Annotated in this window: 425 protein-coding genes, 5 tRNA genes, 4 pseudogenes and 2 riboswitches (1 of these 436 cut by a window edge); of the genes and pseudogenes, 253 read left to right on the top strand and 181 right to left on the bottom strand. The window is 65.9% G+C overall.

Annotation, left to right across the window (positions count from 1 at the left end; genetic code table 11):
* The 3 genes in view from WKB88_RS08755 to WKB88_RS08745 are tightly spaced (at most 26 nt apart) and all read left to right on the top strand, a layout consistent with a single transcriptional unit that may run on beyond the window.
* A protein-coding gene (locus WKB88_RS08755) for a metal ABC transporter substrate-binding protein (RefSeq protein ID WP_341394142.1) crosses the window boundary here: on the top strand, positions 1-637 show its 3' portion. The gene continues 296 nt to the left of window position 1, outside the view; the window shows 637 of its 933 coding nt (coding positions 297-933); its start codon lies beyond the left edge, outside the window; the stop codon is at positions 635-637.
* A 26-nt stretch (positions 638-663) separates the two neighbouring features.
* Positions 664-1,413, top strand: coding sequence for a metal ABC transporter ATP-binding protein (locus tag WKB88_RS08750; RefSeq protein ID WP_445818892.1), 750 nt, complete (start codon positions 664-666; stop codon positions 1,411-1,413).
* Positions 1,406-2,299 (top strand): metal ABC transporter permease, encoded by an 894-nt coding sequence (locus WKB88_RS08745; RefSeq protein ID WP_341394140.1) that lies wholly within the window; start codon positions 1,406-1,408, stop codon positions 2,297-2,299. Before WKB88_RS08750 ends, WKB88_RS08745 begins: the two co-directional genes overlap by 8 nt.
* Before the next feature lie 18 nt (positions 2,300-2,317).
* On the opposite strand, the gene WKB88_RS08740 is transcribed toward WKB88_RS08745, so the two are convergent.
* On the bottom strand, positions 2,318-2,869 hold the full coding sequence (locus WKB88_RS08740; RefSeq protein ID WP_341394139.1) for a hypothetical protein: 552 nt from the start codon (positions 2,867-2,869) through the stop codon (positions 2,318-2,320).
* 253 nt (positions 2,870-3,122) lie between these two features.
* On the opposite strand from WKB88_RS08740, the gene WKB88_RS08735 reads away from it, so the two are divergent.
* Positions 3,123-4,019 carry a phosphodiesterase gene (locus WKB88_RS08735; protein ID WP_341394138.1) on the top strand — a complete coding sequence of 299 codons (897 nt, stop codon included), beginning with the start codon at positions 3,123-3,125 and terminating at the stop codon, positions 4,017-4,019.
* Positions 4,020-4,026: 7 nt separating this feature from the next.
* On the opposite strand, the gene WKB88_RS08730 is transcribed toward WKB88_RS08735, so the two are convergent.
* Entirely contained in the window at positions 4,027-4,449 is a 423-nt protein-coding gene (locus WKB88_RS08730) for a pyridoxamine 5'-phosphate oxidase family protein (protein WP_341394137.1), read from the bottom strand.
* Positions 4,450-4,594: 145 nt separating this feature from the next.
* Between WKB88_RS08730 and WKB88_RS08725 the strand changes: the two genes are divergently transcribed.
* Positions 4,595-6,262: a catalase gene (locus tag WKB88_RS08725; protein WP_341394136.1), complete on the top strand. Its 1,668-nt coding sequence runs from the start codon at positions 4,595-4,597 to the stop codon at positions 6,260-6,262.
* Positions 6,263-6,328: 66 nt separating this feature from the next.
* Here the strand turns inward: WKB88_RS08725 and WKB88_RS08720 are convergent, their stop codons facing one another.
* Positions 6,329-7,897 carry a stealth family protein gene (locus tag WKB88_RS08720; protein WP_445818891.1) on the bottom strand — a complete coding sequence of 523 codons (1,569 nt, stop codon included), beginning with the start codon at positions 7,895-7,897 and terminating at the stop codon, positions 6,329-6,331.
* Positions 7,898-8,126: 229 nt separating this feature from the next.
* Between WKB88_RS08720 and WKB88_RS08715 the strand changes: the two genes are divergently transcribed.
* The 3 genes from WKB88_RS08715 to WKB88_RS08705 all read left to right on the top strand — a co-directional run bounded on the left by WKB88_RS08715 (position 8,127) and on the right by WKB88_RS08705 (position 10,522).
* Positions 8,127-8,774, top strand: a complete 648-nt coding sequence (locus tag WKB88_RS08715; RefSeq protein ID WP_341394135.1) for a hypothetical protein — start codon at positions 8,127-8,129, stop codon at positions 8,772-8,774.
* A 128-nt stretch (positions 8,775-8,902) separates the two neighbouring features.
* Entirely contained in the window at positions 8,903-9,616 is a 714-nt protein-coding gene (locus WKB88_RS08710; RefSeq protein WP_341394134.1) for a DUF6318 family protein, read from the top strand.
* 9 nt (positions 9,617-9,625) lie between these two features.
* On the top strand, positions 9,626-10,522 hold the full coding sequence (locus WKB88_RS08705; RefSeq protein ID WP_341394133.1) for a PKD domain-containing protein: 897 nt from the start codon (positions 9,626-9,628) through the stop codon (positions 10,520-10,522).
* On the opposite strand, the gene WKB88_RS08700 is transcribed toward WKB88_RS08705, so the two are convergent.
* From WKB88_RS08700 to WKB88_RS08690, 3 genes are read right to left on the bottom strand one after another with little or no spacing between them, the layout of a single operon-like run.
* Positions 10,519-11,316, bottom strand: coding sequence for an MSMEG_6728 family protein (locus WKB88_RS08700; RefSeq protein ID WP_341394132.1), 798 nt, complete (start codon positions 11,314-11,316; stop codon positions 10,519-10,521). The genes WKB88_RS08705 and WKB88_RS08700 overlap by 4 nt on opposite strands.
* 12 nt (positions 11,317-11,328) lie before the next feature.
* Complete coding sequence (locus WKB88_RS08695) at positions 11,329-11,886, bottom strand: GNAT family N-acetyltransferase (protein WP_341394131.1); 558 nt, start codon at positions 11,884-11,886, stop codon at positions 11,329-11,331.
* Between the two features lie 42 nt (positions 11,887-11,928).
* Positions 11,929-12,564, bottom strand: coding sequence for a DUF1684 domain-containing protein (locus tag WKB88_RS08690; RefSeq protein WP_341394130.1), 636 nt, complete (start codon positions 12,562-12,564; stop codon positions 11,929-11,931).
* A 22-nt stretch (positions 12,565-12,586) separates the two neighbouring features.
* On the opposite strand from WKB88_RS08690, the gene WKB88_RS08685 reads away from it, so the two are divergent.
* Entirely contained in the window at positions 12,587-13,339 is a 753-nt protein-coding gene (locus WKB88_RS08685) for a sulfite exporter TauE/SafE family protein (RefSeq protein WP_341394129.1), read from the top strand.
* Between the two features lie 150 nt (positions 13,340-13,489).
* On the top strand, positions 13,490-14,773 hold the full coding sequence (locus WKB88_RS08680; RefSeq protein ID WP_341394128.1) for a cell division protein PerM: 1,284 nt from the start codon (positions 13,490-13,492) through the stop codon (positions 14,771-14,773).
* A 24-nt stretch (positions 14,774-14,797) separates the two neighbouring features.
* Here the strand turns inward: WKB88_RS08680 and WKB88_RS08675 are convergent, their stop codons facing one another.
* Positions 14,798-15,235: a hypothetical protein gene (locus tag WKB88_RS08675; RefSeq protein ID WP_341394127.1), complete on the bottom strand. Its 438-nt coding sequence runs from the start codon at positions 15,233-15,235 to the stop codon at positions 14,798-14,800.
* A 39-nt stretch (positions 15,236-15,274) separates the two neighbouring features.
* Here WKB88_RS08675 and purN point away from each other — a divergent pair, with 39 nt between their 5' ends.
* On the top strand, positions 15,275-15,853 hold the full coding sequence (purN, locus tag WKB88_RS08670) for a phosphoribosylglycinamide formyltransferase (protein WP_341394126.1): 579 nt from the start codon (positions 15,275-15,277) through the stop codon (positions 15,851-15,853).
* A gap of 1 nt (position 15,854) precedes the next feature.
* Here the strand turns inward: purN and WKB88_RS08665 are convergent, their stop codons facing one another.
* Positions 15,855-17,207 carry an MFS transporter gene (locus WKB88_RS08665; protein ID WP_341394125.1) on the bottom strand — a complete coding sequence of 451 codons (1,353 nt, stop codon included), beginning with the start codon at positions 17,205-17,207 and terminating at the stop codon, positions 15,855-15,857.
* Between the two features lie 530 nt (positions 17,208-17,737).
* Between WKB88_RS08665 and WKB88_RS08660 the strand changes: the two genes are divergently transcribed.
* The 3 genes from WKB88_RS08660 to WKB88_RS08650 all read left to right on the top strand — a co-directional run bounded on the left by WKB88_RS08660 (position 17,738) and on the right by WKB88_RS08650 (position 22,437).
* Positions 17,738-19,309, top strand: a complete 1,572-nt coding sequence (locus tag WKB88_RS08660) for an HNH endonuclease (protein ID WP_341394124.1) — start codon at positions 17,738-17,740, stop codon at positions 19,307-19,309.
* Between the two features lie 119 nt (positions 19,310-19,428).
* Positions 19,429-21,042, top strand: a complete 1,614-nt coding sequence (gene purH / locus WKB88_RS08655) for a bifunctional phosphoribosylaminoimidazolecarboxamide formyltransferase/IMP cyclohydrolase (RefSeq protein WP_341394123.1) — start codon at positions 19,429-19,431, stop codon at positions 21,040-21,042.
* A gap of 174 nt (positions 21,043-21,216) precedes the next feature.
* The gene (locus WKB88_RS08650) at positions 21,217-22,437 is read left to right on the top strand and encodes an NADP-dependent isocitrate dehydrogenase (protein WP_341394122.1); all 1,221 of its coding nucleotides are present in this window, start codon (positions 21,217-21,219) and stop codon (positions 22,435-22,437) included.
* Positions 22,438-22,558: 121 nt separating this feature from the next.
* On the opposite strand, the gene WKB88_RS08645 is transcribed toward WKB88_RS08650, so the two are convergent.
* The 3 genes from WKB88_RS08645 to WKB88_RS08635 all read right to left on the bottom strand — a co-directional run bounded on the left by WKB88_RS08645 (position 22,559) and on the right by WKB88_RS08635 (position 25,461).
* Complete coding sequence (locus WKB88_RS08645; protein WP_445818890.1) at positions 22,559-23,122, bottom strand: Hsp20/alpha crystallin family protein; 564 nt, start codon at positions 23,120-23,122, stop codon at positions 22,559-22,561.
* Between the two features lie 184 nt (positions 23,123-23,306).
* A complete protein-coding gene (locus WKB88_RS08640) occupies positions 23,307-24,776 on the bottom strand; it encodes a glutamate--cysteine ligase (protein WP_341394121.1) in 1,470 nt (489 codons plus the stop codon).
* Positions 24,777-24,921: 145 nt separating this feature from the next.
* Positions 24,922-25,461, bottom strand: a complete 540-nt coding sequence (locus tag WKB88_RS08635) for a hypothetical protein (protein WP_341394120.1) — start codon at positions 25,459-25,461, stop codon at positions 24,922-24,924.
* A 305-nt stretch (positions 25,462-25,766) separates the two neighbouring features.
* Here WKB88_RS08635 and WKB88_RS08630 point away from each other — a divergent pair, with 305 nt between their 5' ends.
* The 3 genes from WKB88_RS08630 to WKB88_RS08620 are packed head-to-tail and all read left to right on the top strand — an operon-like array spanning position 25,767 to position 27,588.
* A complete protein-coding gene (locus WKB88_RS08630; RefSeq protein ID WP_341394119.1) occupies positions 25,767-26,576 on the top strand; it encodes a hypothetical protein in 810 nt (269 codons plus the stop codon).
* Positions 26,576-26,995: a phage holin family protein gene (locus WKB88_RS08625; RefSeq protein ID WP_341394118.1), complete on the top strand. Its 420-nt coding sequence runs from the start codon at positions 26,576-26,578 to the stop codon at positions 26,993-26,995. Before WKB88_RS08630 ends, WKB88_RS08625 begins: the two co-directional genes overlap by 1 nt.
* The gene (locus WKB88_RS08620; RefSeq protein ID WP_341394117.1) at positions 26,992-27,588 is read left to right on the top strand and encodes a DUF3618 domain-containing protein; all 597 of its coding nucleotides are present in this window, start codon (positions 26,992-26,994) and stop codon (positions 27,586-27,588) included. Before WKB88_RS08625 ends, WKB88_RS08620 begins: the two co-directional genes overlap by 4 nt.
* Positions 27,589-27,752: 164 nt before the next feature.
* On the opposite strand, the gene WKB88_RS08615 is transcribed toward WKB88_RS08620, so the two are convergent.
* The 4 genes from WKB88_RS08615 to purU all read right to left on the bottom strand — a co-directional run bounded on the left by WKB88_RS08615 (position 27,753) and on the right by purU (position 30,744).
* Positions 27,753-28,763 carry a Gfo/Idh/MocA family protein gene (locus WKB88_RS08615; RefSeq protein WP_341394116.1) on the bottom strand — a complete coding sequence of 337 codons (1,011 nt, stop codon included), beginning with the start codon at positions 28,761-28,763 and terminating at the stop codon, positions 27,753-27,755.
* On the bottom strand, positions 28,747-29,175 hold the full coding sequence (locus WKB88_RS08610) for a hypothetical protein (RefSeq protein ID WP_341394115.1): 429 nt from the start codon (positions 29,173-29,175) through the stop codon (positions 28,747-28,749). Before WKB88_RS08610 ends, WKB88_RS08615 begins: the two co-directional genes overlap by 17 nt.
* Positions 29,176-29,280: 105 nt before the next feature.
* Positions 29,281-29,823, bottom strand: coding sequence for a gamma carbonic anhydrase family protein (locus tag WKB88_RS08605; RefSeq protein ID WP_341394114.1), 543 nt, complete (start codon positions 29,821-29,823; stop codon positions 29,281-29,283).
* A 30-nt stretch (positions 29,824-29,853) separates the two neighbouring features.
* Complete coding sequence (gene purU / locus WKB88_RS08600; protein WP_341394113.1) at positions 29,854-30,744, bottom strand: formyltetrahydrofolate deformylase; 891 nt, start codon at positions 30,742-30,744, stop codon at positions 29,854-29,856.
* A gap of 45 nt (positions 30,745-30,789) precedes the next feature.
* Between purU and WKB88_RS08595 the strand changes: the two genes are divergently transcribed.
* Entirely contained in the window at positions 30,790-31,326 is a 537-nt protein-coding gene (locus WKB88_RS08595; RefSeq protein ID WP_341394112.1) for a GNAT family N-acetyltransferase, read from the top strand.
* Here the strand turns inward: WKB88_RS08595 and WKB88_RS08590 are convergent.
* The gene (locus tag WKB88_RS08590) at positions 31,253-32,461 is read right to left on the bottom strand and encodes an NAD(P)-binding domain-containing protein (protein ID WP_341394111.1); all 1,209 of its coding nucleotides are present in this window, start codon (positions 32,459-32,461) and stop codon (positions 31,253-31,255) included. The genes WKB88_RS08595 and WKB88_RS08590 overlap by 74 nt on opposite strands.
* 140 nt (positions 32,462-32,601) lie before the next feature.
* A riboswitch (ZMP/ZTP riboswitch) is annotated at positions 32,602-32,689 on the top strand.
* Positions 32,690-32,793: 104 nt separating this feature from the next.
* Here WKB88_RS08590 and glyA point away from each other — a divergent pair.
* The 5 genes from glyA to WKB88_RS08565 all read left to right on the top strand — a co-directional run bounded on the left by glyA (position 32,794) and on the right by WKB88_RS08565 (position 37,862).
* The gene (gene glyA / locus WKB88_RS08585) at positions 32,794-34,077 is read left to right on the top strand and encodes a serine hydroxymethyltransferase (RefSeq protein ID WP_445818889.1); all 1,284 of its coding nucleotides are present in this window, start codon (positions 32,794-32,796) and stop codon (positions 34,075-34,077) included.
* Positions 34,078-34,220: 143 nt separating this feature from the next.
* Positions 34,221-35,114, top strand: coding sequence for a bifunctional methylenetetrahydrofolate dehydrogenase/methenyltetrahydrofolate cyclohydrolase (locus WKB88_RS08580; protein WP_341394256.1), 894 nt, complete (start codon positions 34,221-34,223; stop codon positions 35,112-35,114).
* Positions 35,115-35,153: 39 nt separating this feature from the next.
* On the top strand, positions 35,154-36,119 hold the full coding sequence (locus WKB88_RS08575) for an ABC transporter ATP-binding protein (RefSeq protein ID WP_341394110.1): 966 nt from the start codon (positions 35,154-35,156) through the stop codon (positions 36,117-36,119).
* Entirely contained in the window at positions 36,112-37,017 is a 906-nt protein-coding gene (locus WKB88_RS08570) for an ABC transporter permease (protein ID WP_341394109.1), read from the top strand. Before WKB88_RS08575 ends, WKB88_RS08570 begins: the two co-directional genes overlap by 8 nt.
* Entirely contained in the window at positions 37,014-37,862 is an 849-nt protein-coding gene (locus tag WKB88_RS08565) for an ABC transporter permease (RefSeq protein ID WP_341394108.1), read from the top strand. The genes WKB88_RS08570 and WKB88_RS08565 overlap by 4 nt, the downstream gene beginning before the upstream one ends.
* Here WKB88_RS08565 and WKB88_RS08560 read toward each other — a convergent pair.
* Positions 37,825-38,379 carry an O-acetyl-ADP-ribose deacetylase gene (locus tag WKB88_RS08560; protein WP_341394107.1) on the bottom strand — a complete coding sequence of 185 codons (555 nt, stop codon included), beginning with the start codon at positions 38,377-38,379 and terminating at the stop codon, positions 37,825-37,827. The two genes, WKB88_RS08565 and WKB88_RS08560, sit on opposite strands and share 38 nt — an antisense overlap.
* Positions 38,380-38,569: 190 nt before the next feature.
* Here WKB88_RS08560 and WKB88_RS08555 point away from each other — a divergent pair, with 190 nt between their 5' ends.
* From WKB88_RS08555 to WKB88_RS08530, 6 genes are all read left to right on the top strand, one after another.
* Positions 38,570-39,322: an SDR family NAD(P)-dependent oxidoreductase gene (locus WKB88_RS08555; RefSeq protein WP_341394106.1), complete on the top strand. Its 753-nt coding sequence runs from the start codon at positions 38,570-38,572 to the stop codon at positions 39,320-39,322.
* A gap of 71 nt (positions 39,323-39,393) precedes the next feature.
* Positions 39,394-39,756: a VOC family protein gene (locus WKB88_RS08550; protein ID WP_341394105.1), complete on the top strand. Its 363-nt coding sequence runs from the start codon at positions 39,394-39,396 to the stop codon at positions 39,754-39,756.
* 71 nt (positions 39,757-39,827) lie between these two features.
* The gene (locus WKB88_RS08545; protein ID WP_341394104.1) at positions 39,828-40,343 is read left to right on the top strand and encodes a hypothetical protein; all 516 of its coding nucleotides are present in this window, start codon (positions 39,828-39,830) and stop codon (positions 40,341-40,343) included.
* Positions 40,344-40,442: 99 nt separating this feature from the next.
* Positions 40,443-41,291 carry an exodeoxyribonuclease III gene (locus tag WKB88_RS08540; RefSeq protein WP_341394103.1) on the top strand — a complete coding sequence of 283 codons (849 nt, stop codon included), beginning with the start codon at positions 40,443-40,445 and terminating at the stop codon, positions 41,289-41,291.
* A gap of 11 nt (positions 41,292-41,302) precedes the next feature.
* Positions 41,303-42,337 carry a tryptophan--tRNA ligase gene (gene trpS, locus WKB88_RS08535; RefSeq protein WP_341394102.1) on the top strand — a complete coding sequence of 345 codons (1,035 nt, stop codon included), beginning with the start codon at positions 41,303-41,305 and terminating at the stop codon, positions 42,335-42,337.
* A gap of 3 nt (positions 42,338-42,340) precedes the next feature.
* Positions 42,341-42,922, top strand: a complete 582-nt coding sequence (locus tag WKB88_RS08530; RefSeq protein WP_341394101.1) for a 2'-5' RNA ligase family protein — start codon at positions 42,341-42,343, stop codon at positions 42,920-42,922.
* On the opposite strand, the gene WKB88_RS08525 is transcribed toward WKB88_RS08530, so the two are convergent.
* From WKB88_RS08525 to sdhC, 5 genes are all read right to left on the bottom strand, one after another.
* Positions 42,919-43,707: an alpha/beta hydrolase family protein gene (locus tag WKB88_RS08525; RefSeq protein WP_341394100.1), complete on the bottom strand. Its 789-nt coding sequence runs from the start codon at positions 43,705-43,707 to the stop codon at positions 42,919-42,921. The genes WKB88_RS08530 and WKB88_RS08525 overlap by 4 nt on opposite strands.
* Before the next feature lie 98 nt (positions 43,708-43,805).
* Positions 43,806-44,582, bottom strand: coding sequence for a succinate dehydrogenase iron-sulfur subunit (locus WKB88_RS08520; protein ID WP_341394099.1), 777 nt, complete (start codon positions 44,580-44,582; stop codon positions 43,806-43,808).
* Entirely contained in the window at positions 44,582-46,348 is a 1,767-nt protein-coding gene (sdhA, locus tag WKB88_RS08515) for a succinate dehydrogenase flavoprotein subunit (protein WP_341394098.1), read from the bottom strand. The genes WKB88_RS08520 and sdhA overlap by 1 nt, the downstream gene beginning before the upstream one ends.
* Before the next feature lie 75 nt (positions 46,349-46,423).
* Positions 46,424-46,903, bottom strand: coding sequence for a succinate dehydrogenase hydrophobic membrane anchor subunit (locus WKB88_RS08510; protein ID WP_341394097.1), 480 nt, complete (start codon positions 46,901-46,903; stop codon positions 46,424-46,426).
* 3 nt (positions 46,904-46,906) lie between these two features.
* Positions 46,907-47,287: a succinate dehydrogenase, cytochrome b556 subunit gene (gene sdhC / locus WKB88_RS08505; protein WP_268909661.1), complete on the bottom strand. Its 381-nt coding sequence runs from the start codon at positions 47,285-47,287 to the stop codon at positions 46,907-46,909.
* Positions 47,288-47,501: 214 nt separating this feature from the next.
* Here sdhC and WKB88_RS08500 point away from each other — a divergent pair, with 214 nt between their 5' ends.
* From WKB88_RS08500 to WKB88_RS08460, 9 genes are all read left to right on the top strand, one after another.
* Positions 47,502-48,641, top strand: coding sequence for a mannose-1-phosphate guanylyltransferase (locus tag WKB88_RS08500; protein WP_341394096.1), 1,140 nt, complete (start codon positions 47,502-47,504; stop codon positions 48,639-48,641).
* A gap of 154 nt (positions 48,642-48,795) precedes the next feature.
* Positions 48,796-49,962, top strand: coding sequence for an amidohydrolase (locus WKB88_RS08495; protein WP_341394255.1), 1,167 nt, complete (start codon positions 48,796-48,798; stop codon positions 49,960-49,962).
* A gap of 339 nt (positions 49,963-50,301) precedes the next feature.
* Entirely contained in the window at positions 50,302-51,417 is a 1,116-nt protein-coding gene (locus WKB88_RS08490; protein ID WP_445818888.1) for a BMP family lipoprotein, read from the top strand.
* Between the two features lie 132 nt (positions 51,418-51,549).
* Complete coding sequence (locus tag WKB88_RS08485; RefSeq protein WP_341394095.1) at positions 51,550-53,094, top strand: ABC transporter ATP-binding protein; 1,545 nt, start codon at positions 51,550-51,552, stop codon at positions 53,092-53,094.
* On the top strand, positions 53,091-54,458 hold the full coding sequence (locus WKB88_RS08480) for an ABC transporter permease (protein WP_445818887.1): 1,368 nt from the start codon (positions 53,091-53,093) through the stop codon (positions 54,456-54,458). Before WKB88_RS08485 ends, WKB88_RS08480 begins: the two co-directional genes overlap by 4 nt.
* Positions 54,455-55,744 (top strand): ABC transporter permease, encoded by a 1,290-nt coding sequence (locus tag WKB88_RS08475; protein WP_341394094.1) that lies wholly within the window; start codon positions 54,455-54,457, stop codon positions 55,742-55,744. The genes WKB88_RS08480 and WKB88_RS08475 overlap by 4 nt, the downstream gene beginning before the upstream one ends.
* A 52-nt stretch (positions 55,745-55,796) precedes the next feature.
* Positions 55,797-56,234, top strand: a complete 438-nt coding sequence (locus tag WKB88_RS08470; protein WP_341394093.1) for a cytidine deaminase — start codon at positions 55,797-55,799, stop codon at positions 56,232-56,234.
* Complete coding sequence (locus WKB88_RS08465; protein WP_341394092.1) at positions 56,231-57,520, top strand: thymidine phosphorylase; 1,290 nt, start codon at positions 56,231-56,233, stop codon at positions 57,518-57,520. Before WKB88_RS08470 ends, WKB88_RS08465 begins: the two co-directional genes overlap by 4 nt.
* 141 nt (positions 57,521-57,661) lie before the next feature.
* Positions 57,662-58,354, top strand: a complete 693-nt coding sequence (locus tag WKB88_RS08460) for a DedA family protein (RefSeq protein ID WP_341394252.1) — start codon at positions 57,662-57,664, stop codon at positions 58,352-58,354.
* A 569-nt stretch (positions 58,355-58,923) separates the two neighbouring features.
* Here WKB88_RS08460 and WKB88_RS08455 read toward each other — a convergent pair.
* Positions 58,924-59,166, bottom strand: a pseudogene (locus WKB88_RS08455) (NAD(P)-binding domain-containing protein); the annotation flags it as partial.
* A 315-nt stretch (positions 59,167-59,481) separates the two neighbouring features.
* Between WKB88_RS08455 and WKB88_RS08450 the strand changes: the two are divergent.
* The gene (locus tag WKB88_RS08450; RefSeq protein ID WP_341394091.1) at positions 59,482-60,888 is read left to right on the top strand and encodes a DHA2 family efflux MFS transporter permease subunit; all 1,407 of its coding nucleotides are present in this window, start codon (positions 59,482-59,484) and stop codon (positions 60,886-60,888) included.
* Positions 60,889-60,976: 88 nt separating this feature from the next.
* On the opposite strand, the gene WKB88_RS08445 is transcribed toward WKB88_RS08450, so the two are convergent.
* On the bottom strand, positions 60,977-61,369 hold the full coding sequence (locus tag WKB88_RS08445) for a MerR family transcriptional regulator (protein ID WP_341394090.1): 393 nt from the start codon (positions 61,367-61,369) through the stop codon (positions 60,977-60,979).
* Between the two features lie 114 nt (positions 61,370-61,483).
* On the opposite strand from WKB88_RS08445, the gene WKB88_RS08440 reads away from it, so the two are divergent.
* The 9 genes from WKB88_RS08440 (at position 61,484) to WKB88_RS08400 (ending at position 71,997) form a co-directional block, all read left to right on the top strand.
* On the top strand, positions 61,484-62,815 hold the full coding sequence (locus tag WKB88_RS08440; RefSeq protein WP_341394089.1) for an NtaA/DmoA family FMN-dependent monooxygenase: 1,332 nt from the start codon (positions 61,484-61,486) through the stop codon (positions 62,813-62,815).
* Positions 62,816-62,942: 127 nt separating this feature from the next.
* Positions 62,943-64,100, top strand: coding sequence for an adenosine deaminase (locus tag WKB88_RS08435; RefSeq protein WP_341394088.1), 1,158 nt, complete (start codon positions 62,943-62,945; stop codon positions 64,098-64,100).
* Positions 64,093-64,785 (top strand): MazG nucleotide pyrophosphohydrolase domain-containing protein, encoded by a 693-nt coding sequence (locus tag WKB88_RS08430; RefSeq protein WP_341394087.1) that lies wholly within the window; start codon positions 64,093-64,095, stop codon positions 64,783-64,785. Before WKB88_RS08435 ends, WKB88_RS08430 begins: the two co-directional genes overlap by 8 nt.
* 159 nt (positions 64,786-64,944) lie before the next feature.
* Positions 64,945-66,228 carry a phosphopyruvate hydratase gene (gene eno, locus WKB88_RS08425; RefSeq protein ID WP_341394086.1) on the top strand — a complete coding sequence of 428 codons (1,284 nt, stop codon included), beginning with the start codon at positions 64,945-64,947 and terminating at the stop codon, positions 66,226-66,228.
* Positions 66,229-66,317: 89 nt separating this feature from the next.
* Positions 66,318-67,175, top strand: coding sequence for an FtsB family cell division protein (locus tag WKB88_RS08420; RefSeq protein WP_341394085.1), 858 nt, complete (start codon positions 66,318-66,320; stop codon positions 67,173-67,175).
* A gap of 123 nt (positions 67,176-67,298) precedes the next feature.
* Positions 67,299-68,990: a DUF501 domain-containing protein gene (locus WKB88_RS08415; RefSeq protein ID WP_341394084.1), complete on the top strand. Its 1,692-nt coding sequence runs from the start codon at positions 67,299-67,301 to the stop codon at positions 68,988-68,990.
* Entirely contained in the window at positions 68,987-70,387 is a 1,401-nt protein-coding gene (locus WKB88_RS08410) for a S8 family serine peptidase (protein WP_445818886.1), read from the top strand. The genes WKB88_RS08415 and WKB88_RS08410 overlap by 4 nt, the downstream gene beginning before the upstream one ends.
* 31 nt (positions 70,388-70,418) lie before the next feature.
* The gene (locus WKB88_RS08405) at positions 70,419-71,804 is read left to right on the top strand and encodes an NAD(P)/FAD-dependent oxidoreductase (RefSeq protein WP_341394083.1); all 1,386 of its coding nucleotides are present in this window, start codon (positions 70,419-70,421) and stop codon (positions 71,802-71,804) included.
* A 120-nt stretch (positions 71,805-71,924) separates the two neighbouring features.
* A tRNA-Leu gene (locus WKB88_RS08400) sits at positions 71,925-71,997 on the top strand.
* A 107-nt stretch (positions 71,998-72,104) separates the two neighbouring features.
* Here WKB88_RS08400 and WKB88_RS08395 read toward each other — a convergent pair.
* The gene (locus tag WKB88_RS08395) at positions 72,105-72,380 is read right to left on the bottom strand and encodes a hypothetical protein (protein WP_341394082.1); all 276 of its coding nucleotides are present in this window, start codon (positions 72,378-72,380) and stop codon (positions 72,105-72,107) included.
* Between the two features lie 205 nt (positions 72,381-72,585).
* Here WKB88_RS08395 and WKB88_RS08390 point away from each other — a divergent pair, with 205 nt between their 5' ends.
* From WKB88_RS08390 to WKB88_RS08380, 3 genes are all read left to right on the top strand, one after another.
* Entirely contained in the window at positions 72,586-73,347 is a 762-nt protein-coding gene (locus WKB88_RS08390) for a serine protease (RefSeq protein WP_341394081.1), read from the top strand.
* A gap of 189 nt (positions 73,348-73,536) precedes the next feature.
* Positions 73,537-74,613: an acyltransferase family protein gene (locus WKB88_RS08385; protein ID WP_341394250.1), complete on the top strand. Its 1,077-nt coding sequence runs from the start codon at positions 73,537-73,539 to the stop codon at positions 74,611-74,613.
* Between the two features lie 35 nt (positions 74,614-74,648).
* Positions 74,649-75,179 carry a DapH/DapD/GlmU-related protein gene (locus tag WKB88_RS08380; RefSeq protein ID WP_341394080.1) on the top strand — a complete coding sequence of 177 codons (531 nt, stop codon included), beginning with the start codon at positions 74,649-74,651 and terminating at the stop codon, positions 75,177-75,179.
* Positions 75,180-75,479: 300 nt separating this feature from the next.
* Here the strand turns inward: WKB88_RS08380 and WKB88_RS08375 are convergent, their stop codons facing one another.
* The 29 genes from WKB88_RS08375 to WKB88_RS08235 all read right to left on the bottom strand — a co-directional run bounded on the left by WKB88_RS08375 (position 75,480) and on the right by WKB88_RS08235 (position 101,571).
* Complete coding sequence (locus WKB88_RS08375; protein WP_341394079.1) at positions 75,480-76,388, bottom strand: hypothetical protein; 909 nt, start codon at positions 76,386-76,388, stop codon at positions 75,480-75,482.
* A 2-nt stretch (positions 76,389-76,390) separates the two neighbouring features.
* Positions 76,391-78,091, bottom strand: coding sequence for a hypothetical protein (locus tag WKB88_RS08370; RefSeq protein ID WP_341394078.1), 1,701 nt, complete (start codon positions 78,089-78,091; stop codon positions 76,391-76,393).
* Between the two features lie 75 nt (positions 78,092-78,166).
* The gene (locus WKB88_RS08365; RefSeq protein ID WP_341394077.1) at positions 78,167-78,526 is read right to left on the bottom strand and encodes a hypothetical protein; all 360 of its coding nucleotides are present in this window, start codon (positions 78,524-78,526) and stop codon (positions 78,167-78,169) included.
* Positions 78,523-78,933, bottom strand: a complete 411-nt coding sequence (locus WKB88_RS08360; protein ID WP_341394076.1) for a hypothetical protein — start codon at positions 78,931-78,933, stop codon at positions 78,523-78,525. Before WKB88_RS08360 ends, WKB88_RS08365 begins: the two co-directional genes overlap by 4 nt.
* A gap of 10 nt (positions 78,934-78,943) precedes the next feature.
* On the bottom strand, positions 78,944-79,591 hold the full coding sequence (locus WKB88_RS08355) for a hypothetical protein (protein WP_341394075.1): 648 nt from the start codon (positions 79,589-79,591) through the stop codon (positions 78,944-78,946).
* An 8-nt stretch (positions 79,592-79,599) separates the two neighbouring features.
* Positions 79,600-80,352 carry a hypothetical protein gene (locus tag WKB88_RS08350; RefSeq protein WP_341394074.1) on the bottom strand — a complete coding sequence of 251 codons (753 nt, stop codon included), beginning with the start codon at positions 80,350-80,352 and terminating at the stop codon, positions 79,600-79,602.
* Positions 80,353-80,504: 152 nt separating this feature from the next.
* Complete coding sequence (locus tag WKB88_RS08345; RefSeq protein ID WP_341394073.1) at positions 80,505-80,633, bottom strand: hypothetical protein; 129 nt, start codon at positions 80,631-80,633, stop codon at positions 80,505-80,507.
* 83 nt (positions 80,634-80,716) lie between these two features.
* Complete coding sequence (locus tag WKB88_RS08340; protein WP_341394072.1) at positions 80,717-82,657, bottom strand: hypothetical protein; 1,941 nt, start codon at positions 82,655-82,657, stop codon at positions 80,717-80,719.
* A 256-nt stretch (positions 82,658-82,913) separates the two neighbouring features.
* Positions 82,914-83,681, bottom strand: a complete 768-nt coding sequence (locus WKB88_RS08335; RefSeq protein WP_341394071.1) for a hypothetical protein — start codon at positions 83,679-83,681, stop codon at positions 82,914-82,916.
* 48 nt (positions 83,682-83,729) lie between these two features.
* Positions 83,730-87,482, bottom strand: coding sequence for a phage tail tape measure protein (locus tag WKB88_RS08330; RefSeq protein WP_341394070.1), 3,753 nt, complete (start codon positions 87,480-87,482; stop codon positions 83,730-83,732).
* Between the two features lie 36 nt (positions 87,483-87,518).
* A complete protein-coding gene (locus WKB88_RS08325; protein ID WP_341394069.1) occupies positions 87,519-87,761 on the bottom strand; it encodes a hypothetical protein in 243 nt (80 codons plus the stop codon).
* Positions 87,762-87,850: 89 nt separating this feature from the next.
* Positions 87,851-88,408 carry a hypothetical protein gene (locus tag WKB88_RS08320; RefSeq protein WP_341394068.1) on the bottom strand — a complete coding sequence of 186 codons (558 nt, stop codon included), beginning with the start codon at positions 88,406-88,408 and terminating at the stop codon, positions 87,851-87,853.
* Between the two features lie 100 nt (positions 88,409-88,508).
* A complete protein-coding gene (locus WKB88_RS08315) occupies positions 88,509-89,027 on the bottom strand; it encodes a phage tail tube protein (RefSeq protein WP_341394067.1) in 519 nt (172 codons plus the stop codon).
* Positions 89,028-89,297, bottom strand: a complete 270-nt coding sequence (locus tag WKB88_RS08310; RefSeq protein ID WP_341394066.1) for a hypothetical protein — start codon at positions 89,295-89,297, stop codon at positions 89,028-89,030. It lies immediately after the preceding gene.
* 8 nt (positions 89,298-89,305) lie between these two features.
* On the bottom strand, positions 89,306-89,725 hold the full coding sequence (locus tag WKB88_RS08305; protein WP_341394065.1) for a hypothetical protein: 420 nt from the start codon (positions 89,723-89,725) through the stop codon (positions 89,306-89,308).
* Positions 89,718-90,086, bottom strand: coding sequence for an HK97-gp10 family putative phage morphogenesis protein (locus tag WKB88_RS08300; RefSeq protein ID WP_341394064.1), 369 nt, complete (start codon positions 90,084-90,086; stop codon positions 89,718-89,720). The genes WKB88_RS08305 and WKB88_RS08300 overlap by 8 nt, the downstream gene beginning before the upstream one ends.
* 9 nt (positions 90,087-90,095) lie before the next feature.
* Entirely contained in the window at positions 90,096-90,506 is a 411-nt protein-coding gene (locus WKB88_RS08295) for a DUF6093 family protein (protein WP_341394063.1), read from the bottom strand.
* Complete coding sequence (locus tag WKB88_RS08290) at positions 90,503-90,868, bottom strand: hypothetical protein (RefSeq protein WP_341394062.1); 366 nt, start codon at positions 90,866-90,868, stop codon at positions 90,503-90,505. Before WKB88_RS08290 ends, WKB88_RS08295 begins: the two co-directional genes overlap by 4 nt.
* Before the next feature lie 87 nt (positions 90,869-90,955).
* Positions 90,956-92,020 carry a phage major capsid protein gene (locus WKB88_RS08285; RefSeq protein ID WP_341394061.1) on the bottom strand — a complete coding sequence of 355 codons (1,065 nt, stop codon included), beginning with the start codon at positions 92,018-92,020 and terminating at the stop codon, positions 90,956-90,958.
* A gap of 12 nt (positions 92,021-92,032) precedes the next feature.
* Positions 92,033-92,383: a DUF2190 family protein gene (locus WKB88_RS08280; protein WP_341394060.1), complete on the bottom strand. Its 351-nt coding sequence runs from the start codon at positions 92,381-92,383 to the stop codon at positions 92,033-92,035.
* Between the two features lie 2 nt (positions 92,384-92,385).
* The gene (locus WKB88_RS08275; RefSeq protein ID WP_341394059.1) at positions 92,386-93,606 is read right to left on the bottom strand and encodes a hypothetical protein; all 1,221 of its coding nucleotides are present in this window, start codon (positions 93,604-93,606) and stop codon (positions 92,386-92,388) included.
* 179 nt (positions 93,607-93,785) lie between these two features.
* Complete coding sequence (locus tag WKB88_RS08270; RefSeq protein WP_341394058.1) at positions 93,786-94,841, bottom strand: phage minor head protein; 1,056 nt, start codon at positions 94,839-94,841, stop codon at positions 93,786-93,788.
* An 84-nt stretch (positions 94,842-94,925) separates the two neighbouring features.
* Entirely contained in the window at positions 94,926-95,153 is a 228-nt protein-coding gene (locus tag WKB88_RS08265; protein ID WP_341394057.1) for a hypothetical protein, read from the bottom strand.
* Entirely contained in the window at positions 95,150-96,670 is a 1,521-nt protein-coding gene (locus WKB88_RS08260) for a hypothetical protein (RefSeq protein ID WP_341394056.1), read from the bottom strand. The genes WKB88_RS08265 and WKB88_RS08260 overlap by 4 nt, the downstream gene beginning before the upstream one ends.
* A 15-nt stretch (positions 96,671-96,685) precedes the next feature.
* Complete coding sequence (terL, locus tag WKB88_RS08255) at positions 96,686-98,191, bottom strand: phage terminase large subunit (protein WP_341394055.1); 1,506 nt, start codon at positions 98,189-98,191, stop codon at positions 96,686-96,688.
* An 839-nt stretch (positions 98,192-99,030) separates the two neighbouring features.
* Positions 99,031-99,807, bottom strand: coding sequence for a hypothetical protein (locus WKB88_RS08250; protein WP_341394054.1), 777 nt, complete (start codon positions 99,805-99,807; stop codon positions 99,031-99,033).
* A gap of 169 nt (positions 99,808-99,976) precedes the next feature.
* The gene (locus tag WKB88_RS08245) at positions 99,977-100,588 is read right to left on the bottom strand and encodes an HGGxSTG domain-containing protein (RefSeq protein ID WP_341394053.1); all 612 of its coding nucleotides are present in this window, start codon (positions 100,586-100,588) and stop codon (positions 99,977-99,979) included.
* Positions 100,581-101,261, bottom strand: a complete 681-nt coding sequence (locus tag WKB88_RS08240; RefSeq protein ID WP_341394052.1) for a hypothetical protein — start codon at positions 101,259-101,261, stop codon at positions 100,581-100,583. The genes WKB88_RS08245 and WKB88_RS08240 overlap by 8 nt, the downstream gene beginning before the upstream one ends.
* 82 nt (positions 101,262-101,343) lie before the next feature.
* Positions 101,344-101,571: a hypothetical protein gene (locus WKB88_RS08235; protein ID WP_341394051.1), complete on the bottom strand. Its 228-nt coding sequence runs from the start codon at positions 101,569-101,571 to the stop codon at positions 101,344-101,346.
* Positions 101,572-101,600: 29 nt separating this feature from the next.
* Between WKB88_RS08235 and WKB88_RS08230 the strand changes: the two genes are divergently transcribed.
* Together WKB88_RS08230 and WKB88_RS08225 are read left to right on the top strand one after the other, a co-directional pair.
* On the top strand, positions 101,601-101,816 hold the full coding sequence (locus WKB88_RS08230) for a hypothetical protein (protein WP_341394050.1): 216 nt from the start codon (positions 101,601-101,603) through the stop codon (positions 101,814-101,816).
* A gap of 138 nt (positions 101,817-101,954) precedes the next feature.
* The gene (locus WKB88_RS08225) at positions 101,955-102,596 is read left to right on the top strand and encodes a hypothetical protein (RefSeq protein ID WP_341394049.1); all 642 of its coding nucleotides are present in this window, start codon (positions 101,955-101,957) and stop codon (positions 102,594-102,596) included.
* Positions 102,597-102,600: 4 nt separating this feature from the next.
* On the opposite strand, the gene WKB88_RS08220 is transcribed toward WKB88_RS08225, so the two are convergent.
* The 8 genes from WKB88_RS08220 to WKB88_RS08185 form a co-directional block, all read right to left on the bottom strand.
* Positions 102,601-102,819 (bottom strand): hypothetical protein, encoded by a 219-nt coding sequence (locus tag WKB88_RS08220; RefSeq protein ID WP_341394048.1) that lies wholly within the window; start codon positions 102,817-102,819, stop codon positions 102,601-102,603.
* Positions 102,816-103,136, bottom strand: a complete 321-nt coding sequence (locus tag WKB88_RS08215) for a hypothetical protein (RefSeq protein ID WP_341394047.1) — start codon at positions 103,134-103,136, stop codon at positions 102,816-102,818. Before WKB88_RS08215 ends, WKB88_RS08220 begins: the two co-directional genes overlap by 4 nt.
* Entirely contained in the window at positions 103,133-103,567 is a 435-nt protein-coding gene (locus WKB88_RS08210) for a hypothetical protein (protein ID WP_341394046.1), read from the bottom strand. Before WKB88_RS08210 ends, WKB88_RS08215 begins: the two co-directional genes overlap by 4 nt.
* Before the next feature lie 97 nt (positions 103,568-103,664).
* The gene (locus tag WKB88_RS08205; RefSeq protein WP_341394045.1) at positions 103,665-104,063 is read right to left on the bottom strand and encodes a hypothetical protein; all 399 of its coding nucleotides are present in this window, start codon (positions 104,061-104,063) and stop codon (positions 103,665-103,667) included.
* A 95-nt stretch (positions 104,064-104,158) separates the two neighbouring features.
* Positions 104,159-104,365: a hypothetical protein gene (locus tag WKB88_RS08200; RefSeq protein ID WP_341394044.1), complete on the bottom strand. Its 207-nt coding sequence runs from the start codon at positions 104,363-104,365 to the stop codon at positions 104,159-104,161.
* A gap of 350 nt (positions 104,366-104,715) precedes the next feature.
* Positions 104,716-105,390, bottom strand: a complete 675-nt coding sequence (locus WKB88_RS08195) for a DUF4326 domain-containing protein (RefSeq protein WP_341394043.1) — start codon at positions 105,388-105,390, stop codon at positions 104,716-104,718.
* Entirely contained in the window at positions 105,387-105,779 is a 393-nt protein-coding gene (locus WKB88_RS08190; RefSeq protein WP_341394042.1) for a hypothetical protein, read from the bottom strand. Before WKB88_RS08190 ends, WKB88_RS08195 begins: the two co-directional genes overlap by 4 nt.
* A gap of 177 nt (positions 105,780-105,956) precedes the next feature.
* Positions 105,957-106,301, bottom strand: coding sequence for a hypothetical protein (locus WKB88_RS08185; protein ID WP_152221753.1), 345 nt, complete (start codon positions 106,299-106,301; stop codon positions 105,957-105,959).
* Positions 106,302-106,422: 121 nt separating this feature from the next.
* On the opposite strand from WKB88_RS08185, the gene WKB88_RS08180 reads away from it, so the two are divergent.
* The gene (locus WKB88_RS08180) at positions 106,423-107,016 is read left to right on the top strand and encodes a DUF4145 domain-containing protein (RefSeq protein ID WP_341394041.1); all 594 of its coding nucleotides are present in this window, start codon (positions 106,423-106,425) and stop codon (positions 107,014-107,016) included.
* Between the two features lie 5 nt (positions 107,017-107,021).
* Here the strand turns inward: WKB88_RS08180 and WKB88_RS08175 are convergent, their stop codons facing one another.
* The 16 genes from WKB88_RS08175 to WKB88_RS08100 form a co-directional block, all read right to left on the bottom strand.
* Positions 107,022-108,260 (bottom strand): DNA cytosine methyltransferase, encoded by a 1,239-nt coding sequence (locus WKB88_RS08175; RefSeq protein ID WP_341394040.1) that lies wholly within the window; start codon positions 108,258-108,260, stop codon positions 107,022-107,024.
* Positions 108,261-108,274: 14 nt separating this feature from the next.
* Positions 108,275-108,430 (bottom strand): hypothetical protein, encoded by a 156-nt coding sequence (locus tag WKB88_RS08170; protein ID WP_341394039.1) that lies wholly within the window; start codon positions 108,428-108,430, stop codon positions 108,275-108,277.
* Entirely contained in the window at positions 108,427-108,762 is a 336-nt protein-coding gene (locus WKB88_RS08165; RefSeq protein ID WP_341394038.1) for a hypothetical protein, read from the bottom strand. Before WKB88_RS08165 ends, WKB88_RS08170 begins: the two co-directional genes overlap by 4 nt.
* 204 nt (positions 108,763-108,966) lie before the next feature.
* Positions 108,967-109,542, bottom strand: a complete 576-nt coding sequence (locus WKB88_RS08160; RefSeq protein WP_341394037.1) for a single-stranded DNA-binding protein — start codon at positions 109,540-109,542, stop codon at positions 108,967-108,969.
* A 2-nt stretch (positions 109,543-109,544) separates the two neighbouring features.
* Positions 109,545-109,889, bottom strand: a complete 345-nt coding sequence (locus WKB88_RS08155; protein WP_341394036.1) for a hypothetical protein — start codon at positions 109,887-109,889, stop codon at positions 109,545-109,547.
* Positions 109,886-110,248, bottom strand: a complete 363-nt coding sequence (locus tag WKB88_RS08150; protein WP_341394035.1) for a hypothetical protein — start codon at positions 110,246-110,248, stop codon at positions 109,886-109,888. Before WKB88_RS08150 ends, WKB88_RS08155 begins: the two co-directional genes overlap by 4 nt.
* Before the next feature lie 301 nt (positions 110,249-110,549).
* Positions 110,550-111,119, bottom strand: coding sequence for a hypothetical protein (locus tag WKB88_RS08145; RefSeq protein ID WP_341394034.1), 570 nt, complete (start codon positions 111,117-111,119; stop codon positions 110,550-110,552).
* Positions 111,116-111,766 (bottom strand): hypothetical protein, encoded by a 651-nt coding sequence (locus WKB88_RS08140; protein ID WP_341394033.1) that lies wholly within the window; start codon positions 111,764-111,766, stop codon positions 111,116-111,118. Before WKB88_RS08140 ends, WKB88_RS08145 begins: the two co-directional genes overlap by 4 nt.
* A gap of 9 nt (positions 111,767-111,775) precedes the next feature.
* Complete coding sequence (locus WKB88_RS08135) at positions 111,776-111,913, bottom strand: hypothetical protein (protein WP_341394032.1); 138 nt, start codon at positions 111,911-111,913, stop codon at positions 111,776-111,778.
* The gene (locus tag WKB88_RS08130; RefSeq protein WP_341394031.1) at positions 111,910-113,121 is read right to left on the bottom strand and encodes an AAA family ATPase; all 1,212 of its coding nucleotides are present in this window, start codon (positions 113,119-113,121) and stop codon (positions 111,910-111,912) included. The genes WKB88_RS08135 and WKB88_RS08130 overlap by 4 nt, the downstream gene beginning before the upstream one ends.
* Before the next feature lie 112 nt (positions 113,122-113,233).
* Entirely contained in the window at positions 113,234-113,416 is a 183-nt protein-coding gene (locus WKB88_RS08125) for a hypothetical protein (RefSeq protein WP_341394030.1), read from the bottom strand.
* Positions 113,413-113,802 carry a hypothetical protein gene (locus WKB88_RS08120; protein WP_341394029.1) on the bottom strand — a complete coding sequence of 130 codons (390 nt, stop codon included), beginning with the start codon at positions 113,800-113,802 and terminating at the stop codon, positions 113,413-113,415. The genes WKB88_RS08125 and WKB88_RS08120 overlap by 4 nt, the downstream gene beginning before the upstream one ends.
* Positions 113,803-113,871: 69 nt before the next feature.
* Entirely contained in the window at positions 113,872-114,048 is a 177-nt protein-coding gene (locus tag WKB88_RS08115) for a helix-turn-helix domain-containing protein (protein ID WP_341394028.1), read from the bottom strand.
* Positions 114,045-114,338, bottom strand: a complete 294-nt coding sequence (locus WKB88_RS08110) for a hypothetical protein (RefSeq protein ID WP_341394027.1) — start codon at positions 114,336-114,338, stop codon at positions 114,045-114,047. Before WKB88_RS08110 ends, WKB88_RS08115 begins: the two co-directional genes overlap by 4 nt.
* The gene (locus WKB88_RS08105) at positions 114,335-114,544 is read right to left on the bottom strand and encodes a hypothetical protein (protein ID WP_341394026.1); all 210 of its coding nucleotides are present in this window, start codon (positions 114,542-114,544) and stop codon (positions 114,335-114,337) included. Before WKB88_RS08105 ends, WKB88_RS08110 begins: the two co-directional genes overlap by 4 nt.
* Positions 114,541-114,810, bottom strand: coding sequence for a helix-turn-helix transcriptional regulator (locus tag WKB88_RS08100; protein WP_341394025.1), 270 nt, complete (start codon positions 114,808-114,810; stop codon positions 114,541-114,543). The genes WKB88_RS08105 and WKB88_RS08100 overlap by 4 nt, the downstream gene beginning before the upstream one ends.
* Before the next feature lie 350 nt (positions 114,811-115,160).
* Between WKB88_RS08100 and WKB88_RS08095 the strand changes: the two genes are divergently transcribed.
* From WKB88_RS08095 to WKB88_RS08080, 4 genes are all read left to right on the top strand, one after another.
* Positions 115,161-115,523, top strand: coding sequence for a hypothetical protein (locus WKB88_RS08095; protein WP_341394024.1), 363 nt, complete (start codon positions 115,161-115,163; stop codon positions 115,521-115,523).
* 8 nt (positions 115,524-115,531) lie between these two features.
* Complete coding sequence (locus WKB88_RS08090; RefSeq protein ID WP_341394023.1) at positions 115,532-115,960, top strand: hypothetical protein; 429 nt, start codon at positions 115,532-115,534, stop codon at positions 115,958-115,960.
* Positions 115,961-116,023: 63 nt separating this feature from the next.
* Positions 116,024-116,428 (top strand): ImmA/IrrE family metallo-endopeptidase, encoded by a 405-nt coding sequence (locus tag WKB88_RS08085; RefSeq protein ID WP_341394022.1) that lies wholly within the window; start codon positions 116,024-116,026, stop codon positions 116,426-116,428.
* A gap of 9 nt (positions 116,429-116,437) precedes the next feature.
* Positions 116,438-117,739 (top strand): site-specific integrase, encoded by a 1,302-nt coding sequence (locus tag WKB88_RS08080; protein WP_341394021.1) that lies wholly within the window; start codon positions 116,438-116,440, stop codon positions 117,737-117,739.
* A 127-nt stretch (positions 117,740-117,866) separates the two neighbouring features.
* On the opposite strand, the gene WKB88_RS08075 is transcribed toward WKB88_RS08080, so the two are convergent.
* Positions 117,867-118,148, bottom strand: a complete 282-nt coding sequence (locus tag WKB88_RS08075) for a hypothetical protein (RefSeq protein WP_341394020.1) — start codon at positions 118,146-118,148, stop codon at positions 117,867-117,869.
* Positions 118,149-118,364: 216 nt separating this feature from the next.
* Between WKB88_RS08075 and WKB88_RS08070 the strand changes: the two genes are divergently transcribed.
* The 7 genes from WKB88_RS08070 (at position 118,365) to WKB88_RS08040 (ending at position 125,318) form a co-directional block, all read left to right on the top strand.
* Positions 118,365-118,622: a hypothetical protein gene (locus WKB88_RS08070; RefSeq protein WP_341394019.1), complete on the top strand. Its 258-nt coding sequence runs from the start codon at positions 118,365-118,367 to the stop codon at positions 118,620-118,622.
* 224 nt (positions 118,623-118,846) lie between these two features.
* The gene (locus WKB88_RS08065; RefSeq protein WP_341394018.1) at positions 118,847-119,860 is read left to right on the top strand and encodes a LacI family DNA-binding transcriptional regulator; all 1,014 of its coding nucleotides are present in this window, start codon (positions 118,847-118,849) and stop codon (positions 119,858-119,860) included.
* Positions 119,857-121,389, top strand: coding sequence for a sugar ABC transporter ATP-binding protein (locus WKB88_RS08060; protein WP_341394017.1), 1,533 nt, complete (start codon positions 119,857-119,859; stop codon positions 121,387-121,389). The genes WKB88_RS08065 and WKB88_RS08060 overlap by 4 nt, the downstream gene beginning before the upstream one ends.
* Positions 121,386-122,387 carry an ABC transporter permease gene (locus WKB88_RS08055; protein WP_341394016.1) on the top strand — a complete coding sequence of 334 codons (1,002 nt, stop codon included), beginning with the start codon at positions 121,386-121,388 and terminating at the stop codon, positions 122,385-122,387. Before WKB88_RS08060 ends, WKB88_RS08055 begins: the two co-directional genes overlap by 4 nt.
* 40 nt (positions 122,388-122,427) lie before the next feature.
* A complete protein-coding gene (locus WKB88_RS08050; protein ID WP_341394015.1) occupies positions 122,428-123,369 on the top strand; it encodes a substrate-binding domain-containing protein in 942 nt (313 codons plus the stop codon).
* Positions 123,366-123,749 (top strand): D-ribose pyranase, encoded by a 384-nt coding sequence (rbsD, locus tag WKB88_RS08045; RefSeq protein WP_341394014.1) that lies wholly within the window; start codon positions 123,366-123,368, stop codon positions 123,747-123,749. The genes WKB88_RS08050 and rbsD overlap by 4 nt, the downstream gene beginning before the upstream one ends.
* A gap of 171 nt (positions 123,750-123,920) precedes the next feature.
* Entirely contained in the window at positions 123,921-125,318 is a 1,398-nt protein-coding gene (locus WKB88_RS08040; RefSeq protein ID WP_341394013.1) for an ABC transporter substrate-binding protein, read from the top strand.
* Positions 125,319-125,468: 150 nt separating this feature from the next.
* On the opposite strand, the gene WKB88_RS08035 is transcribed toward WKB88_RS08040, so the two are convergent.
* From WKB88_RS08035 to WKB88_RS08020, 4 genes are all read right to left on the bottom strand, one after another.
* Positions 125,469-126,215: an ABC transporter ATP-binding protein gene (locus WKB88_RS08035; RefSeq protein WP_341394012.1), complete on the bottom strand. Its 747-nt coding sequence runs from the start codon at positions 126,213-126,215 to the stop codon at positions 125,469-125,471.
* Complete coding sequence (locus WKB88_RS08030) at positions 126,212-127,159, bottom strand: ABC transporter ATP-binding protein (RefSeq protein ID WP_341394249.1); 948 nt, start codon at positions 127,157-127,159, stop codon at positions 126,212-126,214. Before WKB88_RS08030 ends, WKB88_RS08035 begins: the two co-directional genes overlap by 4 nt.
* Before the next feature lie 122 nt (positions 127,160-127,281).
* Positions 127,282-128,262, bottom strand: coding sequence for a branched-chain amino acid ABC transporter permease (locus WKB88_RS08025; RefSeq protein WP_341394011.1), 981 nt, complete (start codon positions 128,260-128,262; stop codon positions 127,282-127,284).
* A 13-nt stretch (positions 128,263-128,275) separates the two neighbouring features.
* A complete protein-coding gene (locus tag WKB88_RS08020) occupies positions 128,276-129,580 on the bottom strand; it encodes a branched-chain amino acid ABC transporter permease (protein ID WP_341394248.1) in 1,305 nt (434 codons plus the stop codon).
* Positions 129,581-129,918: 338 nt separating this feature from the next.
* On the opposite strand from WKB88_RS08020, the gene WKB88_RS08015 reads away from it, so the two are divergent.
* The 6 genes from WKB88_RS08015 (at position 129,919) to WKB88_RS07990 (ending at position 135,815) form a co-directional block, all read left to right on the top strand.
* Entirely contained in the window at positions 129,919-130,767 is an 849-nt protein-coding gene (locus tag WKB88_RS08015; protein ID WP_341394010.1) for a Bax inhibitor-1/YccA family protein, read from the top strand.
* 197 nt (positions 130,768-130,964) lie between these two features.
* The gene (locus WKB88_RS08010; protein ID WP_341394009.1) at positions 130,965-131,687 is read left to right on the top strand and encodes an ANTAR domain-containing protein; all 723 of its coding nucleotides are present in this window, start codon (positions 130,965-130,967) and stop codon (positions 131,685-131,687) included.
* A gap of 19 nt (positions 131,688-131,706) precedes the next feature.
* Positions 131,707-132,675, top strand: coding sequence for an aldose 1-epimerase family protein (locus WKB88_RS08005; RefSeq protein WP_341394008.1), 969 nt, complete (start codon positions 131,707-131,709; stop codon positions 132,673-132,675).
* A gap of 66 nt (positions 132,676-132,741) precedes the next feature.
* On the top strand, positions 132,742-133,971 hold the full coding sequence (locus WKB88_RS08000; RefSeq protein WP_341394007.1) for an AI-2E family transporter: 1,230 nt from the start codon (positions 132,742-132,744) through the stop codon (positions 133,969-133,971).
* Positions 133,968-135,209 (top strand): threonine ammonia-lyase, encoded by a 1,242-nt coding sequence (gene ilvA / locus WKB88_RS07995; protein ID WP_341394006.1) that lies wholly within the window; start codon positions 133,968-133,970, stop codon positions 135,207-135,209. The genes WKB88_RS08000 and ilvA overlap by 4 nt, the downstream gene beginning before the upstream one ends.
* A gap of 3 nt (positions 135,210-135,212) precedes the next feature.
* Positions 135,213-135,815, top strand: coding sequence for a rhomboid family intramembrane serine protease (locus WKB88_RS07990; RefSeq protein WP_341394005.1), 603 nt, complete (start codon positions 135,213-135,215; stop codon positions 135,813-135,815).
* A 26-nt stretch (positions 135,816-135,841) separates the two neighbouring features.
* Here WKB88_RS07990 and greA read toward each other — a convergent pair whose 3' ends face one another.
* Complete coding sequence (greA, locus tag WKB88_RS07985; RefSeq protein WP_341394004.1) at positions 135,842-136,333, bottom strand: transcription elongation factor GreA; 492 nt, start codon at positions 136,331-136,333, stop codon at positions 135,842-135,844.
* A gap of 268 nt (positions 136,334-136,601) precedes the next feature.
* Complete coding sequence (locus WKB88_RS07980) at positions 136,602-137,063, bottom strand: DUF4307 domain-containing protein (RefSeq protein ID WP_341394003.1); 462 nt, start codon at positions 137,061-137,063, stop codon at positions 136,602-136,604.
* A 59-nt stretch (positions 137,064-137,122) separates the two neighbouring features.
* Between WKB88_RS07980 and mca the strand changes: the two genes are divergently transcribed.
* Genes mca through WKB88_RS07965 form a run of 3 tightly spaced genes read left to right on the top strand, consistent with a single transcriptional unit; the run spans position 137,123 to position 140,645 of the window.
* Positions 137,123-138,040 carry a mycothiol conjugate amidase Mca gene (gene mca, locus WKB88_RS07975; RefSeq protein ID WP_341394002.1) on the top strand — a complete coding sequence of 306 codons (918 nt, stop codon included), beginning with the start codon at positions 137,123-137,125 and terminating at the stop codon, positions 138,038-138,040.
* A 49-nt stretch (positions 138,041-138,089) separates the two neighbouring features.
* Positions 138,090-138,440: a hypothetical protein gene (locus tag WKB88_RS07970; protein WP_341394001.1), complete on the top strand. Its 351-nt coding sequence runs from the start codon at positions 138,090-138,092 to the stop codon at positions 138,438-138,440.
* Between the two features lie 9 nt (positions 138,441-138,449).
* A complete protein-coding gene (locus WKB88_RS07965; protein WP_341394000.1) occupies positions 138,450-140,645 on the top strand; it encodes a thioredoxin domain-containing protein in 2,196 nt (731 codons plus the stop codon).
* Positions 140,646-140,669: 24 nt separating this feature from the next.
* Here WKB88_RS07965 and trhA read toward each other — a convergent pair whose 3' ends face one another.
* From trhA to WKB88_RS07955, 3 genes are read right to left on the bottom strand one after another with little or no spacing between them, the layout of a single operon-like run.
* Positions 140,670-141,416, bottom strand: coding sequence for a PAQR family membrane homeostasis protein TrhA (trhA, locus tag WKB88_RS07960; protein ID WP_341393999.1), 747 nt, complete (start codon positions 141,414-141,416; stop codon positions 140,670-140,672).
* Positions 141,417-141,446: 30 nt separating this feature from the next.
* Positions 141,447-141,593: a helix-turn-helix transcriptional regulator gene (locus WKB88_RS18230; protein ID WP_445818885.1), complete on the bottom strand. Its 147-nt coding sequence runs from the start codon at positions 141,591-141,593 to the stop codon at positions 141,447-141,449.
* Positions 141,590-141,985, bottom strand: a complete 396-nt coding sequence (locus tag WKB88_RS07955; RefSeq protein ID WP_341393998.1) for a hypothetical protein — start codon at positions 141,983-141,985, stop codon at positions 141,590-141,592. The genes WKB88_RS18230 and WKB88_RS07955 overlap by 4 nt, the downstream gene beginning before the upstream one ends.
* Positions 141,986-142,251: 266 nt before the next feature.
* Here WKB88_RS07955 and WKB88_RS07950 point away from each other — a divergent pair, with 266 nt between their 5' ends.
* The 4 genes from WKB88_RS07950 to WKB88_RS07935 all read left to right on the top strand — a co-directional run bounded on the left by WKB88_RS07950 (position 142,252) and on the right by WKB88_RS07935 (position 145,737).
* Positions 142,252-143,013: an isoprenyl transferase gene (locus tag WKB88_RS07950; RefSeq protein ID WP_341393997.1), complete on the top strand. Its 762-nt coding sequence runs from the start codon at positions 142,252-142,254 to the stop codon at positions 143,011-143,013.
* Between the two features lie 227 nt (positions 143,014-143,240).
* Entirely contained in the window at positions 143,241-144,605 is a 1,365-nt protein-coding gene (locus WKB88_RS07945; RefSeq protein ID WP_341393996.1) for a PhoH family protein, read from the top strand.
* 144 nt (positions 144,606-144,749) lie between these two features.
* A complete protein-coding gene (locus WKB88_RS07940) occupies positions 144,750-145,262 on the top strand; it encodes an A24 family peptidase (protein WP_341393995.1) in 513 nt (170 codons plus the stop codon).
* A 4-nt stretch (positions 145,263-145,266) separates the two neighbouring features.
* A complete protein-coding gene (locus WKB88_RS07935; protein WP_341393994.1) occupies positions 145,267-145,737 on the top strand; it encodes an NUDIX hydrolase in 471 nt (156 codons plus the stop codon).
* A 69-nt stretch (positions 145,738-145,806) separates the two neighbouring features.
* Here WKB88_RS07935 and WKB88_RS07930 read toward each other — a convergent pair whose 3' ends face one another.
* From WKB88_RS07930 to WKB88_RS07910, 5 genes are all read right to left on the bottom strand, one after another.
* Positions 145,807-147,510, bottom strand: a complete 1,704-nt coding sequence (locus tag WKB88_RS07930; RefSeq protein ID WP_341393993.1) for an MDR family MFS transporter — start codon at positions 147,508-147,510, stop codon at positions 145,807-145,809.
* Positions 147,507-148,175, bottom strand: coding sequence for a TetR/AcrR family transcriptional regulator (locus WKB88_RS07925; RefSeq protein ID WP_341393992.1), 669 nt, complete (start codon positions 148,173-148,175; stop codon positions 147,507-147,509). The genes WKB88_RS07930 and WKB88_RS07925 overlap by 4 nt, the downstream gene beginning before the upstream one ends.
* A gap of 143 nt (positions 148,176-148,318) precedes the next feature.
* Entirely contained in the window at positions 148,319-149,740 is a 1,422-nt protein-coding gene (locus WKB88_RS07920) for a class II fumarate hydratase (RefSeq protein WP_341393991.1), read from the bottom strand.
* Between the two features lie 101 nt (positions 149,741-149,841).
* Positions 149,842-150,498 (bottom strand): carbonic anhydrase, encoded by a 657-nt coding sequence (locus tag WKB88_RS07915; RefSeq protein ID WP_341393990.1) that lies wholly within the window; start codon positions 150,496-150,498, stop codon positions 149,842-149,844.
* Positions 150,499-150,551: 53 nt separating this feature from the next.
* Positions 150,552-151,145: a DUF4245 domain-containing protein gene (locus WKB88_RS07910; protein ID WP_341393989.1), complete on the bottom strand. Its 594-nt coding sequence runs from the start codon at positions 151,143-151,145 to the stop codon at positions 150,552-150,554.
* A 166-nt stretch (positions 151,146-151,311) separates the two neighbouring features.
* Here WKB88_RS07910 and glpX point away from each other — a divergent pair, with 166 nt between their 5' ends.
* A complete protein-coding gene (gene glpX / locus WKB88_RS07905; RefSeq protein ID WP_341393988.1) occupies positions 151,312-152,352 on the top strand; it encodes a class II fructose-bisphosphatase in 1,041 nt (346 codons plus the stop codon).
* Positions 152,353-152,416: 64 nt separating this feature from the next.
* Here the strand turns inward: glpX and WKB88_RS07900 are convergent, their stop codons facing one another.
* Positions 152,417-153,574 (bottom strand): DNA alkylation repair protein, encoded by a 1,158-nt coding sequence (locus tag WKB88_RS07900; RefSeq protein WP_341393987.1) that lies wholly within the window; start codon positions 153,572-153,574, stop codon positions 152,417-152,419.
* A gap of 1 nt (position 153,575) precedes the next feature.
* Positions 153,576-154,409 carry a tryptophan-rich sensory protein gene (locus tag WKB88_RS07895; RefSeq protein ID WP_341393986.1) on the bottom strand — a complete coding sequence of 278 codons (834 nt, stop codon included), beginning with the start codon at positions 154,407-154,409 and terminating at the stop codon, positions 153,576-153,578.
* A gap of 76 nt (positions 154,410-154,485) precedes the next feature.
* Between WKB88_RS07895 and WKB88_RS07890 the strand changes: the two genes are divergently transcribed.
* Positions 154,486-155,514, top strand: a complete 1,029-nt coding sequence (locus WKB88_RS07890; protein ID WP_341393985.1) for a lipid II:glycine glycyltransferase FemX — start codon at positions 154,486-154,488, stop codon at positions 155,512-155,514.
* 27 nt (positions 155,515-155,541) lie between these two features.
* On the opposite strand, the gene WKB88_RS07885 is transcribed toward WKB88_RS07890, so the two are convergent.
* From WKB88_RS07885 to WKB88_RS07865, 5 genes are read right to left on the bottom strand one after another with little or no spacing between them, the layout of a single operon-like run.
* Complete coding sequence (locus WKB88_RS07885) at positions 155,542-156,084, bottom strand: GNAT family N-acetyltransferase (protein WP_341393984.1); 543 nt, start codon at positions 156,082-156,084, stop codon at positions 155,542-155,544.
* Between the two features lie 2 nt (positions 156,085-156,086).
* The gene (gene manA, locus WKB88_RS07880) at positions 156,087-157,439 is read right to left on the bottom strand and encodes a mannose-6-phosphate isomerase, class I (protein ID WP_341393983.1); all 1,353 of its coding nucleotides are present in this window, start codon (positions 157,437-157,439) and stop codon (positions 156,087-156,089) included.
* Between the two features lie 52 nt (positions 157,440-157,491).
* Positions 157,492-159,075 carry an LCP family protein gene (locus WKB88_RS07875; protein WP_341394247.1) on the bottom strand — a complete coding sequence of 528 codons (1,584 nt, stop codon included), beginning with the start codon at positions 159,073-159,075 and terminating at the stop codon, positions 157,492-157,494.
* 45 nt (positions 159,076-159,120) lie between these two features.
* On the bottom strand, positions 159,121-159,648 hold the full coding sequence (purE, locus tag WKB88_RS07870; RefSeq protein ID WP_341393982.1) for a 5-(carboxyamino)imidazole ribonucleotide mutase: 528 nt from the start codon (positions 159,646-159,648) through the stop codon (positions 159,121-159,123).
* Positions 159,645-160,769, bottom strand: coding sequence for a 5-(carboxyamino)imidazole ribonucleotide synthase (locus tag WKB88_RS07865; RefSeq protein ID WP_341394246.1), 1,125 nt, complete (start codon positions 160,767-160,769; stop codon positions 159,645-159,647). The genes purE and WKB88_RS07865 overlap by 4 nt, the downstream gene beginning before the upstream one ends.
* 234 nt (positions 160,770-161,003) lie before the next feature.
* Between WKB88_RS07865 and WKB88_RS07860 the strand changes: the two genes are divergently transcribed.
* Positions 161,004-161,618 carry a GtrA family protein gene (locus tag WKB88_RS07860; RefSeq protein WP_341393981.1) on the top strand — a complete coding sequence of 205 codons (615 nt, stop codon included), beginning with the start codon at positions 161,004-161,006 and terminating at the stop codon, positions 161,616-161,618.
* On the opposite strand, the gene WKB88_RS07855 is transcribed toward WKB88_RS07860, so the two are convergent.
* Complete coding sequence (locus WKB88_RS07855; RefSeq protein WP_341393980.1) at positions 161,596-162,333, bottom strand: TIGR03089 family protein; 738 nt, start codon at positions 162,331-162,333, stop codon at positions 161,596-161,598. The genes WKB88_RS07860 and WKB88_RS07855 overlap by 23 nt on opposite strands.
* Before the next feature lie 320 nt (positions 162,334-162,653).
* On the opposite strand from WKB88_RS07855, the gene WKB88_RS07850 reads away from it, so the two are divergent.
* Genes WKB88_RS07850 through WKB88_RS07840 form a run of 3 tightly spaced genes read left to right on the top strand, consistent with a single transcriptional unit; the run spans position 162,654 to position 168,408 of the window.
* On the top strand, positions 162,654-163,190 hold the full coding sequence (locus WKB88_RS07850) for a WhiB family transcriptional regulator (protein ID WP_341393979.1): 537 nt from the start codon (positions 162,654-162,656) through the stop codon (positions 163,188-163,190).
* Positions 163,136-166,762: a glycosyltransferase family 2 protein gene (locus WKB88_RS07845; protein WP_341394245.1), complete on the top strand. Its 3,627-nt coding sequence runs from the start codon at positions 163,136-163,138 to the stop codon at positions 166,760-166,762. The genes WKB88_RS07850 and WKB88_RS07845 overlap by 55 nt, the downstream gene beginning before the upstream one ends.
* The gene (locus WKB88_RS07840) at positions 166,762-168,408 is read left to right on the top strand and encodes a DUF5719 family protein (RefSeq protein WP_341393978.1); all 1,647 of its coding nucleotides are present in this window, start codon (positions 166,762-166,764) and stop codon (positions 168,406-168,408) included. Before WKB88_RS07845 ends, WKB88_RS07840 begins: the two co-directional genes overlap by 1 nt.
* 21 nt (positions 168,409-168,429) lie before the next feature.
* Here the strand turns inward: WKB88_RS07840 and WKB88_RS07835 are convergent, their stop codons facing one another.
* Complete coding sequence (locus tag WKB88_RS07835; RefSeq protein ID WP_341393977.1) at positions 168,430-168,942, bottom strand: metallopeptidase family protein; 513 nt, start codon at positions 168,940-168,942, stop codon at positions 168,430-168,432.
* A gap of 107 nt (positions 168,943-169,049) precedes the next feature.
* Here WKB88_RS07835 and WKB88_RS07830 point away from each other — a divergent pair, with 107 nt between their 5' ends.
* The 4 genes from WKB88_RS07830 (at position 169,050) to WKB88_RS07815 (ending at position 172,618) form a co-directional block, all read left to right on the top strand.
* A complete protein-coding gene (locus tag WKB88_RS07830) occupies positions 169,050-169,430 on the top strand; it encodes a DUF3499 domain-containing protein (protein WP_341393976.1) in 381 nt (126 codons plus the stop codon).
* Positions 169,431-169,525: 95 nt separating this feature from the next.
* Complete coding sequence (locus tag WKB88_RS07825) at positions 169,526-169,732, top strand: hypothetical protein (protein ID WP_341393975.1); 207 nt, start codon at positions 169,526-169,528, stop codon at positions 169,730-169,732.
* 8 nt (positions 169,733-169,740) lie between these two features.
* Positions 169,741-171,219, top strand: a complete 1,479-nt coding sequence (ahcY, locus tag WKB88_RS07820) for an adenosylhomocysteinase (protein WP_341393974.1) — start codon at positions 169,741-169,743, stop codon at positions 171,217-171,219.
* Between the two features lie 142 nt (positions 171,220-171,361).
* Positions 171,362-172,618 (top strand): L,D-transpeptidase, encoded by a 1,257-nt coding sequence (locus WKB88_RS07815; RefSeq protein WP_341393973.1) that lies wholly within the window; start codon positions 171,362-171,364, stop codon positions 172,616-172,618.
* A gap of 29 nt (positions 172,619-172,647) precedes the next feature.
* On the opposite strand, the gene WKB88_RS07810 is transcribed toward WKB88_RS07815, so the two are convergent.
* Positions 172,648-173,451 carry an RDD family protein gene (locus tag WKB88_RS07810; protein WP_341393972.1) on the bottom strand — a complete coding sequence of 268 codons (804 nt, stop codon included), beginning with the start codon at positions 173,449-173,451 and terminating at the stop codon, positions 172,648-172,650.
* 64 nt (positions 173,452-173,515) lie between these two features.
* Between WKB88_RS07810 and WKB88_RS07805 the strand changes: the two genes are divergently transcribed.
* Together WKB88_RS07805 and WKB88_RS07800 are read left to right on the top strand one after the other, a co-directional pair.
* Positions 173,516-174,511, top strand: coding sequence for a stage II sporulation protein M (locus WKB88_RS07805; protein ID WP_341393971.1), 996 nt, complete (start codon positions 173,516-173,518; stop codon positions 174,509-174,511).
* A gap of 205 nt (positions 174,512-174,716) precedes the next feature.
* On the top strand, positions 174,717-176,381 hold the full coding sequence (locus WKB88_RS07800) for a TIGR01906 family membrane protein (protein ID WP_341393970.1): 1,665 nt from the start codon (positions 174,717-174,719) through the stop codon (positions 176,379-176,381).
* A gap of 97 nt (positions 176,382-176,478) precedes the next feature.
* On the opposite strand, the gene WKB88_RS07795 is transcribed toward WKB88_RS07800, so the two are convergent.
* Together WKB88_RS07795 and WKB88_RS07790 are read right to left on the bottom strand one after the other, a co-directional pair.
* A complete protein-coding gene (locus tag WKB88_RS07795; RefSeq protein WP_341393969.1) occupies positions 176,479-178,293 on the bottom strand; it encodes an AMP-dependent synthetase/ligase in 1,815 nt (604 codons plus the stop codon).
* A gap of 42 nt (positions 178,294-178,335) precedes the next feature.
* Positions 178,336-179,973: a dolichyl-phosphate-mannose--protein mannosyltransferase gene (locus WKB88_RS07790; protein WP_341393968.1), complete on the bottom strand. Its 1,638-nt coding sequence runs from the start codon at positions 179,971-179,973 to the stop codon at positions 178,336-178,338.
* Positions 179,974-180,169: 196 nt separating this feature from the next.
* Here WKB88_RS07790 and rsmI point away from each other — a divergent pair, with 196 nt between their 5' ends.
* Together rsmI and WKB88_RS07780 are read left to right on the top strand one after the other, a co-directional pair.
* The gene (rsmI, locus tag WKB88_RS07785) at positions 180,170-180,994 is read left to right on the top strand and encodes a 16S rRNA (cytidine(1402)-2'-O)-methyltransferase (RefSeq protein WP_341394244.1); all 825 of its coding nucleotides are present in this window, start codon (positions 180,170-180,172) and stop codon (positions 180,992-180,994) included.
* Positions 180,995-181,226: 232 nt separating this feature from the next.
* Positions 181,227-182,708: an NAD-dependent succinate-semialdehyde dehydrogenase gene (locus WKB88_RS07780; RefSeq protein ID WP_341393967.1), complete on the top strand. Its 1,482-nt coding sequence runs from the start codon at positions 181,227-181,229 to the stop codon at positions 182,706-182,708.
* Positions 182,709-182,819: 111 nt separating this feature from the next.
* Here the strand turns inward: WKB88_RS07780 and WKB88_RS07775 are convergent, their stop codons facing one another.
* Genes WKB88_RS07775 through WKB88_RS07765 form a run of 3 tightly spaced genes read right to left on the bottom strand, consistent with a single transcriptional unit; the run spans position 182,820 to position 187,844 of the window.
* Positions 182,820-185,273: a transglutaminase family protein gene (locus WKB88_RS07775; RefSeq protein ID WP_341393966.1), complete on the bottom strand. Its 2,454-nt coding sequence runs from the start codon at positions 185,271-185,273 to the stop codon at positions 182,820-182,822.
* Entirely contained in the window at positions 185,270-186,712 is a 1,443-nt protein-coding gene (locus WKB88_RS07770) for a DUF58 domain-containing protein (RefSeq protein WP_341393965.1), read from the bottom strand. Before WKB88_RS07770 ends, WKB88_RS07775 begins: the two co-directional genes overlap by 4 nt.
* 55 nt (positions 186,713-186,767) lie before the next feature.
* Complete coding sequence (locus WKB88_RS07765) at positions 186,768-187,844, bottom strand: AAA family ATPase (RefSeq protein ID WP_341393964.1); 1,077 nt, start codon at positions 187,842-187,844, stop codon at positions 186,768-186,770.
* Between the two features lie 132 nt (positions 187,845-187,976).
* On the opposite strand from WKB88_RS07765, the gene WKB88_RS07760 reads away from it, so the two are divergent.
* Positions 187,977-188,894, top strand: coding sequence for a TatD family hydrolase (locus tag WKB88_RS07760; RefSeq protein ID WP_341393963.1), 918 nt, complete (start codon positions 187,977-187,979; stop codon positions 188,892-188,894).
* Positions 188,895-189,286: 392 nt separating this feature from the next.
* Entirely contained in the window at positions 189,287-190,390 is a 1,104-nt protein-coding gene (locus tag WKB88_RS07755) for a transglycosylase family protein (protein WP_341393962.1), read from the top strand.
* A gap of 59 nt (positions 190,391-190,449) precedes the next feature.
* On the opposite strand, the gene WKB88_RS07750 is transcribed toward WKB88_RS07755, so the two are convergent.
* Positions 190,450-191,706, bottom strand: a complete 1,257-nt coding sequence (locus WKB88_RS07750) for a helix-turn-helix domain-containing protein (RefSeq protein ID WP_341393961.1) — start codon at positions 191,704-191,706, stop codon at positions 190,450-190,452.
* 257 nt (positions 191,707-191,963) lie between these two features.
* On the opposite strand from WKB88_RS07750, the gene rsmA reads away from it, so the two are divergent.
* The 3 genes from rsmA to WKB88_RS07735 are packed head-to-tail and all read left to right on the top strand — an operon-like array spanning position 191,964 to position 195,841.
* On the top strand, positions 191,964-192,881 hold the full coding sequence (gene rsmA / locus WKB88_RS07745) for a 16S rRNA (adenine(1518)-N(6)/adenine(1519)-N(6))-dimethyltransferase RsmA (protein WP_341393960.1): 918 nt from the start codon (positions 191,964-191,966) through the stop codon (positions 192,879-192,881).
* A gap of 53 nt (positions 192,882-192,934) precedes the next feature.
* Complete coding sequence (locus WKB88_RS07740) at positions 192,935-193,915, top strand: 4-(cytidine 5'-diphospho)-2-C-methyl-D-erythritol kinase (protein ID WP_341393959.1); 981 nt, start codon at positions 192,935-192,937, stop codon at positions 193,913-193,915.
* A 57-nt stretch (positions 193,916-193,972) separates the two neighbouring features.
* Entirely contained in the window at positions 193,973-195,841 is a 1,869-nt protein-coding gene (locus tag WKB88_RS07735; protein WP_341393958.1) for an ABC-F family ATP-binding cassette domain-containing protein, read from the top strand.
* Between the two features lie 279 nt (positions 195,842-196,120).
* Here the strand turns inward: WKB88_RS07735 and WKB88_RS18225 are convergent.
* A pseudogene (locus WKB88_RS18225) lies at positions 196,121-196,510 on the bottom strand (NUDIX hydrolase); the annotation flags it as partial.
* A gap of 243 nt (positions 196,511-196,753) precedes the next feature.
* A pseudogene (locus tag WKB88_RS18220) lies at positions 196,754-197,341 on the bottom strand (TetR/AcrR family transcriptional regulator); the annotation flags it as partial.
* 232 nt (positions 197,342-197,573) lie between these two features.
* Here WKB88_RS18220 and WKB88_RS07725 point away from each other — a divergent pair.
* The 14 genes from WKB88_RS07725 (at position 197,574) to WKB88_RS07660 (ending at position 221,544) form a co-directional block, all read left to right on the top strand.
* Positions 197,574-197,645: transfer RNA gene (locus tag WKB88_RS07725), tRNA-Gln, on the top strand.
* A gap of 70 nt (positions 197,646-197,715) precedes the next feature.
* Positions 197,716-199,242, top strand: a complete 1,527-nt coding sequence (glmU, locus tag WKB88_RS07720; protein WP_341393956.1) for a bifunctional UDP-N-acetylglucosamine diphosphorylase/glucosamine-1-phosphate N-acetyltransferase GlmU — start codon at positions 197,716-197,718, stop codon at positions 199,240-199,242.
* Positions 199,242-200,225 carry a ribose-phosphate diphosphokinase gene (locus tag WKB88_RS07715; protein ID WP_341393955.1) on the top strand — a complete coding sequence of 328 codons (984 nt, stop codon included), beginning with the start codon at positions 199,242-199,244 and terminating at the stop codon, positions 200,223-200,225. Before glmU ends, WKB88_RS07715 begins: the two co-directional genes overlap by 1 nt.
* Before the next feature lie 261 nt (positions 200,226-200,486).
* A complete protein-coding gene (locus WKB88_RS07710) occupies positions 200,487-201,095 on the top strand; it encodes a 50S ribosomal protein L25/general stress protein Ctc (protein WP_341393954.1) in 609 nt (202 codons plus the stop codon).
* 66 nt (positions 201,096-201,161) lie between these two features.
* Positions 201,162-201,749 (top strand): aminoacyl-tRNA hydrolase, encoded by a 588-nt coding sequence (gene pth, locus WKB88_RS07705; RefSeq protein ID WP_341393953.1) that lies wholly within the window; start codon positions 201,162-201,164, stop codon positions 201,747-201,749.
* A gap of 562 nt (positions 201,750-202,311) precedes the next feature.
* On the top strand, positions 202,312-204,927 hold the full coding sequence (locus WKB88_RS07700) for a helix-turn-helix transcriptional regulator (protein WP_341393952.1): 2,616 nt from the start codon (positions 202,312-202,314) through the stop codon (positions 204,925-204,927).
* A 33-nt stretch (positions 204,928-204,960) separates the two neighbouring features.
* The gene (locus tag WKB88_RS07695) at positions 204,961-207,645 is read left to right on the top strand and encodes a LuxR C-terminal-related transcriptional regulator (protein WP_341394243.1); all 2,685 of its coding nucleotides are present in this window, start codon (positions 204,961-204,963) and stop codon (positions 207,643-207,645) included.
* A 270-nt stretch (positions 207,646-207,915) separates the two neighbouring features.
* On the top strand, positions 207,916-210,627 hold the full coding sequence (locus WKB88_RS07690; protein ID WP_341393951.1) for an AAA family ATPase: 2,712 nt from the start codon (positions 207,916-207,918) through the stop codon (positions 210,625-210,627).
* 266 nt (positions 210,628-210,893) lie between these two features.
* Positions 210,894-213,764, top strand: coding sequence for a LuxR C-terminal-related transcriptional regulator (locus WKB88_RS07685; RefSeq protein WP_341393950.1), 2,871 nt, complete (start codon positions 210,894-210,896; stop codon positions 213,762-213,764).
* Positions 213,761-216,529 carry a helix-turn-helix transcriptional regulator gene (locus WKB88_RS07680; protein ID WP_341393949.1) on the top strand — a complete coding sequence of 923 codons (2,769 nt, stop codon included), beginning with the start codon at positions 213,761-213,763 and terminating at the stop codon, positions 216,527-216,529. The genes WKB88_RS07685 and WKB88_RS07680 overlap by 4 nt, the downstream gene beginning before the upstream one ends.
* Positions 216,530-216,981: 452 nt before the next feature.
* A complete protein-coding gene (locus WKB88_RS07675) occupies positions 216,982-218,520 on the top strand; it encodes a sugar transferase (RefSeq protein WP_341393948.1) in 1,539 nt (512 codons plus the stop codon).
* Positions 218,521-218,570: 50 nt separating this feature from the next.
* Positions 218,571-219,542 carry an NAD-dependent epimerase/dehydratase family protein gene (locus WKB88_RS07670; protein ID WP_341393947.1) on the top strand — a complete coding sequence of 324 codons (972 nt, stop codon included), beginning with the start codon at positions 218,571-218,573 and terminating at the stop codon, positions 219,540-219,542.
* A 2-nt stretch (positions 219,543-219,544) separates the two neighbouring features.
* Positions 219,545-220,852 (top strand): glycosyltransferase family 4 protein, encoded by a 1,308-nt coding sequence (locus tag WKB88_RS07665; RefSeq protein WP_341393946.1) that lies wholly within the window; start codon positions 219,545-219,547, stop codon positions 220,850-220,852.
* Positions 220,852-221,544: an acetyltransferase gene (locus tag WKB88_RS07660; protein WP_341394242.1), complete on the top strand. Its 693-nt coding sequence runs from the start codon at positions 220,852-220,854 to the stop codon at positions 221,542-221,544. The genes WKB88_RS07665 and WKB88_RS07660 overlap by 1 nt, the downstream gene beginning before the upstream one ends.
* 17 nt (positions 221,545-221,561) lie before the next feature.
* Here WKB88_RS07660 and WKB88_RS07655 read toward each other — a convergent pair whose 3' ends face one another.
* Positions 221,562-222,368 carry an SGNH/GDSL hydrolase family protein gene (locus WKB88_RS07655; protein ID WP_341393945.1) on the bottom strand — a complete coding sequence of 269 codons (807 nt, stop codon included), beginning with the start codon at positions 222,366-222,368 and terminating at the stop codon, positions 221,562-221,564.
* A 103-nt stretch (positions 222,369-222,471) separates the two neighbouring features.
* On the opposite strand from WKB88_RS07655, the gene WKB88_RS07650 reads away from it, so the two are divergent.
* From WKB88_RS07650 to WKB88_RS07630, 5 genes are read left to right on the top strand one after another with little or no spacing between them, the layout of a single operon-like run.
* Positions 222,472-223,356, top strand: coding sequence for a glycosyltransferase family 2 protein (locus WKB88_RS07650; RefSeq protein ID WP_341393944.1), 885 nt, complete (start codon positions 222,472-222,474; stop codon positions 223,354-223,356).
* On the top strand, positions 223,349-224,590 hold the full coding sequence (locus tag WKB88_RS07645; RefSeq protein WP_341393943.1) for a glycosyltransferase family 4 protein: 1,242 nt from the start codon (positions 223,349-223,351) through the stop codon (positions 224,588-224,590). The genes WKB88_RS07650 and WKB88_RS07645 overlap by 8 nt, the downstream gene beginning before the upstream one ends.
* Positions 224,587-226,038, top strand: a complete 1,452-nt coding sequence (locus WKB88_RS07640) for an O-antigen polymerase (RefSeq protein WP_341393942.1) — start codon at positions 224,587-224,589, stop codon at positions 226,036-226,038. The genes WKB88_RS07645 and WKB88_RS07640 overlap by 4 nt, the downstream gene beginning before the upstream one ends.
* Positions 226,035-226,880 (top strand): CDP-alcohol phosphatidyltransferase family protein, encoded by an 846-nt coding sequence (locus WKB88_RS07635; RefSeq protein ID WP_341393941.1) that lies wholly within the window; start codon positions 226,035-226,037, stop codon positions 226,878-226,880. The genes WKB88_RS07640 and WKB88_RS07635 overlap by 4 nt, the downstream gene beginning before the upstream one ends.
* Positions 226,881-228,113 (top strand): hypothetical protein, encoded by a 1,233-nt coding sequence (locus tag WKB88_RS07630; RefSeq protein WP_341393940.1) that lies wholly within the window; start codon positions 226,881-226,883, stop codon positions 228,111-228,113.
* A 298-nt stretch (positions 228,114-228,411) separates the two neighbouring features.
* Here WKB88_RS07630 and WKB88_RS07625 read toward each other — a convergent pair whose 3' ends face one another.
* The 3 genes from WKB88_RS07625 to WKB88_RS07615 all read right to left on the bottom strand — a co-directional run bounded on the left by WKB88_RS07625 (position 228,412) and on the right by WKB88_RS07615 (position 233,772).
* On the bottom strand, positions 228,412-229,848 hold the full coding sequence (locus tag WKB88_RS07625) for a polysaccharide biosynthesis tyrosine autokinase (RefSeq protein WP_341393939.1): 1,437 nt from the start codon (positions 229,846-229,848) through the stop codon (positions 228,412-228,414).
* Positions 229,849-229,916: 68 nt separating this feature from the next.
* Positions 229,917-230,663 (bottom strand): hypothetical protein, encoded by a 747-nt coding sequence (locus WKB88_RS07620; protein ID WP_341393938.1) that lies wholly within the window; start codon positions 230,661-230,663, stop codon positions 229,917-229,919.
* A 64-nt stretch (positions 230,664-230,727) separates the two neighbouring features.
* On the bottom strand, positions 230,728-233,772 hold the full coding sequence (locus WKB88_RS07615) for a CBM96 family carbohydrate-binding protein (RefSeq protein ID WP_341393937.1): 3,045 nt from the start codon (positions 233,770-233,772) through the stop codon (positions 230,728-230,730).
* Between the two features lie 285 nt (positions 233,773-234,057).
* Here WKB88_RS07615 and WKB88_RS07610 point away from each other — a divergent pair, with 285 nt between their 5' ends.
* Together WKB88_RS07610 and WKB88_RS07605 are read left to right on the top strand one after the other, a co-directional pair.
* Positions 234,058-234,510 carry an adenylyltransferase/cytidyltransferase family protein gene (locus tag WKB88_RS07610; protein WP_341393936.1) on the top strand — a complete coding sequence of 151 codons (453 nt, stop codon included), beginning with the start codon at positions 234,058-234,060 and terminating at the stop codon, positions 234,508-234,510.
* Entirely contained in the window at positions 234,507-235,991 is a 1,485-nt protein-coding gene (locus tag WKB88_RS07605; RefSeq protein WP_341393935.1) for a glycerophosphodiester phosphodiesterase, read from the top strand. Before WKB88_RS07610 ends, WKB88_RS07605 begins: the two co-directional genes overlap by 4 nt.
* Here WKB88_RS07605 and WKB88_RS07600 read toward each other — a convergent pair.
* Together WKB88_RS07600 and WKB88_RS07595 are read right to left on the bottom strand one after the other, a co-directional pair.
* Positions 235,988-236,524 carry a VanZ family protein gene (locus WKB88_RS07600; RefSeq protein ID WP_341393934.1) on the bottom strand — a complete coding sequence of 179 codons (537 nt, stop codon included), beginning with the start codon at positions 236,522-236,524 and terminating at the stop codon, positions 235,988-235,990. The two genes, WKB88_RS07605 and WKB88_RS07600, sit on opposite strands and share 4 nt — an antisense overlap.
* A gap of 3 nt (positions 236,525-236,527) precedes the next feature.
* Positions 236,528-238,774: a LamG-like jellyroll fold domain-containing protein gene (locus tag WKB88_RS07595; protein ID WP_341393933.1), complete on the bottom strand. Its 2,247-nt coding sequence runs from the start codon at positions 238,772-238,774 to the stop codon at positions 236,528-236,530.
* 352 nt (positions 238,775-239,126) lie between these two features.
* Here WKB88_RS07595 and WKB88_RS07590 point away from each other — a divergent pair, with 352 nt between their 5' ends.
* From WKB88_RS07590 to WKB88_RS07580, 3 genes are all read left to right on the top strand, one after another.
* Complete coding sequence (locus WKB88_RS07590) at positions 239,127-240,443, top strand: cysteine desulfurase (RefSeq protein WP_341393932.1); 1,317 nt, start codon at positions 239,127-239,129, stop codon at positions 240,441-240,443.
* On the top strand, positions 240,444-240,926 hold the full coding sequence (sufU, locus tag WKB88_RS07585) for a Fe-S cluster assembly sulfur transfer protein SufU (RefSeq protein WP_341393931.1): 483 nt from the start codon (positions 240,444-240,446) through the stop codon (positions 240,924-240,926).
* A gap of 334 nt (positions 240,927-241,260) precedes the next feature.
* On the top strand, positions 241,261-242,166 hold the full coding sequence (locus WKB88_RS07580; RefSeq protein WP_341393930.1) for a hypothetical protein: 906 nt from the start codon (positions 241,261-241,263) through the stop codon (positions 242,164-242,166).
* Between the two features lie 42 nt (positions 242,167-242,208).
* Here WKB88_RS07580 and WKB88_RS07575 read toward each other — a convergent pair whose 3' ends face one another.
* The 6 genes from WKB88_RS07575 to WKB88_RS07550 all read right to left on the bottom strand — a co-directional run bounded on the left by WKB88_RS07575 (position 242,209) and on the right by WKB88_RS07550 (position 249,862).
* The gene (locus tag WKB88_RS07575) at positions 242,209-242,397 is read right to left on the bottom strand and encodes a hypothetical protein (protein ID WP_341393929.1); all 189 of its coding nucleotides are present in this window, start codon (positions 242,395-242,397) and stop codon (positions 242,209-242,211) included.
* 245 nt (positions 242,398-242,642) lie between these two features.
* On the bottom strand, positions 242,643-243,956 hold the full coding sequence (locus WKB88_RS07570; RefSeq protein WP_341393928.1) for a UDP-glucose dehydrogenase family protein: 1,314 nt from the start codon (positions 243,954-243,956) through the stop codon (positions 242,643-242,645).
* A gap of 185 nt (positions 243,957-244,141) precedes the next feature.
* Positions 244,142-244,720 (bottom strand): peptidase, encoded by a 579-nt coding sequence (locus tag WKB88_RS07565; RefSeq protein ID WP_341393927.1) that lies wholly within the window; start codon positions 244,718-244,720, stop codon positions 244,142-244,144.
* Between the two features lie 239 nt (positions 244,721-244,959).
* The gene (locus WKB88_RS07560) at positions 244,960-246,837 is read right to left on the bottom strand and encodes a DUF4012 domain-containing protein (protein ID WP_341393926.1); all 1,878 of its coding nucleotides are present in this window, start codon (positions 246,835-246,837) and stop codon (positions 244,960-244,962) included.
* 40 nt (positions 246,838-246,877) lie between these two features.
* Positions 246,878-248,323, bottom strand: coding sequence for a sugar transferase (locus WKB88_RS07555; RefSeq protein ID WP_445818884.1), 1,446 nt, complete (start codon positions 248,321-248,323; stop codon positions 246,878-246,880).
* 78 nt (positions 248,324-248,401) lie between these two features.
* Positions 248,402-249,862 (bottom strand): polysaccharide biosynthesis tyrosine autokinase, encoded by a 1,461-nt coding sequence (locus WKB88_RS07550; RefSeq protein ID WP_341393924.1) that lies wholly within the window; start codon positions 249,860-249,862, stop codon positions 248,402-248,404.
* 728 nt (positions 249,863-250,590) lie between these two features.
* Here WKB88_RS07550 and WKB88_RS18215 point away from each other — a divergent pair.
* Genes WKB88_RS18215 through WKB88_RS07535 form a run of 4 tightly spaced genes read left to right on the top strand, consistent with a single transcriptional unit; the run spans position 250,591 to position 254,634 of the window.
* The gene (locus WKB88_RS18215; protein WP_445818883.1) at positions 250,591-251,772 is read left to right on the top strand and encodes a glycosyltransferase family 4 protein; all 1,182 of its coding nucleotides are present in this window, start codon (positions 250,591-250,593) and stop codon (positions 251,770-251,772) included.
* Positions 251,769-252,554 (top strand): WecB/TagA/CpsF family glycosyltransferase, encoded by a 786-nt coding sequence (locus WKB88_RS07545; protein WP_341394241.1) that lies wholly within the window; start codon positions 251,769-251,771, stop codon positions 252,552-252,554. Before WKB88_RS18215 ends, WKB88_RS07545 begins: the two co-directional genes overlap by 4 nt.
* The gene (locus tag WKB88_RS07540) at positions 252,551-253,549 is read left to right on the top strand and encodes an NAD-dependent epimerase/dehydratase family protein (protein ID WP_341393923.1); all 999 of its coding nucleotides are present in this window, start codon (positions 252,551-252,553) and stop codon (positions 253,547-253,549) included. The genes WKB88_RS07545 and WKB88_RS07540 overlap by 4 nt, the downstream gene beginning before the upstream one ends.
* A 2-nt stretch (positions 253,550-253,551) precedes the next feature.
* A complete protein-coding gene (locus tag WKB88_RS07535) occupies positions 253,552-254,634 on the top strand; it encodes a glycosyltransferase (RefSeq protein ID WP_341393922.1) in 1,083 nt (360 codons plus the stop codon).
* Positions 254,635-256,077: 1,443 nt separating this feature from the next.
* On the opposite strand, the gene WKB88_RS07530 is transcribed toward WKB88_RS07535, so the two are convergent.
* Positions 256,078-256,656, bottom strand: a complete 579-nt coding sequence (locus tag WKB88_RS07530) for an SGNH/GDSL hydrolase family protein (RefSeq protein ID WP_341394240.1) — start codon at positions 256,654-256,656, stop codon at positions 256,078-256,080.
* Between the two features lie 759 nt (positions 256,657-257,415).
* Between WKB88_RS07530 and WKB88_RS07525 the strand changes: the two genes are divergently transcribed.
* Both WKB88_RS07525 and WKB88_RS07520 read left to right on the top strand, forming a co-directional pair.
* Positions 257,416-258,531, top strand: a complete 1,116-nt coding sequence (locus WKB88_RS07525) for an acyltransferase family protein (protein ID WP_341393921.1) — start codon at positions 257,416-257,418, stop codon at positions 258,529-258,531.
* A complete protein-coding gene (locus WKB88_RS07520; RefSeq protein WP_341393920.1) occupies positions 258,528-259,937 on the top strand; it encodes a hypothetical protein in 1,410 nt (469 codons plus the stop codon). Before WKB88_RS07525 ends, WKB88_RS07520 begins: the two co-directional genes overlap by 4 nt.
* A gap of 257 nt (positions 259,938-260,194) precedes the next feature.
* Here the strand turns inward: WKB88_RS07520 and WKB88_RS07515 are convergent, their stop codons facing one another.
* Positions 260,195-261,877, bottom strand: a complete 1,683-nt coding sequence (locus tag WKB88_RS07515; protein WP_341393919.1) for a sensor histidine kinase — start codon at positions 261,875-261,877, stop codon at positions 260,195-260,197.
* A 117-nt stretch (positions 261,878-261,994) separates the two neighbouring features.
* On the opposite strand from WKB88_RS07515, the gene WKB88_RS07510 reads away from it, so the two are divergent.
* On the top strand, positions 261,995-262,813 hold the full coding sequence (locus tag WKB88_RS07510) for a response regulator transcription factor (protein WP_341393918.1): 819 nt from the start codon (positions 261,995-261,997) through the stop codon (positions 262,811-262,813).
* A gap of 119 nt (positions 262,814-262,932) precedes the next feature.
* Here WKB88_RS07510 and WKB88_RS07505 read toward each other — a convergent pair whose 3' ends face one another.
* The 6 genes from WKB88_RS07505 to WKB88_RS07480 all read right to left on the bottom strand — a co-directional run bounded on the left by WKB88_RS07505 (position 262,933) and on the right by WKB88_RS07480 (position 268,012).
* Positions 262,933-263,745: a hypothetical protein gene (locus WKB88_RS07505; RefSeq protein WP_341393917.1), complete on the bottom strand. Its 813-nt coding sequence runs from the start codon at positions 263,743-263,745 to the stop codon at positions 262,933-262,935.
* 68 nt (positions 263,746-263,813) lie between these two features.
* Positions 263,814-264,323 (bottom strand): flavodoxin family protein, encoded by a 510-nt coding sequence (locus WKB88_RS07500; RefSeq protein ID WP_341393916.1) that lies wholly within the window; start codon positions 264,321-264,323, stop codon positions 263,814-263,816.
* Positions 264,324-264,445: 122 nt separating this feature from the next.
* Complete coding sequence (locus WKB88_RS07495; protein WP_341393915.1) at positions 264,446-266,194, bottom strand: sensor histidine kinase; 1,749 nt, start codon at positions 266,192-266,194, stop codon at positions 264,446-264,448.
* An 82-nt stretch (positions 266,195-266,276) separates the two neighbouring features.
* The gene (locus tag WKB88_RS07490; RefSeq protein ID WP_341393914.1) at positions 266,277-266,639 is read right to left on the bottom strand and encodes a hypothetical protein; all 363 of its coding nucleotides are present in this window, start codon (positions 266,637-266,639) and stop codon (positions 266,277-266,279) included.
* Positions 266,640-266,948: 309 nt separating this feature from the next.
* Entirely contained in the window at positions 266,949-267,422 is a 474-nt protein-coding gene (locus WKB88_RS07485) for a VanZ family protein (protein WP_341393913.1), read from the bottom strand.
* A 14-nt stretch (positions 267,423-267,436) separates the two neighbouring features.
* Positions 267,437-268,012 carry an arsenate reductase/protein-tyrosine-phosphatase family protein gene (locus WKB88_RS07480; protein ID WP_341393912.1) on the bottom strand — a complete coding sequence of 192 codons (576 nt, stop codon included), beginning with the start codon at positions 268,010-268,012 and terminating at the stop codon, positions 267,437-267,439.
* Between the two features lie 284 nt (positions 268,013-268,296).
* On the opposite strand from WKB88_RS07480, the gene WKB88_RS07475 reads away from it, so the two are divergent.
* The 4 genes from WKB88_RS07475 (at position 268,297) to WKB88_RS07460 (ending at position 271,215) form a co-directional block, all read left to right on the top strand.
* Positions 268,297-268,875: an alternate-type signal peptide domain-containing protein gene (locus WKB88_RS07475; RefSeq protein WP_341393911.1), complete on the top strand. Its 579-nt coding sequence runs from the start codon at positions 268,297-268,299 to the stop codon at positions 268,873-268,875.
* 86 nt (positions 268,876-268,961) lie between these two features.
* Complete coding sequence (locus WKB88_RS07470; RefSeq protein ID WP_341393910.1) at positions 268,962-269,498, top strand: hypothetical protein; 537 nt, start codon at positions 268,962-268,964, stop codon at positions 269,496-269,498.
* Between the two features lie 35 nt (positions 269,499-269,533).
* Complete coding sequence (locus WKB88_RS07465; protein WP_341393909.1) at positions 269,534-270,307, top strand: signal peptidase I; 774 nt, start codon at positions 269,534-269,536, stop codon at positions 270,305-270,307.
* Positions 270,304-271,215, top strand: coding sequence for a hypothetical protein (locus tag WKB88_RS07460; RefSeq protein WP_341393908.1), 912 nt, complete (start codon positions 270,304-270,306; stop codon positions 271,213-271,215). Before WKB88_RS07465 ends, WKB88_RS07460 begins: the two co-directional genes overlap by 4 nt.
* A 618-nt stretch (positions 271,216-271,833) precedes the next feature.
* Here WKB88_RS07460 and nhaA read toward each other — a convergent pair.
* The 4 genes from nhaA to WKB88_RS07440 form a co-directional block, all read right to left on the bottom strand.
* On the bottom strand, positions 271,834-273,231 hold the full coding sequence (gene nhaA / locus WKB88_RS07455) for a Na+/H+ antiporter NhaA (RefSeq protein ID WP_341393907.1): 1,398 nt from the start codon (positions 273,229-273,231) through the stop codon (positions 271,834-271,836).
* Between the two features lie 55 nt (positions 273,232-273,286).
* Positions 273,287-273,520 carry an SCO4848 family membrane protein gene (locus WKB88_RS07450; RefSeq protein ID WP_341393906.1) on the bottom strand — a complete coding sequence of 78 codons (234 nt, stop codon included), beginning with the start codon at positions 273,518-273,520 and terminating at the stop codon, positions 273,287-273,289.
* 3 nt (positions 273,521-273,523) lie between these two features.
* Positions 273,524-274,027, bottom strand: coding sequence for a DUF2505 domain-containing protein (locus WKB88_RS07445; protein WP_341393905.1), 504 nt, complete (start codon positions 274,025-274,027; stop codon positions 273,524-273,526).
* 196 nt (positions 274,028-274,223) lie between these two features.
* On the bottom strand, positions 274,224-274,958 hold the full coding sequence (locus WKB88_RS07440) for a hypothetical protein (RefSeq protein ID WP_341393904.1): 735 nt from the start codon (positions 274,956-274,958) through the stop codon (positions 274,224-274,226).
* Positions 274,959-275,305: 347 nt separating this feature from the next.
* Here WKB88_RS07440 and WKB88_RS07435 point away from each other — a divergent pair, with 347 nt between their 5' ends.
* Together WKB88_RS07435 and mfd are read left to right on the top strand one after the other, a co-directional pair.
* The gene (locus WKB88_RS07435; RefSeq protein ID WP_341393903.1) at positions 275,306-276,970 is read left to right on the top strand and encodes a M28 family peptidase; all 1,665 of its coding nucleotides are present in this window, start codon (positions 275,306-275,308) and stop codon (positions 276,968-276,970) included.
* A gap of 463 nt (positions 276,971-277,433) precedes the next feature.
* Entirely contained in the window at positions 277,434-281,051 is a 3,618-nt protein-coding gene (mfd, locus tag WKB88_RS07430) for a transcription-repair coupling factor (RefSeq protein ID WP_341393902.1), read from the top strand.
* Between the two features lie 28 nt (positions 281,052-281,079).
* On the opposite strand, the gene WKB88_RS07425 is transcribed toward mfd, so the two are convergent.
* The 4 genes from WKB88_RS07425 to WKB88_RS07410 form a co-directional block, all read right to left on the bottom strand.
* A complete protein-coding gene (locus WKB88_RS07425; RefSeq protein ID WP_341393901.1) occupies positions 281,080-281,226 on the bottom strand; it encodes a hypothetical protein in 147 nt (48 codons plus the stop codon).
* A 136-nt stretch (positions 281,227-281,362) separates the two neighbouring features.
* On the bottom strand, positions 281,363-281,614 hold the full coding sequence (locus WKB88_RS07420) for a hypothetical protein (RefSeq protein WP_341393900.1): 252 nt from the start codon (positions 281,612-281,614) through the stop codon (positions 281,363-281,365).
* Positions 281,615-281,653: 39 nt separating this feature from the next.
* A complete protein-coding gene (gene deoC, locus WKB88_RS07415) occupies positions 281,654-282,328 on the bottom strand; it encodes a deoxyribose-phosphate aldolase (RefSeq protein ID WP_341393899.1) in 675 nt (224 codons plus the stop codon).
* Positions 282,329-282,470: 142 nt separating this feature from the next.
* Positions 282,471-282,605 (bottom strand): hypothetical protein, encoded by a 135-nt coding sequence (locus WKB88_RS07410; protein WP_341393898.1) that lies wholly within the window; start codon positions 282,603-282,605, stop codon positions 282,471-282,473.
* 235 nt (positions 282,606-282,840) lie between these two features.
* Between WKB88_RS07410 and WKB88_RS07405 the strand changes: the two genes are divergently transcribed.
* From WKB88_RS07405 to WKB88_RS07395, 3 genes are all read left to right on the top strand, one after another.
* Positions 282,841-283,851 (top strand): hypothetical protein, encoded by a 1,011-nt coding sequence (locus WKB88_RS07405; RefSeq protein WP_341393897.1) that lies wholly within the window; start codon positions 282,841-282,843, stop codon positions 283,849-283,851.
* Between the two features lie 131 nt (positions 283,852-283,982).
* Positions 283,983-284,447: a SpoIIAA family protein gene (locus WKB88_RS07400; RefSeq protein WP_341393896.1), complete on the top strand. Its 465-nt coding sequence runs from the start codon at positions 283,983-283,985 to the stop codon at positions 284,445-284,447.
* Positions 284,448-284,490: 43 nt separating this feature from the next.
* Positions 284,491-286,053 (top strand): putative bifunctional diguanylate cyclase/phosphodiesterase, encoded by a 1,563-nt coding sequence (locus tag WKB88_RS07395; protein ID WP_341393895.1) that lies wholly within the window; start codon positions 284,491-284,493, stop codon positions 286,051-286,053.
* Positions 286,054-286,056: 3 nt separating this feature from the next.
* Here the strand turns inward: WKB88_RS07395 and WKB88_RS07390 are convergent, their stop codons facing one another.
* On the bottom strand, positions 286,057-287,817 hold the full coding sequence (locus tag WKB88_RS07390) for a phospho-sugar mutase (protein ID WP_341393894.1): 1,761 nt from the start codon (positions 287,815-287,817) through the stop codon (positions 286,057-286,059).
* 42 nt (positions 287,818-287,859) lie between these two features.
* Positions 287,860-288,660: a purine-nucleoside phosphorylase gene (locus WKB88_RS07385; protein ID WP_341393893.1), complete on the bottom strand. Its 801-nt coding sequence runs from the start codon at positions 288,658-288,660 to the stop codon at positions 287,860-287,862.
* A 127-nt stretch (positions 288,661-288,787) separates the two neighbouring features.
* On the opposite strand from WKB88_RS07385, the gene WKB88_RS07380 reads away from it, so the two are divergent.
* Positions 288,788-290,191 carry an NAD(P)H-quinone dehydrogenase gene (locus WKB88_RS07380; RefSeq protein WP_341393892.1) on the top strand — a complete coding sequence of 468 codons (1,404 nt, stop codon included), beginning with the start codon at positions 288,788-288,790 and terminating at the stop codon, positions 290,189-290,191.
* A 583-nt stretch (positions 290,192-290,774) separates the two neighbouring features.
* Positions 290,775-292,181 carry an MFS transporter gene (locus WKB88_RS07375; RefSeq protein ID WP_341393891.1) on the top strand — a complete coding sequence of 469 codons (1,407 nt, stop codon included), beginning with the start codon at positions 290,775-290,777 and terminating at the stop codon, positions 292,179-292,181.
* A gap of 111 nt (positions 292,182-292,292) precedes the next feature.
* On the opposite strand, the gene WKB88_RS07370 is transcribed toward WKB88_RS07375, so the two are convergent.
* On the bottom strand, positions 292,293-294,134 hold the full coding sequence (locus WKB88_RS07370; RefSeq protein WP_341393890.1) for an acetyl/propionyl/methylcrotonyl-CoA carboxylase subunit alpha: 1,842 nt from the start codon (positions 294,132-294,134) through the stop codon (positions 292,293-292,295).
* 453 nt (positions 294,135-294,587) lie between these two features.
* Between WKB88_RS07370 and WKB88_RS07365 the strand changes: the two genes are divergently transcribed.
* Positions 294,588-295,337: an endonuclease domain-containing protein gene (locus WKB88_RS07365; RefSeq protein ID WP_341393889.1), complete on the top strand. Its 750-nt coding sequence runs from the start codon at positions 294,588-294,590 to the stop codon at positions 295,335-295,337.
* Between the two features lie 217 nt (positions 295,338-295,554).
* On the opposite strand, the gene WKB88_RS07360 is transcribed toward WKB88_RS07365, so the two are convergent.
* From WKB88_RS07360 to WKB88_RS07340, 5 genes are all read right to left on the bottom strand, one after another.
* Entirely contained in the window at positions 295,555-296,187 is a 633-nt protein-coding gene (locus WKB88_RS07360) for a Maf family protein (RefSeq protein ID WP_341393888.1), read from the bottom strand.
* A 261-nt stretch (positions 296,188-296,448) separates the two neighbouring features.
* The gene (locus WKB88_RS07355) at positions 296,449-297,990 is read right to left on the bottom strand and encodes a dicarboxylate/amino acid:cation symporter (protein ID WP_341393887.1); all 1,542 of its coding nucleotides are present in this window, start codon (positions 297,988-297,990) and stop codon (positions 296,449-296,451) included.
* A gap of 181 nt (positions 297,991-298,171) precedes the next feature.
* On the bottom strand, positions 298,172-299,866 hold the full coding sequence (locus WKB88_RS07350; RefSeq protein ID WP_341394239.1) for a DUF885 domain-containing protein: 1,695 nt from the start codon (positions 299,864-299,866) through the stop codon (positions 298,172-298,174).
* 127 nt (positions 299,867-299,993) lie between these two features.
* A complete protein-coding gene (locus WKB88_RS07345; RefSeq protein ID WP_341393886.1) occupies positions 299,994-300,254 on the bottom strand; it encodes an acyl-CoA carboxylase subunit epsilon in 261 nt (86 codons plus the stop codon).
* A complete protein-coding gene (locus WKB88_RS07340; protein WP_341394238.1) occupies positions 300,251-301,846 on the bottom strand; it encodes an acyl-CoA carboxylase subunit beta in 1,596 nt (531 codons plus the stop codon). Before WKB88_RS07340 ends, WKB88_RS07345 begins: the two co-directional genes overlap by 4 nt.
* A 370-nt stretch (positions 301,847-302,216) precedes the next feature.
* Here WKB88_RS07340 and WKB88_RS07335 point away from each other — a divergent pair, with 370 nt between their 5' ends.
* From WKB88_RS07335 to WKB88_RS07305, 7 genes are all read left to right on the top strand, one after another.
* The gene (locus WKB88_RS07335; protein ID WP_341393885.1) at positions 302,217-303,212 is read left to right on the top strand and encodes a hypothetical protein; all 996 of its coding nucleotides are present in this window, start codon (positions 302,217-302,219) and stop codon (positions 303,210-303,212) included.
* A 64-nt stretch (positions 303,213-303,276) separates the two neighbouring features.
* Positions 303,277-304,125: an SDR family oxidoreductase gene (locus tag WKB88_RS07330; protein ID WP_341393884.1), complete on the top strand. Its 849-nt coding sequence runs from the start codon at positions 303,277-303,279 to the stop codon at positions 304,123-304,125.
* Between the two features lie 183 nt (positions 304,126-304,308).
* Positions 304,309-305,193, top strand: coding sequence for a biotin--[acetyl-CoA-carboxylase] ligase (locus tag WKB88_RS07325; protein ID WP_341393883.1), 885 nt, complete (start codon positions 304,309-304,311; stop codon positions 305,191-305,193).
* Positions 305,190-305,765 carry a PH domain-containing protein gene (locus WKB88_RS07320; RefSeq protein ID WP_341393882.1) on the top strand — a complete coding sequence of 192 codons (576 nt, stop codon included), beginning with the start codon at positions 305,190-305,192 and terminating at the stop codon, positions 305,763-305,765. The genes WKB88_RS07325 and WKB88_RS07320 overlap by 4 nt, the downstream gene beginning before the upstream one ends.
* Entirely contained in the window at positions 305,758-306,990 is a 1,233-nt protein-coding gene (locus tag WKB88_RS07315) for an adenylate/guanylate cyclase domain-containing protein (RefSeq protein WP_341393881.1), read from the top strand. The genes WKB88_RS07320 and WKB88_RS07315 overlap by 8 nt, the downstream gene beginning before the upstream one ends.
* Before the next feature lie 160 nt (positions 306,991-307,150).
* Positions 307,151-307,987, top strand: coding sequence for a PP2C family protein-serine/threonine phosphatase (locus WKB88_RS07310; protein WP_341393880.1), 837 nt, complete (start codon positions 307,151-307,153; stop codon positions 307,985-307,987).
* 58 nt (positions 307,988-308,045) lie between these two features.
* Complete coding sequence (locus WKB88_RS07305) at positions 308,046-308,633, top strand: RDD family protein (protein ID WP_341393879.1); 588 nt, start codon at positions 308,046-308,048, stop codon at positions 308,631-308,633.
* A gap of 60 nt (positions 308,634-308,693) precedes the next feature.
* Here the strand turns inward: WKB88_RS07305 and eccCa are convergent, their stop codons facing one another.
* The 4 genes from eccCa to WKB88_RS07285 are packed head-to-tail and all read right to left on the bottom strand — an operon-like array spanning position 308,694 to position 315,479.
* Positions 308,694-312,728 (bottom strand): type VII secretion protein EccCa, encoded by a 4,035-nt coding sequence (gene eccCa / locus WKB88_RS07300; RefSeq protein WP_341393878.1) that lies wholly within the window; start codon positions 312,726-312,728, stop codon positions 308,694-308,696.
* The gene (locus WKB88_RS07295; RefSeq protein ID WP_341393877.1) at positions 312,725-313,876 is read right to left on the bottom strand and encodes a nucleotide-binding protein; all 1,152 of its coding nucleotides are present in this window, start codon (positions 313,874-313,876) and stop codon (positions 312,725-312,727) included. The genes eccCa and WKB88_RS07295 overlap by 4 nt, the downstream gene beginning before the upstream one ends.
* Entirely contained in the window at positions 313,876-315,213 is a 1,338-nt protein-coding gene (eccD, locus tag WKB88_RS07290) for a type VII secretion integral membrane protein EccD (protein WP_341393876.1), read from the bottom strand. Before eccD ends, WKB88_RS07295 begins: the two co-directional genes overlap by 1 nt.
* 5 nt (positions 315,214-315,218) lie before the next feature.
* Positions 315,219-315,479 carry a hypothetical protein gene (locus tag WKB88_RS07285; protein WP_341393875.1) on the bottom strand — a complete coding sequence of 87 codons (261 nt, stop codon included), beginning with the start codon at positions 315,477-315,479 and terminating at the stop codon, positions 315,219-315,221.
* 187 nt (positions 315,480-315,666) lie between these two features.
* On the opposite strand from WKB88_RS07285, the gene WKB88_RS07280 reads away from it, so the two are divergent.
* Positions 315,667-315,984 (top strand): DUF6457 domain-containing protein, encoded by a 318-nt coding sequence (locus tag WKB88_RS07280; RefSeq protein ID WP_341393874.1) that lies wholly within the window; start codon positions 315,667-315,669, stop codon positions 315,982-315,984.
* A 150-nt stretch (positions 315,985-316,134) separates the two neighbouring features.
* Here WKB88_RS07280 and WKB88_RS07275 read toward each other — a convergent pair whose 3' ends face one another.
* Complete coding sequence (locus tag WKB88_RS07275; RefSeq protein WP_341394237.1) at positions 316,135-318,477, bottom strand: FdhF/YdeP family oxidoreductase; 2,343 nt, start codon at positions 318,475-318,477, stop codon at positions 316,135-316,137.
* A gap of 353 nt (positions 318,478-318,830) precedes the next feature.
* On the opposite strand from WKB88_RS07275, the gene WKB88_RS07270 reads away from it, so the two are divergent.
* From WKB88_RS07270 to WKB88_RS07255, 4 genes and pseudogenes are all read left to right on the top strand, one after another.
* Positions 318,831-319,166, top strand: a complete 336-nt coding sequence (locus WKB88_RS07270; protein ID WP_341394236.1) for a hypothetical protein — start codon at positions 318,831-318,833, stop codon at positions 319,164-319,166.
* Between the two features lie 74 nt (positions 319,167-319,240).
* Positions 319,241-319,546: a pore-forming ESAT-6 family protein gene (locus WKB88_RS07265; RefSeq protein ID WP_341393873.1), complete on the top strand. Its 306-nt coding sequence runs from the start codon at positions 319,241-319,243 to the stop codon at positions 319,544-319,546.
* 199 nt (positions 319,547-319,745) lie between these two features.
* Positions 319,746-321,962 (top strand): NAD-dependent DNA ligase LigA, encoded by a 2,217-nt coding sequence (gene ligA / locus WKB88_RS07260; protein ID WP_341393872.1) that lies wholly within the window; start codon positions 319,746-319,748, stop codon positions 321,960-321,962.
* Positions 321,959-322,767, top strand: a pseudogene (locus WKB88_RS07255) (inositol monophosphatase family protein). Before ligA ends, WKB88_RS07255 begins: the two are co-directional and overlap by 4 nt.
* Here the strand turns inward: WKB88_RS07255 and WKB88_RS07250 are convergent.
* Both WKB88_RS07250 and WKB88_RS07245 read right to left on the bottom strand, forming a co-directional pair.
* Positions 322,764-323,378 carry a GNAT family N-acetyltransferase gene (locus WKB88_RS07250; protein ID WP_341393871.1) on the bottom strand — a complete coding sequence of 205 codons (615 nt, stop codon included), beginning with the start codon at positions 323,376-323,378 and terminating at the stop codon, positions 322,764-322,766. The pseudogene WKB88_RS07255 and the gene WKB88_RS07250 sit on opposite strands and share 4 nt — an antisense overlap.
* Before the next feature lie 56 nt (positions 323,379-323,434).
* On the bottom strand, positions 323,435-324,184 hold the full coding sequence (locus WKB88_RS07245) for a methyltransferase domain-containing protein (protein WP_341393870.1): 750 nt from the start codon (positions 324,182-324,184) through the stop codon (positions 323,435-323,437).
* 208 nt (positions 324,185-324,392) lie between these two features.
* Here WKB88_RS07245 and WKB88_RS07240 point away from each other — a divergent pair, with 208 nt between their 5' ends.
* From WKB88_RS07240 to WKB88_RS07205, 8 genes are all read left to right on the top strand, one after another.
* Positions 324,393-324,839, top strand: a complete 447-nt coding sequence (locus tag WKB88_RS07240; RefSeq protein ID WP_341393869.1) for a TraR/DksA family transcriptional regulator — start codon at positions 324,393-324,395, stop codon at positions 324,837-324,839.
* A 261-nt stretch (positions 324,840-325,100) separates the two neighbouring features.
* Entirely contained in the window at positions 325,101-325,595 is a 495-nt protein-coding gene (locus WKB88_RS07235) for a GNAT family N-acetyltransferase (RefSeq protein ID WP_341393868.1), read from the top strand.
* Positions 325,596-326,006: 411 nt separating this feature from the next.
* Complete coding sequence (gene gatC, locus WKB88_RS07230; RefSeq protein ID WP_152221910.1) at positions 326,007-326,303, top strand: Asp-tRNA(Asn)/Glu-tRNA(Gln) amidotransferase subunit GatC; 297 nt, start codon at positions 326,007-326,009, stop codon at positions 326,301-326,303.
* Positions 326,304-326,311: 8 nt separating this feature from the next.
* Complete coding sequence (gatA, locus tag WKB88_RS07225) at positions 326,312-327,814, top strand: Asp-tRNA(Asn)/Glu-tRNA(Gln) amidotransferase subunit GatA (protein ID WP_341393867.1); 1,503 nt, start codon at positions 326,312-326,314, stop codon at positions 327,812-327,814.
* Positions 327,814-329,331 carry an Asp-tRNA(Asn)/Glu-tRNA(Gln) amidotransferase subunit GatB gene (gene gatB, locus WKB88_RS07220; RefSeq protein ID WP_341393866.1) on the top strand — a complete coding sequence of 506 codons (1,518 nt, stop codon included), beginning with the start codon at positions 327,814-327,816 and terminating at the stop codon, positions 329,329-329,331. The genes gatA and gatB overlap by 1 nt, the downstream gene beginning before the upstream one ends.
* A 138-nt stretch (positions 329,332-329,469) precedes the next feature.
* Positions 329,470-330,372, top strand: a complete 903-nt coding sequence (locus WKB88_RS07215; RefSeq protein ID WP_341393865.1) for an aminoglycoside phosphotransferase family protein — start codon at positions 329,470-329,472, stop codon at positions 330,370-330,372.
* An 8-nt stretch (positions 330,373-330,380) separates the two neighbouring features.
* Positions 330,381-331,517 (top strand): NAD(P)/FAD-dependent oxidoreductase, encoded by a 1,137-nt coding sequence (locus WKB88_RS07210; protein WP_341393864.1) that lies wholly within the window; start codon positions 330,381-330,383, stop codon positions 331,515-331,517.
* Between the two features lie 183 nt (positions 331,518-331,700).
* Positions 331,701-332,678 (top strand): hypothetical protein, encoded by a 978-nt coding sequence (locus WKB88_RS07205; RefSeq protein WP_341393863.1) that lies wholly within the window; start codon positions 331,701-331,703, stop codon positions 332,676-332,678.
* Between the two features lie 250 nt (positions 332,679-332,928).
* On the opposite strand, the gene WKB88_RS07200 is transcribed toward WKB88_RS07205, so the two are convergent.
* The 5 genes from WKB88_RS07200 to hutH form a co-directional block, all read right to left on the bottom strand.
* A complete protein-coding gene (locus WKB88_RS07200; protein ID WP_341393862.1) occupies positions 332,929-333,903 on the bottom strand; it encodes a GNAT family N-acetyltransferase in 975 nt (324 codons plus the stop codon).
* Between the two features lie 87 nt (positions 333,904-333,990).
* A complete protein-coding gene (locus WKB88_RS07195; RefSeq protein WP_341393861.1) occupies positions 333,991-334,926 on the bottom strand; it encodes a ketopantoate reductase family protein in 936 nt (311 codons plus the stop codon).
* Positions 334,923-335,339: a hypothetical protein gene (locus WKB88_RS07190; protein WP_341393860.1), complete on the bottom strand. Its 417-nt coding sequence runs from the start codon at positions 335,337-335,339 to the stop codon at positions 334,923-334,925. Before WKB88_RS07190 ends, WKB88_RS07195 begins: the two co-directional genes overlap by 4 nt.
* Before the next feature lie 53 nt (positions 335,340-335,392).
* Entirely contained in the window at positions 335,393-335,692 is a 300-nt protein-coding gene (locus WKB88_RS07185; protein WP_341393859.1) for an acylphosphatase, read from the bottom strand.
* A 133-nt stretch (positions 335,693-335,825) separates the two neighbouring features.
* Entirely contained in the window at positions 335,826-337,400 is a 1,575-nt protein-coding gene (gene hutH, locus WKB88_RS07180; RefSeq protein ID WP_341393858.1) for a histidine ammonia-lyase, read from the bottom strand.
* Between the two features lie 158 nt (positions 337,401-337,558).
* Here hutH and WKB88_RS07175 point away from each other — a divergent pair, with 158 nt between their 5' ends.
* The 8 genes from WKB88_RS07175 (at position 337,559) to WKB88_RS07140 (ending at position 348,558) form a co-directional block, all read left to right on the top strand.
* Positions 337,559-338,371, top strand: coding sequence for an IclR family transcriptional regulator (locus tag WKB88_RS07175; protein ID WP_341393857.1), 813 nt, complete (start codon positions 337,559-337,561; stop codon positions 338,369-338,371).
* Positions 338,372-338,531: 160 nt separating this feature from the next.
* Positions 338,532-340,217 carry a urocanate hydratase gene (gene hutU / locus WKB88_RS07170; RefSeq protein ID WP_341393856.1) on the top strand — a complete coding sequence of 562 codons (1,686 nt, stop codon included), beginning with the start codon at positions 338,532-338,534 and terminating at the stop codon, positions 340,215-340,217.
* A gap of 8 nt (positions 340,218-340,225) precedes the next feature.
* On the top strand, positions 340,226-341,599 hold the full coding sequence (locus WKB88_RS07165; protein ID WP_341393855.1) for a YjiH family protein: 1,374 nt from the start codon (positions 340,226-340,228) through the stop codon (positions 341,597-341,599).
* Positions 341,600-341,601: 2 nt separating this feature from the next.
* Positions 341,602-342,894: an allantoate amidohydrolase gene (locus tag WKB88_RS07160; protein WP_341393854.1), complete on the top strand. Its 1,293-nt coding sequence runs from the start codon at positions 341,602-341,604 to the stop codon at positions 342,892-342,894.
* Positions 342,891-344,276, top strand: a complete 1,386-nt coding sequence (locus WKB88_RS07155) for a formimidoylglutamate deiminase (protein ID WP_341393853.1) — start codon at positions 342,891-342,893, stop codon at positions 344,274-344,276. Before WKB88_RS07160 ends, WKB88_RS07155 begins: the two co-directional genes overlap by 4 nt.
* Complete coding sequence (gene hutI / locus WKB88_RS07150; protein WP_341393852.1) at positions 344,273-345,511, top strand: imidazolonepropionase; 1,239 nt, start codon at positions 344,273-344,275, stop codon at positions 345,509-345,511. The genes WKB88_RS07155 and hutI overlap by 4 nt, the downstream gene beginning before the upstream one ends.
* 169 nt (positions 345,512-345,680) lie before the next feature.
* Positions 345,681-346,469, top strand: coding sequence for a CPBP family intramembrane glutamic endopeptidase (locus tag WKB88_RS07145; protein ID WP_341393851.1), 789 nt, complete (start codon positions 345,681-345,683; stop codon positions 346,467-346,469).
* Between the two features lie 142 nt (positions 346,470-346,611).
* Positions 346,612-348,558: a glycoside hydrolase family 2 protein gene (locus WKB88_RS07140; RefSeq protein WP_341393850.1), complete on the top strand. Its 1,947-nt coding sequence runs from the start codon at positions 346,612-346,614 to the stop codon at positions 348,556-348,558.
* Between the two features lie 90 nt (positions 348,559-348,648).
* On the opposite strand, the gene WKB88_RS07135 is transcribed toward WKB88_RS07140, so the two are convergent.
* Both WKB88_RS07135 and WKB88_RS07130 read right to left on the bottom strand, forming a co-directional pair.
* A complete protein-coding gene (locus WKB88_RS07135) occupies positions 348,649-349,590 on the bottom strand; it encodes a hypothetical protein (protein WP_341393849.1) in 942 nt (313 codons plus the stop codon).
* Between the two features lie 222 nt (positions 349,591-349,812).
* A complete protein-coding gene (locus tag WKB88_RS07130) occupies positions 349,813-350,463 on the bottom strand; it encodes a VOC family protein (RefSeq protein WP_341393848.1) in 651 nt (216 codons plus the stop codon).
* A gap of 315 nt (positions 350,464-350,778) precedes the next feature.
* Positions 350,779-350,895, top strand: a riboswitch (SAM riboswitch).
* Positions 350,896-350,964: 69 nt separating this feature from the next.
* On the opposite strand from WKB88_RS07130, the gene WKB88_RS07125 reads away from it, so the two are divergent.
* The 3 genes from WKB88_RS07125 to WKB88_RS07115 are packed head-to-tail and all read left to right on the top strand — an operon-like array spanning position 350,965 to position 353,927.
* Positions 350,965-352,281 carry a bifunctional o-acetylhomoserine/o-acetylserine sulfhydrylase gene (locus WKB88_RS07125; RefSeq protein WP_341393847.1) on the top strand — a complete coding sequence of 439 codons (1,317 nt, stop codon included), beginning with the start codon at positions 350,965-350,967 and terminating at the stop codon, positions 352,279-352,281.
* An 8-nt stretch (positions 352,282-352,289) separates the two neighbouring features.
* Positions 352,290-353,420 (top strand): homoserine O-acetyltransferase MetX, encoded by a 1,131-nt coding sequence (gene metX, locus WKB88_RS07120; protein WP_341393846.1) that lies wholly within the window; start codon positions 352,290-352,292, stop codon positions 353,418-353,420.
* A gap of 60 nt (positions 353,421-353,480) precedes the next feature.
* The gene (locus tag WKB88_RS07115) at positions 353,481-353,927 is read left to right on the top strand and encodes an SRPBCC family protein (RefSeq protein WP_341393845.1); all 447 of its coding nucleotides are present in this window, start codon (positions 353,481-353,483) and stop codon (positions 353,925-353,927) included.
* Between the two features lie 138 nt (positions 353,928-354,065).
* Here WKB88_RS07115 and WKB88_RS07110 read toward each other — a convergent pair whose 3' ends face one another.
* Positions 354,066-354,974, bottom strand: coding sequence for an SGNH/GDSL hydrolase family protein (locus tag WKB88_RS07110; protein ID WP_341393844.1), 909 nt, complete (start codon positions 354,972-354,974; stop codon positions 354,066-354,068).
* Between the two features lie 74 nt (positions 354,975-355,048).
* Between WKB88_RS07110 and WKB88_RS07105 the strand changes: the two genes are divergently transcribed.
* Positions 355,049-355,699, top strand: a complete 651-nt coding sequence (locus WKB88_RS07105; RefSeq protein WP_341393843.1) for an alpha/beta hydrolase — start codon at positions 355,049-355,051, stop codon at positions 355,697-355,699.
* A 57-nt stretch (positions 355,700-355,756) separates the two neighbouring features.
* Here the strand turns inward: WKB88_RS07105 and WKB88_RS07100 are convergent, their stop codons facing one another.
* Complete coding sequence (locus WKB88_RS07100) at positions 355,757-355,987, bottom strand: RNA-binding S4 domain-containing protein (protein ID WP_341393842.1); 231 nt, start codon at positions 355,985-355,987, stop codon at positions 355,757-355,759.
* A gap of 136 nt (positions 355,988-356,123) precedes the next feature.
* Here WKB88_RS07100 and WKB88_RS07095 point away from each other — a divergent pair, with 136 nt between their 5' ends.
* The 4 genes from WKB88_RS07095 to WKB88_RS07080 all read left to right on the top strand — a co-directional run bounded on the left by WKB88_RS07095 (position 356,124) and on the right by WKB88_RS07080 (position 361,302).
* Positions 356,124-357,029 (top strand): DMT family transporter, encoded by a 906-nt coding sequence (locus tag WKB88_RS07095; protein ID WP_445818894.1) that lies wholly within the window; start codon positions 356,124-356,126, stop codon positions 357,027-357,029.
* Positions 357,030-357,276: 247 nt separating this feature from the next.
* Positions 357,277-358,665 carry a glycine--tRNA ligase gene (locus WKB88_RS07090; protein WP_341393840.1) on the top strand — a complete coding sequence of 463 codons (1,389 nt, stop codon included), beginning with the start codon at positions 357,277-357,279 and terminating at the stop codon, positions 358,663-358,665.
* Complete coding sequence (locus tag WKB88_RS07085; protein ID WP_341393839.1) at positions 358,665-359,573, top strand: GNAT family N-acetyltransferase; 909 nt, start codon at positions 358,665-358,667, stop codon at positions 359,571-359,573. Before WKB88_RS07090 ends, WKB88_RS07085 begins: the two co-directional genes overlap by 1 nt.
* A 313-nt stretch (positions 359,574-359,886) precedes the next feature.
* Positions 359,887-361,302 (top strand): YibE/F family protein, encoded by a 1,416-nt coding sequence (locus WKB88_RS07080; protein WP_341393838.1) that lies wholly within the window; start codon positions 359,887-359,889, stop codon positions 361,300-361,302.
* A 68-nt stretch (positions 361,303-361,370) separates the two neighbouring features.
* On the opposite strand, the gene WKB88_RS07075 is transcribed toward WKB88_RS07080, so the two are convergent.
* Positions 361,371-362,825 (bottom strand): short-chain fatty acid transporter, encoded by a 1,455-nt coding sequence (locus WKB88_RS07075; protein ID WP_341393837.1) that lies wholly within the window; start codon positions 362,823-362,825, stop codon positions 361,371-361,373.
* Between the two features lie 349 nt (positions 362,826-363,174).
* Here WKB88_RS07075 and dusB point away from each other — a divergent pair, with 349 nt between their 5' ends.
* The 4 genes from dusB (at position 363,175) to WKB88_RS07055 (ending at position 367,881) form a co-directional block, all read left to right on the top strand.
* Positions 363,175-364,347 carry a tRNA dihydrouridine synthase DusB gene (gene dusB, locus WKB88_RS07070; RefSeq protein ID WP_341393836.1) on the top strand — a complete coding sequence of 391 codons (1,173 nt, stop codon included), beginning with the start codon at positions 363,175-363,177 and terminating at the stop codon, positions 364,345-364,347.
* 6 nt (positions 364,348-364,353) lie between these two features.
* Entirely contained in the window at positions 364,354-365,637 is a 1,284-nt protein-coding gene (locus WKB88_RS07065) for a deoxyguanosinetriphosphate triphosphohydrolase (RefSeq protein WP_341393835.1), read from the top strand.
* 92 nt (positions 365,638-365,729) lie between these two features.
* Positions 365,730-367,724, top strand: a complete 1,995-nt coding sequence (gene dnaG / locus WKB88_RS07060; RefSeq protein WP_341393834.1) for a DNA primase — start codon at positions 365,730-365,732, stop codon at positions 367,722-367,724.
* 84 nt (positions 367,725-367,808) lie between these two features.
* Positions 367,809-367,881, top strand: a tRNA-Asn gene (locus WKB88_RS07055).
* A 54-nt stretch (positions 367,882-367,935) separates the two neighbouring features.
* On the opposite strand, the gene WKB88_RS07050 is transcribed toward WKB88_RS07055, so the two are convergent.
* Positions 367,936-369,060 (bottom strand): endo-1,4-beta-xylanase, encoded by a 1,125-nt coding sequence (locus WKB88_RS07050; protein WP_341393833.1) that lies wholly within the window; start codon positions 369,058-369,060, stop codon positions 367,936-367,938.
* A gap of 255 nt (positions 369,061-369,315) precedes the next feature.
* Here WKB88_RS07050 and WKB88_RS07045 point away from each other — a divergent pair.
* The 9 genes from WKB88_RS07045 to WKB88_RS07005 all read left to right on the top strand — a co-directional run bounded on the left by WKB88_RS07045 (position 369,316) and on the right by WKB88_RS07005 (position 377,717).
* A tRNA-Asn gene (locus WKB88_RS07045) sits at positions 369,316-369,388 on the top strand.
* Between the two features lie 213 nt (positions 369,389-369,601).
* On the top strand, positions 369,602-370,771 hold the full coding sequence (locus tag WKB88_RS07040) for an NAD(P)-dependent malic enzyme (protein WP_341393832.1): 1,170 nt from the start codon (positions 369,602-369,604) through the stop codon (positions 370,769-370,771).
* A gap of 233 nt (positions 370,772-371,004) precedes the next feature.
* On the top strand, positions 371,005-372,441 hold the full coding sequence (locus WKB88_RS07035; protein WP_341393831.1) for a sugar porter family MFS transporter: 1,437 nt from the start codon (positions 371,005-371,007) through the stop codon (positions 372,439-372,441).
* Positions 372,442-372,539: 98 nt separating this feature from the next.
* The gene (locus tag WKB88_RS07030) at positions 372,540-373,331 is read left to right on the top strand and encodes a phage holin family protein (protein ID WP_341393830.1); all 792 of its coding nucleotides are present in this window, start codon (positions 372,540-372,542) and stop codon (positions 373,329-373,331) included.
* Between the two features lie 31 nt (positions 373,332-373,362).
* Positions 373,363-373,983 carry a CDP-alcohol phosphatidyltransferase family protein gene (locus WKB88_RS07025; RefSeq protein WP_341393829.1) on the top strand — a complete coding sequence of 207 codons (621 nt, stop codon included), beginning with the start codon at positions 373,363-373,365 and terminating at the stop codon, positions 373,981-373,983.
* Positions 373,983-374,924 carry a DMT family transporter gene (locus tag WKB88_RS07020; protein WP_341393828.1) on the top strand — a complete coding sequence of 314 codons (942 nt, stop codon included), beginning with the start codon at positions 373,983-373,985 and terminating at the stop codon, positions 374,922-374,924. The genes WKB88_RS07025 and WKB88_RS07020 overlap by 1 nt, the downstream gene beginning before the upstream one ends.
* Positions 374,921-376,117, top strand: coding sequence for a glycosyltransferase (locus WKB88_RS07015; protein ID WP_341393827.1), 1,197 nt, complete (start codon positions 374,921-374,923; stop codon positions 376,115-376,117). Before WKB88_RS07020 ends, WKB88_RS07015 begins: the two co-directional genes overlap by 4 nt.
* A 99-nt stretch (positions 376,118-376,216) precedes the next feature.
* A tRNA-Ile gene (locus tag WKB88_RS07010) sits at positions 376,217-376,290 on the top strand.
* Positions 376,291-376,532: 242 nt separating this feature from the next.
* Complete coding sequence (locus tag WKB88_RS07005) at positions 376,533-377,717, top strand: acyl-CoA dehydrogenase family protein (RefSeq protein ID WP_341393826.1); 1,185 nt, start codon at positions 376,533-376,535, stop codon at positions 377,715-377,717.
* A 235-nt stretch (positions 377,718-377,952) separates the two neighbouring features.
* On the opposite strand, the gene WKB88_RS07000 is transcribed toward WKB88_RS07005, so the two are convergent.
* Positions 377,953-378,444, bottom strand: coding sequence for a M23 family metallopeptidase (locus tag WKB88_RS07000; RefSeq protein WP_341393825.1), 492 nt, complete (start codon positions 378,442-378,444; stop codon positions 377,953-377,955).
* A 755-nt stretch (positions 378,445-379,199) separates the two neighbouring features.
* Here WKB88_RS07000 and rpsB point away from each other — a divergent pair.
* From rpsB to pyrH, 3 genes are all read left to right on the top strand, one after another.
* On the top strand, positions 379,200-380,087 hold the full coding sequence (rpsB, locus tag WKB88_RS06995; protein ID WP_341393824.1) for a 30S ribosomal protein S2: 888 nt from the start codon (positions 379,200-379,202) through the stop codon (positions 380,085-380,087).
* A gap of 136 nt (positions 380,088-380,223) precedes the next feature.
* Positions 380,224-381,063, top strand: a complete 840-nt coding sequence (tsf, locus tag WKB88_RS06990) for a translation elongation factor Ts (protein WP_341393823.1) — start codon at positions 380,224-380,226, stop codon at positions 381,061-381,063.
* Between the two features lie 135 nt (positions 381,064-381,198).
* Positions 381,199-381,930, top strand: coding sequence for a UMP kinase (gene pyrH / locus WKB88_RS06985; protein WP_341393822.1), 732 nt, complete (start codon positions 381,199-381,201; stop codon positions 381,928-381,930).
* Between the two features lie 10 nt (positions 381,931-381,940).
* On the opposite strand, the gene WKB88_RS06980 is transcribed toward pyrH, so the two are convergent.
* A complete protein-coding gene (locus WKB88_RS06980) occupies positions 381,941-382,219 on the bottom strand; it encodes a hypothetical protein (protein ID WP_341393821.1) in 279 nt (92 codons plus the stop codon).
* Positions 382,220-382,422: 203 nt separating this feature from the next.
* On the opposite strand from WKB88_RS06980, the gene frr reads away from it, so the two are divergent.
* The 3 genes from frr (at position 382,423) to WKB88_RS06965 (ending at position 384,808) form a co-directional block, all read left to right on the top strand.
* Entirely contained in the window at positions 382,423-382,980 is a 558-nt protein-coding gene (gene frr, locus WKB88_RS06975; protein WP_341393820.1) for a ribosome recycling factor, read from the top strand.
* A gap of 74 nt (positions 382,981-383,054) precedes the next feature.
* The gene (locus WKB88_RS06970) at positions 383,055-384,092 is read left to right on the top strand and encodes a phosphatidate cytidylyltransferase (protein ID WP_341393819.1); all 1,038 of its coding nucleotides are present in this window, start codon (positions 383,055-383,057) and stop codon (positions 384,090-384,092) included.
* A 137-nt stretch (positions 384,093-384,229) separates the two neighbouring features.
* Positions 384,230-384,808, top strand: coding sequence for a DivIVA domain-containing protein (locus tag WKB88_RS06965; protein ID WP_341393818.1), 579 nt, complete (start codon positions 384,230-384,232; stop codon positions 384,806-384,808).
* Here the strand turns inward: WKB88_RS06965 and WKB88_RS06960 are convergent.
* The 4 genes from WKB88_RS06960 to WKB88_RS06945 are packed head-to-tail and all read right to left on the bottom strand — an operon-like array spanning position 384,805 to position 388,731.
* The gene (locus WKB88_RS06960) at positions 384,805-386,301 is read right to left on the bottom strand and encodes a sodium/solute symporter (protein ID WP_341393817.1); all 1,497 of its coding nucleotides are present in this window, start codon (positions 386,299-386,301) and stop codon (positions 384,805-384,807) included. The genes WKB88_RS06965 and WKB88_RS06960 overlap by 4 nt on opposite strands.
* An 18-nt stretch (positions 386,302-386,319) precedes the next feature.
* Positions 386,320-386,751 (bottom strand): hypothetical protein, encoded by a 432-nt coding sequence (locus WKB88_RS06955; RefSeq protein ID WP_341393816.1) that lies wholly within the window; start codon positions 386,749-386,751, stop codon positions 386,320-386,322.
* Positions 386,748-387,506, bottom strand: a complete 759-nt coding sequence (locus WKB88_RS06950; RefSeq protein ID WP_341393815.1) for a LytR/AlgR family response regulator transcription factor — start codon at positions 387,504-387,506, stop codon at positions 386,748-386,750. The genes WKB88_RS06955 and WKB88_RS06950 overlap by 4 nt, the downstream gene beginning before the upstream one ends.
* 19 nt (positions 387,507-387,525) lie before the next feature.
* Positions 387,526-388,731, bottom strand: coding sequence for a sensor histidine kinase (locus WKB88_RS06945; RefSeq protein WP_341393814.1), 1,206 nt, complete (start codon positions 388,729-388,731; stop codon positions 387,526-387,528).
* Positions 388,732-388,985: 254 nt separating this feature from the next.
* On the opposite strand from WKB88_RS06945, the gene WKB88_RS06940 reads away from it, so the two are divergent.
* Together WKB88_RS06940 and WKB88_RS06935 are read left to right on the top strand one after the other, a co-directional pair.
* Positions 388,986-389,357: a DUF485 domain-containing protein gene (locus WKB88_RS06940; RefSeq protein ID WP_341393813.1), complete on the top strand. Its 372-nt coding sequence runs from the start codon at positions 388,986-388,988 to the stop codon at positions 389,355-389,357.
* Complete coding sequence (locus WKB88_RS06935) at positions 389,354-390,976, top strand: solute symporter family protein (protein ID WP_341393812.1); 1,623 nt, start codon at positions 389,354-389,356, stop codon at positions 390,974-390,976. Before WKB88_RS06940 ends, WKB88_RS06935 begins: the two co-directional genes overlap by 4 nt.
* A 141-nt stretch (positions 390,977-391,117) precedes the next feature.
* On the opposite strand, the gene WKB88_RS06930 is transcribed toward WKB88_RS06935, so the two are convergent.
* Positions 391,118-391,609 carry an Lrp/AsnC family transcriptional regulator gene (locus WKB88_RS06930; protein WP_341393811.1) on the bottom strand — a complete coding sequence of 164 codons (492 nt, stop codon included), beginning with the start codon at positions 391,607-391,609 and terminating at the stop codon, positions 391,118-391,120.
* A 166-nt stretch (positions 391,610-391,775) separates the two neighbouring features.
* On the opposite strand from WKB88_RS06930, the gene pdhA reads away from it, so the two are divergent.
* From pdhA to WKB88_RS06915, 3 genes are read left to right on the top strand one after another with little or no spacing between them, the layout of a single operon-like run.
* Positions 391,776-392,978, top strand: a complete 1,203-nt coding sequence (pdhA, locus tag WKB88_RS06925) for a pyruvate dehydrogenase (acetyl-transferring) E1 component subunit alpha (RefSeq protein WP_445818882.1) — start codon at positions 391,776-391,778, stop codon at positions 392,976-392,978.
* Positions 392,975-394,021, top strand: coding sequence for an alpha-ketoacid dehydrogenase subunit beta (locus WKB88_RS06920; RefSeq protein ID WP_341393810.1), 1,047 nt, complete (start codon positions 392,975-392,977; stop codon positions 394,019-394,021). The genes pdhA and WKB88_RS06920 overlap by 4 nt, the downstream gene beginning before the upstream one ends.
* The gene (locus WKB88_RS06915; RefSeq protein WP_341393809.1) at positions 394,018-395,577 is read left to right on the top strand and encodes a dihydrolipoamide acetyltransferase family protein; all 1,560 of its coding nucleotides are present in this window, start codon (positions 394,018-394,020) and stop codon (positions 395,575-395,577) included. Before WKB88_RS06920 ends, WKB88_RS06915 begins: the two co-directional genes overlap by 4 nt.
* 132 nt (positions 395,578-395,709) lie before the next feature.
* Here WKB88_RS06915 and WKB88_RS06910 read toward each other — a convergent pair whose 3' ends face one another.
* Together WKB88_RS06910 and WKB88_RS06905 are read right to left on the bottom strand one after the other, a co-directional pair.
* The gene (locus WKB88_RS06910; RefSeq protein WP_341393808.1) at positions 395,710-396,177 is read right to left on the bottom strand and encodes a GNAT family N-acetyltransferase; all 468 of its coding nucleotides are present in this window, start codon (positions 396,175-396,177) and stop codon (positions 395,710-395,712) included.
* 37 nt (positions 396,178-396,214) lie between these two features.
* Positions 396,215-396,868: a TetR/AcrR family transcriptional regulator gene (locus WKB88_RS06905; RefSeq protein ID WP_341393807.1), complete on the bottom strand. Its 654-nt coding sequence runs from the start codon at positions 396,866-396,868 to the stop codon at positions 396,215-396,217.
* A 156-nt stretch (positions 396,869-397,024) separates the two neighbouring features.
* Between WKB88_RS06905 and WKB88_RS06900 the strand changes: the two genes are divergently transcribed.
* From WKB88_RS06900 to WKB88_RS06810, 19 genes are all read left to right on the top strand, one after another.
* Complete coding sequence (locus WKB88_RS06900; RefSeq protein WP_341393806.1) at positions 397,025-398,629, top strand: carboxyl transferase domain-containing protein; 1,605 nt, start codon at positions 397,025-397,027, stop codon at positions 398,627-398,629.
* Positions 398,630-398,635: 6 nt separating this feature from the next.
* Positions 398,636-400,828, top strand: coding sequence for an acetyl/propionyl/methylcrotonyl-CoA carboxylase subunit alpha (locus WKB88_RS06895; protein WP_341393805.1), 2,193 nt, complete (start codon positions 398,636-398,638; stop codon positions 400,826-400,828).
* A gap of 27 nt (positions 400,829-400,855) precedes the next feature.
* The gene (locus WKB88_RS06890) at positions 400,856-402,031 is read left to right on the top strand and encodes an acyl-CoA dehydrogenase family protein (RefSeq protein WP_341393804.1); all 1,176 of its coding nucleotides are present in this window, start codon (positions 400,856-400,858) and stop codon (positions 402,029-402,031) included.
* A 93-nt stretch (positions 402,032-402,124) separates the two neighbouring features.
* On the top strand, positions 402,125-402,889 hold the full coding sequence (locus WKB88_RS06885) for a CoA transferase subunit A (RefSeq protein WP_341393803.1): 765 nt from the start codon (positions 402,125-402,127) through the stop codon (positions 402,887-402,889).
* 1 nt (position 402,890) lies between these two features.
* Positions 402,891-403,532, top strand: a complete 642-nt coding sequence (locus tag WKB88_RS06880) for a CoA transferase subunit B (protein ID WP_341393802.1) — start codon at positions 402,891-402,893, stop codon at positions 403,530-403,532.
* A gap of 31 nt (positions 403,533-403,563) precedes the next feature.
* On the top strand, positions 403,564-404,058 hold the full coding sequence (locus WKB88_RS06875; RefSeq protein WP_341394234.1) for a MaoC family dehydratase: 495 nt from the start codon (positions 403,564-403,566) through the stop codon (positions 404,056-404,058).
* Positions 404,059-404,182: 124 nt separating this feature from the next.
* The gene (locus WKB88_RS06870; protein ID WP_341394233.1) at positions 404,183-404,980 is read left to right on the top strand and encodes an HpcH/HpaI aldolase/citrate lyase family protein; all 798 of its coding nucleotides are present in this window, start codon (positions 404,183-404,185) and stop codon (positions 404,978-404,980) included.
* Positions 404,981-405,043: 63 nt separating this feature from the next.
* Positions 405,044-405,718 (top strand): NAD(P)-binding oxidoreductase, encoded by a 675-nt coding sequence (locus WKB88_RS06865; RefSeq protein WP_341393801.1) that lies wholly within the window; start codon positions 405,044-405,046, stop codon positions 405,716-405,718.
* 350 nt (positions 405,719-406,068) lie between these two features.
* Positions 406,069-407,316, top strand: coding sequence for a 1-deoxy-D-xylulose-5-phosphate reductoisomerase (gene dxr, locus WKB88_RS06860; RefSeq protein WP_341393800.1), 1,248 nt, complete (start codon positions 406,069-406,071; stop codon positions 407,314-407,316).
* Positions 407,317-407,365: 49 nt separating this feature from the next.
* A complete protein-coding gene (locus WKB88_RS06855) occupies positions 407,366-408,712 on the top strand; it encodes a M50 family metallopeptidase (protein WP_341393799.1) in 1,347 nt (448 codons plus the stop codon).
* A gap of 97 nt (positions 408,713-408,809) precedes the next feature.
* Complete coding sequence (locus WKB88_RS06850; protein WP_341393798.1) at positions 408,810-409,442, top strand: MarR family transcriptional regulator; 633 nt, start codon at positions 408,810-408,812, stop codon at positions 409,440-409,442.
* Positions 409,442-409,972 (top strand): hypothetical protein, encoded by a 531-nt coding sequence (locus WKB88_RS06845; RefSeq protein WP_341393797.1) that lies wholly within the window; start codon positions 409,442-409,444, stop codon positions 409,970-409,972. The genes WKB88_RS06850 and WKB88_RS06845 overlap by 1 nt, the downstream gene beginning before the upstream one ends.
* 26 nt (positions 409,973-409,998) lie before the next feature.
* Positions 409,999-410,289 carry a YciI family protein gene (locus tag WKB88_RS06840; RefSeq protein WP_341393796.1) on the top strand — a complete coding sequence of 97 codons (291 nt, stop codon included), beginning with the start codon at positions 409,999-410,001 and terminating at the stop codon, positions 410,287-410,289.
* Between the two features lie 110 nt (positions 410,290-410,399).
* A complete protein-coding gene (gene ispG / locus WKB88_RS06835; RefSeq protein WP_341394232.1) occupies positions 410,400-411,566 on the top strand; it encodes a flavodoxin-dependent (E)-4-hydroxy-3-methylbut-2-enyl-diphosphate synthase in 1,167 nt (388 codons plus the stop codon).
* Positions 411,541-412,446 (top strand): GNAT family N-acetyltransferase, encoded by a 906-nt coding sequence (locus tag WKB88_RS06830; RefSeq protein WP_341393795.1) that lies wholly within the window; start codon positions 411,541-411,543, stop codon positions 412,444-412,446. Before ispG ends, WKB88_RS06830 begins: the two co-directional genes overlap by 26 nt.
* A 170-nt stretch (positions 412,447-412,616) precedes the next feature.
* The gene (locus WKB88_RS06825) at positions 412,617-413,351 is read left to right on the top strand and encodes a hypothetical protein (RefSeq protein WP_341393794.1); all 735 of its coding nucleotides are present in this window, start codon (positions 412,617-412,619) and stop codon (positions 413,349-413,351) included.
* 4 nt (positions 413,352-413,355) lie between these two features.
* Positions 413,356-414,084 carry a hypothetical protein gene (locus tag WKB88_RS06820; protein ID WP_341393793.1) on the top strand — a complete coding sequence of 243 codons (729 nt, stop codon included), beginning with the start codon at positions 413,356-413,358 and terminating at the stop codon, positions 414,082-414,084.
* Between the two features lie 209 nt (positions 414,085-414,293).
* Positions 414,294-416,093 (top strand): proline--tRNA ligase, encoded by a 1,800-nt coding sequence (locus tag WKB88_RS06815; protein ID WP_341393792.1) that lies wholly within the window; start codon positions 414,294-414,296, stop codon positions 416,091-416,093.
* A 6-nt stretch (positions 416,094-416,099) separates the two neighbouring features.
* Complete coding sequence (locus tag WKB88_RS06810; RefSeq protein ID WP_341393791.1) at positions 416,100-416,897, top strand: sulfite exporter TauE/SafE family protein; 798 nt, start codon at positions 416,100-416,102, stop codon at positions 416,895-416,897.
* A 54-nt stretch (positions 416,898-416,951) separates the two neighbouring features.
* Here WKB88_RS06810 and WKB88_RS06805 read toward each other — a convergent pair whose 3' ends face one another.
* Both WKB88_RS06805 and WKB88_RS06800 read right to left on the bottom strand, forming a co-directional pair.
* Positions 416,952-417,899: an aminoglycoside phosphotransferase family protein gene (locus WKB88_RS06805; RefSeq protein ID WP_341393790.1), complete on the bottom strand. Its 948-nt coding sequence runs from the start codon at positions 417,897-417,899 to the stop codon at positions 416,952-416,954.
* 137 nt (positions 417,900-418,036) lie between these two features.
* Complete coding sequence (locus tag WKB88_RS06800; RefSeq protein ID WP_341393789.1) at positions 418,037-419,209, bottom strand: DUF4439 domain-containing protein; 1,173 nt, start codon at positions 419,207-419,209, stop codon at positions 418,037-418,039.
* A gap of 87 nt (positions 419,210-419,296) precedes the next feature.
* Between WKB88_RS06800 and rimP the strand changes: the two genes are divergently transcribed.
* The 5 genes from rimP (at position 419,297) to rbfA (ending at position 425,163) form a co-directional block, all read left to right on the top strand.
* Positions 419,297-419,926, top strand: coding sequence for a ribosome maturation factor RimP (gene rimP, locus WKB88_RS06795; protein WP_341393788.1), 630 nt, complete (start codon positions 419,297-419,299; stop codon positions 419,924-419,926).
* The gene (gene nusA / locus WKB88_RS06790) at positions 419,927-420,898 is read left to right on the top strand and encodes a transcription termination factor NusA (protein WP_341393787.1); all 972 of its coding nucleotides are present in this window, start codon (positions 419,927-419,929) and stop codon (positions 420,896-420,898) included.
* 48 nt (positions 420,899-420,946) lie between these two features.
* Positions 420,947-421,324 carry a YlxR family protein gene (locus WKB88_RS06785; RefSeq protein ID WP_341393786.1) on the top strand — a complete coding sequence of 126 codons (378 nt, stop codon included), beginning with the start codon at positions 420,947-420,949 and terminating at the stop codon, positions 421,322-421,324.
* A gap of 132 nt (positions 421,325-421,456) precedes the next feature.
* Positions 421,457-424,402 (top strand): translation initiation factor IF-2, encoded by a 2,946-nt coding sequence (gene infB / locus WKB88_RS06780; RefSeq protein WP_341393785.1) that lies wholly within the window; start codon positions 421,457-421,459, stop codon positions 424,400-424,402.
* Between the two features lie 293 nt (positions 424,403-424,695).
* Positions 424,696-425,163: a 30S ribosome-binding factor RbfA gene (gene rbfA / locus WKB88_RS06775; RefSeq protein ID WP_341393784.1), complete on the top strand. Its 468-nt coding sequence runs from the start codon at positions 424,696-424,698 to the stop codon at positions 425,161-425,163.
* 84 nt (positions 425,164-425,247) lie between these two features.
* Here rbfA and WKB88_RS06770 read toward each other — a convergent pair whose 3' ends face one another.
* Positions 425,248-426,402, bottom strand: a complete 1,155-nt coding sequence (locus WKB88_RS06770; protein WP_341393783.1) for a pyridoxal phosphate-dependent aminotransferase — start codon at positions 426,400-426,402, stop codon at positions 425,248-425,250.
* 191 nt (positions 426,403-426,593) lie between these two features.
* On the opposite strand from WKB88_RS06770, the gene truB reads away from it, so the two are divergent.
* The 8 genes from truB (at position 426,594) to WKB88_RS06730 (ending at position 434,711) form a co-directional block, all read left to right on the top strand.
* Entirely contained in the window at positions 426,594-427,538 is a 945-nt protein-coding gene (gene truB / locus WKB88_RS06765; protein WP_341393782.1) for a tRNA pseudouridine(55) synthase TruB, read from the top strand.
* Positions 427,539-427,913: a hypothetical protein gene (locus WKB88_RS06760; protein ID WP_341393781.1), complete on the top strand. Its 375-nt coding sequence runs from the start codon at positions 427,539-427,541 to the stop codon at positions 427,911-427,913.
* Positions 427,914-427,915: 2 nt separating this feature from the next.
* On the top strand, positions 427,916-428,365 hold the full coding sequence (locus tag WKB88_RS06755) for a hypothetical protein (RefSeq protein ID WP_341394231.1): 450 nt from the start codon (positions 427,916-427,918) through the stop codon (positions 428,363-428,365).
* Between the two features lie 105 nt (positions 428,366-428,470).
* Positions 428,471-429,211 (top strand): DUF4345 family protein, encoded by a 741-nt coding sequence (locus WKB88_RS06750; RefSeq protein ID WP_341393780.1) that lies wholly within the window; start codon positions 428,471-428,473, stop codon positions 429,209-429,211.
* Positions 429,212-429,325: 114 nt separating this feature from the next.
* Complete coding sequence (locus WKB88_RS06745; protein ID WP_341393779.1) at positions 429,326-430,315, top strand: bifunctional riboflavin kinase/FAD synthetase; 990 nt, start codon at positions 429,326-429,328, stop codon at positions 430,313-430,315.
* 136 nt (positions 430,316-430,451) lie between these two features.
* Entirely contained in the window at positions 430,452-430,721 is a 270-nt protein-coding gene (gene rpsO / locus WKB88_RS06740) for a 30S ribosomal protein S15 (protein ID WP_152221621.1), read from the top strand.
* A 369-nt stretch (positions 430,722-431,090) separates the two neighbouring features.
* Positions 431,091-433,313, top strand: coding sequence for a polyribonucleotide nucleotidyltransferase (locus tag WKB88_RS06735; protein WP_341393778.1), 2,223 nt, complete (start codon positions 431,091-431,093; stop codon positions 433,311-433,313).
* Positions 433,314-434,711, top strand: coding sequence for a M16 family metallopeptidase (locus WKB88_RS06730; protein WP_445818881.1), 1,398 nt, complete (start codon positions 433,314-433,316; stop codon positions 434,709-434,711).
* A 121-nt stretch (positions 434,712-434,832) separates the two neighbouring features.
* Here WKB88_RS06730 and WKB88_RS06725 read toward each other — a convergent pair whose 3' ends face one another.
* Together WKB88_RS06725 and moaA are read right to left on the bottom strand one after the other, a co-directional pair.
* The gene (locus tag WKB88_RS06725; RefSeq protein WP_341393777.1) at positions 434,833-435,114 is read right to left on the bottom strand and encodes a MoaD/ThiS family protein; all 282 of its coding nucleotides are present in this window, start codon (positions 435,112-435,114) and stop codon (positions 434,833-434,835) included.
* Positions 435,115-436,308 (bottom strand): GTP 3',8-cyclase MoaA, encoded by a 1,194-nt coding sequence (gene moaA / locus WKB88_RS06720; RefSeq protein WP_341393776.1) that lies wholly within the window; start codon positions 436,306-436,308, stop codon positions 435,115-435,117.
* A 38-nt stretch (positions 436,309-436,346) separates the two neighbouring features.
* Between moaA and modA the strand changes: the two genes are divergently transcribed.
* The 10 genes from modA (at position 436,347) to WKB88_RS06670 (ending at position 444,498) form a co-directional block, all read left to right on the top strand.
* A complete protein-coding gene (modA, locus tag WKB88_RS06715; protein WP_341393775.1) occupies positions 436,347-437,132 on the top strand; it encodes a molybdate ABC transporter substrate-binding protein in 786 nt (261 codons plus the stop codon).
* A gap of 4 nt (positions 437,133-437,136) precedes the next feature.
* On the top strand, positions 437,137-438,003 hold the full coding sequence (locus WKB88_RS06710; protein ID WP_341393774.1) for a molybdate ABC transporter permease subunit: 867 nt from the start codon (positions 437,137-437,139) through the stop codon (positions 438,001-438,003).
* 50 nt (positions 438,004-438,053) lie between these two features.
* The gene (locus WKB88_RS06705; RefSeq protein WP_341393773.1) at positions 438,054-439,592 is read left to right on the top strand and encodes a molybdopterin-dependent oxidoreductase; all 1,539 of its coding nucleotides are present in this window, start codon (positions 438,054-438,056) and stop codon (positions 439,590-439,592) included.
* 82 nt (positions 439,593-439,674) lie between these two features.
* The gene (locus WKB88_RS06700) at positions 439,675-440,484 is read left to right on the top strand and encodes a tyrosine-protein phosphatase (protein WP_341393772.1); all 810 of its coding nucleotides are present in this window, start codon (positions 439,675-439,677) and stop codon (positions 440,482-440,484) included.
* The gene (locus WKB88_RS06695) at positions 440,481-441,734 is read left to right on the top strand and encodes a molybdopterin molybdotransferase MoeA (RefSeq protein WP_341393771.1); all 1,254 of its coding nucleotides are present in this window, start codon (positions 440,481-440,483) and stop codon (positions 441,732-441,734) included. The genes WKB88_RS06700 and WKB88_RS06695 overlap by 4 nt, the downstream gene beginning before the upstream one ends.
* Positions 441,735-441,777: 43 nt before the next feature.
* Entirely contained in the window at positions 441,778-442,266 is a 489-nt protein-coding gene (gene moaC, locus WKB88_RS06690; RefSeq protein WP_341393770.1) for a cyclic pyranopterin monophosphate synthase MoaC, read from the top strand.
* A complete protein-coding gene (locus WKB88_RS06685) occupies positions 442,263-442,772 on the top strand; it encodes a MogA/MoaB family molybdenum cofactor biosynthesis protein (protein WP_445818880.1) in 510 nt (169 codons plus the stop codon). Before moaC ends, WKB88_RS06685 begins: the two co-directional genes overlap by 4 nt.
* Positions 442,762-443,250, top strand: a complete 489-nt coding sequence (locus WKB88_RS06680) for a molybdenum cofactor biosynthesis protein MoaE (protein ID WP_341393769.1) — start codon at positions 442,762-442,764, stop codon at positions 443,248-443,250. The genes WKB88_RS06685 and WKB88_RS06680 overlap by 11 nt, the downstream gene beginning before the upstream one ends.
* 16 nt (positions 443,251-443,266) lie before the next feature.
* The gene (dapB, locus tag WKB88_RS06675) at positions 443,267-444,025 is read left to right on the top strand and encodes a 4-hydroxy-tetrahydrodipicolinate reductase (RefSeq protein WP_341393768.1); all 759 of its coding nucleotides are present in this window, start codon (positions 443,267-443,269) and stop codon (positions 444,023-444,025) included.
* A gap of 8 nt (positions 444,026-444,033) precedes the next feature.
* Entirely contained in the window at positions 444,034-444,498 is a 465-nt protein-coding gene (locus WKB88_RS06670) for a hypothetical protein (protein WP_341393767.1), read from the top strand.
* Positions 444,499-444,572: 74 nt separating this feature from the next.
* Here WKB88_RS06670 and WKB88_RS06665 read toward each other — a convergent pair whose 3' ends face one another.
* On the bottom strand, positions 444,573-445,739 hold the full coding sequence (locus WKB88_RS06665) for a heparan-alpha-glucosaminide N-acetyltransferase domain-containing protein (protein ID WP_341393766.1): 1,167 nt from the start codon (positions 445,737-445,739) through the stop codon (positions 444,573-444,575).
* 107 nt (positions 445,740-445,846) lie between these two features.
* Between WKB88_RS06665 and dapA the strand changes: the two genes are divergently transcribed.
* The 6 genes from dapA to WKB88_RS06635 all read left to right on the top strand — a co-directional run bounded on the left by dapA (position 445,847) and on the right by WKB88_RS06635 (position 453,203).
* Positions 445,847-446,779 carry a 4-hydroxy-tetrahydrodipicolinate synthase gene (dapA, locus tag WKB88_RS06660; protein WP_341393765.1) on the top strand — a complete coding sequence of 311 codons (933 nt, stop codon included), beginning with the start codon at positions 445,847-445,849 and terminating at the stop codon, positions 446,777-446,779.
* 6 nt (positions 446,780-446,785) lie between these two features.
* Positions 446,786-448,477 (top strand): ribonuclease J, encoded by a 1,692-nt coding sequence (locus WKB88_RS06655; RefSeq protein WP_341393764.1) that lies wholly within the window; start codon positions 446,786-446,788, stop codon positions 448,475-448,477.
* A gap of 110 nt (positions 448,478-448,587) precedes the next feature.
* Positions 448,588-451,518, top strand: a complete 2,931-nt coding sequence (locus WKB88_RS06650) for an FtsK/SpoIIIE family DNA translocase (RefSeq protein WP_341393763.1) — start codon at positions 448,588-448,590, stop codon at positions 451,516-451,518.
* 20 nt (positions 451,519-451,538) lie between these two features.
* Complete coding sequence (pgsA, locus tag WKB88_RS06645; RefSeq protein ID WP_341393762.1) at positions 451,539-452,141, top strand: CDP-diacylglycerol--glycerol-3-phosphate 3-phosphatidyltransferase; 603 nt, start codon at positions 451,539-451,541, stop codon at positions 452,139-452,141.
* Positions 452,138-452,626, top strand: coding sequence for a CinA family protein (locus tag WKB88_RS06640; protein WP_341393761.1), 489 nt, complete (start codon positions 452,138-452,140; stop codon positions 452,624-452,626). Before pgsA ends, WKB88_RS06640 begins: the two co-directional genes overlap by 4 nt.
* 151 nt (positions 452,627-452,777) lie before the next feature.
* Positions 452,778-453,203, top strand: a complete 426-nt coding sequence (locus WKB88_RS06635; protein ID WP_329609235.1) for a helix-turn-helix domain-containing protein — start codon at positions 452,778-452,780, stop codon at positions 453,201-453,203.
* Positions 453,204-453,360: 157 nt separating this feature from the next.
* On the opposite strand, the gene WKB88_RS06630 is transcribed toward WKB88_RS06635, so the two are convergent.
* Entirely contained in the window at positions 453,361-453,834 is a 474-nt protein-coding gene (locus WKB88_RS06630; protein ID WP_341393760.1) for a MarR family winged helix-turn-helix transcriptional regulator, read from the bottom strand.
* A gap of 157 nt (positions 453,835-453,991) precedes the next feature.
* Here WKB88_RS06630 and WKB88_RS06625 point away from each other — a divergent pair, with 157 nt between their 5' ends.
* The 5 genes from WKB88_RS06625 (at position 453,992) to WKB88_RS06605 (ending at position 458,409) form a co-directional block, all read left to right on the top strand.
* Complete coding sequence (locus WKB88_RS06625; RefSeq protein WP_341393759.1) at positions 453,992-454,213, top strand: DUF3046 domain-containing protein; 222 nt, start codon at positions 453,992-453,994, stop codon at positions 454,211-454,213.
* A gap of 222 nt (positions 454,214-454,435) precedes the next feature.
* Positions 454,436-455,491 (top strand): recombinase RecA, encoded by a 1,056-nt coding sequence (recA, locus tag WKB88_RS06620; protein ID WP_341393758.1) that lies wholly within the window; start codon positions 454,436-454,438, stop codon positions 455,489-455,491.
* A 6-nt stretch (positions 455,492-455,497) separates the two neighbouring features.
* Positions 455,498-456,082: a regulatory protein RecX gene (locus WKB88_RS06615; RefSeq protein ID WP_341393757.1), complete on the top strand. Its 585-nt coding sequence runs from the start codon at positions 455,498-455,500 to the stop codon at positions 456,080-456,082.
* 99 nt (positions 456,083-456,181) lie between these two features.
* Complete coding sequence (locus WKB88_RS06610; RefSeq protein ID WP_341393756.1) at positions 456,182-457,447, top strand: lytic transglycosylase domain-containing protein; 1,266 nt, start codon at positions 456,182-456,184, stop codon at positions 457,445-457,447.
* A gap of 98 nt (positions 457,448-457,545) precedes the next feature.
* Entirely contained in the window at positions 457,546-458,409 is an 864-nt protein-coding gene (locus WKB88_RS06605) for a hypothetical protein (RefSeq protein WP_341393755.1), read from the top strand.
* Positions 458,410-458,425 lie beyond the last annotated feature (16 nt).

Here is a 458,425-nt window from a genome sequence, read left to right as displayed (position 1 = left end):
AGCCTGGTTCGCCCGGTTCGTGGCCGACGTCGACGTACCGCACGTCGTGGTCAGCGAAGGGGTGCAGACCATCGACATCGCTGAGGACGCGTATGCCGGTACGCCCAATCCGCACGCCTGGATGTCCCCGGTGAACGGCCAGATCTACGTGGACAACATGGTTGCCGCCTTTACTGATTTGGATCCGGACAACGCAGCGGACTATGAAGCCAACGGGGCAGCCTACAAGGCTGAACTGCAGCAGGTCCATGACCAGCTGACCGGCGAACTCGCGTCCCTTCCCCCGAACCAGCGGGCCCTGGTGACCTGCGAAGGCGCTTTCTCCTATTTGGCGCGTGATGCCGGGCTCACCGAGCAGTATCTCTGGGCGGTCAACTCGGAGCAGCAGGCCACCCCGCAGCAGATCACGGACACCATCAGGTATGTGCGTGAGAACGGGGTCCCGGCCGTCTTCTGCGAGTCCACCGTCTCGGACGCACCCATGCAGCAGGTGGTCGAGGCAAGCGATGCCGAGTTCGGCGGCGTTCTGTACGTGGATTCCCTTTCAGGGGCTGACGGCCCCGTCCCCACCTACCTGGACCTGCTGCGATATGACAGCGGCGTTATCCTCAAGGGCCTCACCGGAGGTGTGCAGTGAGGGTACCGGCGCTCGAGGTCAGCGGCGTGACCGTTCGCTACGGAGACGTCACGGCGCTCGAACACGCCAGCCTCACCCTGGACCCCGGCTGCATCTGCGGATTGGTGGGGATGAATGGTTCCGGCAAATCCACCCTCTTCAAAACGATCATGGGGCTGGTGAAACCCGACGCCGGAAGCGTAAGGATCCACGGAACCCCGCCCGCCCGGGCCCGCCGCAACGGGGAGGTGGCCTACGTACCGCAGAGCGAGGAGGTGGACTGGTCCTTTCCGGTCTCGGTGCGCGACGTCGTCATGATGGGACGCTACGGGCGGATGGGATTCACCCGCCGGCCGCGGAAGGCGGACCATAACGCCGTGGACTGTGCCCTGGAACGGGTGGAACTCACCGGGTTTGCCGACCGGCAGATTGGCCGCCTTTCCGGCGGACAGAAGAAGCGGGCCTTCGTGGCGCGCGGCATTGCGCAGGAAGCCTCGGTCCTGCTGCTGGATGAGCCCTTTGCCGGGGTGGACAAACGGTCCGAGGCCACGATCACCTCCCAGCTGCGCGTACTGGCCGACGACGGCTGCAGCGTCCTCGTTTCCACCCATGACCTGCAGGCCCTGCCCGCCCTCGCCGACCAGGCGGTGCTGCTGATGCGCCGCGTCCTGGTGCACGGGCATCCTTCCGAGGTGCTCCGCCCCGAACACCTGGCCCGTGCCTTCGGCCTGGATGTGATGGCTGCGGCCGCCCCGGCCCCTGCGGGTGGACCCCGGAACGGAGCCGGCAATGCTTGAGATCCTGCTCGATCCCCTCAGCTACGACTTCATGCTCCGGGCAGTGGCCGTGGCCGTCATTGCGGCAGCGGTCTGCGGGGTGCTCTCCTGCTGGCTGGTCCTCATCGGCTGGTCGCTGATGGGAGACGCCGTTTCCCACGCGGTGCTGCCCGGTGTGGTGCTGGCCTACATCGCCGGACTCCCGTTCGCCGTCGGCGCGGTGCTTTTCGGGTTCCTTGCCGTGGGCCTGATCGGGTTGGTGAACGGAACCAGCCGGGTCAAGGAAGACGCGGCAATGGGGATCGTCTTCACCACGCTCTTTGCACTGGGGCTGGTGCTGATTTCCGTCACCCCCAGCCAAACCGACCTGAACCACATCATTTTTGGCAACATCCTCGGTGTCAGCGCCGGCGACCTCACCCAGGTTGCCGTTCTGGGCGGGCTGACGCTGCTGGCACTGCTGCTCAAGCGGCGGGATTTCACCCTGTACGCCTTCGACCGAACCCACGCCCACGCAGTCGGGCTTAGCCCGCGCCTGCTCGGTGCCGCCCTGCTGGGGCTGCTGGCGCTGACCTCCGTCGTTGCCCTCCAAGCGGTGGGGGTGATCCTGGTCGTGGCCATGCTGATCATTCCGGGAGCAACCGCCCACCTGATCACTGACCGGTTCAACCGGATGCTGGTGGTGGCGCCGGTGCTCTCCGTCGCGTGCTCGGTGGCCGGGCTGTACCTAAGCTGGTACCTGGACACCTCGCCCGGGGGCATGATCGTCCTCTGTCAGGGCACGGTCTTCACGCTGGTATATCTGTTTGCGCCGCGCCACGGGGTTCTCGGGCGCCGGCTGTTTGCCGGCCGACCGGCTGCAGATGCGGGCTCACCCGCAAACGCCCCGATGCCCAGCCGCAGGTAGCACCGGCGCCCTTCCAGCCTATTTGGATGCCTTGGACTTCTTGCTGTTCTTCCTGTCCTTTTTCCCCGCCACATCCTTGGCCGTCTTGACTGCCGCAGCAGCAACGCCCGCCTTGACCGGGGCCGGCACCTTGACTTCCTTGACCTTGGTGACTTCCTTGATCTTGGTCCTGTTTTTGCGGTCCAGGATCAGGGAAGCGGCAATCCCTGCCATCCAGACGTCCTTGGCCAGCGGGGTTCCCTGGGCAGTGGGCCGGATGCCGTCAGCTTCTGTCAGGCCCGGAGTCTTGGCATACATGGTGAGCATCCCGCCCGAGAACGCTCCGAGGACCAGTCCGGCGAGCCGGCTCGGGACGAACGGCATCAACAGGGTCAGTCCCACGGTGATCTCGGCCGCGCTCAGCAGCTTGCCGAACCGTTCCGAGTCAAGGTCCATGACCTGGGGAAAGGCGTTGGAGGCCATCTGCTGCAGGCCGGCGGCGCTTTCCGCGTCGAGGTTGCGCTTGCCCAGGCCGGAGTTCAGGATGTACGCGCCGGTGGCCAGACGCAGCGGAATGTGGCTGATTCTCATGGGGGGTCCTTCCGTGAAGTCGCTGACATCCCTGAGCCTACGGCCGGGAGGGGCGGCGCGCCAGAGCAGGCAATCCAACCTGCGGAGCCGGAGCCGGAGCCGGCCCGATTGCCTGTGCGGAGTCCCGTCCGGGGACCACCTGAACTACCCGGGGGGCGAACACGCCGCCTTTGGTTAACCTTCAACCCAAAACTCTGCTTTTATGGAGGGGAAGGAACGCAGTAGCAGCTGTCGTCGACACTAGAAGGTCCTCATGGATTTCCTCCCGGCCGAACACCCCCGGCCGCGTCATTTCATTCTTCACCTCAGCGACACACACCTGGTCGGCGGCACCGGTCCGCTCTATGGAGCAGTGGACAGCCGGGCCAAACTGGAAGAGCTCTTCAGCCGGCTGGAAGATTCCGGGCAGAAACCCGAGGCGATTGTTTTCACCGGCGATCTGGCCGACAAAGGCGAACCCCAGGCCTACGCCAAGCTCCGCGACATTGTTCTGCCTGCCGCCGAGCGCATGGGAGCCCGGGTGATCTGGGCCATGGGCAACCACGACAACCGCGAGAACTTCAAGTCGGCACTGCTGGATGAAGCTCCGGACATGGCGCCGGTGGACCGCGTTTACCTGGTCAACGGACTGCGAATCATTACCCTGGACACCACTGTCCCGGGGTACCACCACGGGGAGCTCAGCGGCGCCCAGCTGACCTGGCTCCGCGACGTCCTCCGGACGCCCGCCCCGGAAGGCACCGTGCTGGCCATGCACCACCCGCCGGTCCCCAGCGTCCAGGACCTGACCGTCCTGGTGGAGCTGCGCCATCAGCGGGACCTCGCCGCAGCGCTGGAGGGGACTGACGTCCGGTCCATCATCGCCGGGCACCTGCACTACTCCACCTTTGCCACCTTTGCCGGGATCCCCGTGTCCGTGGCGTCAGCTACCTGTTACACGCAGGACCTGACCACGCCCGGAACCCGCGGACAGGACGCGGGGCAGGCGTACAACATGGTGCACGTCTACGAGGACTCGGTGGTTCATTCGGTCGTCCCGCTGGATGAGGACAGGACGGTCGGCGAACGGGTGGACGAGGCCGAGACCCGCCGTCGCCTCGAAGCAGCAGGTGTCCGGATTCTCGACGCGCAGCAGCTGACCTCGGCCTAGAAATCCCTTACCGCTCCGGTTCGGGTCCCAGATTGAAGAACCGCCCGGTGATGCTTTCCGGCTGGATTTCCACGTACCGGTATTTCAGCGTCCGGATCCACGGCTGCAGCGGGAGTTCGTCCGCGGCGTCAATTTCGCTTTGGTTTTCCAGCCGGCGCGTGGTGCCCTTAACCACCACTGACCAGGCTTGGTCGCTGTGAACCCCGTCCGCCTCGAAGGCCACGTGCTCGTTTACCGTCAACTCGGCCAGCTTGGTGCCCGGGCTCGTGCGGAAGAGGATAACGCCGTCGTGCGCGTAATAATTCAGCGGGTAAATACTGGGCTGATTGTTCACGCTCACCGCCAAGCGTCCGTGGTACGTCTGCTCCAGGTATTTCCAGCTCTGCTCAGCGGTGAGTTCCACAACGGGAGGAAGATCGTCAGTAGTCATGGCCCCAGTCTGCCAAGCAGGAACGCTTGCCGCCACTGCATCGGTGACCTGGCGCCGGTTGACGAGTGATGTCCGTCCAATACAGAGTTGAAGGGAAGGAGATCTTCATCCTGATCAGCAAGGACATCGACCCGGAGAGAATGTGATGACGGAACCACACAATCAGCACCCCGACGACGGCCGGCAGCAGGCCGAGGCGTACCTGACTACGCGGCAGGGCCACCCGGTCTATGACAACCAGAACAGCCGTACGGTGGGGGCCCGCGGCCCGGCTACCCTTGAGAACTACCAGCTCCTCGAAAAGATCAGCCACTTCGACCGCGAGCGGATCCCGGAACGCGTAGTTCACGCCCGCGGTTTTGTGGCCTACGGCGAGTTTGAGGCCTCCGGCAAGTGGGGCGACGAGCCCATTGCCAAGTACACCCGCGCCAAGCTCTTCTCCGAGCCGGGCAAGAAGACCGACCTGGCCATCCGCCTTTCCTCTGTCATCGGCGGCCGGGACTCTTCAGAGACCGCCCGCGACCCGCGCGGCTTCGCCGTGAAGTTCTACACCGAAGACGGCAACTGGGACCTGGTGGGCAACAATCTGGGCGTCTTCTTCATCCGCGACGCCATCAAGTTCCCCGACGTGATCCACTCCCTGAAGCCGGACCCCGTCACCTTCCGTCAGGAACCGGCCCGCATCTTCGACTTTATGTCGCAGACCCCCGAAGCCATGCACATGCTGGTGAATCTCTTCAGCCCGCGCGGCATCCCGGCCGACTACCGCCACATGCAGGGCTTCGGAGTGAATACCTACAAATGGGTCAACGAACAGGGCGACACCAAGCTGGTCAAGTACCACTGGCTCCCGCAGCAGGGCGTGAAGTCCCTGACCGAGGAAGACGCAGCGAACATCCAGGCCAACGACCTGGGTCACGCCTCGAAGGACCTTTACGAGGCCATCGAACGCGGCGACTACCCCAAGTGGGACCTGTACGTGCAGCTGATGGATGACAACGATCATCCGGAACTGGACTTCGATCCGCTGGACGACACCAAGACGTGGCCGGAGCAGGAGTTCGAGCCCAAGTACGTGGGCACCATGACCCTGAACCGCAACGTCACGGACCACCACAACGAAAACGAGCAGATCGCCTTCGGTACCGGTGTCCTGGTGGACGGCCTGGACTTCTCCGACGACAAGATGCTCGTTGGCCGTACGTTCAGCTACTCCGATACCCAGCGCTACCGTGTAGGCCCGAACTACCTGCAGCTTCCGGTGAACTCCGCGAAAAACGCACGCGTGGCCACCAACCAGCGCGGCGGCCAGATGTCCTTCGGCACCGACCTCGCGCCGGGCCAGAACCCGCATGTGAACTACGAGCCGAACATCACCGGCGGGCTGCAGGAAGCACCCGGGACGGCACCGGCTGCGGTCGGACCTGAGCTCGAAGGCCGCCTGACCCGCGCCCGCCTGCCCCGCACGAACGACTACATGCAGGCCGGCCAGCGCTACCAGCTGATGGAGCAGTGGGAGAAGGACGACCTGGTCGCCAACTTCATTGCCAACGTCGGCGAGGCGGTCCGTCCGGTGCAGGAGCGCATGCTCTGGCACTTCTACATGACCGATGACGAGCTGGGTGCACGCGTCGGCGAGGGCCTGGGCATCAGCCTGGACGAGATCAAGGATCTCGGCCCGCTGGCCACCCAGACGCTCAATGAGGAAGAAACCGAGCGGATGAAGAACCTGGGCCACAACGGACCGCGGAACGTCGAGGGCCTGACCATGACGCACTGCGTGCCCAACGAGCACGTGGTGGTTACCCGGTAGTTTCTGTACCGGGAACGACGACGGCGGGGCGCACCTGAGGGGGCCCCGCCGTCGTCGTCCTGCCGCCTACATTTCCCAGGGCGCCTTGATCGGGAAGAACTTCTCGAGGAAATCCGTAACGCGTTCGGCGCGTTCTTCTGCCGGGACTTCCGGGAAGCTTCCGTCATTGAGGCAGAACAGGTCCATGTTGCGCTTGGCCAGCAGCTTGTCCATCGACTTCAGGCCGGCGTAGGACGTGGTGTCCACATACTTCACCTTGGCGGTTTCCTGCGTTACGGCCCGCCCGGTGAGCAGCGCGTAGTAGTGGTACAGCGAATTGGTGACCGAGATATTGTCCTTGGCACGGAACCGGCTCGCCGCCGTAGCGGCAAATTCGTTCGGGAACTCATTCTCCATCTCCAAAAGCACGCTCCGGCGCAGCGGCGCCGCCGTGTGTTCCAGATGCCGCGTGGTAATCCGGCCGAACCGTTCCCAGAGCAGCCTGCGGTTCACGCGGGCGGCGTTTTCGAAGCCGCTGCGCTCGGGATCGTTGGCGCCGAGGCCAATCCGGGTGCTGGCCTCGATGAACTTGGTGATGCCGCCGGGGGAGAAGAACAGGTCCGGGCCCACCGGCCTGCCGAAGAACATGTCGTCATTGGAATACAGGAAGTGTTCCGCCAGGCCGGGGATGTGCTGGAGCTGGGCTTCGACTGCCTGCGAATTGTGCGTGGGCAGCACCGAGGGGTCCCTGAAGTGCTGCTCTGCGCGGACGAAGGTCACCGAGGGGTGATCGGCCAGCCAGTCCGGGCGGTCCGAGTCCGTGGCGATGAAGATCCGGCGGATCCACGGGGCGAACATGTAGACGGAACGCAGGGCGTACTTGAGCTCGTTGATGTGGCGGAAGCGTGCCTCGTGGTCATCGCCTTCGCCCACTACGGCGTCCTTCATCCGGGCGGCCCGGGCGGCTTGGTATTCGGCCGAGCTGCCGTCTACCCAGGAGAAGACGAGGTCGACGTCGAAGTCGATGTCCGTGGCGTGGTCGGCAAACATGTTCTCGATGGTCGGCCAGGTCAGACCGTGCTTCTCCACCGTGCCGCGGACCACTTCATTGGCCGGCAGCGTGCGGCGGGTCAGGGAGTTTTCCACGGGCAGCGTGATTTCGGGGCCGCTGAGGTCCCACAGTTCCAGCTGCACACCGGCGGAGGGGCCGAACGTCAGGTTGGTGCCGCTGACGGCGCGCGGGCGGAAGACCCGGATGATCCGGGACGATTCAGCCGGTGAGAGCTCACCGTCCGCGATCAGCAGGGTTCGGGTCTTTTTGGTGTCCACGCTGCGGGCATAAAACGGCTCTTCGCGGCAGGCCTCGACCATGGCCCGGCGAAGGTCTGTGCGGTGCACGAGGTCTATGGCGATGACCGGGCGCTGGTCATTTCCGCGGACGAGGAGGTAGGCAATGCCGGCGTCGTCCAGGACCTTGCGGACAAACAGCAGGTCCTCGACCATGGCCTGGTTCGGGGTCAGGCCGGTGTCCATCAGGGTCAGGCGGCCCTTGACCTTGACGACGTCCGGCCGGTGCTCCACCCGCTCGATGACGGCCAGGGATGCGGTCTGGAGGTCTTCACTCTCATGAACGGGCTCGGGAGTACCGAAATACACATCGTGTTCTGCGGCTATATCTGTAATCGGAACCTCCAATAAGTTCGCGTGCGGGGCCGGCGGCCGCGGCGGAAGAGCGCGGCTCGTGCGGCTCTGCACATAGTGGTGCTGGTTTTCGCAGGTGCGGACCGGATGTGCCGGGCGCGTCCCGGATAAACCGGATGCTCTGGGCTCGGGTGCCGCTGCTGAGTAGCATTGGGTGCTAGCGCGGACATCTCCGGGAGCTGATGTGAGATACCGTAACACCACGCTGGCGGCGGCGACGCTGCTTGTGCTCAGTATGTCATCCTGTGCCGGTCCCTCGGACACCGGCGAAACCTCGAGTGCTCCGGCAGCCTGGGTTTCCTACACGACGCCGGATGGTTCCCTCGTGTTTGAACACCGGGCCGACTGGACCATTCAGGAGAAGCCCGCCCTCGCCAACGATCCGGCGGGCGGAGTTTCCGTCCAGGTGAACGACGCCGGGGGAGACATGGTTGCGCGTTTGGATACCGGTCTCATTATCGACCTCATCTGCGAGGAACCGGATGAAGCAGTCGGATACACGGAATATGACACTGAACCCATGCCGGAACTGGACTCGGAGCAGGGCACCGAGCAGCGGTTCGTTTACCGCTCTATCGCGCCGTCCTCACCGAACCGCGGGGAGCCGGTCGCCACGTATGCGGTTATTACTGATACAGGAGACCGCGGCCAGTGCGGTCTCTTTGATTTCTTCACCTTCACGGAGTCCAGCGGCGGGCGTTTCGCCGGGGAGTACCCCTCGGAGGAAGTTGCGTCCGGGCAGTCCTATCTCGATGGTGCTGCGGCCTATGCGGACTCTGCGGAATTCCGCGACGTGAAGCGGATGCTGGTGTCTTTGCGGGATACACGCTGAGCTCCTTCCAGCAGGATGTTTCCGCGTTTCTCTGGTGAGCTGTGGATAACTCCGTATGCTGTGCCCCAGCCTGCGTACTATTGGCGTCACTCACAGTCCCGCACCATTTTGCCCTGGGGGTTCTTCACATGTTCCGTACTGGTTTTCTCTCTGCAGACTTTTCCGCTGCCCGGAGGGGCGGCCGCCTTGGTGCCTTGGGTCTGGCTGCTGTTCTAGTGTTGGGCGGGTGCTCCGGTTCTGATGGTGATCCTGGTGCTGAGGCAGCAGAGGGGGGTACCAGCAGCGCTGCACCCAGTGGCAGTGCCGGTGCTGGCGCATCAGCGTCTGCTTCTCCGACATCAACATCAACACCGACGCCGACTGCTGCATACAAGCCGGCTTCTGCTGAGGGTCCTGCCGAAAACGTTCCCCTGCCGGTAATGCCGGAACTGGCCAAGCAAGAATCCAAAGAGGGGCTCATAGCTTTCGCAGAGTACTGGTATGCGCTGGCCAATTACGGGTATGAAACCGGGGACCCAGAACCCATCCGTGCCGTAAGTGCTGAAACCTGTTTCAGTTGCATAAGTTATTACCGTGTCCTAGGTAATGGATATGCAGATGATGACTGGATGCTTGGAGCTCAATTGCACGTACAGGATGTCAGTTCGAACTTTGTTATTACCGATGAAGGAGCTTATCAAGCGACAACGCTTATCTTGCAGGATGAAGTGCATTACTACGGCCCGGAGGGGTATTTAGGGAGCAATACTGGAAATAGTACGCCAGGCGTTCAGCTGATGGAAGCTGTCTTTACGCCGACCGCCGGTTGGTACGTCGTAACCCTTGAAACCATAGAATTGTGAGCGCGTAAGGTGCGTAAATTTGATTTACGAGCTGTTTCTATAGCCATGTTGTTAATTGCAATCAATGGAACTTTAGTTATTCCCGCTTACGCCGCAGTGGATGGAGAAGGAAATTATATGCCTGGGGGCGTAAAGGGGGTCATTCGTCAGAAAGACCCAGCTACAGGCAACATCGTCCCTGTTAACGTGGGGACACCCGAAAGCCTGTTTGGCTTTTACTACCGCCCGGTCTGCTTCGATGAGGAGAACGGCGACATCGATTGCTTGGCCGGTCAGCCCGTGGAGTGTGATGCTGCACCGGACGGACAGTACGTGTGGTGGTACAGCGGCTTGAAGGCAACTCCTCGCGAGACCTGGGCCAGATACGGAGACACTCCCACCTGTATCTACACTTCAGATCCTGACGAAGTCGCCGCCGAGCTCGTCGGACTGGTCCTCACTGAATTTCAGACGGCGCCGATCGATCCCGGCCAGTTCACCCTGCAGCCAAGCCCTTTCTCCCTAGTCAATATGCCCACGAACCTGTATGCCGAGGCACATGAGCAGACATTCGACATGACGTTGTTGGGGCAGACCATCCGTATTGAGGTGCGGCCTACTGAGTATGAATGGAATTACGGAGACGGAACGATATACGGGCCTTCGTCCCAGCCGGGTGGACCGCTTCCGGAGGACCATGTCGGGGAAGCCACGGAAACAAGCCATGTTTACGAGGAACCCGGCGATTATTTCGTATCCGTTGCCGTCTACTTTTCCGGCCGTTACTCGATCAACGGCGGCCCGATGATACCCATTGACGGGCGGGCCCTGGCCTTTCCGCCGACGCAGACTGTTAGCGTTTGGGAAGCCGAATCGCGGAGTGTGGCTGACGATTGCCTCGTGAACCCAGCCGGCTTCGGCTGCTAGAAGTTCGGTGTTCCGGGCCGTGGGACCCGGAATAGCGTCCGCGGATCCTGCAGCCGTGCCGGATAGTCGAAATCGGACCTGGCCATCTCCCCGGTCACCGCCACGGAGCGCGTCGCGGTGTCGTTCGTTAGTCGCACCGGTCCCACCGTCCCGATGCGCAGTGCATGGCGGTCCGGGCCCAGCAGAAGGACATCATCGCCGTCGTCCATGTCCTCCAGAAACCGTGCCAATTGCCGGCCCTTCTTGCCGGAAATAGGGGTTCCCTTCGCCGACAGCATCGGCAACACAATTTCAGCTTCATTGGAGGCACCTGTTGCAGGCCGGGCAACCCAGAGGGCATCACCCTCGGGTTCGGAAGGAAGTTCGGGATTCTCCGGCTCGGGCCATATATAGGGCAGTCCGCCGCGGGTTTCCGGAAAGAGCGGCCCGTACACCTCGGGTGACTTTGTAATCAGGTTCGACCGGTGGCTCTCGTGAAAGTCCGCGTCGCCGAACCACGGCGGCAGAGCGACGTCGTCGTGCGCAGCCGCAGGAGCGAACTCGAGAATCTGTTCCAGAACCGTGTCTGCATGGCCGCGGGCAACCCATTCCCGGGTCATGGCGAGCCCGTAGGCCGTCAGCGCAGGCACATACCCCATCCACATTTTCATCGCCGGATGGCTCTGCCAGCCGTAGTCCGGGATGACCAGGGCGCGGAGCACCTGTAGCGTCTCCACCCGCTGCTTGCCGAGCCGGGCCTGATCCAGGACGGTCGCGCTGCGGCTGAAGCTGTCGTACGGCAGAAACGTTTGCACAGGATCAGTGTGTCATTCGCGGCCCGTGGTTCTGGCCAGGGGCGCGGCGAGAATGAAGTCGCGGAAGGTATGCGGGCCAACGTCGAAGCTGCGCCGGCCAACCTTCGTAAAGCCGGACTTGCGGTAGAAGGTCTGGGCGCGGACGTTCAGATCATTCACTCCCAGCCAGAGCGAGCGGAATCCCTCCGCTGCGGCCGTTTCCCTTGCCGCTTCCATTAGGGCCGCGGCCAAACCGGAGCCGTGGGCGGCGGGGTGGACGTAACACTTGGACAGTTCGGCTGCCGGTCCCGGAACCGTCTGTAAGGCGGCAACCACTTCCGGATCCGCCGGGGGCAGGAAAACCAGCAGCGCATATCCCCGGATATGTCCGCCCTCCCGGATCACCAGCACCCTTATCGACGGATCAGCCAGGTAGGCCTCGAAGGCCTCTTTCGAGAGATTCGCGGCAACAAAAGCGTCACTGTCCTCAGGGGTGACCGCCGGAGGGCAGGCCAGTGGAAACGTCAGGGCCGCCAGCGCAGCCAGCTCTGCGGCATCCTCGGGGCGAGCAGGAGAGACGGAAACGGTCACGGATCCAGCCTAGGCACGGCGGCGGACAGAAAAACCAGCCCGCTAATACTCGGCATACATCTCCCCAACCCGCAGGTGCACGTCCGTCCGGTTGTCCGGCCCGGGAAGCGGACACGCCCAGGCTTCGTCATAAGCGCACGACGGGTTGTACAAAAAGTTGAAATCCAGGACCAGGCTCCCGGGGGCGGCACCGGGACCGAGGTCTGCACCCTTGATCGTGTCCAGCAGGTACCGGCCGCCGCCGTAGCTTCCGCCGTCGGCGCCGGACATCCCGTCGCGCACCGGCAGGAAAATTCCGCCCCCGTAGGTGGCCAGGCGCCACACGGCGAGCCGGCCCACGCCGTCGGCGTCCACCGTCCCCAGCCGGACAAACGGCACCACCCCGTCGGTTCCGGTGGCTACGTTCATCTCCTGGCCCGCGCCGTCGTCGTCAATCAATGCGTCGCAGCGCAGATCCGGATCGTAGGCGCCGATCCGCAGGCCGTGGAAACGTTCGCGGGCGTGCGCCTTCAAAGGGGACGCCGGATGTTCGGCGAAGAGCTTGTCCCGTTCAGCGCGCCACAGCTCGTGGGCGTACGACGGCGACACCTCCTGCGAGGTGAGCCTCACCTGCGCATACAGGCCGAAGACGCGACGGCGCCAATCCGCTGTCTGGAGGACCGTGACGGGAGAGACCATGGGTTCAGCGTAGTGTGTTCGGGTGACTACCGGACTCCTCATCGTCGTACTCGTGGCAATCTTCATTGGTGCCATTGCACAGCGGATAGCGGGCCTCGGCTTCGCCCTGCTCATTTCCCCGTTCCTGGTGATCCTTCTTGGATCACACGGCGGAGTGCTGATGGTGAACGTGTGCGGGCTGGTGTCCTCGTCGCTGATCATGCTGCGCGTCTGGAAGGACATCGACTGGAAGATGTACCGATGGCTGGCCATCCCGGCGGTGTTCGGCAGCATTCCCGCTTCAGCTGCGGCGGTGTATCTGCCGTCCGCCCCGATGGCAGTGGTTGTGGGCGGCATTGTCCTGGTGGCGCTGACCGTTTCGCTGCTGATGCAGCGCACCTCGGTGACGGTGACCGGCAACGGACCCAAGGCTGTGGCCGGCTTCATTTCCGGTGTCACCAACGCAGTTGCGGGTGTGGGCGGGCCGTCGGTAAGTGCCTATGCACTCATGGCCCGGTGGCCGCAGCGCCCGTTCGCGGCCACCCTCCAGCCGTTCTTCGTCACGATCGCCATTGTTACCCTGACCGCCAAATTGTCGCTGGACCCCGGACAGATGCCGCCGTTCGACGTCTGGGCGTGGGCACTGATCGCCCTCATGATCGTTGGCGGCATCTACGCGGGGGAGAAGCTTCAGCGCTTTATCCGCGATGATCAGGCCCGTGCCGCCGTCGTCATCTTTGCCTTCTTCGGAGCGGCAGCGGCGCTGGCCAAGGGCATTTTCGACCTCGCGGCCTGAGCCGGGCATTCGCGGCCTGAGCCGGGCAGTCGCTGGCTGAGCCGGCGCCGCCCTCACTCACGCTGTCGACATCGCCCGCAGTCTGCGCGGCTGAACCGACACGGCCCCTCCTGAACCGTCCGCGCCGCGGCGAATGGGACGATAGAGAAGATGAAACTCTTTACCCGCCCGAAATCCCCGGGTGTCCTACCCATGCCCCTGTGGCTGCAGGGAGTGGTCGAACTCGGCCAAGCTGCAGTCCTCTCCGCCCTGCTGATATTCCTGCCGCTGATCGGCGTCTGGTTTGCCGACGGCTTCACCGACCGTGACTTCGCATCGCTGGCCCGGCTGGGCGGGCAGGGCTGGCTCCTGATTCACGGTGTGCCGCTGACCCTGACCTTCCCCGCCGGAGCCGTGGGGCCCGCCGAGAGCACGGGGCTGCTCAGCCTGTTTCCGCTGGGCCTGACGCTCATCCCGTTCTTCCTGTCCTGGCGGGCAGGACGGCGGCTGGCGAAGGCTTCCTATACGGACCAGCTCTGGCAGGCACTGCTGGGGGCGCTGGGTACCTATGCCGTTCTCGGCGGGGCGGCCGCCTATTTCTCCGCCAACGACGACGTCAGCATCTCAGTGACGGCGGGAGCTCTGATACCGCTCATTGCGGCAGGGCTGGGCCTGGTGATCGGCGCCCGGCGCGAGGCCGGATCCTGGGTACGTCTGATCGGCGTGGATCTGACGGATTGGATCTCCCGTACCAGCCAGCACTCACGCTGGGCCGGTTCCTACGTCTGGGCGGTAATCCGCGCCGGGGCCGTCGGTATCACCGCCGCCCTGGGGTTTTCCGCCCTGCTTCTCACTGCCGCGCTGGTTATGAGCTGGGCCGAAATCGTTACTGTCTACCAGCACCTGGACGCCGGGCTCATCGGCGGAGCGGTGCTGACCGTCGTGGAGCTCGGGCTGATGCCGAACTTCCTCGGCTGGGCCCTGGGCTGGACATCGGGCGCCGGCTTCGCACTCGGAACCGGAAGCCTCATCAGCCCCATGGAAACGACCGTCGGCCCGCTGCCGGCCGTCCCGGTACTGGCTGCCCTGCCGGCGGGCGGCATGGAATACGCCATCGCCGCGCTGATGCTGCCGGTGGTGGCAGGCATGCTTGCCGGCTGGTGGTTCCTGCGCGAAGGAGAGAACCACTTCGACGAATGGCTGTCCCTGAAGATCAGGGCCCGCTGGTTCACCGCACCGGTTTCCACCCTGCTGCTGGGCGTTTTTGTGGGCCTGGTTTCCGGCATCCTGGCCGCGGCCGTGGTTCTCATTACCGGGGGTTCCGCAGGGATCGGCCGCTTTGTCGAGCTGGGCGCAGACCCGCTGTGGACGGGGCTCTGGATTGCCGCTGAGGTGGCCGTCGGCGTCGTCATCGGCTACGCCGTCGCGCCCTGGCTGGAACGCGAGGAGCGCTGACGGCGCGGGCCTGACGGTCCGCGGTTAGCGCGGCAGGAGTCCGCTGGTGAACTCCGACTGGCACTCGTCCTGCGCCTGCATGGTCAGCGCCCTGCCCATGCAGTTTTCCAGCTTTTCCGTGTTGTCCCAGGTGGCAACGGCGAGGCCGAGGCCAAGGGTCATCACCACGGACGCCGCCAGCCCCAGGGTGGTGATGAACATTTGGGCCGGGCCGATGCCGTGGCGCACCACCTTGACGAGGGTCAGAATTCCGACGACGACGGCGGCAAGCGCCAGCGCGAGCGGCACGAGCTTCCACGGCAACGCCAGTCCGGAAGTGAGCAGCACGGCAATAACGAGAGCCACAAAAATCCGAAGGTAGCCGCGCGCACTCTGCTTCTGCTCGTCTGTAGCCGGCGTCTTTTGCGGTGCCGGCTGCAACGGCGAAGGAATCTGATCAGGGGTACGGCCGTCGTTGTTCATGGTTTAACCCTAGGGGACGCCTGAGCCTAAGGTTGACGCATGCGCATTGTTGTTCTCGTGTCCGGCACCGGTTCCAACCTTCAGGCTGTCCTGGACGCAGTGGCGGAGGGGACGCTCGACGTCGAAATCGCTGCGGTAGGGGCCGACCGTCCCGGCACTTACGGCGTGCAGCGCGCCGCGGATGCAGGTTATGAGACCTTCGTTGTGGACTTCCGGGCGTACAACCTGCGCTCCGACTGGAATCGTGCACTCACCGAAAAGGTGGCCTCGTATCACCCTGACGTTGTGCTGTCTTCCGGCTTCATGCGCATCGTCGACGAGCACTTCATCAACACGTTCGAGGGCCGCTACCTCAACACCCATCCGGCGCTGCTTCCCTCGTTCCCCGGCGCGCACGGTGTCCGTGACGCGCTGGCCTACGGGGTGAAGGTCACTGGCTGCACCGTGCACATTGCCGACGCCGGTGTGGACACCGGCCCCATCCTGGCCCAGGTCGCCGTGGAGGTGCTGGACACTGACACGGAGGAGACGCTGCACGAGCGGATCAAGATCCAGGAGCGGCGGCTGCTGCTGGAGACCCTGGACCGGATCAGCGCCGAGGGTCTTCCGGTTTCCTAGCTCAGTCCAGCGCCGCGCCCTTTGTCTCCGGCGCAAACCGCAGCATCCAGATCACGGCCAGGACCACCAGGGCACCGGCCAGCGCGAACGAGAGCGGCAACCCCAAATAGGGCCACATGACTGACACAAAGATCAGCGGCCCGAGCCCGGCGCCAACCCGCGAGACCGTCGACGCCCAGCCGAATCCGCTGCCGCGAAGTTCCGTGGGATACAGCTCGGACACGTACGCGTAGAGCACCGGGATGGCTACCTGCACCACAAATCCGTAGGCCAGGAGCCACGCAGTGGCAGCTGCGGGAACATCAAGGACCAGGGCGACGATGATCAGTATGACTGCCGAAAGCGGTCCGGTCACCGCCAGAATCCATTTGCGCCCCACGCGTTCCACCAGCAGCGCTGCCGCAACAACTCCCAGTAGCCCGACGGCGGCCATGCCCGAGGTGGTCAGGAAGGCCGCGTACTCCTTGAAGCCTGCGTCCACGAGGATCTTCGGCATCCAGGTCAGGGCCAAGTAATAGACCAGCAGGATGGTGAAAAAGAGCGACCAAGCAGCCACTGTGATTTTCCAGCTGTACCGCCATAGATCTGTCAGCTGGGCAGCGACGGCTCCCATGGAGAATCTGGCCGCCGCCTCCGGAGCCGGTAACCGCCACTGGGTGACATCGGAACCGGTGCGTTTAATCAGGTCGTTGATGACTGTTTCCGCCTCCGCCGTGCGTCCCTTGCGGACCAGGAACAGCGGTGATTCTGGGACTGACCGGCGGACCCAGAACACCAGCAGCGCCGGCAGCACCATGATCAGCATGGTGTACCGCCAGTCGGCGAACGTCGCCATGATCAGTGCCGACGTCGCTCCGCACAACGCAGCGCCGACCGGCCACCAGCCGTCCATGGCGGTGAGTACCCTGCCCCGCTGTTTCCGTGGCGTGAATTCACCCACCAGTGCGTAGTCGACCGGCACACATCCGCCCAAGCCGAAGCCGGCCATGAAGCGGAAGATGCAGAACCAGACGATGTCGGGGGAGAAGGCCCCCAGAACCGTAAAAATGGAAAAGATCAGCAGTGTGGCGCTGAAGGCCTTTTTGCGGCCGATGGCATCGGCGATCGAGCCCCAGACGAACGCTCCAATGGCCATGCCCAGCAGGTTTGCTGTACCAATCCATGCGGCCTGTGCGGGCTCCAGCGCCCAGTGCTTGGATAGGAGCGGAATCAGGACGCCGTTCAGGGTGACATCCCAGGCATCGAACATGAATCCCAGACCGCCAATGATGAAGATGCGTCCCTGAACCTTCCACTTCCAGGGCAGGTCCTGGACCACCTGGTCGCCGGTAGGCAGGGTGTCAGTGGTTGTCATCGGGAGAGTGGCCTTCCGCGGGGTGGTGGATGCGGGTACGGCCCTCGGCGGCCGGTCCGAGGAAACTGTATAACGGCGAACGGACGATCCGGGAAAGCACGGCGTTGTGCCGGCAACTGTCGGTGTCGTGGAGCAGCTGACGTTCGGTCAAAGAGACGAGGACGTTGCCCGACGGCGGACGACGGCCGTGGTGGACGCCGGCCCTCACGCGCAGATGAGGGACAGGGAGGCGCAAGCCGGTGGTCCCGGCGGATCCGGGAGGCACAAGCCGGCGGTCCACGTTTCGAGATCCTGTGCCTGACTCTTCGTGTCAGCGGCTCTGTACCTGGGCCAGTGCCCAGGATCTTCGAGTAAATGACCAGTAGGTCGATTGCCCGAAAACAGTGGTCTGAATCACTAAAATAGAAGCTATGTACTACTCGACAAGTTCCGCGGACGGCAGCAGGCTGCCTCGTCCTACTGCTGTGCACGGGTCTCTGCCTGGGTCCAAGAGTAGGGGCGGATCGGGTTCGAAGGATAGTGGCAGGACCTTGGATGGGGGCAGGGACCGGGAGGCAGCGCCCGGGCTGCTGGAAGCTTCAGACCCGGCAGGGAACCATGCGGCGCTGGAGGCGGCGGAGCGGGTGCGGCTGATCGATGAGATCCGTGCTCTGGAGGACCTCAAGAATGTCATCACGGCTGCGCAGGCCCGTGCCGCGGCTGCCTTTGATGCTTCCATCCGCACCGCCCAGGCCGCTGCCGGGCTGAAGGCTGATCAGCTGGGGAAGGGTGTTGCCGCGCAGATCGCCCTGGCCCGGAGGGAATCCCCGCACAACGGGGCGAAGCTGCTGGGCCTGGCCCGGATCCTGACCACGGAAATGCCCCATACCCTGCACGCCCTGACCCTCGGGGTGATCAGTGAGTGGCGGGCCACGATCCTGGTCCGGGAAACCGCCTGCCTGTCCCTGGCCGACCGGCAAAAGGTAGATGAGCTGGTGGCCGGGGATCCGGGTGAGTTTGAGCAGCTCGGGGACCGGCAGCTGATCGCGAGGATCAAGTCCCTGTCCTACGGTCTGGATCCGCATGCGGTGGTGAAACGTGCCGCGCATGCGGTGACGGAGCGGTTTGTGTCCTGCCGGCCTGCACCGGACACCATGACCTGGGTGACGGCCCTGCTGCCGGTATCCCAGGGAGTGGGCGCGTATGCGGCTTTGACGCGGGAAGCGGACAGGCTCCGCGCAACCGGGGACCCCCGGTCGAAGGGTCAGATCATGGCCGATACGTTCGTGGAACGCACCACCGGGCAGGCTCGGGCGGAGGATGTCCGGGTTGAAGTGCAGCTGATCATGACGGATCAGGCTCTGCTGCACGGAATCCTGCCGCCGGAAGACGGAATCCTGCCGCAGAAGGACAAGGCCCAGCGGAAACAGGAACGGCACCAGGAAAAGGCGCAGCAACAGGAACGCGAGCAGGAACAGGAACGCGAGCAGGAACAGGGGCAACGCCGGGACCGAGAGTCAGTGGAAGCCGCAGGCTCCTTTGTTCCGGACGGGGCGGAGCCGGCGATTCTGGCCGGTTACGGGATCGTTCCGGCGCAGTGGGCCAGGGACTTGATCCGCGGACCCGACCCAGCGGAAGCAGAGCCGGATCATCCGGATAGATCACCTGACAGTACCGGCAGCACCGGCAGTACCGGCGCCTGTTGGGGTATGCCTCCGGCCCGCCCGGATCCGCGCACCGAAGTCTGGCTCCGCCGCCTCTACGTCACACCGGACACCGGACAGCTCACCGCGATGGATTCCCGGGCCCGGCTGGTACCCCGCGGCCTGGCCCGGCTGATCGCCGCACGGGACCAGGTTTGCCGGACCCCGTGGTGCGGAGCACCCATCCGACACTACGACCACGTTCAGCCCGTCCGCGAAGGCGGGCCCACCAGCGCGGAGAACATCCAGGGCCTGTGCCAGGCCTGCAACCAGGCCAAGGAAGCACCAGGCTGGGAAGCACGCGTTGAAGTTGCCGCTGCCTGGACACCGCCGCCGGAACGGCACACGGTTCTCACCAGGACACCCACCGGACACACCTACCGCTCCACTGCACCGAAGCTGCCGGTCCAGAGCCAGTAACTTCCAGCCGGGAAAACGGTATTACGGCAGCTGGTCCCGGTCAGCGCTTCACACTCTGCCCGCTACGGGTGTGTGACCTAAACTGTAGCCACCGACACCCCCTGATTTTGGAGATTTGCGTGAGCTCACAGCCGCTGAACCGTGTTCCTATCCGCCGGGCCCTGATCTCGGTCTACGACAAGACGGGACTGACGGAACTTGCGCAGGGCCTGGCCGCAGCCGGAGTGAGCATCGTATCCACCGGCTCCACCGCCAAGCAGATCGCTGCGGCCGGCGTTGAGGTCACCGAGGTTGCCGACGTCACCGGATTCGCGGAATGCCTCGACGGCCGGGTCAAGACGCTGCACCCCCGCATTCACGCTGGAATCCTTGCCGACCGGCGCCGCGAAGACCACGTGACGCAGCTGGAAGAGATGGAAATTGAGCCCTTCGACCTGGTGGTCGTGAACCTCTACCCGTTTGTGCAGACGGTAAAGTCCGGAGCCAGCCAGGACGAGGTTGTCGAGCAGATCGACATCGGGGGACCGTCAATGGTCCGGGCCGCAGCTAAGAACCACCCCTCGGTCGCCGTCGTAGTGGACCCGGAGAAGTATTCCGACGTCGTGACGGCAGCGGCAGAGGGCGGATTTGACCTCAGCCAGCGACGCCGCCTGGCCGCTGAAGCGTTCGCCTCCACGGCAGCCTATGACAACGCCGTAGCTGCCTGGACCGCGGAGCAGTTCGGTGACGGAACCGCGGAAGGCACCAGCTGGCCCGCCTACACCGGCCTGGCGCTGGAGCGGTCGGAGGTCCTGCGCTACGGCGAAAACCCGCACCAGGACGCTGCCCTCTACGTGGACAAGAGCGCCCTGCCCGGAGTTGCCCAGGCAGACCAGCTGCACGGCAAGGCCATGTCCTACAACAACTACGTGGACGCGGACGCCGCGCTGCGCGCCGCCTTCGACTTCGATGAGCCGGCCGTCGCCGTCGTGAAGCATGCAAATCCCTGCGGTGTTGCGGTCGCTTCCCCGGATGCAGCCGACCCCATCGCAGATGCCCATGCGAAAGCCCACGCCTGTGATCCGGTCTCCGCTTTCGGCGGCGTCATCGCAGCCAACCGAACCGTCACCGCCGGAATGGCCGCAACGGTCCGGGACATCTTCACCGAGGTTGTCATTGCCCCCGATTTCGATCCTGAAGCTGTGGAGATGCTCTCCGCGAAGAAGAACATCCGCCTGCTGACCCTGCCCGAGGGCTACGGCCGCAATGCAGCCGAGTTCCGGCAGGTCTCCGGAGGCATGCTGATCCAAAAGTCAGACAAGATGCAGGCAGAGGGAGACAGCCCCGAGAACTGGACGCTCGTGTCCGGCCCCGCAGCTGATGACGCAACGCTGTCCGATCTGGCCTTCGCCTGGACCGCAGTCCGCGCTGCCAAGTCCAACGCCATCCTTCTGGCTAAGAACGGCGCCTCGGTGGGAGTGGGCATGGGCCAGGTCAACCGGGTGGATTCCTGCCGCCTCGCCGTAGAACGGGCCAACACCCTCGGCGGCCCGGACGACGAACGAGCCCGCGGTTCCGTTGCTGCCTCCGACGCATTTTTCCCCTTCGCAGACGGACTGCAGATCCTGATTGACGCGGGAGTCCGCGCCGTCGTCCAGCCCGGCGGATCCATCCGCGACAACGAAGTTATCGAAGCCGCAAACGCTGCGGGCGTGACCATGTACTTCACCGGCGCCCGGCACTTCTTCCACTAGAACACGGCCCCGTCCGCGGCCTGGCTGCGGGACCGCCGGAGTAATCTGCGGTCCCGGAGTTTAGGGCGCCTCTAGTGGGCTGTGGCATAGTTGGACACAAATACAGACCAAAAAGACGGGCTCCGTCATGCCACAAGTCATGCTCCGGTGCCCACCAACACACAAGGAGATCGTGTGGCTGACAAAATCAAGGTTGTGGGTTCTGTTGTAGAACTCGACGGCGACGAGATGACCCGCATCATCTGGCAGTTCATCAAGGACCGCCTGATCAACCCGTACCTGGACGTAGACCTGAAGTACTACGACCTCTCCATCCAGAACCGCGATGCCACTGATGACCAGGTCACCATCGACGCTGCCAACGCCATCAAGGAACACGGCGTGGGCGTCAAGTGCGCCACCATCACTCCGGATGAGGCACGTGTTGAAGAATTCGGCCTGAAGAAGATGTGGGTTTCCCCGAACGGGACCATCCGCAACATCCTCGGCGGCGTCGTCTTCCGCGAACCGATCATCATTTCCAACATCCCGCGCCTGGTCCCGGGCTGGAACAAGCCGATCATCATCGGCCGCCACGCACACGGCGACCAGTACAAGGCCACCAACTTCAAGGTCCCCGGTGCGGGCACCCTGACGCTGACCTACACCCCCAAGGACGGCGGGGAAGAAATCAAGACCCAGGTTGTCACGTACGGTGACGACGGCGGCGTGGCCATGGGTATGTACAACTTCAACGACTCCATCCGCGACTTCGCCCGGGCGTCCTTCGCCTACGGCCTGCAGCGGAACTACCCGGTGTACCTCTCCACCAAGAACACGATCCTGAAGGCCTATGACGGCCAGTTCAAGGACCTGTTCCAGGAAGTCTTCGACGCCGAGTTCAAGGACCAGTTCGAAGCAGCCGGCCTCACCTACGAGCACCGCCTGATTGATGACATGGTTGCCTCCGCGATGAAGTGGGAAGGCGGCTACGTCTGGGCCTGCAAGAACTACGACGGCGACGTCCAGTCCGACACCGTGGCACAGGGCTTCGGCTCGCTGGGCCTGATGACCTCCGTGCTGATGACCCCCGACGGCAAGACCGTTGAGGCCGAAGCAGCGCACGGTACGGTCACGCGCCACTACCGCCAGCACCAGCAGGGCAAGCCCACCTCCACGAACCCGATCGCCTCGATCTTCGCGTGGACCCGTGGCCTGATGCACCGCGGCAAGCTGGACAACACCCCCGAGGTCATCAACTTCGCGGAGACCCTCGAAGATGTTGTCATCAAGACGGTCGAGTCCGGCAAGATGACCAAGGACCTCGCGGCCCTGGTCGGCCCGGACCAGGCATACCTGACCACCGAGGAATTCCTCGCTGAGCTCGATGCCAACTTGAAGACCCGCCTGGGCTAAGTCCGGACGCTTCAACGCACGACGACGGCGGCGCCTCACCTTCACGGGTGGGGCGCCGCCGTCGTCGTTGGTGCCGGCGGTCGCTAGCTCCGTTCGCTAGCTCCGGGAGTCGCCGGGGTCCCTAGATGCCGGAGCCCTGGTCGCCCGAAGAGCCCGAGCCGGAAGAGCCGGAGCCCGACCCTGAAGAACCGGAACCGGAACCGGACTCCATGGAGCCGGAGCTGCTCGAAGCCGACGAGCTTACCGATTCCGAGCTGGACTGGCCGCTGATGGTGTTCGAATCCTTGTAGGAGGAAGACACCTCGATCTTGCGGGGCTTCGCCCTTTCGCTGACCGGAATCAGAACGCTGAGGACGCCGTTCTCGTACTTGGCGGAAATACCCTCAATATCAATCCCCTGGCCGAGGTTCAGCTGGCGCAGGAACGAACCGGATTCGCGTTCCCGGGTTAGCCAGGTAACGCCGTCGGAGGCCTGGATGGTGCGTTCTGCCCGGATGGTCAGCAGCTGGCCGTCCACATCCACATCGACGGAACCCGGGTCAATGCCGGGCAGATCGGCATTCAGGATGTAGTGGTCGCCCTCTCGGTAGAGGTCAATGGGCATCAACCGCAGCCGCTGCCGCGGATCCAGCAGGGCTCCTGCCATACGGTCGAGTTCGCGGAATGGATCAAACTTCATGGCCATCTGTCATCAACTCCTTACGCCCACCTGCACGGCAGGCGAATCGATATTCGGAACTTCAGAAGGGTCGATAACTTGAGTCTCATCGGCTCAAGAATGAAATTAGATTAGCACTCTCCATGGGGGAGTGCCAGAACCGGAACGGTTTTCGTGCCGCGGGCAGCAAAACTTTCCCGGCAGGTCCGGCTCAGTCCACCGGCCACTCATGGACGGGGGCGTTGGTGTGCATGTTTTCCCAGTACCGGCGGGTCATTTCCGCCAGTGCGGGCCTGCGGTCCAGGCCTTGGCGCTCAAGCCTGCGCAGGTAGGCAATTTGCCAGGATGCTCCGTTTTGTTCGGTGCGTGCCCGTTCCCTGATGACATCGAGATACCGGCCGATCAGGTTGTCGTCGACGCCCAGCTCCCGGAGCCCGGAAGCCGCCTTCGGAATCAGGTGCCGGATGATCAGTTCGGCGACAGGGGTTTCGCCAATGCCCGGCCAATAGACGGTTGCCTCCAGCCCCGACCGTGCGCAGGCCAGGAAGTTGTCAGCCGCACTCTTGAAGGCCAGCCGGCTCCACAGCGGCCGGTCCGCGGTGCGGAGGTGCTGGACCAGGCCGTAAAAGAAGGCGGCATTGGAAACGACATCAAGAACGGTGGGGCCGGCCGGAAGGATCCGGTTTTCCAGGCGCAGATTGGGGGTGTGCTCGCCGGGGTCATATATGGGGCGGTTCCACCGGTAGACCGTTCCGTTGTGCAGCCTCAGTTCCGGGAGCAGGGGGGCCCCGGCGGCCGTTGAGCCTCCGCTGCTGCGTGACAGTTCCGGCAGGAGCGCCGGGAAGTAGCGGACGTTTTCCTCAAACAGGTCAAAAATCGAGGTGATCCACCGTTCGCCAAACCACACGCGGGGCCGCACCCCCTGGTTCCTCATCTCGGGAGGGCGGGTATCGATGGCCTGCTTAAAAAGCTCGATGCGGGTTTCGTGCCACAGAATATGTTCCAGGAAGACGGGGGAGTTAGCGGCAAGGGCCACCTGGGGAGCGGCAATGATCTGGGCGGCGTTCCAGGCCGGGGCGAAATCTTCCGGGCTGACCTCCAAATGAAGCTGCACGGAGGTGCAGGCAGCCTCAGGGGCAATGTTCTTTGCGTAAAAGGACAACGGCTCCGTACCCCGCAGGTCCACGTGCACATCTTCACCGCGGGCCTGGAGAACCGACGTGTTCAAGGCCGCATAGCGCTTGCCCGCGCTCAGCCATTCCTTGTCCTCGAGCACCGCAGGCTGGAGGGTCGGCAGGATCCCGACCATCAGAATCTCCGTCTTCACCTCAGCGGCCCGCGTATCTGCCCGGTTCAGTTGAAACCGGAGGGAATCTTCAAGGCCCCTCAGGCCGGACCCCTTGATGGACAGCGCCGGGTGGTTCATCTCGATGTTGAAGGCACCAATTTCGGTCTGGAAGGCCGGGTCCGCGATCTCCTCCAGAACTGCAGTATTCCGGAGCGCAGGAGCAAAATCCTGATTGGTGAGGTTCAGCTCCAACTCAAGCCCGATGCTGGAGGTGTCGGCGAACTGCGCGGTGGACAGATATCCGGCAAAGCGGTCGAGGTTCTCGAGCAGTCGCTGGCGGTAACGCGTGCGCTGCTCGCGGCTGTAGGTTTTGCTGTTCACTTCGGCGCCCATTGTTCGAACATAACCATGGGGGCCGAAGGATGTATAGCGTGCAGAGCGGGGAAACCCGAAAAAGTCGGGCCCGGAAAGGAAAATGACGTCCGGCCTGTCGGGCTGTCCCGGCCGGGCGGAATCTCCCGGCCGGGATCCGCCGGTTCTAGGACCGCAAGAGGCCCTGGAGGACGTTGCTGGCCCGCTGCATTTCACCGTGCTGGGCGCCCATGACGATCACTGCGCCGGAGAAAAGCGGGATGGACCACTGCAGCAGCTTCAGCTGGCGCTGGGCGGACTGCAGTTCCTTGGAGGCGGCGGGGTGCGGTTCGGTTGCGCCCACCGCACCCTCTTCGGAGTACTTTTCCACTTTCCGCCCGACGATGCCGGCGTAGAGGGTCACCAGTGCACCAACCACGGTAACGCCGGTCTTATAGATGGTTGCCGACCCGACTCCCTCCTGCTTTGCGACGCGGCCCTTATTGTCCCCGACGAGCGCCAGCCCGGCCACGAAATGCGAGATGATCGCGGCTGACTGAACAGGGGCCCATTTCTTCCACCCCAGACTGGAGAGCCGGGTGCGCTCTGCCGGGTCCTTGGCCTCGGCGGCCGCGCCGTTGAGCCCAATGGCTCCCATGAGCGAACCTCCGAACCACGCGGCCGCGGTGAGGTCATGCACGGACCGGGCAAACAAATTTCCTGCCACTGGAATCTCCTCTTGCTTCGGATCGGATTGAGCATTGGATGGGACTGAGTAAACCGACGCCCGGAGCGCCGGTCAGGCCGCCAGCAAACCACGTGCTCCCGGAGCTCCACAAGGGTGCCGGGCCCGTCCGGCAGGGCTACCACACAGGGTGTGGCCAAGGGTTAACAAAAAACCCTAAGTGTGCTTACTTCGGCTTTACTAATGGGTACTAAGTGTGCTTATTATCGAGTGTGTTCGGTGTAGCTGATCTTCATCGGCAAGGATTCTGATTCTTCATCCGCAACGATTCATGAAAGAGAGTGACGATGACGGAAAACGAGTGGCCCAGAGACGGAAGTCATGCCGCAACCACGGCCCAGGACAATTCATCCGATGCCACGTCCGCCAAAGCGGGCGCAGCTAAGGAACAGGCTGCTGGTCTCGCACAGGACGCCGCAGGAAGCGCGCAGCACGTAGCGGAAACAGCCAAGTCCGAGGCCGCCGGAGTTGCCTCTGAAGTGACCGCCAACGCCCGGGACCTGTTTGACCAGGCCCGGAGTGATCTGACCAACCAGGCCGGTGTCCAGCAGCAGAAGGTCGCTGAAGGTCTCCGCTCCGTGGCAGGCGAGCTGCAGTCCATGGCGGATAATTCCGATCAGCCCGGCGTTGCTTCGGACTTGGTCCGGCAGGCAGCCGAACGTTCATCCTCCGTTGCCTCCTGGCTCGACAACCGCAACCCCGGCTCCCTGGTCGACGAAGTGAAGTCCTTCGCCCGGCAGCGGCCGGTCGCGTTCCTTGCCATCGCTGCCGGTGCCGGGTTCCTGGCCGGCAGGCTGAACAAGGGGCTGAGCGCAGGGGTTCCCGAGAGCCCCTCCACTGCCGGCCGCGGAGCGGGAATGGGAACGGGAACGGGAACGGGAACGGGAACGGTAACAACGCCCGAGACGATTTATCCTCCCGAGCCTCCTACCCAGCCCACCTACGCCGGAACGGGAACTGTCAACGCGGGGGGAGTGGCAGCCGACCCGTTCGCCACGGAACCCACGCATCCCGCAGGACAGCCGCCGGTATCGGATGACCAGCTGCCGGCATCGGGGACCCGTGCCAGTGATCCGTTTAGCGGTGGTCGGCACTGATGAGCACAGAAATCCCTGAACCGCCCCCCACAAAGGCCGAGAGTACGTCTCTGGGAGATCTGCTCGGTCAAGTGACGCAGGATATGTCCACTCTGATGCGTCAGGAAGTGGAACTGGCGAAGGTCGAGCTGAAGCAGTCCGCCACCCGCGCGAGTAAAGGCGCAGGCATGTTCGCCGGTGCCGCAGTGGCCGGCTACTTTGTCCTCCTGTTTCTCTCCATTGCGCTCTGGCAGGCTCTCGGGCACCTGATCGGTCTCGGCTGGTCAGGACTCGTGGTGGCCTTGATCTGGGGAATTATCGCCGCGGTCCTCGCGATGCGCGGACGTACTGAGATGCGGAAGATCAAGGGCATGCCCCAGACGTCGGAGACCCTTCAGGAAATTCCCGGAACCCTTAAACCGAATGAGGACCCACGATGAGCGAAAACCCCGACGCAATACGAGCAGACATTGAAGAGACCCGCCGCCGGCTTGGAACCAACGTGGACGCCGTAGCTGACAAGGTCACCCCGTCCCACATTGTTCAGCGGCAGACCGACAAGATGAAGGACGCTGTTTCCGGCGTCAAGGACAAAGTGATGGGAGCTGCAGATTCTATGACGGACAAGGTTCAGTCCGGCACCGGTTCAGCAACCGACGGCGTCTCGCGCGCCGGATCGGCAGTGGGCGAGGCGCCTCAGAAGCTCACCGCGAGGGCCCAGGGAAACCCCATTGCTGCCGGCCTGATCGCCTTTGGCGCCGGGCTTCTGGCGGCTTCTCTGATTCCCGCCAGTGAGAAGGAGCGCGTTGCCGCAGACAACATCAAGACAGCAGCGGAGCCCCTGACGACGCAGGTCACTGATACAGCCAAGGAAATGGCGCAGGGCCTCAAGGAACCCGCGCAGGAAGCCATGGAGAACGTCAAGGCGACCGCCACTGAGGCTGCCCAGAACGTCAAGCAGGAGGGCCAGGGCGCTGCCGGCGATGTGAAGAGCAAAGCCACCGATGCCCAGGACAACGTCCGCAACGCCTGATCAGTCCTGCCGCTGGCCGAAATCGCACACCGCACCAACGAAGAAAGCGGTCCCGCTGTCCGCGGGGCCGCTTTCTTCGTTGGTGCTCGAATCCGGGAGCAGCTGGGCCTAGCTGCGCAGTTAGACCCGCAGTTAGACCCGCTGCAGTTAGACCCGCTGAGCAGCTAGGCGCTGCGCGGGCCCGGAAGCGATGCGGCGCCGTCGTTCGTGTAGTGCACCCCCATCTGTGCGCGTGCCCGGTCAAAGAGGCGCATGGTTTGCAGCGAATGGTCCCAGCTCATGGTGGGGGACTCAGGCAGGCCGGATTGGATGCAGCGGGTGGCTTCGCGCAGCTCATAGGTGTAACCGTTGCCGATCTGGGGAAACCGCTCGACCCGCTGCTCCCCCCGATGGGGAGTGACAGTCAGCTCCACCGGATTATGCAGCGGCGCACCGGTCCGCAGCCACCCCTTGGTCCCGCAAATTGTGGCGGTGCGGGTGCCCAAGGAAACCAGCGACGATATCAGCTGGGCGGCGGCACCGGATGGATACGTCAGGAGCAGGGCATTCTGCCGGTCGACACCGTCATTGGTCAGGGTGCCCACGGCTGAGACGCCGTCCGGAAACCCCAGCGCTCCCACGGCCAGCGTCAGGGGATATACGGCAAGATCCAGCAGGGCTCCGCCTCCTGCCTGGGGATCCAGCTGCCGGCTGCCGCTGCCGGCCGGAGCCTGGAATCCCAGATCCGCCTGTACCCATTGGACTTCGCCCAGCTCCCCGCGGGCGATGATCTCCCAGACCCGGTTGACGCAGGGCAGGAACCGCGTCCACACCGCCTCCATCAGGAAAAGCCCGCGGGCGGACGCAATACCGATCAGATCCTCAGCCTCCCGGGCATTGATGGTCAGGGATTTCTCACAGAGCACGTGTTTTCCGGCCATTAGCGCAGCCCTGGAAATCTCATAGTGCTGCGCATGCGGAGCAGCAACATAGACAACGTCAACCGCCGGGTCATCAATCAGCTGGCGGTATCCCTTCCCCCTTTCGTTGTCGAAGCAGGCACGGGTAATCCCGAAACGGTCCGCAAAATCCACAGCAGATGCTTCGTGCCGCGAGCTCACGGCCTGCAGGACGGCATCTTCGAGGCGGGCGATATCTTCCGTGACCTTGGCGGCAATGTCACCCGTCGCCACCACGCCCCACCTCAGGGTTCGCCCGGTTTTCCGGATCGGACTGGGAGCCCCCGCAGCTGCGCAGGGAGGAGCGGGAATGTGCGGGACGTTCATGGTCCTCTTCTCTGAGAAACAGACGCGCGGTTCGGTCGTGCATGCAGCCGGCCCAGCTGGCCGGTGACGATCGGCACCGGCTGTCCGGCCGAACCATCCAAGGCTCGTCGGCCCCGTCGCGGGCGACGTCGATCGTCCCGATAGACCGTCCGTCGCGGATCTTCGTGATCGAGTCGGCGATCCGCTCGATCTCCTTCAGGGCTGCAGCGGAGTCATCGCTCTTCGCCTCGCGGACGGTGGGGGACACATCGGAAAGGGCCTTGGCCCCGGGGAACTCCTTGGTGACGGAGCGCCTTGCCAGGATGGTCGGGTGATCCGGCATGAGTGCCTCCCGGGGACTTCATTGTCGCTGCCTCTGGCTACACAGCTAAACCCCGGCCCGGGGCCGTCGTCAACAGCGCGACGGCCCGCGGGGCACGCACCCGCGCTAATGGCTGCGGGCGCCCTGCCCTGCCTGCAGCGCATCACGGTGTGCCGCTGCCGTGACAAGGTAATTGGCGGCGTTGGCCTGCACCCCGGCGAACTCCTCGTCGGTGAGGGAACGCCGCACTTTGGCGGGGACACCGGCCACCAGGGAGCGCGGCGGAATGATGGTGCCTTCCAGGACCACGGCGCCGGCAGCCACGAGGGAACCCGTACCCACAACGGCCCCGTTCATGACGGTTGCGCTCATGCCGATCAGGCAGTCGTCCTCGACGGTGCAGCCGTGGACCACGGCGTTGTGCCCGATGCTGACGCGTTCGCCCACAGTGGTGGGAAAGCCGGGGTCCGCGTGGAGCACCACGTTGTCCTGCAGATTGCTGCCGGCACCGACGCGGATGGCGTTGGAGTCCCCGCGGACGCAGACGCCGTAGAAGGCGCTGGACCCGGGCGCCATAACGACGTCGCCGATGAGTGAAGCTGTGGGAGCGAGGAAAACGGACGGGTCAATGTCCGGGGTGCTGCCCCGGAGCGAAATAACGTTAGCCATGCGGTTAGCCTAGCCGGAGCGGCACCGGCATCAGTTGAAGACGATGGTCCGCTTTCCGTCCAGCAGCACGCGGTGCTCGGCGTGCCACTGCACAGCCTTGGACAGGGTCCGGCCTTCGACGTCGCTCCCCAGTGCGACCAGCTGCGGCGCTGACCGGGCGTGGTCCACCCGGATGACTTCCTGTTCGATGATCGGCCCCTCGTCCAGATCGGACGTGACATAGTGCGCGGTGGCGCCGATGAGTTTTACGCCCCGGGCATGAGCCTGGTGGTAGGGCCGGGCACCCTTGAACGAGGGCAGGAAGGAATGATGAATGTTGATGGCTCGGCCGGAGAGGTCGCGGCACAACTCGTTGCTGAGGATCTGCATATAGCGGGCAAGAACCACGAGTTCGATGTCCAGGTCCTGCATCAGCGCCCGCAGCTGGTCTTCCGCGGCTTCCTTGCGGCCCGGCTCCACCGGGATGTGGTGAAAGGGAACGCCGTAGAAGGCAGCCAGCCCGGCCAGGTCCTGATGGTTGGACACGATGGCCGGGATCTCGATGGGCAGCGTTCCGGCACGCTGGCGGAAGAGCAGGTCATTCAGGCAGTGCCCGGACTTGGAGACCATGATGAGGGTCCGTACCGGCGCTCCGGCGGCGTGCAGCTGCCACTCCATCCCGAATTCCCGGGCCACCGGCGCCAGGGTGTCCCGCACTTCGGCGTGCGTTCCGGGCGCGGTGAAGTCGACGCGCATGAAGAAGGTACCGGTTTCCTGGCTGCCGTACTGCTGGGACTCGGTGATGTTTCCGCGGGCGGCGACAAGGCCGCCGGAAACGGCATGGACGATTCCGGGCTGGTCCGGGCAGGACAGGGTCAGCGTGTAGGCGGAAGAGCTCGGGGCGGGGGCCGAGACAGCGGAGGAAGCGGGAAAGTCGGTCACCCTTCAAGGTTACCCGCCGGCGGGGCCCTCCTTTAGGCTAAGGAAATGGACGTAACCTTCATGCTGCTCTCCGATAAGGACGTCGAGGAGCTGGTCAAGTTCCTGACCACCAACAGTTTTCCGTACCACCGGATCACCGCGCCGTCGGAGGAGCTGGTGCGTCAGCTGGTGATGGACGGGCGTTTTGACGCCGACGGCGTACGCACCTATTGGGTGTACGGAGACAACCAGCGGCTGGGGCTGGTGATCGTGGAGCGCCTGGGCAGCCAGTGTCCGACCTTTGACTTGCGGCTGGTGGAGGAAGCCCGGGGCCAGGGCACCGGGGTGCCGGTTCTGCAGGCACTGACTTCCATGGTCTTTACCGGCCAGCCGGAGGCCCACCGGTTTGCGGGGCGGACCCGGGAGGACAACATCGCCATGCGGAAGACCTTCCTGCGTGCCGGGTTCCTCAAGGAAGCCCACTACCGTGAGGATTGGCAGCTGGACGAGGGCGGACGGATTGCTTCGGTCACGTACGCGATACTGCGCCGCGACTGGGAGCGGGGGAGCCGGACTGAGTTCTCCTGGGAGGACGTGGAATAGCGGCCTGGCCCGGGCGGCCGGAGACCCCGGCGCCCAGCAGGTCCAGGGCAGCCGTCGCGGCAGCCCGCCCCGCGCGCGTGGCGCCAAGCGTAGAAGCAGACTCGCCGTAACCCACCAGGAACAACTGCGGAAGCCTGTGCACCTGCGGTCCGTTCATGCGGATACCGCCTCCGGGTTCGCGCAGCCGCAGGGACGCCAGATGATCCAGAGCCGCCCGGAAGCCCGTGGCCCAGAGAATAACGTCCGCCTCGGCGGTACTGCCGTCGGCAAAGACCACTCCGTCCGCCGTGATCCGGGTGAGCGGACCGCGGGAGACGAGGACGCCGTCGTCGATCCCTGCCTGGTATTGGGGCGTCAGCGGCAGCCCGGTGGCGGCCACGACACTCAGTGGAGGAAGCCCGGCGCGGGTGCGCTCGCTGACCCGCTGTTCGACCTCCCGGCCCCATTCCGTGTCAAAGGGCGTCCGGGTGAACTCGGGCGGGCGGCGGGTGGACCAGACCGTCTGCGCACCGGCGTCGTTCAGCTGCAGCAGGAACTGGAGCGCGGAGGTTCCGCCGCCCACCACCAGCACGCGGCGGCCGGCGAAATCCGCGGCGCTGCGGAAATCATGGGTGTGCAGCTGGAGTCCGCCGAAGTTCTCCTGCCCGGGATAGCGGGGCCAGTAGGGCTTGTCCCACGTTCCGGTGGCATTGATGACGGCCCGTGCCTTCCATGCTCCGCTGTCGGTGTCGATCCGCAGCAGCCCGCCGCCGTGTCCGTCCCCGTGGTCGTCCCTGTGTCCGTCCCTGTGTCCGTCCCCCGTGGCAGAGACCTTGAGCACCCGCACCGGGCGCTGCACGTTCAGCCCGAATTCGGCCTCGTAGTCTCCGTAGTACCGGCTGACGACGGAAGACGCCGGCTCCCGGGGATCCGGAGTGCCCAGCGCCGAGCGCGGCAGGTCATGGATGCCGTGGACGGAACCAAGCGTCAGCGAATCCCACCGGTGCCGCCATGCCCCGCCCGGCCCCTCGTTCGCGTCTAGCACCACAAACCCGGACCCGGCTGCCAGCCCGCGGCGCTGCAGGTAATAGGCGGCGCTCAGCCCGGCCTGGCCGGCTCCAATCACCGCCACGTCAACAGTTTGCTCCTGCACCATCCGCCTGCCCTTCATTCGGTCCTTCCCTGGTTGCTTCAACCGGCGAGCACCCGGTGCCTATTCCGCAGTGCCAATTCCGCAGGCGCTTCCGAGTCCGGATACGACACACAGGGGTGTCCGCCGCACCTGATCCGGTACGATGAAAAAGTCGCAACTGGCGTTAGGTGGACCACCACCAGGGAGCGGCCAAGCATCACAGACCACGGATCGCACGCCTGGGCCGGAGGTCAAGCCACCCTCTGTTTGCATGCCCGGACGCTCCCGTTCTTCAACGAGTGCGGGGGTGCCAGCAGGTAGCCTGACCCATAGAACCCCTTTCCCAGGAGATCCTTGTGAGACTGTCCACCCAGTCCGTGACCGACGCGAAGTTATCCGACGTCGATCCGGAAATTGCCGCCGTCCTGAATGATGAACTGGCCCGCCAGCGCAACACCCTGGAAATGATTGCGTCGGAGAACTTCGCGCCGCGGTCGGTTCTGGAAGCCCAGGGATCGGTCCTGACCAACAAATATGCCGAAGGATATCCGGGCCGGCGCTATTACGGCGGCTGCGAGCACGTTGACGTTGCCGAGAATCTGGCCATCGAACGGGTCAAGGCCCTGTTCGGCGCCGAGTTCGCCAACGTCCAGCCGCATTCCGGTGCATCCGCCAACGCGGCGGCGCTGGCCGCCATGATCAAGCCGGGTGACAAGCTGATGGGCCTGAACCTGGCCCACGGCGGGCACCTGACCCACGGCATGAAGCTGAACTTCTCCGGCAAGCTCTATGAGGTTGCAGCGTACGGCGTGGACGAGCAGACCTGCCGCGTGGACATGGACAAGGTCCGGGAGCAGGCGCTGGCCGAACGCCCGCAGGTCATCGTAGCCGGATGGTCCGCCTATCCCCGGCAGCTGGATTTCGAGGCTTTCCGCTCCATCGCCGATGAGGCGGGCGCCTTGCTGTGGACCGACATGGCGCACTTCGCCGGCCTCGTGGCCGCCGGCCTGCACCCGAACCCGGTGCCGGCTTCCGACGTCGTCACCTCCACCGTGCACAAGACCCTGGCCGGCCCCCGCTCGGGAGTGATCCTGGCCAAGGAGCAGTACGGCAAAAAGCTGAACTCCAGCGTCTTCCCCGGCCAGCAGGGCGGGCCGCTGATGCACGTCATCGCTGCCAAGGCCGTGGCCTTCAAGATTGCCGGCTCCGAGGAGTTCCGGGAACGGCAGGAACGCGTTCTCGAGGGCGCACGGATCATCGCCGAGAGGCTCACCGCGCCGGACGTCGCCGAACACGGGGTGTCCGTCCTCACCGGCGGCACCGACGTCCACCTGATCCTGGTTGACCTGCGCCGCTCCGCCCTGGACGGCAAGCAGGCCGAGGATCTGCTGCACTCCGTGGGAATCACCGTGAACCGCAACTCGGTTCCGTTTGATCCCCGCCCGCCGATGGTCACCTCCGGACTGCGCATCGGCACTCCCGCCCTGGCAACCCGCGGCTTCGGTGCCCGGGAGTTCACCGAGGTGGCCGAGATCATTGCGGCCGCCCTGAAACCGTCCCCCGATGTCGAGGCACTGCGGGCGCGGGTCACCGCGCTTGCCGAGAATTTCCCGCTGTATCCGGGACAGGAAGAGTGGTAATCAGCATGGAGAAGGGAACCAACATGGAAGGCTCCATCACGGCGGAGAACACCGGCACCCCGGAGAGCTCCCCTGAAGAGACCGAGGAAAACGGTGTGAACCTGGGCTGGGAGAAGAAGGAAAAGACCGATTTCGGCACTCCCGTGGCCGCTCAGATCCTGGACGGCCGCAAGGCTGCGAAGGACATCAAGGATGAACTGGCGCAGCGCGTGGCGGTCCTGAAGGACGAACACGGCGTCACCCCGGGGCTGGGAACCGTGCTGGTGGGCGATGACCCCGCCTCGCACTCCTACGTGGGCGGCAAACACAAGGACTGCGCGCAGGTGGGCATCAACTCCATCCGCCGCGACCTGCCGGCAGACATCAGCCAGGAAGACCTGGAAAAGGTCATCGACGAGCTGAACGGGGATCCGGCCACCACCGGCTACATAGTCCAGCTGCCGCTGCCGGCGCACATTGACACCAACGCCATCCTGGAACGCATCGCTCCGGAAAAGGATGCCGACGGCCTGCACCCGGTGAACCTGGGACGCCTCGTGCTGAATGTCAGCGAACCCATGACGTCGCCGCTGCCCTGCACTCCGCACGGGATTGTCCAGCTGCTGGTGCGCAACGGCATTTCGCTCAACGGGAAAAAGGTGCTGGTGGTGGGCCGCGGCGTGACCGTCGGCCGGCCGCTGGGCCTGCTGCTCACCCGCCGCCCGATCAACGCGACGGTCACCCTGGCGCACACCGGAACGGTGGACCTCTATGCGCACCTGCAGGAAGCCGACGTGGTGGTGGCTGCCGCTGGGTTCCCGGAAATGATTCGGGCCGAGGATCTCAAGCCCGGAGCGATTGTCCTGGATGTGGGGGTCACCCGGGTCACCGACCCCGAGACGGGCAAGACCACCCTCACCGGCGACGTGGAGAAAGCCGCGGCCGACGTCGCGTCCTGGATTTCCCCGAACCCGGGGGGAGTGGGGCCCATGACCCGGGCCATGCTGCTCTCCAACGTGGTGGAGGCGGCTGAGCGCGCAGCGGGCATCCTCGCCTAACTGTTCCTCAGGTCGGGGCTGGTGCACTACGCTGTTCGAGTGCCGCAGATCACATCAGCCCCGACTGTCCCCAAGACCGCCTCCTCCACCGTCATCTCAGCCCGGAACCTCCGCAAGACCTACGGCGATTTCCATGCCGTGGACGGCATCAGCTTCGACGTCCCGGCGGGGGAGTCCTTTGGGCTCCTCGGCCCCAACGGCGCCGGCAAGTCCACCACCATGAAAATGATCGGCGGCGTGTCATCGCGCACGTCCGGCGACCTCACCGTCATGGGACTGGACCCGGACCGGTACGGACCCGAGGTGCGCGCCCACCTGGGGGTGGTGCCGCAGCAGGACAATCTGGATGAAGACCTGCGTGTGCGCGAAAACCTCCTGGCCTACGGCCGGTACTTCGGCCTGCCCAAGAGTTACCTGGGGCCCAAGGCCGACGAGCTGCTGGAATTCGCCCAGCTGACGGACAAGGCCAAGGACCGGATTGAGTCCCTCTCCGGCGGAATGAAGCGGCGGCTGACCATCGCACGGTCGCTGATCAATGATCCCAAGATCCTGCTGCTGGACGAACCGACCACCGGCCTGGACCCCCAGGCGCGGCACATCCTCTGGGACCGGCTGTTCCGGCTCAAGGAAGCCGGGGTCACGCTGATCCTGACCACCCACTACATGGATGAAGCGGAGCAGCTCTGTGACCGCCTGGTGGTGGTGGACAAGGGCAAGATCATGGCGGAAGGATCTCCTGCTGCCCTGATCCGTGAGCACTCCACGAGGGAAGTGCTGGAACTGCGCTTTGGTTCTGAGCGCAACACCACGGTGGCAGGTGAACTGGAAGGAATCGGGAGCCGGATCGAAACGCTCCCGGACCGCGTCCTTATCTACGCAGAGGACGGCGAGGCGGCCCTGGAAGGGGTCAGCTCCCGCGGGCTGCATCCCATCACCTCGCTGGTGCGCCGCTCTTCCCTGGAAGACGTGTTCCTCCGGCTTACCGGTAGGAGCCTCATTGACTGAGCGCCAGCTTTCAGGCGCGCCGGCGGGGGAAGAGGGGGCAAACCGGCATCCCGTGCTGGGACTGCGCTCTCCGCTGACACCGGAGCAGACCGCATCCCGGACCCGGCGCTTTGGTGCCATTTACTACGCAGAGCACTGGATCCGGCGCATGCGCGGCTACGGGTGGACCGTGCTCATGACGGCGGTGGGCACCCCTCTGGTGTACCTCTTTGGTATGGGCGTGGGGCTGGCGTCGCTGGTGGACACCGGTGACGCGACGTTCGACGCCGGCGACGGGACCACGGTCTCCTACCTCGTCTTCGTGGCTCCGGCCCTGCTGGCCACCGCCGCCATCATGGTGGCGGCCGAAGAAAACACCTACATGGTGATGGGCGGCTTCAGATGGCAGCGCACTTACTACGGTCCCAACGCGTCGCCGCTTTCCAGTAATCAGCTGGTGGACGGGCACCTGATCGGCTTCTCGGTCCGGATGCTGATCACCACCGCCCCGTACTTTGTGTTCCTGCTGCTCTTCGGTGCAGTGGAGCAGCCGGGCACCGCCTGGCTGATGATTTTCACCGCGATCCTTGGCGGCGTGGCCTTCGGCATGCCGCTGATGGCCTACAGCGCGTCCCTGGAGCAGGACAAGGGGCAGTTTGCCATGGTGCAGCGCTTCATTGTGATGCCGCTGTTCCTGTTCTCCGGCACCTTCTTTCCACTGGAATCCCTGCCCGGGGCCATCCGCTGGATCGGGTGGATTTCTCCGCTGTGGCACTCCACCGAGCTCGGCCGGATCCTCAGCTACGGCTATATTGAGGCTCCGGCACTCACGGCGGTCCACGTGGCGTATCTGCTGCTTCTCGGCTTTGTCGGCTGGGTCCTGGCACGCCGGAACTTCACCCGGAGGCTGGGAAAATGACGGCAGAAAACACGACGGCGCCGCCGCGCCTGGCACCCGAACAGCTGGATCCGAAGGGCCGCTTCCTGGGGTCCCTCTATGCCCGAAACATCCGGGCGGTGTTCGCCCGCGGGCTGAAGGCCACGTGGGGCAGCAACTGGGCCGTCATGATCAGCGGGTTCGTGGAACCGGTGCTGTACCTGATGGCCATGGGCATTGGACTGGGTTCCCTGATTGGCACCGTTGCCGGCCCGGGCGGCGAAGAGATCGGGTACGCCAACTACATTGCCCCGGCACTGCTGGCCGTTTCAGCAATGAACGGAGCCGTTTACGACTCCACCATGAACGTGTTCTTCAAACTTAATTACGCCAAGCTCTACGAAGGCATGCTTGCCACCTCGCTGGGGCCCCTCGACGTCGCACTCGGGGAAATCCTGCTGGCACTGCTCCGCGGTGCCATGTACGCAACGGGCTTCACAGCTGTCATGGCGGCCATGGGGCTGGTGACTTCTCCCTGGGCGCTGCTCATGATTCCCGCTGCCGTGGTGGTGGCCTTCGGGTTTGCCTCCTTCGGCATGGCGATCACCAGTTGCATGAAGACCTTCCAGCAGCTGGAGTGGGTGAATTTTGTCATGCTGCCCATGTTCCTGTTCTCCGCCACGTTCTATCCGCTGAGCGTGTACCCCCAGGGCCTCCAATGGGTAATTCAGGCGATGCCGCTCTGGCATGGAGTGGAAATGATGCGCCAGCTCAGCGTGGGCATGCTGACCTGGGCAACCGCCGGCCACCTGCTCTACTTCGTGGTCATGATCGGTTTGGGTTTGGTGGTCACGACGAGTCGTCTTCGGTCCCTGTTTTTGAAGTAGCAGCCAGTTCCTGCCACGCCCTGCGGAAAACCTGCTCGGTGGGTTCGCCGAAAAGCACGAACTCCACGGACCGGACTGTACGGGCCGGATAATCCCGAACCGTCCGCAGGGCCACCTCGGCCACGGTTGCCGGGTTCCAGCCGTAGACGCCGGCGCTGACGGCGGGGAAGGCCACCGTTTCGGCGCCGAGTTCTTCGGCAACGTCCAGGGACCTGCGGAAGCAGGACTCCAGCAGCGCCGGGTCGGTTTCCCCGGCCCGGGCATTGGGGCCGACGGTGTGGATGACCCAGCGTGCCGGCAGCTCGAAGGCGGGGGTGGCCGCGGCTTCGCCGGTGGGAAGGCCGCCGGGCCAGGAGCTGCGCCGCAGCTCGCGGCAGGCTGCCAGCAAGCCCGGCCCCGCCGCACGGTGGATCGCTCCGTCCACGCCCCCGCCGCCGAGCAGCGAGGAATTAGCGGCGTTCACTATGGCGTCCGCAGTGCTGGCGGTGATGTCTCCGTTGCTGATGCGTATCTGCATCCGGCCAGTCTTCCACCCGGCCGGGCGGGCGGACCAGTCGGGCAGCAAAGCGTTCCGTCCCGGTGCCGAACCTTCCGAAACAGGGAACGGGGCCGGATCATGGGACGGGAGGGTGCCGCTGCTTTGACCGCACCCGAAGCTCATCGCCCTGACGACTGCAGCGCCCGGGGCGGAAACCGGAGGAATGACCATGGCTGACCAGTTTGACGGAAAGACGGCTCTTGTGACGGGGGCCGGGTCGGGAATCGGCAAAGCGACCGCGGTCGCGCTGGCTGCGGAAGGTGCCGCCGTCGTGGTGAACGACCTCGATCTGGAGGCCGCGCAGGCAGTGGTCAACCAGATTTCGGAAGCAGGGGGAACCGCCGTGGCGTCAGTCGGGGATGTGGGCAGCGCCGACGATGTCAAAGGCGCGGTGGATACCGCCGTGAGCGAGTTCGGCGGCCTGCACCTGGCGTTCAACAACGCCGGCATCAGCGGACCGCTGGGCCTGGTCACGGAGATTGACCTGGAAGGCTACCGGCGGGTTATCGACGTGAACCTGAACTCCGTGTTCTACGGGATGTTCTACCAAATCCCCGAAATGCAGAAGGCCGGCGGGGGTTCGATCGTGAACATGTCCTCCATCCTTGGCCTGGTCGGATCCGCCACCGCCGTCCCCTACGTCGCCGCCAAGCACGGCGTGACCGGTATGACACGCGCTGCGGCGCTGGGTTACGCCAACCAGGGCATCCGCATCAATTCGGTGCATCCCGGCTACATCGACACCCCGCTGCTTGAAGCACTGCCGGAGGAAGCCTATGCCTCGCTGGTGGGGATGCACCCGGCCGGGAGGCTGGGCACCGCAGACGAGGTGGCGCAGGTTGTCCTGTTCCTGCTCTCGGACCGGGCGGCGTTTGTCACCGGTGCCCAGTACGCCGTGGACGGGGCGTACACCACGCAGTAAGCTGCCGCTGCACCCGGCCGCCGTGCTGTCCGAGCCCGCCGGCCACCGTCCTGCGAGCAAGGAGAACGCTGATGATCGGATCCTGGCATGCCACGGTCTTTGACTGCCCCGACCCGGACGCGCTTGCATCCTTTTACGAAGACCTTCTGGGCATGATCCGGGTGGAGCACGAGGCAGACGGATCCTGGATCACCATCGGCGATGCACCGGACCGGCCGGCGCTCGCCTTCCAGCAGGTGTCCGGCTACACGCCGCCGCAGTGGCCGGGGCAGGACATTCCGCAGCAGCTGCACCTGGACGTGAAGGTGGCCGACCTGGACCTGGCGGAGGCGCAGGTCCTGGCACTGGGGGCCACCGGAATGGACAGCGGCACCGAGTCGTTCCGGGTTTTCCTGGACCCCGCCGGCCACCCTTTCTGCCTCGTGGCGTGGTAGCCGCCGGCGCTGCGATTTCGCCCCGGGAGGACGGTTTAACGGCTGGGCTCCGAGTTTGAGACAATGAAGCCATGCAGTCGCTCCCCAACGGCAATAAGCCGCAGCCCACGTCCAAAGCCCGCCGCGGGGTGAGCCAGAAAATGGCGACCTACGGCATGACCCTCATGCTGATCGTCTTCCTGGTGGCCGTGGTATTCGCGGCGAATGAGAACGACGTCGTGGGGTGGCTGGTTGTCATCATCTCGCTGGGATGGCTGTGCCTGTTTGCGTTTGTAGTTTTCAGCGTCCGCGGGGCGGCCCGCAAAGCCGGCGCGAAGCTGGCCGAAGCGCAGGACACTCTGACCCGTGCCGCGGGAGGAACGCCGTCGGTGCAGGTTGTTGACGAGTCCACCACCATCCGCGACCAGAAGCTGGATCACAGTTTCAAGATCATCGAGGTACAGTCCCGCGTGATCCGTGACAACCTCGGCAAGGACGAGGGTCAGGTCAGCCGCGCCCTGGAAACCATCGAAATCACGTCCCACAACGCGCGTTCAATGATCAAAAAAGCCGACGGCGGCCCGGTTGAGGGCACCCTGGTGGACTAGCGGCGTCCGCCCCGCTTTCCCCACGACCGCACGCAGGGGCCCCACTGCGGCCGCGGTCAAAGATGAACCGCATTGCTACTGAGGAGTATGGTTATTCGCGTGAGTTTGGCATCAGCAGGAGAAGCAGCCGGTCCGGCAAAGGCACTGCGCATTGCGACAGTGAACGTGAACGGCATCCGTGCCGCCTACAAGCGGGGCATGGCCGACTGGCTGGCGGAGCGCGAAGTGGACATCCTCTGCCTCCAGGAAGTCCGCGCGCCCGACGCCGTCGTCCGCGAACTGCTCGGCGACGAATGGCACATCCTGCACGCCGAAGCCGAAGCCAAGGGACGCGCCGGGGTGGCCATCGCCTCCCGGATCGCCCCCGCAGCCACCCGTGAACACATTGGCGATGAGTACTTTGCCCTGTCCGGACGCTGGGTCGAAGCTGACTTCAAGATCCCGGTGGACGGCGCGGAGAAACTCCTGACAGTGATCAGTGCCTACGTCCATTCCGGCGAGGTTGACACCCCCAAGCAAGTGGACAAGTACCGCTTCCTGGACGTTATGGCGCAGCGGCTTCCCGCGCTGAAGCAGGAGAGCGACTTTGTTCTGGTGGTGGGGGACCTGAACGTCGGGCACACCGAACTGGATATCAAGAATTGGAAGGGCAACGTGAAGCGGGCCGGGTTCCTCCCCGAGGAACGCGCTTACTTTGACCGCTTCCTCGGCGAGGAGATTGGCTACGCCGATGTGGCCCGCAAGCTGGCCGGCGACGTTCCCGGTCCCTACACCTGGTGGTCCTGGCGCGGCCAGGCCTTCGACAACGACAGCGGCTGGCGTATTGATTACCAGCTGGCAACGCCGGAATTGGCGGAACGCGCCGTTTCCGCCGTCGTTGACCGTGCCGCCACCTACGACAGCCGCTTCTCAGACCACGCCCCTGTAGTGGTCGACTACCAGTTCTAAGGGTCAAAACCATGAGCACATCCACCGCTTCCGGCCGCCAGCGCATCCTGTCAGGGATGCAGCCCTCCGCCGACTCGCTGCACCTGGGCAATTACCTCGGCGCGCTGGTGAACTGGGTCCGGCTCCAGGAGGAGTACGACGCCTACTTCTTCATCCCGGACCTGCACGCGATCACCGTCCCGCAGGACCCTGCAGATCTGCGCCAGCGCACGCGCGTCACTGCCGCCCAGTACATTGCCGGCGGCGTCGACGTGGACAAGGCCACCCTGTTTGTACAGTCCCAGGTTCCCGAGCACGCGCAGCTCGCCTGGGTCCTGAACTGCCTGACGGGTTTCGGGGAAGCCTCCCGGATGACCCAGTTCAAGGACAAGCAGCAGCGGTTCGGCGCCGACGCAGCCTCCGTGGGCCTGTTCACCTACCCGATCCTGCAGGTCGCCGACATCCTGCTGTACAACCCGCACGGCGTTCCCGTGGGCGAGGACCAGCGCCAGCACGTGGAACTCAGCCGGGACCTCGCCAAGCGTTTCAACTCCCGCTACGGCGAGACCTTCACCATTCCGGAGGTCTTTGTCCAGAAGGCTGCCGCCAAAATCTACGATCTGCAGAATCCGGCAGCGAAGATGTCCAAATCCGCCGCGTCTCCCGCCGGGCTGATCAATCTGCTGGACCCGGACAAGGTGATTTCCAAGCGCATCAAGTCCGCTGTGACCGACGACGGTACGGAGATCCGTTTCGACCGTGAGGCCAAGCCCGGTATCTCCAACCTGCTGTCCATTTACTCCCTGGTCTCCGGGAAGAGCGTGGACACGCTGGTGAAGGAATACGAAGGAAAAATGTACGGCCACCTCAAGGTCGATCTGGCTGAGGCTGTTACCGAGCACATCCGCCCCATCCGTGAGCGTGCGCTGTACCTGCTCGAGGATCCGGCGGAGCTTGACCGGCTTCTTGCAGTGGGTGCCTCCAAGGCGCGGGAAACGGCATCGGTTACACTGGCCGATGTGTACAACAAAGTAGGCTTCCTACCTTTGGGCTCCACCGCGGTCTGACCGATGAGTCTTTGGAATCCACTGGTCCAGGCAGATACCGCCGGCGGCGTCGTCGACGGCGTTACTGACGAGCCCGGGTGCACCTGCGTGGGGATCGTCATCGCAGTTCCGGAGCCGATGGCCACGGAACTGCGGAACGCGAGGGCTTCCTTCGGCGACCCAATGGCAGCGGTTATTCCGGCCCACATTACCGTGGTGACCACCACGGAGACGGATGACTGGGACGCGTCAGCCGAACACGTGCGCAGGGTGGCGGCCAACCACGCACCGTTTGATGTTTCCCTGCGCGGCACAGCAACGTTCCGCCCCGTCTCTCCGGTGGTATATCTGCGGCTTGATGAAGGGTATGACGAGTGCACGGCCCTGCATAAGGAAATGCAGAGCGGCCCGCTGGCACGCAATCTGCCCTTCCCGTACCACCCCCACGTCACGGTGGCCCACGACGTCAGCGACGCCGGGATGGACAGTGCCATGCATACACTGCGCCACTACGGCGCCCGCTTTACTGTGAACACGATCGGCTTGTTTGAGCACGATGCCACCGGCCTCTGGAAGCTCCGCGAGGAAGTGGAGCTCCGGGGCTAGCCGGGCTCAGCCGCTCCGTCATTTCCTGGCAGATAGACGGCGGCCCACGCGGCGATAATGTCGGCGGCCCGGCTGGTTTGCGCCCGGTCCACCATCAGGTGGTCGCTGCCTTCGAGGGAAATAAAATTCCGGGGGTGCCTCGCCAGCGAGAAAATCTCGCTCGCATTGTCGATGCCGACGGTGTTGTCGCTGGGGGAGTGCATGACGAGCAGTGGCAGGTGCAGGTCGCTGATACATCCGCTCAGGTCATGCGACGACAGGTCCTGAAGGAGCTCCTCCCGGATCTGCAGGTTCCGCCCGCCCAGGTCCACCTGCGCGGATCCCTGGTCGCGGATGGTCTGCATCTCGTCCTCGAACAGGTGGAGGACGTGGGAAGGACGGAACGGGGCGCCGATCGTCACCACGGCATCCAGTTCCGGAATGCTCCCGGCGGCGGCCAGGACCGCCGCACCGCCGAGCGAATGCCCGATCAGCAGGGAGACACTCCGGCCCTGCCCGCGCAGGTAGTCAACCGCGCTCTGGATGTCAGCCACCTTGGTGCTGAACGTGCCCTCCTCCCAGGCTCCGCTGGAACCGCCCAGACCCGCCGCATCGTAGCGCAGGACGCCGATTCCGTGCCCGGCCAGGGCCTTGGAGATCCTTGAGGCCGCAGCGCTGTTCTTGCCCAGCGTGAAGCCGTGGCAGAACACCGCCCACCCGCGGGTTTCGCCGTCGGGCACATCGATCGTGCCGGCCAGTGTGGTGTCGTTGACGCCGGGAAAGGAAACGGATTCAAACGTTGGCATGGACTTACCTTAGACGGGGGAGTTGCGGGGGGCATGGGAAAGGCGGCGTCCCCGGTCCGTCTGGACCGGGGACGCCGCCTCTGCCGGGGGTGGTTCTGCTAGACCGAGCGGCTCAGGATGGCCTGCTTGACCTCGGCGATGGCCTTGGTGACCTGGATGCCGCGGGGGCATGCTTCGGAGCAGTTGAAGGTGGTGCGGCAGCGCCACACGCCTTCCTTGTCGTTCAGGATCTCCAGGCGCATGTCTCCGGCGTCGTCACGCGAGTCGAAGATGAAACGGTGCGCGTTCACGATGGCGGCGGGACCGAAGTACTGGCCGTCGGTCCAGAACACCGGGCACGAGGACGTGCACGCCGCGCACAGGATGCACTTGGTGGTGTCGTCGAACCGTTCGCGGTCCTCGGCGGACTGCAGGCGTTCCTTGGTGGGCTCGTGGCCCTTGCTGATCAGGAACGGCATGATCTCGCGGTAGGACTGGAAGAACGGCTCCATGTCCACGATCAGGTCCTTCTCCACGGGGAGGCCCTTGATGGGCTCCACGAGGATGGGCTTGGACGTGTCCAGGTCCTTCAGCAGCGTCTTGCAGGCCAGGCGGTTGCGGCCGTTGATGCGCATGGCATCGGAGCCGCAGACACCGTGGGCGCAGGAGCGGCGGAAGGAGACGGAACCGTCATGCTCCCACTTGACCTTGTGCAGGGCGTCCAGCACGCGGTCCGTGCCGTACATGGTCAGCTTCCACTCGTCCCAGTATCCTTCGTCAGATACCTCCGGGTTGTAGCGGCGGACCTTGAGTGTGATCTCGAACGAGGGAATTTCCCCGCCCACAGATTCCGGCAGGTCGATCTTGGAGGCCGGCTCCGCAATTTCCGTTGTCATTAGTACTTCCTCACCATTGGCTCGTAGCGCGTGAAGATGACCGGCTTGGTGTCCAGTCGAATGCCCGCGGTGTGCTCGGCGTTGGCGGCCTCGTCAACCTTGTACGCCATTGAATGCTTCATGAAATTCTCGTCGTCGCGCTCCGGGAAGTCCTCGCGGAAGTGCCCGCCGCGTGATTCTTCGCGGTGCAGGGCTGCCACAGTCATCACCTTTGCCAGTTCCAGCAGGAAGCCCAGTTCCACGGCTTCCAGGAGGTCCAGGTTGAAGCGCTTGCCCTTGTCCTGGACGCTGATCTTCTTGTACCGCTCTTCGAGCGAGGCAATGTCGGTCAGCACCTGGTTCAGGGTGTCCGCCGTACGGAACACCTGCATGTTGGCATCCATGGTGTTCTGCAGGTCCCGGCGGATCTCAGCGACCCGTTCGGTTCCCTCGGAGTTGCGGACCAGGTCCAGCAGGGCAATGGTGGTGGCTTCCGGATCTTCCGGCAGGTCCACGAAATCAGCGGTCAGCGCGTATTCGGCGGCGTTGATGCCGGCGCGCTTGCCGAAGACGTTGATGTCCAGCAGCGAGTTGGTGCCCAGGCGGTTGGAGCCGTGTACGGAAACGCAGGCTACTTCACCCGCGGCGTACAGACCCGGAACAACCGTGTCATTGTCCTGCAGGACCTCGGCCTTGATGTTGGTGGGGATGCCGCCCATGGCGTAGTGCGCGGTCGGGAAGACCGGCACCGGCTCCGTGTACGGTTCCACGCCCAGGTAGGTGCGGGCGAACTCGGTGATGTCCGGGAGCTTGGCGTCGATGTGCGCCGGCTCCAGGTGCGTCAGGTCCAGGAGGACGTAATCCTTGTTCGGTCCGCAGCCGCGGCCTTCGCGGACTTCGTTGGCCATGGAGCGGGCCACGATGTCACGCGGAGCGAGGTCCTTGATGGTCGGGGCGTAGCGCTCCATGAAGCGCTCACCCTCGGAGTTGCGCAGGATGGCGCCTTCTCCGCGGGCTGCCTCGGAGAGCAGGATGCCCAGGCCGGCGAGGCCTGTCGGGTGGAACTGGAAGAACTCCATGTCTTCCAGGGGGATGCCGCGGCGGAACGCGATGCCCATGCCGTCACCGGTCAGGGTGTGTGCGTTCGAGGTGGTCTTGAAGACCTTGCCGGCACCGCCGGAGGCGAAGACCACGGACTTGGCCTGGAAGACGTGCAGTTCGCCGCTGGCCAGGTCGTAGGAAACGACGCCGGCAACGCGCTTCTGGCCAAAGCTGTCCGTGACGGTCAGCAGGTCCAGCACGTAGTACTCGTTGTAGAACTCCACATTGTGCTTGACGCAGTTTTGGTACAGCGTCTGGAGGATCATGTGGCCGGTGCGGTCGGCGGCGTAGCAGGCACGGCGGACCGGAGCCTTGCCGTGGTCGCGGGTGTGGCCGCCGAAACGGCGCTGGTCAATCCGGCCTTCGGGCGTGCGGTTGAACGGCAGGCCCATCTTTTCCAGGTCCAGCACGGCGTCGATGGCCTCTTTGGCCATGACCTCCGCTGCGTCCTGGTCTACGAGGTAGTCGCCACCCTTGACAGTGTCAAAGGTGTGCCATTCCCAGTTGTCTTCTTCGACGTTGGCCAGCGCTGCGCACATGCCGCCCTGAGCCGCACCAGTGTGCGAGCGGGTGGGGTACAGCTTGGTCAGTACCGCCGTGCGTGCGCGCTGGCCGGATTCAATGGCGGCACGCATACCGGCGCCGCCGGCGCCGACAATTACGACGTCGTACTTATGGACCTGCATACCAGATGCTCTTTCTGTTGAAACTTGGAAAAACGTTCGTGTTGTCCGCGCCCCGGTGGGGAACGGACGCTGCGGCTACGCCGTGCAGAAGTCCGCGAGGAGATCAGCGGGAGCGCCGGCGGGGCAGGGATCAAAGGTGAAGATGACCAGGGTGCCGAGCACGATAATCACGAGTGAAGCAATGTAGAGAATGCTCTTGAGCGTCATCCGCGTGGTGTTCTTGTCCGCGTAATCGTTGATGATGACACGGACGCCGTTGGTGCCGTGCAGCATGGCAAGCCACAGCATGACCAGGTCCCAGACCTGCCACAGCGGGCTGGCCCACTTGCCGGCTACAAACCCGAAGTCCACGGCGTGGATGCCGTCGCCCACCATCAGGTTGACGAAGAGGTGCGTGAAGATCAGGACGATCAGGATGGCGCCGGAGACACGCATGAACAGCCATGCCAGCATCTCGAAGTTGCCTTTGCCGCCCGGAGTGCGGGCGTACTTCGGGGCAATGCGGCCGGAGCGGGGGGCCTCAATGGAGGCGGCGTCGTTAGTTGTAGTGCTCATGGCTTAGTGACCCCCGAAAACGATGGGAAGGTGGCGAATGGAGAAGCCGATCATGGTGATAGCCCAAAGACCGACAACGCTCCACAGCATCTGGCGCTGGTACTTGGGGCCCTTCTTCCAGAAATCGATCAGGATCACACGCACGCCGTTGAAGGCGTGGAACACGATGGCGGCGACGAGGCCGAGCTCGCCGAGGCCCATGATGGGGTTCTTGTATGCGCCGATCACGACGTTGTAGGCCTCCGGTGATACTCGCACCAGCGAGGTATCCAACACGTGGACCAAAAGGAAGAAGAAAATCACCACGCCGGTAATGCGGTGTGCAACCCAAGACCACTGGCCTTCGCGGCCGCGGTAGAGAGTGCCTGCTGGTAACTTCGACACTGAATTTTCCTCCCTGCGACGCAGCGGCGCTGGCGTGTCTTCCACGCAGTGATGACGCCGGTGCGACAGCAATATAAGCTCAAGCATAATCTAGGTGCCCCGCAGAGCGCTTTCAATTTAGGTGGCCCTATCATGTGACCCTCGTTACATCGGGGCGCAGTTCCCGGGCCTGCTTCAGGCCTGCTCGCCGTTCCGTCGGCTAATCTTGGCTCTGATGAGTACAGAACCGGTAGAACCCAATCCTTCCTCGGCGGACTTTGACCGCTTTTACGGCGTCATTCCGGCCGGCGGCGTAGGGACGCGGCTGTGGCCGCTGTCCCGTGCAGCCGCCCCGAAGTTCCTGCATGACCTGACGGGCTCCGGCTCCACGCTCATCCGGGCCACCTACGACCGGCTGCGTCCGCTCAGCGGAGACCGCGTCATGGTGGTCACCGGAACCCTGCACCGCCAGGCAGTGCGGAAGCAGCTTCCGGAAATCACCAGCGAAAACCTGGTGCTGGAGCTGGAGCCCAAGGACTCCGCTGCGGCCATCGGCCTGGCGGCAGCCATCCTCTATAAGAGGGATCCGAACATCATCATGGGATCCTTTGCCGCGGACCAGGTGATTGCACCCGTCGATGTCTTCCAGGACGCCGTCCGCGAAGCCATCCACACGGCTGCCCAGGGATACATCGTCACCATCGGAATTCACCCGACGCACGCCGCCACCGGGTTCGGCTACATCCGTGCCGGGGAGACACTGGACATTGCCGGTGCGCCCAGCGCACACGCCGTCGTCGAATTCGTGGAGAAACCCTCGGCAGAGGTTGCCCGCACCTACCTGGCAAACGGCCGCTACAGCTGGAACGCCGGCATGTTTGTGGCCCCCGTTGACCTGATGCTCAAGCACCTGAAAGCCAACGAACCGGAACTGCACAGCGGGCTGATGGAAATAGCCGAGGCCTGGGACACCCCGGCGCGGCGTGAAGTGGTGCGCCGGGTCTGGCCCACGCTGCCCAAGATTGCCATCGACTACGCGGTGGCGGAGCCTGCCGCTGCAGCCGGAGACGTTGCCATGATCCCGGGCATCTTCAACTGGGACGACGTCGGCGACTTCGCCGCCATCGGGCGGCTCAACCCCGCTGCCGAGAACAGCGCCCTGACCGTGATGGGCGAGGGCGCGCGGGTGTACTCGGAAAACGCCTCCGGAATTGTGGTGTCCGATACCAAGCGCGTCATCGCACTGATCGGCATTGAGGACGTGGTCATTGTTGACACCCTGGACGCGCTGCTCGTCACCACCAAAGAGCACGCCCAGGAAGTCAAGAAAGCCGTGGAGCATCTGAAGGCCAGCGGCGACACTGATGTCCTTTAACTGCTGTGACCTTTAACGGCTGGGACCTCTAACTGCTGTGACCTTTAACGGCTCTGTCCCTTAACTGCGTCACACGGTTCCCGTAACAGCAGCCTCAGTGGCTAATCTTGAAGTTGTGCCTACTATCCCACTGAACAGTTCCCCGGTACCGTCGATGCGCGGAAGCGTCGCTCCGCTGCTGGGAGAGCTGCTCGCGTTCCGGCGGGACCTTCACCGGCACCCGGAACTGTCAACCAAGGAATTCCGCACCACCGACAGGATTGTCGAGGCTCTGGAAGCCGCAGGGCTGCACCCCGTCCGGCTGGAGGGAACCGGTGCCTATGTCGACATCGGGGAGGGCCCGCTCCGGATCGGGCTGCGTGCGGACATCGACGCGCTGCCCGTGCTGGAAGAGACCAACCTTCCCTACGCCTCTGTCAACACAGGCATTACCCACGCATGCGGCCACGATATCCACACCACCGTCATGGTGGGAGTGGCGCAGGTCCTCGCCAGGATGGACGCCGCCGGAAACCTCGGCGGACGCGTCCGGATCATCTTCCAGCCTGCGGAGGAAGTCATGCCCGGCGGCGCGCTGGGAGTCATCCGGCAGGGCGTACTGGAGGGACTGCCGCGCATCGTGGCACTGCACTGCGACCCGCGCATCGACGCCGGCAAGGTGGGTACGCGCATCGGCGCCATCACCTCGGCGTCGGACACCGTCCGGATCGAGCTGACGGGCCGCGGCGGGCACACTTCCCGGCCCCACCTGACGGAGGATCTCGTCTTCGCGCTGGCGGAGATCGCTGTCAGCGTCCCGGCGGTGCTTTCCCGCCGCATCGACGTGCGCAGCGGCGTGTCAGTGGTCTGGGGGCAGATGCATGCCGGTTCCGCACCCAATGCCATTCCGGGCCACGGCTTCATGTCCGGCACCATGCGCTGCCTGGATGCAGAAGCCTGGTACTCGGCAGGCGAACTGCTGGACGACGTCGTGCGGCAGACTGCGGCCCCCTTTGGTGTGGAGGTCAGTCTGGAACACACCCGGGGCGTGCCGCCGGTGATCAATACCGATGCGGAAACCAGTCTGATCGAAGCTGCAGCCCGCGCCGAGCTGGGGGAGGACTCCATAGTCCTGGCCCCGCAGTCGATGGGCGGGGAGGACTTCGCCTGGATGACCCAGGCCGTTCCCGGCGCCCTGATGCGGCTGGGCACGCGGACCCCCGGCGGTGAAACCTACGACCTGCACCGCGGCGACTACAACCCCGATGAGCTCTCCATCAGCTGCGGCGTGAGCGTCATGGCAGCAGCGGCCGTGCGTGCCGCCCGGGGCGTGCGCCACTAGTACCGGCCCTGCACACCTGGTTCAGCTCCTGCACTTGGTTCAGCTCCCGCGCCCCGGGATGGACGCTGCCCGCTCGCTGGGCCCCCGGGCCAACGCGACGCAGTAGCACGTCATGCCGAGACAATCCGCGTCATTTGCTTGCAAATAATAACAACATGTAAACAATGTCCTGCGTGGAGCGTTATCTGTCTCACAGTGACCGGCGTTACCCATAGGATAGGCATGCCGCGGTCCAACGACGGACGGAACGCTGCACCACGCGACGCCGGAACGCTCACTCCTGAGTGCTCTGCCTAGAAGAATCCAGCGCGTGGAAACCATTTCATTCCTGGAGGAACATTGAAGAACTTCCCGCGCAGCTTCAAGCGCAACGCAGGCGTTTCCGCCGCCATGCTCGGCGTCTCGGCGCTCCTGCTCTCCGGCTGCGGCGCCGCACCCGAGGAAGAGGCCGAGTCCACCGGCTCCGGGGCCTCAGCAGCCGGGTCAGACTTCCGGGCCTGCATCGTTTCCGATGAAGGCGGCTTTGATGACCGTTCCTTCAACCAGTCAAGCTACGAGGGCCTGAAGGCGGCCGAGGAGGACCTCGGCATCCAGATCTCGGAAGCGCAGTCCCAGTCAGAGACGGACTTCCTGCCGAACCTTGACTCCATGATGAGCGAAGGGTGCAACCTCACCGTTACGGTGGGGTACCTGCTGGCCGATGCAACCAAGGAAGTTGCGACGGCCAACCCCGACAGCAACTTCGCGATTGTCGATGACAACAGCATCGACCTCGAGAACGTCAAGCCCATCATCTACGACACGGCTGAGGCCGCATTCCTGGCCGGATATGTTGCTGCCGGCACGTCCGAGACGGGCAAGGTCGCCACGTACGGCGGCATCAACATCCCCACGGTCACCATCTTTATGGACGGCTTCGCTGACGGCGTGGAGTACTACAACGAACAGAACAGTGCCGACGTCGAGCTCCTGGGCTGGAACAAGGCAGACCAGACCGGCTCCTTCATCGGCAACTTCACTGATACCGGCGCCGGCAAGACCACCACTGAAAACTTCCTCAACGAAGGTGCGGACATCATCATGCCCGTTGCCGGTCCGGTAGGCTCCGGCACCCTGGACGCCGTGGTGGAAGCCAACGCCGGCGGCGGCAGCAACAAGGTTGTCTGGGTTGACTCGGACGGCTTCGAGACGAACGACATTGGCACCGAGTTCATCCTGACCTCGGTCATGAAGCTCATGGGCGAGGCAGTGGAAGAGGTCATCACGACCGACGTCGAGGGCAACTTCGACGCCACTCCGTACATCGGCACCCTGGAAAACGGCGGCGTTGCACTGGCTCCCTACCATGACCAGGAGAGCGCGGTTCCCGCCGACGTGAAGTCCGCGGTTGACGAGATCAAGGACCAGATCATTTCCGGCGAGATCACTGTGGAATCAGCTGCCAGCCCCAAGTAGCACGGGCTCGACTGCTTTCCTGAACCGCCGTTCGTCCGGCTGCGTTGCAGCGGGGCGGGCGGCGGTTCATTCTGTTCCGGGTAGTCTTCCCTCGGGAACGCCCACAACGACACAAACAGATTGGTTGGGGTTGTGAAACTCGAACTTCAGGGCATCACCAAGCGCTTCGGCACCTTGGTGGCCAACGACCATATTGACCTGGTGATTGAACCGGGGCAGGTCCACAGCCTGCTCGGCGAAAACGGCGCCGGCAAGTCGACACTGATGAACGTCCTTTACGGTCTTTATGAACCGACCGAGGGCCAGATCCTGGTCAACGATAAACCAGTTGTCTTCTCCGGTCCCGGCGATGCGATGGCAGCCGGCATCGGGATGGTCCACCAGCACTTCATGCTGGTTCCGGTTTTCACCGTCGCGGAGAACGTGGCCCTGGGCCACGAAACCACCTCGTTCGCCGGTGCATTGAATTTGCAGACCACCCGTGAGCGCATCCGGACAATCTCAGACCAGTACGGGTTCGATGTGGACCCCGATGCGGTCGTGGAAGACCTCCCCGTAGGGGTGCAGCAGCGGGTGGAAATTATCAAAGCCCTGATCCGGGACGCTGAAGTCCTGATCCTGGATGAGCCCACAGCCGTGCTCACGCCCCGGGAAACGGATGAGTTGCTGGCCATCATGCGCCAGCTAACCGCAGACGGGAAATCGGTGGTCTTCATTTCGCACAAGCTGCGCGAGGTCAAGGCCGTTTCGGACGTCATCACCGTGATCCGGCGCGGCAAGGTGGTCGGCGATGCGTCGCCCGACGCTTCAACCACGGAACTGGCCTCCATGATGGTGGGCCGCTCCGTAAACCTGACGCTGAACAAGGCTCCGGCGGAACCCGGCGCCAAGACCTTCTCCGTCCGCGACCTCGTCGTGCTGGCGGACACGGGCCAGCCCGTCGTGGATCACCTCAGCTTTGACATCGCCAAGGGAGAAATCCTTGCCGTTGCCGGTGTCCAGGGCAACGGCCAGACGGAACTGACCGAGGCCATTATGGGGCTGCAGGACCACGTCTCCGGTTCCATCAGCCTTGACGGCAAGGAACTTGTTGGCCGCCGCGTGGACCAGATTATCGAGGCCGGCGTGGGTTTCGTGCCTGAAGACCGCAGCGTTGACGGTCTGGTGGGCCCCTTTACCGTGGCGGAAAACCTGATCCTCAACCGCTACAACAAAGCTCCGTTCGCCCGGGGCCTGTCCATGCGTCCCTCCGTCGTGGCAGGCAACGCCGCCGAGAAGATCGAGGAATTCGATATTCGGACGCAGTCGGCCCACACAGCTGCCGGAACGCTCTCCGGAGGCAACCAGCAAAAAGTGGTGATGGCCCGTGAGCTGTCCCGCCCGCTGTCGCTGTTCATCGCTTCCCAGCCCACCCGCGGCGTCGATGTCGGTTCCATCGAATTCCTGCACAAACGGATCGTGGCGGAGCGCGACGGCGGAACCCCGGTCCTGATCGTCTCCACCGAGCTGGACGAGGTCCTGGAACTGGCAGACCGCATAGCGGTGCTCTACGGCGGCAGGCTGATGGGGATTGTCCCGGGCAACACCTCGCGCGACGTCCTGGGCCTGATGATGGCCGGGATGCCCGCTGAAGAAGCACTTGCGCACGAAAGCGAAACTGAGGGAGGGGCGCAGTGAGCCCGGAGAAAGATAACAGGCACCACAGCGAATCCGCTCACCTCAAGGAGGAGGCGGCAGCTGAGGACACCCGGCTGCTGACTGCTGCGGAAACCGCCGGGGGAGCGCTCCCGCCCCCGCCGGTCCCCGTCCCCGAGTCCGAACTGCGTCCGGACGGTGACGACGGCTCCGTCCTCCGCCGGATCATTACCGGCAATGCGATGGTCTCTGTCCTGTCGGTGCTGATGGCGCTGGTCGTGGGTGGACTGCTGATAGCCCTCACCGACGAGGAAGTAGGTGAGGCGGCGTCCTATTTCTTCAGCCGCCCGTCGGACCTCTTCGCTGCGGCATGGTCCGCAGCGTCAAGCGCTTACATCGCACTGTTCCAGGGGTCGGTCTTCAACTTCGAGGCTGAAACCTTTTCCCGAATGATCTACCCGCTGACCCAGACTCTGACAGTGGCGACACCCCTGATCTGCGCCGGACTCGGCGTGGCCCTGGCCTTTCGTGCCGGCCTGTTCAACATCGGTGCACAGGGACAGATCATCATTGGTGCCACTCTGGCCGCGTGGGTCGGCTTCAGCTGGCACCTCCCGGTGGGTCTCCACCTGCTTGTGGTGGTGATCGCCGGCGCGCTCGGCGGTGCCATCTGGGGCGGCATTGCCGGGCTGCTCAAAGCCAGGACCGGCGCGCACGAAGTCATTGTGACCATCATGCTCAACTACATCGCCATCCAGCTGGTGCTCTTCCTGCTCACCACTCCGGGTTTCCAGCGCCCGGGGTCCACCAACCCGATCAGTCCCCAGCTGGATGAAACCGCCATGTTCCCGCCGCTGCTGGGAGCGGGCTTCCGTCTGCACTGGGGCTTTGTGATGGCCGTGGCGGCGACAGTCTTCATCTGGTGGCTGCTCAACCGGTCCACCGTAGGCTTCGAGCTGCGCGCCGTGGGCGCCAACCCGGCCGCAGCACGGAACGCCGGGATCAGCACCACCAAGGGCTACGTGATCGTGATGCTCATTGCCGGCGCCCTGGCCGGACTCGCCGGCGTCGCGCAGGTCTCCGGCACCGAGAAGGTGCTCACCTCCGGGGTTGCCGCCAGCTTCGGGTTCGATGCCATTACCGTGGCCCTGCTCGGCCGCTCCTCCCCGTGGGGAACGTTTGCGGCAGGCATCCTCTTCGGTGCGTTCCGGGCCGGCGGAGTGACGATGCAGACCAGCACGGGAACCAATATCGACATTGTCCTGGTGGTCCAGTCGCTGATCGTCCTGTTCATCGCGGCGCCGCCGCTGGTTCGCTCCATCTTCAGGATCCCGCCGCCGGGCGCATTCAAGACGTCCGGCAAACGCACCGCCAAGAACACCACCGCAGCCGGAGGAACAGCATGAGCACCGCAACCACCCTCGCCTCCGCCGGCAAACCGGCCGCGGCGCAGGCAATCCGCAGCTGGAAGGTCCCGGTCATCCTGGGAGCCCTCGCCGTTCTCGGGTTCTTTCTCTTCGGACTCAATTCACCCTCCGCGGAGGTGACGTTCCGCCTCACCGAGCCGAACGCCGCCATCCAGCTGCCCAATATTGTGGTCTCCGCCCCTGTACTGGGCTGGATTTCCTCGGTGGTGCTGCTGGCATCGGCTGCCTGGTCCGCAATCCTGGTCAGCCGGTTCCAGCACGTGCCGGCCTGGCTGATCGTGATCTTCGCGGTCTTTTTCATCGCCGCGTTCCTCACCTGGTCCGTGGGCAGCGCCCGCAGCCCCAGCGTCGCCATTTACGGACTGCTGGCGGGGTCCTTCACGCTCGCCTTCCCGCTGATCTTCGGCGCTCTTTCCGGCGTGCTGTGCGAGCGGTCGGGTGTGGTGAACATCGCCATCGAGGGCCAACTGCTCTTCGGTGCGTTTGCCGCCGCCGTGGCGGGAACGCTCTCCGGCAACGCCTTCGTGGGGCTTTTCGCCGCCGCGGTGGCCGGAGTGCTGGTCTCGCTGGTGCTGGCAGTGTTCAGCATCAAGTACATCGTGAATCAGGTGATCGTCGGTGTTGTCCTGAACGTCCTGGTCTCCGGACTCACCGGGTTCCTGTTCTCGACGGTGCTCAGCGCCGACACCGCAAAGTGGAACGCGCCGCCGCGCCTGCCGTCCATCCGCATTCCGCTGCTGGCCGACATCCCGATCATCGGCCCGATCCTGTTCGACCAGTCCGTCATCGGCTACCTGATGTACATTGCGGTCGCGGCCATCTACTTCGGCCTCTTCCACACCCGGTGGGGCCTGCGTACCCGCGCGGTGGGGGAGCACCCCAAGGCTGCCGACACGCTGGGCGTCAACGTAAACCGCATGCGGTTCCTGAATGTCCTGGCCGCAGGCGCCGTAGCCGGTGTCGGCGGGGCGTTCTTCACCCTCGTGTCGGTGTCTTCGTTCAACCGCGACATGACCTCCGGCCAGGGTTACATCGCCCTCGCAGCCCTCATCCTGGGCCGGTGGAATCCGATCGGCGCGCTCCTGGCAGCTCTGCTTTTCGGCTTCGCGTCAAACCTGCAGTCCGTGCTGAGCCTGCTCGGCACACCGGTCCCGAACCAGTTCCTGGCCATGCTGCCCTATGTGGTGACCATCTTCGCCGTCGCCGGCGTTGTGGGTAAATCGCGTGGGCCGGCGGCCAGCGGAATACCGTACATCAAGGGCTGACCCGGAACCCGCTTTGTCCTTCGAACCAGCAGCAGACCAGCAAGGAAACACTATGAATGCAGACTCGGGCATCCCCGCCCCGGCAGTGCCGGAGATCGAGTGGGCCGAACTTCTCGAGGCAGCGCGCGCAGCGCTGGCCCACGCCTATGTGCCGTACTCGAAGTATCCGGTGGGCGCGGCCGCACTGACCGACGACGGACGGGTAATTTCCGGCTGCAACGTGGAGAACGCCTCCTACGGGCTGACGCTGTGCGCCGAATGCTCCCTGATCAGCTCGCTGCGGATGACCGGCGGCGGGCTGCTGGCCGCCTTCGTCTGCGTTGACGGCGCGGGGGAGATCCTGATGCCGTGCGGACGGTGCCGCCAGCTGCTCTATGAATTCCGGGCACCGGCAATGCAGTTGATGACAGTAAGCGGCATCCGCACCATGGACGAGGTCCTCCCGGATGCCTTTGGCCCGCAGCACTTGGAAGAGCAGGAGAAGGCATGAGCAGCGAACAGTTCGACGCCGTCGACATCATTGGAATCAAACGGGACCGGGGCACCCTGTCGCCGGAGCAGATCGACTGGACCATCGACGCGTACACCCGGGGCGCCATCGCTGATGAGCAGATGGCCGCGCTGAACATGGCGATCCTGCTCAACGGCATGAGCCGGCAGGAAATCTCCCGCTGGACCGCGGCCATGATCGCATCGGGGATCCGGATGGACTTCTCCTCGCTCGGGAAACCGACCACGGACAAGCACTCCACCGGAGGCGTGGGGGACAAGATCACCCTGCCGCTGGCGCCGCTGGTAGCCGTCTTCGGGGTCGCCGTGCCGCAGCTTTCCGGGCGGGGCCTCGGCCACACCGGGGGCACCCTGGACAAGCTCGAAGCGATTCCGGGCTGGCGGGCCAACCTGTCCAATGACGAAATCATGGCCCAGCTGGCCGACGTCGGCGCCGTCATCTGCGCGGCCGGCACCGGCCTGGCTCCGGCGGACAAGAAGCTGTACGCACTGCGCGACGTCACCGGAACCGTGGAGGCCATCCCGCTGATTGCCTCCTCCATCATGAGCAAGAAGATCGCCGAAGGCACGGGATCGCTGGTGCTCGACGTGAAGGTGGGGTCCGGCGCGTTCATGAAGGACGAAGCCAACGCGCGCGAACTGGCCGAAACGATGGTGGCCCTGGGCCAGGACGCCGGGGTAAACACCGTCGCGCTGCTGACCAACATGTCCACCCCGCTCGGGCTCACCGCCGGCAACGCCATTGAGGTGGAGGAATCCGTGGAAGTGCTCGCCGGCGGCGGGCCGGACGACGTCGTGGAACTGACCGTACGGCTCGCGGAGGAAATGCTGGCTGCAGCCGGAATCCGCGACGCTGACCCGGCCGCTGCCCTGCGGGACGGCCGCGCCATGGACGTGTGGCGCCGCATGATTTTCGCCCAGGGCGGGGATCCGTCGGCTCCGCTGCCGCAGGCACGGGAATCCGAAACCATCTTTGCCCCCGCCGACGGCGTGCTGGTGGAACTGGACGCGCTGTCCGTGGGCGTTGCCGCCTGGCGGCTCGGAGCCGGGCGCGCGCGCAAGGAAGACCAGGTGCAGGCCGGGGCCGGAGTCCGGATGCATGCCAAGCCCGGTTCCGTGGTCCGGGCCGGAGAGCCGCTGATGACGCTGCTCACGGATACCCCGGAAAAGTTCGACCGTGCCCGCGAGGCCCTGGAGCACGCCGTCGTGATTGCTCCCGAAGGCTCCCGCCCGGCACAGAAGCTGATCATCGACCGCATCGGGTAGCGGCCGCCCGCCAACCCCGCTGCCCAGGGCCCGTTCCGCGGAGGCCGGCAGCGCGGTTGGCGGGCACCAATGCGTTGGTGGCATCGTTGTAGATACCAGAGACCGATCCTAGGGAGCCGACTGGACGTGCTGAGCGCCGCAGTGGACAGTATCAACAACTTCATCCTGACATCCGCCGATGCGCCGTGGGTTTACCTCGCACTGTTCGCGTTTTGCCTTATCGACGGGTTCTTCCCGCCGGTCCCCAGCGAATCGCTGGTGGTCGGCATGTCAGCGCTGGTGGGTACCGGCGCCGGTCCCAACCTCTGGCTGGTGGCCGCTGCAGCGGCCGGCGGAGCGTTCCTGGGAGACAATCTGGCGTATCTGATGGGCCGGAAGATCGGCACCGAGCGGTACCGCTGGATGCGCGGGCCGCGGATGCAGCGCGGGTTCGTGTGGGCGCGCAAGGAACTCGACAAGCGCGCCGTGTCACTGATCCTGATTGCCCGCTTCATTCCGATCGGCCGGGTGGTCGTGAACCTCACCGCCGGAGCCACCGGTTTTCCCCGCCGGGTATTCATCATCCTCACCACCATGTCGGCCGTCGTCTGGGCAGGCTACAGCGTTGCCATCGGAGCGCTGGCCGGTGCCTGGTTCAAGGACAACCACCTGCTGGGAGTCGTGGTGGCCATCGCCATCGCCATGGTCCTTGGGCTGATCATCGACCGGATCATCACCAAGCTGCGCGGCCCGACGCCGCTGAAGACACCCAAATCGGCAGCCGCAGGCCCCGCTGGGGAGACGGCTCCCGCCGCCGAAGCGGCCCCGGCCGGCAAGACCGCCGAAACGCCCTGACGCCGCTGCTGGTTGGGCGGGCGGTGCCGCCGAGCGGCACCGCCCCGATAAGCCCGCAAAGGCTTTCTCCTACGTGTAAATGGCCCGATTAATTGCCACAAGGTCGGCAACGGCCAACGAATCTCCGGCCTCCATCCGCGTGCCGATGACTGCCATGGCTTTGTCCCGACGTTCGGGGAGCACATCCTTGTCAGCTGCGGCCAGGGCAGCCGGCATTTCCTGGAGTCTGAGCTCGGTGCAGTATGCAGGGGCCCGGGCTGTTGACGCCAGGAATCGGCGAGCGAGCCCGCGTCGAGGGCATCGAACCCCGTTTCCTCCACCAGCGTCATTGCGGTTTCCCTGGCCGCCTCATCGTCGGCCGCGACGGGGATCGCCAGGCGATTCGAGTCTCCTGCCGGTGCGCCTTTGGCATCGAACGTGCCTGACGGGATGGCGTTCCATGCTTTCACTACGGGCCGACCAAGCTGTTCGGCGACCCACAAGCTCTCGACCTGTCCCTCCTCGAGTGCCTGCAGGCGCCCGTCCCTGGCCGGGTAGTAGTTCGACGTGTCGATGATGACCGTGTCCCCGGAGACGTCGGCGATGAGGGGTTTGAGTGCAGGCATCCCGCGGAGAGGGATCGATGTGATGAGGACTTCCACGTCCTGCACCGCATCTGCGGCCTTAACCGCCGTCGCACCTGTGGCGAGGACATCCGCCGCAATCGTTTCCGGTCCGCGTGAATTGGCAACCTTGACCTCATGTCCTGCAGCGGCGAGCTTGCGTGCAAGCGTCGAACCGATTGAGCCTGCACCGAGAATGCCGATTTTCATCTGAAAGTCCTTTCGTGGAGTAAGCCGAGCATCAAGTCTCCAACCTTCCAGCGGTGTCAAGGTCAAGCAGAGATGCCAGCGGAGGTGCCCGTCGGCCGGTGCGCTTGGTCACAACGGTGCATGCGAATTTGACCTTCTCACTAATGAGAAGGTTGCACGATGGTTTGGCGCCCCTCGCTTTCGCCGGAAGCGCCCGTCAGTGCAGATGCACACAATCAGGAGAGCCCCATGTCGGCACCCAGCCCAAACGAACCCACCTTAGCCGTGCACCCAGAGACAGTACGTGACACCCGCGCCCTTACATCCGATGATCGGATGGCGCCGGGCAGTGCAATGATCATCGGGCTGCTGATGGTCTCAACCTTCGTTGTCCTGCTGAATGAAATGATGCTGGGCGTAGCCCTTCCGACGCTGATTGCCGCCCTCGACATCACTCCAACGACAGGTCAGTGGCTGACGACGGGATACCTGCTGACCTTGGCCGTGCTCATCCCTGCCACCGGGTTCGTGATGCGAAGGTTCACTACCCGTGCGATTTTTCTTGGTTCCATGACGCTGTTCCTGATCGGTACGGTCATCGCCGTTATCGCTCCGGGGTTCAGCGTGCTCTTCGCCGGGCGCATCATCCAGGCGGCGGGCACCGCGGTGTTCGTGCCCCTGCTCATCACGACCACCATGCGTCTGGTCCCCGTTTCGCGCCGGGGCAGAATGATGGCCCTCGTCACAGCGGTTCCCGCTATCGCACCGGCCGTCGGCCCCGCCGTCTCCGGGCTGATCCTGTCCCAGCTGAGCTGGCGGTGGCTGTTCATCCTCATGCTGCCGGTCATCGTCACGACACTGATCCTCGCCGCCGTGAAGCTGCGGAATGTCACCGTACCTGAACGGGTCACCCTGGATGTGGCGTCCCTGCTGCTGTCAATCATCGGTTTTGGCGGGCTGGTCTTCGGGCTGGCGTCCATTGGCGAGTCAGTCTCCGGCCACGCGCCTGTCGCCCCGTACGTGCCGATCCTCGTCGGATTGAGTGGCGTGGGCGCGTTCGTTTACCGTCAGGTCAGGCTGCAGAGGCACAAGGAAGCATTCCTCGACATGCGAATCTTCACGACACGCGCCTTCGTCATGCCCACGATCGTGATGACCTTCGTCGCAATGAACGGCTTCGGGGTCGTCCTCGTTCTACCTCTGATTCTGACCGCAGTCCTCGGGCTGAACACCCTGCAGATGGGCCTGTTCCTCTTCCCCGGCGGGGCCATGATCGCAATCGTCTCCGCACTGGGCGGACGCGTCTATGACAAGGTGGGCCCGAAGCCCCTGGCGATTCCCGGCTCGATCATCTGGGCGGCGTCCATCTGGTTCCTGTCCACGATCGATGAGAACACCAGCGTAGTGCTGGCTTTGGGCACGTATCTGGTGATCACCGGAACTCAAGCACTGATGTGGGCTCCGATGACCACATCAGCTCTTGGTTCACTGCCAACCGAGCTGCACTCCCACGGCACCGCCGCCTTCTCCACAGTCCAGCAACTGGCGGGCGCCGCCGGCGGGGCTATCCTCATCTCCGCCTTCACCATCGGAGCGAACGCATCCCACGCGGGCGTGCTCGACCCGGCTCAGAGCATCGCCGCCGGACGGGCCGCATTCACTGTCGCTGCGATCCTCGCCCCCGGCGCCGTCATTGGCACGTTGTTCGTCAGCAAGGCCCGCCCCGCAGCAGAAGGATCCTGAACAGAGCGGTGACTACAGGGCCGCCGCAACCTAAACGGGCATGAAGCGGACGAAGAAGCTCACTTGCCCTGGGATAGGTGTTCTCTGGCTACCCGGCCTGCGCCGCCTGGCGCGGAGAAACGGCAGCACGGTCGATCGCTTCGATGTATCGGGTAATTGCGTCACGGTTGTGCATGAGGAAATCGATCTTCTCCGTCATGCGGTCCCGCTCCGTGGAAAGGAGCTCCCGCAGCCCGGGTTCGGCGTTTTTCACGACAATCGTCTGTGGCTGATCCAGGCACGGCAGGATGTCCGAAATGATCCGCGTCGGAATCCCGGCATCCACCAGCCCCCGGATTTTCCTCACTCGATCAACCAGATACTCGTCGTACGTCCGATAGCCATTAGACAGGCGACGCGGCGAAATGAGGCCCTGCTCCTCGTAGTACCGCAGCATCCGGGCAGGAACACCGGTCTCCTTGGCCAGCTCGCCAATGCGCATAACGCCCTCCGATTCTCCAAGCCCTGCACGATTTGACCTTAACACTAATGGCAACGTTGACACTGGACAAGCACCATCATGAGAAGCCCGCGAACAGCTGTACGAGGAGGACCAATGACCAAACCACACATGATTCTGGGTATGCATCTGGGCAACGGATATGGATCGCAGGGCTCCGCCTGGCGTGCACCCGGCGTGGACCCGGCTAACTACACCAGCTTTGACGCTCAGGTCCGCTACGCTCAGGCCGCCGAACGCGGGAAGTTCGCCTTCCTGTTCCTCCCCGATTTCCCCGGGCTGCAGTCCGGCCTGAATAACGCAGCTCCCCAGATCACCCTCGAACCTATGATGACGCTTGCGGCAATCGCCCGCGCTACGAAGCGCATCGGTCTTGTCGCCACCGGCTCTACAACGTTCAATGAGCCCTTCAACCTTGCCCGCCAATTCAAGGCCCTCGACGTGATGAGCCACGGCCGTGCCGGGTGGAACGCAGTAACGACCAGCGACCCTGCCGCTGCAGCGAACTTCGGACAAGCTGTAGCGCCGCGGCAGCAGCGTTACCAGCGAGCTCACGAAACCATCCAGATCGCCCAGGCTCTCTGGGGAAGCTGGCAGCAGGACGCGTGGATCAAAGATCAGGAAACCGGTCACTTCGCCGACCCCGATAAGATCCAGCCGATCAACATGCAGGGAGAATACGTTGCCTCACGCGGGCCGCTCCCCATCCCACCCTCGGAGCAGGGCCAACCCGTCATCTTCTCCGCCGGCGGAGGCGAGAACGGGCTTGAACTGGCCGGACGCTACGCCAGCGGCGTCATCGCAGCAGTGTTCACCATAGAAGAAGCCCGCAACCAGCGCCAGGCCTACCGTGACGCCGCCCGAAGGGCGGGCCGGAACCCGGACGAGATTAAGTTCTTCGCAGGAGTCATGCCTGCCATCGGCAAGAACAAACGGGCCGCTCTTGACCGGCGCGTGCAATTGGGTGAGCTCACAGCAGCATCCCGCGTGCCCTACCTCGGCTCGATGCTGAACCTGCAGCTCGACGCCGGTCAACTTGATGAATCCCTGACACCCGCCCAGCTGCAGGCCGCCTCACCGAGTCCTTTCGATCCCCGCTCCGCACGAGCACTGCAGGTAGCGCGGGAAGGATGGACCATCCGCGACATCCTGGCCCACGGCGTCATCGATTACCACCCCACCCCCGTCGGCGACGCACTGGCCACCGCGGACCACATGCAGGAGTGGTTCGACGCCGGCGCCTGCGACGGATTCTGGGTCTCTATCGACGTCAACGAGGACGGCATCGACACGTTCGTCGACGAAGTCGTCCCCCTTCTGCAGGCCCGCGGCATCTACCACCGGGACTACGAAGGCAGTACGCTCCGCGACCACCTCGGTGCCCCCGCCCAGTATGGGCTCGACCTGCGGCTCGCAGATTTCGTCTGATGAGATCTCCGCTGACACCAAGACGGGACTTAGGTGGTGTCTCCGAGGAAACAGCGAGCAGCTGGCGACGTAACTGGGTCCGTTGAAATGGCCGGGACAGTGCCGCAGCTCACGTAGAGTTGGCAGCGTGACTGAGCCTATTCTGCTTCCTGCATCTGACCCGTTCCTCGACATCCGGAGCCTGCCCAAGGTCTCGCTGCACGACCACCTCGACGGCGGCCTGCGGCCGGCCACCATCATCGAGCTGGCCGAGGCGGCGGGGCACGAGCTCCCCTCCACCGATCCGGTGGCCCTCGGCAAATGGTTCCGCGAAGCCGCGGACTCCGGATCGCTGCCGCTCTACCTGGAAACGTTTGACCACACCATTGCCGTCATGCAGACCCGCGAAAACCTTGCCCGCGTCGCGCGGGAGTTCGTGGAGGACCTGGCGGACGACGGCGTTGTCTACGCCGAGATCCGCTGGGCGCCCGAGCAGCACCTGCAGGGCGGCCTGAGTCTTGATGAAGCCGTCGAAGCCGTGCAGGAAGGCCTGAACGCGGGCGTGGACGCGGTGGAAGCCGGCGGCCGCCTGATCCAGGTGGGGCAGCTCATCACCGCCATGCGCCACGCCGACCGCGGGATGGAAATTGCTGAACTCGCCGTCCGGCACCGGAACAGCGGCGCCGTCGGGTTCGACATCGCCGGCGCCGAAGACGGGTTCCCTGCCGCGCGCTTTGCGGAGGCATTTACCTACCTGGCGGAGAACCAGTTCCCGGTTACCGTGCATGCCGGCGAAGCCGCCGGGGTGGCGAGCATCCGCGATGCCCTCGTGCACGGGCGTGCGCTTCGGCTGGGGCACGGCGTGCGTATCGCCGAGGACATCGAGGTGGACTTCGAGGCCGACGACGCTCCCGGAGTTGACGGGGGAAGCGACACCGCGGTGGGCATGGTGAGTATCGGACAGGTGGCCGGATGGGTCCGCGACCGCGGCATTCCGCTCGAAATCTGCCCTTCCTCCAACCTGCAGACCGGTGCCGTCGAGTCCTTTGGCGGGGACATCGAATCCCATCCGATCGACCTGCTGTACCAGACCGGATTCCAGGTCACGGTGAACACCGACAACCGCCTGATGAGCGGAGTAACCCTCACCGGCGAGTTTGAGCTGCTGGCGGAGACGTTCGACTATGACCTGGACGACATGCTGGAACTGACTATGAATGCCGTTGATGCAGCCTTCCTTCCCCTGGAAGAGCGCGATGCGCTGGCCGCCTATGTCACGGAAGGTTTCAACCAGGCCCGTGGCTGATTCGGCTTCCGTCGCCTCCGGCGATGACCTCGGCCGGCGGTTCGCCCGTCTGGCCGGGGTCATCGCCGTCCTGCGCGAACGCTGTCCCTGGACGGCTGCCCTGACCCACCGCTCCCTGCTGGAATACCTCATCGAAGAGTCCTATGAGGTGGTGGAGGCGGTGGAATCCGGGCACACCGGACCGGAAGATGCACAGGAACTGGCGGGGGAACTGGGTGATGTCCTGTTCCAGGTCCTGCTGCACGCCCGGCTGCAGGAGGAAATGGGCCATTTCAGCATCGGCGACGTAGTGGAGTCGCTCACAGCGAAGATGATCCGTCGCAATCCGCATGTGTTTGCCCCTGACGGAACCCTCCGGGCAGAGACGACGGATGATCCGGCAGAAATTGAACGGGCCTGGGACCGGGTCAAGCAGCAGGAAAAGCCGGAGCGGACCTCCCCTTACGACGGTGTTCCCGCGGGGCTTCCGGCCCTCCTGCTGGCCGCGAAGGTGCAGGACCGGGCCCGGCGTGCCGGGGTGCCGGTGCTGCCGGCTGAAGCGGAGGGGCCGCCGCCGGCGTCCTGGAACAGCGAGGATGAGCTGGGTGACCACCTGTTCGACGTCGTGCGCCGGGCGCAGGCCCAAGGGCTGGACGCCGAGGCCGCGCTGCGCGCCGCCGTCGGCCGTTTTACCAACCGCCGCTAGCGGCTCCGGCCGCGTTCCGGGCCCCGGAAAACCACCCGTATGGCGGTGCGGGGCCTTACTACCGCGCCGGTTTCAACTAGGCTGGAACCAGACAGCGTGGCACGTTTCATAGCGCCGGCTGTAGTTACCACTAGCGTTCCAACGAACAGGAGCATTCCCATGGCAATCATCGATGCCATTCACGCCCGCGAAATCCTGGATTCCCGCGGAAACCCCACCATTGAGGTGGAGGTTCTGCTTGATGATGACACGTTCGGCCGCGCCGCGGTCCCTTCCGGCGCCTCGACCGGTGCCTTCGAAGCCAACGAACGCCGCGACGGCGAAAAGACCCGCTACCAGGGCAAGGGCGTTCTGCAGGCCGTTGAAGCTGTCATCGAGCAGATCCAGCCGGCGCTGCTGGGCTTCGACGCCGCTGACCAGCGTGCCATCGACCAGACGATGATTGACCTGGACGGAACCGACAACAAGTCCAACCTGGGCGCCAATGCCATGCTGGGCGTCTCCCTGGCCGTGGCCCGCGCTGCCGCCGAGTCCGCAGCCCTGCCGCTGTACCGCTACCTGGGTGGCCCCAACGCGCACATCCTGCCCGTGCCGCTGATGAACATCCTCAACGGCGGCTCGCACGCTGATTCGGACGTCGACATCCAGGAATTCATGATTGTCCCCCTGGGCGCCCAGACCTATTCGGAAGGCCTGCGCTGGGGCGTTGAGGTCTACCACAACCTCAAGTCCGTCCTGAAGGAAAAGGGCCTGTCCACCGGCCTCGGCGACGAAGGCGGCTTTGCCCCCAACCTGCCGTCCAACCGTGCCGCCCTGGACCTGATCCTCGAAGCCATCACGCGCGCCGGCTACACCCCGGGCACCGATATTGCCCTGGCCCTCGACGTTGCCGCTTCCGAGTTCTTCAAGGACGGTTCCTACCTCTTCGAAGGCACCAGCCGCACGGCAGAGGAAATGTCCGCCTACTACGAGGAACTCGTCCGGGATTACCCGCTCGTCTCCATCGAAGACCCGCTGGATGAAGAGGACTGGGACGGCTGGAAGACCCTGACCGCCTCCATCGGTGACAAGGTGCAGATTGTGGGCGATGACCTGTTCGTCACCAACCCCACCCGTCTGGAGACCGGCATCAAGCGCAACGCCGCCAACTCCCTGCTGGTCAAGGTCAACCAGATCGGCACCCTCTCCGAAACCCTGGACGCCATCACCATGGCCCAGCGTGCCGGCTACACCACCATCACCTCGCACCGCTCCGGCGAAACCGAGGACACCACCATTGCCGACATCTGCGTTGCCACCAACGCCGGCCAGATCAAGACCGGTGCCCCGGCCCGCTCCGAGCGCGTAGCCAAGTACAACCAGCTGCTGCGCATCGAAGAAGAGCTCGACGACGCCGCCCGTTACGCAGGACGCAGCGCGTTCCCGCGTTTCACGGCAGAGTAAGCCTGCTGCCGGTGGGTACCCTCGTTAAGAGGGTGCCCGCCGGTTGTGTTTAACCCGTCTGTTTTTACTAGTTCGCTTCAAGGAGTCCCATGCCCACCCGACGTCCGAAAGTGCCCAAGGCCGGTTCAGCGGGAAACGGCGCCGCAGGCGGGACTGCCTCCGGCCGCGGCGGGACCAAACCGGTGCGTCGGCGCAGCCCGGCGGCTGACCCGGATACGATCAGCGCCACTAAGCCCGTGGACGGAGCCGGGAACACGGAACCGGCCGGCGAGAAAACGCTCCGTGCCGCCGGCACGCCAAAGGCGGCACCGGGCAAGGCGGCACCGGGCACAACAGCAGCCAAGCCAGCGGCGGCTAAAGCACCGGCCAAGTCCACCCCGGCCAAGTTCACCGCGGCCAAAGCCGCTCCGGCCAAGGCGGCCCCCGCAGCCAAGGCCCCGGCCGGTCGCAAAGCTGACAGCTCCGCGGCTGCCGCCGGCAGGTTCCGGCGCCGGATACAGGCGCAGGAGCAGTCTCCCGGCACCCCCGGCGGTGCCGCAGGCGAGACGGCTGCCGATGACCTGCGCCCGGTTCCGGCGAAGGCCTTTTCCGGCCGCCTCCTGGTCCTGGCAATGGTGACGTTGGTAATAACGGTTCTCCTCGCGCCGTCAGTGAACACGTACCTGCATCAGCGCTCCGACATTGCCGCCCTTGAGGCGGACATCGCCGCCGAGAAGGAGACATCCCGGAACCTGGAATCCGAGCTGGAGCGCTGGGAAGACCCCAACTACATCAAGCAGCAGGCCCGCGAACGTATCTTTTTGGTGATGCCGGGGGAGACCCGCTACCTCGTCAAGGGTGAACACGGGGTGGAGGAAGCGGAGCAGCAGGCGCAGGAAGAAGCGGAAGACCTGCAGTGGGTCGACTCGCTGTGGGACTCGGTCAAGAGGGCGGCCACGGCGCCGTAGCTGTACCGCCGCATCCCTCCTGCCGGGCTTCGGCCCCGGCGCCGTTCCGCGCACAGTAATCTTAGAAGCGCAGACATCACTTAGCCCGGGCCTCGTCCAGGCCCCCAGGAAGGAACCTCCGGCATGACCCAGGAGCAGCTCACCCCCACCTCCGAAGATCTGGAGACACTGAGCCGACAGCTCGGCAGGCCGGCACGCGACGTCGTGGAAATCGGGGCGCGCTGCGTCTGCGGCAACCCCCTGGTAGCCACCACGGCTCCGCGGCTCAGCAACGGTATTCCCTTTCCCACCACCTACTACCTGGCGCACCCGGTGATCACGGCAGCGGTTTCCCGGCTCGAAGCCTCCGGCCTCATGACCGAAATGACCGAGCGGCTGGAGCAGGACCCCGAGCTTGCGGCCCGCTACCGGGCTGCGCACGAAGCGTATCTTCAGGTGCGCAATGAGATTGGCGCCCGCACCGGCGTCGGGCCCGTTCCCGAGATCGACGGCGTCTCCGCCGGCGGGATGCCCACCCGCGTAAAGTGCCTCCACGTCCTGGTGGGCCATGCGCTGGCGGCCGGCCCCGGCGTCAATCCGCTCGGTGATGAAGCCCTGGAACGGATTTCCCCGTGGTGGACCCGCGAACGCTGCTATTGTGAGGGCGCGTGGGACACAACGGCCGCGGCGCCCAGCCGCGACCTGAGCCGGCACACCAAGACCCAGGGCCTCTCCGCGGAGGAGTTGGACGCCAAGCGTGCCGCCCGCCGCGAGGCCGTTGAGGCCGCCAACGCCGAACAGCAGGGGGATGCCGTGCCGGAGAACAGTGAAATGCCTGAAAACAGTGCAGCGCCGGAAAACAGCGAGGCGCAGGAACATGCTCCGGCGGAGCGCGTTGCCGCGGTGGACTGCGGCACCAACTCCATTCGCCTGCTCATTGCGGACGTGACGTACGACGGCGGAGTTCCCAAGCTGACCGACGTCGTCCGCCTGATGCGGGTGAACCGGCTGGGGCAGGGTGTTGATGCCACCGGCCGCCTGGCTCCCGAGGCCCTGGAACGGACCTTCGAGGCCGCTGACGAGTACGCCGCGCTCATCCGCGAACACGGGGCCGGCCGGGTCCGGTTTGTTGCCACCTCGGCCAGCCGCGACGCGGAAAACCGGGCCGAGTTCGTGGACGGAATCCGCGCGCGCCTGGGTGTGGAACCCGAAGTTATCAGCGGCGACGAAGAGGCCGCGCTGTCCTTCGCCGGGGCCGCCAGCGTCCTGGGCAGCAGCAACGGCACCAAGACCCTGGTGGTGGACCTGGGCGGCGGCAGCACCGAGTTTGTCCTCGGCACCTCCGAAGGCGTCCTGGCCGCTAAGAGCACTGACATGGGCTGCGTCCGCTACACCGAACGGCACTTGACGTCCAACCCGCCTACGGAGGCGGAAATCGCCGTCGCCCGCGGTGACGTCCTGGACATCATTGCCCAGGTTCTTGAGACCGTGCCGCTGGCTGAAGCCGACCGCCTGATTGGCGTGGCCGGCACCATCACCACGGTGACCGCGCATGCGCTGCACCTGCCCGAGTACTCGCCCGAGGCGATCCACGGGGCCGACCTCGACGTCGCGCGGATCGACCAGGCTGCCTCGGAACTGCTGCACATGGACCGGGCGGCCCGTGCCGCCCTGCCGTACATGCATCCGGGCCGCGTGGACGTCATCGGTGCCGGCGCCCTGATCTGGCAGACGATAGTGGACCGGGTGTCGGAACTCACCGACGGGAAAGTTTCCTCGGCAGTGAGCAGCGAGCACGACATCCTGGACGGCATAGCCCTGAGCGCTGCGCGGTGACCCGTGCCTGGGCCGCACCCGGGCAGCGGCGGAAAGAGGGGCGCCGGACTGTCCTGCTGGCGTCGCTGCTGATGCTGACCCTGCTTCCGGCCGCACCGGCTTCCGCGGACGAGTGGCGCGACAAACAGTACTGGCTTGCCGATTCCGGCTTTGACGCTGCCTGGAAGGTGAGCCAGGGCGAAGGCGTTAAAGTGGCGGTGATCGACACCGGCATCGACCCCACCCACCCGGATCTTGCGGGAGCAGTAACGGGCGGAACAGACGTCTCCGGTGCCGGTGATCCTGCCGGCAGCAGGGGAGTGGGGGCCAACCCGTCCCACGGAACACTTGTGGCCACGCTGCTCGCCGGCCGCGGCCACCTGCCCCCGGTTGAGCCGGAGAAGGACACGGACGGTGAGGCAGAGCCAACCAAGAAGGCTCCCGCTCCCGTGAAATCCGACGGCATTATCGGGGTGGCGCCCAAGGCGGAACTGTTGGCGGTTTCCGCGTGGATCGGCCCCGACAACCCCGCCGGGATCTCCATCGAAGACCAGATCCCGGCCGCCATCAGGTGGGCCGTAGACAACGGCGCAGGCGTGATCAACATGTCCCTGGGGAGCTCGTCCACCTCATGGCCCGAAAGCTGGGACGACGCGTTCCTGTACGCCGAGCAGCAGGACGTCGTCGTAGTGGTGGCCGCGGGCAACCGCGGCGTCGGCATGGTCCAGGTGGGCGCTCCCGCCACCATCCCGGGTGTGCTGACCGTCGCCGGGTTGGACCGCAACGGCGAGGCAAGCCAGGATTCTTCCTCCGAGGGCATCAGCATCGGCGTTGCCGCACCGGCGGAAGACCTGGTGGGCGGCCTGCCCGGCGGCCCGGCCCGGTACGCGGACTGGAGCGGTACCTCCGGTGCCGCACCGCTCGTTGCGGGCACTGCGGCCCTGATCCGCTCCGCCTACCCGGACATGAGCGCAGCAGACGTCATCAACCGGATCATCAGCACCGCCCGGGACGCGGGCGCTCCGGGGCAGGACACCCTCTACGGCTACGGAATCCTGAACGCCGGAGCGGCCCTGACCTCGGACGTTCCCTCGGTGTCGGCTAATCCGCTGGGCAGCATTGCGGACTGGATCCGGATCCACCGCCGGGCGGCGCCAACCGCGCCCGCCTCCGATGCCCCCGTAGCTGTAGAGCCCGTGGTGCCGGATCTTCCGGAGCCCACGGTTCCGGTGGCGCTTCCTCCGGACGCCGAGTCGGATCCGCTGCCCGCGGCACTGGTCCTGGGGTTCGGCGGACTGCTGGTGGGCGTGACAGTGGCAGGAGCCGTTGCCGTCGCCCGTGCGCGCCGCCGCTCCGCAGACCATCCTGTGGCGGAGGAGACCGAAACGGGTCAGCTAAAATACTCCGAAATCTCGTGAAGGTTTTCACAAACTCAGGTACGATAAGGGCATGGCATCTACGACACAGTTTTCAGACCGTCCCCGCGTCCTGGTGGTTGGCGGTGGGTACGTAGGTCTCTACGTAGCAAAGAACCTCCAGAAGAAGGTCAAGGACGAAGGCGGGATCGTCACGGTTGTCGACCCGCTGCCGTACATGACGTACCAGCCCTTCCTTCCCGAAGTTGCCGCCGGCACCATTGAGCCGCGCGACGCCGTCGTGTCCCACCGCATGCACCTGAAGAACACCGAGCTGATCACGGGCAAGGTCATCTCCATCAACCACGCCGCCCGCACGGCCGTCATTGAGCCGGCCGACGGCAGCGAGCCGTTTGAGCTTCCGTACCAGGACGTTGTCCTGGCCGCCGGTTCCATCACCCGCACCTTCCCGATCCCCGGCCTGGCCGAGGCCGGCATCGGCATGAAGTCCATCGAAGAGGCCGTGGGCACCCGCAACCACGTGCTTGAGCGCATCGAGACCGCATCGCTGATGCCCGAAGGCCCCGAGCGTGAGCGCGCACTGACCTTCGTCGTCGTTGGCGGCGGCTTCGCCGGCATTGAAACGCTGACCGAACTCGAAGACATGGCCCGCGACGCGGTCCGCATCAACAACCGCCTCAAGCGCGAAGACCTCCGCTTTGTCCTGATTGAAGCCATGGGCCGCGTCATGCCCGAGGTCAAGCCGGACCAGGCCGAGTGGGTTGTCTCGAGCATGCGTGAGCGCGGCATCGAGGTCCTGCTGAACACCTCGCTGGCCTCCGCCGAAGACGGCGTCCTCAAGCTGATCAACATGGCGGACAAGTCCCCGGCCGGCGAATTCGCCACGGACACCCTGATCTGGACCGCCGGCGTGCAGGCCAACCCGATGGTCCGCGCCACCGACTTCCCGATCGATGAGCGCGGCCGGGTCCGCGCCAACGCCGAACTGCGCATCACCGGCGACGACGGCCCCCTCGAGGGCGCCTGGGCAGCCGGCGACGTTTCGGCCGTTCCCGACCTCTCCGGCGGCGGTGTCGGCGGCTTCTGCGTCCCGAACGCACAGCACGCCGTCCGCCAGGCCAAGCTGCTGGCCAAGAACATCCTGGCCGCCCGCTACGGCGTGGGCAGCGTCGAGGAATACAACCACAAGAGCCTCGGTGCCGTTGCCGGCCTGGGCCAGTACAAGGGCGTTGCCAACATCATGGGCTTCGGCATGAAGGGCTTCCCGGCCTGGCTGGCACACCGCGGCTACCACGGCCTGGCCATGCCGATGTTCGAGCGCAAGTTCCGCGTGATCTCCGGCTGGCTCATGAACGTGACCTACGGCCGCGACCTGACCGACCTGCGCAACCTGAAGAACCCGCGCCAGTCGTTCCAGGCTGCCGCTGCGCCGGCCAAGAAGAAGGAAGCTGCTAAGTAGCAGCCTTTCCTGCTCCTGCAGAACGCGTACGACGGCGGTTCCTCCTGAGGGAGGGGCCGCCGTCGTTGTTTTCTGCCCCGGTGGGGCTTCCAGTAGGCTTGAGCAGAAGCTTAGGCTTCCGCCCCAGTAGCCCAATGGCAGAGGCAGTGGACTTAAAATCCATGTGTTGTCGGTTCGAGTCCGACCTGGGGTACTTACATCCCTTGCAGGAGTAGGGGGGTGGTGGCGGGGCTATCGCCGGAACCGGGGCTTTCTAGCTCGAAGGGGACGCTTACGGGACGGAAACTATTTCCCGAGCCCTCACCAGTCGACGTCGTACGGATCCCGCCAGCGAGACTCTTCCCGGGTGATCCGCCGAACTCTCACGGCCAGCACCCACTCGTTGTGCGCCTTGCCGTGCTCGTCGATCCAGTGCAGGAGTACCTGCGTTCGCGTCCACGCGGCCGCCTTAGCGTCGACCGTACCGAATTGGGGGAGCTGAGCCCTGACGTACGGCTCGCGCCTGTACGGGGCATGTGTAATCCTGCCGGCGGGCGCACTGCCGCCGGAGCAGTGAAGCCCTTGACACGCTTCCATGGCATCCACTTTATTCACGAGGGGAGCTTGTCATGCAGTACCGACTTAAGGCCGTTGGCACTGGCCCCAATGTCTACACCATGGGGTTCAGGGTGACGCCCGGAGGTCGACACGGTGCTGGCAGCCACTTCACGCTTGGTCGAGGGCGTGGAAAGTTCCGAGCTGGCTTCCATTGCTGCGTTATGAATGCTGGTAGTTTCACTTCATGGTCAAAGAGATTGCGCTTCCGTCGGTTATGTCGCTTCGTTTAGAAATGTGGTGGCAGGATCAACTGCTAGCAACGGGTACTGGATTCATTGTTGAGACAGATGACGCAGCCTTCCTCATAACAAATCGGCACAATCTAGCGGGCCTCAAGACGAATGGGGAAACGCTCTCGAGCCACGGGGTTACTCCGGACAAGGTCCGCATCCTTCACAACGATCGAGAGCGGCTCGGAAAATGGATTTGGAAGGAGGAATGGCTGGTTGACGGGGACGACCAGCCACTATGGCTGGAACATCCGAGCGGCAGCAAACAGGTAGACGTAGTGGCACTGAAGCTGTCCGACCTTGAAAACGTCCAGCTGTATCCATATTCATTGTCGATGGCAGACCCGCCCGTGATTGAAGCCGCCACTGACCTGAGCATTATCGGCTTCCCTTATTCTGAAGCGTCCCACGGCGGGATGGGGATTTGGGCTAGGGGCACGGTTGCCTCAGAGCCAAGTCTGGACTACGGCGACTGGCCGAGTTTTCTAATAGATAGTCGAACGCGGCCCGGGCAATCGGGATCACCCGTCATCTATTTTTCGTCCAACGGATCGATCAAGCGCGCTAGCGGGACAGTGGTTATGAAGCTAGGACATGTGGTCTATCTCTTGGGCGTCTACTCTGGGCGAATAAACGAAAGTTCAGATATTGGAATAGTGTGGAAAGCCAGTGTTATTCAAGATCTGGTAACTATGCCAAGCGTTGCTTCCAACTAGGAATGCACCTTCCTTGGAACGGGAGCCGATCATCGGGTACGAACCAAGGCGGGGGGCTGGTCCGCCCGGCCAGATGTTGAGCCAGATATAGTGAAGCGGTTACGGAGTTAAGCGGGTCTTTCGTGCTGGGGAGCTCGAGGCCAAACAAATAGGGGAAACGTGTCTCAGTCTGCTGCCTACGACAATTTCATGGAGGGCAGCCGATTCGGGGCCCTAGACGGGCTGAGGGCCATCAGTGTGGTTGGCGTTGTCTGGCACCACGTAAGTGGAATACATGACATCCCTCTCGTGAACCAGGGCTACCGGGGCGTGGACTTCTTCTTTGCAATAAGCGGCTTCCTCATCACGACGCTCCTCTTGCGGGAGCGACGCCAGTACGGGCGCATTTCGCTCAAGAATTTCTATATCCGCCGCACGTTGAGAATCTTCCCACTGTATTACGCGGTACTGGGCATGTATTGCCTGCTGACGGCAGTAACCATGAATGGGACCGCTAAGGGCGATGCGTTCTGGGGCAATCTGCCAGCGTTTGCGACGTACACGTCGAACTGGTTTGTTGACCTCGAATCCGGGGATGGGGTGACGTTCTACTTCGCATGGTCCCTCGCGACGGAGGAACAGTTCTACCTATTCTGGCCGCCGTTGCTGGTGCTGGCGTTCTGGCTGAAGGGGAAGGCATGGCCCGCTGTGGTGGTTGCCTTGGCCCTTGTGGGGCTGCAGTTAGTCGCGGCGACGTCTTCCGGAGACAGCTTCCCATTGACTGTTCTTGCGAGCTTGGCGCCAGCGATATTGCTGGGATCTGTGTTTGCCATCCTGCTCACACACCGCCCTTCGTTCGAGGTCCTGTTCGGGGTCTTGGGGCGGGCGCTTGCTTCTCCATTGCTGGTCGTCGTGGTTGCGGCGTTGATGTTCGTAGAGGCCCCTACCGTCGTTGTGCAGCTCGCTATGGTTTTATTGGTCGTCTCTCTTTGCATCCGGGAGGACACGCCTCTCCATCCGGCATTGCGGTTGCGTCCATTGGTGTTCATCGGGGGCATCAGCTACGGCATGTATCTGCTGCACATGTTGGCTGCTAATGCGGTTCGCCGGATGCTGGGACACGAGGCCGGTATCGATGTATTCCTGGCGACCCTCGCGCTCGTTACTCTTATCGCCTTCGTTAGCTTCCGGTACTTCGAGTCGCCCATTCTGAAGCGGGCGCAGCGGTTCAGGCCCGGGCCAGGGCTTCGCGAAGGGAATAGCGTTCGAAAGCTACCCGTAGACTGACTTGAGTTACTGGTCTCTAGCGGCGGGTGTTTTCGATGGGTTGGCGTGAAGTTTTAGCGGAGGATTTGGTGGCAATGAAGCTGCCCCCTGAATGGAAATCGCGTTATGTCGTGACGCATCGGATCGCGGCGTTCATGAAGCTCATGCGGGTCAGTGAGCATTACCGTGGGCGGGGCGGATTTGGGAAGGTTGCCTATTACTGGAATAGGTTCCGCTTCGAGCGCCTTTCGGAAGCGCTTGGCTTTGATATTCCGCTTGGCGTGTTCGGCCCCGGTCTGTCGATCGCGCACAAGGGAACAATTGTTGTAAACGGTGACGCTCGAGTAGGTCGAAACTGTCGCATCCACCCCGGCGCCACAATCGGTGCCGTGCGTGGACTCGCCCCGACTATCGGTGACGATGTTTTCATTGGTCCCAGCGTTGGCGTCTATGGGCCAGTGACAATCGGAGACAGGGCCACTCTTGGCCCGAACTCGCTCGTAAACTTCGATGTCCCCGCTGATACGACCACTCTTGGGGCCAGGGCTACTCTGCGCGACAAGGCCATTCCGGCGAGCGAACGGTAGGTCCACAAGTAGGGGCTGCCGCAGTGCCCTCTATACTTCTCACTATGGGGAATCTTCTTACAGCCATTCAACGCATTTGGGCCCACCGCAACCTCCACCATGGGGCGTGCGCGGGTTGCGGTCTCATCTTCCCCGACGATCACCCGAAGGGGCAGACCGCCTGCTCTACCGAGTGCGCGGAAGAGGCGTGGCTGGCCCGCCAGTAGTGTGCGGACGTTCGCTTGGAGATGCGTGGAGAGTTGTACCTGAAGCGAATGGTTAAATGACGCAACGCCCCTGCCAAAGGCAGGGGCGTTCGCGCTATACGGGCGCGGTGAACGTGTCGCCGTAGTAGCGGCCCCCCGGCGTGAGGACCTCCTCGGTGTAGTACGCGCTATCCAGGGCGTCTACTTGGGCGTAGGTGCGACCGGAGAGGGTGAGGTCCTCCAGATAGGCGCGGTACAGGATGTGTGAGCCTGAATGTCCCTGTGGTGCAGGCTGCGCACCGCCGGCGTAGGTGTTGAGGAACCCGGTGTTTCCGATACCCCAAAGCCTGGCGCGTTCGGTGGGCGTGCTCGTGCCAATGGAGAACGCGCCAGTGGTCCCGGCGGCGCCAACATTCTTGATGTAATTACCCAACGGAGTTGCACCGCTCCCACGCGCACCAAGGAATGAACCGCCTGTACTGGGCGCGGTACTCCCGTTGTCGTTCAGGTAGGCCCGGTAAGCGGTCGTGCCCGCATCAATGCCAGAGATGGATACGACTTGCCCGGAAGCAGCATCGGTGCGCCGGGTGTTTCGTCCCCAAATGGACAGGTAGATATTATGGTCGGGATTGGCGTCCAGATACGTGCGGATTGGCTCGGGCACAATCAGGGAGTAGTGGGTGCGATCAGCGGCTGCGGTGTTGTTCACCTGCGAGAAGATGGCGTGGATTCCACCCTTGGCGGTTCGCTCCAGTGCGCCTTTGGCCCCTGCCATGCCAACAGTATCCACAACGGCAGCAAGGCTGGCCTGCGTGCCTCCGACTGCGGCGGCGGCGGACAGCCATGCGAGGTTGGGCACAGTGGCTCCATGGGCGGGCACCCCGGTGAACCCCTTGCCAAAAATGGGGTTCGTCGGGTCGACCAGCATGAGGGCCCCGGTTTGCGCCGCCACGGGGTCGATGCTGAGCGCGGAGGGCCTGGATGTGTCGGGGTTGACGCCTGGAGTCCTGATGAAAGTTGCCATGCTTAGAGCCATCCTTTTCCAATAATGTGCTGGGCAACAAAGTGGCCCTGTCGGGTTAGTCCTGCGCCGTTCATGTGTACGGCGTCGTTCAGAAAGCAGGGCGGGACAGCGCGGGACGCTATGGCATCCCGGTCTGCCTGCGTAGGGGTGAGTCCGGCGTCCGCAATGGCCTGTAGTGACTGCAGGTAGCTGCGCACGTCCAGATAACGGAGGCCGTAGTCTCCGGCGTACCCTGCGTTGATCGGTGAGGCGTTTCCGTTGATTTGGGACAGCACCAGATACTTGCGGTCCAACGCTGTGAGGTTGTCCACAATGGCGCGGGTATCGGCCAGTACCCGTTCCGTGTTCTGTGTGTTGTTTCGCCCCACCATGACGATGGTCATGCACCCGCGGTACATCACGTTCTCTGGAATGAATGGGGCATTAGGCGGAACCTTCACAGCTGCGCCGGGTGCCGTGCGGGTGAATCGTGCCGGATAGTCCAAGCTGGGAGAGCCGCCGGGCTGCGATGGGTGGCGTGACAGCACACCGGGAACACCTGCCAGCGTGCAAGGCATGGCGCCCCACCAGAGCATAAGGTCGGTGTGCTCCTTGAGTAGCACTTCGACGTAGCCGCTGGCCGGGACGGTGCCCCCAACAGGCCAGACTGCGGGCACCGCCCCCATCTTGGCGGCTATCGCCACGGAAGTTTCGCCAGGGTACCCGCAGTTCTTCACCTCCGTGGGGCCAAGTCCGAGTGCTGTGCGCATGATCTCGGGCCATGTCACGCCGTCATATGTAGCGCCTGTCTGGGAATCACCGACTGTCACGATCGGCAACGTTGAGGTCAGACCGGCAGGGCGCAGGTTCATCCGGGCGGCCCAACGCTGGAGGCTGGAATCCGGGACGTTTCCCTGGGCGTCAAACACAAGCTCTGTCAGCCTGTCGTTGTCTCCGACGAAACCCCCGGCCGCGGCAGAGGTGTACCCGGTCACAGCCCCCTTTACTGCCTGGTCAGTTCCGAGGCGACGGCCCCACTTGTCCAGCAGGATAAAGTCGGGCACCTCGCCGTTAGCGTCGAACACGAGGTCTGTCATTCGGTCGTTGTCACCGATGAAGCCGCCGGCGGCTACAGTCGTCCCACCCGTGGCGGTGCCGCGCACAATGCGAGCGTCTGCCAACGCAGTCCCCACCGCTTCTTCGGCTGCTCCAGCGAGGGTGTCTCCGACCATGCCCACCGCGTCGCGCAGAGCCTTCTCAGCTCGAGCCACGAGAGCAACGGCCTGCTCTGTCCCGAGCCCGGGCGATGCTGGGACCTTCTGCACCTCGGCGAGGTCGAGGCTGCCCGTGCCGGTGGGAACGGTGAAGCTGAATGCAGGAACGGCGCCGGCCATTTGGACGCCGTTCACTGAGCGGAGCTGCGGTCGGGCTGTCCACGTCCAGTCGCCGCCGTCTTCACCCAGGGAATCTGTGGTGAACAGTGCGACGCCGCGCTCACCGGGGGCGCTTGGGTCGCCGGCGGCGGGAGTGCAGGCGTACCCGCTGGCATCGAGCACGGCAGCGACAGGCTCCGGGATCGCCGTCCGAGGGCCTCCGGCGGCCAGCGGGTCCGGGATATAGGAGACTGACGCCTCGAAGATGACAAGGCCCTGGCCCGGCTTGTTTGATGTGCCGACCTGGACCCGCCACTCAACCCGGCGCGTGGATAGTCTTGACGTTGCCATTGGTACTCCTCAGCCCCCTCGGGGCATAAAAAAGACCCCCGAGGAGGCCGTGCGGATTGGTGATGCAGGGGTAGATCAGGCTCGACGTTTGCCGGTGCCGTCCGGGATGGTCGGTGTAGTGCCGGCGGCGTGGAGAGAATCCTGTACGGCGCCGCTAACACCCGTTGGCTTCAGCAGCCCGTAATGGGTGGACACGGCGACAATGAAGGTACCGAGGCCCAGCACGAGAGCCATGCCGAGGTTGTACACGGTGCTGGCCTGCAGTGCGCCGATCAGCTCTGTGAGCAACGACGTCGCGACCGACAGCGCGGCGAGGAGCACCGCCTTAGTGCCTGATCGGGTGGCTCTGGTCGTGACCAGGCCAACCAGCACGGGCAGGAGCACGCCCAGCACCAGCTGCAGGACAGGAACCAGGGGAACATCGAACTCGATCACTTGTCGGCCTCCTGCTCGAAGGTCACGGTGGTGTCGATGCCCTTGATGGCCGCGGCCGTGCCAGCTTCGGCACCGGCCTTGGCTGCGGCCTCGATGCCCGCGAGCAGTTTGGCCTCGTCGAAGGTCTCGCCACCGGACACCGCCTTGAGTGCCGATACGAGCTGGTGAGTCACCGCGGTGTTGTACTCGGTACGGCGGAGGATGCCGTAGAGGTCACCCTCGAATCGGACGCCGGCCTTGCCGGGATGGAAGCGCCCCAGGAGCTCGCCGGCGGTCTTGTTCGCCGCCGTGGCCGCCTCATTGGCGAATTTGGCTTGCTTGAACAGAGAGCCGTCGTGCCTCACGCCCGTCTTGCCCGGCAGCACTGAATCGGTTGCCTCGTTGAACTTGGCCTGATTATCCGACATGGGTTTCTCCTTAGATGTAGAGTCCGGCAACGCCGGGGATGAGCAGGGGCCGTTCGGGAGTGATGGTGCCTACGGGGACGATGCCGCCGCCCACAAACGTGTTGTAGGAGTTGAGGAATAGGGTCCAGTCGAAGTCCTTGCCCGGGTCGTACCGCGTGCCGGGGTTGGTTTCGCCGTGGCCATAGAAGCCCATGCGTGTGCCCGCGATAGCCTCGGCTTTGCTGATGCGCTGTGCGGGTGGAACGCGGTCCAATAGCCCGTCACGGACGGCGACCAGGGCGAGGTCAGCAGCAGCCTCAGCAAGGTTCACCACCACAGCCCTGCGGCGGTCCTCCTTGAGTGCCAGCCAGTCATTCGCCCGCACAGTTGCGCTGACCGACATTGCGTGGGCGTTGTTGGTGGTGTCCGCCCATGCCGAGTATCCGGGGTGCACCCAGCGGCGCCAGCTGTCCACGTCCGCGGCGGAGTGGTAGCTGCCGAAGTCTCTGCGGCCAGTAACGAACTCGCCGACACTCAGATCGCCGTTGTCAGGCCCGTTGAAGCAGGTGTTGTTCTCGGCCGTGTGTACGCCGATCACGCCGGACACGCGAGTACGCGGCCAGCCGAACTGGGCTGCGTGCGGGTTGGGATTGTCCTGCAGGTAATAGCCTGTTGCCATGTGCCCTCCTAGGGGCTTTCGAGGGTGGGTTCCGGCGCTGGTGCGGCGGGACTAATGCGGCAAGGTCCGCCGCTTGTCTGCGTGGTGCCGTCGTCGTAAGTGACCAGCCAGTAAGAGGCGTCGCCGGTTCCTTCGCAGGTCACAGATGTGATGCCGCGGCCGCTTGGCCCAGGCGAGCCGGGTGCGCCGTCGCTTCCATTGGCGCCGGGTGGTCCTACTGGCCCGGGGACCGTGGAGTCCGCCCCGTCCGCCCCGTCCGCCCCTGCTGGCCCGGCTTCACCGTTGAGGCCGTTCACCCCCTCGGCACCGTCCACCCCGTTGGCTCCTGCAGGTCCGGGCTCGCCATCGGCGCCATCCTTGCCGTCAGCGCCGGCGGGCCCGCGTGTGCCGGTGACGCCTTGCACACCCTGAATTCCTTGTGGGCCCTGTTCGAGGCGTGAAGGTTCTTCTGCGATCTTCTCTAGCTGGTCGCAGAGGTTGGCGTCGTAGACGGCGACTTCACCGGCGCTGCAGAGTGCGGCCCGAGCTTCGACGGCGATGTCTTTCTTCGCCTGCTGCTCGCTGGCAGCCTCCGCTTTCGCTGAGTCCCGGTCGGCGGTGACCTGCCCGAGCCAGAAGAATCCGGCAAGCCCGCCGATCATGAGTACCCAGAACAGGCCCCACTTCACCCGCTTATCCCAGCGCCGGGAGCGGTCAGCCTTTTGCACCATCTCCTCGAGGCTGGCCGGCACCTCCTCCTGGGCGGTTGTCGGTTCGCTCATCGATCCTCCTTAGGGAGTGGGGTCCAGTGCTCGGGTTCTGGCTTGATGTCGTTCTTGATCAGCTGCTCACGCCAGCTCGTGCCGTCCTGGGTGCGGATCTCGACAATGTCGTTCAGGCGCTTGAGCTCGGCAGCTTTCCTCTCAAGCTCTTTTTAGAGGTGCGCGATCAATGCGTCCTCATTCGCTTTTCGTCGGGCGTCACCGCGTTTGATGAAGAAGCCGACAGCAGTGCCGGAGGCGACGAACAGCCCGGTGAGGGCGGTAATGAATGTGGGGTCCACACGTTTGGTCCTCCCTGCGGGTGGGTAAAAGAAAAGCACCCCGCAGGGTGCTCGAATGGGTGGGTACAGCCGCTTGGATCCGGCTAAGGCTGTGCGGCGGTTTTGTAGTCGATGACCCGGAAGTCGCAGGTCTGCTCCCAGGTGAGCGGGCTGCCGCCGATCCGGTCTTCTATCCCGACGACCAGACAGCGGTACTCGATTCCAGTCAGGTCGGTGTCCACCAGAGTCACGACGTCGCCGCGTTCCAGACGGGCGTCCGGGATGATTCTCACCGCGGATAGGAACGGTTGAGCGGTCGTGGTCTGCCGGGCGAGGTAATCGGCGATAGCTTGGCATTCGCCGGCGTCCTGCACCCACCAGCCAACGTCATGCGAGAGCGCTGGAGCGTCCCAGGCACCAGATTTGGCCGTGTACGTGATGTCGGTCCACATGACCTTCCCGTACGCCCGGATAACGGGGAAGTTCATTCCTCCGAGATTCGCCTGCCACCCTCCACCGTTGATGCTCTGGTGTTCCGTCGGGATCTTGAGACTGAACTCGTACTCATCCCAGGCAGGTGTGCTGACCGCGTAGACAGTGGTCGTCAGCTTGTACGTCCGGTGGTCGACAAACCGTAGCGTGGCGCCCACCCACGCTCGCTGGTACCCCTCGGTTGAGATCGAACCTGACTGTCCTGGCGCAATGTCGTTTTCGAAGAAGTAGTAGACAGCGACGTCGGACCCTCGCATGTTGTTGGCATCCGCGTAGTCGTTGTTGAACCGGGTATCGACCATGATCCAGTCTTCGTCCGTGTCGGGGTGCAGCAGCTCCTCGAAGACCTCCGTGCCGTCGGCTTTGACCTTGCTGTAGCTGCTGCGCCAGACCTCGTGCATGGGGTATCTGGACTGCATGATGGCTTCGGGTTTGCGGCTCGTCACGGTCACCTCGGACGAGACAGCTGCGAAGTCCTCCTCCCACGGGAGGGAGAGCAAATCATCCTTCGACGTCAGCTTGGCGACAGGAGCGGCGTCCCTGAGGCGGATCCTGTTGACCCAGTGCAGCGCTCCGTCCCCGTCAATCCACAGGCCGGCAAGCTCGGCCCTGGACTGCTCTTCCAGCAGGGATCGGGCCGTCTTGTCCTGGATGGGAGGGGATGCCGGGAGGCTGGCACTGTTCGTAGACGGGGTGATGAAAGCAGTGCGGGTGTAGCTCACCGACGTCCACGCCGTGGACGGGAAGGAGATTTGCGCTCCGCCGATCACGGCGTCCGCGGCAGTGGATGCCACCCGGACCTGTTCCATCGGCGAGCCCATGGCCTCGGCCTTCGTCGCTGTGCCGGTAGCCTCCCGCCCGGCAGCGTCTCGGAGCGTGAACTGCAGGGTGGATCCGCTGGGCACAACCCGGAGGGTGAAGACGTGCCCGTCAGCGTACGGCAGCTCGCAGACCTTGGCACCGTCCCGGGAACCGTAAACGTTGCCGGCGTCGAATCCGAGCGTAATCTCGGCGCCGGCCCAACCTGCCTCCACCACCATTCGGGCGCTGGGACGGCCCGCTGTCATGGCGGTGATCTCCATCGGCCGGTCCAGCGTGGTTGTGCCGGACGGGGTGTAGATCAGCAGGGCGTCGCTGACGCCGATACCCCAGGGAGTCTCCTGCCAGATGGCGTTGGGGTTCTCCTGGTCCGTGTAGCGCAGCCCTGTGGTGAGGGTGCCCCGTTCCGGCCAAGCACTGCCCATCAGCGGGGCAGAGAATACGCACCCGCCGGCCATGCCCGGGGTGGAGTTGAACGCTCCGGCCCGGGCCGCCTTGTCGGTGAAGAACGTTGGATACAGGGCAACGCCCCGCCATTTCCCGCCGTCCGTGAGTGATGGCATGTTGTTCAGCAGCGGCGGCAGGTTCACCTTCCGGGAGAGTCGGGCGATGGGATCGACCAGCTGGGATTCTGTTGAGGCCTGCGGGTCACCGCTGCCACTCAGCACAGAGGCGGTGAGCTGCCGCACCAGCAGGTCACCAGCCTCCGTTCGGTATCCGGTGCTGATGTCCACCTTGTCCCGAACCGCCGGCGGCCAACTCTCGGAGCGATTAAACCCTGTGTTTCGCGCTGTGCCCACGTCGGTGCGAGCCGACCAATTCACTGATCCGGTTGCCTGTGTGAGGCCTCCGACCCGGGCGACCTGCGCGTGAACAGTGGATGGTAGGGAGCGAGAGATGGTGACGCCGTCCACGTCGCGTACGGCACCCTTATGAGTGACTCGAACTATTGGTTCGAGAACGTCTGTACTGGCTGGCCAGCCCGGAATGTCACGCATTGCCTACCTCTTCCAGAGTGAAGTTCATGCTGAGCCGCCGCAGATAGGACTTATCCCTTGAAGCGAGCAGCACGGATTTGGAAAGGCCTCGGGCCACGACTTTGGGTGCGCCTTCGCCGACGGCCCACGGCGCGAGGTCTTTGGTCCAGGTGAATGCGGGGAGTGCTGCCCGCCTTGCACCCAGTATCCGGAAGCGGGCGTTCATGGACCCGGGTGGTGGCACTGCGGTGACGTGCCCGCGGCGCGGCGGCTCAGCCATGGTGGCCTGCGTCCGGGCGGTGACGGTATCCAGAGTGGCGCCGGCAGCGTCGAGGAAGACCAGCGACAGGGAGAATTCCGTGTCGCCGGACGCCCAGGCGCTGGCTGTCACGGGAACCCCAGGAACAACCGGCAGGGTGGACACAGTGATTGGCACCCCGCCGATAGTGGACACCGAATAGCGCGGTGTGGATCCGTCAGCAAGGAGCAATGGACCGCCGGCCAAGACTCCGATCCCGGACCAAGACCCGGGCAGGAACATAGAAGTGGCCTTTGTAAGGAGGTTGTTGACCTGCGCCCACGGGCCCAGGTACAGCCACGGCGGCGGCCCGTACAGCCCCTCCAGCAGCCCGGACAGGTGGCTGATGTCCCGGGGCGCCGCCGCGGCCATGCCGACCTGCCATGACCTCGGCGACGTCCCGCTTATTTGGGCCTTCTGTACGCCGCCCAACGTCGTGTCGAAACGGACCCGTTCAGCGACATCAATTTGCTCTGCAGACATCCGTTCGAACCGGATAAGGTTCCCTGCTGGCCCTAGGTACGTGGACATCTAAGCTCCTTGTTTCGCTGCTTGTTCCGACCTGCGGACGGCCGTGAGGACCTCGCGGCCGTTCCATGTTGCGACCAGCGGCCGATCCGCCACCGAAGCGACGGCACTCAACAGGGCCCGGTCTTCCGGATGCAGACTCACCGTCGACGCACCGGCTCCTGCCCCGATATGGCTGGGGCTGGGCGCTGGCGCCGCCCACTCGCGTCCGCCGGAGAGCGCGCCGGAGAGCGTCCCCTTGGGGAAGGAGCCCTCATTGATGGCGGCCAGCTCGGCGTCGTAAGCGTCCGAACTGCGCGGGTTGATGACCCACTCGGTGCCCTGCAGTCCAAAAGCCATCCCGCCTACGGAGGCAAACACATTGTCCTTGGTGATGTTGGCGGACCGTGACCCTGGCACACGCCCGCCGGAGGCCGCCCCGCCCAGGAGCTCTAGCACTCGGCCACCGGTGGCGCCGCCGGCTGCGGCCCGTCTGGCAGCCCCGGCGATGCCGCCGATAGCTGCCATGGCGGACTCGGCCCCGAAGGTACCAATGTTCACCGAAACGTTCACACTGGTGGGTATCTGCCAGATGGCGAACTTGGTGCGCTCCGCCTCCAGCCGGGCGTACTCAGCCATGAAGGACGAGATGGAAGTGCCCGGTGGAATTCTCAGAACGGCAGAGGTAGTGTCGTCCGCTTCATTTCGGGCGGCTGATTCCATGAACGCTGCGATAGCGACGTCGGGCGGGATGCCCTCCGCCGCAGCGCGAGTCCGGATTGCTTCAACGAAGGCCTCGTCCGCCATCCACGAATCGATGGTGACCTGATCGGGAACGTCCTCAGCCGAAGCCTTGGTCTGCCCCGCCACGGTGAATGCAGCGTTGCTCATGGAGGACTCGATGTAGACGGACTCCGGTATGTCAGCCACAGACTCGGAGGTATGGCCTGACATCATCAGGGCCTGCTCACTCATCCAGGTTTCGATGGACACCCCGTCAGGAATCTGCATCACTTCCCGGGTGAGCGCGATGGCGGCTTCCTCGCCAAGCCCAAGACCCATTGCGGACTGGACGCCGGCTTCGTAGGTTCCCTGCAGTTGGAGATTGACGTCGGCAGCGGACTTCGTAAGGTCCGAACCGAAGGTCTGGGCCACCCCCATCCCGTCCCGGATCAAGCCCTGGAACAACTCGTTCGCGGCCTTGCCAGAGCCGGTCATCTTGTCGAAGTCCGTCCCCGTGGCATTCACCGCGGAGCCGAGTTCACCCTGACCGTTGACGACGCCGGCAACTGCATCGTTGACGCCGCGGAGTGTTTCCTCCCAAGCGAACGAGGCGTCACGACTGGACATTGTCGCCAGACCTGAGGCGAACAGTGCCTCTGTGAACTTGTCCAGGCTGGCAATGGTGCCGTCGGTGTTCAGGCCGATTTCTGCCATTGCCTCGGCGAATTCCTCGGTGGCGGCAGTCGCGGCTGCTTCCGCTGCCGCTGCCGCCTCTGCAGAGGCGGCAACGTCGTCGGTTGCCGCTGCGGCGTCGAGCATCACCTGGGGTGTTTCGCCCATTGCCCAGTTCAGGAGTTCCTGTTCGGATACCTGGACTTCGGCAGCGTTGGCGAGCTGCTGTAGCGAGTCGATGTAGGTGGGGAACTTGTCCCGCACCTGCTCCAGAGACAAGCCCTGCTCCTTCGCGCTCTCAGCGATGGACTTGAACCCAGCGGATGCCTGCTCGAAGTTGCCTGAGCTGACCGCGCCCGCAAGGGTCTGGTCCATGGTGGCGATGGTTGTGTTGAGCTTGGCCGTGTCATTGTTGATCCCAAGGACCGTGGCGCCGAAGGAAGAGATCGACCCATTGACGCCCGGATCCGCCAGGGCTTTGAGTGCCTCGCCCACGCTGTCGATGTTCTTGATGATCGCCCCGCCGGAACCCGGGTCGAGGTTCTTGAACACGTCATTGATCGAGTTGCCGTTATTCTTCAACCCGAGCAGGGCTTGGGTCAGGGTCTCCGTGGAAGTGGCTGCAGGCTGGGCGGCGTTGTGCAGTGCCTTGAGCGCGCCAGCCGCTGCCAGTGCGATCGAGGCGATGCCCAGAGCCTTGCCCAAAGTCTTCATCTTCCCGCCCGCGACGTCGCCGCTCACCCCCAGCGTCTTGAAGGCCCCGATGACGTCCATCACCCGCGGGAACAGGACGAGGAAGCCGCCGGCGAGCAGCGCGGCAACACCTGTGAGTCCGCCGATGACGGAGAGCGCGCCCTGCACCGGGGCAGGCAGATCACCAAACATGCTTGCAAGGGAGGAAACACCATCAGCCATAGTGGAAATGACCGGGAGCAGCACGGCGCCAGCGCTGATGGCGGCGTCCTTGATGTTGTTCCAAGCGATGCGGACCCGGGAGTCCGCGGTGTCATAGCGCTTGGTGGCTTCCTCGATGAGGGCAGTGTTTTCTTCCCACGCCTTGGAACCGAGTGCGAGCGAGTCGGCCAGCAGGGTGCCGGAGTTGGCCAGGGAGAGCATGACCTGGATTTCTTCGGTGCCCTTGATGCCGAGGTCCTTCATGACCTCGACGACGTTGCCGCCGTCCTCGTTGACCCTGTTCAGTCCCTGCGCAACCATGTCCAGTGCTTTGACGGGGGACTCCCCGTAGGCCTTGGAGAACTCGACTGCGCTGACGCCGGCGGTCTTGGCAAAGCTGTCCAGAGTGCTGCCGCCCTCTTTCACGGCGGTGAACATTTTCAGCAGGACGCGGGTGGTGACGCCGCCACCGAGCTCAGCCCGGATACCCATGGAAGCAAGGGTGTTGGACAGAGCCAGGACTTCGACCTCTGTTGCGCCAACGGTGGCACCGGCGCCGGCGATGCGCTGGGCCATGGAGAGGATTTCCTTCTCCGTAGAGGCGCCGTCGTTACCGAGTGCCACCAGTGCGGAGCCGAAGCGGGCAACGCCTTGCGCGCCCTCGCGGGACATCGTGCCCATCACGTTGGAGATTTGGGCGATGTCGGTGGCCGCTTCCTCGGCGGTCAGGTTGGTGGAGACGCCGAGGTCGATCATGGTCTTGGTGAAGCCGAGGACGTCCTTGCGTGCGACGCCGAGCTGGCCGGCAGCTTCGGCCACGCCTGCGATTTCCTCGTGCGTGATGGGCAGCGTTTTGGCGAGCCCGCGCAGGCCATCCTCAAGCTCGGCCATCTGCTGCGGCGAGCCGTCGACGGTCTTGGTGACGCCGGCCCACGCGGACTGCCAGTCCATCGCTGCCTTGGCGGTGGCGCCGAGTACGGCCACCGTCGAGACACCGTAGGCGGTGAGTGCCCCGCCGGCCTTGTCCCAGGCATCCCGGTTCGTCTCTGCGGATGCCGCAAGCCGGTCAAGCCCGCTGGTGGCCTTGCCCGCACTGTCTCCAGCTTCTTCCGCCGCGTGCGCGGTCAGGTAGACGGCATCCGAGAACTGGCCCAGGCCCTGTGCCGCGGCCTGTGATGAGCTGAGGACCTTGCCGTTGGCGTCCGTGAGCTGCCCGCTGGCGTTGTACTGGAGGCCCAGGGCTTTCGCTGAGTTCTGCGCGGCCGTTGCTTCTTCGGCCAGTGCTGCAGCTGAACGCTTCGTGGACTGGCTGGACTTATCCGAGCTGCCGGTGGCCTTGTCTTGGGCCTGTGCAGTCTGATCCACGCTCCGGCCAGCTTTGTCCTGCGCCTGCGCGAGCTGGTCGGTGGACTGCTTCGCCTTCCCCATGCTGGAGACGTAGGAGCCGACCCTGGCCTGCAGTTCGACGATGACGGAACGAGTGGTCATGTGTGCCTCCAAAGGTGCTGTGGGGAACGCATGGCCTTAGTCGTCGGGGTCCTCCGACTCGGCGCCCCGGGTGTAGATCACGTTGAGAATTTCGCCCGGCTCGGGCTCGTAATTGGCGTTTCCGCGCCGCTCTTTGGCTTCCCGGTCGATGACTGCCTGCACCTGGCAGACAGACACCTTTTCGGGGATCTCGAACCAGCCGTCGTTCTCTGAATCGCGGCAGATCACCATGGGCCAGCCGCAGGAGCACATGCCGTCGAGGTAGATGGTGTAGGCCACCTCGAGCAGCCGGTCTTTGTGCTCGTCCTCGAAGCCGAGGTACTCCGAGGGGGAGCGGCCGTGCCGTTCCGCCGTCTTGAGTGCGGCGACTATTCCGGGGTGTTGGCGGGACCAGAGCGCTTGAGCAAAAAATCTGCGTCCACGGTGGGCAGCCCGGAGGTGGCCTGCCGGTAGGCGTTGAACAGCACCTCGATCTGCGCGTCACCGATCTGCTCGACTAGTTTGATGACGTCCCCGTAGGACAGGTTCGCCGCCGTCCGGGCGCCGCCGGGCTTCCGCAGCGCAGTGATGGACGCTGATAGGGCCCTGATGGTGAAGTCCTCGTCCGGCTGGCCGGAAGCGTCGTGCGCCTTGCGGATGGCAGTGCGCTCTCCGGGCGTGAGCGCCTTGACGTAGACGGTGATCTTGGAGTCGACGAACTGCTGCAGCAGCTCCGCGAGGTTCTCCTCGTTGGCGCTCGCAGCTTCGCCGCCGAGAGAGGCTTCGACGTCGGCGGCGCGGTCGTCTTCTTCGATCTGGCGCTGCAGCCGGTTGATCTCGCCAACCAGCGAGTTGCGCGTGAAGACGTCTGCGGATTCTTCCGGACGGTTGGCGTCGCCGAACCAGTCAGCGAAGTTGAAGGCGTTGGGATCGAGTTTCTTGGTCATGGGGTTTCAGGCTCCAAAGTTGGTGGGTTTCAGGCTCGGTGCTGGGTGGTGCGGTCGGCCCCCGGAGCCTGAATTCACAGGGGCCGACCAGTTCGTGGGGTTAGACTGCGGCGCCGCCGACGACGCCGTTGGTCCAGGCGTCCTGGACCTCCAGCGGGACGACGCGCTTGATGTAGCCGCCCATGTCGGAGGGCTTCTGCGGGTTGTCGGTGACGACCTCGTAGCCGTCCACCTCGTCGCCGGTGGCGAAGTCCGCGGTGGACTTCTTCGAGGTCTGCCGCTCGTACAGGTAGAGGGTGGTGCCCTTTTCCTTGAGCAGCTGGTACACCTCGTCTTCAGTGGTGTGCGCCTGGTTCGTGGTCTCGTCGAAGTAGCGGAACGGGGTGACGGAGCCGGCGTAGTTGGAAGCGCCGATGGCGTTGGCGTTGCCCTCCTTGCACAGCTCCTTCTCCGCGATGCGGTCCGACGTCGTCGGGCCGAGGGCGTAGTCGCTGGACAGGATGCGGCAGCTGATGTCGATGCCCGCGGTGAGTTCGGCGAGGGTCGGCGCGTAGGGGTTGGCAGGCTTGGTGGAGAGGGCTACGACTTTGACGCGGCCGTCTGCGAGGGACTTGGGCATTTATGCCTCCTTGGTTTTCTCCGGCTTGGCCGGTTCCTGGATGGTGGTGGCCGGAGTGGCCTGCCCGCGCTTAGCGGGAGTGTGGGGTTCCGTGACGGGGACGCCGGCGGCGGGCTGCACGGGCTCGGTCACGGTGACGCGGTCGGCGCGCTTGCGGCTGGATGGGACCTCTTTGAGGTGGTCATAGATGTCCAGGTGGGCGCGAGGGACGGTGTGCGGCAGGATTTCGTTGGTGCGGGTGTCTCGGACGCGGATCCAGTCGTTGGCCACGGGGCCTCCTAGGTGGTGTCGAGCCGCCACGGTGCGGGCAGCATGAAGCGGGCCGGGGTGATGGTGGTGTCCCTGATCGGGGTCTCCTGCTTGAAGCCGTCCGGGTTGGGCAGGAGGTGGTGGGTGCCGAGTGGCAGGTTTGTGAGGGTCCGGCGGACGGTCTGCGCGACGCTGGCGCAGATGTCGGGGCTGGCGCCCACTGAGGTGGTTTGCGGGTCCCACCGGAGGCCGCCGAGGTCCACCCGGGCGGACAGGTCCCGTTCGGGTATTTCGTCGCCGACGCCGCCGAAGAACACTACGTACGGCAGGATGTAGCCCGCCGTGTCGGTGGGCACTCGATCGGGCACGTAGCCGTCGTAGACGGTGATCCCTCGGATGGTGCGAAGTGCAGCTATGACAGCGGCGCGGAACGGCAGGGCATCAACCACGTAGACCCTCCTCCGCGATCTGGCTCATGGCCTGCTCGAACGGGCCAGCGCTCCGATCGGCGGCCGGACCCATGAAGGGCTGCGCCGGGGCGCGGGAGGTTCCCAGCTCGAGGAACACGCCGTAGTTGGCGGTCGGGCCTATCTCCACGGACAGGTCACCGGACTGGCCGACGCCGCGAAGGTCGGAGTGCCCGATGGAGGACTTGAGGTTCCCGGTGTCGACCGGGGCCAGCAGCTTGGCGTCCTTGACGATGTCGCGGGCGGTCTTGCGCACCACAGTCTGGGCGAGCTTCCCGGTGGTGGCTTGGGCTCGGGCGATGTTCGCGCCGAACCGGCGGAGTGCCCCGTTTTCAATTCCCACGGCGGCCTCCTACGGGTTTTGCTGGGTGAGGTTGTCCACGCAGGTGAAGTCCCGCTCCCAGGGGAGGGAGCTGAACTGTTCGTTGGTGATGCGCAGGGTGCGGCCGAGGACGACGATGATGTCGCCACGTTCGCCGGAGATGATGGCCGGGCCCCGCATGGGTGCGGTGACGAGGTATTCGCGGGTGTAAACGGGCTGCTCGGCGGCGACGCCGGACCCTTCCCTGTTCAGGGGCTGCACGCGGACCTTGGGTTCCCAGATGACCTCTGCCGGGTCCCAGCCGTCAGGGACGGGGAACGGGGCGGGGCCTTCGCTGATGCGCTGGAAGACGGCGTCCGCGGTCATGGTCGACTCGGCGGTGGGCTGGTGATGCTCGGCCCACCCTGGCGGGATCACGTTCCAGCCGGGGATCGGACTCACAGCCGGTACTCCGCACCCTCGGGCTTGCCGTATGGGTGGAAGGGGATGACCTCGAAGACGTCGCCGAGCGAGGCAGCGTCTTCCGCGTCGGCCCGGGCGCGCAGCTCGGCGGCACGCTTCCGGAGGTCTGTGGCCACCGCAGGTCCGTCGGTCTGCAGGTCTTGCGTCCGGATCTTCCTGGCCAGCAGGGACTCACTGGTCGCCATGGCGTCCATGACGTCCGCAGCAGCACGGTTCACGTTGCCGGAGTGGAGTTCGAGGTAGCCGCGCAGATGCTCATCAGTGAGCAGGGGCGCGGACTCATCGAGGTCAGCGGTCAGGAGGCGGACACGCCCGATGGGCGTAGAAAAGTCGATGGCCATGGGTGCCTCCGGTCGCTATGAAGTTTGGGGGTGGCCCCCGCGCTGGGATTGATTAGCCCTATTCGTCAGCGCGGGGACCTGGTGGTGCTAGGCGCCGGCGGACGCCCAAACGCCGGGGGTGAAGCCCGGGTCGATGCCATAGACGTCGCGCCCGCGGAACCAGATGGTGTCGTCGTTGAACGAGCCGTCCTCAACAGATACGGCGCCGCCGCCTACACGCTGGCCCTGGTCGGTCTTGACGCGGATGTCCACGTTTTCCTCGCCCGAGAGCAGCGTGCGGATGATGGAGGGCAGATCCGAGGTCTTACCCTGAACCAGTGCCCAAGCCGTGGCCTGACCGGCGCCGAGGCGCTGCCCGATGGTGCGGGATTCCAGCGGCGTCACGACATTCCGGAACGGGTTCGTCTGGCGGGTCTTGGTGACCTTGTTGCCGTCCGTGACCTGCAGCTCGATCTCTGCGGCGAGCAGGACCCGGTTGACCTCGGTGCGCAGGGCGGGGCCGTGCACGAGGACCAGATCCGAGACGTCCACCAGCTCGCCGCGGTGGTTCTCGCGGACGGCGAGTTCCTTGAGCGCGGCGTCGAGTGCTTCAGGGCTGAACTTGACCGTCTTGACGTCCTTGAACAGGCCGGCGTTCCAGCCGTTGTCCTTGACCAGCAGGTCAGCGACGGCGTTGTTCTGGCCCTTGATGGAGCCGTTGGCCAGGAACTTCGGGAAGTTGGCCAGAGCGGAGAACTGCCGGTTGCGGCGCAGCTCCCACGTCAGCCCGTAGCTCTTACCGTGCTTGCCGGCGCCGTGGTCCAGCTCGGTCTCGTTGAGGGTGCCCTGCTTGTACTCGGCGCCCTGCTTGACCGTCTCGTAGGCGTCGCCGGACCACAGGTCCACCAGCTTGTGGCGGTTGAAGTCGTCGACGGTAACGTCGACCAGCAGCGGCTCGAACTCCTTGACGGCGTCCTTCTGCGTCTGCACGGCCTGCTTCGAGAACGCCGCTCCGAGGAGGACGGGGAAGTCGAAAGTGGAGAACGCCTCCAGAAGCACGGCCTGGGCGAGGGGGCTCGCCCCGGACTTGCCCTTGGCGAACAGCTGCGCGGCTTCGAAGACGCGTTCCTGATAGGTGGGTGCCTTGCGGAACCCTTCGTTTACGAGGTCCATTGGTGGTTCTCCTTACGCGCCAGCGGCGGTCTGGGTGGTGTAGCCGATGGGGGCTACTTCGAGTGAGCCGGTGCCGGCGCCCTTGGTCCCCAGCGCGGTGCCGAAGAGGAAGTTGCCGGTCGCCGTGGCGGTGAGGGTGTTGTCGGCCTTGATGTAGACCGGTGCGCCAAAGGTGGCCACCGCTCCGGCTACTGGCAGGTCGTAGGACCCGTCCAGCCACAGGGTGGCCGTGCCGTCGGCCTCCCGGTCGATGATGGCTACGCCGCAGATCTGGCCCACCTTCACGGGCTGGCCGGACTTGACGCCCGCGGGGACGGGGACGGTGATGTGCAGCGCGTGGCGCTGCCGCTGGTTCTTTGCCATGTTCAGTTGCCTCCGAGAGCGTTGATGATGTCGTCGTCCGTGCGAGTCATGGACTCGGTGATGCCGCTGGTGTTGCCGACGCCGGACACGGTGCCTTCGCCGTGGGCGGCCTTCCACTCAGCGGCGGACTCTTCGGCCTCGGCCGTCAGCGCGGCCTTGTCCAGCTGGCCGGACTCGGTGAGCTTGTAGGACTCGGCCAGGCGGGCGATGGTGCGGGGAGCGTCGATGCCGTCGAATGCTTCGGCGACGATCTTGGCGGCGTCAGCCTTCACGGCGGACTCGCGCAGGGTCTTGTTCTCTGCTTCCAGCGCGGCGGCCCGGCTGGCGTCTGCACGGAGGACCGACAGTTCGGACTCCTCGATGTTGGTAGTAGCCACGGTGGGCTCCTTCCTGTTTTCGGTTACCCCAGCCGGGTTCGGAGGGGAATCTTTGGGGGCCTCACTGGCCGGGGTGGGGGATGCGGGCGAGACGGGCTTATAGACCGTTTCGGCGTTGACCTCGATCGGGTCACCGGCGAGGGTGACGTCGCCGTCGCCGAGCGTGTAGCCCTCGCGGTAGAGGATGCGCTTGTCGTCGACCTCGGAGTAGGTGCGGTAGTAGACGTACTCGGCGTCGTGGTCGCGGACATACACGTACCCGCCGCGCCCCGGGCCGCCGTGCGCTGCCTGGACGGCGCGCTCGAGCCAGTTCTCGATGTCGGAGGCGGTGGCCTCGGAGACCATGCGGGCGTGTGCGGATTCGAGGACTTCCATGACCTTGCCGCCGCGGCCGGCCTTCGTGACGAAGTCGACGGACTCGGCGTGGACGAGGCGGGTGATGATCCGCTCCCCGGTCGGGCCGGCTTCGACCTCGGCGCTGGCACGGATGCTGACGCCGATGTCGTCCTTCATCTCTTCGATGGTGGCTGCGTGTGCAGAGTAGGCCTTGATGGGCGCGTAGAGAGCGCCTGACTCGTACACGGCGGGGCCATCGAGGACCGCGGCGAGGTCCTTCACTGTGCGCTCCGGGCGGTCCATGGACTCGACCGCTGTCGGGTGGTCAAGGTACATGTGCAGGCCCTTGGCGAAGATGCCTTCCTTCGCTGCGAGCAAGAGTGTCGCCGCCGGGTAGGTGCCGGACGAGCCGACGCCCTCGTCGATGATCTTGATGCGGAAACGCTTCGCGCCCGTCTTCTCGAGCGTGCCAGTCAGGGTGTCGACTGACTCTGTGATTAGTACAGCCACGAGGGCCTCCTTGAGGGTTACGATTGGCGGGTGACCGCTGATGATGCGAACGACGGCCCGGGCGAGTGTCCCGGCCACCAATGGGTGCTGCACGGTCTGCAGCTCGACTTCACGGGCGGCAGGATGTCTCAGGTGTGCCGTTGGTGTGGGGCGTTGAGCTACACGCCGTCGCGGCACGACTAAGCGGCGAGGCCCCGGAGGTCTTTGACAGGCGTGACGTGCATGGCGTCGCGCCATCCGTCCGTTGTCCGCCTAGTGGAGAGGTCTTCCCACTTGATGGCGCCGGAGTTGAGCAGTTCCAGCCGCTCGGCGCCCATGATCTGGCGTTTGGTGTCGTCGGTGAGGCCGTCGAACCATTCGCGGGAGTCCTGCATGAGGTCCGCGGGTTCCTCGATGTTGAAGCCGAGTTCCTTCCACGTCTTCGTCTTCGGGATCCGGGCGCAGCGGCCGCAGTGGTGATCCAGGGGCCCGTCTTCGTCCGGCGTGTGCAGCTGTCCGTGCTGGGCGATGCAGGAGGGGCAGGTCCGCGCATCCAGTGAGGCGCCCCAGATCCAGCCGGTGGTGATGTCCGTGTTGGCCATGTCGGCGGCCTTGCCGGCGGCGCGGTGGGCGTCCAGCATCTCGGTGCGGGCGATGGTCATGGCCCGGGTGAGTCCGCCGTTGAAGCCCTGCTCCGCCTGCCGGAGCATGCGGCGGGCCACGGCGCGGGGGTTCTCGCCGACGGCGATGCCCCGGATGAGGTTCCGCTTCATCACGGCGACGGCGTCGTCGGTAAGGGGCAGCAGGCCGGTCGCAATGTTCTGCGTGGTGCGGGCGACGATGGCGTCCATAGTCGCATCCGAGACACGCGTGAACGTGGGCAGTACAGCGACGCGGTCCGCCGGCGGCAGCTGGGAGAGCGCCACATCAATCTGCGACTGCGCCGCAGCGAGAGCCATCCGGAGGACGTCGGCCTGCGCACTGACCGTGGCCAGCTGGGACAGTTCGTCCAAACGCTCCACAGCCAGCGACAGGGCTTTGCGCAGCCGAACATTCTTGGCGGCTTGCGAGCCAGTGACGCGCCCGTCCTTGGCGGCTAGCATCAGGTCTGCCAAGGCCGCGTCGAACTCGACGGAGAGGTCATCCCATGCCTGCACCCAAGCGCCGATGAGCGCGAGGTCAAGGTCTGCGAGGACTTGATCCACTTCCTGCCGGCGTGCCGCGAGGAGGGCCAGGGTTGTCGAGGTGATCGCCATCCGTGTCCTCCAGATCCTCGATGAGTTCGAACTCGGTTGCCGCGTGCCGGCCCCACTTGCCCTGAACTGTGAAGCGGGGCCGACTCACCGCCGGAACCATACGGGCGGTGTCGGGAGCTGCGTGGGTGGAGGGACTTCCTCATCCGTGAGCCATTCGTCATCCCGCTTGCCGCCCCACTGCTGCCCATAGCGGAGAGACCGCTCTACGGACTCGGCCTGGACGCGGGCTGCACGCAGCTCGCCAGATGTGGCCACCAGCATGACCCAGAGAATGATGACGAGCAGCGCGAGCAGCACCAGAGATACCGTCATCGTGCTGCCTCCTTGTTCTCGCCGCGGCGGAAGTCCTGCACGGCTTGGTCCCCGGCGTTGGCTTCGGGGTCGATCCAGTTGCCGTCGTCGTCAGTCAGGTCGTCCAGGATTTCGTCCACGTCCCGCACGCCGAGGGCGCGAAGCATGAGGCGCAGGGTGACGAGCGGGGGCATCTTGCCGGTGCCGTCCGCGTCCACGAGCGCCTTCATGATCGTTTCGACGGGCATCTCGTTGATGTCCGGCCATTCGAAGTCGATGGTCCGGTCAGTGTCGCCGGCCAGCTGCACGGTGAGCGTGTTCTGCTCTCGGGTCACGGTGCCCTTGAGTGGGCCCCGCGGTGCGATGACGGCCTGGTCGATGACGTAGCCGAGGATGGCGCGCAGTGCTTCGGTCCAGAGTTCCTGTCGGCCCTTGAATTCGAGCATGGTGGGCTGGTTCAGGGTTTCGGCGACGGCGCGGGCGCCGGTCTGTCCCGGGTCAGCCATCAGGGTGGTGACGGGTACCCCGAGCGCGGCGGCGGCCATGGTGGCGACCGGGCGCCCGGACTCGGAGTCGATGGTCGCGCCCGTCTTGGGCACGGCCTCGATCTTCTGGTCCCCGCCCACCTGCGCGGTGGATCCGGCTGGCATGTTTTGGAAGGCTGCCCGCTGCTGCTGGGAGAGCGGTGTCTTGGACTTCGACATCTGGAAGGCGATGCGGGACAGGGCCTTGATGAGCAGGACCCAGTCCTCGAGGAACTCCTTGTAGGCGCGAGCCCAGGGGAGCGCGGCGTAGGCGTCGCCGATGCCGAACTTCCAGCCGTCGAGGCCGTTGTCCTGCAGGTGGTAGACGGGGGAGTCCCACATGATCGGGTACCGGCTGTGTACATCGGTGTACCACTTCGTGCGGGTCAGCGGCCGCCACCGGATGTCCGGGTAGTAGGCCGTGTGCGGGGACCCGTTCTCGGTCCAGTCGCGCCGGTAGAACATGGTGACCATACGGTCACCGGGGAGCGTGACCTTGTCCGTGATCTCATCGAACGGGAGCGTGCGCGCCTGCACCTTGCCGACGAGCGGGTTGGTGAACAGGGCAATGAAGATGTTGCCGTCCGTGCCGATGGAGGTTTCCAGCCGCAGCTTGGCCTGATGCCCCGTGAGCGCGGCCCGGTTGGTGTCGTCGTCGAGGAAGTCCTGCACGACGGCGTTTACGTCCTGCGCACCCTCGTTGCCGTCGGCGCGGGCCGTGATGCCCACGCCCTGGCCGTGCACGTAGGAGGCCCGGATCGCCAGCCCACGCTTGATGAGCGGGTTGACGATGGCCATCATGCGGGACAGCTCGGCGGCGCGCTTGAGTCCGTCCCGGGTGAACTCCTGAGCGAACTGGTTGGTCAGCTTCTCCCAGCCCATGTCCTCCATGGCCAGCTGCATCTGCGCCATGGACTCGTTGAGCTTCTCGGCGCGGTACTCAGCCGTAGCCAGCGCGCCCTCGTCGATTGTGGCAGCCTCTTGGAGTCCGAAGAACTGGGCGATCTTACCCATGCGGGCCTCCTCTGATTAGTAGGGCGAAATGCTCCACCCGTGGGCGTTCTGGAATTCGTACTCGTCCGGTTCGATGACGTCGTTCATGGCCGCGGTGAGCGGCATGAGCAGGAGTCGGTTCACGGCCTGCGACATGGCGTCGATGGTGTCGTCGTGGGCGCTGTTCGGGAAGTTCTTCGCTTCCTCGATCAGCTCCTCCACGCCGGGCAGCAGATCAGCCTCGGGCAGGTGCACGTTGCCCGACTCCACGAGAGGCGAGACGGCGGAGGCGCGGGCATACTTGCTGCCCTCCGGCTCGATAGGGATGAGCCCCACCATCTGCGAGCTGAGCGCGTTCATCACTGCCGGCCCGTTGGCCTTGTCCTCAACGAACTTGGCCACAGCCTGCGGCCACTTCACGGACATGTCCTTGATGGCCTGGCAGGTGGCCGTGAAGTTCAACCGGGCCCGCACCTGGTCGAGCAGGTAAGCGTTGACGCCGACGCGCAGCCAGACTTGGCCGACGACGTAGTCACTGCTCTTGGTGTCCTTGAACGCGAGGTCCCAGGACTGCACCAGCTCGTGATCGTCACGGCCGATACCGGGCACAATGTGGGCGCCGTCGGGCTGCACTGTCCAGAGCGGAGCACTGTAGCGGGACCACTCGGCCGGGAACACGCCGCCCTCGTCGGGGGAGGGCCGGCCTTGGTAGAGGCTGGCCCAGGTGCGTGCACCGGAAGCGATCTTGCGCTTGACCCACTGGGTGAGTGTGCGGCGCCGGGCGGACTCCATGAACTCGCCGGGTGTGCGGCCGAGCGGGTCCGTTTCGCCCTTCTCCGGGCGGTGGTCCGCTTCGGCGGGGATGTTGATTACCTTCCAGTCCTTACCGTCCTCGGCTGCGAGGAGGCGGCCTGCGAGGTCGTCGGCGTGCCAGCGGGTCAGGATCAGGATGACGGGCGCCCCGGGTGCGAGGCGGGTAAGGGCGGTGTCTGTCCACCAGTCCCAGGCGCGCTCCCGGTACGTGTCGGAGTCGGCCTGCTCGCGGTCCTTGATGGGGTCGTCAATGATGAGGAGGTCCACTGGCCGGCCGGTGAGTGCGCCGCCGATGCCTGCTGTGTAGACGCCGCCTTCGTGCCCTTCGAGCGCCCATTCGTGCTGGGCGGCGAGGTCGGCGCGGACGGTGAGGTCCAGCTCCTTGCCGTGCGTGGTGATGTCGTCGCGGATGGCGCGGCCCCAGCGGCGGGCCACGTTGGACTCGTAGGAGGCGATGGCGATGCGCAGCTCATTGTTCTGGGTGAGGCACCAGAGCGGGAAGCGGCGGGAAGCTCGCTGCGACTTACCCTCCTGCGGGGGCATGCTGATGATGAGGCGCGAGTCCGGGGTGTTGAAGGCTTCGACCAGGGCGGCGTCGATCAGGTCCAAGGCTGGGGTCTGCACGGTCTTCGGGTCCAGGGCCTTAGCCATATCGCCCGGGGTGTGCCACTTGGGCGGCGCCGGCGGCTCGAACATGCGGGCCGCGTGCTCGGCCCAAGCCATGCTCATGGCCACTGGAGCCTCCTCATATTCGGCTATGCTCGCTCCGTCTGTAATTCACCAAGGGGGACCCATGGAACGTCGCGTGTCAGAGTACAAATGCCCGAAGTGTGGCGAGCAGTTATACGAGAACTGGGACATCGCCAGCGATGGCGGAATGGTTCCTCGAATGGAAATGCGGCGCATTGGCAGGCCTCGCTGCCCGAAGAGTCATGTAATCACCGAGTGGACTATGACAGGCCAGCCGATGGCGGCTAGATAGTTCAGGAGCGATTGAGCGGGTCACCGACGGGTGGCCCGCTTTCCTTTTGCCCAAAGGCGGTTGGGTGCCGGCGTCTCTCGACGAGCGGCGTAGATACAGCCACCTACCTTTCGGTTGGCCCTGCTTCTTAGTCCCAGCCAAACAGGCGCGTGACGCACCAGCCGAGAAATAGCCCGACCGCAGCACCTACGAAGACGCCCACGGTCAGAAGTGGAATAGCCCACCAAGGCATGGGTCCTCCTGTGAAATTTGGTTGACGGCTACTCACTCGCCCCGCTGCATCGTGTGGGTGGGCCGGGGGTTTTCGCCGTCAAGCTTTGGGTGTTGTTGCGCAGGTCGCGTTCTTGGCAGCGGCAGAAAGACCCACGATCAGGGGACCGCCGAACGGCCTTACCCGGAAGTGAGCGTTCCGTGGGCCGGGCTTGACGCAACAACACCCCAGAATGGGGGAGGCCCCACGGTCATGGGGGAACCGGCGGGGCCTCGTGCGTGCGGGGGCTGGTCTCAGAGCCACAACTCGCACTATGGAATAAACGTACGTGACAGTTTTGCGACTGTCAACTACTGGGCCATGCGATCTTTCCTGTCAGGCCACTAGCTGTGCACGCTTGTAGCCGGCAGCCTTCGTTGCAGCCCACAGGGTGCGCACATCGGAGACGAGGTACTGGTTCCGGCGGGTGGCCACGTCGCAGGCGAAGGGGTCCAGCTTCTGCCGGCGGACCCACTGCCGGATGGTGGCCTGGGGGAGAGCTTCCCGGGTGACGGGATCTGAGAGCATGCGGGAGATCTCAGCCGCGGTGCCTGAGTGGAATTCTGAGGCGGCCAGGGCGCGCTCCCGCCAGTCCGTCACGTCCCACGCGGCCTTGCATTTGGGGCAGTGGGAGTAGGGTCGGCCTGGCTGCGCGTAGAGCGGCGTATCGCAGGAGCCTTCCATGGTCACGGTCGGGCACATGCCGGCGAATACTTTGGCACCTGCCCGGTCGGTTGCGTGGGCGCAGGCATTGAGTGCGTCTCTGAGTTCCTGCAGCAGGTCGGCGGCCCAGTCCTGCCGGCGCAGTGTTTCGAGCTGACCCACGAGCCAGCCAGCCAGTGCGGGTGCGGTTCCGTGCGGGGTGGGCCCGGGCATGAGTGCCACCCAGCCGCGCAGGACCACGAGCATCTGGTCGCTTTTGTCGAGTGCGTCCAGGTTCGCGGGTTCACTGCCGGAGGCTTCCCCGCCCATGCCGCCGACACTGCCGGCGCCGACGTCGAGCTTGCATGCTGACACGTAGATGTTCTGCCACGCGCCGGGAACCTCCCGCAGGGCTTCCTCCAGGCTGGTGGTGTGGTCGTGGCAGAGGGTGATGCCGTCACTGAGGGGCACGCTGCAGCGTGGGGCTGCGCAGGGACTCATGCCGGCACCTGCCCTGTAGTCGCTGCGCCCGTCGTGATTCCCTGCTCCGTCATGCTTCCCCTAATTCCGTCGCCCGATACCTCCCATTCTATCAACTGTCACGCCATAAACCGCCAACTATTAGGCCATATCCCATGCTTTATTCAGCGGCCAGAGCCCGCAGTTCACGGGGGACGACGGTCTGCACGAGCGCCCACTGGTCGGTGGTGAGGTTGAGGGCTTCGAGGATGCCGCGGATGACGCGGGCGACGAGTTCGCCTTGGGACTCTGCGAGGCGGACCTTGCGCTCCTCGATGCCTGCTTTGAGCGCTGCGGTGGTGACCTTGACCAGGTGTTCCCGCTCCTTGAGGTACAGCTGGTACCAGACGGACGGTTCGGCCTTCTCGGTGATCTTGTCGATGGGGCCCTCGGGGCCGACGCCCTCCTCATGGGAGACCTTGCCCCAAGCCAGGTCATCGCCGTCCAGCTCGGCGACCTTCTCCCGCAGCCACTGCACATGCGCGTAGGTCACGCTGATCTCCTCGAGCAGCGCTTTGCCCGGGTCCACGTCCTGGTATTTGTCGGTGATGCCTAGGGTTCTGACGGCTTTCTCCATGTTCCTGGTCGCTTCCTGTTCGGCCAGCCGGCGCTCGGCTGCCTTCTTCGCCTGCGGGGACTTCCCGCCGTGGCGGGCGCAGCGACGCTGCCCCTTCATCGGAGCTGCGCCACACGGGTCACCGCTACGCTTCTTGGCGCCGCAAGGGTCAACCACGGCTAACCACTTTCGCTTTTGCTCGCTTCTCCCGGCCGCGACTTAGTATGCGTTGAGCCCTGCGCGCAGACCGAAAGCGCCAATGTCGCTCCCACCATCTCGGCCCCGTCATGTTCAATAGGACAGCTGCTGCATCGTTCAACTTACGTTGGCGCTCCTTGGCTTCATTCTCGGTGAGGTGTAACTCGCCGGTGAACATTTCTGCTACCTCGTTATGAGTATCAACCAGAAGGATATGGACTTCCGTCGCCTGAGCACTTATTCGGTAATCACTTGCGCTCTGTAGGGCCGTGGAGATCTCCTGGGTGTCCCTGAATGAATTAAAGAAGGCCTCGCCTAGTCGGCTCCAATAGTCTTCGTCAAGATCTAATTTCGCGCTCGAATCCTTTTCAAGCTCTTTGATGAACTCATCTCGGATGCCGCTTATGACGCGAGCGGATTGAACCATGTTCGATGTGTAGCTGCTGACGCTTTGTCCCAGGCGCGAGACCTCCTGGCGCATTGCAACCATGCGGTCGTGCATGATGGCCCATCGTTGAGTGATGAGCTGAATGACTCCGCCCAGTGCGATGCCAAGGACACCGATGAGGGCAACAGCAAGGACGAGTTCCGGTGTCTCAGCAGAAGCGGCAGGCTCGGTGGTCTGTGCTAATAGGGTTGGCGGTGTGATCACTCGTTGAGCCTACCGAAAGGGTACGATCTTCCTTCGCAGGATGCGCGGGTTGCGGTCCAGCCGTCGAGCTGTGCAGCGATGGTCACGGCACTTTCTCCGGTTTTTTGTGGTCAGGGCAGTCTTCCCCGTAGCGGGTGTGGATGTGCTTGGGTTCAGCGACGCAGAGCAGCTTCTCCTCGATCCAGTCGCAGGTGCACCCCGGTGTGCGGGTGGGCTCCGGGACACGTGGCAGGAGTCGGATGTACGCGGCCTGCCAGTCCCGTTCCTGGTCGCGTTCGATGCGCCGGATGACTTCCTTGGCGTCGCTCATGGAGCTACATCCTGCGCTATGCTCGGCCCATGAATAACGTGGGGGAAACTAAGACCAACCGTCCGGGCTCGGGACTCATCGCCGCAGGCCTTCTGATTGCTCTTATCGGTATCGTCATCGCCTTCCTGGCTATCAACTCCGGCGGGTCCCTGAGCGTGTTCGTCGGCGGGACGATCCTGGTCGGCTTCGTGCTGGCCGTGATTGGGTTCTGCCGTAGGGTGCTCGCCGCTCTCGAATCCCGGTAACCGCTCGGGCTTCCTCCACCCGTCCGCCACGAGCGCGGCGGCGGCGTCCTTGGCGACGGTGCACCCGTCAGCGAGGTGCGGGGACACCATGACGGTGACAAGCGCGCCCATCAGCGCACCTCCCGTAGACTCAGGCGCATGTTGCGCGGAATAGTCCTGGGGGACTTGTGGGGAATTACAGAAGGCGTATGGGTCCAACTCTGGTCGGGGACGGCGGGTGCACTTGTCTCAGCGGGCGTTGCTGCCCTTGTGGCTGTGGTGGTACTGAGGCGCTCGAATAGGCACCAGCAGGCGTTGGTTGAGGAGCAGCTAGAGGTCCAGCGGAATGAGTCGGCCTTGGCCCGTGAAAAAGCTGCCATGACCGACTTGATTGGTATCACAAACAAGTTCATCTCGTATGGGGTGGGTACTGATCCTGACCTCATCAGGGGAACGACTGTTTCATTCACCGCAGCCTCCTTTCGATGGGCATTGGAGACAGGGGATAGGAACCATGCGTCGGTCTTGCTGAGCTGCGCCAGCGTCCTTGGTGGTGCGGGCGTTGTCGTTTCCATGACGAAAGAGGAAGAGGCGGGAGAGTTCGAAGCCCTCCACACTGCGGTGAGGTCCATATTGAACGAGATGGTGCGGTTAGTCGCGAACTTTGGGCTGGGTTGGTACTTGGACCCTCCGAGCGCTCGTTCTGCAGCGTTGGAGGGTCTTCAAGAGAACGCGGAGCGTCTAGATCAAGCGGTGCATTCACTGGTGGTGGCATCTGACGCAAGTGCAACTGTCGGCTGACACTTCAACTTGCCACCTTCCGGTCGTGGATGGCTTTCACGAGTGCGTGGCCTTCCGGGTCTGCCAGGGCGGCTTCCATTGCTTCCGTCTGGGCCCGTGCGATGACTTCCTGAATCGTTCCTTCAGGCTCGGGCAGGGACTCCAAGAAGGCCTCGACGTCGGCTTTCTGTTCAGGGGTTATGTGCTGGTCGAGATAGTCCTGCGCCGTCTCGCCCGCGCTCATCGGGTGGCCTCGGTTTCCGGCTCGTGGATGACGGTGGCGGGGAGGGCCAATTCGCTGGACAGGAAGCCTTCGAGGTAGACCCAGCAGCACCACCCGATGTCGGTCTTTTCCATGAGCTCCTCGTCACCGTCGCGAATGACGGACCCGCGGGGCAACGCATCCAGTTCCTCGACCGTGGTGATGGTGCGGGGCTTGCGGTAGCCCTTGGCGATCAGCGCTTCTGCCGTCCAGGCATGGAAGCTGAGGGTGTGCTCGAGGGATGTCTGTGTGGCTTCGATGGACTTGAGATCCCGCGCCAGCTCGTCGCGGGCGCTCATCGGGTGGCCTCGGCTTCTGGCTCCCACAGGACGGTGGCGGGGAGGCTGATGTGGCTGGCGGGGTATTCGTGGTTAGTGCCCGGAGTGGTCCAGAAAGGAAACTCCGGCTCATCGGGAAATTCGCCCTTTTCCCACACCACACCAACGTGCGACCGGACAACCGCCTCAACAGGCAGCGTATCCAGTTCCTCGACCGTCGTGATGGTGCGGGGCTTGCGGTAGCCGGCGGCCAGGAGCGCGGCTGCTGCTTCGACGTCCGCAGAGGTGGCCGTGCCGAGGTCCCCATACGCCGCGGCGAGGTCGCGCACCATCTCGTTGCACTGGTCTGTGGCTGGCAAGTAGACCGTCCGGTCCTCCGCCTCAGGGGAGAGCGTCACTGTAACCAGGTTCGGGGCCAGGTCGTCGCGCTGGTTGGTGCTCGGCTCGGTCATGGTGAGCTGCTTTCTTGTTGAGGCCCCGCGGGTGGTGTCTGGCACCCGCGGGGTCCGGGAGAGGGTTCCAGTCTATCAACTGGCAGTCCATAAAGCATCAACTGTCAGGCAATATCTCGGTCACGGTTAGGACCATTTCTTTGGGTTCGCCGGGCCGGTAGACGATGGACGGCATGGGCTTCTCCATCCATTCGGGGGTGTCGTTCGGGACGATCTGGTGGTCCCACGCTTTGGTGCCGGCCAGTGCGTCGCAGAGCGGTTTGAGTGTCCAGGCGAGGTTGTCGACGTCGCGGTGGATCCGGTCGGCTACGAACCACGTGAGTTCAACCCGGCACCGGTGCAGCGCCGGGATGCCGGCCTGCCGGGCGAGGAGCCCCATGGTCTGCCGGGTCCGCTTCACCTTCGCCGCATGCGCGTAGACGTTCCCGTGCCCGCCGTTCGGCTTCACCGGGGGAGTCGCCCACGGCAGGATGATCGACCAGGATCGGGCGGTCACTGGTCCGCCTCGAAGTAGTGCGGGCTGGTGGCGAAGCGGTGGAGGGTGTCGCTGCGCCGGCTCATCTCCGCCGACGTCCCCGCGTAGTCCCGATCTCAGACCGTCGGATCAGGGAAGTGGATGAAGATGGGCGCCCAATACTCCGCGGCCAACTCGGCGTCCGTGAGGTGCTTCGCCGCGGGGAGGATCCCGGAGCGCCCGGCCGCCATCGGTCCGTTCGGGGTGACGTACATCGTGAGCCAGTTGGTGTTCAGGTGCTTCGGGTTGTGCGGGTAGATTGTCAGTTCCAGTGGCTTGCTCATCGGGCAGCCTCCCAGTCGCAGGAGAGGCCACCGAGTGATCCATCCGCGTACATCACGCATGTGACTGTCCTCCCGTCTCTGAGCTTGATGTGCTGATCGCGGAGGCGTGTGGACTCGCCGACGCCTGCATCAGGATTCCCGGACGCGCAGCCAGTGAGTGCGAGTGTCGCGACGATGGCGAGTGTTGCGAGGGCCTTCTTCATGTCCATTCCGTTCCGGCGCTGTGCGCCTCTGTGCGGGGTTCGTTTGGGTCGAGATGGGGAATCATCCCAACCGAGGGTCGGTGGCCTGTCAGGCGTCAGGGTATCGACTGACAGGCCATAGTGCAGGCATGGGTTACGGTGCAGGGTTCACGAACGGGCCTCCGGGGTGGTGCTAGGGGTCTGGTCTAGACCGGTGGTGGTTGCCCCTACGGGGAGGGTCTGGATGTGCGTGAGTGCGATGCCACCGGGGTAGCCCTCGACGGAGACGACTTCGGTGCCGTCGCCCATCTTCCAGATCGGTGTGCGGGTGGCTGATCGGCGGCCTTCTCCCACCCTGGCGCCGGGCCAGAACAGGACGGGCGTTCCCACGGGCAGCCGATCGCCGTTGGCCAGCTCGAGCAACACGTCCGCGTGGCAGGGCTGACTGAGCGGGCACCAGCACATCAGGTCCTTGCCGGCCAGCTCCGTGCGTATGTCTTCCACCATCGGTTCGTGCCTGTATCGGATCAGGTCAAAGGCTCCGGTGACGTAGGAGCGGTACATCGCCACGCACTGCTCGGCTGTCGCATCCTCCACCTGGTGCATGGTGATGATCGGGGCCTCATACGTCGAGCCGGGGTGAAAGAAGGCGTGCTGCTCGCCACTGCGCTTGTGGAGACGCCCTTCCCGCTCCCAGTCACCGCCGTCGCTGGCGGGCATGCGGACTTGCGTCTTACCGACCACGTAAGGGTTGCCCCACTTGCTGCCGCGGCCGACATAGACGGCGCCTTCCGGCTTCCGCCAGCCCTTCGTGCGCTGGCGCTGGATTCTCTGAGGGATCATGCTGCTGTCTCGCTTTCTGGTGTGTAGTGCTTGCCGATGTGGGTGATGGGCCTCTGCCCGACTTTGGTATCTGCGATGCAGGACCGGCAGTTGTGTGCTGGCTCGGTGTCGTGGTCTTCGCAGGGTGGTCCTGCTGGGGCTTGGGCTCCGATGTCCGGTGCCGTGGTGTCCCAGTGGGAGCCGGTCATGAAGATGACGTTCGGGTATTTCTTGGCTGGGTTCCTGGCGACTTTCACGGATGCTTCGACCAGTGCGGGGAACGGGGCGAAGTCCCGGTTGTTGCCGAACAGGGTCATCATCGAGTTGATGCCCCACTCGGGTCGGAGCTGGTGGAGGATGTTCGCCAGGTGGGTCGCTTGGAGCTGTGTGAGAGGAATTTCAGCAGGCAAGCGTCCGTCTCCTCACGCGTAATGTCCTGAACGATTGCTTGCTTGTCTCCCCAGATTCTTGAAAAGCCAACCACCCCCAGAAGGTGAGTTTTAAGTACTTGGTCTTGGTCTTGGTCTTGGGCATTGTTCCTGACGCGTTCCGGACGCGTTCTGTCCCACGGGACAACATGCGGGACATTACTGTTCCTCCTCCGTTCCATTCCTGTTCTGCCGCCATGCCGCTTTCCGTTCCCTAGCCTTGGCCTTATCAATCTCGACCTGCTTCTTCGTGCGCTGGTATTCGTCCCACGAGAGGAACCTGTAGCCCTCCTCGTCGTCCACCCAGAACCCGGCCTTGATGAGCTTCTGAGCCAGCTGCTTACCCTTCGGCCACGAGTCCACGTACCAGGCCGGCACGACCCCGTCAGTGAGGTAATCCGTGCAATATGTGCCGCAGACCAACCACAGACCCATAGCCTCCAGGCCGGCCTTCCGCGGCTTCGGGTGGGAGTGCATTTTGTCGTCCGCGTTAAACCACGCCATTGGGTATGACACCTCCAGATGGGTGCGTACTATCGCTTAGACATACGCGGACGAATAGAGCGGAGAACCGGTGGCTGTAGCTAAGTGTGGCTGGTGCGGCGTGCCAGGACACCTGACTCTTATGGAAACGGGGATAGCCAAGAGATCCAGAACCTCGGACTTCTTTGTTCAAGCTCCCTTTCTCTGCGACAACTGTGGTGCCATTTCTGTCGGCAGCGTTCATTCGGACAGCCAGCCGACAAGCAATGATCGACATGCCTTCCACTATTTCTTTGAAGTCAACGCGCCAGACATGTGGGCCCCGGATTTCCTTGAAGGACAAGACTTTCCGGATGTCCCCCGGCACATCGCTGACGCAGCTTCCGAGGCCCACAAAAACTGCAGTGTTAGTTGCTACATGTCGGCCATTCTGATGGCCCGCACCGTGATTGAAGCTACGGCGAAGAACAAGGGCATCACGAAGGGGACGCTGGAGGCGAAGATTGACGAGATGGTGGAGAATAATTTCATTCGCGAACATATCAAGGCGGTCGCGCATGAGGTGCGACATTTTGGCAACGATATGGCTCATGGAGACATAGACGTCCCGGTAACGCAGGATGACGCAGTCGAGGTGCTGGCGCTCATGGACGAGATCCTGAACGAGGTGTACCAAGGCCCGGCTCGCCTCGCCGCAATCCAGGCGCGCAGGGCCGAACGGAAGAAAAAGGACTGATCGCTTCACGCCGCCGCCTCTAGGGACTCCGCGACGATGCCCACCAGATCCCGCGCCGCAGGCGGCGTGACAGCGTTTCCGGCCTGCATGGTGCGCTCCTTCATAGTTCCGAGGATCTGGTAATCCCGAGGGAAGGCCATGCCCCAGGACTGTTCGTGCGGCTGGATCATCCTCATGAGTGCGTCCGTGACCTCGGGGCTGTCGTACTCCACGAGTGAGTGGTGGTTGCCGCCGGCGGCGAAGGTGTCGTACGGCATGGTCAGCGCGGGCTTGGCTTTGCCGTTCCTCCGCAGTGGCACGATGAGTGCGTGCCTGTCCCGGGTGGTGAATGTGGAGTAGGGCTGGTCTGCGGTGGCCGGCGTGGACTTCCCGTAGTAGGTGATCAGCAGGTTATCGGCGGCCGGGTATTTGTTCAGGCCGTCGACGATCCTGCCGAGCGTCTTCTCTGCCAGGGGCTTGGCCCTGTCGCCGATGCGCTTGCCGGTCAGCGACCAGTCGATGGCCGTGGCCGCAGCCTCTACCGCGGGTTCGAGGATGGCGTTGCGGCACTCGGTGCGCGGGCAGCGCCAGTGGTACTGAGTGCGGTACTTTCCCCACTGCTGGCCCTTGAACGCCTGGATGGCCTGTACCCGTCCGTGCTTGGCGCACTCGGCGTAGGGGCGCAGCTTGTTGAAGTCCGGCCGCGGGTTTCCCTTCTTCCAGAAGATGACGTACATCCGGTCGCGGGACTGCGGGGCGCCCTGGCCGAACGCCTGGGCGTGCATCGAGTTCATGTAGACCTGATGGTGCTCGTATCCGAGCGTCTCCATGGCGTAGAGCCAGGCGGGGAACGGGCCCCATTTGCCGGCCTCGACTACGTTCTCCGTCATGATCGCCTGGTAGTTATGCTGCTCGGCGAACCGGGGTACGTCCCACATTGTGGCGCGGGACCTCTCTGCGGCCTCATCAGGGAGTCCGTCGGTGAAGAGCAGCGCGTCGTTGCTGGGCCGCTTCTTCCCCTTGGCATTGGAGTGGTTTGTGCACTCCGGTGATGCCCACAGCAGGTCGGTCTTCGGCGTATAGCGGGGATCGATGTGCTGGACGTCGGCGCACGCATGGTCAGCGTCCGGGTGGTTGTGCTGGTGGGTGTCGATTGCGCGCTGCCAGTGGTTCAGGGCCAGCTTCACTTCGATGCCCGGGTTCATGATGGCTCCGGTGGAGCTGCCGCCGGCGCCGCAGAACATGTCGGTAAGGGTGAGACTCATTTGATGCTCGCTTCTTAATTCTGATTGGTGGATCGTTTGACGTGCCAGCGGCAGTCCGTGCAGTACTCGGCGTTGGCGCGGCCGTTGAAGTCGATGCCGCAGCGCCGGCAGATGTGCTCTTCGCTGCGTAGTTCCCGTGTGGGCAGGATGCGGGTGGCCATGATGCTCATGCGGCTGCCCTTTCGGTTTCGTAGGCTTCGGCCGTTGCTTCCGCGAGGCGCTGGCTGCCCAGCAGCACGTTTTCCGGGTGGAGCCTCATTGCCTGGTCATAGGAGCGCCGTGCTTCGGCTTGGAATTGTTCGGGCGTCATGGGCCTGTAGGGGACTGCGTTCCGGAGCCGGGCCCTAAGTGCGAGTTGCCGAACGTGCGATGCCTCGGACTTGGATGCGGCGATCTGCCGCTGCAACCCGATCAGGTGATTCCGCGCCTCGATGATCTGGACCTCGAAGGAGCGGAGGACGCGGGTTGGTTGCGCCTTCGACGCGCCGCGGACGTAGGTCATTCGGAGCACCCCCTGCATTCCCCGGTCTCGGTGAGCGGGTGGTCGCAGCTGGTGCACTGATTCGCGACGGAAGCGCGCTGACGCTTGGGCGGCATAACGACGGGCGGGCGAAGGGCGAGCGTGGGAACTGACATTGTTTCTCCTGGGGGTGGAAAGGGTGCCGCCCGTCAGGCAAGACGGGCGGCACAACGAAAGAGGGGTGGGCTAGAAGGGCGGATCGTTGGGGTTCTGCTGGCCCCCGAAGCCGCCGGCGGTCTGCTGGCCGCCCCAGGGGTCCTGCGCAGGCTGACCCTGCTGCTGGTTCTGCTGGCCGAAGCCCTGCTGGCTGCCGCCGAACGGCTGGCCACCGCCGAACTGCTGTCCCTGCTGCTGTTGGCCGCCAAACGACTGACTCTGCTGTTGGCCGCCGTTGCCGCGCTGGGCCCGAGTGACCTTGGCCGACGCCCACCGCAGAGACGGGCCAATCTCATCCACCTCCAACTCCATGACCGTGCGCTTCTCGCCCTCCTTGGTCTCGTAGTTGTTGGGCTTGAGCCGCCCCTGGGCAACGACGCGGGTGCCCTTTGTCAGCGACTCGGCCACGTTCTCAGCAGCCTCGCGCCAGACCGCACAGCGGAGGAACAGCGTGTCGCCGTCCTTGAACTCGTTGGCCTGCCGATCGAAGACCTTCGGAGTCGACGCGATGGTGAAGTTCGCAACCGCAGCGCCCGACGGAGTGAAACGCAGCTCCGGATCATTGGTCAGGTTGCCTACGACGGTGATGATTGTTTCGCCAGCCATGGTTATGCGGCCTCTCGTTTGACGGTGATGCGTCGGATAAATTCGTTGTCGATCAGGTTCCACTCGCCGGTGACCAGGTCGTAGAACGGAATGGTGGCCGGGTCCTCCCACCGGTGGAGCTTCCAGCCGTAGCGGCGGGCCGTCTCCGCGTACCGGGCGTCGGACTCGATCAGCCCGTTCAGGCGCGAGCACATGACGATGATGTTGGAGGGGACATCCAGGGATTTGCTGCCGCCCATGCCGCGGCCGGCGCGGTGCTGAGGGACGAAGGTGTCCTCCACTCCGACGCAGCCGCACGGGCAGTGCAGGTCCCGGGCCAGGTACTTGGCGAACGCCCGGCCGTTCATGCGCCCTCACCCCGGCCAGCTACTCCGAACATGGCCCGCACGCTGGCGCCGATGGACTGGTAAGCCCGCAGCTCCGATTCCAGTGCCTTGGCGAGCCGGTCCGCGTATTTGTATGCGGCGTCCGCAATGTCCCGGGCTGCTCGCTCCGTCTCGGTGGCCAACTCGGAGTGGTACTTCTTCTCGTGAGCTGGCCCCTCGTGAGCCATGTATGCCCGGGCGAACGCCTGGTCGTAGTCCCGGTCAGCGTCGAGGAACGCGGTGTACCGCTCATTGCAGACGCCGGCGCTGTTGGCGATGCGTGCGCTGATGTCGCGGATCCGCTGCTCAATGTTGACCGGGTTCAGCACATCTAAGCTCATGGCGTTTTCTCCACCTCGGTCAGCTGGCAGTCTGTCCAGTGGTCGGAAGTGTGTCCGGCTGGAAGGGCGCACGGGCGGCAGCTATATGTCCAGCCCTGACGGATCTTGTGCGGACCGTGCCAGTGGTTCTCACATGGGTTTTCGCATGCTGTGGCTTCCTCATCGCTGAACTCTGCTTCGGTTTGGTCCTCACCATCGCCGTAGTTGAGTCCACAGTCCTCGCAAAAGAAGTACTCATCCCAGCGGGTTTCTCCTCCGCAGGCGCCGCAGGAAGGGTGGTGAACCGAACACACCGGCAGGCTCATGCCGCTGCTCGGTGTTCCAGCGGCGCCTCAATCTGGGGCAGGACTGTGCCGTCCACCAGCTCGTTCAGCTCGCCGCGGCGGTACGCGGTGGCCAGCTTCTCCCGGCCATCCGTGGCAAACCGGACAGTGAAGGACGACGGCGACGCACCCGGGATCCGCTTGATGCCCGGAATGACCTCGCCGCTGTCGATGTCGACCAGGTCCCCGTCGTCACCCTCCATGGCGCGCTTGATCTTGTCGGCCAGCCACGAGGCCCGGACCTTCTTGAGCTTCCGCTCCGCCTGGGCGGGAATGACCTCGACGTCGATGCCGTCCTGTTCCTCGGCCCACTCGAACAGGGCGGCCTCATCCACTGTCTTATCCGTGGCCTTGCCCTCGGGCAGGGTGATCGAGGCGACTTTCGTGCCATCAGGCAGGGTCACGTTGAAGCTCTTGGTGCCCTCGTCCTCGTACTTCTCGAGCAGTCGGTCAAGGACGCTGGCGCGCTCGTCCTTCGTGAAGTCATTCAGGGCATCGGCGAAGGCCTTGATGAGGGCCATGCGGCGCAGTTCTTCCTTGATGTTCATGCTGCTGTCCTTTCAGAGAGGGCCTTGCCGGCCCGGTCGATTTCGTCGATGACTGCCTGTGGTGCTTCCATGCCGATGGCTCGCTGGCGGAGAGACAGGAGCAGCTCACGGTTGTTGCGGGCCTTCACCAGCTCCTGCTGCCAATTCACGGCCGGCGGCGCGGGGCGGGCCGCCGTGTCCGGCCGTTCGAACTTGCCCTGCTCCTCCTCGGCGGCATGCAGGTCACCCTTGTGCCAGAGGTCCAGCGCAGCACCGAACCGCATGCCGGCGTTCCGGAGGCCATCGCCGATGGCTTCCTTGATGGCGTTGGGGCCGGTCTTTCCCTGGGCATCGCCGTACCCGAGGCGGGTGACGCCGCAGACGGTGAGCTTGATCCAGAGGCCGCCCATGCCGTCGAGTTTCGGCAGGCCGTCCTGCCCGAACGCGACCGGTTCCCATGTCCATTCCGGATCCACCTCGAGGAGGCGGTCAGTGAGGGCGGCGTGGCCCACATAGTCCAGGTGCATGGCCGGCAGCCCGTGGTATCCGCCGCACTCACGGCACTGGCCGCGGTCGGAGTCCTTTCGGTACGGCTTGGGGAGCTTGCTGATCTGATGGGCCGCGAACGGCTCGCGGAGCCGGGCCAGTCCTGTGGTCTTATCGCTCATGGTGGGTTCCTATCCGCTGTAGTCGGCGCAGTCGTAGCAGTCCCGCCGGCGGCAGGTGCACGTGGAGGCATCGGCTTCCGCGTCGTCGTTCGCAGGCTCCGCGTTGTCGTAGGCCGCTTGGGCGGAGGCGAATCCGGTGATGCTCATGCCGCTACCGCCCCGTCTTCGATGGTGATTCCGAAGTCGCCGGTCTCGTCGACCATTTCGATCCACACCTGGTAGTCGTTGGCGACTGCCATCTCCTCGATGAGCTGCAGGTTGGTGGAGTCGAGCAGCGAGCCGTCAGCGATACGAATCACCTTGAGGCCGGGGTTGAGGGCGATGGCCATGGCGAGGGAGACGCGTAGCTGCTCGGCGCCGGAGGCCTGCTTGAACGGGACAGACTGGTACGTCACGCCTTCGGTGTCGAAGCCGAGCCCCTCGACCGGGAAGGTTGCGGCGGCCAAGCCCTCGGCCTTCCGCTTCTCGATCGCGGCCAGCTGGGCGGACAGGAACTCGGCGTCACCCTGCAGTGTGGTCAGCCGGTCCGTGACTTCGCTAAGTGCCCGGGCGGCGCGGACGTCGGCGTTGATCTGCTCGGCGTTGTCGATCTGCGACTGGATCGCCTCGAGGTCGGGCAGTACAGCTTCATCCCAGTCCTCGAAGTAAGCACGCGCCTGGCTCCGCTCCTCTTCGGCTGCAGCGAGCTGAGCGCGGAGGTTTTGGACCTTGGCCTGAGCTGCTTCGAGTGTCCGTCGCGATGAAGCCAGCTCGCGGTGCTGGACCTCCGCATCCCGGTACTTGGTGAGCAGCGCGGAGACGCTGAGTTCCTCCGCCGGCGCGTCGGCGGGGACCGTGTACTGGGCGGCCTGCCCCTGCAGCTCCTTCACCCTGCGGTTCACGTCCGTGCGCTCGGTGAAGACTTTGGAGCGCTCGGCTTCCAGCTTGGTCGGGTCGAACGGCAGCTCGACCAGGTCAATCAGCGTGGCCAGCTGTTCCTTGTCGGAAAGCTGCGTGAATGCCAGCGGGTCCAGCGACAGGCGGCCGAGCAGTTCGTCCAGCTTGGCCTGCCCCTTTGAGAAGGTGGCGCCGTCCTTTCCCTTCACCGTGAGCGTGGATCCTGAGGCGGTGAACTTACGGGTGACGATCAGGTCCTCGGTCTCCAGCACGATGGATGCCTTGTCCTCGCCGTCACGGATAGGCCGAGGGAGAGCCTTCGAGCTCGTGCCACCCAGCGCTGCGGTGATCGCATCCAACACGGAGGTCTTACCCTGGCCATTCCGGCCGGCGATGACGACGAGGTTGCCGTCCGGGCTGATTTCAACGGCGCGCAGACGCTTGAAATTGTTGGCCTCGAGCTTGATGATCTTGCTCATTTGGATGCTTCTTTCTGAGAGGTGGGTGTTGCGGGAGTCTTGGCGTGGCCCCAGCTGATGCTGGCGCCGAGGATTGAGAGGGCGAAGGCGGCGAGGATGACGCTGTCCGGGATCATGCGGTCACCCGCTTCGCCAGGGCGGCGAAACCTGTTCGGTCTTCCATGCCGCCAAACGAGGTGGGCTGCAGGCCGAGGTCCATGTCCCAGATGGGGTGGTGCCTACCGGGAGCGGTGCGGCCGATGAACCTGTCCGCGAGGAGGCGGCCAGCCGTCCAGGCCGCTGCGCGCCGCCTCATGCTGCGACCGGCAGCTGCGAGACCTCGCGCTGATCGCCGTAGCGCAGGATGCCGGTGGCGCCGAGGCCGGCAGCACCAAGCGCGCCGCTCACCGCCACGTTGAGGGAACCCTCGTATGCGTCCCGCCGGTCATGCGGCTGGTCGCCCCAGTAAATGTCCATCAGCCCTTCGAATGCGTGGAGTGCGTCCACGACGTAGTCGCGGAAGTCGGCGGTGTCGCTGCCGCCGATCTGCCAGGCGAGCTTGCGGCAGAAGTCGCGGAAGGTGCTGTCCTCGTGCTGGTTGTTGTCGACGCCGTGCCGGTTGTGGAACTCTCCGGTGAGCTGGCGGACAACGATGTCAGCCTCAATCCGGTTCAGCGGCTCTGTATGCTGGATGGTGGTCATCGGTACTCCTTGTTTGTGCGATGGCTTGAGGTCTCGGGCTGCCACCCGGGGCCTCTCTTGTTATGTAGGTCAGGAAGCCAGCGGCAGTGCCGCGGCGTATTCGTCAAGGTCAGCGGCCCGGTAGTAGACGCGGCCTCGGTGCTTGATGTGGGGCGGGCCGACCTGGAGACAGCGCCAGTTCCGCAGCGTCTTAGGGGAGAGCCCGAACATTTCAGCGACCTCAGCTGTCGTGAGCAGGGGCTTCATCGCGCCGCATTCCGGTAAGTCCCGTTCGGGAGTCCGCGCCAGATCCGGCAGACTCCGCCGGAGCGGCCAGGCCGCAGGGACTGATGGAAGCCAATCGGCGTGATGATCTGCGCCGAGTAAGCGGACCGGAACAGTGCGCCCCACATGTTCGGGTGCGGAGGCTGCCGGAGTCCGTGCTCCTCCTGCAGGGTGTAAGCGTCGAAGTCAGCGCCAGACTCGGCGACCTTGGCGAGCAGCTGCAGTGCGTCACCCTTCCATGTGGTGTCCTCTAGGGCTGCGGCAGTGCTCATGCTGCGCTCCTCTCCTGCGCCTTGTACTCGGCGATTTGTTCGGGGGTCATGTTGAACCAGGGGTCCGGCTCCGTCAGCGGCAGCTGCGCGGCCACTTCGAGGTTTGAGAGCTCGTTGTGCAAGTCATCCCAGCTGGCAGCCCCGGCAGTCTTCCCGTCTTCGATGAGGTTGCGAATCCGTTGGGTGATCGACTCGCAGCCGCTCACGCTGCGATCCTCTGCCTGGATACTTTTTTATGGACGGCTGACCCATGATCCGTGGACATCTTGGTCAAAAAAAGATCGTCGCTCGGTACGCCCAGGTAGTGGGCGATTCGGAGCGCGGGATCTGTGTTCAGCGTCTTGACGTCACCGCGGAGCAGTCGGCCAAGGTAGCTGTGGGTCTTGTATCCGGCTGCTATGGCCAGCTCTCGCTGGGAGACATCCTGAATAACCATGAGCTTCCGCAACTTCTTGGAATCGATGAGTTCCATCCACATATCTCCGATACTCGGGGCTGTTTGTACAAGTCTCACTTTACGCCTTCCTGGTCTCTGTGTCCACTAATAAGTAAGATCATGCACCATGTGGTGCCCAAAGTCCAGTAGGAACTTTCGACACCTGTTCCTTTAATTGGCGCGGCAGTAGGACGAGTGTCCACATTTTTGTAAAGTTGTAGGTGCCCACACCACCTAGATACTCGGTGCCCACCCTTGTTGCGCGGGGGCCGAGGTCAGTCAAGGATTGCCCCGTGAACAGTAAGCACCCACTCGGCCAACTCATCGAGAAGGTCCAGCGCGATAACGGCTGGTCGGATCGGGACCTCGCTGCACGCGCTCAATCCATGGAACTAGACCTCGGGAAATCCAACTGGTCCCGCCTCAAGAACCAGCCAGTGCTAACCTTCAAGCCCTCGCACATCAAGGGCCTGGCGCTGGTCTTGAAGCAGACCGAGACCACTGTTGCAAGAGCAGCTCTGGCCAGCATGGGGATCGACCTCGAGGGATACCAGGACGGAGACGTGCCGGCGGCCGTTCGCAATAACGGCGAGCTCTCAGACAGAGACAAGCGTGTCCTGCTCGCAGTGTTCCGTGAACTCGCGGCCTCACCGGCGGCGGAGTCCACGGACCTCACGCAGGACATGCACGAGCTCGCGGCCCATAAGGGCGACCGACACATCGGCCCCGATGACCTGCCCTACGAATAGGAAAACCAGTGACCGAATCTAACCTCCGCCAGCCCGGCGGCATCCAGAACCTCATCCTCGACCGCAAGGGCGACCGCTCGAACGAAGCGCTCTCCCGTGACTGCGGTGGCCGGCCCACTGGCAACGCGATTTGGAAGATCCTGCAGGGCGAGCTGAGGGGATTCCCGGATGTGGACACGATTCAGGGCTTGGCCAAGGGGTTGAAGGTGCCGGCCCGTGAGGTGCTGCATGCCTACGCTCGGTCTCTCGGTCTCGACATCGGAACCGCGGAGGAGCCCGACTACCTCCCAATACCCGGCGCCCAGAAGCTCCCGACAGAAGCCCAAGAGACACTCATGACCATGAGCCAGACCCTGCTCAACGCTTACCGCGGTGGCGACGGCGGCGACTGGGGCACCGGCGCTAAAGCGCCGGCCAAGTCCGCTGCCACGCAGTAACACTGCAGCGCCTTCGCGGCAGCAGCGCGGAAGTGTCACCGCCATCACCTACGGTTAATGCCCATGAAGCTAGACAAAATCGCAGCTGACTTGGGGGTCAGTGTCCGACAGGGCCCGGTGCCCGCCGGATGGTGGGGCGCCTACGACTGGCGTGACCACTCCATCACTCTCGTTCCAGGGCTTGCCCCCATCCAGTACAAACACGTATTCGCCCACGAACTCGGGCATGCCTTCTACCGGCATGTCGGTACCTCGCCCAGCATGGAGCAGCAGGCCTCGATCTGGGCAGCCCATCAACTCATCGACACTCCTGCCTTCCTCGAGGCAGCATTCGGTGCGGACACCCACATCGGTATCGCAGCCATCCTGGAGGTGATGCCGGCCGACGTCGAGACATATCTCGGCTCAATGGATGACCGGATATTCGAACAACTCATGGAAGTAATGAGCACTATCAAATCCTGTTAGGAGAAATTCATGGGGCGTCCCGAACTGCCGATTGGCGGGCACGGCAACATCACGACGTCGTGCCTTATACCCAAGTCACGGGAGCACCCAGGATTGTGGGAGGCGTTGGCCCGCTTCCGGGACCGCGATGGAGTCACGCGCCGGGTCAAAGCCAGGGAGCGCACTGAGCGGCGGGCCATCAACGCACTCATCGAGAAGATGTCCCAACGAAACCGCTTCGGCGGCGAAGACATAACGAGTGACACCCGGGTTGCCGCCCTGGCGGAACATTGGTTTGCCGGCGTGACCGAGTCGCCCGGAACGAAGGACAATTACCGCGGGCTGCTGGACGGCCATATCCTGCCACGGTTGGGCGAGAACCGGCTCCGCGAAGTGACCACCGGGAGAGTCGAACGGTTCATCGCAGAAGTATCCCAGCAGCGAACGGAAACCATCACCGCCAAGAATGGGCGCCAAATGAAGGTCAAGCGCGGCGGGCCGACGGCAGCGAACATGTCCCGGACTGTCCTTGCGTTGATGTTCGCCTTGGCCGTGCGGCATGACGCGATGGACTTCAACCCGGTGCGGGAGTCTCGGCGTGCAGCCGTGCCAAGGACTCAGATCCGCGCCCTAACCGTGGAGGAATACAGTCGGCTCCGCCAGAACATCCTGACCTGGCAAGACTCTGGGGTGATGGGCCCGCGCAAATCCAAGGACCTCATAGATAAGGTCGACCTCTTTGTTGCGACGGGCCTTCGACCGGGGGAGCTGCTCGGCCTGCGATGGGAGGACGTCGCCTTTGACTCAACCCCGCCAACTGTCGAGATCACCGGAACGGTCAAGCGCACGAGCAGCGAGGGGCTGCACCGCCAGGCGTACACAAAGACCCAGCACGGCGAGAGGATCCTCGGCCTGCCGGCCTTCGCCGTGAAGATGCTTGCAGCACGGAAGCTTGCCGAAGCGCCGGACTCAAACCCGCTGGGGCTTATCTTCCCGTCGCAGGCCGGGACAGTGCTGGACCCGGGGAACTTCCGTCGTCAATGGCGGGAGGCCCGAGGTGACGAATTCGAATGGGTGAAGCCGAGCAGCTTCCGGAAGGCTGTGGCCACGCTGATCGAACGCGAGGCCGGTTCTGTGGTTGCTTCGCGCCAGCTCGGGCACTCTTCCGACGCCGTCACGCGCAAGCACTATATAGAGAGGAACAGGGCCACGCCGGACACCACCCGAATCCTTGAACAGTTCGCGGCCCTGCAGGGGGACGCTTACGGGACGCTTACTCCGGAAAAGGGACACTTACGGGACGAAAACGCCGGGACCGGGTCGGGACAATAGCGGGCCGCTTCGGCTGTTGCCGCAGGTGATGCCTATATAGATGGGATAGCTCCGGGACAGGCCCGGGACGCTGACTGCCTAACCATGTGTTGTCGGTTCGAGTCCGACCTGGGGTACTGCGGTTTTCTTACGGCCCGGGTGTTCTGTCCGCCGTCCTGTCCTCCGGATTTACCACGCCGGACTCGTCCGGATGCGCCACCCGCAGGTGCGAGGAAACCAGGCGGACAGCTTCGTCCTCCGTCGCGGCGTCATACTCCCAGCTGCAGGAACAGCAGCGGGCGTGCGGCGTTCCGTCCTCGGCTACCGAAACACCCCATGCTTCCCCGGGCAGCAGATAGAAGCCGCCGTAGGTGCCGGAGAACTCCCGGAGCGGGTGGTCCGACTGCCGGTGATAGCTCTGCTCGATCATGATTCCTATTCGTCGGATGCAGCCGCCGGGATGGCCCCTTGGGCGGTTTTATTTTCCGTGCGGGAGGGCGGTCCCAGCCCGCAGCGGGTTCCGGCGTGCGGGCGCCCGTCAGTAGCATGAGGAGGACAGGCGGTGCCTGCAGCTCCAGCTCAAAACGCGGCTGCAGCGCGGAGTCCAAGCCCAAGTTTCCAAGCCTAATCTGCGCCGGGAGTGGCCATGAGCAATGCCCTGAGACTGGAAAACCCGTCCAAGGACACCTACGTGCTCCGCAACATTAGCGGACACGATCTCGTGAATGTGGTGGTTGACGGGTCACGGGTGGGCGTGAACACCAAGAACCTGCCCGCCGGGATGAACCTCGCCGAGGGCGAGGCCGTGGAGTTCCACATGTATCACGGCGGGGGAGCGTCCCTGCCGAAGGATCTCTACATCCGGTGGGACGGCGCCCCGGACTGGGACGTCGTTCCCGTTTAGCCCTCTGCCGCGCCGCCCCTGCGGCCCCTGCCCTGACGCCCCTGGCAGCACCTTCCCGGACGCCTCTGGAAGCACCTGCCGCACCTTCCCGGACCCCTCCGGCAGCACCTGACGCACCTTCCCGTAACGCGGCTCACTGCGCCGTGTTTGACGCCACAGCATGATCTGCCCCATACTTGGAATCGATTCCATGGAATCGATTCCACAACGGTGTAGGGAGCAGAGTGCGGTCAACGACGATCAAGGACGTGGCGAGGAAAGCCGGCGTCTCGGCAGCCACGGCATCGCGCGTGCTGTCCGGGCACTCCGCCACCTCCGAGGACGCCCGCCAGGCTGTGCGTGAGGCCGCCGCCGAGCTGGGCTTCCGGCCCAACGCCCAGGCCCGCTCGCTGCGCAAGACCAGCACCCAGACCATCGGCCTGCTGCTGCCCGATATCCGCAATCCCTTCTTCGCTGACCTGGCCCACGCCATTGAGCAGCGCGCCAGCGAATTCCAGTACCTGACACTCTTCGGGAACGCCAACGAAAGTCAGGAGCAGCAGGAGCGCTACCTCGACGTCATGCTCTCCCAGCGCGTGGACGGCCTGATCGCCGCACCGCAGGGCGAAGCCAGCAGCCTGGTGGGCATCCTGGCCGGCGAGGTGCCCACGGTGTTCGTGGACCGCGTGGTGGACGGCGCACCCGTTCCCGGCGTCACGGCCGACAACGCCGGCGGCATCGCCGACGCCGTCCGGCACCTGACGGCGCTGGGCCACCGGCGCATCGGCTACATCGCCGGCCCGCAGTCCACCTCCACCGGGCGCGAGCGGCTGCAGGCGTTCCGTGCCGCCGTCGCCGAAACCGGGGCCGACGACGACGGCGACCTCGTCTTCCTCGGCGACTTCCAGTCTGCCAGCGGTGCGGCCGGGGCACGCCGGCTGCTGGACCTTCCCATGCCGCCCACGGCCCTGCTGGCCGCCGACAGCCTGATGAGCATCGGCGCTGTCGGCGTGTGCAACGAGCGGGGCCTGGCCATCGGCACCGACATTGCGTTTGTTGCCTACGACGACATTGAAGCCTTCACGCTGCTCAACCCGGCGCTGACGGTGATTGCCCACGACGTCCACGCCATGGGACGGCTGGCCGTTGACCTGCTGATCGCGGAAATTGCCGGTGAATCACCCGAATCCGTGGTGCTCCCGAGCAGGCTCATCATCCGCGGCTCCACCCCGTCCCTTCCAGGAGGAAACCCAGCATGAGCGAGACCCCCATCCTGACGCTCGAGGGCGTCACCAAGTCTTTCGGACCGGTGACGGTGATCGACGGCGTCACCGTCCACGTGCGCCCGGGCAAGGTCCAGGTGCTCCTGGGCGAAAACGGCGCCGGTAAGTCCACGCTCATCAAGATGATGTCCGGGGTCTACCAGCCCGACGGCGGACGCATCCTCGTGGACGGCAAGCCTGTCTCGCTGCCCGACACCAAGGCCGCCGAAGCCCTGGGCATTGCCACCATCCACCAGGAACTGAACCTGGTGGGGTCCATGAGCGTTGCCGAGAACATCTGCCTGGGCCGGATGCCGCGGAAGTACGGACTGGTGGACCGGCGCGCCATGAAGGCAAAGGCGCAGGCCGCCCTGGACCTGATCGGACTGGACGTGGATCTGGACCAGCCGGTGGGGGAACTGGGCATCGCCCGGCAGCAGCTGGTGGAGATTGCCAAGGCGCTGAGCCTGGACGCGCGGATGCTGATCCTGGACGAGCCGACCGCAGCGCTGACCAACCACGAAATTGCCTCACTGTTTGCCGTGGTCGAGGACCTGCGCCGGAAGGGCGTGGGCATGGTGTTCATTTCCCACCACCTGGACGAGATTGCCGCCATCGGCGATTCGGTGTCCGTGCTGCGCGACGGCAAGTTCATTGCCGAGGTTCCCGCGGACACCCACGAGGACGAACTGGTCCGCCTGATGGTCGGCCGCGACATCGACCAGCAGTTCCCGCGCCGCCGGGAATTCGCCGGGCCGGCGGAAACGCTGCTCGAGGTCCGGGGTCTGTCCATGAAGGGCCTGATCCATGACGTGTCCTTCTCCGTTGCCGCCGGCGAAGTGGTCTCGCTCGCCGGGCTGATGGGCGCCGGCCGCACCGAAGTGGTCCGTGCCATCGCCGGAGCCGACTCCTACACGGCCGGTTCCGTTCACGTCCGCGGAAAACAGCTGCCCAAGGCCGACATCGGCGCAGCCATCCGCGCCGGCCTCGGCCATGTCCCAGAGGACCGCAAGGTCCAAGGCCTGGTGCTCGGGGCGGCAGTGAACGACAACATTGGCTACGCCACCCTGAAAGCCACAGCCCGGGCCGGAGTGGTGGACTTCACCGGCCAGCGAAAGCGCGCACAGGAGGTGGCGGACCGGCTGCGGATCCGCATGCACAGCCTGGACCAGGCCGTCGGATCACTCTCCGGCGGCAACCAGCAGAAGGCAGTTTTTGCCCGCTGGATCGTGGCCGGGTCCACGGTGCTGCTGCTGGATGAGCCGACCCGCGGCGTCGACGTCGGCGCCAAGGTGGAAATTTACGAACTGATCAATGCCATTACCGCCGCCGGCGGCGCCGTCGTCATGGTGTCCAGCGAACTGCCTGAGGTTTTGGGCATGAGCGACCGGATCCTCGTGATGAGCGGCGGACACATCGCCGGTGAGCTCGACGCCGACGGCGCCACCCAGGACGCCGTGATGTCACTGGCGGTGCGGGATATACAGCGTGACCTGGAAGACCAACTGATGAAGGACGGATCATGAACAAGGCAGCGGTGCAGACACCGGAGACGGGTGCGCGCAAGCAGGCACCGGCAAACACCGGGGCACGGACAAAGAAGTTCCTCGCCGACAACGGGGCACTGGTGGGACTGGTGGTCCTGGGACTGGCGCTCTTCATCGCCACGCCGGACTTCCTTACCGGCCCGAACCTCCTGAACATCGGAATCCAGGCCTCGGTGATTGCCGTTTTGGCCTTCGGCATGACCTTCGTGATCGTTGCCGCCGGAATCGACCTGTCGGTGGGCTCCGTTGCCGCGTTGTCGGCCATGGGGTCCGCCTGGATGTTCACGCAGGGGAACCTGCCCGGCTGGCTGGCACTGCTGGGCGGGCTGCTGATCGGCGCCCTCAGCGGAGCGGTCAGCGGCTTCGCCGTCGCCTACGGCCGGCTGCCTTCCTTCATCGCCACCCTGGCCATGCTCAGCGTCGCCCGCGGCCTGACCCTGGTCCTCTCCGACGGCCGGCCCATCGCCACCGCCGACGAAGTGTCCTTCCTGGGCGGAGACCTGGGCCCGATCCCGATGCCCATTGTGGTGCTGGTCATCGCCGGCATCGCCGCCGCCCTGATCCTGAACTACACCGTCATCGGCCGGTACATGTACGCCGTGGGCGGCAACACCGAAGCGGCCCGCCTTTCGGGCATCCCGGTGCGCCGGGTCCTGGTCACCGTCTTTGCGCTGTCCGGACTCTTTGCCGCGCTGGCCGGGCTGCTGCTCTCCGGACGGCTTGACTCCGCCCAGCCCCAGGCCGCCTCGGGCTACGAACTGGACGCCATTGCCGCCGTCGTCATCGGCGGTGCGTCGCTGGCCGGCGGTATCGGGCGCATCAGCGGCACCCTGATCGGTGCCCTTGTCCTCGTGGTAATCCGCAACGGCCTGAACCTGCTGAACGTCTCCTCGTTCTGGCAGCAGGTAGTCATCGGCCTGGTCATTGCCCTCGCCGTCGGCGCCGACGCGCTGCGCCGGAAAAACTCCACCCACTAACCCCTCACCACCGCAACACCTCACCAAAAAGGAAATAACAATGAAGTTCTCCTCCGCCCGCAAGACCGCGGCCCTGACCGTATCCCTTGGCCTGCTGCTGACTGCCACCGCCTGCAACCGCGGTGACGACGCCGCTGCCTCCGGCGGTTCGGTCACCCTGGCCATCTCCACCCTGAACAACCCCTTCTTCGTGGAACTGCGCGACGGCGCGCAGGCCGCCGCCGAAGAGGCCGGTCTGGACCTCGACGTCCTGGACGCCCAGAACGACTCCGCGACCCAGACCAACCAGCTCGCCACCGCCGCCACGTCCGGCACCGAGGGCGTCATCATCAACCCGGTGGACTCCGATGCCGCCGCCGCCTCCATCAGCCCGCTGCTGAGTGCCGGCACCCCGGTGGTAGCCGCTGACCGCACCGTCAACGGCGCCGAAGTCCAGTCCCTGGTTTCCAGCGACAACAAGGCAGGCGGACGCCAGGCCGCCGACGAACTGGCCAAGGCCATGGGCGGGGAAGGCGAAATCATCATCCTGCAGGGAGTTGCGGGAACCTCCGCCAGCCGTGATCGCGGCGCCGGTTTCGCCGAAGGCATCAAGGCCTACCCGGGCATCAAGATCGCAGCACAGCAGACCGCAAACTTTGACCGCGCTGAAGCACTGAACGTGGCAACGAACCTGCTGCAGGCCAATCCGGGAGTGACCGGCATCTTTGCCGAGAACGACGAAATGGCACTGGGTGCCATCCAGGCCCTGGGGAACCGCGCCGGCACCGACGTCAGCGTTGTGGGCTTCGACGGCACGGAGGGCGGCTTCACCGCCATCAAGGACGGTACGCTGACCGCCACCATCGCCCAGCAGCCGGCCGAGCTGGGCAAGCGCTCCGTGGAGGTTCTCGCGCAGCTGCTCGACGGCGAAACTGTCGACGCCACCATCCCGGTCCCGGTCACCACCGTGAACGCAGCAAACCTGGCTGACTTCGCCTCATGAAAAAAGCCGGCATCCTCAACGCGCCCCTGAACGCAGCTATCGGCCGGCTCGGCCACGGGCACCTTGTGGTGATCGCCGACTGCGGGCTCCCGATCCCCGACGGCGTCGAAGCCGTCGATCTGGCCCTCGTCCAGGGGGTGCCGCCCTTCGCCGACGTTTTGGCGGCGCTGCTGGCGGAGATCGAGGTGGAAGGGGCGGTCATGGCTGAGGAAGCCGAAGGTACCGCCGTCGAGCGCCGGCTCGCAGCGGCCGGGCTGAAGCCCGAAACGGTGACGCATGAAGAGTTCAAGGCGCTGCTCCCGTCCGTACGGCTGATCGTGCGGACGGGGGAGGCCACTCCTTTCGCCAACGTCATGCTCCGCTGCGGAGTGGGCTTTTAACCGTCTCCGGTCCCGGGGGCAAGTGGTAGCGGAGCAGAATGTGATGAGCGTTACAAGGACGTAACCCAAGGCCCTTATGTTTGACTCATTATTCAACTAGCTTTTCTTCTAATCAGGAACACCTGGTAACAGCATCAAAGGCCTCCGCCTTTCGATCGGGGAGAAAAATCTATGACTGCACTACGCACCACGAGTCGTCTGGGCCTGGGAGACGGTTACAGCCGGGTGGCAAAAATCGCGGCAGTGGGGCTGGGTCTGGCACTGTTTGCCTCCGGCTGCAGCGGGGCGGAGGAAACTCCCGCTTCGGAGTCAACGGGAACGGAATCAGCGTCAACTGCCGCGGCGGCGGGGGGAGTCTCCTGCCCGCCGAATGAAGGCGGCAAGGGCAAGGACCCGGGAGAGAAAGGCGACCCCTCGGCCGTGCCTGCCTCCACCGGCACCACGGACGCACCGCTGAAGGTCGGGACATTGCTGCCCACCACGGGTGAACTCGCGTTCCTCGGCCCGCCGGAAATCGCCGGCACCAACCTTGCCGTCCAGGACATCAACGCCGCGGGCGGCGTACTGGGACAGCCGGTGGAGATCGTCCACCGCGATTCCGGCGACACCACCACCGACATCGCCACGCAGTCGGTGACGGACCTGCTGAGCCAGGACGTCAGCGCCATCGTCGGTGCGGCGTCGTCGGGCGTCTCCAAGACCGTCATCGGCCAGATCACCGGAGCCGGAGTGATCCAGTTCTCGCCGGCGAACACCTCGCCGGACTTCAGCACCTGGGATGACAACGGCCTGTACTGGCGCACTGCTCCCTCCGATGTGCTGCAGGGACGCACGCTGGGCAACTACATCATGAACTGCGGCGCCCAGACCGTCGGAATGATCGTCCTGAACGATGCCTACGGCACGGGGCTGGCAAGCAACATCCGCGGCTCGGTGGAATCGGCCGGCGGCCAGGTCATCAAGGAGGAAATGTTCAACGAGGGCGAATCCCAGTTCAGCAGCCAGGTGGACTCCGTTGTCGCCGCTGAACCGGACGCCATTGTTGTCATCAGCTTCCAGCAGGCCACCAGCATCGTTCCGCTGCTCACCGCCAAGGGAGTCGATCCCACGCAGATGTTCTTCGTGGACGGCAACACCTCGGACTACAGTGCGGACCTTGATCCGGGAACGCTCGAAGGAGCCCAGGGCACGATCCCGGGCCCGTTCGCTTCGGACACCTTCAAGGAATCGCTGCTGGCGCTGGATCCTGCGCTGAAGGACTGGTCCTACGCGGGTGAAAGCTACGACGCCGTCACCCTGACGGCTCTCGCCGCTGAAGCCGCAGGCAGCACCGAGGGAACGGCCGTCGCGGCCGAACTCCAGGGAGTGTCGGCGGACGGCGAGAAGTGCTTCGACTACGCAGGCTGCGTAACCATCCTGCGTGAAGGCGGAGACATCGACTACGACGGTTACTCCGGCCCGATCACCTTCGATGAGAACGGCGACCCGACCGAGGCCTTCATCGGCATCTACCAGTTCGACGCCGAGAACAAGCCGCTGCCGAGCCGCTCGGAATCGGGCAAGCTCTAATCTGCAGCACCAAATAAATCAGTACGGACAAATAAATCAGCGCCAAATAAATCGGTACAAAGTAGAACAGCCCCCGCCGATCTGACCAGTTCAGATCGGCGGGGGCTGTTCTGTCGGCAGCTTGGGAAGCGCTCCGGCAGCGGAGGGCGCTTAGGCGGTGTCCGCCAGCGTGCCCAGATACAGCTGGATGACCTTCGGATCCTTCATGAGGTCCCTGCCGGTGCCGGTGTAGGCGTCGCGGCCCTGGTCCAGGACGTACGCGCGGTCGCAGATCTGCAGGCACCGCCGGGCATTCTGCTCCACCATGATCACCGAGACTCCGGCCCGGTTGATCTCGTGCACCCGCAGGAAGGCCTCATCCTGTTTCACGGGGGAGAGGCCGGCGGAAGGCTCATCCAGCAGCAGCACGGCCGGTTCCATCATCAGCGCGCGGCCCATGGCAACCATCTGCCGTTCCCCGCCGGACAGCGACCCCGCCCGCTGGGCCCGGCGCTTGCGCAGCTCCGGGAAGAGCTCGGACACGAAGTCAAAGCGCTCGGCGAACCGCTTGGGCGCCTGGTACAGCCCCATTTGCAGGTTTTCCTCGATGGTCAGGGACGCAAACACGTTGTTGTTCTGCGGCACAAATCCCACCCCGCGGCTGACCAGCTTGTTCGCCTTGAGCCCGGTGATGTCCTGTCCCCGGACCACAACGGTCCCGGAGTGCACTTTCACCAGCCCGAACATGGCCTTGAGCAGCGTGGACTTCCCGGCGCCGTTGGGGCCGATGATTCCGATGAGTTCCCCGCGCCGGGCCTCGATGCTGCAGCCGTTGAGGATGTTCACCCCCGGAATGTAGCCGGCCACCAGATCGGTCACCTTGACGACGGAGTCGCCCTCGAATGCCTCGGCGGTCATGCCTGTTCCTTCCGCTCATCAATCCGGCGCCCGATGACGCCGTCGGGCTCGGTGCCCACTGACGACTCCGGGTCGTGTTCCAGTTCCGCCTCAAGTTTTTCGAATCCTTCGGAATCACCGAGGTCGACGTCGTGGTGGGCACCCAGGTAGGCATCGATCACCGCCTGGTCCTTCATCACCTCGCCCGGAGGCCCCTCGGCCACCACCTTCCCTTCGGCCATGACAATGACCCAGTCCGCGATGTGCCGGACCATGTGCATGTCGTGCTCAACAAAGAGGACGGTCATGCCTTCGGCCTTGAGGTTCTTTATGTGGTCCAGCAGGGACTGGGTCAGTGCCGGATTCACCCCCGCCATGGGCTCGTCGAGCATCACCAGCTTCGGCTGGACCATGAGGGCCCGGGCCATTTCCAGGAGCTTGCGCTGCCCGCCGGACAGCGATGCGGCGTAGTCCCCGCGCTTGGTGTCGAGCTTGAACTTCTCCAGCAGCAGGTCCGCCTGTTTGGTGATTTCACGTTCCCGGCCGCGCCACAGGGGCGGCAGGAAGGCACGCCAGAGGGACTCGCCCGGCTGCGACGCCGCCCCCAGCCTCATGTTTTCAATGACGGTGAGCTTGCCCATGACCTTGGTGAGCTGGAAGGTGCGCACCATGCCCAGCCGTGCCACTTTGTAGGCGGAGACACCGGCCAGATCCCGCCCCTCGAACTGCCAGTCCCCGGACTGCGGCGTGTCAAAACCGGTCAGGAGGTTGAACAGCGTGGTTTTGCCGGCACCGTTGGGGCCGATGAGTGCGGTGATCTTGTTCCGGGGCACTTCCACGTAGTCGACGTCGACGGCGTGGATCCCGCCGTAGGTGCGGGTCACGTTCCGGGCCACCAGGATCGGGTCCCGCTTGCGGCAGCCCGGCCCGGTTGCGTCCGCGGCGATGGGCCGGGTGTCCGTCATGTATTCGTTGCCTGCCGCTGCGGGCGGCGGTGTTGCACCCGCCGCGCCCGCCGCGGCTGCCGCCGGTTCCGCGGCATGGGCGCCGCTGCGCCTGCCGCTCCCGCGTTCGTCTGCCTGGGAACTCATGCGAACGCCAGCTCCTTCTTGTTTCCGAGGATGCCCTGGGGCCTGAAGATCATCAGCAGCATCAGTGCCACACCAACAAGGATGTAGCGAACCTGCCCTGCCTGGGAAGTGGTAATGAAAGTGATGTAGCCGGATTCGATCGCACCGTACAGCAGGCCCTGCGTTACGGAGAGGATGACCCAGAAAATCATGGCGCCGATGACCGGGCCAAGCACCGTGGACATGCCGCCCAGCAGCAGTGCGGTGTAGAGGTAGAAGGTCAGCTCGGTGCCGTAGTTTGCCGGCTGCACGGCGTCGCGGGGGAGGGTGAAGATAATCCCCGCCAGTGATCCGAGCGCGCCGCCGATGATCAGGGCCTGCATCTTGTAGGCGTACACGTTCTTTCCCAGGGCCCGAACGGCGTTCTCATCCTCCCTGATGCCCTTGACCACGCGCCCCCAGGGGCTCCGGATCAGCATCCACACGAGGAAGCAGGCGACGATGACCAGACCCCAGGCCACGATCCGGACCCAGACGTCGCGCTCGTTCAGGCCGAAGGGGCCGATGTTGTAGCTGCCGGGCGGCACCGGGTTGAGGGCGTAGAAGCTACCGGTGAAGGCGGCGAGTCCGTTCGCCGACCCCGTCACCGGTGTCATTCCCGTGGTGGTCACGATGTACCGGATGATTTCGGCCGCGGCGATGGTGACGATGGCCAGATAGTCCGCCCGCAGCCGCAGCGTCGGGATGCCCAGGATGACCGCGAAGATTGCCGATGCCAGCAGGGCAATCAGCAGGGCCAGCGGCAGCGGGGCGTTGAAGGACAGGATGGGAATGGCGAAACCGTACGCGCCCACCGCCATGAAGCCGGCCTGGCCGAAGTTCAGCAGGCCGGTGTAGCCAAAGTGCACGGCAAGCCCGAGGGCTGCCAGCGCGTAGGCGGCCGTGGTGGGGCTGATGATCTCGTTGAGTGCGCCGAGAAAAATATTGACGAAGTCCATCTGTGCTAAGCCCCTAACCTATGCGCTCGCGTCGGCCCAGGATTCCCTGCGGCCGGACGAGGAGGACAAGAATCATGATGACCAGGGCGCCCACATATTTCAGGTCCGCCTCCAGCCAGATTGTGGAGATTTCCACGAAAAGCCCCACAATCACGGACCCGATCAGCGCACCGAAAACAGTGCCAAGCCCACCCAGCGTGACGCCGGCGAAGATCAGCAGCAGGATTTGCTGCCCCATATTAAAGGACACCCCGGGCCGGTAGTAGGCCCACAGGATTCCGCCCATGGCCGCCAGTGCACCGCCGGTGATCCAGACCAGGCGGATCACGCGGTCGACGTCGATTCCGGAGGCTGCGGCCAGTGCGGGGTTGTCCGAGACCGCGCGGGTTGCCTTGCCGATCCGGGTGCGCAGCAGCAGCAGGGCCACCACCAGGATGACGGCGAGGCTGACGAACAGCGAGATCAGGGTGTTGCGCGGAATGGAGATGGGTCCCAGTTCCAGGGTGGGGCTCTGTGACCCCGGCAGCTGCTGCATGGCTCCGCCGAAGAAGAACAGAACGGTGTAGCGGACGGCGACGGCCAGCCCGATGCTGACGATCATCATCGGCACCAGCCCGGTGCCCCGCCGGCGCAGCGGTTTCCAGAGCACACCGTCCTGGAGATAGCCGAAGACGGCGCCGCCGAGCACCGCCAGCGGCAGGGCGATCCAGGCGGACAGGCCCATCGCTGCAAAGCCAAAGGCCAGGACCGCGCCCAGAGTGACCATCTCGCCGTGGGCGAAGTTCGTCAGTCCGGTGGTTCCGAAAATCAGTGAGAGCCCGACGGCGCTCAGCGCCAGCAGCAGGCCAAAGCTCAGGCCGGCCACCGCGCGTTCGGTGAGAGTCGAGATGAAACTGTCCTGCTGCAGGACGATGCCTTCGCCCAGCAGGAACAATGTGGTGATGTTGGAGGTGCCCGCGAAGGTCACGGTGCGCGGATTCTCCTGCCCTTCCGCCAGTGCGACGCCCTCCGGCAGCGTGCTTTCGTCCAGCTCCACTTCAAAGGCACCCTGCTCGGGAACGCCGATGGACCAGGAGCCGTTGGCCCCGGTTTCCGTTTCGCCTTCGTAGCCGTTGCCGCTGGCGGTGATTCTTACCCCTTCCACCGGGACGCCTTCGTTCCGCACCACCCCGCTGATACGGTCGGCGAACTCAGCGCCGTCGGTGGGGTCGTCCGCGGCGCCGGCGGATGCGCTGTCCGAGGGTGTTGCTGTTGTTGCGTGAGCGGCAGGTGAAGACAGCAGCAGGGCAGCAAACATCGCCGCCACCACCGCCAACATCCCCAGATACCGGGTCAGCGCCGATGTTCGTAGCAAGTTCCAAAACCTCCACGCCAAGGCCGCGGGCACCGAAAAATCGGACCTTTAGCGGATCAAGTGTGACTTGTGTCACCGAATGGGGATCATGCTACCCACTGAATGTTTCAGGCAGTGGCGATTTTCTGCGGCGGGATGTCGCGATCAGGTAACGACTTGGTGTGCCAGCGTAACGGGGCCGGGACGGGCGCGCTATGCCAAACTGTTACCCGCAGCCGCTGATAACCGGGAATCTCCCGGCCCCCTCCGCCGTTGACATTGGTAGGCTCTAGGTAAACAGGCCCCCAGATGGAGGACATTTAATGGCAATCGGTGGTAATCCGGTCTTTAACAGCAAGAATTTTAACTCCCAGGTCCGCAGCGGCAGGGTGAACCAGGGTTCCCTGGCCACCCAGGACCAGACTTCGATGACCCCCCAGCAGTTGCAGGAGCTGTACACGGCGCCTTCTGCCGGCCCCGCCATGACCGGCCGCATGACGTACGACGACGTCATCATGAAGACCCTGGCCTGCCTGGCAGTGGTCCTCGTCGGCGCAGCCGTTCCCATGATCCTGATTCCCGGAGCCGCAGCGCCGCTGATGATCGTCGGCGCACTGGGCGGTTTCGTCCTGGGCCTGGTCAACGCCTTCAAGCGTGAGCCCGCTCCCGCGCTGATCCTGGCGTACGCAGCCCTCGAGGGAATGTTCCTCGGCGGACTGACCCTGGTGCTGGACAACCTGTACCCGGGCATTGGCCTGCAGGCCGTCCTGGGCACGCTGTCCGTCTTCGCCGTGACCCTGGTCCTGTTCCGCAGCGGCAAGGTCCGCGCTACGCCCAAGGCCATGCGCTTCTTCATGATCGCCATGATCGGCTACGCTGTGTTCTCCCTGGTCAACATGGGCCTGATGATCTTCGGTGCCACCGACAGCATGTTCGGTGTCCGTGACTCCGTCGAGATCATGGGAATTCCGCTGGGTGTCCTGATTGGCCTCCTCGCCGTAGGCCTGGCCGCGTTCTCCCTGATCGTCGACTTCACGTCCATCGAGCAGGGTGTTCAGGCCGGCGCTCCGCAGCGCTACTCCTGGACTGCTGCCTTCGGCCTCACCGTCACCCTGGTCTGGCTGTATGTGGAAATCCTCCGCATCCTCGCCATTCTGCGCGGCGACGACTAGCATCCCCGGGGTTCCGGACTCCCGAACCTAAAGGACTCCCGAACCGAAAAGAGGCCGGCAGGCTAACGCCTGCCGGCCTCTTTGCTGTTAACCACGTGCGAAGCGTAGAACCACCCTGTGCATCCCTCGCGCGGAACCGTAGGATCTCGGCGGGGGGGAATCCTCCGGAGCACATGCGGGAAAGGGGACGCGGGGGCATGGATAAGCCGATGGATACCGTCCTGTTCCCTCTCCGGGTCCAGGAACTGCTGCTGGAGAACCCTGATCTGGAGAACTTTCTGGCACTGCTCGCCGTCCTTCTGACCGAGCGGCTGCGTGAGTGGAACGTGGCCGGTTCCTCCCTGATGATCGTGCGGTCCCGCCGCCAGCCGGTACAGGTCGGCAGCGAACCCGGCTTCATCGAACTCGAGCGGGGAACGCATGCAGAAGACCCGTCCCGCCGCGCCCTGGCACATCAGGCGCCGGCCGTCGCGCGGAACCTGGACGGTGAAGACCAGCGGTCCGCCTATTGGACTGCTGCACGCGCGTCGGGCATGTCTGCCGCGGCATCGGTGCCGGTGGCGGTGCCGGACCCGGATCTCGCAGTGCTCACGTGCTATTCCTCCTCCCCGGGAGCCTTCGGACCAGCGGCGCTGGCTGCTCTTGAGTCCGCTGCAGCGGAGCTGGCAACTCCGCTGGCACTCGCACTGCGGCTGGACGCGCAGACGCACCGGGCCCGCAACCTGCAGGCCGCCCTCGAGTCGCGTACCGTCGTGGATCTGGCTGCCGGAATCATCATGGCGCAGAACAACTGCAGCCAGCAGGGTGCCGTTGAGATCCTGCGCAGCGTCTCCAACAGCCGCAACGTCAAGGTCCGGGACGTGGCGGCCGGGGTGGTTGCAGTGGTCTCGGACCGCGTGAGCACTCACTTTGAGGAGTAGCCGGCGGTAGGCTGGAGCAATGACCACTCCCGGACCGGTTTCCACGGCTGCCCCCGCCACCGGCGCCCAATTCCGGATCAGCCGGGCCACACCCGGCGGCACCGCTGAAGCACAGATCGCTGCACTTGCAGGGGCCCTGCGCAGCTATTTCCTGGATGGCACCGCGTTTGTGGAGACCTATCCCGACGCCGAGCTGCCGCCGTCGGCCTGCGGCATCCTGCTCGCACCCTGGCCCAACCGGGTTGCCGGCGGGAAGTGGACGCTGGAAGGACAAACGCAGCAGCTGGACATCACTGAACCGTCACGCGGCAATGCCAGCCACGGCCTGCTGCGCAACACCGGATACCGGCAGGTGGAGGCAGCCGGTGACGGCGCCACGCCGCCCGGCAGCAGCGTCACGCTGGCGGCCGAGATCTTCCCGCAGCACGGGTATCCCTTCCACCTCGTCCACGAGGTGCGCTACAGCCTGGACGGGGACGGCGGACTGCGCGTGCGGCAGGCGCTCACCAACGTGGGCGGAAACCGGGCGCCCTTCGCGCTGGGCGCCCATCCGTTCCTTCGGGTGGGATCGGTTCCAACGGAGGAGCTGACGCTGACCGTTTCGGGAAACACGCGGCTGACGGTCGATGACGGACTGATTCCGGTGGGCCGGGAACCTGCCGGCGGACCCGCCGACCTTCGGACGGGGCGGCGGATCGGCGGCCTGGATCTGGACTCCGCCTACACGGATCTGGAGCCGGAAGACGGGGAGTTCCGGCACCGCCTCCGCGCGCCGGACGGCAGGGGCGTCGTGTTGTGGAGCGGTCCGGAGTTCGGTTATGTCCAGGTCTTCGTAACCGATAAGTTTCCCGGACGCCCCCTTGCCGTGGCTGTCGAGCCGATGACCGCCCCCGCCAATGCGCTGAACTCCGGTGAAGGGCTGCGGTGGCTGGACCCCGGGGCGTCGTTCGCTGCGGAGTGGGGAATCCGGCCGGAAAAAACCGGCTGACAGCCCGGCCGCGAACCCCGGCGTAAAGGTGGGAATCACAGGCGTTGAGTGTGGAAAGATGAGCCCATGAGACCTCACGCACGCAGCATCGCCGCGCCCAGAGCGGTGCAGGCTGCGGCTGTCCGCTCCAGCAGGGGCAACGACGACGTGCCGTACGCGCTGCGTGTCAGTGCGGCCTGGGCCTGGCGGCTCGGCGTGGTGCTGGTGGTTGCCGCCGGCATCATCTGGCTGCTGCGCAACTTTTCGCTGCTCATTATTCCGCTGATGATCGCGGCCCTGCTGGCAGGTTTGCTCTCGCCCATCTCCAACTGGCTGCGCCGCAACAAGGTGCCCGCCGGACTGGCGGTCGCTGTCACGATCGTGACCTTCCTGGGCGTGATTGTTGCTGCACTGACCCTGGTGGGCCGGCAGCTGGCCCTGGGCTTCCGCGACCTGTGGGACGAGACCCTCTCCGGCGTGGCCCAGATCCAGGACTGGCTCGCCGACGGCCCGCTGCGCATCACAACCACCCAGATGGATACCCTGCTGCAGGAAGCCACCAACACGCTGCAGCAGAATTCAGCCAACATCCTTTCCGGGGCACTCTCCGTGGGGACCGGCGCCGGACACTTTGCGGCCGGCGTCCTGCTGACCCTTTTTGCCCTGGTCTTTTTCCTGCTGGACGGGCGCCGCATCTGGCGCTTCACCGCCGGGCTGCTGCCCCGCCGCGCCCGCCCCGGCGGATACGGCGCCGGCATCCACGGCTGGGACTCCCTGGTGAACTACGTCCGGGTGCAGCTGCTCGTGGCCTTCATCGACGCCGTCGGCATCGGCGCGGGCGCAGCCATCATCGGAGTGCCACTGGCCCTGCCGCTGGCGGTCCTGGTGTTCCTGGGATCGTTCGTTCCGCTGGTGGGCGCCGTCCTCACCGGATTTGTTGCCGTCCTGCTTGCCCTCGTGGCCAACGACTGGGTCAACGCCCTGATCATGCTGGGCATTGTGCTCCTCGTCCAGCAACTGGAATCACACATCCTGCAGCCCCTGATTATGGGCCGGGCCGTGGCTCTGCACCCGCTGGCCGTGATCCTGGCAGTCACCGGCGGCACCCTGGCCGCCGGGATCCCCGGTGCTCTCTTCTCCGTTCCGCTGCTCGCCATTTTGAACACCGTGGTGCGCTATATCGCCTCGCGGGGCTGGGAAGGGGATCCGGCGCTGGCACGTGATCCCGTGTTCGCCGCCGCCGGGGGAGCGGCCCCTGCAACCGATGATGCCGATACCGCGTTGGAAGACAACGCAGAAGACGAGAAACAACCGTGACTGATCTGTCCCACCTGCCCGTGAACCTGGACGACATTGAGGCAGCCGCCAAGCTGTTGGACGGCGTGATTGCCCTGACGCCCATTGAGCAGTCCCGCGCCCTGGGCCGGATGACCGGGTCCAACGTGTATCTCAAGTGCGAAAACCTGCAGCGGGCCGGCTCGTTCAAGGTCCGCGGGGCCTACGTCCGCATGGCCAAGCTCTCGCCGTCGGAACGGGACCGCGGCGTGGTGGCCGCTTCCGCAGGTAATCATGCCCAGGGCGTGGCCGTTGCCGCAGCGCGGCTGGGCATCAAGGCCCGGATCTTCATGCCCCTGGGGGTGGCACTGCCCAAGCTGTCGGCGACGCAGGGCCACGGCGCCGAGGTGGTGCTGCACGGCCACAACGTGGACGAAGCCCTCGCGGAAGCCCAGCGCTACTCCGACGAGACGGGCGCCGTCTTTGTGCATCCGTTCGACAACGTGGACGTGGTGGCAGGGCAGGGAACCATCGGCCTGGAACTTCTGGACCAGATCCCGAACCTGGACACCGTCCTGATGGGTGTGGGCGGCGGCGGACTCCTGGCCGGCGTCGCCGTGGCCATCAAGGCCCGCGCCAAGGAGCTGGGCCGCGAGGTCCGCATCATCGGAGTGCAGGCCGAAAACGCCGCGGCCTACCCGCCGTCGCTCGCTGCGGATGCCCTGGTGCCGCTGACCAAGGTGTCCACGATTGCGGACGGCATAGCCGTGGGGCGCCCGGGCCAGCTGCCTTTCTCCATCATCAAGGAACTGGTGGACGACGTCGTGACCGTCAGCGAAGACTCACTGGCGCGTGCGCTGATCTTCCTGCTGGAACGGTCCAAAATGGTGGTGGAACCGGCCGGAGCCGTGGGTGTCGCGGCGCTGATGGACGGCAAGATCGAGAACCCCGGCAACACCGCCGTCATCCTCTCCGGCGGCAATATCGACCCGATGCTGATGCTCAAGGTCATCCAGCGCGGCCTCGCAGCCGCCGGCCGGTATCTGGTGGTTCGGATCCTGCTCGATGACCGCCCGGGTTCCCTGGCCACCATCTCCCGGATCATCGCGGAATCGGACGCCAATGTCACCGGAGTGGACCACACACGTGTCGGGGGGTCCATTAGCATGGGCGATGTGGCGATCACCATCAACATGGAAACCAAGGGACACGAACACTGTGAACACGTGCTGAACAACCTGCGTGCCCAGGGTTTCCAGCCGATCGTGCTGCACGGGTAGGCCGTGCTTGCCAAGCGGGCCCGGACGGCCCTGTACGTTTCCCTGGGGCTCGCCGCCCTGATCTGGCTGTGTTATTTCTTAGCGATGTTTGCCGGTCCGGCGGTGCTGCGCGAGCTGGGAATCCTGCCGCGGCGGGTGGACGGACTGGACGGAATCATCTTCGGTCCGCTGCTGCATGCGGGCATCAACCATCTGCTGGGAAACACCCTGCCGCTGGTGGTGTTTTCATTCCTGACCCTGCTGGAGGGCGTGCGGCGCTACCTGGTGGTGCTGGCGTCATCGTGGCTGACCTCCGGGCTGGGCGTGTGGCTCTTCGGAGGCGGCCTGACGGTGGGCATCTCCGGCGTCGTCTTTGGCCTGTTTGCGTACCTGATGGTGCGCGGAATCTACAACCGTGACATCCTTCAGCTGCTGCTTGGCGGTGCCCTCTTCCTGGTCTACGGCTCCCTGCTCTGGGGTGTGCTGCCGGTATCCATCGGGGTCTCATGGCAGGCGCACCTCTTCGGGGCTGCCGGCGGCGTCTTGGCAGCGGTGCTGCTCAGCCGCCATTCCAGGCGGGGGCGGACAAGCAAAAGCGGGCCCTCCCGGTGGGAGGACCCGCTGTAAACGCTATAAACCGTCCTGCGTGAAAATCAGCTGGAGTACGGCTTGGCGGAAATGATCTCCACCGAAATGCTCTTGCCGTTCGGGGCCGTGTACGTGGCGCTGTCGCCGGCCTTCATGCCCTGGATGGCAGCGCCGAGGGGCGACTTCTCGCTGTAGACGTTGATGTCCGAGTCGCCGGCAATTTCGCGGCTGCCCAGCAGGAACGTTTCGGAATCGCCGGCAATCCTGGCTTCAACCAGCATGCCGGGCTCCACCACACCGTCATCGGCCGGGGCCTCGCCCACGTGGGCGGTCCGCAGCAGGTGAGTCAGCTGGCGGATGCGGGCCTCGGCCTTGCCCTGCTCTTCCTTGGCTGCGTGGTACCCGCCGTTTTCCTTCAAATCGCCCTCGGACCGGGCCTGCTCAATGCGGGCCACGATTTCCGTGCGGCCGGGACCGGACAGATGATCCAGTTCTGCCTTCAGGCGGTCGTAAGACTCCTGAGTGAGCCAAGCGGCAGGTGCGCTGTTGGTGGACACGGGTCTCTCCTTTTAATGACGACCGGACCAGGCGGGCTGGTCCGGCAGGCTGAATTTGCTCCGCGGGCCGGAACGGCCTGACAAGCAAAGACCCCGCCGGGCGGTGACCGGTTGCAGTGCTGATCTTGCAGTGCTGATCACCTGGGCGGGGCATAACGTAGGCTCCATACTAGTTCTCAAAGCCGGTTTACCCAAGAACCCGGCCCGGCTTGATAAGCGCCCGCAAACCTGCACCGGCCGGGAGCCGGTTCCGGACAGGTTCCCGGTCTCAGCTTTCGTCGGCGATCCAACACGCGTGAACGCCGCCGGTGACGGACAGGGAATCGGTGCGGAGCTCCACGCGCTGGGCGGTGGTGGCGTCTTCGGCCGGACCAATGGTGACCTGTTTCCAGCCGACGACGGCGTAAGAGTCGTTCAGGGCCTGCACTGCGCAGGTGACCGTGGCGTCAGTGTCCTTGGTGACCTGGAAGTCGACGATTGCCCGGCCCGCATCGGGAATACTGAAACCGACGTCCTTAAAGGTCACTTCGCCCGCGGGCGAAGGTGCGGCAATCCATGCCGCTCCGGCGCAGCCCAGCAGCACCGCGGCGCTGCCCATGATGATCTTGCTCCTGCGGGACAGGCCCGGCTTGGGGGTGCCGTATCGATTGGCTAATCTTGTTGCGGACGGAAAACCATCCGGGGTCTGCTCGGGGGCTGGCTGCTTAACAGGACCTTCCTCAGTGCTCACTTCTGTATTTTATCCGAGTTTGTCCGTCTGTAATCCGCCGACCCATCAGGAGCTGCCCCGTGTCGACCGCGTCAAATGATATTTCCAGCCGTCAGGGACCCCTGCGGCTGCTGGCCGTACACGCGCACCCGGACGACGAAGCCAGCAAGGGTGCAGCCATGATGGCCTTCTACGCGGCACAGGGCGTGGACGTGATGGTGGCCACCTGCACCGGCGGGGAGCGCGGCAGTGTGCTTAATCCCTCGATGGAAGCCAACCCCGCCGCGAAGCGGGACCTGGCCGGATTGCGTCGCCTCGAAATGGCCAATGCCCAGCGTGAACTGGGAGTGCAGCACCGCTGGCTGGGCTTCATGGATTCCGGGCTGCCCGAAGGTGATCCGCTGCCGGACCTGCCGTTCGGATGCTTTGCCCTGGAGCCGCTGCAGCACGCCGCTGCGCCCCTGGCGAAACTTGTGCGCGAATTCCGCCCGCACGTCATCATCAGCTACGACGAAAACGGCGGCTATCCGCATCCGGACCACATCATGGCCCACAAGGTTGCCGTTGAAGCCTTCAACGCCGCCGGAGACCCCGAGCAGTACCCGGGCACGGGCGAAGCCTGGGAGCCGATGAAGCTCTACTATGACCGCGCGTTCAACCCCGAACGGTTCCAGGCCCTGCACCACGCCCTCGTGGAGGCGGGAATGGACTCGCCCTACGCCGAGCGCATCGCCGCCTGGCAGGAAGCTGACACGGAGGGTCACCAGCCGCCCGCCCCTACCCATCCCACCACCACGCAGATCCGGTGCGGAGACTACTTCGAGGCGCGCGACCGGGCACTGAAGAGCCACCGCACCCAGGTTGATCCGGACGGATTCTTTTTCGCTGTGGACGCACCAACTCAGCGGAAGGTCTGGCCCTGGGAGGACTATTCGCTGATCATGTCAAAGGTGGAGACCGAGCTCCCCGAGACTGACCTGTTCGCTGGCATACGATAGAGGGTAGGGACGGCGTGCAGCCGCCTGCTTCCAAGAGAGAGAAACCGAAGTGAACTTCCTGTACAGCCTGCCCCAGCTCGTGAACCCCGGCGGAACCGAAGACGGCGAGCTGAAATCCGGCCTGAGCATCGCGGATGTAACCCCCGGTTTGCTGGGTTTCCTCGCCACCTTCTTCCTGGTGCTGGTGGTTGTGCTGCTGATTCGTGACATGACGAAGCGCATCCGCCGGGTCCGCTACCGGGAGCAGGCGCGAACAGGCGTGGGGAGTGACGTCTTCATCCCTAGTACCGAGGACATCGCTGCCGGCGGCTCCGCCGCATCAGCCGCCGGAACCAGCCCCGCAGCATCCGCCGCGGCCGGAACAGACACCGACCGGCGCCCGGGCGCCGACCGAGGCTAGGAGCAGGACATGGCCGGCAGGCTGCGCAACGAGGCCTCGGCTTACCTGCGCCAGCATGCCGGCAACCCGGTGGACTGGTGGCCCTTCGGAGACGAACCGTTCGCCGAGGCACGCAGACGGAATGTGCCGGTTTTTGTTTCGGTGGGGTACGCCGCGTGCCACTGGTGCCATGTCATGGCGCACGAGTCCTTCGAGGACCCGGCCACGGCCGACTACCTGAATGAGAATTTCGTTTCCATCAAGGTGGACCGCGAGGAACGCCCTGACGTGGATGCGGTGTACATGGCGGCAACCCAGGCCATGACCGGCCAGGGCGGGTGGCCGATGAGCGTTTTTACGCTGCCGGACGGCCGGACGTTCTATGCCGGCACCTATTTCCCGCCGCGGCCGGTACAGGGCATGCCCTCGTTCCGTGATGTCCTCGAAGCCGTCTCCGCGGCTTGGCGGGACCGCCCGGAGGAAGTTGAGCAGAGCGCCGCGCAGCTTGCCGCCCACCTGGCCAGCGGACAGCAGGGAAACCGGCGGCTGCTGGGTCCGGTCCGCGCCGCCGGCGACGTCCCCGGGAACCCGGATGCCGGCGCCGATGCTGCGCAGGAACGGGCCCGAACGCTGTCCGCCGCGGTTGACGCGCTGGGCGCCGTCGAAGATCAGCAGTTTGGCGGATTCGGCGGGGCACCCAAGTTTCCGCCCTCCACCGTGCTGCGGTTCCTGCTGGCCCACGCCGCGGGCGGGGCCTCGACCGCCGGGGCGGCTGCCTCGCGGGCCGACCGCACCCTGGGTGCCATGGCCCGAAGTGCACTGTACGACCAGCTCGAGGGCGGCTTTGCCCGGTACACGGTGGACCGCCGGTGGGCGGTCCCGCATTTCGAGAAGATGCTTTATGACAACGTGCAGCTGCTGGCGCTGTATGCGCAGTGGGCACGGACGGCCCGGGACCCGGAGGACCGCCGGCTGGCCCTGCGCGTGACCCGGGAAACAGCGCAGTGGATGATCGACCGGCTGCAGGTTCCGGGCGGCGGCTTTGCGTCTTCCCTGGATGCCGACACCCTGATGGACGGCCGCCGGGTGGAAGGCGGCACCTATGTCTGGACCGAGGCGGAGCTGGCGGAGGTTCTCGGCCCGGAAACCGCTGCCGCCGTCGTCGGGCTGCTGGATCTGGACTCCGGGAACATGGCCGCCCACGGCGGAAAGCCCGGTCCCGACGGCGGTATCGGCAGCACTCTGCACTTCGGCCGCCGGCTGAGCCCCGACGAGGAGGAGCTGTGGCTTAGCTGCCGGCCTGCTCTGCTGGCAGCCCGGAACCGGCGTCCCCAGCCGGACCGCGATGACAAGGTGGTGGCCGGCTGGAACGGCCTGGCCGTGGCAGGGCTGGCCCGCGCCGCCGTCGTGCTCGCCGATGCGGGGGAGGAAGCGGCGGCGGAGCGCATTCTGGGCGCAGCGCGGGACGCCGCGGCCTACCTCCTGCGCGTGCACCGCACGGGGCCCACGCTGCGGCGGGTGTCCCACGACGGCAGCGGGCAGGGCATCGAGGGCCTGCTTGAGGACTACGCCGCCGTGGCCGAGGGATTTTTTGCCCTCTACGCGGCCACCGGCGACGAGCAGTGGTACACGGCGGCCGAGTCACTGGTGCAGGCGGCCGAAAGCCGTTTCCTCGTGGGGGACACGCTGCAGGACACCGCCATCCGCCCGAATCAGCTGGCCAACGCCCAGGGCGCACAGGCCGCCGCGGACCCGCTGGACGGGCCCACGCCCAGCGGGGCTGCCTTGTTTGCCGGCGTGCTGCTGACCTATTCCGCGTATTCAGGCTCCCTGCACCACCGTGCCCTGGCGGAATCGCTGCTTGCCCACGTTGGCGTGGTGGCGCCGAAGGCGCCGCAGGCCGCGGGCTGGGCCATGTCGGTGCTGCAGTTCCTGCTGGACGGGCCGCGGGAACTGGCGGTAACGGGCACCGACGCTTCCGCGGTCGAGGAGCTGCTCCGCACGGCGCGCGACGCCGGAGGGCCGGGCCTGGTGGTCGCCTCGAGGGTGGCAGCTGACGGCGGCGGGGAACTGCCGCCCGGATCCGCGGGCCGGACCCGCGTTCCGCTGCTGGAAGGCCGCGGCCCCGGAACCGAGCCTGCAACCGCCTACCTGTGCCGGGGCATGGTGTGCCGGCGGCCCGTCACCACGGCGGCCGAGCTGAGGGAGCTGCTCAGCGAAGGCTGATCCGGCGCCGGAGGGCCCGGAAAGTCAGCCCTGCGTGGCGCCGACAGAGAGAACTGCCAGCAGAATGGCAACGTAGTGGCAGGCAAAGCCGGCCAGCGTGAAGGCGTGGAAAATCTCGTGGAAGCCGAACCAGTCCAGGGAAGGATTGGGCTTTTTCATCGCGTAGCACACAGCCCCGGTGATATACATCGCGCCGCCTACGCAGACCAGTACCGCCGCCGTGGGATTGACGGTGAAGAAGTCCGGAATGTAGATCAGCGCCGCCAGGCCCAGGGCAATGTAGACCGGCGTGTAGAGCCAGCGCGGCGCATGCAGCCACAGCAGCCGGAACAGGACTCCGGCAACGGCGCCGCCCCAGATGAACCAGAGCAGGACCTTGGCCTTTTCCGGCGGAAGCAGCGACCACGCCAGCGGCGTGTAGGAGCCGGCAATGACCAGCATGATGTTGGTGTGGTCCAGCCGCTTGAGGATGGTCTTGACCTTCGGAGACCAGTTGCCCCGGTGATACACGGCCGACACTCCGAAGAGGAGCACCCCGGTGAACGCATAGACGGCCGATGCGATCCGGGTGCCGGTTGTGGACGCCAGCACGACCAGGACGATTCCGGCGGCCAGCGCAAACGGGGTCGCCCCGGCATGCAGCCACCCGCGGAGCTTCGGTTTGATGGCCAGGATGTCAGCTACCTCTTCGACGGCGGATTCCACCGGGCCGGGAGTGCTGCGGGAGCTGGGATCCCGCTCGGGGGGAGCGGACGACGATGAAGATGCCATACGCAAAATCCTAACCTACGAGTCGGTAAGTTACTGATTGGTAACTTCAGGTCCGGTGAGTACGAATCTCTCCTTCTCCACCGCGTTGACGGTCTGCCGTGAGACTGCCAGTGCGGCACCGAGCTCGGCCTGCGAGAGGCCGGCCCTATTGCGGAGCTCCGCCAGCCGGTTCTTCACTGCGCGGCGATTTTTGTCTGCAGCTTGAAGCGGATGCAGAAGTCCGCAACCAGGATGCACAGGTAGGCCGCAACGAGGATTCCAGCCAACTGCCCCGCCGGAAAGAGGATGAACCCGGCCAGCAGCACTGCCCCCGGGACAAGGGCGTCAATGAAGACCCTGGCCAGCACCGCGGTGGACCGGCTGCGCTCGAAGCTGTCCTCCGCCGCGGACAAAGCAGCCCTTTCGCGCTGCCGCCGCAGCAGGAAGGTCCCGAGGATACCCGTGAAGATGACAACTCCCGATGCCGCTGCCGGAAGGAACTTCTGGTCCTCGGGCGCGGCGCTGCTCCAGGCCGACGTCCCTGCGAGGGCGGCACCCACAACGACCAGCCATAGCCACAGACGCCTCATGCGGTACCCCTCATCTTCTGATGCCCCTGGTCTCCACTGCCCTCATCCTCTAGCATCCCCGGCTGTAAAGTTTGTTTTACACACCGACGCAACGGCAGGGCGCCCGGAAAGTCAAGGGCAGTTCTGCCCGCACCGGCCGGGCCGGATGCGCCGCGCCGGACGGCCGGAAGAGCCTGCCGCTTTTTGGGAATACACTTTTTAGTGCGCCTCCCACCACCGCGGAGACGTTTTCTCCGGCACACAGGACAAGGCAGGTGCGGCTCCGCATGAGGTTTCCGGGCGTTGTATATGCCTACTACGAGCGCAAGCTGCGCCGCAGCCTGGCTCGCGACCGCATCCCCGGGCACATCGGCGTCATGGTGGACGGCAACCGGCGCTGGGCGAAACTGGCCGGCGCGCCCACCAGCGACGGACACCAGGCCGGCGCGGACAAGATCCTGGAATTCCTGGGCTGGTGCCAGGAACTGGGCGTGCGGCGGGTAACGCTGTACATGCTCTCGACAGACAACCTGAACCGGGACGCCGATGAACTGGATCCGCTGCTGGACATCATCGGCAATACCCTGGACCGGCTCGGCGAGAAGGGTGACATCCGGGTCAACGCCGTCGGCGCCCTGGACATCCTGCCGCCCAACCTGGCCGCGAAGCTCAATGACCTCGGAACCAGCACCAGCGGCGCGAGCGGACTGCACGTCAATGTAGCCATCGGTTACGGAGGCAGGCGGGAAATCGTCGACGCCGTCAAGGAACTCCTCCATGACGCCGCCGCACACGGCAAATCCATCGCCGAAATCACGGAAGAGCTCTGCGACACCCAGATCTCCGAGTACCTCTACACCCGGGGCCAGCCCGATCCGGAGCTGGTCATCCGCACCTCCGGCGAGCAGCGGCTCTCCGGGTTCCTGATGTGGCAGAGCGCGTACAGCGAGTTCTATTTCTGCGAGGCGCTCTGGCCTGATTTCCGCCGGGTGGATTTCCTGCGCGCCCTGCGTGACTACGGCAGCCGGCAGCGCCGCTTCGGTTCCTGAACCGAACAGCAGGCAAACTCGCCGTGAACGGGATATAACCCGCCCGTGTCCTGCTGCGGCGCGGGGCTTCCCCGGCGTACCTTGGTGCTATTGATCAGCGACCCGCTGATGGAACCGGAGGCCGGATGTGCACAGAATACGGTGCAGGAAGGCTCAGTTCCGCCTTCCCCGGTCTGCGGATCTCCCCGCCCAGCTATCCGGGGCACCGCCCCTGACTGGAGTTTCCCGTGGCTATCCATTCCTCCCCGCGAACCTCTGCCGACACCGGTGCGGCCGCCGCAGCGCCGGCGTCCGACGGCCGCCCCGAGGCCTACGTGCTGGACACTTCAGTCCTGCTCTCGGACCCCAAGGCGATCCTGCGGTTTGCCGAACACGAGGTGATTGTTCCGCTGGTGGTCATTACCGAACTCGAGAAGAAACGCCACGATCCTGAACTGGGGTACTTTGCCCGGACCGCGCTGCGCCTGCTCGATGACCTGCGGATCGAACACGGCGGACTCAGCGCACCCATTCCGCTGGGCGAATCCGGCGGCACCCTGCGCGTGGAACTGAACCACATCTCGGTGGATGTCCTTCCGGCCGGCATCCGCGGCACCGACAATGACAGCCGGATCCTTGCCGTGGCGCGGAGCTTGGCGGACGAGGGGCGGAACATCACCCTGGTGTCCAAGGATCTGCCGATGCGGGTGAAGGCCTCGGCAGTGGGTCTGAAGGCCGATGAATACCGCAGCGATCTGGTCCGCGACAGCGGCTGGACCGGCGTCGTCGAACTGGACGTGGCCGAAGCCGACGTCGATGCCCTGTACGAGCACCGCCCGGTGTTCATCCCGTCGGCCGCGGAGCAGCCGGTGAACACCGGGGTTGTTCTGCTTTCCAGCCGCGGGTCGGCGCTGGGGCGGGTGGGAACGGACAAGCAGGTGCGCCTGGTGCGCGGGGACCGTGACGTCTTTGGGCTGCATGGCCGCTCCGCCGAGCAGCGGCTCGCCATTGACCTGCTGATGGATTCCGACGTCGGCATTGTTTCGCTGGGCGGCAGAGCGGGCACGGGCAAGTCGGCGCTGGCACTCTGCGCGGGGCTGGAAGCGGTGCTGGAGCGCCGCGAGCACCGCAAAGTGGTGGTGTTCCGTCCGCTGTACGCAGTCGGCGGCCAGGAGCTGGGTTACCTGCCGGGCACGGAGGCGGAAAAAATGGGGCCGTGGGGCCAGGCGGTCTTCGACACGCTGGAAGCCCTGGTCTCCAAGGAAGTGCTGGAGGAGGTCCTGGACCGGGGCATGCTGGAGGTTCTTCCGCTGACTCACATCCGCGGCCGCTCCCTGCACGATTCGTTCGTGATCGTGGATGAGGCGCAGTCGCTGGAGAAGAACGTGCTGCTGACCGTCCTGTCCCGGATCGGGCAGAACTCGAGGGTGATCCTTACCCACGACGTCGCGCAGCGCGACAATCTGCGGGTGGGTCGCCATGACGGGGTGGCCGCCGTGGTCGAAACGCTCAAGGGGCATCCGCTGTTCGGGCACATCACGCTGACCCGGTCCGAACGCTCGCCCATCGCTGCGCTGGTGACGGAGCTGCTGGAAGACGGGCAGATCGGCTGAGCTGCCCGTCTTCGGTCCGCTACATCCTGCCGTAGCAGCAACCCCGAGGGCGCCGTCCCCCGGGGAAGCGCCGATTCGGCGGGTTATCCACAGTCCCGGGCAGTCCGGCGCCGGCAAAGGGACCGGTGGCGTACCGTGTTCCCCATGGTGGGGATCCTGGGGGAGTACCGGCTGCTGGACGGACCGGCGTTCTGGGTGCTGTGTGCCGCAACGGCGTATTTCCTGGTGCTGGCCGTGCGGCTCACCGTGGTGGACGCAGCGACGCACCGGCTGCCCAACAGGCTGGTGCTGCCGGCCTATCCGGTGTCCGCACTGCTGCTGGGCACGGCAGCCCTCGCCGCCGGGGACCCGGGGCGCATCGGTGCGATGGTGCTGGCCGGCGTCGTGCTCTGGAGCGCGTATTTCCTGCTGCGCTTCGGCAACCCCTCGGGACTCGGTTTCGGGGACGTCAAACTGGCGGGGGTGCTGGGGCTCTATCTGGGCTTCGCCGGCTGGCCGTACGTGCTGGCCGGGACGTGCGCCGCGTTCCTGCTGGGCGGAGTGTGGGGGCTGTGGCTGATCCTCTCGCGGCGCGGCACCGCCAAAACGGCCATCGCGTTCGGCCCGTTCATGCTCGGCGGCGCCGCCCTGGCAATGGCCCTGCCTGGCCTACAGTAGAAACATGCCCACCCCCGATTTTGTCCTGTCCCTGCGCGAAAAGATCGGCCATGGCCTGCTGTGGCTTCCGGGCATCACCGGTGTTGTCTTCAACAGCGAGCAGCAGGTGCTGCTGGTGCGCCGTGCTGACGACGGCCGGTGGACGCTGGTCACCGGAATGCTGGATCCGGGGGAGGAGCCGGCCGCCGGAACCCTGCGGGAAGTCCAGGAGGAGACGGGCGTCACGGCCGAAATCGAGCACCTCATCCACGTGGGCTCGCACGGTCCCATCACGTTCTCCAACGGGGACCGGTGCACCTTCCTCAACGTGGCCTTCCGCTGCCGGTACGTGGACGGCCGGGCGCGCGTCAACGACGACGAGTCCACCGACGTCGCCTGGTTTGACCTGGACCGGCTCCCTCCGCTCAGCGACCGCCACGCCATGCTGCTGAAGCTGGCACTGGAGGCCGACGGCGTCCCCTATTTCGAGCGCTGAACAGCACAGGCCCCGTCCTCCGGCCGGAAGACGGGGCCTGTGCCTTTCAGCGGGCAGGTCCGGGACGGGCTAGCTGCCGGCGTCGGTGCGGCGCGGCGCCGGAGCGCTGCCGGGATCTTCGGGCGACGGCGGGGTGTCTGCGGCCGCGGCGGCGGCTGCCGGGCTCTTTCCGCCCGCAAGCCGCTCCGCCTCAAGGCGGTCGGCCTCCGGCCCGCCCACCGCTTCGCCGCGGGCTACCATGCCGGCGACGTCCGAGAGCGGGATCTGCTTCAGGAAGCATGCCAGCACCAGGGCGATGACGAGGAACGGAATGAGGTACCAGAACACCGGTGCCAGGGAGTCGGCGTAGGCCGTGACAATTCCGTCCCGCACGGGTTCGGGCAGGTCATTCATGACCGACGGCTGGATGGTGGCAGTGGCTTCGCCGGCGGCGGCCGGATCGAACCCGGCCTTGGTGAAGACCTCCATCAGGTTTTCGGAGAGCCGCGAGGTGAACATGGCACCGAAGATGGCCACGCCCAGGGACGCGCCGACTTCGCGGAAGTAGTTGTTGGACGAGGTGGCGGTGCCGATCTGGTCCACCGGGACGGAGTTCTGCACCACCAGGACCACTACCTGCATGATGTAGCCGAGCCCGGCACCGAAGACAAACAGCTGCGCGCAGATGACCCAGACCGGGGTTTCCGCGGAGAGGCTGGTCATCCACAGCATGGCAAGGATGACCAGGGAGGCACCCATGATCGGGTACTTCCTGTAGGTGCCGTGCTTCGTGATGGCCAGGCCCGAGTAGATCGAGGTGCCCATCATGCCCACCATCATGGGCAGCATCAGAAGGCCGGACACGGCGGCGGAAGTGCCGGTGGACATCTGCAGGAACGTCGGCACGAAGGCCAGCGCGGCGAACATGCCCATACCGAGCGTGAAACCGATGGCCGTGCTGTTGACGAAGATGGGGTTCCTGAAGAGGCTCATCGGGATAATCGGGTCTGCCACCCGGTTTTCCACCATGACGAAGAGGACTGCGGCAACGAGCATGCCGGCACCGAAGAGCAGCGTCATCGGGTCGGTCCACCCGTGGTCGTCGCGGCCGCCGAAGTCGGTGAAGAAGATCAGGCAGGTGGTGGCGATGGACAGCAGCACGACGCCGCCGATGTCGATGCGCTTGGTGGCCTTCTTGCTCGGCAGGGTCAGGGTGAAGAAAGCGATCAGGAACGCAATGATGCCGATCGGGATGTTGATGTAGAACGCCCACTGCCAGGTCATGTGGTCCACGAAGAACCCGCCGAGCAGCGGTCCGGCAACGGCGGAAAGGCCGAAGATGCCGCCGAGCGGGCCGAGGTACTTGCCGCGCTGGTTGGCCGGCACGATGTCCGCGATGATGGCCTGCGACAGGATCATCAGACCGCCGCCGCCCAGACCCTGGATGGCGCGGAAGATGACAAAGCCCCAGAAGTCGGTGGCAAAGGCACAGCCGACCGAGGCCGCGGTGAACAGGGCAAGGGCAAACAGAAACAGGTTCCGGCGGCCCAGGACGTCACCGAACTTGCCGTAGATGGGCATCACGATCGTGGTGGCCAGCAGGTAGGCGGTGGTAATCCAGGTCTGGTGCTCGACGCCGCCGAGCTCGCCCACGATGGTGGGCATGGCGGTGGACACGATGGTCTGGTCCAGGCTGGCGAGCAGCATGCCTGCGATCAGTGCGGAGAAAATGATCCAGATGCGTTTCTGGGTCAGCAGCAGCGGCTCGGAAGCACGCGCGGCGGTGGCGGTCATGACATGTCCTTGGGAGAGGTGGGGGAGGCGGGAAGGGTTGGAAGGGGAGCGGCGGCAGCGAAGAGTTCCTGCATGGCGGTCACGGAGCCGGTAAGGATCGAGCGGTAGGAGCGGGTGTTGCCGGGCTCGAAGAAGGCGGGACCGGCGCGTTCGGTGAGGCAGCGGAACAGCGTCAGCGCGGCCCGGAGGAGCGGATCATCGGCGGGAAGGCCCTCACGGGCGGACAGCAGGGCGGCCATGGCTTCCTCAGCCTCGCGGGAACCGTGCATGGCCTTCTGCAGCAGCCGCGGCTCGGCTGCCAGCGCGTTCTGGAGTGCCGTCATTTCCCCGCGGGAAATGGCCATGCGATCCATCAGGGCGACGGCGAAATCAACGAAGTCCGCCAGCAGCGACGGCGACACCGACCCGGGGGCGGAGTCCGATCCGCCGGCGATGAATGCCTCCGCCAGGTCTGCAGGAATCTCGTCCGCCGGGGAGCCGAGGATGGCGTCTTCCTTGGCGGGGAAGTAGTTGAAGAACGTGCGCCGGGAAATGCCCACTTTCTCGCACAGCTCCTCGACGGTAAAGCCGTTGACGCCCCGGGCGGCCGTCAGGGTGCGTGCAGCCGTAATGATGGCAACCTTGGTGGCTGTCCGTTTGCGCTCGCGGAGTCCGCAGGCTTCCATTGGTGCACTATTACTCACAGAGTGAATATTTACACCTTTGCCGTTTTAGTGCAAACTTCACCCGGGGCGGCCGGGGCCGGGGCGGGGCATGTCACGCCAAAGGGCGCCCGGCCAGCGGCCGGACGCCCTCGATGGTGCTGGGACTAGGCCTGTGGCGGCTTCGTCATGGACAGCACGTCAAGTGCGGTGTCCAGCTGTTCCTCCGTCAGTTCGCCGCGCTCGACGTAGCCGAGCTCTTCGACGGCCTGGCGGATGGTCTTGCCTTCCTTGACCGCGAACTTGGCGATCTTGGCGGCGTTCTCGTAGCCGATGAACTTGTTCAGCGGGGTCACGATGGACGGGGAAGCCTCGGCCAGGTAGCGGGCGCGCTCGACATTGGCTTCGATGCCGTCGATCATCTTGTCCGCCATGATCCGCGAGGAGTTGGACAGCAGGCGGATGGATTCGAGCAGGTTCGAGGCGATGACGGGGATGCCGACGTTGAGCTCGAAGTAGCCGAAGGTGCCTGCCCAGGCGATGGCGGCGTCGTTGCCCACCACCTGTGCGGCAACCTGCATTACGGCTTCGGAAATCACCGGGTTGACCTTGCCCGGCATGATGGAGGATCCCGGCTGCAGGTCGGGGATGGCAATTTCGCCCAGGCCCGTGTTGGGGCCGGAGCCCATCCAGCGAAGGTCGTTGGCGATCTTGGAGAAGGAGACGGCAATGGTGCGCAGCATGCCGGAGACCTCGACGAGGGCGTCGCGGTTGGCCTGTGCCTCGAAGTGGTCGCGGGCCTCGGTCAGCGGCAGGCCGGTGTCTGCGGCCAGCAGTTCGATGACGCGCTGCGGGAAGCCGGCCGGGGTGTTGATGCCGGTGCCGACGGCGGTGCCGCCCAGGGGAACCTCGGCCACGCGCGGCAGGGAGGCCTGGACGCGCTCGATGCCGTAGCGGACCTGTGCAGCGTAGCCGCCGAATTCCTGGCCCATGGTCACCGGGGTGGCATCCATCAGGTGCGTGCGGCCGGACTTTACGACGTCCTTGAATTCCACGGCCTTGCGCTCCAGCGACAGCGCCAGATGGTCCAGGGCGGGGATCAGGCTGTTGATCAGGGCCGACGTTGCTGCCACGTGCACCGACGTCGGGAAGACGTCGTTGGAAGACTGTGAGGCGTTGACGTGGTCGTTCGGGTGGACGGTGGTGTCGCTGCCGGCGTCCTTGAGGGTGCGGGTGGCCAGTTCGGCCAGGACCTCGTTGGTGTTCATGTTCGAGGACGTGCCCGAACCGGTCTGGAAGACGTCAATCGGGAACTGGTCATCCAGGGAGCCGCCGGCGACCATGTCGGCGGCCTTTTCGATGGCCCGGGCGCGCTCGGCGTCGAGCACTCCCAGTTCGGCATTGGCGGTGGCGGCTGCCTTCTTGATCCGGGCGAGGGCCTCGATGTGTGCGCTGTCCAGCGGCTTGCCGGAGATCGGGAAGTTCTCGACGGCGCGCTGGGTCTGGGCGCGGTACAGGGCATTCACCGGGACGCGGACCTCGCCCATGGTGTCATGTTCGATGCGGAATTCAGGAGTGTCAGAAGTCATGGTCCCAAGCCTAGTATCCGCAGCGCCGGGGCAGAAACCGCGCCGTCACAGGGCGCCCGGGCCCAGGCCGGAGGAAACGGACCCCGCGGCCCGGGGAAGAGCTAGCTGCGGGTGCGCTGAACGGCCGGGTGGACCAGGGCGCCGTAGCCGGAGACGAGATCCGCTGCGCCTTCGGCCAGCCGGTAGGAAACGCCGATGACGGCGGTGCGGCCCTCCTCGACGGCGGCGGAAATGATCTGGGAGCTCTCCACCAGCTGCTCGGCGGTCTGCTTGGTGTGTTCCACGACCATGTCGTTGACCTCGGTGAACCCGTTGCGCTGGGCGGCGAGGACGGAAGGGGTAATGCGCTCCACCAGGTTGCGGATGTGGCCGCCGGGCATCTCCCCGGTATCCACCGTGCGCTTGGCTGCGGTCACTGCGCCGCAGCTGTCGTGTCCGAGGACAACAATCAGGGGCACGCCGAGCGTGGCGACGCTGTACTCCAGGGAGCCGAGGACGGCGTCGTCAATGACCTGGCCTGCGGTCCGGATGACGAAGGCGTCGCCGAGTCCGAGGTCGAAAATGATCTCGGCGGCCAGGCGGGAGTCGGAGCAACCGAAGATCACGGCGAACGGATTCTGTTCGTGGATCAGTGAGCTGCGCCTGTTGGCGTCCTGGTTGGGATGCGAAGACTCACCGGCGACAAAGCGGGCGTTGCCCTCGCGCAGTGTCTGCCATGCCTGGGCCGGGGTTATTGCTGAAGCGGCTGGTTCATTCACGCTTCTTAGCCTAGACCCCGGATCACCCGCGCCGGTATTTCGTTGGCGCTTCGTTACTGCGCCGGGGATGCGGTGAGGTCCCGGACCACTGCTTCGGCCAGCACATCGAATTCGGCGAGGTCTGCCTCGCCGGTCAGCACAACGGTGATTCCCTCATGCTCCAGGACCATGCTGGCTTCGCCCTCCGCGGAGTCACGCAGCTCCCAGGTCTTGCCGCCGGCGGTCCGCTCGCCTGCAGCCATGGAATCTCCGGACACCTGCGCGATCCATGTCGGGTTGCCGGCGTTGGTCTGTGAAAGACGAATAAACTCAGTGTTCGGAGTGAGATAGCCCACTTCCCAGAGGGGGACTCCGCTGCTGTTGGTTGCTTCCCAGCGGGCGTAGTTGGAGGTCCATCCATCCGGCAGTTCGGGTGCCAGCGGGGCGTACCCGGCGTCGCCGGCTGCCTGCACAGCTACCTGCTGCACGTCCACGTCCTTGATGAAGGGTTTGGGTGCGGGATTCAGCAGCACCGGAACCAGGACCAGCAGCAGCGTGATGCCGGTGGCAATCAGCATCCCGATCACCGTTGCGTTGGCACGCTTGGCCTGCTTGCCGGTCAGTACGGGGGTTACGGGCGTCTCTTGGTCCTGCTGGTGCTCACTCACCCTTCAATGATCGCCTATCCGGCGGTCCAAGTCCTAGTTGGGCTGCTGCCGAACCGGACCTAATAGGTTTTCATTGGTGGTGGCGCAGGCCACGGAGACTATGATCGGAACAAGGCCCAGCCTTTTGTTGGTATTTCAACAACCGGCTTACAGCGACATTTCGAAGATGAGGTTAGACGTGACCAAAGGCGCTCAGTACTCCACACTTTCCCCCGCCCTGGCGGTAGGCGATGACGAGCCGGACCGGAACCTCGCGCTTGAACTGGTCCGGGTGACCGAGGCGGCAGCCATTGCCGGCGGCCACTGGGTTGGATTCGGCGACAAGAACGCGGCCGACGGCGCCGCAGTCGACGCGATGCGTTCCCTGATTTCCACCGTCCACTTCAACGGCGTAGTGGTCATTGGCGAAGGCGAAAAAGACGAAGCCCCCATGCTCTACAACGGCGAGCACGTCGGAGACGGCACCGGCGCCCTGTGCGACGTCGCTGTGGATCCGATCGACGGGACCCGCCTGACGGCACTGGGCATCAACAATGCGCTTGCCGTCCTGGCAGTTGCCGAACGCGGCACCATGTTTGATCCCTCCGCAGTGTTCTACATGGAAAAGCTGATCACCGGACCCGAAGCCGCAGACATGGTGGACCTCCGCCTGCCGGTCAAGCAGAACCTGCACCTGATCGCCAAGGCCAAGGGCAAGAAGATCAACCAGCTCAACGTGATGATCCTGGACCGGGACCGGCACAAGCCGCTCGTGCAGGAAATCCGCGACGCCGGTGCCCGCACCCGGATGCTGATGGACGGCGACGTTGCCGGCGGCATCGCTGCCGCCCGCGAGGGGACCGACGTCGACGCCCTGATGGGAATCGGCGGCACGCCGGAAGGCATCATCACCGCCTGCGCGATCAAGACCCTCGGCGGCGTCATCCAGGGCCGGCTGTGGCCCACCTCCGATGAGGAAAAGCAGAAGGCGATCGACGCCGGCCACGACCTGGACCGCGTCATGACCACGAATGACCTGGTCACCAGCGACAACTGCTACTTTGCCGCCACCGGCATCACCGACGGCGACCTGGTCCGCGGCGTGCGCTACAAGAAGGACCGCGTGCTGACGCAGTCCATCGTGATGCGCTCGAAGTCGGGAACCATCCGCGTGGTTGACGGCGAGCACCAGTCGCACAAGTGGGAGTCCTACGCCCGCCTGAAGTAGGCTGCGACACCCTTCAAAATAAGCCCCGGAACCGATGATCGGTTCCGGGGCTTTTTGCTGGGTGCTAGGGCGCGGAAACCGGTTGCGGGGCAGCAGCCGGACGGAGCTCAAACTCGGCCCGATCGGAGGGCATGCCGTTGACCTGCAGAGTAACCGCGTGCGGTCCGGGGTAATACCGGCGGGTCGTAATGGGGCGGAACGAGTGCTCGCGCGTCAGGGTGAGGGATTGCCCCGGCGCGAGCGTAGCCGTGGTGAGCTTGAACGTCTTTCCACTCAGGGTCCCGTTGGCCTTGCAGTGATGGACGATATAGTCCACTGCCAGCCGCGCCGGTTTGCTTCCGGTGTTGCGGATAACGGCGGTGAAGCGGACGCTGCCTCCGAACGGAACCACGGTGCTGTCCAGGGCAGGTCCGGTGATCTCGACGGCTGCGGGCGCGAAGCCCAGAAGTCCCAGCGCCTCGGGGTTGCCGCGCTTGATCAGGGTGCGCAGGGCATGGCGGATCAGCGCGGCCGTGTGCGGAGCGGGATCGTCCAGCCAGCGGCGGGCGGTCTCGACCACCAGGCCGGGGTGGTCGCGGCTGAGGTCGTTCAAGTGGTTGGCCACGGACCGGCGCACATACTCGCTCTCGTCCCGGTACAGCGCCTCGAGCAGCGGAAGGGTGACTCCGGGGCGGGCCATGATCTCCGGTACCCGCACGGACCACGGCAGGTACGGACGGGTTCCCTCCGAGGCCAGCCGGCGGACGTCCGCATCGGGGGAGTCCGTCCAGCCGGCAGCGATGCCAAGAGCCCGGTCCAGATCATGCCGGAGCAGGGTGCGGATGGCGAACTCCGAGGTCAGGCGCGCGGTGAGTTCGGCCAGCAGCGCCATGGCGTCGTCGAACGCCGCCCTGTCCGCCGCCGCCCCGTCCGCCGCCGCCCCGTCCGCCTCCACCGCTTTGGCAGCGACGGCGGAGGTCACCGGCCAGATCAGCCAGCCGGTGAAGTCTTCGGAGCCTGCCGCCGCGGCACGGATGGTGCGGGCGAACTCCCCGTAGCTTCCCGGGAGGTCGGACAGCAGGGCGTCGCGCAGCAGATCGGCCCGCTCACGCAGGGACAGGCCCTGAAGTCCGTTCCCGGCGGCCTTCAGTGCCGGGAGTGCGGCGCCCGGGACTGCGGCGCTGACGGCACGGGCCAGGGCCTGCGCGGAGGCGGTGCCCAGGAGCTCGTCGGCGGCAGGCACGCTATCCGGCCCGGAGCCGGTTGCGGCCGGTTACCCGGTAGACGACGGCGGCCAGGACGACGACGGCGGCGGCCGCCGCGGCTGCGACCGCGGTTCCCGTGGACAGCAGTTCACCGTTCAGGCGCGACACGGCAATCCAGGACAGGCCCCAGGCCAGGGCCGCCGCGGGGGCCAGCCGGCCGCGGCCGTAGGCAGCCAGACCCACGCCCAGTGCGGCAACCACTGCAAGGATGGCGACCGACCAGACTTCCGGGGCGAGTCCGAAGCCGTTCCACCCGGCGTCGGTCAGTGCGGCGGCCGTGTTGGCGCAGGTCGCAACGGAAACCCAGCCCAGATAAAGGCCCAGCGTGCCGTCGACGGCGACCGCCTCGATCCAGTTGGCCGCCGGGGTCCGCGAATACCGGACAAAGCATGCCGCCAGCACGGCGAGCAGCAGCACGATGACGAGAACGCTCACCCCCACCCAGCCTGCCTGGACGCTCAGGATCCAGGCGGCATTCAGGACCAGCGACGCGGCAACCAGCCAGCCCAGGGAGCGCTGTCGTTCGGACGCTCGCTGGGACGGCAGCCACTGCCAGAGGGTATACGCGCCGAGCCCGGCATAAATGACCGACCAGATGGAGAACGCGCCGCTGGCCGGTGCCAGGTAGGTGGCGTCCGCGTTCAGGGCTCCGCCCGCGGCCTGGGCAATGGGCGTGCCGCCGAAAACGCCGACGCCGATCATCGAGCCCACGATGCAGACGATGAAGCAGACGGTGACTGTCAGCTGCCGGGGCAGGTCGGACCCTCGGGAGCCGGGGACCGCGGAACGGGTACCAGAGGTTGAAGTAGTCATAGTTGAGCCTAACAAGTGGCCGGGACCACAAGGGAGCGCGCGGGCGGGCCCCGCAACCCCCGGTAGGCTGGAAAGCATGACACTGCGCGTTACACCCTGTTCCGATTCCGCCCGCTGGAACGAAGCCGTCAACGATTTCAACGGACATCCGCAGCAGTTGTGGGGCTGGGGCAAAACCAAGGCCGAGCACAACTGGACCGTTGACCGGCTGCTGGTCCAGGACGACGGCGGCAAGGTGGTGGGTGCCGCCCAGGTGCTGCTGCGGCGGCTGCCGTTCCCGTTCAAGGCGCTCGCCTACATCCCCCGCGGCCCGCAGTCCGCGCCGGGCCGGGAACTGGAAGTCCTGGGCGCCGTCAGTGACTACGTTAAGGCTGCCCACTCGCCCGTGGCCCTGAGCATTGAGCCGGACTGGGACGCCGACGGCGTCACCGCCGCCGGGCTGCCCGCGGCCGGCTTCCGGCCCTCCGCCAACACCATCCTCATTGGCCGCACGCTGATCCTTGACCTCTCGCGGACCGAAGACGAACTGCTGGCGGACATGTCCAAGAAGCACCGCCAGTACATCCGCAAATCCGGCCGCGAGGCGCTGGGCTACCGCCGGGTAACCCGGGAAGAGATCCCCAAGTGCCTGGCGGTGTACAAGCAGACCGCCGAGCGTGCCGGCTTTGGCATCCATGAAGACGGCTACTACCTGGACATCTTCGACAACCTGGGCGAGGACTCGCCGGTCTACGCCGCCTTCAGCGGGGACGACGTCGTTGCCTTCCTCTGGCTCTCTGCCAGCGGCTACACGGCGTTTGAGCTGTACGGCGGCATGACCGAGGAGGGTGAGCACCTGCGCGCCAACTATGCGCTGAAGTGGCATGCGATTCAGGCCATGAAAGAACGCGGCATCATCCGCTACGACTTCAACGGCCTGCTCAATGACGGCGTGTCCAAGTTCAAGATGGGCTGGGCCAAGCACGAGGACCAGCTGGCCGGCACCTGGGACAAGCCGCTGTCCCCGCTCTACCCGGTGTTCACGACGGCGCTTCCGCTGGCCAAGAACGGGCTGCGCAAGCTGCGCGGTGCGGCGGCTGCCGCGAAGGCGAAGATCCGCCGGTAAGCAGGTCCGCCGGGTCCCGCCGGGCCGTCAGTACAGCACGCGCTGATACAGGACGTGGTCCTGCCAGGACCCGGCGATGTTGAGGTAGGCGGGAGCAAACCCGATCTCTTCGAATCCGCAGCGCCGCAGGACCTTCTGCGACGCCGCGTTGCCCGTCAGCGTGGCGGCCTGCACCCGGTGCAGGCCCAGCTCGGTCCGGGCGGTCTCCACGGCAAAGGCTGCCGCCGCGGAAGCGATGCCCCTGCCGGTGTAGGCCCGGCTGATCCAGTAGCCGAGGTGGCAGCTGAGGAAGGGGCCGCGGACAATGCCCGTCAGCGTGACGCAGCCAATGATGTCCGCCCCCTCCAGAAGCACCCGGGGAACCTCGGAACCGGCGTCCAGCAGGGCAATTTTGGAGTCGATGACGGCTTGCTGGCCTTCAGCGGTGAAGAAGCTCTCGGGACGCTCCGGCTCCCAGGGGGCCAGATGGTCCCGGTTCAGTTTGTATGCTGCTGCAAGCAGCTCGGCGTCGGAGGGGTTCAGCAGCCGAACCCGGATGTTTCCGGTCAGGGTGGAGGTTGTCGCAGGCACGCCTAGAAGGCCGGCAGCGGCTCGGCGGAATCAGCCCGCCCAGCATCGGCAGCACCAACCGTCACCGCGAAGGCGAGTGCGCCGTCGTCGTGCTGGGCCGAATGCGCCGAGAGCTTGGCAATCACCGGAGCTTCGGCTGACGGGATGAAGGCGCTCTGGCCCGTTTCCAGTATCAGGTCGCCCTTGGGGGAGTCCAGCACCACGGTCCCGCGGACCACAATGACGAGGGTGGGTCCGTTCTGCAGCACCGAAACGTCGGAGCCGGACATGGACACGGCGGGGGAGTAGCCGTCGGCAGTGTCCTGCGCCCGCTGTTCCAGCTCGATCCGCTGCAGCTGGAACTCGCCGAACGGCGGGCGGTAGAGCTCCTGGCCCATCTGCGTGTGCTCCGGGGACAGCAGGGGCACGCTGACCGGCCGGAAATCAACGGTCTTGAGCAGCTCTGCCACGTCAACGTGCTTGGGTGTCAGGCCGCCGCGCAGAACGTTGTCCGAGGACGCCATCACCTCAATGCCGAGGCCGCTGAGGTACGCATGGACGTTGCCCGCCGGCAGGTAAACGGCGTCGCCGGGCTGCAGCGAGGCACGGTTGAGCAGAAGGGACAGCAGCACGCCCGGGTCCTCCGGGTAATAGGCGTTCAGGTCCGCGGCGGTGCCCAGTTCCTTCGCGAACGGCTCCAGGTCCTCCGGAGCGGAGTCCGCCAGCGCAGCGGCGGTCAGCCGGACAGCTTCGCGGACCTCTTCGCCGTCGCTGATCAGCGTGCGGAAAACACTCTGCAGCCGGTCCGCCGGGTCGTGCCCGCTGGCGAGCTCGCTGACTGCCCAGGACAGCAGTTCCGGCACTTCGGCGCCGCTGGCCCGCACCGCCTGCACGGCCGTCCGGAAGATCTGCGCGGCCTCATCCGGTTCGCGGAAGCCGCAGAGCGCCTCAAAGGGCGTCAGGGCGAAAATCATCTCCGGTTTGTGGTTCTCGTCCCGGTAGTTGCGGTTGGAAGCGGAACGGTCCAGCCCGGCGGCCTCTTCCGCGGCGAACCCGGCCCGTGCCTGCTCCCGGGTGGGATGCACCTGCAGGGACAGCGGGGCGCCGGCGGCCAGGACCTTGGCCAGGAAGGGAAGGACATTCCCGTACGCTTCGGCGGTTTCGCGGCCCAGCATCTGGTGGGGATCGGCAGCGATCAGCTGGTCCAGTGAATCAGCGTCGGGTACGGGCGGCACCAGGCCCGACGGCGCACCCGGGTGGGCGCCGATCCACAGTTCGGCCTCCGGCTGGCCTGAGGGTTCCCTGCCGAACAGTTCGGCCATGGCGGTGAACGAACCCCAGGCATAGGGCCGAAGCGTGTTGTTCAGCAGGTACATGGTTCTCTTTTCGAAGGCGTCGGGATCGGTCCGGTGGTGCCGGCGGGCGGGGTTATCCGGGGCTGCACGCGCCGTTGTTGTTCAGCAGGGCCCCCAGGGTGGCGTCATCCTGGATTTCGGCGAGGTACTGCAGGTACTCCTCGGTGATTTCGGGCTGCTCCTCGGTTTCCGCAGCTCCCTGGTCGGCGGGGCCGGTTTCCGTTCCGATGTCCGTGCTGTTGCCGGCGTCGCCGCCGTCTGCGGGCGCGGGCTCTTCTGCTGCCGGAGCTTCGGCAGGAGCTTCAGCGGGTTCGGCGACCTGGCCCGAAATCATGTCGGCAACCCGGGACTGGATCAGCGTGAAGTCGGGGTAGGTCACAAAGTTGTCCGCCGCCGTGCCGAAGTCCGGCGGGCCAATGGTCAGGCGCTCCATCGGCTGTCCCTTGGCCTTCAGGGCGAGGTCGAGGAAACTGCCCAGCTGGTGCTGGGGAATGTCCGTCTTCACGATCTGCTCCCCGGCCGAGGCGATGGCCTGGAAACGGGTCAGGAGGGTGGCCGGATCAAGCTGCGCCACCATGGCCTGCTGCACGCACTGCTGCCGGGCGATCCGGTGATAGTCGGTGACAAACTCGCGGGACCGGGCGTACCAGAGCGCCGTGTAGCCGTCCATCTTCTGCGTGCCCGGAGCAATCCAGCCGTCCGGCGGGTAGTGCCGGTTGGTTCCGGGTATCTCGCCGGCGGTGATGGGCACCCAGCCGCCGGCATTGATGGTGATGCCGCCCATGGCATCGATCAGGGTGGAGAAACCCTCCATGTCCACGATGACGTACGCCTGGACCTCCAGGCCCAGGATCCCTGACGCCGCGTCCATCATGGCTTCGGCTCCGGGGTCGGTGGACTCCGGGTACAGGTCCGGATGGTTCTCGACCACGGTCTGGTAGAGGCTGTTCAGGATGCATTCGTCGCCGCAGTTGTACCCGTCCGGATACACGGAGGCCAGCGGGGAGTCATCGGGGAAGGGGGCGTTCTGGAAGTTGCGCGGAAGACTGAAGGTGATGGACTTGCCGGTCTTGGCGTCAACGCTGATCACGGACATGCTGTCCGGGCGCAGGCCGGTGCGGTCCTCCCCGGCGTCGCCGCCCATCAACAGGAAGTTGTACCGGCCGTCCACCGGATCAAAGGAGGGCCCGGAGGAGAAGATGCTGCCCACCGCACTGCGGCTGACGTTGAGCATGTACGCGCCGTAGGCCAGTCCGCCGCTGGTGCCGACCATCAGGACGGCCAGCAGCCCGGCAACCACCGGACGGACCCGCCGCTCCAGCAGGGGCGGGCGGATGATGCGCAGCGTGTTGAGGAACAGAAACGCCCAGCCGGCCGCCAGCAGGGCCAGGACGACCATGAGGACAAAGGACGCCCAGCCGTTGGTGAGAATGTTCACGAGCAGCGCGCGGTTGGTGAAGGCGAGGACGAGGGCAGCCAGGATGAGGGCCCAGGCCGTGAATGTCACCTGCAGGGCACGGCGGCCGAGCATGCGGTTTCCCGCCACCACCTGTGCCGAGCCGGGAAGCACCAGGGTGAGCAGCAGCAGGATGAAGGCCCGTTTGGTGCGTGCTCCGGACGGAGCCGACTGCGGGTTGCGCACCGGGTCGGTGAGCATTCCGGCGTCGTCGTTATAGCCGTTCCTCGGGTCCACGGCGCGTCCCTAGTCGCTGACGGCGACGGAGGTGCGCAGCTTTGCGCCCTTGGCCAGTGCCGTTTGGCGCAGCCCCGAGGCGAACTCGAGCAGCTGCTGTTGAAGTTTGGCGGCGAGCGGATCGGTGCCGGAAGCGAGCATCCGCACTGCCAGGAGGCCCGCGTTGCGGGCACCCCCGATGGACACGGTGGCCACGGGGACGCCGGCGGGCATCTGCACGATCGAGAGCAGGGAATCCATGCCGTCAAGGTACTTCAGCGGCACCGGGACGCCGATGACCGGAAGGGGTGTCACCGCGGCCAACATGCCGGGCAGGTGGGCGGCACCGCCGGCTCCGGCGATGATCACGCGCAGTCCGCGCCGGTGGGCCTGCTGGCCGTACTCGATCATGTCCACGGGCATCCGGTGGGCCGAAACGACGTCGGCCTCATAAGGGATGTTGAATTCGGCCAGGGCTGCCGCGGCGGCGTCCATGACGGGCCAATCGGAGTCCGAACCCATGACGAGTCCTACCAGTGGCGTGTCGGCGCTGGTCATGATTTCTCCTTCTGGGGGTCGAGGCCGTCGCGGAGGATGGCAGCTGCGTGTTCAGCGCTCCGCCGTACCTCCGGCAGGTCCGCAGCGCTGCGTCCCACCACGTTGACATGCCCGACCTTTCGGCCCGGTCGGACCGATTTGCCGTAATTATGGATTTTGGCAGCCGGCTCGGCAGCCAGTGCATGAGCATAGCCGCTGAATAAGTCAGTGTTGGCACCGCCGAGGTAGTTCTTCATGACGACGACGCCGCCCAGGACATCCGTGGCGCCGAGCGGCAGGTCCAGGACGGCCCGCAGATGCTGTTCAAACTGGCCGGTGACCGATCCGTCCATGGTCCAGTGGCCGGAGTTGTGCGGCCGCATGGCCAGCTCGTTGATGAGAAAACCGGTGCCGCGTCCGGGCGTCTCGAAGAGCTCAACGGCCATGACGCCGGTGACTCCGAGTTCCGCGGCCAGACGCAGGGCAGCTTCCTGCGCCGCGGTTGCCACCTCCGGGTCCAGCTCCTGGGCCGGGGCAATGACTTCGTCGCACACGCCGTCCACCTGAATGGAGTGGACCACGGGCCAGGGGAGTGCCCTGCCGTCCGGGGTCCGGGCAACCAGGGCTGAGAGCTCCCGGGTGAAGGGAACTTTTTCCTCGGCCAGGAGGGGTTCTCCGGTGAACCAGTCGGCGGCGCCGGCAGCCTCGGCGGCGTTGTTGATGATCCGTACGCCCTTGCCGTCATAGCCTCCGCGCGGGGTCTTGAGCACAACGGGCCAGCCCGCCGCTTTTCCGAAGTCCACCAGGTCGGCGATTCCCGCCACCGCTGCCCAGCGCGGGTTGGACAGGCCCAGCCTTTCAACCGCGGCGCGCATGACCAGCTTGTCCTGGGCATGGATCAGCGCCTCGGGGGAGGGCTGCACGTTCACTCCGGCCTCGGCGAGGGACCGCAGATGGGCGCCCGGGACGTGTTCATGGTCAAACGTCAGCACGTCCACGCCCTCGGCGAAGGCGGCCAGGGTGTCCAGGTCCCGGTAGTCCCCGACAGTGGCGGATGCCACAGCGGGAACGGCGGATACGCCGGGGCCCTCGGCCAGGACGCGGAGTTCAAAACCAAGGGCCACTGCGGCCGGGGCCATCATCCGGGCCAGCTGGCCACCGCCGACGACGCCAATTATAGGAAAGCTCACGACATTAGGTTACCGAAAAGAGACCGAAATCCTCTTTTGTGGAGTGCGGTTCGCCCCCCACCCTCAGACAGCTCCCATCAACCGGGGGTAATATTGTGCCCTTACCGTCCGCGTTTCCTGTGCGGCGGATACTGTGTCCAGCTTCGGCAATTCCGGCCGGCGGCGCACCAACGGCCTCGGAGGATCATGTTTTCATCACTGTCTGCGCGCATTAGAGGGCTGGCTTCGCTGTTCTGGCGTGAAGTCGCCAAATTCGGCACCGTAGGTGCTGTCGCCTTCGTCGTGGACAACGGACTGTGGTGGATTCTGTACCACGGGCCCCTTGAAGGCAGCGCCACCAAGGCACGGGTCATCAGCGCCCTGGTTGCCACCCTCTTCTCCTGGGTGGCCAACCGCTTCTGGACCTTCCGCCGCCGGCGCCAGGCCAACGTGACGCGTGAAGTGGTTCTCTTCTTCATCATCAACGGCGTGGGCATTATCATTTCCAGCGGTTTCACGTGGGTTGCCCAGTATCCGCTGGGCATCACCGATGCCAAGTGGCTCGGATTCGCCGGCGTCGTCGGCATTGGCGTGGCCACCATCCTGCGGTTCTTTGCCTACCGGTTCTGGGTCTTCAACAACGAGCTGGACAACGAGCCCGGCTTTGAAGACGACTACGAACTCCTCGACGACAAGGGCGCCGGGAAGCCCGGCGCCGCTCCGGCCCGGACCGTCAGGGAGACGCCCAACGCTGCGCCGCCCGCCGCATCCTCCGGGCGCTCGAGCCTGGAAGCGGAGCCTACTCCTCCAGCCGGGCAGTAATCTTCTCGGCGGCGATCAGCCGCTCGGTGATCTCCACTTCCGGTGCCGCAAGCACCACCGTGCCGCCGGCAGCCCATGTACGGAGCGCGGCGGCCAGCACTGCGGGCAGGTCCGCCGCGGCCGGAACCAGCAGCGTCTGCAGCGGCCCGCCGCCGGCTGCTTCCGCCAGCTGGGCGTAGGTGAGGGTCAAACCCTGCCCTCCGCCGCAGTGCAGGGCGGTGTAGCTTTCCCCGGCCTCCTCCCCGGCCAGGTAGGTGTCTGCATAGCTGCGCACCTCGGCGGCGTAGTCCACGGCGGCAGTCGGGAGCCCGCCGGACCACCGAAGTTCCAGCGCTCCCGGAGCCACCGCCACAACGGTTCCCTCCGCGGCGTCGAGCACCTCCTGCGAAGAGGTCACCGTAACGTCCGCTGCCCCGGCTGCTGCGCCGTCGTCGGAGACATCCCCCGCCAGCACCGTGCAGCCCGTCTGCCACGCGGCCAAAGCCCAGACCAGCGTTTTCCAATGCGGGGGAAGGTCCAGCCGCAGGCGGATGCCCGGCTCGGCGTCGAGCTCGTCCACCAGAAGGTTGGAGGTTTTCGCGACCCAGTTGTCCAGCACCTTGCCGGAGAGCTCAATCCGCTCGGATGCCGGGCCGTACCAAATCAAAGCCGGGGAGGTTGCCTGCCGGGTGCGCAGAGTGGACAGTATGGTGGGAACGGAAATCCTTGCGGGCATTTCGGGCCTCTTTCCTGTGGATGCGGGAGCTGCGCCGGCTGCGGGAGACCTCGCAGGGATCCGCCGGCGGGAATTAAAACCCGGGACGCAACTGCGACGCGCCGGTCTCACAGGCCGAAATCCGGGCGTGGCGTGCCCGGGATCTGACGTCTCGACTCTATAGGATGCCGAAACAGCTTGACGGCATCGTATTACACGCGTGTAATTAGGTATCGGATTTGTTCCAGCAATCCACCACCAAGATGCATTCCAAGCAGGCTGATTGTGCCTGGCAGGGCTCAAAGATCCGCTGCAGGGACAAAAACACCGGGAGGTCTTCCATGGGGCAGGCAGAATACACGCACGATCAGTCCATCGCCGCGCAGGCATCCGCCAGCTACGGCTCTCGGGGCGTGCCCGTGGACTGGTACGTGGATCCGGCTGACCCCGGGGCCGCCGAGCGCTACCGCCGCGACGCCGCCGGACTGGAAGACCAGGCCACCGCGTTCCTGGCCGCCCATGAAGCACTGGCTCCGGACACGGAGGACGAGGAACTCCTCCTCGATCCGCCCGTCGCCCTGTTCCCGGCTCCCGCGGAGAAGGACACCCGGCCCGTCTGGATCGGCCTGCCCGGGCTCAGCGACGACTACGACGACGGCGAGCTCGGCTGGCAGTCGGACGCACTGTGCGCCCAGACGGACCCGGAGGCCTTCTTCCCGGAAAAGGGCGGCTCCACCCGCGACGCCAAGAAAGTCTGCGCGGCCTGCAACGTTCGCTCCCAGTGCCTGGAATACGCCCTCGCCAACGATGAGCGGTTTGGCATCTGGGGCGGACTGTCGGAGCGCGAACGCCGCCGGCTTCGGAAGCAGGCAGTCTAATTCCTTCGCACGTTCGTGTTTGTGCCGTTGTTGTTGCCCACAACGGCGCACAGTACCTTCCCCAAACTTTAACCGCGCTGGCCGGACAAACCCGGCCGGCTGACGTCTGCATCGGCGTCGACGCCGGCTCCGCAGACAGTTCCGCTGATCTTCTGCGGCAGTTCCTGCCCGCCGGCAGCCCGGTGGTGACCGCACCGGCAAAAGCAGGTTTCGGCACCGCCGTCCTGGCCGGTCTGGCTGAAATCGCTGAAGCCGCACCGGCACCCGCGGACGGAACCGTGGACTGGCTGTGGCTGCTCCACGATGACTCCGCCCCCGCGCCGCAGGCCCTGGAGGAGCTGCTGCTGGCAGTGGAGCGTGCACCCTCGGTTACGATCGCCGGCACCAAGCAGGTTGACTGGGAGAACGGCCGGCTGCTCGTGGACGTCGGCGTCTCGATCAGCCGGTGGGCCGAACGCGTCACTCTGATTGACGCCGATGAGCTTGACCAGGGCCAGTACGACGCGCGCAGCGACATATTTGCCGTGAACTCAGCCGGCATGCTCGTGCGCCGCGATGTGTGGGAGGCCCTGGGCGGTTTTGACCCGGCCCTGCCCGGCACCGGTGATGACATTGATTTGTGCTGGCGCAACCGGCTCGCCGGACACCGCGTTGTTGTTGTCCCGGCCGCGAAGGTCCGCCACGCCGGCAGCAGGCCCAACACCGCTGCCTCCGCCCGCGCCTTGCGCCGGGCCGAAATTTTCCTGCGCCTCAAACATGCTCCCCTGTGGCAGGTGCCCTTCCTGATGGTCGGCGCCGTGCTGGGCGGTTTCGGCCGGTTCTTCCTGGGCATGCTCGCCAAGGACCCCGGCTATGCGCTGGCCTCCCTTACCGCGAGCATCGGCGGCGTGCTGCGCCCGCTGGACCTGTACCGCTCCCGCCGCGCCGCTGCGGCCACCCGGACCCGACCGCGCAGTGCGGTTCATGCCCTGCGTACGGGGCCCCGCGAAGTGCGCGAACACCGCCGCTCCCTTTTCGAATCCGAACCGGCGGACTATCCGGCGCGGGAGCGGGCGGGTTCGGACGCCTCGGAGACCGCCGGCCTGATGGGCGCGAGCAGCGACGCCGGTTCCTTCGAGCCCAGCGGTGATTCCAACGATGACTTTGCCTCCCTGGCTGCTCCTTCCCGTGCCTGGGTAGGGGTTGGTGCCGTAGCGGCAGTGCTGGCGCTCCTGGCGGCATCGCTGATCGCCCTGCACCGGTTTGTCGGCGCGCCGGCCCTTGCCGGCGGCGCGCTGCTGCCGTTGTCCGGACGGCTGGGAGAAATCTGGTCCAATGCCTCGTCCTGGTGGATCGAGCTTGGAACCGGTTACCCCGGCCACGGAGATCCGTTCGACTACGTACTGTGGCTGCTCGGGGCCGCCGGGCTGGGCAACACCAACACAGCAGTGGTGGCTCTGATGCTGACGGCAATGCCGCTGGCGGGGCTCAGCGCCTGGTTCGCTTCCGGGGCACTGACCCGGCACCGGGGACTGCGTTTCTGGGCCGCCATGTTCTGGGGCGCTGCGCCGGCGCTGCAGGTGGCGCTGGGCGACGGCCGCCTCGGCGCACTGATTGCGCACATCCTGCTGCCGCTGTTCGTGCTGGCCGTGCTGCGCGCCGTAGGGGCCGGACGGCCCGGTACCGAAAGCGGGGGACGACCCGCTGAACGTCTGCACGCTGCGCCGCGCACCCTGTCCCCGGGCACCGGCGGCGTGCCCAGCTGGGCGGCGGCCGCCGCCGCGGGACTGCTGCTGGCGGTCCTTACAGCCTGCGCACCCGTGCTCTTCATCCTGGCCGCTGCGGCCGTGCTGCTGCTGTCCGTCCGGCTGCACCGGCGTGCGCGGACGCTCTGGTGGTCGCTGCTGCCGTCCGCAGCGCTGCTGCTTCCCCTGGTGATCTCCACTCTGGGGCGCCCCCGCGCGCTGGCTGCCGATCCCGGAGTTCCCCTGGCCTTCGATCCCGCTGCGCTCTGGCAGCAGCTTCTGGGGTTCCCGGCCGCCTTTGACATCCACGGCTCCCTCCCTGCCGTGGAATTCCTGCCCGCGGGACCCTGGCCGCTGGTTCTTGCCCTGGTCATCGGAGCTCCCGTCGCGGCTCTGGCCGCCTCCGCACTTTTTGCCGGTCCCCGCGCCGCACCGGCGCGGCTGGCCTGGATCCTGAGCATTGGAGCTCTTCTCCTGAGCTGGGGATCTGCCTTTGTGGCAACGGGGGCCGCACCCGATGCACTGGTAACGCCGTTCCCCGGCCCGCTGGTTTCAGCTGCGGTGTTCCTGCAGCTGTGCGCGGCCCTGCTGGCAGGGGACACCCTGCTGGCGCGCCGGAAAACGGCGGGCCGGTCCGCCGACGCCAGCACCGGCACGTCCGGCGTCACCTCTGCCGCCGGCGATTCCCGCACACCGGGCAGCCGGACAGCGCGTCCGGTCACCGTGCTGCTGGGAATTCTCCTTGCACTTGGCCCCGCGGCGAGCCTGGCCCTGTGGACCATCCCGCTGGCAGGCTCCGGCGAGGCAGTTGCCGGGGCTAACGGCACCGGGTTCCTGGTGGGTCCGGCTGCGGAGCGTACTCTTCCCGCCACCGCCGCGGACAAGGGCGGCAGCGACGAACGCATCAGGACGCTGCTGCTGCATACCGACGCCAACGACGACGTGACGGCAGCTTTGATGCGCAACGGCGGCACCACGCTGGACAGCATGTCCGCCATTTATGCAGCCCGTGCGGTCACCGGGCCGGTTAACGGCGAGGAGCTCGCGGCCGACGACGACGCCGCCGCAGACCTGCGCCGCGCCGTCGCCGTCATCACGGCCGGAACCGGCGTGGATCCGCGCGGAGAGCTGTCCCGTCTCGGGGTTGGCTACGTTGTCCTGCAGGAGTCCGATACCTCGGCCGAGCTGCTCGCCGGGAAAATGGATTCGGTTCCCGGGCTGACCCCGGTGGGGCAGACGGAATCCGGCTGGCTCTGGCGGGTTGCCGGACAGCTTGACGAACAGGGAACCGAAAACTCTTCGGAGCTGACCGGCCGGGTCCGCATCATGGCGGCTGACGGCACCGTGGAGGCAGTGGTCCCGTCCGGGCGCACCGATGTCCGCGGGTCCATCCCGGCCGGAGATGAAGGCCGGCTGCTGGTACTCGCCGAACGCTCCGATCCCGGGTGGCGGGCAAGCCTGAACGGTTCGCCCCTGCCGGCGACGGCGGACGGCTGGGCGCAGGCCTTTGAGCTTCCGGCCGGGGGAGGAGAGTTGGAAATCGGCTACACCACCGGGTGGGAACCCTGGGTGGGCACACTGCAGGTCCTGGTGATCGCCTTGACCGTGCTGCTGGCTCTGCCGACGCGGAAGCGCACCGGACCCGTCCGGCTGCCGGGCCGGCAGGGATCGGTCCGTTCGGAGCCGGAAGGGGCAACGCCGGAGGGAGCAACGCCGGCGGGCACAACGCCGGCAGCACCGTTGGAGCAGCCCGTTCACCGAACGGTGGCCGAAGATATCCGGCCCAAGCCGGAAGACAACAGAGTGAACGCCTCCGGAGAATCCGGCGCGACGGAAGGGATGCGCTGATGAGCCGCAAGGATTCGGGCAGCAACGGAGCGAAGGCGTCCAAGGTCCAGCCGGCGCCGTCGGGCCGGGCGGAATCCCGGTCCCGGCGGCAGAAGAGGCGGCAGCGGGCCGCCACGGCCGCCGCCGGCGTTCTGGTCCTTGCCGCGGCCGCGGCAGTGGTGGCCGGGTCGCAGGTGGTGGAGGCGGGAACCGCCGGCAGGACCGTGGACGTTGCCGCGGCCGAAGTTCCCGCCGGCCCGCTGACCGCGGTCTGTCCCGAACCGCTGCGGCTGCTCTCCGGCGACGTGGCCGGAACGGATCCGCAGTTCAGCCCGGTATCCGCGTCGGCACGGACGTCGCTGAGCGCCGCGGTCCTCAGCGGGCCCGGCAACCCGGTGCCGGTGTCCTCGCTGCTCCGGGCGGACGGCGCCACTGAACTCAAAACCATTGCCGAAGATGATCCGGACGCAGCTCCGCTCGCCGGGGTGCGCAGCGCCGGCATCGTCAGCCACCTCGATGTTTCCGATGTCAGCGTGCTGAGCGCCGAGCCCGCCGGCACCCTGCAGGCCACAGCGAACGCCGTTGTCACCTTTGCCGCCGCTGACGGAGACCTTTCGGGCGTGGCTGCCGCGAACTGCCAGGCACCGGGCAACGACATGTGGATTGCCGGGGTGCGCACCACGGTGGGTGCCACTGCCGTACTGCGGCTGACCAACCCGTCAGAGAGCGCAGCCACGGTTGACCTGGAAGTCTTCGGCTCCAAGGGAAGGGTCGAGGGCACGGGCACCCGGGGAATCCTGGTTCCTCCGGGCGAAACCAAATCGATCGTCATGGCCGGGCTGGCCGCCAACGAACCGTCGGCAGCGGTTCATGTGCGCAGCTCCGGCGGGCCGGTCACCGCCCTGGTGCAGCAGAGCATCCTGCGCGGGCTCACTCCCGGGGGCGTGGAGCTGCTTCAGCCGGCAGCTGCCGCTTCCCCCCAGCAGGTGATCAGCGGCGTGCGCATCCAGGATCCCGCCGCAACCAAGAAGGTGGCGGCGCAGCGCGGATTTGAGTTCGCGACGCCGGCCGTGCACGTGGCGGTTCCGGGCAGCACCAACGCCGTCGTCTCGGTCAAAGTCCTCGGCCCGGAGGGCGAAGCAGCGATACCGGGCGGCGGAGTCTTCACCGTCCCGGCCGGAAGCGTGGGCCAGCTGCCCCTGCCCGATCTGGCTGAAGGAACCTACACCGTGGAGGTGACCGCCGACGTCTCGGTGGTCTCCGGCGTAGTCTCCAGCCGGGGGAGCGAGGTGGACGCACCGGTTGACATCGCCGTCGCGCCCTCGGGTGAGCGGCTGGGCAGCGAACACCTGGCGGTGCTGCCGAACGCCAACTCCGTGCTCTCCTTTGCCGCTCCGTCCGGCGATGCCGAAGTTCGCCTGACCGGGATCGGCAAGGACGGCGCCCTGCAGGAAGAGCAGGTGGTGTCAGTGGCCGCCGGCACAACGGTCAACGTGCCGGCCGCCGGCGTCGGGTCGGGCCTGGCTGCGGTGCTGATCAGCACCACCGGCGATGCCGTTTACGGCGCCCAGGTGGTCACTGCGGCCGCCGGACCCGGGGTGTCGGTGCTGCCGCTGCCCAAGGGGAACGTCGGAGGCCTGAGCGTTCCGGTGGCCCTGGGCTACTAGCCGCTCCGGTTCGCCGGCTCTTTACAGCGGGCGGAAACGTCCGTAGGTGGGGTCGACGGTTTCCGGATCCATGCCCATCAGGGTGGCCAGCTGTTCCACGACGACGTCGTGGATCAGTTCGCTGACCGGTACCAGGCCGCGCGCCGCAGCCTCCACCGGATGGCGGTACACGGTGATCACCGCGGGGCGGGGGCCCTCGGCCGGAGCGCCGGCACCGAAGGGCAGGTGCCCGCCCGTTGCGGCCAGTTCCTCGAGGCCCGGGGGAATGTCCTGGACGACAAACTGGTAGGTCTGGATGTCCTCGCCCCACAGACGTTCCAGGCGCTGCGCCGACTCCAGGACCCAGGCGTCAAACCGTTCCGAACGGGACCGGAATCCGGCCAGGTGGGCGGGAATGAGTTCGCCGCGCAAGCCGCGCCCGTGCCGGTTGCGGCGCCGCCGGTGAAAGGGGCGCCGCCGGCCGGTGCCGGCCGACGCAGAGCCAAAGCCGTCGTCGGGGCCGAGATCCACCCTCAGAGTTGGTCCGCTGGACATATAAGAACTGTAACCGCTTTAGCCCCCGTGCGTGCACTGTTTTCAGGTGGCGGTCTTTCGGCGAGCCTGCCGTTCCCCGGCGGCTGTGCCGGGTAAAGTGGTCATCCGTGGATTCCTTAAGACTGTGCTCCAGATCAGCGTGCCGACAGGCGGCTGTCGCCACCCTGACATACGTCTATGCCGATTCCACCGCGGTGCTGGGACCGCTGGCAACCTACGCCGAACCCCATTGTTACGATTTGTGCAGCGCCCACGCGGCCCGCCTGACCGTGCCCCTGGGATGGGAAGTGGTCCGGCTGAACCTTTCGGGCCAGCCCCGGACCCCGAGCCGCGACGATCTGTCCGCCCTCGTGGATGCCGTGCGGGAAGCGGCCGAGGCACCTGCAGCGGAAACACCCAAACGCACCGGCAAACACGCGCTGGAAGCCCCGGCGGAGACTCCCGGAACGCGGCGCGCACACCTGCGCGTGCTCCGCGAAGAGGTCTAGGCACCGCGAAACCGGTAGGCGGAAGGGATAGTCTGGGGGCCTGCGCCGCGTATACCGAGCACGGCATCGACGTATCCAAGGAAGTGCTGCAATCCATGGCCACACTCACTGCCGACCTGATGGCGGTTCTGCGCTGCCCCGTAACGGGTTCTCCGCTGGAAGAGGTGGACGGCGAGCTGGTCTCGACCGCTCCTGACGCCGCCGGCCGCCGGGTCCGCTATGTTCTGGACGAGGGAATTCCGGTTCTGCTGGCGCCCTCGGCATCAGCTGCTTCCGACTCCGTTCCCGCCACTTCGAACTGAGGATTCCCGTGAGCTTCGATTTCAAAGTAGCCGACCTGTCCCTGGCTGAAGCCGGACGCCACCAGATCCGCCTGGCCGAGCATGAAATGCCCGGTCTGATGGCACTGCGCCGCGAATACGGTCCCAGCCAGCCGCTCAAGGGCGCCCGCATCGCCGGATCGCTGCACATGACCGTGCAGACGGCCGTGCTGATCGAAACCCTCACCGCCCTGGGCGCCGAGGTCCGCTGGGCCTCCTGCAACATCTTCTCCACCCAGGACGAGGCAGCTGCCGCCGTCGTCGTCGGCAGCGGAACCCCTGAGGAACCGGCCGGCGTGCCCGTGTTCGCCTGGAAGAACGAGTCCCTGGAGGAGTACTGGTGGACCGCGCAGCAGATTCTCTCCTGGCCTGAAGGCTCCGGCGGGCCGAACATGATTCTTGACGACGGCGGCGACGCCACCATGCTGCTGCACAAGGGCGTCGAGTTTGAGGCTGCGGGCGCCGTGCCGGAGAACCCGGAGGAGGGGGACCCGGGATACTCCTACGAATACACGGTCATCTTGGACGTCCTGCGCCGCTCCCTGGCTGAAACGCCCGGCAAATGGACCGAAATCGCCAAGGGCATTCGCGGCGTCACCGAGGAAACCACCACCGGAGTGCTGCGGCTGTACCAGCTCGCAGCGGAGGGCCAGCTGCTCTTCCCGGCCATCAACGTCAATGACTCCGTGACGAAGTCAAAGTTCGACAACAGGTACGGCATCCGGCATTCCCTGCCCGATGGCCTGAACCGGGCCACGGACACGCTGATCGGCGGCAAGGTGGCCGTGGTCTGCGGCTACGGCGACGTCGGCAAGGGCGCGGCGGAAGCGCTCCGCGGCCAGGGCGCCCGGGTGATCGTCACCGAAATCGACCCCATCTGCGCCCTGCAGGCCGCAATGGACGGCTACCAGGTGGCCAGGCTGGAATCGGTGCTCGGACAGGGCGACCTGTTCATCACCACCACGGGCAACAAGGACATCATCATGGCCGAGCACATGGCCCGGATGAAGCACCAGGCGATTGTGGGCAACGTGGGGCACTTCGACAACGAAATCGACATGGCCGGCCTCGCCAAGACCCCGGGCATCCGCAAGGTGGAGATCAAGCCCCAGGTGCACGAGTGGATCTTCGACGAGGGCACCGCGGAACAGCGCAGCATCATTGTGCTCTCCGAGGGGCGGCTGCTGAACCTGGGCAACGCCACGGGCCACCCCTCGTTTGTTATGTCCAACTCCTTCGCGAACCAGACCATCGCGCAGATCGAGCTGTTCACCAAGCACGGCAAATCGGTGGAGGAAGGCGGCTACGCCAACCAGGTCTACGTGCTGCCCAAAGTCCTGGACGAGAAAGTGGCCCGGCTGCACCTGGATGCCCTCGGCGTCGAGCTGACTGAACTGACCAAGAACCAGGCCGAATACCTCGGCGTTGACGTTGCCGGACCGTACAAGCCGGAGCACTACCGCTACTAAATCCGCAAGCCAGCCCCCTTCCGCGGCGGCTCCGGGGCCGCGGCCCGGAGCCGCCGCTCATACCTGGGTGCCGTACAATGTCGCGGGGGGCATGGTAGCTCCGCATTTGGTCGCGAGTACCGGGAAGCATTGGTTAGCAGTTATGGCACAGGGTAAAAAAAGCCGCAGGGGCTGGATCATCGGTTCCGCCGTGGCCGGAGTCGTTCTGATCGGTGGCGGCGCCGCTGCAGTGACGTCGTCGTCCTGGCTCGACGGCGAAAGCCAGGCCGGCCAGTCCGGAAGCGGGTCTTCGGCCTCTTCTTCCCAGTCGGCTGCCGCCGATAAGCCCTCCGTTCCCAAGCCTGTTGCCGTTGTCACCCCCGACGCGGACGCCGTTGAGGTGAACCCTGCGTCGCTTCCCGTGATCACCGTGCAGGAGGGGACGGTGAAATCGGCGGAGCTGATGCCCGATGCGGGAGGCGAGCCGGTTCCCGGGGAAATCAGCGCTGATAAAACCGTGTGGACGGCGGCAGCACCGCTGGCCTTTAACACGCCGTACAAACTGACCTACACACTGGCCGATGCCAACGGCGAAACCAGCACCGAAACCCGCAGGTTCACCACTGTCACGCCGGCCAACGAAGCCAACGCCGTCATGTATCCGGCGTCCGCAACCACTGTGGGCATCGGGCAGCCGATCGAACTGCGGTTCAGCGAACCGGTGCTGAACAAGGCGGAAGTCGAAGCATCCATCAAGATCACGTCCAGCTCCGGACAGGTGGGTGCCTTCTACTGGATCAGCGACACCCAGGTCCGCTACCGCGCCGAGGAATTCTGGGCGCCGCAGAGCACCATCACCGTTGACATGCAGCTCTTCGGGGTGGATTTCGGCAACGGGATGATCGGCAACTTCAACGAAACCGCGACCTTTACCACGCACAACACACGGCTGGCCGTTGTCGACAACGCGGACAAGATGATGCGCGTCTACATCGACGGCGTGCTGACCCGCACTTTCCCCGTCACGCTGGGCACCGAGGACTGGCCGTCCACCATCGGCTACCACGTGATCATGGACCAGCATCAGACCATTCCGTTCAAGGCGGAGTCGCTGGGACTGAAACCCGGGGACGAGCACTATTACGAACCCGTCACCGCCAAGAATGCTTCCCGGATTTCCAACGGCGGAGCCTTCATCCACGAGGCCCTGCCGTCCGCCCAGCCGGTGCTGGGCGTGGCGAACGTGTCCCACGGCTGCATCGGCATGAGCCCCGAAGGCGCCAAATACATTTACGACAACTTCGACGCCGGCGACGTAGTCCAGGTCCTGAACACCGGCTACGGGCCGATGTACGTCTGGGACGGTTTCGGGGACTGGAACGTGCCGTGGGCGGAGTGGGTTAGCCAGCCCAAGCAGTAGGGCGCTGTTCGGCTGGCAGGTTGTTCGGCTTACCGGCTGAACGGAAGGCGGTGCAGCCGCCGGCCCAGCTGTTCGGTGCGTTCGCGCTGCCGGGAGAGCGACACATAGTCGCGGTCCCGGCGTTCGGCGGTGACGGCGCAGAGGAAATCTTCGGGAAAGGTGCCGGCCGGCGGCTGCGGGGAGACATAGGCCGAAACTTCAGTTGCCAGTTCGGCGGCCAGCGTACTGCGTGACTGCGGCGAGAGCCGGGCGCTCTGGGTCAGGAAGCGCGAGACCCGGCGGGACAGCGCATCCGGCAGCCGGCCCAGGTCTGCCAGTCCCGCCCACGTGCGCAGCGACGGCGGCACGACGACCTGCGGGAGCGGCGGCGCGGAAATGCGTTCCCGCAGTGAATAGGTCCCGGCCATCAGGTCGCCGATGCGCTTGGACTTCTCATTGAACATCGCCACCACAAAAGCCAGCGATCCGAAGGTCAGGTAGATCTCGAGGACGGCTGTCATGCCGCGGATCAAACAGTGGCGGAAGCGCACCGCACCGCCGTCGTCGCGCACAATCCGCAGGCCCATGGCCAGGCGCCCCAGGGACTTGCCGCGGGTCAGGGTTTCCACCGCCACCGGCGCGGCGATCATGACCAGGACAACGATCGCCAGGATGAGGGCGGTGCCGAGCGCAGGATCCACGGATTGCCCGAGGGTCCTCCCGAAAAGCACCAGCAGTCCGAAAAGCACCACGAGCTGGGCGGCGACGTCGATGATGGAACTCAGGGCGCGTGCCGCGAACGAGGCCGGGCGCAGCTCAAGGACAACGGCTTCTCCGGTGACGATCGAACTCACACGTACTCCTCGCAGCGGCAATTCGTGGTGGGAACTCCACTGTACCCAGCGTTAGGGTGTAGTCGTGGATATGGATGCCTTCAGCGCAGTGCACGCTCCGGACTGGCAGCGCCTGGACGAACTTTCAGCGCGCCGCCGGCTCAGCGGCGAGGAGGCTGACGAGCTGCTGCGGCTGTACCGGCGCACCTCCGCCCATCTGTCCACCATCCGGTCGGTGGCCCCCGAAGGTGCCCTGTCCGCGGCTCTGTCCATGCGGCTCTCCCGTGCCAGGACCCGTTTCACCGGCGCCCGCTCGAACTTCCTCGAGGACCTGGTGTCCTTCTTCGTGATTGCCCTTCCGGCGGGCTTTTACCGGCTCCGCTGGTTGACCCTTGTCGTGGGAGCAGCCTTTATCCTCACGGCCTGGCTCGCCGGCATGTGGGCGGCGTCCACGCCCGGAGTCATCTCCGCGGCGCTTGGATCGGATGCGCAGGTCCGGGAATACGTGGAGCGGGACTTCGCTGCCTACTACTCCGAGAACCCCGCCGCCTCTTTTGCGGGCCAGGTGTGGACCAACAATGCCTGGATCGCACTTCAGTCCGTTGCCTTCGGGATCACCGGGATCTGGGGGCCGTATGTCCTTTACCAGAATGCCCTGAACGTGGGGATAGCAGGCGGAACGATGGCCGCCTACGGTGAGTTGGACGTCTTCTTCAGCTACATCCTGCCGCACGGCCTCATGGAGCTGACGGCCGTGTTCATAGCCGTGGCTGCCGGACTGCGGATCTTCTGGGCGTGGGTGGCGCCGGGCCGGCAAACCCGGTCAACCGCCGTCGCCGCCGAGGGCCGGTCGCTGTTCACCGTGGCGCTGGGCCTGGTGATCGTGCTGTTCCTGTCCGGTCTCGTGGAGGGTTTTGTCACCCCCTCGCCGCTGCCCACCTGGCTGCGGATGACGATCGGTGCGGCGCTCTTCGGCGCCTACTGGGCCTACACGCTGGTCCTGGGCGGGCGGGCCTACCGGGAGGGGCACCGCGGCGACCTGTCCCGGCGCGACAGCGGGGATGCGCTGCGGACTGCGTGAACCGAACCGACTGCGGAAGCCCTCCGGCGGCAGCCGCAGGAGGCGACAAAAGCATAACGGTCGGGTGGACACTGCAGCCGGTTCGGGGTGGCTGCCGATTCCCGCTGCGCTCTCCCGGTAGGGTCGAAGGAGGATGGAGCCCGAAAGCCCACCGGAATCCGCAAAAAGGCCGTACTGACAGGCCAGGGAAGTGAAAGAGGAAGTAGTGGCAAGCCAGGACGATACCCCCCAGCAAAAACCGACGCCCGAAGGCTCCGCAGATACCGGCCGGGAACGGACCGAATCGGGCAGCGGAGACGGCCTTAGCGACGCCAGCGAAACCATCGTCAGCGGTGACCACGCTGCAGGAACCGGTGCTGAAGCCCCGGCGGCTGCAGGAACGGGTGTTGCAGGAACGGACGCGTCAACGGCCGAAGCGGCGGCCGGGAACACCAAGAGCGGCCCCGCCGACGACGGTCTGGACCACGACGACTGGGACGCTGCCTTTGCCGATGCCACAGGAACACCGGCCGACGCTGCAGTTGTCGGCGCCGAGACCCGCGGCAGTGCCGCGGGGGCCGACGGCGACGTCGTTCCGGGAGGACATCCCTCCCTGGCCCAGCGCAGCAGCCTGCCCATGCGCCGTGCCAGCACCATGCCCAACCTGAGCGGTTACGCGGATCTGTCGGAGGAGGAGCTGAAGCAGGCGGGAGACATCAACGCCACCCTGCCTCCGTCCGGCAGTCATGCAGCCGGCGGCTCCGGAACAGCAGGGACTTCCGCTGCTGCCGCAGCTGCTCCCGAGGCTGCAAGCTCCGAGTCCGCAGCTTCGGACACCGCAGCCACCGGGACCGCAACTGCTGACGCAACTGCTGGCGCAACTGCTGGCGCAACGCCGCTCGCCGCTGCCGGCGCCGGAGCGCTTGCCGGCTCCGCTGCGGCTGCGTCCGGTGCATCGGCGGCCGCACCTCAAACCGCCCGGATCAGCACGTCCGCCGGCGCATCGCCGTCGTCGGCTGCCGACACCGGGAAGGGAACCGGGGACGCGGACCCGTCCGGTGCCCTGCCCGGCGAGGACACGCCGGTCCACCGGGATGCCGATGACGAGATCTCCGAGGAGGAAGCCCGCCGACGGACCGAGGAACGGGAACGGGCCGGGGCGGCAAAACCTGTCCTGGCACGCATCCTGCAGGTGATGATTGCGGTGTTCTTCCCGGTGATGCTGCTCGCGGCAGCCATCCGCGCCGTCGCGACCCCCGTCTTCCTCTGGATCGAGTACCACCGGCCGGGGTTCCCGGCGGACAGCTACGGCTTCTCCACCGACGACCGGATGACCTACGGTTCCTACGCCGTGGATTACCTGTTGAACTTCGCCGGCGCCCGCTACCTTGGCGACCTAGTCACCACCGGCGGAGAGCCGCTGTACCTGGAGAGCGAAGTCAGCCACATGGCTGATGTGAAGACCGTCCTGACCATCGCGTTTGTCTCGGCGCTGGCCATGGCCGTGCTGAGCCTGCTCGCCTGCGTGTATCTGGCCAAGCGCAGCCCCGGAGGAATCCGCCGTGCGCTGTTCTCCGGTGCGGTGCTGACCCTGGTGCTGGTGGGCGCCCTGATCGTGACCGCGGTCCTGGGCTGGGAGAGTTTCTTCACCCAGGTGCACACGATCTTCTTCGCCAACGGCAACTGGACGTTCCGGATGGATGACACCCTGATCCGGCTCTTCCCGGCCCAGTTCTGGATGGATGCCGGAATCGCCATTGCCGCTCTCGTGCTGCTGACCTGCCTTATCGTCCTGGTCTGCGCCTGGCCTACGAAGGCCCGGAGGGAGCGCGCCCGCAGCAAGCAGGAAGCGGCCCGCCGCCGCTACCTCGACTCGCTGGAAGCTGTCTAACCGGAGGCGGTCCGCCGCACCCGGCGCCGACAAAAAGAAACTGCACGTCTCCGTCCGGAGGCGTGCAGTTTCTTTTTCTGGCCAAAAGGCCGTGAGGCTACTTCGTGTAAAGCTTCTCCACTTCGGCGGAGTAGTCGGCGATCACTGCGTTGCGGCGCAGCTTCAGCGTTGCCGTCAGGTGGCCGGACTCCAGGGAGAAGTCCTGCGGCAGCACCGTGAACTTACGGATCTGCTCAGCCTGGGAGACCGTGGCGTTCGCCGCGTCCACCGCTTCCTGCAGGGAAGCGCGGACCAGAGGATCATCCGCGGCCGTCTTCGCGGTCACCGCTGAGCCGTTTTCGCGGGCCCATGCCGCCAGGGTCTCGTCGTCGAGCGTCAGCAGGGCGGTCACAAACGGCCGACCCTCGCCGACGACGATCGCCTGGGACACCAGGCGGTGCTCCCGGATCTTCTCTTCCAGCGGTCCGGGGGCGATGTTCTTGCCCCCGGCCGTCACCAGGATGTCCTTTTTCCGGCCCGTGATCGACAGGAAACCGTCCTCGTCCAGGGACCCCATGTCCCCGGAATGGAACCATTCACCGGTGAAGGCGGCAGCGTTGGCTTCGGGGTTGTTGTGATAACCCTTGAAGACACCGGCGCCGCTGATCAGCACCTCGCCGTCGTCGGCAATCCGGATGGCGGTTCCGGGCAGGGCCAGGCCCACCGAACCGGCACGGGAGAGCGGAACGGTGTTCACGGTGGCCGGCGCCGTCGTCTCGGTCAGGCCGTACCCCTCCAGCACCATCACGCCGGCGCCGCGGAAGAAGTGCGAGAGCTGCGGGCTCAGCGCGGACGCGCCGCTGATGGCGTAGGTCAGCTTGCCGCCGAACACGTTGCGGACCTTCGGATACAGCATCTTGTCGAAGAGCTTGTGCCGCAGCTTCAGCGCCACGGACGGGCCCCTGCCTCCGCGGGAGGCGGCGTCAACGGCGGTGGAGTACGCCACTGCGGTTTCCGCGGCTGCTGCAAACAGCTTGCCCTTGCCGGCCGCCTCGGCGGACTGCTGCGCCCCGGCGTAGATCTTCTCGAAAATCCGGGGAACGGCGAGCAGGAACGTGGGCTGGAAGGACTTCAAGTCGCCCATCAGGTCCGCGGCGCTGCCGGAATGGCCAACGCGCACGCCCGCAGCCAGGCAGCCAACCTGCACGGCACGGGCCAGCACATGCGCCAGCGGCAGGAACATCAGCGTGCTGACGTCCTTTTCCTTGAGCATTTCCGGCAGGAACTCAACAATGTTGACCCCAAAGAGGGCAAAGTTGCCGTGCGTGATTTCGCAGCCCTTGGGACGGCCCGTGGTTCCGGAGGTGTAGACCATGGAGGCCACGGACTCCAGCCCGGCTGTGGTGCGTGCGGCTTCCAGCCGGTCATCGTCGACGGCGGAACCGGCGGCGGCCAGTTCGCTGAAGGCGCCCTCGGCGTCGTCGTTGTTCATCAGCCACAGCTGGACGTCAAGGTCGCCGGCGGCAGCGGCAGCGGAGGCAACCGCGGCTTTGCGGGCATCTTCGACAAACACATGGGCGGCGCCGGAGTCTTCAAGGATCCACTCCACCTGCGAGGGGGAGGACGTCTCGTAGATGGGCACGGTGACGGCGCCGGCGAACCATACGGCCAGGTCCACCAGGGTCCACTCGTAACGGGTCTTGGACATGACGGCCACGCTGTCGCCGGGGCGGACGCCGCGCGCAATCAGGCCCTTGGCCAGCTCGCTGACAGAGGCCAGGAAGTCATTGGCGGTCACGTCTTTCCATCCGCCGTCGCTCTTCAGTGAGAACAGGGGATGGTTGGGGGTCTTCGCATGCAGTCCCACCAGGATGTCGGTGATGTTCGACTCCGCGGGGAGATGGACCAGTAAATCAGTGGCGGATTCGCGCACCGTTGGCCTCTCTTTCTGTGCCTGCGCACATGGGTAATGAGACTAAATCCAGCTGGGCATCCACATACGCAGCCGCCAGTCAGAATACGGGATAGTTTCGGCCGTCCAGACCGGCAGGAAGAATGCGCTCACCAGAACGGCTGCCAGCAGGAACACGGCGACCGCCGCGGTACCGGCCCGGCGGCGGGGGAGGGGATTGGTTTTCCGGCCCAGGACCAGCCCCAGCACCCAGGTCAGGGACAGGATCAGGAACGGCTCGAAGGACACCGCGTAGAAGAAGAACGTGGTGCGCTCCGGATACGCGAACCACGGAAGGTAGCCGGCGGCAATGCCGGCAAGCACCGCTCCGGCACGCCAGTCGCGGCGGCCGATCCAGCAGAACAGGAGGACCAGCAGGGAGAGCGCAGCCGCCCACCAGATCAGGGGGTTTCCCACCACGGAGACGGCCGTGCTGCACGAGTCGGCGGTGCACCCGTCAACACCCAGCGTCGCCGATTCGTAGAAGAACGACGTCGGGCGGCCCATGAAGAGCCAGCTCCAGGCGCTGGATTCGTACGTGTGTTCAGAGCTGAGGCCGTTGTGGAAGCTGTAGGCGCTGCGGTGGTATTCAGCCAGGGACCGCAGCCAGTCGGGCAGCCAGCCCCAGGTTTGCGACGGGTTGTCCTGCGCCCAGTTGCGGCCGTAGGCGTCGGAGGACCGAAGCCAGCCGGTCCATGAGGCGAGGTAGGCCAGCGCCGCGGCCGGAATGATCGTGAAGAAGGCGGGCACTCCGTCCTTGAGCAGCCCCGCGGCGGGCCAGGAGCGGATGCCGGCCACCCGGCGTGCTCCCACGTCCCAGAGCACCGTCATCAGGCCGAAAACCGCAACAAAGGCCAGGGCCGACCACTTGGTGCCGACAGCCAGGCCCAGGCAGATGCCCGCGGCCAGCCGCCAGGGCCGCCACAGCAGCCACGGACCGTACAGCAGGGCTCCCGCCGGCGGCGGTCCTCCGCGTGCCCCGGCGGAGAGCTTGCGCGCCAGCCGGCGCCGTCCGTCGTCGCGGTCCAGCAGCAGAGCACCGAAAGCGGCCACGATCCAGAAGGTCAGGAAGACATCCAGCAGCGACGTGCGCGAATGCACCAGATGGTGTCCGTCGACGGCCAGCAGCAGTCCGGCGATCCCGCCGAGCAGCGGCGAACGGAAGAGCCGGACGGCAATGAGGCCCACCAGCAGGACGGTCAGGGTGCCGGTGAGCGCGGCACCGAAACGCCAGCCAAAACTGTTGTCCGCGCCGAAGACCGCCATCCCCGCAGCGATCATCCACTTCCCCACGGGAGGGTGAACCACGTACTCGGGAGTGTCCAGCAGGATGTCCGGGATGCCGGCGTTGAACGAGGCGTTGGCGTCTTCGGGCCACTCACGCTCGTAGCCGGAGACCAGATACGAATAGGCATCCTTGACGTAGTAGGTCTCGTCGAAGACCAGGGAACGCGGTTCCCCCAGCCGGACAAAACGCAGCACCCCGCCGACGACGGCGGCCATCAGGGGCAGGAGCCAGCCCCAGAGGCCAAGGGAAAACGTGGTGCCCGGTGCCCATCCCAGCAGGCGGTTCCGCAGCGCGGTGAAGCGGTACGCCTCACGGGGGTCCTGGACAAGCGGCGCCGGGCCGGGGGCTGGGGTCTCGCTCACGGTCAGACTCACGCGCTCCACTCTATAGCTGCCGCCGGGCGTTCCGTTCCCCCAACTCGCGTAGGGTTAGATGGTGAATTCCAGCAAGAAGAGCACCGGGCCCGGCACCACCAAGAACACGCAGAACGACGGCGGCGCAACCGCTGCCGCCGGTACGTCGGCCGGCGGCGCTTCAGGCACCCCGGCCGGTCCCGCAGCGGCGGGGCAGATCGTGCTGGCGGCCACTCCGATCGGCAACATGGGGGATGCGACCAACCGGCTGATCGGCCTGCTGGAGACTGCCGACGTCATTGCCGCCGAAGACACCCGCCGGCTCCACCGGCTCGTTTCCGCGCTGAAGATCACCACCACCGGACGGATCATCAGCTATCACGAGCACAACGAAGCGACCCGCACCGCGGATCTGCTCGACATGGTGCGGGGCGGCGCCACCCTGCTGATGGTGACCGACGCCGGCATGCCCGCCGTGTCCGATCCCGGCTTCCGGCTGGTCGAGGCTGCCGCGAAGGAAGGGCTGACCGTCACTGCGGCACCCGGGCCTTCCGCCGTGCTCACCGCCCTGGCGCTGTCCGGGCTGCCCACCGACCGGTTCTGCTTTGAGGGGTTCCTGCCCCGGAAGGCCGGGGAACGCAGCGCCCGGCTGCAGGACCTGGCTTCGGAACAGCGCACCATGGTGTTCTTCGAAGCACCGCACCGGCTGGAACCGATGCTGCGCGCACTGGACGCGGCGTTCGGCGGCGACCGCCGTGCCGCCGTCGCCCGCGAACTGACCAAGCTGCACGAACAGGTGCTGCGGGGTCCGCTGCGCGAACTGCTCGAATGGGCCGAAACGTCCGAGATCCGCGGGGAAATCGCCGTCGTGGTCGCCGGAGCCGGGGAATCGGCTCCCGAGCTGCCCGAAGACCACGTTGCTGCGGTGAACGGCCTGATCAGCCAGGGCGCGCGGCTCAAGGATGCCGTCGCCACCGTGGCCGAGGACGCCCGGATCAGCAAGCGCGAGCTGTACTCCGCGGTTCTGGCTGCCCGCAGCTGACCTGCCTGCCGGGCACCTACTCCCCGCGAACTGGCAGTAAGTGTCCTTCCCAGCGCTGAGAGACGCAGTTTCTGCCATCTCGCGAAGGGGGCAGGCGTTGGCCAAGTGCACAGTCAAGCCGTCACGTCATGGTGCACTTCTGTCTTTACAGTCGGAACGGCACGCGCATACGGTGAGTCCAGATGACGGGCAACGCGCCCGGGCAACCACTGTCGAATTTGGAGGCATCCCCATGGGTATTACTGCTGACCGAGAAGCCGCACTGCTGGCTCAGGTTCCCACCGGACTGTTGATCAACGGCGAGTGGCGGGAAGCAGCCGGCGGAAAGACCTTCGACGTCGAAGATCCCGCCACCGGAAAAGTTCTGCTGAGCATTGCTGATGCCAGCGCCGAAGACGGTGCCCTGGCAATGGATGCCGCTGCCGCCGCGCAGGACTCCTGGGCTAAGACGGCGCCGCGGGAACGCGGGGAAATCCTGCGCCGGGCCTTTGAGCTGGTGACGGAGCGGGCCGAGGACTTTGCACTGCTGATGACCCTTGAGATGGGCAAGCCGCTGGCCGAAGCCCGCGGCGAGGTCACCTACGGCGCCGAATTCCTGCGCTGGTTCTCCGAGGAAGCCGTCCGCATCTCCGGCCGCTACGGCATGTCCCCGGACGGCAAGTCCCGCCTGATGGTGAACAAGAAGCCGGTGGGCCCGTGCCTCCTGATCACGCCGTGGAACTTCCCGCTGGCCATGGCCACGCGCAAGATTGCCCCCGCGGTTGCCGCCGGCTGCACCATGGTGCTCAAGCCCGCGAAGCTCACTCCGCTGACCTCCCAGCTTTTCGCCGCCGTGATGGTCGAGGCAGGTCTGCCCGCCGGTGTCCTGAACGTTGTTTCAACCACCTCGGCCGGCGATGTGACCGGGCCGATCATGCAGGATGAGCGCCTGCGCAAGGTTTCCTTCACCGGCTCCACCCCTGTGGGCCAGAGCCTGATCCGTGACGCCGCGGACCGGGTTCTGCGCACGTCGATGGAGCTCGGGGGCAACGCGCCGTTTGTCGTCTTCGAGGACGCCGACGTCGACAAGGCCGTGGCCGGTGCAATGGCCGCCAAGCTGCGGAACATGGGTGAGGCCTGCACCGCTGCGAACCGGTTCATCGTGCACGAATCGGTGGTGGATGAATTTGCGGAGAAGTTCGCTGCCAAGGTCGGTGCCATGACCACGGCCCGCGGTACCGAAGACGAGTCCAAGATCGGCCCGCTGATTGACGCGAAGAGCCGCGACAAGGTGCACTCGCTGGTTACTGACGCGGTCGACGGCGGTGCCTCGGCTGTGGTGGGCGGCTCTCCGGTGGACGGACCGGGCTACTTCTACCAGCCGACAGTGCTCAAGAACGTCGCCGCGGATGCCCGGATCCTCAAGGAGGAAATCTTCGGTCCCGTGGCACCGATCGTCACCTTCGCCACTGAGGACGAAGCCGTCGCCCTGGCCAACAACACCGAATACGGACTGGTGGCCTACGTCTTCACGGAGGACCTGAACCGCGGCCTCCGCATCGGCGAGAAGCTGGAAACCGGCATGCTCGGGCTGAACGCCGGTGTCGTGTCCAATGCGGCAGCACCGTTCGGCGGCGTCAAGCAGTCCGGCTTGGGCCGCGAAGGCGGAGCCGAGGGCATCGAAGAGTACCTTTACACGCAGTACGTTGGCATCGCCGACCCGTCAGACGGCTAACGGCCCTTCCGACGGCTAACGGCCCTTCCGACGGCTAGGCCGGCCGACGGCTGAGCCGCCCGGGTCGACTGCCGGCAAGCCCGGGGATCAGCGCATCCCCGGGCTTGCCGCTTAGCGGCGGAACCTGGACGCCAGGGACGCCGGGAAATAGCGTGCCCGGAGCCGGGACGCCCATGGCGCCGACTCGGCCAGGCCGTCCTGCACCGCGGTGACATCGCCCCAAAGCCGGCCCGCCCGGTCAGCCGGTGCGCTGCCTGAACCAAGCCCTGAGGCGGAATGAGACCCGGAATCAGACCCGGAGACGCCGCGGACAGCGGTCCCCGGCGCCGCGTAAACCTCCTCTTCGTAGGCTTCACGCAGCCGCTGAAGCGCGAGCGCAGGACCGTCCGCCAGCCGGGCGTCGTCCGCGAGGCGCAGGGCATAGGCCCGGGGAGACTCTGACTTTGCCGGCACGTGCCCGTAATCCACGCCGGAGTCCGAGGCTTCGTCCCAGGCCAGCGCTGCCGGACCGGAAGACGGCCGGTCAGGACTGCCGGGACTGCCCGGGCGGTCAGGTGGGTCGGAACCGGCAACGCCTTGTTTCCGGAGGATGCGGCGGCGGCGGCGGAGCGCCCAGGGGCTCAACAGCGCGGCGGCTGCAGTGAGGACGGCCAGTCCGACAGCCGCGGTTTTCCCCGCCCCGGTTTCAGCCGGTTCCACCGGAGCCGCGGCCGAGGGGGGAGGCGGAGTCACCGCGGGTTGCGGAACCGTCTGCGGCAGCGGCCAGTCCAGGGTGAGGTCATCCTGCGGGCCCTGGGTTTCCAGGATGTCGGGACGGGGCTGCAGCGCGTACGAGGGGACCGATCCCCGGGACGGAGTCGGCTCGAACCGGACCCAGCCCATGCCTTCAAAGTAGAGTTCCGGCCACGCGTGCGCGTCCCGTGAGTCCACTTCATACTCTCTCAGTTCCTGTCCGCGCATATTCTGCACGGTGTTTCCGGTGGACCGCCCCGGCGCGAAGCCGAGCGCCATCCGGCTGGGGATGCCTGCCTCGCGTGCCATCACGGCCATCGCCGCGGCGTAGTGCACGCAGTAGCCGGCTTTTTCCTCCAGGAAACGGTCCAGGACGTCCATGCCGTTTCCGTCGTAGCCGCCCTCCACCGGTGCCTCGAGCGAATAGGTGAAGTCCTGGCCTCGCAGGTAAGACTGGATGGCCATGGCCTGTTCGTACGGACTGTCCGCCCGTGCCGTGGCGGTGCTTGTCGCTTCCCGGATGCTTTCGGGCAGGTTCTCCGGCAGGTCCGTGAAAACCGGGTCGACGGCGCCTTCCGCCGCGGGGCCCAGCACCTGCAGGGAGTCGGCGGAGATCGTCTGGGAAGCGCTTTGGACCTCATAATCCAGCCGCGTCATTCCGTTGTTCTCCTCGGAGATGACGGTCATGGTTTTCGGGTCCCAGCTGAATCGTCCGGCAGCCCCGCTGACCTGCGTCGGAGCATAAGGCGCCAGGAGCCAGGGACTGGCATAGGTTTCCGACCGGACCCGGGTGGTGACCGTGGACGTGCCCTCGGCGGGTTCGTCCCCTTCCTCCGGAGCCATGTCCTGCAGACCGGCCCGGCGGGTGTCGGGCCGCAGGTCCGGACCCCAGCGCTGGCCGGAAAAATCTTCCAGCGTTGTGGAGCGCAGATAGACGGCCTGCCGGGAATCCGTGGCGTAGCGGATCCGGCCCGACGCCGAGGGCTGGCGAAGATCGTTGCCCAGAGCGACTACCGGGTTCAGGCCGGACTGGCCGGTCCAGATGTTCAGCCGCGATCCCTGCGGAAACGTGCCCTGATTGAATCCCGGGAGGACTGCGGGCAGGACCAGCGCGGCGACGAGCGCCGCGGAACCGATCGCGGCGGCTATGCCCATTTGCCGGGCCGGGGGACGGCGGGCGGCAGACGGGCTGCGCGGACGTTCCTGCCAGGAGCCGGTGGCCAGGATCAGCAGGTATCCGGCACTGGCCAGGATGAAGGGGAACACTCCGATGCTGTCCGGCTTCAGGACCGCCGGAACGGTGAGCAGCGCCAGCAGCCCGAGGCCGCTCGCTGCCGGCATCCGCAGTGTGGTGGCCAGGGTGTCGACGAGCAGGGTGATGAGACCGGTGCCCAGGCACGCGATGAAAACAATCCCCGGGTCCGCCAGCACCGGAGGCACCTGGTTCATGATCGTGACCTGCGCCTCGCTGATCAGCTGCCCGCTGCGCTCCAGTGTGGCTCCGGTGGGCAGCAGGCCCAGCAGAGCCGTGGACGCGGCGAACAGCCAGGTCAGGGCCACGACAAGGGCGGCCAGGCCGACGGCGGGGATCAGGGCGGTGGGGACACGGAACCGGCGGGCAGCGGCCATTGCGGAGACCACGGCGCCGGCGGTGAGGACCAGCGGCGGAAACCAGGCCCAGCCGTCGAAGACGCCGTGCAGGCTGAAGCTGCAGAGCAGGACCGCAACAGCGCTGGTTCCTGCGGATGCCCAGTCCCACGGCGGCCGGAAGCGGGACGCCTGCGGGGGAGCGGCGGATCCCTCGGCGTCGGGACGGGTCAACGTGGCGGTCATGGGCGGTCCTCGCGGGTGATCGATGCAGGAACAGGCAGGACGGCGGGAGCTCCGAAAGCAGCCCAGATGCGGGCGACGTCGGATTCGGGTGTGGCCGCTTCGGCGTCCCACCCGCCGGCGCGCAGGACGGCCAGCGCCGGCGCGGCCTCCTGCAGCCGGTCCACCACCAGAATCGCGCAGGCCCGGCTCGCATAGTCGGCGGCCGGTGCCAGCCGGTGGGCTTCTTCCGCGGACAAGCGTCCCAGTACGGCGACCAGGGGGCCGCGGCGGCGCTGTGCCAGTGAGTCCAGGAGCGCATCCCCGAAGGCCCGCCCGTCGGCTGCCGACTGGTCACCGCCGGCTGCCCGGCCGCCGGGAACGCCCCTGCCGCCGCCGGTCCCGGCGTCGTCGCCGGGGCCTCGCGGACGGTCGGGCGGCCCGGATTCCAGTCCCAGCGCCGCCAGCCCGTCAGCAATGTCCTGGAGGCCGCCGGGTCCGTTGAACGTGCGCTGCCGGGGATCCGGCGCGGAGGGTGACCGGGCCAGGCCGGGGCGGGCAAAGACATCCAGCAAATGCAGCGAATATCCGTTCTCGACCAGGTGCGCGGCGGCCGAGACCGCAGCCGTCACGGCCCATTCAAAGGACTCCGAGGTGGACAGGCCGTTCCCGCCTGCCGGCTCCATCCACAGGCTCGACCCCACGCCGCCCGTGTGCGAGCCCTCCCGCGCGTCGATCAGCAGTGTGGCCCCCGGGGAGGTGACCGGCTCTTCCTGCCGGACCATAAGCTCACCGTGCCGTGCAGTGGCGGCCCAGTGGACCCGGCGCATGGGATCCCCGGAGCGGTATTCCCGCGTGGACACGTCGTCCTCGCTGGGGTTGCCGCGGCGCGGGCTGGAGACCGATCCCTCAGTGCCGTGCGGACCGCCCAGCAGCGTGCGGGGCAGGAGCCGGGGCGCCGGAGACACCACCAGGGAATCGGCGGCACCGAGCGTGTGCCGGCGCCGGGAGAGTCCAAAAAGGTCCTGGAATTCCGCGGTCACGGGACCGATCGGAAAGAGCCCGCGGCGGGTGGAGCGGAGCTGGTATTCGTAGGTGCTGGCGCCGTCCGGGCCGGGAAAGCGTGCCGGGAACCGGAAGACCGGGCTTTCGCCGAACCGCAGGGGCAGTCCTTCGCGCATGGTGGCGCTCTCCCGGACCGGCCGCGGCGTGTGCAGGGACAGCAGCACCGTCACGGGAACCCCCGTTTCCACTGTCGAAGAGCTGAAGGTGCGCTCGACGTCGAACACCGGCTTGACCAGGCGCAGCGCCAGGGCGGACACCAGCGGCAGCGCGAGGAGGAACACTGCGAGGACAAGCACGTCCCGGCGGCCCATGACCTGGGCCATCACGAGCGCGGCCACGCCGGCCAGGACCAGTCCCCAGCCGCGGGGCGTGAGGAGCCGGGTTATCGCTGAATCCATGGAGCCTTCCCGCAGGTGGTGGGCTGTCACATAGGGTACTGCCGGTGCGCTGCTGCTACCTCCGCATCCGCTCGCCCGCCGGACTGCGGGGAACAGGAACGCGGGAGAGGAGGTGTGCCAGCAGGCCGCTCGGCGTTTCGCCGGAGCTGGCTGCCTTGCGGTCAAGGATGATGCGGTGCGCCAGGACCGGATCGGTCAGGTGCGAGATGTCATCCGGCAGGACAAAATCGCGTCCCGCCAGTGCGGCGTGTGCTTTGGCGGCGCGCAGCAGCTGGAGCAGGGCGCGGGGGCTGGCACCGAGCCGCAGGTGGGAGTGCTCGCGGGTGGCCTGGCCGATGGCCACGATGTATTCCTTCACGGCAGTGGACACGAAAATGTCGCGGACCCTCGCCGTCATCGCAGCGACTTCGCGGACGTCGACGACGGCGGCCACTTTGTCCAGCGGCGACGTCGACTGGTGGGATTCCAGCATCTCGATTTCGGAGCGCGTGTCCGGGTAGCCCATGGAGATGCGGGCCATGAACCGGTCACGCTGGGCTTCGGGCAGCGGATAGGTGCCCTCCATCTCGATCGGATTCTGCGTGGCCACCACCATGAACGGTTCAGCCAGCCGGTAGGTGCCCCCGTCCACGGTCACCTGGCGCTCCTCCATGCACTCCAGCAGGGCGGACTGCGTCTTCGCGGAGGCGCGGTTGATTTCATCCCCGATCACGATGTTGGAGAAAATGGGGCCCTGCCGGAACTCGAACCGGTGGGAGTCCTGGTTGTAGATCGATACCCCGGTGACGTCGGAGGGCAGCAGGTCCGGGGTGAACTGGATCCGGGTCACGGAACAGTCGATGGTCCGCGCGAGTGTCTTGGCGAGGAGCGTTTTTCCGACGCCGGGAACGTCCTCCAGCAGCACATGACCCTGCGCGAGCAGGACGGTGAGCACCAGGGAGGCGGCTTCCTCCTTGCCGTCAATCACCGTGTTAATGGAAGCAAGGATGCCTGAGGCTGCTTCGTGGAACGCTTCTGCCTCGGGCGGAGCGTCCGCCCGGCGGTTCCAGGCTGCCGGTTGCCCGGAGGCCGCCGCTCCCGGGGACGCCCCGGAATACGGTGCGGTGGCTGCAGCTGGATTTCGAGCGTCCATGGATACCTTCCAAGCCTCGGCAGATCGCACGGAGCCCGGGACCGGGAGCCGCTAGCGACGCTGAAAGCCTCCGCCCGGTTCGACAGCGGCCTTATGTCAGTACAGGTTACAAGCTCCTTTAGGGTTAAAGACATGTGTAATGACAGTGGTTATGTTCCGGGCGAAATCCCCGCCGAGTATCTGGACTTCGCGTCCGCTTCGGGGAAACCTTATCCTCCCGCACCGGAACCGCTGCCGGTTCCGGTCATCGACAATCACACGCACCTGGATTTTGCGCCCGGCCAGGCCGGTACCGCCGGCGTTCGGGAAGCCCTGGACGCCGCAGAGGCGGCGGGCGTCCGCGGAGCAGTGCAGGTGGGCACGGACCTGGAATCCTCCCGCTTCACCGTCAGCGTCCTGGACGCAGAACCCCGGCTGCTCGGTGCGGTGGCCATCCATCCCAATGACGCGCCGGTGCTCGCGGCCGAAGGAACCCTTGAGGCGGCACTGGAGGAAATCGAAGCCCTCGCCCGGCATCCGCGCGTGCGCGGCATCGGCGAGACCGGCCTGGACTATTTCCGCACCGGTTCCGACGGCGTCGAACGCCAGCAGTATTCCTTCCGCCGGCACATCGACATCGCCAAGCGGCTGGGCCTTGCCCTGCAGATCCATGACCGGGACGCGCACGACGACGTCGTCCGGGTCCTGCTGGAGGAAGGTCCGCCGGAAAACGTTGTCTTCCACTGCTTCTCCGGCGATGCCGAGCTGGCGCGGACCTGCAACGAGCACGGCTGGAACATGTCCTTCGCCGGCACCCTCACCTTCAAGAATGCAGGGAACCTCCGCGAAGCACTCGCCGTGGCGGAACGGCAGCTGATGCTGGTGGAGACAGACTCTCCGTTCCTGACCCCGCATCCGTTCCGCGGCCGCCCGAACGCCAGCTACATGGTCCCGTTCACCGTTCGGTTCATGGCCGACCAGCTGGGAGCGGACCTTGCCGAACTGGGCTCGGAGCTGGTGGCCAATACTGAACGCGTGTACGGCTCCTGGGAAGACACCGCGGCCCGCTGAGCTTTCCTTGAGCTCCTTTAAGCTCCCGGTGACCCGGGGCACACCTGTAACTTCCGTCACAGCAGGCTCAAAAACCTCGGGTTGCCCTCAGATCACGGTTCGGTTACGGTAGGGACCTATTAGCCGGGGTCGGGGAAGGCACCGGAACTAATACTGAACCACACACCGTCCTGTGAACAGTTGCGCGCTCATTTCCTTTTGAGATGCGGCGATGCCCCTGTGCCTGGTTGCGGTTGAGGTTCCACGCCTGTGCAAAGCTCCGCCCCGTGCGATCCGGGGAGAACGGCTGCCGCGCGCCCTCATCCCCGTGCCCGGACGCTCTTGACGTTTGGAATTTCGTGGCACATGCACTCGTGAGGCGTGGGGTAAAACTAACCGGGCAGGCCGTTGTTATGGTCGCCCTCATCCTGGGGATGGTGGCCTTTGTCGGCACCAACAAGTCCGTTTCCCTGACTGTTGACGGACAGAGCAGCGACGTCAAGACCTTCGGCGGCACGGTTGCCGAGGTCCTCCAGAAGGCAGACGTGCAGGTCAGTGCAGCGGACCGGGTAAGCCCGGGCCTGGACACCGAGGTAGCCGACGGCGCCAGCATTGAGGTATTCACGGCGAAAACCGTAGACGTCACGCTCGACGGTGAAGGCCACAAGGTCAGCACCACCGGTGAAACCGTGGCGGATCTCGTCTCCGAACTGCGCGTCGCTTCCAACTCGGCCGTTTCGGCTTCGCTGGACACCGCACTGACCGGGCTGGACGATCCCATCTCGATCTCCACCCCCAAGACCGTCACCATGGTCCTCGACGGCACGTCCTATGAGCGCCCGACGACGGCGGAAACCGTCGCCGAGCTGCTGGACGAGGCGGGCATCACCCTTGCCGCAACCGACCGCCTGACCGTTCCGGCCACCGCCGCCCTGGTGGACGGCATGGCCCTGAAGGTCACCCGCGTGCAGCCCGGGAACAAGGACACGGTTGCCGAGCCTGTGCCGTACGAAACCACCGAGGTACCTGATCCCAACCTGCTTGAAGGCGAGAAGAAGGTCACCGCCAAGGGCACTCCCGGCGAAATCGTCCGCGTTTTCGACACCGTCCTCGTGGACGGCGTAGAGGTCAGCCGAACCCTGGCCAGCGAAACCGTCGCCCTTGCGCCGGTTGCCGAGAAGATTGCCGTGGGCACCAAGAAAAAGCCTGCTGCTCCCGCACCCGCACCGGCGTCCCCCGGTAAGGCATCCCCGGGCGGCACAGCCCCCTCCGGAGGAACCTGGGCCGCGCTGGCTCAGTGCGAATCGGGCGGAGACTGGCACATCAACACCGGAAACGGCTATTCCGGCGGACTGCAGTTCAGCGCGTCGAGCTGGCTGGGAGCCGGCGGCGGCCAGTACGCGCCGATCGCTGCCGGGGCCACCCCTGAGCAGCAGATTGCCGTGGCCGAGAAGCTGCGCGCCAACGGCGGCTGGGGCCACTGGCCCTCCTGCGCCGCCAAGCTGGGTCTGCTCTAGCACCGCCCGATAGCCTGTCCTGCCGCTGTCCGGCAGCGGCGGACACGGACCGGGATCTGTCACCAGGTCCCGGTCCGTCCGGTTAAGCCCACTGCGTTTCCCGTCCGCGCCTGCGTTGCCAGCCGGCCCGCGTGGGCGGCGCGGTCCAGGGCGCCCGCGGTGACGAAGCTGTCGGCGCTCTTGTCCAGGAGGTCCACTGCCTCCCGGCTGCGGCCCAGCGCCGAGAGGCTGATGGCCAGATGCAGGGCGGTTTCGCCGGCATCCTGCGGCGACAGAGCTTCGCGGCGGTCGTACACCTCGCCCAGGGCACGGACGGCGGAGACATGGTTTCCGCCCAGCTGCAGCCACCGTCCGCGGCTGTGGAGAAGGGAGAGCGATTCCTCCTCGCCGCCGCCCACCACCTCCAGCGCCGTTTCGGCATGCCTCATGCACTCCAGCGTGGCGGCGTCGTGCAGCCCTTCGGCCAGGCGCATGGCAGCCGAAGCACGGTTGAACGCGGCCCATACCTCCAGGTCCGCGTCCGGCGTGAGGAGCGAACCGGCGCGGGTGTGGTGACGGACCCCGGCGGCCACGTCGCCGCGCCGGAAAGCGACGTTGCCCACTGCCCAGTACCCCTTGCCGGCAACCTGCCGGTCCCCGGTGGCTTCAAGCAGGGGGATCAGGAGGGTTTGGCAGTGCCCCCACGCCTCGTCCTGCAGTCCCCTTTCGGAAAGGGCAGCGGTCAGGGCCTGATACACCTCAATGAGCGCAGCGGTGTCCAACCGCGCTGACAGCCCCAGCTCCAGCGCCCGCCGGGCATGGCTTACCGCTTCGGGCAGACGCCCGGCGCCCTGGCATGCTGTCGCCAGCAGCGTCTCGGCCTGCGGACGCAGCGGCTGTCCTTCGGCTGCCAGCGGATGCCGGGCCAGCATTTCCGCCTCCGCCATGCACTCGGTGTACTGATGCAGTCTTCGCAGGCAGGCTGCGGAGAGGAACGTCAGTTCCCACCAGCCCGTCGGGTCACCCTCGGCCAGTGCGGCGTCGGCCGCCAGCCGGCAGTACCGCCGGGCGGTGCGGTAGTCCCGCTCATCCCAGGCCTGCGCCGCCGAGAACTCCAGAAAGGTCCGGCTGTCGGCTCCCGGCTGCGGCTGCGGGTATCCCTGCACAGCGGTGAGCCGCTCCGCCAGCAGGCGGACGGCCCCGCCCGTCGGCTCCCGGCGTCCCTTTTCCAGCGCCGAGATGTCCCGGGCGCCGAACACGTCCCCGCCAAGCTCAGCCTGGGTCAGACGACGGTCCGTACGCACCGTTTGCAGCCGTTTCCCAAAGGTTTTGCCCATTGCCATTCCCGCCGATCTTGGGCCCCGGGACACTTGAAGAGTGCCCCCGCGCAGAATGCTACCGAGCGCATTCCGGGGGCGGCAGAGTGCAGGCCTATTCTGGAAGGAAACAGCCAATGACGAGGATCCCGCAGCCTGGACGGGCCTTCTCGGCCGTCGGCAACTGGCCCGACTGAACGCCTGCTGGCCGCCGTCCTGCGGCCTGTGCGGGCAGACGGGCACGGAACCGCAGCGGCGCGCTCGGCTAGTATTACTCAGTGACTGAATCCGCTTCCGCCTCCCGTCCGCCGGTCAAACCGCTGCTGGGTGCCACCGATATCCGCGCCTTGGCCGATGAACTGGGAGTCCGCCCCACCAAGACGCTGGGTCAGAACTTCGTGATCGACGGCAACACCATCCGCCGGATCGTAGCTGCAGCAGGCGTCGGACCCGACGAAACGGTTCTTGAAGTGGGCCCGGGTTTGGGATCGCTTACCCTCGGGCTGCTGGACGCGGCCAAGTCCGTGGTTGCCGTCGAAATTGATCCGGTCCTGGCTGAACGGCTGCCGGCCACCGCTGCTGCCTGGCGGCCGGAGAAGGCGGACCAGCTCCACGTGGTCCTCGGAGACGCGATGCGCATCACCGAGCTGCCGGTGGAGCCTACGGCACTGGTGGCCAACCTGCCCTACAACGTTGCCGTGCCGGTGGTGCTGCACCTGCTCGAACGCTTCCCCTCGCTGCAGCACGGCCTGGTCATGGTCCAGGACGAAGTGGCGGACCGGTTGGCCGCAGTGCCCGGATCCAAGGTCTACGGGGTGCCGTCGGTGAAGGCCGCCTGGTACACCACCATGCGCAAGGCCGGCGTGATCGGCATGAACGTGTTCTGGCCGGCGCCGAAAATCGCTTCCGGGCTGGTCGGTTTCACCCGGCACGAGCCGCTGCAGACCACGGCAACCCGCGAAGAAGTTTTCGCCGTGATTGACGCCGCCTTCGCCCAGCGCCGCAAGACGCTCCGTGCCGCACTGGCCGGCTGGGCCGGCAGCCCGGCGCAGGCCGAAAACGCGCTCGTGGCCGCCGGAGTGGATCCGAAGGCCCGCGGCGAAGTCATCGACATCCATGCCTTTGCCCGGATCGCTGAAGCCAAGTCCGCCGAAGCGGCGGCCAGCGGCAACGCGGACGGCGCAGCATCGCAATAGGCAGCGGGTTCCGCATTAACGGCGCGGGCGGCCCTTCCTCTAAGTTGGAAGGTATGAGCGCAGCGAACATTTCATCCGCATCAGCCCCGGCGGCAGCCCCTGCCTCCGTGCGGGTCCGCGCCCCGGGAAAGATCAACGTCTCCCTGCGCGTCGGCCCCCTCCGGCCTGACGGGTACCACGGAGTCGCCAGCGTTTACCTGGCGGTGTCCCTGTTCGAAGAAATCACCGCCACCGTCACCGGGGAGCCCGGTATTACCGTCACGGTGGACAGCGACGGGCCGCTGCAGGTGCCCGTGGGGGGCATTCCGCTGGGCCCGGACAACCTGGCAGCCCGGGCTGCGCGTGCACTCGCCGACTACGCCGACAACCCCACGGGCGTGCACCTGCACATCACCAAGCGCGTTCCGGTGGCCGGCGGCATGGGAGGCGGTTCGGCCGACGCCGCGGCAGCCCTCGTTGCCTGCGATGCCCTCTGGAACACGAAGCTCTCCCGCGAAGAACTGGCAGGCATCGCCTCCGGCCTCGGCGCGGACGTTCCCTTTTCGCTGCTTGGCGGCATCGCCGTCGGGCTGGGGGTGGGGGACAGGCTTACACCCGCCATCTCCAAGACGCCGCTGCACTGGGTGCTGGTTGCCTCCGACGCCGGGCTCTCCACCCCGGCGGTTTACGGTGCGCTCGATACCCTCCGCGGGGAGCAGCAGCTGCAGGCGGCGGAGCCCGAAGACGTGGACCCGGCAGTCCTGGCCGCCATGCGTTCCGGGAATGCCCGGGACCTGGCAGCCGTTATTTCCAATGACCTGCAGGCGGCGGCGCTTCGGCTCGCCCCGGAGCTGGGCGCTCTGCTGAGCACCGGCGAACGGCTCGGCGCGCTGGCCGGCATGGTCTCGGGCTCCGGCCCCACCGTCGCCTTCCTTACCGAAGACGCGGCAGCGGCCTCGGCCCTGGAAGCGGCCCTGCGCGCCGAAGGACACCGTGCGCTGGCGGTCGAGGGCCCGGTTGCCGGCGCCCGCCTGGCCGCCGCCGTCGCCGACTGATTTTTCATACTGCGCAAGCACCCGTACATTCCTGACATCACAAGAAAGTAGTACCGATTGGCACACCTGCTTGGTGCTGAGAACCTCAGCATTTCCTTTGGCACCCGCACGATTCTGGACGGGGTTTCCCTGGGCCTGGAAGAGGGGGACCGGATTGGCGTCGTCGGCCGCAACGGCGACGGCAAGTCCACCCTGATGCGCCTGCTGGCCGAGCGGCAGACGCCCGACGACGGCCGCGTCACCCGCCGCCGCGACGTCACGGTCGGCTACCTAGACCAGTCCGACGTGCTCGACGGGGACCTCACAGTTGGCCAGGCCATCGTGGGCGACGCCGCCGACTACGAATGGGCCTCCAACGCCCGGATCCGCGACGTCATGAGCGGACTGATCCAGGAAGTGGACTGGAACGCCCAGGTCTCATCGCTCTCCGGCGGGCAGAAGCGCCGCGTGGCGCTGGCCAAGCTGCTGACCGGGGACGACGACGTCGTCATGCTGGACGAGCCCACCAACCATCTGGACGTGGAAGGCGTGGCCTGGCTGGCCAAGCACCTGAAGACCCGCTGGCGCCCGGACGCCGGCGGCCTGCTGGTGGTCACCCACGACCGGTGGTTCCTGGATGAAATCTGCACGCGCACCTGGGAAGTGCACGACGCCGTGATCGACCCGTTTGACGGCGGCTATGCAGCGTATGTGCTGGCCCGCGCCGAGCGTGACCGCATGGCCAACGTGGTGGAGGGCAAGCGCCAGCAGCTGGTCAAGAAGGAACTGGCGTGGCTGCGCCGCGGAGCCCCGGCCCGCACCGCCAAGCCCAAGTTCCGCATCGAGGCGGCGAACAACCTGATCGCCGACGTGCCGGAGCCCCGCGACACCCTGTCCCTGAACAAGATGGCCACCGCGCGCCTGGGCAAGGATGTGCTGGACCTCGAGGACGTGTCCCTGACCCTGGGCGACACCGAACTGTTCAAGAACATCACCCTGCGTCTGGCTCCGGGGGAGCGGCTGGGCCTGGTGGGCGTCAACGGCGCCGGCAAGACCACCTTGCTGCGCCTGCTCAACGGCGAAATTGAACCCACCAAGGGGCGCCTCAAGCGCGGCAAGACCGTGCAGACCGCCGTGCTGACGCAGGAAGTCAAGGAACTCGACGAAGTTGCCGACCTGCGCGTCATCGAGGTCATCGAGAACGAGAAGCGCGTCTTCAACGTGGGCGGCCGCGAACTCTCCGCCGGCCAGCTGGTGGAGCAGCTGGGCTTCTCCGCGCAGCGGCAGTGGACTCCGGTAAAGGAACTCTCCGGCGGTGAGCGCCGCCGGCTGCAGCTGCTGCGCCTGCTGGTGGGCGAACCGAACGTCCTGATGCTCGATGAGCCCACCAACGACCTGGACACCGACACCCTGGCAGCGGTTGAGGACGTCCTGGACGGCTGGCCCGGAACCCTTGTGGTGGTCTCGCACGACCGGTACCTGCTCGAACGCGTCACCGACCACCAGATGGCGCTGCTCGGAGACGGCAAGCTGCGCGGACTGCCGAACGGCGTGGACCAGTACCTCGAGCTGCGCGGCCAGGCCCTGGCCGCCAACTCCTCGGCGTCGACCGCGGCCCGCGGCTCCTCGCAGGCGGCCCGCGCCGCAGCGGCCGGTTCCTCGCGTCCGGGCTCCGGCGGGGCGGCGACCGCGGTGGCCTCCGGCTCCGGTGCTTCCGAGGCCGAGAAACGCATTGCCAAGAAGGACCTGACGCGGATCGACCGGCAGATGACCAAGCTCAAGGTTCAGATCGAGAAGGTCAACGCGCAGATGAGTGCCGCCACGGAGAAGTCCGGCGGGGCTGACTTTGAGCAGCTGGCAGAACTGAACAAGAAGCTGCAGACCCTGGCCGCGGAACAGGAAGACCTGGAGCTGCAGTGGCTTGAGGCATCGGAGAAGCTCGAGTAGGAGCCCCCAAGTAGGAGGCCCAGAGCAGGAGTCCCAGAGCAGGAGCTCCTCAGGGTTCATCCCTCAGGCTTCAAACCTCACTGGCCCGAACCCGGGCGGACATGCCGTTCCTGACGGTGTTCCGTTCCGGGTGCGGGCTTTTCCGTGCGCTGTTGTTCCCCCTTGCTTTCCCTCCGCTTTGGGGGAATCCCTCCGCTGCGCAACGGAGGGATTGCCCCAAAGCGGAGGGATTTCCCAAACTGGCAGGGGAATCGGCGGCAGCCAGGGCTCGGTCCGGCCTCAGGTCCCCGCGAGCAGCTGCGGCAGGATGTGGTCGCGCAGCAGCGGGGAAATATCGTCGCGGGCCAGCGCCTGCGCCGGATCCATCCACAGCAGTTCTTCGATCTCGGCTGCCGCCACCGGCTCGCGGGCCGGAACGCCGCCGGCGTCCGGAAGGGTGTAGGCGAACAGCCCGGCGTCGATAAAGGTGTTCTCCTCATTGGCTGCCGGACCGTACCAGTCCCCGAGGGCTTCGAGGTCGGACTCCCCAATATCCAGGCCGAGCTCTTCGTTCATTTCCCGTGCCGCCGCAGCGCTGAAGGATTCACCGGGCTCAAGCTTTCCGCCGGGCTGCATGAACTTTCCGGTTCCGCGCTTGCGGACCAGGAGGATGCGGCCGGCGGCGTCGCGGACCAGCACTGCTGAGAGGGTCAGGACCACCGGAGCTGCATTCGGAGCGGTGGCGGAGCCCGGTGCTGCGGCAGCCGGCTGCTCCGGAGCGTCCGGGACGGTTGCAGCCGGTGCGGCCGCGGCGGCGTCGGGGACGGTTGCAGCCGGTGCGGCCCGCGCGGCCCCGGCGGCCCCGCCGGCATCGGTCCCGGCCTCGGGGACGCCGTTGGGGAGCCCGGAGCGAGGGTGGTCCGGATGCATGTGCCGCAGCTGGGGGTCCTTCTGCAGGCCGGTCAGGCCGTTCCAGGACAGGTTGACCAGGTGTGCCGCCACCGTCGCCTTGTCCGGAGTCCGGGCGTCCAGCCACCACTGGCCCGTCATGGCGACCATGCCCACCAGCATCTGGGCGTACATCCCGCCCACTTCGGCGCTGAGTCCGCGGTTGCTGAACTCCTTGGAGAGGATGTGCTCCACATGCCCGGTAATCCGCGACAGCAGAGTGGCGAAGGTGCCCTCGGGCCGCGACGGCGGTGCGTCCCGCACCAGGATCCGGAAGCCGTCGGTATGGTTTTCGATGTAATCCAGCAAGGCGTAGGCGGCCCGCTCAATCAGGATGCGGGGACCGGCGTCGGCGCTCAGCGCTTCGGTGATGACGGCGAGGACGCGGTCAAACTCGCCGTCCACAACCTCGCTGTACAGCGCTTCCTTCGAGCCGAAATGCTCGTAGACCACCGGCTTGGAAACACCGGCCGCTGCGGCAATGTCCTCAATAGTGGCGCCGTCGAGCCCGCGCAGGGCGAACATGCCCCGGGCTACATCGATGAGCTGGGCGCGCCGCTGCACGCCGGTCATGCGCACTCGGGCGCCGCCGGCCGGAATTCTTACCACCCGAACAGTCTAAGGCCTGTCCGGGGCGCCCCTGCGGAGGCTGCAGAGCACCCCCAAATCCCGTCCCGGCTTCCAGCAGGGAGGCCGGGGCAGCAGCCCGAGACCGCCGGAGGGCAGAGGGAAAAGGCCTCAACTCGCGCCGGTGTCCGCCGGCATGGCAAACTAAACTCTTGTGTGCGGGGCGACCTGCACATTTTCCGCCCTGGTGTAATGGCAGCACCCCGGCCTTTGGAGCCGTGGAGTATAGGTTCGAATCCTATGGGCGGAACGGCAGCAGTGCCGGTCCACACCCCCGGTGGCCGCCCCCGGCGGCCGTCCCATATCAGGAGCGCTTCTTCGTGAACACCCAGGAAACTGAATCCACCGAAAGTGCCCTCAGCGGCGGACCCGCAGCAGTTATTGTCCTGGCGGCCGGAGCCGGCACCCGGATGAAGTCCCGGACACCGAAGATCCTCCACCCCGTCGGCGGCACCTCCATGGTCGGCCACGCGCTGGCCGCAGCCCAGGCACTGAATCCCCGGGCCCTCGCCGTCGTTGTCCGGCATGAGCGGGACCGGGTTGCCGAGCATGTCACCGCTGCCGCTCCGCAGGCGGTCATCGTGGACCAGGACGACATCCCCGGCACCGGGCGCGCGGTCCAGGTGGCCCTGCAGGCACTGGATGCGTTCACTGCACTGGAAGGCACCGTCGTCGTAACGTACGGCGATGTTCCGCTGCTGGAGGCTGACACGCTGCGCGAGCTCGTTGCCGTCCACCGGGTCGACGGCAACGCAGTCACCGTCCTCACCGCCCACCTGGATGATCCCACCGGTTACGGCCGGATCCTGCGCGCTGAAGACGGCACCGTCACCGCGATTGTCGAGCACAAGGACGCCGACGACGCCCAGCGCGCCGTCACCGAAATCAATTCCGGGATTTACGCCTTCGACGCCGCCGTGCTCCGCGACGCGCTGGCGAAGGTCACCTCGGACAACTCGCAGGGCGAGATGTACCTCACCGACGTCCTCGGCCTGGCCCGGGCCGGCGGCGGCCGCGTCGCCGCCGTCGTCACCGGTGACTTCTGGCAGGTTGAAGGCGCCAACGACCGCGTCCAGCTCGCCGCGCTGAACGCCGAGCACAACCGCCGCAACCTGGTCCGCTGGATGCGCGCCGGCGCCACCATCGTTGATCCCGCGACCACCTGGATCGATGCCGGCGTCACCCTGTCCGAAGACGTCACCATCCTGCCCGGCACGCAGCTGCACGGCACCACCACTGTGGCGCGCGACGCCGTCGTCGGCCCGGACACCACCCTCACCAACGTGAGCGTGGGGGAGGGCGCCAAAGTGGTGCGCACCCACGGTTCCGATGCCCGGCTGGGCGCAGGGGCCGACGTCGGCCCCTTTGCCTACCTGCGCCCGGGCACCGTCCTGGGCGCCAAGGGCAAGATCGGCACGTTCGTGGAAACAAAGAACGCCGACATCGGCGCCGGTTCCAAGGTTCCGCACCTTTCCTATGTGGGGGATGCCACAATCGGCGAGCAGTCCAACATCGGCGCGGCCTCCGTTTTTGTGAACTACGACGGCGTCAACAAGCACCACACCACCATCGGATCGCACGTTCGGATGGGCAGCGACAACATGTATGTGGCCCCCGTTACAGTCGGGGACGGCGCGTACAGTGGAGCTGGAACAGTGGTTCGCAAGGATGTTCCGGCCGGTTCCCTGGCCATCAACGTAGCGCCTCAGCGCAACCTCGACGGCTGGGTGCTGACCAACCGTCCCGGCACGGCCGCAGCCGATGCAGCGGCATCGGCCAACGCCGCCACTGCCTCCAAAACCTCTTCCTCAGAAACTGATTCCCCCACGCGAGAAAGCGATCATTAATGAGCAGCGAGATCACCGCACAAGGTGAAAAGAAGCTTGTCCTTGCCACTGGCCGGGCACACCCGGAGCTGGCCGAGGAGATCGCACGCTGTCTTGACACGGACCTGCTGCCCCTGGCGTCCTACGACTTCGCCAACGGCGAGATCTACGTCCGGCCCGGAGAGAGCGTCCGCGGCACCGACGCCTTCGTGATCCAGGCGCACCCGGCCCCCATGAACAACTGGCTGATGGAACAGCTGATCACCGTTGACGCACTGAAGCGGGCCTCCGCCAAGCGCATCACCGTGGTGTCCCCGTTCTATCCGTACGCCCGCCAGGACAAGAAGGGCCGCGGCCGCGAACCGATCTCGGCCCGCCTGATTGCTGACCTCTACAAGACCGCCGGTGCGGACCGCATCATGAGCGTGGACCTGCACACCTCGCAGATCCAGGGCTTCTTTGACGGGCCCGTGGACCACCTGATGGCAATCCCGCTGCTGGCTGACTACATCCGCACCCGTGTTGATGTCTCGAACGTCACGGTGGTGTCCCCGGACACCGGCCGTGTCCGCGTCGCCGAGCAGTGGGCCGAGCGACTGGGCGGCGCCCCGCTGGCCTTCGTGCACAAGAGCCGTGACCTGACCGTCCCCAACCAGGCCGTGTCCAAGCAGGTTGTCGGCCAGGTTGCCGGGCGCACCTGCGTCCTGATTGACGACATGATCGACACCGGCGGAACGATTGCCGGCGCTGTCCGCGTCCTCAAGGAGGCAGGCGCCAAGGATGTCATCATCGCCGCCACCCACGCCGTGTTCTCCGACCCGGCGGCCCGCACGCTGGCCGAGTCCGGCGCCCGCGAAGTAGTGGTGACCAACACGCTGCCGATTCCCGCCGCCAAGCGCTTCGAGCAGCTGACCGTCCTTTCGATTGCTCCGCTGATCGCACGGGCCATCAAGGAAGTCTTCGAAGACGGTTCCGTTACGAGCCTGTTCGACGGCAAGGCCTAGTTCCTCACGGAGCAACCCTCCTTCATCACTGCGCTGCCCGTTCGGACTTCGGTTCGGACGGGCAGCGTGCTGCTGGTAGGATGGTCTGCGATGCCTAGGCGAGGGAGAGGCCCGGATAGATTCGGGCACTACTCCGTTATCGACGGTGGCTGGCAACTTCTGACCGCACGGACCTGATCTCCGGATCGTCCACACGGCGTTGTTCCCATACCGGCGCCTTCGTCCCGGCAACCACGGAACATCCAATATCAGGAGTTTGAAATGTCTGAGCAGAAGCTCGCAGCAACCGTCCGCACCGAATTCGGCAAGGGTGCGGCCCGCAAGGCACGCGTTGCCAACCAGATCCCCGCAGTCATCTACGGCCACGGCGCCGAGGTCATGCACATCCTGCTGCCCGCCAAGGCCACCACCCTGGCCGTCCGCACCTCCAACGCCCTGCTGGAAATCGACGTCGACGGCGAGTCCCACCTGGCCCTGGCCCGCGACATCCAGCGCGACCCGATCAAGCAGATCATCGAGCACATCGACCTCCTGACCGTCCGCAAGGGCGAAAAGGTTGAGGTTGAAGTCAACGTCCACGTTGAAGGCGAACTGGCTCCGGGCTCCTCCGTCTACAACCAGGAAGCCAACACGGTTCTGGTTGCAGCCGACGCCACCAACCTGCCGGAGACCATCGTTGTCAGCATCGAAGGCCGCGAAGCCGGACAGCACATCTTCGCTTCCGACCTCGAACTGCCTGCCGGCGTCGAGCTGCTGCTGGACCCCGAAACCATGATCATCAACATCTCCGAGTCCACCGTCCAGGACCTGGGTGCTCCGTCCGACGAGCAGATTGCCGATGCAGCTGCTGAAGTTGGCGCCGAAGCTTAATCCACTTCCGGGGTCTGCTCCCCGTAACGGAGCCGTCCGGTTCTTGTCAAAGGAGCAGTACCTGCAGTGAACAGCAATACCTGGCTTGTAGTCGGGCTCGGGAACCCCGGGCCCGGCTACAGCCGTAACCGGCACAATATCGGCCAGATGGTCCTCGATGACCTGGCCTCGCGGGTCGGCGGGAACTTCAAGACCCACAAGTCCCGGGCACAGATCCTTGAAGGACGCCTGGGCATCGGGGGGCCGCGCGTGATTCTGGCCAAACCCCTGACCTACATGAACCTCTCCGGCGGACCGGTTTCGGCGCTGAGCAAGTTCTTCGACATTCCCGCGTCGAACGTAGTGGCGGTGCACGACGAGATCGACATCCCGTTCAACACCGTGAAGCTGAAATCAGGCGGCGGCGAAGGCGGCCACAACGGGCTGCGCGACATGAGCAGGGCGCTCGGCACCAAGGACTACCTGCGGGTCCGCGTCGGCGTCGGACGGCCGCCGGGCCGGATGGATACCGCCGACTACGTCCTGAAGGACTTTCCGCCGGCCGAGGCCAAGGAACTTCCCTTCCTGATCGGTGATGCCGCGGATGCCGTCGAGCTGCTGCTGACCGAGGGGCTCACTGCCGCACAGCAGAAGTTCCACTCCGTCGCCCCGTAGCCGCACAGCCCCACAGCCGTCCGGCAGTCGCACAGCCGCCCGGCACCCCGGCCGCACAGGCGCCCGGTAGCCCGGCAGCAAGTAGCCCGCGCAGGAAAACGGGTACGGCTCCCGTCACGGCAAAGACGTCCAACCCCATTGTTGGACCCCTACCTCGGGCCTAGAATTTAGATATGCCCACGGGCATGCAAAGCTGGGGCCGGCGTCGGGAGGCCTCCGAGACTGGGCCACCCCCATCCCGGCGCCGGTCCCTTATACGATAACCGGGCATCCGGCGCCATTTTGGCGATTGGGTGCCCGGTTTTTCATTTTTCCCCGGCTTTTACTCTCCGGGTTTTCCCGTGCTCCTTCCCCCGGACAGGTTCACAAGAACATGCCTTTCTATGTTCTGGACTAAATCCGCCGTCGGGCGGTACGCTCACTCCAGACCGGCACCACAACCATCATGAGCACCAACAGCACCAATCTTTGAGGCCGTCTGCGGCTGGTAACCGCAGGTGGTCCCGTTGGCCGGAGATGTGGAAGTACCAATTGTGTGATGCCGGGGGGCGTGGTTTTAGGGATGTTATCCGAGATCGAAAGTGTTCAGGATCAGCTCGTGGGCCGCGAAGAGGCGCTTGCAGAGCTGGCGCACGGGCTGGAGACAGCCGCGGGCGCCGTTGTGGTGGGTCCGGCAGGGATCGGGAAGACAGCGCTGATCCGGGCAGCCGCAGCCAACCCGGCCTTTCATCCCGTCACCATTCGCGGCAGCCGTATTTCCGGTAAAACACCTTTCGGTGCCCTGGCCTGGGTAATTTCTGAAATGAGCGAAGGTATTGCCTCGCGGCCCGAGCAGCTCCTGCAGGAACTGGGCTCCCTGCTGAAACAGCGCGCCGGCGGAAAACGCCTCCTGCTGCTGCTGGACAACGTCGAGTATCTCGACGATTGGACCGCAATGGCCGTGTCGCAGCTGATCCGGAGGTCCGGAGCCAGCGTGCTCGCCACCGCCGAGCACTTTTCAGAGTCGGCGCCGGACATGCTGGCGCTGTGGACGGAGGGCCTGTTGCATCGCGTCGACCTCGGCCCCCTGCCCCTGGAACAGACCCGGGAGCTTATGCAGAAGCTGCTGGGCGGCCCGGTCTCCACCATGGCTGCCCAGTCAATGCAGCGCCACTCGGGAGGGAATCCGCAGATCGTCACGCTCCATACCCGCGGTCAGGCCGATGAAGGATCGTTGGCCCGGCAGGACGGCGTCTGGGTGCTCGCCAAGCCGCTGGTCTTCTCCGGACAAGTGTCGGAAGTGATTACGGCCCGGCTCAAGCGCCTGCCTCCCGACGAGAGATCCCTGGTCCAGCTTCTGGCACTGTCAAGCGACCTCCCCCTCACCGCCGTCCTGAAATTGTTCCCGGCCGAGACCGTTGACTCGCTGGAAGAAGCAGGCGTTGTGGAAGTGTCGGATCAGGGAGTCCGCCTCGCCAGCCGCGGAACCGCTGCAGCCATTGCCGCTGCCATAGCCCCCGGCCGCAGCCGCGAGCTCTGGGAGGAAGTGTCGGCGCTGGTGGACCCCACGGCGCTGAGCCCTTCCGCCGTCATCCGGTTCGCCCGGTGGACCCTGGCCTGCCAGGGCACCCTGGATCCGGAAACTGCGCGCAGGGCTGCAAGACTCTCCTCGGCATCCGATGATCCCGAGTCTGCACTGCGGTTTATCCGGGCGGTTCCCGGGAACCAGAGGACCCCCGCCATGCTGTTGGCCGAGGTCGAGGCTTTGAAAGAGTCCGGAGACCATCACGCAGCACTGGGTGCGCTTGGCCGGCTTCCGTCGTCGCCGCCTCCCGGTGATCCGGAAACCTGGGTGGCTCTCATGCTGCAGAAGGCGGCGCTGCTGCGCCTGTTGCCCGGCCATGACAGCCCGGCGGAGGTACTGGATACCATCGCCGCCGAAATCCGCGGCCTGCCCGCAAACGAAGCACCGCACACGTGGGAAGCGAGGGTGCTGCTGATGCGCAGTACCCTCGCCATCGACGGGGGGCATCCGGGTGAGGTGCCGGAGGGGCTTGGAGCCCTCGCCGCGGACCGGTCCCTGGATCCGCCTCTCCGTCTGCAGGCAATCGCCCTGCAGGCTCAATTCCTGGCACTGTCCGGAAACGCCGCAGAGGTGCTGACACTGCTCCAGTCCTTTAAGGACGGATTCCAGGGCACCCTGGGGGCCAATACGCTCGATTCCGTACATCTGCGGATGTACCAGGCACTGGTGGCCGCCGGCGAGCACCTGCAGGCGGAACAACTGGTGACGGAACTGGTCGACGGCGCCAACCGGCGTGCTTTCCGGGGCAGCGCCGGTGACGTTGCAACCGGCCTGGTCCATGCACTGGGCGGCAGGCTGGACAGCGCGTTGGCAGCCCTTACGAGTGCTGCCGGCCAGATTCAGCTGCAGGACCCCTTCGACGTCCTGCCCCTGGTGCAGGCTCTCTCCGCACATGTCCTGGCCGTCCGGGGAGACCTCGGGGAAGCCGGCCGCGCTGTGGCCTCCGTGCCGGACTACAGATACCGGCCCCAGGAACTGGTGCGGCTGCTGACGCGTGCGCTGGAGACGGAGACCCGGCTGGCCGGAGACCCGGAAAAGCTCTGCGGTGAGCTGCGGTCCATGGCTCTGCGTTGCCTGGAGACGGGCATGGTTCCGGTGGCACTTCACTGTCTTGCGGCAGCAACCCGTCACGGCGATCCTGCGGCCGCGCGTGAACTGGCTGCGGCTGCGGCTGCTGCAACGGGCCGCTGGGCCCGAGCGCTCCATTGCTTCGGTGCCGGGCATGAGCAGGCGAGCCCGGCGCTGTTGCTGGAAGCCGCAGTAGGAGCGGTGCTCCTGGGCAACGAACAATTGTGCAACAGTGCTGCCCAGGCTGCCCTTCAGCTCCTCCGCGGCCGGACCGACAGCGGCAGCAGGGCGCTGGCGCGGAATGCGCTCAAGCTCGAACACGACAGCTTCCGCAAACTCCGTGAGGCCAACGGCATCCAGGCGCGGATGGCCGCGCTGACTCCGTTCGAAGCGGATCTTGCCCGGCGCGCAGCCGGCACTGCGACGCGCAGAGAAATAAGCGAGGACTTGCACCTGTCTCCGCGGACCATTGATTGGCACCTGGGTAAGATCTTCGACAAGCTGCATGTTTCGGGGCGCTCGGAACTCGGCGAGGTTCTGCGGTAAGCGCGCGGTGCCGGAAGTCAGGGGGAACTCGTGATGCAGACAGCTGCGGCGCGGCCGTTTGTGGGTCGGGCGACCGTGCTGCAAGCCGTGCTGTCCAGCGTGCTGCGCCCCGGCGGGCACGGCGCCGTAGTGGTGGCCGATGCGGGGATGGGCAAGAGCGCACTGGCCGGTGTCCTGGCGGAGCAGCTGGATGGCCGGATTCCCGTGCACCGGATCCACACCAGTTCATCGCTCTCACAGGTTCCCTACGGCGCCCTGGCCCCGCTGATCTCCGATGTGGATCCGCTGAATGCCGACTCGCCGCTGGCCGTCATGCGCTCGCTGCTGCATCGCCTCTATCCGGAGCGGGGCAGGGCCGAGCCCGCAGCCGCACCGTTGTTGATCGTCGACGACGCCGATGCGCTGGATGAGGCAACGGCAGACCTGCTGGCGCAGCTGGTCGCCTCGGCGCAGATCCGCATCCTGCTGCTGGCACGGCGGATCACCGATGTTCCCGCCGGGCTCTCCAACCAGGTGTGGGAAGGTGTCCTTTCCCGGCACGAGCTGCAGCCGCTGACGGAGGAGCAGGTCCATGAGCTGTGCGTGCAGGTGCTGGGCGGGCCGGTGCTGACCAGCACCAGCGCAGACCTCACTCTCGCCGCCGGCGGAAACCCCATGCTGATTCTGGCCCTGCTTTCGGAAACCATGCGTGCCGGCAGCCTCGCGGCCCGGAACGGAGTCTGGCTGCTGCGTGCGCACATGCTTCCACCGGAAGGGCGGCTGGGCGACCTGCTCAGGGCGCAGCTGTCGGGGCTGAGCCGGGACGAGCGAGACGCCCTGGAGCTCATTGCGCTGGCCGAGCCGCTTCCGGCCGCCACAGCGTTTGACCTGGGACTGCACCGGTCCGTCGACGCGCTGACCGAAGCAAAACTGGTGAAGATTTCCACCGGTCCGTCGCGGCTGCTGCAGCCCCTGCACCCCCTCTACGGCGAGGTGGTGCGCCGGCTGGTTCCGGCAGCCCGCAGCGCGCGCCTGCGCCAACGGCTGCTGGCCTCCGGAGCAGTCGGGGGCCGCGCCGACAACCTGCTGCGCTGGGTGAGCTGGTCGCTGGACTGCGGTGCCGTGGTGAGTGATGCCGAGCTGGTTGAGGCGGCCTACCGCGCCAACAACGCCTTCGACAGTGCTGCCGCTCTCCGGGCAGCCGGAGCGGTCAAGGGGCCGGAACATTCCCTGGCCGCCCGGGTCCAGGCTGCCAGGGCCTGCTACCAGGACGGAGACAGGGGCTCGGCGCGGGAACTGCTCGACGGCGTGATGGAGGCAGCCGCCGACCTCACCACGCTCAAGATGGCCGTGCTGATCCGGGTGCAGTTGTACTTGCACGAGCAGTCCGGGGTCTCGGAACTAAGCGCCGTTGCCGCTGACTGGCTCGCCGGCGTCGACCGCATTGGGGCCGGCGGCAACCCGGATGCGGAACTGGCGGCGGACATGATGTCCTCCCGCAGGGGAGCACGGCTGCTGGATCTTATGGGCAGGGTTTCCCACGGCGAACTGCAGCCGGCGGAGGAGGAATTGACCGAAATCCTCGCTGACGCACGGCAGGCCGGCGATGATGAAGCCATACTCGTGGCGGAGGCACTGCTCGCCGAGATCTTTACCGCTACGGGCCGGGTGCGCGGGTCCTATGCCTTAAGCCAGGATGCGCTGGCTGTCCTGGATAGAGGCGGGCACCGGTTCATGTCCTACTACCACTTTGTCCTGCAGCGCCATTTGGCTGCGCTGCTGTGGCTGGGGGACTGGGACAGCCTGCAGGCTGCAGCGCAGCACGGCACGGCCGGAGTGTTCGGGGCACTTGTCAGGGTAGCCGGTGTGGTGGACCTGGCTGTTGCCGTTATGCACCTGCGCAGGGACGATCCGGCAGGAGCACTGAATTACCTGTCCGCAGCCGTTGAGGGACTTCGGACGCACGATGACGAGGGGATGCTGCCGCTGGCGCTGGCACTGGGCGCCTTTGTGGCCGCCTCCGTCGGCCGGCGGGAGCAGGCTGAGGAGCTGCTCGCCGAGGGGGCGGGCCTCCAACCCCGGGGAGCCGTTGGGTATCAGCTGCTGAGCCGCGGTTACAGCGTTGGAGCCTGCTCGGTCCTCTCCATGCCCCGGGATGCCCCGCAACAGCTGCGGGATTCTATCGACGAGGCCGAGCGGTTGGGCTTCATGGCTGTGGAGCTGGAACTGAGGATTCTGGCCCTGATGCTTGGGGATTTGGACGGACTGGGCAGGCTGGTGAAAATCACGGAGGAGTTTGAGGGGCAGCAGGCACAGACCGCAGGGCGGCTTGCGCGTGCCTTCCTCGATGAAGACGTCGAGGAGCTCCTGCGCTTCGGGGTGGACCAGATGGAACCGGGATGGGGGCGGCTGGCCAAGCGATGCAGCGACGAAGCTCTCCGGCTTGCAAGGGCCAACGGTGACCGGGCGCTGCTTCAACGGGTTCACAAGGCGCTTAACAAGAAGAACGGCCATTCCCCGGACCAGGTGCTGCAGACAGGGGCGCCCCTGCTGACCCGCCGGGAACGGGACATCGCAGCCTTGGTTATGCAGGGCTACCGGAACGCTGAAATTGCTGAGCGGCTTTTCCTATCCGTCCGAACTGTTGAAGGCCACATCTACCGAACCTTCGAGAAGCTGGGAATCAGCCGGCGGGAGGACCTGAAACAGGATCTGCTCACCGGTAACAACCAAGGCTGACCCGGCTGCAGCCGGCCATCCCCGTTGTGGTTCCTGCCGGGGACCGGCTCCTGCAACAGTCAGTACCCTGGGCCCGCCTTAAGGTACTTCCACGTAGCCGGAAGTTCGCCGGTTGGGTATCCGGTACCCGTGCCGCACGCAGAATGCAGACCTAGGGTGGGGATTGGTTCTCGGCAGGCTGGTTCCTGCCGGGGAGCAGGTCTCGGGAAAAGTCAGCCGGCTGTGAACCTCCAGCCCCACAACGCGCTCTGTCAATTCTTAAGGGTCCCGATGAGCACGCTTCAACAACCAGGCCCGCCCACACTGCCCGCCCCCGCGGGCGGCCAGGGAACGGGCCCGGTCTCTCCGAGCCGAGTCCGCTCAGCCGGAGCGGCAGCGCCGCCGAAACCCGGTGATGCGCGCGATACTGCACTCCGGGCGGTCCTCGCCGCCCTGCACGGTCCCGGCGCCGTCATTTTGGGGGCCGGGGGAATCGGTAAAACCACACTGGCCCGTGAAGCGGTGAGCCGCTACGGCGGGTACAACGTGCAGCTGCGCGGCAGCACCCTCTCGGCCCAGACTTCCTACGGCGCCCTGGCCTGGCTGCTCAGCGACATGCCGCAGGAAGAACTCGCCAACCCGGTCCACGTGGTGCGCGCGCTCGAATCCCTGCTGATCCGCCAGGCCTCCGGGCGGCGGATCGTCCTGGTCATAGATAACGCGGAGGAAATTGACGACCTCGGCGTCCTGGTCACCTCCGAGCTTTGCCGCCGGGGCACTGTGGCACTGCTCCTCATTAGCGGGGACCTTATCCGGTGCCACAAGGAGTATGTGAGGCTTTGGACCGACGGGTCGCTCAAGCGCATCGATCTCGCCCCGCTGGATCTGGAACGGACCGGGGAGCTGCTGGCCGGAAATGCCGGCGGGCCGCTGACCACCAGAGCCCGGCACATGCTGTGGCAGCAAAGCAGGGGTAACCCCCTTTTGGCGTCCCTTCTGTGCCGGGACCACATCAGTTCCAAGTCGCTGGTCCAGCGCCGGGGTTTCTGGACCTGGGCCGGTCCGCTGGTCCACTCGGGTGAACTGCCGGAAAGGGTGGAAACAGTGCTGCGGCGCTTCACTCCGGGGGAGCGGCGCGCCGTCGAAATACTGGCGCTGTGCCGCGAGCTGCCGATGGAGATTGTCCTGCAGCTTGTTCCTGCCCACACGGTGGACGCCCTGGAAGAGGCATCGGTCCTGACCATCAATGGAGGGCACGGCCAGCCGGTGCGCCTGGCCTGGCACCTGCAGCCTGCCACCATCGCCGCCAGGATTCCGTTCGGCCGCAGCAGGGACCTTTGGTCAGAGGTGACACGGGTGGTGGACGCCGCTGCCCTTGCCGGAGCAACCGCCGCCGGCCTGGCTGCCTGGTCCCTGTCCGTGGGAATTGCACCGGAACCCGGAACGGCGCTGGCGGCGGCGCGCTGGGCCAATGAAACCGGCGATACCGGTGCCGCCCTCCGGTACGCGCGCGCCGTGGCCGCACCGCGTCCCCTCGCCGTCGTACTGGAGGAAGCCGATGCGCTGCGCGCCGAGGGCAGGCATGCCCAGGCGCACGGGGTGCTCGCCGCGGCGGAAACCGCAGTTCGGGAAGCCCCACGCGAACTGCAGCTGAGGGCCCTGACCGGCCGTGCCCTGAGCGCCGCCCGGACCCCCGCCTGTGCTGATGTCCCGGAGCACCTGCTGGAACAGGCCGAGCGGATTCTGCCCGAGGATTCCGGTGCGCGTCCCGGCCCCCGGCTGGAAGTGACGCTGGCGCGTGCGGAACTTTTGTCCCTGGCCGGCAGGTTAGGCGAGCTGCCGGCATCCCTGGCGGACGATTTCGCTGATCCCGCCGCACCGCCGGACCTTCGGCTGTGGGCCGGCATCCGCCGGGCTCAGCAAAGTGCTGCCGCCGGCCGGTTTAGTGAAGCAGGGGCCCTGGCGTCCCAGATCCGCGCCCGGCTGTCCGCGGGCCTCCAGACCGATGTCCGCACGCGGGAACTGCTTTTCCACCATCTCTTCTTCCTCCTGATCCGGTGCGGAGAACTGGAAGCGGCACTGGGCATGGCCCGCTCCACCGTGGAATCCGGGAACGTCTCGGGGCTGCATACCTCCACCGGCGTCGAACTCCCCGTGGGACTGGTTCACGCCTACGCCGGGCGCAGTGATGCGGGCCTGGAATCCCTGCAGCCGGCGCTGGCGCAGCTGGAATCCCATGATCCGGACAATCTCATGCCGCTCGCTGCGGCTGCTGCAAGATACTGTGCCCTGCTGAAGCGGGAAACCGATCCGGTCATGGAGCTGCCGTCCCCGCTGGAAGCCGCCGGCCGGACCGACCCCGCCATCGACTCGGCAGTCCGCTATTTCCGCATCCTTGGATCACGGTCAGGCCAGCCGGCGGCGGCAGCGGCAGAGCTGCACCGCTATGCCGCCGAGGAGCTGCGGGCAGGCGATGTTCCCAATGCGCTCCTCGGGTTCTCCGCCGCGGCGCTGCGCGGGCACCGTGCCGCAGCCCGGGACCTGGCGGCAACAGCCGCGGCAGCAGACGGGACGCCGGCGCATGTGTACGGCCAACTGGCCGCCGGGCTGCTCACCGATGACATAGCAGCCCTGATCCGGGCCGCGGAAGCAGCGCTTGGGCAGCGGAACAGCCTCCTCGGACACGGAGCTGCGCACGCCGCCCGTATGCTGGGCGACGGCCACGCCACCCGCGCCGTCGTCCGGCGGGCCCGGCAGCTGGAGTATGAGTGCTTCCGGGCACTGTCGCCGCTGAACAGCGTGGAACACGGACTGACACAGCTCGGTGACTTCGAGCGGAATCTGGCGCTCCAGGCTGCCGCCGGAGAAACAAGCGCCGCCCTGGGCCGGAGCTTCCATCTCTCGGCCCGGACGGTGGACTGGCATTTGGGCCGGGTGTTCGCCAAGCTGCACGTTTCGGGACGAACCGATTTACGCAATGCCCTGTCCCAGCTGACCGAGTAGTCTTCGGGCAAGTGGCGCCGGTGATGCCGGTGGTCGGCACGCCCGAAGCGGCAGCATCACGTGGTTTCGGGTAGTGCGCCGCACCGGTTCTAAGTAATTTCGGGGCGATGCCGGTGCTGAACCTGAGTAGTGGGTCCGTTGCGCTGGTGATCAGTACTCGTGTTCCTCCTGTTAGCGTCTCCTACGCTTGCGGCAGACATTGAACACGAGCCTCTTCCTGCGGAAAACCGCGTCGGACGGGGCCGCCGGCAGAATCGGGTCTCACCGTGCACAACAGTATCCACCCGCCACGCGTTCGTTCCTCCGCAGTACCCGAAACAACGGGCGCAGCACCGTTCAGCCAGGTTCGCCGGCAGGACGAGGGTGCGAGGGAAGACCAGGCCGCTCCGCCGCGCTTTGTCGGCCGGCGCGCTGTAACCCAAACCATTCAGGAGCGGCTCGCGTCGGGCGGCGGGGCCGGATGCATCCTCGTGGGGGAAGCGGGCAGCGGCAAGACAGCCCTGATCCACCACGTGCTGCGCCAGTGCAGCTCCGACACCTACGTGGTGCACGTGCGGGGATCGGCGTTCTCCGGACGCACTCCGTTCGGTGCGCTGACCTTTCTCCTGTCGGAACTGGAATCGGACATTTCCTCGCATCCGGTGCTGATCCTGCGCGGGCTGACACGGCTCATCCAGGAGCGTGCAGAGGGCCGCCCCGTCCTGCTGGCCGTGGACAACGGGGAGGACCTGGACGAATTCTCTGCCATGGCGCTCAGCCAGATGGTCCTGAGCAGGACGGCCGGCCTGCTGGCCTGCTTCCGCGACTTCAGCCGGGCACCTGCCGAATTCACCGGCTTGTGGAGGGAAGGCATCCTGTCCCGGGTGGACCTGGAGCCGCTGGACCTGGCGGAGACCGCAGAACTGGTGTCGGCGGAACTGGACGGACTCGTGTCCGGGGCGGCCGTGGCGGATCTGCACCGCCACACCGGCGGCAACCCGCACCTGCTGACCCTGGGCTGCAGGGATTACAGGGAGAGCGGGCGGCTGCGGCGCAGCGGACAGGTCTGGGTCCTTGAACCGCACCAGCCTGCACCTGCCGGGCGCGTTGCCGAAGCGGTCCTGGGCCGTCTGGACGGGCTGACCGGCAGGCAGCTGGCACTGGTGCGGACTGTGGCCCTGGCCGGCTCGCTGCCGCTGGGCGCCGCCCTGCACGATGCCGATCCCGGCGAAGTGGACATCCTGCAGGAACAGGGGATCCTCGCCGTCGAACGGCAGAGCGTGCCCCGCATACGGATCCGGAACCAGGTGCTGTCCAACGCCGTCTGCCTCTCCCTTGACGCCTCCGAGCGCAGCCGGCTGCTGGAACAGCTGCGGTCCGCCGTGGCCGTCTCTGCACCGTCGACAACCGAGGCAGCGGCTACACCGGAAAGCGGAGATCCCGATCCCGCTGCTTCCGTCGTGGAACCGGCACGCCTGGCCGTGTGGCGGCTGGACAGCGGCGAGTCACTGACTCTGGACGCCGCCGTCGCGGCGGCGCGGACTGCCAACTCGTCCGGCGCCCCGGAGCGGGCCCTGCGCTTCCTCTCGTCCCGGGAGGACAGCGCCAAGACCCCGGCGTCCGTCCTGGAACTGGTCGCCGCCCGCATGATGAGGGCGGAGTACGGCGGCGCACTGGCGGCCCTGGGCAGCTACCGAAGCCGGGGGAAGGGCGCAACTGCGCTCGAGGAGGTTCGCCTGCTGCTCGCGGAAAACCGGGTGCTGTGCATGGCCGCCACCGGAGCACTGTCGGGTACGCTTCCCGCCGGGGCACTGCCGCCCGGAAGCGCAAAGAAGCACGATGAACTGCTGCGCCAGGCAGAGCAGCGCACGGCGGAGCTCTCAGCGGCCGGGAACATCAGCCGGACAGATGCTGCTGCCCTGACCCGCGACATGATCCTGGCCCGCGCCGAATGCAACTCAAACCACGGGCGGTTCCTCGAGAACGCAGTCTACCTAGCCCCGCTGCAGGCGCCCGCCGGGCGCGACAAAGGGTTCCGTGCCCTGATCGGTTCCTGGCTCTGCGAAGCGCTCGGCATGACGGACCGCCAGGACGAAGCCCTTGAAGTGGCCCAGGACGTTGAGCGGCTCCTGGCCGAGCCCGACGTTGGCGCGGATGACCGGAGCACCTCCTTTGCGCGGATCGTCCTCGTTTACCTGGCCATCGGGGCGCTGCACGATGCACGGCGGCTACTCGTCCAGCAGCAGCAGGGACAGGCCGCGCAGTCTGCGGGAATGTTCGCAGAAGTGGGCCAGGGGCTGCTGCACGCCTACTCCGGCGATGCCGAAAGCGCCCTGGGCTGCCTTGTGCCCGCCGTGGCACAGCTTCGGGTTGGCGGACCGGCCTCCATGATTCCGCTGGCCGCGGCCGCTGCGGCGTACTGCCTGGCACTGCGGAAGGACCGCGCCGGTGCGGACGGGTACCTGCAGCTCAGCGGCAAGGCGTCCGACGGCGGTCCGTGGACGGTCCGCCGCGGCGCGCGGCATTTCGCCGCCCTGGCTGACGGCGCCCTCGGGTCGCCCCAGGCCGCCCGCCGCTTCATTGACCTGGCCGCCCATGACCACCGGCGGGGAGCCTACTCCTACGAGCTGCTGTCCCTGCTGCACGCCGTGCGGCTGGGGGACGCGGAGAACCTGGACCGCATCCTGACCGTTGCCGCCCACCAGCAGGGAACGTTCGCCAGGATATGTGAGACATACGCCAAGGGGGCCGGCAGCTATGATGCACAGCTGCTGATCCAGGCGGCGGAAATGGGGGAAGCCGCCGGGCATGTGCTTTTTGCCCGGGAAACATCCGAACGTGCGCTAGCCGTTGCCTCGGGGGCGGGGGACCGTGCCACCGTGCGGTTCATCCACCGCAGCCGGCGCGGCACCGATTCCGCGGGAACAGCGGAGGGATCCGATTCTGCGGACGAGTACCTCGGCGCCCTGACCTTCCGGGAACGGTCGATTGCCAAGATGGCAGCCGCCGGTACGAGCAACAAAGCCATTGCCGCTGAGCTGAACATCTCGGTGCGGACTGTGGAAGGGCACCTGTACCAGGTCTATTCCAAGCTCCACGTCGGCAGCAGGCGCGAGCTGGCCAAGATCATCGCCGACAAGTCCGGGGTACACAAATGATCGGCACGGTTCCTACCGGCGAGCGCGGCGCACCGCTGCTGCTGGGCCGGGACCGGGAAGTGCAGGAGATTACCGCCCGGCTTCTGGAACCCGGGCTGCGCGGAGCCGTCATTGTCGGAGCCGGAGGCATGGGCAAAACGGCGCTCGCGGACCAGGTGCTGGAACGGTTGGACGGCATCGTGAGTGCGTCCTTCATCCACGGCAGCCCGGTGCTGTCCCGGATGCCGTACGGCGTGCTCTCGCCCTATCTCGAGTCAGCCGGCCCGGAGGACATGGAGTCCCCGCTGGCGGTCCTGCGAACAATCCGCCGCCACTTCCGCCGCATCAGCGAGACGGGCAGCCCGCAGCCGCTGCTGGTCATCGATGATGCCCAGTGCCTGGACGAGTCCAGCTGCCATGTGCTGACCCAGCTGGCGATGTCCGGCGAGCTGCGGCTGCTGGTGCTGACGCGCCCCCGGGCGCGCCGCATCCACGAGCTGCTGTCGCTGGCCCGGGACGGGCTGCTCGCCCGCATCGACCTCGGCGCGCTGTCAGCGGAAGCAGTCCATGAAGTGTGCGAGGGTGTCCTGGGCGGCCCCGTGCTGCGGGCGTCCTCGGCGCTGCTGGCTGCGGTGTCCGGCGGAAACCCGCTGTACCTGAAGGCCCTGCTCACCCAGTCCCGCAGGCTCGGACTGCTGGCGGAGGGCAACGGCGCGTGGTTCCTGCGCGGTGAACCCGACGGCCTGGACACCTCCGTGGTGGATCTGGTCAAGGGCCAGCTGGCTGCCCGGACGCCGGAGGAACGCGAGGTCCTCGAAACCCTGGCGCTGGCGCACCTGCTGCCCCGGTCCGTCCTCGTTGCTGTCAGCGGTCCGGCGCCGGTCCATGCCCTGATCGCGGACGGGCTTCTGCAACCGGGCCCGGGATCGGCTGAACTGCTGTGCCTGTCCCAGCCCCTGCACTCCGAAGTCATCCGGTCCCTGGTGCCGACGGTCCGCAGCGCGGCGATCCGTTCCCGGGTGCTGGCAGTCTTGGAGAGCGGGGAGGGCGGCGAGCCGTCCGGCCCGGGGGAGGAAGAAGCCTGGCTCCGCCGGCTGGAGTGGGGACTGGACTGCGGCGACACCGTCGCGGACGAGCAGCTGCTCAAAGCCGCGCGAACTGCGAACGACGCCGCCCGGTCACCGCTGGCGGTCCGTTTTGCTGCCGCGGTGAGCGGGCCTGCGTATGTGCTGCCGGCACGGGTGGAATCCGCTGCTGCCAGGGTGCAGTCCGGAGAGCTGGCACAGGCGCGGACGCTGCTGGAAGGCATCCTGGAACCCGGGCAGCGAACCCTCGCCGAAGACGCTGAAACCCTGGACCGCGCGGCACTGGCCGCTACCCGGCTGATTCTTCGTTCCGGACTGCCCGGAAGCGACCTCGAGGAGCTCGCCAACGCCTGGTGCGCGGCGTCGGGTGAGCTCTCTTCCCGCAGCGGCGGCACCGGAGAACCGGAGCCTGCCGTTGACGCCGCCGCTGAGCTGCTGCGCAGCATGGCCCTGATGACCGAGGGTGACTACGCCGCCGCCCAGGCCCGGCTCACGTCCCGGGCCGGCCAGCGGCTTCCGGTGTCGGTGGACTCCGGTCCCCGGTGGAGCGTCGTCTTTCACAGCCTGCTGGCGGAGCTCCTGGTGTCCCGGGGGCAGATCAGCGCCGCGCTCCAGCACTCCGAGGGGGCGCTGGACCTGATCGCACGGCTCGGCGGCCCGCTCCAGGCCTACTGCGGCACAGCACTCGCCCGGCACGCACAGGCCCTGCTGCACGGCGGCCGGTTCGCCGAGCTCGAGCGCCTCCTTGAGGCCAAACTGGAGTCTGCGCCGCAGCACCTGATTGCCTACGGCGGCACCATGGGAGTCTTCGAAGGGGCGGTGGAAATTCACCAGGGCCGGCTGCGCGAAGGGCTGCAGCGCCTGCACCCGGCGGTGGAAGCCCTGCGGACGTCGGATCCGGAAATGCTGCTGCCCTACGCGCTGGGGCTGGCCGGCTACGCTTCGACAGTTGTCGGGGACCATGCCCAGACGGCACGGTACGCGAAGGAACTGCGCGGCGTCGGCTACACCGGCCCCCGGCCGCTGTGGCTGGTGGGGCAGGCGTATGCCGCCGCTGCCCTGGCCTCGGGCGAGCCGGACGGCAATGTCCCGGAGAAGCTGGCCGAGATGGCAGAGCAGGCGCGGACCGGAGGATTCCTGGCCGCGGAGAAGGACATTTTGGAGCTCTGCCTCGCCGTTGGCGATCTCCGGCAGGCCAGCCGGCTGCTGGAAGTCAGTGCGGCCTTTGAAGGCGGGGAGGCCCAGGCGCTTCATGCGTATGCAGGAGCCGTCGCGTCAGGCAGCCCGGACCGGATGGTTGCTGCGGCGGATGAAGCGGTCCGGCACCGCAAGTACCTGCTCGCCGTGGAGAGCATCGGCCATGCCATCAGGTTCTACGGTGCGCACGGCAACCTGCGGCGCCAACGCGCCCTGATCCAGCAGCTGCGCCGGCGACGCGGAGAACTCGCCGGCGTCACCGTCTCGTACCTCAGCCCCTCGCTTCATCTGGTGCGGCTGACCCGCCGCGAACACGAGATTGTCGACCTGCTCCTTTCCGGTGCCAGCACCAAGGACGTGGCGGCCCACTTCACGCTCTCCCAACGGACTGTGGAAGGTCACGTCTACCGGATCTACGTGAAGCTGGGCATCAGCCGGCGCGCTGATCTGGAAGCGGCTTATCTGGCACTGGAACCCGGTGCCAGCCCGGCCGTCCTGGACTAGGCGTCCGCACCAGCGAATGTTCCCGGCAAGCGCCCTGCCGGCCGATTAAACAAGCTCCGAACCATACCTGATTTCCCTCTGCGCTTCTTCGAAGAATGTGTCAACCCAAGTAGTGGCAGGTATATCTCCCGCAGAGGGAGAAGTCACTGCCGGGAGTCGAGTAAGCATTACTCGTGCCAGCGATATGCGCCGCTTCTAGTCTTTGTTGTGTTGATTGTTCCGCGGGGAAATAAATGCGGATATAAACGGTAATTAATGCGGTGTTTCCCGGGTATCTCCCGGAGTGAATATCTTCCGCATAATTCCATTTGTCCGTCCCCGCACTCAATCATCCGGCGCCACCGGCGCCGGTCCCCCGAGCGGGGTCGACGGCGTCGAAGCCTCTTGAGACCAAGGCTTCCCCCCAGCCGTCGTCGGCCCCTTCGGAAGACTCTGGGCTTGAGGGGGCTCTGATGACCGAAGTAAAAGATGCCGGGGTCCGGCTGGACCATCCGCGGCCCGTCGCGCCGACACCATTTCCGAATTTCAAGACTTTCACGCCGGCGGCCAAACGCCTGTCCAGCGAGAGCCTTCGCTCCACCAACCGCTACCGGAAAATCCTGCTCGGCTTTGATGTGGTCGTCCTGACGGCAGCTGTGGCCGCGGCCCACCTGGCGCGGTTCGGGATGGCCACCGAGTACATGTCCGGCGGCGGCGCCCTGGACATCTCCTACCTGGTGGTTTCCGTGGGTATTTGGGCGGCGTGGCTGACAGCGCTGGCCGTGCACCGGACCCGCGACCCGCGGATAGCCGGCACGGGTGCCGACGAGTACAAGCGCGTCATCAATTCCACGGTGATCGTGATGGGGCTGATCGCCATGTTCTGCCTGGTTTTCCAGGTGGACATCTCCCGCGGTTATTTTGCCGTGGCCTTCCCCGTCGGCCTGGGCGGTCTCCTGCTCAGCCGCTTTGTGCTGCGCCGCTGGCTGGCTGCCCAGCGCAGCAAGGGGCGGTACCAGTCACGGGTTATTGTCCTGGGCCGGCCCAAGGACGTCCGCTATGTCGTCACCCAGATTCAGCGGAAGGACGGCTCCGCCTATCAGGTCATGGGTGCGGCGCTGACCACCCCGGGAGCCCACGAGCTGTACATCAACGGCAAACACGTCCCCGTGGTCGCGGACCGCGACACGGTTGTGGAAGCGGTCCGCAAGCTGCGGGCCGACGCCGTCATCGTTGCCGGCCACATGAAGGGCGGCAGCTCCTACGTTCAGAAACTTGGCTGGCAGCTGGAGGAATCCGCCACCCAGCTCATCCTGACTACCGGCCTGACCAACGTGGCAGGACCCCGGATCCATGCCCGCCCCGTTGAAGGCCTTCCCCTGATGCATGTGGAACTGCCGCAGTACACCGGCGGAAAGCACGTCCTGAAGCGCGGGCTGGACATGCTCCTTTCCGGCGCCGGACTGCTGGCGCTGATTCCCGTCTTCGCGGTGCTGGCGTTCCTCATCCGGAAGGACAGCCCCGGTCCGGTGATCTTCCGCCAGGAACGGGTGGGCCGCGGCGGGGAGCCGTTCGAAATGCTCAAGTTCCGGTCCATGGTGCAGACGGCCGAGGATGACCTGGCCGGTTTGCTGGACCGCAACGAGGGCTCGGGCCTGCTCTTCAAGATGCAGCACGACCCGCGCGTTACCCGGGTCGGCCGGTGGATGCGGAAGTACTCGCTGGACGAATTGCCGCAGCTCTGGAACGTCTTCCTGGGCCACATGTCCCTGGTCGGGCCCCGGCCGCCGCTGCCCCGCGAAGTGGCGCAGTACGGCAGCAGGGTGCACCGCCGCCTCTACATCAAGCCCGGCCTCACCGGCATGTGGCAGATCAACGGGCGGTCGGAACTCGACTGGAAGGACGGAGTGCGGCTGGACCTGTACTACGTCGAAAACTGGTCGCTTGCAGGCGACCTCACCATTCTCTGGCGCACGGTGCATATGCTCCGCCGGCCAGTGGGCGCTTACTAGCCCGTCCTCTCCCGGCTTCGGCTGGTCTCACCACTAAGAAAGCGGAAACCATGAAGAAATCATTAGTCACAGGCGCCGGCGGATTCATTGGCGGACACCTCGTTGCACGGCTGCTCAGCGACGGCCATGAGGTGCGTGCAGTGGACTGCAAGCCCCCGGAAGAGTGGTACCAGATCCATGACGGAGCCGAGAACATCCAGGGCGACTGCTCGCTCCTCGAGACGGCCCGTGAAGTGACCCGCGGGATGCAGGACGTGTACAACCTGGCCGCGGACATGGGCGGCATGGGGTTCATCGAGAACAACAAGGCCCTGTGCATGCTCACCGTCCTGACCAGCACCCACATGCTGGTGGCGGCGCGCGACGCCGGTGCGGAGCGCTTCTTCTACAGTAGCTCCGCCTGCGTTTACGCCGCCGACCACCAAACGACTGCCGACGTCGTCGCCCTGAAGGAAGCGGACGCTTACCCCGCGCAGCCCGAAGACGGCTACGGCTGGGAGAAGCTCTTCACCGAGCGCATGTGCCGCCACTTCCAGGAAGACTACGGACTGCAGACCCGCGTAGCGCGTTTCCACAACGTGTACGGGCCGGAAGGCACCTGGGCGGGCGGACGGGAAAAGGCTCCGGCTGCGCTCTGCCGGAAGTTCGCCCACGCCTCACTGACCGGTGAGCTGGACGTGGAGATCTGGGGCGACGGCGAGCAGACCCGCAGCTTCATGTACATCGACGACTGCGTGCGCGGGATCCTCGAAGTCATGAACGGCGACTCGGCGGAACCGGTGAACCTGGGCTCGGCGGAGCTGGTGTCCATCAACCAGATGGCGGACCTGCTGGAACAGATCTCCGGAACCGTGGTCAACCGGCGGTACAAGCTGGACGCTCCGCAGGGCGTGCGCGGACGGAACAGCGACAACACCCTGTTTCGCGACACCTACGGCTGGGAACCGTCCATCTCCCTCCACGAGGGCCTGGAGCGGACCTACGGGTGGATCCAGGACCAGGTCAAAGCGCAAAGGGTGTAGCCGTGCGTATTCAGGTACATGATTTTTCCGGGCACCCCTTCCAAGCCGAGCTTTCCCGCGCGCTGGCTGCACGCGGGCACGATGTGGACCACGTCTACTCCACGCAGTACGGCAGCGGAAAAGGAACGCTGGAACGGACCGCGGCAGACTCGGACCGGCTGACCTTCTCTCCGCTCACCGCGGACCAGCCGTTCCAGAAGTACAGCGCCATGGGCCGGATCCGGTTCGAACGGTCCTATGCTGCGGTCTGGCAGAAGCACAACCAGGCCACCGCCCCGGACTGCATCGTGGCCTGCAACGTGCCGCTGTTTACCCTGGTTGACTTCCGGCGGGCTGCGGCCCGCCGGAAGCAGCCGTGGCTGCTCTGGCATCAGGACCTCTTCAGCAACGCCATCGCCGAGGAGCTCAGCCGCAGGCTGCCCGGTACCGCAGCAGCGGCCGGCGGCACCCTGGTGCGCCGGATGGAAGCGGGTGTGGTGCGGGCTGCCACGCAGGTGGTGGCCATCGGCGAGGAGTTCCGCCAGGCCTACCGGTTGTGGGGCCTCACCACGGATCACGTGACGGTGATTCCCAACTGGGCTCCGCTCGATGAGATCACGCCCCGGCCCCGGGACAATGCCTGGGCGGCGCAGCACCTGCCGGCCCGGCCGGAACTGCGCCTGCTGTACGCAGGGACCCTGGGCCGCAAGCACAATCCGCTGCTGCTGGCCGGGCTGCTGCGCTCAGCCCTGGCGGCAGGGCTGCCGGTTCGCCTGATCGTTGCCTCGGAGGGGGACGGGATCGAGATCCTGCGCGAGGACCTTGCCCGGGAACCGGACCTGCCGGTCACCCTGTTGCCGTTCCAGCCGGCGGCGGAGCTGCCTGACATGCTGGGATCCGCCGACGTTTTGGTCACCATCCTGGAACCGGGTGCCTCCCGCTTCTCCATTCCCAGCAAGGTGCTGTCCTCTCTGGCCGCCGGCCGGCCCGTGCTGGGCCTGATGCCCGAGGACAATCCGGCAGCGGAAGACATCAAGGCGGCAGCGGGCTTCGTGGGTCCGCCCACCGACTACGGCGTTGCCGGTGCTGTGGGCTGGCTCCGGCGGCTGCACCGGGATCCGGCTGCGGCCCGTGCCGCAGGGGAGAAAGGACGGTCGCTGGCGGAGAGCCGGTTCGGCATCGGGCCGATAACGGACCGCTTCGAAGCAGTGTTCAGGCGCGCGGTTCCCGGGCTGGCGGTGCCCGCCGCGGACCCCGGTTCCGATGAGCCGCCCCGGCTCCGGCCCGCCCACGCCGCCCCACCGCGCGGATTCCTGAGGAAGGTTTCGTGATGCTCCGGCATCATCCCTCCGCGCGCCGGGCACCGAAGGAGGGCCTGCCGGTGGACAGCCCGTGGGAGGACGACGGCGGAACGCTCCGGGGCGGCCCCCGCGCCATTGATCTGTCCCGGGCGCCCGGGGCAGGCGAATCATGGGGCCGTCCGCGTGCGGTGGTCTATCTTTGGTCCACCTGTGAGCTGGTGTTCGTCACCAATCCCTGGCAGATCAGTTCCCGTCTGCGCGTTGCCGTCCTGCGGGCCTTCGGCGCCGAGATTGCCGACGGCGTCATTTTCCGGCCCCGCACCCGGGTCAAGTCGCCGTGGAAGCTGCACATCGGCGCGCGCAGCTGGATTGGCGAGGGGGTCTGGTTCCACAACCAGGACCACGTCTACGTGGGCGCGGACGTGGTTATTTCCCAGGAAACCTTCCTGACCACGGGCAGCCACCGGGTGCGCACCGACATGGGGCTGGTGACCAGCCCCATCCGGATTGGCGACGGAGCATGGATTACCTCCCGCTGCATGGTCTTGGGCGGGGCCAGCATCGGGGAGTCGGCGGTGGTGCAGCCCATGACAGTGGTCAAAGGCGAGGTGGGTGCCAACCGCGTGTACGGGACGCCGGTGCCGCCGGCTGAGCTGGGTGACCGGTTTGTCCGGGAAACGGAAGCGGCCGTCCGCGGAACCCATCCCGGGGAACGGGCATGAGTTCCGCGGTGCGGCCCTTAGTCGAGGGGAGCGGGCTCCGGCAGCAGCTCTTCAATGAAGGGGAAGAGCTTCGCCGCCAGGTACGCGTGGCCCTCATCCGTCGGATGGATCCCGTCGAGGCCAATCAGGCCTTCATTGGCGCCGGCCAGCCAACCTTCGGAGAGAGCATCAATGTAGGGGATGCCTTCATCGGCCGCAGCTTGCTTCATTTCTGCGTTGTTGGCGGTGATGAAGCTCGGAACCGCTCCGTTCACCCAGACGGGGCCAACAACAACCACCTTCGCCTGCGGCGCGATGTCGTGAATGTCGGAGTACAGCGACCTCGCTGCTTTGTACATCGCTTCAGGCGTCTGCCGTCCGTCGTTACGGCTTCCAAACACCACCACTACATCGGCAGTGGGCCGCAGACGCAGTGTGGCGGTTTCACGAAAGACCAGGTCCGTGTTGCCTCGGGCCATGTAACCCGAACCGGGCAGGGCCATCACATTGAGCTCAACGCGGGTGCCCTGGTCGTAGAAACGCGAGCCCACCACCTTGGTCCAGTTCTCGGCGCCTTTCCCGCCCTCGGCGGAGCCGGCCACGTAGGAGTCGCCGAGGATATCGATCTGCGGCACCTTCTCCGCCAGGGGCTGCGTGGCGGCGGGTTCCGCCGCGGCGGGTGGCGTGGCTGCGGGCGGCGGAGCGCCGCTCGCATCGGACTGGGACAGCGCATAGGCGGTCAGCAGCGCGGCGGCGAGGAAAAGGCCCAGGAACGCAAGAACCTTGGGCCACCTGCGGCGGCGGGTAAAGCGGGAAGATCGGCGAATATCGCGTCGAGTCGGCATTCCTAAATGGTAACTGAGTGGTCTCCGAGGATAAATGCTTATCCTAAAACTAATAAATACTTGCTTCAGGGGGAAGTACGTGAAAAAAATACCTGTATCCGTAATGGTGCAAACAAAAAATGAAGAAAAGGGAATCGCCGGTTGCCTGGCGGCTCTTGACGATTTTGATGAGGTTATTGTTGTTGATTCCAACAGCACCGACCGGACTGCCGAACTGGCCAAGGAGGCCGGTGCCACAGTCATCAACTTCACGTGGAACGGCAAGTTCCCGCAGAAGAAGCAGTGGCAGCTCACGGAGATCGAGACCCGCAACGAGTGGCTGCTCATGCTCGACGCCGATGAGTTCCCCACGCCGGAACTCGCCCGCGAACTCCGGGCCATTGCCGAGGACCCTGCCGAAAGCCGGGTGGCGTTTGACCTGCCCGTGGCTTACCACTTCGCGGGTATGGGCCTCCGGCACGGTCACAGTGTGGTCAAACGGTCCTTTCTGCGGCGCGGACTGAACGAGTTCCGAAACATCGACCTGCTGCACCTGCCGGGCATGGGCGAGGTGGAAGCCCACTATCAGCCGGAGCCCCGCGGGCCCGTGGGCAGGACCACCGCCAAGCTGGTTCACCACGACCTCGATCCGGTCCGGACCTGGTTTGACCGGCACAACCGCTATTCGGATTGGGAAGCGTTTATCCGCATGGATCCCCGGACCCGGGAAAACGTGCGCGGGTCCAAAAGCAGCCAGGGACGCCGTTTTGACCGGGTGCCGCTGAAGCCTCTGGTGTTTTTCCTGTACAGCTACGTGCTGCGCCGCGGATTCCTGGACGGCAGGGCGGGCTTTGACTACGCCCTGGCATTGTCCGTGTACTACTGGCAGATCGGGCTGAAGGTCCGCGAACTCCAGCGGGGCCGGGCCGAGGCTGCGGCACCGGCAGTATCAGGAGCGGCCGCGGCAGCTTCCGTTCCTGCCCGCAGCGGGGAGGCGGACCATGCGTAGCACGGGGGACAACATAGGCGACAACATAGGGGACAACATGGGGGAGGGCACGCCACACCTGCCCGCTCTGAAGATCCTGCAGCTCGGCGGCCTGGCGGGTCCGGGGGCTGCCGCCGGGGGTGTTTGGGCAGTTGCCCGGACCCAGAGCGCTGCGCTCACGGACCTCGGCGAGGACGTTGAACTCATTGGCGGCTGGCTCGGTGAGGTACCTGCCGCCGCGGCGGGTGGGCATCCGGTTACGTTGTTCCGGGTTCGCCGCCCGTTCCCCGGCGCGCGGCTGCGCGGCCTGGTGAGTCTGCGGCTGCCCCGCTATGCGGCGGCAAGGGCCGCGGCGGCGGACGTGGCGCAGGTGCATTTGTGCCGCGATTTCATCACGTCTGCAGCGGCACTCCTGCTGGGCCGGGGACGAATCCCCGTGATTGCGCAGTCGCACGGGATGCTGGCGCCGTCGCGTTCGCTGCCGGTGAGGATGTACGACGCCGTCATCACCCGGTGGCTGGTCCGCATCCCAAGCCTGTGGCTGACCTTGACGGAGGACGAGGAGCGGGGCCTGCAGCAGCTGGGTGTTGACCCGGTGCGGATGCGCCGGGTCGTGAACGCCACTGCCGACTCCGCACACGCCTGGGCTGATCCGGACCGGCACGTTTTCCTGTTTGCTGCCAGGCTGGCTCCCCGCAAGCAGCCGGTCGTGTTTGTCCAGGCAGCCCTGGACGCGCTGGAAAAGGGATTGGATGCCCGCTTCATCCTGGCCGGACCGGACCAGGGCGAAACAGCCCGGGTGCATGCCCTGATCGCCGGCTCGGCTTATGCCGACCGGTTCGAACTGCAGGGGGAACTGTCTCCGGAAGCGGTGCAGGCAGCCATGGCCGTCTGCACCGCGTACGTACTGCCGGCTTTGAACGAGCCGTATCCGATGTCGGTGATTGAGGCGGCTGCGGCAGGAACACCGATGATCATTACCAGCGAATGCGGGCTGTCGGCGGACCTGTACGAAGGAAATGCCGCCGTCCTGGCGGAGCCGACGGCGGAGGCCTTCTCCCGGGCGATGCTGGACCTTGCCGCTGATCCTCAACGCAGGATTGAGGTCGGCTCCAACGCGCGCAGGCTGCATGAGCGCCTGTGGTCGGCCCGGTCACTGGCCGAGGACCTCCGGAAGCTGTATCTGGAAGCCATGGGAACGTCAGCAGCAACCGCACCCGCCGTTCCGCTCCGCCAGAAGGGAGGCCGGTCATGAGCTCACGACTGCTGCCTGCGGCCCGGCCCCCGCGTGACAGCGGGGGCGAGGCGCGCACCGGTGTCCGCACCGCCGTCGCGCTGGTGGCCTTCCTCTTGTTCGCCGTGGTGTTTCCGCTGGAGGTGCACGGCGCCCAAGCCCTCTACTTCAGCAACACCGACTTCCTGATCCGGTATGCCGTGGTGCTTTATGCCGCGGTGAAGCTTGGCCTGCTCCTGTGGCAAACGGACATCAGGCCCGTGGCGGGCGTGTTCTGGATTTTCGTGTACACCGGAATGGGTCTGGCCCCGCTGGCCCAGCTGACAACGGGCCGCTCCACTGCCCTGGCCATCCAGGTGGATGAAGTTGCGCTGACCATGGCCAGCCTGCTGACGCTGCTGGGATGTGTCTGTTTTGACCTGGGCTATCACTTGCGGCTGCGCCGGCGCGAGCTGGAACCGAAGCTGCGCTTCCGCACCTTGCGGAGCATGGACGTGCTGCGGGTGTTCTCCGTGGCGGCGGTGGTGGCCGCGCTGGTATATATCGTCCAGGTGGGCGGCCTTTCGGTCTTCTTCCTGAGCCGCCAGGAAACCAGCCAGGCGCTGGATGCGATCAGCCCGGACAGCGGGCAGGCCCTGCGCGCCATCATTTCCGCAGCCGGTTCCGTTGGCTGCCTCACGGCGCTGATCTTTTACCTGCACGTCTGGCGGACCCGGGACCGTGCGCTGGCCGCAGTGGACGGTCTGCTGCTGGCAGCGCTGGTGGTGATGAACATCGTGGTCAACAATCCGATTTCCAACTCCCGCTACTGGACGCTGGCTGTGCTCTTTGGCCTGGCGCTGCCCCTGATCCGCGGACGGAAGGGACTGTTCAACGCTGCCGTGGCCGGGGGAGTGATAGCGTCCATCGTCATCTTTCCGCTGTCGGACATCACCCGCCGCGCAGCCGGTCAGGGGACACCGGTGAACCTGGAGTCGATGTGGATCATCATCGCCACCAAGGACTATGACCAATTCACCATGCTCGCCAATACCCTGGCGTACACCGCGAATCACGGGCTGTCGTGGGGCATGCAGGCCCTGGGCCCGCTGCTGTTCTGGGTGCCGCGCGTCGTCTGGCCCGACAAACCGTTGGATACGGGTGTGGAAGTGGGGCAGTGGATGAACAGCGTGAACCTCAACCTCTCGGCGCCGTTGTGGGCCGAGGCCTGGATCAATTTCGGGCTGCCCGGCCTGATCTTGGTGTTTGCCGCGCTGGGACTGCTGGCGCGCCGGCTGGATTCCGGGTTCAGGGCTGAAATCCTGAGCAAGGGTTCGGTCGGATACCTCGGTATTTCCATTTTCGCCGGATATCTGTTCATCCTGCTGCGCGGGTCACTGCTGCAGTCGATGGGGCGCCTGATGATCCTGGTACTTTCGGTCCTGATCCTGACCGCTGTAACTAACCGCCGAGAAAGGCTGCAGTCATGAGTCAGACCCTCCCGCAGACCCGGGCCACATTCCGGGAATCGTTCAACCAGCTCAAGCAGGCGCAGAAAACCCGCAAGGGCGTTCCGCTGTACCTGCTGTACGTCAACCGGCCTGCCGGGCGGACCGTAGCGGCAGCTCTGCGCAACACCGCGCTGACGCCCAACCACGTCACCCTGGCAGGCGCCGTGCTCACCTACGGGTCGCTGGCCTGGCTGGCCTTCGGAGCCTCGGCAAACCTGTCATCGGCGCTGGTGGGAGTGCTGCTGGCGGTGGGATACATCCTTGATTCGGCCGACGGGCAGCTGGCACGCCTGCAGGGAGCCAGCTCTGCCTTCGGCGAGTGGCTGGACCATGCCTTGGACAACGGCCGGATAACCGTCATGCACATTGCGACCTTCTGCTTCCTCGCCCGCACCACCGACTACGACCACATTGCGCTGGCCGCAGCCTGCGGACTGTTTCTGCTGTCCAGTTCCTGCATCTTTTTCGGCGGTGCCCTGCTGGATCAGCTGCGCAGGAATGTCCGCGCGGCGGCGATGTCCGGGGCGGCGGGGGTGTCCGGCGCGGCTGGCACAGCCGGCCGCGGGGACCGGAACCGGCAAAACATCCAGGGCGGCACCCCGGAAAACAATCCACAGAACAACCCACAGAACAACCGGCGGATGCTGGTGCGGTCGGTTGTAACCCTGCCGGTGGATTACGGCATGACGTGCCTGGCGTTTTTGCTGCTGCCCTGGCCCGGACTGTTCCTGGCGGCCTACCTGGTGCTGGCAGCCGCCCACGTGCTGATGCTTGCGGCGTTCCTGCCGAAGTGGCGTGCCGAGCTCCTGGCGTTGGGTTAGATGGGCGGATTCCGCCGGCTGGTCACCTTCGCGGACCAGGGTGTCTCCAGCATCTCCAACTTTGTTGCGGTGGCGGTGGCCGCCAACGTGGCAAGCGTGCCCGAGTTCGGGCAGTTCTCGCTTGCCTACGCCGGCCTGTTGTTGTTTCTGGGCGGGCAGCGGGCACTCGTGGGGGAGACCCTGCTGGTGCGGTATTCCCAAACCGGCAGGCTGACCCGGGAGGTTGCCGCGGCAAGCCTGGGAGCCACCCTGCTCGTGGCAGTGCCCACCGTCATGCTGCTGCTGGCCGGGGCGGTCCTCTCGGGCCCGGAGAACTCCCTCCTGTGGCTCGTGATGGCGGCAGTTTCGCCGTTTGTGCTGCTGCAGGACAGCATTCGGTACCTGTTCATCTGTCAGGGGCGGCCGGCGCTGGCGCTCCTGATCGACGGCCTATGGGCCGTTGGGTCCATCAGCGCGATGCTGCTGGTTGCCCGGTCCGGGGGCGAGCTGTGGGTGGTCTTGTCGTGGTGGGGCGCAGGCGCTGCAGCCGCGCTCGCGGCCGGCCTGATCCTGGCCCGCAGCGTTCCCGCTGTTCCGGCCGGAGTCCGCTGGCTGCTGATTAACAAGGACTTCGCGTTCCGTTACGTTGCCGAATTTGCCGCTCTCAATGCCTCCACGTTTGCCGTGCTGTATTTCCTCGTATTTCCGCTTGGCGCGGCGGGCGTCGGTGCACTTCGGGCAGCGCAGCTGCTCTTCTCCCCCCTGAATACGGTGTTCGGTGCCATCAAGACGGCCGTTATTCCCGAACTGGTCCGCACCCGGGGGACCGGTGCCTTCCGCAGCAGGCTGCTGGAGACCTTCGTCCTCGTGCTGGTGCTGTGCGTGGGGTGGGGCGCGGCCGTGCTGATGCTCCCGGCGTCCGCTGGAGAGTTTGTCCTGGGAGAGACCTGGCGCAATGCCTCCGAGCTGCGCTGGCCGTATGCCGTTCAGTACCTCGCCATGGTTCCGTACACGGTTCTCCTGGCCTACTTCCGGGCCGTCCAAGCCAACCGCCTGTCTACGCTGATGCGCGGGGTGCTGGCTGCCCTGACACTCGTGCTGCCGCTGGCCCTGGCCTTGGGCGGATCCGCCGCTGCGTCGGCTTGGGGCTTTACCGGAGCGGTCGCTGTTGCGGCGGTGTGCGGGCTGGTTGCGGTCCGCGCCGGCCGGACCCGTCCCGCCCGCCCTGCGGCGGCCCTGGAACCGGTGGATTAGCCCGCCCTCTCTGGGACGGGCGCCCTCTCTGGGACGGGCGCCCTCTCTGTGGCGGGCGCCCCTGGAACCGGTGACCAGGCCAGGCACCTGCGGCAGGCTCCGGAGCAGCGATCAGCCCCGGGCATACCGGAACCTGTCGATCAGCCCACAGCACCCTGGTGCCCGTGGATGCGCCCGGGCACGGAAAAGCCTTCCGGGCGGTGTGCTTTGTGCACACCGCCCGGAAGGCTCTTGTTGTTCCGCCGGCCGCGGCGGCCAGGACGGCGTATCCGTCCCGCCCCGCCGTACCGGCCCGGAGTCAGCCCTTGCTGAGGGCCCGGCTGTCCCGGACAATCGCGGCTTCGGCTTCGGCCACGGGCGAAGCCGGGCCTCCGTCGTTGTCCCGCATGACCGGCAGCGGCGCGATGCCGTAATCGGAGAGGTAAGCGGAGTTGGCATCGGGGCCGGAGCGCGGAATCCGGTTGAGGACCATACCCACCACGTTCGCGTTCACCAGGCTCAGCTGCTCCACGGCCTTGGACAGGTTGTGCTGGCTGACCCGGGTGGCTCCGACCACCAGCAGGATCCCGTCGGTGTGGCGTGTGAGGATCGCGGCATCGGCCACCGGCAGCACCGGCGGAGCATCCAGGATCACCATGTCGTATTCCGCTTCGAGTTCCTCGATCAGTTTCTGCATCGTCTCGGAACCGAGCAGCTCGGTGGGATTGGGAGGCAGCGGTCCGGAGGTCAGCACCGACAGGCCGCCTGTGCCCCAGTGCTGGGTGGCTTCGACCAGGCTGGTGCGCCCGATCAAGACGGTGGTCAAACCGACGCTGCCTTCCAGCCCGGTGGCGCTGGACACCGACGGAAGCCGCAGATCGGCATCCACCAGGATCACCCGCTGCCCGCTCTGCGCGATGCTCAGGGCCAGGTTCAGGGCGACGGTACTCTTGCCCTCGCCTGCCTGCGACGAGGTGACCACCAGCGACTTCATCTGCTGGCTGACGGCGGCAAACTCCAGATTGGTCCGCAGCTGCCGGAAGGCATCGGTTCCCGAGCCGCCCAGGATGGTTGGCCGGCTCGTATGCCGCGTGGATTCGGTAATCCCGCCCAGCAGCGGCAGGTCCGTGGACTTGCGCAGATCAGCTTCGGTGCGCACATGACGGTCCAGGACGTGCCGGAGGATGGCCACCACCAGCCCGAGGGCAAGCCCGTACAACAGACCCAGCGCCAGGTTCAGCGGAGTCTTGGGGCTGGACGCGGCCGCCGGCGGCTGGGCCGTGTCCACGGATGTCAGGCGCATCGGAGACGGCAGGCCGTTGGTAGGCCGCTCCACGTCGGCCACCGTCGAAATCAGGCTTGCCACCACCGCATTGGCGATGTCCGCGGCGCGTTCCGGAGAGGAATCCACCGCCTGAATTTCAATCAGCACGGTGTTGCGGGACGTTGCCGCTTTGACTTTGCCGGCCAGCTCCTGCGGTGTCATGTCCAGGTCGAGATTTTCAATGACAGGGTTCAGTACCTCCGGCATGCCGACCAGCTCCACGTAGGACTGCACCCGGTTCAGGGAGAACACGCTGCCCTGCTGCAGTTCGGCCGAGGTTTCAACATTCTGGGTGGAGACAAAGAGGTTGCTTGTGGCGGTGTAGGTTTTGGGCATCAGCACAGAAATGGTTCCGGCGCTGATGAGCCCGATGAGTGCAAATGAGACTATGAGCATCCAATTGCGGCGAAGGATCAGTATTTGTTCGCGCATATCCATTGGTTACCCCTTCCCTTGGATAGGCAGATGGTGTGAACAGAAAAGGAAGCTGCAGAAGGACGTCATGAACGGAACCACGTGTAGCACTGGTCCGATTCCACGCGTGCAGCGTCAGCGCCGATGGTGACCGGAGCGGACCCGTCATGAGACCCGAGAAGTTCCCCGGAGCCGGCGTAGACGGAGATGAGACATCCCTCGGGCAGGCCGTACGCCCGGTAGGTTCCCGGTGCAACCGAGGGCTGGTCAGCGTGCGGTGCCGCTTCTCCCACGGAGAAAACTCCATCGGGGAAGCCCAGCGCGGCGGCGTCCAGGACGGGCAGCAGTTCGGGGCACAGTGCGGCGACGGCGTCGGCCGTGTCCTGAGACGGGCTCATGATGAGTTCGCTGAGCACGGACTCTTCGTCCACCGACCTGGCGCTGAGCAGCTGGTCGCAGCGCTCCTGCCCCACCTGCAGCACGGCGTTGGGATCGGTGCCCTCGGGCACCTTGTCCTGCAGATACTGTTCCTGCTGTGCCTCGAAGGTCGGTTCCGGTGCCGGCTGGGGGGACTGCACCACGGCCTCAGCTGCCGCGTCCGTGTCCTCCCCGGCGGGAGTTTCAGCTCCGCCGGAGGGGGCTGCCGTCCCGGTGGTTCCCGAGGCAGTCGCCGACGACGACGGAGCGGACGATGCGGACGAAGCGGACGGGGACGGCGAGGCCGACGGCGGCGCCGCTTCCGGAGAAGGGTCGGGGGAGCTGCATCCTGTTGCCGTACCCAGCGCCGGCAACAGCAGCAGTCCCAGGAGTAATGGTTTGAGACCGGTTTTCATTTGAGTGTGCTTTCTATCGGATGAACCTGCAGAAATAGTGCTGCCCCTTTTTCAGGGACACGGGTTAGGGGCCGAAGACCAGGGTCAGGACCGGACGGCGGGTGGAGGACGCTTCTTTGGTGTGGAACCAGGCGTTATCGGTTCCGGCACTCGTAATGGCCAGGTCAACGGACTCGGACAGTGCGGCCGAAACTGCCGCGGTGTCGAGTTCGACGGAGTAGGCGGTGTTGGTCGCCGTCGGTGAGACGGTGCCCAGCACAGCGCTGCCCAGCGCCGGACGGTTGTTGTAGGTGGTGGTCGCCTCCGTCCAGTCCCCGTTCACCGGCTGGATAGTGTGCCGGTCAACGGAATTGCTGAAGGTTTCGGTGGAGGTGTACACCCGCAGCGTCGCCGAAATCAGCCGCATCCCTGCCGGCACCGTGGTTCCGGGGGTGAACCGCAGGTATGAGGTGTAGGCCGATGAGCCGCGTGACGCCATGGACACGGCGCTCCCGTGGGTCGCGTTGGGCGCTCCCTGGTTGACGTAGGTGTCAGCAGCGGGAGTCAGGGACAGGGTCACCGGTTCGGCCGGCGGGGCGCCGGCAATGGTGGCGCTCGCCTGGTTGGAGGCTGCTCCCGCATTCCCGGCTTCGTCGACGGCGACCACCCGGTAGTAGTAGGTGCCCGGCTCCAGCTCCGCGTCGCTGTGTGAGAGAGCGGAACCGGAGGCGGTGGTCAGCAGGCTGGCGGCCGACGGCGTGAAGCCGTCCGTCACGGAGCGGTGGATCCGGTATCCGCTGACACCGACGTTGTCGGTGGCGGCGCTCCAGGTCAGGGTTACCGTGGCGCCGTTGACGGCAGCGGATGCTCCGGAGACGGCGCTCGGCGCCGTAGTGTCCGGAGCCGGCTCGGGTTCGGCCGGGCTTCCGCCGCCGGCGGTAAAGTGCTCCGTGACCTGGGCGGCGCTCAGGGCCGTCGGGTAGGCGGCGAACTCGTCAATGGAGCCGGCCAGATAGCTGCTGGTGGGCCGTTCCGGCCAGCCGATCAGGCTGTCTCCGCCCACCCGCCAGGAGCCCGTGTAGGTCTGCGCAGCCGGTGTCTGGCTGCTGGCCACGGGCACGCCGTCCACGTACAGGGTGAAGCCCGAGGCCGTCTGCACGGCCGCCGCATGGTGCCAGGCGTTGTCGTTGTACGTCTTGGCCGTGCTGGCGCTCACGGGTGTGTTGGCTGCGTTGAGGACGCCGTAGGCGAGGGTTCCGCCGGTGGTCATGTACAGGTGCCGGTCCACGATGCCGCTGGAATTGCGGGTGCCGTGGCGGTTGGGCTGTCCGGAGGCGAAGCCGAAGATCTTTCCGCCCCGCACCGTGTCGGTCTTGAACCATGCCTCGGCGGTGTAGGTGGCGGGAGCAGGATACCGCTGCTGTCCGGAGACCTGATCATCGACGCCGTCAAAGACCCCGGCGGTGCTGCCGGGAACGGCTCCGGCGGTGCCGGCCAGGAGCGGGCCGCCGTAGGCGACGCCGCGGTTGTTGCCGGGCGAGGTGTCCGCCGGGGCGGTGGGCCGGCTGTCGTCAAGCCGCCAGTAGGTGGAAGCGCCGTCACGGAGCACCGCATCCGGGTAGGGCTGGGTGGCCGCTGCCGTGGTGACTGAGACCTGTGCGGAGAGAGCGCTGGCGGTGGAGCCGTCGCTGGCCTGCACCCGGTAGGAGTAGGCGGTGCCCGGCGCGGCCGTGCGGTCCGTAAAGGACAGCTGGGGTGTGTCGAACCAGGTGGACTTTCCGGTGACGGTGCCCAGGGCGGTGCTGCTGCCGTTGCGGTAAACGCTGTAGGTGAGGGCGGCGTCGTCGTTGTCCACGCTTTGGGTCCAGCGGACCTGGTTCTGGCCGGCGGCGAAGCTCACTGCGCTGACGTTGGCCGGCGTACCGGGCGCGGCGGAGGCCGGGCCGGGGCCGAAGCGGGTCAGGCCCTGCTGCGCGGTGCCGTTGGTGGTGGTGAATTCGCCGGCGACCCACAGGACGTCGCCGTTGCCGGTGCTGGTGGTTTCCAGGGCCCGCGGGCCCAGGCCTTCGCCGGTGCCGTCATTGGTGTCGGGGCTCCAGCCGAGGAAGGGGTACGGATTGTTGATGTCCTGGGCGGAGAGGTGTTTGCGGTTGCCGTCGGCAAAGCCGTTCATGCCGGAGCAGTCGTGGACGTGGTGCCCGGAATAGAGCACGTCCTTGTAGGGCAGCACCGCCTGGGTGGCGCCCTGGCAGGTGTCTTTCCAGATCTGCTCGTAGTTGCTGTCCAGGGACAGCCGGGCGCGGCCGTCAAAGGACCGGCTGCCCATGCCCTCACCGGCGACATAGAAGCTGGTGCCGTCACTGGTGACGTCCTTGATCACGGCGCTGGCGGGAATGTAGGCGGCAGAGGCGTAGGTGCGCACATTGGCGCCGGCGCCCTTGTCCACCACGGCCATGGCCCGCGATTCTGCGCCGTTGACCGTGCTGAAGTCCCCGGAAATCAGAACGACGTTGCGGTCCGCGGGGACGTCCAGGGCCCGGCCCACGCCGTCGGCCACGGGAGCCCACGGAAGCAGGGCGCCGGTGGCGCCCACTGCAGCGAAGCGGCTGCGGGCGGTGCCGTTGACGGTGGTGAAGTCGCCGCCGAAGTAGACGGCGTTGTCGGTGGCGGCGATGGTCCGCACCGTGCTGTTCACCGTGCCGGGCCGGAAGGTGGTGTCCACGGTGCAGCTCGGCAGGTTGATGGCGGCCAGCCGGTTAGCGGTGACGCCGTTGACTGTGGTGAAGTTCCCGCCCACGTACAGCTTGCGGCCGTCGGGGGAGACATCCATGGCCCGCACCGTGGCACCCGTTCCGCCGGTGAAGGACAGAGCGCACGAGGTGGGCGTGCCGGTGTAGGCGTCAAAGGCGGAAAAATTGACTGCTGTCCGGGACTGGCTGTTGCCGGCGGCGGTTCCCGGGGGCCGCACCTCGGTGAAGGTGCCGCCGACATACATCACGCCGTTGGCCTCCGCCATCGCCCACGCGATGCCGTTGGTCTGCCAGGTGGGGAGGGCGACGGCCGAGAAGGCCACGCCGGGGGTCAGGGCGGTGGCCGGAGCGGCAACGCCTATCAGGGTTGCCGCTGCCACGGCCGCAACCGAACAGATTGCCGCAATTTTTTTATGCACGGCTGTACCGCCTCATGAACTGGGGACGGGCCCGCGGCCCGAAACTGAATGGAAGCGTAACCCCGGGCTTCTGCCAGTCCCACGGTGGCGTTTACTCGAATTGATGGAGTAAATACCCGGGCTGCCGGTGCGTCTACTCGTGTTTCTCCGGCCCCTACGTGATTGTGCGGAAATCGCTTTACGGGCTCCCGAAAATGAGCCAAAGATGAACTGATATTTAACGGACCACACCTGGGGGTTGTTCACATGACAGTTCGGATCGGCTATGCCTCGGGAGTGTACGACCTTTTCCATATCGGCCATCTGAACTTGTTGAAGCATGCGCGCAGCCAGTGCGACTACCTGATCGCCGGCGTCGCCTCCACCGACATGACCCAGCGGCTGAAGGGAACCACCCCTGTGGTTCCCCTTGCGGAGCGGGTGGAAATCGTGCGCAGCGTTCGCTACGTCGACGACGTGGTGGTTGATGAGCATCTGAACAAGGCGGAAACCTGGCGTGAAGTGGGCTTCAACGTCTTTTTCAAGGGTGATGACTGGCGGGGCACGGAGAAGGGCGACCGCTTGGAACGCGACATGGCCCGGATAGGAGTACAGGTGGTGTATTTTCCCTACACGGTGAGCACGTCCTCCACCGTGCTGCGCCGCGCCCTGACCCTTCTGGAGGGCGGTCGTGCCGGGGACGCAGCCCTGAACGCATGAATCCCCGGCACACGTTTGGGCGGCGGCTTCCCCCGGCCTCCGGGCTGTCCCGCCGCGAGGTGCTGGCACTGGGTGCCGCGGGCCTTGTCCTGGCCGGCTGCACCGGAAGGGCCGACGCGGACGGAGAGGCATCCGCCACGCCTGAGCCGGCTCCCGTCCACACGGTCGATTCGATGCTGGCCGCCGCCCCGTTTCTGATCGCACACCGCGGATCCTGGGACAACTGGCCCGAGCACACCATGACGGCGTACCGCGAGTCGGCCAAGGCCGGAGCGGTGGCCCTGGAGATTTCGGTCAGCGCCACGTCGGACGGAACCCTGATCTGCCACCACGATCTCACCACCGAACGCACCACCGGCACCAAGCTGATGATCAAGGACTCCACGTACGCAGAGGTCTCAGAGCTGCTGGTTGACGCCCGGGCATGGCTGGGCCCGAAGGCGGTGACGGAGAAGATTCCCCTGCTCAAGGACGTCCTGGATGCCTTCGCCTCCACCCACGTGCTTTTCATCGAGGACAAGCAGGGCACCAACGCCAAGGCGCTGCTGGATCTGATGGACACCTATCCGGACTCGCACAGCCACTTCATCTGGAAGCAGTCGGCGGAGGCTGCGCAGATTGATGCCGCCTCCGAGCGCGGCTACGCCAGTTGGGGCTACTTCACCACCGAGCAGCTGGAACTCGTACCGCAGCTGGCTGACAAGTTCACCTACCTGGGCGTCCACCATTCGGCAGCCGATGATGCACTGGCGAAGGTGGTGGCCACCGGCAAGCCCGTTATCTGCTGGGAAGTGCACACCCGGGAGCTGCGCGACCGGCTGCTGGCGCTGGGCGTGTCCGGGCTCATGTGCGCCAACCTGCCGTACCTGGCCACGGACGAGCCGGCGGCGACGTCCGACAGCTTCGGGGACGGGATCCGGGCGGCGGGCGACCTGCCCTGGATGGTGGGGCAGGGCTGGGAGTTCCAACCGGAACTGAAGCCTGCCGGCGGCACCCTGCTCATGTCCGCCGCGGCCAACAGCAGTTACCGGATGGGTTCGCTGGGCCCGGTGCGCCGGGAGGTCTACAGCGTCCAGTTCGACATGCGCTGGCCGGAGGAACTGCCCGTGGATGACACCCTGCACGCCGGACTGGCGTTCGGCCAGGATGATGACCGCCCGTACCGGGTGCTCATCCCCAGCGACGTGGGCGGCTACCACCTGGTGGTCCGGCCCACGGGGGAAATGACCCTGCTGTTGCGCAGCCCGGGGGAACCCGGCGGGCTGCGGCTGAGCGCCGTGGACACGGAGCCGGTGAGAGCGGGGGAGTGGATGTCGCTGAAGATTGATATCGACCCGGACAGCATCCGCTACTCGCGGCTGGACGGCGCCGGCTGGGCGGGCATTACCTCAAACCGCAAGTACCGCGGAGGCTACTTCAGCCTGGCCCGAAACTATGCGGACGACTGCCCGGTGGAGTTCCGCAGCGTCAAGGTCACCTAGGCCCGGCCCCGCCGGACTGCACGCAGCGTCCGGCCCCGCCGGATCGATGAACGCAGCGTCCGGCCCGCGGCGGCCACGGCCACGCCCAGCAGCGCCCCCGCGCCGTTGTTCAGCACATCCTGAAGATCGCCCTGCCGCCGGGGCAGGAACAGGTCCTGGCTGATCTCCGCTCCGGCTGCGAGCCCGACGCACAGCAGCAGTCCCAGCCACCAGCGCCGTGCCGGCAGCAGGAGCCCGGCCAGCAGGCCCAGCGGCACAAAGAGCAGCACGTTGGCCGCTGCTTCCACCGCGGTGTAGTCCACCCAGCCCGGAAGCCCGTGCTCCTGCAGCCGGCGGAGAGCCCGCAGCACCGTCCCGTAGACGGGCTGGTCCACGGGCCCGGGGGTCAGCAGGACCGCGCCCATTCCGGCCAGGACTGCGGCGGCGGCCAGCCCGAGGAACGCACGGCGTGCTCCATGGCTGCCCGCAGCCGGGCGGCGCTTACCCTCGGCGGTGCCGGGCGGATCTTCCCTGCACTTGCTGCCTGCCTGCACCTGCTACCTGCGTCCCTGCTGGTTGTGGGCCGCAACCTGGGCGGCGGTGAGGGCCGTGGGATAGACCGCGAATTCGTCGATGGCCCCCTTGAAGTGCCGGCTGGTGGGAGCGCTGGGCCAGGTGGACGGAATCGAGTCCCCGCCGATCCGCCAGGAGCCGAGAGAGACCGTGTTGGCGGAGACAGTATTGGAGGCAACCCTCACGCCGTCGACATAGAGCACCATCCCGCCCGGGCCCTGGGTCGCCACCACATGGTGCCACGCGTTGTCGTTGTAGCTGGCGGGCGAGGTGACCACCACCCGGGTGCCGGACCAGGTGCCGAACACGAGCTTGCCGGCGTCGCTCATGTAGATGTGGCGGTCATAGACGCTGCTGTAGCCCAGGAGGGTTCCGTTGCGGCGGGGCTGGGCGTTGCCGAAGCCCAGAATCTTCCCGCCGGTGGTGGTGTCGGTCTTGAACCAGGCCTCGGCGCTGAACACCGTGGGTGCGCTGACGCGCTGCTGGCCGTAAATCATGTCGTCGACGCCGTCAAAGGTCGCCGCCCGGTTGCTGTCGCTGCGCAGCGCACTCGTGGTCCCGGAGAGTTTGGCGCCCAAGTTGGGCAGGCCCATCTTGTTGCCGTTGGAGGAATCGGCGGCCGCCCCCAGGGAGTCGCCGAGGCGCCAGTAGGTGGTGGCGCCGTCGGCCCGCACCAGGGCCGGATACGGAGCAGCCGAAGTGGCGGTGGTGATCTGCACCGGCGCCGAGAGTGCACCGCTGCGCCCGCTGGGATCGGTGGCCTGCACCCGGTAGGTGTAGGCCGTGCCCGGCACCGCCGTGGTGTCGGTGAAGGAGGCCTGGGGCAGGTCCCACCAGCGCGACGACGAGTTGACGGTTGCCAGCGCAGTGGCGGAACCGTTGCGGTAGACCCGGTAGGTGAGCTCGGAATCATCGGGGTCCGAAGTGGACTGCCAGCGGACGGTGTTCTGGCCCGAGGCCCGGGACTCGGCGCTGACAAACTGCGGCGTGCCGGGACCTGCGGTGCCGGGGCCGGGCCCAAAGCGGGTCAGGCTCTGCTGCCCGGCGCCGTTGACGGTGGTGAATTCCCCGCCGGTCCACAGGACGTCCCTGCCGCTGCCGGCGGTGGTGTGCGCCAGGGTGCGCGTGCCGATTCCCTCGCCCTGGCCGTCATTGGTGACCGGGTTCCACTGGTACATGGGGGAGGGGCCGTTGATGCTCTGCGCGCTCAGGTGCACCCGCGGGCCTTCCGGAAAGGAGTTCATGCTGGAGCAGTCGTGCGCGTGGTGTGCGGCGTAGAGCGTTGCGCTGTAGACGGACACGGCCTGGGTGGCGCCCAGGCAGGTGTCCCGCCAGACCTGGTTGTAGGTGTTCAGGTCCAGCCGGGCGCGGCCGTCAAAAATGCCGCCGCCGGTGCCTTCGTTGCCGATGTAGAAGCTGGTGCCGTCGGAATCGATGGACTTGACCGAGGAGGTTTTTGGAATGAAAAAGTTGGGATAGGTGCGGATGCTGGCGCCGGTGGTGCTGTTCAGTACCGCCAGGGCCTTGGAATCGGCGCCGTTCATGGTGAGGAAGTCACCGCCGGCCAGGACGACGTTCCGTCCCGCGGGGGCGTGCAGGGCACGTACCGGCTGGCTGGCCTCCGGCGCCCACGGCAGCAGCGCGCCGGTGGAGTTGACTGCGGCGAGCATGCCCCGCGCGGAGCTGCCCACGCTCTTGAAGTCCCCGCCGAAATACACCGCGGAGTCAGTTGCTTCGATGGCGCGCACTGTGGCGGAAACTGTCGGAGGCTTGAAGTTGGTGTTGACGGTGCAGCTGGGCAGGTTGATGGCGGCAATCCGGGTGGTGGTGACGCCGTTGACCGTGCCGAAGCTGCCGCCGATGTACAGGGTCCGGCCGTCGGGGGAGATATCCATGGCCCGCACCGTGGCGCTGCCGCCGGTGACCGAGAGGGCGCACTGGACCGGGTTGCCGGTGTAGGCGTCAAAGGCGGCAAAATTCACGGCGCTGACGGACCCGGCGCCGCCGGCCGGAACCTTGGGCGGGCGGATGGCGGTGAAGGTTCCCCCGACGTACATCACGCCGTTGGACTCGGCCATGGCCCAGACAATGCCGTTGGTCTGCCAGGTGGGGAGGTCGGTTGCGGAGAAGGCCACTCCGGGCGAGAGGGCGGCAGCCGGCGGGGCGACTCCGATCAGTGATGCGGCAGCGAGCACAACTCCGCTCAGGACAGCAGCGATTCTCTTGACCATGGTGAAACCCCCGGCTCTAAATCCCAGCGGCGCCCAGTGGATGGCACGCCCGAGAAGGAATCTATCGCCGCGGCCGCGCGGGGGAACGGGTACGGGATACCTGTTTTCCACGCCGGGCCTACCTGAGAACCCGGGCGTCCCCCGGGGAGACACCGGGATGCCACCGGCGGCCCCTGACTCCCACCGAAACCCACCCTGGCGCCATCCGGAACCGCTGCCACCCGCCGTCGTCCGCGAACTAAGGCCGAGCTCAGGTGCGCTCGCGGCCGTGCAGTGGGATGATTAGCACAGACTTATGTGGCGTAATGCAGATTACCCGCGCACACCGACGGCCAGCCAAGGAGTTTTTCCCGTGCCTGTGGTTTCCACCCCCGATACCCTCAAGCCCGCAGTGGAGCTGATGGACAACGCCGAGGTCCTGCGCATCCGCAACGACTTCCCGATCCTGAACCAGCAGGTCAACGGCCATCCGCTGGTCTACCTGGACTCCGGCGCCACCTCGCAGAACCCGCTCAGCGTGATCGAAGCCGAACAGGAGTTCTACGAACAGCGCAACTCCGCCGTGCACCGCGGCGCGCACACCCTCGCGGTGGCCGCCACCGACGTGTACGAGGACGCCCGGGCCAAGATCGCCCGCTTCGTGAACGCCCGGCCTGATGAAATTGTCTGGACCTCCAACGCCACCGAGGCCATCAACCTGATTGCCTACTCCTTCTCCAACGCCGCCGCCGGCCGCGGGGGAGAGGCGGCCCGCCGCTTCGCGCTGGGCGAGGGCGACGACATTGTGGTCAGCGAAATGGAGCACCACGCCAACCTGATTCCCTGGCAGGAACTGGCCGCGCGCACCGGAGCCACGCTGCGGTTCATTCCGGTGGACGACGACGGCGCGCTGCGGCTGGAGGAGGCCGAGCGGCTGATCACCGGGCGCACCAAGATTGTGGCGTTCACGCACGCCTCCAACGTGCTCGGCACCATCAACCCGGTGGAAACCCTGGTGCGCCTCGCGCACAACGCGGGGGCGCTCGTCGTGCTTGATGCCTGCCAGTCGGTGCCGCACCTGCCGGTGGACTTCAAGGCGCTGGACGTGGATTTCGCCGCGTTCTCCGGGCACAAGATGCTGGGCCCCACCGGCATCGGCGTGCTGTACGGCAAGGCGGAACTGCTCAATGCGATGCCGCCGTTCCTGACCGGCGGCTCCATGATCACCACGGTGACCATGGAAAAGGCCGAGTACCTGCCGGCGCCGCAGCGTTTCGAGGCCGGAACCCAGCGCATCTCGCAGGCCATGGCGCTGGGCACCGCGGCGGATTACCTGCAGGAAACCGGCATGGACCGCATCCATGCGTGGGAAGCCACGCTGGGCCAGCGGCTGGTCTCGGGCCTGGAGGCGATTGAGGGCATCCGCGTGCTCGGGCCCCGTGCGGGCGTGGAGCGGATCGGGCTGGCGGCGTTCGACGTCGACGGCGTCCACTCGCACGACGTCGGGCAGTTCCTGGATGACCAGGGCATCGCCGTGCGCGTGGGCCACCACTGCGCGCAGCCGCTGCACCGCCGGCTGGGCCTGGTGTCCACCACCCGCGCCAGCACCTACCTGTACAACACCACCGACGACGTCGACGCGTTCCTCAACGCAGTGGCCGGCGTGCGTCCGTTTTTTGGAGTGAAGTAAATGAGCGCCGAGCTGCAGCAGCTGTACCAGCAGATCATCCTGGACCATGCCAAGGCCCGGCACGGCGCCGGGCTGGCGGAGGTGCCTGCCGGGGCGAAGTCGGGGGAGAGTCACCAGCTGAACCCGACCTGCGGGGACGAGATTACGCTGCGTGCCGTGCTGGCCCCCGCCGGGGATTCCGCGGGAGGGCCCGACGGCGGTGCCTCCGTGGAGGGCATCAGCTGGGAGGGGCAGGGCTGTTCCATTTCGATGGCGTCGGCCTCGGTCCTGACCGATCTGGCCGCCGGCCTGCCCCGGGACGAGATTATGGACCTGGTGGACAACTTCCGCGAGGTGATGCGCTCCCGCGGCACCGTGGAGGCCGACGAAGAGGTGCTCGGCGACGCCGCAGCGTTCTCCGGTGTTTCCCGCTATCCGGCGCGGGTCAAGTGCGCCATGCTCGCCTGGGTTGCACTGGAGGAAGCGCTGCTCGCGGCCAACTAGGCGCACGTAATACCGGGCCGCAAACGAGTATCGGCCACCGTTCCGCGGAACCATGACGCGATCATATGTTCGAGTGCATGGACACACCTGCTCCCGCTAGGGAATGGCGCCGGAAGCGCTACCGCCGTACCCGCCGCGATTGGCTTACCTACCTCGGATTGGCCCTCTTAGTGGCGGTTACGGCCGTGGTCGTGGCAGCGGCTTTTGCCAGATGACAGCGAGCTAGGAACGAGCCCGGCCAAAGTGAGCCCGCCGCCGTGTTTCTTCGCGGGTCACAGCAGTCCGGCCCGTAAGCTTGCGGGATGGAAAAAACACCCAGCCTTGATCTGATCTGATGGGCCTCTTCGGGGGCAAACGTGCGGCCAAAGCCAAAGCCAAAGCCGCCGCTGAAGTGGATGCCTGGGTTGCAGGCGCAACCGCGGCCCTGCCCGGTGCTCAGGTTTCGGGGGACACCTGGACGGGCCCTTTCTTCATGCGCGGCCTGACAGCCAACACATACACGGTAAAGACCCTGGGCAGCCGCAGCCACTTGTCCACCGTCCTGATCAGGCTGTCGCCGCAGATCGATGCGCTGGGGCAAAACGACACCCTGAACCTGCAGGTCGCCGAGTCGCATGCGCCGGGCGCAGTGCATTCCCGCCTGACGGTCTCCGGGGAGAAGCGGGACCGGGAATGGCTGCAGTTTCTGGTGCGCGCCCACGATGCCCTGGTTACCCGCATGCCGGACCAGTCCGTCCTGCTGGGCGGGCTCAATGGCCGCTGCACCGTGCTGGACGTGGCCCGGGAGGATGCCCTGCCTACCGCGCGCCTGCTGATTTCCTGGTGGGAGGAACAGCAGATCGCCGAGGCCGGGAACTCACCGCTGTCCGGACTTTCGCTGGAGATCGGCGGCGTCTGCGACAACCCGGAAATCACCTACACGGTGGATCCGTCGGGTGCGTTCGACGTCGACGGCGTGGAACTGGAGCAGCCCGCGGAACCGCTGTCGGCAGCCGATCAACGGGAGCAAATCCGACTGGCGGTCACTGCCTGGAACGGAAGCCTGGACGATTTGGACACCGCGGCCGGGCTGGACCTGCCTCCCGGCTGTGCGATCGAGATCCAGTCGTTCGCACCCGAGTTTGAGCCGCGGCTCCTGGTTCTGGAACGGGACACCGGTACGTGGAGCAAGGAGGAAACCGCTCGAATCGGGGAAGCGCTCAGGTCGCGCAATCCGTCGTCGGCGGTTCAGACCCCGTAGGACGGACCGGCGGCCCCGGTCGAACGGTTCCCTCTTGAGGGGTTAGGCGGCCTGCGTGACGTCGTCGGTGGAGACCGGGCCGGCGTTCGTCAGGATGGCAGGCTGTGCTGCGGTCTCGAGCGGTGCTTTGGTGACGGCAGGTTCAGCGGGCTGGTTTTTGCGGCGGGCCACCCGAACGGTCACGATACCGCTGATCAGGCCCGCGAGACCGACGGCGGCCCAAATGATCATGCCGGTGCTGGCGAAAACGCTGATAAAAGGAAGTGCAGAGACTGATGCTGCTGAAAGCAAGAATTCCCCCAGGAATTGTGAGTCAAACGAGATCGCACCGCCTGAATTGTCGGCGTGCGTCATGATAATAGCAGTTTCGGGGCTGGTTGAACCCCCCTTTGTAAACAGACTTAAAAAAGTGCTGCAGGGAACGGGTTGTCCGGTCCCTGCAGCACTTTTGGCGTGCCCTTGGAAAAGACGTAGTGTTACGGGCGGCCCATGCCCTTGAAGTTCCAGCCGGCGTTCCGCCAGGCGGCCGGGTCCAGCACATTGCGGCCGTCAATAATGTTCTTGTCCGTCACCAGTGCACCGACGGTCTGCGGATCCAGTGCCCGGTATTCTTTCCATTCGGTCAGGAGCACCAAAACGTGGGCCTTTTCGATGGCGTTTTCCGTGATGGGGTCATAGCTGAGCTCCGGGAAACGTCCCTTGGCGTTCTGCAGTGCTTCAGGATCGGTCACGGTGACCGTGGCGCCCTGGAGCTGCATCTGGGCGGCCGCACTCAGCGCGGGGGAGTCCCGGACGTCGTCGCTGTCGGGCTTGAAGGCGGCCCCAAGGATGGTGACGCGCTTGCCCAGCAGCGAGCCACCACAGATGTCGCGGGTCATTTCGACAACGCGGGTCCGGCGGCGCATGTTGATGGCGTCCACCTCGCGCAGGAAGGTCAGAGCCTGATCGGCACCCAGCTCGCCGGCGCGTGCCATGAAAGCGCGGATGTCCTTGGGCAGGCAGCCGCCGCCGAAGCCGACTCCGGCATTGAGGAACTTCCGGCCGATGCGGTCGTCCATGCCAATGGCGTCGGCCAAAGCCGTGACATCAGCTCCTGCAGCGTCACAGACCTCAGCCATGGCATTGATGAAGCTGATCTTGGTGGCCAGGAAGGAGTTGGCAGCTGTCTTGACGAGTTCTGCGGTGGCGTAGTCAACCACCAGCCGCGGTGTGCCGGTGGAGAGGGGAGTGGTATAGACCTCGTCGAGAGCGGCGACGGCAGCCGTGCCGGCGTCTCCTGACGGAACTCCGTAGACAAAGCGGTCCGGGGTCAGGGTGTCCTGGACGGCGTGACCTTCGCGGAGGAATTCGGGATTCCAGACCAGAATGGCGTCAGCGGCGGTGTCCTGGAGATCGTCGGCGAGGCGGGCAGCGGTGCCAACCGGCACGGTGGACTTGCCGACGACGACGTTCCCTGGCTTCAGGTAAGGGGCCAGTGCCGCGAAGGCGGCATCAACGTACCGGAGGTCAGCCGCATACTCGCCCTTTCGCTGCGGGGTTCCAACGCAGACAAAATGGACATCGGCACCTGCCGCCTCAGCCATGTCGGTGCTGAAGCTCAAACGGCCGGACGCAATTGATTCGGTGAGGAGTTCCGGCAATCCCGGCTCAAAGAAGGGCGCCCGCCCCGCGGTCAATTCATTGATTTTGTCTTGGTCAACATCAATGCCGACCACGTCGTGTCCAAGCGTGGCCATTGAAGCCGCATGGACGGCTCCGAGATAGCCGCAGCCGACGACAGATATACGCACGTTTCCCCTTGAAATTCTAAAGCACAAAAATGACTGCAACCCTCGCGGATTAGGCAGTGGTTCGAGATGTTGTCGCCGGTGTTGCCGGCGCCGGCCCAGCTGAAGCTGTTGAGGCCCTAGACCACATGCGGGAGGGCGGGAACCGATTGGTTTCCGCCCTCCCGAGTAATTGCTAAAACTTGCTGTTAGGCATTCTTGCGGCGTGCAACTGCAACGGAAGCAACGCCGGCGCCGAGGGCCAGAACGCCTGCAGCTCCCCAGAGCAGCATTGCTGAGTCGGCTCCGGTATCAGCAAGGTCGCTACCTTCTGAACCGTCGTTGCCTGATCCGTCACCGGAACCGCTGCCGTCACCGGCGAATGCCGGGTCGACCGAAACGACTGCAGTAGTGACCTTCCCCGACTGGAGACCGGTGGCGGTCAGCGTGTAGGTGCCTGCCTCGCCCAGCGTGATATTCGTGCTGAAGTTGCCGCTGGCGTCAGCATTCGTGGTGAAGCTGTTGACTACTTCTGCCAGGACGATTACTCCGTTGAGACCGCTACCCGGAACTGTAACCGGGTCGTTGGAGTAGTCGACGGTCACGCCGATGGCTTCGCCGGGGGTGAAACCGGATCCGCCGAAGGCCACGGTGGCCCCGGGCGCAACCGTGGCGTCGCTGACGCCGCCGGGTGCGGGTGCCGGGTAGTTGTCGACGGCATTAGCGGCGCCGGCGCCGAAGAAGGCCAGCGACCCGGCCAAAACGAGTGCGGATGCGGTTTTTTTCATATGAGACTCCCCATGCAATTGATAAAAAAGACTGTTGTAGGTACTGAATGGTCTCGGTCCCCACAACAACACATGGAAACCAACCGAAATTCCAAAAAATCTAGAGTTCATCCTGGGGCTCTCCCCATCACTACCGGACATCATTCCACACTGAGAAACCAGTGGAAACGCTCTTCACGGTAACAGGTACTCGTGCTAGTTCCAAGCTCATTATGGTATGTAACCTGTGTTCGGTGACTTCAGTTGCAGCTGAAGCGATCGAATGGCCGGACCATTTCTAGAGGCGATTGGATTGTGGGCGTAACTTGAACTCGTGGGTCTGAACCCTGAACCACGTGAGAAAAAGTTATGTCGAGAACTGCAGTCTCGTTTGGGCCGACTTCCATTTGAACTGACCCGACTGGCCTCTGGCCGTGTTTTCCAGAACCAACGCTCACGGGTTCGCCGTTTACTGTTGCCGTCTCCACAAATGATTGAGCAGGGCCATACACAACGTAATTGGTGCGGATCCTGCCAGGGGCCACTCCAAAGGCGCCGTTTCCCGTGACGTATGCTGGAAGGGTAACCACATCTTTGTCTTGGACCATGTTGGTGACGGAAAGTCGAACTGTGTACTCGCCGTAATCTCCAGATTGACAGTGCTGCAGAAGTTCGATCGAGCGTCTGGCGTAGTAGTCCATTTTGGCACCGGTCCCATCATTGAAATAGGCACCAAAGGCGGCCCCGCCGTTCGCTGGACCTGTGACAGAACCATGGAGAGGGGTGGAAGCAACGATGCTCTGCTCGTTGGAATGACTGGACCATAGGCGCAGACGGCTCTCATCGCTGCTGATTACCAAGGCTTTGATCAGTCGGGCGCCGTCTCCTTCTCCGTCCGTGAATGCTGAGAATACGAGACTAGCCACCGCAGCGAAATAGGCATCCTGTATCTCTGGGTTCTCTATCTCACGGTAAACATTGGACAAAAGAGTGGGGATTACGTTGTCTTTTGTAAGCGACGAAGGAAGGCCCGTGTTTTGGATCATGTTCAGAACGCGGGTATCGGTCAGTTCTACCGGACCAGTGGCGTCCAATAAATGTGCCAACACCACTGGATCTAGGGCAAGTACGCCGTCTATAATTTGACCGGGGTGGCGATGTTCCCACATTTGTTTTGCGGTTTGAGCTGCAGTTGGAAAGTCCGGCGTCAAATTCACGTTCTGCATCTGCGTCCCGAGACGACCTGTATATATCGCTACTTGTTCGGCGTCGACATCGAGCATTGGATGAAACGCACCTAATGCGACAGCACTGGTTTGCTTACCGAGGCTGATCTGGCCGTTATCGGTGTGCAGAATGGCCAACGCTCCTGGGATTCCCCCTGTAGCTCGCGCTTCTGAGCTATTTTGAACCAGAACGAGATAATCCCGTGGTCCCTCTGAGCCAAGCATCGCAGGGAGGAGCTGCGCTGTGGAGGCCGCTGTGTCCAGGAGGGCGCTGAGATCCTTTAGCTGCTCTGTTGCCACACCTACTGGTGTTGCAAGTTCTGGAAGGAGACGGGACAGGTCGATGGAAGACATTCTTTGGTGCGACAGGCGTACCGTGGTCGCGGCGCTCGAAATATCGGGCGCCGCCTCCTGCAACTGCGTGAAATCAACTCGTCCGTCTGTGGGGGAGAGTGTTTGCCAATTAAGCGAGTCGTACCTGTCTAACAGGGGAGCTGCGGCTCGGATGGCAATATCATCGGCTGAGACTGCCACTTCACGTACAGCGTGGAAATTTGCCCCATAGACAGGGAGAACTGAAGCAGCTTTCCAGAGCGGTGCGCCAGTGGTCGTGCGAGCAGCCGACGTCCGTTCCTGCATCGCTTGGAAGGTCACCTTAGCTGCTTGGTGGTTTCCATCTTTCAGTTCTACGCTCAGTTGCGGCACCAAATCCACGGCGTCTTCAAGTTGGGTTCGGACAGAGGACACCTGGTGGGCTAACAGAACACCGAGAGCTAACGCCGCTATAGCCAATCCGAGCACTCCCAAGCTGATCCTGCCGACGTATCGGCGGCCTCGCTTGGAATAGCTGTTGTGGCTCTTGCCCGCTCCGGAGGCTCGGGTTGGCCTGTGGCCTTCGTCTGTGGGAGTCATTTCAAGCCTTCAGAAGCAGGGAGCGGAGCGGATGGCGATCTTAGTAAGCGCCGTGACGCGCGATCACAGCCCGGAATGTCTTGAGTAGAATCGCGATATCGCCGGCCACCGACCAGTTTTCGACGTAGTACAGATCAAGTCTGACGGTATCGTCCCACGAAAGTAGGGAACGACCGCTAACCTGCCACAGCCCGGTTAGGCCTGGGCGCACCATGAGTCGCCGATGCACATGGCTCTGGTAAAGCTCCACTTCGGACGGGAGTGGAGGGCGGGGGCCTACCAGGCTCATAGTACCGTTCAGGACATTGAATAACTGCGGCAATTCGTCCAGACTGAAGCGTCTCAAGAATTTTCCCGCCCGAGTTATACGCGGATCCGATCTTAACTTAAATAGGACGCCATTTCCCTCACTCTGCGATTGGAGTTCCTCCAATCTGGCTTCTGCGTCGACAACCATCGATCGAAATTTGTACATGTCAAACAGCTGACCTTCGGCCCCGACACGTGATTGTTTGAATATAACGGGGCCAGGGGAGTCCCCGCGCACAATAAGAGCAACAATGAGCATGACCGGAGATAGTAAAAGCAATAGTGCAACGGCGCCGAAGGAATCGAAGGCGCGCTTTATGAATCTCTGTCCGGCGCCTAGGTTCGGTGTAGAAACGTGAATGAGTGGAAGCCCTGCGACGGGTTGGGTGTGTATTCGTGGTCCCGCGATGTCGGTCAGTGCGGGGGCCATGATCATCTTCACTTTCATCTCGGCTAGAGCCCAACCCAATTCCCGGATGACTCTCGGCGGCAGTGGAACACCGCTTGAAAGTGCAACGGCGTTGGGCCGGACTTCGCGAATAGCTGCAGTGATTGCTTCCACGGTCGGGATGTGGCCCAGATTCGGCAGCTTCAGATTGGCGTTTACTGCAGTCCCAGGAGTAGCCTCTGGCACGTATGTAGCTACCGGCAGATAACCGGCCATCGGCTGGCTGAATAAGGCGCGAGCTAGATGTTCCACGCCATAGGCCCCGCCAATAATCAATACAGTTGAACTGCTGCCACCGGACTTCCGTTGAGTGCGTAAGTGGCTTCGGACAAGGGCGCGGGAGATAAGTAGTGACAACACTCCAGCGGGAAGCGCTAGTGCAACATAGCCACGTGCTATGTCTAACTGCAGTGCGTAGGAGACCGTCGCCACTAAGCCAAACAACCAAAAAGACGAGCTTAGAACGCGCTTGTATTCCTCGATTCCATAGCCCAAGAGCGTTGTGTCACGGCTTCCCGAAAACCCCAGCATGGCCCACCAAGCGGCAGAAAGAATTAAAGTTACAGCTATATAGCGCTCACCGTCTGTTGTGACTAGTTCGTAACCCCTGGTAGTTCCAAATCTAAGGATTAACGCGCCCGCCATGGCCCAGAGTACAACGACCCCATCTAGCCACGCTATTAGGCGAACGTAGTATCTACTCCAGTCTGCCACCAGAGATTCCTGCACTATTCCCCCATAGTTTAATTGTTAATGGTCCTAGTACTTCGTCTATTGGTTACTGTTAACTCCAAAATCAACTGGATTTCAATCAGAGTATGTTTTCGAACGTCCAGGTGACCTGAGATGCGCGCCGTCGAAGGGTTTATTATTACTCTGATTCCGAGTCCTGCGTCCCGATTTCGCCTTTGATTCGGCTTCGTACGAATAGTAGTTGTGCTCGTAGGCATCTGGTCCCTTGTTGGGGAGTCTGTTTGTGATTACACCCAGAAGGTTCGCCTGCACGAGCCTCAAGGCACCGAGAGACTTCTCGAGGTCCTGAACTTTGACCTTAGCTGCTCCGATGACCAGCACTACTCCTCCAACTCGCTGGGATAGCACTGTTGCATCCGTGACGGGAATTAGGGGGGGAGCATCGATGACGACGACATCGAATGTATCCTCAAGGCGACTGACGAGCGCAGACATTGCTTGAGAGCCTAATAATTCACTGGGATTAGGTGGGATTTGACCAGAAGTTAGAACATGGAGTTCGCCTTCCCCCCACGGCTGAAGTAGGTCTTCGACCCTAGCTCCTCCAACCAAAACCGTCGTTAGCCCCGCATTACCTTCCAGTCCCAAGTAACTGGCAACCATGGGGCGACGTAGGTCGGCATCGACCAGAGCAACACGTTGGCCCGCCTGAGCCATGGCGATAGCCAAATTGGTTGCGGTTGTGCTCTTTCCTTCGCCGGGCAATGAAGAGGTTACCAGCATGCTGTTAGATTTACTCTCCACACTGACAAACTGGAAGTTCGTCCTTATTTGACGAAACGATTCCGCACGTGCACTTTGAGGTGGAACTTGCGTTAGAAGGGGCTTTTTTTCAGCATCTTTGTCGTACGCGATGCCACCAAGCATTGGAACATCGGTTACCTGCAGAACGTCATCAATTCGACGGATTCTTGAATCGAGAATCAGCTTGAGGAGCGAAATGCCCATGCCGACCATAAGACCAACCACCAACCCGGCAGCTACAAATACTTTGATGTTTGGTCCGGACGGTGTTGTAGGTGCTGACGCTGGAGTAACTACGGAAAGTTTGACGGGTGAAGTCCCGGGCGCGTTCGCAGAACCCTCTAGATCGTCAACCGCATCAATGAGGCTAGATGTCATGGCCTGGGCAATAGCCGCGGCTTCAACTGGAGAACTACTTTTCGCCGAGAGCGTGATCAGGACGGTGTTCAGGTCGGCCGTCGCGGATACTTGCTCGGCCAACGAAAGGGGCGTGGCATCCAATCCAAGCTCGTCAATGACAGGCTGCAATACTAAAGGAGTACGTGCGGTTTCAACGTAAGATTGAACCCGAGCCTGGCTAAAAGTGTTTCCTTGCTGCAGTTCGGACACAGTGCCGGTATTTTGAATGGCAACAAAAAGCCGAGTGCTTGCCGTATAAGTTGGAGTGGTCAGAAGCGACGCGCAGGCAGCGGCTAAAACTCCAAATAGGATACTGGCGAGGATAAGGAGCCGATTTCGGTTTAGGACTTTTAGGACATCGCGGAAATCCAACTCGGACCCCTTCTAGTTATGACGTATATGAAAGAACCATAGTTTGAAAGCCTCGATTGCAGGAGACGTCGTGGCGACGTCTTTCGGTCCGAAACGTCGATCCTGATACCTGGTTCGTACTGCCTGATGCCTAACTGTACTGTCTGATAAGCCAGATCTGGAATCGAAGGCTGTACGGATTGAAGCAGGGCGGCTGAGGGCCATGGGATCGTGTAACCCCACGTGTTGTTCGAATAATTTGAAACGTCTCGTGCAATTGAAGAAGTAGAATCATTGAGGCTCATAGGTAGCCGGCGTGGAGTCACAGAGCGCCTTGGGCTCATCGCGAGAGGTGTGAAACTTTGGGCCAATCAGTGGAAGTTCGGCCTGAGGCCAGGTGCTGGCGTGATCCTACCGGCAAGCGGGGGGTGCTGGCTGGAAATCTCGGAAGCTGTACGAGCAGTTTCGTCGCTGAGCGCGTGCCCTGGATGAGAGCGTCCGCGGGCAACCGACACATATGACGCACGGCGCTTAGCTGAGCAGGATAGCCCAAGGCTGGTGCTGAATGACGACCAGAGCGCCACCCTTATGGTTTCTGAAAACCACTAGTCCGGCCGTCAGCCGTCGCAGCCTGTGTGGATACTCTTACTCGCAGAAGGCGTTACAATTCAATTGATCACCGGGGCGTCTCAGCTGTCTTTGGTGAAAGCAAAGCGCCCTTAGCTGGTGCAGGTCACGTCTCAAAACCTATGGCAAGGACAACGTTGGATCTCGAATCAATTAAAATCGCGCGGCTTATTGTTCACCAATTCGACGCAGCTCGTCCTTCGCCTGGTGGTATTGACACGTGCATCAGAGGCTTGTGCAAGTATGCCCCTGCCGACCAAAGGGTTGCAGTGGTGGGGGTGGACACCGGGGAAGGCCCTCCTGAGCGTGAGCTAGGTAGGTGGGAGACCTACACGTTCGGTGGACGCGAAATCCTATTCATGCCAGTAGTACGACTTGATCCCGGAGATCAGCGTCGAAAGATTCCACATTCACTTAGATTGATAGCGGGACTTCTTAGATTCCGTAAAAGAATGCCTCACGTGGTAGCGAATCAGGCCCATAGAATGGACGTCGGGCTATGTCTTCTACTCTTCTTTAAAGCACCCTTGATATACTTTATTCACACGCAGAAATCCGGTCTCACGGGCAAAACATCGGATTCATTATGGAGATACTCCGCTTGGTTGCATGAGGCGTTAGAGTCGTTCGTTGCCAGGCGGGCAGTGGATGTTCGTGTGTTCAACCCTGAGTATGCCCGGCAGGTCCTGAACTGGAACCCCCGTGCCCTCTTTTCACCCACGTGGTTCGATCCTGGTTTTCTTGAACCCGCTACTGTTCGGAGGGCTCAAATCTGTTGGGTTGGGCGCTTGGAAGTGCCCAAGGATCCAATTCTTGCAATTCATGCGTTCGCGGAGTTCTTGACACAGGCTGAGAACCAAGGCTACGAATTACATATGGTTGGCGCGGGTACCCAAGCCCCAAAAGTAAAGGCTCTAGTCGAAAGCCTGCCCATTCAAGTCCGTAGCAGGGTAAAACTCCGTGGGCGACTCTCTCAGAGTGAAACATCTAGGGTTATGGGGGAGAGCCGACTATTTCTGATGACTTCACACCCGGGGTACGAAGGATACCCCCGAGTACTCGTCGAAGCGTTGGCCTCCGGGCTGCCGTCTGTCGTCACAGAGGGATCTGACACTGGGAGCCTTATTGAGCCAGGCGTAAACGGATTTGTCACCTCGAGGTCTGCGTCGGACATGGCTGACAAGCTCTCCGCTGCTCTCCATCTGTCAACGGAGTCGTCGGTACAGACTGTGGCGCACCTTAGCGCTCCAGTTGTTGTCGAGGAACTCTTTGATAAGGACTCGGGTACTGGGTGCCAGATATGACCACAACCGGCGTACCGACCATAAGAGTCGTAGAAGGCGTAGCCTCGCTGGATGGACTAGATTTTTTCTCCGGAGACTTAGATGAGTTGAAGGAACGTGTTGGGGCTTTGCTCTCCTCTGGGGGAGTCCACCTGATAGTAACTACCAACACGGACCAGATAATAGACTTCGGCAAATCAAAGGGTCTTTCTGAGGCCTACAACCTAGCCTCGCTCAGGTTGGTTGATGGGAAGCCGCTGCAATCCCTAGTCCGAGCCTTGGGCGGCCGCAACACCGAGCGCATAACGGGTGCTGATCTACTTCCACAGGCAGCGGATTGGTCCCGAGAGGAGAAATGGCGGATTGCCATAATAGGGGGATCTGATTACGTTGGAGAGGGAGCGGCACGCAATTTGAGGACCCTCTACCCTGGAAGCCACGTCGAACATATTCCCTTTCCCCACACGAATAATGTTAAAAACGAGAACTCAGGCATCGTTAGAGAGCAACTACATTATTATCGTCCGGACATTTCGTTCGTCTGTCTCGGCTCTCCAAAACAGGAAGAGTGGGTCGTTGAAAACATGGACAACCTGCCCGACGGCATTTACGTTGGTGCGGGGGCGGCCGTTGATTTTGCAGCTGGTGCTAAAAGTCGAGCACCGCTATTGATGCAAAGGATGGGCTTGGAATGGACTTGGAGGCTTGTCCAAGAACCGCGCCGGTTATGGCGCAGGTATCTAGTGAAGGGCTCAGCGTTTTTCTTTGTAATTATTAAGTCGATGTGGGGGAAGCTAAAATGATCGCAGTAGTTACCGGAGTAGCTGGCTTTATTGGGAGCACGCTGGCTCGCGAACTCTTGGAGCGCGGGTACCAGGTGCGCGGGATAGATTCTATCAGTGATTATTATGACGCCGCTTTGAAGTACAGCAATTTAGAAAAGCTAAATCATCCTAACTTCGAGTTCGTCGAGGGAGATTTGAATTCCCTCGATATACAATCTCTGATTAGCGATGCCATTTATATTTTCCACCAAGCGGGACAACCAGGCGTCCGGAAATCCTGGGGCGATGATTTTGGAACATATATTGAAGCCAACATCGGCGCGACCCAGCGCCTCCTAGAGGCCTGCAAAGTCACGCCAACAGTTAAGAAACTAGTTTACGCATCGTCTTCCTCCGTCTACGGAGAAGCCGAGGGTTTTCCGACCACGGAGTATTCTGCGACGAAACCTAGAAGCCCGTACGGGGTAACAAAACTAGCAGCGGAACATCTCTGCTCCTTGTATGCATCAAATTTCGGTGTGCCCACCGTTTCGCTTAGGTATTTCACAGTTTATGGACCAGGACAGCGACCAGATATGGCCTTTACCCGCTTCGTCAGGGCAGCCGTGTTGGATGAAGAAATTGTCATCTATGGCGATGGTGAGCAGATCCGCGATTTCACTTATGTCTCGGACATCGTTGCTGCGAACATTATGGCTGCCGAAGGCGAACAAACGCCAGGAACTGTATACAACGTTGCTGGTGGTAGCAGCGTGTCCGTGCTGGAGGTCCTGACTATGCTTCGAGAAATCTCAGGTAAGGCTCTAAAAGTTCGCCATGAACAAGTAGTAGCCGGCGACGTGTTTAGGACCGGGGGTGCTACTTCTAAAATTCAGGAGGAGCTCGGGTGGTCGCCGAAAATCAGCCTCAGAGATGGTCTAGACTCGCACTATCAATGGGCTATGGCTAGCTTCAAGAATCTACCGCTTTCAGGTGACAGCAGCACAAGCGCACGCATGAACCAGGTCGTATAGCAGTGAAAGTGGCAGTACTCCTCAATCGTCTTTCGGGTGGGGGAGCAGAGCGTGTAGGGACGACATGGGCCGAGGGATTGCGCTCTCACGGGCATTCGGTCGACGTTGTTGTTACGCACGAGCCGCCGTCGGTCGACGTTCAGGACTGTGTTCGACTAGAAGCCGGTTCGTTCGGGCGCCGGATCTGGAAACTGCGAACGCTCATCAGGAGCCAAAAGTATGACGTTGTGGTCTCCCTTATGCCTCACTGGAATGTGCTCTCATTGTTAGCTGTCCTAGCTTCAGGTAAAAAAGTAAAGACAGTGATTAGCCTTCATTCTTTAGAAGCTGGCATGGTGAAAACGCATGGTCTGTCTTTTGTCGCTGAAACGTTGCTTGCCCGTTTTCTATATCGCGCGGCAGATGCTGTCATCGCCGTATCACATGCTGTCGGTGCAGAGGCGAAGTCAAAATACAATATTGAGCGTCAGAAGTTATGGGTCGTGCCTAATCCTGTCCTAGATTCGTTATCTGGGGTAGGCTCCGCGAGGAGGAGTACTAAGGACTCCCTCGCCCTCATTTATGCAGGCCGCCTTGTAGGGCAGAAAAAGCCAGAGACTTTGCTTTATTGCGCCGCAACGTTGATGAACGAGAGCAACATTCCAACCGTTCGGGTTGAGTTCTTTGGCGCTGGTCCTCTCGAGAAGAGCCTGCGGCTTGAGGCTGAGCGGTTAGGGGTACCAACCATTTTTCATGGATGGCGTGCAGACTGGAGCGCTTCGTGTCCGTCCGACGGGGTCCTTGTTCTACCCTCGATGGTTGAAGGTTTTGGGAATGTGTTGGTTGAGGCGGCCGCAATTGGACTGCCCTCAGTGTCGTCCTCAAGGGCACTCGGGGTCGCGGACGCGATTTTGCCCGGGGTCACCGGCGCCCTGGCTGCCGGAGATCACACCGCGGATTACTGTGACGCGATTCGTCAGGCTATTGCGGTTCCGCCATTCACCGTCTCACCATGGTTGGAGCGATTTACAGCAGAACATGCGGCCTCCATTGTCAACAGAATTATCGGGGAACTAGGTCTCAAAAGGACCAAGGCCGATGTCTAAGAGGGGCCGTGCGGGGCAGACGTTAGCCGCTGGCGTTTCTTTGGCGCCCGGGTTTGTTTTTCCTTTCGTTCTGGCTATTCAGCTGAGCACCGAGTCCAGCGATCTTTTTTTGTTGGCCTCATCGTTAATTGTTACGTTGGCCAGCGTGGTTGGAAGTGCTATTGAAGTAAATACAGTGGTGCAGATGGGCAGGGTCCTCTCCCGACAGCGGGAAATTAGCCATGCAGAGAGGCGCAGGTATCGCAAAAGGCAGCTTTTCTTTGCGGTGTGGGTCAGTGTGGGGCTTGGAGCAGTTTTAACGCTCGTCTATGGTGTGCGTGTTTACGCAAACGATCCCGGACTCTTCATTCTAGTCGCGTGTGTCTGCATGCTGGTACCGATTTTCGGTTCGTCAGCGAGTGTTCGGTCTGGAGAACTAATTGCTCGCGGAAACTCGATTGCGCCGGTCCTGCTCCAATCGTTCAGGACGGTTCCCCCGCTGTGCATCGTATTGTTGTTTCCAGGCGTACACCCTGTAGGGGTCGCCACAGCGTTGTGCTTTGGGGAGGTCTGCCGTGTTCTGCTCTTGGAAATGATATTGCGCAGAATGCCGACAGTGTCCGAAACATTTGAGCATGAGCGCCTAGTTCACGCTGGGACGGGAATTCAGGCGCTGTCCTCGGCGTCTACGCAGGCTGGTCCTGTGACCGATAGATTTCTACTGGGGCCGATTACCGGGTCAATCACCGCTTACGAAATCGCTGACAAAATTTTCTATGCGTGTTTTCAATTCGTAAATATGAGCATGGTCGTTACTAAGCTCCGAGTGTGGTCAGGTATCAGAAGCATGGATCCATACAAGGCTCGAATACTGATTCGTAGAGATATGCGGAACCTGAGCCTGACTTGTGCGGTAGTTGTGGGTAGCGGGGTTGGGGTGTTATGGGGAGCCAGCACTGCGGGCATTGTTCCTGATTCTTGGGCTGAAGGGGTCAAATGGGCTTGCATTGGACTATCGGCTTTTCCCTTTGCCATAGGAACGTTCGTTTGTTCTCGTTTTCTCGTTATAGCGGGAGGGCAGGCCCTAATGATGTGGTTGAGTATCATCGTCACGGTATCCAACATTGCAGTAAATTGGCTGCTAATTAGCATGATGGGGCCAATAGGTGTCCCATTGGGGACAGCATTGGTCCGCGTTGCTGCATTCGTTATTTACCTATTTGTCTGTCTCAAGGTTGTACCTCGTGTCTTTGCAACAGATCTTGGCATAGGCGAAAAGGCTAACTTGCCTGGGTCAACCTCGGCCCCGTTGGTCCTCTAGATGGTTCGTTCTTATACTTCCGCTGTAACTCAACAATCACATAAGTCAGATGATCCTGACCACGATGTCCTGGCCATCATCGAAATTGGTTGTTCTGCTGATGTCTGACTGTCTGCCACCAACAGCTGTGTCTGAGGGAGTATTTATACGCTGGGCTCCACGCCTCGTCTAACGAGTTCTGCTGCCAAGCGCTCAGAGAGAATATCGGCCCCTTCCTGATTAGGATGGGTGTTGTCCTCCAGCAGGTAGCTGAGGAACTCCTGATGAGGCATCAGATCAGCAGTATCGATGAATTGCAGGCCCAGTTCAGCACAGAGTTGAGCCTGTAATTTGACGTTGTCGTCAATGTCGCCGTTTTCCCACGGGTAAACGTTGGCAGGCCCCAGTACAAAGATTTCAGCAGATGGTTGCTGTCCGCGAATTTCTTCGACGACGTTTTTAAAGGATGCGGAAAATTCACTACGGGGCACGGCGAGATCTGCTAGGCCGCCTTCGAGAAGCACAAAACTTGCAGGGCGTTTGGTCACCAGAGGTTCCTTCAAAATCTGATCGACGTAGGACCCCGCCGGGGTGCCCAAGTTTGGGGGCCTCTCCGTGGCATACCCTGTGGCACCTATGCCCCTAATCCAAACATCGTAACCAAGATGGTTGGCCGTAGTTCTTGCTATGGCGCGGTGCTCGGGTGTGCCTGTCCACCCGTTGAAGTAGCTGTCGCCAAATATGATAGCCAGTGGGCGCTCTTTCGCTACTGGAGGTGACGCATAGTAGGAGGCAACCTTGTCTGAGGCGACTGGCGGAATCTATCGGTCATGTGCCATAGATGCGAAGCTCGCGGCACCTGCTATAAAGGCTAGGGCGCCAATGCTGGCTATGCTTGCTTTGACTAACCTTATTTTACGGTGCTTACTCAAAGCTCCCCCTACAATTTGAATGACGACGCTAATATTACCGTGAAACTCATTTGCGCGGTTTAGTGCGAGCGGTTGGAGTCCGTAGTATGCGTGCAGATCCGGTATTTCGTATAAGCAAAGTGCCCCCGGACATGTGAAGTAGTGGGCGTGGGGTTAGGGGTGATGATCATGGCAGGAGCCCGGGCCCGATTGGTGACTGCTGGCACGCCGCGCTGAACTCCATCGCCCTTAAGCTGCCTTGCTGTCAATGTTCCTGGTCCGGCTCGCTCGTGGTCTATCGGTCTTGATCTCGCAGGGAAACGATTCATGAGCTATCAGCATGGCCTGGGGCTCCACCCACGCGAACTTGGCACCGGTCCTCATATCGCATGCTGGGGAGTTTCGAGCCGGCTGGCCTGAGATACGGGTCATCCGTATCCATGTCTCGAACATTTCGTGTGTCGTTAAGGAAATAATTGCTGGGTAAACTAGGAGATGGCGTCAATCCGAACGTGACGTCAACCTGGTCTATTTGCCCAACACGAGGGCCGTAGGATTGCGGTTGATTGCTGGGACCAATTTGGGGGAACCTTGTCCACTTCATCACCTGCACCTCTCAACAGGAGCGGGCGCTTTGCTCATATCGATGCTATGCGAGCCTTCGGTGTCATGCTCGTCGTTGTCGCGCACGCTGGGTTGGGGCACATTATCCCCGGTGGCAGTGGCGTGACCATCTTCTTCTCAATTTCGGGCTTCATCATCATGTACCTGCTTCTTCGCGAGCGCGAAAAGACAGGGAGCTTCTCGGTCAGCCAGTTCTACTTGCGTCGTTGTATCAAGATTGTGCCGCCGCTGCTCGTGGCTGTAGTCATCCCTTCCCTCATCTTCTCGATGTTTGAAAAGCTTGATTGGGGCGCGTTTCTCGGGCAGGTCTTTTTCTTCTTTAACTGGTTCAAGATCGATGGTTCGCATGACGTGATGCCAGGCACAGATGTGGTGTGGAGCCTATCCATTGAAGAGCAGTTCTATATCTTATTCGCCTTGATGTGGCTAATTGCCGTCAGATCGCGATATTGGAGGGCACTTACCGCATCGGTTGCTCTGCTGTGCGTGCTTTGGTCCATGTCTTCGAGGATGATTCTGGCCACTGATCCGGACATGACTCATCGAATCTACTACGGATCTGACACACGCATTGAAGGTATCGCGTTGGGAGTTCTGGCGGCTATTGCGTACCATTCGTGGCAGCAACGTGGAGAGCGGCCTAACCGTGTCTCCAATGTGTTTGCAAACGACTGGTCGCTGGTGGCTGCCATCGTTATGTACGTGGTAAGCCTGCTCATCCGTGATGATTGGTTCCGCGATACGTTTAGGTTCACTCTTCAGAGCGCTGCGGCGTGCATCGTAATCGTCTACGGGTTAACCCCTGGGGTTGGGCCCATGCGCAAATACTTCTATCAAGTATCCCAGATGCGCATCGTCCAACTCATCGGCCTCGCTAGTTACAGCATTTACTTGGTGCACTTGTCGGTAGCCAACGCGATTCATGTTGTGTTTCAGTTGCCACCATTGGTCGAAGTTCCATTCACGGTTATGCTCGGCGTCATCGTCGGCATCGCCCTGTATAAGTGGATAGAGGTTCCCATTCACTCCGCTAGGGCAGCGAAAAATAACCAGCGCACTCTGGCCCGTTCCACTAGCGCATGAACGGACAGGAAACCCCCAGTATTAACCGGCTCTCAACGGCGCAAAAAGTTTTCGCTGGCCTGATTGCTCTCCTCATGTTGGGATCGCTAGGTAGTCTCGCTTTGGAAGGAGTTTGGATCGGGCTTGTCCTAGTTGTGGCGCTTGTAGGGGCGGTACTCCTTTTAGTTGGACCAATTCGGTGGCTCCCCGGTATTGCATTGTCTGTTTTTGCGCTTGTACCGCTTGCTTACACACCTTTGGTTAACCCGATTATCGGGCGCTATTTGACGCCAGTGGTCTTCATTCTTCTGATCTGGTTCTTGCGCACGATCGCCACGAGTGGACGGGGCGCATCCCCAAAACTCTGGCTCGCTGTTGGCGCTGCCCTGGGTTGCTGGGCGCTGTTAACCCTTCTCTGGAGTATCGACCCGCAGCGCACTTTGCTTTGGACTGCCAGTGTGTGCGTCGTGGCGGTACTGCCGGTATTTCTCAGCGGCCGTGGCGATACTGAGACTGCGGAGACGCTCTCCAAATGCTGGCTCTGGCTTGGGTTCATTCTTGGCACAATGGCCATTGTGGAAGGGATATCGCAGCAATCCTTCCTGGCCTCCCTCTATCAGGGCACGGAATCGGGTGGCATCGGAGTCTCACAGAATTGGAGCTCTATTCGGAGCACAACGACATTGGGTCACCCCTTGATGAACGCTACGTTTTTCGCTGCGTCCTCGGCTTACGCCCTCATGAACACTGCCCAAACCCGGTCCAGGTTTGCACTTCTCTCCGGCGCAACCGCTGCAGCAGGGCTAGTCTTTACGCTTTCTAGAAGCGGTGTGGCGGCCTTGGCTGTTGGCCTTGCTATCGGCACGCTGGCGGTACTCATTGCGGGGAAAATGACATTAGTGCGAAAGTGCATTTTCGTCTTTGTCACAGCCGTCGCTGCTGTGACCGTGGTCAGCTCACCCCTCGTCCAAGCCCGCTCGAACTCGGCTGAAGGCGCCTCCTCCGCCCATCTGCGCGGTGTGCTTTTGCAAGCGGGCCTAAGGATTGCGGAGCAAGACAATTTCGTCGGGTCCGGGGCTGGAACGTCGAACATTCGTTCCGCCCTGACTGGGATGACCCTACCTTTGGAGAACTCTTACGCTGGAGTAATCGTAAGCTCGGGCCTGGCTGGTTTGTTCCTCCTAATAGTGCTGTTCGTAGGGGCTATACTCGGTGCATTAAGACGGCGGCGGTTCGATGCAGCGGCAGGAATGGTGGCGTTTTGCGTGCAAATTGCCGGTTATCCTTTGGTTGATAACGTCCCGGTGGCTCTTTTAATATTTGGCTTACTCGCTTATCTGGGGTTCCACAGACTTCCCATCACGCGCCCGGACATACCAAAATACCGCTTGGAAGAATTCAGGGCCGTCGCCCGGACTGCAAAGTGAGCCAGTTCTATTAAAGGCTCGCAGGTGCGCGTGGCAGGGAATGGGGTGAGCCCGCCGAATACCAGCCGCATGGGCGAAGCCATTCTAAGGACCAGATCGGTTGACGCGTGGAGGCAATAAGCTCGTCGAGACAAACCGCTGCCGCAAATCGCCATTCTGGCTGATAACCAGCGGCCTTGTTGTGTAGATTTCAGGATGGGCGAACCGCACCTTTCCCCGGCGTCGACTGGGGTCGCGCAGCGAATTATTCAGGTAGCCTATGAACCTGATGAGCGCCCCAGCCCGGCTGGCATGTACACACAAAAAACCGTGCCGGACCCGAGTTCTGACTCGAAAGCAACCGTCCCTCCGTGGGCCTCCACAATCGACTTGGTGATCACCAGGCCGAGGCCCACGCCGGGAATGGCGGCCTTCTTCACCTGGCCGGTGCGGAAGAACTTGGTGAACACCTCCCGCTGGTCCTCGGCGCTCATGCCCATGCCGTTGTCCGTGACTTCCAGAACCACCGATCCAGGCTCAGCCCAGGCACGCACGGTGACGGCCCCGCCGTCGGGGGAATACTTGATCGCGTTGGAAAGCAGATTGTCCAACACCTGCAGGATCCGCCCGGGATCCACCCGCGCCGGCAGCGTGGCGGGGACGTCACTGCTGAGCTGCACCCCGGCTGCTTCAGCCCGCGGGCCGGCGGAAGCCAAGGCGGTCCGCACGAGTTCGGTCAGGTTCTCATCGGACTTGCTAAGGGACATCACCCCGGAAGCCGTGGTCAGCAGATCGGACACTAGCGTGAGCAGCCGCTCGGCATTGCGCTGGGCCACCAGCAGTCCGGTGCGAACCGGGCCTTCCAGGTTCTGTTCTTCTGCGTCGTCGAGCGCCAGGTCGAGGTAGCCGATGATAGAGGTCAGGGGAGTGCGCAGCTCATGCGAGACGCTGGAGACGAAGTCTTCCTTGGCGTTCAGCGCGTTGACCACGTCGGTCACGTCGCTGTAGGCCAAGACCGCGCCGGCGAACTTGCCGTTGTCCCGCAGCGCGCGGGCGCAGACGGCCAGCGCGCGCTGGCGTTTTCCTGTTCCTGCCCAGACGATCATGTCCGAGAAGGACTCCTCGCGCATTGCCCGCTGCGTGGGACGTTGCGCCAAGGTCAGCGGCGTTACCTGGTCCAGCCCGAAAATCAGGGCATCATCGCGGGGATCCGTGCTTCCGGCCAGGCCGGCCAGAGCATGATTGGTGCGCTGCCGGCTGTTCATCAAGATGGTCTTACCATCGGCGTCAAGCGCAGTCACGCCGACGTCGACCGTCTCCAGCACTCCGTTGAGCAGCTGGGAGCGTAGGCGGCTTTCCTGCAGGCTGCCCTGAAGGTTGTTTTCGGCTTCCATGAGGCGCTTGTGCTGGGCCACGGTGTCCTTTTCCACGATCGCCACGGTGGTAAAGATTGCCAGCATGATGAACGGAATCAGCAGCGGGCTGGCCAGATCCTTCGCGGAACCGGCCCCGTCGCTGATGGCCGGCGCCCACACAACCAGGAGTGTGCCGGCGAAACTGAGCAAGGCAGCCAGGCGGGTGGCCGCGCCGGACCAGGCCAGCCAGAAGACTGGAAACACGCACAGGAGACTAAGGCCGGTCACGGAGCTCCGGCCGCCGGTGTAGAGGAAGCCGATGACGGAGAAATCCACCAGCGGAATCACCCAATAGGCCGGGACGAACAACCGGTCCCAGGGCACGACGACGGATGCCAAGGTGGCGACGGCGAGCAGCAAAATTCCCAGCAGAAAGGTGCTTTCGGAGAAAGTTCCCGGACTGACCACGGCGACAATGGGCAGGGTAACCAGTACGGACAGCACCAGCGGCAGCTGGCTGGCGGCCACGCGGAGGCGGAGCGATAATTCATGGAATTCGTGCTGAATACCCAGCAGCGCCAGAGCTCTGCGCTCAAAATTGGACAAAAACGGACCCCCGGAATCCTCATGGCTATAGCAGCGATTATAGGGGGAGCCTGTAGTATCACTGCCTAGGGGAGCGGGTTATCAGAAGGTCTCGCAGGATGGAAAAATCACAGCCGTATGGAAACACAGCGCGTTGCAGTCATCATCGAGGACGACAAGGATATCCGCGATCTATTAAATGCGGTATTGCAGCAGTCCGGCTTTAAGGTTTTCACCAGTCCCAACGGGGCAGAGGGCGTGGAAGCGGTCCGCACGCACAATCCCACCGTGGTTACCCTGGACCTCGGCCTGCCGGACATTGACGGCTTTGAAGTGATCCGCCAGCTGCGCCTGTTCTCCGATGCCTACATCGTGATGCTGACCGCCCGCGCCGAAGAACTCGACACCCTCATGGGCCTGGAAGCCGGTGCCGATGACTACATCACCAAGCCGTTCCGCCCGCGTGAACTGCGCGCCCGGATCTCCGCGATGCTGCGCCGCCCCCGCGCCAGCGAGGAAACCGCAACAACAGCTCCCCAGCCCGCAGTGCCCGATGCTGCCGCCGCCTCCGCACCGTCGGCGACCCCGGCGGCTCCTGCCGCTCCTGTTGAAGTCGGCGCCAAAGAGGCCGGCCAATTCCTCCACAACGGCCTGAGCCTGGACTTCGGCACCCGGACCACCGAGGTGGACGGAGCGCCGGTCGAACTAACCCGCACCGAATTTGAACTGCTGCACGCTGTATTGGAAAGCGGTCGCCGCGTCCGCACCAAAACCGATCTGGTGCGCCGGCTGCGCGGCGATGAATACGATGCCGGCGGATTCATTAGCGAAGCCGACGAACGCACCGTCGAAGTACACGTGGGCAACGTCCGCCGTAAGCTCGGCGACGACTCCCGTTCCCCGCGCTGGCTGGAGACGGTCCGCGGCGTCGGCTACCGGCTGGCTCCGCCGCGCTAGCCCTCAAACGGGCATCTGGTCTGGCAACCCTTGCCGCCGGCACCGTGGCAGTGCTTAGCCCGGGGCAGCGGTTCCTGAAGGCTAGGAGGATAGATGCGCTGTACCAGGCAGTCTTGGTCCTAGCGCCGGCCGGCGACCCTCGAACCACTGCGCAGGAATCGGCGTGTTAACCTGAGTTGCCGAAAGAAAGCCGCCCAGAGGATAAGGCAGAGGAACCCCATGGGCAGCACGACAGGCCATCCCGGAGGGCTCCCGCGGAGGAGGGAGACGATGGGGGTCACGAGTATCGGCAAGGCGGTCAGCCCCAGGAAGGCCAGGGAGCCCGCCGCCGTAGCCCAGCCCCAGGCCCGTCCCCGCAGCAAGAGCACCCCTGACATCAGCACCGCCGGCAGGAAGAGTGCCAGATCCAAGACATGAACGGGACTGGTCGGCACATTCCAGCTCGAGGCGCTGGTTGAAGGGGAGCCCGCCATCAGGTCAGGAATGATCTCGCGCAACCACAGAAGAGTGAAGAACACGCTCGTTGCTATGAGCACCCACCCGGTCAACCGGCTGGGGATTCCGGCTCGGTGAGCGGCCTCGGGCACTGCGCTGGCCAGAGCGCCTGCCAGAGCGAAGGCTGAGAGGCCAAGAACAGCCACCCAAGCGAGGAACAGGGGTCCGAACTGGATCGAAAATGCGTAGATCGAGTAGTTGTAGACCGTGAACGCCAGGAAACCCATCAACGCTAACCACGACATAATCGATCCGCGCCGGGCCAGCACAGCGAGGATCACGAGCAACGGAGAGACCAGAAATGCGTTCACCACGTCCTGGGCAAGGGCTGCGTTAATGAGCTCATCCGTTTCCCGCCCGTAGACCGCGGCCGGCCGGAAGAGGCTCAGCAAACTGCCGGCGAAGGCGAGCAGGCCGGCTGAGACGGACAGCCACATCCATACCGGGGGCAACCTGTCGCCGGGAGCAGCAACCCGTGCCTCCAGCCGCGGAACGGATGGCTGCTTCACCGGCCGGCCCTCGCGTGTTCGAGAACAGTGTCAGCCCAAGCTGCAGCCCGTTCGTTTTCCCCGTGGAGGAGCGGCCCTTCGTGGCCATGGACCCGGAAGGTCTGCTGCCTGATCGACGTCTCGAAACCGAGGGAGCGCAGTTCGTGCTTCGCCGCCTTTGCGGCTGAACCGGGCATCCTTGGTTTATCCACGCGGGTGTCGAAGGCAGCTGCTGGAATGCCGGCGCTGGAGCGTTCCAACTGGCTGAGCCATTCCCGGATACCGCGCACCGGCTCGTGCGGAGCGGAGTGGGACTTCACGGCATCGGCACGGGTGGTTGGGCGCGTCATGGAAAACGCGTGTGTCGGACCGCCCACCACGAGGAGGTCATACCCCTCAGCTGAGGACGGTGCCGCATCCGAGTCCAGCACATCCACTTCGGCGCCGGCGGCAAGCCTGGCGGCGATGGTCCGCGCCACCGTCTCAGTATTGCCCCACAAGGATTCATAGACCACGAGTGCGCGCATTTTTACTCCGATGTGAGTTTCCCGCGGCAGAGCAGCGGGTTCTGTGGGTCTCATCTAAGCCGTGCAGGGTTCCCGCGGCAAGCACATCCTTCAGCTGACCCGTGCAGCGCAGCTGGCTGCGTTCACTCCAGGGACGAAGCAGCTCCGGCAATTTCCACATCCGCGGGGGCAGCTTCCGTTCCATCGGCCGACGGCGGCGGCTGCGCCGGCTGCGGAAGGCACACGGTAAAGGTGGAGCCTTCGCCGGGGGCGCTGACCAGGGAGATGGTTCCGCCGTGGGCCTCGATGATGTTCTTGGTGATGGCCAGGCCCAGGCCCGCCCCGGGAATTCCGGCCCGGCGCACGGCACCGGTGCGGAAGAACTTGGTGAACAGCTCCCGCTGGTCCTCCTCGCTCATGCCCATGCCGCAGTCCTGGACCTCCAGGAAGGCCAGGCCGGGCTCGGTCCAGGAACGCACGGTGACAGTGCCGCCGTCGGGCGAGTATTTGATCGCGTTGGAGAGCAGATTGTCCAGCACCTGCGCCAGCCGCCCGGGATCTCCGTGGACGGTGAGGCCCGGCGCGTACTCGGCGGTGAGCAGCACGCCGCCGGCGGCTGCCCGGGGAGAGGCCGAGCGGAGGCAGGCTTTGATCAGTTCCTCCCCGGACACCGGGCGGGGGTCCAAGGCCACGCTGCCCGAGGCCGCCGCCAGCAGGTCCGAGACCAGGCTCAGCAGGCGTTCGCTGTTGCGCTGGGCCACCTCCACGGCATGCGGAATGGTGCCGGTCAGGCCGGTGTCCTCCACCTCTTCCTGCGCCAGGTCCAGATACCCGATGATCGAGGTCAGGGGAGTGCGCAGCTCATGGGAGACGCTGGAAACAAAGTCATCCCGGGCCCGGAGCGCATCGGTCAGGGCGGTGACGTCGCTGAAGGCGATGACGGCGCCGTTGAAGCCGTGCTCGTTGCGCAGGATGCGCGCGGAGCAGGACAGCGCCATCAGGTCACCGGGCCGCCCGGCCCAGATCAGCACGTCCTGGAACGCCTCGCCCTTCATCGCCCGGCCGATGGGCCGCTCCGCCGCGGTCAGGGCGGTGGTGCGGTCCGCGCCGAAAAAGAGCAGGTCCTGTTCCTGGGTGTGTTTCATGCCGGCAGGCCGGATCCGCTCGTCGAGCATCCGCATCCGCTCGTTCTTGTGGACGGCGGACCCGTTGGGGCCCACCACCAGGACGCCGACGTCGATCGCGTTCAGCACGACGTCGAGCAGCTGGGACCGTTCGGTGCTCTGGGCCAGGGCGTCTTCCAGCAGCTGGTCCTTGCACGCCAGGGCAGCCTGCCGGGAATCCATGTCCTGCCGGATCACGGTCACGGTGATGGCAACCGCCAGGGTCACGAGCGGTCCCAGGATGGGTGCGGCCAGACGCTGTCCGGTGACGGGCTCGGCGGAGGCGAACACCGGAAGCCAGACGATGATCAGCGGGCAGATGAAGCTCAGCAGCTGGGCGCCGGCCGCCGATACGCGGGACCAGGCCAGCCAGAAGACCGGAAAAACGCAGAGCAGGTAGATGCCCATCGCCAGGCCAAATCCGCCGTGGTAGAGCAGGCCGATGGCGGCGAAATCCAGTATCGGCAGGATCCAGTAGGAGGGATACCAGAGCCGGTCCCAGGGAACGACGGCGGCGGTGACGGTGATCAGCACCAGCAGCACCAGTCCGGCCTGGAACTGCGGCCGGGCCAGGATTTCCGGCAGCAGGGTTGCGTAAATGATGCAGAGCAGGCTGACGGTGATCACCAGCGGTCCCTGGCTGACCCGTACGCGCTGCGCCAGGGTCAGGTCGTGGAAATCCTTGTCCATGCCCAGGAAGGTGCGGGTGCGCGTGCCGAGCCGTGACATGGTTGGTGAAACTCCCCCCTGATAAGCGAACTGCCTGCATCTCAGGGTACCCGCCGGTGCGGGGCGGCTTTGGCCGGTGCGGCTAATCCAGGGACGCCAGCAGGCAGGCCATGGTTTCCCGGCCGCAGGCCGCGAATACGGCGAGCATGGACGCCAGCTCTGCGGCGCCGGAGTGCGCCAGGCGCTGCTGGGCGCTGCGCGCCAGCTCGGCGAGGCGTTTGGCCCCGGCCATTTCGCTGGAGATCTTGATGCTGAGCACCACGTCCATCGCGGCGGCGTCGTCCGCTCCCGTCACCGCCCGGTGCAGGCGGTCATAGCGGGACTCCCACAGGGCGATGTAGTTGCCGACGAACTCGCGGCAGGACGCCGGACCGAGCTGGTCGGTCAGGTCCAGGAGCTGCTCGCGGGCAATCAAGTCCAGGCCGTGCTCGGCCGTGGCCATCATCGACAAGCCCCGGCTGCCCAAAGGGCGGAGCGGGAACAAGCGGATGCTATTGGAGCCATGGGGGGTCCTCCGCTCGGGTGGCCGCAGTGCTGCGCGGCGGGGCTGGGTGTTTCATAAGGCTGCTTGATGTCTCAAACAATGCCAGCGCTAGCTCAGGAACTGCCCCGGGGAAAACGCAAGATCGGGGCAAGATTCCCGGCGGGTCTTCCCTGACCCGCGAAATGGCAGTAACTGCGGCTCTGAGGGCTGGGAGCAGCACTTACTGCCACCTCGTTGGGGGTACGACGGCGGGGATCTGCTTCGGGGGAGTTACGACGGCGGGATGCGGCGGCTGCGCCAGGCGTAAACAAGGATGCAGCCCAGGGCGGCGCCGAGGGAATTGGCGGTCACGTCGTAAATCGTGGCGAAGCGGTTGGGCAGCAGCACGGCCTGCGCGGTTTCGATCAGGCAGGAGGCCGCGATCCCGCCGGCTGCAGCCAGCCAGATCCGCCGCTCGCTCAGCCAGGCGGCGCCGAGCAGCCCGAAGGGCACAAACATCAGGGCGTTGGCCAGGTTCTCCACAAAGGAGTAGTTGACCCAGCCGGGCACCCCCATGCCGTGCAGCCTGCGCAGGACAGCCTTGAGCGTGCCGGCCGAACCCTGGTCCACGGGTGAGGGCCAGAACACGACGAGTGCGAGCACCCCTATATAGAGGAGGAAGAGAGCAGCGAGGGTCCGGCGCTGCCGCACCCGCCGGGAAGGGCCCTGTGCGGGCTGCGGCGGTGGCGGAGGCGGGGACGTCACGGGTCGGGTGTCCGTCACCGGTGCTTGCGTTCCCAGGACAGCAGGGTGTCCACGGCCGGGGTGAGCTGGTGGACCATCTGCTGGTACACGTCCTCGCTGCGGCGGTAGGGGTCCACGACGTCGTCCTCTTCCGGACCGCCGGGGTGGGCGCTGCGCAGCCGCAGCGCCTTTGCGGTGGCGGCCTTCCAGCGTTCGGAGGCGCCGACGTCGCGCTGTCCCTCCACCAGCGGAAGCAGCCGGGCCAGCTCGCGCAGGGTAAAGGTGCGGCGCAGCAGGCCCGGGGCCAGCTCCACGATCTTGCTGCGGTGTGCGCGGCTCAGCGCGAGCACCAGGTCCTGGCCGGCGAGGATGTTGGTGTTGAGCTGGCGTGAGATGAAGTTGCTGGAGTCCGCGCCGAAGACGTGGATGAAGCCGGCCACGTGGGGTTCGATGGCCGAGCCCACCAGGGCGCCGGTGCCGGCGCTCGCCACGGTGAACTCTCCCGGAGCCATCTCGTCGAAGCCGGTCTGGAGCAGTCGCTCCGCCATGGGGGAGCGGCAGATGTTGCCGGTGCAGACGGTCAGGATGCGGAACGGGGTGTTGGTGCTCATGTCCTCGGGCTTCAGATCGTGCTGGTTTCGGGTCTTTGGTGCGGGTGCTGCTGGTGCTTTCGGCTCGCGAGCCGGGGTTTTACGGGTCTCAAGCGGCTCATTGCGCTGTTGTTGAGGTTACCTTGTGTGGCCCTTGAGCTTTGGCCAAACGTTGCAAGAACCCTGCGGGAAGGACGCGTTGTTTCTTGAGGACGGGGCGGCAAAGTAATACCCAGCGGCAAGGAAAACCTTCCTAGGCCGAAACGGTTACAAGCACAGCGAACAAGGGGAACACAATGAACAAGATGGCTAAAGGCGCACTGGCAACCGGCGTAGGCGTAGCACTGCTTCTCGGCGGCGGCGGAACCCTCGCCACCTGGAACGCGTCGCAGGCAGCCAACGCCGGCACGATTGCTTCCGGTGAATTGAAGATGACGGCCGGAACCGGAAACTGGGCCAGCAACATGACGGCCGGGCCCATCACAGTAGCGAGCTACAAAATGGTTCCCGGCGAGAAGCTGACCTACTCGCAGGATCTCGCTGTCACTCTGATCGGAGACCGGATCACCGCCAACCTCAAGACCACGGACGCCGTAGCGAAGGCCTTCGGCTCGGAGGCGAACATCACCATCGAGTACAGCACCAACAACGGCACCTCCTGGACGCCTGCTGCCAGCGGAGTGACCGCCATCCCGCTGCAGCTCAATGCCGGCACGCACACGGTCAAGGCCCGTATGGTCGTTGACTTCGCCAACCTCACCGCGGGAAACGCCACTGCCTCCATGGGCCAGCAGACAGCACTGAGCACCGTTGGCTTCAAGCTCGAGCAGAACGTGCCGACCGCAACCACCGCTACTCAGGCTCCGGCACCGGTCGCCCCGTAGTCCCAAGCACCATCTTGTTCTAACCCCCGGCTGTGCGCGGCGCGCACGCTTCGCGCACAGCCTGTTCCCCCCTGGAGACGAATCCGATGAAGAGCCTTCGAGCACTGAAAGCGGCCGGTTTGATCATCACGGCTGTGGTGCTCGGTCTCATGACGGTCCAGGGGAGCTACGCACTGTGGAACGCAGTTGTTCCGTCAAACGCCGGAACAGTCCAGTCTTCCAATTTCAGCATCCTGGTGAACGGCGTGGAGATGACTGCCCTGCAACAGCCGCTGGCGTTGAACCTCGCGGAGCTCAAGCCCGACGGCAGTTCCTACACCAGCGTCGGTGTCACCAACAACGTCAATGCCACCAGCGCCATGAAGGTAAAACCGATCATCCAGGTCGGGGCAGCAACCGCGGGCTTTGCACAGTACTTGACCGTTCAGACCACGGTGCCGCTGGCCGGCCAAACCTGCGAAACAGCCGCCTATGCGGGGATGCCGGACCTAGGCGTCATTGCTAAGAACACCAGCAAGACCATCTGTTTGAAGGCGACCCTGAAGCCGAACACCCCAACTTCGATTCTGGGGGGAACAACTACCGTTCCCGTCTCGCTCACCGTTAGCCAAATGCCAGCATGACCGGTTTCAACGATAGACAGCAAAGGACAGCCACTATGTCGCACGGACGCAGAAGAGCCGCGAAGCCAACTACAGCCTTCAGCATCGTTGGTACCGGTGTCAGTTACCTCGCTCTGTGCCTGGCTGCCATGGCTGCCTTGGCCCTGGTTATCGTGCCGATGCTTACCGGCTCCCAGACCTACAGTGTGCTCACCAGCTCGATGGCTCCCAAGTATGCTCCCGGTACCTTTCTCGTTGTAAAGCCCGTTCCCTTCGCGGAACTGGCCGTGGGCGACATCATCACCTACCAGATTGAGTCCGGCTCTCCCGCCGTTATCACCCACCGCATCACCTCGGTCGGCGCTGACCAGAGCGGCGAAACCGTCTTCACCACCAAGGGCGACAACAACAGCGTCGAAGACGAACTGCCGGTCCGCGAGATCCAGGTCAAGGGAAAGCTCTTCTACGCGGTCCCGTTTGTCGGCTTCATTGCCAACGGCCTGGGCAACTCCGACCGCGGTGCGATCGCCCAGTGGGGCGCCGTTGCACTGATGGGATACGGAGTGGTTACCCTGGTCCGCGGTGCCCTGGCCAAAAAGCGTAACGACGACGGGGCATCCCCTGAAGGCCCTGCCGGGCAGGGTTTCGGTACCGACGGCGACACGATCTTCCCCAGCTTCGGGTCACCGGCGGGGAGCGCCTTTGATCCACTGGACCACGACGATCCCATCCTGACGGACTGCGACGGCTGTGACCACGACCATTCCCGCGAGAACGTCTCAACCCACAGCCACCGCGTCGAGACCCGGAAGCACGCCACCGTCTCATGAACCGATCCCTAGCACCCACGGCGGGATGGAACCGGCGACTGATCGGCGCATCCGCCGTTGGTGCTGTTGCCGCAGCTGTTACCCTCGCCGGAGCACCAGCCGCTTTCGCATCCAACGGCTATCTGCAATTCAGCCTCGACGGCACCACGTTTGCACCGACGATAGCGGGTCCTGTCTTCAGGGATTCGCTCCAATACATTCCCGGCGCCGCAACCGGCACCACAGTCTGGATACGCAACAGCAGCGATGAACCGGCCCGGCTGTCCTCAGCCGCCGTAATGGTCCGGTCCGATCCTCAGTTGAACCGGCAGCTTGGCCTGACAGCCGGGCTGAAATCTGACCTGCCGGCTCGTTCTCCCCTGGGAGCACAGGGCAGCTGCACTGATGTGTCTGGTTTTTGGGACCTGAAGTCCGGCGAGGAACTTGAGTTGAGCCTGGTCGTGGACCTTTCCGCGGACGCGCCCAATGACACGATGAACCGGGCCGCGGAATTTGATGTTGTCTTTCTCCTGGAATCCGAAGACGCTGCTCCCCGTCCGGCATGTGACGCAGTGGCCGGTCCAAACCGGCCCATTGAACCCGGGGCAGTAACCGCCAACCCCGGTCCGGCCGAAACCGCCGCGGCGTCCTCACAGCTGGTGACGCTGTCCGGCATATCCGGTACACATCCGGTAGCAGGATCCAACAGCATTTTCCCGGCTGCACTTCCGGAGCGCCAGGCTGATGCGCGTTCCCCTCAGGCTGTGTCTCCTGTAGAGCAACAGGCCCCGGCTGCGATTGTTCCAGCGGGTTTCCAGAGCACCGTGGAACCGATCATCCGGTCGCTTTCCGGTACGCTCCTGATAGCAGTATCTGTACTCTTTGCGGCCGCAGTTGTATTTCGGGTAAGGGAAGGCCGGTATGAGTAAGAAGCAGCTGGGGGCTGCATCTGACAGCGAATCTGTCTCGGACGGTGGAGGCTGGTTCAGTCGTCTCCGTGCCCAGCCCGGCTTCCGCTCAGCGGCCATCGCGTTTGTGCTGACGGTGGTTCTCGGTCTCGGCGGGTCTGCTGCTTATGCCTACTGGAGCCTGAGAGTTGACGCGAACCTCATCGTGGCGACCGCACGTCCGGACCTCCCATCCGTAGCGGCGCCAATTTGCAACGACCGGTCCTTTTATACCCGTGTCAGCTGGACGGCACCGGCTGGAATGCCGGGCGATGCTGTCTACGTCCTCCGGATTTCAACGTCGAGAGACACAGTTGACTATGCGTTCCCAGCGCAGACCACTTACTTTGAGCCGGCCTCACTTCGAGTGAACGGCGAATCATTGAATTCTTGGATGGGACTGAGGACCGGTTCGGTTACAGTATCGACGGGGTTCCTGGCTCCCGGAGCATCCGCCCCCGGAGTTGTAGATGCGGGCACTCAGATTTTGTCCCCGTCCAAGGCCAGTCCCACCACCAGCCTGCGTTCCAACAGCAGCCTGATCTCCTGGTTTACCTGCTGACCGCAGTCAAGGGTTGCGAGTCCGGGTGCGTGTGATGCCTAGGCCCGCCCGCCGTCGTCGTCCTCGTAAACATCCGGAATCCCGTCCGCGTCCGCATCCCGGGTTTCCTCTTCCTCCACGGCGCGGTAGTGCCGGTTGCGGATCCGCAGCAGGATTGAGGCCAGCAGCGCGGCGATGACCGACGCCGCCAGGATGGCGACCTTCGCGTGGTCGTTGTGCTCGGTCCCCGGATCGAAGCTCAGGTCATTGACCAGCAGCGACACGGTGAAGCCGATGCCGGCCAGGACCCCGATCCCGAGCAGATCGATCCACTTCACGGTGACATCAAGCCGGGCACGGGTGGCGGCCGTGATAATCCAGGTGGTGGCCAGAATGCCCAGCGGCTTGCCGGCCACCAGCCCGGCCAGGATGCCGAGCGCCACCGGATCGGTCAGCGCCGAGCCCAGGCCGCTGATTCCGCCGATCGCAACGCCGGCGGAGAAGAACGCGAACACGGGCACCGCAAAGCCGGCGGAGATCGGCCGGAACCGGTGCTCGAAGATCTCCGCCAGGCCCGGTTTGCCCGGTTCCGGCTGCACGGGTTTGCCGTCGGGGCCGCGGCGCAGCACCGGAATGCAGAAGCCCAGCAGCACCCCGGCAACGGTGGCGTGCACTCCGGAGGCGTGCATCAGCGCCCAAACCGCCACCCCGACCGGCAGCAGGACCAGCCAGGCGGCCGCCGGATGGGTGGCGAAGATCCGCCGCTTGGACTGCGCCAGATACAGGAACAGGCCCAGCGGAACCAGCATGATGCCCAGATAGAGCAGATGCAGGTCTTCGGTGTAGAAGAACGCGATGATGGTGATGGCCAGCAGGTCATCCACCACGGCCAGGGTCAGCAGGAAGATCCGCAGCGCCGAGGGCAGGTGCGAGCTGATCACCGCCAGCACCGCCAGGGCAAACGCGATGTCGGTGGCGGTGGGAATCGCCCAGCCGCGCAGCCCGTCCGAGCCGGAGACCACATTGATCACGGCATAGATCACCGCCGGAACGACGACGCCGCCCGCCGCCGCGGCCACCGGCACAATTGCCTTGCTGAGCTGGCGCAGGTCCCCGGCGACAAACTCGCGTTTGAGCTCCAGTCCCACGAGGAAGAAGAAGACGGCGAGCAGGCCGTCAGCGGCCCACTCGCCGACACTGAGCTTCAGGTGCCAGGGTTCGTAGCCGAACTCGAAGTCGCGGATCGCGAAGTAGGAGCCCGACGCCGGGGAGTTGGCCCAGATCAGCGCCGCCACCGTGGCGACCAGCAGCAGGATCCCGCCGACCGTTTCCTTGCGCAGGATTGCTCCGATGCGCAGGACTTCCGGATAGCTGGCGCGGCCCAGAACGGTGCTGCCGGACGCTTTGGGCGGTACGTGCGCACCGCCGTCGGGCTGGTGCTGCTGATCCGGTGCCATGGGACTCCTCATGCAGAAAACGGGTTATCCGCATTCTGGCACCGCGGGGCGGGTTTTAGCCCGTGAGCCCCCGGAAACCGACAATGATGGCCACCAATCCAAAGATCATGGACGTGGTGACCTTCATCAGGTTCACGGTCAGGTACCGGGTGGGGGCGCCGTTCTCGTCGCGGGCCTTCGGGCTCTTGTAGGCCTCTATCAGGTACGGCGGCCAGACAATCAGGGACCAGAGGCCGCCGATGATCAGGATGACCGCAAGGGCGGTGGGAAGGACAATGCCGTTATCCACGGATCAGGCCTTGCGGCTTTCGATCCACTTGCCGGCCTGGCTGGCCTGGATGGTCAGGGCCTTGCCGATCATCGGCTCGGCCTGCTTGGCGATCTTGTCGCCCAGGAACGGGATGGAGGAGCTGACCTTGCCGTCCACGTCCACGCGGGTGCCTTCGGCCACGGCGACCAGGCGCTGCACGGCGTTGACCTTCAGCGGAACGCCGCCCACGGAGAGTTCGATGCTGGCCTCGCGGGAACCGTCGGCAGCCGGTGCGGCCCAGTTCTCCTTCTGCGTCACGGTCAGGGTGGCGCCGACAAACTTCTTGGCGATGTCCGGCAGCCGGTCGGTCGGCAGGGTGCGGACGGCGGTGAGGACAAACGCGCCGGCAGTGTTGCCGTCCACGGTCACCGAGACCAGGGAGCCGCCCACGTGCTCGCTGACGCTGCGCAGGAAGTCCTCGTTCGCGAACGTGTCCGTAACCGTGCGGACGTCGTGGGGCAGGGTGGTCGAGGCGTTCAGCGCCATGGGTCCTCCAGAGTAGGTATGCGGTCTTGCCGGCGGTCCGCGCGCAGGTGCGCACGGCTCTACCGGCCCAGAAACATCCTAATCTCCAGCGGTCCCCAGCTCCGAAACGCCGACGGCCTCGAGCTGCTGCAGAACGGGCGGCTGGGCTGGGCGGTTGCCTCCCGCCGTCGTCGTGCTGTCTCCCGCCGTCGACCGGTTACCGCTCCAGGCTGACGCAGGCCACGGCACGGTCGTCGTCGTCCGCCGTGTCCGGGCTCGCAGTCTCGTCGTCGTCGAGGGTGATCAACAGCGAACGTCCGATGCCGTCGTCGGGCAGGACCCACGGCACGGTGACGCTGGCGGTGGAGTTGCCGCCCTGATCCGTGGTGAAGTCCAGGCTCAGGTCATCCGACTCCTCGCTCCGGGTGTCTTCGTACTCCCGGCCGGCGTCCGCGGGGTCCGCGCCGCACAGGCTTTCATGCAGGGTGGCGGTGAACTCGGTGTTCGCCGCGAAGCCGCGCGCGATCATTTCCAGCGTGGTGTCCGCATCGGTTTCGGAGATGGTGATGGTGGTGTCCGCTTCATCGGGCACGGCCGAGGAGTCGTAGGAGCTGGCAATCGCGTTCTCGCACCACGGGCCGAAGGTGCCCTGGATGATGCCGCTGGCAATCGGGCTGGGGGTGGTGCTCCCGCAGCGGTCCGGGTTCTCCGTCACGCCCGGCACGCCCTGCGCCTCGCAGTTTTCCTGCTCCGCGCTGCCCGGCGACGCAGAGGCGCAGGCTGCCGACGTGTCCCGGCCGGAGGACTCCGGGCTGGCGGTTCCGCTCCGGTCCACCTCTTCGTTGTCGGCGGAGTACGAGCCGCCTCCGAATTCGTTGTCGTTGTTGCACCCGGTCAGGGCCAGGAGCGAGAGGACAAATGCTGTGGCCAGGAGAAGGGCTTTGCGTGCCATGGGCCAATCCTTACGTCGCGTGGAATCTGCTGCCGGGCCGATCGCCGTGCCTTTCCAGCGTGGCAGGGGCTCCGGCGAAAATCCATAAGCGGCCCGCGCATTAGGCCCTCCGGCCCGGTGAGCGGGGCTGAAACGCGGCAACCTAGCGGGCGGGACCGTCCACGTCACGCGTACGACGGCGGCCCGCCGGTTTTTTAGCCGACTGCGGACCGGCGCCCCCGCCTTCGCTTTTGACAGACGGATCCGTAACTTACCGTCTGCGGCACGGCGTCCCGGGAGGGGCCGGAACCCGGTGAACGCTGCTGCGCCGCCGGCACTGAAAATCACTCGCACCAATGAGGGGAAGCATGAAAACACGTATTCTCCGCGGAACTGCGCTCGCAGCCGCTGTTGTCCTCACCGCCGGAACCGCCGGGCCGGTGTTCGCCGAGTCCGGCGGAGTCCGCACCACGGTTCCGGATGGCACCGCCTCCACCACGGACAGCGGCGGTAAGGGGCGCCACCCGGGCAAGCCGGGTAAACCGGTCAAGCCCGTGAAGGACGAAAGCGCCAAGCTGCGTGCCGCCGTCACCCTCCACAACGTCTTTGACCATTTGGAAGGTCTGCAGGACGCCGCGGATGCCAACGGCGGCAACCGTGCGTCCGGGACGCCCGGTTATGAGGCGTCAGGGCAATACATCGAGGACCAGCTGCGCCGGGCCGGCTACAAGCCTGTGCGCCAGGACTTCTCCTACGACCAGTTTGTGGTGGCCAGCGAATCCCTGGAGCAGACCGCACCGACGCCCACGGTGTACACGGCCGGAACCGACTTCACCACCATGACGTACTCCGGCTCGGGGGATGTCACGGCCGCTGTTGCCCCGGTGGACCTCATCCTCAGCGGGGACCGGACGGTCAACACCTCGGGCTGCGAGGCTGAAGACTTCGCGGGTTTTGCCGCCGGCGACATTGCGCTGATCCAGCGCGGGACCTGCTCCTTTGAGATCAAGGCGCTCAACGCAGCAGCGGCAGGCGCATCCGGCGTCATCATCTTCAATATGGGCGATGCACCGGGGGCGGACCGCAGCGGGCTGCTCAACGGCACCCTGAGCGACGGGGTGGGCGAGGACGAGGTGTCAACCATTCCCGTTGTCGGCGCCACTACCGCTCTGGGGGAGGCGCTGGCCGGCAGTGAGGGATTGGAGCTGCGGCTCAACATTGACGCCGGAGTGCAGACCACCAACTCGTTCAACATTCTGGCCGACACGGCCCGCGGGAACGCGGACCGTACCGTCGTCGTCGGCGCGCATCTCGATTCCGTACCGGTGGGGTCGGGCATCAATGACAACGGCAGCGGCAGTGCGGCCGTCCTGGAAACCGCAATCCAGCTCGCCGAGACCACCAAGCGCCACCCGCTGCAGAACCGGGTCCGCTTTGCGTTCTGGGGCGGAGAGGAGGACGGGCTGCAGGGCTCCAACCACTACGTCTCGCAGCTCGATCAGGTCGGGCTGGACGGTACCTTGGCGAACCTGAACTTTGACATGTTGGGCTCGCCGAACCTGGTCCGTTTTGTGTACGACGGCGACGGCTCTGCGTTCCCGGACAGTACCGCTCCGCGGCCGGTGGGTTCGGACGAGATCGAGAGGATCTTCGAAGAATACTTTGCCGGACAGGAGCTGCCCTCGGCTCCCACCGAGTTCAGCGGACGCTCCGACTACTCGGCGTTCATCCTCAACGATATTCCGGCCGGCGGACTGTTCAGCGGTGCCGAAGACATCAAAACCGAGGAGGAAGCGGCACTGTTCGGCGGAACGGCGGGGGAAGCGTACGACCCCTGCTACCACCAGAAATGCGACGACCTCGGGAACATCAACCGCCGCGGACTGGACCAGATGTCCGACGCCGTGGCGCATGCCGTGCTGACCTTCGCCCGGACGGACGCGGATCTGCGCGGCGGCGGCGACGTTCGGTCGAAGCGGCTGGCACCGGCGGGCGTCGACCTGCAGTTCCGGGGCGACGAGGCGCTGAAGTAACCGTCGGGCGAAACGCGGGCAATGGGCGGGGGGGGGAACGTCGGCCTTGAGGCCGGAGGCGGAAGGCCGGGGGATTGGCCTTCCGCCTTCTGCTGTCTCCAGGCAGGGGGCCCTGTCCGTATCCCTGTCCGGCCCGAAGCCCTGCCCGCGTTGAGCAGCCCAGTCTTCCTGGCGCCAGCAGAAACCCGCAATGGCATAGAAACCCAAACCGGCAGCAGCAGCCACGTTGGTAACCCGCAGATCCGGCGCCACTCCGGCCGGGACCTCCGGGACCACCCCAGCCCCCGGTCAGCAGCAGCATCAGCCCGCAGCGGACGGGGCGTTTCCACCCCCGGCGCAGCGGGTAGTCTGGAAGAAAAGCCCCGGGGTTCCTAGTGAACTTCGGGTATTTGCGTTGCTTAGCCTCACCCACGTTGCAGCCGCACCCCGGCTGCACCGCCACAGCCAAGGAGAGCCCCTGCCCATGAGTCTGAACGGACTGCGCGCCGCACTGGCCGAAGACCCGTCCTACGCACGGGTGCGAACCCTCGCGTCGCGCACCCCCGACCGGCGCAGCGAAGACCTGCAGATCGGCGCCCCGCAGGGCATGCGGGCAGCGCTGCTGGCGGAAATGGTGGACGGGCTCGCGGCAGCGGCCGACGACGCCGGAACAGCCGGCGCCGACACCACACCGCCGGTGGTCCTTGCGATCACCGCGACGGGCCGCGAGGCCGAGGACCTGGCCGCAGCCCTGCGCTCCTACCTGCCGCTGGCCGGGATCGAGGAGTTTCCGTCCTGGGAGACCCTGCCGCATGAACGCCTCTCGCCGCGCTCGGACACCGTGGGTCGGCGCCTGTCGGTGCTGCGCCGGCTGGCCCATCCCGAGGGGCACCCGATCTCCGTGATCGTGGCCCCGGTCCGCGCCGTCGTGCAGCCGCTGGTGGCCGGGCTCGGAGACCTGCAGCCGGTCTCCCTGAAGGTGGGGGAGGAACGCCAGTTCGACGCCGTCGTCAAGCAGCTCTCCGAAGCCGCGTACGCGCGGGTGGACATGGTCTCGCACCGCGGCGAGTTTGCCGTGCGCGGCGGCATCCTGGACGTTTTTCCGCCCACCGAGGACCATCCGATCCGCATCGACTTCTTCGGCGACGAGGTGGACTCGATGCGCTGGTTCGCCGTCGCCGACCAGCGGACCCTGACCGGCCCGCACATCACGCATCCCACCGAGCTCTATGCACCGCCCTGCCGCGAAATCCTGATCACCCCCTCGGTGATGAGCCGCGCCGCGAAGCTGCAGAGCCAGATGCCCGCCGCCGCGGACATGCTCGAGAAGATCGCCGGCGGCATCGCCGTCGAAGGCATGGAGTCCCTGGCCCCGGTGCTGGTGGATGAAATGGTGCCGCTGATGGGCGAATTGCCCGCCGGATCGCTGTCCGTGGTGGTGGAGCCCGAGAAGGTCCGCGCCCGCGCGCACGACCTGGCCGCCACCAACGAGGAATTCCTCGCCGCCGCCTGGGCCACAGCGTCCGACGGCGGTGCGGCGCCGCTGGATCTGTCCGCCGGCATCAGCGCGGATCTGGAGGCTGCGAGCTTCCGGTCCCTGACGGACACCCGCTCCGCCGCCCTGGCAAACTCGGTGGGCTGGTGGTCCATCACCTCCTTCAATCCGGACGATGAGACCGTCCTGGACATCGACACCCTGACCATCAACGCCCGCGAACCCCGGGGATACCAGGGCGATGTTGCGGAAATGATGGAGTTCATCGGCTCCCGGGTGCGCGACGCGTGGCGCGTTGTGGTGGTCACCGAAGGCCCCGGCCCGGCCGCGCGCCTGGCCGAGCTGTTCAAGGACAATGACATTCCGGCGTCGCTCACCGACTCCGTGGACACCGAACCGGTGCCGGGCATCATCTCCATCACCACCGCCAGCGCCGGCCGCGGCTACGTCTTTGACGGACTCAAGACCGGGCTGCTGACCGAGGCTGACCTGCTGGGCCGGGCCAGCGCCTACTCCACCCGCGACATGCGCAAGATGCCCTCCAAGCGGCGCAACGCCGTCGACCCCCTGCAGCTGCACGAAGGCGACTTTGTGGTGCATGAGCAGCACGGCGTCGGCAGGTTTGTGGAGCTGATCCAGCGCGCGACCGGCGCCGGCGCCAGCAAAACCGTGCGCGAGTACATGGTGCTCGAATACGCCCCGGCCAAGCGCGGCGGCCCCGGCGACCGGCTGTTTGTGCCCACCGACCAGCTGGACCAGATCACCCGCTACGTCGGCGGGGAAACTCCGGTGCTGTCCAAGATGGGCGGCTCGGACTGGGCCAAGACCAAGTCCCGGGCCCGCAAGGCGGTCAAGGAGATCGCCGGTGAGCTGATCAGGCTGTACTCGGCGCGGATGGCGTCCAAGGGGCACGCCTTCGCGAAGGACACTCCGTGGCAGCGCGAGCTGGAGGAGGCGTTCCCGTATGTGGAAACCCCGGACCAGCTGACCACCATCAACGAGGTCAAGGCGGACATGGAGAAGGAAGTCCCGATGGACCGCCTGGTCTCCGGCGACGTCGGCTACGGCAAGACCGAAATTGCGGTGCGCGCCGCGTTCAAGGCCGTGCAGGACGGCAAGCAGGTGGCGGTGCTGGTGCCCACCACGCTGCTGGCCCAGCAGCACATGGAAACCTTCGGCGAACGCTTCTCCGGGTTCCCGGTCCGGGTGGAATCACTGTCCCGGTTCCAGACCTCCAAGCAGGCCAAGGAAACCATCGAGGGCGTGAAGAACGGCTCCGTGGACGTGGTCATCGGCACGCACCGGCTGCTTTCGCAGGAGGTCCAGTTCAAGGATCTGGGCCTGGTGATCGTCGATGAGGAGCAGCGGTTCGGCGTTGAGCACAAGGAAGCGCTGAAGAAGATGCGCACCAACGTGGACGTGCTGGCCATGAGTGCGACGCCGATTCCGCGCACCCTGGAAATGTCGCTGACCGGGATCCGGGAAACCTCCACGCTGGCCACCCCGCCGGAGGAGCGGCATCCCGTGCTCACCTACGTGGGCCCGTACACGGACCGGCAGGCCTCGGCCGCGATCCGCCGCGAACTGATGCGCGAAGGGCAGGTGTTCTTTGTGCACAACCGGGTTTCCTCGATTGACCGCACCGCCGCGCACCTGCAGGAGCTGGTCCCGGAGGCGCGCATCGCCGTCGCGCACGGGCAGATGAGCGAATCCAAGCTCGAGCAGATCATTGTGGACTTCTGGGAGAAGCGCTTTGACGTGCTGGTGTGCACCACGATCATCGAGACCGGGCTGGACATTTCCAACGCCAACACGCTGGTTGTGGACCGGGCGGACCACTTTGGCCTGTCCCAGCTGCACCAGCTGCGCGGGCGCGTGGGCCGCGGCCGGGAACGTGCCTACGCGTACTTCCTGTATCCGTCGGAGAAGCCGCTGGGCGAGGTGGCGTTGGAACGGCTCAAGGCCGTGGCCACGCACAACGAACTCGGCGCCGGCATGCAGCTGGCGATGAAGGACCTGGAGATCCGCGGTGCGGGCAACCTGCTCGGCGGGGAACAGTCCGGGCACATTGCCGGCGTCGGCTTTGACCTGTACATCCGGCTGGTCGGCGAGGCGGTGGCGGATTACCGCGGCGAGGCCGAGGAGAAGGCCGCCGAGATGAAGATCGAGCTGCCGGTCAACGCGCACCTGCCGCACGACTACGTGCCGGGGGAGCGGCTGCGGCTGGAGGCGTACCGCAAGCTGGCCTCCGCGGTCACCTACGAGGCGATCGACGAGGTGCTCGCGGAGCTGGTGGACCGCTACGGCGAGCCGCCGCAGGCCGTGAAGAACCTGATTGAGGTGGCCCGCTTCCGGGTCAACGCGCGCGAGGCCGGGCTCACCGACGTCGCGCTGCAGGGGAACTTCATCAAGTTCGCTCCCGCGGACCTGCCCGAATCGCGCACCATGCGCCTGCAGCGGATGTACCCCGGCGCGCAGGTGAAGCCGGCGCTGAACGCGGTGCTGGTGCCCAAGCCCAAAACCGCCCGGATTGGCGGGCGGGACCTGGTCGACGCCGAGATCCTGGCGTGGGCGCAGCAGGTTGTGGACGCGGTGTTCAAGGAATAGGGGATTGCCCCGCCGGGCGCCTGCTGGTTTAGCGGGCGCCCTGGGCGAGGCCGACGATGAGGACGGCCACGCACATCATTGCCGTGACGACCACGATTCCGTATCCGATGCGGCTGACGCGCTGCTGGCGGGCCCGGTCCTGGCGCCATTGCCGGCGCGTCATAGTGCTACTCATGAGTCGAATATAGAACGGGCCGGCACAGCGGTCTTAGCGTAATCGCTACGCGCCTTCTCCCCGGGGACTACTCGTTAAAGCACGCGTCCACGCAACCTGACGCGGTTGCGTGGACGAAAACCCTGCTGCGGTGCTGCTACTCGCTGGGTACGCGGCCCTCGGCCAGAACCTTGGCGGTGTCCGAGCGTCCCATCAGGAACGGAACAAAGTAGGCCAGGGTGGCCAGTGCCAGGCAGATGACCATCGGCCAGACGTTGTCCAGGGACAGCCAGGTCAGGGAGTAAAGCCCGACCAGGAAGATCGCCAGGAAGATGACAAAGGTGACGAGGTTGCTGACAAGGTGCCCTTCACCCGAGTGCGTGGGCTGCTTGGACCGTGTTCCTGCCATGGTGTTCTCCGTTTCAAAAAGTATTCAGTAGCCGGCGGATCAGTAGTCCGACGCGGCGTTCCCACCCTTAACAATAGCGATACCTGAGCTTGCACCGATACGCGTGGCTCCGGCGTCGATCATTGCTTGTGCGTCTTCGCGCGAGCGGACACCGCCCGAAGCCTTCACACCGAGGTCCGGGCCCACGGTCCGGCGCATCAGCGCGACGTCTTCCACGGTGGCGCCGCCACCGTTGAAACCGGTGGAGGTTTTGACGAAATCGGCGCCGGCTTCCACGGCGGCCTTGCAGGCGAGGACCTTCTGCTCGTCGGTGAGCAGGGAGGTTTCGATGATGACCTTCAGGATGCCGCCGCCGGTGTGGACTTCGTCGGCCACGGCTGCGATGTCGCGGACGAGGGCGTCGCGGTCTCCGCGGCGGGCAGCGGCGATGTCGATGACCATGTCGATTTCATCGGCGCCGTCCTGCAGGGCACCGCGGGCCTCCACGACCTTCACCTCGGTGGTGGTGGCTCCCAGCGGGAAGCCGATAACGGAGCAGGTGAGCACGCCGCTGTCCTTGAGGGCGTTGCGCACCGTGCCGACCCACAGCGGGTTCACGCAGACGGACTTGAAGCCGTATTCTGCGGCTTCGGCGCAGACTTTCAGGATGTCCTCGCGGCTGGCCTCGGGCTTAAGGAGCGTGTGGTCAATGTAGGACGCAATGGGTGTAGACATGCCCACTATCTTGCCACAGCGGGGGTTGCGGAGGGGCTGCCGGGCCTTAAAGGCGACAAGTACCCTTTGTGTTTTCAAATATGCCCGTGGGAATAGGTCGGATGGGATTGTTGGAGAATCCCACCCGACCACTTTGTGCGATCTAGCGCGGATTGGGCCAAACATTAACCAGCGGCTTCATGACCGGCGCGTTGTCGACCGCAGCTGCTGCCGGGGCGGCAACGCTGACTGCAGCCATGGACGCCGCAAGCAGCACCGTGATTCCGAATTTCTTCATGCCATACTCCTATGAATTGAATTACAACCGACAGCCAGAAGTATAGGGATAAAAACTCTCCCCGTATATCGTTCAAATTATTCTTGGTGGGGACCCGCCTCATCATTAGCCATGCTGGGCACCTAGTAGCAGGGTCATATTTGGGCATGGATGTTTCCAAAGGTAGTGTGAACCAGACCACTCTTGCGATGCGTGTTAGGAAGGGCCTCTCGCCTTGGACGACTCCCTTGATTACATGATCAACGAATACACGGCACGGCAGTTCTGGGAGCGCCGAGAGTACAAAGACGCCATGCGCCAAGCCTCCGCCGCAGCGGAGAAAGCATTGGGCAGGGGGGATAAATCCGCATATTGGCGCACTTCGGTCCTCATGGCGGAGTGTCAGCTTGAAATGGGGCTCATCCAGGATTTTGCTCTCAGTGCCAAGCAGCTGGCCGAAGACCCTTCAGTTCGCGAGGATCCGGCCATGGAGGCGAGGGCGAAGGCTCTGCACGCACGTGCATTACACGCCCTTGGTCTCGTTGGGGAAGCCGTTCGCGTCGCTCAGGAAGCGGCCGCGATTGAATTAGTGGATGAGAGCGATGACCGCAACCACTTCGATACCCATCATGCGCTGGTCGCTTCATTGGCTGAAAGCGGCGACTTGGAGGGAGCGTGGAAGGCAGCGCTTGCGATGGAAGGGCTTATTACGGCGACTACCCCACCGGAAGTCGCCGGGCAGGCATATTGGGCGATTGGAAACGTTGCTTTCTTGATGGAGGAGAGCGCGCTCGGGCTATATCACCACGAAATGGCAGCAGAGCGGCTTACTCCCAGCAACGATGTAAATCTTTGGGCGCTCTTCAACAAGGCATCTGCACATATGCGCATTCAAGCGGGTCTCGTGGACCCCTCTACCCTGGTCTGTATTGAACGGGCAGAGCTCGCGATTTCAGTCACAGGCGGGAGTCCCATCGATGAACTTGAGATTTCATTGGTGCGAGCTCACTGGCTGCTCCTGACGGACGAAGCTGCAGAGTCGGTTCTGCGAGTCAGGAATATCCTGAAGCAGCGCGACCTATTGCCTCCGCACACACTCGCGGAGACCGAGTACATTCTCGCGCTAGCCCTGTTTAAGCTCGGTGAGTATGACGAAGCCCTACAGGCTGCCAAGCATTGCGGAACGACTTTTACGGTCCTTGGAGCCGGTCGGAGGGCGCAGGAAGCTCACCAGCTCATTGACAATATTGAACGTATGATCGGATAATTTTTATGTTATGAGCGGCACATACGCGTTGGACGGCTTGAAGCGATAAAACATGCTGGGTAAAGCCTAAAGATGTTTGGATAATTCGGCACAAATAACGTGTTGTATGCGCGCTGTCACTGGGGGGAAGCATGACACAGCAGGGCTACACGGGTACGGACACGTCCAGTTCCAGAGAGCTAAAAATAGTGGGTTCGCCCGACACCGATGAGCTCCGGGAAGTAGTTCCAGTAACCGCGGCAGTCCACGTCTCCGTTGCCCCGGAAGGGCACATCCTTCTGGTCCTGCCGGCAGGGGCCGTTGTCAGCGGCTCGATGGCATCAGAAGCAGCCGAAAAGGTGGAAAAGCTGGCAGGAACCGGCAAGCTGCCGATGCTCCTGGTCCTGACCGGTGTTGAAGCCCTCACCCGAAGTGCACGTACGGTCTTCGGCAGTGCCGCTTCGCTGGAAGCGGTGGCTGTCCTCGGCGTCTCGCCCGTGGACCGTGTGATCGCCAACTTCCTGCTCGGCGGGAACACGCAGCCCTGCCCCACGCGCTACTTCTCCACGGAACCGGAAGCGCTGGAATGGCTGCAGAGAAAGTGCCCCGTTGCCTGACCAGGAACCGCCCGCGCGGCAGCCCCTTGCCGCGACCCCAGCAATGCCCGCAGTTCCCGAACCCCGCGACGACCGCCTGAGCCAGGTGGTCGAAGGCATCATCCGGATGGCGTCGGGAGACCTGAGCACCTACATTCCGACGTCGAAGGCCCGGGACCAGGTGGACGCCGTGATCACCGGCATCAACCTGCTCGCCGGGGAATTGAGCGAGGTCTACGCCGACTTCGAGGAACGGGTGGAAACCCGCACCCAGGAGCTGCGCGAAGCCCACGAACAGATGCAGCACATGGCCATGACGGATCCGCTCACCGGCGTCGGAAACCGGTCATCGCTTCGGGAATCGCTCGACGCCGCGGTGAGCGCCCGGAAGGACGGCGAGCCCGGACCGGCCGTGCTGATGATCGACCTGGACGGGTTCAAGGACATCAACGACAGCTTCGGCCACCACGCCGGTGACCTCGTCCTCATGGAAATTGCCATCCGGCTTGTTGCGGCGGCCGGCACCGAAAGCGACGTCGCGCGGCTGGGCGGCGACGAATTTGCGGTGCTGCTCCCCGCGTCAACGATGCAGCACGCGCGCACCGCCGCAGCCAGAATCATGGAAGCCCTGAAGCGCCGGATCAAACTCGATGACCTGGATGTCTGGCCGCGTGCCAGCGTCGGCATCCATCTGGCCGCGCCGAGGGAGGACGCCAACAGCATCCTGCTGCGCGCCGACACTGCGATGTATGCGGCGAAGGACGACGCCCAGCAGCGGATCAAGTTCTTTGAACCGGTCATGCTGTACAGCCGGCAGCTGCGCCGGGACATGGCAGGGGAGCTGCGCCACGCCGTCGAGCGCGGTGAACTGCAGCTGGCTTATCAGCCGGTCGTGGAGCTGGAAACGGGCCGGCTGCAGGGCGTGGAGGCGCTGGTGCGCTGGAATCATCCCGTCCGGGGGCTGATCATGCCGGACTCGTTCATTCCGCTGGCCGAAGAAACCGGGCTCATTGTCGGCATCGGCCGCTGGGTGCTCCGGGCGGCTCTTGAACAGCTGGTTGGCTGGCGGGATCTGGTGCCCGCGGGGGGGAACTTCCAGATGCGCGTGAACCTGGCGGCGTCCGAACTGCAGAGCATGGACCTGGTGGACTACGTGCGCCGGGCGCTGCGCGAAACCGGCCTGCCGGCGTCGTCGCTGGTCCTGGAAATCACCGAGAGTGCGTTCATCACCGGGGGAGAGGTGGAAACCTACTCGCTCAAGTCCCTGCAGGCGCTGGGGGTCGGGCTGGCCATCGACGATTTCGGCACCGGCTATTCCTCCATCAGCTACCTGCGCCGGCTGCCCGTCGACACGGTCAAGGTGGACCGGTCGCTGATTGCGGAGATCGACGACGACGACGGCCAGCTGCGGTTTGTGGACGCCGTGCACAACCTGATCCGGGCCGCCGGCATGGAAGCGGTGTTTGAGGGCATTGAAACCGCAGCCCAGGCCCGGCAGCTGCACAAGATGGGCTGCTGCAGCGGCCAGGGCTACTACTTCAGCCGGCCGCTGCCGCCCGCTCAGCTGACCGGGCTCCTGCGGGAGGGAAGCACCCTCCCGCAGGCCGCCGTCAGGCTAACGGGGTAGCGCCTACAGCCCCAGGGCTGCGTTTACGTCGGCGAGCACCGCATCAAGCTGTGCCCGGCCGGCTTTGCGGGCGGCGGGAAGATCGGCCGCGGACTCGACCGGAACAATGACCTCCAGGTAGCACTTGAGCTTGGGCTCGGTGCCGGAGGGGCGGATGATCACGCGGGTGTTGTCCCGGGTGACGTACTTCAGGCCGTCGGTGGGCGGCAGCTCGGCGCTGCCCAGGGACAGATCCACCGCGCTTTCCACCGGGGATCCGGCGAAGGACACCGGGGGCTCCACGCGCAGCTGCGCCATCATGGTGCCCAGCAGGCCCAGGTCGGAAACCCGGACGGAGAGCTGGTCCGTCAGATGCAGGCCGTGCTGCACCGCCAGGTCGTCGAGCTCGTCGAAGAGGGTCCGCCCGCCGGCCTTCAGCGCGGCAGCCATCTCGGCCACGAGCAGGCCCGCGGAAATGCCGTCCTTGTCCCGGACCAGCCCCGGCGCCACGCAGTAGCCCAGCGCTTCCTCGTATCCGTAGGTCAGGTGCGGCACGCGGGAGATCCACTTGAAGCCGGTGAGCGTCTCCACATGGGCAAAGCCGGCGGCCTCGGCAACACGGGCCAGCAGCCGGGAGGACACGATGGAGTTGGCGAACACGACGCCGGTGCGCGTCTTTTCGCCCCGGACCTTCCAGTGCCCGGAGGCAATCCGGCGGGTCAGGTGCCGGCCCAGCAGGGCACCGACTTCGTCCCCGCGCAGCATCCGCCACTGTCCGTCGGCGGGGTTCTTCGCGGCCACGGCCACGCGGTCCGCGTCGGGGTCATTGGCGATGACGAGATCGGCGTCGTGCTCGACGGCGGTCTCCAGCGCCAGGTCCAACGCACCGGGCTCCTCGGGGTTCGGGAAGGCGACGGTGGGGAAGTCCGGGTCCGGATCGGCCTGTGCAGCCACGGGAATGACCTTGCGGAAGCCGGCATCCTTCAACACCGACTTCATAGTGTCCCCGCCAACCCCGTGCAGGGAGGTCAGGACGATCTTCAGCTCCCGCTCCGGATAGCGGTCGCGGGCGACCAGCCGGTCCACGGCGCTGATGTAGTCGGCGACGATGGACTCGGACACATCGGTCCAGCCCTCCGGCGCGGTCTCAATGCTGGCCAGCGGCACCGCGTAGTTGATGCGGGAGGCAATTTCGGCGTCGTACGGAGCAACGATCTGCGCGCCCTTGCCCGGGCCCTTGACCGTGTGGCCGCCGAGGTACACCTTGTAGCCGTTGTCCGCGGCCGGATTGTGGCTGGCGGTGACCATGACGCCCGCATCGGTGTCCAGGGCACGGACCGCGTAGGCGAGCACCGGCGTCGGGAGCGTGCAGGGGAGCAGGAAGGTCTCAATGCCCGCGGCGCTGAACACGGCGGCGGTTTCCAGCGCGAAGGCGCGGGAGTTGTGCCGTGCGTCGTAGCCGATCACGGCGCTGGGGGTGTACCTGTCCCCGGAGGTGTCCTGCAGGAAGGAGGCGATGCCGGCGGCGGTGCGGCGCACCACCACGCGGTTCATGCGGCGCGGGCCGGCGCCGAGGGCGGCCCGCAGGCCGGCCGTGCCGAACTCCAGGGTGCCGGTGAACCGGTCCTCGAGCTCTTCGGCGGCAGCCGCGGCCGCGGATTCTTCGCCCTTCAGAGCAGTAATCAGCGATCGCAGTTCGGCCGCAGTGGCCGGATCGGGATCTTCGTCGGCCCAGGTCTGGGCAGCGGTCACGAGCTCATCAAGCTCAGTGGGATTCAACGTCATGGGGTGTACCTACGGATCGGGGACGAGGGGAGCGGCAGCTTGCTAGAGCTTGCCGATGATGTCAGCGAGCAGGCGGGAAATCCGCGGTCCTGCTGCAGCGCCGGATTCCAGGACCTCGGCGTGGCTGAGCGGCTCGGGGCTGATGCCCGCGGCGAGGTTGGTGACCAGCGAAATGCCGAAGACCTCCATGCCGGCGTGCCGGGCGGCGATGGCCTCCAGTGCGGTGGACATGCCCACCAGATCTGCTCCGATGGTCTTGGCGTAGCGGACTTCGGCCGGAGTCTCGTAATGCGGGCCGGTGAACTGGGCGTACACGCCTTCGTCCAGGGTCGGATCCACGGTGCGGGCGAGATCGCGCAGGCGGGAGGAGTACAGATCGGTCAGGTCCACGAAGGTGGCGCCTTCAAGCGGGGACGTGGCCGTCAGGTTGAGGTGGTCGCTGATCAGCACCGGGGTGCCGGGCTTCCAGTCCGGGTTCAGCCCGCCGCAGCCGTTGGTCAGGACCATGACCTTGGCGCCGGCAGCTGCGGCGGTGCGCACGCCGTGCACGACGGCGCGTACGCCCTTGCCTTCGTAGTAGTGGGTGCGGGCGCCCAGGACCAGGGCGCGCTTGCCCGACGGCGTCAGTACGGAGCGGATGGTGCCCACGTGGCCCTGCACGGCCGGAGCGGAGAAGCCCGGAATCTCGCTAGCATTCAGGGTGGCTGTGGTCTCGCCGATCAGGTCGGCGGCCTCACCCCAGCCGCTGCCGAGGACGAGGGCGATGTCGTGGTTAGGCACGCCGGTTTTCTCGGCAATGTACTTGGCGGCCTGCTGGGCTAGTTCAAAGGGATCGTTGCTCACTGATCAAACCTACCGCGAGATCGCCGGCTCTGCAGGAGCACCCCGGCTCCCGGCGCCCGCATCCCTTTGGTCCCGGGTTTGTCCCGGCGTTTGAGCGCCGGGCGGGGATGGGACAGAATGGACAACTGTGACGACCCAACTTGATTTTACTGCCCGAAAAATTGCTATCCTCGGCGGCGGCCCCGGCGGATACGAAGCCGCGATGGTGGCGGCCTCCCTTGGCGCCGATGTCACCGTAGTGGAGCGCGACGGGCTGGGCGGATCAGCCGTGCTGACCGACGTCGTTCCCTCCAAGACCCTGATCGCCACCGCGGACGTGATGACGCGCTTCGCTTCCGCCTCTTCGCTGGGCGTTGATTTCCGCGACAACGGCCAGCCCGCGGTCGCCGATTTGAAGATGGTCAACAACCGCCTCCTGGCCCTGGCCAAGGAGCAGTCCAACGACATCCGCCGCACGCTGGAGCGGGTGGGCGTGAAGGTCAAGATCGGCGAGGGCCGGCTGCTGGATAACAAGACCATTGAGGTTGTCACGGAAAACGGCACCGAAACCGTCGAAGCCGAGGCGCTGCTGATTTCGGTGGGAGCCCGGCCGCGCGAGCTCGAAACGTCGATGCCCGACGGCGAACGGATCTTCACCTGGAAGCAGATTTACAACCTGACCGAGGTTCCCGAGCACCTGATCGTTATCGGATCCGGTGTCACCGGCGCCGAATTCGCCTCCGCCTACAACGGCCTGGGCACCAAGGTCACGCTGATCTCCAGCCGCGACCGCGTGCTCCCCGGCGAGGATGCGGATGCCGCCGTCGTGCTGGAGGACGTGTTCCAGGCCCGCGGCATGACCGTGCTGAACCGCTCCCGCGCCGAAACCGTGAAGAACACCGGCGACGGCGTGGTGGTCACGCTCGAAGACGGCCGCGTGGTGGAGGGCAGCCACTGCCTGGTGGCCGTGGGCGCGATTCCCAACACCGCCGGCATCGGGCTGGAAGAGGCCGGCGTGGCGCTGGACGAGCGCGGGCAGATCAAGGTCGACGGCGTTTCCCGCACCACCGCCTCCAACGTGTACGCCGCCGGCGACTGCACCGGGGTGTTCAACCTGGCCTCGGTCGCCGCAATGCAGGGCCGGATCGCCATTGCGCACCTGATGGGCGACGGCGTGAAGCCGCTGAAGCTGAAGAACGTCGCCTCGAACATCTTCACCTCGCCCGAGATCGCCTCCGTGGGCGTGTCCGAGCAGGACATCGCCGACGGACGCTACCAGGGCGACGTCATCAAGCTCTCGCTGCACACGAACGCACGCGCCAAGATGATGGAGGTCAAGGAGGGCTTCGTGAAGATCATTTCGCGCAAGGGCTCCGGCACCGTGATCGGCGGCGTTGTGGTGGGGCCGCGTGCGTCGGAGCTGATCTTCCCGATCGCCATCGCCGTGACGCAGAAGCTGCACGTTGACGACCTGGCCAACACCTTCACGGTGTACCCGTCGCTGACCGGGTCCATTTCCGAAGCTGCCCGCCGCCTGCACGTGCACATGTAGGTTTCTCGAAGTTATCCGGCCCGCATCCGGGCGGAACGGCCGCGTCAGGCCGCGTTCCGTTCGGGTGCGGGCTTTTTTGTGCCCTTTTCGGACGGCTGTGCGCGGCTGTGCCCGTCTGCGTGCGTCGAGAGTACAGATAACGGGGTTATTCGGGCCTCCGGTCCATCCGCTGCGCGTCGAGAGTACAGATAACGGGGCTATTCCGGCCTCCGGTCCATCCGCTGCGCGTCGAGAGTACACATAACGGGGCTATTCCGGGGTGGGAAGCCCCTTATCTGTACTACGGACGAACGGGACCGGACGAATGGAACCCGGGAGAACGAACGGGACCTGACGAAAGGCGCCCGGGAGGACGGACGGGACCTGAACGAACGCCTCGCTGAACGACGTGCCTCGAATCGGCGTACCCGGCGCGGCACCCCCGCCCGGAAGGAGGAAAGGCACCCGACCCGCCCCGGCGTCGTCGGCCGCTGAGCGCGCGGAAGTGAGACAGGTGTCCACATGCTGGACAGCATGTCCGGATGGTGGAACGGCAGTCCTAACATTGTCGAGAACGTCACTCCCACCTTCCGAAAGACCCCAAATGTCTACTAAGAATCCCTCCGCGGAGCCGGCATCGGCGCCGGCCAAGGCCAATTCCAAAGGCCGGGTGATCATCGCCAGCCTCGTCGGAACGTCCATCGAGTTCTACGACTTCTACGTCTACGCCACCGCGGCCGTCCTCGTGTTCCCGCGGCTGTTCTTCCCGAACGCCGAAGGTGTCACGGCGCTGCTGAGTTCCTTCGCCGTGTTCGGCGTGGCGTTCATTGCCCGCCCGCTCGGCTCGATCGTCTTTGGGCACTTCGGGGACAAGGTTGGCCGCAAGGGGACCCTGGTGGCGTCACTGCTGACCATGGGTATCGCGACCTTCCTGATCGGCTGCCTGCCCACCGCCGTCGACGGCTGGACGGTTCTGGCCCCGGCGATGCTGGTGGTCCTGCGGTTCGCCCAGGGCCTGGCCCTCGGCGGGGAATGGTCCGGCGCGGCGCTGCTGGCCACGGAGAACGCTCCGGCGAACAAACGCGCCGTCTGGGGAACGTTCCCGCAGCTGGGCGCACCGATCGGATTCATCCTGGCCAACGGCCTGTTCCTGCTGCTCAGCTTCCAGCTGGACGCCGACCAGTTCGACTCGTGGGGCTGGCGCATTCCGTTCCTGGCCAGCGCCGTCATGGTGATCATCGGCCTGTACGTGCGGCTGAAGCTGGTGGAGACCCCGGCCTTCCAGAAGGTTGTCGATTCCGGTGAAGTCAGCAAACTGCCGCTGAGCCGTGCGTTCAAGTACAGCTGGCGCCAGATGATTGCCGGTACGTTCATCATGCTGGCCACCTACGTGCTGTTCTACCTGATGACCACCTTCACGCTCTCCTACGGCACCGCCGCCAAGAGCGAGGAAGCCGCACGCGCGGCCGCCGAAAAGGCAGGCAAGACCTTCGATCCGGAAACCTTCGCCGCAGGTCTGGGCTACGCCCGCAATGACTTCCTGATCATGCTGATCATCGGCGTGGTGTTCTTCGGAATCTTCACGCTCGTCTCCGGTCCGCTGGCCGAGAAGTTCGGCCGCCGCAAGACACTGCTGGTCGTGACCGCCGGCATCTTCCTCTTCGGCTTCACCTTCTCGCCGCTGTTCGACGGCGGAACCGTGGGCGTCATGGCCCTGCTGATCATCGGCTTCACGCTGATGGGCCTGACCTTCGGGCCGATGGGCGCCATGCTGCCGGAACTGTTCCCGACCAACGTGCGGTACACCGGCTCGGCCATTGCCTACAACTTCTCCTCGATCCTGGGCGCTGCCGTGGCTCCGTTCATCGCCGTGGCCCTGTGGCAGGCGGCCGACGGAAGCCCGTGGCTGGTGGGCGTCTACCTGTCCTCGATGGCGGTGCTGACGCTGATCGCGCTGTTCGTCACCAAGGACACCAAGGACGTCGACTACGCGAACCACTCGACGAACTAACGTCCCGCAACGCCAAAGCGGCCCGGCCCCGGATCTCGGGGCCGGGCCGCTTTCGCGTCCGCGGGGTTCTACCGGTGCGTTTGGCGCCTCCGCCTCCGCCTGCGCCGGGAGCTAGTCCAGGATCGAGGCGATGACGGCGCCGGCGGAAACCGTTGCGCCGGGCAGTGCGCTGAGCCCGGAGACGGTGCCGGACTTGTGCGCGGTGAGCGGCTGCTCCATCTTCATGGCTTCCAGTACGACGACGAGATCGCCCTCGGCGACCTGCGCACCCTCCTGCACGGCCACCTTGACGATGGTGCCCTGCATCGGGGATGTCAGGTCGTCACCGGTGGCTGCGGGGTTGGCGCCGCCGCGGGTGCGGGAGGACTTGCGGGCCTTCCCGGTGGCTCCGCCGCGGCCGGCTGACCCGTTGGTCCCGTTGCCGGCACCGCCCAGACCGGCCGGCAGCACGACGTCGAGCCGCTTGCCGCCCACCTCAACCGTGACGCGCTGGCGGCCGCCGTCGTCGTCGTGCCGTGAAGTCAGGTCGCCCGACCACGCCGGGAGATCGTTGATGAACTGCGTTTCAATCCAGCGGGTGTGGACCGTGAAGGGACCGGCCGCGGGGGCAAAATCGGGATGCGCGACGACCGCGGAATGGAACGGCAGCACCGTGGGCATGCCCGTGATTTCCATTTCGGCCAGGGCGCGGCGGGCGCGCTGCAGGGCCTGCTCACGCGTGGCGCCGGTGACGATCAGCTTGGCGAGCATCGAATCGAAGTTGCCGCCGACGGTCTCACCGGCCTCGATGCCGGAATCGACGCGCACGCCGGGGCCGGAGGGCAGCTTGAAGGTCTCCACGGTTCCCGGAGCGGGCATGAAGCTGCGGCCCGGATCCTCGCCGTTGATGCGGAACTCGAACGAGTGGCCGCGGACCTCGGGATCGCCGTAGCCGAGCTCTTCGCCGCGGGCCAGCCGGAACTGCTCGCGGACGAGGTCCAGGCCGGTGACTTCCTCGGACACGGGATGCTCCACTTGCAGGCGCGTGTTGACCTCGAGGAAGGAAATGGTGCCGTCGGTGCCGACCAGGAACTCGCAGGTGCCTGCGCCCTGGTAGCCGGCCTCGCGCAGGATGGCCTTGGAGGCGGTGTAGAGGCGCTCGTTCTGCTCGTCCGTGAGGAACGGGGCCGGAGCCTCCTCCACAAGCTTCTGGTTGCGGCGCTGCAGCGAGCAGTCACGGGTGGAGACGACGACGACGTTGCCGTGCGCATCTGCCAGGCACTGGGTCTCGACGTGGCGCGGGGCGTCCAGGAAGCGTTCGATGAAGCATTCTCCGCGGCCGAAGGCGGCTGTGGCCTCGCGGACGGCGGACTCGAACATTTCCGGGATTTCCGAGCGGGTGCGGGCAACCTTGATGCCGCGGCCGCCGCCGCCGAAGGCTGCCTTGATGGCCAGGGGAAGGCCGTGCGCATCGGCGAAGTCCAGGACTTCCTGCGCGTTCTTGACCGGGTCGGCGGTGCCGGGAACGAGGGGTGCGCCGACCTTGGCCGCGATGTGGCGGGCCTGCACCTTGTCGCCGAGCTGGGAAATCGCGTGCGGGGAGGGGCCGATCCAGACCAGGCCCGCGTCAATGACGCGCTGGGCAAACTCGGCGTTCTCGGAGAGGAAGCCGTAGCCGGGATGGATGGCATCGGCGCCGGACTTGCGGGCGGCGTCGAGGATCTTGCCCATATCCAGGTAGGACTCCGCCGCCGTGCTGCCTTGCAGGGAGTACGCCTCGTCGGCGAGGCGGACATGCAGGGCGTCGCGGTCCGGATCGGCGTAGACGGCAACCGAGGCCAGGCCCTCGTCGCGCGCTGCCCGGATGACACGGACTGCGATTTCGCCGCGGTTGGCGATCAGGACTTTGGTGATGGAACGGGACTGCTGCGTGTGCTGCGGGTCGCCGGCGGGCGCGGGGTTGAACTGGCTCATTGAATGCACTGGCTCCTTTTGATCTGTTCGGAGCCTAGCGCGATTTTGTGGTCTCCGGCCATAATGCGTGCTGTTTGTGCGTGGGACGGGGCGTTTCATTGTGGGGACCCTACAACGCAGGCGTGCTTCGTGACGGTCTGTGCCGGCGGGGTTCGGGCCTCCCGGCGGCGCACTATTCCTGCACAGCGGGATGGCGGCGGCCGGTTATGCCCAGTAGGACCCGCCAATGTGCCGAAAGCCCGATGGCGAATGATTTATGGAAGCATGAGACTGCCACGGCCCCTCCCTGATGCTCTGCGCGGACAGCCCTTTACCCTGGTCGAAGCGAAAGCGCTGGGGGTGGGGATCGAGCGGCTTCGTGCTTCCGATCTCCGCGTTCCCAGCCGCTCCATCCGGGTCCCCCGCGGTGAACTCCGGGATCTCGCAGACAGCTGCAGACCGTACCTTGAGCTGGTGCCGGGTGCAGTCATCAGCCATGTCACAGCGGCGCGGCTGCACGGGCTGGCGCTGCCTCGGCGGTTCGCGGACGAGCCGGTGCTGCATCTGAGCCGTCGGCCGGGACAAGGAATGCCGCGAAGGCGCAATGTGGTGGGTCATCGCCTTGACCTGGCCCCTCGGGAGCAGAGTGTGCTGCGGGGCCTGCCTGTGACCGGAATAGCCCGAACCTGGTTGGACCTTGCCGGCATGCTGTCGCAGGAGGAACTCATTGTGATGGGAGACCAGATCGTGAGCGCCCACCGGCGCAGCTTTGGTCCGCCACGCATGGCGCTCGTCCCCTTGGAAGAACTGAAGAGATACCTTGCCGGCAAGGATCGCGTCGCCCATATCAGGAAGTGCCGCTCTGCTTTGGACCGCGTTCGCGTAGGCGTGGACTCGCCGCCCGAGACGGTGCTGCGGCTGATGCTGTCGGCCGATCCGGAGTTGCCCGAGTTCATACCGAACGTGCCCCTGTGCGATGACACGGGGGAGGCACGGATATGGTCGGACCTCGGATGCGGGGAATTCCGGACCTGCCTGGAGTACGACGGCGCTCACCACCTCACCCCGGAACAGCAGGCACGCGACCATTACCGGGACCTGAAGACGGCCGAGCTCGGCTGGACGCAGGTGAAAATCAGCAAAACGGATCTCGCTCAGGGTCGACGCAGTGTCCAGGCAAAGGTACGCCGTGGTCTGGCGCTGGCAGGGTGGGGTCGTTCATAACGACCATAACGGCGGCAGCTCATGCTCATCCGTAGTACAGATAACGGGCTTCCCGAGTCGGGATAGGCCCGTTATCTGTACTACCGACGACGGTGCCGGTCGGGATAGGCCCGTTATCTGTACTACCGACGACGGCGGCGGTCGGGATAGGCCCGTTATCTGTACTACCGACGACGACGGCGGCGGGTCCGGGAACGCCGCTGTGCCACAGGGGGAGCTACAGGTCCCAGAGGTCCGTGATCTTCACGCCGGCACTGGCGAGGAGCTCGCGGAGCATCGACACGGACAGCCCGACCACGGCGTGCGGATCGCCGTCGACCTTTTCAATGAAGGCGCCGCCCAGGGAATCGATCGTGAAGGAGCCGGCCACCTGCAGCGGCTCACCGGTGGCGACGTAGGCGTCGATTTCCTCGTCGGTCAGCTTCGCGAAGTGGACGGACGCGGAACTCACACCGCCGAGGGTCGCGCCGGAGCCGTCCTCGTCGGTGTCGCGGCAATCCACGAGCCAGTGCCCGGTGTGCAGCACTCCCACGTTGCCGCTCATCCGGCGGATCCGCTCACGCGCGACGTCGGCCTCCCAGGGCTTGCCGTGCGCTTCGCCCTGGAACTCAAAGACCGAGTCGCAGCCGACGACGAGCGAACCGTCAGCCTCGGGCAGCGCAGCAACGGCTTCGGCCTTGGCCCGGGCCAGCAGCAGGGCGGTGTCGTGCGGGTCAGTCAGGCCGTAGCGGGCGGTCACGGCGTCCTCGTCGACGTCGGACACGAGCACGGAGTGGGCAATTCCCGCGTTGGTCAGAAGCTTGGTGCGGGCGGGGGAGGCGGAAGCAAGGATCAGGTTCAGGTCAGTCACCCCTCCAGCCTAGTCCGCAGGCGGAGTGCGGCCGGAATGGGAGGACCGGAACGGGATGGCCGGCGCCGGGCTGTGGGCCGGAATGGGCGGGCCGGAACGGGAAGGCCGGCGCCGGGGGAAGGCCGGAACGGGAAGGCCGGCGCCGGCGGGAAGGCCGGAACGGAAACGCCGGCGCCGTGAGGGCCTAACGGCAAGGGCGGAGACGCGGAAGGCCGCCCCGGATATCCGGAGCGGCCTTCGCAGGTGATGCAGTGGAAGCGGTCAGCGCTTGTCGGACGACGACGGCGCCGGGCTGGTTGCGCACGCGCCACCGCCCGCTCCGGGCAGGTTGAGTCCTGCAGCCGACGTTCCGTCCGCAGTGGCGGTGGTCGTTCCGTCAGTGGCAGCACCGGCAGCAGCACCAGCCGAAGCACCGGCCGGAACTAGCTCCGGGGCCTCAACCTCGGTGGAGTCGTCGGCGAACGGATCGCCGTTGCGCTTGGCGTTGTACATGTCCAGGTCCAGCAGGCCGTTGCGCTTGGCGACGATCGCCGGGACCACGGTCTGTCCGGCCACGTTGACCGCGGTGCGGCCCATGTCCAGGATCGGGTCGATGGCGAGCAGCAGACCCACGCCGGCCAGCGGCAGGCCCAGGGTGGAGAGCGTCAGGGTCAGCATGACGACGGCGCCGGTGGTTCCTGCGGTTGCGGCCGAACCCAGCACCGAAACCAGGGCGATCAGCAGGTACTCGGTGAAGCCCAGATCGATGCCGAAGAACTGCGCCACGAAGATCGCGGAGACCGCCGGGTAGATCGAGGCGCAGCCGTCCATCTTAGTGGTGGCGCCCAGCGGAACAGCGAAGGAGGCGTAGGCGCGGGAGACGCCGAGGTTGCGCTCGGTGACCCGCTGGGTCAGCGGCAGCGTTCCCACCGAGGAGCGGGAGACGAAGGCCAGCTGGATGGCGGGCCAGGCGCCGGAGAACCACTGGCGGACGGACAGGCCGTGTGCCTTGATCAGTACCGGGTAGACAACAAACAGGACCAGGAACAGACCGATGTAGATGGTCACGGCAAACATGCCCAGCGACCCGATGGTGTCCCAGCCGTAGGTGGCCACCGCGGTGCCGATCAGGCCGATGGTGCCGACCGGGGCGAGGCGGATGATCCACCACAGAACCTTCTGGATCACGGCCAGAGCCGACGCATTCAGGGCCAGGAACGGTTCAGCGGGCTTGCCCACCTTCAGGGCGGCAATGCCGACGGCGATGGCAATGACGAGGATCTGCAGCACATTGAAGCTGATGCTGGTGCTGACGTCACCGCTCTCCGCAACCTTGGAGCTGGCGCCCAGGCCCAGGAAGTTCCCCGGCACCAGGCCGGTGAGGAATCCGACCCAGCTGCCCTGGCTGCCGGTGAACTCCTTCTCAGGAACGTTTGAGGTGTTGCCCGGCTGCAGAATGACGCCGAGCAGGATGCCGATGACCACACTGATCAGCGCCGTGATGGCGAACCAGAGCAGGGTCTGCCACGCCAGCCGTGCGGCGTTGGAGACGGCGCGCAGGTTGGCAATGGAGCTCACGACGGCGGTGAAGATCAGGGGTACGACGGCGGCCTTCAGCAGCGAGACGTAGCTCGTGCCGATGGTGTCCAGTGTGGTGGTCAGCCAGTTGGGCTCGCCGTCGCCGACGGTGCCCATGCTCTTGGCCAATAGGCCCAGCAGCAGGCCCGCCACGAGGGCGGCAATGATCTGCGGTCCGAAGGCGGTGGCCCACCGGGGCAGCCTGCGGCCGGCGGAAGTCTTGGGGGAGGAAGTCTGTGTGGTCACGCTGAAAATAGTAGCCGCGGATCATTACCAGACAAGATTGCCCATTGCGAAATGTTACGCCGCAGCCGTTTCCCGTTCCGCGCCGGATAAAGGCAAAACCCCCGGAATGTGGCGGACTACGCCGCATTCCGGGAGTTATTCCCGGCATGCCTGTGAGCAATGTCGCTCCGGGCGGGCGTTGTTACTCGCCGAGCAGCGCCCGCCGCAGGGTGTCCAGCCCGACGGAGCCCAGGGCCAGGGCGCGGGTGTGGAAGTCCTTCTGGTCGAAGTCCGCTCCCTCGCGGCTGCGGACCTCGTCCCGGATCTGCTCCCAGAGGCGCTGGCCCAGCTTGTACGCCGGCGCCTGCCCGGGCCAGCCCAGGTAGCGGGTGAACTCGAAGTTCAGCTGGCCCTCGGAGATGGCGATGTTCTGCCGCAGGAATTCGTAGCCCTTTTCGGCGGTCCAAGTGCCGGAGCCCCAGCGCTCGGGGACGTCCAGTTCCAGGTGGACCCCGATGTCGAAGACCACGCGGGCGGCCCGCATGCGCTGGGCGTCGAGCATGCCCATCTTGTCGCCGGGATCGCTGAGGTAGCCCAGCTCGTCCATCAGCCGCTCGGCGTACAGGGCCCAGCCCTCGCCGTGGCCGGAAACCCAGCAGATGTTGCGGCGCCAGTTGTTCAGCAGCCCGCGGGCTGCCGTCGCCGTCGCGATCTGCAGGTGGTGGCCCGGAACGCCCTCGTGGTAGACGGTGGTGGTTTCCTTCCACGTGGTGAAGGTGTCCTCGCCGGCGGGAACGGACCACCACATGCGGCCCGGGCGGGAGAAGTCGTCGCTGGGGCCGGTGTAGTAGATGCCGCCTTCCTGCGTGGGGGCAATCATGCACTCGATCTGCCGCATCGGCCCGTTGATCTCAAAGTGGGTTCCGGCCAGGTCGGCGACGGCGCGGTCCGCCAGGCCCTGCATCCAGGCCTGCAGCTCGGCGGTGCCGTGCAGCTGGCGTTCCGGATCCTCGTCCAGCAGGCGCATGGCCTCCTCAACCGTCGCACCGGGCTTGATCTGCTCGGCAACAGCCTCCTGCTCGGCGATGATGCGGTCCAGTTCCTCCACGCCCCACTGGTAGGTCTCCTCCAGGTCCACGGCGGATCCGAGGAAGCGGCGGGACATCAGGGCGTAGCGCTCCCGGCCCACGGCATCCTTTTCGGGTGCGACGGGAAGCAGCTCGGTTTCCAGGAAGGACGCCAGTCCGCGGTAGGCGGCGCGGGCGGAGTCGGCGCCGGCCCGCAGCTCGGCCATGAGGCCCTCCGGGAGGGATCCGCCGTCGGGCAGTGCGGCGTTGGAGGCATAGTCGTCAAAGAAGCCGCCGTCTTCGGCGTACTTGGCGGTCTGCTCCATGACAATCTGCACCTGGCGGCTGGCGGGCAGCAGCCCGCGCTCCTTGCCGCCCCGCAGCGAGGTCATGTAGCCGGAGACGGCGTCGGCGACGTTCTGCAGCCGGCCGCAGATGTTCTGCCAGTCCTCCACCGTGGCGGTGGGCATCAGGTCAAAGATCGAGCGGATTTCCTGCGCCGGCGAGGCAATGTTGTTCAGGTTCGACAGGTTCCAGCCGGATTCGTGGATTTCCAGTTCAAGGCCCAGGCGCTCGTGCATGGCATCGAGGGTGACGCGGTCGACGTCGTCGGACGGCTGCAGGCCGTCGAGGCGTTCCAGCGTCTCCCGGATGGCTTCGGCGCCGGATTCCAGGCCCGCGGGGGAGTAGTCGGCGTACTCGGTTTCATGCCCGGGGATGCCCAGGGATGTGGCGAGGGACGGATCCAGCTGCAGCAGAGTCTCGGTGAAGGCATCGGCAACGGCGTCGATGGCGGTCGGCTGGCGGTACTGCGCGCCGGAGAAGGACAGGGGATCTGATGAAGGAGTCTGTTGGGTCACAGGTGAAGCCTAACGCCAACTTTGCGTTCACCAATTTTTTCCAGCGGGCAGGCGTAACGTGCGCCGCCGCCGCGGGCCGGCGGAGGCCCGGGCCGGCTCAGCGGAAGCTGCGCCGCCAGGAACCGGGTCCGGGCTTGGGTGCCAGGCTCAGCATCCGCCGCCGGTTCCAGATCCGGCGCGCGGACTCGGGCGTGGTGCGCGGGGCGTCGCCGTCGGTGCTCAGGCCCATGACGACGGCGGTGAGCGCCGCGAGCTCCTCGGCCGACGGATTGCCGCCCAGGACGGAGAACAGCGGCGGCTGGGGCGCGGCCGGTTCCGGCGCCCGGTCCCAGGGATCCGGCAGTTCCCAGGCCGTCACAGCGGGATGTTCCCGTGCTTCTTGGCGGGCAGGGCGGCACGCTTGTCACGCAGCGCCCGCAGCCCGCGGATCAGCTGCAGCCGGGTTTCCGAGGGGGCGACGACGGCGTCCACGTAGCCGAGCTCGGCGGCCTGGTAGGGGTTGAGCAGCTCTTCCTCGTACTGAGCGATGTAGTCCGCGCGTGCCTGCTCAACGCTTTCACCGGCGTCGGCCGCTGCCTTGAGCTGGCCGCGGTAGAGGATGTTCACCGCGCCCTGGGCTCCCATGACCCCGATCTGCGCGGTGGGCCAGGCCAGGTTCAGGTCCGCGCCGAGCTTCTTGGAGCCCATCACGATGTAGGCGCCGCCGTACGCCTTGCGGGTGATGACGGTGAGCTTGGGAACGGTGGCCTCAGCGTACGCGTAAAGCAGCTTCGCGCCGCGCCGGATGATGCCGTTGAACTCCTGGTCCGTGCCCGGCAGGAAGCCCGGAACATCCACGAAGGTCAGGATGGGGACGTTGAAGGCGTCGCAGTTGCGGACAAAGCGGGCTGCCTTTTCGGAGGCGGCAATGTCCAGGGTGCCGGCGAACTGCATCGGCTGGTTGGCGACGACGCCCACGGTGTGGCCCTCAACGCGGCCGTAGCCGATCATGACGTTCGGCGCGTAGAGGGACTGCATCTCGAGGAAGTGGCCGTCGTCGAGCACCTGCTCGATCACCGTGCGCATGTCGTACGGCTGGTTAGCGGAGTCCGGAATCAGCTCATCGAGGGCGAGGTCGCCGTCGTTCAGTTCCATGTCCTGTGAGAAGGCGGCCAGCGGCGCTTCGGCGAGGTTGTTTGAGGGCAGGAAGTCCAGCAGCTCGCGGACAAACTCGATGGCGTCCTCTTCGTCGGAAGCCAGATACGTGGAGGTGCCGGTGTTGGCGTTGTGCTGCCGCGCGCCGCCGAGGGTTTCCATGTCCACGTCCTCGCCGGTCACGGTCTTGATGACGTCGGGTCCGGTGATGAACATGTGGCTGGTTTTGTCCACCATGACCACATAGTCGGTGAGCGCGGGGGAGTAGGCGGCGCCGCCGGCGGACGGGCCCATGATCAGCGAAATCTGGGGGACGACGCCGGAGGCATGGACGTTGTTGCGGAAGATGTCGGCGAACATGGCCAGCGAGGCCACGCCCTCCTGGATGCGGGCGCCGCCGCCGTCGAGGATGCCGACGACGGGGCAGCCGTTGCGCAGGGCGTGTTCCTGGACCTTGACGATCTTTTCGCCGTTGACCTGGCTCAGCGAGCCGCCGTACACGGTGAAGTCCTGGCTGTAGACGGCGATCGGGCGGCCGTCCACGGTGGCGTAGCCCGAGACCAGGCCGTCACCCAGCGGCTTCTTTTTTTCCATGCCGAAGGCGGTGGAGCGGTGGACCGCCAGGGCGTCGAGCTCGACGAAGGATCCGGCATCAACCAGCATCTCGATGCGCTCGCGGGCGGTGTGCTTGCCGCGGGCATGCTGCTTATCGACGGCTGCCTGGCCGGAGGGCATTTCAGCCTGCGCCTGGCGGCGGCGGTACTCAGCGATCTTGCCGGCTGTTGTCTGCAGATCAAGGTCCTGGTCGATGCTCATCTGGTCTCCGGAGTGCTGAGTGGATGGGGCGGTCACAGCGCGTTAAGTAGGAATTGCACAAAGCGCACGGCAATTAGTCCAGTCTAGTGAGGCCCCGCGCCGGGTCCCGGTGTAGGGATCCTACAATTTCGCGCTGCTGCTCTTGGCCGCCGAGGGTGCCGGTACCGGTTCGGCAGGCGTTTCCGGCGCCCCTTAGGGTGCCGCTGCAGTTCCCTCTCCGGGCTCCTGCAAGCAGTGTTTTCCCCGTGCTCGCGGGCGATGTTCCGTCGGCTGTGTGAAGGAAGTCCCGCGTAACAGTGACGGTGCCGTGAAAGGATTCTTCCGGCCTGCAGCGGGTGCGGGTCCCTGTTCCGGTGAGGAGTCTCTGCGCGTGTTTGATACGGACTTTTGGCTGGTGGTCCAAACTGCTGCGCTGGTCACGGCCGGCTTCGGCGTCTGGATCCTGGCGCGTGCCTGCTGGGACTACGCCGGGCTGCCTTCCGTCCAGGACGCGTACCTGCAGGCGGTTGAGGAGCGGCTGCAGGAGCTGGATCCGGTGCGGCCGGTCCCCGCTTTCGGGCTACGGGCGGTGCTGGCCCGCGGCAGTGCGTCACGGGGCAGTGTGTCACGGGGCAGCTCCGGCGGCGTGCCGTCGCTGGAGACCGGAACGCCGCCGCTGAAGTCCGGCAGTGCGCCGTCGGGCCCTAGCGTGCCGCCGCTGGAGACCGACGCGCCGCCGCTGAAGTCCGGCCGTGCGCCGTCAGGCCCGGACGCGCCGTCGCGCCCTCTCGGCCGGAGGGACGCGGACTATCTTCGCCGGACCCGGCGAGCCCTGCGGTCCCGCCCCTCGCCGGCGGAGCGTGCCGCCTCGCAGCAGGCACTGCTGCGGCTGTTGAATCGGCCTGAACTGGAGACCGCCGAGCGGCACGCCGCCGACCACGCGGCCTCCGCCCTCGTGGCGGCTGTCGCCGCTGCCGGCACGGTGGGAGAGCTCGCCGGAACCCGGAAGATGCTGCGTGCCTCCGCCGGCCGGTTGCTGCGCCGTGAAATTCCGCGGCGTTTTGTGGCGGCCTTCCTGCCCGGAATGGCCCGGTATCTGGATTTCGTCGGCCGCGGCAGCTCCCTCGGCCTGGCATCCGGTGTCCTGCTGGCGGGCGGCCTGGCTGGCAATGCCGACCTGGTGGGTGCCCTGACCTCGGTGTGCGGCGTGGCCGGGGCGGTCATTTTTACGCTGACCGTGATCCGCTGCGAGTCCCGGTCCTGGCCCGCCGGCGAATCCGGCCTGTGGCTTCGGGCCGCGCGCCGTTATCCGCAGGCCTTCTTTCTGCTGCGGCTGGCACTGACCACCGCTGCGGTGCTGCTTGGCGTGCATCTGGTGCGGACGTAGCCCGGCCGAAACACGATGTTACTGGTCAGTAACATAAGCGGCGGACATGTATTAGCCTGTTCCCATGACTTCTCTCACTCCTGTTGCCCAGACCCGTTCCCTTGCCGGCCGCACCATCCTGATGTCCGGCGGCAGCCGCGGCATCGGTCTGGCCATCGCTCTGCGCGCAGCCGCCGACGGCGCGAACATCGCCATCATGGCCAAGACCGCCGAGCCCCACCCGAAGCTGCAGGGCACGGTCTACACCGCGGCCGAGCAGCTGGAGGCAGCCGGCGGCAAGGCCCTGCCGATCATCGGGGATGTGCGGAACGACGACGACGTCGCCCGCGCCGTCGCCGAAACGGTGGAGCGCTTCGGGGGCATCGACATCGTCGTCAACAACGCCTCCGCCATCGACCTGCGGAACACTGACGACGTCACCATGAAGAGCTACGACCTGATGGCCGACATCAACGTCCGCGGCACCTTCATGCTCTCCAAGTTCTCCCTCGACGCCCTGCGCCGCTCGGAAAACCCGCACATCCTCACGCTGTCCCCGCCGCTGAATCTGGATCCGAAGTGGGCAGGCTCCTACCTGGCCTACACGATGGCCAAGTACGGCATGTCAATGACCACGCTGGGCCTGGCGGAAGAACTGAAGAACGACGGCGTCGCGGTGAACTCGCTCTGGCCCGTCACCGCGATCGACACCGCCGCCATCCGCAACCTCGGCGGCGAAACCATGGCCGCCGCCTCGCGCAGCGCCGACATCATGGCCGACGCGGCGCACGCCGTCCTCACCCGCTCCAGCCGCGAGGCCACGGGCAACTTCTACACGGACGAGCAGGTCCTCCGCGAAGAAGGCATCACCGACTTCCGCCCCTATTCCCTCGGCGCGCCCGAAGACAAGCTCATGCAGGACTTCTTTCTCTAAGGACCGGGGAAGGCCCGGCCGGCCAGGAGACGCCGGGCCGGCCAGGAGACGCCGGGCCGGCCGGATGCCACGGCTGACAATTCCAGCCGTGGCACGGCCGGGAGACGGCGGTGCCGGGCCGCGCCCACCGGTGGCCGGGACCGGCAGGCGGGAATGTCCGGCACCCCGCGTAAGATCGGAAGCATGCATTTGCGTTACTCCAGCATGGAAAGACCAGGGCTTGACCAGGAGCGTCTCCGGACCGCGCTCGTGGCGCCGCAGGGACCCCTGCCCCGGCTGGATGTCGTGGCCGAAACCGGCTCCACCAACACGGACCTCGCCGACGAGGCGCGGCTCCGCCCCGCGGACGTGCCGGACCTGTCGGTCCTGACAGCAGAGATGCAGACCGCCGGCAAGGGACGGCTGGGCCGGACCTGGATTGCCCCGCCGCGCTCGTCGCTGTTTGTCAGTGTCCTGCTCCGTCCGGTGAACGCCGCCGGAAGGCCGCTGCCCACCCAGTCCTACGGCTGGCTTTCCCTGCTGGCTGCGCTGGCACTGTCCGAGTCGGTGGCCCGCCGCACCGGCGTTGAGGCCCGCTTGAAGTGGCCCAACGACGTCATGGTGGACGGGCGCAAGCTGGCCGGGGTCCTGGCGCAGCTGGTGATGGATTCCAGCGGCGCGCCTCCCGCCGTCGTCGTCGGCGCAGGCATGAATGTCTCGCTGACCGACGAGGACCTGCCCGTCCCCACGGCCACCTCGCTGCTGATGGAGTACGCCTCCACCACCGACCGCAACATTCTTCTCGAGGATTATCTGCGCGAACTGACCGGTAAATACCGGGAGTTCTGCGCCGTCGACGGCGACGCCTCGGCGGCGTGGGCGGACGGGACGTCGCTGCTGGAAAAAATTACGTCACGGATGGTCACCCTGGGCCAGGAGGTTCGGGCGGAACTGCCCGGCGGAAAAACGCTGACCGGGCGTGCCGTCGCCCTGGATGCTTACGGATCGCTGGTCCTGGTTGACGAACTCGGCGATCGGCATGCGGTCGTGGCCGGCGACGTGGTGCACCTGCGCGCCGTGCAGGCGTGAGCGTCCGGCTGAACCTGGCGCCGGGGGAGCGCATCATTGTGGCCAGCCGCCCGCACGCCCGCCAGCTGGTGTGGCCCGTTGTCCTGGCTGTCCTCGTGTGTGCCGCCGCCGGTTTTGTCTACGGGTATCTGGACCGCGACTCGCTGCCCGGGCAGGTTGCCGACTGGCACGCGTACCTGCAGGCCTCCGTCGTCGCCGTTGCCGCGGTGCTGCTGGCCCGGTTCAGCCTGCCGCCGGTGCTGCGCTGGGCCTTTGCGCGGTATATCGTGACGAACCGCCGGCTCATTCACCGCCAGGGCGTGCTGCGCCGGAGGGAACGCGAGCTGGCGCTGGCCTCGGTCTTTCAGCTGGAGGCGTGGCAGACCGTGACGGACCGGATGCAGCGTTCCGGGACGCTGGCGGTGGACGTCGGCTATGACCGGGTGGTCCACTACGAACACGTTCCCGAGGTCCACAAGTTCAAAGCCATAGTGCTGGCCGCCATAGGGGAGCTGCCACTGACGGCCATGTTTGATGGTGTAGATATGGAAGGAGATGGGGATTACGACTACGAAGGGAGGGGAGATGAGTGAGGAAGGCCGCGACGCCGAACCGGTAGCGGACCCTGAGCCCATGACCCTGTCCATGCCCGCCGTTTCTCCTCGGGCCCGGCCCTCCGCCGGCGGGTCCTCCGACAACGGGTCCGGGAACGGATCCGACAAGGCCGGGCGGTCGCCCGGCGAGGCGGGCACTTCCGGTGCAGCGTCCTCAGGCGCAGCCTCGACGGCAATCGACCGGGAGGACGTGCGCAGGCTCGAAGCGCAGCTGATCGGCGGCCCGCGAACGCTTAAGCGGCGCGAGGCAGCCGCCGAGGCGGGCGTGTCGCTGCTCTCGGCCCGCAAGCTCTGGCGGGCGATGGGCTTCCCCAACCTCGACGACGACGCCGTGTTCTTCACCGAGCAGGACCGGGAGGCCCTGACCACGGTGATTGAACTGGTCCGCGACGAGCAGCTCACCGAGGAAGCGGCAATCTCGATCATGCGCTCCATCGGCCAGATGACCGACCGCATGGTGGTTTGGCAGGTCGAAGCGCTGGTGGAAGAGATGGTGGTCCAGCGCGGAATTCCCGACGCCGAAGCCCGCAAGGCGCTGGTGGCAGCCCTTCCGGCGCTGATCGAGCCCCTGGAAAAGACGCTGGTCTACGCCTGGAAGCGGCAGATGAACTCTGCGGTGCAGCGTCTGGCGCTGCGGGCCGAAGCCGGGCTGGCCAGCCATGACGGCTCCGCCTCGGATGACAATCCGCTGCCGCTGGCACGCGCCGTCGGCTTTGCCGACCTGGTCTCCTACACCTCCCTGTCGCGCCAGATGAATGAGAAGACCCTGGCCCATATGGTCCAGCGCTTCGAGCACAAGTGCGCCGAGATCATTTCGGTGGGCGGCGGCCGGCTGGTCAAGACCATTGGCGACGAAGTGCTCTTCAACGCGGAGACGCCCGAGGCCGGAGCGGAGATTTCACTGGCGCTGGCCAAGGCGTTTACGGAAGATGACCTGCTGCCGGCGGCACGCGTGTCCCTGGTCTGGGGGCGGGTGCTCTCGCGGCTGGGTGACATTTACGGACCGACCGTGAACCTGGCCTCGCGGCTGACGTCGCTCGCCGAACCCGGCACCGTCCTGACTGACGCCTCAACGGCCGCTGCACTGCGGAACAACGACAGGTTTGTGCTCATTCCGCACCAGCCGCGCAACGTGCGTGGATTCGGTGAAATCCACCCGGTGACCCTTGCCCGTGGCACCGGTCCGGGCCTGATCCTCGACTGACCGCCTCTGTCCCGCTGCCGGACGAGGGCAGCGGCACAGAGGCTTGCCAGCCTGTCTTCGGCGGAGGCCCAGCGCATTCCGCTAGGGTAAGCAGGAGAAATGCGTAATATGTGTCACTACTGTGGACCACCACAGCGGGCAGCTTCCGGATAGGGCGTGAATGAACTCCGACGAAACGACATCCCCGGTCTTGGACATCCGGGCAGTCTTTGGGTACGCCTCCGACCGCGGCCTGCGACGGGACCAGAACGAGGATTCGCTGATTGCCGCGGACCCCGTCTTCGCCGTCGCGGACGGCATGGGAGGCCATGAAGCCGGTGAAGTGGCCAGCAGCATCTGCGTCCGCACGCTGGGCGAGGCGCCGTTCATCGGCGAGCATCTGCCCGACGTCGGAGCCTCCGATCTTCAGCTGCTGCTCCGTGAAGCCGACGCCGGCATCAGGGAAGCGACCGGGGGACGCGCCGGGACCACCCTTACCGGGGCCGTCCTCGTCCGCGACGACTCGGGCAGGCCGTGCTGGCTGGTCTTCAACGTGGGGGACTCCCGGACGTACCGCCTGACCGGCGGGGGACTGGAGCAGATCACCGTGGACCACAGCGAGGTCCAGGAACTGGTGGACATGGGCCAGATTACGCCCGATGAAGCACTGATCCATCCCCGCCGCCACGTAGTGACGCGGGCCCTGGGAACGGGCAACGACACCGAGGCCGACTACTGGCTGATTCCGGTGGAGCCCGGCGACCGCCTGCTGGTGTGCTCGGACGGGCTGACCGGAGAGGTCAGCGACGCGCAGCTGCAGCAGATCCTGTCCTCCGTCACCAATCCCCAGGATGCCTGCGCGTCCATGGTGGACGCAGCCCTGCGCTCCGGAGGCCGCGACAACATCACCGTCCTGGTAGTCGACGTCGAGGGTTCCCTCGAACACAGTGTGCCGGCCGCCGCGGCCCTTCCCGGCGCAGCGGATCCCCAACCTGCCCCGGGAAACGCCGACTCGTGACCGGTGTGCCTGCGGGTCCGGCCGGCACCGCTCTGCCGGGCCGCTAGGGAGCGACGGCATGGCGGCCAATCCCCACGTGGTGAACGCTACGGCCCGGCAACGCCTTGGCGCCAAGCTCATTGACGCTGCCCCCGTCCTGCTGACGGCGGTGCTGGTGTTCGGCGGCGTGCCGGGGCCGGCGGCCGGAGAGAACCGCGGTTTCGCTTTCACCTCCGTTGCCGTCATGGCGGCTGCAGCCTACGGCGTCTGGCTCTGGCTCTGGGAAGCCCGCACCGGCAAGACCCCCGGCAACTTGGCTGCGGGTATTCGCACTACTGACGAAGCCGGGCACGCCCCGGGGCTGCTGGGAACCTTCCTGCGCGGAATGCTGCTGATCCTGCCAGCGGTAACCGTGGCCGGCCCGCTGGTGGTGGTGATCTCCAACATCTGGGATTCCAACGGTCAACGCCAGGGATGGCATGACAAGGCCGCGCACACGCTTTCCGTAGACGTCCGGGCCGGGCGGAACCCGCTGACGACCGGCGGGTTGCTGCCCTTCCCCGGCGCAGCCGGCACTGCCCGTGCCGCCGGCGGGTCCGGGGCGTCCGGGGCGTCCGGAGCGTCCGGAGCAGCTGGTCCCGGCTGGCTTCCCCCGGCCGCCGGATAGGCTTACGTCATCCCGCACCGGCCGGCATGAGCGCTTTGCCGGCCCGGCCAGGTGCCGGCGTCACCCCGCACCGGTCAGGACACGGCTCTCGTCATCGTTGTGGAACAGCTGGAGCACCTGGACCGGTTTACCCGGCTGGATCAGCTGAGCCCGCCCCGGCGGCAGCGTTCGGGCTCTGATGCCGTTAATCAGCGTCCCCTCGGCACGGTCGCCGGAAAGAATCAGGGCGGCGCTGCCGGAATCGCGCAGCGAGGTGAAGAACGCCTCGTACATGCCCCGGCTGGCCCCGCGCACTCTCCGGGACAGGACTGCATGCAGCCCAATTTCCGGTGCCAGCGGCAGGAACGGGGTCAACCGGCTCAGCGGCGATGATCCGCCGGCGGTCAGGACGTCGTAGTCGTCAATCACGAGCACGATGCGCGGCAGCCCGGCCAGCTCCTCCGGAGCCGCAGTGCTGCGTTTTTGCAGTTCCCCGGCGACGGCGGCGGCGAGCTGGTCAGCCAGTGCGGCACTGGTGGCGTAGCCGCCCAGGGACTCGGCCGGGACTTCGCCGGTGAGGCTGCGGCGCGGGTCGAAGACGGCGAAGACAATTCCGTCGGGAAGGTGCTGATCCAAAAGCCGGCGGATCACCGAGCGCATAACGTTGGTCTTGCCGGCGCCGTCGTCGCCCATGACCAGCAGATGCCGTTCCCTGCCGTGAAGGTCCAGGATTTCCGTTCCCAGGTCGGTCTCCCTCAGGCCCAGCGGAACCGAGGCCTCAGCCTCGGGGGTGGGCGCGGCGCCGGCGGAGACAACGGCGGGCAGAACCCTGACCTGCATCGCCCGTTCCAGGGTTGATGCCGCCACTGCCGTAACCAGTTCCCGCAGACCTTCAGTGGCGGATCCGCCGTCGGGGTCCGAGTCCAGCCGCGGCAGCGCAAAGTGCCCCTGCAGTTTGCGGTCCATCAGGGCCCGGCCGGGGCTGTCCGTGCTCACCGCCTCCGCAAGCTTCCGGCCGTGGGCGGACTCGCCGGGATCGGCGAGCCGGAGCTCAATCCGGTTGCCGAAGAAACTTTGCTGGGAGATCCGGATCTCGTTCATCCGCGAGCAGGTGGCGATCACATGGATGCCGTAGCCGGCGCCGCGGCTGATCAGGCCGTGAACAGCCTTTTCAATGTCCTCGAATTCATCGCTGAGCTGTCCGTATCCATCCAGGACCAGCACGATGTCGGCGCTGGGCAGCTCGGGGATTTCCCCGGCCAGGCACCGCCGGCGCAGGGTCGGCAGCGAATCCACCTGGTATTTTTCGAACACATGCTCGCGGTGGGCGAGCATGGCCAGGAGTTCATCCACGGTCCGCCGAACCACTTCCCGGTTGGTGCGCACCGCCACGCCGCCCACGTGCGGCAGCCCTTCCAGCGGCAGCAGGCTGCTGCCGAGCAGGTCAATGGCGTAGATGCCCACCTCGGCCGGGCTGTGCGTCAGCGACAGTGCGGCCACAATGGTGCGCAGGGCGGTGCTCTTGCCGGTCTGCGGCCCGCCGACGATGGCCGCATTGCCGCCGTTGGAGGCAAGATCCAGCTCCCAGATTCCCTGCCACTGCTTGGCCGGGTCATCCAGCAGGCCCACCGGGACCCGCAGCGACCCGCCGCTGGCCAGTCTCAGCCCCTTGTCATCGGAGAATCCGCCGGCAGCCCGGTCCAGCGAAATGCCGCGGGGCAGGGGAGGGAGCCAGATGGGGGCAACAGCCCGCGGGAACGCGGACAGAGTGTTCATGAGCGCGGAGAGGACGGTAGGCCCCGTGGTGCGTTTGGAGGACGGCGTCGACGACGGCGCAGCCGCGGCACCGCCGCCACCGGCACCGCCCCTGCCGGCCTGGTCACCCGCCGGCGCCGCCAGGGACGCCGCGTAACGCGGAACCGGCAGGACCGGCGGCTGGCCGTCCTTTCCGGCAGGCCCCTCGTCCTGCTGTGCGGACTCGAGCGGACCGGACACATACCCCGCCTTGAACCGGGTATAGGTGGTGGTGTCCACCTTCAAGTAGCCGAACCCGGGAACGGGCGGCAAATGAAAGGCATCGGGGGTGTCCAGAACCGTCCGGGATTCCGCTTCGGAGAGGGTGCGCAGTCCTATCCGGTAGCTGAGGTAGGCGTCCAGGCCGCGCAGCTTTCCACCTTCGATCCGCTGGCTGGAGAGCAGCAGGTGAACCCCGATGGAACGTCCGATGCGGCCGATGGAGAGGAAGAGCTCGATGAAATCCGGGCGGGCTGTGAGCAGTTCGCCGAACTCGTCGATGATCACCACCAGGTGCGGCAGGGGCGCCAGTTCCCGGCCGCTGGCCTTCAGCTCCTGCCGGTGCAGCTGGTAGTCCGTGATGTTGGCGAGGTTGCCGGCCGCCTTGAGGACTTCCTGGCGCCGCTGAATTTCCCCTGCGAGGCTCGCATAGACGCGCTCGATCAGGCTGACGTCGTCGGACAGGTTGGTGATGACGCCGGCTACCTGCGGCGCGCCGGCAAACGGCGCGAAAGTGGCGCCGCCCTTGTAATCCACCAGCACCATGGCCAGGACCTCGGGGGAATGGGTGGCCAGCAGCCCCACCACCATGCTGCGCAGCATCTCGGATTTGCCTGACCCGGTGGCACCCACGCACAGGCCGTGCGGTCCGTGGCCGAACTGTGCCGACTCCTTCAGATCCAGCAGCGCCGGGCGGCCGCGGTCGTCCGGCCCCAAGGGCACCCGCAGGAAATCAACCTCGCCGCGGGGCTTCCACAGCCGCCGGATGTCCGCCTCGTCCAGATTGGCAGACAGGCCCAGCATTTCCAGGAAGCCCTGGGCGTTCTCGGACGTGTCGTGTTCCAGCGAGTCCGGGGACAGGCGCAGCGGTGCCAGCTCCCGTGCGAGGGCCTCCGCCAGCGGTACCGGAAGCGTGTCCAGGGTTCCGCGTTCGACGGTGGGATTCACCGGATCCTCGCGGTAGTTTTCCAGCATGAAGGTCCCGCCGGGTGCCTCGCTGATCCGCACCGCCACCTCGCCCGGTTCCTGCTGCCGGTCGGCGACGAGGAAGAGCGTTGTGATGCCCAGGGAAGCAGCGGAGGCCTGCTGGTCCGGCAGCTGCAGCTCCGCCGGAAGCATGCCGTACGAGTCGCTGACCACCAGCAGCCGTGGAAGCGAGGTGCCGACGCCGCCGCGCAGGAAGTTCTTGCGGGATTCAGCGGCCAGGGAGGAGCGGTTGTGCAGGTCCTCGGAGAGCACGTCAACCAGCGCACCGGCTGAGGGGGCGAGCCGCCGGACCGGGCCCGTTGCGTGGGCGGTTTTCTGATCCGCCAGGTGCGGCAGCCACGTGGCCCATTCCCATTCGTCCCGCCGTTCCTCCGGCAGGAGCAGCGCCAGATGAAGGTCTTCGGGCGAGTGGAACGCGGCGCCTTCGGTGAGCAGGAGCCGGGCCACCGAGGTCACGAAGCCGCGCGAGCCCACCACCGAAACGTTGCCGGCGCAGTCCAGCGGTACGGTGAGCGGCAGCTCCGGACTGGATTCGTACCGCCGCTTGAGGATTTCCAGCTCGGTGGTCATGAAGGTATCCGTTTGGGCGAGCGCCGATCCGGCATTCATGATGTTGACGTCACGGTTGCGGCGCGAACCGGTTCCGATCCGCACGTGCAGGAAGTCTTCATTGGAGCGGCGCCGCTCCCAGATCCGGCGCGGGTCGCGGAGGATGTCAAAAAGGGCGTCCGGGGGCGGACTGGCGGCCCGCGCGATCGCAAGGGCCGCCAGCTCATCGGCCCGGAGGGTGGCCCGTGAGCGTTCCAGATACTCCAGATAGTTTTCCCGCTGTTCCCGGCGCTGCTTTCCCTGCCGGCCGCGCTGGCTCAGCATCATGATGACCGAGGCGATGATCGTGACGATCATCATCAGGGCACCCACGGCTGCCAGCGGAGACCCGCGAAAAAGCATCATGACGGTCATCGAGACCCCCGCTCCGAGCAGGGGGACCAGGGACATCATGTTCAGGCCGCTTTTGCCCCCTTCGATCGGCGGCGGGGCATCAAGGGTGAATGCATCGATGGTTCGCGCCGGGGCGGTGGTGCGTGCGGGACGGTGCAGGATTTTTGTGCTCACGGGTACACGTTTCGTCGTGCTGGCTGCTCCCCGGGGCGCCGGCTTCCCGGGGTGGGGGCGGCTGCGGAAAGAACCCGGGAAGCCACTGCCACGGCCTCGAGCCGGGTGCGGCGGGAGAGCAGGGAAGGATTGACTTCGACACCTGCTGCCAGGTGCCGGTCGTGACCCAGATGGACCGTCTCCACGCCGGCCCGGAGCAGGCGTCCGGCTTCCCGCGACGCCCTGAGCACGCCGCCGGCGGGTTGGGCCACGAGCACCAGCAGCGGCACGCCGGAGAGTCCGGGAGAGTGCCGCCAGGCTTCGGAGTACTCGAGGGCGTCTTCCAATCCGGCCACGCTGGCCGGTGTTACGAAGACCGCCAAATGGGAGTTCGCCACCGCCCACAGCACCGCCGGGTCCGTGAGCCCCGGGCCGCAGTCGAAAAGGGTGATGGGGCAGTAGCGGGAGATGACCCGGGACATCCGGGAGGCGCCGTCGGGCACGTCCTGAGCGGTCTCTTCACCGGCTGCACCGGGCCCCGGCGGTGCAGCAGCGCCGTCCGGAGTCCAAGCTGGCGGGACCAGCGGACCTGCGGGAGTCCAGGTCCCGGCGGAAGGGTGCGGGACGCCGTCTGCAGGGCGCTCCAAGGTTCGGCGCCGGCCGGTGACGAGCAGGTTTGCCGGCTCCGCGGCCGTCAGGAGGGCGGCGAGTCCGCGCAGCGAGTCCGGAGTACCCGTCCGCAGCCGGGCGGCTGCCGTTTCCAGCGGCGGCGCGTGGGGGACTCCGAGTCGCAGCCCCAGCGTTCCGGCTCCGGGAGCCAGATCGACGGCGGCAACGGTGTCCGTGCGCATGGCCGCGTAGATGCGTGCCAGCAACGCTGACACGGTGGTCTTGCCTGCCCCGCCGCGTGTGCCCACCACGGCGATGCGGCGCCCCGTCGTGACGGGCAGCTGGGTTCCCGCGGCTGCTTCCGCCAACCGCTGCGGATAGTCATCGCCGCGGAACAAATCCGCGGAGCCTGCGAGGACCCGGTGCAGGGCGGATTCCGCGGGCCGGGTCCGCAGCACCCTCCGCATCCGCTGGGCAGCGGATTCGAAGCCGTCAACCGAACTGCGGACCGGGTCGCCGTACGGTTCCGGCTGGGACGGGGACATCTTGGTGCCCTGCATCAGAAGCTCCCCAGGAGCTGGCCGAACACACCGAAGAGCCCCACAGCCAACGGCACCGACGCCAGGATCGCAGCGGACTCCACCCGCTTGGCCAGGAGACGGAAACGGGCCTGCGTGTGATCCGGGAACGTCGTTGTCAGCGCAACGGCGGCACCCGCGGCGGTTCCCAGAACGGCCAAACCCACAGCCCAGGCCTGGTCCGGGAGGAAGCACAGCGCAGCCAGCGTGGCGGCTGCCAGCCCGACGGCGGCAGCCAGGTACAGGGCAACGCGCTGCGGCGCCAGCGGAAAGGAACGGGTCCGCAGGAACAGGGCCAGTGTCAGGGCCAGCAGCAGGGGGAGTGTCCAGTGCTGGCGGCTGGTATCAGTGCCGAGCAGCCACAGGCCGGGAGCCAGGGAGAGCGCCATAACGACAGTGCCCAGCGTCAGGGTGCTGTGGGCTGCTGCCACGGCTTCGACGGCGTCGGTACGGGCAATAGGACCGCCCTTGGCCCGTTGATCATCCAGGGTGGCCAGTCCGGAGGAGGCAAGGGCCAATTTGGGCAGCAGCCCCAGAAGCAGTGCACTCGCCAGGGCTGCGAGGGCTCCGGTCCGTACGGAATCCCCGGCAAGGGCACCGGCGGCAGTCCACAGTCCGGCCCCCAGGGCCAGTATGGCCGCACCGCTGAACCAGGCGCGGGGCCGGGCGGCGCCGGCCCCCAGCGAGGCGAGCGTCAGTACGGACAATCCGGCCAGTGCCAGTGCGGCAGATGGAAGGCGTTCCTGAACACCGCCATACAGGTGGAGGACTCCGCCCAGCCCGGTGAGCCAGCCTGCCGCAAGCAACGCGGAGCCGGCGGCGGTGCGGCGCGGCGGACGGTTTGCCGCTGATCCTGCGGCCAGCCCGAGCAGGGACAGCACAAGCAGCATCCACCAGGCTGATTCCGGTGCCAGCGAGGCGAGCAGGATTTCCGCGCCGGCCCAAATTCCGGCTGCCGTAAAGGTGCCTGCCGTGAGGTCCCGCCAGCGGTGGTTCCACCGGCCCGATACCGCTCCCGTTTCGCTGACCACCAGATCATTGACGTCGTAGACGACGGCGGCCGGAGGAGCTTCCGAGGCGTTGCAGAGCAGCAGGGACGACCCGTCCAGGACCCGGGCCTGCTCCAGGGAAGCTTCTGCGTTGAGCTCGGTGCCGTCGGGCGCCACCAGGACCTTCGCCGCAACCGCGTCGGCCGGCGGGTCGCCCAGCAGGTTCAGCACCTGCGGAAGGAGCAGGCCGACGGGCTGGTTGGAGGGCAGGAGCAGGTCAACGTGCCTGCGGGAGCCGACGAGAGTGACACGGGTGAAGGCATGCGCCATGGCTTTCAGGCCCCTGTCCAGGAGTACGGCTGGTGTGCCTGTTGTTCCTGTTTGGCACGGTTTTCAGCGAGAAGGTTGCTGACGAAGGAGTATCCGACGCAGACGGAGGCGATGACCGCGGCGGCTGCCACGCTGAGGATGAACAAGCGGAGGCTGTCCATCCAGCGGCGCTCATCGGGGTTTTCCCCGAAGAGCAGGGCAGTGAGCAGCCGGTGCCGGCGCACGGTGACGGACTCGATGAGCTGGTTGTCGTAGTCGCTGGCCATTGAGGTCCCCTCGCCCTTTGGACACGTTGCGTACATCCTTGCACCGGGGGCGTTTTCCCGCTGCCGGAATTCGCGGTCTGGGGATAACTTCGGAAATCCGGTCAGCGACGCGCGGAGGTGCAGGCGTTGTGCAATGCAGCGGCCGGTGCTAGTTCTTGATGCACCAGTCCGCACCGAAGGAGATGCCATGAGTTCCAACCCTGACACCGAAGAACGCACGCTGAGCGATTGGAGCAGGCGCCTGACCCAGGCACTGCAGATTTTGGACTTGGAAGTGGATCACAAGATGCTCGTGGAACTGGCTGAACAGTCGTCCAAATCTGTGGGCGCCAATGCCGGCCTGATCAGCACGTTTGTGGTGGGGTACGCCGCCGGGCTCTCCAAGACCAGCGGCCGGAAGGCCGCCGGCGAGGCGGTCCAGAGCGCAGCCGACACGGCCTTCCAGCTGGCGGCCACCGGTCTGGAGGGACCGGATCAGCCGGGCTGGAAGGACTCCGCCCAGTAGCTCGCATCGCGGTGGGGCATCGCCCCGCAGGCAGGCAAACAGCTGCCCCGCAGGCGGAGGCCGGCGGGGCAGCTGTCGGATTTTTCGGATGATGCAGAGGTCGTGCAGGGCCGTGCAGCCGAGGCTTCGCCGGGCTTTAGCCAGCCGGTCCTAGGCAGGGGTCCGGGTCTTGAAATCCTCGGACTGCTCCGCAGCAGGGTCCAGGTTGGGCTCCACGCGCACGAGCACCGTTTTCGACACGGGCGTGTTGCTGCCCTCGGCTACATGGTCCATGGGCACCAGGACGTTCGCCTCAGGGTAATAGGCCGCCACGCAGCCTTTGGGTGTGGGGTAGGAGACAACGCGGAATTTCCGCAGGACCCGCACTGCGTTGTCGTGGTGCACGCCGTGGATGTCCACGTACTGCCCGTCCTTTAGGCCCAGCTCTTCAATATCGGCGGCATTCATGAACAGCACATGGCGTCCGCCGCGGATGCCCCGGTACCGGTCGTTGTGTCCGTAAATGGTGGTGTTCCACTGGTCGTGGGAGCGCAGCGTCTGCAGGATGAGGGTCCCTTCAGGGCGTTCGACGGCTTCCAAGTCGTTCACCGTCAGCACGGCCTTGCCGGTCGGCGTGTGGAAGGTGCGCGAGTCCCGCGGTCCGTTGGGCAGCACAAACCCTCCCTCGTGCCGGATCCTCTCGTTGTAGTTGTCGCACCCCTCAACCACCCGGCCGATATGTTCCCGGATCAGGTCGTAGTTTTTCTCAAAACCCGCCCAGTCGGCGTCGATCCTGTCCCCGACGATCAAAGCGCCGAGCCGGGACACGATCGCGGGTTCGGAGAGCAGGTTGTCGGACACAGGCTTCAGGTTTCCGCGCGAGGGATGAACGGCGCACACCGTGTCCTCCACCGACACGAACTGCGGCCCGCTTTCCTGGACGTCCAGCTCCGTCCGGCCCTTCGTCGGCAGAATCAGGGCCTCCTGCCCGGTAATGAGATGGGAGCGGTTGAGCTTGATGGAAATCTGGACCGTCATATCGGTCTTCTGCATCGCGCTTTCAGCGAACTGCGTATCCGAGATTGCCGAGATGAGGTTTCCGCCCAGGGCGACGAACACTTTGACGCGTCCGTCCTGCATCCGGTAGAAGGTTTCGACGGCGTCAGCGCCGTGGTCCCGCGGCGGATCGAAATTGAATTCCTTTCCGAGCGCGTCCAGGAAGGCCGGCGGCATCTGCTCCCAGATGCCCATTGTGCGGTCGCCCTGGACGTTGCTGTGCCCGCGGATCGGAGCGGCGCCGGCCCCCGGCTTCCCGATGTTCCCGCGCAGCAGCAGCAGGTTGATCATTTCCTTGATTGTGGGCACGGCTTTTTTCTGCTGCGTAATGCCCATGGCCCAGGTGATGATGACCTTGTCGGCCTTGAGGTACCGTTCGGCCAGCTCATTTATCTCTTCGATGGGCAGCCCGGTGGCTTCAACTACGGTGGCGTCATCCAAATGGGCCAGATGCTGCTTGAGGTCTTCGAGGCCTTCGCAGTGCTTTTCCAGGAAGTCGTGGTCCAGAACGGTGCCCGGGTTCCGTTCCTCGGCTTCGAGAACCCGTTTGGAGATCGCCTGCAGCAGGGCCATGTCGCCGCCGAGGCGGATCTGCAGGAACTGGTCGGCGAGCTCGGTGCCCTTGCCGGCAACGCCGCGGACCTTCTGCGGGTTCTTGTACCGCCGCAGGCCGGCTTCGGGCAGCGGGTTGACGGCAACGATGCTGCCGCCGTTGCGCTTGCAGCCTTCGAGGGCCGTCAGCATGCGCGGATGGTTGGTGCCGGGGTTCTGTCCCATCAGAATGATGAGGTCCGCCTTGCCGAAATCGTCGTACGTGACGGTGGCCTTGCCGATCCCAATGGTCTGGCCCATGGCCCACCCCGAGGATTCGTGGCACATGTTGGAGCAGTCCGGCAGGTTGTTGGTGCCGAAACCGCGGACTACGAGCTGGTACAGGAAAGCGGCCTCATTCGAGGTGCGGCCGCTGGTGTAGAAGGCGGCCTCGTGCGGGGACTCGAGGCTGTTGAGCTTGTCCGCCACAATCCGGAAGGCCTCGTCCCAGCTGACGGGACGGTAATGGTCTTCTCCGGCCGGTTTGTAGACCGGCTCGGTAAGGCGGCCCTGCATGCCCAGCCAGTATTCGGTGCGTTCGCGGAGGTCACTGATGCTGTGCTCGGCCCAGAAGTCCGAGGATATGACCACCGGCGTGGCTTCCCACGTGACGGCCTTAACGCCCTCTTCGCAGTATTCGAATTTGCTGCGGTGGTTCGGATCCGGCCAGGCGCAGCTGGGGCAGTCGAAGCCGTCCTTCTGGTTCATTTTGAACGTGGCTTCGAGCGTCCGCTTCACGCCCATGTGCTGAAGTGCCGGCTTCAGCGAGTTGTAGACCCCCGGCACGCCCGCCGCCCAGGATTTGGGGGACGTGACCTGTATGTCCTTCTCGTCCACGTTTTCAACGCGGGGTTCCTTCCGTGCCACCATGCACTTCCCTTCACCATCCGCCGTCGGCAGCCTCAGGTCCCGGAGCATCCCGGACCGGCCCGCCACTTCCGTAGGAATAGGCCTAGCAGGTGCCGCACCCCATAGCAAGGTTTTCGCCGCGCGCGGCGAAAGGCCGGCCCGCTCCGGACACTGTTCCAGACCCGGTGGCAGGCGGCTCCGCCGCCGTCCAGACCCGCAGTTATCCACAGGCCCGACTCCCCGCATGGTGTTTCCCGGAGCGTCCGCGTTGGATATAGCCATCGGCAGGCCAAGGGGATCCGCAGGGAAGCCTGGTTTAGTGCCGGAGACCAAACCGGACGAGGGCGCTCAGGCGCTGAAGGTGGGCAGTGATGAAATTTGATATGGGTTCGCAGACACTGGGGACACTGACGCAGCAGACGGGGGCCTCCAACCAGGATCTCGGTCAGCTGGTGCGGGCGCTGGTTGAGGCGGTGGCTCCCCTGGAAGGCAAGTTCAACGGTTCGGGCCGGGTGAAGTTCGACGAGTTCAAGGCCCGCACCGACGAGGTGGCCAATGAGCTGAACGGGTCCCTGGCAGCCATTTTGATGGGACAGTCCGAGATGGACAGGTCTTTCCACACAGGTGATCAGGAAAGCGCTGACAATGCCCAGCAGCAGCAGGGCGCCGCAAGCTTTGACGCTGCCCGCTTCGGTTCCTCGCGCTGAGCGCACTGCTTTCGCAAAGTTCTTCTCCTCGTTCCGCCCTAACTGATTTCCCGACTGATTTTGAAAGGTTAGCCATGTCCCAGGATCGTTTGAGTTATGACACCGACACCTCCTCCGCTGTGCAGGGGGATATCCAGTCCATTGTGGGCAGGCTCGAATCGCTTATCGGCGAGCGGGAGAAAGCAGTGAATTCCGCCATGTCGGATTTTCAGGCCGACGGCGTCTCCGAGGACTACCAGGCCGTGGAGAACCGCTTTCGGAACGCGGCCAATGAAACCAGGAACATCATTGCCCTTGTGAAGCAAACCCTGAACCTGAATGACCAGACGGCGTCCAGCGCCGGCTCCCGCGCCAGAGGCGCAGTCCAGAACATCGGCTAGCGACCGGACACAGACGTCAACGGCGTCGGCTGAACCCGGCGCCGTTGATTCTTTCGAAAACCCATTTGCCCGGGCACTGCGACGGAAACGGCGGAGACGGCGGAGACGGAGTGTAGGAACTGCCCGAGGCCGCTGGCGCCCGACGCCGTCCGTTTCGTATAACTCCCGCTCACGGACGCTATGGGGCAAGATTGGATAGGTGAGCACAGCCAAGACATCTCCTGAACCCACGGACACCGAAGCCGCCGTCGAATCGGTCAGCACCGACACCCCGCCCGCGGAAGACCTGCGCGAGGAATACCAGGCGCTCGCCGAGCAGGTGCGCCGCTACCGCTTCGCGTATTACAACGAAGACGCGCCCCTGGTTTCGGACGCCGAATTTGACCGGCTCTACCGCCGCCTGGAAGAGATTGAGGCGCTGCACCCGGAACTGGTCACCAATGACTCACCCACGCAGGAGGTGGGCGGAGAAGTATCGGCGGCCTTCGCCCCGGTGGAACACCTGCAGCGGATGTACAGCCTCGAGGATGTCTTCTCCCTGGACGAGCTGGACGCCTGGGTACGCAAGGCCGAGTCCTCCGTGGCCAACATTGCTCCCGGCGCAAAGATTAAGTGGCTCACGGAACTCAAGATCGACGGACTGGCGGTGAACCTGCTCTACCGCAACGGTGAACTGGTCCGGGCCGCCACCCGCGGCGACGGCACCACGGGGGAGGACATCACCCACAACGTACTGACCATCGCCTCGATCCCGCGCACCCTCAAGGGCGAAGACCTCCCGGCGGAAATGGAGATCCGCGGGGAGGTCTTCATCCCCTCCAAGGAATTCGCGCATCTCAACGAAACCATGGTGGCAGCCGGCAAGGCGCCCTTCGCCAACCCGCGCAACGCCGCCGCCGGCTCCCTGCGGCAGAAGGATCCCGAAGTCACCGCCCGCCGCCCGCTGAGCATGTACGTACACGGCATCGGCGCCCGCGAAGGGCTCAACGTGGCCAGCCAGTCCGAAACCTACGAACTGCTGAAACAGTGGGGACTGCCGACGTCGCCCTATTACAAGGTGCTGGACACCTATGAGGAAGTGCTGAAGTACATTGCCGACAACGGCGAGCACCGGCACGACCTCTCGCACGAAATCGACGGCATCGTGGTCAAGGTGGACGACTTTGGCCTGCAGCGCGCACTAGGCAACACGTCCCGCGTCCCGCGCTGGTCCGTGGCCTACAAGTACCCGCCCGAGGAAGTGAACACCAAGCTGCTGGACATCCGCGTCAACGTGGGCCGCACCGGCCGCGTTACGCCCTACGGGATGATGACGCCGGTGCTGGTCTCCGGTTCCACGGTGGAGATGGCCACGCTGCACAACCAGGACGTGGTGAAGGCCAAGGGCGTGAAGATCGGTGACACCGTAGTGCTGCGCAAGGCCGGCGACGTGATCCCCGAAATTGTGGGCCCCGTCGTCGCACTCCGCGACGGCAGCGAACGCGACTTCGTAATGCCGACCCACTGTCCCTCCTGCGGCACGGAACTGAAGCCGGCCAAGGAAGGGGACGTGGACATCCGCTGCCCCAACGCCAAGTCCTGCCCCTCGCAGCTGCGCGAACGGGTCTTCCACCTGGCCGGCCGCGGCGCCTTCGACATCGAGGCGCTCGGGTGGGAGGCGGCAATTGCGCTGACGCAGCCCGCAGAGCCGGAAACCCCGCCGCTGACCAGCGAAGCCGGCCTGTTCGACCTGAAGATCGAAGACCTGGCGGACGTGCGGATCCAACGGCCCAAACGGGTCAAGGGCGTGGTGGACGGCACCGAACTCGTGCCGTACTTCTACACCAAGGGCACGGCCAAGAAACCCTCGGAGCCCAGCGCCACCACGCGCAAACTGTTCACCGAACTCGAGAAGGCCAAAACCCAGCCGCTGTGGCGGGTTCTGGTGGCGCTGTCCATCCGTCATGTGGGCCCGACGGCGGCGCGCGCCCTCGCCGGCGCCTTCGGTTCCATGGATGCCATCCGGGCCGCGACGGAAGAGCAGCTGGCGCACGTCGACGGCGTCGGCCCGACCATCGCTGCCGCACTGAAGGAATGGTTCGCCGAGGACTGGCACCGCGAGATTGTGGATGCCTGGGCCGCGGCCGGGGTGCGGATGGCCGATGAGCGCGACGAATCCATGCCGCGGACTCTGGAAGGACTGACCGTCGTCGTCACCGGCACCCTGCCGAACTTCAGCCGCGACGAGGCCAAGGAAGCGATCCTGACCCGCGGCGGCAAGGCTTCCGGCTCGGTCTCCAAGAAGACCGACTACGTGGTGGCCGGTGAGAATGCCGGCACCAAGCTGGACAAGGCCGAGCAGCTGGGTGTGCGCGTGATTGACGAAGACGGTTTCCGCGCACTGTTGGCCGGCCGGCTGGAAGAGGACCAGGCATGACCCCGCTTCCGGACCCCGTTGCGGTACCCGCTGCCGATCCGCTGGAACTGCTCGACGTTGCCCGCGAGGCGGCTGCCGCCGGGGCAGCGGTGCTGGCGCGGCGCACCTTCGAGGGGCTGAACGCGGTCAACAAGAGTGCCGACGGTGACTGGGTGACCGAGTTCGACACAGCGGCCGAGCAGGCAGTCAGGGAAGTCATCACCCGCCGCCGGCCGCAGGACACGATCACCGGCGAGGAGTTGGAGGACAGCGTGCCGGTCCACGCGTCCGGCATCCGCTGGTCCATCGATCCGCTGGACGGCACCACCAACTTCATCCGCAACATCGTCTACTACGCCACGTCGGTCGCGGCGGTGAACGACGACGGCGAGTGGCTGGCCGGCGTCGTGCATGCACCGGCGCTGGTGCCGTCTACTCGGCGGCCCGCGGCCACGGGGCCTGGCTGGCCGAGCACGGGAACGTCCGCCAGCTGACCGGCCCCGATCCGGAGCGGGTCGGAAAGCTGCTGGGCACCGGGTTCTCTTATGACGCCGGCGTGCGTTCCGAGCAGTACGCGGCTCTGGCCCGGCTGGCCGGGGAATTCGCCGACGTGCGGCGGCTGGGGTCTGCGGCCCTGGACCTGTGCATGGTGGCGGACGGCAGCCTGGACGCCTACATTGAGCGCGGCCTCAACGAATATGACTATGCCGCGGGTGCCCTGATTGCCGAGGAAGCCGGTGTGCCGGTGCAGCGGCCGCCGCAGCCGGCCGACGACGCGGAGCGGCTCGACGCCGTCACGACGGCCGGAGCTGCGCTGCTGGGCTAGGTGTGGAGGGGCGGTTCTGCCACGGCACTTCCGCCGGCCCGGGATGCACGCCATTCATCGGCCAGGAGCGCGTAGCGGAGGTCATCCAGCCAGCGCCCCGAACGGTGGAGGGACCCTTGACGGAACCGCCCCTCACGCCGCATCCCCGCTTTTTCCATGACCCGCCAGGAAGCGGTGTTGTCGGCGAAACACTCCGCCACCACCCGGCGCAGGCCCAGGTCCTCGAAGCAGACGCGCACTAGTGCAGCTACGGCTTCGCTCGCGTACCCCCGCCCGGCGAACTCCGGTGCAATGACGTAGCCGATCTCGGCCTGCGTGCCGCGCGCCAACTCCTCTACCTCCTGCTGCGCCCACGCGTCCTGGCGGGCAAGATATAGGTCACCGACCAGGGCTCCGGCCTGTTCCACGACAAAGGTGGCCGCCAAATGCTCCGGCTGCCGGAGCCGCTCCACGAAGACGTCCACGTCCGTGGGCTGGGCTGTCATCCATTGAGCGACCTCGGGCTTCCGCCGGTATTCAAACATGCGCGGCAGGTCTTCGGCTTCGGCGGGACGGATGGCGAGGCGGGGCGTGATGACGGGCCAGCGGGGGCCGGTGGGATTCGCGGTCATGGCACCATCATGGCCTATCCGGTTCCCCGGACGTGCCTGGCGGTCCGGGCACTCGTCTACCGCCCGGCGGCGACGATGATCTCTCGGCTCGTCGCTTCCACAAAGGGGCCGCCCTGCCAGTCTCCATACCAGTCCGCGGAGCTGAAGCCCGCCTGCTCCAGCAACTGCTCCAGCAGGTCCGCCGGGGCGAACTTCAGGGTGCTGCGGCTGGCAAATTCGGCGCCGTCGGCCAGGAAACGGGTCCGGTCCTCGAAGGTGACCAGGACGCCGTCGGGCATCTCCCGGACGGAGATCAGTTCCCATTCAACTTCCAGCGTCCCGGCCGAGGATTCCTGCACTTCCGGTCCGGCAGCGGCGCTGTCCCACCCCAGCCAGGCCTTGGCTGCGGGGTTGCGGGTTTCGAAGTAGAAGGTGCCGCCGGGGGCGAGCCGGGACCGGACCGCCTGCAGCGTTTCCAGGATCTCGGCCCGGGTGAGCAGGCACTGAAACGCGTGGCCGGTCATGACGGCGGCATCAAAGGGACCTTCGGGCAGATCCGCGGCGGTGCCGGGCAGCCACGTCACCAGCTCGGCGCCGTCGCGCGTCTGAGCTGCATCCAGCATCCCCTCCGCGGGATCAATGCCGGTCACGGTGTGCCCGGCCTGCGCCAGCCGGACGGCGAAGCTGCCGGTGCCGCAGCCCACGTCGGCCACGCGCAGCGGCTTGTCCCTGATGAGGCCGGCGTAGAAGTCGGTGTCCCAGCTGCCGGAGTTGTCCTCGTCGTAGAGCGCCACCAGGCGCGGCTCGTTGTAATGCGCGTCGACCATGCTGTTCCCCCTGTGCGGCCGCCGGACAGCACCAGACGGCCTTTGTCTTGGTTCCCGTCATGCTAGCCGACCCCGGCTGGAACCAGTGGAGGGGCGTGGACAGGGCAGCGATTAAGCCCTGAGTAAAGCGGGCTTCCGGCGCCGGGTGTTTGAGCAGGTGAGCACGGATAATTGATGGCACCTGCCACTCATGGACCGGAGGAATTTCATGACCCGTAAAGTTACCGCTGCTCCCCGCAAAGCCCCGGCTGCGGCAGGTACGCGCGCCCCGGCTCCGCCGCACACCACCCCGGCTGATCTGGACACCGCGCACTTCGCCCAGTTGCTGGATGAACGCATCGCCGAAGCCCGGGAAAAAATCGACGCCGTCCTCGCAGACATCCGCGAAGTAACTCTCGCCGCCAAGGACACCCCCGCCGACGACGAACATGACCCGGAGGGGTCCACCGTCTCGGTGGAGCGGAACAACGAAATGGCGCTGCTGGCGGCGGCCGAATCCTCGCTCATCGAACTCCTGGACGCCCGCGTCCGCCTGGACAAGGGTATCTACGGAGTGTGTGAGAACTGCGGCAATCCCATCCCCGCCGAGCGCCTGGAGATACGGCCCGAAGCCCGGTTCTGCGTCTCCTGCGCCGCCGCTGCCCGACGGCGGTAGGCCGCGCGCCCGGCGTCTTTCCCGGCGTCGGGCGCTGGGGGACACCGGCGTCGGCCGCCCGACGTCGTCCCGACGTCGTCCCGACGTCGTCCCGACGTCTTTCCCGGGGGAGCCGCCGATGTTGCCGGTCGGCAGGGGAAGCCTCCGGCCGGTTGGCATCCTGCCACCGTGTCCGGGGTCACCGGCGGTGCCCGACCCGGGTTTGGTGAGGCTAGAATCTACGTTGGAAATCAAGACCCCACGTAAGGATTCGTAACACGCATGAGCATCACCGTCCGGCAGGCCACCGAGGCAGACTTTGACGACATCCGCCGGATCACCCGTGATGCGTATCTGAGCGCCGGGTTCATCGAAGCAGACAACCCCTACGTCAAGGAACTTGAAAATGTAGAGGACCGTGCGGCCAACGCACTGGTCTGGGTTGCCGAGCTGGACGGCAAGGTGGCCGCTTCGACTGCGATCACTTTCGCCGGTCAGCCGTACACCGACATCGCAATCGAAGGCGAGCTGGAGTTCCGCATGCTCGCGGTGGACCCCCAGCTGCAGCGCGGCGGCGTTGGCCGGGCTTTGGTCGCGGCCGTCATTGAGTACGCGCGCAGCCTCGACGGAATCCACACCGTCAGCCTGACCAGCATGACGCCGATGACCAATGCGCATGCCCTGTACAAGTCCATGGGCTTCAAGCGCGTCCCCGAGCGTGACTGGTACGTGCCGAACGAGGACATCATCCTCTGGGTCTTCTGCCTGGAGCTCTAGGGCCTCAAGCCACCCGAGTGGCCTTGGCGGTCTGTCCGCGGGCGGGGTGTGTTGAGCGGGCTGTCCTTGAGCGGGCTGTCCTGGAGCGGCCTGCCCTGGGAAGGTGGCGGTCTCCTGGTTCAGCTTGCGCTCCCGGAGCGGGGATCCGTACGGGTTGGCCGCGGTTGGATGCTGCCGCGGGGCACTCCGGGTCATCCGTAGTACAGATCCGGGGGTTTTCGCTCGATCTAAAGCCCCGGATCTGTACTATCGACGAGGGCACCAGCCCCGGACAGCCGCCGTTCCCGTCGATGCGGCCCGGCCCGGCTCAGTTCCACCCCCGGGACCGGCGGAAACACGGAAAACCGCCCCAGCAAACGCCGTAGACTGGAACGGATACCTTTTTATCCGTAAAAGACGCATGGGAGACTCATGTCTGAGATCAATCGTGAGGCTGTGGCGCACCTGGCGCATCTGGCCCACATTGAGATGACCGAGGACGAACTGGCCAAAATGGCCGGCGAACTGGATGTCATTGTTGATTCGATCAAATCCGTAAGCGAAGTTGCCGGCGAGGACATCCCGGCCACCTCCCACCCGATCCCGCTGACCAACGTGTTCCGCGAGGATGTCGTGGGGCAGACGCTGACCAATGAAGAAGCGCTCTCCGGTGCACCCGATAATGCCGCCGGCCGCTTCAAGGTCCCTGCCATCCTGGATGAGGAGTAAAGACTTCCATGAATGAACTGATTACGTCGAGCGCTGCCGTCCTGGCGGAGAAGCTCGCTTCCGGCGAGGTATCCGCCGTCGAAGTTACGCAGGCCCACCTGGACCGCATCTCCGAGGTCGACGGCGCCGTCAATGCCTTCCTCCACGTCAACACCGACGAAGCCCTGCAGGTAGCGGCCGACGTCGACAATGCCCGCGCAGCCGGCGAAACCCTGCACACCCTCGCCGGCGTGCCGATCGCCATCAAGGACCTCATCGTCACCAAGGGCCAGCCCACCACGGCCGGCTCCAAGATGCTTGAGGGCTGGATGAGCCCGTACGACGCCACGGTGATCTCCAAGATCCGCGCCGCTCGCATGCCGATGCTCGGCAAGACCAACCTGGACGAATTCGCGATGGGCTCCTCCACGGAGCACTCCGCGTTTGGCCCCACCCGCAACCCGTGGGACCTGGACCGCATTCCCGGCGGCTCCGGCGGCGGTTCGGCCGCTGCCGTGGCTGCCTTCGAAGCACCGCTGGCTCTGGGCACGGACACCGGCGGCTCCATCCGCCAGCCCGCCGCCGTCACCGGTTCGGTTGGCGTGAAGCCCACCTACGGCGGAGTTTCCCGCTACGGCGCCATCGCCATGGCCTCCTCGCTGGACCAGATTGGCCCGGTGTCCCGCACCGTGCTGGACGCGGCGCTGCTGCAGGAAGTTATCGGCGGACACGATCCCCGCGACTCCACCTCGCTGCCCGACCCCGTGGGCAATCTCGTGGAAGCTGCCCGCAACGGCAACGTGGCCGGCATGCGCATCGGCGTCATCAAGGAACTGCAGGGCGAAGGCTACGAAGCCGGCGTCCTGGCCCGTTTCCAGGAGTCCCTTGAACTCCTCAAGGACGCAGGAGCGGAAATCGTTGAGGTTTCCTGCCCCAACTTCAAGTACGCCCTGGGCGCCTACTACCTGATCATGCCGTCCGAGGCCTCCTCGAACCTGGCCAAGTACGACGGCGTCCGCTACGGCCTGCGTGCCCTGCCCGCCGACGGTCCCATGACCATCGAACGCGTCATGGGTGCCACCCGCGCCGCCGGATTCGGCGAAGAGGTCAAGCGCCGCATCATCCTGGGCACCTACGCTCTGTCCGCCGGGTACTACGACGCCTACTACGGTTCGGCCCAGAAGGTGCGCACGCTGATCCAGCGCGACTTCAACGCCGCCTTTGCACAGGCCGATGTCCTGATCTCCCCGACCTCGCCCAACACGGCGTTCAAGCTCGGCGAGAAGCTCGACGATCCGCTGGCGATGTACCTGAACGACGTCGCGACCATCCCGGCGAACCTGGCCGGCGTACCGGGCATCTCGATCCCCGGCGGCCTGGCCGACGGACTGCCCGTGGGCATCCAGTTCCTGGCCCCGGTCCGCGAGGATGCCCGCCTGTACCGCGCCGGCGCGGCCCTGGAAGGCCTGCTGGAACAGAAGTGGGGCGGCCCGCTGCTGGCCTCTGCACCCGTACTCGGAGGAGTGAAGTAATGTCTGTGCACATCCAGGACGAAACCCTGTCCTTCGAAGAGGCCATGGAGAAGTACGATCCGGTGCTCGGGTTTGAGGTCCACGTGGAGCTCAACACCAACACCAAGATGTTCTCCGATGCGCCCAACGTTTTCGGCGACGAGCCGAACACCAACGTCACCCCGGTCTGCCTGGGCATGCCCGGCGTGCTGCCGGTGGTCAACAAGACCGCCGTGGAGTACTCGATCCTGATCGGCCTCGCGCTGAACTGCAAGATCGCGCCGTCGTGCACCTTTGCCCGGAAGCAGTACTTCTACCCGGACACGCCCAAGAACTTCCAGACCTCGCAGTACGAAGATCCGATTGCGTACGACGGCTACCTGGACATCGAACTCGAAGACGGCACCGTGTTCCGCGTTGAGATCGAGCGCGCCCACATGGAAGAGGACGCCGGCAAGCTGACCCACATGGGCGGCGCCACCGGACGCATCCAGGGCGCCGACTTCTCGCTGGTGGACTACAACCGTTCCGGCGTTCCGCTGGTCGAGATTGTCACCAAGCCGATCGAGGGCGCCGGATCCCGCGCACCCGAGCTGGCCAAGGCCTACGTGGCCGCGGTCCGCGAGATCGTGAAGAACCTCGGGGTCTCCGACGCCAAGATGGAACGCGGCAACGTGCGCTGCGACGCCAACGTTTCCCTGCGCCCGTACGGCCAGGAAAAGTTCGGCACGCGCTCGGAAACGAAGAACGTGAACTCGCTGCGCGCCGTCGAACGCGCCGTCCGCTACGAAATCCAGCGCCACGCCGCGGTGCTGGAATCGGGCAACTCGATCGTGCAGGAAACCCGGCACTGGCACGAGGACACGCGCTCGACGACGTCGGGCCGGCCCAAGTCCGACGCCGACGACTACCGCTACTTCCCGGAGCCCGACCTCGTTCCCGTGGTTACCTCCAAGGAATGGATCGAAGAGCTGCGCTCCCGCCTGCCCGAGCCGCCGGCCGAGCGCCGCAAGCGCCTGCAGGCCGACTGGGGCTACTCCGACGCGGAGTTCCGCGACGTGGTCAACGCCGGAGTCATGGACTCCATCGAAGAAACCATTGCCGCCGGCGCCTCCGCACAGGTGGCCCGCAAGTGGTGGATGGGCGAAGTTTCGCGCCGCGCCAAGGAAGCCGAAGTGGAGCCGACCGAGGTTGGCGTCACGCCCGAGCTGATTGTTGACCTGGACCGCCTGATCCAGGCCGGCAAGATCAATGACAAGCTGGCCCGCCAGGTCCTCGACGGCGTCCTCGCCGGCGAAGGCACCCCCGAGGAAGTCATCGAGGCGCGCGGCCTGGCCGTGGTGTCCGACGACGGCCCGCTGCTCGAAGCCATCGACGCCGCACTGGCAGCCCAGCCCGATGTGGCGGACAAGATCCGCGGCGGCAAGGTCCAGGCTGTGGGCGCCATTGTTGGCGGCGTCATGAAGGCCACCCGCGGACAGGCCGACGCCGGCCGCGTGCGCGAGCTGATCCTCGAACGCCTCGGCGTGCAGGGCTGATACTGCCTGCCGCACTACAACACTGAACGACGCTGAACCACTCCGCAGGCCCCGGGTTTCCCGGGGCCTGCGGTGGTTAAGCGTCCCGCAGCGGCACATTCGATGCCGCAGGGCGCGGGCTGGCGGTAGGGTTCAGGCATGGCCACTCATCCTGCTGCAGAAATATTCGTGGATGCTGACCTGGTGCGGCACCTGCTGCGCGAGCAGCATCCGTCAGTGGCGGAGCAGCCGCTGCACCCTGTGGCCAACGGCTGGGACAACTACATCTTCCGCCTCGGCGCCGATTACGCCGTGCGCCTGCCCCGGCGCCTGGCCGCAGCCCAGCTGACCGCCAACGAGCAGGCCTGGCTGCCCGGCCTCACCGCGGACCTGGCAGTAGGCACGTCCGCGCCGCTGTTTGCAGGCGCACCGTCCGACGCGTTTCCCTGGCCCTGGAGCGTTACGCGCTGGTTCTCCGGGACCGAGGTTTCCCTGCAGCCGCGGGACCGCAACGTTTCTCTGGCCGCCCCGCTGGCCCGGTTCCTGAATACCTTTCACCGGCCGGCCCCCGCCGGCTATCCTCTCAACCCGGTTCGGGGCGTTCCCCTCGCCAGCCGCAATGATGCCGTTCTCAGCCGCCTCGACAGCGGCATGGTGCCGCACGCCGCCCGGGTCCGCGAGCTGTGGGAGACCGGACTCGCCCTTCCGGCGTGGACAGGCCCGGCCCTGTGGCTGCACGGTGACCTGCATCCCGCCAACCTCGTGGGCAGTGCGGACGGGGGGCTGGAAGCCGTTATTGACTTCGGCGATCTGACCGCGGGCGATCCGGCCACCGACCTCGCTGCCGCATGGCTGGTCTTCGACCGGAACGGCCGCCGTATCTTCCGTGAGGCGCTGGGAAGCCGGTACGACGCCGATCCGCATGTCTGGGGGAGGGCGCAGGGCTGGGCCGTGTGCGTGGCCTCGGCACTGCTCGCCAATTCCGATGACCATCCGGGGATGTACCTCATGGGTTCGGAAACCCTGATGGAAATACTGACCGACGCCGGGGGAGGAATGTGAGGCACCGAATGGACAGCGGCAGTGCGGATGCAGAGGAAACTGTGGATATGGGCGAGACCGTGGACGTAGACATACTGGTGGTCGGCGGCGGAATCGCCGGGCTGTCCCTCGGCTCGGCACTGGCCGGCCGGACGGGGGTGCTGGTGGTTGAGGCCGAGCAGACACTGGGCTACCACACCTCCTCGCGGTCAGCCCGGCAGCTGATTCCCAGTTACGGCCCGGAGGTGGTCCAGGACCTGACCCTCCGGACGCTGGCACTGATCCGGGCTTTGGAAGTCCACCTTCCGGAGCCGGTGCTCACCCCGCGCAGCTTCCTTCTGGTGGGCGGGGAGGAAAGCGTCCGCGACCGTGCCAGCGGGCACATGCATCCGATCACGGCCGCTGAAGTGCAGGCACTGGCCCCGGAGCTGAAGCCCGGACAGTTTGCAGCCGCCGGGCTGGACACCACCTCCGTGGCCTGCAACACCGACGCCCTGATGGAGTACCACCGCCGGCGGATCCTGGACCGCGGCGGACAGATCCTCACCGGGCATCCCGTGGCCGGCGCGGTTTACGAAACCGGCGGCGACGGCGGCAGCTGGGTCACCACTGCAGGAGCCCGGCGCATCCGCTCACGTGTGGTGGTCAACGCCGCAGGAGCGTGGGCCGACCAGCTCGCCGCCCTGTACGGAGCCAGGCCACGCGGCCTGCAGCCGTACCGGCGGACGGCCGCCGTCGTCGTCGTCGACCAGCCGCTGGCAGCCGGGGCGCCCATGGTGGCCGATGCGGGAGATTCCTTCTATTACCGTCCGGAAGGGGAGCAGGTGCTGATCTCGCCGTCGGAAAGCGTTGCGAGTGATCCCATGGATGCCCGGCCGCGGCAGGAAGACGTGGCGGCACTCATCGGCCGCATTAATTCCGCCACGACGCTGGGCATCACCGAGGTGGTGAGGAGCTGGACGGGGCTGCGCACCGAAGCCGCCGACGGCCTGCCGGTGGTGGGGTACGACGACGCCGTGCCGGGCCTGTTCTGGCTGGCGGGGCAGGGCGGTTACGGCTTTCAAACCTCCTCCGGAATTGCCGAACTTGCGGCATCCCTGCTGCTGGGGGAAAGGCCTGAAACACCGGCGGTGCAGGCACTGAATCCCGGCCGCCCGGGGCTGTGACCAAGATCTCACCTCTGCTGCGTAACGAATTGGCTGAGGGGGGCGCGTATGGTCTTTTTTCCGGCCTCCGGTGCCTAAAGTTGAAGGACAAAGCCGAGCAGGCTTCCTCCTCTTTTTGATCCACCTTTTTTGCTTGAAAGGTCTGTCCCAGTGCCAGATATATTGCCGTCACAGTTGGTTGGCGTGCAGCATCGTCCGCTCTACGTAAAAGTTCGAACCGCTATTACCGTCATTTCCAGCGTGTGGCTGATCATGGCAATAACGGGGATCGGTTTCTTTTCCGGCGGGACAACTTCTATGATCCTGGCCCTGGTGCTGATTTACGGGACGGGCGCCGCACTGATCGCGGTCATCGCGGCCGTTTACCGTGTGGTCAAGAATTCGGCCATCAAGCGGACCGAGACGTCGCCGGAGGACGCGGCAGCCGCGGTCTTCATTGATACAACCCGCTCCGCTACCGAAGAGCTGCTTGCAGCCCTGCGCCCGCCTGCAGCCACCGGCCGCCCGCAGTACTCTCCCGCCAGCCCGCGGACTGTTCGTCCTGCCGCACCGGCTCCTGCCGCCGAAACCACGGCACAGCCCGCCGCTGCCAAGGCCGCAGTGCGGGAGCAGCCCGTTCAGCCGGCTCAGAAAAAGCAGGCTGTTCAGAAGCTGGCCCAGGAAAAGCAGGGGGCATCGGCATCGAAGCAGAAGCCTGCTCAGGCCAAGCCGGTCTCCAAATCCGCGCCCAAGTCGGCACCGGGCAAAACGGTCGCCAACAGGTCGGCAGCGGCGAAGCCCGGCGCGGGCAAGAATGCACCGGCGAAAACCGGTTCGGGGAAGTCGGGATCCAAATCCGCACCGGGGGCAAAATCGTCACCGAAGTCGTCCCAGGTGAAAAGCACGCAGGCAAAAGGCACGGCCCAGGCAAAAGGCCGGACCACCAACAACAATGGATCGAAAACATCCTCCGCCAAACGGAGCGGCAGTTCTGCGGACCGTACGTCCGGGAAGAAGCAGCCGGGCGTCAAGGAGAGTTCCGCCGGACCCGTCGGCCCGGCGGACATGGCCTGCAGCGCACCGTCCAAGCTTCCGCGTCCTTCGCTGGTGCTGGCCTCCAGCAACGCGCTGCCGCAGCCGCGGGAGCACCATGTTCCGGACAGCCGCCTGCGTGCGTCCTGACCTGTAGTAATACCCCGCGGCGGCGTTCAGGGAGTTGCCAGCTTTCCTACAGTCTCCGCCCAGCAGGGGCCACTATCGTAGGAGATACCTCATAAGGGTGCGAGTGATGAATGGATAGAGTAGTGACCTATCCGGCGCCGGCAGACTAGGGTTGTTTCCCCCAACCAACCCATAGTCTGCCGGCGTTTTTCTTTGCCCGGTTCCGCTCACGTTCCCTGGGCCACCGGCCCCTTGCCTGGGCCACCGGCTCTTACCTCGGACCGCGTTCCTTCTGCAGGATGACTTCGACCTCCACCGGGAGGAAGCCGAGTTGGGCGTTGATGGAGCGCATCCAGGTGTTGGTGTCATCGCTGCTCGTTCGGACTTTCTCCACGGCGGCGGTTTCCTTGGCCTGCTTCAGGCAGGCACGTTTGACCGCTGCTCCCAGACCTCGGCCACGGTGTCCGCCAAGGACGAGTGTCCCCTCAATCTGTGCCGGGCGTTCGGCATCGGATCCGGCGAGCAAACAGGTCCAGGCGGCCACGTTTCCCGTGCAGTCCACTGCCAGGGTTTCAAAAACTGTGTACCCCTGGGCCGTCCAGAGGGCCATTTCGGCCGCATATTCCGCCGGTGACACGGGAGTTTCATTCCACGCCAGGTCGCCGTTGGGGGCCTCGGCATCCACCAGGCCCTTAATCTGTCCCACCTGTGTGCGGTACCGCTCCGGAACACCGTTGACGTAGGTGCAGATGTCATAGCCGGCCGGTGCCTTTGACGCCACCGGGGCTGTGAGCAGATCCAGTTCCACCACGGTTTCGGTTGTTGCGGCCGCGTAGCCCATCGGCTCCGAGAAGCGCCGGGTCAGCGCGTCTATGGCGGCCGGTTCCGGACGGTAGGCGCTGGCGACGAACCTCTTAGCGGTGGGCGGACTGGCGGCCTCAGCTGCGCGTGCCAGGGCCGAGCCGACGCCTGCGTTTTGGTATTTTGGCTCCACCCAGACGAAGATCCAGGTCGTGTCCGCAGCATCATCTGCGGTCATCCCTGCGGCGAAGCCAAGCAACACTGTCCCGTCCCAGGCCCCGAGCAAAGTGTTGGTCCATCCGTTACCGGAGCGCCACCCCAGTATCCGGGCGTCCTCGCCAAGCGGTCTCCACCCGGGCCGGACGCGTTGGTTGGCTGCGCATTCAATGGCATAGGCAGCAGACATAACGCGGTCGTTGCCGACATCCAGGGGATGAATTTCCATGGGCTCACCCTACGACTTCCCGGGCACATGTTCCCGTACGGCTCGAGATGCCGCGTCCTCCTCCATAAGTGAAAAGCACCGCTGCGTCTAGGCGATGCCGCTGTGCTGCCCGGCGGGATCGAGGATGCTCAGGGCCCGGTAGATGGTGGTATGGATAGGCACCGGCACGTTGTACTGGGCGGCGATGCGGACCAGGGCACCGTTCTGTTCCTCAAGCTCGGAGGGGCGCCCTGCGATGAGGTCACGCTGCATGGACGCGGTGCTCTCGGGCGCGAAGGCGTCGTACTGGTCCATGGTTGAGCGGACATCGTCATCCGTGAGTGCTGCACCGGCGGCCGTGGCGACGGCGGCTACTTCGCGCATGGCGTCCCGGACCAGTGCCCGGGTGGGCGGATGGCTGCGGGTTTCCCCGACGCTCTTGCGGCACAGCGCTCCCACGCCTCCGTAGGACGTGATGAGCATGAATTTCCGCCACAGGTCAGAGCTGATGTCCCCGGAAATCCGGGTCCTGATGCCGGCTGAGGACAGTGCGTCCGCGAGGGCCTGCACCCGCGGCGCAGGTGCGCCGTCGAGTTCGCCGAGGACGGCGGGCTGCCCGCCAACGTGGTGGACATGTCCCGGTTCAACGAGGTACGAGATGATCATGCACAAACCGCCCAGTGCATGCCCGGGGCCGGCGGCGGCCGTGATCTGCCCGGCGGCGGTGACCCCGTTCTGCAGGGGGAGCACCGGGGTGGCGGGGCCGAGGAGGGGCAACGCAGTTTTCATGACATCGCGGACGTGGCCGGCTTTGCAGGCGAGGATGACAGCGTCGCATTCCCCAATCGCCGCAGCATCCGTTGCGGCGCCGGCAACGGGGACCAGCTCGTCGCGTCCGTCGCCGCCGGTGACCCGTATCCCTTGCTTCCTCAGCGGCTCAAGGTGGCGGGGAGTGACAAGGAGGTGGACGTCCTGTCCTGCGGCGGACAGGGCTGCGGCAAAGTAGGCGCCGACGCCGCCGGCACCGATGATCCCGATCTTCATGGCTGCTGCCTTCCTGCTGCGGCCACCCGGTAGGGGTTGACCACCACTTGGACATCATCTTCGTAGAGGGCTTCCCCCGGGTCACGGGAACGGGATTCCTCCCAATCGATTCCGTAGCGGTCCAGAAGGCCGAGGTAGCCGGGTATTCGGGCCAGCAGGTGCCCGGCCGTCGTTTTGAACCAAGCCTGGGCACAGGGGTTTATTCCGCGGTCGTAAACGGCGGGATCAACAGTGTTCGGATCCGGGTAGGCGGCGTCATACCAGGCGTTGGCAGCGGCCCACCACCGGTAATCCTCATCCTTCAGCAGCCCCTCCCGGGCCAGCCCGTTGGCCAAGCCGAAGATGCCCACTCGAACTCCGCGCCGGTTGGGATTCCGTGCCTGGTACCTGACAAATTCCTGATCTGCGTCCACACCCCGAATCCTCGCATCCCCGCGGCTGCTAGGCCTCGGGGCGCGCTGGTGCCCTACCCGGTGGTGAAGTCGGGAAACTCGCCCGTGGCATCGGAGAAGGCCTCCTCGATGCCGCGGACGGTGCCGGGCGCGGCGGGGGACCCGAGCCACTCCCGCAGCCCGTCAACCGCAGGCTGCGGCCCTTCGGCCACCACGTGCACCGACCCGTCCGGACTGTTGGACACCACCCCCGTGAGTCCTAGCCGCATGGCCTGCTGCAGTGTCCGGTAGCGGAACCCCACCGCCTGCACCTCCCCGGTGATCCGGGCAGTTAGGCGGCGGGCCGGGAGCGAACCTGAATCCGAAGGCATCATCAGGCCAGAGTAGCGGCCTGCCCGGCACGGCGTCAGCAGCAGCTGTGCGGCCCCAACCTCCGGGAAGAGGATCTTTAGCAGGCGACGGCGCCAGGCCGAACGGCGCCAAGCCGAACGGGCCGGGCGGCCGGGCTTAGAGCAGCGGTCCGCCCAGCACGGCGCCGGCAGCAGCCAGCAGGGAACCGTCGGCCACCAGCAGCCGTGCAGCCTCGATCTCCGGCGCCAGGTACCGGTCCGGACCCGGTCCGGGAACGACGGCGCGCAGGGCAGCCCGCACCGCCGTGACCGCAGGGGCGCTGCGGGCACTGTCCAGGCCGCCGTCGCGCATGTCCAGTGCACGCGCGGACGTGAGCAGTTCGATCGCCAGGACCCGGGCCAGGCCGTCGATGGACCGGCGCAGCTTCAGGCCGGCGGCCCAGCCCATAGAAACGTGGTCCTCCTGCATGGCCGAGGACGGAATCGAATCCACCGACGCCGGCACGGCCAGCCGCTTGAGCTCGGACACGATTCCGGCCTGCGTGTACTGGGCAATCATGTGGCCGGAGTCCACGCCCGGATCGAACGCCAGGAAGGCGTTGAGACCGTGGCTGCGGTTGCGGTCCAGGAAACGGTCGGTGCGACGTTCGCTCATGGACGCGACGTCGGCGACGGCGATAGCCAGGAAATCCAGCACGTAGCCCACGGGTGCACCGTGGAAGTTGCCGTTTGACTCCAGCCGGCCGTCAAGGGTCACCACCGGGTTGTCGATGGCCGAGGCGCGCTCACAGTCCGCAACGTTTTCCGCGTGCAAAAGCGTGGACCGGGCGGCGCCGTGGACCTGCGGTGCGCAGCGCAGCGAGTAGGCGTCCTGGACCCGGGTGAACCCGCCGGTTTTCTGCTCTTCGATCAGCGCCGATCCGGCCAGCACGGCACGGATGTTCGCTGCGGATTCGCCCTGCCCGGGCTGCGGCCGCAGGGCCTGCAGATCCGCCGCAAACACTGCGTCGCTGCCAAGCAGTCCCTCCACGCTCATTGCCGCGGCAAGGTCGGCGGTGGCCAGCAGCCGGCGCAGGTCGGCGTTGGCGAGCGTGAGCATGCCCAGCATTCCGTCGGTGCCGTTGATCAGGGCCAGGCCCTCCTTCTCCTGCAGTTCCACGGCCTCCAGCCCGGCGGCGGCCAGGGCTGCCGCCGCGGGGACCAGTGCGCCGTCGGCGTTGCGCACTTCGCCTTCACCCATCAGGGCCAGGGCACAGTGCGAGAGGGGAGCCAGATCGCCGGAGCAGCCCAGCGAGCCGTACTCGCCGACGACGGGCGTGATGCCGGCGTTGAGGAGCCCGGCATAGGCCAGGGCGACGGCGGGCCGGACGCCGGTGCGGCCGGTGGCCAGGGTGGCGAGCCGGTTCAGCATCAGGGCGCGGATCACTTCGCGGTCCACCTCGGCTCCCGACGACGCCGCGTGGCTGCGGATGAGCGAACGCTGCAGCTGCCGGCGCTGTTCCGGAACGATCTGCTTGACGGCCAGCGCGCCGAAGCCGGTGGACACCCCGTAGTGCGGTTTGTCGTCGGCCGCGAGTTCCTCGATGACCCCGCGGGAGGACTCCATCGCGGTCAGGGCGGAGGGGGACAGCGCCACAGCGGCGCCGTGCCGGGCGACGGCGACGATCTCTTCCGCGGTCAGCGGACCGACCCCCAGGTCAACTGCCGTACCGGCCATTTCAGTAGTCTTCATTTCTCCCCGTCATCGCGGAGATCCCTCTCCGAACCTGTTGCTGTCCTGCAGCGGCAATAATCCGCCGAGACTTCCATCTGAGCATCCAAACAGCGCCGAGCCTACTCTCTTTGCTGATTCCGTTTCTGGGATACCAGACAGTGCCCTAGGATCTGGGCATGCCAGCCTCCTATTCCCGCATCCAGGTTCCGGCCGCCGCGCAGGTCCTGTCGATTCTGCGCTACCTCGGAAGGCAGGCGGGGCCGGTCAGCGCCACCGCCGTCGCCCGGGACCTGTCACTGCCCCGCTCCACCACCTACCACCTGCTTGCGGCCCTGGTGGCGGACGGCTTCGCCGTGCACCTGCCGGAGGAACGCAAGTATGCGCTGGGAGCAACGGCGCATGAGCTCGGCACCGGGTACGCCCGTCAGGCGCCGCTGCAGCGCATTGCGCGTTTTCCGCTGCGCCAGCTGGTGGCGCGGACCCGGCTGACCGCGCACCTGACGGTCCTGCAGGGCACCGATGTGATCTATGTGATCGAGGAGCGTGCACCGAAGCAGCAGCCGCTGGTGACTGACGCCGGTGTCCGGCTTCCGGCCCACCGCACCGCCAGCGGACGGGCCATGCTCGCGCGCATGACCGAGGTCCAGCTGCGGGCGCTGTACCCCGAGCCCGAGTCCGTCCGCTCCGGCCGCGGGGCCGGGCCCGGTCTGCCCACCCTGCTGGAACAGGTGCGGGGCCTGGGCTATGCGTGGGAGGAGAACGAAGTCACCGACGGTTTTTCCTCCCTGGCGGCGGCGGTCCTGGACCGGTCCGGACGCGCGGTAGCCAGTGTCACGGTGACTGCGCCGAATGCGGTGCCGGGCGGGTCGGCAACGGGTCCGGCGGGCCGGAAGATCGGCGAATTCGCTGATCAGTGGCTTCCGGAAATGGTTCGCTGTGCCGCTGAAATCTCCCGCAGGCTGGGCGCTCAGCCGGTACCGGGCGCGTAAACAGCGACGCAAAGCCGGACCAAGCGGGCGGCACCGCCCCTCTGCCCCGACTACCCCTATCGGCCCTGAATACGGGGCCTGCGGCACAGGACCTGTCTGGGATGCCAGACAGTGTGATGGAGTTCACTCGCGGGAAACATGCCGCGGCTACGGTCGGAACATGGCTACTACCTCCGATCCTTCCCGCAGCATCCGGGCCGCCCGCGGCACCTCCCTGACGGCTAAAAGCTGGCAGACCGAAGCACCCCTGCGCATGCTTATGAACAACCTGGACCCCGAAGTGGCCGAGCGCCCCGAGGATCTGGTGGTCTACGGCGGCACCGGCCGGGCGGCCCGCAGCTGGGAGGCCTACGATGCGATCACCCGGACCCTGGCCACGCTGGAGGACGACGAAACCCTGCTGGTCCAGTCTGGCAAACCCGTGGGCGTGTTCCGCACCAACGAGTGGGCGCCGCGGGTCCTGCTGGCCAACTCCAATCTGGTGGGGGACTGGGCCACCTGGCCGGAGTTCCGGCGGCTGGAGGCCGAGGGGCTGATGATGTACGGACAGATGACAGCCGGTTCCTGGATTTACATCGGCACCCAGGGCATCCTGCAGGGCACCTATGAGACCTTCGGGGCCGTGGCACGGAAACTGTTCGACGACGAAAACGCCACCCTGGCCGGCACCCTCACCCTGACCGGCGGCTGCGGCGGCATGGGCGGGGCACAGCCGCTGGCCGTGACCCTGAACGGGGGAGCGGTTCTCATTGTCGACGTCGACGAGACCCGGCTGCGCCGCCGCGCCGGCAAGCGCTACCTCCATGAGGTGGAAACCGATCTGGATGCCGCCGTCGCCAAGGTGATGGCGGCCAAGGCCGAGAAGCGCGCACTCTCGGTGGGCCTGGTGGGCAACGCCGCAGAGGTGTTCGAGGAACTGCTGCGCCGGCAGACGGCCGGGGAAATCACCGTGGACATCGTCACCGACCAGACCTCGGCCCACGATCCGCTGAGCTACCTGCCGGCCGGGATTCCCGTGGACCGGTGGAAGGCCGAAGCCGCAGCCGACCCCGAGGGCTTCACCAAGAAAGCCCGCGAATCCATGGCCCGCCAGGTGGCGGCCATGGTCGGCTTCCAGGACGCCGGGGCCGAGGTCTTCGACTACGGCAACTCCATCCGCGACGAGGCACGGCAGGGCGGATTCGACCGGGCCTTTGAGTTCCCGGGCTTTGTTCCCGCCTACATCCGTCCGCTGTTCTGCGAGGGGATGGGCCCGTTCCGCTGGGTGGCGCTCTCCGGGGACCCGCAGGACATTGCCGTCACCGACGCCGCAATGAAAGAGCTGTTTCCGGACAACGCCCGCCTGCACCGATGGCTGGACGCCGCCGCGGAGCACGTTGAGTTTGAAGGGCTGCCGGCACGGATCTGCTGGCTGGGCTACGGCGACCGGGCCAAAGCCGGTCTGCTGTTCAACCGGCTCGTGGCTGAGGGCAGGGTCAGCGCCCCGATCGTCATCGGCCGCGACCACCTGGACTCCGGCTCCGTTGCCTCGCCCTACCGCGAAACCGAGGCCATGGCGGACGGCTCCGACGCCGTTGCCGACTGGCCGCTGCTCAACGCGATGCTGAACACCGCCTCCGGGGCCACCTGGGTCTCGATCCACCACGGCGGCGGCGTGGGCATTGGCCGTTCCATCCATGCCGGACAGGTGTCGGTGGCCGACGGAACCGAGCTGGCGGCCCGCAAGCTGGAGCGGCTGCTGACCAATGACCCGGGCACCGGTGTGATCCGCCACGCCGACGCCGGCTACCGGCGGGCCTCCGACGTCGCCGCCGAGCGCGGCATCCGCATTCCGATGGAAGAGTAAGGATCCCGATGGAACCGTCCCACCACAGTCCCGGCACCGCAGCAGGTCCCTCCGCAGCAGGCTCCGCCACGACCGAGGCCTCAGGAAGGCAGACCGGCGCCTGGCGGTTCTTCGTGTACAGCGGCATCGGCATCTTCATGTTCTTCATTCCGATCACCCTCGGGGGCAGGAACACCATTCCGCTGGACCACCTGGTCACCTGGATCACCGGCGGGCTGGGCGGCGCCACCCGGTATGTGGCTCTGGCCCTGATTCTGGCCGGTACCGTGTATCCGTTCGCGAGCGGGAGGTGGCGGGAATCTCCGCTGAAGCGGACCTTCGCGCTGCTGAACATCATTGGACTCATCGCCGGGGCCATGCTGGTTTTCGGCGTCGGCCCGCAGTGGTTCTTCGACCCCGACCTCGGACCGTTCCTGTACGACAAGCTGGTCATCCCGGTGGGGTTCATTGTTCCGATCGGAGCCATCTTTCTGGCCCTGCTGGTGGGTTACGGACTGATGGAGTTTGTCGGTGTCCTGGTTCAGCCGATCATGCGTCCCGTCTGGCGCACGCCGGGACGCTCGGCGGTTGACGCCGTCGCCTCCTTCGTGGGCAGCTACTCCCTGGGCCTGCTGATCACCGACCGGGTCTACCAGAGCGGACGCTACACGGCGCGCGAAGCATCGATCATTGCCACGGGCTTCTCCACCGTGTCCGTCACCTTCATGCTGATCGTCGCGAAAACCCTGGACATCATGCACCTGTGGCTGCCGTACTTTTTCCTCACCTTCGCCGTCACCTTCCTGGTTACGGCCATCACGGTGCGCATTCCGCCGCTCAGCCGGATTCCGGATGACTACTACCCCGGTGTGACGCCCCAGCCGGAAGCTAAGGTCACCGGCAACCGCGGCGCGGCGGCGTGGAACGAGGCGCGGGCGGCCCTGCAAACAGCGCCGCGGCTGGGCCGGAACATCGTGCACAATGTCCGTGACGGCGTGCTCATGTCCATGGCCATCCTGCCCTCGATCATGTCCGTGGGCCTGATCGGGCTGCTGCTGGCCCGTTTCACCCCGGTGTTCGACTGGCTTGGATACCTCTTCTACCCCCTCACTCTGGTGCTGCAGCTGCCGGATCCAATGCTGGCGGCCAAGGCCTCCGCCGTCGGCATTGCCGAGATGTTCCTGCCGGCCACCGTGGTCGCCGGGCACGAGTCCGAGGTGCTCCGGCTGGTCATCGCCGTGGTGTGCGTTTCGGCGATCATCTTCTTCTCCGCACTGGTGCCGTGCGTCCTGGCCACCCGGATTCCGATCAAGGTGTGGCATCTGCTGGTTATCTGGGCCGAGCGGGTGGCACTGAGCCTGATCATTACGACGCCGGTGGCGTTCCTGCTGGTGGGAACATAGACATGGTGAACACAACAAGCGTCAACACCCTCATGGCCGCCCTGACTGACACCGGACGCGACAGCCGCCGGGGCGGCTACTCCCGCCCGGTGTACTCCGCCGCCGAACTGGAGCTGCGCGAGTGGTTCGCAGCGGAGGCCGCCCGCCGCGGCCTGGCCGTGGAGACGGACCGCAACGGGATCCTCTGGGCCTGGTGGGACCTGCCCGGCAGCGGGACCGGCACCGGGCCGTCCGCACCGGAACGCCGGGGCGCCCTGGTGACCGGTTCCCATCTGGATTCCGTTCCCGGCGGCGGCGCCTTCGACGGTCCGCTGGGTGTGGCGAGCGCTCTCGCCGCCGTGGACATCCTGCAGGCCCGGGAAAACGACGGGACCCTGCTCCGGAACCGGGCGCTCGCCGTCGCGGTGTTCCCGGAAGAGGAAGGTTCGCGCTTTGGTGTTGCCTGCCTCGGCTCCCGCCTGCTGGCCGGTGCGATCGACCCGCGCAAGGCCCTGTCCCTGCGCGATGCGGACGGCAACACCTTCGCCGACGTCTCCCGGGCCAACGGCCTTGACCCTGATCTGATGGGACGCGACGACGCCGCACTGGGCCTCATCGGGGACTTCGTGGAACTGCACGTGGAGCAGGGCCGAGGGCTGAACACCGAAGAGTTCACCGACTCCGCCGGACGCGGGCCCGCCGTCGCGGTGGGCGGTTCCGTCCTGGGCCACGGCCGGTGGCGCTTCACGATCTCGGGGCAGGGCAACCACGCCGGCACCACCCTGATGGCGGACAGATCCGACCCCATGGTCGCTGCGGCGCAGCTGATCGTGGCCGTGCGCCAGACCGCCGCCGCGCAGGCCGGGGCCCGTGCCACCGTGGGCCGGCTGGAGCCGGTGCCCGGCGGCACCAACGTCATTGCTTCGCGGGTGGACCTCTGGCTGGACGTGCGGCATCCGGACGACGCCGTCACGGCTGCCCTGGTCGAGAAAATCCACGGCCAGGCCCAGAAGATCGCCGCGTTTGAAGGCTGCAGCGTGCAGCTGACCGAGGAGTCACTCTCCGGCACGGTCCACTTCGACCCGGCGCTGCAGCGTTCCCTGGAACAGTCAGCAACCCGCACCGTTCCGGATGCGCCGGTCCTCGCCACCGGAGCCGGGCACGACGCCGGAGTGCTGGCGGCCCGCGTGCCCACCGGCATGCTGTTTGTCCGCAACCCCTCTGGCATCAGCCACTCCCCGGAGGAATACGTGGAGGACTGGGATGCCGATACGGGCGTCCTGGCCCTGGCGGACGTGCTGCAGGACCTGCTGTGACCCGCGCGTTCTGGTGTGAGCAGGGCTGGGTGAACGGAGAGGTGGCGGACGGCGTCCGGCTGGAGGTCGACGACGCCGGGCTGGTCACCCGGTCGGAAACCGGAGTGCCGGCCCGGGACGGCGACTCCCGGCTGTCCGGCGTGACCTTTCCGGCGGCGTCGAACGCGCATTCCCACGCCTTCCACCGCGTCCTGCGCGGCCGCACGCACGACGGCGGCGGCACCTTCTGGACCTGGCGCGAGCAAATGTACGAGGCAGCCGGTGCCCTGACGCCGGAGCTGTATGAGCAGCTCGCCACCGCCGTGTTCGCCGAAATGGTGGTCACAGGATTCACGTCCGTCGCAGAGTTCCACTACGTCCACCACCGGCCGGACGGCAGCGCCTACGGCGGGGAGGACCCGGGCGAGCATGCCATGGAACGGGCGCTGGCCCGCGCCGCCGTATCGGCCGGCATCCGGCTGACCCTGCTGGACACCTGCTACCTGGCCGGCGGGTTCGGGGTTCCGCTGAATGACCGGCAGCAGCGCTTCGGAGACCGCGACGCCCGGGGCTGGCTGGACCGGCTGGCTTCGCTGCGGAAGACCGTCGCCGGGGAGTTCGATCCGGCACAGGTGAGCGTGGGGGCGGCACTGCACTCGGTGCGCGGCGTCCCGGAAGCTGACCTGCAGGTCATCGCGGCCGGCCTGCCGGCGGATCTTCCACTGCACATCCACCTCTCCGAACAGCCCGCCGAGAACGACGCCTGCGTACAGGCCACCGGCCTGACCCCTACGATGCTGCTGCACAAACACGGGCTGCTGACCCGGCGGCTCTCCGCCGTGCACGCCACCCACCTGAGCGGTGAAGACATCGCGGCCCTGGGCGAAGCCGGCGCCACCGTGGTCATGTGCCCCACCACCGAGGCGGACCTGGCCGACGGGATCGGCCCCGCAGCCCGGCTGCAGGCAGCGGGTGCCCGGATTGCGCTGGGAACCGACCAGCACGCCGTCGTCGATCCCTTCCTGGAAATGCGGGCACTGGAGCACGGCGAGCGGCTTTCCTCGGGGGAGCGCGGCCGCTTCACGCCCGCCGACCTGCACGCCGCAGCGTCCGACGCCGGAGCCCGCGCCCAGGGGCGCACGCGCACCGGGTTGGAAGCCGGCGCCGTGTGCGACCTGATGTGCGTGGATCCGGCGAGCATCCGCACCGCCGGGTCCCGTCCCGGGCAGCTGGCCCTGTCGGCCACCGCAGCAGACGTGCATACCGTCGTCGTCGGTGGCCGTGTCCTGTCCCGCAGCGGCCGGCACGCAACCCTCGGCGATCCGGCTGCCCTGCTGGCCGCCGCCGTCGCCGCGGTTGACGCCGCCCGCACCACCGACCCGGAAGGAATTCCGCAACCATGAGTACGGCAACACCCCAGACCGCTTCCACGCTGATCACCAACATCGGCGAACTTTCCACCCAGGACTACACCGATGGGGCGGCGGCTTCCGTCCTTCACCGTGCAGCGGTGCTGTTCGAAGGCGAGCGGATCAGCTGGATCGGCGCCGCCGCCGACGCTCCGTCCGCCGATGCGGTGGTTGACGCCGGCGGCCGGGCCGGGCTGCCGGGCTGGGTGGATTCACACACGCACCTGGTGTTCGCTGGGGACCGCAGCGCCGAGTTCGAGGCCCGGATGACCGGGCAGTCCTACGCCGCCGGCGGGATTGCCGTCACCACGGAGGCTACGCGGGGGGCCTCGGACTATGACCTGACCCGGCTGCTGCTGGCGCGCGTTGCCGAAGCAGCCGCGGGCGGAACCACCTACCTGGAAACCAAGACCGGATACGGGCTGAACCTAGAGGAGGAGCGGCGGCATGCGCGCATCGCCTCCGGTGTGGCCGACCAGGTGACGTTCCTGGGCGCGCACCTGGTGCCCAACGGCGTGGACGCCGACCAGTACACCGACCTGGTCTGCACCGACATGCTCGACGCCGTCCTGCCGTACGTGCAGTGGGCGGACGTCTTCTGTGAAAAGGGTGCCTTCACCGAGGACCAGTCCCGCCGCGTGCTGGCTGCCTGCCGGAAGGCCGGGCTCGGACTGCGGGTGCACGGAAACCAGCTGGGCCCCGGTGCCGGCGTGCAGCTGGCCGTGGAATTCGGGGCAGCCAGCGTGGACCACGTGAACTACCTGTCCGACGACGACGTCGCCGCGCTCGCCGGCACCTGGTCCGGCTGGGACGGGGGCGGGACGCCGGGCACCGTGGCGACCTGCCTGCCCGCCTGCGACCTCTCCACCCGGGCGCCGCTGGCCGACGCCCGCCGGCTGCTTGACGCCGGTGTGCCGGTGGCACTGGCCTCGAACTGCAACCCCGGGACGTCCTACACCAGCTCGATGAACTTCTGCGTGGCGACTGCCGTGCTGCAGATGGGCCTGACCGTCCAGGAAGCCCTCCGTGCGGCAACCTACGGCGGAGCGCTCGCCCTGCGTGTCCACACCGGCACGGACCGGGACGGACAGCGGGCGGTGGGCTCGCTCGCCGTCGGGCACCGGGCGGATCTGCAGCTGCTCAACGCGCCCTCGGCCGCGCACCTGGCCTACCGGCCGGGCATGCCGCTGACCGGCAGTGTCTGGCGCTCCGGTGTGCAGGTGCGCTGACGCCGGATGAGGCCCCGCCCTTGCCCCCGGTACCCGGGCAGGATTGAGATGTGTTTCCCGGCGGGCTCAAGCTCAACCTGCGGCTTCTGCGCGAACGGCGGTTCGAGAAAACCGGCATGGCCAAGGTCACCTGCGAAACGGTCCGCTCCTGACCCGGCACAATAGGACCATGCCCGCCGCCTTCCCCTCCGCCCCCGCCGAAACCCTGGATCCGCGGGCCCGGAAGATGCTCGTTTTTGAAATCCTGATTGTCCTGGGACTGTCGCTGGGCAGATCAGGGGTGTACGCCGTCGTCGAGCTCCTGGAAAAGGCGGCGGAGGGCCAGCTCGCCGGGCAGACGACCACACTGAACCCGGTCCTGGACGAGAACCCGGTGTTCGACCTGGTGTACCAGCTGCTGGGAATCTTCTTCTCCCTGCTGCCGGTGGCGCTGGTGCTGTTCCTGCTGACCGAACCGGGCAAGAGCGTGTTCCGGCGCCTCGGCTTCACCTTCGCCAAACCGGTGCGCGACTTTGCGCTGGGTTTCGGGCTGGCGGCAGTCATCGGCGTCGGGACCCTGGGCGTATACGCCGCGGGGCGTGCGCTGGGCATCACCACCGCTCTGGTGCCCGCGGCCCTGGACACCTACTGGTGGACGCTTCCGGTGCTGATCCTGTCCGCCCTGCGGCACGCCGTGCTCGAGGAAGTCATTGTGGTGGGGTATCTCTTTATCCGGCTGCGGCAGCTGGGCTGGAGCACCCCGGCCATCATCCTCACCAGTGCGCTGATCCGTGCCAGCTACCACCTGTACCAGGGGATCGGGCCCGGGATCGGAAACTTCCTGATGGGGCTGCTCTTCGGCTACGCCTACACCAAGACGAAGCGCGTGATGCCGCTGGTGATCGCGCACGCCCTCGTGGATATTGCCGGTTTTGTCGGGTTTGCGCTGTTCGGTCCGGCGATCGGCATCGGCGACTGACCCGGGCCCGTGCCTGGCTGAGTCAGTGCCTGACTCAGTGCCTGAGGGCAGCTGCCACGGCCTGCCGCCGAGGCCCGTGCGCCCGGGCACGCTAGGATCTCCGGATGAATGAATCCGCGCTGACCCTCGACCTAGTCTCCCCGTGACACTGACAACTCCCTGGGGAGCGGACCTGGATCCGGATGCCGTCCTGCAGGAGTACCCCCGCCCGCAGCTGGTCCGCGACAGCTACCTCAACCTCAACGGCTACTGGCAGTACGCCATCACCTCCGCGCGCCGGGAGGCGCCGCCCGCCGACGGCGAGTGGGACGGGCAGATCCTGGTGCCGTTTTCCCCCGAGGCTGCGCTCTCCGGCGTGAACCGCCAGCTCCAGCCGCAGCAGCTCCTCTGGTACCGGCGCAGCCTCCGCCTGCCCGAGGGCTTCGCCGGCGAACGGGTGCTGCTGCACTTCGGTGCGGTGGACCAGAGCTGCACGGTCACCGTCAACGGGGTTGAGGTGGGAGGGCACGACGGCGGATACCTCCCGTTCTCGCTGGACGTCACCGATGCGCTCGCCGCCGGGACCCGTGACGCCGCGGGCGCCGGTTCCTCCGCGGCCGCCGCCGCCGCCGTGGACGCTGGAGACGCCGCCGCGGCCGCCGGAACCGAACACGAGATCATCGTCCGGGTCCGCGACATCAGCGACACCGGCTACGCCAGCCGGGGCAAGCAGATGCTGGACCGCGGCGGCATCTGGTATACGGCACAGTCCGGGATCTGGCAGACGGTCTGGCTGGAATCGGTGCCGCGAGTCAGCATTTCCCGGCTGGACCTGGTGCCGGATCTCGACTCCGTTTCCGTCACCGTGCACGTGGACGGCTGCACCCCGCGTGGGGGCGGCGCGGCAGGGACATCTACAGGCCCGGACCTGCAGGCAGTGATCACCGTGTCCGCCGGGGGTCGCACTGTGGCGGACGCCGTCGTCGTGCCCGGTGCTGCCACCCGCATTCCGGTGCCGAATCCGCGTCTGTGGACGCCGGAAGATCCTTTTCTGTATGACGTTTCCGTGACGCTGGTTGCCGACGGCGGTGCTGGGGACGCTGGCGCCGGTGAGGAACTGGACAGCATCAGCAGCTACACCGGACTGCGGACTTTCGGGGTCGGACCGGACAATGCCGGCCATACCCGGCTGCTGCTCAACGGCCGCCCCTACTTCCACGCCGGGCTGCTCGATCAGGGGTACTGGCCGGACGGGCTGTACACGGCACCGTCGGATGAGGCGCTGGCCTACGACATTCAGGCTGCGAAAGACCTCGGTTTCACCATGCTGCGCAAACACATCAAGATCGAGCCGCTGCGCTGGTACTACCACTGCGACCGTCTCGGCATGCTGGTCTGGCAGGACCTGGTCAACGGCGGCCGGTCATACCGGCACGCGGTCGTGACTGCGCCTGCGGTTGGCGTACCGCACCGCGACGATAGTGACTATGCCGCCTTCGGACGCTCCGACGAGCAGGGCCGGGACGATTTCCGCGGCGAGCTGCGCTCAACGGTCGAGCTGCTGCGCAACTGCACCTCGATTGCCGTGTGGGTGCCGTTCAACGAGGGTTGGGGCCAGTTCGACGCGAATGCGGCAACGCAGCTGTTGCGCGAACTCGACCCCACCCGGACCATCGACCACGCCAGCGGCTGGCATGACCAGGGCGGGGGAGACCTCAAGAGCGTGCACGTTTATTTTGTGCCGTTCAAGCTGCGGAAGGGGTGGCTCCGGGACGGCCGCGCCGTCGTGCTTTCCGAATACGGCGGGTACAGCCTGCGCGTGCCGGGCCACACCTTCAATGAGAAGGAGTTCGGGTACCGGCGCTTCAAGACCCCCGAGGCCCTGCGGCAGGCGTATAAAAAGCTGCACCGGCGGCAGATCGAACCGGCCGTGGCGCAGGGGCTGGCCGCCACGGTCTATACCCAGCTCACGGATGTGGAGGACGAGGTGAACGGGCTGCTCACCTACGACCGGCGGGTGGTGAAGATCGACGCCGGGACGGTGCGGGACCTCAACGCCGGGCTCATCCGGGCGGCGGCCGGCGCTGTTCTGCCGACGTTTCGGGACTGATCGGTATTCCCCTCCGCTTTGACACCATTGCTCCGCTGCGCAGCGGAGGGATTGTCACAAAGCGGAGGGTTTCTCACAAAGCGGAGGGAATCAGCGGCGGCCAGGTCGGGGCAGCCCGGCCCGGACCAGACGCTGCACCAAACCCTCCGGGTGCTGGGGCGGCCGGGTGATGTCATTCCAGGACCAGCGGACAAATCCGACGCCGGTGGCCCGAATGGCGTCTTCCCGGCGTTTCTCCCGCAGGAGGGTATCCCACGACGGTGCGATGCTTCCTTTGCCGCTTCCGTATTTCACCGCACCGTCGAACTCCCCGACGAGCCTGTGCCCGGGCCAGTAAAAGTCAGTGCGGAACCGCCCTGCCGCAGTGTGGAATTCATGCTGGAGCTCAGGCTCCGGAAAACCCTGCCGGTACAGCACGGCCCGGGAGTAGGACTCACCGGCTGACTCGGAGAGGGCCTGCGCGAAGTCGATAACCCGCCGCGCCCGGAGTTGTTTGGGACGGCCGGGCAAATGCTCCGCCAGCTCGCGAAGGTGTTCCTTCCCCAGGCCGGGAAGACCACGAACGGGATCCGGGCGAAGAACATGATCCATGGCAGGGACTGCACGCTCGAAGTCCAGATAGGCAGCCATGTCCAGGACCGTATGCGCACGGGAAGTTACGGGGAGCCCGTCCCACGCGGTGACCGGTTCCAGCAGCCGGCGCTCGGCCCAGCGGAGATCCCCGCGGCGTCGGCCATGGGTGGGATGAACGGCCAGCAGCAGTACTTCGGCTGACTTCCCAATGACAGGCAGTCCCCAGATGATTGCGGCGGATTGTTGAATGAGGATGCGCTGCCCCGGCACCTGGGCGACAGCGGCCCGGATTCGTGCCCGCTCCCGTTCCCAGGGAGACAGAATCCGCCAGTCCTCCGCCTGCATGTACACACCAGGGCGGAGACGGACGAGTTTGCCCGATCGGCAGCTCAGCGCCAGGGAACGCCGGTCCGTACCATTGGTTTCGGCGTCGGCTGAGTAAATGAATGCCGGGTCCATGCCTCAAGGCTGGACGGGTTGCGGACCGCCCGCCAGCGCAAGAGGCCCGGTTGTGGACAGCCCTCCGGTTTGGGGAATCCCTGCCACTGCGCAGCGGAGGGATCCGGACAAACCGGAGGGATCCGGACAAACCGGAGGGATCCGGACAAAGCGGAGGGATCCGGACAAACCGGAGGGGTCAGGACAAACCGGAGGGGTCCGGACAAACCGGAGCGGCGCAGCCTAAATCTCGACCAGGCCGTTCGCCGTATTGAACGTGACGGACATGATACCGGGGGTTCCCTTCGGGGAAATCCATGTGACGCCCACATTTTCCAGCGGCTCTTCAACCGGCGTGCCCAGCCACCGGGTGACCCGCTCGGCGGATCCGGCAATGGTCAGCGAATTCAGCTTCACGGCACCGGGCATGCCGGGCAGGGCAGCGGAGGGATGCAGCGGCTCAGTGCCCTCGTCCCAGCGCAGCATGTAGGGCACCTGGGGGTCGGCGATGAGGCCGTTGATGCCGATCTGGCGCCAGGTCAGTTCCTGGCCGTCGGGAAACTTGCGGTTGCCCGGGACCGACTCGCGGCCTAGGCGCTCTTCAAACGGAGACAGATCGTCCACTGCAACGCACCAGCCCATCCAGCCGCCGCCGCATTCGGAGCGCTGCCGCACAGCCTGTCCGAAAGGAGCTTTGTCTGATGCCGGGTGGCTCAGGGCCTCCACCACCTCGACATACTGGTGGTTAGCCAGAGGAAGAATCATGTTGCGGGTGCCGAAACGGGGGTGGACGCCACCCTTGACGAAGTCCGCTCCCAGAGCGGAAGCAATCCTCTCGGTCGTGGCCAAAAGACCGTCGGATTCACAGGCATAAGATACATGGTCCAAGCGCATGCGGCCCATAATTGCACGTTGTGACCGACCTCTCGACCAAGGTAACCCTAACTGCGTGTACTTACTTTTTCTGCCCGCGGATCGGGTGCTTTTCCGCCGCTGAACACGGCCCGGGAATCCCTGCTCTTGAGGGCAGGGCCGCTGGCAAAAAATCTACGATGTGCTTATTGATGACCTGCCCCTGGCGAACGTCGTCGTCCAGTGCCCCAGCACGGTAAGCCGTACTGCCCGCTCAGCAGCGCCGCTGCAACGCAGGGAAATGAACCGTCACAGAGGTTGCGGGGTTCGGGGTTATCCGTTTTCATTGGGGGAATAGGTCATGAGTGCCAGCAGATAGCCCCGGCTTGCTGGCCGGCAACCCTCCAACCGCGGTGGGGTGCCCCGGGTGAAGACCTGGCTGTACGTCAATCGGGCGTACGGCAAGCGCGGGTCACACGTGGCTGCCGGCTCTTTCCCGGCTAGAAGTCTCGATGCGGCCCCTGGTCAATAGGGAGCAATGCCATGTCAGGAAACTGGTCCTTCGAAACCCGTCAGATCCATGTGGGACAGGAGCCCGACGCCGTCACCGGTGCCCGTGCGCTGCCGATCTACCAGACGACGTCGTTCGTCTTTCCCAGTGCCGAAGCGGCAGCCAACCGGTTTGCCCTGGCTGAGCTCGCGCCGATCTACACACGAATCGGCAACCCCACCCAGGAAGCGGTGGAAAACCGGATCGCGTCCCTTGAAGGCGGACTCGGTGCGCTGCTGCTCGCCTCGGGCCAGGCCGCGGAGACCTTCGCAATCCTGAACGTTGCCGAAGCCGGCGACCACATCGTCGCCAGCCCCAGCCTGTACGGCGGCACCTACAACCTCTTCAAGCACACCCTGAAGAAGTTCGGCATCGAGACCACCTTTGTGCAGGACCCGGACAACCTCGACCAGTGGCGCAGCGCCGTGCAGCCCAACACCAAGGCGTTCTTCGGCGAAGTGGTCTCCAACCCGCGCCAGGACGTCCTGGACATCGAAGGCATCAGCGTCGTCGCGCATGAGGCCGGCGTCCCGCTGATCGTGGACAACACCCTGTCCACCCCGTACCTGATCCGGCCCATTGAATGGGGAGCGGACATTGTGGTGCATTCGGCCACGAAATACCTGGGCGGCCACGGGACCTCGATTGCCGGTGTCATTGTCGATTCGGGCAACTTCGACTTCGGCGCGGATCCGGAGAAGTTCCCCGGGTTCAACACCCCGGACGAGAGCTACAACGGCCTGGTATACGCCAGGGACCTGGGCGCCGACGGCGTCCTGGGCGCCAACCTCGCCTACATCCTCAAGGCCCGGGTGCAGCTGCTCCGCGACCTCGGCTCGGCCGTCTCACCGTTCAACGCGTTCCTCATCGCCCAGGGGCTGGAGACGCTGAGCCTGCGGGTGGAGCGGCACGTGGCCAACGCCGTCGCGGTTGCCAACTGGCTCGAAGCGCACGACGACGTCATCTCGGTCGCCTACGCGGGCCTTGAGTCCAGCCCGTGGTTTGAGCGCGGTCGCAAGTACGGGCCGCGCGGCACCGGTGCCATTGTCTCCTTCGACATCACCGGCGGCATCGAGGCGGGGAAGCGCTTCGTGGATGCGCTGGAGCTGCACTCCCATGTGGCGAATGTGGGCGACGTCCGTTCCCTGGTGATCCATCCGGCGTCGACCACGCACAGCCAGCTGGGGGCCGAAGCCCAGCTCGCCGCGGGGGTCAGCCCCGGCCTGGTGCGGCTGTCCGTCGGCATCGAGCACATTGACGACATCATTGCCGACCTCGACGCCGGCTTCCGGGCCGCCAAGGGAGCGTAGCGATTCGCGTGACCCTGCCGTCCACGGTGCCGCAGCACCCCGCCCCCGCCCGGGACGGGGTGCTGCGCCATGCTCACATCGGCGGCCTGGATTTGGAAACCGGCGGGCACCTGCCGCAGGTGACACTCGCTTATGAGACGTGGGGCAGGCTCAACGCCGATGCGTCCAACGCCGTCCTGGTGGCCCATGCCCTGACCGGCAGCACACATGTTGCCCGCGGGGACACCGGGGAAGACGGATGGTGGGACGCGCTGGTGGGTCCGGGGAAATCCGTGGACACCAACCGATTCTTTGTGGTGGCCGTCAACATGCTCGGCGGCTGTTACGGCTCCACCGGACCGTCCTCGCCCGATCCGCAGGGCCTGCCCTGGGGATCGCGCTTCCCGTTTGTCACCATCCGGGACTCCGTCCGCGCCGAAGCCCGGCTCGCGGACCAGCTGGGCATCCGGTCCTGGCACACGGTGCTGGGCGGATCGCTGGGCGGGGCGCGGGCCCTGGAATGGGCCGTTACCGAACCGGACCGGGTGCGGCGCTGCGCCGTCATTGCCTGCACGGCAGCCAGCTCGGCCGAGCAGATCGCCTTTGGACAGGCGCAGCTTGAGGCCATCCGGCTGGACCCGCGCTTCAGCGGCGGCGACTACTACAACGGCCCGACGCCGACTGCCGGCCTGGGCCTGGCCCGCCGGATAGCGCACATCACCTACCGTTCGGAGCCGGAGCTGGAGTACCGGTTTGGGCACCAGCCGCAGACGCAGGAGGACCCGCTGGGTTCCGCCCTGCCGGCCGAACGGGGCCGGTACGCGGTGGAGAGTTACCTGGACCACCAGGCCCGCAAGCTGGTGGAACGGTTCGATGCCAACAGCTACTTGGTGCTGACCGAAGCGCTGATGAGCCACAACGTCGCCCGCGGCCGCGGCTCCCTGGAACAGGCGCTGGCCGGGGTTACGGCGGAGTTCTTTGTTGCCGCCGTGGACTCGGACCGGCTCTACTTCCCGGAGCAGTCCGAGGTCCTGGCGGCCGCACTGCCCGGCAGCGTGGAGGTGCACACCATCACGGCGCCCATTGGCCACGACGGGTTCCTTACCGACGTCGAGCAGATCGGTGTTCCGCTCAGGAAGCGGTTCTTCGGATCAGCGTGAGCGCGCCGGAGCCGCACGGGTGCTCTTGCCAAGGCGGTCCGGCCGTGGAAGAACAATGACATGGGTGATTCAATTCGGGTTGCGGCGCAGGCCCAGTGCCCGCCGGCGGAACTCTGGCATGCACTGGTGGACAACCGGGCCGCGTGGTGGCCCGGCATGGATTTCACCCCCAGTCCCGGGTCGCCGCTGAGCGAGCGGGCGGCGCAGGGTCCGGCCGACGACGGCGGTGAGCAGCGCGCCACGGGCACCGTGCTCGCCGTGGCCCGCGACAGGCTTTTGTCCTTCCGCTGGACCAAACCCGGCTGGAACGCCCACACGGTGGTGAGCTTCCTGCTGGACGCGGTTCCGGGCCCGGACGCCGAAACCGATTACACCGACGTCGTCATCACCGAAAGCGGCCTGGGCACCCTGGCGGACGGGGACGAGGTGGCGCGCACCCACTCCGGCGCCTGGGCGGACCATTTGGCGACGCTCATTCAGCTGGCGGAAAAGGGTTCGCGGGGCTGACTGCTCCTGAATGATGCGGTGTTAGTCTTGCCGCCATGACACCGCACCGACAAGCCGGCAGGCTAGCCGGCGGAGCTCCGGCAGAGCCCGGGCAGAGCTCCGGCAGAGCTCCGGCATAGCCGGGCAGAACCCGGCCGCTTAGTCGGCCGAACCCGGGGGCATGCCCGGACCGCCGAATATCGGCCCGGCGAGGGGACGCTTGGCGGCAATGCCGTCGCCGGAGGAGCGGTGCCGCACCCGGCGCACCACCCACGGCATGAAGTATTCGCGGGCCCACGTCAGGTCCTCGGTGCGTGCAGTGCGCCAGCTCTTGGCCGGCAGCGGCTTGGGTTCCAGCGGTTCCAGGGTGTGCGGGACGGCGAGGGTGTCCAGCACCATGGCGGCAATGGTGTGGTGGCCCAGGGGCGAAAAGTGCAGCCGGTCCGGCGCCCACATCTCACGGGCGCTCAGCTCCCGCAGCGCCCACATGTCAGCGATGACGATGTCGTGGCGGGCGGCAATGGTGCGCAGGTTCTCGTTGTAAACGGCCACGCGGCCCCGGACACTGCCCAGCACCGGGGTGGTCCCCAAGTCGGGGCCGGTAAAGAGCACCACCGTGGCGCCGCTTCCCGCCAGCCGCGCGATCGCGGCGTCCATTTTTTCGGCCAGCTTGTCCGGGTCGCCGCCGGGACGGATGACGTCATTCCCGCCGGCGCAGATGGTCACCAGGTCCGGCTTCAGGTCCAGTGCGGGCTGCAGCTGTTCGCTGATGATCTGGTCCAGGAGCCGTCCCCGGATGGCGAGGTTGGCATAGGCGAAACCGTCCCGCTCGCGGGCCAGTTCCTCCGCCACTCTGTCCGCCCAGCCGCGGTGGCCGCCGGGGCTGTCCGGATTCGGGTCACCGATTCCTTCGGTGAAGGAATCGCCCATGGCGACATAGCGGGTCCAGGGATGCACCTGATGCTCTTCGACGGCGGCTTCAGCGGCGGAATCGGCGACGGCGGCCGCTTCGGCGGCGGAGGCCGATGAGGGTAAAGAGCTGTCCTGGGGCATCGAGGGAGAAGTCACCGCTCCATCCTGCCAAGGAGGGGCCGGGCTACGCGACCGTAGGTTCAGGAACCGGCCGTGCCAAAATGAATATCATGCCTACAACCGCTCCCTGGAATCCCACTGTCCTCTGGTCCAAGCCCGAAGCCGAGCGTGCCGGAACGCCGCTGCTGGTCCTCTTCCACGGTTACCTCGCCAACGAGGAAGACCTGATGGGGCTGGCGGACTACCTGCCCTCCGAGTTCACCGTCGCGTCGGTGCGTGCGCCGCAGGCCCAGGGCCCCGGCTACACCTGGTTTCCGCTGATGAACGAACCGCAGTTCTCCGTGCAGAGCGTTGTCGACGCCGTGAGTGATGTCTCGGACTGGCTGGACGGGGTCAGTGGACAGCACAGCAGCGTCTCGCTGCTCGGTTTCTCGATGGGAATGGCCGTGGCGAGCACCCTGCTGCGGCACCGGCCCGCGGACTTCGCCGCCGTCGTCGGGCTTTCAGGTTTTGTGGTGCCCGCGGACGGTAACCCGTTCTTCAGGGACGAGGAGCTTCCGGCCGGCCGGGTGCCGTTCTTCTGGGGCCGGGACCAGGCCGATCCGGTGATCGATGCGCCGCGCATCGAGTTCACCCACGCCTGGCTCAATGAGCACACGGCTCTAACCAAGATCCTGTATTCGAACATGGGGCACGGCATCAACATGCAGGAACTGGGACACGTGAAGGAGTTCCTCACCCACGTGGTGCTCAAGGGCTGAGGCGCGCGTCCCTGCGGGCCGGCCCCCAAGAGGGGCCGGCCCGGCTGAGTGTGAGGGCTAGTCCTCTTTAACGATGCGAATCGCTTCGCCGTTGACGGAGACGACGTCGCCCGGGTGCAGCTGCCGGCCGCGGCGCTCCTCAATGGCGTCGTTGACCTTGACCAGGCCGTCTTCGATCAGTTGCTTGGCCTGGATGCCGTCTTCGGCCAGGCTGGCCAGCTTCAGCAGCTGGCCCAGGCGGATCATGTCGTCGCGGATGGGAAGGTCTTGGGGGTCACTGGAACTCATACCTCCATTCTGCCCGACAACACCCGTCACCAATTCCGGAACGGGTGCGGGCCTGCCGTAGGGTTGGTTCGTGCCAAACCCCGTGCGATTTAATCCCCTGATCGGTCTGCCCCTCGCCATCGTGGCCGGGGCGGCCATGCCCGTGCAGTCCCGTGTCAACGGAGCACTCGGGACACGGCTCGACGACGGCCTGGCCGCGGCGCTGGTCAGCTTCTCGGTGGGCCTGGTGGTGATGATCCTGATTTCGGTCCTGCTGCCGCGCGGCCGTGCCGGTGCCGCCCAGCTGCTGCCGGCGCTGCGGGAACGACGCTTTCCCCGCTATTACGTGCTGGCCGGAGCCATCGGCGGCTACTTTGTGCTGTCCCAAACCCTGACCGTCGCCGTCCTGGGGGTTGCCGTGTTCACGGTTGCCGCCGTCGCCGGCCAGACGCTGACCGGCCTGGTGGTGGACCGCCTGGGCATTGGTCCGGCGGGCAAAAAGGCGCTCACCGTGATGCGGGTGGTGGGCGCCGTACTGACCATCGCCGCCGTCGCCTGGGCCGTCAGCCCCAAGCTGGCCGGGACATCCGAAGCGTCCGACCTGCTGCTTCCGGTGCTGCTGCCGCTGACGGCCGGCATGCTGATGAGCTTCCAGCAGGCCATGAACGGAACCACCGGCATGCACTACGGCACTCCGATCACCGCCACGCTGGTCAACTTCATCGCCGGAACCGCTGTGCTTGGCCTGATGTGGCTGGTGAAGGTGGCCGTCTCCGGCGTCGGCCAGCCGCTGCCGGGGGAGTGGTACCTGTATCTGGGCGGACCGACGGGGTGCGTCTTCATCGGACTGAGCGCGCTGCTGGTGCGCAGCCTGGGCGTGCTGCTGACGAGCCTGGGCATGATCGGCGGCCAGCTCATCGGCTCGCTGCTGCTGGACATCTTCCTTCCCGCGCCGGGCAGTGTTGTGGTGGCAGCCACCGTGCTGGGAACTCTGCTGACTCTGGCGGCCATCGTCCTGGCGACGCTGCCGTGGAACATGCCCGGGGTGCTCCGCCGCCGCTGAGCCGGCCGGCCCGCCGATCCCGTCCGGGCTGCCAGCGGGACCTGCCGGGCCGTGCCCGTCAGTCCAACTGCGCCGGTCCCGTCGGCCGGTAGCAGTGTTTGGGCTCCCTCGCCTTAAGCTGGTAGTTGTAGCTTTTGCCCTCCGCAAGTCCCTCACCGTGCAACCTGCCGGTGAACACTGCGGGCGGGACCACGAGCGGACCGCACCCAGCGGCCCTGTAAACACGAAAGAACGGCGGTACCATTCCATGGCTTCGACCAAATCCAAACTGGATCCGATCATCTCCCTCGCCAAGCGCCGGGGGTTCGTCTTCCAGTCGGGTGAGATTTACGGCGGGTCCCGGTCCGCATGGGATTACGGACCCCTGGGTGTCGAGCTCAAGGAAAACATCAAGAAGCAGTGGTGGCAGCACATGGTCCGCGGCCGCGACGACGTCGTCGGGCTGGATTCCGCCGTCATCCTGCCCCGCCAGGTCTGGGAAGCCTCAGGCCACGTGGAGGTCTTCTCCGACCCCCTGGTGGAGTGCCTGAGCTGCCACAAGCGCTACCGCGCCGACCACCTCGAAGAGGCCTACGAGGAAAAGAAGGGCCACGCACCGGAAAACGGCCTGGCCGACATTGCCTGCGTAAACTGCGGCACCAAGGGCCAGTGGACCGAGCCGCAGGAATTCTCCGGCCTGCTCAAGACCTTCCTGGGTCCGGTCGCCAACGAAGAGGGCATGCACTACCTGCGTCCGGAAACCGCGCAGGGCATCTTCGTGAACTTCAACAACGTGCTGACCACTTCGCGCAAGAAGCCCCCGTTCGGCATCGGCCAGATCGGCAAGAGCTTCCGCAACGAAATCACCCCGGGCAACTTCATCTTCCGCACGCGCGAGTTCGAGCAGATGGAAATGGAGTTCTTCGTCGAGCCGGGCACGGATGAGGAATGGCACAAGTACTGGATCGAGAACCGGTTCAACTGGTACACCCAGCTGGGTATCGACCCGGAGAACCTGCGCCTGTTTGAACACCCGAAGGAAAAGCTGAGCCACTACTCCAAGGGCACCACCGACGTCGAATACCGCTTCGGCTTCGCCGGCTCCGAGTGGGGCGAGCTGGAAGGCATCGCCAACCGCACCGACTTTGACCTGGGCACGCACTCCAAGCACTCCGGCACCGACCTGAGCTACTTCAACCAGGCCACCAACGAGCGCTTCACTCCGTACGTGATTGAGCCCGCCGCCGGCCTGACCCGTTCCTTCATGGCGTTCCTGGTGGATTCCTACACCGAGGACGAGGCCCCCAACGCCAAGGGCGGCGTCGACAAGCGCACCGTCCTGAAACTGGATCCGCGCCTGGCCCCGGTGAAGGCCGCCGTGCTGCCGCTGAGCCGCAACGAGGACCTGTCCCCGAAGGCCAAGGACCTCGCCGCGCAGCTGCGCCGGAACTGGAACATCGACTTCGACGACGCCGGTGCCATTGGCCGCCGGTACCGCCGTCAGGACGAAATCGGCACCCCGTTCTGCATCACCGTGGACTTCGACACCCTCGAAGACCAGGCCGTCACCGTGCGCGAGCGTGACTCGATGGCCCAGGAGCGGGTGAGCCTGGACAAGGTTGAGGGCTACCTCGCGGAACGGCTGATCGGCGCGTAATGGCCTTGACGTTCCGCGAATGGCGCGAAGATGACGACCTGGCCCTGAACCAGCTCTGGGGCGATCCGGAAACGGTGCAGTCCGGGCAGTTCCGGGCAGTCCTGCGGCCCTCGTCCAACGAGCCCTGGAGCCGCTGCATCGTGGCCGAAGACGACGGTATTCCGGTAGCCGCCGGCGTCGTTTACGAGACCTCGCTGCATCCGGACCGGCTGTGGGTTTATGTGGAAGTGGCCCGGGAGAACCGGCGTGCCGGCCTCGGGTCCACCCTGCTGGCGATGCTGCGCCGCGAAGCCGAAGCAGCGCCGTCGGGCGTAACGAAGCTGCGCGCGAAGGTGGAGCCGGGAACCTCCGGCGCTGCCTTCGCGGAGGCGGCCGGCTTCTCCCGCATCCAGCGTTCCCGCGTTGTTGTGGTGGAGCCGGGGCGGATTAGCCTGCCGGTCTTCCAGGACGACGCCGGGCCTCAGCTGGACGAAGCCGCCACCGGATCGGTGGAACTCACCCAGGCCGTGGTGGCGTTCTACAACGCCGTGCACGGGTGGGACCGGTCGGAGATGACGCTGGGGCGGGCGCAGCAGATGCTGCTCAACGACGCCACCGGTGCCGCCGGAGCCGTGGTCCTGCGCGATGCGCCCAAGGCACAGGGCGGCAAGATCGCTGCCTTTGCCGTGAGCTACACGCAGAACCGCACGGACGAGCCGGCCGATGTGTTCCTGGGCTACGACCCGTCGCTGGAACAGTCGGAGCAGGAGGCCGCGCTCGAATCGCTGCTGGCCCTGCTGACCTACCAGTACCCGATCCAGCTGGAGGTGGACGAGTCCATGAAGCCCGTGGCCCGGATCATCCAGGCCCTGCTGGAAAAGGGTGCCGCCCGCGAAGTCGGGCCGGCAACGGAGATCGTCAGCACGTAACCGGCGGTACTGCGGGTGCCGGGCTTTCGGGGCGGCCGCGGTTATCGCTGCAACGACGACGACGGCGGGTGCGGGTTCCTTCGGGGGCCGGCGCCCGCCGTCGTTGTGTTTGCGGCCGGCCGGGCTGCGGAGCGGAGGCGGCCCGTCCGTAGTACAGATAACGGGCCTATCCCGGCCTGAGAAGCCCGTTATCTGTACTCCCGACGACTGACGAGATTCGCCGAGACGGCTCGTAGTTGGGACAATGATGCCGACCGTGTTTCCTGCGTCCGTACCACCGGGCCGCAGCACCGCGCCTACGCCAAAGGATCCCATGGGACACAGCCATTCCCCGCACTCCGATGAGCCTCCGTCCCCGGTTGCTCTGGCCGCCCGGCGGCGGGCCAACCTGCTGCTGACCTTCATCCTGGTGCCGCTGGGGCTGCTGGCCCTGGTGGCGATGCTGCTGATGTGGCCCTCGGGGGACCGCAGCTCCGTCACCGTTGCCGACCCGTATGCCACCGCCGACGGCGTCACCTTCGACACCGGCAAGGTCCAGCGGGTCAGCCGGGAGGACTGCCCGTCCTCGGCCGCGCTCGTCGAGGCCGGCGGCACCGCCCAGGAATGCCTCGTCGCGTACACGGTTCCCGACGCCGGGGGGACCACCATCCAGGTGGAAGTTCCGCCGGAGGTGGCCAAGGGCGATGTCATCGAAGCCGGCGACAGCATCCGCTACCTGAACCTGGAAGCCGTAATGCAGGGCGGTGGAGGTGCTCCGCCGTACGTCTTCGTGGACTTCGTCCGTACCATTCCGATGGCGGCACTGACCGTGCTCTACGCGGGAGTGGTCATCGCCGTCGCGCGCTGGCGCGGTCTGCGCGCACTGGTGGGGCTGGCCGGAGCCTATGCCGTCCTGGCCGGGTTCATCCTGCCCGGACTGGTGGAAGGGCAGCCGCCGCTGCTGCTCGGGCTGGTCGGGTCCAGCGTGATCATGTTCGGGGTGCTGTATTTTGCCCACGGATTTACGGCCCGGACCTCCACGGCGCTGCTGGGGACGCTGTTCGGGCTCTCGATCACGGCCTGTCTGGCGGCGTGGGCAACCGACGCCGCGCACCTGGTGGGGGTCGACGACGAAAACGCGTACACGCTCATCAACTCGTCGGAGAGTATTTCGGTGTCCGGCATCATTCTGTGCGGGCTGATCATCTCGGGCCTGGGGGTGCTCAACGACGTCACCATCACCCAGTCCTCCGCGGTGTGGGAAATGTATGAGCTGGCTCCCGGCGCCAGTGCCAAGCGGCTCTTCTCCGGAGCGATGCGGGTTGGCCGGGACCACATCGCCTCCACCGTTTACACCATCGCCTTTGCCTACGCCGGGGCCGCCCTGCCGGTGCTCATCCTGGTCTCGCTGTACGACCGGCCGTTTATGGACAGTCTTACCGGCGGGGAGCTGGCCGAGGAAGTAATCCGCACGCTGGTTGGTTCCGTCGGCCTGGTGCTGGCGATTCCCGTGACGACGGCGATCGCCGTGCTGGTGGTCAAAGCGGTCGGGATCAAGGGCGTGCCCCGGACTGCAGTGTCCGATGATTCCTTGCAGCCGGCACTCGAGCCCGCGGCGGTTGTTGCGGGAACGGTCGGGGACGGAACGGTCGGGGACGGAACGGCCGGCACTGGAACGGCTGGGGACGGAACGGCCGGCGGCACCGCTGACGCTCCGGTCACCCGCCGCTCGCTGCGCAACCGCCCGTAACCGCCCGTAACCGCGCCGCCGTCGTCGTCGTCCGTTTTCGCGACGACGACGGCTCGACCCGCGGGGACTTAAGGAGCTGCCGGGGCAGGCGCGGGGATCACCGGCGGTTCGAAGGTGAACGTCATCCCCAGCAGCCACACCAGCAGCAGGACCACCGGCAGATGGATGATGAACTGCAGGAACGTGAAGCCCACCAGATCGCGCGCCCGCAGTTTCAGCACCGCCAGCAGGGGCAGCATGAAGAACGGGTTGATCAGGTTCGGCAGGGCCTCGGCCACGTTGTAGATCTGCACCGTCCAGCCGAGGTTCATTTCCACATCGGTGGCCGACTGCATCACGTACGGCGCCTCAACCAGCCACTTGCCGCCGCCCGAGGGAACAAAGAGTCCCAGAATGATGGTGTAGACGGCAATGACGACGGCGAAGGCCCCGCCGGCACCGATGCTGGTGAAGAATCCGGCGAGATGCTCGGACAGGGTTGTTCCGCCTGCCCCTTCGGCCTTGGTCAGGATGGCGGCCATGGCGGCATAGAGCGGGAACTGGACGAGGATGCCGGCGGTGGCAGGCACCGCCTTCGTCACTGCCTGCAGGAAGTTCCGCGGCGTGCGGTGCAGCACCAGGCCCAGGATCAGGAACACGAGCAGGTATCCGTTGAGGCTGGAGATCACGCTCAGGAAAGGCTTGGTCACAAATTGTGAAACCAGCCAGCCGGCGGTCAGCAGCCCCATCAGCGCGGGCAGGATCGGGCTGTACTCCAGCCATTCTCCGGGGCGTTCGCGCTGGGAGGCGGGTTCCGGGGTGTCATCGAGGTCGACGCCGAGCTCCTGTGCCGTGCGGACCGCCTCACCCTTGGGGGCTGAAAAATGGGCGATCACCGTGGTCAGCGCAATCAGGATGACGCAGGTCAGCAGGGACTGCCACGTGAAGATGGTCTTGCCGAAGTCGAGGACGCCGGTCACTTCCAACAGTGCCGGAGGCAGGGAGGCCGCCGTGGCCTGCAGCTGCGCCGCAGAGGAGGACAGCCCGAGGGCCCAGACGGCGCCCAGACCCATGAAGGCGGCCGCACCGAGCGCGCGGTAGTCCACGCGCAGATCCGTCCGCCGGGCAATGGCCCGTGCCAGCAGCCCGCCGAACACGATGCTCAGGCCCCAGTTCAGGAAGGACACGGACATGGACAGGAACGCCACGAAGCTCACGGCCGTGGTGGCGCTCTGCGGAACACGGGCCAGCCGGGCGATCAGCTTCGCGACCGGGGGAGAGGTGGCCACCACGTAGCCCGTCAGCACCACCATGGACATTTGCAGCGTAAAGGCGGTCAGGTCCCAGAACCCGTTGCCGAACGAGTCCGCCACTGCCTGCGGCGAGGACCCGTTGAACAGGGCGGCCAGGGCTATGAGGACAACTCCGCCCAGGGCAAAGATGTAGGCATCCGGAAACCATTTCTCGGTCCAGCGGGCCAGGGTCTGGGCAACTCTGGCCAGGCCCTTCTCGGAACCCGCAGAGCGGGTGGTAGCGGTAGACATGAAGAGATCCTCATTCCTAGGTTGCGGCGGTGAAACCAGGGGGTGCGCTCGTGAAAGGCCGCACTGTGATGCGGGCCACCTGAACGCTAGGGGCAGCGGTTCCGCCCTGTCAATCAATGCCGTCCCGGCCGGTCGAGCTGCCGGACGGTCAAGTCCGGTGCCTTTCGCCCGCAACCGATTCCGCTGGATCTGCCCTTCCCGGAGATCGGTAGTACAGATAACGGGCTTATCGGAGATCGGTAGTACAGGTAACGGGCCTATCCCGTCCGGATGAGCCCGGTATCTGTACTACGGGAGGGCCATGGAACCCCGGCAGGCAGGATTTGCACCGGCTTGAGAGAATGGGGGTGTGACTGTTTCATCCCCAGAACTCAAGCTCGAGCTGCCCCCGCTGCAGCTCGGTCCCATCACCGTGGATACGCCGGTAATCCTGGCTCCCATGGCCGGCATTACCAACAAGGCCTTCCGCCGCCTCTGCCGTGAATACGGCGGCGGCCTGTACGTGACGGAAATGGTCACCTCCCGCGCCCTCGTGGAGCGCTCGCCGGAATCGCTGCGCATCATTGAGCACGACGACGACGAAAAGGTCCGCTCCGTCCAGCTGTACGGCGTTGACCCCGTGACCGTCGGCGCCGCCATCCGCATCCTCGTCGAGGAAGACCGCGCCGACCACATTGACCTGAACTTCGGCTGCCCCGTCCCCAAGGTCACCCGCAAGGGTGGCGGCTCGGCCCTGCCCTGGAAGCTGGACCTGTTCAAGGCCATCGTGCAGACCGCGGTAAAGGAAGCCTCCAAGGGCAACGTCCCGCTGACCATCAAGATGCGCAAGGGCATCGACGAGGATCATCTGACCTTCCTCGACGCCGGCCGCATCGCCCGCGACTCCGGTGTCGCCGCCGTCGCCCTGCACGGCCGCACCGCCTCCCAGTTCTACTCCGGCAAGGCCGACTGGTCCGCCATCGCCGAATTGCGTGAAGCACTGCCGGACATCCCCGTCCTCGGCAACGGTGACATCTGGTCCGCCGAGGACGCCATTGCCATGGTGCGCGAGACAGGCGTCGACGGCGTCGTCATCGGCCGCGGCTGCCAGGGCCGGCCCTGGCTCTTCGGCGACCTGCAGGCAGCCTTCGAAGGCAGCGACCTGCGGCACCGCCCGGGCCTGAAGGAAGTCTCCGAGAGCGTCTACCGGCACGCCGAACTGCTGGTGGAAACCTTCGGCGGCGAAATGATGGCCCTGCGAGACATCCGCAAGCACATGGCCTGGTATTTCAAGGGCTACGTTGTCGGCGGGGACCTCCGCGCCCAGTTGGCCACCGTGCCCACGCTCGAAGTGCTCCGTGAGCTCCTGGACCAGCTGGACCCCGACGCCCCGTACCCCGGCGTCGACGCCGAAGGGCCCCGCGGGCGTGCCGGATCACCGAAAAAGACCGCACTGCCGGAAAACTGGTTGGAATCGCGGGAGCTCAATGCCGCACAGAAGTCCGTCATTTCCGCAGCCGAACTCAACATCTCAGGTGGCTAAACACCCATGACCTTTCCGCAGGCTTTCCAAACCGCAGGCTATACCGACGTTGACCTTGCACGATGGGTCACCGAGCCTGCCAAGAACACCAACCGGACCCAGTTCGGCCGGGACCGCGCCCGCGTGCTGCATTCCTCGGCGCTGCGCCGGCTGGGCGCCAAAACGCAGGTCGTGGCTCCGGACACCGACGACTTTGTCCGGACCCGCCTGACGCACTCCCTGGAAGTGGCCCAGGTGGGCCGCGAACTGGGCAATGCGCTGGGCTGCGACCCCGACGTCGTCGACGCCGCCTGCCTTTCGCACGACCTGGGACACCCGCCGTTCGGGCACAACGGCGAAACCGCGCTGAACGACATTGCGCACGCCATCGGCGGTTTCGAGGGCAACGCCCAGACCCTGCGGCTGCTGACCCGGCTCGAGCCCAAGATCATAGCGCCAGACGGCGGCCCGGCCGGCCTGAACCTGACCCGCGCCTCCCTCGACGCCGCCACCAAGTACCCCTGGCCGATCACCGAAGCACCGCTGGTCAACGGGCACCGCACCACCAAGTTCGGTGTCTATGAGGATGATCTGCCGGTGTTCACCTGGCTGCGCGACGGCGCCCCCGCCGGCCGCTCCTGCCTCGAGGCCCAGGTCATGGACCTTGCCGATGACATTTCCTACTCCGTGCACGACGTCGAAGACGCCATTGTGGCCGGCCACGTCCAGCTCAAGTGGCTGGACAACCCGGACCAGCGCGCGCGCGTGGTCGGCTACACGCAGCAGTGGTACCTGCCCGGCACCGACGGTGCGGCCATCGAAGCGGCCCTGAAGCGGCTGGAGTCCGATCCGGTCTGGGTCCGCGAATCTGACGGCAGCCGCAAGGCGATGGCGGCGCTCAAGGACATGACCAGCCAGCTGATCGGCCGGTTCTGCAACAGCGCCCTCGAAGCCACCCGCGGCATTTACGGCACCGATCCGCTCACGCGGTACCACGCGGAAATGGTCATCCCGGAGGAAACCCGCCTCGAGATTGCGGTGATGAAGGGCCTGGCCACCACCTTTGTGATGACCACCGACCAGCGCCAGCCCCTCTATGAACGGCAGCGCGAAATCCTCACCGCCCTGGTGGCGCAACTGTCGGCCACGGGGGACCGGCACCTGGAGCCGATGTTCGCCGCTGACTGGCGCGAGGCGGACGACGACGGCGCACGGCTGCGCGTGGTGGTGGACCAGGTGGCGTCCCTCACTGACGGATCGGCTTTGGCTCTGCACGAACGGCTGGTCGGACCGGTTCCGGCGCTCTGGTAAACGGATTTTCCGGCCTCCGCGCGGCCGGACGGCCACGACGGGCCGGCCCGTGCTGCCGGACCGGTTAGGACAGGAAGAATAGACTGGGTGGCATGGTCGGTCTGATTAAACGCGAAGATATTGACGAAGTACGCTCCCGCACCGACATCAAGGCCGTGATTGACGGCTATGTGACGCTCAAGTCCGCCGGCATCGGCTCCTACAAGGGCCTGTGCCCGTTCCACGACGAGCGTTCACCGTCCTTCCACGTCCGCCCGCAGGTGGGGTCCTACCACTGCTTCGGCTGCGGCGAGAGCGGCGACGTCATCTCCTTCGTGCAGAAAATGGACCACGGAACCTTCTCCGAGACGGTGGAGAAGCTCGCCGCCCGGCTCGGTTACGAGCTGCACTACGAGGACGGCGGCACCGGCCCCCGCCGTGAAGACGTGGGCAAGCGCCAGCGCCTCCTGGATGCCCATAAGATCGCCGCGGAGTTCTTCGTGGCCCAGCTGCGCACCCCAGGTGCCCAGGCTGCCCGGGATTTCCTGCAGGAGCGCGGCTTCGACCCGGCGGCAGCACACCACTTCGGCGTCGGCTATGCCCCGCAGGGCTGGGACTCGCTGCTCAAGCACCTCACCGACAAGGGCTTCACCCGCGAGGAACTGGCCGGCACCGGCATGTTCTCCACCGGCTCCGACGCCTCCCGTTTCTACGACCGTTTCCGCGGCCGGCTGATCTGGCCCATCCGCGACCTGACCGGCGCCGTCATCGGTTTCGGTGCGCGCAAACTGTACGAGGATGATCAGGGTCCCAAATACCTGAACACCCCGGAGACCGCGCTCTACAAGAAGTCCCAGGTGCTGTACGGCATTGACCTGGCCAAGCGTTCCATCGCCAAGGACCGGCAGATCGTCGTCGTCGAGGGCTACACCGACGTGATGGCCTGCCACCTGGCCGGGATCACCACCGCCGTCGCAACCTGCGGCACCGCCTTCGGCGAGGACCACATCAAGATTGCCCGCCGGCTGCTCTCCGACGACGGCACCGGGGGAGAGGTCATCTTCACCTTCGACGGCGACGCCGCCGGCCAGAAAGCTGCCCTGCGTGCGTTTGACCTGGACCAGCGTTTTACGGCCCAGACCTACGTGGCGGTTGACCCCGAGGGCATGGATCCCTGTGACATCCGGCAGAAGCACGGCGACTCCGCCGTTGCCGAGCTGATCCGCTCCCGCCGTCCCCTGTTTGAGTTCTCGATCCGTTCCACGCTGCGCAAGTTCGATCTGAACACGGTGGAAGGACGGGTGCAGGCACTGCGCGCCGCGGCGCCCGTGGTGGCCGAAATCCGTGATCCCGCCATGCGCCCGGCCTACGCCCGCGAGCTTGCCGGCTGGCTGGGGACCGACGTCGACGACGTCACCCGGGCCGTTGCGGGAGCTGCCAAGCGGCTGCGCGAGGGCGGCTCGCACGGCAAGGGCCAGCACAACACCTCAGGGCACGACGACGGCCGCGGCTCCCAGCGCGACGCACGGGGCGCCCAGCACCGTGACGCCCGTGAGGGCCGGGGTCCCCAGCAGGGCCAGCACACCGGGTACCAGCAGCAGGTGCCGGAACCCACGCTGGAGCCGCCGGCGTTCTCCCGGCCGGATCCGCGGGACCCGGCCGCACGCATGGAGCGCCAGGCTCTGGAAGTTGCGCTGCAGCAGCCGGGACTGCTGGACGAGGGGCAGTGGGAGCGCTTCAAAGCTGCCCGCTTTTCGGTTCCCGCGTATTTGGCGGTGCACAACGCCATCATTGCCGCAGGCCAGGCCGGTACCGCTCCGGCGCAGTGGGTGGAGCAGGTCCGCCAGGAGCTTCCCGACACGCTGCGCGACTTTGTCAGCGAGCTGGCGGTGACGCCGCTGCATGCGCGCGACGACGACGCCCTGCAGCGCTACTGCCGGGACATCCTGAACCGGCTGTTCGAACTGCAGGTGACCCATCTGAAGGCGGAAAAGCTCGGTCAGCTGCAGCGGCTGGACCCCACTGCGGACCCTGCTCTGTTCCAGCAGCTGAACCGGGACCTGATGGAACTGGAAATGCAGCGCCGGGCTCTCCGCGGCGACCAGTAGGCGGCCCCGCGGGGAAGCCTGCATCGGTGCCAGGGCGCCGATTTCGCTTCCCCGCGAAACCTCTGTAGAGTAGGACACGCGCTTTCCTCCGTAGCTCAATTGGCAGAGCATTCGACTGTTAATCGAAGGGTTACTGGTTCAAGTCCAGTCGGAGGAGCAAGTAAATGAGGCCCTGACCGGGTATACCGGTCAGGGCCTCATTGTTTGTCAGTTACCGCCTGGCCGCAGAACGCAGCGTGTCCCGCACAGCGTAGTAGGCCGGTTTCCGGGTGAAGTTCTCGTCCATCACTGTCGCTTCACCTTCTCCGGCGAAAAAGACCGGAACCCAGGAGTATTTGTCGGTAAAGCCCCAGATGGTGAAGGACCTGCAGCCGTCGACGGCGAGGCAGGCCTCGAGGGCACGCTGGTAGTAGTCTGCCTGCTTCTCCAGCTGGGCCGCCGTGGGCTCCGTGCCGGCAGCGACGTCCATGCGCACATCCATCTCGGTAACCGCCGTCTCCAGCCCCAGGTCGTCGAAGCGCTGCAGGTTGGCCTGGAGGTTGGAGGGGAAACCGTAACGGGTGCTCAGATGGCCCTGCACGGCGAAGCCGTCCACCGGCACCCCCTGAGCCTGAAGCCGCGGAATGAGTTCCAGATAGGCGTTGCTCTTCGCATTGATGTCCTCGACTCCGAAGTCGTTGAAGAACAGCTTGGCCGACGGATCGGCTTCATGCGCCCAGCGGAAGGCGTCGGCGATAATGTCCGGACCCAGCTCGCGGATCCAGATGTTGTCAGCTGTGCGCAGGGTTCCGTCGTCGTTGAAGATCTCGTTGGCAACGTCCCACTGCTGGATTTTTCCGGCGTACCGGCCCACCACCGTCTGAATATGGTCCTTGAGGATCGCACGCAGCTCGTCATCCGAGAAGTTCCCCTGCTCCAGCCACTGAGGGTTCTGACTGTGCCAGAACAAGGTATGGCCCCGCACCGCCTGCTTGTTCTTTTGCGCAAACCGGACAATCGCATCCATTTCGGCGAAGCGGTAGACGCCGGGCTCCGGATGAATGAATTCCCATTTTGCCTGGTTCTCGGGGGAGACAGAGCTGAATTCGGCCCCTAAAAGCTTGCGGTATTCCTTGTCGAAGGTAAAAGGATCCGGGTAGTCCTGGCTCTCATGGTGGCCGCCGCCTGCCACGGCGGAGCCAATTTTGAAGTCCTTCGGTGCTGCGCGGCGCAGGGTGTCCTGTTTCGATTGCCCGGGCGGGTGTTTTCCGTCCGGTTGGTGTGCCTGCGCCGGAGCCGCTTGCAGCAGCAGCGCCGAGGCCAGGACTGCTGCGAGGAGTAACTGCGGAACCTTCATGAGACTCTCCCTTGAGTAAAGGTATCCGGCCATCGGAACGGTCGTCCCACCGGCCTTGCAGCCCCGGGGATCCGCTGTGCGGAAAGGCCGGGACCAGACAAAGGCTAGGAACAGAGAGCAGGAGGGTCAAGGGTGCCGGGCGTCATTGGGGCAGGCAGGTGCACCGGTGCTCATTTCGGCCCGCAAAAGAGAGTCAGACCACACCGCAGCCGTGCACATGCACTCCAAAAACCCTGTATAGTAGAACTCGCGCTTTCCTCCGTAGCTCAATTGGCAGAGCATTCGACTGTTAATCGAAGGGTTACTGGTTCAAGTCCAGTCGGAGGAGCAAACAGGCTCCCCGGCCAGCTTAAAATGCTGGCCGGGGAGCCTTTTTTTGACCGGTTTGCGGTCCCAACCCCGCCGTTTTTGACCGGCTGCCCGGCCATGACCTGCGGCAGGCGGGCAGGGCTCCCCGGGCGTGATTTCCGTTACACTGAAAATCGGCACGCCACCGACGCCGGCCGGGCCCTTTCCCGGCATCTTCGGCAGGAGCTTCATCGTGACCGCACACGCACGCGACCGGCAGCGTCCCGTCAGCACGGAGGAAATCTTCGCCTCGCACGAGGGCGGAAAGCTCTCGGTTGATCCGCTGCTGCCTCTGGACAGCACCCGCGCCCTCTCCATCGCCTACACGCCCGGCGTCGCCCAAGTCAGCCGGGCCATCGCCGCCGATCCGGCCCTGGCACAAACCCACACCTGGGCCTCAAGGCTGGTTGTGGTGGTGAGTGACGGCACCGCCGTCCTGGGGCTGGGGGACATCGGTCCGGCCGCCGCGCTGCCGGTCATGGAAGGAAAGTCGGCCCTGTTCAAGGCCTTCGGCGGCCTGAATGCCATCCCGCTGGTCCTGAACACCACCAACACTGACGAGATCATCGAAACGCTGCTCCGGCTGCGCCCCAGCTACGGAGCCGTGAATCTCGAGGATGTTTCGGCACCCCGCTGCTTCGAACTGGAGCAGCGGCTCATCGAGGCACTGGACTGCCCCGTGATGCATGATGACCAGCATGGGACCGCCATCGTGGTCCTGGCCGCCCTGCGCAACGCCGCGCGGGTCACCGGCCGACCCCTGGAAGGACTCAAAGTGGTGATCTCGGGGGCCGGAGCCGCCGGTGTCGCCTGTGCCAACATCCTGCTGGAGGCCGGCATTTCCGACGTCGTGGTGCTCGACTCCCGCGGTGTTCTCGCAACGTCCCGGACAGATCTCAGCAGCGTCAAAACGGACCTGGCGGCGCGGACCAACCCGCGCGGCGTGTCCGGATCAGCAGCGGACGCACTGAGGGGCGCTGACGCCTTTATCGGGGTTTCCTCCGGCACGGTCGATGAAGCCATCCTGGCGAAGATGGCGCCGGATGCCATCATTTTTGCGCTCTCCAACCCCGATCCCGAAGTTCATCCCGACGTCGCCGCCCGCTACGCTGCGGTCGTAGCGACCGGCCGCAGCGATTTTCCGAACCAGATCAACAACGTGCTGGCCTTCCCGGGCGTGTTCCGCGGTGCCCTGGACAGTGGTGCCAAGCGAATCACTCCCGCCATGAAGGTCGCAGCTGCCGACGCCATCTCTGATCTGGTGGGCGGAGATCTTGCCGCTGACTTTATTGTTCCGAGTGCGCTGGACCCGAGAGTAGCTCCGGCAGTTGCGGCCGCGGTGGCGGATACCGTTAGCCGCTGACGCCGGCGGACACCGAGGCCGGCGGGCGCAGTGCACCGCGCCGGCCGGTGCGAACAGGCAGCAGGCTCCGGTCCCGAAAGGCGGCCGGAGCCTGCTGCTTCTTTCGTGCCCTCCCTGCCTGCTCCCGGCTTACGTGTTCCCTCCGCCGCACGTCATGCCTAGGGTTATGCGTAGGATTACTAGGTTTGGGGCGGAACTTTTTAACTAACGGACGAGAGACAGAGGAACCTTCCATGGGCGCGAGCCAGCCAAGGCCTAATCCGGGCGAATCAGAGAAGGTGGCCCATCCTTTCAAGGTGATTGCCGTCACTGTGGCGGCTGCGGTGGGCGGTCTGCTGTTCGGCTTTGACACCGCCGTCATCAACGGCGCGGTGGACGCCATCGGTGAAGAATTCACGCTCAGCCCCGGGGTGCTGGGGTTCACCGTCGCCATTACCCTGCTGGGATGCGCGGTCGGTGCCTGGTTTGCCGGGCAGCTCGCGGACCGGCTGGGCCGCAAGAAAGTCATGGTTGGCGCCGCTGTTCTCTTCGCCGCCAACTCCGTCGGTTCCGCCTACGCCTTCAGCGAGTGGGATCTGATGTGGTGGCGCCTCGTCGGTGGCCTCGCCATCGGCACCGCCTCCGTGATCGCCCCGGGCTACATTGCAGAAGTTGCCCCCAACAAATGGCGCGGCGCGCTGGGCTCCGTCCAGCAGCTGGCCATCACGCTGGGCATTTTCGCGGCGCTGCTCTCCGACGCGTTCCTGGCGAACTCCGCCGGAAGCGCGCTGGGTGAACTGTGGTGGGGACTGGCTGCCTGGCGCTGGATGCTCCTGGTGGGTGTGCTCCCGGCCATTGTCTACGGCGTACTCGCGCTGACCATTCCCGAGTCGCCGCAGTACCTGGTGCGCAAGGACCGCGACGAGGATGCAGCGAAGGTGCTCCGCAACGTGTCCGGCGTCGTCGACACAGACCTGAAGATCCGCCAGATCCGTGAGAGCTTCAACAGCAAGCAGCCCACCTTCAGGGACCTCCGCGGCCCGAAATTCGGCCTGCAGCCCATCCTCTGGGTGGGCATGGCCATTGCTGCCTTCCAGCAGCTGGTGGGTATCAACGCGATCTTCTACTACTCCACGACGCTGTGGAAATCGGTGGGATTCAGCGAAAGCGACTCGTTTACGACGTCGGTCATCACCTCGATCATCAACGTCGTCATGACTCTGGTGGCCATCGCGTTTGTTGACCGCATCGGCCGCCGGAAGCTGCTCATGATCGGTTCCGCCGGAATGTTCGTGGGCCTGCTGATGGCAACGGTTTCGTTCTCGCAGGCTGAAGGCATGGGCGACGACGTCGCGCTGCCCGGCATCTGGGGTCCGGTGGCCCTCGTGGGCGCCAACCTCTTTGTCATCTTCTTCGCCGCCACCTGGGGGCCGGTCATGTGGGTCACCCTCGGCGAGGTTTTCCCGAACAATATCCGCTCGCTGGCGCTGGGGCTCGGCGCGATGGTCAACTGGATCTTCAACTTCATTGTGACCCTCTCGTTCCCCTGGGTCAGCGACAACTTCGGCGTCTGGATTATGTACGCGATCTTCACGATCTTCTCTGTCCTGTCCTTCTGGTTCGTGAAGACCAAACTTCCCGAATTCTCCGGGCGCGCGCTGGAGGACCGGGAAGGCCTCGGTGCCCCGTAGGGTGAGGGGAAACCTGTTCACAGTGTGAAAGCTGAGGAGAATGGTAATTTTGGGTAATGGCAACGGCGAAGATTAATCAGGAGACGGAGGCAGGGCGCATGAATCGCTCCGCTAGCACACGAAGGACTGCAGGGAGTTCGTCATTGGTGGGCCTGGCGAAGGTGATGGCCCGCCTGACCCCGCGTCAGCTGAACGACGAATTCGCCCTCGCCACCGCCGAGATGAAGCAGAAGGGCATCAAGGCCGGAGTGGCTGCGGCCTTTATGGTCGTTGCGCTGCTTTTCGCCGCGGCCCTGGCGATTGCGCTGATCGTTGCCGCGATCCTCGGACTGGGCACGATCATGCCGGACTGGCTCGCCGCCCTGCTGGTGGCCCTGCTGTTCCTGGTGATTGCCGCCGTGGGAGCACTGATCGGCGTCAACAGGTTCAAGAAGACGCTGCCGCTGCTGCCCGAGGAAGCCCTCTACGGCCTGCGCTATGACCTTGGCGTCCTGAAGGAAGGCCGCAGCTTCGACCCGGCCACGCTGGAGAAGAAGCCGAAGGAGCCCAAGGACAAGGACAAGGAAAAGAAGAAGAAGGAACAGGCCGACGACGGGCCCGCCCAGGCGACGCCCGAAGAACTGCGTACCCGTGCCCGCCAGCGGCGCGAGCACATGGCGGCCGTCCGCGACGGCCTCGGTGAAAAGGTTGACGTCAAGGCGCAGATCCGCGAGCTCAAGGCACGCCGGGCCGCTCAGCAGCGCAGCTCCGGCACCTCCGACCAGGGCAGCGGGGCGTCTTCGGCCGACGACATCATGGCCCTGATCAAGGAGCGGTGGCAGCCGCTGACGGTCCTGGCGGCATCGCTGCTGGCCATGGCCATGATGATCCGCAGGCTTTCCGCCAAGTAGGTCCCGCCATCGCTGATAGGGGAAGTGGGCCGTGATCAGGTTGATCGGTGCAGGAACACGCCCGGGCCGCAAGATGACGGTCACGGACACTTTCTGGACCGTTCCCAACCTGATCACGGTCCTTCGCTTTCTGGGGGTACCGCTTTTCGTCGCCCTTATTGTGGACGAAAACTACGGGCCGGCTTTCATCACCCTCGTGGTGGTCGGCTCCACTGACTGGGTGGACGGGTACCTGGCCCGCCGGCTGAACCAGGTATCCCGCGTGGGCCAGTGGCTGGACCCCGTGGCGGACCGCCTGGCCCTGATTGTGGTGGCGGTGACCTTTGTGGTCCAGGGCATCGCACCCGCATGGCTGGTCCTGGCGATTGTGATTCCCGATGCCATCCTTATCATCAACGCCCTGGTGCTCTTCCGCGGCAGCCCCGACCTGCCGGTCAGCAACATCGGAAAAATCCGGACGGCGCTGCTGCTGCTGGGTGCCCCGCTCCTGCTGCTGCAGCGGGTTCCCGGTTTTGACTACGAGTGGCTGTCCACCACCGGAAACACCGTGCTGCTGCTGGGCTGCGCGGGCCACATCATTGCAGCGGTTGGGTACCTGCGGGCCTCGTGGCACAAGTACGCCCGGGAGCGCAGTGCGGCCGGGAACGGCTGATGGTTGGCGTAGCAATCGTCTGCGCCCTGGCCAGCGCCGTCTTCCTGGCCTTCGGTGCCCAGCGCCAGGGAAGCGCCGTCAGCGCCGACACGGGCGGGCTGGAACTCCATTCCTCCCAGCTGGTGCGGCTGCTGCGCAACCCCCGCTGGCTGCTGGGACTGCTTCTGCTGGGGGTGGGGATGGCGCTCAACGTCACCGCGCTCACCCTTGCTCCGCTGACCGTGGTGCAGCCCATCGGTTCCATTGCCCTGGTGATCACCACGGTGGTCAACTCCCGCGACCAGGGCCTGCGGATGAACCGCGTCACCATTGTCTCCATCGTGGCCTGCGTCCTCGGCAGCGCGCTTTTTGTCTCCCTCGCCGTCGGCGTCACCCGTGACCCGGGGGAGATCAAGCCGGCGCAGGAGCTGATCATCGTCCTAATTCTGGCAGTGGTTGTGGTGTTCTTCGGCACACTCAATGCGTTGTTTGGGCGCAGGATCGGGGCCATCGGGTTCATTGTCGGAGCCGGCGTCCTGTTCGGATTCGTGGCCGTCCTGACGAAGGTCATTACCGCTGACCTGCTCAACCCGAACGGCCGTTTCCTGCTGAACGTCCCCTGGTACACCGTCGTCGGCATTGCGGTAGCTGGCGGGCTGGGGGCCTGGTTCGTACAAAGCGCCTACTCCAGCGGACCGCCGGACCTAGTGATCGCCGGGCTCACTGTCATCGACCCGATGGTGGGCATTGCGATCGGCATCGGAGTCCTCCAGGAACTTCAGCCCGACGTGCCCGCAGTGGCGGCCGTTGCCATGGGCGTGGCAGCTTTGATTGCTATCGTGGGGGTGTTCGCGCTCTCCCGCTACCATCCGGATGTCATCCAGCGGCGGGCAGAGGCACGGCACCGGCAAAAGCAGGCCGCCGCGAAAACTGGAAAAGACCAAAAGAGGGGCTCCCTTTGACCGACGCAACGGCCGACAAACCGCTGACGATCCTCATTGCCTGTGACACCTATCCGCCGCACCTCAACGGCGCGGCACAGTTCGGCTACCGCCTCGCCAAGGGCATGAACGGACGGGGCCACAACGTGCACGTCCTGGCGCCTAACGACGTTGACGGCGGCAGCCGCTCCGATCTCGACGGCGACTGGCCGGTCCACCGCCTGCGGTCCCACGGCGTACCCACGCACGAGTACTGGCGCATCTGCCTGCCGTGGCAGATCAAGAAGGAGATCAGCCTCCTCTTCGACCGGGTCCAGCCGGACGTGGTGCACATCCAGTGCCACTACATGGTGGGGGAGTACACCCTCTACGAGGCGGAGAAGCGCGGGATCAGGGTCATCGCCACCAACCACTTCATGCCCGCGAACCTTGACCCCTTCCTGCCGTTTCCCCGCTGGTTCAAGGACATTGTGGCCAAGAATTCGTGGAAGGACATGGGTAAGGTCATGGGCCGCGCGGCCGTGGTCACCACGCCCACGCCGCTGGCGGCCAAGGCCATGCACGCCCACGCCTTCCTGCCGGATGTCCTGCCCCTGTCCAACGGCATCGACGCTTCGGTCTACGAACTGCAGCCGGGCGAGCCCGTCGAGCGGAACGAACATCCCACGGTTCTGTTTGTCGGGCGGCTGGCTGAGGAAAAGCACGTGGACGTGATGATCGACGCCGTGGCCAAGGCTCCCGCGCACCTGAACGTCCACGCCGAGATTGTGGGCGGCGGCGAGGTCAAGTCCAGCCTGCAGGCGCAGGTCAAGCGGCTGGGGCTGGAAGACCGCGTGGTTTTCCGCGGACTCGTGTCCGACGAGGAGCTGCGGCGGGCCTACCAGCGCGCCGATGTGTTCGTGATGCCGGGAACCGCCGAACTGCAGTCCCTGGTGACGCTCGAAGCCATGTCCGCCTCCACCCCGGTGCTCCTGGCCGATGCCATGGCGCTGCCGCACCTGGTGGATCCGGGCCGGAACGGGTACCTGTTCACCCCGGGCAACAGCGATGAGCTGAGCAAGCGGCTGACCGAGATCCTGGAGCTGGACCCTGAGGAGCGGGCCGCAATGGGCGCCCACAGCAGGTCCATGGTGGAGCGGCACAGCCTGGATGCCACCCTGTCCACATTCGAGGATTTGTACTACGGGCGGCCGGTGACCCAGGGGGCCATCTAGTTGCCTTCGGCAGGCCGGGGAGCCAATTGGCTCCCCGGCTGCGGCAGACACTAGGATGTTTCTATTGCCCTCGCGGGCAGCCAGGCCCTCAGGGGTCCTGGGGCTGTAGCTCAGCTGGTCAGAGCAGCGGACTCATAATCCGTGGGTCGTGGGTTCAAGCCCCACCAGCCCTACAAGATGCGTGATGAGCCGGAGTGTCGTTTCCGGATGCGTCGCAACACAGCTGGCACCCCGGTCTTCGGACCGGGGTGTTTTCTTTTGCCTTGCCTGGAGCCCTGCACGCCCGCGTCTTCCGTGCCCCCGCGGCCCGGCGCCGTCCGAGCCCGTGTTGTGGATCATATTACCGGTGGGTAACATAGGTGAGACCGGATTCACAGTCCCGGATCATCGATGATCAGCAACGAAGGATATTTCCATGGCAACTATCGACGTCGACAATCTTCCGTACGCGGACGGCGACTTCTACGCATTCGAGGACCTGCTCTCGGACAAAGAGCGGGACCGCCTCCACGAGGTCCGGGCATGGTTGAAGACCGAGGTCACGCCGTACGCCGCGGACTGGTGGAACGCGGGGGAGTTCCCGCACCACATGATTCCGAAGATTGCCGAACTGGATGTCATGAGCCCGGTGTACCGGCAGGGCCACTCCAACCTGTTTGCCGGCCTGTGCCACGCGGAGTTCACCCGCGCCGATACTTCGTTTGCCACTTTCCTGGGTGTCCATGACGGACTCTTCACCGGCTCCATTGAAGCGCTGGCATCCGAAGAGCAGAAGGCCGCCTGGCTGCCGGACATCTACTCCATGAAGAAGATCGGCGCGTTCGGTCTGACGGAACCGCTGGGCGGCTCGGATGTGGCCGGTGGAACCCGGACCACTGCACGCCGCGACGGCGATAACTGGATCCTCAACGGCGAGAAGCGCTGGATCGGCAACGCCACGTTCTCCGACTGGGTCGTTATCTACGCCCGCGACGTGGCGGACAACCAAGTGAAGGGCTTCCTGGTCGACACCAAGACCAAGGGCTACAGCGCCACCAAGATCGAAAACAAGATTGCCCTGCGCACCGTGCAGAACGCTGACATTGTCCTGGACAACGTGGTGGTCAGCGACGACTTCCACCTCAAAGGCGCCAACAGCTTCAAGGACACGAACAAGGTCCTCAAGGTCACCCGTCTGTCGGTCGCGTGGCAGGCAGTCGGCCAGCAGATGGCAGCCTTCGACGTCGCCCGCAAGTACGCCGTGGAACGCCACCAGTTCGGCAAGCCGCTGGCCTCCTTCCAGCTGATCCAGGAACAGCTGGTCCAGATGCTGGGCAACACGGTCAGTTCGCTGGGCATGATGGTCCGCCTGGCGCAGCTCGAAGATCTCGGCAAGGCCAAGGACGAGCAGTCCGCACTGGCCAAGGCCTTCACCACGGCCCGCATGCGCGAGACCGTGGCCATGGGCCGCAGCATCCTCGGCGGCAACGGAATCGTCACCGACTACGGCATGGCCAAGATCTTCGCCGACGCCGAAGCGATTTACTCTTACGAGGGCACCTACGAAATCAACACCCTCGTCACCGGCCGCGCCATCACCGGCGTGGCGGCATTCGTCTAGGAAACGTTCCGACCGCGCCCGGCAATAGCTGCCGGGCTGAAGAGCTGAAGACCCAGCGGTGGAAAAGTGCTGAAGACTCAGTGCTGAACAGTGCTCAACAGTGCTGAAGACACAGCGGTGGACAGGTATGGCCGGGCCCGGCGGGGCCGGCCATACCTGTTTTTCTGTCTTCTATGTCTCTGTCAGGGTCTTTTATGTTCTGTCAGGCCGACAATGGCTTTCGGGCCGACAATCTTCACTTCAGCGGCAACAGCACCGACGGCCTCCGGTCCGTAACGTACTTCAGCGGATTCACGTATTCCCGGTTGAGGCGAACACCCCAATGCAGGCAGGACGCGGCACAGTGGCCCGGAACCGCGGACGCCGGATCGGCAAGCGTGCCCAGCACCTCGCCTTCGGCCACCGAGTCGCCGGCCGATTTCTCCGCAAGCACAGGTTCAAAACTGGCAAGCAGACCGTCGCCCAGATCCACTGTGAGTACCGGGCGGTTCACCACCCAACCGGCGAAGGTCACGGTCCCGGCGGCCGGGCTGAATACCGGTGCTCCGGGCGGCGCAGCCAGATCCACGCCCCGGTGTCCGGCGAGCCACCGCTGCGGCGGAGCTTCAAAGGGGCGCACCAGGGCGGGCGCGGGGGAGAGCGGCCAGCTCCATTCCGGCTCATAACTGCTGACCGCCTGCGGTCCACTGCCGGCCCCTTGATCCCAGCCCGCGGCAGGAACCGTCACGGCAAGGAACAACCCCGCCAAAATTCCGGCCCAGGCCAGTGGTCTCAACCGGGATCGGCGCTGCGCGCTGAACATACGCGCCCTGAACATACGCGCCCTGAACATACGCGCCCTGAGCAGATGCAGCCTGGACGGATGTCCTCTAAACAGCCGTGCCCCGGACGGTTGTGCCTTGGACCGCCGTGCCTTGGACCGCCGTGCCTTGGACCGCCGTGTCTGGGACGGACGCGCCTGGGACGGACGCGCTCCGGACGGAAGCTGCGTCGTCGGAAGCAGTGTCGTCGGTCGATGGCGACGGACTCTGCACTGAGGGGAAAGGTCCATGCCAGTAGTCTGTGCCGGTTTCTTCCGGCCGCACCGCCCCTTTCACGGGCTGTGGATTACCTGAACCGGCGGGAGCCCGAAGCAGTGCCGGGGAGGACAAAAGCACTGCGTTGCTGGTGTATAGTTGACGAAGCAGTTTGCTGTGCCATGTTCCCTGCCCGCAGGGAGGGTGCCGCCTTGGTTTCACCGAAATCCGAGCGGCAACCGGTACTGAATTCTGACTACGCGTGCCCCAATTATCCCGGTCATTCCTGAGGAACGTCCGCGGGTGCCTTTCCATCGGTCCGGTAAGCCGGCAGGGAAGGCATGCTGAGATTTCAGCTGATGGGCACCAGGAGCTTCGCCCGCCCGGGCGTACAGCTATAAACCGTCAATTGGCAGCAGGACAACCGTGCTTCAGCACGCCTACTACTGCCGGAAGGAGTGACGACATGCCCGTCGTTACAATGCGCCAGCTGCTCGACAGCGGCGTCCACTTTGGACACCAGACCCGTCGCTGGAACCCGAAGATGAAGCGCTTCATCTTCACCGAGCGCAACGGCATCTACATCATCGACCTGCAGCAGTCGCTGTCCTACATCGACCGCGCCTACGAGTTCGTCAAGGCCACCGTTGCCCACGGCGGAACCGTACTGTTTGTCGGTACCAAGAAGCAGGCTCAGGAAGCCATCGCCGAGCAGGCCACCCGTGTTGGCCAGCCCTACGTGAACCAGCGCTGGCTCGGCGGTATGCTCACCAACTTCCAGACCGTTGCCAAGCGCATCCAGCGTCTGAAGGAACTCGAAGAAATCGACTTCGACGATGTTGCCGGTTCCGGCCACACCAAGAAGGAACTGCTGCTGCTGAAGCGCGAGCTCACCAAGCTGCAGACCAACCTCGGCGGCATCCGCAACCTGACCAAGGCTCCGTCCGTGGTCTGGATCGTGGACACCCAGAAGGAACACCTCGCCATCGACGAGGCCAAGAAGCTCAACATCCCCGTTGTGGCCATCCTGGACAGCAACTGCGATCCCGATGACGTCGACTTCCCGATCCCGGGCAACGACGACGCCATCCGCTCCGTCAACCTGCTGACCCGCGTTATCGCCGACGCCGTTGCTGAGGGCCTGATCGCCCGCCACAACAAGTCCGGCAACACGGAAGCACCGGCAGAGCCGCTTGCTGAGTGGGAGCGCGAACTCCTCGAAGGCGCAGCTGCCCCCGCCGCTGACGCTGCCCCCGCTGCTGACGCTGCACCGGCAGCGGAAGCTGCTCCGGCTGCCGAGGCTCCGGCCGAAGCTGCCGCCGAGGCACCCGCCGCGGACGCAACAGAGAAGTAAATAGAAGTTCCTGCAATCACCGCAGCCAACGCCGCGGTGATTTCGGGGTATCTGCTGGCGCGGCTGGCCGGAATTTTCCGGCCAGCCGCTCTGGCGGAAGCTCACCAAAACTTATAACGGGAGGACTGGAGTCCAAATGGCGAACTACACCGCTGCTGATATCAAGGCTCTGCGCGAGCGCACAGGCGCCGGCATGATGGATGTGAAGAAGGCTCTTGACGAGGCCAACGGCGACGCCGACAAGGCCATGGAGCTCATCCGCATCAAGGGTCTGAAGGGCGCCACCAAGCGCGAAGGCCGCTCCACCGCCGAGGGCCTGGTTGCTGCCAAGGTCATCGACGGCACCGTGGGTGTCATGATCGAACTCAACTGCGAGACCGACTTTGTTGCGAAGTCCGCCAAGTTCATTGAACTGGCCGACAAGGTTCTGGCCGCTGCCGTTGAGTCCGCTGCTGCCGACGCCGAAACGCTGCTGGCCTACAACGTGGACGGCAAGCCGCTGTCCGAGGTTGTTGTCGAAGAAGGCGCAATCCTGGGCGAAAAGGTTGTTGTCCGCCGCGTGGCACGCATCGAAGGCAAGGCCGTTGATGCTTACCTGCACAAGACCTCCAAGGACCTGCCTGCTCAGGTTGGCGTCCTGTTCGCCGTTGACGGTGACAGCGACGAAGCCAAGACCGCTGCGCACGACATCGCCGTGCACACCGCTGCTTACGCTCCCACGTACCTGACCCGGGAAGAAGTTCCGGCGGAGACCGTGGAGAACGAACGCCGCATCGCTGACGAGACGGCACGCGCCGAGGGCAAGCCCGAAGCCGCGCTGACCAAGATCGTTGAAGGCCGCCTGACCGGTTTCTTCAAGGAAATCGTCCTGCTGGACCAGCCGTTCGCCAAGGACGCCAAGAAGACCGTGGCAAAGGTGCTCGAAGAGGCCGGTACCACGCCGTCCGGCTTCGCCCGTTTCCGCGTAGGCGCCTAGCCCACAAGGCACTGGACCTGACGGACACGTCATCATGAACATTTGGGGTGGTCACCGAGGTGGCCACCCCTTTTGTCTGCCCAAAACAGATCTTTACCCTTTAAACCAAGCACGTACTATGCCCCGGGAGGCACAATGGCCCACGTCCTGAAAGAATCCGATCTGGCGCGTCGACGCGTACTGCTCAAGCTCTCCGGTGAAGTCTTCGGCGGCGGGAAGCTCGGAGTGGACCCGGACACGGTGCGCGCAGTGGCCAAGCAGATTGCCGCGACCGTTGGCGAGGTTGAGGTTGCCATTGTGGTGGGCGGCGGAAACTTCTTCCGCGGCGCCGAGCTTTCCCAGAGCGGCATGGACCGCTCCCGGGCGGATTACATGGGCATGCTCGGCACGGTCATGAACTGCCTTGCGCTGCAGGACTTCCTGGAACAGGCGGGCGTTGAGACCCGCGTCCAGAGCGCCATCACCATGGGCCAGGTGGCCGAGGCCTACATTCCCCGGCGCGCCATCCGCCACTTGGAAAAGGGCCGCGTGGTCATCTTCGGCGCCGGCGCCGGCCTGCCGTACTTCTCCACCGACACCGTGGCCGCCCAGCGCGCCCTTGAGGTGCACGCCGACGAGGTGCTCATGGCCAAGAGCGGCGTGGACGGCGTCTACACCGCAGACCCCAACAAGGACGCCACAGCGGTGCGCCTCGAGACGCTCACGTACGACGACGCCCTGCGCCGCGACATCCGCGTCATGGACCAGACGGCAATGACCATGTGCAAGGACAACGACCTGAACATGGTGGTCTTTGGCATGGAAGGCGAAGGAAACGTCACCCGCGCCATCCGCGGCGAGAAGATCGGCACCATCGTTTCCAACTAGCGTTACCGCTTCACCGCTTCACCATGTTGCCGTGGTTCCGGGCCCGCGCCTGCGGGCCTGGAACGACGGCTGCTGCTGCTGCAGCCTGCCGCTCCTGCGGGCCTGGAACGGCGGCGGTTGCTGCTGCAGCCTGCCGCGCCTGCGGGCCTGGAACGGCGGCGGTTGCTGCTGCAGCCTGCCGCGCCTGCGGCCCTGGAACGGCGGCAACGATATTCCCTCGGCCGCGGACGGCCTCCGGAATAATAATGCCGCCTTCCTCCAGGCCCTCCGGAGCGGGCGTGCACCCCACCTCCCGCGGACTGTGGGCCCATGCCCTTCGGACCAATCGTGCCAGCGGCCGCAGATCCGCTGACGCCGACGCCGGTGCCGGCCGGGGGTCCGGGTGGAGGGATTGGCAGGCCCGTGCAGGGAACCGCGGGGCTTTTGGCTTAGGATGAATAAGAGAGCCCAGCCACCGTCAGCGTGGACATTTTTTGCGTGTTAGGAGACACCATGATCGAAGAAACCCTGGCCGAGGCCACCGACAAAATGGACAAGGCGGTGGAAGTAGCCAAAGAGGACTTCTCGACCATCCGCACCGGCCGCGCCACCCCCGCCCTGTTCTCCAAGGTCCTGGTGGACTACTACGGCACCCCCACCCAGCTCCAGCAGCTCGCTTCGTTCGGTACGCCGGACGCACGCACCCTGCTGATCACCCCCTACGATGTTTCCGCCCTGCGGGCCATCGAGCGTGCCCTGAGCGACTCCGAGGTTGGGGCGAATCCGTCCAATGACGGCAAGGTCATCCGCGTGATCATGCCCGAACTGACGCAGGACCGCCGCAAGGAGTACGTCAAGATCGTCAAGACCAAGGGCGAGGACGCCAAGGTCTCGGTCCGCAACATCCGCCGCAAGGCGAAGGATGCCCTGGACCGCCTGGTCAAGGACGGCGAGATTGGCGAGGACGATGGAGCCCGCGCCGAAAAGGACCTCGACGCGCAGACCAAGGCCCACACCGAGGCCATTGACGATCTGCTCAAGCGCAAGGAAGCCGAGCTGCTAGAGGTCTGATGAGGAACGACCAGCCTCCCAGCAAGGCTGGCGGTGCGTCCCTTGAGACTGATCCGGCAGCAAAGGCCACGGACATGAGTGCCACAGACGGAGACGGCCCCGCCCGGAAGGCCACCACGCCGCCGTCCGGCGCCGGGGCGCCTGAAACACCGCAGGCCCCCGAATCCGCCGCGGCGGCTGGAGCCTCTGCGACGGCGGAAGCCTCGAAGAGCTCCGGAATCCCCGGGAAGCCCAAGGCATTGAAGCAGCCCAAGGCATTGAAGCAGCCCAAGACACGCAAGCAGCCCAAGGATCCCGCCAAGCCCTCAAAAGCGGGGCGGAACCTGCCCGCGGCCATCGCCGTCGGCGTGATCCTGCTGGGGTCCCTCCTAGCCGGCCTGCTGTTCTTCCCCTTCGCGATCGTCGCCATTGCCACGGTCTTTGCCGCCGTGGGCGTGTGGGAAGTCAGCCGGGCCCTGGAGGTGCGCGGAATCAAGGTTCCCATGGTTCCGGTCCTGGTCAGCACCGTGGCGCTGCCGTTTGCCGCGTACTTCGGGGGCAGCGAGTCCCTGGCCTTTGCCCTTGTGGCGTCGGTGGTGGCGATCCTGCTCTGGCGGGCCATCGATACCGCCGAGGATGCCGTCCGGAGCATTTTTGCCGGCATCTTCGTGGTGCTGTGGGTGCCGTTCCTGCTGAGCTTTGCGATGCTTCTGCTGGGCGAGCCCAAGGGCCAGATCGGCGTCGCCGTCCTGCTGCTCCTGGTGGTTGCGAACGATACCTTCGGATATATCGTCGGCGCAATTTTCGGCAAGCACCCGATGGCTCCGAAAATCAGCCCGAAGAAGTCCTGGGAGGGCTTCGCCGGCTCGGCAGCCGGTGCCACCATTATCGGAATTGTGGCGGCGATCTTCTTCCTGGACCAGCCGTGGTGGTTCGGTCTTGTTCTGGCCGTTGCGACGGTTGCCGCAGCAACGGCGGGGGACTTCTCGGAGTCCATGATCAAGCGCGAGCTCGGCGTGAAGGACATGTCCAACCTGCTGCCCGGACACGGCGGCATTATGGACCGGCTGGACTCGATCGTCTTTGCCTCTCCCGTGGTGTTCATGCTTTCGGTTTTGCTTTCGGGGGCTTAGCAGGAGAGGCGTCAGGCGGGGGAGCAGCAGTGCCCCGGCAACGCCTGACCGCCGCCCACCGGCGGCAACGTAGGATATTTACAGGTTTTCCAAACAGTCTCGTCACAGCGGCATGACCACAGAGGAACAGTTAAGACATGGACGAAGCGCGGCAGGCCAGCGCCCCTTTCGAGCGTGTGGGGCGTCGGGAATACGGCTACAACACGCGCCAGGTTGATGAGTTTCTGGCCAAGGCACGGAGTTACTACAACGACGAGAGCCCGTCCGCAAAACCCATTACCAGCCGCAACGTCCGCTCCATGGCGTTCGATCCGGCGAAGGCCGGCTACGAGCCCCAGGCCGTGGACGCGGCCCTGGACCGGCTGGAAGACGTTTTTGCGCAGCGTGAAAGAGACGAGCTGATTCAGGAGAAGGGCGAAGAAGCCTGGCTGCTGCAGATCGGCCGCACCTCGGCCGTCCTGCGGGCACGCCTGCACCGCAAGCCGGGCGAGCGGTTCCGCCGGCCCAGCAAGCGCAAGGTGCCCAGCTACAACGTTGAAGACGTGGACGCACTGTGCAATGAGCTGCTGGGGTACTTCGAGAATGACAAGCCGCTGAGCGTGGACGTGGTCCGGCGGGCGGTCTTCCGCGAAGCCAAGGGCGCCGACGGATACGAGGAAACCCAGGTGGACGCATTCCTGGACCGCGTTGTTGAACTCATGGCCTCGATCGACTAGTTCGCCGCAGGATCAGCAGCCCGGACCTGCCGCCGCCGCTCCGGGGTATGCAGCCGGGCAAGAATCTTGGCGGCACCGGCCGGGGCCAGATCCGGCCGCAGCCTTGAGACGGCAACGGTTACCGCGAAGGCAGCCGGCACGGACCACGCTGCCGGCTGTTCCAGCCACACGGGTGTAATCCGTCCCAGCGTGGCCAGCACTCCGCCGGCCACCATCGCGCCGCCGCACAGGACCGCGCCCGCGACCATCCCTGACACCGCTCCGCGGGCCGTGAGTCCGCGCCACCAAATGCCAAGCACCAGCAGCGGGCACAGGGTGGAGGCGGTAAAGGCGAACACCATCCCCACACTCCCGGCCAGCGCCTGTGAACTGGTCAGCAGCGCCAGCCCCAGGGGCACGACGGCGGCAAGCACCGCCGAGAGCCGGAACCCGCCCACGCTGCCGCGGAAGAACTGCTGGCTGACCACTCCGGCCAGCGAGACCACCAGCCCGCTGGTCGTGGATAGGAACGCCGCGAACGCCCCGGCCGTCACCAGCGCGGACAGCAGGTCGCCCAGCGCCCCGTCAAACACCCGCCCGGGCAGCAGCAGCACCGTGGAGTCGGCGCCGCCGGACGCGAGCTCGGGAGTGTAGATGCGGCCCAGCACGCCGTAGATGATCGGAAAGATATAAAACAGGGACAGCAGTCCCAGCACGATCAAGGTGGTGCGCCGGGCCGAGGGTCCGTCCGGATTGGTGTAGAAGCGCACCAGCACGTGCGGCAGGCCGAGGGTGCCGCAGAGCAGCGCAATGCTCAGCGAAATGTTCCGGTACAGGGAAGCGTTGGTCTCCGGGTTCAGTGCGGCAGCGAACACGGCACCGCCGTCCGTCCAGGGCAGCCCGTCGGAGGAGAGCCGGAACAGGACAAAGAGCACGGGCACGGCGATGGCGGCAAGCTTGAGCCAGTACTGGAACGCCTGCACAAAGGTAATGGACCGCATGCCGCCGGTTACCACACTCAGGCAGACCACCACCACCACCGCCACGGATCCCACCCAGCCGGGCAGGCCGGTGGTAATGCCGATGGTCAGCGCCGCCCCGTGCAGCTGCGGCACGATGTAGAGCCAGCCGACGGCGATCACCAGCAGGCTGGTGACCCGGCGGGCGGCCAGCGACTCCAGCCGAACCTGCGCAAAATCCGGAATGGTGTAGGCCCCCGAACGGCGCAGCGGCGCCGCCACGAAGAGCAGCAGCATCAGGTAACCGGCCGTGTAGCCGATCGGAAACCAGAGAGCGTCCACTCCGGACACCAGGATGAGCCCGGCCACGCCCAGGAAACTGGCGGCTGAGAGGTACTCGCCGCCGATCGCCGAGGCGTTCCACCAGGGCCGCACCGTCCTGGAGGCCACGTAGAAGTCCCCGGTGGTCCGCGAGATGCGCAGCCCGTACACGCCGATCAGCAGGGTGGCGGCAGTGACCGCGGCCAGGGCGGCATAGCCGGCGGCCGGGTTCACGCCGCCGCTCCGGTGCGCTCAGGCATCGTCGACCAGGTCCAGGAAACGCTTTTCATTGCGGGCGGCACTGCGCACGTACAGCGCTCCGCAGACAATAACGAGGGGATACACCCCTGCCCCCAGCAGGATCCAGGGCGCCGGGACGGTGAACAGCGTCAGGTCGGCGATGACCGGCAGGAACGCCAGGAGCACCGGAACGCCCAGCAGGATCAGGAGGAAGCCGCCGGCAACCACCAGCGCCAGGCGCAGCTGGGAACGGATCAGGGAGCCGATGAAGAGCTCGCCAACCTCGGTCTGCTCATCCAGCTCCCGGGACACCGTGTAGGAATCGGCGGAAGCCGGCGCGGTGCGCGGGGCGGTGACCCGGACACGCTCCGGCTGTTTGGAGGCGGAAGCTGAGGCGGCCGCGGCGGAAGAGTCCGGGGACGCCGGGCGCGGATCGGAACTCATCCGCGGGGCCGGACCCGGCTGGCGGAGAGCGTGCTGCGCACTCCGGGCAGATGCCGGCGGCTGACCGGAAGTTCCGCCGAGCCAACGCTGATGCTGGCGCGGCCGCCTGCCACGCGGACCTGCCGGATGTGGGAACGGGACACGAGATAGGAGCGGTGGATGCGGACAAAACCGGCCTCCGCCCACTGTTCCTCCAGATCCGTCAGCGGAACCCGGATCAGGTAGGACGCCTCGGCGGTGTGCAGGCGGGCGTAGTCGCCCTGCGCCTGCACATAGCGGATGTCGTCGCGGCGGATCAGCCGGGTGGTGCCGCCCTGGACCACGCTGACGACGTCGGCGCCGCCGTCGCTGCCGGCCGCTTCGGCGGCGAGGTCGCAGACGCGCCGGACCGATTCCGCCAGCCGTTCCGGACGGACGGGCTTGAGCAGGTAGTCCACGGCTGCCAGGTCAAACGCGGCAAGTGCCTGCTCCTCGTCCGCGGTCACGAAAACCACTGCCGGCGGGCGTTCGCGGTTGGAGAGAACACGGGCAATGTCCAGCCCGGACAGCGCCGGCATGTGGATATCCAGGAACACCGCGTCCACCGGGTTGCCTTCGATGGCCCGCAGCGCCTCCGCGCCGCTGGAGGCGCGGTGCACCTCGCCGACCCGGGAGTCCCGGCCCAGCAGGAACGCCAGCTCGTTAACGGCGGGCAGCTCATCGTCGACAACCACCACGGAGATCTGCCGCGGAGGCGGTTTTGCGGGTGCGGACATGTGAAACAGGTTACAAGACTTACGGGCGGTGGCCCGGCTGCGACTTGGGGATGTGCATGGTGATCAGGGTTCCGGCGCCCGGGGCGGTGTCAATCACCAGTCCGTGGTCGTCGCCATATACCTGGCGCAGCCGGACGTCGACGTTGCGCAGCCCCACATGGTCACCGTCCGCGTGACCGGCCAGCACGGCGCGCAGGTACTCGGGATCCATGCCCGTGCCGTTGTCCTCGACCGTGATGACGGCCTGCGCGCCGGCGTCGGCCGCCGTGATGGTGATGTGCCCCTCGCCGTCGGTGGCCTCCAGTCCGTGCCGCACCGAGTTCTCCACCAGCGGCTGCAGCGAAAGAAAAGGAATCACGGTGCCCAGGACTTCCGGGCCGATCTGCAGGCTGATTTTCAGGCGGTCCCCGAAGCGCGCCCGCTCCAGCAGCAGATACCGGTCGATGGCCTGCAGTTCCTCCGCCACCGTGGTGAAGTTGCCGCTGCGGCGGAAGGTGTAGCGGGTGAAATCGGCGAACTCGACCACCAGTTCCCGGGCACGCACCGGATCTGTGGTGATGTACGAGGCGATGGCGTTCAGGGAGTTGTAAATGAAATGCGGGCTGATCTGGGCCCGCAGCGCGCGCACCTCGGCCTCCATCAGCATGGTGCGGGAGGTATCCAGTTCAGCCAGTTCAACCTGTGCGGCAACCCAGGCGGCGACGTCGTTCACCGCGCGGACCAGGCCGGCACTGACCGTGGGGGTGAAGACGGCGAGGGTTCCCACCGTTTGGCGGTTTACCTGCAGCGGGCACACCAGCAGCTGCCGGCCGCCGTCGTCGTCGAGACCCAGCGAACGCAGGGAGGCGCCGCGGAAGACCTTGGTCCGGCCGCTTTCCAGCACGGTCCGCGAGGCGTCCAGCAGCCGGGCCCGGGAGCGGGGAGTGTCCGGCAGCGACCCCTCCCAGGCCAGGACGGCGGCGGCGTCGGCCAGCACCAGGGTGTCGCAGCCCAGCAGTGCGCGCAGATGGCGCCCGGCTTTGCTGGCGCCCGCGGGGGTGAGGCCGGCCCGGAGGTGGCGGGACGCGAGGCTGGCGGTGTGGAGGGCGGAGTAGACCGCCCGCTCCCGGTCGGAACCGAGGTCACGCTGCGACCGGCTCAGGCGGTGGCCGAGGGCGGCCACCAGCGCCACGGTCAGGACGGCGACGGCGCAGACCACGGCAATGTCGACGGCGGGACTGAACATTCCCCTACCCTAGCGGCCGGGAACGACGGCTCCTGCGGTGAACGGTTCCGGGCCGGCCCGCGGCGGCCCCGGGAACCGTTCACCGCAGGGGAATGACCGTTTGGCGAGGCACGGCCGCCGAAACTGGTGCGCCGGGCGGCACCCGTAGCAAAGTGATAGGGATCACAGTTTGTGCGCGTGTGGTGTCCGAAACCGGTTTGTCCGGGCTACGGCAGGCAGCGCCGTGCGGACATGCCCCAACTCAAGGAGGAGCGATGGCTAAAAATCATCCCCGAGGATCCGGTGCCCACGCCGCGCCGGTCGACTTCACGGAAGTCCAAAAGTCACCCGAACTGCAGGAGCTCCGCAAGCGCCAGCGCAGCTTCATTTTCCCGATGGCCGTGGTGTTCCTGCTGTGGTACTTCGCCTACGTCCTGCTGGCCGACTACGCCCACGACTTCATGTCCACCGAGGTCTGGGACAACATCAACATCGGGCTGATCCTGGGTCTGCTGCAGTTTGTCAGCACCTTCGGCATCACCATGTGGTACGTCAGCTACGCCAACCGCAGGATGGACCCCATCGCCGCCGACCTGCGCGAGAAACTTGAGGCCAAGGGCGTCAGCCGGCCGGAGGAGACCAAATGAACACCATCAACGTGACCGCGGAGGTGACCGCTGAGGCCGTGAAGGAAACCGGCTGGCTGAACATGCTCATCTTCGGCCTGTTTGTGGCCGTGACCCTCGTGGTGGTGCTGCGGGCAAGCCGGAACAACAAGACCGCGGCGGACTACTACGCCGCCGGCCGGTCCTTCACCGGACCGCAGAACGGAACGGCCATTGCCGGGGACTACCTTTCGGCTGCGTCCTTCCTGGGTATCGTCGGCGCCATCGCCATCAACGGCTACGACGGCTTCCTGTACTCCATCGGCTTCCTGGTCGCCTGGCTGGTGGCGCTGCTGCTGGTGGCGGAAATGCTGCGCAACACCGGCAAGTTCACCATGGCCGACGTGCTCTCCTTCCGGCTCAAGCAGCGCCCTGTGCGCATCGCCGCGGCCATCACCACCCTGGCCGTCTGCTTCTTCTACCTGCTGGCCCAGATGGCCGGCGCCGGCGGGCTTGTCTCCCTGCTGATGGGCATCGACGGACGGCTCGGCCAGTCGCTGGTCATCACCGTCGTCGGCGGCCTCATGATCATGTACGTACTGATCGGCGGGATGAAGGGCACCACCTGGGTCCAGATCATCAAGGCCTGCCTGCTCATTGCCGGCGCGGCCATCATGACCGTCTGGGTGCTGGCCAACAACGGGTTCAGCCTCTCCGAACTGCTGGGCAACGCCGTCGAGATGTCCGGCAACCCCGAGCTCCTGAACCCGGGCCTGCAGTACGGCAAGAGCGACACCACCCGCCTGGACTTCGTGTCCCTGGGCATGGCGCTGGTGCTGGGCACCGCGGCCCTGCCGCACGTGCTGATGCGCTTCTACACCGTGCCGACCGCCAAGGAAGCCCGCCGCTCCGTGGTCTGGGCCATCTGGCTGATCGGCCTGTTCTACCTGTTCACCCTGGTCCTGGGCTACGGCGCCGCTGCCATGATCCCGGCGGAGACAATCACCTCGGCTCCGGGCGGCGTGAACTCCGCGGCGCCGCTGCTGGCCTTCGCCCTGGGCGGGCCGGTCCTGCTGGGGCTGATCGCCGCTGTGGCCTTCGCGACCATCCTGGCCGTGGTGGCCGGACTGACCATCACCGCCGCCGCATCCTTCGCCCATGACATCTACGCGAACGTCATCCGCAAGGGCAAGGTGGACGCCGACGGCGAGGTCAAGGTGGCCCGCCGCACGGTAATCGTAATCGGCGTCGTCTCCATCCTCGGCGGCATCGGCGCACAGGGGCAGAACGTGGCCTTCCTGGTAGCACTGGCCTTCGCAGTAGCGGCGAGCGCCAACCTGCCGACCATCCTGTACTCGCTGTACTGGCGCCGCTTCAACACCCAGGGTGCCATCTGGAGCATGTACGGCGGCCTCGGTTCGGCGATCCTGCTGATCATCCTGTCCCCGGTCTTCTCCGGGGCCGAGACGTCCATGGTGTCGGGCTTCGATATCTCCATCTTCCCGCTGAACAACCCGGGCCTGGTCTCCATCCCGCTGGCGTTCTTCCTGGGCTGGCTGGGGACCGTGCTCGGCAAGGACGACGAGTCGCCGCAGAAGCAGGCGGAAATGGAAGTCCGTTCGCTCACCGGCGTCGGTGCGGAAAAGGCAGTGGACCACTAACCGCAGCCGCACCCACGGCCCTCCATGGGGGGGGCAAACGGAAGGGTTCCGCACTTCGGTGCGGGGCCCTTCCTGTGTTCGGGCCTGCGTTCGGGCCTGCGTCCCGGAAGCAAGGAATTTATCCGGCTGCGTTCGGGTCTGTCAGCTGCCGGCGTCGGCGCTGCTCCCGGGGCTCTCCCGCCCGAGCAGCGGAGCCACCCGGAAGGGGATGAGCTCGCCCATCGCCAGGTTGGTGTCGCAGCGCTCCACGCCGGGGATGGCGAGGATTGCCTTGTTGACGCGGAACAGATCTTCGGCGTCGGCGGCGACCACGCGCAGCAGGATGTCCGCGGTTCCGGTCAGGCCGTGGGCCTCCACCACCTCGGGCACCAGTGCGAGCTGCGCCGTGATTTCGGCGAGCTGCTGCTGCTGGACGTGCACATGCACAAAGGCCATCAGCGGGTAGCCCAGGGCCGCGGGGCTGATCCTGCGCTCGAAGGACAGGAACACCGACTTCTTCTCCAGCTGTGCCAGCCGGGCCTGCACGGTGTTGCGCGAAATGCCCAGAACGGCGGCCAGCGCCACCACGGTACGCCGCGGATCCTTCGCCAGGGCAAGCAGAAGCCGGGTGTCGGTGCTGTCCAGGGAAGGCATAGTGCGAAAGATTAGCACGGCCGGTTCTCCAATTGCAGGGCACAATGCTCAATGATTCGTGCTGTGGTTGTGCCGCCTGTTGAGTGTGAGTAGGGTCACAGGTATCCGGGCAACGGCGCTCGGGCATCGGTTCGGTCCCGCCATCCCTGGGGCCCAACACGGAAGGATGCGTACCGACGTGTCTCTGCATACTCCTGTTCGACCCCCTCACGACGCCGGCGCCACCGCTGCCGGCCCCTACGTCCAGCTGGTCCGTCCCGACGGTTCCCGGGTGGCATCGTCCTACGACCACTGGGTGGACGACGTCGACCCGGACCAGCTGCGCAGCCTCTACGAGGACATGGTGGTGATCCGCCGGATCGACACCGAGGCCACCGCGCTGCAGCGCCAGGGCCAGCTCGGACTGTGGCCGCCGCTGCTGGGCCAGGAAGCCGCGCAGATCGGCTCCGCCCGCACCCTGCGGCCCAGTGACTTTGTGTTCGGCAGCTACCGCGAGAACGGCGTGGCCTGGTGCCGCGGCGTCGATCCGGAATCCCTGATGCGGGTCTGGCGCGGCAACGCGGCTGCCGGCTGGGACCCGTACACGGTCAACATGGCGCCCACGCAGGTCATCATCGGCGCCCAGGCGCTGCACGCCGCCGGCTACGGCATGGGCGTCGTGGCCGACGGAACCGACGACGCCGTCATCACCTATTTCGGCGACGGCGCCACCAGCCAGGGCGACGTGAACGAGGCCATGGTCTTTGCCGCCAGCTTCCACACACCCGTCATTTTCTTCTGCTCGAACAACCAGTGGGCCATTTCAGAGCCCGTGGGCCTGCAGGCGCAGGTGCCGATCGCCAACCGGGCGCCGGGATTCGGCATTCCCTCCGTGCGGGTGGACGGCAACGACGTCCTCGCCGTCATGGCAGTGACCCGCGAAGCCCTGGACCGGGCCCGCAGCGGGGGAGGCCCCAGCTTCATCGAGGCCGTGACCTACCGGATGGGTCCGCACACCACCGCTGATGATCCCACCCGCTACCGCGACGCCGGCGAGCTGGAGGAATGGCGGGCCAAGGACCCGATCAGCCGGGTGGAAACCCTGCTGCGGTCCGAGGGCCTGTTCAGCGACGACTTCGCCGCAGCCGTGACCACCCGTGCCGACGCCGTGGCCGCGGAACTCCGCGCTTCCTGCATCGGGATGCCGCCGCCGCCGGCCCTGGACATATTTGCTCACGTGTATTCGGAGCCCAACTCCTGGCTGGAGAAGCAGCAGGAGGAGTACGCGCGGTACCTGGCCGTGTACGGCACGGAGGAGGACGAGCCGCACCCGGTCCAGGTGCACGGCACCGACCCGGTGGGCGTCGACGAAAAGGGGAGCAACGCATGAGCACCATGACCTTTGGCCGCGCCATCAACGCCGGGCTGCGTGCCGCCATGGACGCCGACCCCAAGGTTGTCCTGATGGGTGAGGACATCGGCACCCTCGGCGGTGTCTTCCGCATCACGGACGGGCTCAAGAAAGACTTCGGCGCCTCCCGGGTGATCGACACGCCGCTGGCCGAATCAGGGATCATGGGCACCGCCGTCGGGCTCGCGTTCCGCGGGTACCGCCCGGTGGTGGAGATCCAGTTCGACGGTTTCATTTATCCCGCGTTTGACCAGATCGTCTGCCAGGTCGCCAAGATGCACTACCGCACCCGCGGCGCGGTCAACATGCCGCTGACCATCCGGGTGCCGTTCGGCGGCGGCATCGGGTCACCGGAGCACCACTCGGAGTCCCCGGAAGCCTATTTCACCCACACCTCGGGGCTGCGCGTGGTGAGCGTGTCCAATCCCCAGGACGCCTACACAATGATTCAGCAGGCCATCGCCAGCAATGACCCCGTCCTGTACTTCGAACCCAAACGGCGCTACCACGTCAAGGGCGAGGTGCAGGAAACCCTGGACGGTGCGCTGCCGCTGGGACAGGCCCGCGTAGTCACCCAGGGAACGGACGTCACCCTCGTGACGTACGGGCCGCTGGTGATGACCGCCGTCGACGCCGCTGTCGCAGCATCCGACGAAGGCGTGTCCGTGGAAGTCATCGACCTGCGTTCGCTCTCGCCGGTGGACTTTGCCACCGTGGAAGCATCGGTGCGCAAGACCGGACGCCTGGTGATCACCCACGAAGCCGGCAAATCCGGCGGCGTCGGGGCGGAAATTTCCGCGTCCATCACGGAACGCTGTTTCGATTACCTGGAACACGCCCCCGTGCGGGTGACCGGCTTCGACGTCCCGTACCCGTCCTCCAAGCTCGAACACCACCACCTTCCGGACCTGGACCGGATGCTCGACGGCGTGGACCGCGCCCTGCGCCGCCCCAACTCCCTCAGCACCTCGCCGGCCGCGCACAGCGCTGCGGGAGCTGCACTGGAAGGAGCGGCCCTGTGATTCGGGAATTCCGCCTTCCGGACCTGGGCGAAGGGCTGACCGAGTCCGAGATTGTCAGCTGGCACGTGGCCGTGGGGGACAAGGTCACCCTCAACCAGGTCATCGCCGAGGTTGAAACGGCAAAGGCAGTGGTGGAACTGCCCTCGCCGTATGCAGGAACCGTGTCCCGGCTCCACGAAGCGGCCGGCTCCGTGGTGGAAGTCGGGGCGCCCATTGTGTCCTTCGACGTAGGCGGCGGCGCCGCCCCGGCCGGTCCGGACGGAACTGCGGCCCAGGGAACTGCATCGGACGGAACTGCAGCCCAGGGAACTGCGTCAGGCGTAGCGCCGGCCGGACCCCTGGGCGAACCCCTGAAGCGCACGCCCAACTTGGTGGGCTACGGAGCCGTCCCGGAGAAATCCGGGCGCCCGGCCCGGCGGCGCTGGCTCACGGGAGACCAGCCGCACGCACCGGCTGCCGGCTCCGCACCAGCTGAACCCGTTGTACCCGGTGCACCCGCCGCGGCCGCACCGCCCGCTCCGGCACCGGTTGCCCCTGCTCCGGCACCTCCCGTTCCGCCGGCTCCGGCTCCCGCTCCCGCGGACCCGCACCAGGAGAGAATCGCCGCGGCGGGGAACCGGTCCAAGGACCGACCGCGGTCAACACCGCCGGTCCGGAAACTGGCCCGGGACCTGGGCATCACCTTGGACCTTGTGGAGGGAACCGGTCCCGACGGGCTGATTGTCCGCTCAGACGTCACCGCGGCAGCGGAGGCGGCAGGACAGCCGACCCGCCAGGCGACGGAACAGGAACAGGCACCGGCGTCGTCGGGCCTGCCAGCCGCGCCGTCGAACGCCGCCGCGGACGGGCAGGGCGTCCGGGAGGAACGGATTCCGATCGCCGGAATGCGCAAGCACACGGCCGCTGCCATGGTGGCCAGTGCGTTTACCGCTCCGCATGTGACGGTGTTCCTGACCGTTGATGTCACGGAATCGACCGAACTGCTGGAGCGCCTGCGCCGGAAGCCTGCCTTCGAAGGCGTGAAGCTCACGCCGCTCACTCTGGCCGCCAAGGCCGCGTGCCTGGCCCTGAGCAAGCATCCGACGCTGAATTCCCGCTGGGATGAAGCGGCCAGGGAGATCATCCAGTACCACTACGTGAACCTGGGCATTGCCGCAGCCACTCCGCGGGGGCTGATGGTTCCCAATATCAAGGATGCCCAGACACTGGGGCTCCGCGACCTGGCCGAAGCGCTGGGATCCCTGACCCGGACCGCCCGTGCCGGAAAGACCACCCCGGCGGACCTGGCGGGCGGGACCTTCTCGATCTCCAACGTGGGGGTCTTCGGGGTTGATGCCGGAACGCCCATCCTGAATCCGGGTGAAGCGGCCATCCTGGCGCTGGGCGCTGTCCGGGAACAGCCGTGGGCCTTTGAAGGCGGAATTGCCCTGCGGAAGGTCATGACCCTGAGCCTGTCCTTCGACCACCGGCTGGTGGACGGCGAACAGGGTGCCCGGTTCCTCAGCGACGTGGGAGCGGTTCTGGCGGAACCGGCGATGGCGCTGGCCCTGATGTAACAGGTCAGGATTGCAGGAACGACGAAGCCCGCCGCCGGAAATCTCCGGCGGCGGGCTTCTCACATAGCGGCAGGGCCTGTTCGCGGCGGGTGCCTGGTCCGGGCAAGGCCCGGGAGCAGCCGGCAGTGCCTGTTAGGCCAGTTCGAGCTCGAGTTCGCGCACCACGGCACCGCGGGCATTGGCGAAGCCCTGCGTTTCGCCCACGACAGTGAAGCCGTATTTTTCCAGGATGGCGATGGAGCTGACGTTGTCGGCCACGGCGCGGGCACGAATCGGGCGTTCGGAGAATTCCTGCAGGAACTGCCCAACGGCGGCCGTGGTGATTCCCTGGCCCCAGCGGGCGGTGTCCACCCAGTAGCTGATCTCCGGGACGCCGCCTTCGCGGTAGGCCAGGATGCTGCCGACGACGTCGCCGTCGGCCACAATCGTGCGCACCGTGATGGTGGGGTCATTCAGGATGTTCTGCCAGTGGTGATCAAACACACCGCGGTCAGAGGGATTTTTAGCGGCAAACGCCGCCATATGGTTGGCGCTTGGATCCAGCTGATGGGAAAAGAATTCATCCAAATCGGCGGGAACTACGGCACGAAGCTCAATCACAGCAGGTCTTTCTGCTCGAGGGGTTTGGTTCAGACTACTAGGCATTCAGGGCGGCCCAGGCCATTGTTTCCAGCAGCGACCGCAGCCGCGCCATCTCCCGGGCCTTCATTTTTCCGTGCAGGGTATGGGACGTGGAGTTGATCAGTCCGAAGACCGCCTGCGCCCGGTGCCGCAGCAGCGGCAGGCCGCAGTCCGGATGCAGGGCGGACAGGGCATCAACCCACACCTCCACATACTGGCGCTGGAGCGAGCGCACCGCGCGTTCATCGTCCTCCGGCAGGCTGTTCAAATCGCGGTCGTGGACCCGGATCACATTGGCCTGGCGCAGGGCGAAGTCCACATGGAACTCCACCAGTCCGCGCAGCGCCGCGTCAGCGGTGGCCGACTCGGCGACCACGGCTTTTCCGCCGGCCAGCAGATCCTCGCTCACTCCGACGAGCAGAGCGGACAGCACGGCGGGCTTGCCGCTGAAATGCCGGTACACGGCAGGGCCGCTGACACCCGTAGCCGCTCCAAGTTCTTCAATCGACACACCGTTGTAGCCGCGTTCGGCGAAAAGGGCCGCCGCGGCGTCGAGCATCGCGGCCCGGCGGGAGGCCTTGGCCAGGCTTCGTCCGGTGGTGCGGGCGGCGGGCAGCGGCAGGTCCCTTCCGGGCGGGGCTGCTGGTGCGTCTTCTTTCGCTGCGTCCATGCCAACCTTTCCGGCAGTTTTTATTTCACGAGCAGCTTCCATTGTGGTGGACAGCTGAGTTAATAACCAATAACCTGATTTGAGTTAGTGGCCATTAACTGGCAGCTGGTCTTCCGGTAACCCCGTCGGCGGCAGCCCGTTGAGAGAGAGACGTCGATGGAGACCCTTGCAACCCGGCTGGACCCTGCATCACCGGACTACGCCCGCAACGCGTCCGTTCAAAGCCAGCTGGCCCAGGACCTGCGCAAGCGGCTCGCTGAGGCAGCACTGGGCGGGCCGGAACGGTCACGGGAACGGCACACCGCCCGGGGCAAGCTGCTGCCGCGCGACCGCGTGGACCGGCTGCTGGACGAGGGCAGCCCCTTCCTGGAGATCGCACCGCTGGCCGCCAACGGCATGTACGACGACGAGTGCCCCGGCGCCGGACTGATCGCGGGCATCGGCCTGGTTCAGGGCCGGCACGTGATGGTCCTGTCCAACGACGCCACCGTCAAAGGCGGCACCTACTATCCGATGACGGTCAAAAAGCACCTGCGGGCCCAGGAAATCGCGCTGGAGAACCGGCTGCCGTGTATCTACCTGGTGGATTCCGGCGGTGCGTTCCTGCCCCGGCAGGATGACGTCTTTCCGGACCGGGAGCATTTCGGGCGCATTTTTTTCAACCAGGCGCAGATGTCAGCCCGCAAGATTCCGCAGATCGCCGCGGTCCTGGGGTCCTGCACCGCCGGAGGCGCCTATGTTCCGGCCATGAGCGACGAAACCGTCATCGTGCGCAACCAGGGCACCATCTTCCTGGGCGGCCCGCCGCTGGTGAAGGCCGCCATCGGTGAAATCGTCACCGCTGAGGAACTCGGCGGCGGGGACCTGCACTCGCGGATCAGCGGAGTCACCGATCACCTGGCCGACAACGATGCGCATGCCCTGGAAATCGTGCGCAGCATCGTGGAGACCTTCCCGGCCCAGGAACCGGCCTGGGAAATCCTGCCGGGCCGGCCGCCGTCGCACTCCGGGGAGGAAATCTACGGCACCGTGCCCGCTGACCTGCAGACCCCGTACGACGTGCGCGAACTGATCGCCCGGCTGGTGGACGGCAGCGAGTTCTCCGAATTCAAGAAGGAGTACGGCGCCACCCTGGTCACCGGCTTCGCCCGGCTGCACGGCCACCGGGTGGGGATCGTAGCCAACAACGGCGTGCTGTTCTCCGAGTCCGCGCTCAAGGGCGCCCACTTTATCGAGCTCTGCGACCAGCGCGGCATCCCGCTGATCTTCCTGCAGAACATTTCCGGCTTCATGGTGGGCCGGGACTACGAGGCCGGCGGAATTGCCAAGAACGGCGCCAAGATGGTCACCGCCGTCGCCACCGCCCGGGTTCCCAAGCTGACCGTGGTGGTGGGCGGTTCCTTCGGGGCCGGCAACTATTCCATGTGCGGGCGGGCCTACAGCCCGCGCTTTCTGTGGATGTGGCCGGCTGCGCGGATCTCGGTGATGGGCGGGGCGCAGGCCTCCTCGGTCCTGGCCACCGTCAAGCGGGACCAGCTCGAATCCCGCGGCGAGCACTGGAGCACCGAGCACGAAGAAGCGTTCAAGGCACCCATCCGCGACACGTATGAAACCCAGGGCAGCCCGTACTATTCCACGGCCCGGCTGTGGGACGACGGCGTCATCGACCCGGCGGATACCCGCACCGTCCTGGGCCTGGCCCTGGACGTGTGCGCCAACGCCCCGCTGCCGGAGACCTCCTTCGGCCTGTTCCGGATGTGAGCGGATATGACCAACGCACTCTTTGACACCGTCCTGGTGGCCAACCGCGGCGAGATTGCCTGCCGCATCATCGCCACCCTGCGCCGGCTGGGCATACGCTCCGCGGCCGTCTACAGCGACGACGACGCCGGGGCCCGGCACGTGCGGGAGGCGGACATCGCCGTTCGGCTGGGTCCGGCCACCCCGCGGGAGAGCTACCTGAACGTGGACGCCGTCTTGGCCGCGTGCCGGGCCGCCGGAGCTTCAGCCGTGCATCCCGGCTACGGCTTCCTCAGCGAAAGCGCCGACTTTGCGCGGGCGCTGGAAGCGGAGGGAATTGTCTTCATTGGCCCCGGGGTGGGTGCCTTGGACGTCATGGGGGACAAGATCCGGTCCAAGAACCACGTCTCCTCGCACGGGGTCCCCGTGGTGCCGGGCATCGCCGAACCGGGCCTGAGCGACGAGCAGCTCATCGCAGCGGCGGCCAACGTGGGCTTCCCGCTGCTGATCAAGCCCTCCGCCGGGGGAGGCGGCAAGGGGATGCACGCCGTGCAGCGGGCGGAGGACCTGCCGGCGGTGCTGCCCACGGCCCGCCGCGTGGCGGCCTCCGCCTTCGGCGACGACACCCTGTTCCTGGAACGGCTGATCAGCGTGCCCCGGCACATCGAGGTGCAGATCCTGGCCGACACGCACGGAAACGTCATCCATCTGGGGGAGCGCGAGTGTTCCCTGCAGCGCCGCCACCAGAAGGTCATCGAGGAGGCGCCGTCCATGCTGCTGGACGAAGCCATCAGGGCGCGGATCGGCGAGGCTGCCTGCGACGCCGCGCGCTCCGTGGACTACACCGGGGCCGGAACCGTGGAGTTCCTTGTCTCCGACGCCTCGCCCGGAGAGTTCTTCTTCATGGAAATGAACACCCGGCTGCAGGTGGAGCATCCGGTAACGGAAATGGTCACCGGGCTGGATTTGGTGGAGGAACAAATCCGGATTGCCGCCGGCGAAAAGCTGCAGCTGGCCCAGGCGGACGTCCGGCTGACCGGCCACGCCGTGGAGGCACGGGTGTATGCCGAGAACCCGGCGCGGGACTTCCTGCCCACCTCCGGCCGCGTCCACACCCTGCACGAGCCTGCCGGGGAGGGCATCCGCGTGGATTCTTCCCTGCTGCAGGGCCTGGCCGTGTCCTCCAGCTACGACCCGATGCTGGCCAAGGTCATTGCCTGGGGCCCGGACCGGAACACGGCGCTGGACCGGCTGGACGCCGCCCTGGCTCAGACCCTCATCCTGGGCATTGGAACCAACACCGAGTACCTGCGCCTACTGATCAACGACCCCGACGTCCGGGCCGGACGGCTGGACACCACCATGATCGAGCGCAAGCTTCCCGGGCTGCAGTTCCGCAGCCCCTCCGAGGCGGAGCTCGCTGCGGCAGCACTGATGCAGGCCGCGGGCCTGGCCGGCCCGGCGGACTCCGGCCGGGCGAATTCCGGGAGCGGCGACCCCGGGAAGCGCAACACCGGGCAGTACAACGCCCGACAGGGAGCCCCTGACCCGGAGCCCTCGCCCTGGCACCGTGCCGACGGCTGGCGGGTGGGAGCCCGCCGCCCGCTCACCCTCACGTTCGCCGCCGTCGCCCCGGGAACAGACGACGACGTCGTCACCGTCCGCAGCAGCAAACAGGACACCACCGTCAGCGTGAACGGCGGACCCGAGCGGCGCGCTTCGCTGCTGCGGGACGGGGACCGCTCCCTGGTAACGCTGGACGGCGTCACGCACCCTGTCACCTTGGTGTCGGTTCCCGGGACGGGGAAGGCACCGGACACGGTTTGGGTTGCCGATGCCGGGTATGCCGCCGCACTTCGCAGACGGACCCGCGCCGAGCTGCTGGCCGCGGGCCGTGCGGCGGCCGGCCGTGCTGAAGGGGCCGCCGATCCGGTGCTGCGCTCGCCGATGCCCGGCACGGTCACGGCCGTGGCAGTCACCGACGGCGACCGGGTCACCGCGGGCCAGCCGCTGCTGAGCGTGGAAGCCATGAAGATGGAACACCAGCTCACCGCTCCGGCCTCCGGCGTAGTGTCCCTGAACCTGCAGCCCGGCGATCTGGTTAAAGCGGACCAGGTCCTGGCCGTGGTGACCCCGGAACCCGCCGACCACCCGGTCAGCCTCGAAGCAACCAACCCAGCAGCAGCAATTAACCCAGCAGCAGCCACCAACGACAACTGATGCAACGCCTTCCCAAAGGAGCAGGACATGCCGGACTTTGAACTGAGCGAGGACTACCAGGATCTGGTGAACATGGTCCGCGACTTCGCGGACACCGTAGTGGCCCCCGTGTCCGCGCAGCACGACGAGGAGCACAGCTTCCCGTACAAGGTGGTGGCACAGATGGGCGAGATGGGCCTGTTCGGCCTGCCGTTCCCGGAGGAATACGGCGGAATGGGCGGCGACTACTTTGCCCTCGCCCTGGCCCTGGAGCAGCTGGCCCGGGTGGACCAGTCGGTGGCCATCACCCTGGAGGCGGGGGTGTCCCTCGGCGCCATGCCCATCTATCGGTTCGGCACCGAGGAGCAGAAGCAGCAGTGGCTGCCGATGCTGGCCTCCGGCGAGGCGCTCGCCGGCTTCGGCCTGACCGAGTCCGAAGCCGGATCCGATGCCGGCGGCACCCGGACAAAGGCCTACCGGGACAACGGAGAATGGGTGATCAACGGAAGCAAGCAGTTCATCACCAACTCCGGCACCGACATCACGCGCCTGGTCACCGTCACCGCCGTCACCGGCACCACCGAAGTCCCGGATGGTGCCGGGGGCACCAGGGTCAAAAAGCAGATCTCCACGATTCTGGTCCCCGCCGGCACACCGGGGTTCACCGCTGAAAAGGCCTATAACAAGGTGGGCTGGAACGCCTCGGACACCCATCCGCTGACGCTGGAGAATGTGCGCGTCCCGGAAGCGAACCTGCTTGGCGCCGAGGGACGCGGTTATGCGAACTTCCTGCAGATCCTCGATGAAGGACGCATCGCCATCGCCGCCCTTGCCACGGGCGCAGCACAGGGCTGTGTGGAAGAGGCACTGCGGTACGCCAAGGAGCGGGAACAGTTTGGCGCGGCCATCGGCACCAACCAGGCCATTTCCTTCAAGATCGCCCGCATGCAGACCCGCGCCCACACCGCCCGGCTGGCGTACTACGACGCCGCGGCCCGGATGCTGGCCGGCAAGCCGTTCAAGACGCAGGCTGCCATGGCCAAGCTGGTGGCGGGCGAAGCGGCGATGGACAACGCCCGCGACGCCACGCAGATTTTCGGCGGCTACGGCTTCATCAACGAGTTCCGGGTGGCCCGCCACTACCGCGACTCCAAGATCCTCGAAGTGGGCGAGGGCACCACCGAAGTCCAGCTGATGCTGATTGCGCGCGAACTGGGGCTCTAGGATGGGCGGACCGTCCACTGCCGGCGCCACGGCGCCGCAGTCCGGCGGAATGTCAGCAGGTTGGTCAACGGAGACGAACGAACGGATGAATCGATGATTAACAAGGTGATACCGACGGCCGCCGCTGCGGTGGCCGACATCCCGGACGGGGCCTCCCTGGCAGTGGGCGGCTTCGGTCTGTGCGGCATCCCGGTGGCGCTGATTGATGCCCTGCACGATCAGGGCGCAGCGGACCTGGAAACGGTCAGCAACAACTGCGGCGTGGACGACTGGGGCCTGGGCCGGCTGCTGGCGGACCACCGCATCCGCCGGACGGTGAGCTCCTACGTGGGAGAGAACAAGGAATTTGCCCGCCAGTTCCTTGGCGGGGAGCTGGAAGTCATCCTCACCCCGCAGGGAACCTTGGCGGAAAAGCTGCGCGCGGGCGGCGCCGGCATTCCCGCTTTCTACACCACCGCAGGGGTGGGCACCCAGGTCAGCGAGGGCGGGCTGCCGCAGAAGTACGACGGCGACGGCGGGGTGCTGCAGGCCTCCGAGCCCAAGGAAGTGCGCACGTTCGGCGAGGCGGAGTACGTGCTGGAGGAATCCCTGACGCCGGACTTTGCGCTGGTCCATGCCTGGAAGGGAGACCGGCACGGAAACCTGGTGTTCTCCGCCACGGCAATGAACTTCAATCCGCTCTGCGCGATGGCCGGACGGATCACCATCGCCGAGGTGGAGGAGCTGGTGGAACCGGGCGAGTTGGACCCGGCCGCCGTGCACGTGCCGGGGATCTTTGTCCAGCGGGTGGTCCCGGTGGGGCCGGGGGAGAAACGCATCGAGAAGCGCACCGTCACGCCCTCCGGAAAGGACTCCTGACATGGCACTGACCCGGTATGAACTCGCCGCCCGCGTGGCCCGCGAACTGGAAAACGGACAATACGTCAACCTCGGCATCGGCATGCCCACCCTGATCCCGAACTACATTCCCGAGGGCGTGGAAGTGGTGCTGCACTCCGAAAACGGGGTGCTCGGCGTCGGCCCCTATCCCACCGAGGAGCAGCTGGACCCGGACCTGATCAACGCGGGGAAGGAAACCGTCACGGTGAACTCCGGCGCCTCGTTCTTCGACTCGGCGGCCTCCTTCGGGATGGTGCGCGGCGGCCATGTGGATGTGGCGGTGCTGGGTGCCATGGAAGTGGCAGCCAACGGCGACCTCGCGAACTGGATGATTCCCGGCAAGATGGTCAAGGGCATGGGCGGTGCCATGGACCTGGTGTTCGGCGCCAAGCGGCTGATCGTGATGATGGACCACATCGACCGCAACGGCAATCCCAAGATCGTGGCCGAGTGCTCCCTGCCGCTGACCGGGAGGGCCTGCGTGGACCTGATCGTCACCGACCTCGCCGTCATCGAGGTGGGGCCGGAGGGACTGGTCCTGCGCGAGACCGCCCCCGGGGTTACCGTCGAGCAAGTCCTGGCGGCCACCGGAGCGCCGCTGGAGGTTTCCCTTGACGTATGAGGAACCCGACGCCGGCACCGAAGAACGGGCGATGGCGCCCCGGGTGATAGAACAGCGGGGCCTCTGGTACGAGGAGTTTGAGCCCGGCGCCGTTTACCGGCACCGGCCCGGGCGCACCGTGACGGAGGCGGACAACGTCCTGTTCACCACCCTGACCATGAACACCCAGGGCCTGCACCTGGACGCCGCCTACAGCGAGGGGCAGCCCTTTGGGCAGCGGCTCGTGAACTCCATGTTCACCCTGGCCACCATGGTGGGCCAGTCGGTGGGGCAGCTGACGCAGGGGACCCTCGTGGCGCAGCTGGGGCTGGGGGAGATCAGCTTTCCGCACCCGCTCTTCCACGGCGACACCCTGTATACCGACACCGAAGTGGTGGATAAGAGACTCTCCTCCTCCCGGCCCGGGCAGGGGATTGTCACGCTGGCACACACCGGCCGGAACCAAAGCGGTGACGTTGTGGGGCGCTGCACGCGAACCGCCCTCGTGTGGACGCAGGCCGGCGGCGGGGGCAACGGTGCAGGGTAACGGTGGGGGAGAGCAGCCCGGATAGCCGGTAAGCCGGCCGGCGGCGGGAACGGCTGCCGCCGGAGGATAGATTGGACGGAAATACCCCGGATGTGAAGGAGAGACCCGCGTGACGACATTCCCCATGGGACCTGCCCTGCTGTTCTGCCCGGCGGACCGGCCGGAACGGTTTGCCAAGGCCGCCGACCGGGCTGACGCGGTGATCCTGGACCTGGAAGACGCCGTCGCCCCTGCAGACAAGGAAGCGGCTCGGCGGAACCTGATTGCCTCGGACCTGGATCCGGGCATGACCATCGTGCGGGTGAATCCGCTGGGGACCGAAGAGTTTGACAAGGATCTGGCCGCGGTGCGGCAGACGCCGTACCGGACCCTGATGCTGGCCAAAGCCGAAGACGCTCCGGCCATCGGTGCAGCGCTCGCGGACTTCGCCGTCGTCGCCCTCGTGGAAACCGCACTGGGCGTGGTCCGCGCCGCGGAAATCGCGCAGGTCCCCTGTGTGACCGCCCTGATGTGGGGTGCCGAGGATCTGGTGGCTTCACTCGGCGGCGAGTCCAGCCGCAGCCCGGACGGCAGCTACCGCGGGGTCGCGCAGCATGCCAGGGCCACGGTGCTGCTGGCAGCCGGAGCGTATCGCAAGGGCGCCGTCGACTCGATCTACGGCAACATCAAAGACACGGACGGGCTGGGAATCGAAGCACGCGACGCCGCCGCCTCCGGTTTCGCGGCCAAGGCCTGCATCCACCCCGGGCAGGTGGCAGCGGTGCGCGCCGCCTACGCGCCTTCCGAGGATGAAGTCGCCTACGCAGCCGACGTGCTGGCGGAAGCCGCCAACCACGGCGGCGTCTTCAACTTCCGCGGCGAAATGATCGACGGCCCGCTGCTGAAGCAGGCGCAGCAGACGCTGAGCCGCGCCGGTCGCTGAGGAAATACTCAATTTCACGCCGGTGTCCGGACAGCTGCACGGGTGCTGCGCTACCTTCATAAGATGCGCATAGTCATAGCAGGAGCCCATGGACAGATTGCCCGCGAACTGGGGCGGCTGCTGGCCGCCCACGGCCACGACGTCGCCGGCCTGATCCGCAACCCGGACCACGCAGCCGATGTGGAGGCCGACGGCGTCGCCCCGGTTGTCATCGACCTGGAAAACAGCACCAGCGACGACGTCATCCAGGTCCTGACCGGCGCCGATGCCGCCGTTTTTGCCGCCGGTGCCGGGCCGGGCAGCGGCGCGGCCCGCAAGGACAGCGTCGACCGCGGCGCTGCAGTCCTGCTCGCCGACGGGGCGGAGCAGGCCGGCGTGACCCGGTTTGTACAGATTTCCGCCTCCGGACTGGACTCCGTCCGGGGCGGCTCCCGGCCCGACGGCGTGGATGAGGTGATGTATGCCTACCTCGTGGCCAAGCTTGCCGCCGAAGAGGACCTCATCACCCGTGACCTGGACTGGACCATTTTGCGGCCCGGGCACCTGACCAATGACCAGGCCGTGGGACTGGTGGAGCTCGGTCCGGAGGAGGAGCCGGGCAGTATTCCCCGGCATGACGTTGCCGCCGTCCTCGCTGAGCTGATCAACACCGGACGCGGCAGCCGGCAGGCGCTCTCGGTGGTCTCCGGTTCCACCAGCATCCCGGATGCCGTGGAGGCGCTTCCCATTACGCTCTAGTTTCGGGCGCTGGACTCACCGGTAGTACAGATAACGGGGTCATTCGGGCGCCGTAGGCCCGTTATCTGTACTACGGATCTCCAAAGGGCAGATGTGATGGCTGCTGCAGCCCCGCGTCCCGGGTGCACAGGTTCCCACTGTCTGGTCACTCCCGGGGCTTGCGGGATCCCATTTGCCCCACCTGTCCCAGAGGGTGGGAACTAGTGCGCGGCGCGGGCGCCGAGCGTGCAGCAGCTATGCCGGCTTTCACCCGCACCCAGACCATCGAGTGCGCATCAATGCCGACTTTTGCCGCGGCCAGCCCTCCGGGAGACAGACCGCGACCTCCACACGTGCGCGATACTGGAACCATGCACCCTCTCGCATCTTCCGGTACCCCGTCCGCAGCAGCAGCCAACAAGCCCTTTGGCAGTACTGAGGGGGTTCCGCGCCGCGTGGTGCTCCTGGGGTCCACCGGATCCATCGGTACGCAGGCCATCGACGTGGCCGACCAGGCGCCGGACCGCTTCACCATTGTGGCCCTCTCCGCCGGCGGATCGAATCTGGACCTTCTTGCCCGGCAGGCGGTCCACACCCGTGCAGCGGCCGTCGGTGCAGCACTCGTCGACACCGCCACCCTCCAGCAGGCCATCCGGGATGCCGCCCGCACCGCCGGGGTCTCCGATTACGACCCGGAGCTCTTCACCGGACCGGATGCTTCGACGGCCATTGCCGCCTGGCCCGAAGCCGAAGTGGTCCTGAACGGCATCACCGGCTCCATCGGCCTTGAGCCCACGCTCGCGGCGCTGGCTGCCGGCCACCTGCTGGCCTTGGCCAACAAGGAATCCCTGATCGTGGGCGGCGAGCTGGTCAAGCGCGCAGCCGCCCCCGGGCAGCTGGTCCCCGTGGACTCCGAACATTCCGCCCTGGCCCAGGCCCTGCGCTCGGGCACGGAACAGGAAGTGGACCGCCTGATCGTGACGGCCTCCGGCGGGCCGTTCCGCGGGATGAGCCGCAGCGAACTGGAGAACGTGACCCCCGACCAGGCCCTAGCGCATCCCACCTGGAAAATGGGCCGGATGGTCACCACCAACTCCGCCTCCATGGTCAACAAGGCCCTGGAAGTCATCGAGGCGCACCTGCTGTTCGACGTGCCGCTGGAGAAGATCGACGTCGTCGTGCATCCGCAGTCCGTCGTGCACTCCATGGTCCAGTTCGTGGACGGCTCCACCATTGCCCAGGCCTCGCCGCCGGATATGCGCCTGCCGATTGCCCTGGGCATGGACTGGCCGCACCGGGTGCCCGGTGCCGCCCGTCCCTGTGACTGGTCCAAGGCGACCTCCTGGACCTTTGAACCGTTGGATGAGGAGGCTTTCCCCGCCGTCGCGCTGGCCAAGCGCACCGCCGCGGCCGGCGGAACCGGCATGGCCGTCTACAACGCCGCCAATGAGGAAGCCGTGGATGCGTTCCACGACGGTCTCATCGGATTCACAGACATCGTTGATACGATCGCCGCCGTACTGGCAGAACACACCGACACTGCGCCGCTGACCCTGGAATCGGTGCTGGCGGCGGAAGTGTGGGCCCGGGCCGCCGCGCGGAAACGCTGCGGACGCTGACCGTGCCAGGCCCCAGCCCGCTTGACCCGATTGATCCGAAGGAAATTCGTTGACCGTTCTCCTCTTCATCCTGGGCGTCCTGTTCGTGGCGGTGGGCATCGCCGTGTCCATTGCGCTGCACGAGGTGGGCCATCTGGTGCCAGCCAAGGCCTTCAAGGTGCGGGTGACCCAGTACATGATCGGGTTCGGCCCCACCGTTTTCTCACGCCGCCGCGGCGAGACGGAGTACGGCGTCAAGGCGCTGCCCCTGGGCGGTTACGTGTCCATGGTCGGGATGTACCCTCCGAACAAGGCCGACGACGCCGAAGGAACCGTCCGCAGCTCCAGCACCGGGATGTTCCAGCAGCTGGCGACCGATGCCCGAGCGGCGGCCGCTGAACAGCTCCAGCCCGGCGACGAGAACCGGGTGTTCTACAACCTGCCGATCTGGAAGCGCATCATCGTGATGCTCGGCGGTCCCTTCATGAACCTGCTGATCGGCGTGGTGCTGTTCGCGGTCCTGCTGATGGGGTTCGGCACCGCCCAGAGCACCACCACGCTTGCCGAGGTCAACCAGTGCGTGATCACGTCCGACCAGGCGGCGCAGGGGCAGACGGAATGCACGGACGTTGATCCGGCTGCTCCCGCCCACGAAGCCGGGCTGCTGCCGGGCGACACCATCACCGCATTCAACGGCAGCGCCGTCTCGTCCTGGGAGGACCTGTCCTCCCGGATCCGCGAGGCGGCCGGCCGGTCGGTGCCGATCACCTACGTCCGCGACGGCGCTGAGCAGGACACGGTCATCACCCCGCTGCTCACCGAACGTCCCGTAACCGATGAGGACGGCGCCCCCGCGGTGGACGGCGACGGAAATCCCGTGACGCAGGAAGTCGGCTTCATTGGCGTTGCCGCCTCCACCGAACTGGTCCGCCAGCCGGGCACCGAAGTCCTGCCGGCAGTGGGGGAGAACCTGCAGAACATCGCCGGCGTGGTCATCAACCTGCCGCAGCGTGTTGTCGACGTGGCGCAGGCGGCGTTCTCCTCGGAAGAGCGTGATCCCAACGGCCCCATCAGTGTGGTGGGCGTGGGCCGGATTGCCGGCGAGATCTCCTCGCTGGAGGACGTGCCGGTGGAAAGCCGGGTCGCTTCGCTGCTGGGGCTGGTGGCCAGCGTCAACCTGGCGCTCTTCGTCTTCAACCTGCTGCCGCTGCTGCCGCTCGACGGCGGCCACGTGGCGGGCGCTCTCTGGGAGGGGCTGCGGCGGCGCGTTGCCAAGCTCTTCAAGCGTCCGGATCCCGGACACTTCGACCTGGCCAAGATGCTGCCCGTAACCTACGTCGTGGCCATCCTGTTCATGGGCATGACCGCACTGCTGATCTACGCGGACATCGTGAAGCCCGTGAGCCTCTTCAACTGAGATTAACGGGCAAGTTGAAACCGAAAATGGTTGTGATTGCAATTACAACCGGATACGGTTTCAACATGAAACCCACTTTTCAGGTGCCGCACTCCTGATGTTCGTTCTGACCATCGATCAAAAGGGCAGCCGCAGCGGCCGGGACCGTGTTCCGGACCTTCTGGGACTGCTCAGCGGCCTGCCCATGGACCTTCCGTTCGAACGGTCGGTGGGTGATGAAGTCCAGGGCCTCACGGCTGACGCGGGCACGGCCGTGGATGCAGCGCTGCTGGCACTGCGGGACGGCCAGTGGTCGGTGGGAATCGGCGTGGGAGCGGTGGACACTCCGTTGCCGGCCAGCACGCGGGAAGCTTCCGGTTCCGCATTCGTCGCGGCCCGCGATGCGGTGGAGCGCGCCAAGAAGACGGGCGACCGGCCGCCGGTGGCAGTGAGCGGCCCCGCAGGAGCAGCCGAGGCCGAAGCGGTGCTTGTCCTGATCGGGCGGCTGATCCGGGACCGGACCCCCGAACAGTGGCGGATCCTGGAGCATGTTGAACCCGGAACCTGGGGTGCCCAGAGCGCCGCGGCCCGTAAGCTCGGGATCAGCCCGCAGTCAGTGGGCAAAACCATTGCCCGTGCCGGCTGGCAGGAGGAATGGGCAGCCCGCCCCGCCGCGGCCGCGCTGCTCGCTCGCGCCTGCGAAAAAAGTGCGGCCGGGGTCCGGGCTGACGGGGGAAAGGGAAACACCTGATGGAGTTTGTCTGGATAGTCCTGACCCTGGCGGCCGCAGCAGTGCTTGGCTGGCCGGTGACCGCCGCGGTGCTGCGCCTGGCCCGGGCCGTGGAAAACTCCGGACCTCCCTTTTCCGACGCCGACCCCGCAGCCGACCAGGATCTGGATGCCCAGCTCAGTGCAGGAGGCAGGGGCTCCGCCGGCACAGCGCCGCAACATAGCAAGCCGTCCCTGCGCACGCCTGCCGCATCCACAGCATCCACAGCATCCGCAGCAGCCGTCGCCCCGCAGCGCCGGAGCGCTCCCGCACCGGGATCGGTGCTCCGCGGCGGCCTGGTCATCGGAGTCCTTGAGCGTCTCGCCGTGGCCGCTTCCGTGCTGGCGTCCGAACCGGTGGCCATCGCGTATGTCGTGGCCATCAAGGGGCTGGGCCGCTACGCGGAGCTTAAAGACACACCGGCGGCCGCCGAGCGGTTTATTATCGGCACTCTGACCTCCATGTTGTGGGCTGTAGGGGTGGCTGCAGCCGCCCGCGCCTTCCTGCTCTGAGGCCGCGATCCCGTAGGCTTGAGCCCATGAGCATTTTTGCAGTTGAATACGTGTACGACGCCGATTCCGCCCCCCTCCGTGACGAGCACCGCCCCACCCACCGCGATTGGCTGGCCGGTTTGGTGGAACAGGGACGGCTGCTGGCGTCGGGACCGTTTACCGACGGCGCCGGTGCTTTGCTGATTTTCACTGCCGAGGACGACGTCGATCTCTCCAACCTGCTGATGCAGGATCCCTTTGCCGCCGTCGGCGCCATCTCGGGAATGAAAACCACCGAATGGACGCCTGTTATCGGTGCCTTCGCCGATCTTGTCTAAGCCCTGAACGATATCCGTACATCCCGCATCGGTGCGGGTGGATAATGGATTAGCGCATCCCGCAGTGCGCTTTAGCCGAATAACTGCCGATGAGGCACATGGAGGACGTTTTGACCTCGGTCAACCTTGGAATGCCAGCAGCACCGCCGCCCACCCTCGCGCCGCGGCGCAAGACCCGCCAGATCAAAGTGGGATCAGTGGGGGTCGGTTCCGATTTCCCCATCAGCGTCCAGTCCATGACGACCACGCCGACCACTGACATCAACGCCACCCTGCAGCAAATTGCAGAGCTGACGGCGTCCGGCTGTGACATTGTCCGGGTCGCCTGCCCCAGCGCCGACGACGCCGCGGCACTGCCCATCATCGCCAAGAAGTCGCAGATTCCGGTCATCGCGGACATCCACTTCCAGCCCAAGTACGTTTTCGCAGCGATTGAGGCCGGTTGTGCCGCAGTCCGCGTGAACCCGGGCAACATCCGGAAGTTCGATGACCAGATCAAGGAAATTGCCCAGGCGGCAAAGGACCACGGCACCTCGATCCGCATCGGCGTCAACGCCGGTTCGCTGGATCCGCGCCTCCTGGCCAAATACGGCAAGGCAACCCCCGAGGCACTGGTGGAATCCGCAGTCTGGGAAGCGTCCCTCTTCGAGGAACACGACTTCCACGACTTCAAGATCTCCGTCAAGCACAATGACCCGGTGGTCATGGTGCGGGCTTACGAGCTTCTCGCCGAACGCGGCGACTGGCCGCTGCACCTGGGCGTAACCGAAGCCGGTCCGGCGTTCCAGGGAACCATCAAGTCCGCCACCGCCTTCGGCGCCCTGCTGTCCAAGGGCATCGGTGACACCATCCGCGTGTCGCTCTCCGCTCCTCCGGTGGAGGAAATCAAGGTGGGCAACCAGATTCTGCAGTCGCTGAACCTGCGCCCGCGCAAGCTGGAAATCGTGTCCTGCCCGTCCTGCGGCCGCGCCCAGGTGGACGTGTACACTCTCGCAGAGCAGGTAACCGCCGGGCTGGAAGGCATGGAAGTTCCGCTCCGCGTTGCTGTCATGGGCTGTGTTGTCAACGGACCGGGCGAAGCCCGCGAAGCTGACCTCGGAGTGGCCTCCGGCAACGGCAAGGGCCAGATCTTTGTGAAGGGAGAAGTCATTAAGACTGTTCCCGAAGACCAGATCGTTGAGACCCTCATTGAAGAAGCTATGAAGATCGCAGAGAGTATGGGGGAGTCCGATGGCGAAAATGCTGGCACGGGTGGCCCCATGGTTACTGTCGGCTAAGACCGGAACCACCGACCGCGGCGGATCAGAGATCCGCGGCGGCGGCACCGGGATGCTGCGCATCCTGGACGAGGCAGACACCGCTGCGCTCTGGGCCCTGGCCGAGACCGATCCGGTTGCCAACATCTTCCTGCTCTCGCACCTTGAAACGACCCGCACCGCGGCGCCCACCCCGGCAGGCGGGCGGGTCGTAGGCGTGTTCGACGACGGGAAGCTCACCGCAGCCTGCTGGGCCGGTGTCAACGTGGTGCCGGTGGGAGTCACCTCCGACACGGGTCCCGAGATCGGCGCATATTTGGCCCGGTCCGGCCGCCGTTACTCGTCCATCTTTGGCCCCGCCGAGGCCGTCCTGTCCATCTGGTCCGAACTGCAGCACTCCAGCCCGCAGCCCTTCGATGTGCGCAGCGACCAGCCGCTGCTGCAGATGACCGGAGTTTCGCAGGTGCAGCCGGCCCCCGGCCTGCGTTACGCCCAGCCCTCGGAACTCGACGTCCTGCTTCCTGCCTGCGCTGCCATGTTCGAGGAGGAGGTGGGGTACTCGCCGGTGTCCGGCGGCAGCCACCACTACCGGCAGCGAGTGAAGTCCCTCATCGCGCGGCAGCAGTCGCTGGTGGATTTTGATGCCTCCGGCCGAGTGGTGTTCAAGGCAGAGCTGGGCACCGTCTCCAGCGGCGCCGTCCAAATTCAAGGTGTGTGGATGAATCCCGCCTACCGCGGCCGCGGATTGAGCGCGCCCTACATGTCCGCCGTGGTTGAGGCCGCCCGGCAGGTGGCGCCCGTAGTCAGCCTGTACGTCAATTCCTACAACGCACCCGCCCGTGCGACGTATGAAACCGTGGGGTTCGAACAGGTGGGGACTTTCGCCACCATCCTCTTCTAAGGGCTGCTCCTGTTCTGCGGCGGACTCCGGACCGACCGCATTTCGCATGACGCACATCACCTCAGTAGGATGCTCAGTGTGCTTTCGGTGACACGGAAGCCGATGGCAGCACCACTCTCCGCTTCCGGGCTTATACCGGCGAGCGGGACACAAAACTGGGGGAAATACTTATGAAAAAGTCCATGAAAGCCGGTGCCCTGCTTATCGCAGGCGTCTTTGCGCTCTCGGCCTGCGGCTCCGATGCTTCAGCGGAACCTGCTGCGGCAGATTCTTCCGAATCGGCCACATCAGCATCGCCGACGCCCACGCCCACTCTGGCGGTAGGCCAGGAGCAGTACACGGCGGACGAACTGGAGGCCGCTCTCACGGCCGTCAAGGCGGACCAGGGACTGACCGGGCAGATCGCCAACGATGCCACCGTGCGCCCCGAGCTGGAGGGGGTGGAGACCACCTTCGACAACATCGTCATTACGCCCGAAGAGTGCAGCGCCCTGGCAACGGCCAACCTCTCGGAGAAGATCGAGCGCTCCACGCTGGCCATCATGCAGCTCAGTGAAACGGATTCGCTGACGGTCATCAGTTACGAAGACGCATCGCTCATTGACGAGCAGGTCAAGAACAACGACCAGCAGATGGTCGACTGCACCGAATTCACGATGGAAACGGCCGGACAGGTCCTGACCGCCAGCGCCGAAGAGGTTGACTCCTCCACCGATGCCGTCACCACCCAGGCGTACAGCGTCGCCGTCAACGCGGAGGGCCAGGAAACAACCACCCTGCAGATCAGCGGCTTTTCGGGCACCACGAACATCACCGTCAGCATGAGCGATCCCGCTGACGCCGCGGGTGCCCAGGGTGCGGCCGAGGAACTCATCGACGCCGTGCTCGCCGAACTGGAGAAGTAACCCCATGAAAAAGTCGATGAAAGCCGGTGCGCTTCTCGTTGCCGGAATCTTCGCGCTCTCGGCCTGCGGAAGCTCCGATGACTCCGCCTCGGCGGATTCCCCGGCCTCGGACTCACCGTCGCCCGCACCCACCCTGGCGGTAGAGCAGGAACAGTACACGGCGGAAGAACTCGAAGCGGCGCTCACCGCTGTGAAAGCGGACCGGGGGCTGACGGGGGAAGTCTCCAACGACGCGGCCCTGCGCCCCGGTCTGTCGGAAAGCGGCGCAGCCCCCGGCGGGTTCAATGTTGCGCCCGAGCAGTGCATGGAAATCCTCGGATTCGCGAATTTCTTCGGGGACCTGGACAACGCCAACGTCGCCGGGCTGGGGGCCAGCGAGACGCAGCGGATCACGGTGGTCAGCCACGCCGACGCAGCCGCTCTGGACCAGCAGGTCGATGACAACAGCAAGCTGGTGGACGAATGTGCTGAGTTCGAGATGACCGGTGACGGCGAAGGTGAGGTTGCCAAGGGAACCGCCGAGCGCCTGGACGCCTCCACCGAGGCGCCGTCCACGCAGGCCTTCACCGTGACCATGGCCGCGGCGGGGGTGTCGTTCAGCGGAATGAAGGTGGCTGCCGCTTCCGGCACCACCAACGTCGTGATCACCGTCAGTGAGTCCGAGGACCCCAAGGCAGCCCTGGCCAGCGCCGAGGAAACCATCAACGCGGTGCTCGCCGAACTCGCTCAGTAACCAACAATCCCCACGGGCCCGGCGGCACAAGCCGGCGCCCGCGAACCCGAGCGAACCGGGGCCGGACCTGCACGGCAGGCCCGGCCCCGCCGTCGTCGTGCCGCCTGTCCGGCAGCGGCGGCGGCACGCGCTAGATTAGAGGGGAGCGTTATTTCCCTATTTCTCCCCAGCATGAATGCAGCCACGGGCTGCAGAAACGGATACCCAGCGTGGTCCTTCGACTCTCCACTCTTTTCCTGCGCACTTTGCGCGAAGACCCTTCCGACGCCGACGTCGCCAGCCACCGCCTGCTGGTGCGTGCCGGTTACATCCGCCGTGCCGCGCCGGGCATTTATTCCTGGCTGCCGCTGGGACTGCGGGTGCTCGGCAAGGTCGAAACCATTATCCGCGAGGAAATGGCCGCCATCGGCGCCCAGGAAGTCCACTTCCCGGCGCTGCTCCCGCGCGAACCGTATGAGGCCACCAACCGCTGGACCGAATACGGAGACAACCTCTTCCGCCTGCAGGACCGCAAGGGCAACGACTACCTGCTGGCCCCCACGCATGAGGAAATGTTTGCGCTGCTGGTCAAGGACCTGTACAGCTCGTACAAGGACCTGCCGGTCTCGCTGTTCCAGATCCAGAACAAGTACCGCGACGAAGCCCGGCCGCGCGCCGGCCTGCTCCGCGGCCGCGAATTCATCATGAAGGACTCCTACTCCTTCGACATCGACGACGAGGGGCTGGAGGCCAGCTACCAGGCGCACCGCGGCGCCTACCTGCGCATCTTCGAACGCCTGGGCCTGGAAATCGTTGTCGTGTCGGCAGTGTCCGGTGCCATGGGCGGCTCCAAGTCCGAGGAGTTCCTGCACCCGACGCCGGTTGGCGAGGATACCTACGTGCGTTCCGCCGGCGGGTACGCCGCCAACGTTGAAGCCGTCACCACAGTTCCTCCGGCCGAGATCGACTTCGCCGGCGCCCCCGCGGCGAAGGTCGTGGACACCCCGGACACGCCGACGATCGACACCCTGGTGGCAGACGTCAACGCCCGCTTCGCCCGGGAAACCGGCGAGTGGACTGCCGCCGACACCCTCAAGAACGTTGTCCTGGCCGTGACGCTGCCCACGGGCGAGCGCCGGATCGTCGTCGTCGGCGTTCCCGGTGACCGCGCCGTGGACCTCAAGCGCATCGAAGCGAACATCGCCGCGCACGTGGAGATCGGCGGCGAGCTCGAAGTCGATGCCGCCACCGACGAAGACATCAAGAAGCACCCCGGCCTGGTCAAGGGCTACATTGGCCCGGGACTGTCCGTGGACGAACCGGTCCTCGGCACCGAATCCGCCACCGGCCTGCTGTACCTGGTTGACCCGCGCGTGGTCTCGGGCACCAGCTGGATCACCGGCGCCAATGAGGCAGGCAAGCACGTGATCGGCCTCGTCGCCGGCCGCGACTTCACCTGGGACGGCGTCATCGAGGCCGTCGAGGTGAGCGAGGGAGACGAGGCGCCGGACGGATCCGGTCCGCTCGAAGCCGCCCGCGGCATCGAAATGGGCCACATCTTCCAGCTCGGCCGCAAGTACGCCGAAGCGCTGGGCGTGAAGGTGCTGGACAAGAACGGCAAGCTCGTCACCGTGACCATGGGCTCCTACGGCGTGGGTGTCACCCGTGCCGTCGCTGCCCTGGCCGAGTCCAACCACGACGACAAGGGCATTGTCTGGCCCCGCGCCGTCGCTCCGGCAGACGTCCATGTGGTGGCCACCGGCCGCGGCGAAGAGATTTTCGCAGCAGCCGCCCAGCTGTCCGAAGAGCTCGAAGCCGCCGGCCTGGAGGTCATTTACGACGACCGCCCCAAGGTGTCCCCGGGCGTGAAGTTCGGCGATGCCGAGCTCATTGGCGTGCCCACCATCCTGGTGGTCGGCCGCGGCCTGGCCGACGGCGTCGTGGAGATCAAGGACCGCGCCACCGGCGTTGCCGAAAACGTGCCGGTGGCTGAAGCGGTGGAGTACGTGCGCCGCGCAGCAGCGCAGTAGCACCAGGTGGTCTCCGGTCTCGAGGAGATTCAGCTCGCCACCATCCTTCTTGTGGTGGTGGCGGGCCTGGCGGCAGGCTGGGTGGACGCCGTCGTGGGCGGCGGGGGACTGCTGCAGCTGCCCGCCCTGCTGCTGATTCCGGGCATCACTCCCGTGCAGGCGCTGGCCACCAACAAGATGGGCTCCATCTTCGGCACCACCACCAGCGCCGTCACCTACTACCGCCGCGCCCATCCGGACCTGCGCACCGCCCTGCCCATGGCCGGCGTCGCGCTGGTGGGGAGCTTCGGGGGAGCGGTGCTCGCGGTGTCGCTGCCGTCCTCGGTGTTCAAGCCGATCATCGTGGTGGCGCTGATTGTCGTGGCAGTGTTCACGGCCACCAAACCCACCGTCGGTGAGCTCACCAAGCTGCGCCACCAGGGCCGCCGGCACTACGGAACAGCCGGAGCCATCGGCCTGGCGATCGGGTTCTATGACGGGCTGATCGGCCCCGGAACCGGGTCCTTCCTCATCATTTCCATGGTTACCTTCCTCGGCTATAACTTCCTCGCGGCCAGCGCCAAGGCGAAGATCGTGAACATGGCCACCAACCTCGGGGCACTGGCGTTTTTCCTGCCGAACGGTGCGCTGCTGTGGGGCATCGGCCTGATCCTGGGCCTGGCCAACATGGTGGGCGGCTACATCGGCGCCCGGATGGCGGTGAAGCAGGGCAGCAAGTTCATCCGCGTGGTGTTCCTGGTGGTGGTCGGCGCCCTGATCTGCAAGCTCGGCTACGACGTGTGGGTGGAGAACATCCGCGGCTGAGGCCGTCCCCTGCGCGGGCCGCGGGCTGGCTCCGCTCCCGGCGCTCCGCCCGGGTCAGTCCGCCAGCGCCGCAGCGACCCAGACCGAGCGTTCCAGGTCCTTGCGCTGCCCGTCGCGGGTGTAGTCCAGGCTGTTGGCCACCTCCCGCAGCACGCTCCACTGCCGGGCAACTTCAGGGTCCAGGCCGCCGGCGGCGCAGAGCCGGAGCAGCCGCTCGCGCAGCGCCGCCTTCGGCCGGGCCTGATCGAGCTCCTCCATCCGGTTCCAGAGCATGGGGGCAACGGCGAATTCCGGTTCCCCCACCATGGCCTGCGGGTCGATTGCCACGAAACCGTGCCCGTCCGCCGGACCTTCGCAGCGGTACAGGACGTTCTCGAAATGCAGGTCCGTGTGGACGAGGACGTCATTGCTGCTGCGCCGTCCCACCGCGCCGCGCGTCTGGCATACCTCCAGCGCAGCTTCCAGCAGGCGCCGCTCAATCGGCCGCCCCAAGTCCTCCCACTCGGCGGGAAGCTCGTCCGAGAGCTGCTCCGTCCGTTCCGCCAGCGAGGGAACTCCGGCCCAGGCGGGGGAGTCCGCCGCCGGCAGGGAGAGCTTCCGGACCAGTCCGCCCCACTCCTGCTCGGCGGTTTCCATGTCGGCGCCGTAGAGGCTTCGCCGGTGGTCCAGGCGTTCGAGCAGCAGCGTTCCGCTGTCGGAATCACTGGCATAGAGCCGCACCGCCCCGTGCCCCGCCCACAGGCTGAGCGCCGCCGGTTCGGTGAGGGCCTCATCATGCGGGTATGCCACCTTCAGCACCGCGGGGCCGTGCTCCGATGCGACCGGGAGGACGACGGAGCCGTGCCCGTGCCACGGCTCCCTTCCCTGCAGGTCCACGGACAGGTCCCAGCGCAGCAGGGCCGCCTCGATCAGCTGGGGAAGAGCAGCAAGCCAGTTCCGGCCCGCACGGGTGCGCGCATACCGCAGGCTCAGGGCATCGGGTATGGCAACGGAAACCGTCATGCGGGCACCGCGGACCGGGTCCGGCGGCCCGCGGGGATGCCGAAGGGCTCGGTTCGGCAGAGAACGGCTCGGCACTCAGCGGGCAGGGCGGTCCGGGCAGGCCCGGCAGGGTATCGGCACAATGGCATGGGTACAGGCTAGGCGGTGCCGGGGGTCCGCGGCAGCCCCGCCGGTTCGAGATCCAGCCCGGGCGCGGCCGGAACGGATCCTTCCTCTGCATAGAGTCCGGCGCTCAGCTCGGCCAGCCGCTCCACGGCCCAGGCGCGGACCGGCCCGGCGCCAAGGGCTGCCAGATCCGCGTAGACGCCCGGCAGGGAGGCTTCAAGGGAGTCGAGGGCATCGCCCGGATCCGCTGCGAACGACGGCGGCAGCGAGTAGGCCGGGGCACGCGTCAGTGCGGGCAGGCAGACCTCGGGCAGCAGGTGCACTCCCTCGGCTCCGGCCGCCAGATGATCTTCCCTGCGCTCCTCCAGCAGTGCCCGCTCACCGGCGCCGGCGGTGCGGGCCATCCCCACTTCGTAGGCGTATGCCGCCCCGAATTCCGCATCGACCGCTCCCTGCAGAGCCGCGGCGGCATCCGGAACGGAATCGCCGTCAGCCGTCCCGTCAGCCGTCCCGCCAGCCGTCCCCTCAGCCGCAGCGGACGGCGAGCCCGGGGACGCCGTCGCGCCCGACTCGCAGCGGCTTCCGCCGTCGGCCTGCGGGAGAGGCGTCCACGGTTCGGGAGCGTCCAGGCCGGCAGCCTCGGCGGCGCGCACAGCGAGCACCTGCTGGGCTGCTCCCGTGGCGGCAAGCAGACGGGCCGTCCCGGCATCTGCACGGAGGGCGGCGTCCAGGCTGGCGCGGGCGGAATCGGTCAGGGAGCGGACATAGGCGGCGGCTCGGGAATCGGTGTCGGCGTCGGACGCGGGAACCGCTCCGGAGGGGGCAGCGGGAAAGGGCGGAACGCCGCTGCGGAAACTGCCGGCGCGGGTGAGGAGGACGGACTGCTCGTCCAGGACGGCGGCCTGGCGGGACAGCTCGGCAGCCAGCGTTTCCGAGCTCTCAGCGTCAGCCAGCTCACCGGCCTGCCGGGTAAGTGCGAGGGCAGCGGCCCGCGCATCGGTCTGCGCAATTTCCGAGAAACTGGCGCTCCGGTCCTCACCGGACCCGTTTCCGGCGACCATCCCCAGGCTCAATACCACGGCGGCCAGGAGGAACAACAGAGTGGTACGCCTCACGCCGCCCAGGACCGCCATCGCCCGTCCGGCGCGGCCGGCCGCGGGCGTTCTGCGGGACGGGGGCTTTTTCACTACATCCGATGATGCCATGAACGGGCCCTCGTCTGCTGCGATGCCGATGGGACTCAGGAAAGTCGGTACGCTAGTAGGTACAACATCATCTAGTGGGAGGCACCTATGGCGGTTCGGCCCAGCCCCAAAAAAGACACGTCATCGGATTACCGCAAGAAGGCCATGCACGCAGAAATCGCCGCTGAAACCCAGCGGCTCAAGACTTTCCTTGCTCCCACGGTTGAACAGCAGCAGCTTTTCCTCGAGGACATTGAGATTAAGATGGCCGGTGCCAGCCGCACCGTGCACGTCATCGTGGACCTTCCCGAAGGCGAAGCCGGAGGCGTCAGCCTCGACCGGATCTCCGACGTCGCACACGCGCTTTCCGAAGCTATGGATTCCGACCCGCACGACGACGGGCGTCCCTACAGCCTGGAGGTTTCCTCGCCGGGTGTTTCACGCCCGCTGACGGAGCCGCGCCACTGGCGCCGCAACGTTGGGCGCATGGTCAACGTGAATGTCGTGACCGGCGACGACGTCAAAGGCCGCCTGGTGTCCGTTGAGGCGGACGGCATCACGCTCATACCGGAACTGCCGGTGAAAAAAGGCATGAAGCCGAAGCAGGGTGAGCAGATGACCCTGCCCTTCGGCAACATCCGCAAGGGACGCGTCGAAGTTGAATTCGCGCATATTGAAGACGTACCGCTGGACGGCATAGCCGACAGTGATGAAGAAACCACAGCTGAGGAGGCCTAGATGGATATTGATATGAGTGCGCTGAGGCTGCTGGAACGCGAACGGGAGATCCCCCTGGATCTGCTGGTTCCGACCATCGAGCAGGCGCTTTTGGTGGCTTACCACAAGACCGCCGGAGCACAGGACAAAGCCCGCGCAGAGGTGGACCGCAAGAACGGCCACGTGACCATCTGGGCCACCGAGGTGGACGACGACGGCGAGGCCGTGGGCGAGTTCGACGACACTCCCACCGGCTTCGGACGGATCGCCGCAAGCACGGCCCGCCAGATCATCCTGCAGCGGCTGCGCGACGTCGAGGACGACGCCATCGTGGGTGAATTCAAGGGCCGCGAAGGCGAGATTGTCTCCGGACAGATCCAGCAGGGCAACAACCCGCACATGATCCAGGTCAACCTGGGCGCCGTGGAGGCGCTGCTGCCTCCCACCGAGCAGGTCCCCGGCGAGAAGTACACCCACGGATCCCGGCTGCGCGCCTTTGTTGTCGATGTGCGCCGCGGCTTCAAGGGCCCGTCCATCACGCTGTCCCGGTCCCACCCGGGTCTGGTCCGGAAGCTCTTTGAGCTGGAAGTTCCCGAGATTGCCGACGGCAGCGTCGAAATCGTGGCGCTGGCCCGCGAGGCCGGGCACCGGACGAAGATCGCCGTAAAGGGCAACGTCTCCGGCATCAACGCCAAGGGCGCCTGCATCGGCGAGATGGGCTCCCGTGTCCGTGCCGTCATGACCGAACTTCACGACGAGAAGATCGACATTGTGGACTTCAGCGAGGATCCGGCAACGTTCATCGCCAACTCGCTGTCGCCGTCGCGCGTCAACTCCGTGACCATCACCGACGAAGACACCCGTTCCGCACGGGTTGTCGTTCCCGACTACCAGCTATCGCTGGCCATCGGCAAAGAGGGACAGAACGCCCGCCTGGCAGCCAAGCTGACCGGATGGCGGATCGATATTGTTTCCGACGCCAAGACGGCCTAACCGGCAGGTCTTCGGGTGGATGCGGCACAGCGGGAGAAACGCGTTAGAATGAATGAGGCCGGGTCGCCGTCCGCTTTCTTTTTGTCCCCTGCAGCCTCAGGCGCTGCAGCGCACGTTCCGCAGAGGACGTGCATCGGGTGCAGGAAAACGGATGACCAGGCTGTTCTGATGCGGCTGGTAGGTGTGGACGTGGACGGCAGGATTGCCGTTCAGGTCGACGAACACCGCCGCATGTCTGGCCGCGGTGCCTGGGTGCACCGCGGGGCAGCATGCTTTGCAGCAGCGCTTCGGCGACGTGCTTTCCACCGGGCCTTTCGGGGCCAGGCGGACACCACAGACGCGGAGGCTTGGTTCAAGGCTCTTGAGGATGCTCCGACCGGGAGCAGACTCGAAACCGTCCAACCTGAAAGCGGGTCAGAAATCTGATGGAAACCCGATGAGTACCCAGCGATGAGTACTTCTTTGTGCTCTGTGAAGGGCTCTGCTGTGACTGCAGTGGAAGCCCGCAGGAAATAGACGGTTCGTACCTGGCTCGGTGCGGACCGAGACAGGAGAAATGTGGCCAAGGTCCGCGTACACGAGCTCGCCAAAGAGCTCGGCATCACTTCGAAGGATGCAGTTGCAAAACTGCAGGAACTGGGCGAATTCGTCCGTTCCGCTTCCTCAACCATTGAGGCACCCGTAGTCAAGAAACTTCGCGGCGCCTTCCCGGCGTCCGATTCCAAGTCCGACGCCAAGTCCGACGCCAAGCCCGCCGCAAAGGCAGGCACGCCGGGCCCCCGCCCGGCTGCAGCTTCGGCTGCTCCCGCTGCACCGGCCCCGGCAGCACCCGCTGCAGCTGCTCCGGCAGCACCGGCCGCTCCGGCGCCCGCCGCAGAGAAGCCGGCAGCTCCGGCTGCCCCGGCACCCGCTGCAGAGAAGCCGGCAGCACCGGCGGCTGAAAAGCCGGCCGCCGCTCCGTCAGGCGTCAAGCCCGGCGCACGTCCGGCACCCAAGGCTCCCGAGGCCGAAAAGCCCGCTGCTCCCGCTGAAAGCGGCAGCCGCGGCAACGCGCCCCGTCCGGGCGCTCCGCGTCCCGGCGCCGGAAGCCCGCGCCCGGGCAACAACCCCTTTGCCCCTTCACAGGGCATGCCGCGCCCCCGCGGCCGCGGCGAAGGCGAACGCGGAGCAGGTGCACCGCGTCCGGGCAACAACCCGTTCGCTCCGTCCCAGGGCATGCCCCGTCCGGGCCGCCGTGACGAAAACACCGAGCGTCCCGCAGCAGCAGGCGCCGGCGGACCCCGTCCGGCAGCCGGCTCCGGCGGACCCCGACCGGGCGCTCCGCGTCCGGGTGCACCTCGTCCGGGCGCCCCGCGTCCGGCGTCGGCACGTCCCGCCGGTCCCGGCGGTCCCCGCCCGACTCCGGGCATGATGCCCAACCGCACCGAGCGTCCGGCAGCCCCGGCACGCGGCGGTGCCGGCGGCGGACCCCGCAGGGGTCCGGGCGGCGCACCGGGCGGAGCTCCCGGTGCAGGCGGCGGCGCACCCGTTGGCGGCGGCTTCGGCAAGGGCGGCCGCGGACGCGGCGGCACTGCCGGTGCTTTCGGTAAGGGCGGCGCAGGACGCGGCAAGCAGCGCAAGTCGAAGCGTGCAAAGCGGCAGGAACTGGAGCAGATGTCAGCTCCGTCGCTGGGCGGCGTTTCGGTGCCCCGCGGCGACGGCAACACTGTTGTCCGTCTGCGCCGCGGCGCGTCCATCACGGACTTCGCCGACAAGATTGAGGCCAACCCGGCAGCACTCGTGACCGTTCTGTTCCACCTCGGTGAAATGGCAACGGCCACGCAGTCCTTGGACGAAGAGACGTTCGGCGTCCTGGGTTCGGAACTGGGCTACAAGATCCAGGTTGTCTCGCCGGAAGACGAAGAGCGCGAACTGCTGAGCACGTTCGACATCGACTTCGACGCCGAGCTTGAAGCCGAAGGCGACGACCAGCTGGAGGCACGTCCTCCGGTAGTCACCATCATGGGTCACGTTGACCACGGTAAGACCCGCCTGCTGGATGCCATCCGCAACACCAAGGTTGTTGAAGGTGAAGCCGGCGGTATCACCCAGCACATCGGTGCTTACCAGATCCAGTTCGACCACGAGGGCACCACGCGTCCGATCACCTTCATTGACACCCCGGGCCACGAGGCGTTCACCGCCATGCGTGCACGTGGTGCCAAGGTGACCGACATCGCCGTCCTGGTTGTCGCAGCCGACGACGGCGTCATGCCGCAGACGATTGAAGCACTGAACCACGCCCAGGCAGCAGATGTGCCGATCGTGGTTGCAGTGAACAAGATCGACAAGGAAGGCGCCAACCCGGAGAAGGTCCGCGGTCAGCTGACCGAATACGGTTTGGTTCCCGAGGAATACGGTGGCGACACCATGTTCGTGGAGGTCTCTGCCCGCCAGAACCTCAACATTGACGCCCTGCTTGAGGCCGTGCTGCTCACCGCAGACGCTGCCCTGGACATGCGCGCCAACCCGAACAAGGACGCCCGCGGTATCGCGATTGAGGCGAACCTGGACAAGGGCCGCGGTGCAGTAGCAACCGTTCTGGTCCAGTCCGGAACGCTGAAGGTCGGCGACACGATCGTTGCCGGAACGGCTCACGGCCGCGTCCGTGCAATGTTCAACGAGAACGGCGAGACCGTCTCCGAGGCCGGACCTTCCCGTCCGGTCCAGGTGCTGGGTCTGTCCAACGTTCCCCGCGCCGGTGACACGTTCTTCGTGACCGACGACGAGCGCACCGCCCGCCAGATCGCTGAGAAGCGTGAAGCTGCGGACCGCAACGCCGCACTGGCCAAGCGCCGCAAGCGCATCAGCCTCGAGGACTTCGACCAGGCCGTTGCTGACGGCAAGGTTGACACCCTTAACCTCATCCTCAAGGGTGACGTTTCCGGTGCCGTGGAAGCCCTGGAAGACTCGCTGCTCAAGATCGACGTCGGCGAAGGCGTGCAGCTGCGCGTCATCCACCGCGGCGTCGGTGCCATCACGCAGAACGACGTCAACCTGGCGACGGTGGACAACGCCGTCATCATCGGCTTCAACGTCAAGCCGGCCGAGCGCGTTGCCGACCTGGCAGAGCGCGAAGGCGTCGACATGCGCTTCTACTCCGTCATCTACGCAGCAATCGATGACATTGAGCTCGCCCTCAAGGGCATGCTCAAGCCCGAGTACGAAGAGGTCCAGCTCGGCACCGCCGAGGTCCGCGAAGTCTTCCGTTCCTCCAAGTTCGGAAACATCGCCGGCTCGATCGTCCGCTCCGGTGTTATCCGGCGCAACACCAAGGCACGGGTCACCCGTGACGGCAAGGTCATCGGTGACAACCTCACCGTTGAGTCGCTCAAGCGGTTCAAGGACGACGCCACCGAGGTTCGCACGGACTTCGAATGTGGTATCGGCCTGGGCTCGTTCAACGACGTCAACGAAGGCGACATCATCGAGACCTTCGAAATGCGGGAGAAGCCGCGCGTCTAGCAGTACCTGAGGCGGGGCCGCCGGTTTCCGGCGGCCCCGTCCCCAGCGGGAGGGCCAACGCCGGAAGGTGGTTGGCCCCTTCGCTTCGGCGGGACGGCCGGTTTCGGTCCCCTGCCGGGGAGCGGTACCGAACCCGCCTGCCGCGCCCGCGCGTTGCAGGCGGCCCGGTGACCGTCCGCGGCCCGGCGCGGCCCGACGTCCGGCCCGTCCGCGCATGACACATGACGTACACGATTTGCTGGCCCGCGCCGCCGTCGTTGTACGATCCGAGAAATCTTAAAAAAGGAGAGGTAATGGCAGATCCAGCACGCGCTGCGAAGCTCGCTGACCGAATCAAGGTTGTAGTTGCCCAGGCGCTGGAACGGCGGATCAAGGATCCCCGGCTGGGGTTTGTGACCCTCACCGATGCCCGCGTTACCAATGACCTGCAGCACGCGACCCTGTACTACACGGTCTTTGGCGACGAGGTCCAGCAGGCAGAAACCAAGGCCGCCCTGGAGTCCGCGCGCGGAATCCTGCGCGCCGAGGTTGGCAAGAACATCACCGTGCGCCTGACGCCCACGCTGGAATTCGTTCCCGACGAAATTCCGGTAAACGCCAGCCACCTGGAGGAACTCATCCGCGCCGCCAAGAAGCGCGACGCGGAGCTCGAAGCCCTCAAGGAAGGCGCCACGTACGCCGGCGACGCCGACCCGTACCGCAAGGACGAGGACTTCGACGAAGACGACGAGGAAACACCGGCCGGCCCCGACAGCAAGTAGCGTCGGCCAGGCAAAGGAGAGGGGGCGGTCCCGGACGGGGACCGCCCCCTCTCCTTTTGTCGTAAGGTGCCGGTGCTGCAGGAGTTAGGCCGACGCCCGGGCCGGCAGGCGGCTCAGCCCGGCCACCAGGTCCGCGCTCCCGCCGCACAGGGCAATCCGGATCCAGCCTTCTCCGATGGAACCGAAGGCCGTCCCCGGTGCTACGGCAACCCCTTCCTCCGCCAGGAATTTCCGGGACCAGTCACGCACATTGCCCTCCGCTGCATGGGACAGGTCCGCCCAGAGGTAAAAGGCGCCCTGCGCCTTCAGGTACGGAATGCCTTTGGCATCCAGGACGGCCGACGCCGCATCCCGGTTGGTGCGGTAATGGGCGGCCGCTGCGCTGACGTAGTCCTGCGGACCGGTGAGCGCGGCCAGCGCCGCGTACTGCGAGGGCGACGCCACGCACGAGACGATCGACTCCATGACCGTGCTCATCCGGGTTTCCAGGCCTGCCGGGGTGATCAGGGCGCCGATGCGCAGCCCGGTCAAACCGTACGTCTTGGACAGCGTGAGGGAGACGATCACGCGCTCCCCGCCGTCGCCGTCGTATGCCAGCGGGCTCACATGCGGGACGTCGTAGGTGAACGCTTCGTAGCATTCATCGGAAATGATCCACAGGTCCCGGCGCCGCGCGAGCTCCACGAGGTCCCGGACCAGGTCGGTGCTGAAGACCGCACCCAGGGGATTGGAGGGCGAATTCAGGAGCAGCACCCGGGTGCGGTCGGTAATGAGCGCTTCAATGTCGGCGATGTGCGGCTGGAAATCGTGCTCGGGGTACAGCGGATATTCCACCGGCTCGGCGTGGAGCAGCCGCGCCGTCATCGCGAACGTCGGATAGCCGGGATTGGGAATCAGGATCTCGTCTCCGGCATCCAGAAGCATGCTCATGGCCAGATGCAGGCCCTGCTGCGCGCCGGCCGTGACGAAAGCCCTGCCGGGGGATACCTCAAGCCCGTTCTGCCGGCCGGTGCGCTCAGCGAAGGCGGCCCGCAGCGGGGCAATGCCGGCATTGGGGGTGTAGCCGGTTTCATCCCGGCCCAGCGTGGCCTGCGCGGCTTCCAGGATGTGAGGCGGGGTGGGAAAGCCCGGCTCGCCGATGCTGAGCACAATCGAGTTGGGCTGCGCCCACGCAGCCTGGGTGATCTCACGGATCTGGTTGGCAGCGGCATTCCGGACGTGCGGCGAGAGCTCAGGCATACCCGCATGCTATCGCCGTCCCGGCAGGAGTCGCGAACGCTGCCGGCGGAGCCGGAAACGGCGGGCCCGGAAACGGCGGAGCCGGAAACGGCGGGGCCCCGCAGGTTGGCAGGGGAGGAGGACCGGGGCGGAGAGCCGCGGGGAAGGCCGGCGTCAGGAACAGCGGGCCGGCGCCGCATATACTGAAAGGCGTGAATTCCGGGCAGGTCCGTTCAGGGCTGATTATTGTTGACAAGCCGCAGGGATGGACCAGCCACGATGTGGTTGGCCGCCTGCGGAAACTAGCGGGAACCCGAAAAGTGGGGCACGCGGGGACACTGGACCCGATGGCCACGGGAGTGCTGGTGGTCGGCATCAACAAAGCCACCCGGCTCCTGACCTACATTGTGGGCACGTCCAAGACCTACGAAGCCACCATCCGGCTCGGCCAGTCCACCGTCACCGACGACGCCGAGGGAGAGATCACGGCCGAGACCATCGCCGCGGCCGTGACGGATGAAGAGATCATGGCCGCGGTGGCAGAGCTGACCGGCGACATCCAGCAGGTTCCCAGCAGCGTCAGCGCCATCAAGGTCAACGGCGAACGGTCCTATGCGCGCGTACGCGCCGGGGGAGAGGTCAATCTCCCCGCCCGTCCCGTCACGGTCTCCCGCTTCGAGGTCCACGGCATCCGCCGGGAGGCCGGCGGCAAGCTGCGCGACATCGACGTCACCGTTGAATGCTCCTCCGGCACCTATATCCGTGCCCTGGCCCGGGACCTGGGAGCCGCACTCGGAGTGGGCGGGCACCTGACCGCGCTGCGGCGCACCTGCGTGGGCCCGTACAGCGTGGAGCAGGCGGCAACCCTGGAGCAGCTGGCCGAGAACCTCTCGGTTTTGGAGCTCGACGACGCCGCCCGGGCCCTGTTTCCGGTCCGTGAGCTCAGTGCCTCGGAGGCAACGGATCTTTCCCACGGACGCCGGGTCCCGCCGTCGGCCACGGGCGTCCCCGAAGCCGACGCCGGCGCCCCCGTCGCTGCGTTTGCCCCCGGCGGGACGCTGGTTGCCCTGCTTGAAAACCGCGGCCCCGCGGGAGCGGAGTTTCCTGCCGCCTATGCCAAGGCCCTGCTGGTCTTCGCACCGGGAAACGAGGCCTAGGTGGTTGTTGATCCGATGTTCATCGTGGGCACCATCGTGTGCCTGGTGTCGGTTGTGCTCTGCTTCGGGGCGGCCATCCTGAAGCACGGCCCCAATGACCTCACCATCCTCTCTGTCGCCGCCGTGGAGCTGTTCCTGCTGGTCTACGCAGTCTTCGGCGTGATCCGCCAGCTGGGCGGGGAAGGCGTGGCGGGCGAAGTCTGGGAGTTCTGGGGCTACCTCTTCACCGCCGTGCTGATTCCGGTCGGCGCCATCTGGTGGTCGCTGATGGACCGCAGCCGCTGGAGCAACCTGGTCCTTGGTGCCGTCGGCATCACCGTGTTTGTCATGTTGTTCCGTATGGAACAAATCTGGGACGGAGCACCCCTCGCATGAAAATGAACAACCCCGAACACAATTCCCCCGACGGGCCGGCAGCAGCCGAGCCTGCCGGCCGCAACGCCGGCCCCGGCAGGCTGCTGGTAGCCGTCTACGCGGTCTTCGCGCTGGCGGCCACGGCCCGTGCGGGCTTCCAGATTGCCACCAAGTTTGACCACGCCCCGGTGGCCTACCTGCTGTCGGCGTTTGCCGCCGTGGTCTACATTGTGGCCACAGTGGGGCTGGCACGGTCCGGGCCCGGAGCCTACAAGGTGTCCGTTGCCGCGGTCAGCATCGAGATGCTCGGTGTGCTGGCTGTCGGAGTCTTCGGGCTGGTCAGCCCGGGAGCCCTTCCCGATGACACCGTGTGGTCCGGCTTCGGATCCGGCTACGGCTACGTGCCGCTGCTGCTGCCGGCCCTGGGGCTGTGGTGGCTGTACCGGCACCGCGGCGCTGCCAAAGACTCCTGACCCCAAACCGCCGTCTGCGATGCGCCCACGGGCGTTGTGCTGCGTGAGACGATGGCAGAAGAAAGCATCACACACGGCAGGTTTTCGACTCCTTCAGGGGGAATCATGAGCAACCCGGCAGCAACACCCAGTGATCGCCACGGCGGATCCGGCCCGGCGCAGCCCGCCCAGCCCCCCACGGGACAGCCCTCTTCGCCGCCTGCGGATCAGACCTCCGCTTCGACCGGCGGGACCTCGGGACGGAAGCCCTCCGTCCCGGCGTCCGGGCAGAGCGTTCGGCCAACGGAAAAGCTGCAGATTCCGCCGGCCGGCAAGCGAACCGGCGGCGGTGACGGCCAGGGCGGGAAACAGCAGGCCAAGTCCAAGGCCAAGCCCTACAAGAGCAGCGATGACTGGGGTGTCTTCCGCGCCGTCGTCATTGGAGTGGGAATCCTGGTCGCCGCCGTCGGCATCTACTACCTCACCACCGGGACCGCCGGAGTTCCGGACACCGGAGGCGGAGAGGTCAACGCTTCCCTCGAGTCCCAGTTCCGGTTCTTCTCCGCCATGATGGTGGGCGTGGGTGCGGCGTTCATCGCCATTGCGGTGAAATTCCAGTGGGCCAACATGCTGTGGCTGGTCTGCCTCATGGTCTTCCTCGGCGGGATCGGCCGCGTGCTGTCCTGGGCCTTCAGCGGAACCCCGCACTACACCATGATCATCCTGATGATCCTGGAACTGGCCTTCCCGCCTGCCCTGCTGGTCTGGCACCGGTTCATTGCCAAGACCAGCGAGCTGAAGCGCGAATTCAGCGAGGGCTCCGCAGGCCGCGCGGACGGTGCAGCTGCAGGCGGCACGCAGGGCTGAGTCATTTCCGGCAGTATTTTCGGCAATAATGGTTAGGTCCGGTTTCCGCTCCGCGCTGTTGCCGGCCCCAACGCCGCGGCACCGCCGTGACCGAACCTGTCTTAAGGAGCCTGTGTGTACTACTGGAATGACCTGGCGGAGGTTCCTGCCGGCATCGGTCCGACAGTAGTCACGATCGGCAACTTCGACGGCGTTCACCTGGGGCACCAGCATGTGCTGGACCGCCTGGTGAAGGTGGCCCGCGAAAAGGACGCCGCCGCAGTGGCCATCTCCTTTGACCCCCATCCGGCCCAGGTGCACCGCCCCGAGGCGGCGCCGGAGCTCATCATGGGACCGCTGGACCGCCGCGAGGCCCTGGCCGCCACCGGCCTGGACGGGCTCCTCATGATGCACTACGACCTGCAGCTGGCGTCCCTGACGCCGGAGGAATTTGTCCGCCGGGTCTTTGTGGAGGGACTGCGCGTTTGCGCCGTCGTCATCGGGCATGACGTGCGCTTTGGCCGCGGCAATGCCGGTGACCTGGAGACGATGCGTGAACTGGGCAGCCGGCTGGGCTTTGAAGTGCAGGCCGTCGAGGACTTCGGCGCCCTGCCGGACGGCCCCGCCGCATCCGGGGGACGCCGCTGCTCCTCCACCTGGATCCGGGAAGCGCTGCGCAGCGGCGACGTGCGGACCGCGGCGCGCCTGCTCGGACGCACCCACCGGATGCGCGGCGAAGTGGTGCACGGCGCCGCCCGCGGCCGCGAACTGGGCTTCCCCACCGCCAACCTGGCACCCGAAGCAACCGGCCTGATCCCCGCCGACGGAATCTACGCCGGATGGCTCGTTGACGAATCCGGCACCCGCTGGCCCGCAGCCGTCTCCGTGGGATCCAACCCGACCTTCGACGGCGTCAGCCGCCAGGTTGAAGCACACGTGATCGACCGCCCGCACGAGAAGATCAGCGACTTTGACCTCTACGGTCAGCACGTAGTGGTGGAGTTCGTGGAACGGCTGCGCGGCATGGTCGCCTATACCGGCCCCGAAGCCCTGATCGAGCAGATGCGCCTGGACGTGGCGCGCACCAGGGACGTCCTTTCGACAGATCACGGCGCGGACAGGTAAACTGGGTTCAAATTCGGCTGCGGTCCGTGGCGGCTGAATTTCTTTGCGTCATCCGGGGTTTTCTCCGGCAGGCGCGGGGATTCCCGGCAGCGAAGTGCTGATTCGGGCCTCACGGCACAACTCTAGGAGAGTTACATTGGCACTTGACCCCGTAGTCAAGCAGGAAATCATCAAGGAATACGCTCGGGCCGAAGGCGACACCGGTTCGCCCGAGGTGCAGGTTGCTGTGCTTTCGCGCCGTATCCTCGACCTGACGGAACACCTGAAGATGCACAAGCATGACCACCACACCCGCCGCGGCCTGATGGCCCTGGTTGGTCGCCGTCGTCGTATGCTTTCGTACCTGAAAGAGACGGACATCACCCGCTACCGTGCGCTCATCGAGCGCCTCGGCCTGCGCAAGTAGTCTTTGGAGAGGGCGGCCCTGCGTTCTCGCGGGAGCCGCCCTTTTTCAGGCGGACATGGACACCGGCTTTGACCGGAAGCGCACCCGCCGTTGAATGATCCAGGCACTACGCAGCGCGGCACTCCGGCAGCAGCCGGGAGCCGCACCGCAGTACCGGCAGGACCAGTAACACAGCAGTACCAAGCAAAACATCAATAGGAGTCAGCCAGCATCGCAGCATTCGCGGTCCTCGGTAGTGGTCTCCGGGAGTTTGTGCCCGTGGACCTCGATCGAAGACCGGGTGTTGAACCGAACCGCCTCCGCGCGGTTACGCGTTTATTGGGACGATGCTGGATGCCTCCGCCAACGAAGAAACGGAGGTGACTCTCTATGGAGGGTCCCGAAATTCAGTTCGCAGAAGCCGTTATTGACAACGGCAAGTACGGCCAGCGCGTCATCCGCTTCGAAACCGGCCGTCTGGCCCAGCAGGCTGCAGGCGCAGCCACTGTCTACATCGACGATGACACCGTCCTGCTGTCGGCCACGTCCGCCGGCAAGTCCCCGCGTGAAGGCTTCGACTTCTTCCCGCTGACCGTGGACGTCGAGGAGCGCATGTACGCTGCCGGCCGCATCCCGGGCTCGTTCTTCCGCCGCGAAGGCCGCCCGTCCACCGAAGCCATCCTGGCCTGCCGCCTGATGGACCGCCCGCTGCGCCCCGCCTTCGTCAAGGGCCTGCGCAACGAGGTCCAGATTGTGGTCACCGTCCTGGCGATCAACCCCGACGTGCTCTACGACGTCGTGGCGATCAACGCTTCCTCCATGTCCACCCAGCTGAGCGGCCTGCCGTTCTCCGGCCCGATCGGCGGCGTCCGCGTTGCCCTGATCGACGGCCAGTGGGTTGCCTTCCCGAAGCACTCCGAACTGGAGCGCGCCGTGTTCTCCATGGTGGTTGCCGGCCGCATTGCCGGTGACGACGTCGCCATCATGATGGTTGAAGCCGAAGCCACCGACGCCGCCTGGAACCTCATCAAGGAAGAGGGCGCCACCGCCCCGACCGAAGAGGTTGTTGCAGAAGGCCTCGAAGCGGCCAAGCCGTTCATCAAGGCCCTGTGCGAGGCACAGGCGGACCTGGCAGCACGCGCCGCCAAGCCCACCGTCGAGTTCCCGATCTTCCTGGACTACCAGGACGACGTCTACGAAGCCGTGGAAGCCGCAGCCGCTGAAAAGCTGGCCAAGGTCTTCTCGATCGCTGACAAGCAGGAGCGCGACATCGCCGCCGACGAACTCAAGGACGAAGTTGTTGCTTCGCTCTCCGAGAAGTTCGAAGGCCGCGAGAAGGAAATCTCCGCAGCTTTCCGCTCGGTCACCAAGCAGGTTGTGCGCCAGCGCATCCTGAAGGACCAGATCCGCATCGACGGCCGCGGCCTGACGGATATCCGTCAGCTGACCGCCGAGGTTGAGGTTCTGCCCCGCGTGCACGGTTCAGCCATCTTCGAGCGCGGCGAAACCCAGATCCTGGGCGTCACCACGCTGAACATGCTGAAGATGGAACAGCAGATCGACTCGCTGTCGCCGGTAACGCGCAAGCGCTACATGCACAACTACAACTTCCCGCCGTACTCCACCGGTGAAACCGGCCGCGTGGGTTCGCCCAAGCGCCGCGAAATCGGCCACGGTGCCCTGGCAGAGCGCGCGCTCATGCCGGTGCTGCCGACGCGTGAAGAATTCCCGTACGCCATCCGCCAGGTCTCCGAAGCCCTGAGCTCCAACGGTTCCACCTCCATGGGTTCGGTCTGCGCCTCCACGCTGTCCATGCTCAACGCCGGTGTTCCGCTGCGCGCTCCGGTTGCCGGCATCGCCATGGGCCTGGTTTCCGACCAGGTTGACGGCGAAACCCGCTACGCCGCCCTGACCGATATCCTCGGTGCCGAAGATGCCTTCGGCGACATGGACTTCAAGGTTGCCGGTACCGCCGAGTTCGTCACGGCCATCCAGCTGGACACCAAGCTCGACGGCATCCCCGCTTCCGTGCTGGCAGCAGCGCTGAAGCAGGCCCGCGAGGCACGCCTGCACATCCTCGGTGTCATGGACGCCGCGATCGATACCCCGGACGAGCTTTCCGAGTTCGCGCCGCGGATCATCTCGGTGAAGATCCCCGTGGATAAGATCGGCGAGGTCATTGGCCCGAAGGGCAAGATGATCAACCAGATTCAGGAAGACACCGGCGCTGACATCTCCATTGAAGATGACGGCACGGTCCTGATCGGTGCAACCGACGGCGGTTCCGCCGAGGCTGCCCGCGCGGCGATCAACGCGATCGCCAACCCGCAGGTCCCCGAGATCGGCGAGCGTTACCTCGGTACGGTAGTAAAGACCACCACTTTCGGTGCCTTTGTTTCCCTGACCCCGGGCAAGGACGGCCTGCTGCACATCTCCGAGCTGCGCAAGCTCGCCGGCGGCAAGCGCGTTGACAACGTCGATGAGGTTGTCTCCGTGGGCCAGAAGATCCAGGTGGAAATCACCAAGATCGATGACCGCGGCAAGCTCTCCCTCTCCCCGGTTGTTGCTGAAGAAGCCGAAGGCGAAGCAGCAGAAACCGAGTCCGCAGAGTAAATGTCACATATTGCTGACGGAACCGTCCCCGACGCCGGACATGCTCCGGCGTCGGGGACGGTTGTCCGCCTTCCGCTGACCATTCTTCCCGGCGACCCGTCCCTCGTGATGGGAACTCCGGGAGGCGCCGTCGTGCGCCGTTCCGTCCTTCCGGGCGGAGTGCGCGTGCTGACCGAAGCGATGCCCGGCCAGCGGAGCGCGACCATCGGCTTTTGGGTTGGTGTCGGCTCGCGGGACGAAGCCGCGGGCCGGCACGGCTCCACACACTTCCTTGAGCACCTGCTGTTCAAGGGCACCACGCGCCGTTCCGCGCTGGACATCGCGCTGGCCTTTGACGAGGTCGGCGGGGAATCCAACGCAGCAACGGCCAAGGAAAGCACCTGCTACTACGCACGGGTGCTGGACACCGATCTGCCGATGGCCATCGACGTCATCACCGACATGATCACCTCCGCAGTCCTGGACCCGGAGGAGCTGGAACAGGAACGCGACGTCATCCTGGAAGAAATTGCCATGGATGCCGATGATCCCGCGGACCTGTGCCACGAGAAGTTCGCCGAAGCAGTCCTGGGCGACCACGCCCTGGGGCGTCCGATCGGCGGCACTCCCGAAGCGATCATGAGCGTGCCGCGCGAAGCGGTGCTGGAGCACTACCGCCGCTACTACCGGCCCACCGAACTGGTGGTCACCGCTGCCGGCGGGCTGGAGCACGACGAGGTCTGCGCCCTGGTGCTCGACGCTTTGAAGAAGGCCGGCTGGGACCTTTCCGAGGATGCTTCGCCCGCCCCGCGCCGCAGCACCGAGCCCGCGGTCATCACCGGCACCGCCGGAGTCCAGGTCATCAACCGGCCGGTGGAGCAGGCCAACGTGGTCATGGGCTGCCCGTCGCTGACGGCCACCGATGACCGCCGGTTCGCCATGAGCGTCCTGAACACCATCCTGGGCGGCGGCATGTCCTCGCGCCTGTTCCAGGAGATCCGCGAAAAGCGCGGACTGGTCTACTCCACGTATTCCTTCTCCGCGTCCTACGCCGATGCCGGTTACTTCGGCATGTACGCCGGCTGCTCACCGGCAAAAACCCGCCAGGTCATCGACCTGATGGGTTCGGAACTGGAGCGCCTGGCAGCCGACGGCGTGGACAAGGCCGAACTGAAGAAGGCCCGCGGGCAGATCGCCGGCGGCATGGTCATGGCGCTGGAAGACTCCAGCTCGCGCATGTCCCGTCTGGGCCGCGCGGAACTCGTCAGCGGGGAATTCATCGATATTGATGAGTCCCTGGCCCGCATCGGTGCCGTCACGGCCGAGGAAGTTCAGGCGCTGGCCGCCGAGCTGGCCGCCGCCCCGCGGACCATCACGATTGTGGGACCGTTCAAGTCTGCGGCGGAACTGGGCTTCTAACTTCCGATATTCACCTCCCGTCCCGCTCCGCGAGATGTCAGAAAGTGCGCTTCCCAGCCTTGGGAAGCGCACTTTCTGACATCTCGGGTGGTTTAACTCGGGTGGTTTAGGGGTGGGGAGGTTAGCCGCCGGCGAAGGGCGGGAGGATGTCCACTGTGTCGCCGGAATCCAGGGCCATCGACCGGTCGCGGGCCGCGTAGCCGTTGACCAGAAAGGTGCTGCGGGAGATTACGCTCTTGAGCGGGGGAGTGTCCGCCGGTGCCTTCGGGTGGCGGGCGCCCAGGAATTCCAGCAGGTCGTTCAGGGATGCACCGGCAGGTACGCCGCCGGGATAGTCGGCGGAGAGGATCTCCTCCTCCACCCCCGAGGCAGCCTTTGCGGCGCCAAAGTATCGAATCAGCATTCAGCCGCCTATCGCGCTCATGGTCCGGTCCGGCTGCACGTAGTCAGCGTCGCCCAGACCCGTATGGTCCATTCCGTGTGCCTTGGGTTTGCCCCACATGGCGTCCTGCCACCGGGCCGCCACCTCGGCGTCGCCGACTTCCGGCGAGCGCAGCAGCTGGCGCAGGTCGGTTTCCTCATGCGAAAACAGGCAGCTGCGCACGCTGCCCTCGGCCGTGATCCGGGTCCGCCGGCAGTCGGCGCAGAACGGTTCGGTGACCGAGGCGATGATGCCCACGGTTCCGGCCACGGTCCCGGGGGCGGTGCGGCGCCTGACTTCCCAGCGTTCGGCCGGAGCGCCGTCGCGCCCCCGCGGATCCGGGGTGAGGATGAAGTCGCGCTCCAGGCGGCTGCGGATTTCCGCGGCGGTAATCATGCCCTCCCGGGTCCAGCCGTGGTCCGCGTCCAGGGGCATCTGCTCGATGAAGCGCAGCTCGAAACCGCGGCTGACCGCCCATTCCAGAAGGTCGGGGGATTCGACGTCGTTGATCCCGCGCATCAGCACGGCGTTGATCTTGATGAGCCCCAGCCCCACCCGCGACGCTTCCTCGACGCCGGCCAGGACCCGGCCCAGGAACGGGCGGCGGGTCAGCTGGGCGAAGGTATCCGGATGCAGGGAGTCCAGGGAGACGTTGATCCGGCTCAGCCCGGCATCCTTGAGTGCCTGTGCCTTCTTGTCCAGCCCCAGTGCGTTGGTGGTCAGCGAAATCGGCAGCTCCGGATGGTTGGCGCGGATCCCGGCCACAATATCCACCAGGTCGGCCCGCACCAGCGGTTCGCCGCCGGTCAGCCGCAGTTCCCGGACGCCGAGCGTGTCCACGCCGATTCCCACCAGCCGGATAATCTCGGCGGCGGTCAGGACCTTGTCCTTGGCCAGCCAGTCCAGCCCCTCTGCAGGCATGCAGTAAGTGCAGCGCAGGTTGCACTTGTCCGTGAGCGAGAGCCGCATGTCGGTGGCGCGCCGGCCGTAGCGGTCCAGCAGGCCGTCGGCGGTCCGGACCCCGGCAGCCGCAGCCGCTCCGGCCGCTGCCCGCGGTTCGGCTGCGGGGGTTTCGACGGGCGCGCAGCCCGCCGCAGGGGCACCCGACGCGGGTGTGGTGGACGGTTCGCCGGTCAGCGGCGCGCCGATGGACGGCATTCCCAGCTGGATTCCCATGGGTCGAGGCTACGCCCTTTCGCGGTTAGGCTCTATCAATGCGTTTTATCCGTCGGCGTCAGCACATCATCGCTCTGTCCGCCGTCCTGCTTGCCGGAACCGCCGGCTGTTCCGGTCCTTCACCCGGAGGCTCCGCCGGGACGCCGGAAAGCCCTGTCGTTACCGTATTCGCAGCCGCATCGCTTACGGATGTGATGACGGCTATGAATGAAGCCTACGACGGCGGCGGCCGCCTGCGCACCAACCTCGGCTCCAGCGCCCAGCTCTCAGGCCAACTTCTCGCCGGTGCCCCGGCCGACGTCGTCATTGCCGCGGATCTGGAGGCGCTGGATGCGGTCCGGGCCGAGGGACTGATCGAGCGGGAGCAGGCGGTGGCCGGCAACACGACCGTCCTGGCACTGGCTCCGGGGAACCCCGCGGGCGTCACCTCGCTGTCCGACCTGTCCGATCTGTCCGGCGGGGCGGCCCGGACAGCCGTATGCGCGCCGTCGGTTCCCTGCGGCCGTTCCGCGGAGCGGGTCCTCGGTGCCGCGGGCGTGGAGCTGTCGGGTGAAAGCCGCGAGGACAGTGTGCGGTCGGTCCTGACCAAGGTGGCGAGCGGCCAGGCCGACGCCGGGCTGGTGTACCAAACCGATGCGCTCTCGGCTGCGAACCAAGGGGTGACGTATCTTGAAGTGAATGATCCCGAACCCAACCAGTACCCCGCGGCCCTGACCGCGGAGGGAGCAGAGCATGAGGCAGCTGTCCGATTCTACGAGTGGCTTGCAGGGGAGGAAGCCGCCGGCATCCTCCGCGACGCAGGCTTCCGGCCGCCCGGTGCCTGATGCGGTGAAAGCACGACGGCGGGGGACCGGCGGGCTGCCCCGCCGCTCCGCTGCCTCCCGGGCGGTCGGCATGACCCGCGGAGCCCGGGCCACCACTCCCGGGTGGCTGTGGATTCCGGCGTCCCTGGCGCTGCTGTTCTGCGCAGGGCCGGTGGCGGCGCTTCTGCTGAATGTTCCCTTCGCTTCCCTCGGGTCGCTGCTCAGCGCGCCCGAGGCCCGCACCGCCCTGCTCCTGTCCGTGACCACCTCCGTGGGGTCAACGCTCATCTGCGTGGTGCTTGGGCTGCCCCTGGCCGTGCTCTTCAGCAAGCTGGCCGGGCCGTGGATGCAGGTGCTGCGCGGGATCCTGCTGATACCGCTGGTTCTCTCTCCCGTTGTTTCGGGCATCGCCCTGCTCTACTTCTGGGGGCGGCAGGGGCTGGCCGGCCGGTTCCTGGAATCCGCCGGTCTGGGAGTGGGGTACTCGCCCGCCGCAGTGCTGATCGTCCAGGTATTTGTTTCCCTGCCTTTCTTTGTCGTGGCCTCCCTGAGCAGCCTGCGGGCTGTGGACCATGACCTGGAAATGGCTGCCGCCACCTCCGGCGCCGGTCCAACGGCGATCCTGCGCTACATCACCGTTCCGCTGGCCCTGCCCGGCATCATTGTGGGGGCGCTGCTGGCTTTCGCACGGTCGCTGGGTGAATACGGCGCCACCATCACGTTCGCCGGCAGCATCGAGGGCCGCACCCGGACCCTGCCGCTGCAGATCGAATTGAGCCTGAACTCCAACCAGCCTGAAATTGCGCTGGGAATCTGCCTGATCCTGATCTCGTTGTACCTGGTGCTGCTGGCAGTTGCCCGGCTGGGGGTTGGGCTGCTGGTGCCGCGCTGACTCCCGGCGCACCGGCAACACATCATGCAGCACCAACAGAAATGAGCCCCATGAACGGCACTGACCGGTTCCTTTCCCTGTGGTCGGCCGCGGCGGGACTGGCGGCGGCCGGGCTGGCCGTGGCCGCCGGGGAGCTCTCCGCAGCACTGCTGAGCCCGTCCCTGTCACCGGTGAGCGCGGTGGGATCGGTGGTCATCGACGCGATGCCGGCGCCGGTCAAGGACTGGGCGATCAGCCTGTTCGGCACCGCCGACAAAGCGGCGTTCCTCGTGGCCATGGCGGCCGTGATCGCGGTTTTCGCCGCCGCCGCCGGGATCCTGGAGCTGCGCCGGCCGCCGGCGGGCGCCGTCGTCGTGGCCTTGTTCGGAACTGCTGGGCTGGCTGCCGTACTGTCCCGCCCGCAGATAAGCGTGCTGTCCCTGCTGCCGCCGCTGCTGGCGGTGGCCGTGGGCGTTCCGGTGCTGCGGGCCTTCCTGGCCCGCATCCGCAGGTGGGGCGCCGCGGCCCCGGACGAAGCGGGTGCCCGGCGGCGGGACGTGCTGCTCGGGGTCGGCGGCGGAGCCGGCGTAGCCGTCGCGGCGGGCGCCCTGGCAGGCACCTCGCGGGCAGGGCAGATCACCACGGTTTCCCTGCGCGACGGCGTTGTCCTGCCCGCCCCGGTGACCCCTGCACCGCCCATCCCTGCCGGAGCGGAACTGGGCATCAGCGGACTGGACCCGGTGCTCACCCCCGCGGCCGAGTTCTACCGGATCGACACCGCGCTGAGCGTGCCGCTGGTCAACTCGGAGCAGTGGAGCCTGGCGGTGACGGGCATGGTGGACCGCGAGGTTGAAATCAGCTTCGCCGAACTGCTGGCCAAGCCCCTGCAGGAAAGCTACATGACGCTGGCCTGCGTCTCCAACGAGGTGGGCGGAAGCCTGATCGGCAACGCCAAATGGCTGGGCTGGCCGGTGCGGAACCTCCTGGCAGCCGCCGGAGTCCGGGAGGGCGCCGACATGGTGCTGTCCACCAGCCGCGACGGCTGGACGGCCTCCACCCCGCTCGAAGCACTGACCGATTCTCGTGACGCGTTGCTCGCCGTGGGAATGAACGGCGAGCCGCTGCCGCTGGAACACGGGTTTCCGGTGCGGCTGGTGGTGCCGGGGCTGTACGGCTATGTTTCGGCTACCAAGTGGGTCACCGAGCTGAAAGTGACCCGGTTCAGCGAGGAAACGGCCTACTGGACCGAGCGGGGCTGGACCGAACGAGGGCCCGTCAAGCTCTCCTCCCGCATCGACACCCCCTCCGACCGCGCGTCGGTGGAGCCCGGCGCCGTGACCGTTGCCGGCATGGCCTGGGCGCAGCACACCGGCATCCGCGGGGTGCAGGTAAGGGTCGACGACGGCCGTTGGCAGGATGCGGAGCTGGCCTCCGGCATCTCGGTGGACACCTGGGTGCAGTGGTCCGCGGTCCTGGACCTGGGCTCCGGGGACCACGTTGTCACCGTGCGCGCCGTGGACGCGGCCGGAGCAGAGCAGGACGGGGACGTGCGGCCCGTGGTCCCCGACGGCGCCACCGGCCTGCACACCATTCGCCTGGCCGTCAGGTGATCCCGCAGCAGGCCCGGCTCCCGGAACCGGTGCCTTCGGCTGTAGCACGGCCGCAGCCGAAGGGATGGGCTAGGCTCGGTTTGTGACGATCACCGCTCTGGAAGGCACTGTCAATTTCCGCGACACCGGCGGGCTGCCGCTGGCCGGAGGAGGCCGAAGCGCCCCCGGAGTCCTCTACCGGTCCGATGCCCTCAGCGGGCTGACTCCCCGCGGGCTGGCAAGCCTGGCCGAGTCGGAGATCGAGGTGATCATCGATCTGCGGACACCTGCCGAGCAGCGCATGGCAACGGACCGGCTGCCCGCGGCCCGCTCCTTCACCCGGGTGGACCTGCCGCTGTTTGAGGGCGCCTTCACCGGAGCCGCCCAGGAAGGGATGCAGCGCGCCCGCCAGTCCGGCGACCCGGAAGCCGCCGCCCGGGCGGTGCAGGCCGCCGTGGCACAGCTGCCGACGCTGGGCGGCCTTTACACCGGGATGCTGCAGGACGCCGGCACCGTGTTTGCCGAGACAGCCCGCCGGGTGGCGGGCACCGGGGAAGGTTCCGCGACGCTGGTGCACTGCACAGCGGGGAAGGACCGCACCGGCGTGGCAGTGGCGCTGATCCTAAGCGCCGTCGGCGTGGAACCGGAAGCGGTGGTGGCCGACTACCGGCAGAGCGAGGCCAACCTCGCGGGGGAGTGGTCCGACCGGATGCTCGGGATGATCAAGGACCTGGGCGTTCCCCTGACGGAGGACGTGGCGGCGTTGGTGACCGGCGCGCCTGCCGGTGCCATCACCCAGGCACTGGCGTGGGTGAGCGAAGAACACGGGGGTGCGGCGGAGTACCTGCGCTCCGGCGGCCTGACGGACGACGAGCTGGGCACGCTGCACCGGCGGCTGCGGAGCCGGCAGTGACGCGGACGGTGGAAGAACACCGGGACGCGGTGCTCCGGCTCCTGAAATCCGGCCTGGCTGCACCGGAGCGCTCCGAGACTTTGCAGCTGGCGGCGGCAGCAGGCAGGGTGCTGGCCGCGGACGTGCACGCACCGGGAAGTCTCCCTCCCTTCGACAATTCCCAGATGGACGGTTATGCGGTCCGTACGGCCGACCTCGGGTCCGCCCCGGGAAACGCCGTGCCGCTGCGCGTGAGTGAGCCGATTGCCGCAGGCATTGCTGCTCCCGCCCTGGCTCCGGGAGCTGCCGCTCCGATTATGACCGGTGCCATGCTGCCGGCCGGAGCCGACGCCGTCGTACCCATCGAACGTGCCGTGCCCAACGCGTTTTTTCCGGACCGGGACCGCCCCGGGGCCACGGTGAGCTTTCCCGCCGGTGCCGCCGCCGGAGACTTTATCCGCACTGCAGGCAGCGACATCCGCGCCGGGGCCCTGGCCCTGCCGGCCGGCACCCGCCTTGGCGCACTGCAGCTGGGCCTGCTGGCTGCGCTGGGCATACCCGCAGTGCCGGTCCGTGCCCGGTTCCGGGTGCTGCTGCTCAGCACCGGCGACGAGGTGGTGGAACCGGGGCAGGAACTGGCCCCCGGGCAGATCCATGACGCCAACTCCACGCTGCTCGCCGTCAGCCTGCAGGAGGCCGGTGCCGAGGTGGTTCGGACCCGCATCCTGGCGGACTCACCGGAACGCTTCCTGGCCCAGCTCCGCGAAGACCTGGCCCGCCACCGGGTCGATCTGGTGCTCACCTCCGGCGGTATCAGCATGGGGGCCTACGAAGTGGTCCGGCTGGCCCTGGCCGCCGAGGGCGTGCAGTTCCTTCCGGTTGCCATGCAGCCCGGCGGGCCGCAGGCAATCGGATCCCTTGACGGCGTTCCCTTTCTCGGTTTTCCCGGCAACCCGGTCAGCTCCGTGGTCTCCTTCGAGGTGTTCCTGCGTCCGGCGCTGGGCACCCTGACCGGTTCCCCCGCGCCCCGCCCGGAGCTGCCGGCGCTCCTGACCGGGCAAGCGAGCAGCCCCGCAGCCAAGCACCAGGTGCGGCGGGGCCGCTACACAGCCCCCGCCGAGCCGGGCACGGCGGGCCGGGTGGAGCTGATCGGCGGGCCGAGCTCACACCTGGTGCACGCCCTGGCTTCCTCCAACGCCCTGGTCCACATCCCCGCCGGGGTTCAGACGCTGCCCGCCGGCACGGAAGTGACAGTATGGCTGTTGAACTAACCGCATTGCTCAAAAGGAGTTCTTTCATGACCGGAGTTTTTTCATGACCGGCACCGACGGGCAGCAGCCCGGGCTCACCCACGTCCGTGAAGACGGCTCCGCGCACATGGTGGATGTCTCCGCCAAGACCGAAACCACGCGCGTCGCCACCGCCCAGGCACGGCTGCGGACCACCGCCGACGTCGTGAAGCTTCTCTCCGGGGGCGGCCTGCCCAAGGGGGACGCTTTGGCCGTCTCCCGTGTCGCCGGGATCATGGGGGCCAAGCAGACCTCCACCCTGATTCCGCTGTGCCACCCGCTGCCGCTGACCAAGGTAACCGTGGACTTTGAACCCGGGGACACCGACGTCGTCATCCTGGCCACCGTGAAAACCAAGGCAGTGACCGGTGTGGAGATGGAAGCCCTGACCGCGGCGTCCGTGGCTGCGCTGACCCTGTACGACATGATTAAAGCCGTGGACAAGCACGCGTCCATCACCGACATCCAGGTCCTCGCCAAATCCGGCGGCAAGAGCGGAGACTGGACACTGTGACTGAGAAGCCGCCGGCCCCGCACCAGCATCCCCGCCGTACTGCGGCCGTCCTGATTGCCTCCACCCGGGCAGCCCGGGGCGAGTACGAGGACGAGTGCGGGCCCTTGGCCTCGGACTGGCTCTACGCGCTGGGCTTCGACGTCGTGCTCGCCGAAGTGGTGCCCGACGGCGACGGCGTGGGGGAGTCGCTGCGCCGCATGCTCGCGCTTGAACCGGCGGTAATCCTCACCAGCGGCGGCACCGGGCTGAGTCCCGATGACTGCACGCCGGAGCAGACGCTGCCGCTGCTGGAACGTGAAGTTCCGGGAGTTATGGAAGCCCTGCGCGCAGACGGCCGCACCAAGACGCCGATGGCCGCCATCAGCCGCGGCCATGCGGGCACTGCAGGGCGGACGTTCGTCGTGAACCTTCCGGGTTCGCCCGGGGCGGTCGCGGACGGGCTCGCGGTGCTGGAACCGATAATTGGGCACATCTGCGGACAGCTGGAGGGACACCATGGACACTGAGCATGCAGGACCGGGCACAGGACCCGGCGGGGCCGCCTCCGTTGCCTCCGAAGTCGTGAATGCGACGGTCTCTGACCTGCCGCTGAACGCCGAGCACGCGCACAACGCGGCCTGGTCGCCGGAGTGCGGCGCGGTGGTCGGGTTCAGCGGGATTGTCCGCAACCACGACGGCGGCCGCGGTGTCGCCAGCCTCTCCTACAGCGCCCACCCCTCCGCCGAGCGGGTCATTGCCGACGTCGCGGCCGAGATTGCCGCAGCGCATGACGGCGTGCGGATCTGGGTCGGCCACCGCACCGGTCCGCTCGAGATCGGTGACGCCGCCCTGGTGGCCGCAGTGGGTGCTGCGCACCGCGGCGTCGCCTTCGCGGCCTGTTCCGAACTGGTGGACACGGTCAAGGCGCGGGTACCCATCTGGAAGGAACAGGGCTTCAGCGACGGGACGTCCGAGTGGGTGGGTGTCAGCGACGCCCCGCAGTGACCGGTAATCTGGGGGTATGACTGAGCAACTCGCCGTAGCGGTCCTCGGGGCCGGCGGCCGCATGGGATCCGAAGCCGTTAAAGCCGTCGAAGCGGCACCCGACCTGAAGCTGGTGGCCGCCCTCGGCCGCGGCGATTCGCTCGAAACACTTGTCTCCGCCGGTGCCCAATACGTGGTTGACCTGACCGTTCCCGACAGCAGTGAAGCAAACGTCCGCTTCGCCGTCGAGCACGGGATGCACGCCGTCGTCGGCACCACCGGATGGGACGCCGACCGGCTGGCCCGGCTCTCCGCCCTGCTGGAAGAACACCCCGGCACCGCGGTGCTGATCGCACCGAATTTTGCGCTGGGTTCGGTTCTGGCCTCGGCGTTTGCGGCGAAGGCCGCCCGGTATTTCGAGTCGGTGGAGGTTATTGAACTGCACCATCCGGACAAGATCGATGCGCCGTCGGGAACTGCCGTGCGCACCGCGCAGCTGATGGCCGAAGCCCGTGCGGAAGCGGGGGTGGCGCCCTCTCCGGACGCCACCGTCAAGGAAGTGCCCGGTGCCCGCGGCGCCGACATCGACGGCATCCGTGTCCACTCCGTCCGGCTGCGCGGGCTGGTGGCGCATCAGGAGGTGCTGCTGGGCGGCGCCGGCGAGCAGCTGACCATCCGCCACGATTCGTTTGACCGGGCATCCTTCATGCCCGGCGTCCTGCTGGGCCTGCGGGAAGCTGCTGCCCATCCGGGCCTGACCGTCGGACTCGACGGCTACCTCAACCTGAACGCCTAAGGAACACGTTGTCTTTTTTTACCGGGTTTTTCCGTAACAAGGCCAAGATCGGCGTCCTGCTGATCACCCTGCTGCTGGTGTTCTACATGGTGGTTGTGCTGCAGCGCGGCTGGACCCTGCTGTCCGCCGACGAACTCGGCGCGAAGGCCCTCGGAGCGGCGTACCTGGTGCTGCCGATTGTCGGGGCCTGGGCCCTGATCCGCGAGCTGCAGTTCGGCGGCCGGACGGAGAAGATGGCCCATATTCTCGCCGACGAAGGCGGACTGCCGGTGGACAACCTGCCGCGCACCCCCGCGGGCCGGATCATCCGGGACGCGGCCGACGCGGAGTTCCCCGCCTACCAGGCCGAGGTTGAAGCGGCGCCCCAGTCCTGGCGTGCCTGGTTCCGGCTCTCCTGCGCGTACGACGCCGCGGGGGACCGCAAGCGCGCCCGTGCCGCCATGCGCCGGGCCGGTAAGCTCTACTCCTCCTAGCCCCGAGATGGCAGCAGGTGTCCTTCTCAGCCCTGAGAAGGACACCTACTGCCATTTCGCAGGGGAGCAGCCCCTTATTTGCCGCTGAGGGACCCGTGCCGCGCCAGCTGCGAGGCTCCGTGGGTCACCGTCTCCAGCGGACCGCGTGATCCAAGCCGGGTGAAGGCGATGCCGATGCCGGCAGCCGCCACCGCAGAGATCCAGAACAGCCACACCGGCTCCGGCGGCACCGGCTGGGCATCGGTGACGGACATGATCCAGACATGCACGCTGTACAGCGTCAGCGTCATGGCTCCGGCAGCTGAGAGGGGCAGCAGCAGGTTCGGCCGTGCCCGGGTCAGCAGCAGGCATACCCCGACGACGGCGGCTGCGGTGCCCGCGGTATGCAGCAGATCCAGCGGGGTGCCCGAGTGCGGACCGCTCACCGCCAGCCACCACCATGACCCGGTCTGTTCCACTCCGGCGAGGTTGACCTCCATCATCCGGGCAAGGGGCCAGATGCGGCCGGAATTCGTTTCCAGCAGGGCCTCAAAGCCGCCCCGGTCCACCAGCAGGTAATAGCTCAGGAACTTCGCGCCGGCCGCAGCGGCAATACCGGCGGTCACCAGGCCAACCTGGACGGACACTTCGGAAAGCCGGAGCCGTCCGATCAGCAGCCCGATCAGCAGGTAACTCAGCCACTGCACCACCGGATAAAAGCCGGTGAAGAAGACATCCGCCAGCAGGGTTCCGGGTTGCAGGAAGGCCTCCCAGCTGACATTCGAGTCCAGTGTTGACGGCTCGACGGCCGAGTAGAGCCACGGGCGGACCAGATAGGCCAGGACCGGGGAGAGCAGCAGCCAGGCACCTGCCCACAATGCGAGCCGGGGCAACCGCATGCCCACAAAGGGCAGCGCCAGCAGGAACAGGACGCCGTAGTGGAACAGGATGATGGCAATGGAGGTGTCCAGCCCGCCGAGCGTCAGGCCGACCAGGGCGATAATCAGGGCCCGCACGGCGATGCCGCGCCGGTCCGCGGACAGTGCACGCCCGGACCGCGGCTGGCTGCCGCCGGTGAGCAGTGCCAGGCCGATCCCGGCCACCACCGCAAACAGTGCCGAAGAGCGCCCCGAGAGCACGAGGCCGGCCCAGGAGGGGTCTCCCGTCCGCTCGTCGTAAAGAGGGAATATATGGGTCGCCATCATGCCCAGAAGCGCTATGCCCCGGGCCGCATCGATGCCCGTAAGCCGCCGTCCGATCATGAACCGATCGTCTCACAGCACACGCCCGGGGCGCGCAGTGCCTTTCCGGCCCCCGGTGTGGCTCCCGCGTTGTCCCAACGGTGCAGGGAACGGGTAACGTTTTACCCATGGCTGATTCTGATATTCGTGCACTTCCGTTTGGAACCCTCGTCACCGCCATGGTGACACCGTTCACCGAGGACGGAGCCGTGGACTTCGACGCCACGGCAAAACTCGCCAACAAGCTCGTGGAAGACGGCTGCGACGGGCTGGTGGTTTCGGGAACCACGGGAGAAACCTCCACCCTGGAGGACAGCGAAAAGGAAGACCTGTTCCGGGTTGTGGCCGAAACCGTGGGCGGCCGCGCCAAGGTCATTGCCGGCACCGGGACCAACCACACCTCACACTCGGTGGAAATGGCCCGCCGCGCGCTCCGCGCCGGTGCCGACGCGCAGCTGGTCGTGACGCCGTATTACAACAAGCCGACTCAGGCCGGAGTCCTTGCGCACTTCGAAGCCGTCGCCGCCGCCACCGACCTGCCGATCATGATTTACGACATTCCGGGCCGCGCCGGCATTGCCATCTCCACGGACACCATGGTCCGCCTCGCCAACATTCCGGCCGTCACCGCCCTGAAGGACGCCAAGGCGGACTTCGCCGCGATCACTCAGGTGATCGCCAACACCACCCTTGACGTCTACGCCGGCGACGACGGCCTGACCCTGCCCTGGATGGCCGCCGGAGCCGTGGGCGTCGTCAGCGTTTCGGCCCACGTGGCCACGGCGCAATTCCGTGCGCTGGTGGATGCCGCGGCGGCGGGGGATTTCGCCACCGCCCGCCGGATCCACTTCGAACTGGACCCGGTGGTGCGCGCCGTCATGACCCATATTCCCGGGGCCGTCTCCGCCAAGCAGATCCTGAAGCTGCAGGGGACCATTCCCAGCGCCGCCGTCCGGCTGCCGCTGGTGGCGCCCGACGCCGTCGAAATGGAGACCGTCCTGACGGATCTGGCCGAGGCCGGATGGGACTTCTCCCGGACCCTTACGGAAGGCAAGGCCTAAAGCACCATGACTGAAACCGCAGTTCCCGCGCTCAGCACTCCGCCGGCCCTGGAGGAGGGCACCCTCCGGATCGTCCCCCTTGGCGGCCTCGGCGAGATCGGCCGCAACATGGCCGTGTTCGAAATCGACGGCAAACTGCTGATCGTGGACTGCGGTGTCCTCTTTCCGGAGGAAACCCAGCCGGGCGTGGACCTGATCCTGCCCGACTTCTCCTATATTGAGGACCGGCTCGACGACGTCGTGGGCGTAGTGCTCACGCACGGGCACGAAGACCACATTGGTGCGGTGCCGTACCTGCTGCGCCTGAAGAACGACATTCCCCTGATCGGCTCCCAGCTGACCCTGGCCCTGATCGAGGCCAAGCTGCAGGAACACCGGATCAAGCCGTTCACCTTTACCGTCACCGAGGGGCAGGTGGAACAGTTCGGGCCCTTCGAATGCGAGTTCGTGGCCGTGAACCACTCCATTCCGGACGCCCTGGCCGTGTTCATCCGGACCGCCGGCGGCACCGTGCTGCACACCGGGGACTTCAAGATGGACCAGCTTCCCCTCGACGGGCGGATCACGGATCTGCGGGCCTTCGCGCGGCTTGGCGAGGAGGGCGTGGACCTGTACATGGCCGACTCCACCAACGCCGACGTGCCCGGTTTCACCACCGCCGAGCGCGAAATCGGCCCCGTGCTGGAAACCCTCTTCGGCAAGGTGAAGAAGCGCATCATCGTGGCGTCCTTCTCCTCCCACATCCACCGCGTGCAGCAGGTGCTCGACGCCGCAGCGGCGCACAACCGCAAGGTGTGCTTCGTCGGCCGGTCGATGGTGCGCAACATGGCCATCGCAGAGAAGCTGGGATACCTGAATGTGCCCGCCGGGATCCTGGTGGACCTGAAAAACGTGGACGACATGCCCGATGACCGGCTGGTTCTGATGTCCACCGGTTCCCAGGGCGAGCCCATGGCCGCGCTCTCGCGCATGGCCAACGGCGACCACCGGATCCGCATCGGGCGGGGTGACACGGTGATCCTGGCCTCCTCGCTGATCCCGGGCAACGAAAACGCCGTTTTCCGGGTCATCAACGGCCTGATGAAGCTCGGCGCCGACGTCGTGCACAAGGGCAACGCCAAGATCCACGTCTCGGGCCACGCCTCCGCCGGGGAACTGCTCTACACCTACAACATCCTGCAGCCGAAAAACGCCATGCCCGTGCACGGCGAAACCCGGCACCTGATCGCCAACGGCAAGCTGGCCGAAGCCACCGGGGTCCCCGCGCAGAACGTGATCCTGGCCGACGACGGCACGGTGGTGGACCTGCGCGACGGCAAGGCCCGCGTGGTGGGTGCCGTGGAGTGCGGGTTTGTCTACGTGGACGGCTCCAGCGTCGGGGAGATCACCGACACCGACCTCAAGGACCGCGTCATCCTCGGCGAGGAAGGCTTCATCTCGGTCATCACCGTGGTCAACCGCAGCACGGGCACGATCGTTTCCGGTCCGGAAATCCATGCCCGCGGCTTCGCGGAAGACGACGCAGTGTTTGACGAAATCAAGCCCAAGATCAGCAAGGCGCTGGAGGAAGCGGTCACTTCCAACAAGGACCACACCACCTACCAGCTGCAGCAGGTGGTCCGCCGGGTTGTCGGCACCTGGGTCAACCGGCGCCTGCGCCGGCGTCCCATGATCGTCCCGGTGGTCCTCGAGGCCTAAGCCCCGCGGGCTCCGGCGCAGGCCGGGCAGGGGCGCAACAGGTATTCCCGGGGCCGGGCAGACCGCGTAAATCCGCGGCTTGCCCGGCCCCATCGGGTACCGTGGAGGCTATGGCCACTCGTACTTCCCCTGCCGCACGCGGCTCTGCTTCCGGCCGGAGCACCAGCCGGAACACCGGGGGCACCACAGGAAAATCCGCCGGCAAAACCCAGCCGCGGGGCAAGGCCACCGGCCGCTCCGGGGCAGGCGCAAAAGCGCAGGCCGACGCCGAGCAGGTGCCGCTGCCGCTGCGCGCCATCCAGGGGGCCTGGATGGGGATGGCCCGCCTGGCCGGCGCCGGAATCCGCAAGCTGGGCGCCGACGTCGTTCCCGACCGGGACGTCCGCCGCGACGGCACCGGCTTCTTCCTGATCCTCACCGCACTGGCCGTGGCCACGGTCGAGTGGTGGGCACTGCGCGGCCCGGTGGCGGACATCATCCATGCCGGCGCGGCCGGCACCTTCGGCTGGATGGCCGTCGTCGTTCCCTTCATGCTCCTGACCGGCGCCGTCCGGCTCTTCCGCTACCCCGAACGCCACCACGCCAACAGCCGCATCAGCATTGGCCTGGTCCTGGTCCTTTTCGCCGGTTCCGGCATCACGCACATAGTGGGCGGCTCGCCCGCACTCTCGGACGGCTTCGACCGGCTCTGGGCCTCCGGAGGCATTGTCGGCTTCCTGGTGGCCGGCCCGCTGTCCGCGGCGCTGACCACGTGGCCGGTGGCCATCCTGCTGGGGTTCCTGGTTTTCGTTGGCCTGCTCATCATCACGGCCACGCCGTTCCGTCACATCCCGCTGCGCCTGCGCGCCCTGTACGAACACCTGATGGGCCAGGACCTTGCCCCGGACGACCCCGAGGCGCACGACCAGAGCTACCTGTACGAGCGGGACCAGCGGGCCGCAAAGGCTGCCAAGACCCCGAAAAAGAAGTCGCGGATGTTCGGCCGCAATTCCGAAGCCGAGGACGATCTTCCCGCCGAAGGATTCGCCGGCGACGAGGCCTTCGAGCGTGCCGTCCTGGCCGACGAAGACGAGGAAGCCAGTGCCGCCGCCGCGGCGGCGGAACCGGCCATTCCGCCGGGCGTGCGCCGGCCCACCCGGTCCGAACTGGCAACCCAGAAGATCCGCCGCGCCCAGGGCCTGCCGGCCGGCGGGTTCGACGGCGCCGAGCCGCCCACCGAAGCCATCAGCATGGTTCCGGAAGCCGCCGCCGACCTGCCCGTCCCGGACGGACTGCCCCCGGTTCCCGCCGTGCCGCCGGTTCCGGCACGCACGGTCCGCAACCTCACCCCGGCCACGCCCATCCCGCAGCGCACCGAACAGCTGCAGCTCTCCGGCGACGTGACCTACACGCTGCCGCCCTCCGAGTTCCTGCCCGCCGGACCGCCGGCCAAGGAACGCTCCGAAGCCAACGACGCCGTCGTCGAGGCCCTGACCAACACGCTGGACCAGTTCAAGGTCGAAGCGCACGTCACCGGCTTCAGCCGCGGACCGACGGTCACACGCTACGAAATCGAGCTCTCACCGGGCACCAAGGTGGAGCGGGTCACCGCCCTGTCCAAGAACATTTCCTACGCCGTTGCGTCCTCGGACGTGCGCATCCTCTCGCCCATCCCGGGCAAGAGCGCCATCGGCATCGAAATCCCGAACGCGGACAAGGAAGTTGTTGCACTGGGAGACGTGCTGCGCTCCAACGCCGCCCGCAAGACCGAACATCCCATGGTCATGGGCGTGGGCAAGGACGTGGAGGGCGGCTTCGTGGTCGCCAACCTGGCCAAGATGCCCCACCTCCTGGTGGCCGGCGCCACCGGTGCCGGTAAGTCCTCGTTCGTAAACTCCATGATCACCTCCATCCTGATGCGCTCCACCCCGGATGAGGTACGCATGGTGATGGTGGACCCCAAGCGCGTGGAACTGACCGCGTATGAAGGGGTGCCGCACCTGATCACCCCGATCATCACCAACCCGAAGAAGGCCGCCGAGGCGCTGCAGTGGGTGGTCCGCGAAATGGACACCCGCTATGACGACCTGGCCAACTTCGGCTTCAAGCACATCGATGACTTCAACAAGGCCGTCAAGCTGGGCAAGGTCATTCCGCCGGCCGGCTCCAAGCGCGTTGTCCGGGCCTATCCGTACCTGCTGGTGATCGTCGATGAGCTCGCCGACCTGATGATGGTCGCGCCGCGCGACGTCGAAGACTCCATCGTTCGCATCACCCAGCTCGCCCGCGCTGCCGGCATCCACCTGGTCCTGGCTACGCAGCGTCCCTCCGTCGACGTCGTCACCGGCCTGATCAAGGCCAACGTGCCCTCGCGCATGGCGTTCGCAACCTCCTCGGTCACCGACTCACGCGTGGTCCTGGACCAGCCCGGTGCCGAAAAACTGCTGGGCCAGGGTGACGCACTGTTCCTGCCGATGGGCGCCAACAAGCCCATCCGCGTCCAGGGTGCCTGGGTGACTGAGTCGGAAATCCACCGCGTGGTGGAGCACGTCAAGGGCCAGCTCGGTGCCGTGTACCGCGACGACGTCACGGTCACCGCACCCAAGAAGCAGATCGAAGACGATATCGGCGACGACATGGACCTGCTGCTGCAGGCCACCGAACTTGTGGTCACCACGCAGTTCGGTTCCACGTCCATGCTCCAGCGCAAGCTGCGCGTCGGTTTCGCCAAGGCGGGCCGCCTGATGGACCTGCTGGAATCCCGCGGTGTCGTCGGGCCTTCCGAGGGCTCCAAGGCCCGCGACGTCATGGTGAAGCCGGACGATCTGGCCGCCACGCTGGCCGCGATCAGCGGGGGAGAGGCAGCCAACGGGCCCGGAGCTGCCGAGACGGCGGCGCTGGCCGAGAACGCCAACGTCAACCACGGCTTCGAGCCGGAGGGGCCGGTGGACCTTGTGGCCCAGGACCTGGAGAGCCGCAAGCAGTCCACCGAGTATTACGACCGCGATGCCGAGGGTGAGGAAGACGGTTCAGAGGACGCCTGGAATCTAACCGGGCGCTGATTCGGCGTTAGGCTGGAACAGTGAGCAACTCTTCTTCCGGGAATGTCCCCGTCCTGAACATCGCCAACGTGCTGACGGTCATCAGGATCCTGATGGTTCCGCTGTTTATCTGGCTGCTCCTGTCCGACGACGGGCGGGACGGACTGTACCGCTGGCTCGCGGTGGCGACTTTTGCAGTGGCCATCTACACTGACAAGCTCGACGGCGACCTGGCCCGCAGCCGCGGCCTGATCACCGACTTCGGCAAGATCGCCGATCCCATTGCGGACAAGCTGCTGATCGGGTCGGCACTGGTGATGCTGTCCGCGCTGGGCGAGCTGTGGTGGTGGGTAACCATCGTGATCCTGGTCCGCGAAATCGGCATTACCGTTCTCCGGTTCGTCGTGATCCGCTACGGCGTGATGGCAGCCTCCCGCGGCGGCAAGCTCAAGACGGTCGTTCAGACCCTGGCCATCTTCCTTCTGCTCCTGCCGCTGACCGCATGGCTGGGCGCCTGGGCCTGGTGGATCGGCGCAGTCGTTATGGCGGCCGCCGTCGTCATCACCGTGGTGACGGGGGTGGACTACATCATCCAGGCCGTGAAGCTGCGCCGCCGGGCCCTGCAGAATCCGGGCAGCCGGTGAGTTCGGCCGGCACCGCTGATGCGCCGGCAGTGGTAGCGGCCGCAGCCGCGGCGGGGCTTACGGTTGCTACCGCCGAGTCACTCACCGCCGGCCTGGTGGCTGCCGGACTGGGAGCCGTACCCGGAGCTTCCGCGGTGCTGCTCGGCGGTGTGGTCGCGTACGCCAACTTTGTGAAGAAAAAAGTCCTGGGGGTCGACGGCGACCTGCTGGCGACTGCGGGATCCGTCGACGCCGAGGTCGCCAAGCAGATGGCCGAGGGTGCACAGCGGGTCCTGGGGGCGGATATCGGTGTTGCGACCACAGGTGCTGCAGGCCCCGAACCGCATGACGGCAAGCCTGTGGGCTGCGTGTTTATCGCGGTGGCCGCTCCGGAGCGGACCACAGTCCGGGAATTTTTCTTTTCGGGGGACAGGGCAGCCATCCGAGGGCAGGCCTGCGACGAAGCACTGTCAATGCTTGCCCGGGTCCTTAGGGACAGACGTTAATAGGGCATCAGGAACGTGCGAACGGTGCCGGGAACAAAACCCGGCGGCGCTCAGTTGTTAGTATCAGGAACCGCCAAGGTTTCCGAACTACGATCTTTAGATAGCTGCGGTGAAGCCGCAGCCGGACCATATAAGGAGCAGGACGATACAGATGGTTAAGCAACCCGTATCCGTGAACGGCGTTATTCGCTGGCGGGATGTAGGGTTGGCGGAAGATGCACGCCGGGAGCCAAAGGAGCGCAAAATGGTTGTTCTTCGTCATGAAATTGGCGACGTACTGCGCGATGTCCGTCAGCGTCAGGGTCGTACCCTGCGCGAGGTCTCGCACAGCGCGCGCGTTTCCCTTGGCTACCTCAGCGAGGTGGAGCGGGGACAGAAGGAAGCCTCGTCGGAACTTCTCTCCTCGATCTGCACCGCGCTGGATGTGCCCCTGTCTCTGATGCTTCGTGAGGTCAGCGACCGGGTGGCGAGCGCAGAAGGCATCGCCATACCCGACACCGTTCCATCCGAATTCTCGCGCGAGTTTGCCCGCGAATTTCCGGATGACATGGCGCGGGATCTGGCCCGCACACCGTAGACCTACATCGGGCACGCCGCCGCACCAGGACGGCATGCCTCCGCATGATGAAAAAGACCCCGCCGGCAACGGCGGGGTCTTTTTTCATGCGCGGGCTCATCCGGACTAATCCGCCCCCGGGCCCGTTGGCCTGCCCGGATGCCGGAGGCGGATCCGCTCAGCGTTCCCGTGCGTAGGATTCGTTGAGTTTCGTCAGCAGCGATCCCAGCTGCACCAGCTCCTCGTCATCCCAGCCATCCAGCAGCGTGCGGAAGAGATCCTTGCGTGCTGCCTGGGTGCGGGCCAGCGCCTGAGCCCCGGCCGGAGTCAGGGAAATAGCCTGCGCCCGGCCGTCCTGGGGATCGGCATGCTTCTGCACAAGGCCGAGGCTCTCGAGCATGACGATCTGCCGGCTGATGGACGGTTTGCCGATGCCTATGCTGGCCGCGATGTCGGTCAGGCGCATGGCCTGTTGCTGCTGAAGCAGCAACAGCAGGCCGTAGGCTGCCGGCTCCATGTCCGGGTGCACCTCGCGCGCCACCTTGTGCGAATTGGACCGCGCACGGCGCCACAGCACGGAGAGGGCATGCTCCAGCGTCTCGATGGCGGCTTCATGCTGCCGGGGGCGGGGGGAGGATGCCTGCTCGGTCATGGTTCCATTCTAGGGCCCGGCACCTGCCGGGCCGATGGCGGGGGTGCCGACGGCGCCACGGTCCCGGGGCGGGGGCGTCCGCCCCGGAAGGCGCCGATTTCCTCCCGGGGATGGCGGGCGCCGTTCGCCGGTGCCGCGGCCGTGAGAAGATTAAGCGATGCGACTTAGTGATTTCTGGCGGCTGATGGACGACGAGTTTGGCCCGGCCTACTCCCGGGTGCTGGCCTCCGACCTGGTGCTGGGTTCCCTCGGCGGCAAGACCGCAGCCGAGGCACTCGGCGGCGGGATTGAGCCCAAGACAGTGTGGCTTGCGGTCTGCGATGTCCAGGACGTGCCGCCCGAACGCCGCCTGGGCCGGGATATCGCCCCCAAAAAGTAGCCGGCGCGCGGAAGGGAATAACGGACACGCCGGTGTTCGGAATTCGAATATCTGTTCGGGTGCGGATATGCTCCTACACAAGGGCAAAACGACCGCCAAACTACCCCTGATATCCCCACAGCAACCCGCTCCGCTGTTTTGTCAGTGCCGCCGCATATGGTCGTAGGTGAGCAGGACACCCGGCCTTCGGGCCAAGCAAAAATCAAACAACCGAGGTGAAGAATGGCAGCAGCAGTCGACCGCGCAAAGGCTCTTGAAGCAGCGCTGGCCCAGATCGATAAGCAGTACGGCAAGGGCTCGATCATGCGGCTCGGAGACGAGGTCCGTGCTCCGGCGGAGACCATCTCCACCAGTTCGATCGCCCTTGACCTCGCCCTCGGCATCGGAGGGCTTCCCCGCGGCCGCGTGGTGGAGATCTACGGTCCTGAATCCTCGGGTAAGACCACCCTGGCGCTTCACGTAGTGGCCAACGCACAGAAGAACGGCGGCATTGCCGCGTTCATTGACGCCGAGCACGCCCTGGACCCGATTTACGCCGCCCGTCTCGGCGTCGACACGGACTCCCTCCTGGTCTCCCAGCCGGACACCGGCGAGCAGGCGCTGGAAATCATGGACATGCTGATTGGCTCCGGATCCGTTGACGTGGTCGTCATTGACTCCGTGGCAGCCCTGGTGCCCCGGGCGGAAATCGAAGGCGACATGGGCGACAGCCACGTGGGCCTTCAGGCACGGCTTATGAGCCAGGCCCTCCGGAAGATTGCCGGACGCCTGAGCCACACCAACACCACCGCCATCTTCATCAACCAGCTTCGCGAGAAGATCGGCGTCATGTTCGGCAGCCCGGAAACCACCACCGGCGGCAAGGCGCTGAAGTTCTACGCCTCCGTGCGCATCGACGTCCGACGGATTGAAACGCTCAAGGAGGGTACGGTGCCTGTCGGTAACCGCACCCGTGCCAAGATCGTCAAGAACAAGATGGCCCCGCCGTTCAAGCAGGCCGAGTTCGACATCATCTACGGCACCGGCATCTCCCGCGAGGGCGGGCTGATCGACATGGGCGTGGAGCACGGCTTCGTGAAGAAGTCCGGCGCCTGGTTCACCTACGACGGCGACCAGCTGGGCCAGGGCAAGGAGAACGCCCGCAAGTTCCTGCGGGATAATCCCGAGCTGACCGATGAACTGGAACGCCGCCTGCGCGAAAAGCTGGGCATTGACGGTCCCGCCGAAGAAGCTCCGGCCGACCCGAAGAAACTCAAGGCCGTTCCGAAGGACGCCTAGGCCGCCATGCAGCAGCACAACAGCGGGTTTCCCGGTACGGAAAGTCATTCCGGGGAACCCGTTGCCGTGCAGCCGGGGGAGCGGGAACGCGATCCCTACGGCACGGCCCGTAACATTGTCCTGCGCCAGCTGACCAGCGCACCGAAAAGCCGCCGCCAGCTCGCGGTGAAGCTGGCTGAGAAGGACATCCCCCATGACGTCATCGAAGCGGTGCTGGACCGCTTTGAGGAAGTTCAGCTTATTGATGACGCTGAATTCGCCCGCATGTGGGTGGCCAGCCGGTCCCGGACAAAGTCGCTCGCCAGAAGTGCGCTGAAGCGTGAACTCTCTGAGAAGGGAATCACCGGCGACTTGGCCGAGGAGGCGCTCGAACAGGTCAGCGACGAGGACGAACTGGAATCAGCGCGCGCCCTGGCCGGCCGCAAGCTCCAGCACTCCGTTGACCTGACGGACCGGGCCGCCCGTGACAAACAGGCGAGGCGTCTGGTGTCCATGCTGGCACGCAAGGGATATTCCCCGTCGGTGGGCTATCGGGTGGTCAACGAGGTCATCGGTGAGGTGCTTGAGCAGCAGCCCGAAGACGATTGGTAGAACCGTAGGGATAATCCGCCGTGTGGCGTAGGCTAAACCCCGATGTTGTCAATGTTGCTGCCGGGGAAGAAGTTAAGTCTTGTTTCCTGGGGATCCGTGATGCTGACCGGGGTGCTCGCCGCCGCGGTCCTCACTGCCGTGCCCGCCGATGCGGCAGACTTTCCTTCCTGGGAAGAGGTGGAACAGGCCAAGGCGAGCGTGGCAGCCACGGAAGGGCAGTCCGCCGAGATAGAAGCACTTCTGGGGGAACTGTCCGGCGACGCGGGGCGCCTGGGAAACACGGCGGTGCAGGCCTCTGCGGATCATCAGAGGGCCGCGGCGGAAGCTGAAACCACCAAAAGGGCCCTCGAAGTCCTCTCCGTTCAACGGGCCCAAGCAGCGGCATCGGCGCGCGGGCTTTCCGATCAGATGGGAGCCCTGGCGGCGCAGACCTACAAAACCGGCGGCATGGACTCCAGCCTGCTGATGCTCCTGGATGCAGATGCGGCAGTGGGCGCCATGGACCGCCTCACCACCCTGCAGGGAATAAGCGGGCGCACCGGCCAGCTGCAGGCTGAAGCCGCGGCTGCCGCCAATGTGCTGCGCAGCCTTGAAGACCGCGAGGCTGCGGCAGGGGAAGCCCGGGAGGAAGCCGCCGCCAAATCGCTGCAGCTGGCCCGTGATGCCGAAGCCGCCGCGGCCGCCGCCGACGCCGCGGTCCGGGAACAGGAAGAGCGCAGCGCGGTCCTGTTGGCGCAGCTCGCAGCCCTGCGGAACACGAGCGTTCAGCTCGAAGAGGAGCGGTTGCGCGGGCTGCAGGCCGAGGAGGACTACCGCGAGCAGCAGGTAGCACGGGAAGCCGAAGAAGCCGCACGCGAGGCAGACCGGCAGAGGGAAAACGACTCCGGGAACCGCGGGGGAATCACTCCGCCGCCGGTGGAAACGGGACCCGCTCCGGTGATAATTCCCACACCCGCTCCCCAAGTCCCACAGCCCAAACCTGCCCCTCCAGTCCCACCTGTCTCTCCGGCACCGCCAGCCCCGCAGCCTCCGCCCGCGCCCGCTCCCGGTCCCATCGATGATCCGGCCGGTGCCCAGGCCTATGCAGCCGGCCGGTTGGGAGCCTTTGGGTGGGGGCAGGACCAGCAGCGTTGCTTGGCCAACCTGTGGCAGCGTGAGTCGGGCTGGCGAACCAGCGCCAACAACCCGTACAGCGGCGCCTACGGCATCCCGCAGTCATTGCCCGGAGACAAGATGGCCACCGCCGGGGCCGACTGGCGGACCAGTTACCGGACCCAGATTGAGTGGGGTCTGGGATACATTGCAGCACGCTACGGCAGCCCCTGTGCGGCGTGGCAGCATTCCGAGGATGTGAACTGGTACTAACAGGGCCGGGTCATTAAAGCGTGACGCAACACGCCTGTCAACCAGATCGTTACGAAGCTGAGACCGCGGCCAGAATCCGCCGGTAGGGTCTCGGTCCTATGACTTCCTCCCACAAGAACGCCCCCGGGCGACGCGAAATTACCCAGGAACGCCGGCGCTCCCGCCGCACCCGCCAGCTCCGCGTCGGGGCCGTGGCTGCTGCCGGAGCTCTGGTCTTCTTCGGTGTTGCAGGGGCTTCCGTGCAAAACGACCAGCTGCGCGCAGGTCTCGTGAGCCTGGCTTCGCCGATCTCCGGCGCAACCTCGGATGACAGCTCCGATCAGACCCCTGCACCTACGGAGACGGCCGGGCCGGGAGACGAGTCCGGGGCCGGGGCGGAAGCGGAAGCCGCGGCAGAGGCGAAGGCCTCCGAAGAGAACCGGGCGGCCGACGATGACCGCGCAGCGGAAGAAGCGCGGGTGGCTGAGGCAGCCGCGGCTGAAGAAGCACGGGTTGCGGAAGCGGCTGCCGCGGAAGCGAAGGCCGCAGAAGATCAGGCCCGCGCGGCGGCCGAGCAGGAAGCAGCAGCTCAGGCTGCGGCTGATGCGGCTGCTGCTGCCCGTGCCGCCGAGGAGGCCGCTGCCGCTGAAGCCGCCGCAGCCTCCGTACCCGTGGATGATCCTGCCGGTGCCAAGGCTTACGCTGCCTCGGCCCTTGCCGGCCACGGCTGGGCCGCGTCGGAAATGACCTGCCTGAACACGCTCTGGGAGAAGGAGTCCAACTGGATGACCAGTGCGACCAACGCCAGCAGCGGTGCCTACGGCATTGTCCAGTCGCTTCCGGCTGAAAAAATGGCATCCTCGGGACCGGACTATCTGACCAACTACAAAACGCAGATCAACTGGGGCCTGGGCTACATAGAGTCCCGCTACGGAAGCCCCTGCGGTGCACTGAACTTCCACTACGCCAACAACTGGTACTAGACCTGCACACAGAAGG

The organism is Arthrobacter sp. G119Y2, assembly GCF_038069765.1.
Taxonomy (GTDB): domain Bacteria; phylum Actinomycetota; class Actinomycetes; order Actinomycetales; family Micrococcaceae; genus Arthrobacter_B.
Note: the sequence above shows the minus strand (reverse complement) of the source record. Positions and strands in the feature narration are given on the sequence as shown.

Coding starts and splice junctions, on each gene's coding strand:
- WKB88_RS08415 (WP_341394084.1), top strand. CDS start 67,299: ATGACCCAGGAGCAGCTCACCCCCACCTCCGAAGATCTGGAGACACTG.
- WKB88_RS08420 (WP_341394085.1), top strand. CDS start 66,318: ATGCCCACCCGACGTCCGAAAGTGCCCAAGGCCGGTTCAGCGGGAAAC.
- WKB88_RS08380 (WP_341394080.1), top strand. CDS start 74,649: ATGGGTTGGCGTGAAGTTTTAGCGGAGGATTTGGTGGCAATGAAGCTG.
- WKB88_RS08395 (WP_341394082.1), bottom strand. CDS start 72,380: ATGGAAGCGTGTCAAGGGCTTCACTGCTCCGGCGGCAGTGCGCCCGCC.
- WKB88_RS08075 (WP_341394020.1), bottom strand. CDS start 118,148: ATGATCGAGCAGAGCTATCACCGGCAGTCGGACCACCCGCTCCGGGAG.
- WKB88_RS08440 (WP_341394089.1), top strand. CDS start 61,484: ATGACCAAACCACACATGATTCTGGGTATGCATCTGGGCAACGGATAT.
- WKB88_RS07280 (WP_341393874.1), top strand. CDS start 315,667: ATGAGTTCCAACCCTGACACCGAAGAACGCACGCTGAGCGATTGGAGC.
- WKB88_RS08170 (WP_341394039.1), bottom strand. CDS start 108,430: ATGAGCATCATGGCCACCCGCATCCTGCCCACACGGGAACTACGCAGC.
- WKB88_RS08150 (WP_341394035.1), bottom strand. CDS start 110,248: ATGAGCTTAGATGTGCTGAACCCGGTCAACATTGAGCAGCGGATCCGC.
- WKB88_RS08230 (WP_341394050.1), top strand. CDS start 101,601: ATGAATAACGTGGGGGAAACTAAGACCAACCGTCCGGGCTCGGGACTC.
- trhA (WP_341393999.1), bottom strand. CDS start 141,416: ATGGCATCTTCATCGTCGTCCGCTCCCCCCGAGCGGGATCCCAGCTCC.
- WKB88_RS08445 (WP_341394090.1), bottom strand. CDS start 61,369: ATGCGCATTGGCGAGCTGGCCAAGGAGACCGGTGTTCCTGCCCGGATG.
- WKB88_RS06820 (WP_341393793.1), top strand. CDS start 413,356: ATGAAAAAGTCGATGAAAGCCGGTGCGCTTCTCGTTGCCGGAATCTTC.
- WKB88_RS07655 (WP_341393945.1), bottom strand. CDS start 222,368: ATGCCGACTCGACGCGATATTCGCCGATCTTCCCGCTTTACCCGCCGC.
- WKB88_RS07640 (WP_341393942.1), top strand. CDS start 224,587: ATGAGCTCACGACTGCTGCCTGCGGCCCGGCCCCCGCGTGACAGCGGG.
- WKB88_RS07330 (WP_341393884.1), top strand. CDS start 303,277: ATGACTTCTCTCACTCCTGTTGCCCAGACCCGTTCCCTTGCCGGCCGC.
- WKB88_RS07145 (WP_341393851.1), top strand. CDS start 345,681: ATGCCCGCCGCCTTCCCCTCCGCCCCCGCCGAAACCCTGGATCCGCGG.
- WKB88_RS06750 (WP_341393780.1), top strand. CDS start 428,471: ATGAGCAACCCGGCAGCAACACCCAGTGATCGCCACGGCGGATCCGGC.
- WKB88_RS07670 (WP_341393947.1), top strand. CDS start 218,571: ATGAAGAAATCATTAGTCACAGGCGCCGGCGGATTCATTGGCGGACAC.
- glpX (WP_341393988.1), top strand. CDS start 151,312: ATGAGGTTAGACGTGACCAAAGGCGCTCAGTACTCCACACTTTCCCCC.
- WKB88_RS08730 (WP_341394137.1), bottom strand. CDS start 4,449: ATGACTACTGACGATCTTCCTCCCGTTGTGGAACTCACCGCTGAGCAG.
- WKB88_RS07270 (WP_341394236.1), top strand. CDS start 318,831: ATGAAATTTGATATGGGTTCGCAGACACTGGGGACACTGACGCAGCAG.
- WKB88_RS08620 (WP_341394117.1), top strand. CDS start 26,992: ATGAGCGAAAACCCCGACGCAATACGAGCAGACATTGAAGAGACCCGC.
- frr (WP_341393820.1), top strand. CDS start 382,423: ATGATCGAAGAAACCCTGGCCGAGGCCACCGACAAAATGGACAAGGCG.
- WKB88_RS07760 (WP_341393963.1), top strand. CDS start 187,977: ATGTGTAATGACAGTGGTTATGTTCCGGGCGAAATCCCCGCCGAGTAT.
- WKB88_RS08510 (WP_341394097.1), bottom strand. CDS start 46,903: ATGAGCACTACAACTAACGACGCCGCCTCCATTGAGGCCCCCCGCTCC.
- WKB88_RS07395 (WP_341393895.1), top strand. CDS start 284,491: ATGCCCGCAGTTCCCGAACCCCGCGACGACCGCCTGAGCCAGGTGGTC.
- WKB88_RS08100 (WP_341394025.1), bottom strand. CDS start 114,810: ATGGAACTCATCGATTCCAAGAAGTTGCGGAAGCTCATGGTTATTCAG.
- WKB88_RS07715 (WP_341393955.1), top strand. CDS start 199,242: ATGAGCAGCGAGATCACCGCACAAGGTGAAAAGAAGCTTGTCCTTGCC.
- WKB88_RS07080 (WP_341393838.1), top strand. CDS start 359,887: ATGGGACACAGCCATTCCCCGCACTCCGATGAGCCTCCGTCCCCGGTT.
- WKB88_RS07660 (WP_341394242.1), top strand. CDS start 220,852: ATGCTCCGGCATCATCCCTCCGCGCGCCGGGCACCGAAGGAGGGCCTG.
- WKB88_RS06905 (WP_341393807.1), bottom strand. CDS start 396,868: ATGGACGCAGCGAAAGAAGACGCACCAGCAGCCCCGCCCGGAAGGGAC.
- WKB88_RS06655 (WP_341393764.1), top strand. CDS start 446,786: ATGACTGAAACCGCAGTTCCCGCGCTCAGCACTCCGCCGGCCCTGGAG.
- WKB88_RS08590 (WP_341394111.1), bottom strand. CDS start 32,461: ATGGTGCAGGAGCAAACTGTTGACGTGGCGGTGATTGGAGCCGGCCAG.
- WKB88_RS07460 (WP_341393908.1), top strand. CDS start 270,304: ATGAACCGATCCCTAGCACCCACGGCGGGATGGAACCGGCGACTGATC.
- WKB88_RS07305 (WP_341393879.1), top strand. CDS start 308,046: ATGGCGGCCAATCCCCACGTGGTGAACGCTACGGCCCGGCAACGCCTT.
- WKB88_RS08180 (WP_341394041.1), top strand. CDS start 106,423: ATGGAAACGGGGATAGCCAAGAGATCCAGAACCTCGGACTTCTTTGTT.
- WKB88_RS08270 (WP_341394058.1), bottom strand. CDS start 94,841: ATGGCGATCACCTCGACAACCCTGGCCCTCCTCGCGGCACGCCGGCAG.
- WKB88_RS08160 (WP_341394037.1), bottom strand. CDS start 109,542: ATGGCTGGCGAAACAATCATCACCGTCGTAGGCAACCTGACCAATGAT.
- rbsD (WP_341394014.1), top strand. CDS start 123,366: ATGAAAAAAGCCGGCATCCTCAACGCGCCCCTGAACGCAGCTATCGGC.
- WKB88_RS07750 (WP_341393961.1), bottom strand. CDS start 191,706: ATGGGCAAAACCTTTGGGAAACGGCTGCAAACGGTGCGTACGGACCGT.
- WKB88_RS07860 (WP_341393981.1), top strand. CDS start 161,004: ATGTTTTCATCACTGTCTGCGCGCATTAGAGGGCTGGCTTCGCTGTTC.
- WKB88_RS08315 (WP_341394067.1), bottom strand. CDS start 89,027: ATGCCCAAGTCCCTCGCAGACGGCCGCGTCAAAGTCGTAGCCCTCTCC.
- WKB88_RS07765 (WP_341393964.1), bottom strand. CDS start 187,844: ATGGACGCTCGAAATCCAGCTGCAGCCACCGCACCGTATTCCGGGGCG.
- WKB88_RS08370 (WP_341394078.1), bottom strand. CDS start 78,091: ATGGCAACGTCAAGACTATCCACGCGCCGGGTTGAGTGGCGGGTCCAG.
- WKB88_RS07370 (WP_341393890.1), bottom strand. CDS start 294,134: ATGAGCCAGTTCAACCCCGCGCCCGCCGGCGACCCGCAGCACACGCAG.
- WKB88_RS08220 (WP_341394048.1), bottom strand. CDS start 102,819: ATGAGCGCGGGCGAGACGGCGCAGGACTATCTCGACCAGCACATAACC.
- WKB88_RS07770 (WP_341393965.1), bottom strand. CDS start 186,712: ATGGATTCAGCGATAACCCGGCTCCTCACGCCCCGCGGCTGGGGACTG.
- WKB88_RS07545 (WP_341394241.1), top strand. CDS start 251,769: ATGACCACAACCGGCGTACCGACCATAAGAGTCGTAGAAGGCGTAGCC.
- WKB88_RS07400 (WP_341393896.1), top strand. CDS start 283,983: ATGACACAGCAGGGCTACACGGGTACGGACACGTCCAGTTCCAGAGAG.
- WKB88_RS08320 (WP_341394068.1), bottom strand. CDS start 88,408: ATGACCAAGAAACTCGATCCCAACGCCTTCAACTTCGCTGACTGGTTC.
- WKB88_RS06770 (WP_341393783.1), bottom strand. CDS start 426,402: ATGCCTGAGCTCTCGCCGCACGTCCGGAATGCCGCTGCCAACCAGATC.
- WKB88_RS18215 (WP_445818883.1), top strand. CDS start 250,591: ATGGCAAGGACAACGTTGGATCTCGAATCAATTAAAATCGCGCGGCTT.
- gatB (WP_341393866.1), top strand. CDS start 327,814: ATGTCTGTGCACATCCAGGACGAAACCCTGTCCTTCGAAGAGGCCATG.
- WKB88_RS07850 (WP_341393979.1), top strand. CDS start 162,654: ATGGGGCAGGCAGAATACACGCACGATCAGTCCATCGCCGCGCAGGCA.
- WKB88_RS07935 (WP_341393994.1), top strand. CDS start 145,267: ATGCCCACCCCCGATTTTGTCCTGTCCCTGCGCGAAAAGATCGGCCAT.
- tsf (WP_341393823.1), top strand. CDS start 380,224: ATGGCGAACTACACCGCTGCTGATATCAAGGCTCTGCGCGAGCGCACA.
- WKB88_RS08465 (WP_341394092.1), top strand. CDS start 56,231: ATGAGCAGCGAACAGTTCGACGCCGTCGACATCATTGGAATCAAACGG.
- rimP (WP_341393788.1), top strand. CDS start 419,297: ATGGCGGTTCGGCCCAGCCCCAAAAAAGACACGTCATCGGATTACCGC.
- WKB88_RS06955 (WP_341393816.1), bottom strand. CDS start 386,751: ATGAGTTCCGATCCGCGCCCGGCGTCCCCGGACTCTTCCGCCGCGGCC.
- WKB88_RS08555 (WP_341394106.1), top strand. CDS start 38,570: ATGGCTGACCAGTTTGACGGAAAGACGGCTCTTGTGACGGGGGCCGGG.
- WKB88_RS07075 (WP_341393837.1), bottom strand. CDS start 362,825: ATGTCTACCGCTACCACCCGCTCTGCGGGTTCCGAGAAGGGCCTGGCC.
- WKB88_RS07580 (WP_341393930.1), top strand. CDS start 241,261: ATGGGCCTCTTCGGGGGCAAACGTGCGGCCAAAGCCAAAGCCAAAGCC.
- WKB88_RS08260 (WP_341394056.1), bottom strand. CDS start 96,670: ATGGGTAAGATCGCCCAGTTCTTCGGACTCCAAGAGGCTGCCACAATC.
- WKB88_RS06920 (WP_341393810.1), top strand. CDS start 392,975: ATGAGCACCATGACCTTTGGCCGCGCCATCAACGCCGGGCTGCGTGCC.
- WKB88_RS08120 (WP_341394029.1), bottom strand. CDS start 113,802: ATGACCACCATCCAGCATACAGAGCCGCTGAACCGGATTGAGGCTGAC.
- WKB88_RS08050 (WP_341394015.1), top strand. CDS start 122,428: ATGAAGTTCTCCTCCGCCCGCAAGACCGCGGCCCTGACCGTATCCCTT.
- eccD (WP_341393876.1), bottom strand. CDS start 315,213: ATGGCGCATGCCTTCACCCGTGTCACTCTCGTCGGCTCCCGCAGGCAC.
- WKB88_RS08195 (WP_341394043.1), bottom strand. CDS start 105,390: ATGATCCCTCAGAGAATCCAGCGCCAGCGCACGAAGGGCTGGCGGAAG.
- WKB88_RS06805 (WP_341393790.1), bottom strand. CDS start 417,899: ATGACGGTTTCCGTTGCCATACCCGATGCCCTGAGCCTGCGGTATGCG.
- WKB88_RS08225 (WP_341394049.1), top strand. CDS start 101,955: ATGTTGCGCGGAATAGTCCTGGGGGACTTGTGGGGAATTACAGAAGGC.
- hutU (WP_341393856.1), top strand. CDS start 338,532: ATGGCTACTACCTCCGATCCTTCCCGCAGCATCCGGGCCGCCCGCGGC.
- WKB88_RS07210 (WP_341393864.1), top strand. CDS start 330,381: ATGGACAGCGGCAGTGCGGATGCAGAGGAAACTGTGGATATGGGCGAG.
- WKB88_RS07605 (WP_341393935.1), top strand. CDS start 234,507: ATGAATCCCCGGCACACGTTTGGGCGGCGGCTTCCCCCGGCCTCCGGG.
- WKB88_RS07630 (WP_341393940.1), top strand. CDS start 226,881: ATGGGCGGATTCCGCCGGCTGGTCACCTTCGCGGACCAGGGTGTCTCC.
- WKB88_RS07240 (WP_341393869.1), top strand. CDS start 324,393: ATGACCCGTAAAGTTACCGCTGCTCCCCGCAAAGCCCCGGCTGCGGCA.
- WKB88_RS08155 (WP_341394036.1), bottom strand. CDS start 109,889: ATGAACGGCCGGGCGTTCGCCAAGTACCTGGCCCGGGACCTGCACTGC.
- WKB88_RS06635 (WP_329609235.1), top strand. CDS start 452,778: ATGGTTAAGCAACCCGTATCCGTGAACGGCGTTATTCGCTGGCGGGAT.
- WKB88_RS07610 (WP_341393936.1), top strand. CDS start 234,058: ATGACAGTTCGGATCGGCTATGCCTCGGGAGTGTACGACCTTTTCCAT.
- WKB88_RS07895 (WP_341393986.1), bottom strand. CDS start 154,409: ATGACTACTTCAACCTCTGGTACCCGTTCCGCGGTCCCCGGCTCCCGA.
- gatA (WP_341393867.1), top strand. CDS start 326,312: ATGAATGAACTGATTACGTCGAGCGCTGCCGTCCTGGCGGAGAAGCTC.
- WKB88_RS07940 (WP_341393995.1), top strand. CDS start 144,750: ATGGTGGGGATCCTGGGGGAGTACCGGCTGCTGGACGGACCGGCGTTC.
- WKB88_RS08285 (WP_341394061.1), bottom strand. CDS start 92,020: ATGGACCTCGTAAACGAAGGGTTCCGCAAGGCACCCACCTATCAGGAA.
- WKB88_RS08630 (WP_341394119.1), top strand. CDS start 25,767: ATGACGGAAAACGAGTGGCCCAGAGACGGAAGTCATGCCGCAACCACG.
- WKB88_RS06705 (WP_341393773.1), top strand. CDS start 438,054: ATGAACGGCACTGACCGGTTCCTTTCCCTGTGGTCGGCCGCGGCGGGA.
- WKB88_RS07235 (WP_341393868.1), top strand. CDS start 325,101: ATGAGCATCACCGTCCGGCAGGCCACCGAGGCAGACTTTGACGACATC.
- WKB88_RS08060 (WP_341394017.1), top strand. CDS start 119,857: ATGAGCGAGACCCCCATCCTGACGCTCGAGGGCGTCACCAAGTCTTTC.
- WKB88_RS07920 (WP_341393991.1), bottom strand. CDS start 149,740: ATGACTTCTGACACTCCTGAATTCCGCATCGAACATGACACCATGGGC.
- WKB88_RS08735 (WP_341394138.1), top strand. CDS start 3,123: ATGGATTTCCTCCCGGCCGAACACCCCCGGCCGCGTCATTTCATTCTT.
- WKB88_RS07265 (WP_341393873.1), top strand. CDS start 319,241: ATGTCCCAGGATCGTTTGAGTTATGACACCGACACCTCCTCCGCTGTG.
- WKB88_RS07375 (WP_341393891.1), top strand. CDS start 290,775: ATGTCTACTAAGAATCCCTCCGCGGAGCCGGCATCGGCGCCGGCCAAG.
- purE (WP_341393982.1), bottom strand. CDS start 159,648: ATGACCAGCGCCGACACGCCACTGGTAGGACTCGTCATGGGTTCGGAC.
- WKB88_RS07700 (WP_341393952.1), top strand. CDS start 202,312: ATGTTATCCGAGATCGAAAGTGTTCAGGATCAGCTCGTGGGCCGCGAA.
- WKB88_RS07050 (WP_341393833.1), bottom strand. CDS start 369,060: ATGAAGGTTCCGCAGTTACTCCTCGCAGCAGTCCTGGCCTCGGCGCTG.
- WKB88_RS08185 (WP_152221753.1), bottom strand. CDS start 106,301: ATGGCGTGGTTTAACGCGGACGACAAAATGCACTCCCACCCGAAGCCG.
- WKB88_RS08215 (WP_341394047.1), bottom strand. CDS start 103,136: ATGAGCGCCCGCGACGAGCTGGCGCGGGATCTCAAGTCCATCGAAGCC.
- WKB88_RS07310 (WP_341393880.1), top strand. CDS start 307,151: ATGAACTCCGACGAAACGACATCCCCGGTCTTGGACATCCGGGCAGTC.
- WKB88_RS07200 (WP_341393862.1), bottom strand. CDS start 333,903: ATGGAAATTCATCCCCTGGATGTCGGCAACGACCGCGTTATGTCTGCT.
- pyrH (WP_341393822.1), top strand. CDS start 381,199: ATGGCCCACGTCCTGAAAGAATCCGATCTGGCGCGTCGACGCGTACTG.
- WKB88_RS08135 (WP_341394032.1), bottom strand. CDS start 111,913: ATGAGCATCACCGGATTCGCCTCCGCCCAAGCGGCCTACGACAACGCG.
- WKB88_RS08070 (WP_341394019.1), top strand. CDS start 118,365: ATGAGCAATGCCCTGAGACTGGAAAACCCGTCCAAGGACACCTACGTG.
- WKB88_RS08500 (WP_341394096.1), top strand. CDS start 47,502: ATGAGTACAGAACCGGTAGAACCCAATCCTTCCTCGGCGGACTTTGAC.
- WKB88_RS08110 (WP_341394027.1), bottom strand. CDS start 114,338: ATGAGCACTGCCGCAGCCCTAGAGGACACCACATGGAAGGGTGACGCA.
- WKB88_RS07840 (WP_341393978.1), top strand. CDS start 166,762: ATGAGCCGCAAGGATTCGGGCAGCAACGGAGCGAAGGCGTCCAAGGTC.
- WKB88_RS07575 (WP_341393929.1), bottom strand. CDS start 242,397: ATGATCATTTGGGCCGCCGTCGGTCTCGCGGGCCTGATCAGCGGTATC.
- WKB88_RS08115 (WP_341394028.1), bottom strand. CDS start 114,048: ATGAAGCCCCTGCTCACGACAGCTGAGGTCGCTGAAATGTTCGGGCTC.
- WKB88_RS07420 (WP_341393900.1), bottom strand. CDS start 281,614: ATGGCAGGAACACGGTCCAAGCAGCCCACGCACTCGGGTGAAGGGCAC.
- WKB88_RS07480 (WP_341393912.1), bottom strand. CDS start 268,012: ATGAGCACCAACACCCCGTTCCGCATCCTGACCGTCTGCACCGGCAAC.
- WKB88_RS08565 (WP_341394108.1), top strand. CDS start 37,014: ATGACGGCAGAAAACACGACGGCGCCGCCGCGCCTGGCACCCGAACAG.
- WKB88_RS06900 (WP_341393806.1), top strand. CDS start 397,025: ATGGAGACCCTTGCAACCCGGCTGGACCCTGCATCACCGGACTACGCC.
- WKB88_RS07390 (WP_341393894.1), bottom strand. CDS start 287,817: ATGACGTTGAATCCCACTGAGCTTGATGAGCTCGTGACCGCTGCCCAG.
- WKB88_RS08545 (WP_341394104.1), top strand. CDS start 39,828: ATGCAGTCGCTCCCCAACGGCAATAAGCCGCAGCCCACGTCCAAAGCC.
- WKB88_RS06945 (WP_341393814.1), bottom strand. CDS start 388,731: ATGTTCAGTCCCGCCGTCGACATTGCCGTGGTCTGCGCCGTCGCCGTC.
- WKB88_RS07295 (WP_341393877.1), bottom strand. CDS start 313,876: ATGCAGGGCACCAAGATGTCCCCGTCCCAGCCGGAACCGTACGGCGAC.
- WKB88_RS07540 (WP_341393923.1), top strand. CDS start 252,551: ATGATCGCAGTAGTTACCGGAGTAGCTGGCTTTATTGGGAGCACGCTG.
- WKB88_RS06735 (WP_341393778.1), top strand. CDS start 431,091: ATGGAGGGTCCCGAAATTCAGTTCGCAGAAGCCGTTATTGACAACGGC.
- WKB88_RS07505 (WP_341393917.1), bottom strand. CDS start 263,745: ATGTGGCTGTCCGTCTCAGCCGGCCTGCTCGCCTTCGCCGGCAGTTTG.
- WKB88_RS08745 (WP_341394140.1), top strand. CDS start 1,406: ATGCTTGAGATCCTGCTCGATCCCCTCAGCTACGACTTCATGCTCCGG.
- WKB88_RS07955 (WP_341393998.1), bottom strand. CDS start 141,985: ATGAGGCGTCTGTGGCTATGGCTGGTCGTTGTGGGTGCCGCCCTCGCA.
- WKB88_RS08680 (WP_341394128.1), top strand. CDS start 13,490: ATGAAACTCTTTACCCGCCCGAAATCCCCGGGTGTCCTACCCATGCCC.
- dnaG (WP_341393834.1), top strand. CDS start 365,730: ATGGTCGGTCTGATTAAACGCGAAGATATTGACGAAGTACGCTCCCGC.
- WKB88_RS06930 (WP_341393811.1), bottom strand. CDS start 391,609: ATGCCTTCCCTGGACAGCACCGACACCCGGCTTCTGCTTGCCCTGGCG.
- WKB88_RS06875 (WP_341394234.1), top strand. CDS start 403,564: ATGGCGCCCCGGGTGATAGAACAGCGGGGCCTCTGGTACGAGGAGTTT.
- WKB88_RS08390 (WP_341394081.1), top strand. CDS start 72,586: ATGGTCAAAGAGATTGCGCTTCCGTCGGTTATGTCGCTTCGTTTAGAA.
- WKB88_RS07690 (WP_341393951.1), top strand. CDS start 207,916: ATGAGCACGCTTCAACAACCAGGCCCGCCCACACTGCCCGCCCCCGCG.
- WKB88_RS07710 (WP_341393954.1), top strand. CDS start 200,487: ATGTCTGAGCAGAAGCTCGCAGCAACCGTCCGCACCGAATTCGGCAAG.
- hutH (WP_341393858.1), bottom strand. CDS start 337,400: ATGAAGACTACTGAAATGGCCGGTACGGCAGTTGACCTGGGGGTCGGT.
- WKB88_RS07475 (WP_341393911.1), top strand. CDS start 268,297: ATGGCTAAAGGCGCACTGGCAACCGGCGTAGGCGTAGCACTGCTTCTC.
- WKB88_RS06840 (WP_341393796.1), top strand. CDS start 409,999: ATGAGCATTTTTGCAGTTGAATACGTGTACGACGCCGATTCCGCCCCC.
- WKB88_RS08350 (WP_341394074.1), bottom strand. CDS start 80,352: ATGAGCGAACCGACAACCGCCCAGGAGGAGGTGCCGGCCAGCCTCGAG.
- WKB88_RS08165 (WP_341394038.1), bottom strand. CDS start 108,762: ATGACCTACGTCCGCGGCGCGTCGAAGGCGCAACCAACCCGCGTCCTC.
- manA (WP_341393983.1), bottom strand. CDS start 157,439: ATGTACCTGCTGAACAACACGCTTCGGCCCTATGCCTGGGGTTCGTTC.
- WKB88_RS07250 (WP_341393871.1), bottom strand. CDS start 323,378: ATGACCGCGAATCCCACCGGCCCCCGCTGGCCCGTCATCACGCCCCGC.
- WKB88_RS06950 (WP_341393815.1), bottom strand. CDS start 387,506: ATGTCCGCACCCGCAAAACCGCCTCCGCGGCAGATCTCCGTGGTGGTT.
- WKB88_RS07965 (WP_341394000.1), top strand. CDS start 138,450: ATGGCCGGCAGGCTGCGCAACGAGGCCTCGGCTTACCTGCGCCAGCAT.
- WKB88_RS06890 (WP_341393804.1), top strand. CDS start 400,856: ATGCCGGACTTTGAACTGAGCGAGGACTACCAGGATCTGGTGAACATG.
- WKB88_RS08495 (WP_341394255.1), top strand. CDS start 48,796: ATGCGCGGAAGCGTCGCTCCGCTGCTGGGAGAGCTGCTCGCGTTCCGG.
- WKB88_RS07595 (WP_341393933.1), bottom strand. CDS start 238,774: ATGGTCAAGAGAATCGCTGCTGTCCTGAGCGGAGTTGTGCTCGCTGCC.
- WKB88_RS07635 (WP_341393941.1), top strand. CDS start 226,035: ATGAGTCAGACCCTCCCGCAGACCCGGGCCACATTCCGGGAATCGTTC.
- moaA (WP_341393776.1), bottom strand. CDS start 436,308: ATGGGAATCCAGCTGGGAATGCCGTCCATCGGCGCGCCGCTGACCGGC.
- WKB88_RS08520 (WP_341394099.1), bottom strand. CDS start 44,582: ATGACAACGGAAATTGCGGAGCCGGCCTCCAAGATCGACCTGCCGGAA.
- rbfA (WP_341393784.1), top strand. CDS start 424,696: ATGGCAGATCCAGCACGCGCTGCGAAGCTCGCTGACCGAATCAAGGTT.
- WKB88_RS08530 (WP_341394101.1), top strand. CDS start 42,341: ATGAGTCTTTGGAATCCACTGGTCCAGGCAGATACCGCCGGCGGCGTC.
- WKB88_RS07865 (WP_341394246.1), bottom strand. CDS start 160,769: ATGATGGCCCCGGCCGCAGTGGCCCTTGGTTTTGAACTCCGCGTCCTG.
- WKB88_RS07125 (WP_341393847.1), top strand. CDS start 350,965: ATGTCAGGAAACTGGTCCTTCGAAACCCGTCAGATCCATGTGGGACAG.
- WKB88_RS06845 (WP_341393797.1), top strand. CDS start 409,442: ATGGAGTTTGTCTGGATAGTCCTGACCCTGGCGGCCGCAGCAGTGCTT.
- dapB (WP_341393768.1), top strand. CDS start 443,267: ATGACTGAGCAACTCGCCGTAGCGGTCCTCGGGGCCGGCGGCCGCATG.
- WKB88_RS08140 (WP_341394033.1), bottom strand. CDS start 111,766: ATGAGCGATAAGACCACAGGACTGGCCCGGCTCCGCGAGCCGTTCGCG.
- WKB88_RS08665 (WP_341394125.1), bottom strand. CDS start 17,207: ATGACAACCACTGACACCCTGCCTACCGGCGACCAGGTGGTCCAGGAC.
- WKB88_RS07135 (WP_341393849.1), bottom strand. CDS start 349,590: ATGGACCCGGCATTCATTTACTCAGCCGACGCCGAAACCAATGGTACG.
- WKB88_RS07510 (WP_341393918.1), top strand. CDS start 261,995: ATGGAAACACAGCGCGTTGCAGTCATCATCGAGGACGACAAGGATATC.
- WKB88_RS06865 (WP_341393801.1), top strand. CDS start 405,044: ATGCGCATAGTCATAGCAGGAGCCCATGGACAGATTGCCCGCGAACTG.
- WKB88_RS07925 (WP_341393992.1), bottom strand. CDS start 148,175: ATGGAAGCCTGCGGACTCCGCGAGCGCAAACGGACAGCCACCAAGGTT.
- WKB88_RS07755 (WP_341393962.1), top strand. CDS start 189,287: ATGGTCGCCCTCATCCTGGGGATGGTGGCCTTTGTCGGCACCAACAAG.
- WKB88_RS07440 (WP_341393904.1), bottom strand. CDS start 274,958: ATGGCACGCAAAGCCCTTCTCCTGGCCACAGCATTTGTCCTCTCGCTC.
- WKB88_RS08175 (WP_341394040.1), bottom strand. CDS start 108,260: ATGAGTCTCACCCTTACCGACATGTTCTGCGGCGCCGGCGGCAGCTCC.
- WKB88_RS08235 (WP_341394051.1), bottom strand. CDS start 101,571: ATGAGCGACGCCAAGGAAGTCATCCGGCGCATCGAACGCGACCAGGAA.
- WKB88_RS08040 (WP_341394013.1), top strand. CDS start 123,921: ATGACTGCACTACGCACCACGAGTCGTCTGGGCCTGGGAGACGGTTAC.
- WKB88_RS08005 (WP_341394008.1), top strand. CDS start 131,707: ATGACCACTCCCGGACCGGTTTCCACGGCTGCCCCCGCCACCGGCGCC.
- WKB88_RS07645 (WP_341393943.1), top strand. CDS start 223,349: ATGCGTAGCACGGGGGACAACATAGGCGACAACATAGGGGACAACATG.
- WKB88_RS08645 (WP_445818890.1), bottom strand. CDS start 23,122: ATGGCCATGAAGTTTGATCCATTCCGCGAACTCGACCGTATGGCAGGA.
- recA (WP_341393758.1), top strand. CDS start 454,436: ATGGCAGCAGCAGTCGACCGCGCAAAGGCTCTTGAAGCAGCGCTGGCC.
- WKB88_RS08725 (WP_341394136.1), top strand. CDS start 4,595: ATGACGGAACCACACAATCAGCACCCCGACGACGGCCGGCAGCAGGCC.
- pdhA (WP_445818882.1), top strand. CDS start 391,776: ATGCGTACCGACGTGTCTCTGCATACTCCTGTTCGACCCCCTCACGAC.
- WKB88_RS06725 (WP_341393777.1), bottom strand. CDS start 435,114: ATGCTGATTCGATACTTTGGCGCCGCAAAGGCTGCCTCGGGGGTGGAG.
- WKB88_RS07560 (WP_341393926.1), bottom strand. CDS start 246,837: ATGACTCCCACAGACGAAGGCCACAGGCCAACCCGAGCCTCCGGAGCG.
- WKB88_RS08360 (WP_341394076.1), bottom strand. CDS start 78,933: ATGTCGGATAATCAGGCCAAGTTCAACGAGGCAACCGATTCAGTGCTG.
- WKB88_RS08290 (WP_341394062.1), bottom strand. CDS start 90,868: ATGGCCATCGACTTTTCTACGCCCATCGGGCGTGTCCGCCTCCTGACC.
- WKB88_RS08710 (WP_341394134.1), top strand. CDS start 8,903: ATGTTCCGTACTGGTTTTCTCTCTGCAGACTTTTCCGCTGCCCGGAGG.
- WKB88_RS08055 (WP_341394016.1), top strand. CDS start 121,386: ATGAACAAGGCAGCGGTGCAGACACCGGAGACGGGTGCGCGCAAGCAG.
- WKB88_RS06615 (WP_341393757.1), top strand. CDS start 455,498: ATGCAGCAGCACAACAGCGGGTTTCCCGGTACGGAAAGTCATTCCGGG.
- WKB88_RS07740 (WP_341393959.1), top strand. CDS start 192,935: ATGAGCGCAGCGAACATTTCATCCGCATCAGCCCCGGCGGCAGCCCCT.
- WKB88_RS06610 (WP_341393756.1), top strand. CDS start 456,182: ATGCTGACCGGGGTGCTCGCCGCCGCGGTCCTCACTGCCGTGCCCGCC.
- WKB88_RS07020 (WP_341393828.1), top strand. CDS start 373,983: ATGGTTGGCGTAGCAATCGTCTGCGCCCTGGCCAGCGCCGTCTTCCTG.
- WKB88_RS08690 (WP_341394130.1), bottom strand. CDS start 12,564: ATGGTCTCTCCCGTCACGGTCCTCCAGACAGCGGATTGGCGCCGTCGC.
- modA (WP_341393775.1), top strand. CDS start 436,347: ATGCGTTTTATCCGTCGGCGTCAGCACATCATCGCTCTGTCCGCCGTC.
- gatC (WP_152221910.1), top strand. CDS start 326,007: ATGTCTGAGATCAATCGTGAGGCTGTGGCGCACCTGGCGCATCTGGCC.
- WKB88_RS06630 (WP_341393760.1), bottom strand. CDS start 453,834: ATGACCGAGCAGGCATCCTCCCCCCGCCCCCGGCAGCATGAAGCCGCC.
- WKB88_RS07495 (WP_341393915.1), bottom strand. CDS start 266,194: ATGTCACGGCTCGGCACGCGCACCCGCACCTTCCTGGGCATGGACAAG.
- WKB88_RS08640 (WP_341394121.1), bottom strand. CDS start 24,776: ATGGGCGCCGAAGTGAACAGCAAAACCTACAGCCGCGAGCAGCGCACG.
- WKB88_RS07470 (WP_341393910.1), top strand. CDS start 268,962: ATGAAGAGCCTTCGAGCACTGAAAGCGGCCGGTTTGATCATCACGGCT.
- WKB88_RS06885 (WP_341393803.1), top strand. CDS start 402,125: ATGATTAACAAGGTGATACCGACGGCCGCCGCTGCGGTGGCCGACATC.
- WKB88_RS06625 (WP_341393759.1), top strand. CDS start 453,992: ATGCGACTTAGTGATTTCTGGCGGCTGATGGACGACGAGTTTGGCCCG.
- WKB88_RS07105 (WP_341393843.1), top strand. CDS start 355,049: ATGCCTACAACCGCTCCCTGGAATCCCACTGTCCTCTGGTCCAAGCCC.
- WKB88_RS07435 (WP_341393903.1), top strand. CDS start 275,306: ATGAAAACACGTATTCTCCGCGGAACTGCGCTCGCAGCCGCTGTTGTC.
- purN (WP_341394126.1), top strand. CDS start 15,275: ATGCGCATTGTTGTTCTCGTGTCCGGCACCGGTTCCAACCTTCAGGCT.
- sdhA (WP_341394098.1), bottom strand. CDS start 46,348: ATGCAGGTCCATAAGTACGACGTCGTAATTGTCGGCGCCGGCGGCGCC.
- WKB88_RS08200 (WP_341394044.1), bottom strand. CDS start 104,365: ATGAGCAAGCCACTGGAACTGACAATCTACCCGCACAACCCGAAGCAC.
- WKB88_RS06870 (WP_341394233.1), top strand. CDS start 404,183: ATGGGACCTGCCCTGCTGTTCTGCCCGGCGGACCGGCCGGAACGGTTT.
- WKB88_RS07780 (WP_341393967.1), top strand. CDS start 181,227: ATGGGTATTACTGCTGACCGAGAAGCCGCACTGCTGGCTCAGGTTCCC.
- WKB88_RS07825 (WP_341393975.1), top strand. CDS start 169,526: ATGGCCACACTCACTGCCGACCTGATGGCGGTTCTGCGCTGCCCCGTA.
- WKB88_RS08335 (WP_341394071.1), bottom strand. CDS start 83,681: ATGTCTGCAGAGCAAATTGATGTCGCTGAACGGGTCCGTTTCGACACG.
- WKB88_RS06880 (WP_341393802.1), top strand. CDS start 402,891: ATGGCACTGACCCGGTATGAACTCGCCGCCCGCGTGGCCCGCGAACTG.
- WKB88_RS08085 (WP_341394022.1), top strand. CDS start 116,024: ATGAAGCTAGACAAAATCGCAGCTGACTTGGGGGTCAGTGTCCGACAG.
- WKB88_RS07215 (WP_341393865.1), top strand. CDS start 329,470: ATGGCCACTCATCCTGCTGCAGAAATATTCGTGGATGCTGACCTGGTG.
- WKB88_RS08000 (WP_341394007.1), top strand. CDS start 132,742: ATGAGACCTCACGCACGCAGCATCGCCGCGCCCAGAGCGGTGCAGGCT.
- WKB88_RS08355 (WP_341394075.1), bottom strand. CDS start 79,591: ATGGCAACAGGCTATTACCTGCAGGACAATCCCAACCCGCACGCAGCC.
- WKB88_RS06755 (WP_341394231.1), top strand. CDS start 427,916: ATGAACAACCCCGAACACAATTCCCCCGACGGGCCGGCAGCAGCCGAG.
- WKB88_RS07875 (WP_341394247.1), bottom strand. CDS start 159,075: ATGCTCACCGACCCGGTGCGCAACCCGCAGTCGGCTCCGTCCGGAGCA.
- WKB88_RS08595 (WP_341394112.1), top strand. CDS start 30,790: ATGGACGTAACCTTCATGCTGCTCTCCGATAAGGACGTCGAGGAGCTG.
- WKB88_RS08475 (WP_341394094.1), top strand. CDS start 54,455: ATGAGCACCGCAACCACCCTCGCCTCCGCCGGCAAACCGGCCGCGGCG.
- WKB88_RS07090 (WP_341393840.1), top strand. CDS start 357,277: ATGGCTTCGACCAAATCCAAACTGGATCCGATCATCTCCCTCGCCAAG.
- WKB88_RS08095 (WP_341394024.1), top strand. CDS start 115,161: ATGGAACTAGACCTCGGGAAATCCAACTGGTCCCGCCTCAAGAACCAG.
- WKB88_RS06970 (WP_341393819.1), top strand. CDS start 383,055: ATGAGTGCCACAGACGGAGACGGCCCCGCCCGGAAGGCCACCACGCCG.
- WKB88_RS07950 (WP_341393997.1), top strand. CDS start 142,252: ATGAGGTTTCCGGGCGTTGTATATGCCTACTACGAGCGCAAGCTGCGC.
- WKB88_RS08675 (WP_341394127.1), bottom strand. CDS start 15,235: ATGAACAACGACGGCCGTACCCCTGATCAGATTCCTTCGCCGTTGCAG.
- WKB88_RS08130 (WP_341394031.1), bottom strand. CDS start 113,121: ATGAGCAAGATCATCAAGCTCGAGGCCAACAATTTCAAGCGTCTGCGC.
- WKB88_RS08550 (WP_341394105.1), top strand. CDS start 39,394: ATGATCGGATCCTGGCATGCCACGGTCTTTGACTGCCCCGACCCGGAC.
- WKB88_RS07520 (WP_341393920.1), top strand. CDS start 258,528: ATGAACGGACAGGAAACCCCCAGTATTAACCGGCTCTCAACGGCGCAA.
- WKB88_RS08375 (WP_341394079.1), bottom strand. CDS start 76,388: ATGGCAACTTTCATCAGGACTCCAGGCGTCAACCCCGACACATCCAGG.
- WKB88_RS08145 (WP_341394034.1), bottom strand. CDS start 111,119: ATGAACATCAAGGAAGAACTGCGCCGCATGGCCCTCATCAAGGCCTTC.
- WKB88_RS06935 (WP_341393812.1), top strand. CDS start 389,354: ATGAACACCATCAACGTGACCGCGGAGGTGACCGCTGAGGCCGTGAAG.
- WKB88_RS07620 (WP_341393938.1), bottom strand. CDS start 230,663: ATGAAAACCGGTCTCAAACCATTACTCCTGGGACTGCTGCTGTTGCCG.
- WKB88_RS07625 (WP_341393939.1), bottom strand. CDS start 229,848: ATGCGCGAACAAATACTGATCCTTCGCCGCAATTGGATGCTCATAGTC.
- WKB88_RS07855 (WP_341393980.1), bottom strand. CDS start 162,333: ATGCCCGCAAGGATTTCCGTTCCCACCATACTGTCCACTCTGCGCACC.
- WKB88_RS08740 (WP_341394139.1), bottom strand. CDS start 2,869: ATGAGAATCAGCCACATTCCGCTGCGTCTGGCCACCGGCGCGTACATC.
- WKB88_RS07425 (WP_341393901.1), bottom strand. CDS start 281,226: ATGAGTAGCACTATGACGCGCCGGCAATGGCGCCAGGACCGGGCCCGC.
- WKB88_RS06800 (WP_341393789.1), bottom strand. CDS start 419,209: ATGGCATCATCGGATGTAGTGAAAAAGCCCCCGTCCCGCAGAACGCCC.
- WKB88_RS07815 (WP_341393973.1), top strand. CDS start 171,362: ATGGCACAGGGTAAAAAAAGCCGCAGGGGCTGGATCATCGGTTCCGCC.
- WKB88_RS06850 (WP_341393798.1), top strand. CDS start 408,810: ATGTTCGTTCTGACCATCGATCAAAAGGGCAGCCGCAGCGGCCGGGAC.
- rpsB (WP_341393824.1), top strand. CDS start 379,200: ATGCCCGTCGTTACAATGCGCCAGCTGCTCGACAGCGGCGTCCACTTT.
- WKB88_RS07160 (WP_341393854.1), top strand. CDS start 341,602: ATGGTGAACACAACAAGCGTCAACACCCTCATGGCCGCCCTGACTGAC.
- mfd (WP_341393902.1), top strand. CDS start 277,434: ATGAGTCTGAACGGACTGCGCGCCGCACTGGCCGAAGACCCGTCCTAC.
- WKB88_RS07175 (WP_341393857.1), top strand. CDS start 337,559: ATGCCAGCCTCCTATTCCCGCATCCAGGTTCCGGCCGCCGCGCAGGTC.
- terL (WP_341394055.1), bottom strand. CDS start 98,191: ATGAGCATGGCTTGGGCCGAGCACGCGGCCCGCATGTTCGAGCCGCCG.
- WKB88_RS06965 (WP_341393818.1), top strand. CDS start 384,230: ATGGACGAAGCGCGGCAGGCCAGCGCCCCTTTCGAGCGTGTGGGGCGT.
- eno (WP_341394086.1), top strand. CDS start 64,945: ATGGCAATCATCGATGCCATTCACGCCCGCGAAATCCTGGATTCCCGC.
- WKB88_RS07115 (WP_341393845.1), top strand. CDS start 353,481: ATGGGTGATTCAATTCGGGTTGCGGCGCAGGCCCAGTGCCCGCCGGCG.
- WKB88_RS08210 (WP_341394046.1), bottom strand. CDS start 103,567: ATGACCGAGCCGAGCACCAACCAGCGCGACGACCTGGCCCCGAACCTG.
- WKB88_RS07675 (WP_341393948.1), top strand. CDS start 216,982: ATGACCGAAGTAAAAGATGCCGGGGTCCGGCTGGACCATCCGCGGCCC.
- WKB88_RS07405 (WP_341393897.1), top strand. CDS start 282,841: ATGATCAACGAATACACGGCACGGCAGTTCTGGGAGCGCCGAGAGTAC.
- WKB88_RS06730 (WP_445818881.1), top strand. CDS start 433,314: ATGTCACATATTGCTGACGGAACCGTCCCCGACGCCGGACATGCTCCG.
- WKB88_RS06650 (WP_341393763.1), top strand. CDS start 448,588: ATGGCCACTCGTACTTCCCCTGCCGCACGCGGCTCTGCTTCCGGCCGG.
- deoC (WP_341393899.1), bottom strand. CDS start 282,328: ATGTCTACACCCATTGCGTCCTACATTGACCACACGCTCCTTAAGCCC.
- WKB88_RS07065 (WP_341393835.1), top strand. CDS start 364,354: ATGACCTTTCCGCAGGCTTTCCAAACCGCAGGCTATACCGACGTTGAC.
- WKB88_RS08030 (WP_341394249.1), bottom strand. CDS start 127,159: ATGACGGACACCCGGCCCATCGCCGCGGACGCAACCGGGCCGGGCTGC.
- WKB88_RS07890 (WP_341393985.1), top strand. CDS start 154,486: ATGACACTGCGCGTTACACCCTGTTCCGATTCCGCCCGCTGGAACGAA.
- WKB88_RS08560 (WP_341394107.1), bottom strand. CDS start 38,379: ATGCAGATACGCATCAGCAACGGAGACATCACCGCCAGCACTGCGGAC.
- WKB88_RS07285 (WP_341393875.1), bottom strand. CDS start 315,479: ATGGCCAGCGACTACGACAACCAGCTCATCGAGTCCGTCACCGTGCGC.
- WKB88_RS08265 (WP_341394057.1), bottom strand. CDS start 95,153: ATGACGGTATCTCTGGTGCTGCTCGCGCTGCTCGTCATCATTCTCTGG.
- WKB88_RS06605 (WP_341393755.1), top strand. CDS start 457,546: ATGACTTCCTCCCACAAGAACGCCCCCGGGCGACGCGAAATTACCCAG.
- WKB88_RS08025 (WP_341394011.1), bottom strand. CDS start 128,262: ATGGACTTCGTCAATATTTTTCTCGGCGCACTCAACGAGATCATCAGC.
- WKB88_RS07490 (WP_341393914.1), bottom strand. CDS start 266,639: ATGATGGCCACGGCCGAGCACGGCCTGGACTTGATTGCCCGCGAGCAG.
- WKB88_RS07165 (WP_341393855.1), top strand. CDS start 340,226: ATGGAACCGTCCCACCACAGTCCCGGCACCGCAGCAGGTCCCTCCGCA.
- WKB88_RS06895 (WP_341393805.1), top strand. CDS start 398,636: ATGACCAACGCACTCTTTGACACCGTCCTGGTGGCCAACCGCGGCGAG.
- WKB88_RS06785 (WP_341393786.1), top strand. CDS start 420,947: ATGAATGAGGCCGGGTCGCCGTCCGCTTTCTTTTTGTCCCCTGCAGCC.
- WKB88_RS07030 (WP_341393830.1), top strand. CDS start 372,540: ATGAATCGCTCCGCTAGCACACGAAGGACTGCAGGGAGTTCGTCATTG.
- WKB88_RS07130 (WP_341393848.1), bottom strand. CDS start 350,463: ATGCGCTTGGACCATGTATCTTATGCCTGTGAATCCGACGGTCTTTTG.
- WKB88_RS07315 (WP_341393881.1), top strand. CDS start 305,758: ATGAGTGAGGAAGGCCGCGACGCCGAACCGGTAGCGGACCCTGAGCCC.
- sufU (WP_341393931.1), top strand. CDS start 240,444: ATGAGCGCCGAGCTGCAGCAGCTGTACCAGCAGATCATCCTGGACCAT.
- WKB88_RS08385 (WP_341394250.1), top strand. CDS start 73,537: ATGGAGGGCAGCCGATTCGGGGCCCTAGACGGGCTGAGGGCCATCAGT.
- WKB88_RS07340 (WP_341394238.1), bottom strand. CDS start 301,846: ATGAGCATCGACCAGGACCTTGATCTGCAGACAACAGCCGGCAAGATC.
- WKB88_RS08125 (WP_341394030.1), bottom strand. CDS start 113,416: ATGAGGCGGCGCGCAGCGGCCTGGACGGCTGGCCGCCTCCTCGCGGAC.
- WKB88_RS08330 (WP_341394070.1), bottom strand. CDS start 87,482: ATGACCACTCGTTCCGTCATCGTCGAACTGCAGGCCAGGGTCGGCTCC.
- WKB88_RS07445 (WP_341393905.1), bottom strand. CDS start 274,027: ATGGCGCTGAACGCCTCGACCACCCTGCCCCACGACGTCCGCACGGTT.
- WKB88_RS07410 (WP_341393898.1), bottom strand. CDS start 282,605: ATGAAGAAATTCGGAATCACGGTGCTGCTTGCGGCGTCCATGGCTGCA.
- WKB88_RS08625 (WP_341394118.1), top strand. CDS start 26,576: ATGAGCACAGAAATCCCTGAACCGCCCCCCACAAAGGCCGAGAGTACG.
- dxr (WP_341393800.1), top strand. CDS start 406,069: ATGCACCCTCTCGCATCTTCCGGTACCCCGTCCGCAGCAGCAGCCAAC.
- WKB88_RS08610 (WP_341394115.1), bottom strand. CDS start 29,175: ATGCCGGATCACCCGACCATCCTGGCAAGGCGCTCCGTCACCAAGGAG.
- WKB88_RS08605 (WP_341394114.1), bottom strand. CDS start 29,823: ATGGCTAACGTTATTTCGCTCCGGGGCAGCACCCCGGACATTGACCCG.
- nhaA (WP_341393907.1), bottom strand. CDS start 273,231: ATGGCACCGGATCAGCAGCACCAGCCCGACGGCGGTGCGCACGTACCG.
- WKB88_RS06680 (WP_341393769.1), top strand. CDS start 442,762: ATGGACACTGAGCATGCAGGACCGGGCACAGGACCCGGCGGGGCCGCC.
- WKB88_RS07650 (WP_341393944.1), top strand. CDS start 222,472: ATGGTGCAAACAAAAAATGAAGAAAAGGGAATCGCCGGTTGCCTGGCG.
- WKB88_RS07195 (WP_341393861.1), bottom strand. CDS start 334,926: ATGAAGATCGGGATCATCGGTGCCGGCGGCGTCGGCGCCTACTTTGCC.
- WKB88_RS08450 (WP_341394091.1), top strand. CDS start 59,482: ATGGCGCCGGGCAGTGCAATGATCATCGGGCTGCTGATGGTCTCAACC.
- WKB88_RS07680 (WP_341393949.1), top strand. CDS start 213,761: ATGATCGGCACGGTTCCTACCGGCGAGCGCGGCGCACCGCTGCTGCTG.
- WKB88_RS07245 (WP_341393870.1), bottom strand. CDS start 324,184: ATGGTCGACGCGCATTACAACGAGCCGCGCCTGGTGGCGCTCTACGAC.
- WKB88_RS07500 (WP_341393916.1), bottom strand. CDS start 264,323: ATGCGCGCACTCGTGGTCTATGAATCCTTGTGGGGCAATACTGAGACG.
- nusA (WP_341393787.1), top strand. CDS start 419,927: ATGGATATTGATATGAGTGCGCTGAGGCTGCTGGAACGCGAACGGGAG.
- hutI (WP_341393852.1), top strand. CDS start 344,273: ATGAGTACGGCAACACCCCAGACCGCTTCCACGCTGATCACCAACATC.
- WKB88_RS07085 (WP_341393839.1), top strand. CDS start 358,665: ATGGCCTTGACGTTCCGCGAATGGCGCGAAGATGACGACCTGGCCCTG.
- WKB88_RS08280 (WP_341394060.1), bottom strand. CDS start 92,383: ATGGCAAAGAACCAGCGGCAGCGCCACGCGCTGCACATCACCGTCCCC.
- WKB88_RS07100 (WP_341393842.1), bottom strand. CDS start 355,987: ATGAGTTCCAGTGACCCCCAAGACCTTCCCATCCGCGACGACATGATC.
- WKB88_RS06665 (WP_341393766.1), bottom strand. CDS start 445,739: ATGATCGGACGGCGGCTTACGGGCATCGATGCGGCCCGGGGCATAGCG.
- WKB88_RS08525 (WP_341394100.1), bottom strand. CDS start 43,707: ATGCCAACGTTTGAATCCGTTTCCTTTCCCGGCGTCAACGACACCACA.
- WKB88_RS08035 (WP_341394012.1), bottom strand. CDS start 126,215: ATGACCGCCGAGGCATTCGAGGGCGACTCCGTCGTCAAGGTGACCGAT.
- WKB88_RS07465 (WP_341393909.1), top strand. CDS start 269,534: ATGTCGCACGGACGCAGAAGAGCCGCGAAGCCAACTACAGCCTTCAGC.
- WKB88_RS08405 (WP_341394083.1), top strand. CDS start 70,419: ATGGCATCTACGACACAGTTTTCAGACCGTCCCCGCGTCCTGGTGGTT.
- WKB88_RS06940 (WP_341393813.1), top strand. CDS start 388,986: ATGGCTAAAAATCATCCCCGAGGATCCGGTGCCCACGCCGCGCCGGTC.
- WKB88_RS07930 (WP_341393993.1), bottom strand. CDS start 147,510: ATGACCGCCACCGCCGCGCGTGCTTCCGAGCCGCTGCTGCTGACCCAG.
- WKB88_RS08020 (WP_341394248.1), bottom strand. CDS start 129,580: ATGTTGGCGGTGGTGGCGGCGATGTTTGCTGCCCTGCTGCTGTCTTCA.
- WKB88_RS08010 (WP_341394009.1), top strand. CDS start 130,965: ATGGATAAGCCGATGGATACCGTCCTGTTCCCTCTCCGGGTCCAGGAA.
- dapA (WP_341393765.1), top strand. CDS start 445,847: ATGGCTGATTCTGATATTCGTGCACTTCCGTTTGGAACCCTCGTCACC.
- moaC (WP_341393770.1), top strand. CDS start 441,778: ATGACCGGCACCGACGGGCAGCAGCCCGGGCTCACCCACGTCCGTGAA.
- WKB88_RS07035 (WP_341393831.1), top strand. CDS start 371,005: ATGGGCGCGAGCCAGCCAAGGCCTAATCCGGGCGAATCAGAGAAGGTG.
- WKB88_RS08015 (WP_341394010.1), top strand. CDS start 129,919: ATGGCAATCGGTGGTAATCCGGTCTTTAACAGCAAGAATTTTAACTCC.
- WKB88_RS07005 (WP_341393826.1), top strand. CDS start 376,533: ATGGCAACTATCGACGTCGACAATCTTCCGTACGCGGACGGCGACTTC.
- WKB88_RS07325 (WP_341393883.1), top strand. CDS start 304,309: ATGCATTTGCGTTACTCCAGCATGGAAAGACCAGGGCTTGACCAGGAG.
- WKB88_RS06825 (WP_341393794.1), top strand. CDS start 412,617: ATGAAAAAGTCCATGAAAGCCGGTGCCCTGCTTATCGCAGGCGTCTTT.
- WKB88_RS08080 (WP_341394021.1), top strand. CDS start 116,438: ATGGGGCGTCCCGAACTGCCGATTGGCGGGCACGGCAACATCACGACG.
- WKB88_RS07775 (WP_341393966.1), bottom strand. CDS start 185,273: ATGACCGCCACGTTGACCCGTCCCGACGCCGAGGGATCCGCCGCTCCC.
- WKB88_RS07185 (WP_341393859.1), bottom strand. CDS start 335,692: ATGATGCCTTCGGATTCAGGTTCGCTCCCGGCCCGCCGCCTAACTGCC.
- WKB88_RS07095 (WP_445818894.1), top strand. CDS start 356,124: ATGCCCGTGCAGTCCCGTGTCAACGGAGCACTCGGGACACGGCTCGAC.
- WKB88_RS07565 (WP_341393927.1), bottom strand. CDS start 244,720: ATGAAAAAAACCGCATCCGCACTCGTTTTGGCCGGGTCGCTGGCCTTC.
- WKB88_RS08470 (WP_341394093.1), top strand. CDS start 55,797: ATGAATGCAGACTCGGGCATCCCCGCCCCGGCAGTGCCGGAGATCGAG.
- trpS (WP_341394102.1), top strand. CDS start 41,303: ATGAGCACATCCACCGCTTCCGGCCGCCAGCGCATCCTGTCAGGGATG.
- WKB88_RS07695 (WP_341394243.1), top strand. CDS start 204,961: ATGCAGACAGCTGCGGCGCGGCCGTTTGTGGGTCGGGCGACCGTGCTG.
- WKB88_RS07835 (WP_341393977.1), bottom strand. CDS start 168,942: ATGTCCAGCGGACCAACTCTGAGGGTGGATCTCGGCCCCGACGACGGC.